Here is a 457,546-nt window from a genome sequence, read left to right on the forward strand (position 1 = left end):
CGTATAGCGTTGGCGCTCAAGTAACTGATCCGGCGGGTAATACTGGTTCGGCCACCGACAGCGGTGCCATCGATACCACCGCACCGGTGATTGCCGTCGATGCTCCTTCCATTACCAACGACACGACGCCGACCATCACCGGCACTACCGATGCGCCGGTGGGCAGCACGATTACCCTAACTATTACTCAAGGCACCAACACCTTCACGGTCAGCACGCCGGTATTGGCTGGCGGCACCTACAGCGTCGAGCTACCTCAGCCGCTGGCTGAAGGTCCCTACTCGGTTGATGCCACCGTCACAGACGCCGCCGGCAATACTGGCTCGGCCACAGACAGCGGCGCTATCGACACCACCGCTCCGGCAATCACCGTCGATGCGCCGGCTATCACCAATGACACGACGCCGACCATCACCGGGACTACTGATGCACCGGTGGGCAGCACGATCACGCTGACTATTACTCAGGGCGCTACTGTGCTGACCACCACAGCTACGGTCGTGGCGGGCGGCACCTATTCAACTAACGTACCCGCTGGCCTGGTTGAGGGTTCTTACTCGGTCAGTGCCACTGTTTCCGACGCCGCTGGCAACACCGGTTCGGCCACTGACAGCGGTGCTATCGATACCACTGCTCCGGTGATTACCGTCGATGCGCCGGCCGTTACCAACGACACCACGCCAACTATTACGGGCACCACCGATGCCCCAGTAGGAAGCGTTATTACCCTGACCATCACTCAGGGGGCCACCGTACTGACCACCACGGCTATCGTAGTTGCCGGTGGAACCTATTCTGCCAACGTACCGGCTGGCTTGGTCGAAGGGCCCTACTCCGTTGATGCCTCGGTCACTGATGACGCTGGCAACACCGGCTCGGCCACTGACAGCGGTGCCATCGACACCACCGCACCGGCGATTACCGTCGATGCGCCGGCCGTTACCAACGACACCACACCGACTATCACGGGTACCACCGATGCGCCGTTGGGCAGCACGGTTACCCTGACCATCACTCAGGGCAGTACTGTCATTACTGTGACCACGCCAGTTTTGGCCGGCGGCACCTATACCGTCGATGTGCCGCAGGCATTGGCTGAGGGCCCATACACTGTCGGTGCTCAAGTTAACGATCCAGCTGGCAACACTGGTTCGGCCACCGACAGCGGCGCTATCGACACGACTGCTCCAGCAATCACTGTCGATGCTCCCGCCATTACCAACGACACGACGCCGACCATTACCGGCACTACTGATGCAACGGTGGGCAGCACGATCACGCTGACCATTACTCAGGGCACTACCGTACTGACCACCACAGCTACGGTCGTGGCGGGCGGCACCTATTCAACTAACGTACCCGCTGGCCTGGTTGAGGGTTCTTACTCGGTCAGTGCCACTGTTACCGACGCCGCTGGCAACACCGGTTCGGCTACCGACTCTGGCGCCATCGATACCATAGCTCCGGCAATCACTGTCGATGCTCCAGCCATCACTAACGACACCACGCCGACCATCACGGGCAGCACTGATGCTCCGGTGGGCAGCACCGTCACCCTGACAGTTACTCAAGGCGCCAATACCTTTACAGTCAGCACGTCGGTATTGGCTGGCGGCACCTACAGCGTCGAGCTGCCTCAGCCGCTGGCTGAAGGCCCCTACTCCATTGATGCGTCGGTCACTGATGCCGCCGGCAACACTGGTTCGGCTACCGACACGGGAGTTGTCGATACCACCGCTCCGGCAATCACCGTCGATGCGCCGGCCATTACCAATGACACCACGCCAACCATCACCGGCACCACCGATGCGCCAGTGGGCAGCACCGTCACGCTGACCATCACTCAGGGCAGTACCGTCATTACCGTGACTACCCCGGTTTTGACTGGTGGCACCTACACCGCCGATCTGCCCCAGGCTCTCGCCGAAGGCCCGTACACTGTCGGCGCTCAGGTGACTGACCCGGCTGGCAATACTGGCTCGGCAACCGACAGCGGTGCCATCGATACCACCGCGCCGGTGATTACCGTCGATGCTCCCGCCATTACGAACGACACCACTCCGACCATCACCGGCACCACCGATGCACCGGTGGGCAGCACTGTCACACTGACCATTACCCAGGGCAGCACCGTCATTACCGTAACTACACCGGTTTTGGCGGGTGGCACCTATACCGTCGATGTGCCTCAGGCATTGGCTGAGGGCTCGTACACCGTCGGTGCTCAGGTGACTGATCCGGCGGGTAATACTGGCTCGGCTACGGATAGCGGCGCTATCGATACCACCGTACCGGTGATTACCGTCGATGCACCGGCTATCACCAATGACACCACGCCGACCATTACTGGTACCACCGATGCCCCGGTTGGCAGCACTGTCACCCTGACAATTACTCAGGGGACCACCGTACTGACCACCACCGCTACGGTCGTGGCGGGCGGCACTTATTCAACTAACGTACCCACTGGCCTGGTTGAGGGTTCTTACTCGGTCAGTGCCAATGTTACCGACGCCGCTGGCAACACCGGTTCGGCTACCGACTCTGGTGCGATCGACACCACCGCACCGGTGATTACTGTCGATGCGCCGGCTATCACCAACGACACCACGCCGACCATTACCGGCACTACTGATGCACCGGTGGGCAGCGTTATTACACTAACCATCACCCAGGGCACCACCGTACTGACCACCACGGCTACCGTGGTTGCTGGTGGAACCTATTCTGCAAACGTACCGGCTGGCTTGGTCGAAGGGCCTTACGCGGTTGATGCCTCGGTTACCGATGCCGCTGGCAACACCGGCTCGGCTACTGACAATGGCGCTATCGACACGACTGCTCCAGCAATCACTGTCGATGCTCCCGCCATTACCAACGACACGACGCCGACCATCACCGGTACTACCGATGCGCCAGTAGGCAGTGTTATTACGCTGACCATTACCCAGGGCATTACTGTGCTGACCACCACGGCTACCGTAGTTGCCGGTGGAACGTATTCTGCCAACGTACCGGCTGGCTTGGTCGAAGGGCCCTACTCCGTCGATGCCTCGGTCACTGATGCTGCTGGCAACACTGGCTCGGCAACCGACAGCGGCGCCATCGATACCACCGCACCGGTGATTACCGTCGATGCCCCGGCTATCACCAACGACATGACGCCGACCATTACCGGCACTACCGATGCCCCAGTAGGAAGCGTTATTACGCTGACAATCACTCAGGGGACCACTGTACTGACCACCACGGCTACCGTAGTTGCTGGTGGAACGTATTCTGCCAACGTTCCGGCTGGCCTGGCTGAAGGTCCGTACTCGGTTGATGCCACCGTCACCGACGCCGCCGGCAACACCGGCTCGGCCACAGGCAGCGGCGCTATCGATACCACCGCACCGGTGATTACCATCGATGCTCCGGCTATCACCAACGACACGACGCCGACCATTACCGGCACCACCGATGCACCGGTGGGCAGCACGGTTACTCTGACCATTACCCAGGGCAGCAGCGTCATTACCGTGACTACCCCGGTTCTGGCTGGCGGTACCTATAGCGTCGAGCTGCCACAAGCACTGGCCGAAGGCCCCTACTCGGTTGATGCCACCATCACCGACGCCGCCAGCAACATCGGCTCGGCTACGGACAATGGCGCTATCGACACGACTGCTCCAGCAATCACTGTCGATGCTCCCGCCATTACCAACGACACCACACCGACCATTACCGGGACTACTGATGCACCGGTGGGCAGCACGATCACGCTGACTATTACTCAGGGCGCTACTGTGCTGACCACCACAGCTACGGTCGTGGCGGGCGGCACCTATTCAACTAACGTACCCGCTGGCCTGGTTGAGGGTTCTTACTCGGTCAGTGCCACTGTTTCCGACGCCGCTGGCAACACCGGTTCGGCCACTGACAGCGGTGCTATCGATACCACCGCACCGGTGATTACCGTCGATGCACCGGACATTACCAATGACACGACGCCAACCATCACCGGGACTACTGATGCACCGGTGGGCAGCGTTATTACGCTGACCATCACTCAGGGCACCACTGTACTGACCACCACGGCTACCGTAGTTGCCGGTGGAACCTATTCTGCCGACGTGCCGGCTGGCTTGGTCGAAGGGCCCTACTCCGTTGATGCCTCGGTCACTGATGCTGCCGGCAACACTGGTTCGGCTACGGGCAGCGGTGCCATCGACACCACCGCGCCGGTAATTACCGTCGATGCGCCGTCCATTACCAACGACACCACACCGACTATCACGGGTACCACCGATGCGCCGTTGGGCAGCACGGTTACCCTGACCATCACTCAGGGCAGTACTGTCATTACTGTGACCACGCCAGTTTTGGCCGGCGGCACCTATACCGTCGATGTGCCGCAGGCATTGGCTGAGGGCCCATACACTGTCGGTGCTCAAGTTAACGATCCAGCTGGCAACACTGGTTCGGCCACCGACAGCGGCGCTATCGACACCACCGCTCCGGCGATTACCGTCGATGCGCCGGCTATCACCAATGACACGACGCCAACCATCACCGGGACTACTGATGCACCGGTGGGCAGCGTTATTACGCTGACCATCACTCAGGGCACCACTGTACTGACCACCACGGCTACCGTAGTTGCCGGTGGAACGTATTCTGCCGACGTGCCGGCTGGCTTGGTCGAAGGGCCCTACTCCATTGATGCGTCGGTCACTGATGCCGCCGGCAATACTGGTTCGGCAACCGACAGCGGTGCCATCGACACCACCGCACCGGTGATTACCGTCGATGCTCCCGCCATTACGAACGACACCACCCCGCCCATCACCGGTACCACCGATGCTCCGGTGGGCAGCACTGTCACCCTGACCATTACCCAGGGCACCACCGTACTGACCACCACCGCTACGGTCGTGGCGGGCGGCACCTATGCCGTCGATGTACCGCAGGAACTGGCCGAAGGCCCGTATACCGTTGGCGCTCAGGTAACTGACCCGGCGGGCAATACTGGCACCGCTACCGATAGCGGTGCCATCGACACCACTGCTCCGGTAGTCACCGTGGATGTCCCTGCCATCACCAATGACGCCACCCCGACTATCACCGGCACCACCGATGCGCTGGTGGGTAGCACCGTTACCCTTACAATTACCCAGGGCACTAACGTCACTACGCTGACTACGCCGGTTCTGGCCGGCGGCACCTATACCGTCGATACGCCGCAGGCATTGGCCGATGGTCCATACACCGTCGTTGCTCAGGTCTCGGATCCAGCTGGCAACGTCGGTTCGGCTACCGACAGCGGCGCTATCGACATTACAGCTCCAGTACCGACCATCACCCTCGATGCCAATATCACCGCTGATGACGTGATCAACGGCACCGAGGCCGGTCAGCAGATTCCCGTCACCGGCACCGTTGGTGGCGATGCCAAGGTTGGCGACACCGTCACCCTGACCGTCAATGGCAATACCTTCACCGGCCTGGTGACCAACACCAACGGCACCCTGGGCTTCAGTATCAACGTCCCGGGCGCCGACCTGGTCGCCGATGCAGGCAAGACCATCACTGCCAGCATCAGCACCACCGATGTCGCCGGTAACGTCGGCACCGCCTCCGATACCGAAGGCTATAGCGTCGATACCACCGCACCGACCATCAGCGTCGATGTTCCGACGACTAGCAACGACACCACCCCAACCATTACCGGTACGACCGACGCTCCAGTTGGTAGCATCGTCACTCTGACCGTCACCCAGAACGGTACGAGCTTTACCTTCACCACGCCGGTTCTGGCTGGCGGTGGCTACACCGTCGATGTTCCGCAGGCACTGGCTGAAGGCCCGTATTCCGTTGATGCTCAGGTTACTGATCCGGCTGGCAATACTGGCAGCGCTACCGACAGCGGCGCTATCGACACGCTTGCCGGCGACACCGGCGCGGCCCCAGTAGTAACGATCAGCGAAGACGCCAACAACGACGGCATCATCAGCAAAGCCGAACTGAATGGCCCGGTAGACGTGCGCGTAGGTCTGCCGGCCGGCGCCGTAGCGGGCGATACGCTGGTCATCACCAACGGCACCACCCCGCAGACCATTACGCTCACGGCGGCTCAGATCACCGCAGGCTTCGTCACCACCACCTTCCCGAGCCCAGGGGAAGGCAACACCCTGACCGTCGAAGCCACCCTGCGTGACCAGTTCGGCAACACCTCCGAGAAAGGCACCGATACCGCCAAGGTCGATACCCTGGCCGGCACCACGGGTGCTGCTCCGGTCGTTACCATTACCGAAGATGCCAACAACGACGGCATCATCAGCAAAGCCGAACTGAATGGCCCGGTAGACGTGCGCGTAGGCCTGCCGGCCGGCGCCGTAGCGGGCGATACGCTGGTCATCACCAACGGCACCACCCCGCAGACCGTCACGCTGACCGCTGCGCAAATCACCGCAGGCTTCGTCACCACCACCTTCCCGAGCCCAGGCGAAGGCAACACCCTGACCGTCGAAGCCACCCTGCGCGACCAGTTCGGCAACACCTCCGAGAAAGGCACCGATACCGCCAAGGTCGATACCCTGGCCGGCACCACGGGTGCTGCTCCGATCGTTACCATTACCGAAGATGCCAACAACGACGGCATCATCAGCAAAGCCGAACTGAATGGCCCGGTAGACGTGCGCGTAGGCCTGCCGGCCGGCGCCGTAGCGGGCGATACGCTGGTCATCACCAACGGCACCACCCCGCAGACCATTACGCTCACGGCGGCTCAGATCACCGCAGGCTTCGTCACCACCACCTTCCCGAGCCCAGGCGAAGGAAACACCCTGACCGTTGAAGCCACCCTGCGCGACCAGTTCGGCAACACCTCCGAGAAAGGCACCGATACCGCCAAGGTCGATACCTTGGCCGGCACCACGGGTGCTGCTCCGGTCGTTACCATTACCGAAGATCCCAACAACGACGGCATCATCAGCAAAGCCGAACTGAATGGCCCGGTAGACGTGCGCGTAGGCCTGCCGGCCGGCGCCGTAGCGGGCGATACGCTGGTCATCACCAACGGCACCACCCCGCAGACCATTACGCTTACGGCGGCTCAGATCACTGCAGGCTTCGTCACCACCACCTTCCCGAGCCCAGGCGAAGGCAACAGCCTCACCGTCGAAGCCACCCTGCGCGACCAGTTCGGCAACACGTCGGAAAAAGGAACCGACACGGCACGCGTAGATACGCTGGCAGGTGCCACGGGCGCAGCTCCAACCGTGGAAATTCGCGAAGACATCAACAACGATGGGGTGATCGGTCAGAACGAGCTCAGCGGTGCGATCGACGTTCGAGTCGGCTTGCCAGCCGGCTCCATGGCCGGCGACACCATCAGCGTCACCGATGGCACGACCATCAAAACCTTCACACTGACTGCAGCGCAAATCACCACGGGGCACCTCGACACCACCTTCGCCAACCCCGGCGAAGGCAAGACCATCGTCGTTGAAGCGACACTGCAGGATCAGTTCGGCAACACGTCCGGCAAAGGCAGCGACCAAGCGCTGGTGAACAGTAACCCGGTAGCGGTGGATGATCCTGTCGGCAGTCCTTACACCGTGATGATCGGCGACCTGGGTGGTGGCTCGGGCACCAACAACTGGGCGCAGAACGACAGTAACAATCAGAAGACGGTAATCCAGGCACGGGACGGCAACGGCGACAACGCCAACCTGCTGCAGCTGACCGTCGACGGCAACCAGAACGCCCTGGGTGTCGCAGGTTCGCCACGCGCCGTGGTCAATCAGGTTCCAGACCAGCTGGAATTCGACCCGACCACAGGCAAATCCGAATCCATCACCCTGAACTTCAGCGGCAACCTCAACCAGGCCAGCTTCAGCGTAAGTCGCCTGATCGCCGGCGAAGAAGGTGGCGAGGTCGGACGCTGGGTGGCCATGTACGAAGGCGTTGAAGTGGCCAGCGGCACCTTCAAACTCGGTACGGGCGGTGCGGGCACCTTCTCACTCGATACCGGCACGCAGGTATTCGACAGCATCCGTTTCGAAGCCTTGCCGACGGCCAATGGCACAGGGGATGGCTCCGACTACTTCCTGACCGGCTTCTCCGGTTCCGGTCCTGCGTCGGCAAACAGCCCCTACGTGGTCAATGAAAGCCAGACGCTGGTCATCGAGCAGGCCAAGGGCCTACTCAACAACGACAGCGATGCCCAGGCCAACCAGACACTCAACGTCGTCAAGATCAACGGCGCCGACGTCCCCGCCAACGGCAAGGTCGTGCTGACCACGGGCGTACTGACCGTCAATGCCGATGGCAGCTTCAACTTTGCCGCCAATGACAACAACCTGAAATCGGGTGAGCTCAAGACGCAGAACTTCACCTACACCGTCAGTGACGGTTATGGCGGTACTGCAACCGCTACCGCCACCATCACCATCATCGGCACCGAAGTGGCCCCTGGCATCGGCGCAGTCAGCGCAGCCGTGGACAGCACCGGCGGCCAGGTGGATGAAGGCGACAATGCCGTCTTCACCGTCAGCCTGACCAACGCCAGCAGCACGGCCTCGACCTTCAACCTGACGCTGAACCCGGGTACGGCGACCGCCGGTAGCGACTACAACGCGACGCTTACCAATCAGAACTTCAGCAACGGCGTGACCTACAACGCCACCACCGGCCAGATCACCGTGCCGGCAGGTGTCACCAGCTTCACCGTTACCGTACCGACTCTCAATGACACCGTCAGCGAGCCGAGCGAGAACTTCAGCCTGACCGTTGGTGGGAAAACCGGCACTGCGACCATTATCGATAACGATGCCGTGCCGACCGTCGGCTCCGTCAGTGCTGCGATCGATAGCAGCGGTGGCCAGGTCGACGAAGGCGACAATGCCGTCTTCACCGTCAACCTGACCAATGCCAGCAGCACGCCGACCACTTTCAGCCTCTCGTTGAATGCGGGTACTGCGACAGCGGGCAGCGACTACAACGGCACCCTGACCAGCCAAAGCTTCAGCAACGGCGTCACCTACAATGCGGCAACAGGCCAGGTCACCGTGCCGGCTGGCGTTACCAGCTTCACGGTCAGCGTGCCGACCATCAACGACACTGTTCATGAGCAGACCGAGACGTTCAGCCTGACCGTGGGCAGTCAGACTGGCACCGCGACCATCATCGATAACGATGCCTCGCCAACCGTGAGCACCGTCAGCGCTGCCGTGGACAGCACCGGCGGCCAGGTCGACGAGGGCGACAACGCCGTATTCACCGTCAATCTGAGCAACGCCGGCAGCACGCCAACCACCTTCAGCCTCGCACTGAATCCAGGCAGCGCGACTGCGGGCAGTGACTACAACGCGGCACTGAACAATCAAAGCTTCAGCAATGGCGTGGTGTACAACGCCATTACCGGTCAGGTTACCGTACCGGCTGGTGTCACCAGTTTTACCGTCACCGTGCCGACCATCAACGACACCGTCAGCGAACCGACCGAAACCTTCACGCTCACTGTGGGTGGCAAGACCGGCACCGCCACCATCATCGACAACGATGCCGTTCCAACCGTCAGTACCGTCAGCGCTGCCGTGGACAGCACCGGTGGCCAGGTGGACGAAGGCGACAACGCCGTATTCACCGTCAACCTGAGCAACGCCAGCAGTACCGCCACGACCTTCAGCCTCGCGCTGAGCGCCGGCACCGCGACGGCGGGCAGCGATTACAACGGTACGCTGACCAACCAGAGCTTCAGCAATGGCGTGACCTATAACGCTGCCACCGGTCAGGTCACCGTGCCCGCGGGCGTGACCAGCTTTACGGTCACCGTGCCAACGATCAATGACACCGTCAGCGAACCGACCGAGAGCTTCAGCCTGACGGTTGGCGGACAGACCGGCACTGCGACCATCATCGATAACGATGCCGCGCCGACCGTCGGCTCCGTCAGTGCTGCGGTCGACAGCGCAGGCGGCCAGGTGGACGAAGGCGACAACGCTGTGTTCACGGTCAACCTGACCAATGCCAGCAGCACACCGACCACCTTCAGCCTCGCGCTGAATGCCGGCACCGCGACTGCCGGGAGCGATTACAACGCAGCCCTGACCAACCAGAGCTTCAGCAACGGCGTGACCTATAATGCCGCGACTGGCCAGGTTACCGTACCGGCTGGCGTGACCAGCTTTAGCGTCACCGTGCCAACGATTAACGACACCGTTGCCGAGCCGACCGAAACCTTCAGCCTGACGGTTGGTGGACAGACCGGCACTGCGACCATCATCGATAACGATGCCGCGCCGTCCATCGGCTCCGTCAGCGCTGCGGTGGACAGCACCGGCGGCCAGGTCGACGAGGGCGACAACGCCGTCTTCACGGTCAACCTCAGCAACGCCAGCAGTACCGCCACGACCTTCAGCCTTGCCCTGAATGCCGGCACTGCGACTGCCGGGAACGATTACAACGGCACGTTGACCAACCAGAGCTTCAGCAACGGCGTGACCTATAACGCCGCGACTGGCCAGGTCACCGTGCCGGCGGGCGTGACCAGCTTCACGGTCACCGTGCCGACCCTCAATGACACCGTCAGCGAGCCGACCGAAACCTTCAGCCTGACCGTTGGCGGGAAAACCGGTACCGCCACCATCATAGACAATGATGCGGCGCCGACCGTCAGCACCGTCAGTGCTGCGGTGGACAGCGCCGGCGGCCAGGTCGACGAAGGCGACAACGCTGTGCTCACGGTCAACCTGACCAACGCCAGCAGTACTGCCACGACCTTCAGCCTTGCGCTGAATGCCGGCACCGCGACGGCGGGAAGCGATTACAACGGTACCCTGGCCAACCAGAGCTTCAGCAATGGCGTGACCTATAACGCCGCCACTGGCCAGATCACCGTACCGGCTGGCGTGACCAGCTTTACCGTCACCGTGCCGACGATCAATGACACCGTCAGCGAACCGACCGAGAGCTTCAGCCTGACGGTTGGCGGACAGACCGGCACTGCGACCATCTTCGATAACGATGCCGCGCCGACCATCGGCTCCGTCAGTGCCGCGGTGGACAGCACCGGCGGCCAGGTCGACGAAGGTGACAACGCCGTCTTCACCGTCAACCTCAGCAATGCCAGCAGCACAGCGACCACCTTCAGTCTCGCGCTGAATGCCGGTACCGCGACGGCAGGTAGCGACTACAACGGTACCCTGGCCAATCAGAGCTTCAGCAATGGCGTGACCTACAACGCGGCCACCGGTCAGGTCACCGTGCCGGCGGGCGTGACCAGCTTCACGGTCACCGTACCGACCCTCAATGACACCGTCAGCGAGCCGACCGAAACCTTCACGCTCACCGTAGGTGGCAAGACCGGTACCGCCACCATCATCGACAACGATCCGGTACCGACGGTGAAAACCATCGACGTGGGTCAGGCTGGCACGGCCGATGACAATGTGGTCGAAGGCAACAACCTGGTCTTCAACGTCACCCTGAGCAATGCCAGCTCGACGCCGACCGTACTGGCCTTCAACGCGACCGGCACGGCAACCGCCAACGTCGACTACAAGCTGACCGCCCAGAGCTTCAGCAATGGGGTGACCTACGATGCCAATACCGGAAAGATCACCGTACCCGCGGGTGTCACCAGCTTCTCGGTAACCGTACCGACGCTTGCCGACAACGTAGTGGGCGAGCCGCTGGAAACGGTGAAGCTGGACATCGGCGGCCAGAGCGCCACCGGCGGCATCATCGATGGAACCCCGGATGCCAAGGACGACAGCTACACCAGGATCACCGGTCTCAAAGCCGAATACTACGGCTACAACGACGCGAGCACCGGCGCCGGCAACGATGGCGCCAACCTGACCAACCTGAGCCAGGTTCGCCAGTTCATCGACAGTCACAATCCGGCGGCGACCTTCAATGCCACCAAGCTGGACTACGGCACGTTGAGCAATGCGTCCGGTCTGGGCAACGGCACCAACCTGCAGAATTTCCTGGGTGTGGATGTCGCGTCAGGCAACGGCACCAAGGCCAACTCGCTGTCCACAGACCCGGGCAACACTTCCGACGCCATCATCAAGATGGGTGGCTATATCAACCTGGCTGCCGGTACTTACCAGTTCAAGGTCACGGCCGACGACGGCTATAGCATCCGCATCAACGGCCAGGTGGTTGCCGAGTTCAACAACATCCAGTCGACCTCCACGGCCACCGGCAAAACGTTCACCATCAGCGAAGCGCAAGCGGGCGCTCAACAGATCGAGATCATCTACTGGGATCAGGGGGGCGATGCGCGCCTGAAGGTCGAGTTGGGCCAGGGCGGCACCTTCAAGGTCGTCGACTCGGACATGCTCTACCACGTACCAAGCACTTCGAGCCTGGTCGTGGAGTCCGGCGACAGCCTGACGATCGCCGCCAGCACCCTGCTCGGCAACGACACCGACCCGAATGGCGACGCGCTGTCCATCACCAGCGTGCAGAACGCCAGCAACGGCACGGTCACCCTCAATAACGGTAATGTGGTCTTCACGCCGAAGGCAGGTTTCTACGGCGACGCCAGCTTCCAGTACACCGTCAGCGATGGCAAGGGCGGCTCCGATATCGCCACCGTCACCCTCAAGGTGAACCAGCCGATGGATACCATCCGCGTGGCAGGCAGTGGGGCCAATGACAATGGTGACAATACCATCAGCGGCGGCGCCGGCAACGACGTGCTGCTCGGTGACGCAGGCGGTACGCTGACCACCGTTCAACCGGCGACCAACTACAACATCGCCCTGCTCGTCGACACTTCCGGCAGCATGCAGGGTGATCGCATGAGCCTGACCAAGAGTGCACTGTCGAGCTTCGTGAAAACCTTGGCAGGCCATGACGGCGTGATCAACCTCACCCTGGTCGGCTTCGCTGGCAACGTGACGTTGAGCACCAAGGTGGCTGATTTGCAGAGTGGCAGCAAACTCGACACGCTGCTGGCGGACATCCAGAAACTCACTGCCAATGGCGGTACCAACTACGAAGCAGCCTTCAAGGAAGCCTCCGCCTGGTTCGACGCACAGAGCGCTGCCGGCAGCTCCAAGGCGGCCGGCTACGAGAACCTGACGTTCTTCCTGTCCGACGGTGACCCGACTTACTACTACAACGGCAACACCACCACCCTCAGTGGCAACGGCTCGACTACCAACAACGACGTATTGCTGGGCTCGCTCGACACCTTCAATGTGCTGGCTGGCAAGAGCGCCGTGCACGCGATCGGTATCGGCTCGGGAATCAGCGAGAAGAACCTCGGCCTGTTCGACAACACCACCGACTCGCCCGCATCCACCTACCTGGCCAATGGCTCGGCAGCCACGCTGGCCAACTTCAACAACAACACCACCGGCTGGAACAACCTGTCCGCTTGGGAAACCTCAGGCACCGGCAGCGGCAATGGCTCGGTAACCCGCAGCTCGGACACACTGGTCATTCGCGATACCTGGGGTGGCACACCCGTTACGGCCGCCACACCAACGATGACGGTTGCCGATGGCGCCTTCAGCAGCTTGAGGTTTGCCTACGGCACGACCGATACCGGTAGCGGCGACACCCTCACCTGGAAACTGCAGCAGTTAGTAAGTGGCGCCTGGGTAGATGTCCAAACAGGCGGCGGCACTACCGCAGGCAACTGGACGAGCGTTGAAACCTCGGTGGTCGGTGCGGGGACCTATCGCCTGGCGTTCAGTGTCGACGACAAGTCGTTCAATTTCGGCAATGCCTCGATGTCGATCGACAACATCACCCGCGTGGAATACACCAAGGTGCCGGTGGGCAAGGTCGAGATCGTCAACTCGGCCGATGAACTGTCGGTGGCCCTGCATGGCGGCTCGAACGCGAATGTGCCGGTAACGGTCGGCAATGACACCATCTCCGGCGGCGATGGCAACGACATCATCTTTGGTGACGTGATCAATACCGATGGCCTGAAATGGGGCGTGGATGGCAACCCGGCCAGGCCCGCCGACCTGCATGACGGTGCCGGTGTGAAGGCCCTGGAAACCTTCCTGGAACTGAAGAGCGGCATCGCACCGAGCAACGCCGACCTGTATGACTACATCCGCGCCAACCACGAGACCTTCAACGTGGCGGGTGATACCCGCGGCGGTGCGGATAAGCTGTATGGCGGTGGCGGTAACGACATCCTCTACGGCCAGGGCGGCAACGACTTGCTGGTGGGCGGAGCGGGCGACGACATCCTGTTCGGCGGCGCTGGTGCCGACACCTTCGCCTGGCAGAAAGGCGACTTCGGCAAGGATGTGATCAAGGACTTCAACGTGGCCGAGGGCGACACCCTCGACCTCAGCTCGCTGCTGCAGGATCACAGCAACAACCTGGACAGCTACCTGAAACTGGTGACGGACAACGGCAGTTCCACCCTGCTGATAAGCACCAAGGGCGAGTTCAACAACGCCGATACCAGCAACCAACAGGTCGCCGCCAAGGCCGACGTGCAGATTGATCTGGGCCAGGCCAGCCTGCCGAGCTATGACATCAACACGCTGATCGCCAACCACACGATCAAAGTCGACCCATGACAGGCCAATGCCCCGCCACACTTTCGTGGCGGGGCATCAGGGTCTGTTGACGTTTCCGTGCGAGCCGCGTTTCCGCGAAACGTCAACAGACCCTATGCTGTAGCAGACAGGTTTATCGGAGAAGGCCGTGTTCTACATAAAACGTAATGCCGAAGGCGAGCTGCTGCGCGTGCAGCCCGAACCCTTCGATGGAATGAACGGCGAGCTGCCGGCCGATAGCGAAGAAGCCCGGGCCTGGTTTTCCAACCAGAACGTGGAAAGCAGCCTGCTGCAACTCAAGCAGAGCGACCTGGACATGATCCGCGTACTCGAGGACTTGATCGACGTGCTGATCAAGAAGGGCGTGGTGCGTATCACCGACCTCCCGGAAGCCGCCCAGAGCAAACTGATGGGCCGCAGCCGAGCGCGCGATGCGCTCGGCGGCATGAACCGTTTGATCAACGACGAAGAGCGCGGCCTGATCTGATCAGGCCCAGGCGGCCGGCTCGCTGAACAGACGTCCCTGCACACCGCTCACCCCCATCGTGCGCAGCACTTCCCACTCCCCACGGGTTTCCACCCGCTCGGCGATCAATGGCAAGTCGATGCTGTTGGCCGCGCGCTGCATGGCCTCGATGAACAGGCGCTTGTCGCTCTCCTGATCGATGCCGCGGATAAAGCTGCCGTCCACCTTCAGGTAGGCCAGGCCCAGCTTGGCCAGGTTGCCGATCATGCTGAAGCGCCCACCGAAGTGCTGCAGACCAAGCTCGACGCCGAGACTGCGCAGCTTGCGGGCGATCGCCTCGAGCTCCGTGGAACCCGGCAACTGGCCTTCGTCCAGCTCCAGAATCAGACGGCCGCTGGCCGCCGGATTCAGGCGCAGGCGCTCGTAGACCTGCTGCAGGGCCAGCGGATCACGCACGGTGATGCCCGACAAACTCAGTGCCACCGGCCCTTCGTGATTGGCGAGCTGCGCCAGCAAGGCGTCGAGCATCACCAGATCCAGGCGAGCGGTCCAGCCGAAGCGCTCCAGCCACGGCAGGAACTGGCCGGCCGGAATGGTCTCGCCATGCTCGTCGAGCAAACGCGCCAGCACCTTGTTATGCAGCACCTGAGCAGGGTCGGCAGCGTTGACCACCGGCTGCACGTATTGCAGGAAACGCCCTTGCTCCAGGGCGCTGTCCAGCAGGCGGTGCCAATCGTTGCGCTCGTTGTTGGCCGCTGCCTGCTGACGGTGCTCGACGAACGCCCAGTGGCTGCGGCCGTTGCTGACGGCCTCGGCCAGTGCGGCATCCAGCGCGTTGTAGAGCTCGCTGCTGCTCGCCCCCGGCGCGAAGGTGGTGATGCCGATATGGGCTACCGGCGAGCAATCACTGGCACCGGTCTGCTGCAGCGACAGCAGTGCGCTGCACAGCTGCTCAGCCAATTGCTCGGCTTCATGACGATCGATGCCACCGGCCAGCACGGCGAATTCGCCGCCGCGGTTACGCGCCAGCAGAAAGCGCCCCTGACTGACCTGCTGCAGCTGCTCGGCCACCGCCTTGAGCAATTGGTCGGTACGCTGCCCGCCGATACGCTGGTTCAGCCCGATCAGGTCGTTGACCCGCAACAGCATCAGCACACCGCTGCTGGCCCGCTCCTCTCCGGTCAGGCGGGCCTGCAGGTCGAGGTCGAAATAGCGACGGTTGGCCAGGCCGGTCAGGCTGTCCTGGTAGGCTTCGGCGTGCAGCTTCTCGCTGCGCGAGGCTTCCTCGTCGAACAGCGTCTTGAGCTTCTCCACCATCTGATTCATGGCATTGACCACCCGGCGAAACTCGGGCGTGCGCGGCAGGTTCGGCGCGCTGAGAAACTCGCGGCGGGCGATGGCGTTGGACTGCTCGACCATGTATTCCAGCGGGCGCAGCTGGCGCTTGAGCAGCAGCACGCCAAGGGTGATGCACAGCAGGCTGATCAGCGCCAGCCACAGGAAGGTGGCGTAGGCGGTCTGCCACAATTTGGCGATGGCGAAATACGGGTGGCTGACCACCTCGACACGCGCCGCCTGATTCCAGCCGTCACTGACGATGGCGTCGCCCTGGGCCGGCGCCAGGTCCACCAGATCGGCGAACCACTGCGGTGCACCACGGCCCAGGCTCGGCCCGGAGCGCTCGACCAGCACCTTTTCATCCGGGCCGATCACCCGGATGCTCTCGAAATAGCCACTGTCGAAAATCGAGCTGACCATCAGTTCCAGCATCGCCGGGTCGTCCAGGTGCGAGCCGAGCGACAGGCCCAGTGCCGTCGCCGCGTCCTGCGCGTGGGAGCGCAGCTGGTTGACCTGCTGCTCGCGCGAGCTCTCCACGTTGACCACGACGCTGCCGGCGAAACTCACCAGCATCAGCACGCAGATGGCGACACACAACTGCTTGAACAGTGACATGCACAACTCCTCGCTACGCCTTAAGGAAACCCTTCGGCGCGCATCTTCTTCAACAAATCCTGCCAGCGCGAAAGGCGCTTGCTGTCGCCCACCTGCTTGCCGCCGGCCGGCCCGGGCACCCACAGCCCCTCGGCATTGAAGGCATACACGGGCACCAGGTCACGCCGCTCGGTAGCGGGCTCGATGGCATCGATCAGGTTATCCAGGACCAGCGGTACCGAGGTGGGGGTCGGGTAATAGGTCAGCACCATATGTGCCTGGTTCAGGCGCACCGCCTTGACGTAGGTGATGCGCAGCTTGTCGCTCGGCACGCCGAGCTCACGCAGGCTGAAGTACTTGGCGATGGCGTAATCTTCGCAATCGGCGGCGCCGCGCATCAGCGCTTCTACAGGCGTCGCCCAGTAGTCGGCAACGCCCCAGATTTGCTGGTCGTCACGAAAGCGCAGCTGCAGATTGAAGAACCGGTTCACGGCCTTGAGCTGGTCGGCTTCGGGGGCGTTGCGCTGCTCGTCGAGCAGCCGTTGCCAGGCATCGATGCGCGGTTTGCCGGCGCCCAACGGCCCATACAGTTGCTCGGCACGGGTGGCGATACGCTGGAAATCCCACTGCGCCTGCAGGCCGCCGGCCACCAGCGCCAGGGCGAGCAGCCACGCCACCAGCAACGGCCAGCGATAACGAAGGGAGATAACGCCAGAACCGCCGATTGGCACGACAATGCTTCCAGACACGCAACGCCGTCATGGTGCGGCGCGGGCACGCAAAAAACAATTGCCAGATGCCATTACAGGCGACGAACGTGCCGATGCGCACTGCGGTGCGCATCGGCACGGCTGTCAGCGCACGCGCTCGGGCATGCCCTGAATGCGCCGCGGTGCCTCGCGCTGCTGCCAGTGCGGCGGCGAATAGCGCTGGCGCTGCTGTTGCTGGTAGTGATGGCGCTGCCCTTCCCAACCTGGCCGCGGCGCCGGGCGGTAGTCACGGCGATTGCGATCATGGCGGCCGTAATAGCGTTGGTCATAGCCCGGCGGGTGGTAATAGCGCGGTGGCGGTGGCGGTGCGTAATAGCCGCGAGGCGGCGGAGAGTAATGGCCGGATGGTGGATAGCGGCGGTCGTAGCGGCGATCCTCGTAAACGTAGACGCGCGGCGCACCGTATACCTCGGTGCGCTCCACATAGGTGCCTGGGTGGTACTGGCGTTCGTAGTAGCGGTTGCCATAACGACTGTCGCCGTACACGGCGCAACCGGTCAGCGAGAAACCCAACAACGCGACGAGCATGGATTTACGAATCATGGGCGGCCTCCTTCGACCGCGGATCACGCACCGGCGGCTGCCGGTACCGGGGTGTCCCCAGCGCATCAGACAATCTCGGCGACGGCGAATCCGCTCCACTCGTCGACCAGTCGCTACAAATCATTTCGGCGTATCGCCTTGATCATCCATAGCGCGCCGAAAGCGAGCGCGGCGCACCACCCGCGCACCAGCACGGCGCAACTATTTGCCATGCGATGCCAGGTCGTGCGCTACAACAATGCTTCACGGCCGCTGGCACGATCCTCGCTTAGCCAGATTCGTGCAGGAATTTCCTTGGCCCTGGCCAGGACTGTGGCATCACAACTTGCAATAGCCGACTAGGGTTCCGGTTCGCCAGCGACAGGTGAATGACTGGTCCGAGAGTTGGCGACCTCCGAGGAGGTTACACGGCGGGACAAAAGCCCGGGAGAACGCGCCCCAGCCATGGGACATGCCGCGCCCCCCTGCCCGCCCTTTCTCGAACTGGAGGTCCTATGCCCACGCCCCGTCTCTTCTCCGTTCTCGCCGCGGGTCCCGTGGCAGCCCCCGCATTCGGCAGACGGTCAGCTTTGCCACGCCTGGTTCAGATCGCCACCTCGCCACTGCAACACTCATAACGAGATCGCCATGCGCCTGATCAACCGACATCCCGACCGGGCCGGCCGCCTGCTGTTGGTGTTACTGCCCTTCGCCCTGCTGCTGTTCGCCTATTTCACCGGCTCGGCGCAGCGCCTGGCGGACAACCCCAACGACAAGCTGCTGCCCAGCGCCAGCCAGATGATCGCTGCCGTCGACCGTCTGGCCTTCACCGAAGACAAACGCACCGGCGAATACGCCCTCTGGCAGGACACCACGTCGAGCCTGACGCGCCTTGGCATGGGGATCGGCATCGCGGCCGTGCTGGGTCTGTGCCTGGGTATCGCGGCCGGCATTGTGCCGCTGCTACGGGCGCCGCTGTCACCGCTGCTCACCGTGTTGTCGATGGTGCCGCCGCTGGCGATCTTGCCGATCCTGTTCATCGTCTTCGGTCTCGGCGAATTGTCCAAGGTGATGCTGATCGTCATCGGCATCACCCCGATCCTCGCCCGCGACCTGGAGCAGCGCGCCCGGGAAATCCCCCAGGAACTGCTGATCAAGGCCCAGACCCTCGGCGCCAGCACCTGGACACTGATCCTGCGGGTGGTGCTGCCGCAACTGCTACCGCGCCTGCTGATCGCCCTGCGCCTGGTGCTGGGATCGGCCTGGCTGTTCCTGATCGCCGCCGAGGCCATCGCCAGTACCGACGGCCTGGGCTATCGAATTTTCCTGGTGCGCCGCTACATGGCCATGGACGTGATCCTGCCGTACGTGGTGTGGATCACCCTGCTCGCCTGGCTGATGGACCTGGGCCTGCGCCAACTCACCCGGCTGTGCTTTCCCTGGTACGAGGGGGCCAAGGCATGAGCAATAAAAAACACAGCGCAGTAGGCGCATTCATCGAAGTCAACAATGTGTGGCAGGAATATGGCGACCAAACCGTTCTGGAACGCCTGGACCTGTCCATCGCCGAAGGCGAGTTCTGCACCCTGGTCGGCGCTTCCGGTTGCGGCAAGTCGACCTTCCTGCGCCTGCTGCTCGGCCAGGAGCGTCCCAGCAAGGGCGAGATCCTGCTCGACGGCAAACCGCTGGCCGGCGAGCCGGATGCCAGCCGTGGCGTGGTGTTCCAGCGCTACTCGGTATTCCCGCACCTGAGCGTGCTGGATAACGTCGCCATCGGCCTGGAACTGCCACGTTCCTCCCTGCTTGGCCGGCTGTTCGGCAGCGCCAAACGCGCCGCCCGCGAGCAGGCCGCCGAACTGCTGAACAAGGTCGGTCTCGGCCATGCCCTGGACAAATACCCGAGCCAGCTCTCGGGCGGCATGCAGCAGCGCCTGGCGATTGCCCAGGCACTGATCATGAAACCGCGCGTGCTGCTGCTCGACGAACCCTTCGGCGCCCTCGACCCCGGCATCCGCAAGGACATGCATGCCCTGCTGCTGGAGCTGTGGCGCGAAACCGGGCTGACCGTGTTCATGGTCACCCACGACCTGTCCGAAGGCTTCAGCCTCGGCACCCGTCTGATGGTGTTCGACAAGACCCGCATCGACCCGCACGCGCCAAATGCCTTTGGCGCGCGCGTTACCTACGACATTCCGCTCAACGAGACCCGCAAGGCAGAGGCGCCGCTACCCGGTGAGCTGGCCGAGCGCATTGCAGCGCGCTGAAGGTTAGCGGCAGTGCGGATGTAAGGCGGCCGTGGGAACGGGCCATGCCCGTGAGTTCGCGCGTATGGCGCGCTCCCACTACACGCAGCCGGCCAGGGCCATGGATGCAACCCAACATAAGCAAGTTGGCCGCTACACCGCCCCCTAGGTGTCAGCCGATCGTAGTGAGGGTGAAACCCACCTCGAACAAGAGCTGGCGGGTTACACCCCTATCCGGTCCTTATGCAGCGCCTGGGCTAACTCAACACGTGCAGATACCGCGACAAGGTTTCACCCTCGGCGGCGAACCAGCGTTGCGCCTCGGCGGTGCATGGCGTAGCGGGGTCAGCGCGCCAGTCCGGCTCCAGGGTATCGATCACGAAGTTGCGAACCACCGCACGCCCGTCCGCCCGCAACAGGTGCTGGCAGACGCGACCCGTCATCGGGATCGCGAAGCCCTCCAGCACCACGCCCTGCCCCACTCGCGCCGGCAGGGTGGACAGCGCCACCTGGTAACGGCCCTGTTCATCGGCGTAGGCCAGCGAGGTTTCGCAGCCGAACAACAACGCCAACGCCTCAGCGTCACCTTGCGCCTGCTCGGCCCGCTCGCGCAGCTGCAGCGCCGACTCTTCCGGCTCCACTGCTCGCCCCTGCACCCAGCCAAGCTGCTCACCACAGAGAATCAGGCCACCACCGCGTTGCAGCACCTCGCCGGTTTCGGCGTCGCATTCCTCCAGCAAACGCAGGCCGATCAGCGGCCCACTGCTGGCTTGCAGGCGCCAGTCCTCGACATAGGCGCCGCTGGTGCCGAACTCGATCATGCAGTTGCCGATGCGCTGCAATTGCGCCGGCTCCGGCCAGCGGTCGTGCAGTTGCAGGCTCACGCCACCGCGCCAGCTCAGGTAGCCATTCTGCCAGACACTGTCGGCCATCCAGCCTTCGTGGTTGGCAAGCTGGCGCAGCTCGGCGGCGTCATGGTCCTGCCAGTCACGTACGGGGAGCGCGGGTGCGTCCGGCAGGCGCAGGTCGATGGTAAAGGTGCGGCTCTGCAGCCAGTGCACCTGGGTGCGCTCGTCACTGCGGCCATCGGCGAAACTGATGGTGCGCCGCCGGAAGTGCCCGAGCATCCAGTCCGGTACGCCGCCTTCGGCGCGCTGTGGGTAACGGGCGGCCAGTTCGAGCAGGTTCATGCCGTCACCTCCCGGCGCCCCTGACCGAAGCTGGATAGCCCCAGCGTACCGTCGGGCAGTTGCAGCGAGCCATCCTCCAGGCGCTGGCGCAGATAGCGAAAGGTCTGGGCCGTCTGCGCGAACAGGTGATCACCGCAGATCACAGGCGGGTACTCACGTTCACCACGCGCCGGCAAGCCGGCGATCGGGGCAATGCGTGTCGGGTAATCGCAGGCGCAGAACAACGGAAAGGCGAAACGCTCCTCGCTGACCTTGCGCACGCGGTGCGAGGTGGCGACGAAGTGGCCATTGCTGAGCACCTCGAGCATGTCGCCGATATTGATCACAAAGGCGTTCTCCACCAGCGGCACGTCGATCCACCGGCCGTTGCCATTGAGCACCTGCAAACCCTCGGCGGTGGGTAGCAGGATGGTGAAGCACTCGTAGTCGGTATGCGAGCCGATACCAGGACGATCGGCCACCGGGTCGGGGTCGAGCGGGTAGTGGATCATGCGCAACTGGCTGGTGGGCTGCCGGGTGATGCCGGCGAAGGTGTCTTCGGCCAGCCCCAATGCCAGGGCGAAGCCACGGAACAGGGTATCGCCCAGCGCCAGCGCCGCACGGTAGTAGGCGCTGACCTCGCGCTGGAAGTCCGCCGAGTCCGGCCACTGAGTCGGCCCCAGCAGCGGGTAGACCTGGGGCGCCTCGGTGTAGTCGTAATTGACGTCGTAGGCTTCCTTGAGATCCTGGCTGCCACCGGCGAACTGCTCCTCGCCCTCCGGCACGTAACCGCTGTGGTTGCTCGACCGGCCAATATAGAAGCGCATCTTCTCCTCCAGCGGACGGGCGAAGAAACTACGCGCCTGGCGGATCAGATCGTCGCGCAGATCACGGGAAATGCCGTGCCCGGTGATCTGCAGGAAGCCGACGTCGCGTGCGGCACGCCCCAGCTCGTCGGCTACGCGCCGGCGTTCGGCAAGGCGATCGGCATGCAGCCCGGAAATGTCGATCAGTGGAATGGACGTGAAATGGGTAGGCGCCATGGCAAGCTCCCTCGAACAAGTGAGTTACCTGGTCGTCCAGACGAGCAGCGGGTCGGGTCGTCCCGAAGCAGCAGCGAGGCCGTCTCTGCAAGCGGTCAGGTAGCGATTTCCATGCCATCGCCATGGCGGTATCAGGGGCGATATATGAACCGGACCGCCCTTTAACGGTGCAACGCCCCCTTCCACAGCCCCATCAGGTAGCACCTCAACCACAAGCAGCATCCCCTGAGCGCACAGCCGCAGGCTTTTCCGCGCTGGCACGTTATTCGCTTTCGCTTCGAACGTGCAGGTTCCAACCGGGGTTTTCCCGGCGTTGCGGCACCACAATTTGCGAAATGGATGACTAGGGTTCCGGTTCACGCAAGTGGACGTCTGGTCCGAGAGTCATCGACCTCCAGTGAGGTTACACGGCGGGATAAAAGCCCGGGAGAACGCGCCTTTCGAAGCGATTCGAAACGTGCTGCGACTCCTGCCCGCACCCAACCACGACTGGAGGTTCCAATGCGCAAGAACCGTCTGCTTACCCTCGCGACCGCAGGCCTCGCCGCCCTGCTTAGCTTCTCCGCCCACGCCGAGAAAAAGGACAGCTTCAGCGTCTGCTGGACGCTATACGCCGGCTGGATGCCCTGGGGCTACGCCAGCACCTCCGGCATCATCGACAAATGGGCCAAGAAGTACGGCATCAGTATCGATGTCGTGCAGCTCAACGACTACGTCGAGTCGATCAACCAGTACAGCGCCGGCCAGTTCGACGGCTGCACCATGACCAACATGGATGCCCTGACCATCCCCGCCGCCGGTGGCGTGGACTCAACCGCGCTGATCGTCGGCGACTACTCCAATGGCAACGACGGTCTGCTGATCAAGGGTGAAGGCAAGACCCTGGCGGACATCAAGGGCATGCCGGTCAACCTGGTCGAGCTGTCGGTGTCCCACTACTTCCTCGCCCGCGCCCTGGAAACCGTCGGCCTGAGCGAGCGCGACGTGACCGTGGTGAACACCTCGGACGCCGACATGATCAGCGCCTATTCGACGTCCAGCGTGCAGGCCGCGGCCACCTGGAACCCGATGCTCGCCGAGATCAAGGCTCAGCCGGGCAGCACCGAAGTCTTCGATTCCTCGAAGATCCCCGGCGAGATCCTCGACATGATGGTCCTCAACACCCAGACCCTGAAAGACAACCCGGCCCTCGGCAAGGCGCTGGTCGGCGCCTGGTTCGAGATCCTCGAACTGATGCAATCCGGCACGCCGGCAGCCACCGACGCCCTGACCGAAATGGCCAAGGCCTCCGGCACCGATCTGGCCGGTTACCAGTCGCAGCTGGCGACCACCAAGCTGTTCTACACGCCGAAAGAGACCCTGGACTTCATCACCAGCCCGGCCCTGCCGGAGACCATGGGCAAGGTCGCCAGCTTCAGTTTCGACCACGGCATTCTCGGTGAAGGCGCCAGCAGCGCCGACGCCATCGGCATGACCTTCGCCCATGACCTGACCACCGGCGACAAGGCCAACATCAAGCTGCGCTTCGACCCGAGCTACGTGCAGATGGCCGTCGACGGCAAGCTCTGAGCCCAAGAGAAATCACCCTCGGGCTCCACGCAGAGCCCGACGCACACCTGTTTATCCGAGGTACCCATGACAACTGCCCTCACCCTGCGCCCCACCCTCTACGAGGAAACCGTCCCCGGCGGCGGCCACACCTCCTTCGTGCTCAAGCGCGGCCAACTGCTGCGTATCACCGATATCGAGGGCGGCGCCAACGTCAGCCTGCTGCTGTTCAACGCCGTTGAGAAAAGCGAGCGCCTGAACCTGCCCGACACCCTCAAGGGCCAGCACACCGCCAAGCTCACTGCCGGCCACTGCCTGTACTCGGACATGGGCAAGGTGCTGGCCGCCATCACCGCCGATACCTGCGGCTGGCACGACAGCTTTGGCGGCGTGCTGAATGCCGAGGAAGTCGCCGAGAAATACGGCCAGGGCCGCTATCAGGAACTGCGCAATGGCTTCTTCCGCAACGGCACGGACAACCTGCTGGTGGAAATGGGCAAGTGGAACCTCGCCCTTCCGGATCTGCTGATGAACCTCAACCTGTTCAGCCGCCTGGCCGTCGATGCCAACGGCGCCTTCGGGTTCCAGCCCGGCAACAGCAAAGCTGGTGACTACGTCGAGCTGTATGCGCCGATGGACACCCTGGTGGTGCTCACCGCCCTGCAACACCCGATGGACCCCAGCCCGCAGTACGCGCCCAAACCGGTCCAGCTCGCCTGGAGCAAGGTCGAGAGCGACGGCATCAGCGTGCTGTGCCGCACCTCGCGCGCGGAGAACGGCCGCGCCTTCCACAACACCGAACGCCAGTACATCTGAGGGTGCCGACATGAGCCTGACCGCAAGCAACCTGCATCCCGAAACCGCCGCCTTCCGCCATACCATTCCGGCGGGCGAGCCCTACCTGTTCGAGGTCAAGGCCGGCCAGACCCTGCGCCTGCACGACCTGGAAGGCAACCAGGCGATCGACACCCTGTTCTTCGCCGCCGCCAACCCGCGCGAGCGCTTCGACCCCCAGCGCACCCTGCGCAAGCAGAACAACGTCTACCTGACCACCGGCACGGTGCTCTACTCCAACCTCGGCAAGCCGCTGCTGACCATCGTCGCCGACACCTGTGGGCGCCACGACACCCTCGGCGGCGCCTGCGCCCAGGAAAGCAACACCGTGCGCTATGCCCTGGACAAGCGCTATATGCACAGCTGCCGCGACAACTTCCTGCGCGCCAGCCTGCACGACGGTCGCCTGGAGAAGCGCGACATCGGCGCCAATATCAACTTCTTCATGAACGTGCCGGTCACCCCGGAGGGCGGCCTGACTTTCGAGGACGGCATCTCCGCGCCGGGCAAGTACGTCGAGCTGCGCGCCGAGACGGACGTGATCGTGCTGATCTCCAACTGCCCGCAACTCAACAACCCCTGCAACGGCTGGAACCCGACGCCTGCCGAGGTGCTGGTATGGAACTGAGCCAACGCCTGCGCCGCCTGTTACTGCTGCTCTGCCAGAGCCGCTCGGCCCAATGCCTGAACACCGCTCCCCGGCAAAACCGCGATGCGTAGGGTGGATCGGGGCGCGTAGCCGTCGTTCCTTACGTCCACCAGGACCGCGATATGAGTCGGCCTGCCTAAACAGCAGGCGATCACACAGATTTCAACCACGGACGGCCGTGGTGCAGACCCAATACCGGCGGGACGGCCCGCCTCCTTCGACGAGGCCGCGTGATGGAGCGCAGCAGCTTCAGACGGCCTCGGGAGTCGATATGTTTGGAAAACTATTGATCGCCAATCGCGGCGCCATCGCTTGCCGCATCCTGCGCACCCTGCGTGAGCTCGACATCAAGGGCGTCGCCGTCTACGCCGAGGCCGACGTGGCCAGCCTGCATATCCAGCAGGCCGACGAGGCGTTCTCCCTCGGCGAAGGCCCGGCCGCACAGACTTATCTTGTCGTGGAGAAGATTCTCGACGTCGCCAAACGCACCGGCGCCCGAGCCATCCACCCCGGCTACGGCTTTCTCTCCGAAAACGCCGCCTTCGCCGAAGCCTGCGAAGCGGCCGGCATCGCCTTCGTCGGCCCCACGCCCGAACAACTGCGCGTGTTCGGTCTCAAGCACACCGCCCGTGCCCTGGCCAAGCGACATGGCGTGCCGATGCTCGAGGGCACCGAGCTACTGGAAAATCTCGACGCCGCGTTGGCCGCCGGCGAACAGGTCGGCTACCCGGTGATGCTGAAAAGCACCGCTGGCGGTGGTGGCATCGGCATGCGCGTTTGCCGTTCGGCAGCCGAACTCTGCGACGCCTTCGAGGCGGTCAAGCGCCTGGGCCAGAACAACTTCAGCGACAGCGGCGTATTCATCGAGAAATACATCCAGCGCGCCCGCCACCTGGAAGTGCAGGTGTTCGGCGACGGCCAGGGCGAGGTGATCGCCCTCGGCGTGCGCGACTGCTCGGTGCAGCGCCGCAACCAGAAGGTGCTGGAAGAAACCCCGGCGCCCAACCTGCCTGCCGGCATGAATGAGGCGCTGTGCGCCGCGGCGATCAAGCTGGCGGAAGCGGTTAGCTACCGCAGCGCCGGCACCGTCGAATTCGTCTACGACAGCGAGGCCGAGCGCTTCTACTTCCTGGAAGTGAACACCCGCCTGCAGGTCGAACACGGCGTCACCGAACAGGTGTGGGGCGTCGACCTGGTGCGCTGGATGATCGAGCTGGCCGCCGGTGATCTGCCGCCGCTCAGTGACCTGGCCAAAGCGCTCAAGCCATCCGGCCATGCCATCCAGGCACGCCTGTACGCCGAAGATCCGGGCCGCGACTTCCAGCCCAGCCCCGGCCTGCTCACCGCCGTGCAATTTCCCAAAGCCGACGGCAAGGCCCTGCGTATCGACACCTGGGTCGAAGCCGGCTGCGAGATTCCGCCCTACTTCGACCCGATGATCGCCAAGCTGATCACCTGGGCACCAACCCGTGAGCAAGCCAGCGCCGCCCTCGATAAAGCCCTGGCCGACTCGGTGCTATACGGCGTGGAATGCAACCGCAACTACCTGCGCCAGATTCTCAGCGACGCGCCCTTCGCCAGCGGCTCGCCATGGACGCGCTGCCTGGAAAATCTGGCCTACCAGGCCACTACCTTCGAGGTGCTGAGCGCCGGCACCCAGACCAGCGTGCAGGATTTCCCCGGCCGCATTGGCTACTGGGCCGTGGGCGTGCCGCCGTCCGGGCCGATGGACAGCCGCGCGCTGCGCCTGGGCAATCGTCTGCTCGGCAATGACGAAGGCGCCGCTGCGCTGGAAATCACCATGAGCGGCCCGCTGCTGCGCTTCAATACCGACGCGGTGATCGCCATCACCGGTGCCGAGATTCCCCTGAGCATCGATGGCGTGGAACAGCCGATGAACACCGCGCTGCTGATCGCGGCCGGCAGCACCCTGACGCTCGGCACCATTGCCGGTGCCGGCGCGCGTAGCTATCTCAGCATTCGTGGCGGCATCCAGGTGCCGGATTACCTGGGCAGCAAGAGCACCTTTACCCTCGGCCAGTTCGGCGGCCATGGCGGCCGCGCCCTGCGTGCCGGGGACGTGCTGCATATCCCGGCATTGGCGGATCGTCAGGCCGGCAACCAGCTGCCTGCCGAGCTGTATCCGGCTCTGCCAGCCGTGCGTGAAATCCGCGTGATTTACGGCCCCCATGGCGCGCCGGAGTACTTCACGCCCACCTATATAGAGACCTTCTTCGCCACCGCCTGGGAAGTGCACTTCAACTCCAGCCGCACCGGCGTGCGCCTGATCGGGCCCAAACCCGAGTGGGTACGCGAGAGCGGCGGCGAGGCCGGCCTGCATCCCTCGAATATCCACGACAACCCCTACGCCATCGGCGCGGTGGATTTCACCGGCGACATGCCGGTGATCCTCGGCCCGGACGGCCCCAGCCTGGGCGGCTTCGTGTGCCCGGTGACCATCATCGAGGCGGATCTATGGCAGCTCGGCCAGCTCAAGGCCGGCGACAAGGTACGCTTCGTGGCGGTGGATATCGTCACGGCGCGAGAGCTGGCCAAAACCAGTGCCAGCGAATGCACCACTCTCCGTGGGAGCGGATTTATCCGCGATATCGGTGTCGCCTCTATCGCGGCTGAAGCGGAGCGCCGCCCGGCCGCTCCCACAAACGCGACCATGACCCCGATTGCATCCGAACTGCAAAGCCCCATCGTGCTGGATATCGGCCAGGACGACACCCGCCTGGTCGCGCGCCTCTCCGGCGACACCCACCTGCTGCTGGAAATCGGCCAGCCGGAACTGGACCTGGTGTTGCGCTTCCGCGGCCATGCGCTGATGCAGGCACTGCAAGCCAAGGGGCTCGACGGCGTGATCGACCTGACGCCCGGCATCCGCTCGCTGCAGGTGCACTACCAGCCGGAAACCCTGGCCTTGCAGACGCTGCTGGAGATCGTCGCCGGCGAATGGGACGTCGTCTGCGCCGCCCGCGACCTCAAGGTGCCGTCGCGCATCGTCCACCTGCCGCTGTCCTGGGATGACCCGGCCTGCCAGCTGGCGATCAACAAGTACATGACCACCGTGCGCAAGGACGCACCCTGGTGCCCGAGCAACCTGGAGTTCATCCGCCGCATCAACGACCTGGAAAACCTCGAAGAGGTCTACCGCACCGTTTTCGACGCCAGCTACCTGGTAATGGGCCTGGGCGACGTGTACCTCGGCGCACCGGTGGCCACGCCGCTGGACCCACGCCACCGTCTGGTGACCACCAAGTACAACCCGGCGCGCACCTGGACCGCCGAGAACTCGGTGGGCATCGGCGGCGCCTACATGTGCGTGTACGGCATGGAAGGTCCCGGCGGTTACCAGTTCGTCGGTCGCACCCTGCAGATGTGGAACCGCTATCGCGAAGTGGCGGCCTTCGGTGGCAAACCCTGGCTGCTGCGCTTCTTCGACCAGATCCGCTTCTATCCGGTCAGCGCGGACGAGCTGCTGCGCATCCGCCGCGACTTCCCCCTGGGCCGCTTCGAGCTGCGCATCGAGGAAAGCGAACTGGCCCTGGCCGACTACCAGCAGTTCCTCACTGACGAAGCCGACGGCATCGCCGCCTTCCGCGATCACCAACGCACCGCCTTCGCCGCCGAACGCCAGCGCTGGATCGACTCCGGCCAGGCGCATTTCGAGAGCGACGAAGGCGTGGCCGAAGTCACCGAGGACACGCCGCTCGAGGCTGGCCAACACAGCGTCGACAGCCATATCGCCGGCAACCTCTGGCAGGTGCAGGTCGAGGCAGGCACCGCCGTCGAGGCCGGTGATGTGCTGGTGATTCTGGAATCCATGAAAATGGAGATTCCGCTCACCACGCCAGTGGCCGGCATCGTCCGCGAGGTTCGCGTGCAACCGGGCGCCGCGGTACGCGCCGGCCAACGGGTGGCCGTTATCGAACAGGCGTAAGCACCCCGGCCAATGGCAGGCAACACGGGCCGCACGAATGCAATGCTTCGCGCGGCTCGGCTTGCGCCCCGCCCATTGCCCACCTAGGATTGCCGCATCGTCACAGAAGCCAGCATGATGCCAGCGCCATCAACCAAAACCGCCAGCCCTCGCTCGCTGGTGTTCATCCTGCTGGTGTTGCTCGCCTGCGGCTTTCTCACCACCTCGCTGCTCAGCTACTACGCCTCGCGCGACAGCATTCGCCAGCACATCGTCGACACCGAGCTGCCGCTGGCCTCGGACACCATCTACTCGGAAATCCAGAAGGACCTGGTGCGCCCCACGCAGATCGCCTCGATGATGTCGCGCGACACCTTTCTGCGCGACTGGGTGCTGGCCGGCGAACAGGAGCCGGAGCGCGTGATCCGCTACCTGCGCGAGATTCAGGAGCACTTCGGTATCTTCACCGCCTTCTTCGTTTCCGAACGCAGCCACCTCTACTACCAGGCCAAGGGCGTGCTAAAGCACGTACGCGAAGACGAGCCGCGCGACGCCTGGTACCTGCGTGTGCGTGACATGAGCGAGCCCTATGAGATCAGCCTCGATCCGGACATGGCCAACGAAGATCGGCCGACCTTCTTCATCAACTTCAAGGTATTCGACTATCAGCAGCGCTTTATCGGCGTGGCCGGCGTCGGCCTCACCGTGGACGCCGTGGTCAAACTGGTGGACGACTACCAGCGGCGCTATGAGCGCAACATCTTCTTCACCGATCGCGCCGGTCGCCTGGTGCTGACCGGCGTCGAGGGCAGCCCCCATGGCGCCCGCCGCGGGCAGCACCTGAGCGAAGTGCCGGGCCTGGAGAAACTGCTGGCCGTGATGCCGCAGCCGCAAAGCGGCGACTTCCGCTACGACGAGCATCAGCGCGGCCACTTCACCAACGTGCGCTATATCCCCGAGCTCGACTGGTTCCTGTTCGTCGACAAGCACGAAGAAAATGCCCTGGCCGGCGTGCGCCACAGCCTGTACATCAACCTGCTGATCTGCCTGGTGATCACCGCCATCGTGCTGACCCTGGTCGGCCTGGTGATCCGTCGCTACCAAAGCCGCATCGCCGCCCTGGCCATCACCGACAGCCTCACCGCCCTGCCCAACCGGCGTGGCTTCGAGCTGCACGTCGAGCAGGCGCTGCACGAGGCGCAGCGCGACAGCAGCCCGCTGTGCGCGGTCATGCTGGATCTGGACGACTTCAAGCAGATCAACGACCGGCACGGCCACCTGGCCGGCGACGAGGTGCTGCGCGGCTTCGCCAGACAGCTGCGCGCGGCGCTGCGCCAGTCCGACATCCTGTGCCGCTGGGGTGGCGAGGAATTCATCCTGCTGCTCAAGAACACCGAGCGTGACGCCGCCCTCGAGCTGGCCGAAAAACTGCGCCGGCGCTGCGCCGAGCAGCGCTACCCGGTCGGCGGCGAGCAGCTGCAGGTCACCGTCAGCCTGGGCCTGAGCCAATGGCAGCCAGGCGAGACGCTGCACGACCTGCTCGGCCGCACTGACCGCGCCCTGTACCGCGCCAAGCAGGCCGGGCGCAACCGCGTCTGCGAGGAGCAGCGATGACCGTCGAACGCTGCCCGCTATGCGGCAAGGCCAACCGGTGCGTGATCGCCGCAGGCCGCAGCGACGCGCCCTGCTGGTGCTTCGAGGCGCAGATCGACCCCGCCGCCCTGGAGCGTCTGACGCCCGAACAGCGTGACCAGGCCTGCCTGTGCCCGGCCTGCGCGGGCGCCGTACACACCATTGAGCCCCGCGAGCCCGACTGAACCATGCGCCTGGATCGCTTCCTGAGTAACTTCCCCCGCTTCAGCCGCCAGGACAGCCGCCTGCTGATCAGCGCCGGTCGCCTGCGCGTGGACGGCGAGATCATCGTCGATCCGCGCTTCGATATCCGCGACTTCCAACGCGTGGAGCTGGACGACGAACTGCTGCAGGCCGGGCGCAGCGCGCGTTACTGGATGCTGCACAAACCGGTCGGCGTGGTCAGTGCCACCGAGCACGACGAACACCGCACCGTGCTCGATCTGCTCGACGAGCCCGACAAGCACGAACTGCACCTGGCCGGGCGCCTGGACCTCAACACCAGCGGCCTGCTGCTGATCACCAACGACGGGCTCTGGTCGCGGCGCATCACCCAGCCGCAAGCGCGCAAGCCCAAGGTCTACCACGTCACCACCGAGCAGCCGATCACCAAGGACTACGCCGAGGTCTTCGCCCGTGGCCTGTACTTCGCCTTCGAGGACCTCACCACCCTGCCCGCCGAGCTCGAGTTGCTGGACAGTCACCACGCCCGGCTGACCCTGTTCGAAGGCCGCTACCATCAGGTCAAGCGCATGTTCGGCCACTTCCGCAACCGCGTCGTCGCCCTGCACCGCGAACGCATGGGCGAGATCGTCCTCGACCCGCAATTGGCGCCCGGCCAGTACCGCGCCCTGACCGCCGCGGAAATCGCCAGCATCTGAGCCGACAGGCGGTCGTGCACAACCCTTTCAGCTCTCTTGCCAGCCCTTTTGGCCACTGCTTAACTCGAAAAGGATGTCGCCATGCCGCTCCATAGCGGCAGGCGAATCGAGGCCGCCGCCAAGTGGCCTGCATGACCCGCGAAAGGGCTCCTGCCTGGTAAGAGAACGCGCGCCCAGCCGTTCCCTTACAGCCCTGAAACCTGCGTTAACCATCCAATCACAAGATCCTCCAGCCTGACATCGCCTTGTCATGTCCAGGCGTTTTCCTAGCTATCCGACTTGCCCGGTTTTTGGTTCGCCGTCAGCCGCGTTCATCTTTTGCGCCAGGAGGAAATACATATGAAGCCAGCAGTCGCTGTCATCGATGTGCACAGGACGTACAGGGTACACACGGAGTTTCACGCCACCCCCTCGGCCCAGAAGACCATCATCCTGGTCAACGGCTCGCTGGCGACCACCGCCTCCTTCGCGCAGACGGTCAAATACCTCGGCACCCGCTTCAACGTAGTGCTCTTCGACCAGCCCTACGCCGGCCAGTCCCGGCAGCACAACCGCAACGACCACTGCATCAGCAAGGAAGACGAAGCGGCGATCCTGCTCGACCTGATCGATCACTATCAGGCCCGGTACGTGATGTCGTTCTCCTGGGGCGGGGTGGCTACCATGCTCGCCCTGGCCAAGCGCCCACCTACCCTGGAAAAGGCCATCTTTGCCTCGTTCTCGCCGATTCTCAACGAGCCGATGCTCGACTACCTGGGCCGCGCCCTGGTGTGCCTCAACCAGGAAGACGGCGACAAGGTCGGCCGCCTGATCAACGACACCATCGGCAAGCACCTGCCCTCGCTGTTCAAACGCTACAACCACAAACACACCAGCCGCCTGAGCGGCCACGAATACCGGCAGATGAACGCCCACGTGCAGCAGGTGCTGCGCATGGAAGCCCACTGCCATCTGGACTGCCTGAGCGATATCGACATCCCGCTGCTGTTCATCAACGGCGAATTCGACGAATACACCTCCGCCGCCGACGCCCGCCTGATGGCCCAACACATCAACGACTGCCACTTCGCCACGGTCAGCAACGCCGGCCACTTCATCGACATGGAACACAAAGGCGCCTGGCTGCAGACCCAGAATGCCCTGCTGGGCTTCTTGCAACACAACACCACGGGCAAACGCTTCACCGTGCACCCCGGCCTGCACGCCATGGCCGTATGACGCGCCTCAGAACAACCCGCATTGCCCCGGCCAATCACCACCAGGCAACGCGGGCTTCATTTCGCCGGCGGATTCGGGTATAAAGGCGCCCTCAAGCGGGCTTCGTATAATGGCATTACCTGAGCTTCCCAAGCTCATGACGAGGGTTCGATTCCCTTAGCCCGCTCCAAATTCGAAGCACTAAAGCCCTGTTTTTACAGGGCTTTTTTGTGCGCGACGTTTGGGGGTGTCGATGAAGTGTCGAAAAGAAGGCAGTTCAACCCAAGGATAAAGCCGATCGGTAAACGGCAAACGAAACGGTCAAACCGACAAAAACTGGAAGTACAAACTCAATGAACGCTCGCAAGACTGATACAGGCCGAGTCATTCGGAAAATCGACCTGTTCTTGCGGTAAATATCCTCTTTAAATTTCTCAATATCCGCCTCGTATGCATTGCTCGGTTGCTGACGAAGCTCATCAAAGAGTTCTTCTCGATCTTTGATGTCATACCGGAGTATCGCCTTGCGCCATGCTATGAAGTCAGACATAGCGTAAGCAATAAATACAGTGGTCAGATATAAAACCGAGGCCGCGAGGACGTACAAAAAAAATCTCTGGTCTGACGACTGAAACTCGATTCCCAGCGTAGATATCTTCGATGGTATAGCACCGGTCTTCGCCATGAAGAACGCCAATACCGACACAGCTAAGAGCAGCCTTCGCTCCTTGCGAGTAACTTCAGATAAAGGATCTGATACCCGCCAATCCTTGACGTCCACTCAATCTTTCCCCTCAATATTGAAAAGCGCCTTCCCCAGCCAAGGGGCTTAGCCTAATTGCATCATGCAGATGCTCAGGCGCCAAGTGCGAATAGCGCATGGTCATGGCCAACGAGGCATGGCCCAGGATCTCTTTCAGCGTGACGATATGCCCGCCACCCATGATGAAGTGAGCCGCGAAGGTGTGGCGCAGAATGTGGCTGGCCTGCCCTTTCGGTGGGTTGATCGAGGTCAGGTGCAGCACCTTGCGGAACACGCCCATGCAGTTGGTGAACGGCCCGTGCTTAGCCCAATGTTCCTGGATGGCTTGCACCAGCGACGGTGACACCGGCACAGCCCTGACCCGCTTCGACTTGGTATTGGCGAAGGTGATTACACCCGCCCCGATCCTGTGAGGGGTCAACGCCTGAGCCTCACCCCATCGAGCGCCGGTAGACAGGCAGATCAGCGCCACCATGTAGGTATGCGGGCCGGTCGTGCGATCGCGCAGGGCGTTGAGAAGCTCGGTTATCTGCGGCTTGGTCAGGTAGGCCAGGGGGCGTTCCTGCAGGCGGATCGGCTTGATACGGGTGAACGGGCACGGGTAGTCGATCACGTCGAGCTTATGCAGCTCGTTGTAGACGGACTTGAGGTAGCCCAGGCGATTGTTCGCCGTCTTGCCGGTAACGCCCTTGGCGATCCAGCGGGCACGGGCAGAAGCGATCAACGCACCATCGACCTTATGGGCCACCGGGTCACCCATGAACGTGGCCGCAGCCTTGAGGATGGTGAAGCGGCGCAGGCCATCGGACAGGGCCACACCATGCAGCTCATACCAGAGTTGCACCAGCTCCGAGAGGCGGCGTTTGTCCTTGGGCTTGGGCGACCAATCGCGGTTATCGACGACCTTGGTTCGGCACGTAGCTTCAAAGCGCTGGGCTTCGGTCTTGGTCTTGAAGGTCTTGCGGAAGCGCTTGCCCTTGATGGGTTCAACGTCGACCTTCCAACGGCCATCCGGCAATTGGAATATGGCCATCAGACGGCCCTGCCCCACCGCACATGCCGCTCCGTGAGCAGATCCCGGATGTGTTTGTAGAGATCATCCTGGGTCATGTCCTTGGCGGCGTAGTGATCGCGGATGACCGGCCAGCAGTCCCATTGCTGGAGGGTCTTAAACGCCTTTTTTGCGCCCACCTGCTCCCTTGCCAGTAGGCTTACGAAGTTTCCCAGGAACAGCTCCACGTTCTTGCCGGAGAAGCCACGCGAGGTCTTGTAGTAGCGCTTGTACTCGGTGTCATCGAGCAGCGAATCCACCGGCAGATCGACGCGCACGTCTTCACGGATCAGCGTCCAGATCGGCTCGAAATACCCAGGACGGGCCAGCAGCTTGAATTGCCTCAAGCCATAGCGCCACAGGCCGTCCAGATGACCGGCGAAGGCCGCAAACGAGCTGGTATCGATTACCTCATTGGTTTTCAGGTCGACCGAGCCGCTGGCGAACTGCTGGATGACCGAGTGGTGATAGCGCAGTTCGACACGCCACACATCGGCGTCAGGGTCGTAGTTGTCCGGGTCCTGGGCGTCGAAGCTGTCGCGGCGCTTCCAGACGCTTTCCCAGTAGTCGAGTTTGTCTGTAGCGCGGGCCTGTTCGGTCTTGTTGTAGATCGCCAGCTGTACACCACTGGCAGAGCCGAACATGAAGGTTTCGCCGCGGCCGTAGGTGCTGGATTTGGTCGTCCAGTTGATTTCGTTGATGCCCGAGATATCGCGCTGGTTGCGTGCCCGGCAGTGCATGCGGGCAACCAGATCGACCGGAGGTTTCCAGCCCTGCAGGTCTAGCGCGAGGTGGACGGCGCACTGGTTGATTTCCAAGTGGCTCAGCACTTCGCCGGCGTACAGATCCAAGCGCTGCTGCAGGCGCTCAGGCGACAGGGCATCGATGGCATGGGGCGACACTTCGACTTTCAGGTGTGGGCCGATGCTGTCGATCTTCGCGTTGAAGTTCTTCACCAACAGGATGATCCCCAGGTCGGCATTCTGCAGCTTGTACTGGTAACCAGAGTCCTTGCTGACGCGGCCAGAGTGCCAGGTGCTACCCGCGAACTGCACCATGGTGCCGGGCTTCTCGAACAGCGCCATGATTTCAGGGCGGATCATGCCCCGATAGAGCTGGCGAACCGTGTCCACCCCGCAACGCAATAAACGAACGCGGGACAGGTCGACCATGGCAGTCGTGCCCGGGTCGATGAACAGACGCCCACTGGCATCCTCGCGAGCGAGCATGTCCAGACGCATGAAGTCTTTTGCCTTTGCCATTTCTATCTACCTAATGCTGATTAATGCGGAATGTTCACTGTGTTTATCTGACGTGTTACAGGGACGTCAGCGCCTGCGCGGCGGCGCACCCGCGCGCTCGTGCCTCGCACGCAACCACACCGCCGCGCTCGGCTTGACGTACGCCGCTCCAACCTCAGAAGCCCTCATAACTACCTACGCCCATCAGCCAGTTACCCTGGGGCCGCTGGCAAGGCTCATTGGCGGCGAGGCGAACGAGCGCACCGCCCTCCCGCTTCATCGGGCAGCGTTGCTCCTGGGAATACAGAGAGGATGTGGCGCGCCACTGGGGCGGCAGGTGGCTTACCCAGACCACCAGCAAGATCAGCGGCAGGAGAAGCGCGGCGGGGCCTTCAGGAAGGGAGAAGACGTGGGAGCTGGTGCGGGCCGGAGGGATGATTGACACCAAGGGCGCTGCCCTTGTCATCCCGCTCTTGCCGCCGAGGGCTCGGGAGCGCGGGGTGGTGAAGCTACCCCACACTCCCGTTGATAGGCTGGTCATGGGTGCAGGGCCTCAAGGGTGCGCTGCGCCCGTGCTTCCGTTCGACGGAACGGTGGAGCTGTTCCGACGAGCCGGGAGCGCGGCCCTTGACCCTTCCGAATGGGTCAGGGTCATGCGGCCCAGTACGTTGCCGGAACCATGCCGGTCGCGGTACCGCATCGCCCTGATAGTGCAAATGTCGTCGAAGTAGAACTCGTTCGGGTTGCGAGTGCTGGAGCTGACTTCGACAGCAAGAAAGCATGGGGCGCCCTTCATATCTGGCGTGGGTAGCAGCACGCCGACGATGTGGACGCATTGCCAGAAGGATTCGGGCTCAGCATCCCAGGCGGTTTCGAGTAGCACGGTCTGGCCGACGTAGCCCAGGGCCGTTGCAGAGTCGAGTTGGATACGTGGCCTATGCATGGCGTCGTTCCTCTTCCGTGGCGCGGCTCAGGCCCTGGAGCTGTTGCTGCAGCGGCAGGCGGTCGAGCGTCTTGACGCTGGCATGGCCATCGCGGGTGATGCAGATCGTGTTGATGTAATCGAAGTAGATTTCGATGGGCAGTTCTTCACTGCCATCAGGCGGCATCGCCAGGAAGTAGCCATGATCAAGCAGGCCCGGCACAGGGAGTGCCACGCCAACGAGGTGGTACGTGCGGCGGAGCGTTTCGTCGTCGCCTTCCCAGCGCAGTTCGACGAACACGGTCTGGCCGATATAGCCGATAGCGGTGATAGGGTCGAAGGTCAGAGCCGGACTAGACATGGGCATAGTCCCCTTCCTTGAACTCGGTTTTGCCCTTCTCCAGATCAGCGCGAAGTCGGGCAAGGTTGACCATGCGGAAGTCGGCCAGCTTCATGCTCGGGATTATGTGGCTATCAACCCAGTTGATGGCCTCCTCAACCGACACACCGCTCATTTCAGCGAAGGTCTTGATGCTGCAGAGGTCGAGGCTGTCGTCTTTCTTCTTCATAGCGTCCATTCCTGTTCAAGAAGCTGCTGATGCAGCAGGGCCACGTTGACCATGGTGCGTTTGCCGACCTTCTGCGAAGGCAGGTAGCCGCGTTCGAGCCAGCTGCGCACCACCAGGGGTTCATCCGCCATGCCGATCCATTCGGCGAACTTCGGCCATGGCATCAAAGGCGGCGCGCCATGGAGCTTTTGGGAGTCGAGACCTTCCTTATCCATCTGCTTTGTTCCACTATGTTCAGCATTGATAACCAACCAGCGAAATGGGTAATTACTACCCATGGAGTGATTGTTACCCATCTTTTATGGTGGGGCAATAGCTACTCAGGAAAAAATATTCGATATGCCAAGCGCATCCGATAGAGCACGCGCACTGATCAAGCTGGTGGGGCCCAAGCGGGCTAGCGAGCAAGGTGGGGATTACGAGCGCTGGAGAAACGTCAGCAAGGGCGCTGTACGAGTCAGCGCGGACGAGATAGACGTATTGGTGAAGATCTACCCCCAATACGCCCTTTGGCTGGCGAGCGGCCAGATCGCACCAGAGGCTGGCCAAACCAGTCCAGACTATGACGAAGCAAACCGAAACTTGAGCCAACCCAACGCGGGATAGCGATTACACGGGAAGTAACTAGGCGCTGGATCGCCCGAACACATGGAGCCAAGTTTTACTAAAGCTATGCGGATGATAACGCAGCTATAACATGTGACCAAAGCTACGTTGGTTCTAGAAATGGCCTACGGCCATTTTGTCGTAGCCTTGATCATCAGATTAATAGCCTTGTTAAGCTACCAAGCTACTCAAAACTAAGCCTTCTAAACTTATAAAACAATTTCTGCCAAAGATATATATAAGGAAAAACCGTTACAATCAAAAGGAAATAGGGCAGCACAGGATGCCACACTAACTCTATATCGACAGCTAGAGCCAGCAATACAATAGGCGCTAAGACGCCAAATATAAAAACATAACCGATTACTTTAAAAGCAATAAGTGTATTCGTTTTAAAATTAAATCTATCCACAAATAGTCTGTGAATCTTCAAACTATTTGAAAGTTCAGGAAGCACTCTATCTCGATATACAAGGACCTTATTAAAAAAATCGCTAATTATTCGTGCATAATCGGCTTGACCGTTCAACCTAAGTTGAAAAGATGTATTCCACATCCTTTCCTTCTCTGCCTCAGAGATATCGATACCGTTGCGGATATGCGTCAACAGAGTCTCTTCATACACTTTGCGATATTCTAACTCATCTTCTTTACGCTCTATTTCACTACTACGTTGTCCCAAAACAATTAGAGACCTACTGCTAGTCTCCCAGCACCAACTCAAGAAAAAAACTCTACGCTGAATTTCTTGAAGCTGTTCCACAGTAAATGGCTCACTTTTTTTTAACTCAACTCGTTCGGACACCCCACTTACATGCACTGACGATTTTCCGTTAAATGGATATGAAACGAACAACTGGCTAAGTAAAACACATAGCGATCGGTTTACTGAGCAGATTTCAGAATCACTGGGCTCTGAAAAATGAGGACTCCCCGGAATTCCATGCTTATCCTCTTGGGCTGATAGTAGCGACTTAGCACTATGCAGTATTCTTTTTCCTTCATGCCAATTCAAGCTACCATCTTCTTGGATTAAGTTGTCATTGTCACCACCGCCAATATAAGCAGATGATTTACTGAAATCACCTACCTCAGCCAAAACAGCATTTAGGCTGTCTTCGCTGTCTTGAATTTTCTGATATGCAAGCATTGCAAAACCAGAAAAAAAGGCCGTTCCAATACCAATCAAAATTCCATGTATTGTTGGCAGTGATTCCAGAATACTTAAGTCCATTGATAATTATCTCGATCTAGATGGTTAAATTTTTGTTAGGGGCAGTTCTTTAAGCACCCCAACGAGCAGCGCCAACCTCAAATCAAATAACTCGCCATCTTTCAATCAATTTAAAAGCTGAGCATTTATCAAGACATATACGCTTGCCACATTTCACACTTTCATTTGCTATTGGCCATATATACACAAAGGCGCAGGGAGGGCGCAAGGCAAGCGAGAAGCCGTGTCGAAAAAGAGTCGAAAGTACTGCGGTGCAAAGTGGAGTAAAGCGTGTAGAATCCGGGCGCAGTCAAGCAATGCAGGGGCTTTGCGGAGCATTGCGGGAGCTGAAAAAGGGTTCGATTCCCTTAGCCCGCTCCAGATCAAAATACAAAAGCCCCGTCATCACTGACGGGGCTTTCTCGTTTCTGAGGGTTTGTCGCGGTTACAGGGCGGCCGTTATTCACCTAACGGCGCTACAGAAGCCCTACCCCACTCACCTCTTCGCCGCAGCTACTTGAGCTTCGCCAGCAGCGCCTCGGCAGCGGCTTCCGAGCTGGCGGGGTTCTGGCCGGTGACCAGCTTGCCGTCTTCGATCACGAAGGACGCCCAGTCCTCGCCCTTTTCGTACTGGCCGCCGAGTTTCTGAAACTCATCCTCGATCAGGAACGGCACCACGTCGGTCAGTTGCACGCCGGCTTCTTCGCTGTTGCTGAAACCGGTGACCCGACGGCCCCTGATCAACGGGCTGCCATCGGCCGCCTTGACGTGGCGTAGCGCGCCGGGTCCATGGCAGACGAAACCGATGGGCTTGCCGGCGCGTTCGAAGGCTTCGATCAGGGCGATCGACTCGCGGGATTCGGCAAGGTCCCACAGCGGGCCGTGGCCACCCGGGTAGAACACGGTGTCGAAATCCTGCTGGTCAACCGAATCCAGCTTCACGGTGCTGGCCAGCTGACGCTGCGCCTCGGCATCGGCCTTGAAGCGGCGCGTAGCGTCGGTCTGCGCGTCGGGCGCATCGCTTTTCGGGTCCAGCGGCGGCTGGCCACCAGCCGGCGAGGCGAGCACGACGTTGGCACCGGCATCCTTGAACACGTAGTAAGGCGCGGCGAACTCTTCGAGCCAGAAGCCGGTTTTCGCGCCGGTGTTGCCGAGCTGATCGTGGGAGGTCAGCACCATCAGAACATTCATCATGACTCCTTGCTTGTGGCGATGGGGTTCTGGGTTAGTGGCTTGAAACGGCGCAGAGTGCCGCGGCTTTTTCGTTCACGACCTATATCGGCAACGGAACGATGCCCATGGCAATTGGTGAGAGCCACCAGAACGAAAAAGGGGTAGCTACTGCTGTAACTACCCCTCCTTTGTTTAACACCTGCTGAGTACCAGGAAGTGTCAGCGCTTGTCCTTGCGCTTCTTCTCGGCCTTCTTGTGGTGACTCATCAGGCGACGCTTCTTGTTCACCTGGCGGTCGGTCAGGGTGTTCTTGTTGCCCTCGTAAGGGTTCTCGCCCCCTTTGTACTCGATACGGATCGGCGTACCGACCAGCTTGAGCACGCGGCGGTAGGTGTTTTCCAGGTAACGGGAGTAGGCGCGCGGAACGGCGTCGACCTGGTTGCCGTGGATCACGATCAGCGGCGGGTTGGCGCCACCCAGATGGGCGTAACGCAGTTTGATACGGCGACCGTTGACCAAGGGCGGCTGGTGCTCCTGCACCGCATCTTCGAGGATCTGCGTCAGGCGGCTGGTCGGCCAGCGGGTGATCGCCGACTTGAACGAGGCCTGCACCGACTTGTACAGATGGCCAACGCCAGTGCCGTGCAAGGCGGAGATGAAGTGGATATCGGCGAAGTCGACGAAGAACAGCCGGCGCTGCAGCTCGGTCTTCACGTAATCGCGCTCGCTGGGCTCCATGCCATCCCACTTGTTGAGCGCGATGACCAGGGCACGGCCACTCTCGAGCACGAAGCCGAGCAGGTTGAGGTCGTGGTCGACCACCCCTTCGCGGGCATCCATGACGAACACCACCACGTTGGAGTCCTGGATGGCCTGCAGCGTCTTGACCACCGAGAACTTTTCCACCGCCTCGAAGATCTTGCCGCGGCGACGCACGCCGGCGGTGTCGATCAGTGTGTACTTCTCGTCATCACGCTCGAAGGGGATGTAGATGCTGTCGCGGGTGGTGCCGGCCTGATCGTAGACGATGACCCGGTCTTCACCGAGCATGCGGTTGACCAGGGTCGACTTGCCGACGTTGGGGCGGCCGATGATGGCCAGCTTGATGCCATCCTTCTCGCTCGGGCCGGGAATGCGCTTGGCTTCCTCACCCTCGGCGACCTCTTCGGCCTCCTCGCCCTCTTCCGGCTCGCCGGCATCCTTGGGGAAGCTGCCCAGGGCAGCTTCGAGCATCTGGGTGATACCGCGGCCATGGGCACCGGCGATCGGCAGGGCTTCGCCCATGCCCAGCGGCGAGAACTCGGCGCGGGCCAGGTCGGGGTCGAGGTTGTCGACCTTGTTGACCACCAGGAAGCTGCGCTTGTTGCGCTTGCGCAGGTGCTCGCCAATCATCTGGTCGGAGGCGGACAACCCGGCGCGGGCGTCGACCAGGAACAGCACGGCGTCGGCTTCTTCGATGGCCTGCAGGGACTGCTCGGCCATCTTGGCGTCGATGCCTTCCTCGTCACCGGAGATACCACCGGTGTCGATCACGATATAGGTGCGCCCCTGCCACTTGGCCTCGCCGTACTGGCGGTCGCGGGTCAGACCCGAAAGGTCCCCGACGATCGCGTCGCGGGTGCGGGTCAGGCGGTTGAACAAGGTGGATTTGCCGACGTTCGGCCGGCCCACCAGGGCAATTACGGGAACCATTCGGCTCTCCACTTCGTTATTTCAAAAAATACAAAAGCCGCTGCACAGGCAGCGGCCGCAAATCTCGCACTATCTGCCCCGCTCGCCCGGTACTACCGGACGAGCGAAGCCGGGGCTCACTTGATGGTCAGCGCCACCAGTTTGCCGCCGTTGCCGAAGGCATACAGCCAGTCGCCGACCACCAGCGGACGCGCACGCAGGCCGTCACTGTCGATGCGGGTACGGCCGACGAAACGGCCATCGACCTGGCTGATCAGGTGCAGATAGCCTTCCAGATCGCCGAACGCGACGTAGCTGGAGAACACCGCAGGCGACGACAGCTGGCGGCGCGCCAGGGCGTCGTTGGTCCACAGCGCCGACGCGGAACGCTCGTCGATGCTCTCCACAGTGCCGCTGGCCAGGGTCACGTACACGTTGCCGAAGCCCTGGGCCACCCCCATGGAACTGGACGCCTCGCGCTGCCAGATCACCCGGCCGCTCTGCAGGTCCAGTGCCGCCACGCGGCCCTGGTAGGTGACCACGTACAGCTGGCCACCGGAGAGCAGCAGGCCACCGTCGATGTCGACGATACGGTCGAGCTCGGAACGGCCCTGGGGAATGGCCACGCGCTGTTCCCAGACCGGGATGCCGCGCTGCGCGTCCAGCGCGATGACCTTGCCGCTGGACAGGCCGGCGATGGCCAGCTGGTTGGTCAGCAGCGGGCTGCCGGTACCGCGCAGGGTCAGCACCGCCGGGGTGTTCTCGAAGATCCAGCGCTGCTGGCCGCTGTAGGCATCCAGCGCGACGAGGGTGTCGTCCTGGGTCTGCACCAGCACGGTGTCGCTGCTGATCGCCGGTGCGGAGAGCACTTCGCTCGGCACACGGGCGCGCCATTTCTCTTCACCGCTGGACGAATCCAGGGCGATCACCTCACCCTTGAGGGTGCCGACCACGATCATCCCGTAGCCCGCCGCCACGGCGCCGGACACCGGAACGTCCAGCTCCTGCTTCCAGGCGACCTTGCCGGTCATGCGGTCCATGGCCACGACCAGGCCTTCGACGTCGGCGGCGAAGATCTGCTCGCCATCGACCACCGGCTCGAGCATGTTGTAGATGTCGCCCTGACCGTTACCGATCGAGCGGCTCCACTCTTTCTGCAGCTTCACTTCCTCGGTGAACTTGGGAAGCTCGGCAGGCGGTAGTTCTTTCTTGCTGTTGCTGCTGCAACCCACGGCCAGAACGGCCAGGGCCAGCAATGCGGCATTCTTCCAACGCATCACGTCATGCATCCCCTTTGGCCAGGTCGTCGATCTTCAGCTGCAGACCACCGACGGCAGCTTCTTCAGCCAGCGCGCCCTTGGCTTTCACATAGGCGGCGTGTGCATCGTCGGTACGACCCAGCTTCACCAGCAGGTCACCCCGAAGCTCTTCCCGACTGGCCAGGAAGGCCTGGTCGGCATCGCCGTCGAGCAGCTTGAGCGCTTCGTCGGCCTTGCCCTGGGCAGCCAGTACACGGGCCAGACGCTGACGAGCGAGCTCGCCCAGGGTCTCGTTGGCCGGCTTGTCGACCACGCTGCGCAACTCGGTCGCCGCGTCGTCCAGCTTGCCGGACTCGACCGCGACCTTGGCCACGAACAGGCTGCCGTACTGGGCGTACTGGGTGCCGCCGAAGTCTTTCTTCAGCTGCCCGGCGAGCGTGGCCACCTTGGCGGCGTCCGGCTGACCGCTCGGGGTCATGGCCGACTCCAGCAGTTGCTGATAGATAATCGACGCGCCCTGCGCCTGGTTGGTCTGGTACTTCTGCCAACCCTGCCAGCCGAATACCGCGATCAGCGCCAGGGCGCCACCCGCCAGCAGTGGCTTGCCGTTACGATCCCACCAGTCTTTAAGGCCGGCCAGTTCATCATCATCGCTGTTCAACGCCACCCCAATACTCCTTAATCGCTAAATCGCTCAAGCCTGCTGGGTGCAGGATGCCAGATGGTCGGCAAGATCCGACCAGGCAATGCTTTGTTGTTCGCTGTCGTCGCGCAAAGGTTTGCAACCTACCACGCGCTTGGCCAGTTCGTCCTCACCGAGAATCAGAGCATACAGGGCTCCGCTCTTGTCGGCCTTCTTGAACTGGCTCTTGAAGCTGCCACCGCCGGCATTGACCAGCAGGCGCAGCCCCGGAACCTGGCTACGTACGTCTTCAGCCAAGGCCAGTGCAGCCAACTCAGCCGCTTCGCCGAAGGCGCAGATGAAGGCGTCGGCCGGGCGGTTCAATTCAGCGGGTACGCACTGCAGGGTTTCGAGCAGCAGCACCAGGCGCTCGACGCCCATGGCAAAACCCACGCCTGGAGTCGGCTTGCCGCCGAACTGGGTGATCAGCCCGTCGTAACGACCGCCGGCGCATACGGTGCCTTGAGATCCGAGTTTGTCGGTCACCCACTCGAATACGGTGCGGCCGTAGTAATCCAGGCCGCGCACCAGCTTCGGGTTGATCTCGTACTTGATGCCGACGGCATCCAGACGCGCCTTGAGGCCGTCGAAGTGCACGCGGGACTCGTCATCCAGATAGTCGTGCAGCGTCGGGGCATCGGCGAGCAGCGCCTGGGTCTGGGCGTTCTTGCTGTCGAGGATGCGCAGCGGGTTGGTGGTCAGGCGACGCTGGCTGTCTTCGTCGAGCTGATCGAAGCGCTCGCGCAGGTAGGCCACCAGGGCGTCACGGTACACGCCGCGGGCTTCGCTGGACCCCAGGCTGTTGAGTTGCAGGGTCACCGCGTCGGCCAGGCCGAGCTGCTTCCACAGGCGCCAGGTCAGGGTGATCAGCTCGGCGTCGATGTCCGGCCCTGGCAGGTTGAACACTTCCACACCGATCTGGTGGAACTGGCGATAACGGCCCTTCTGCGGCTTCTCGTAGCGGAACATCGGGCCCGCGTACCACAGCTTCTGCACCTGACCGCCACCGGTCAGGCCATGCTCGAGCACGGCGCGCACGCAGCCGGCGGTGCCTTCGGGGCGCAGGGTCAGGGATTCGTTGTTGCGGTCGAGAAAGGTATACATCTCCTTGTCGACCACGTCCGTGCCCTCACCGATGCCCCGGGCGAACAGGTCGGTGAACTCGAGGATCGGCAGGCGGATTTCCTGATAGCCGTAGCTGTCCAGCAAGGTCGCCAGGGTGGTTTCCAGGTAACGCCAGGCCGGGGTCTGCTGCGGCAGGATATCGTTCATGCCACGAATGGCTTGCAGGGACTTGCTCACTTGTTTTCCTTAAGCACGGGTCAGCCGCGCACGATCACGGCCGCATCGGCTGCGGCCTTTTCGGCCGCCTTTTCGCGAATCAGCTTTTCCAGCTCATCCACCAGGTTGGTATTGGTCAGTTTGGAGGCCGGCTTGCCGTCGATGTACACTAGGTTGTTCGGCGTGCCACCGGTCAGGCCGATATGCGCTTCCTTGGCTTCGCCAGGGCCGTTGACCACGCAGCCGATCACCGCCACGTCCAGCGGCACCAGCAGGTCCTCGACGCGGGTTTCCAACTCGTTCATGGTCTTGACCACGTCGAAGTTCTGGCGCGAGCAGCTCGGGCAGGCGATGAAATTGATGCCCCGCGAACGCAGGCGCAGCGACTTGAGGATATCGAAACCAACCTTGATCTCCTCCACCGGATCGGCAGCCAAGGAAATGCGGATGGTGTCGCCGATACCTTCTGCCAGCAGCATGCCCAGGCCCACCGAGGACTTCACGGTACCGGAGCGCAGGCCGCCGGCTTCGGTGATGCCCAGGTGCAGGGGCTGTTCGATCTGCTTGGCCAGCAGGCGATAGGCTTCGACGGCCATGAACACGTCGGAGGCCTTCACGCTGACCTTGAAGTCGGGGAAATTCAGATGGTCGAGATGCTCGACATGGCGCAACGCGGACTCGACCAGCGCCTCGGGCGTCGGCTCGCCATATTTCTTCTGCAGGTCCTTTTCCAGGGAGCCGGCGTTGACGCCGATGCGGATCGGGATGCCCTTGTCGCGCGCCGCCTCGACCACCGCCTTGACGCGGTCCTCGCGGCCGATGTTGCCCGGGTTGATGCGCAGGCAATCGACGCCCAGCTCGGCCACCCGCAGGGCGATCTGATAGTCGAAATGGATGTCGGCCACCAGCGGCAGGTTGACCTGCTGCTTGATGCGTCCGAAGGCCTCGGCGGCGTCCATGTCCGGCACCGAGACGCGCACGATGTCGGCACCGGCCGCTTCGAGGCGACGGATCTGCTCGACGGTGGCAGCGACATCGTTGGTGTCGGTGTTGGTCATGCTCTGTACGGCAATCGGGGCATCGCCGCCGACCGCTACCGAGCCGACCCAGATCTTGCGAGAGAGACGACGTTTGATCGGTGATTCACCGTGCATATTACTGCCCACCCAACTTCAAGCGTGCGGTTTCACCGGAGATATGCGGCGTCACATCGACAGCAGCACCGTTGTAGGTCACCTGGGCGCCGCGGGCAAAGCCCAGGCGCAGTTCCATGGGCGCCTGGCCACGTACATCCAGGCTGTCACCGCCGCGTTTCAGGCCGCTGGCGACGACCTTGCCATTGGCATCGGTCACCTGGATCCAGCAATCGGCGGTGAATTTCATGCTGACCAAGCCTTCGCCGGCCGCGACCGGGGCCTGGGGCTGAGCGGCTGCGGCGGCAGGCGCCTGGGCAGCCGGTGCGGCTGGCGCCACAGGGGCAGTCGATTCACCAGGCGCAGCAGGAGCCTGCTCGGCGGGCGCGGCCTGGCCAGCTGGCGGGTTCTGCTCCAGCAGCTCGGTGGCGGTAGCCGGCGGCGTTTCGCTCGGGGCTTCCTCCGCCTGCTCGGCCGGCACGCCTGGCAACGGCAGGTCGGTGCCCTGGCTCTGCGCTTCGGCAACGGCCTGGTCTTCCGGCTCGTCGAGCGGATGAATCTGGGTGCTGCCATCGGCACCGTCGACTTCGACATGGCCCAGGCCGACGTTCTTCAGGTCGTCGAGCTGCCAGCCCTGGTCCTGCCACCAGTAGAAACAGGCGCCACCGACGCCGAGCAGCAGCAAAAAGCTGACCAGGCGCAGAATGCTCTGCGAGTAGCGTGTCGGCTCCTCGATCCGGCCCAGCGCGTGCACGCTGCTGCCGGTGGCGTTGCTGCCGGTGAACTGATCGAAGTCAGCCACCAGGGGCGCCTGCTCCAAGCCGAGCAATTTCGCATAGGCGCGGATGTATCCACGGGAGAAGGTGTTGCCCGGCAGTTTCTCGAACTCGCCAGCCTCCAGCTGGCTCAGGCGCATCGGCGTGAGGTTGAGCTGGGTGGCGACTTCGGCCACCGACCAGCCTCGGCTCTCGCGCGCTGCACGCAGGGCTTCTCCAGGATTGACGCGATGAGCTGCTGCAACTTCGGGTTGGGCCGCTTTCATCTTTGCTCCGACAGATATTGCTGATATTCCGGCGTACCGGGATAAAGACGTTTCAACTGCAGGCCGAGGCTGGCAGCACGGTCACGATCCTCGAAGATCGTGGCCAGGCGTGCGCCCAGCAACAAGCTGCGGGCATTCTGCTCGGAAATGGCGCTGAAGCTCTCGTAATAGCTGCGCGCCGGCACGTACTCGCGATCTTCGAAGGAGAGATTGGCCATCTCCAGCAAGGCCCGTGGCTGGCGGCTGTTGAGGCGCAACGAACGCTCGAAATAAGTTTTGGCCTCCTGACGCTGGTTGAGCATCATGGCGGTCATGCCCATGTTCTCGAACACCCTGGCGCGCTCGGGATAGAGGCTGTCTTCGGCAGCCAGCCGATAGCGCTCCATGGCTTCCCCGTAGCGTTTCTGCTCGAACAGGAAACCGCCGTAGTTGTTCAGCAGGCGGGCATCCCTGGGGTTCTTGGACAGCGACTTGCGGAAATGTTCATCGGCCAGCTTGGGCTCCATCTCGCGCTGGAACACCAGGGCGAGCACGGCGTGGGCATCGGCACCCGAAGGGTCGATGTCCAGCGCGTTCTTCAGCGGCACCTTGGCCGGCCCGGTCTCGCCCTGCTGCAGATAACCGATGCCCAGCTGCACGAAAGAATCGTAGGCCTTCTTGCGCCCTTCAGGCGTTTTCATCGGGTCGACGTCACCGGTGGATACGCACGCGGTGAGCAGACCGGCACCGAACAAGAACAGCAGGGAACGCAGCACGGTCATGGAGATCCTCTCAGTTACGGCTGGCGGTGGGACGCGCCACCTCGGCATCGGCGTTCAGCTGGCGCACGGCGATATAGCGCTCGCTGCGCCGGGTGCGGTCCATGACCTGGCCGACCAATTGCCCGCAGGCGGCATCGATGTCCTCGCCACGGGTGGTACGCACCGTGACGTTGTGTCCGGCCTTCTGCAGAAGCTCCTGGAAACGGCGAATCGCATTGTTGCTCGGACGCTCGTAACCCGAATGGGGGAACGGGTTGAAGGGAATCAGGTTGATCTTGCAGGGCACGTCGGCCAGCAGCGCGACCATCTGCTCGGCGTGCTCGAGTTTATCGTTCACGTCCTTGAGCAGGGTGTACTCGACTGTTAGCACACGTTTCTCGCCAAGGCGGGAAACGTAGCGCTTGCAGGCGGCCAGCAGCATGTCCAGCGGGTACTTCTTGTTGATCGGTACCAGCTGGCTGCGCAGCTCGTCATTGGGCGCGTGCAGCGACAAGGCCAGGGACACGTCGATGACCTCGGCGAGCTTGTCGATCATCGGCACCACGCCGGAGGTCGACAAGGTGACCTTGCGCTTGGAAATGCCGTAGCCCAGGTCGTCCATCATGATCTTCATGGCGGAAACGACATTGTCGAAGTTCAGCAGCGGCTCGCCCATGCCCATCATCACCACGTTGGTGATGGCACGGTCGATCTTCGCCGGCACGCTGCCGAACGACTTGTTGGCGATCCATACCTGGCCGATGATCTCGGCGCTGGTCAGGTCGCTGTTGAAACCTTGCTTGCCCGTGGAGCAGAAGCTGCAATCCAGGGCACAGCCCGCTTGCGAGGAAACGCACAGTGTGCCACGCCCGCCCTGGGGAATGTACACGGTCTCCACGCAGCTGCCCGACGCCACCCGCACTACCCACTTGCGCGTGCCATCGGAGGAAATGTCTTCGCTGACCACTTCGGGCCCGCGAATGTAGGCAGCGGCCTCGAGCTTCTCGCGCAAGGCCTTGCCGACGTTGGTCATGGCGGCGAAATCATCGACGCCGAAGTGGTGAATCCACTTCATGACCTGACCGGCACGAAAGCGCTTCTCTCCGAGGCTGTCGAAGAACTGCTCCATTTCCGGCTGGGTCAGGCCCAGCAGGTTGATTTTGCCATTCGTGTCGGTCATGACGTCACCTTCGCACGCTTCGCCTTAGCGAATGCGGGCGTTGATCTCGGTAGCGGAGAAGAAGTAAGCGATTTCGCGAGCAGCGGAAGCTTCCGAGTCGGAACCGTGAACGGCGTTCTCGTCGATGGAAACGGCGAAGTCGGCACGGATGGTGCCGGCAGCAGCTTCCTTCGGGTTGGTAGCGCCCATCAGTTCACGGTTCTTGGCAATGGCGTTCTCGCCTTCCAGGACCTGAACGATGACCGGACCGGAGGTCATGAAAGCGACCAGATCCTTGAAGAAACCACGCTCGCTGTGCTCGGCGTAGAAGCCGGCCGCTTCGCGCTCGGACAGTTGCAGCTGCTTGGAAGCAACGATGCGCAGACCGGCTTCTTCGAAGCGGGTGGTGATCTTGCCGATCACGTTCTTAGCAACGGCGTCCGGCTTGATGATGGAGAAGGTACGTTGAACAGCCATGTGAAACTCCAGAAACGGTGGATTAAAGCCAAAAATTAAACCCGCGAATTATACGCGGGTTCCAGTCAAAAGCATAAGAGCGATGCCCCAAGGTGGCACCTGCTCGGCATAAAAGGCCGGCTATCGTCCGGCCCACGCTTACTGCGCTTCTTCGATCCAGGCTGCCTGAATGGCTTCGAGGACCTTCTCGCCGCCGCGCTGCGGGTCGTCGGAAAACTCCGGCAGCTCGACCACCCAGCGGTGCAACTGGACGAAATTGACATAACGGGGATCGACGTCCGGCTTGCTGTCGGCGAGCTGGATGGCGATTTCGAGCACATCAACCCATTTCAGGCTCATGGCGTGGCTTCCTGATCAGTGCGGCGCTTCGGCGGCGTGGTTGAGCGAGTACTTGGGAATCTCGACGGTGATGTCCTGCTCTCCGACGATCGCCTGGCAGGCCAGGCGCGACTGGGCTTCCAGCCCCCAGGCCTTGTCCAGATAATCCTCTTCGAGTTCGTCGGCTTCGTTCAGCGAGTCGAACCCCTTGCGCACGATGCAGTGGCAGGTGGTGCAGGCACACACACCGCCACAGGCGCTTTCCATCTCGATATGGTGCTCGTGGGCCAGCTCCAGAATCGACGTACCGGACGGCGCCTCGACCACCAGCCCTTCAGGGCAGAATTTCTCGTGGGGCAGAAAAGTTACCACGGGCATCGCTTATTCCTCGATCTCATTCAGGCTGCGCCCGGCCAGCGCGGCTTTAACCGTCGAATCCATGCGCCGGGCGGCAAAGGCATCGGTCACCTGCGACAGACGCTTGGTCTGCTGCTCGATGGCCAGGCCATCGGTGCCCGTCAACAAATCACGTAATTCCTGCATCTGCAGTTCGATCACCATTCGCTCTTCGGCATCCAGCAAACGCTCGCCATCGGCCTGCAGCGCACCCTCGACCGCTTCGAGCAGACGCTGGGCGTCGACCTGCTGCTCACGCAGCACGCGCGCCGCCTTGTCACCGCCGGCGTGCTGGAAGGAGTCCTGCAGCATGCGCGCGACTTCACCGTCGGTGAGGCCGTAGGACGGCTTGACCTGAATGCTGGCTTCGACGCCCGAGGCGAGTTCACGGGCGCTGACGCTGAGCAGGCCGTCGGCATCGACCTGGAAGGTCACCCGGATCTTCGCCGCCCCCGCCACCATCGGCGGAATGCCGCGCAATTCGAAACGTGCCAGGGAGCGGCAGTCGCTGATCAGCTCGCGCTCGCCCTGCAGCACGTGGATCATCATGGCGCTCTGGCCATCTTTGTAGGTGGTGAACTCCTGGGCACGGGCGACCGGAATGGTGGTGTTGCGCGGAATCACCTTTTCCATCAGCCCGCCCATGGTCTCCAGCCCCAGGGACAACGGAATGACATCGAGCAACAGCAACTCTTCGCCGTCGGCCCGGCGGTTGCCGGCCAGGGCATCGGCCTGGATCGCCGCACCGATGGCGACCACCTGATCCGGGTCGATATCGGTCAGCGGCTGACGACCGAACAGCTCGCCGACCGCCTCGCGCACCCGCGGCACCCGGGTCGAGCCGCCGACCATGACCACCGCACCGACGTCCTCGACCTCGATACCGGCATCACGCACCGCACGGCGACAGGCCTTCAGGCTGCGCGCCACCATCGGCTCGATCAGCGCCTGGAAATGAGTGCGGAACAACACAGCGCGCCATTGGCCGTAACTTACCTCGACGCTGTCGGCACTGGTCAGCGCTTCCTTGGCGGCGCAGGCCGCCTGCAACAGGCTGCGCTGGGCGCCAGGCTCGATATCGGCCGACAGACCGGCCTGCTCGACGATCCAGCCGGCGATGGCATGATCGAAGTCATCGCCCCCCAGGGCGCTGTCGCCCCCGGTGGCCAGCACTTCGAACACGCCGCCGGTCAGGCGCAGGATGGAAATATCGAAGGTGCCGCCGCCCAGGTCGTAGATCGCCACCACGCCTTCGGCCTTCTGGTCGAGACCGTAGGCCACCGCAGCGGCAGTCGGCTCGTTGAGCAGGCGCAGCACGTTCAGGCCGGCAAGCCGCGCGGCGTCCTTGGTGGCCTGGCGCTGGGAGTCGTCGAAATAGGCCGGCACGGTAATGACCGCGCCAACCAGCTCGCCACCCAGGGTCGCCTCGGCACGTTGACGCAGCACCCTGAGAATATCGGCGGACACTTCGACAGGGCTTTTCAGGCCTTGCACGGTGTCGATGAACGGCATGTGCGACTCGCCCGCCACGAAGCGGTAAGGCAACTGCTCACCCAATTGCTTCACGTCGGCCAGGCCGCGCCCCATCAGGCGCTTGACCGACAGGATGCTGTTGAACGGGTCGCTGGACGCCTGGGCGCGGGCGGCCTCGCCGACTTCGACGTGATCGGCATGGTAACGCACGGCCGAAGGCAGGATCAGGCGCCCCTCGGCATCCGGCAGCGGCTCGCTGACGCCGCTACGCACGGCCGCGACGAGGGAATTGGTGGTGCCCAGATCGATCCCTACCGCCAGGCGACGCTGGTGGGGTTGTGGGCTCTGTCCGGGCTCAGCAATCTGCAATAAAGCCATAGGTAGTCGGTGCTTATCTGGGTATCAGGCACGGCCACGGCAGCCGCGCGAGCATTAATCGTCGAGGCGCTCTTCGAGATGGCGCACCTCGTGGGAAAGCTTGTCGAGGAACTGCATGCGGCGCATCAGGCGTTCAGCCTCTTCTCGGCGCGCATCGTCTTCCCAAGCCTCGGCGAAGCGTTCGTTCAACGCCTGCTGAGCCACCTTCAGTCGCCCCTTGAAGGCGGCTACGCCAGCCAGGTCGGCTTCGTCCTGCAGGTCTTCGAGCTCTTCACGCCACTGCATCTGCTGCATGAGGAAGTCGGGATCCTGCACGGTGACTTCCAGCGGCAACTCGGGCCCGCGCATCGCCAGCAGGTAACGCGCCCGCTGCGAATCGCTCTTCAGCGTGCGATAGGCCTCGTTGAGGCTCGCCGAACGCTCCAGCGCCACGCGTTGCTCGCGCTCGGAGGCATCGGCGAAACGATCGGGATGCACGCTGCGAGCCAGCTCGCGATAACGGATGGCCAACTGGTCGAGATCCAGACGAAAGCTCGGCTGCAGCTCGAACAGGGCGAAATGACAAGGACCGGAACTGTTCATCAGATGTTGAAGCTTTCGCCACAGCCGCATTCGCCACGGACGTTCGGGTTGTTGAACTTGAAGCCTTCGTTCAACCCTTCCTTGACGAAATCCAGCTCGGTGCCGTCGAGGTAGACCAGGCTCTTGGGATCGATGATCACCTTGACGCCATGGCTCTCGAACACCTGGTCTTCGCTTGCGGTTTCGTCGACGAACTCCAACACGTAAGCCAGACCGGAGCAGCCGGTAGTGCGGACGCCCAGGCGGATACCCTCACCTTTTCCACGCCCATCGAGGGAACGCTGGATGTGCTGGGCGGCAGCCTGAGTCATGCTGATAGCCATCGACAAACCTCCTTAGAGCAAACCTTTCTTCTGTTTGTAATCGCGTACGGCCGCCTTGATGGCGTCCTCGGCAAGAACGGAACAGTGGATTTTCACGGGCGGCAACGCCAGTTCTTCGGCGAGCTGGGTGTTGCTGATGGTGACAGCCTCGTCCAGGGTCTTGCCTTTCATCCACTCGGTCGCCAGGGAGCTGGAGGCGATGGCGGAACCGCAACCGTAGGTCTTGAACTTGGCGTCTTCGATAACGCCCGCGTCACTGACCTTGATCTGCAGGCGCATCACGTCGCCGCAAGCCGGCGCGCCGACCATGCCGGTGCCGACGTCTGGGTCTTCCGCGTTCATCTTGCCGACGTTACGCGGGTTCTCGTAGTGGTCGATGACCTTTTCGCTGTAAGCCATTTTTCAATCCTCTCTCATCAGGCGCCGCTCACCGGCAGCTTTTAGTGTGCTGCCCATTCCACCTTGGAAATGTCGACACCTTCTTTGAACATATCCCAGAGCGGCGACAAGTCGCGCAGCTTGGTAACGGCCTCGCAGACCTTCTCTGCGGCGTAATCGACTTCTTCTTCGGTGGTGAAGCGGCCGAAGGTGAAGCGAATCGAGCTGTGCGCCAGTTCGTCGTTGCGACCCAGGGCACGCAGCACGTAGGAAGGCTCCAGGGACGCCGAGGTACAGGCCGAACCGGACGAAACCGCCAGGTCCTTGAGAGCCATGATCAGCGACTCGCCTTCGACGTAGTTGAAGCTCAGGTTCAGGTTGTGCGGCACGCGGGCAGTCATGCTGCCGTTGATGTACAGCTCTTCCAGGCCTTCGACCTGCTTGAAGAAGCGGTCGCGCAGGGCCAGCACCTTGGCGCTCTCGGCGGCCATCTCTTCTTTGGCGATACGAAAGGCTTCACCCATGCCGACGCACTGATGGGTCGCCAGGGTGCCGGAGCGCATGCCACGCTCGTGGCCGCCACCGTGGGTCTGGGCTTCCAGACGAATACGCGGCTTGCGGCGTACGTACAGCGCGCCGACGCCTTTCGGGCCGTAGGTCTTGTGCGCCGAGAAGGACATCAGGTCGACCTTCAGCGCTTGCAGATCGATGTCGACCTTGCCGGTCGACTGCGCGGCATCGACATGGAAGAACACGCCACGAGCACGCAGCAGTTCGCCGATCGCGGCGATGTCGTTGACGGTACCGATCTCGTTGTTGACGTGCATGATCGACACCAGCGTGGTGTCCTCGCGCAGCGCCGCCTCGACCATGGCCGGGGTGATCAGGCCATCTTCGCCGGGCTCGATGTAGGTGACCTCGAAACCTTCACGCTCGAGCTGACGCATGGTGTCGAGCACCGCTTTGTGCTCGATCTTCGAGGTGATCAGGTGCTTGCCCTTGCTGGCGTAGAAAGTAGCGACGCCCTTGATGGCAAGGTTGTCGGACTCGGTGGCACCGGAGGTCCAGACGATTTCGCGCGGGTCGGCGTTGACCAGCTCGGCCACCTGGCGACGGGCGTTCTCGACCGCTTCCTCGGCTTTCCAGCCGAACACGTGGGAACGCGAAGCCGGGTTGCCGAAGTTGCCTTCGTTGGTCAGGCATTCGATCATTTTCTGCGCAACGCGCGGGTCGACCGGCGTTGTCGCGGAGTAATCCAGGTAGATTGGCAATTTCATTTTTCGGTATCTCCTAATCAGGTCTCAGGCCGGCGCCTTGCGTGCTCAATCGACGGTGGACGCTTCAATCTTATCCAGATGGTGCGCCCTGCCGTTGTTGGCGCAGCGACGTTGGTCCTGACGCTGGGCGACTTCCTGCACTTCGCGGCGCGTGACCAGATCGGCCAGGCTGATGCCGCTGAGAAACTCGTGAATCTGCTGGCTCAGGTCGCACCACAGGTGATGGGTCAGGCAGATGTCGCCGGAGTGGCAACCACCCTGCCCCTGACACCGCGTGGCATCGACGGATTCGTTAACCGCGTCGATCACCTCAGCAACCTGGATGCCCTGCATGTTGCGCGACAGCTGATAGCCACCACCCGGCCCGCGTACGCTGGAAACCAGGCTTCCACGACGCAGCTTGGCGAACAGCTGCTCGAGATAGGAAAGGGAAATGCCCTGACGCTCGGAGATATCGGCGAGGGATACCGGCCCGTTCTGGGCATGCAGCGCCAGGTCGAGCATGGCAGTCACGGCGTAGCGGCCTTTGGTAGTCAGTCGCATGAAGGGTTACCAAGGATTCACAATGTGAAGCGATTATCTCCTTTTCCGAGTATTTGAGTCAACTATAAGACCAACCAAAACACTCGGGTTTAGGAACCCCTTGCCACGCAAAGTGGCGGCGGATCATAGCAAAGCCAGACCCGCCCCGCATCACGCAGCCGGCTTGCCACCCTGCTCCTTGCAGACCCCGGCGAAATCCTCGTCACGCAATTGCGGCATGTCCTTGGCGCAGTAGTCACTGCCCAGCTTGCCCAGCGCGCCGCAAATGCCTTCGAGGCGATTGTCGACCGCATGCAGGTGGTCGAGCAGCTGACCGATCGCACGCGCCACCGGGTCAGGCATGTCCTGGCTGACCCCGTAGGCGTCGAAGCCCAGCTTGTCGGCCATGGCCTGGCGTTGCGCCTCGAGCCCGTCATCACCCTTGACGATGATCTTGGCCGGGATGCCGACCGCGGTCGCCCCCGCCGGCACCGCCTTGGTGACCACCGCGTTGGAGCCGATCTTGGCACCTGCGCCCACGGTGAACGGGCCGAGCACCTTGGCGCCGGCACCCACCACCACACCATCCTCGAGCGTCGGGTGGCGCTTGCCCTTGTTCCAGCTGGTGCCGCCCAGGGTCACGCCCTGATAGAGCGTCACGTCGTCGCCGATCTCGGCGGTCTCGCCGATGACGATCCCCATGCCGTGATCGATGAAGAACCGCCGGCCGATCACCGCCCCGGGGTGAATCTCGATCCCGGTCAACCAGCGACTGAAATTCGACACGCCACGGGCCAGCCACTTCCAGCCGGAGGTCCACAGCGCATGGGCGGCACGATGCAGCCACACCGCATGCAGCCCGGGGTAGCAGGTGACCACTTCGAAGGCGTTGCGCGCCGCCGGATCACGATGGAATACACCCTGGATATCTTCCCGCATGCGCTCAAACATCAGTCTTTCCCCGTTTATGGTGCTCACCGCGCGCGGCCTTGAGGGTCTCGGTCAGGATGCCGCGCAAGATATTCATTTCCAGCCGGGTCACTTCGGCGCGCCCATACAGGCGGCGCAGGCGACTCATCAGGTGCCGCGGGCTGGCGGGATCGAGAAAGCCGATTTCCACCAGCGATTTCTCCAGATGCCCGTAGAAGGACTCCAGCTCATCCGCCGTCACCGGCTGATCACCCTCCTCGACAGGCGCCTCCTGCCGCGGCATGACCGGGGCACTCTCACGAGCCAGGGCCGCCATGCGCACCTCGTAGGTCAGCACCTGCACGGCAGCCGCCAGGTTCAGCGAGCTGAACGCCGGATCGGAAGGGATGTGCACGTGAAAGTGACAACGCTGCAGCTCTTCGTTGGTCAGGCCGGCGTGCTCACGCCCGAACACCAGCGCCACCTCGCCCCCCTCGACGGCCTTCTGCACCGCCGCCACGCCGCATTCACGCGGATCGATCAGCGGCCAGGGAATGCGCCGCTCCCGGGCACTGGTGCCAAAGGCCAGACTGCAGCCGACCAGCGCCTCTTCGAGACAGGACACCACCTGCGCGGAATCGAGAATATCGGTAGCGCCGGAGGCCCGGGCGACCGCTTCCTCACTGGGAAACTGGCGCGGCTCGACCAGCACCAGGCGCGACAGCCCCATGTTTTTCATGGCCCTGGCCACCCCGCCGATATTGCCGGGATGACTGGTGTTGACCAGTACCACTCGAATGTTCTGCAGCAAGGTAGACGCCCGCGTCGGATAAATGAGGTGACAAATCTTACAGAAGCACCCTCCTTTGTGTCATGCAGGACACGGACGGCACTTCATGCGACGGGCTTTTCTGCTAGAATGGCCGGCTTTATTACGACCCCAGGTGAACTTCCATGCAGCCCATGCTGAACATCGCGCTGCGCGCAGCCCGTAGCGCCGGTGAAATGATCTTCCGCTCAATCGAACGCCTGGACGTCATCGCCGTAGATGAAAAGGACGCCAAGGACTACGTGACCGAGATCGACCGCTCGGCCGAGCTGATGATCGTCCAGGCCCTGCGCAAGGCGTACCCGACCCACAGCTTCCTCGGCGAGGAAGGCGGCCTGCTCGAGGGCAGCGGCGAAGGCGCTGACTACCAGTGGATCATCGACCCGCTCGACGGCACCACCAACTTCGTGCGCGGTGTTCCGCACTTCGCCGTCAGCCTGGCCTGCAAATACCGTGGCCGCCTGGAGCACGCCGTGATCATCGATCCGGTTCGCCAGGAAGAATTCACCGCCAGCCGCGGCCGCGGCGCCGCCCTGAACGGTCGCCGCCTGCGCGTCAGCAACCGCAAGAGCCTGGACGGCGCCCTGCTCGGTACCGGCTTCCCGTTCCGCAACGACCAGCTCGACAACCTCGAGAACTACCTGGGCATGTTCCGCAGCCTGGTCGGCCAGACCGCTGGCGTACGCCGCGCCGGCGCCGCCAGTCTCGACCTGGCCTACGTCGCCGCCGGCCGCTTCGATGCGTTCTGGGAATTCGGCCTGTCCGAGTGGGACATGGCAGCCGGCGCCCTGCTGATCCAGGAAGCAGGCGGCCTGGTCAGCGACTTCAGCGGCGGCCACGAATTCCTCGAGAAGGGCCAGATCGTTGCCGGCAACACCAAGTGCTTCAAGGCCGTGCTGACCGCGATTCAGCCGCACCTGTCGGCCTCGCTCAAGCGCTAATCACGGCGTCAAAAAAACCGGCCTTGTGCCGGTTTTTTATCGCCCATGAAAAAGGCGCTCTCGAGAGCGCCTTTTTCAACCTGCCGAGCGGATTACTGGTCCGACTCGGAATCAGCCAGTACCAGCTTGCCGTCGCGAACCGGGATCTTGCTACCCGGTTCTTCGTCCATGCGTACGCGGCCTACCTTGCCATCCAGATCGTACTTGACGTCGTAGCCGACGATCTTCTCACTGGTGTCGTGGACCGTCTTGCAGCGGGTTTCCGTGGTGGTATAGGTGTCACGCGACTGCATGCCTTCCTGCACCTTGTTACCGGCGTAACCGCCGCCCACCGCGCCTGCCACGGTGGCGATCTTCTTGCCATTACCACCGCCCACCTGGTTACCCAGCAGGCCACCGACCACGGCGCCAATCGCCGTACCGGCGATCTGGTGCTGGTCCTGTACCGGGCGCTGACGGGTGACGGCCACGTCACGGCATTCTTCACGCGGCGTCTTGATGGTCTCGGTTACCGGCTTGACCGCCAGAACCTCGGCGTACTTGGGTCCGCTCACCATGCTATAGGTCGCGACCGCGCCACCTGCAGTGACACCGACGGCACCCAGCACAGCACCAACCAACAATGACTTGTTCATGCGATTCTCCTGATCACAACTGCAGCGCCTATGCGCTCTACTCCCAGCCTTGGAAATGCAAAACGGGCGACAAGTTCCCTTGCCGCCCGTCTTTATGCAGTGCGAATGGTGAATGCATCACACCTCAGGGGCGCTCGTCCGCACCCTCTGCAGTGGCCGGCGGTGGGATCAGATCCTCGGAGGTCAGCTTCAGCCAGATCAGCACGGGGGCGCTGATGTAGACCGACGAGTAGGTGCCCACCACGACACCGATCAGCAGGGTCAGCGCAAAGCCGGCCAGGCTGTCGCCACCGAACACCAGCAGGGCGACCAGCGCCATGGCAGTCGAGGTGGAGGTGGCGATGGTACGCAGCAGTGTCTGCGTCACCGACACGTCGATGTTCTCGATGATGTCGGCCTTGCGCATCATCCGGAAGTTCTCGCGAATGCGGTCGTAGATGATGATGGTGTCGTTCAGCGAGTAACCCAGCATCGCCAGCACGGCCGCCATCACCGTCAGATCGAAGGGCACCTGGAAGAAAGCCAGGATACCAAGCGTGACGATCACGTCATGAGCCAGGGACGCCACGGCACCGACACCGAACTTCCACTGGAAGCGGAACGCCAGGTACAGCAGGATGCCGCCCAGAGCCAGCAGCATGGCCAGGCCACCCTGGTCACGCAGCTCCTCGCCCACCTGCGGGCCGACGAACTCGACGCGCTTGACCTCGAAGGAGCTCTCCGTGTCGATCTGGCGCAGCGCACCCGCGACCTGATTGCCCAGATCGGGCGAATCACCGGCCAGGCGCACCAGCACGTCGGTGGTGGAACCGAAACTCTGCACCACGGCGTCGGCGTACCCGGCCTGCCCCAGCTCACGCTTGATCAGCTCCAGATCGGCCGGTTTCTCGTAGGTCAGCTCGATCAGCGTACCGCCGGTGAAATCCAGACCAAAGTTGAGGCCATGTTTGAACAGGCTACCCAGACCGATAAGGCTGATAACCACGGTGACGGCGAACGCGATGTTGCGTATCGCCATGAACGGAATGCGGGATGGAAGTCTCATAGCCTCACCTCAAATCCACAGTTTCTTGAAGTTACGGCCACCGAAGATCAGGTTGACCATCCCTCGGGTGAACATGATCGCGGTGAACATCGAGGTGATGATCCCGATCGACAGCGTGACGGCGAAACCCTTGATCGGCCCGGTCCCCAGCCCGAACAGGATCGCACCGACCAGCAACGTGGTCAGGTTACTGTCGAGAATCGCGGTGTAGGCGCGGTCGAAACCCTCATGGATGGCGCGCTGCACCGACAGACCGTTATTCAGCTCTTCGCGGATACGTGAATAGATCAGTACGTTGGCGTCGACCGCCATACCCAGAGTCAGCACGATACCGGCGATACCCGGCAGGGTGAGGGTCGCACCGATCACCGACATCAGGCCGACCAGCAGGGTCAGGTTGAACGCCAGGGCGATGGTGGCCAGGAAGCCGAAGAAGCGGTAGATGCAGATCATGAACAGCGACACGAAGATCATCGCCCACTCGGTGGACTCGATGCCCTTGACGATGTTCTCGGCACCCAGGCTCGGGCCGATGGTGCGCTCTTCAGCGAAGTACATCGGCGCGGCCAGACCACCGGCACGCAGCAGCAGCGCCAGCTCGGACGACTCGCCCTGGCCGTTCAGGCCGGTGATGCGGAACTGACTGCCCAGCGGCGACTGGATGGTCGCCAGGCTGATGATCTGTTTCTCTTCCTTGAAGGAGTCGACCTGCACTTCCTTCTCGACGCCGTCGACCATCTGTTTCACGTAGCGGGTCAACGGGCGCTGTTCGATGAAGATCACCGCCATGCTGCGCCCGACATTGCTACGGGTGGCGCGGTTCATCAGATCCCCGCCGTGGCCGTCCAGACGGATGTTGACCTGCGGGCGGCCATTCTCGTCGAAGCTGGCCTGGGCGTCGGTCACCTGGTCACCGGTGATGATCAGCTCACGCTCGAGCTGCACCGGCGGGCGGCCTTCCTCGCGGAAGCCGAACTGCTCGGTGGTGCCACGCGGCGCATTCGGGTCGGCCGCCAGACGGAACTCCAGGTTGGCGGTCTTGCCGAGGATACGCTTGGCTTCGGCGGTGTCCTGCACGCCCGGCAGTTCGACCACGATGCGGTTGGCACCCTGGCGCTGCACCAGCGGCTCGGCGACGCCCAGCTCGTTGACCCGGTTACGCACCGTGGTCAGGTTCTGGCGAATCGAGTACTCACGAATCTCGGCGATCTTGGCCGGCGTCATGGTCACGCGCAGCACCTGCTGGCCACCACGTTCCTGGGCGTTGAGCTCGAAATCGTTGTAATCCTTGCGAATCAGCTGCTCGGCCTTGGCCAGCGTCTCGGCGTCAGCGAAGCCCAGCTGAATGGCGCCACCTTGCTGCGGCATGCTGCGATAACGCACACGCTCCTTGCGCAGCAGGCTCTTGAGTTCGCCCTCGTAGACCTGGCGACGCACGTCCAGCGCCTTGTCCATGTCGACTTCGAGCAGGAAGTGCACACCGCCGGAGAGGTCGAGACCGAGCTTCATCGGGCTTGCACCCAGCTTGCGCAGCCACTCGGGCGTGGTCTGCGCCAGGTTCAGGGCGACCACGAAATTGTCGCCCAGCGCCTTGCGTACGATGTCCTTGGCCGGCAGCTGGTCGCCCTGGCTGACCAGGCGAATCAGGCCGCTGCGGCCCTGTTCGCCCACGTTCGACGCCTTGACTTCGATGCCGGCCTCGGTCAGCGCCCTGCTGACACGGTCGAGATCGGCCTGCGCGATGGTCTGCGCCGAACTGGCCCCACTGATCTGGATCGCCGGATCATCGGGATAAAGGTTGGGTGCGGAATAAATCAGACTGACGATCAGCACAACTGCGATCAGCAGGTACTTCCACAAAGGGTATTTGTTGAGCATGAATGACGCCGCCCGCTTATGACGCGGGGCGCAATATGCGCCCCGCGGGATGGATAAAACTGCAACAGAGACTTAACAGAGCGCTGAAAAACCTGGACGAGGCGGCCAGTGCCAGGCCGATGGCGGCCCCAGGGAGACAGGCGAGGAAGCGATCGGCGCCGCGAACGACTTTACCGGTGTAGATGAGCATTCCGAGCCTGTATCCAACGCAACGATGGCAACGCAGGTAGTTTTTCAACCGCGATCAGATGGCTTTCAGCGTGCCTTTGGGCAGGGTTGCCGCAACGGCTGCTTTCTGGATCTTCAGTTCGACGGTGTCGGACACTTCGATGACCACGAAGTCGTCGCTGACCTTGGAAACCTTGCCGGCGATGCCGCCGCTGGTTACCACTTCGTCGCCCTTCTGCAGGTTGCCGAGCAGGTTCTTGTGCTCCTTGGCGCGCTTGGCCTGGGGGCGCCAGATCATCAGGTAGAAGATGACCAGGAAGCCGATCAGGAAGATCCACTCGAAACCGGTACCAGCCGGGCCGGCAGCAGGGCCAGCGGCGTCAGCGTAGGCAGCGGGAATAAAAAAGCTCATTTGACACTCCTGTTGAAAGATCTTTTGGCCATCGAAAATCAGTCCAGCGGCGGCGTTGGCAGGCCGCGCCGAGCGTAGAAGGCATCGACAAAGGCGGCCAATGTACCCTGTTGAATTGCCTCGCGCAAACCAGCCATGAGGCGCTGGTAATGGCGCAAGTTGTGGATTGTATTCAACATGCTGCCGAGCATTTCGCCGCACTTATCCAAATGATGCAGATAGGCGCGCGAGAAGTGTTTGCAGGTGTAACAGTCGCAGGTCGGATCCAGCGGCGAGTCATCGTGACGGTGGAAGGCATTACGGATTTTCAGCACCCCGGTATCGATGAACAGGTGACCGTTGCGCGCGTTGCGGGTCGGCATCACGCAGTCGAACATGTCTACTCCACGGCGTACGCCCTCGACCAGGTCTTCGGGCTTGCCGACGCCCATCAGGTAGCGCGGCTTGTCGCTCGGCATCTGCCCAGGCAGGTAGTCGAGTACCTTGATCATCTCTTCCTTCGGTTCGCCCACCGACAGGCCGCCGATGGCCAGACCGTCGAACTCCAGCTCGCTCAAACCCTCCAGCGAGCGCATGCGCAGCGACTCGTGCATGCCGCCCTGGACGATGCCGAACAGCGCCGCCGTGCTCTCACCATGGGCCACCTTGGAACGCTTGGCCCAGCGCAGCGACAGCTCCATGGAGGTCTTGGCCACGTCGAATTCGGCCGGGTACGGCGTGCATTCGTCGAAGATCATCACGATGTCCGAGCCCAGGTCGCGCTGCACCTGCATGGATTCTTCCGGCCCCATGAACACCTTGGAACCATCGACCGGCGAAGCAAAGGTCACGCCCTCCTCCTTGATCTTGCGCATCGCCCCCAGGCTGAACACCTGGAAACCGCCGGAGTCGGTGAGGATCGGGCCCTGCCACTGCATGAAATCATGCAGGTCGCCATGGCGCTTGATGACCTCGGTGCCTGGGCGCAACCACAGGTGGAAGGTGTTGCCGAGAATGATCTGTGCGCCGATCGCCTCGATGTCGCGAGGCAGCATGCCCTTGACCGTGCCGTAGGTACCCACCGGCATGAACGCCGGGGTTTCCACCACGCCACGCGGGAACGTCAGCCGGCCACGACGGGCCTTGCCGTCGGTAGCGAGCAGTTCGAAGGACATGCGGCAGCTGCGCGTCATACTGAAACCTCGGGCCCGCGCGGTGCGGGATTGCGGGTGATGAACATGGCATCACCGTAACTGAAGAAGCGATAGCCCTCGGCCACGGCCTGGGCATAGGCCGCCATGGTTTCGGGGTAGCCGGCGAATGCCGACACCAGCATCAGCAGGGTCGATTCCGGCAGATGGAAGTTGGTGACCAGGGCGTCGACCACGTGAAACGGCCGGCCCGGGTAGATGAAGATGTCGGTGTCGCCACTGAACGGTTTCAGCTCGCCGTCGCGGGCGGCGCTTTCCAGGGAGCGGACGCTGGTGGTACCCACCGCCACCACGCGGCCGCCACGGTCGCGGCAAGCCTGTACCGCATCGACCACGTCCTGGCCGACTTCGAGCCACTCACTGTGCATGTGGTGATCTTCGATGCGCTCGACACGCACCGGCTGGAAGGTCCCGGCGCCGACATGCAGGGTGACGAAGGCGCTTTCGACGCCCTTTTCACGCAGGGCGGCCAGCAGCTCGTCATCGAAATGCAGGCCCGCCGTGGGTGCAGCGACGGCGCCGGCCTTCTGTGCATAGACGGTCTGGTAACGCTCGCGGTCGGCGTCCTCATCGGGTCTATCTATATAAGGAGGCAACGGCATGTGCCCGACGCGCTCGAGCAGCGGCAGCACCGCCTCCTCGAAACGCAGCTCGAACAATGCATCGTGACGCGCCAGCATCTGCGCCTGGGCGCCACCATCGATATCGATCAGCGAACCCGGCTTGGGTGACTTGCTCGAACGCACGTGCGCCAGCACGCGGTGCTCGTCCAGCACCCGCTCGACCAGAATCTCCAGCTTGCCGCCGGTGGCCTTCTGCCCGAACAGCCGCGCCGGGATCACCCGGGTGTTGTTGAACACCATCAGGTCGCCAGGACGCAGGTACTCGAGCAGGTCGGCGAACTGCCGATGGGCGAGTGCCCCGCTGGCGCCATCGAGGATCAGCAGTCGGCTGGCACGGCGCTCGGCAAGGGGGTGACGGGCGATCTGCCCGTCGGGCAGGTCGAAATGAAAGTCGGCAACGCGCATGATCGAAAAAGGTGTCGTACTGCAGGGCGGAGCAGCTTACCGGAATTCGCCTACGCTGACCACGCAAGCGCATTGACCAACGGCATCTTGCTCCCTATACTGCGCCGCCATTGTGCCCCGGTGGCGGAACCGGTAGACGCGGCGGATTCAAAATCCGTTTTCGAAAGAAGTGGGAGTTCGAGTCTCCCCCGGGGCACCATATATCCTTCTACTGTTGCCAACTTGTGACAGTTCGCACTGAAACAGTGCCGTGCATCGCCTCGTTGCACAGGCTTCAGCCATTATAAAAACCCATCTGCAATTCGGACAAAGCCTCGCGATCATTACGTGGGTTTATGCGTGTCCGAAGGGTTGGCATTTGCGTAAAAGTTAGCGTAGAGTTCAGCCACTGTGTTTGCATGGGTCGCCGAGAATCGTGACCTGATGCAGTAGATCGCCCTAGATCCGCTACATCCCGTTCGACTTCCATCACTCCTTGCAACCAGTCTTCAGTCCTCTACACATGGAGGCTGTCATCAACTCTAGTTCCAAGGATAAGAGACATGTCGAATCGTCAGAACGGTACCGTCAAGTGGTTTAACGACGAGAAAGGTTTTGGTTTTATCACTCCAGAAAGCGGTCCGGATCTGTTCGTACATTTCCGCGCTATCGAAGGTAACGGCTTCAAGAGCCTGAAAGAAGGCCAGAAAGTTAGCTTCGTTGCTGTACAAGGTCAAAAAGGCATGCAGGCTGACCAGGTTCAAATCCAGGAATAAGCCACTGCTTGAAAGAACCCCTGACTCACGTCAGGGGTTTTTTTATGCCTGCAACTTAGTATCCGTGCTTTAACCGCCCTTACGCATGCGAACCCGATATGCCGAAATCCACACTACGCCCGCAAGGCGACTTTCCGCCGGCCGGCCTGGGCCGACGCCTGGCTGCCATCTTGTACGATGGTTTCCTGTGCATCGCATTGCTGATCGTCGTGGGCTTCATCTACAAGCTGATCCAGATGGCCATTTACGGCGAGGCGCAGCTGCGGCAGTGGGCGGACGCTGGCGCCCTGGACCATGACCCACTGCTTTCCAGCCTGCTGCTGCTGAGCCTGTTCGGGTTCTTCGCCAAGTTCTGGACCCACGGGGGGCAGACCCTGGGCATGCAGGTGTGGGGCATTCGCGTACAGAACGCGGACGGCACGGCGATCAGCCTGTGGCAGGCGCTGCTGCGTTTTCTGATCGCCATCCTGTCATGGCTGACGCTGGGGCTGGGTTTTCTGTGGACGCTGCTCGACAAACGCAAGCGCAGCTGGCACGACCTGTATTCCAACAGCGTGATCGTGCGCCTGCCCAAGCACGCGCATCGCAAATGAAGAGTACTGGAAGCCTGAAGAAGAAATGAAGCGGCGTGCCCTCCCCTCATTAAAGGAAAGAGCACGCGTCGATCAGCCAGCCCGGCGCAGCAGCCAGAGGCCGGCAATGGCGCAGATGCTGGCCGGAAGCAGCACCGCCACCAGCGGCGAGAAGCCGAATACCAGGCTCGACGGGCCGAGCAGATCCTGGGCGATGCGGAACACGAAGCCCACCAGCACACCGGTGAATACGCGCTGGCCGAGGGTAACCGAACGCAGCGGGCCGAAGATGAAGGAAATCGCCATCAACACCAGCGCGGCGGTGACCAGCGGCTGCAGCACCTTGGTCCAGAACGCCAGCCAATAGTTGCCGTTGTTCAGGCCCTGCTCCTTCAGGTAGTGGATGTAGCTCCACAAGCCGGTGATCGACAGCGCCTCGGGCTCCAGCACCACGGTGCCGAGCAACTGCGGGCTGAGCTCGATATCCCAGCGTTCGGTCGGCGCCTTGACGACTTCGGTGCGGCGATCATGGAACAGCGTGGTCGCCACATCCTCCAGTTCCCAATAGCTGCCTTCGTAGGTGGCGCGGCGGGCGAAGCTGGACGATTCCAGGCGGCGCTCGTCATCGAAGCGATAGCGGGTCACCCCGAACAGCACGCCGCCGGGCTGCACGGCATTGATGTGCACGAACTCCTGCCCCTGACGGTGCCACATGCCGCGCTTGGCAGTCTGCGCCTCGCCACCGCCTTGGGCCATGGCCCGGCTGGCCTGGGCCTGGTTTTCGGTCCAGGGCGCCACGTACTCGCCGATCAGGATGCCCACCAGCATCAGCGCCAGCATGGGCTTCATCACGCCCCAGACGATACGCCCGATGGACACGCCCGCCGCACGCATGATGGTCAGCTCGCTGTTGCTGGCCAGCGTACCCAGGCCGATCAGGCAACCCACCAGTGCCGCCATCGGCAGCATGTCGTAGATGCGCCGCGGCGCGGTCAGCAATACGTACCAAAGCGCATCGCCGATGCCGTAGTTGCCTTCGATGTCGCCCAGCTCATCGATCAGCGCAAACAGCAGGGCCAGGCCGACGATGATGCCGAGCACAGCCAGAATGGCGAACAGCACCTGAACGCCGATGTAACGATCCAGCTTAACCACGCGCATTCTCCCGACGGCTTACCAACTTCAGACGCAGCGGCTCCCAGTAGAGCAACGCCAGGCCAACCAGCAGGAACAACAGGTGCACGCCCCACAGCCCGATGTAGGGTGGAATACGCCCTTTATCCAGCGCACTGCGGGCCGCCACCAGCAGGCCGAGGTAGGTCATGTACAGCAGAATCGCCGGCAGCAGCTTGAGGAAGCGACCCTGACGTGGGTTGACCCGTGACAGCGGTACGGCCATCAGGGTGACGATGAACACCAGCAACGGGATGGAGATACGCCACTGCAATTCGGATTGCAGGCGCGGCTCGTCGCTGCCGATCAACTGCGAGGTCGGAATCGCCTCGCGTTCGCTGATGTCCGCCGCTACCGACGGCTTGGGCAGCAGCACGCCGTAGGTGTCGTACTGGATCACCCGGTAATCGGCCTGCCCCGGATTGCCGTCATAACGGTAGCCGTTTTCCAGGATCAGGTAGCGGCTGCCGTCGGGCTGCACTTCCTGGCGACCACGCTCGGCGACCAGCACGCTGATGCCGCGATCCTTGTCGCCTTCGCGGGACACACGCTTGTCAGAGATGAAGATGCCGCCCAACTCGGTGCGGTCGTCCGACAGCTCCCGGGTGTAGGTGACCCGGGTGCCGTCGCGCATCGACTGAAAGCGCCCCGGCACCAGGGTATCGAACTCGGTCAGGGCATCCTGCTGATTGAAGATCCTGGCGACCTGGGTCACGCCCTGCGGCGCCAGGCCCATGCTCAGCCAGGCCACCAGCAGCGCTACCACGGTGGCGGGCGCCAGGCTGTAGAGGAACAACCGCTGCTGGCTCATGCCGGTGGCCGACAGCACGGTCATCTCGCTGTCCAGATACAGACGCCCGTAGGCCAGCAAAAAGCCCAGGAACAGACCCAGGGGCAGAATCAGCTGCAGGAAGCCGGGCAGGCGAAAGCCCATGATCAGGAACAGCACGCTCGGGTCGAGTATCCCCTGGGCCGCCTGGGCCAGGTACTTGATGAAGCGGCCACTCATGATGATTACCAGCAGTACGGCGCTTACCGCACTCAAGGTAACCAGAACCTCTCGGGACAGATATCGGAAGACGATCAAACAGACACTCCAGGGTTGTCAGGCTCAGGCGGCTGTGCTCAAACTAGCCGAACTGCATGCTGGCCCGCACTTTCAAGCGAACCGGCCGAAAAAATTGTCGTCCATTATCCTGCATTCGCGACTCGTTGTCTTGGGGACACCACGCATGGAATTTATCGTCAAAAACGCTCGCCCGGAAACACTGAAAACCGCCACCCTGGTCATCCCGGTTGCCGAGGGTGGCAAACTCGCTGCCACGGCCAAGGCAGTGGACGCAGCCAGCGGCGGCGCCATCGCCGCCCTGCTCAAGCGTGGCGACCTGGCGGGCAAGCCTGGCCAGACCCTGCTGGTCCACGGTGTGGCGAACCTCAAGGCCGAGCGCGTACTGCTGGTCGGCACCGGCAAGGACGCCGAACTGTCTGACCGCCAACTGCGCAAATTGATCGCTGCCGTTTATGGCGTACTGAAAAATCTCGGTGGCAGCGATGCCCTGCTGGCCCTGCAGGATGTCCAGGTGAAGGGCCGCGATGCCTACGGCAAGGCCCGCCTGCTGGTGGAAAGCCTGGCCGACGCCGGCTACCAGTTCGATCGCTTCAAGAGCCAGAAGGCCACGCCCGGCGCCCTGAAGAAGATCACCCTGATCACCGACAAGGCCGACACCGCCGCCGTCGAGCGCGCTACCCGCGAGGCACGCGCCATCGCCATCGGCATGGCACTGACCAAGGACCTGGGCAACCTGCCGCCGAACATCTGCCACCCCAGCTACCTGGCCGAACAGGCCAAGGAGCTGGCCAAGGCGCACAACAATCTCAAGGTCGATATTCTCGACGAGAAGAAGCTGCAGGCCCTGGGTGCCGGCGCCTTCCTCGCCGTGGCTCAAGGCAGCGACCAGCCGCCGCGAATGATCGTCATGCAGTACAACGGCGGCAAGAAAGGCGACAAGCCCCACGCCCTGGTCGGCAAGGGCATCACCTTCGATACCGGCGGCATCAGCATCAAGCCGGCTGCCGGCATGGATGAAATGAAGTACGACATGGGCGGCGCCGCCAGTGTGTTCGGCACCCTGCGCGCGGTGCTCGAACTGCAGTTGCCGATCAACCTGGTGTGCCTGCTGGCCTGTGCCGAGAACATGCCCAGCGGCGGCGCGACGCGCCCGGGCGACATCGTCACCACCATGAGCGGGCAGACCGTGGAAATCCTCAACACCGACGCCGAAGGCCGCCTGGTGCTGTGCGACACCCTGACCTACGCCGAGCGCTTCAAACCGCAATCGGTGATCGACATCGCCACCCTGACCGGCGCCTGCATCGTCGCCCTGGGCAGCAACGTGTCGGGCCTGATGGGCAACGACGACGAGCTGGTCAACCAGATCCTCGCCGCCGGCCGCCAGGCCGACGACCGCGCCTGGCAACTGCCGCTGTACGACGAATACCAGGAGCAGCTGGACAGCCCGTTCGCCGACATCGCCAACATCGGTGGGCCGAAAGCCGGCACCATCACCGCTGGCTGCTTCCTGTCGCGCTTCACCAAGGCCTACAAGTGGGCGCACCTGGACATCGCCGGCACCGCCTGGGTCAGCGGCGGCAAGGACAAGGGCGCCACCGGCCGCCCGGTGCCGCTGCTCACCCAGTACCTGCTCGACCGCGTGACGGCCTGACCACCAGCGCTGCTGAGGGTGGCCACTCCCGGCCACCCTCGCCCGTCACTCCTGCCCTGCCCGAAACTGTCCACTGCGCTTTTCGCTTGAAGCTTGCCGCTTGAAGCCCGACACTTTGCACATGCCCCGAATCGAATTCTACGTACTGTCGTCGGCCACTGCAGCCGAACGCCTGCGCGCTGCCTGCCAGCTCGCAGGTAAAGCCTGGCGAGCCGGTCTGCCGGTGTTTCTGCGCGGTCGCGACAGCGCGCAATGCCACGAACTCGACGAGCTGCTCTGGCGAGTCCGCCAGGAGAGCTTCATCCCCCATGGCCTGCATCAGGACGATCCCCACGCGCCCGTGGTGATCGGTGTGAACGAGGAGCCGGCGGCGCAGCAGGCGGTGCTGATCAACCTCAGCAGCGCCCTCAGCCCGCACATTGACCGGTTCAGCCGGGTGATCGAGATCGTCAACCAGGAACCCGACCTGCTGGCCGCCTGCCGGGAGAATTTCCGCAGCTACCGGCAGCGCGGCTATGATCCCAAACGTGTCGAACTGTAGACCCCTGCCATGGACAACCTGAACCCGCCCCACAAACCCGGCGCCCTGCTGAGCGACCTCGAATCGATTCGCGAACTGCTCGACGACGACCTCGATCCGCCGCTGCTCACCGACAAGTTCGACCCGGATGACATTCCCGTACTCTCCGAGGTGGTTCGCGCCCCTGAGCCGGTAATCGCCGCGCAACCCGCCGCGCCCGGCAGCGCAACCGGGATCGCCTCGGAAGACGAGTTGCGCCAGACCGTGCAGCGCGCCATCGGCCGCGACAACGAGATCAACCGCCTGGACACCGAGCTGCGCGCCGCGGCGCAACTGCTGCTGCAGGATGTGATCGACGACTTCGTGCCGCAGATCGAAGCCGAGCTCAAGCGCCGCCTGCAGGCGCGCCTCAATCGCCTGCTGCCGCCGCGCCGCTGATCTCTCCCCACCCTGACGGCCTTTTTCCGCGCGACCGATAGCCGCGAGAGCGGAGGAAAACTGCACGGCGGTTGGTTATACTGCTCGGCTTTTCCGATCAGACGCCAGAAGGGTCCCGCCGCGCATGGACAAGACCTACCAGCCCCACGCCATCGAAACCGCCCTGTACGAAAACTGGGAGGCGAAGGGCTACTTCGCTCCGCAGGGTTCCGGTGAGCCCTACACCATCATGATCCCGCCGCCGAACGTGACCGGCAGCCTGCACATGGGCCACGGTTTCAACAACGCGATCATGGATGCGCTGATCCGCTTCCGCCGCATGCAGGGCCGCAACACCCTGTGGCAGCCGGGCACCGATCACGCCGGTATCGCCACGCAGATGGTGGTGGAACGCCAACTGGGCGCCCAGGGTATCGATCGCCATGATCTGGGCCGCGAGAAGTTCCTCGACAAGGTCTGGGAATGGAAAGCCGAGTCCGGCGGCACCATCACCCGGCAGATCCGCCGCCTGGGCTCGTCGGTGGACTGGTCGCGCGAGCGCTTCACCATGGATGACGGCCTCTCCGAGGCGGTCAAGGAAGCCTTTGTGCGCCTGCACGAGGACGGCCTGATCTACCGCGGCAAGCGTCTGGTCAACTGGGACACCAAGTTCCACACCGCCATTTCCGACCTGGAAGTGGAAAGCCACGACGAGAAGGGCCACCTGTGGAACCTGCGCTATCCGCTGGCCGACGGCCGGAAGACCGCCGAGGGCAATGACTACCTGATCGTTGCCACCACCCGCCCGGAAACCATGCTCGGTGACGCCGCCGTCGCCGTGAACCCGCAAGACGAGCGCTACCAGGCGCTGATCGGCCAGTACGTCGAGCTGCCGCTGGTGGGCCGCCGCATCCCGATCATCGCCGACGAGTATTGCGACCCGGAATTCGGCACCGGCTGCGTGAAGATCACCCCGGCCCACGACTTCAACGACTATGAGGTCGGCAAGCGCCACAACCTGCCGCTGATCAACATCTTCGACCAGGACGCCAAGGTGCTGCCCGGCGCGCAGATCTTCAACATCGACGGCAGCGTCAACGCCCTGCTCGATGCCAGCCTGCCCGCCGAATACGCCGGCCTGGATCGCTTCGAGGCGCGCAAGCGGATCGTCGCGGCCTTCGATGCCCTCGGCCTGCTGCAAAGCATCGACGACCACGCCCTGAAAGTACCGAAGGGCGACCGCTCCGGCACCATCATCGAGCCGTGGCTGACCGATCAGTGGTACGTGTCCACCAAGCCGCTGGCCGAGAAGGCCATCGAAGTGGTCGAGAACGGCGAGATCCAGTTCGTGCCCAAGCAGTACGAGAACATGTACTTCAGCTGGATGCGCGACATCCAGGACTGGTGCATCAGCCGCCAGCTGTGGTGGGGCCATCGCATTCCGGCCTGGTACGACCAGGCGGGCAACGTCTATGTCGGCCGCGACGAAGCCGAAGTGCGCGCCAAGCACGACCTGGGCGACATTGCCCTGCGCCAGGACGACGACGTGCTCGACACCTGGTTCAGCTCCGGCCTGTGGACCTTCTCCACCCTCGGCTGGCCCGAGCAGACAGACTTCCTGAAGACCCATCACCCGACCGACGTGTTGGTCACCGGTTTCGACATCATCTTCTTCTGGGTTGCCCGGATGATCATGCTCTCGACCCACCTGACCAAACAGATTCCGTTCAAGACCGTGTACGTGCACGGCCTGGTGCGCGACGGCCAGGGCCAGAAGATGTCCAAGTCCAAGGGTAACGTCCTCGATCCGCTGGACATCGTCGACGGCATCGATCTGGAAACCCTGCTGGCCAAACGCACCAGCGGCATGATGCAGCCCAAGCTCGCCGAGAAGATCACCAAGCAGACCAAGGCCGAATTCCCGGAAGGCATCGCCAGCTACGGCACCGACGCCCTGCGTTTCACCTTCTGCTCGCTGGCCACCACCGGCCGCGACGTGAAGTTCGACATGGGCCGCGTCGAGGGCTACCGCAACTTCTGCAACAAGCTGTGGAACGCCGCCAACTTCGTCATCGAGAACACCGATGGCCAGGACACCGGCATCAACGGCGAAGAAGTCGATCTGTCGCCGGTCGATCGCTGGATCATCTCCGCCCTGCAGCGTTGCGAGCAGGACGTGACCCGCCACCTCGACGCCTTCCGCTTCGACCTGGCGACCCAAGCGCTGTACGAGTTCGTCTGGGACGAGTACTGCGCCTGGTACCTGGAGCTGGTCAAGCCCGTGCTGTGGGACGAGAACGCACCGCTCGAGCGCCAGCGCGGCACCCGCCGCACCCTGGTGCGCGTGCTGGAAGTGATCCTGCGCCTGGCGCACCCGTTCATGCCGTTCATCAGCGAAGAAATCTGGCAGCGCATCAAGGGGCAGGCCGGCGTCAGCGGCGACACCCTGATGCTGCAGCCGTGGCCGGTGGCCAACGAAGCCCGCATCGACGCCGCCGCCGAAGGCGATATCGAATGGGTCAAGCAACTGATGCTCGGCGTACGGCAGATCCGTGGCGAGATGAAGATCTCCATGGCCAAGCGCATCGACGTGATCCTCGCCAACGCCTCGGCCTCCGACCTGCGCCGCCTCAACGACAATGCCCCGCTGCTCAACAAGCTGGCCAAGTTCGAGTCGGTGACGGTGCTGGCTGCCGGCGAAGAAGCGCCAATGTCGGCTACCGCCCTGGTCGGCGACATGCAGGTACTGGTGCCGATGGCCGGGCTGATCGACAAGGAAGCCGAACTGGCGCGCCTGGACAAGGAAATCCAGCGCCTGGAAGGCGAAGCCAAGCGGGTCGGCGGCAAGCTGGCCAACGAAGGCTTCGTCGCCAAGGCACCGGCCGAAGTGCTGGAGAAGGAACGCGCCAAGCTGGCAGAAGCCGAGCAGGCGCTGGCCAATCTGGTGGAGCAGCGCGGCAAGATCGCCAGCCTGTAAACCAGCGCGTAACGGAGAACGGCCTGCAATGGTGAAAGCCCGGCAGGCCGTTTTCGTTTATGGGCATGCCGGCGCGCATCAGGCAGTATGCTCGCGATCTCTCACCTGATCGGACGATGCAAATGGAAGTGAGCAAGACCAAGACCAGTTTCTACCGCCGCCTCTACGTCGCCTGGCTGATCGACAGTGGCACTGCCGATAGCGTCCCGGCCCTGATGGCCGCCACCGGCATGCCCAGGCGCACCGCCCAGGACACGTTGAGCGCACTGGAGGAGCTGGATATCGACTGCCAGTTCCAGCAGCAGGACGGCGAGCGCAACAACGCCGGCCACTACGTGATCCGCGACTGGGGCGCCATCGACAAACGCTGGATCGCCGCCAACCTGCAGCAGATCAAGGCGGTGCTCGGCTATCCCTGAGAACCTGCTCAAAGGCTGCTGCGCGTCGACACTGCCGCGTTAAAAGCAGGCGCTGAAATTTCCTTGGCATGGAGCCAGAATGACTCTAGATCTACTCATGGTGCTCGGCCTGCTGCTCACGGCCGTGGTGCTGTTCGTGCTCAACAAGCCGCGCATGGACGTGGTTGCGCTGATGATCCTCGTCGCGCTGCCACTGACCGGCGTGCTGAGCGTCCAGGAAACCCTGGCCGGCTTCGCCGACCCCAGCGTGATTCTGATCGCTGCGCTGTTCGTGATCGGCGAGGGGCTGGTGCGTACCGGCATCGCCTACCGCCTTGGCGACTGGCTGGTGGCCAAGGCGGGCAGCAGCGAAACCCGCCTGCTGGTATTGCTGATGGTGGCCGTGGCCGGACTCGGCTCGGTGATGAGCTCGACCGGCGTGGTGGCGATCTTCATCCCCGTGGTACTCGGCGTGGCGGCGCGCCTGAAGATCGCACCGGGCCGGCTGATGATGCCCCTGGCCTTCGCCGGCTTGATCAGCGGCATGCTCACCCTGGTGGCCACGCCGCCTAACATGGTGGTGCACAGCGAGCTGCTGCGTGCCGGCCTGCCGGGTTTCAGTTTCTTCAGCTTCACGCCGATTGGCCTGGCCGTGCTGGTGCTCGGCGTACTCTATATGCTCGCGACCCGGCGCTGGCTGCAGCGTGACGCCGATGGCGAACCCTCGGCGCCGCCACGCCTGACCCTCGCCGACCTGGCTGACAGCTACCGCCTCGGGGAACGCGAACGGCGCCTGCAGGTACGCGCCGACTCGCCCCTGGCCAACCAGGCGCTGGACGAGCTGCAGCTGCGCTCGCACTACGGCATCAACGTGATTGCCGTGGAGCGCCAGCGGCAGTTTCGCACCCTGCTGTTGATGGCCACCGGCAACACCCAGCTGCTGCCTGGCGACGTGCTGCTGGTCGACCTGGCCAGCCCGGCCATCGCGCTGCTCGGCGCCTATCAGGAGCTGGGCCTGGAACCGCTACCGCTGCGCAATTCGTACTACAGCGTGCATTCCCACGAACTCGGCTTGGCCGAGGTGGCGTTGCCACCGGAGTCGCGCCTGCCGGGCAAGAGCATTCAGGAGCTGGGCCTGCGCAGCCGCTACAAGCTCAACGTGGTCGGCCTGCGTCGCCATGGCCAGGCGCTGGAAGGCCTGCTGGTGGACGAGAAGCTGACCCACGCCGACACCCTGCTGGTGGCCGGCAGCTGGAAGCAGATCCATCACCTGCAAAGCCTCAACCGCGATTTTCTGGTGCTCAGCCTGCCCGCCGAGGTCGATGAGGTGGCGCCCGCCGCGCGCAAGGCGCCCTACGCGTTGCTGAGCCTGGCGGTGATGGTCGGGCTGATGATCAGCGGCCTGGTGCCCAACGTGATGGCCGCGCTGATCGGCTGCCTGCTGATGGGCGCCTTTCGCTGCATCGACATGCCCAGCGCGTACCGGTCGATCCACTGGCCGAGCCTGATTCTGATCGTCGGCATGCTGCCGTTCGCCCTGGCCCTGCAGAAAACCGGCGGCATCGATCTGGCGGTCAATGGCCTGGTCGGTGCCCTGGGCAATGCCGGGCCGCGGGTGATTCTTGCCAGCCTGTTCGCGGTCACCGCGCTGATCGGCCTGTTCATCTCCAACACCGCAACGGCGGTGCTGATGGCGCCGGTAGCCATCGCCACCGCCCAGGCATTGGGGGTATCGCCACTGCCGTTCGCCATGACCGTCGCCCTCGCCGCCTCGGCGGCCTTCATGACGCCGATTTCCTCCCCGGTAAACACCCTGGTGCTGGGGCCAGGCCAGTATCGCTTCGCAGATTTCGTACGCATCGGCGTGCCATTCACCGTTCTGGTGATGATCGTCAGCGTGGTGATGGTGCCGTGGATATTTCCGCTATAGCTCACGACAGCGGCGGGATAAAAAAGGGACGCGGCCGCTCGCCATTTCGTGGGAGGGGCCTTAGCCGCGAGTGCTTTACGCATAGCCAGGCAAAATCGAGGCTAAAGCGGATCGCCGCCCGGCCTCTTCCACAAAAGCTCTTCTCACCGTCCGCTTATCGTTTGAAACCGCACGCTACGCGGCGCGAAAAAAACGCCGCTTGGCGCGGTTCAGCCAGCCGTCCTCGGCCTTGTCGGCCGCCAGGCGCCGCAGGTTTTCGGTCACCGCCGCCACGTAGTTCTGGTCGTCGTTGCGGATATGCCCGAACAGCCAGCGGCCGAGCAGGCTGCGCAGTTCATCGCAGACGTCCTCGCCCTGGCGAAACCGCAGGCGGTAATCCTCGACCCGGCGGATGAACAACTCGTGCACCCGCTTGTGCGCCTTGGTGAACACGTAGCCCGCCTCCTCGAGCATCGCCTCCTCGAAGGCGAAGTGCGAGCTGGTGTAATCAACCAGCTCCTCGATCACCAACGCCACAGCCTGGCGCTCAGCGTCTTGCTGCGCAACGTAAAGCGCGTTGATCATGTCGACGATGCGGCGGTGCTGACCGTCGATCACCGCGATTCCGGTGTTCAGGTCATCACTCCAACTGAGATAAGCCACGGTGGTTGCCCCTGTCATTCCCCTGGATGGGGCCAGTCTAGAGCCGGCCAGACGGCCGCTGGTTGACCTGGATCAGTGCACGTCCGGCTGCAGGCGCAGGGTTTCCTACTCAAGACCCCGAGCACGGCGCCAGCGGCTGTGGGAAAATGCCCGGCCCGTCACCTGCACAATGATCAGCATGCCCACCAAACGCCCGCCCAAACCGCCCGCCTCGCCTGAAAAAGGCCAGCTGCACCCCCGCAACCGCCATCAGGGCCGTTATGACTTTCCGGCGCTGATCAAGGCCAGCCCGGAGCTGGCGGCGTTCGTGATCATCAACCCCTATGGCAACCAGAGCATCGATTTCGCCAACCCGGCGGCGGTCAAGGTGTTCAATCGCGCCCTGCTCAAGCAGTTCTATGGCATCACGCACTGGGACATTCCGGCCGATTACCTGTGCCCGCCGATTCCCGGGCGCGCCGATTACCTGCACTACCTGGCCGATCTGCTGGCAGGCGACAACGGCGGTGAAACGCCTCGCGGCGCGGCAGTACGGGCGCTGGACATCGGCGTGGGCGCCAACTGCATCTACCCGCTCCTGGGTAACCGCGAATACGGCTGGCGCTTCCTCGGTGCGGACATCGCGCCCCAGGCCATCGCCTCGGCAGCGGCCATCGTGGGAGCCAACACCGATTTGCGCGAGCAGATCGAACTGCGCCTGCAGGCGGATACCGCGCATGTTTTCACCCATCTCTTGCAGGCCGACGAGCGCTTCGAGGTGACCCTGTGCAACCCGCCCTTCCATGCCTCGGCGGCTGAAGCCAGCAGCGGCAGCAAACGCAAATGGCGTAACCTCGGCAAGCTCGATCCCAAGCGCAAACTGCCGGTGCTGAACTTTGGCGGTCAGGCGGCGGAGCTGTGGTGCCCGGGCGGCGAAGCGGCGTTCGTGGCCCGGCTGATTGGCGAAAGCGCCGACCACCGCGATCAGGTGCTGTGGTTCAGTACGTTGATTTCCAAGGCCGGCAACCTGCCGGGCGTATACGCCATGCTGAAGAAAGTCGGCGCTGTGGACACCCGCACGGTGGAAATGAGCCAGGGCCAGAAGCAGAGCCGCTTCGTGGCCTGGACCTTTCACACTGCCGAACAGCGCCAGCGCTGGATGAACGCGCGCCGCGAGCCTTAATCGTCAGCACGCGGCTGGCGCACGATCAGGGTGTCGCACGGCACCCACTGCAGCAGCTCGCTGGCCGCACTGCCCAGCAACACATTCATCAGCCCGCTGCGCCCGTGGGTGCCCATCACCACCAGATCGACACCATGCTCGCGCACGTAATGGCTCAGGGAGGCAGCCAGCGAGCCCCGCTCGATCACGATGCGCGTGCGTTTCCTCGCCTCGTCCGGCAAATCACTGGCACTCAGAAACGCGGCGTAATCGCCCTCCTCGATATGCCGGCGCGTCTCGCCGTCGATCACCCGTTCCAGGCGGTCGGACAGCGGCGCTTCGGTGGCGTGATACAGCACCAGTTCGCGATCGGGAAAATAACGGGCAGCCGCATGCAGCGCATGGCGCGAGGCGTCGGAAAAGTCGGTGGCCACCAGAATTCGCTGGTAGCCCCCGCGTGGCCGCTGGCGCACCACCAGCAAGGGTTGCGGCAGCTGGCGAGCCAGCGACTCCACCGTGGAGCCGAGCAGCAAGCGGCCCCACAACGCGTCGCTCGCCACACCGGTGACCACCAGCGCACTGCCGGTTTCCCGCGCCGCCCTGGCGATGGCCTGCACGGGCTCACCACGCTCGATACGCAGGCGCACCTGCACGTCGAGGCCGGACAGATCCTGCTGCAGCTGCTGCTCGGCAAAGCGTGCCAGGCTGGCGTCATCCCGCGCGCCCACCCAGCCCAGTACCAGATCCGGCGCCTGCGCGACTTCCAGCACGTTTATGCCAACCAGCAGCGCCTGCCACTCGCTCGCCAGCTGCGCCGCGCGATCCAGCGCACGGTCGCAGCGCACGCTCAGGTCGGTGGCCAGCAATACACTTGCCGGTGTGCCTTCGGTCCAGGGGTGTCTGCTCATCACGCACCTCGATATCCCTGCGGGAGATGGGTCTTGGACCCAAGCAACTCCACGGGGCGAGAGACATCGCCAAATCGTAAGCAAACACGAGTCAGACAGTTGGGCGGCGCAGCAGCATCAGCGCCAGCCCGGCGATCCACAGCAACGATGCACCGTAGTTGATGCGCTGATAGAGGCCGAAACCGTGGCCGCTTTCCAGCGCACTGGCCATCAGCGGCAAGGCGCCAACGGCCGCCAGCGTGCAGAACAGCGAAAACCAGGAAAAACCTGGCGAGGCGAACAGGCGTCGACCCAGCCACACCCAGAGCCCGCTCGCCAGCAACAGGCTGAAGGCCATGACCAGGCCCGCCAGGTTGTGCAGATTCTGGCTGGCAGACGGGTGCTCCGGTGCACAGCCGGCGTCACAGGCGAAGTAGCCGGTGCCGAAGCTGCCTAGGCCGTGAAGGATGATCAGCAGGCCGCTCAGGCGCGCCCAGCGGTTGCGAAAGCTCAGCAACAGCGCTGTACCGAACAGCAGAAACAGCACGCCCAGCGGGAAATTGTTGATCAGCGGCGAGATCACTCGAGTCGGTGCGTCCACGGCGCCGAGCAGGCTCATGGCCTGATCGACATGGCTGTAGCCGGGGTACAGCGCCCCGGCGATGGTCACGCCCAGGGTCAGCCACAAGGGCGTGATCAGGCCTGCGAAATACCCCGGTTTGAGCGTCCTGTTCGAGTGCATGCGCGTTTCCTTTCGGTGTCGTGAGCGTCCGTTCAGTGACGCGGCGTTGACGCTGCGCGGCACATCCGGTGCACAGCGGCCTGTCGACTGCCATGCGTCAACTGCAGCCTGCCGGGCATTTTTCGTCCATAATCGCCGCCCTCGAAAAGCTGCCGGGTTGCCTCCGGCCCTGAAAGGACGATCTCATGCTGCGCATCACCGAACTGAAACTGCCCCTCGATCACGCCGACGACGCCCTGCGACCAGCCCTGGTCGAGCGCCTGGGCATCGACGACAACGAACTGCTCGAATTCAGCGTGTTCAAGCGCAGCTACGACGCCCGCAAGAAGTCCGGCGACATGCCGTTCATCTACACCCTGGATTTCCGCGTGCGCGACGAGGCTGCCCTGCTGGCGCGCCTGGCCGACGACCGCAACCTCGGCATCGCCCCGGACGTGAGCTACAAGCCACTGAGCGTCAGTGCCGAACAACACCCTGCCCAGCGCCCGCTGGTGATCGGCTTCGGCCCCTGCGGCATCTTCGCGGCGCTGATCCTCGCGCAGATGGGGCTTCGGCCCATCGTGCTGGAGCGCGGCAAGGAAGTGCGCCAGCGCACCAAGGACACCTGGGGGCTGTGGCGCAAGAAGGTGCTGGATCCCGAGTCCAACGTGCAGTTCGGCGAGGGCGGCGCGGGCACCTTCTCCGATGGCAAGCTGTACAGCCAGATCAAGGACCCCAACCATTACGGGCGCAAGGTGCTCGAAGAGTTCGTCAAGGCCGGCGCGCCGGAGGAAATCCTCTACGTCAGCAAGCCGCATATCGGCACCTTCCGCCTGACCGGCGTGGTCGCCACCATGCGCGAGGAGATCAAGGCCCTTGGCGGCGAAGTGCGCTTCCAGCAGCGCGTCAGCGATGTGCTGATCGAAGACGGCCAGCTGGTCGGCGTGGAGCTGGAAAACGGCGAGCAGATACACAGCCGCCACGTCATCCTGGCCCTCGGTCACAGCTCCCGCGACACTTTCCGCGCGCTGCACAAGCGCGGCGTGTTCATGGAAGCCAAACCGTTCTCGGTGGGTTTCCGGATCGAACACCCGCAGTCGTTGATCGACCGCGCGCGCCTGGGCAAGTACGCCGGCCACCCGAAGCTGGGCGCAGCCGACTACAAACTGGTGCATCACGCCAAGAACGGTCGCTCGGTGTACAGCTTCTGCATGTGCCCGGGCGGCACCGTGGTGGCGGCCACCAGCGAGCCGCACCGGGTGGTCACCAACGGCATGAGCCAGTACTCGCGTAACGAGCGCAATGCCAACTCGGGCATCGTGGTCGGCATCACCCCGGAGCAGGATTATCCCGGCGGTCCGCTGGCTGGCGTCGAACTGCAGGAGCGCCTGGAATCCCACGCCTACGTACTTGGCGGCAGCAACTATGAGGCGCCGGGCCAACTGGTCGGCGACTTCATCGCCGGCAAGCCGAGCACTGCGCTGGGCAGCGTCGAGCCGTCCTACAAGCCGGGCATCAGGCTCGGTGACCTGGCCCCCGCGCTGCCCGACTTCGCCATCGAGGCGATCCGTGAAGCGCTGCCGGCCTTCGCCAAGCAGATCAGGGGGTTCGATCTGCACGATGCGGTGCTCACCGGTATCGAAACACGCACCTCATCGCCCCTGCGCATCACCCGTGGCGAGGATCTGCAGAGCCTCAACGTGCGCGGCCTGTTCCCGGCCGGTGAAGGCGCGGGCTATGCCGGTGGCATTCTGTCTGCGGGTGTCGACGGCATCCGTGTCGCCGAGGGGCTGGCACGTGCGCTGATGGGTGAACAGGCCCGCTAGCGGACCAGGGTGGTGCGCCGTTGGTACGGCGCCGGATTGAGGGCCCTGCCGATCTCGACCTGCACACCAGCGCGATCGAGATCGGCGCCCAGAGCGCCAGCCCCGTTCAGGATTCCCAGGGCCGCCCGCGGGTACGCCGCACCAGCTTGACCTTCTCCTGCATCGCCGACTTGGCCAGCATATGAGCGCTGACCGGCGCGGTGATGAACAGGAACATGACGATCAGCAGCTCGTGCACACTCAAGCCTTCGGCGTGGTTGCCAAAAAAGATCATCGAGGCGACCACCATGCTACCCACCCCCAGTGTGGTGGCCTTAGTCGGGCCATGCAGGCGGGTGAAGAAATCCGGCAGGCGATACAGGCCGATGGCACCGATCAGCGCGAACGAGCAGCCGACCAGCAGAAAGAACGCTACCAGTGCTTCGATCCAGAATGGCATGGCAATTACCTCCTCAGTCGATGATTTCGCCGTGCAGCAGGTGCTTGCCCACCGCCACGGTGCCGACGAAGCCCATGACCGCGATCAGCAAGGCCGCCTCGAAGAACAGATCCGACTTCAGCCAGATGCCGAATACCACGATCAGCGCCAGGGCGTTGATATACAGCGTGTCCAGGGCCAGCACCCGGTCGGGCATGTCCGGGCCGCGCACCAGGCGGATCACGTTGAGGGTCACGGCAACGCCCATCAGGGTCATGCAGAAGGGAATCACGTACGCGAGCATTCGAAAATCTCCATCAGCGGGGCTTCATAGCGCGACTTGACCTCGGCGATCAGCGCCTGGTCATCGGCCACGTCCAGGCCATGCAGCAGCAGGGTCTTGTGGTCGCTGCTGAGGCCCGAGGACACGGTGCCCGGCGTCAGCGACACGATGCAGGCGAGCACCGAGAGCATGAAGTCGTTCTCGATGTCCATCGGCACCTCGACGAATGCCGGGCGCAGCTTGCGCGTGGAGCCGAGCACCAGGCGCGCCACGTGCAGGTTGGCGATGACGATGTCCCACAGCACCATCAACAGGTAGCGGCACAGCAGCAGCGGGCGGCGCAGGCGCGGCACGTCGAGCATGAAGCCACTGCACAGCAGGGCGATGCCCCAACCGAGAAACGCGCCCAGCACCAGGTGGCCCACGCTCGGCGCATTGACCATCAGCAACCAGATGACCGTGAGCAGCACGCTGAGCATGGGGTGGGGGAACAGACGGGACAGGCTCATCGCTCACCTCCGCGGACGATCTGCAGATAGGCGTTCACGTCCAGCAACTGCTGGGCGGCCGCCTGGGTGTACTCATGAATCGGCTGCGCCGCCGCGACCAGCAGCGGCCCGCCAGCCAGCAGGCAAATGGTCGCCAGCGCGCGGATACGATCGAACTCGGCAGTTGCCGCCGGCTCGCCGGTGCAGCGCCAGAACAGCGTGCTGCCGGCGCGCACCAGGGCGATGATCATGCCCAGGCCACCGAGCAGCACCACCGGCCAGAGCACCACTGCCTGCCAGCCGGTTTCCACCGAACGCAGCAGCATCAGCTTGCCCAGGAAACCGGAGAACGGCGGCAGGCCGGCCACGGAGATCGCGCCGATGAAGAACAACCCGCCCAGCAGCTTGGGCTGCAGCAACTGCGGGCCCTTGCGCAGACGCAAGCCTATCTCGCCGCGTTGACGGGCCAGCATGTCGGCCAGCAGGAACAGGCCGCCGCATATCCAGGTGCTGTGAATCAGGTAGTACAGCGCCGCACTCAGGCTTTGCACACTGCCCAGCGCGACGCCTGCGAGCAGCGTACCGACCGAGACGATCACCAGGTAGCCGATCAGCCGGCCCAGGCTACGCGCCGCCAGCGCGCCGGCCATACCGAGCAGCAGGGTCAGCGCCGCCAGCGGCCATAGCAGGTAATCGACCAGATGAGCCAGCTGCCCCGCCTCGCTGCCGAACACCAGGGTGAACACCCGGATGATCGCGTACAGCCCGACCTTGGTCATCACCGCGAACAGGGCGGCCACCGGTGCCGTGGCCGCCGCATAGGCATTGGGCAGCCAGAAGTACAGCGGCAGGATGGCGCCCTTGAGGCCGAAGACGATCAGCAGCAGATAGCCGGCGGCGGCCAGCAGGTGCTGGCGGTCGGCATCGGCTTCGGCCACCTTCAGCGCCAGGTCGGCGATGTTCAAGGTGCCGAGCAGGCCATAGAGCATGCCCACGCCGATCAGGAAGAACGACGAGGCCACCAGGTTGAGCACCACGTAGTGCATGCCCGCCTTGATGCGCTTTGGCCCGCCACCATAGACCAGCAGCGAGTAGGAGGCGATCAGCAGGATCTCGAAGAACACGAATAGGTTGAACAGGTCGCCGGTCAGGAAGGCACCGTTGATGCCGAGCAACTGAAACTGCATCAGCGCATGGAAGTTCGGGCCCCGCTGGTCATCGCCGCGTACCGCATAGAGCATGGCGAAGCTGGCCAGCGCCGCGGTCACCAGCAGCATCAGCGCCGCCAGGCGGTCGAGCAGCAGGACGATGCCGAACGGCGCCTGCCAGTTGCCCAGGGCATAGACCTGCAGCGCGCCGGCGTCCGCCTGCAGCACCAGCCAGGCGCTCAGCGGCAGCAGCGACCAGGTGGCCAGTAGGGATACCCAGCGCTTGGCGGTGATCGACAGCTGCGAGCGAACCAGCAGCAGGCTGCCGGTGAACAGCGGAATCAGGATCGGCAGGATCAACGCATGGTTCATCAGCGCGACTCCTCGCCATCGACATGGTCGGTGCGCAGCTCACCCAGGGCGCGCAACGACAGCACCACCACGAAGGCCGTCATGGCAAAGCCGATGACGATGGCGGTGAGCACCAGTGCCTGGGGAATCGGGTCACCGTACTCGGCGCTCTTGCCGATGACCGCGGGCACCCCGGTACCCAGGCGGCCCATGGCGAACAGGAACAGGTTGACCGCGTAGGAGATCAGGGTCAGGCCCATGACCACCGGGTAGATGCGTGCACGCATCAGCAGGTAAACACCGCTGGCGGCCAGCACGCCGAGGGTAATGGCGAATAGCGCTTCCATCAGAGTACCTCCTTGCTGGTTTCATCCTGACTGACGTGGCCGATGTTGGAGAGGATCAGCAATGTGGAACCGACCACCGCGAGGTAGACGCCCAGGTCGAAGAGCAGCGCGGTGGCCAACTCGAATTTACCGATCAGCGGCAGGTGGAAATAATCGAACGCCGAGGTCAGGAACGGCGCACCGAAAGCCAGGCTGCCCAGGCCGGTCAGTGCGGCGATCAGCACCCCGAGGCCGGCGATGCTGTGGTAGCTCCAGGGCATGCGCCGCTGGGTCCATTCCACGCCATGGGCCACGTACTGGAGGATCAGCGCGATGGCGGTGATCAGCCCGGCGATGAAGCCGCCCCCTGGCAGGTTGTGCCCACGCAGGAAGATGAAGGCCGAGACCAGCAGCGCCATCGGCAGGAGGATGCGCGCGATGCTGTCGAGAATCATCGGGTGGCTGTCCCGCGACCAGAGTTTGCCGTTCGGATCGGTAAGCGGGTGTGGCAGGTGCAGGCCAGCCAGCAGGCCGTAGATGCCGATCGCCGCGATTGCCAGGACGCTGATCTCGCCCAAGGTATCGAAGCCGCGGAAGTCGACCAGAATCACGTTGACCACGTTGGTGCCGCCGCCACCGCTGACGCTGTTCTCGAGGAAGAACGAGGCGATGCTGTCGTACGGTCGGGTCATCACCGCATAGGCCAGCAGCGCCACGACGATCCCGGTGCCGCCGGCCAGCAGCACGTCACGCAGGCCACGCAGGCTGCTCGACTCCACCGGCGTGCGATCGGGCATGAAGAACAGCGCCAGCACCAGCAGGATGATGGTCACCACCTCCACCGACAACTGGGTCAGGGCCAGATCCGGCGCCGAATAACGGGCGAACGCCAGGGCCACCATCAAGCCCGCGCAACTCAGGGTCATCAGCGCCTTGAGGCGATTGCGGTGGAATACCACGGTCAGCACCGCCATCACGCACAGCACGGCCATGCCGAGCACGGTGATGCCATCGGGCGGCGTCAGCGGCACATCGCCGCTGAGCGATTCCATCGGCGACAGGGCGGTGATGATCAGGATCAGCGCGCTGAGCAACAGGAAGGCCACGTAACGCTGCTGGGAGCCGCTTTCCAGCAGCTTGGTCAGCCAGCGGGCGCTCTTCACCAGGCGTGCGTTGAGCAGCTCGAACAGCTCCTTGGCATCCATCTCCGGCATGCCGTTGTACCAGCGGAACAGCGGCTCGCGGCAGGCATAGACGATGATGCCGCCGATCAGCGCGACCACGCTCATGCCCAGCGGCACGTTGAAACCGTGCCAGATCGCCAGGCTGTAGTACGGCACCTCGCCGCCCAGGGTGGCGCTGGCCGCCGATGCCAGCAACGGCGCCACCGTGTAGGCCGGCAGCATGCCGACCAGCAGGCACAGGAACACCAGGATCTCCACCGGAATCTTCATGTAGCGCGGCGGCTCGTGGGGCGGATACTTGGGCAGGTCCTTGGGCTCGCCGTTGAAGAACACGTCGTGGATGAAGCGCAGCGAATAGGCCACCGAGAACACCCCGGCCAGGGTCGCGACGGTGGGGATCATCCAGTTGAAGATGCCCAGCAGATCCTGATTGAGCGTTTCGGTAAAGAACATTTCCTTGCTCAGGAAGCCGTTGAGCAGCGGCACCCCGGCCATTGCCGAAGCCGCCACCATGGCCAGCACGGCGGTATGCGGCATGTATTTCCAGAGCCCGGCGATACGGCGCATGTCGCGACTGCCGGTTTCGTGATCGATGATGCCGGCGGCCATGAACAGCGAGGCCTTGAAGGTCGCGTGGTTAATGATGTGGAACACCGCGGCGACCGAGGACAGGTCGGTGTTGAAGCCGAACAGCAGGGTGATCAGGCCCAGATGGCTGATGGTCGAATAGGCGAGCAGCCCTTTGAGGTCATGCTGGAACAGCGCCATGATCGCCCCGAACAGCAGGGTTGCCATGCCGGTCATGCTGACCAGGTAGAACCACCACTCGGTGCCTGCCAGGGCCGGGTATAAACGGGCCAGCAGGAAAACCCCCGCCTTGACCATCGTTGCCGAGTGCAGGTACGCGGAGACCGGGGTTGGCGCCGCCATGGCCTGGGGCAGCCAGAAATGGAACGGGAACTGCGCCGACTTGGTGAACACGCCGAGCAGGATCAGGATCAGGGTGATCGGATACAGGCCGTGGCTGCGAATGGTGTCGCCCGCCGCCAGCACTTCGCTCAGCTCGAAACTGCCGGCGATGTTGCCCAGCAGCAGAATGCCGGCCAGCAGCGCCAGGCCGCCGCCGCCGGTGACGGTCAGCGCCATGCGCGAGCCGCGGCGGGCATCCGAGCTGCCGTTCCAGAAACCGACCAACAGGAACGAGGACAGGCTGGTCAGCTCCCAGAACACCAGCATCAGCAGCATGTTCTCGGAAAGCACCACGCCCAGCATGGCCCCCATGAACAGCAGCAGATAGGCGAAGAAACGCCCCATGGGCTCCTGCTTGCTCAGGTAGTAACGGGCGTAGAGGATCACCAGCAGGCCGATGCCGAGAATCATCAGGGCGAAAAGAAACCCCAGGCCGTCCAGGCGCAGGCTCAGATTGAGCCCCAACTCCGGCAACCACGCATAGCTCACCACCTGTACGTTGCCAGCGGACACCGCCGGTTGCTGGAGCCACAGCAGCAGCAAGGCGGCGGCCGGGCCGAGCGCCGCGGCCAGCGCGCAGAGCGAGCGGCCCATGCGGTCAGCCAGCAGCGGTAGAAAGATGCCTATAAATGGTAAGGCGATGATCAGCGCAAGCGCCATACACTAAACCCCTTGTACGAGCCCGTCATGCAGCCAAACGGCCAGTTAGTGTGTGCCAGAATGCCGGTCGCCTGGCGCCCGGCCGATCCCTGCGATGGTGTGCGTGATGCCAACCCGGCAAGTGGAGAAACCACCTGCGCCAGCCCGCCCCGGAGCCTGTCGAGCCAGTTACGAACCTGTGTGCGCCTAGCGTGCGGCACGCTATAACTGACTGATGAAACACTCCGAGCGTTCGACTTGTTTTTCCAGCAGAAGGCTGCAAAAACCCGCCAGGAAACGCGTTCGATTATGCTGAGCTATCGACTTGACGTCATGGATAGAATTATTACTAAAACTATCTCCGGGCTGATTCTCGAGCGTTCCGCCCGCAGTGCCTTCAGCCCCTCTAGCTCGATGCTTTCAGCGGATCCTGAAAATGCAAGAGGCCGAATCAGCGAGCTGATCCGGCCTCTTGCCCCGCAGGGTGAATGGACCCGTCAGTGGGTGACGCGGCTGGTACCGTTGACGGTCATGATGCGTACGCGCTCACCGACGCGGAAGATCTGGTTCTCTTCGACCGCCTGCACGTAGGCGCGCATGCTGCCGTCGTCTTCGCGAACGGTGATCTCCACACCCTGGGTACGGGTGATGCCTTCCTCGGCGGCCGCGCCCAGCAGGCCACCGGCTACCGCACCGATCACCGCTGCGACCGCAGACCCGCGGCCACCACCGACGCCGCTACCGGCCACGCCGCCGATCACCGCACCCGCACCACCCCCGATGGGGGTCTTGGTGCCTTCGATCTTCACCGGTCGCAGGGACTCGATGGTGCCCATGCGCACGGTCTGCACGGCGCGCGCTTCGTCGCGCGAGTAGCTGTCGCCGGTCAGGCTGGATGCGCAGCCGCCGAGGGTGAGCGTCGCTGCAGCAAACAGGACGGCGAGAAGACCAGGTTTAAGCATGACGATTCTCCAGACTGGACTGATAACCCTATGACAGCTTGGCCGCCAGGACGGTCACTGTGATTGCCGACAAATTGCTTCACGCGTTCAGCTGCGGTACAGGTCAGAACCCGAGCACATTCGCCATGGCAGTATAGACAGCTGCCATCGGCAATTATCACCATGGCATAGGGTGAATCAGCTGCGTGCCGCCTGGGCCAGCCGCCAGAACCTGGCGAGATCGGCCGCCCGTGCTTCGAGCTCCTGCCCAGCGTTGGCGCAGGCATGTTCCAGGGTAATCGGCCCCGGTGCCAGGCTGAAGCAGGCTTCGATGCCGGCTTCGCGCACCTGCTGGTAGCCGTCGCCCAGGCTGCCGGCCAGGGCGATCACGGGTACACCCTGCGCTTGCGCCACCCGCGCCACGCCAACCGGCGTCTTGCCATGCAGACTCTGGGCATCCAGGCGCCCTTCCCCGGTGATCACCAGGTCGGCGCCGCGCACTGCCTCGGCTAGGCCGGACAGCTCGGCCACCAGTTCGATGCCGGGGCGAAAGCGCGCACCGAGAAAGGCCTTGGCGGCAAAACCCAGGCCACCGGCCGCCCCGACGCCGGGAAAGGTGCTGAAGTCTTCGCCCAGGGCCTCACCAACCACTTCGGCCAGGCGCGCCAACGCCGCGTCCAGCTCCTTGACCTGTTCGGGATTCGCGCCCTTCTGCGGACCGAATACCGCCGACGCACCTTTCGGGCCGCACAGCGGATTGTCGACATCCGCCGCCACATCCACCTCCACGTGCTGCAGCCGCTCGTCGAGCCCGCTGAGGTCGACCCGTTGCAGCGCTGCCAGTGCCGCACCGCCCTGGCGCAACTGGTTACCGCCGGCATCGAGAAACCTCACGCCCAGCGCGCGCAGCAACCCGCTGCCACCATCATTGGTGGCGCTGCCGCCGAGACCCAGGATGATCCGCGTGGCGCCGGCATCCAGCGCTGCGCTGATCAACTCCCCGGTGCCATAGCTGCTGGTCACCCGGGCATCACGTTGTTCGCTGGGCACCCAATGCAGGCCACTGGCGGCGGCCATTTCGATCACCGCCGTGCCGTCGCCCAGCCAACCCCAATGGGCGCTCACCGGCGTTGCCAGCGGACCCTTCACGGTCAATTCGCGGCGCTCACCGCCGCTGGCCGCCAATACGGCGTCCACGGTACCTTCCCCGCCATCGGCCATGGGGCACAGGGCGATTTCGGCGTCCGGGTATACGGCCAGCCAGCCGCGGGCGATGGCCCGGGCCACCTCGGGCGCGCTCAGGCTCTCCTTGAAGGAATCAGGCGCGATGACGATTTTCATGGGCAGACCTCGATGACAGCGGGACGCCGCAGGCGACGTCCCGTAGAGAAGCGACTTAGAGCAGCACCAGGCTAAGCAGCCACACGGTAAGGATGCCGACCACACCCTGGATCAGGGTGGCCATGGTCTGCGCGCGATAGGCGACGGCCACCGGCATGCGGCTGAACTGGGTCACCACCCAGAAGAAACTGTCGTTGGCATGGGACACCGTCATGCCGCCGGCACCGATGGCCATTACGGTCAGTACCCGGCCCATCTCGCTATCCAGGCCCAGCTGGCCAAGCAACGGTGCAACCATCGCCGAGGTGGTCACCAGCGCCACGGTGGTCGAGCCCTGGGCGGTTTTCAGGGCCGCGGCGACCAGGAAGGGCATGAACAGCCCTACGCCCAAGGCGGACAGGGTGGTTCCCAGGTAATTGCCCAGCGGCGTGGCGCTGAGCACGGCGCCAAAGGCGCCCCCTGCCCCGGTGATCAGAATGATCGGCGCAGCGGACACGATCCCCTCCGAGACACGGTCATGCAGGTTCTGGCGCTTGCCATTGCCCTTGAGCAGGGTGCACGCCAAGGCCAGACCGACCAGCAGCGCCATTACCGGATGGCCCAGGAAGCTCAGTACGCTCAACAGCGTGCCATCGCCCAGCGGCCGGCTCGGAAATGCCGCGATCGAGCCCAGACAGATCAGCAGGATCGGTACGAAGATCGGCGCGAAGGCCTGGGTTGCACTGGGCAGGGTGCCGTATTGAGCGCGCAGGGCGGCGAAGTCCTCGCTGCCCGGCATGGGCGTACCGTCGTCCACCAGCTCGATGTCCTTGCCGATGAAACGGTTGGCCCAGAGCATGCCGGCCAGCGCGGTGACCATCGCCACCACCAGACCGACGACGATCACCAGGCCCAGGCTGGAACCGAGGCCAAGGTTACCGGCGGCGGCAATCGGCCCGGGCGTCGGCGGCACGAAGGTGTGGGTGGCGTAGAGGCCGGTCGCCAGCGCCACGCTCATGGCCACTACCGAGACCTTCATGCGCGCCGCCAGGGCGTTCTTCAACGAATTGAGGATCACGTAACCGGAATCGCAGAACACCGGAATCGACACTAGGTAACCGATGATCGACATGGTCAGGGTGGGAAAGCGCTCGCCGAGCAGCTTGATGACCGTCTCGGCCATGGTGATCGCGGCGCCGCTGCGCTCGAGGATCACGCCGATGATGGTGCCCAGCACGATGACGATACCGATGTTGCCCAGGATGCCACCGAAGCCCGTGGCGACGGTCTTGAGAATGTCCTGATGGGGCAACTGGTAAGCGAAGCCGGCGATCAGGGCCGCCGCCAGCAGAGCCAGGAAGGGATGCAGCTTGAGACGGGTGGTCGACACCACGATGAACGCGATCAGTGCGACCAGGATCAGAACCAGAGCCATGCCGGTGTCCTCGTTGTTGTTATGTGATTTGCTAGGTACCGGACATTGTCACCCAGCACTACCGGGCGACACCCTGTTCATTCGCACAACAGAAGAAACAAAGCGGAGGCCTTTTACTGTGCAGTGGCATCACCCCGGAAGGCGGCAATCAGTCCGGCTCGATCAATCCCAGCCCCAGCGACAACTGCAGACGGCGATCCAGACGCGTCAGCTCCACGCCGCTGAGCTCGGCGATGCGCTCGAGGCGATAGCGCAGGGTGTTGCGATGGATCCCCAGTGCCGCCGCGCAGCTCTGCACCTGGCCATCGTGCTCACACCAGGCTTCGAGGGTTTCGCGCAGCACGCCATTGCCGTCCTGGGCGAGCACCTGCTTCAACGGTGCCAGCCAGCCCTGCAGCAGCCAGCTGTTGCGCTGGGCATGCAGCAGGGTTGGCAAACGATGCTCTTCCAGTGCCACCAGACGCGAGGCCGGGTGACGCGCTCGGGCAAACGCCTGCAGATCACGCAGCGCCAGACACGCCTGACGCAATTGAGCATGCGACCGCACCGCATCGCTGACCAACAGGCGAGTCACGCCCCAGCTACGTTCATCGGCGCCCTCCAGCCAATGATGATCGTCCTGGCCGGCAGCTACCGGTCGGCACCAGAGCAGTTCACGCATGCCCAAAGGCGCCCACAGGTGTTCCTTCTTGCCAGCCATGGCGCCCAGCAGCCGAGCCTGCTGCGCCAGGGGCTCGCCCTGCTCGTGCAATTCCAGCAGGCATACCTGACGCGGCCAGTTGAACGTCAGGCCCTGACGCTCGGCTTCGGCGCTCAGGGTGGCGATGGCAACCGACGGGTCGAACAGCTGACGCAACCAGGCGTCCAGCTGATGGCGCTGCCAATGCCGTTCGGCTTGCAACTGACGCTGCTCGACCAGCATCTCCGCGGCCATGCGCACCAGTTCGGCGTAGGGCCGCACCACCTCGGGGTCGCCGGTGATGCCCAGTACGCCGATCAGCTCATCGGCATGCAGCAAGGGCAGATTCACCCCAGGGCGTACACCACGCAGGCAGGTCGCGGCCTGCTCGTCGATCTCCACCACCCGCCGGTTGGCCAGCACCAGTTGCGCCCCTTCATGGCGGGTGTGCAGGCGCAGCGGGTCGCCGCTGCCGATGATCATGCCCTGGGCATCCATCACGTTGATGTTGTAGGGCAGGATGGCCATGGCGCGATCGACGATGTGCTGGGCCAGGGTGGAGTCGAGTTCAAGCATGCTGGGGTCTGCGCGATGGAAGCCGACGACGTCGGCCGGGTGCCAGTGTGGACGACCGCAGGTGGTCAGGGCGCCAGGCGCTGGCGCAGCCAGGCTTCGCCCTCGCGGCGATAGTCGAGACGGTCGTGCAGACGGCTGGCACGCCCCTGCCAGAACTCGATGCGTTCGGGCAGCAGGCGATAACCGCCCCAGTGTGGCGGGCACTCGGGCGCCTGGTCGGCGAAGCGTCGTTCGGTTTGCGCCAGCAGGCCTTCCAGCTCGCCGCGGTCGTGGATCACCTTGCTTTGCGGCGAGGCCCAGGCACCGAGGCGGCTGCCCAGCGGGCGCACCTGGAAGTAGGCGTCGGACTCGGCAGGCGTCACCCGCTCGACTCGCCCTTCGATACGCACCTGGCGCTCCAGGGTCGGCCAGAAGAAGGTCAGCGCGGCAAAAGGGTTGGCCTCCAGCTGCTCGCCCTTGGCGCTCTGGTAGTTGCTGAAGAAGGTGAAGCCCCGCTCGTCCAGACCCTTGAGCAGCAGCACACGGCAATGCGGGCGACCATCGGCATCGACGGTCGCCAGGGTCATGGCATTGGGTTCCACGGGGAGCTGCTCGGTTTTCACCGCGTCGGCGAACCAGCTTCTGAACAGCGCGAGGGGCTCGAGCGGCGCCTGATCCTCGCTCAACCCGTCACGGGTGTAATCACGGCGCATGTCGGCCAGGGTCTGAGTCATGAGCGTATTCTCGGAAGCGACAAAGACCCTAGCTTAACGGGACACGCCTTATTTGGCTTGATCTGCGGCAACCACTTTCTTGGCATCGGCCAGCTTGGTGGTGCTCTTGGCGGCGGGCTTGTCGGCAGTTTTGGCGACCGCCTTGGCAGCTGGCTTGGCGGCTGGTTTTGCAGCGGCCTTGGGCTTGGACTTGGTAGAAGCCTTGGCCACGGTTTTGCCCGCAGGTTTGGCGTCAGCCTTGGCAGCGGCTTTCTCGGCGGGTTTGTCGGCCGCGGCAACGGCCGTGGCGGCAGCCGGTGCCGGTTCCGGCGTGCTGTATTTGGCGATCAGGGCCTGCAGGGTGTCCTGGCGGGTCAGCAGAATCTCCACGCGGCGATTGAGCTCACGGCCGTTAGCGCTGTCATTGGCGGCGCGCGGCATGTCCGGGCCCATGCCCTTGACCATCAGGCGATCCTGCTTGAGGCCGCTGAGGCGGAAGATGGCGGTGAACGCGCGGGCACGCTCGAGGCTCAGCGCGCGGTTGGTCTCCAGGGCACCGCTGCTGTCGGCATGGCCGAGTACCAGCACGCCGACCTTGCTGTCTTTTTCCATTACCTTGGCCACGCGGGTGATCGGGCCCAGGGTGACCGGCAGCAGCATGCCCGGGCGATCCGGGTTGAACGAGCCCTTGACCGGCGCGGTGACCACCAGCAGGTTCTCACGACGCTCCATCTCGAAGTTGCTGTCCTTGATCGCGTCACGCACCAGCGGCTCGTATTCGTCCAGCCAGGCCTGGGTGACTTCGGGCGGCGGCATGGGAACCGGCTTGGGATCTTCCTTCTTCTCGAACAGGGAGCAACCTGTCAGCAGTACGCAAAGCGCCAGCGCGCAAGTCTTATAGGAAAGCATCGGTTCATCCAGTATCTAAGCGGTCGAAGTCACCCGGGTAATCCGGAGTCAGCTAAAAGCGTTACTGCGCAACAGTTTAAGCGCGGTTCTTAAAAACACTCACATAAGATAACCGCAAGTTTCTGTGCACGCGGATCCATTAAGACGAACGGCCCCAGGTTATTCGTAACGAAACCCACCGCCACATCGCGCTCCGGGTCGGCGAAACCGGTGGTACCGCCGGCACCGGGGTGGCCGAAGGCGCCTGGCCCCATGCCGTAGGTAGCATTCGCCACGGTGGGCTGGTCGAGCATGCAGCCGAGGCCGAAACGGGTCGACGTCAGCAATGTTCTGTCCTCACCGACACTGTGTTCACGGGTGAGTTCAGCGAGCAACTGGCTGTCGAGCAGGCTGCCATCGAGCAGGCCGCTGTAGAATCCGGCCAGGCTGCGGGCGTTGCCATGGCCATTGGCGGCGGGCTGCTGCATGCGTCGCCACTCGGGTTTGTTGGTGCTGGTCATGATCGACGGCGGGTTGGTGAACGCCCGGGTGGTCATCGCCTGGGCGTCGGTCATCATGGTCTTGAGCATGCGCTGCGCTGCCCCATCCCCCAGGTTGCCCTTGCCGCGACTGATGGTGGCGACGCGGTGGAACTCCTCGTCCGCCAGGCCGACGTGAAAATCCAGGCCCAGCGGCCTGGCGGTACGTGCCACGATCGACTCGCCCGGGCCACGCCCCTCGACCCGCCGCAGCAACTCGCCGACCAGCCAGCCGAAGGTGATCGGCGCATAACCGTGACCCTCGCCCAGCGCCCACCAGGGCGCCTCGGCGGCCATGGCGGCGGTCATGGTCTGCCAGTCGTAAAGTGCTTCGGCAGGCAGGCTGGCGCGGATCGCCGGCAGCCCGGCCTGGTGGCTGAGCAAATGGCGCAGGGTGATGCGCTCCTTGCCCGCAGCGGCGAACTCCGGCCAGTAACGCGCGACTGGCGCATCCAGCTCGAGTTTGCCCTCGCCCACCAGCTGCAAGGCGGTTACCGCAGTAAACGGTTTGGTGCAGGAGAACAGGTTGAGAATGGTATCGCTGTGCCAGGCCTGCTGGCCGTCCTTGTCGGCGACCCCGGCCCAGATGTCCACCACGGTTTCGCCCCCCACCTGCACGCACAGCGCGGCGCCACGCTCCTGCAGGTCGTCGAACAAGGCCGCGAACGCGTCTTTTACCGCTTCGAACTTGAGGTCGAAGTAACCCTGAATCTGCACTGACTGCTCCTGCATGGAAAAGGCGCCAGCCGAGCCGGCGCGCGGTGATTACGGCTTGGCCTCGGCGGCTGGCGCGTCGCCATCGACGGCCGGCGCGGGGGCCGGTACGGCCTCCCCGGCAGGCGCGGCGGCAGGTGTTGGCTCGGGCTCCTGGGCAGCCTGCTCGAGCACCAGCGGCGGTACGCTCAGGTTGGCCTTGCGTACGGCGCTGACGAAGCCATCCCACGGCCGGTCGGTGATCGCCACCAGGCCCAGGTGACCGTTCTCGCCGTCGAGCAGGCGCCCGGTGACCGGCTGATCGAGGTACTGGAACCAGTGCACGCCGACGATCTGCGGCTCTTCCAGGGCCTTTTTCAGGAAGTTGGCATAGGCCGGGCCCCGCTCCTCTTCCTTGTACACCTCGGCAACGCCGCCCCAGAACGGGCCACGGTCGCGGGAGCCGAAATGGAACTCGGTGACCAGCAACGGCTTGTCCAGCTTGCGCAGGGCCTCGAAGTCATAGCCATGCTGCGGCTCGCGGGTGTAGAAGTTGAAGCTCAGCACGTCGCAGTACTCGGCGCAGGCTTGCACCGCCTCGGGAATGCTCGCGGAAAAGCGGCCGCCCAGCAGCAGGTGGTTGGGCGTGTGCCAGTCGAGGGAGTCGGCGATGGTCTTGAAGTAGGTATCGGCGAACAGGCGCAAGAAGCGCTTCATGTCGTTTTCGATGGCCGGGTAGGCCGGGTTGACCGGTGGCGCCTCGAAGCCCGGGTCCTCCATCAGTTCCCAGGCCTTGAGGTCGATGCCCCAGGCCTTGGACAGCCCTTCCTGGTTGCGGTACTTGTCGCGCAGTTGCTTGAGGAAGGCCCGCTTGGCCGGCACGTCGGTAGTCAGGCGCAGCGTGGCGTAGGCCAGCGCATAGCGCGACAGCGGATCCTCTGCCGGCCCGGCCCAGGCCAGTTCGTTGTCGGCGTAGTAGCCCATCACCCAGGGATCGTCACGGTGGTCACGGGTGGCGATGGCGATGGCGCGTTCGGCGGCCATGGCGAACCGCGGGTCGAACGGGTCGGGCATGCCGCCCCACCAGTCGATGCCGGTGCTGATGGTGGCGTAGTCGCCATGGATGGACAACGGAATGCTGTAGGGCATGCGCTTGTCGAGGGCGAAGTCGTTGTCGCTCCAGTTGCCCAGGGTGTTGAAGCCCCAGGCCTGCAGGCGGTTCTGCGCACGCTCGCGCCACAGCTGGGGCTTCTGCTCACCATAGGTGCGCTGCAGGTTGGCGGCGTAAAAGTCGTACCAGCGACCCTTGTCGAAATCGCGGCCGCGGTTGGCGCCAGTATCGGATTCGTTGCTGCCACTGCCATAGAACGCGGCCAGTGGCTCACTCTCGGCCGGCAGGGCACTGAACATCTTCTCGCGCCCTTCTACATAGGTCTGGCTCTGGGTGCCGGTCACGGTGTTCACGCCCAGCGAATAGAAGGGATTGCCTTCCGGGGTGACCAGGAACCAGCGCCCACCGCGTTTCTCGGTGCGGAAAAACCCGGTGGCCTCGAACGACGGGCCGCCGATCCAGCCACCATAGATGTCCTGCTTGGGATGCTCGGCCTGCCAGGCCTGCAACTGCTTGTCTTCCTGGACCACGCCCTGGCGCAGCTGCTCGTCGTTCTTGATCTTGCCCGGCCAGTCGCGGCGGGTGAACTGACCGTAGCCATCGACGATCCCCTTGTAGGCCTGCTCCAGATCGCCGCTGCCACGCACGCCGAAGCGGCCCAGCAGTATGTGCTGCGCGGCCTGGGGGTTGGGGATCGACAGGGTCACGGCGGAGACGTTCCTGAGGTCGATTTCACCCTTCACGGTTTCTGCCAGCAGCAACAGGCGGCCGTCGTAACGCCAGGGCATCGGTGCCCCGGCGCGCATGCCCTGGGCTCGCGGCGAGGTGGCGCCCAGCGGCATCAGCAGCGTCTGCGCCGGGCCGGCAGGCAGGGCGATCTGGCTGGTCAGGCGCTTGCCATCGGCACTTTCGATGGTGACGTCCAGAGTCAGCGCCCAGTCCATAGCGTTCTGCACGCGCAGGCTCATGGCGCTCGCCTCGGACCAGTCCCAGGTGCCGGTTTGCGGCGTCAGGCGCAGGGTCGGACGCTCGCTCGGGTTGAAGGACACGCGGCGCAGGATCTCGCCCTGGGCGGCGCTTTCGGCCGTGACGCTGGGCAGGTAGGCGTTGTCGCCGGACACCTGCACGGCGTCCATCGGCCGTACGAAGTTGAACAGCTCCTGGCGATCGGCCGCATGGCCCAGGGCCGGCAGGCCGAGCAGCGTGACCAGCGCCAGGCGCTTGATCGCCAATGGATGTCGAGGACGGGCTGCAGCTATGCACAGTGACAGAACTTTGGTAACCAGACCCGCGGGTGCGTGCGTAGTGCAGCGCCCCGAATGATCGGCCGACAGCAGCCAGGTGTTGACCTTCAAGACCCCTTCTCCCCGCAACTCGACGACGAATATGAGTGCCCGAGACTATCCCGTCACGAGCCTTTTGCCGCGCCTCACGCGCGCAGGCGCAATAGTGCGACAGATGGGGGCTCCACCGCAAAGCCCGCATGTCAGATGACTGACCTTGCGGGGTGTTTTTTTCGTCGAGCGGCGCCGCAGGCCTAGCTGATTTCCCGTCGGAACGGCGGCAGCGCGTTGAGGATCGCCTTGCCATAGCGCTGGGTGACCACCCGCCGATCCAGCAGGGTGATGGTGCCGCGGTCCTCTTCGGTGCGCAGCAGGCGCCCGCACGCCTGCACCAGGCGCAACGAGGCGTCGGGTACGGCGATTTCCATGAACGGGTTGCCGCCGCGCGCTTCGATCCATTCGGCCAGGGCCGCCTCGACCGGATCGTCCGGCACGGCGAAGGGAATCTTGGCGATCACCACGTGCTCGCAGTAGGCGCCCGGAAGGTCGACGCCCTCGGCGAAGCTGGCCAGGCCGAACAGCACGCTCTCCTCGCCGCTGTCGACTCGCGCCTTGTGCTTGTTGAGGGTTTCCTGCTTGGACAGGTTGCCCTGGATGAACACGCGCTTGCGCCAGTCACGCTCCAGGCCGTCGAACACGTCCTGCATCTGCCGACGCGAGGAAAACAGCACCAGCGTGCCGCGCGAACCCTGCACCAGCGCCGGCAGTTCGCGGATGATCGCCGCGGTGTGCTCGGCGGCGTTGCGCGGATCGGCCTTGAGGTCCGGCACGCGCAGCACGCCGGCGTCGGCATGGTGGAAGGGGCTGGGCACCACCGCCGTCGCCGCGACCTTGGGCAGGCCGGCGCGCATGCGGTAACGGTCGAAGGTGCCCAACGCGGTAAGGGTCGCCGAGGTGACCAGCGCGCCGTAGGCGACGCTCCACAGGTTGCGCCTGAGGGTTTCGGCCGCCAGGATCGGGCTGGCGTTGACCTCGATATCGAACAGCGCGCCGCTCTCGGCCAGGGTCAGCCAGCGCGCCATGGGCGGGCTGTTCTCGGGATCTTCGGCGGTGAACGCCAACCACAGCTCCCAGGTGCCCTGGGCGCGCGCCAGCAGGCTGCCGAACAGCGGGTACCACTCCTCGGCCTGATGGCTGGCGATGCCGATGCTGGTCTCACCGTCCATGGCTTCCTTGAGCTTTTCGGTCACGCCGGTGAACAGGTCGTTGAGCTTGGAAAAACCCTTCTTCAGTTCCAGGCCCAGTTCGATCAGGTGCTCGGGCACCACGCCGCCGACGAAACGGTGGCGCGGCCGTTCTCGCCCTTCCATGTCCTCGCCGGGCTTGAAGTCCGCCACCTGCTCGCAGGCGCTGAACATGAACTGCTGGTGGCTCTTCAGCTCGCGGGCCAGCTCCGGCACCTGCTCGATCAGCCGGCCGAGATCGCCCGGCAGCGGGTGCTGGGCCAAGAGCTTGCTGAGGTTCTTGGCGATCTGCTCGAGCCAGTCGGCCGTGGAGCGCAGGCGGGTGAAATGGGCGAAGTGGCCGATGGCCTTGTCGGGCAGGTGATGGCCTTCGTCGAACACGTACAGGGTGTCGCGCGGGTCGGGCAACACGGCGCCGCCGCCCAGGGCGAGGTCGGCCAGCACCATGTCGTGGTTGGTGACGATCACGTCGACCTTGCCCATGCCTTCGCGGGCCTTGTAGAAGGTGCACTGCCCGAAGTTCGGGCAATGGCGGCCGGTGCACTGGCTGTGGTCGGTGGTCAGCTGCGCCCAGCGGCTGTCTTCCAGCTCCTGGGGCCAGCTGTCACGGTCACCGTCCCATTTGTTGCCGGCGAGCTTCTCGATCATGGAGGTGAACAGCTTCTGGCCTTCCTCGTCCACATCGATGCGAAAGCCCTCCTCCTCGAACAGCTGCGCCGTGGAACTCTGCGCCTGGCCTTCCTGCAGCAGCACGTCGAGCTTGGACAGGCACAGGTAACGACCGCGGCCCTTGGCCAGGGCGAAGCTGAAATTCAGGCCGCTGTTGCGCATCAGATCGGGCAGGTCCTTGTGCACGATCTGCTCCTGCAGCGCCACGGTGGCGGTCGCCAGCACCAGGCGCTTGCCCGCCGCCTTGGCGGTGGGAATGGCGGCCATGCAATAGGCCACGGTCTTGCCGGTGCCGGTGCCGGCCTCGACGGCCACCACGGCGGGATCACCGAGCCGGCGCCCTTCGTCGTCGGCCTTGATGGTGCCCAGTACCTTGGCGACCTCGGCGATCATCAGGCGTTGCCCGTAGCGAGGCTTGAGGCCCTTGGATTCGAGAAAACGGGAGTAGGCGCCCTGAATCTGGGTCTTGAGTTCGGTGCTGAGCATTAAGGATCTTGGCTGAGAAAAGGCTGGATATATTTTCAGTATTCGCTAACGGCCGCTATCATAACGCGCCTATCGCCCCTGTGCTGATTCGCTTGCCGACTCCCGATGAAGAGTACGGCCACAAGCGCCAGCGGGCCCGACTTTGAAACCGATCACGGCAGGTCGCAGCGACCTGCTCGACACGCGCCAGCCGAGCAGAAGGCTGTGCAACGGCGCGGTGGTGATCCGCTGGCTACCGGAGTGCTGAATGCCCCCCTATTCCCTCGTCTACACCTTGCACCTGCTCGCGGCGCTGATCTGGGTCGGCGGCATGTTCTTCGCGTGGATGGTGTTGCGTCCGGCCGCCGGCACCCTGCAGGCGCCGGAGCGCCTAACGTTGTGGCTCGAGGTTTTCCGCCGCTTCTTCGTGTGGGTGTGGATGGCCGTCGTGGTGTTGCCGGTCAGCGGCATCGGCCTGCTGCACATGGGCTTCAGCGGTTTCGATGGTGCGCCGCGCTACGTGCAGGTGATGATGGGCCTGTACTTGGCCATGCTGGCACTGTTCCTGCGCATCCAGGCGCTGCAACTGCCCGGCATGCGCCGCGCCGTCGAGGCGCAGGACTGGCCGGCAGCAGGCGCCGTGCTGGTGCGTATCCGCCGCCTGGTCGCTGTCAACCTGCTGCTGGGTCTGGCCGTGGTGGCCCTTGCCGCGGCGCGACCCAGCCTTTAATGAAAAAGGGCCTAGGCCCTTTTCAGTTAGAAACGCACCACATCCAAGCGCCCGGCATGGCCCGGGGTACCGGGTTGCCCAGGTACGCCAGGGCGACCATCGAGGCCGGCGCGGGTACTGTAGATCCAGCAACCCTTGCTCGCCCCGCCGCGACCGGCATTGCCCGCCGCACCCGCCGGGCCGCCCGCGCCGCCATCGAGACGCGCCTGCACGTGCTCGACAGGAAAGTCGCTGGGCACCTCCAGGCGAACCTGCCCACCCGGCGCGCCAGGGTGACCGTCGCTACCATCCTGGCCGTCGTGACCGGCACTGGCCTTGCCCCACGCACAACCGCCTGCCTTGCCGTTGGCACCATCCAGGCCGGCATAACCCGCCGCACCACGGCCGCCACGGGCATCGAGCAACCAGGGCTCGGTGCTCACCGACTGCATGCGAATCACCAGGGTGCGCCCAGGCATGGCCGCCTGTTGCGGCGTACCTGGCGCCCCCGGCGCACTGATCTGCGCACCCGCGGCAATCCGGCCGGTGCCGATATCCAGCAGCAGACGCTCGTTCGAGGGCGCGATGGCGATCTGCGCATCGTGGCCCAGGTACAACTCACCGATACGCACTTCGCTGACCCCGACGGGAATCAGCAACGTACCGCTGTCCGCCACGGCGACCCGGTCCAGCTGCAGAACACTGCCCTGCACGGGCAAACGCGTGAAATGGTGGGAATCGACTTCGATGACCGCCGCAGCGAGCGCCGCCAACGGGCAGCACAACGCCGCCAGGAGAATCAGCTTGCGCATGGGGCGACCTCCTCGGCGTTCAGTGCTACCGCCGCGGGCAGGGGCTCGGCAGCAGGCAGCGAGGCGATATGAAAGATGCCGAACGCCAGCACCTTGGCTCGCTCGATGGCCACCCGCGGGCGCGCGCGAAGCACGCCATTGAACAGCACCAGTTCGGCCAGATGCAGGCCCAGCACGGCGAGACCGGCAAGGGTCAGCAGCTGCGCGAAGGGTTGTGCATAAGGGGAGATCAGATTGGCCAGCACGACGCACCAGAACAGCGTCACCAGCAGCTTGCCCAGTCCTGAGATGATCTTCATTGCCCGCTCCACCCTAGCTGTGAATGTGCGGCACATTACTGGGTTTATGGGCTGGGAAACAGAGGGGCGAAACGAAAACGATGTCCATTGCGTGACATCGTGTTCCTGGCCGGCACGGGGCCGGCCAGGCTGCTCACGAAGATCGAGCTGGGCTTATGGCCGGGCTTCGACTTCGGCTTCCACGCGACGGTTGATCGCACGGCCTTCTTCGGTGGCGTTGTCGGCAACCGGGCGGCTTTCGCCATAGCCGACTGCGTTGACGCGGGTACCACCCACACCGTACTGGTTGACCAGCACCTCACGCACGGCATTGGCACGGCGCTCGGACAGTTTCTGGTTGTAGGCGTCGGTACCAACGGAGTCGGTATGGCCTTCAACCACGGTAGTGGTTTGCGGATATTGCTTCATGAAATCAGCCAGGCTCTGGATGTCGCCCATGCTTTCCGGCTTGACCTGCGACTTGTCGAAGTCGAACTTCACGTCCAGCTCGACACGTACCGCTTCGGCAACCGGCTCTGGCGCAACGGTTTCCTCGACCACGACCGTTTCTTCAACGACAGCTACTTGCTGATCGTCTGCGCCATGAACCCAGCAATAGGCAGCGGCGAAGCCGGCGCCAATTACCGCACCACCACCTGCCCAGGCCGAGCTTTCGATGGCACCCAGAGCGGCACCGCTGACACCGCCAACGGCAGCGCAGGTCGGCCAGTCGGATTTCTGGACGCCAGCGCAGCCCGTCAGAAAGGTGGACGCAATGATCAGGGGTACCGCTTTCCTTGTAATACTCATATGCAAGTCTCCTAATGGGAATCGGCGCAAAAACCGACACTCTGGATTAAAGACGCCCGCTTTTAAATCTGCCAGACAGCACTACGACATCACTGCAGGCCGAACAGTTCTAGTTGAATCTGTTGCGCCGCGGTAGTCTTTTGTGATCGTTTCGAGGTTATCGATGAGCCAGATCACATCTGCCCGTACCCCCCAGCAATCACTGGCCGCTCTACTGCAACGTTATGCGCCCGCTCGGCTGCTGCTGGTCAGTGCCAGCGAACAGCCGGCGGTACGTGCCTTCGAGCAGGCTCATCCGCACAGCCTGATCGCCCACGCCGCGCCTGGCAGTCTTTGCGGCGACCTCGCCGGGCAACGCTTCGACCTCGCCGTGGTGGTCGATTGCCTGGAGCACCTGCAGCGAAAGGAAGGCCTGCAGTTGCTCGGCGGCATTCGCAACCTCAATGCCAGCCGCATGGCGGTGCTGGTCGACCTGCCCGCCTGTGGCTGGAAGGACACCGACTTCTTTGCCCTGGCACTGCAGGTCAGCGAGCGTTTCGCGCGCGACGAGCAGGTGCTCAGCCTGTTCACCTACGATTTGCTCGAATACAAACAGGCGCCCGACTGGCTGAACGCCAAGTTCTGGGCCAACCCGGAAAATTTTGGCAAGTACTGGTGGTAAGCATGAAGCCTGACGCGACCCCAAGCGGCTGCCCGTGCGGCAGCGGCGACCCGCTGGCCGCCTGCTGCGGGCGCTATCACGACGGCGCCGCCGCGCCCTGCGCCCTGAGCCTGATGCGCTCGCGCTACAGCGCCTACGTATTGGGCAATGTGGATTACCTGGTGGCGACCTCGCTGCCGGCGCAGCAGGCGAACCTGGAGGTGGAAGGCATTCGTGCCTGGAGCCTGCAGAGCACCTGGCTGGGCCTGGAGGTGGAGCACTCCGAGCTGCTTGGCGGTCAGCCCGAGCATGCCCGGGTGACCTTCGTGGCCCGCTGGCACGACGCCGATGGTGAGCACAGCCACCGCGAGCGCTCGGCCTTCGTGCAGAATGGAGGCCGCTGGTATTTCATCGACCCGACCGTGGGTTTGCAGGCGGGCCGCAACGACCCCTGCCCGTGCGCTAGCGGCCAGAAGTTCAAGAAGTGCTGCGCGACCTACCTGTAGAGGCGCATCTCACAGCAGCTTGAGGTGCGAAGTGTCCGGCGCCGGCGCAGCTGGCGGCGCCTTGGCCTGGCCCATGTCGCTGCCCACCGGCGCCAGGCTCAGCGAGGACAGATCCAGATCGGGCGCGGCCACCGGCGCCTTGCCGTCCTGCAGATCCGCGCCCAATGCGGCCACGCCGAAATCCGGCGCATCCACGTCCGAGAACGCCGCCATGTACTCGTCCCGTGGCGCGACCACCAGCCGGCCGACAGGCTGTGCCGGTGCCTGACCGACAGGGGCGGCAGGTGGCGGTGGCGCCAGCTCGATTTCCTCGACGACCTGCGCCTCGGTGTCGACCACCTCGACCCGAGCCCCGGCGCGCTCCAGGGTGCTGCGATACTTCTCGGCGCCAGCCTCGTCCAGGTTGTTCTTGATCACCACGCGGCGTCCGGAAAACAACTGGGCGATGCGCTGGGCATCGGCCTGGAACAGCTTGGCCAGGTTGGCCTGCACCACCTCCAGCTGAGCACCAGGCACCAGCTCACCGGAAAATGCGATCTCGTATCGCGCCATCATTCCCTTCCTTTCTGTCGGCTCGCCGCGCCATTTCGGCCACGGCAATAAAACCTCAATGCGTGCAGGCCAGTATGACGCAGCTTTTTGCGCGTACACGAGAGTCGGTCGGCATTTTCCGCAACCGCCTGCCGTGCGCAATGATGACAACAGACCCTAGGGCAGTAACGCCGTCTCTTGTTACACTGGGGCCTCGAACGGAGTATGAAATGTTTTATCAGGCGCAAATGATAAGAATTCTTAGCCTAATGGTATTCCTGGGTATGGGCACGGCGCTGAGCGGCTGCTCGACCTGGTTCTCGGACAGTTTCGAAGACCCGGACGTGCGTCTCGTGGACGTCAACGTGGTCAAGGCCAAACTGCTCGAACAGCGCTTCATCCTGCGCTTTCGCATCGACAACCCCAACGACGTCAGCCTGCCGGTACGTGGCCTGAACTACGTGGTGCACCTGAACGACGTGCTGCTCGCTGATGGCGAATCGGAAGTCTGGTTCACCGTGCCGGCCAAGGGGCACCTGGAATTCGACGTCCCGGTACGCACCAACCTGTGGCGCCACGTACGCCAGGTGGTCAAGCTGCTGGAAGAGCCCGACCAGCCCATCAGTTATCGCTTGCGGGGTGAGGTGAAAACCGGATTATTCTTCGGCCGCCGCGTGCACATGGCGCGCAATGGCGAGATAATTCCCGGCGATTATCTTCCGGAGTGACCCGCATGACCCAGCAACCCCATGTCCACGGCCCTGACTGCAACCACGATCACGACCATGATCATGGCCACCACGGCCACGTGCACGGCCCGCACTGCAACCATGGCCCCCAGGAGCCGGTGCGCAACGCCCTGAAGGACGTTGGCCGCAATGATCCTTGCCCATGCGGCAGCGAGAAGAAATTCAAGAAGTGCCATGGGGCCTGATCGCCTCCTGATCCTGCTTGCGGTACTGATCGTCGGCGCACTTGCCTTCTACGCTGCTTACCTCTGGCGCCGGGTCTGGGCCAGGCAGCGCCGGCAGGCCGAGGTGCGCCTCGCGCAACGTCAGCGCCTGCACGACGATCTTCGTGTGCTGGCCTCCTCCTTGCTCGACGGCCAATTGCCGCTGGTCGAAGGTGCCATCCGCATCAAGGTATTGCTCGACAACTACGACAGCACGCTCACCCTCGCGCCCCAGGCCCAGGTGTTCCAGCAGCTATATGACGCCACGTCCCATGTGCCGACCCATGCCGGCTGGCAGGCCCTGAGCCGCGCCGAACGCCGCCAGCACGAGGCGCGTTTTGCCGAGCTGGCCGAAGCCCACCAGCAGCAGGCTCACGAGGCGGCGCGCTGGCTGCTCGACACAGGACTGGCTGCGCGCCCCTGACCCCACGTCGCGTCACCCCTCGCGCCACTTGCCAGGCGCCATGGGGCTCTCTACCTTTAGCGCCTTCGCGCCCGGGGCGCCCGCCCACCACCCTCTCTATCCTTCAGGAGTCCGCCGCATGTTGCCGCGCGCTTTCCGCCCTCTCGCCACCCTGAGCCTGGCCGGCCTCGTCACCAGCATGGTCGCGCTGAGCGGTTGCCAATCCCTGCTCGACAGCCGTTACCGCAGCAGTGTGGCGCCGGATCAGGGCTCCTTTCGCGTGCAGGGCCTGGCGCAGACCGCTTCGGTGCGCCGCAACCCGCTCGGCATGCCGCTGATCGAGACTCACACCTTCCACGACGCCCTGTTCACCCTGGGCTACGTGCACGCCAGCGATCGCCTCAGCCAGATGGTCAGCCTGCGCCTGATGGCAGAAGGTCGCCTGGCGGAGATGGCCGGCCCCGGCGCGCTGGAAATGGACCGGTTCATGCGCGCGGTGAACCTCAAGAAGAGCGCCGAGGTGCTCTACAAGAATGCCTCGCCACGCATGAAGGCGTTCTTCGAGGTTTACGCCCGGGGCGTCAATGCCTACCTGTTCCGCTACCGCGACAAGCTGCCGATGGACCTGGCCGAGGCTGGCTATCGCCCGCCGTACTGGAAGCCGGAAGACTCGGTGCTGGTGTTCTGCCTGCTCAACTTCGGCCTGTCGGTGAACCTGCAGGAAGAAATCGCCGCCCTGAGCCTGACCCAGAAGGTCGGCGCCGACAAACTCGCCTGGCTGCTGCCCACCTATCCGGACGAGCCGCTGCCGTTCGAGGAAGCCGACAAGCTCAAGGGCCTCGCCCTGGGCGGCAGCATCCCCGGCCTGCAGGCGGTGAAGAGCGCCGCAGCGCAGGTGTCCGAGCAGCACATGCTCGGCGTCGCCGCCTCGAACAACTGGGCCATCGGCCCGTCGCGCAGCCGCAGCGGCAAGAGCCTCTTGGCCAACGACATGCACCTGCCGATCGAGCTGCCCTCGGTGTGGAGCTTCGTGCAGATCCGTGCGCCGAAATTCCAGGCCTCCGGGGTCACGGTCGCGGGCATCCCCGCGGTGGTCGCCGGCTTCAACGGCAAGCTGGCCTGGGGCATGACCATGGTCATGGGCGACAACCAGGACCTGTTCCTCGAGCAGGTCAAGCGCGAAGGCAATCGCCTGCTGTACCTCGCCGATGGCAAATGGCAGCCGGCCCTGCAGCGTCAGGAAACCTTCTTCGTCAAGGGCCAGAAACCGATCCGCGAAACGATCCACGAAACCCGCCACGGCCCGCTGCTCAACAGCGTGCTGGGCGAGCGCAAACATCCGCTGCAGCCGCTGCAATTGCAGAGCGGCTATGGCCTGGCGCTGAAGACTGCACAATTCGAGGAAGATGCCAGCCTCGACGCCTTCTTCGATCTGTCCCGCGCCCAGTCCGTGGAGCAGGCCTTCGAGGCGACCCGGGAAATCCGCGCCATGCCGCTGAACCTGGTGTTCGCCGATGCCGAGCATATCGGCTGGCAGGTCACCGGGCGCTTCCCCAACCGCCGCGAAGGCCAGGGCCTGGTGCCCTCCCCAGGCTGGGACAGCCGCTACGAGTGGGACGGCTTCGCCGACCCGATGCTCCACCCCTATGACCAGGACCCGCAGCAGGGCTGGCTGGGCAGTGCCAACCAGCGCAGCGCACCGCGCGGCTACGGCATGCAGCTGTCCAACTCCTGGTATGGGCCGGAGCGCTACGAGCGCATCGCCCAGCTGGCTGGCAGCGGCCGCCACGACACGCAGAGCATGATCGCCATGCAGTACGACCAGACCTCGCCCTTCGTCGCCAAGCTGCAGGGCATGCTCGAGGCGCAGAACATGGCCGAACCGCTGCGCCAGGCCATCGACCGCCTGCCCGAGCCGCAGCGCGGCAAGGCCCGCGAAGCCCTGAGCCGACTGATGGCCTTCGACGGCAAGCTGTCGGCCAACTCGGCCGACGCCGCCGTGTATGGCGCTTTCCTGCAGCAGAGCGCGCGGGAGATCTTTCTCGACGAACTGGGCCCGGACACCTCGCCGGCCTGGCAGGCGCTGGTGAACACCGCCAACCTGTCCTACTCGGCACAAGCCGATCACCTGCTCGGCCGCGACGACAGCCCGTTCTGGGACGACGTGCGCACCACCCAGAAGGAAGACAAGCCGGCGATCCTGGCCCGTAGCCTGGCGGCCAGCATCGAGCTGCTCGAACAGCGCCTGGGCAATCAGCGCACGGCGTGGCAGTGGGGCAAGCTGCACACCTACGAGTGGCTGAGCGGCAGCACGCAGATGGCGCCGTACCTGGGTGCCGGCCAGCGCGCCAGCATCGCCTCGCTCAAGGGCTACCTGGATCGCGGCCCCTACCCAGCCGGTGGCGACCATAGCACCCTGAACGTTTCGGCCTACAACTGGGGCCAGGATTTCGACACCTGGCTGATCCCGAGCATGCGCATGATCGTCGACTTCGGCCGCGAAGAACCGATGATCGGCCTCAACAGCTCCGGGCAGTCCGGCAACCCGGCCAGCCCCCATTATGCCGACGGCATCGACGCCTGGCGCCGCGCCCAGTACCTGAGCTTCCCGGTGCTGCAACAGAACCTGGAGAAGACCTACGGGCGCAAACGCCTGCTGCTGACGCCTTGACGCACAACAGCGGTGCGCAGCGCACCAATACCAGTCAGCAACCGCGCTGTCGTTAACGCAGCGCCTTACCCGGCGCCCGCTCCGGTGGGCTCCATCAAGTTGGCACAGTCCCTGCTGTTCACTTTCCAGACATAACGCGGGCCGGCAAACGGCACGCTCCCCGAATGATCGGGACCGGACAAAGGCGTCCTTGCACTGGCGGTGCAGGACGCTTTTTTTTGGCCTCGCGGTCGCCTGGGTTGGCTCCATGGAGGTGAAGGATGAAGCGATTGAAACTGGTGATGATCGGCAACGGCATGGCCGGCGTGCGCACGCTCGAAGAGCTGCTGAAGATCGCTCCGGACCTTTACCACATCACCGTATTCGGCGCCGAGCCGCACCCCAACTACAACCGCATCCTGCTCTCGCCGGTATTGGCCGGCGAGCAGACCTTCGATGACATCGTGCTCAACGACCTCGCCTGGTACGCCAGCCATGGCATCGAACTGCGCCTGGGCCGCAAGGTAGTGGCGATCGATCGCATCCGCCGCCGGGTGATCGCCGATGACGGCAGCAGTGCCGACTATGACCGCCTGCTGATCGCCACCGGCTCGCGGCCGTTCATGCTGCCGGTACCCGGCAACAGGCTGGACGGCGTGATCGGCTACCGCGACATCGCCGACACCCGCCTTATGCTCGACAGCGCCAACCGGCACCGCCGCGCCGTGGTCATCGGCGGTGGCCTGCTGGGCCTGGAAGCCGCCCACGGCCTCAAGCTGCGCGGCATGGACGTCAGCGTGGTGCACAACGGCGCCACCCTGCTCGAGCGCCAACTCGACGAGCGTGCCGGGCGGCTGCTGCAGGCGGCCCTGGAGCGCCGCGGCCTGCACTTCGCCCTCGGCAAGCAGACCAGCGAACTGATCGGCAACGCCGCCGGCCGGGTCAGCGCGGTGCGTTTCAGCGATGGCGAGAGCCTGCCCGCCGATCTGGTGGTGATGGCCGCCGGCATCCGCCCCAATATCGAACTGGCCCAGGACGCCGGCCTGCCCTGCGCCCGCGGCATCCTGGTCGACGACACGCTGCAGAGCTTCGACCCGCGCGTGTACGCGGTGGGCGAATGCGTCAGCCACCGCGGCGTCGCCTATGGCCTGGTGGCGCCGCTGTTCGAGCAGGCGCGGGTATGCGCCAGCCACCTGGCCATGCAGGGCTATCGCCGCTACCTCGGGTCGCTGACCTCGACCAAACTGAAAGTCACCGGCATCGAGCTGTTTTCCGCCGGTGATTTCGCAGGCCACCCCGGCACCCAGAGCATCACCCTGGACGACCCAACCACCGGCAGCTACCGCAAGCTGGTGCTCAAGAACGACGTGCTGGTCGGCGCCTGCCTGTACGGCGACACCGCTGACAGCGCCTGGTACCTGCAGCTGATCCGCGAGGGCGGCAACCTGGCCGCGATCCGCGACCTGCTGATGTTCGGCGAAGCGGCCGTGGCCAGCCTGACACCGGCCGTGCCAGCCGAACCGCTGCTCCTGCAGGGGGCGGCCTGATGAGCAGCCGCGCCAGGCAAACCACCGCCTCGACCTGCTGCTACTGCGGCGTCGGCTGCGGCGTGCTGATCGACCACGATGGCGAGCGCATCCTCGGCATCAGCGGCGATCCGGCGCACCCGGCCAATTTCGGCAAGCTGTGCAGCAAGGGCGCCTCGCTGCACCTGACCGGCGACCTCGCCGCCCGCGCGCTGTATCCCGAACTGCGCCTCGGCAAAGGGCTGGGCCGCACCCGCACCGATTGGGACAGCGCCCTGGATCACGCCGCTGAGGTATTCGCCGAGACCATTCGCAAACACGGCCCGGACAGCGTGGCGTTCTATATCTCCGGGCAGCTGCTGACCGAGGATTACTACGCTTTCAACAAGCTGGCCCGTGCCCTGGTCGGCACCAACAATATCGACAGCAATTCACGCCTGTGCATGTCCTCGGCCGTGGTCGGCTACAAGCGCAGCCTGGGCGCCGACGCCCCGCCCTGCTCCTACGAGGACATCGAGCAGGCCGACACGTTGCTGATCATCGGCAGCAACATGGCCTACGCCCACCCGATCCTGTTTCGTCGCCTGGAAGCGGCCAAGGCTGGCAACCCGCAGATGAAGGTGATCGTCGTCGACCCACGGCGCACCGACACCTGCGAGCTGGCCGATCTGCACCTGGCCATCGCCCCTGGCAGCGACGTGGCGCTGCTGCACGGCGTGCTGCACCTGCTGCTGGAACAGGGGCGGATCGACCACGCCTTTATCGAAGCTCACACGGAAGGTTTCGACGCCCTGCCAAGCCTGGCTGCCGACTACACGCCGGCACGGGTTGCCGGGCTGTGCGCGATCAGCGAGGCGGATCTGCGCCGCTGCGCGGAGTGGATCGGCCGCTCGCCACGCTTTCTGTCGCTGTGGTGCATGGGCGTCAACCAGTCCACCGCCGGCACCGCCAAGAACGCCGCGATCATCAACCTGCACCTGGCCACCGGGCAGATCGGCCAGCCAGGCAGCGGGCCGTTTTCCCTTACCGGCCAGCCCAATGCCATGGGCGGCCGGGAAACCGGCAGCCTGTCCAACCTGCTGCCTGGCCACCGCGAAGTCGCCAACCCCGAACACCGCGCCGAAATCGCTGCTTACTGGGGCGTCGACAGGCTGCCGGAAACGCCAGGGCTCAGCGCCATCGAGCTGTTCGAGGCCGTCGGCAGCGGCAGGATCAAGGCACTGTGGATCGCCTGCACCAACCCGGCCCAGTCGATGCCCGATCAGCAGCGAATTCATCAGGCCCTGCGCGACTGCCCGTTCGTGGTGGTGCAGGAAGCATTTTCCACCACCGAGACCTGCCGCTTCGCCGACCTGCTGCTGCCCGCTGCCAGCTGGGGCGAGAAGGAAGGCACGGTGACCAACTCCGAGCGCCGCGTCAGCCGGGTGCGCCGTGCGGTGCCGGCACCAGGCGAGGCGCGGGCGGACTGGTCGATCACCTGCGACTTCGCCCGCCGCCTGGAAGCCAGGCTGCCGGGCACGCCGGCCGGCCTTTTCGCCTTCAGCAACCCCGAGCAACTGTTCGAGGAATACAAGGTACTGACCCGTCGGCGTGACCTGGACCTGAGCGGGCTCGGCTACGGCCTGCTGGAAGCCCGTGGCCCCCAGCAGTGGCCATTTCCCGAAGGCGCAGAACGAGGTACGCCGCGCCTCTACGGCGATGGCCAGTTTCCGAGCGTCAACGGTCGCGCACGCTTTATCGCCGAGGCCTATCAGTCACCCAAGGAGCAGCGCGACGAGCGCTATCCACTGACGCTGAACACCGGCCGCCTGCGTGATCAGTGGCACGGCATGAGCCGCACCGGCACCGCGGCGCGGCTGTTCGCCCATGTCGAGGAACCGCTGCTCGGCCTGCATCCCCAGGACCTGGCGCAGCGGCAGCTGGAGGACGGCAGGCTGGTCGAGGTGCGCAGCCGCCGCGGCGCGCTGGTGCTGCGTGTGCAGGCCGACGCCAGCCTGCAACCGGGCCAGGCGTTCCTGCCCATGCACTGGGGCGACCGCTTTCTCAAGGGTCTGGGCGTCAACGCCCTGACCTTACCGGCATTCGATCCGCTGTCGAAGCAGCCTGAGCTCAAGCACGCCGGCATCGAGGTGCAGGCCATCGACCTGCCCTGGACCTTCCAGGCGCTGGTCGAAGGCGACGTGCAGCAGCGCCTGCAGGCCTTGCGCCCGCTGTGCGACGGCTTCGCCCATGCCAGCTTCGCCCTGGTCGGCCGTGAAACCTCGGCACTGGTGATGCGTGCCGCCCATCATCACGCCCCGGCTGCCGCCTTGCTCGACCAGCTGCACCAGCACCTGGGCCTGAACGATGGCCCGGTGATGCGCTACGACGACCCGCGCGATGAACTGGGCTGCATGCCCATCCACAAACGCGTGCGTATCGAGGACAGCCGCCTGACCGGTTTTGCCCTGAGTGGCGAAAGCAGAGCACATAACTGGCTGCGTGAACTCTGGCAGAACCAGACCTCGCTGGACGACGACACCGGCCGCGCCCTGCGGCGTTGGCTTCTGGCCCCGCTGGAAACCCCGCCTGGGCGGACGACGATACGTACTGGCAAAACCTTGTGCACCTGTATGAACGTCAGTGAAACCGCCGTGCGCGAGGGCATCGAACGCGGCTGTGACCTCGCCGCACTGAAACGGAATCTCGGCTGCGGCACCGGGTGCGGCTCCTGCGTCCCGGAAATCAAGCGCCTGCTGGCGCTACAGACGATCGAAGCCTAGCGAAGACTGGGTTGAACCTAGACAGAGGAATCCCGTGATGAACCCAAGCGTATGGCTGATCGGCGCCGGCCCCGGCGACCCGGAATTGCTCACTCTCAAGGCAGTGCGCGCCCTCGGCCTGGCCGACGTGGTGCTGATCGACGATCTGGTCAACCCCCAGGTGCTGGAGCACTGCCCCGGCGCCCGGGTGATTCGCGTCGGCAAGCGCGGCGGCTGTCGCTCCACGCCCCAGGCGTTCATCCACCGCCTGATGTTGCGCTACGCCCGCCAGGGCAAGGTGGTGGCGCGCCTCAAGGGCGGCGACCCGTGCATCTTCGGCCGTGGCGGCGAAGAAGCCGACTGGCTGGCGGGGCGCGGCGTGCGTTGCGAGATCGTCAACGGCATCACCGCCGGCCTGGCTGCAGCGACACGCTGCGGTATCTCCCTGACCCTGCGCGGCGTGGCGCGCGGGGTGACGCTGGTCACCGCGCACACCCAGGACGGCACCTCGCCGAACTGGCAGGCCCTGGCCCACGCCGGCACCACGCTGGTGGTGTACATGGGCATCGCCACCCTGGCCGACACCCGCCAGCATCTGCTGGACGCCGGCATGCCCGCCGACACCGCGGTGGCGATGATCGAGAACGCCTCGCTGCCCGAGCAGCGTGAATGCCGCAGCACGTTGCAGGCGATGGCCGACGACGCCCAGGCCATTCAGTTGAAAAGCCCGGCCATCCTGGTGATCGGCGAGGTGGTTGGCGCCGCCATGCTGGCCGCCGAGCAATTGCACCTGCACAGCGCCTGAAGCAGGTGGCCCAGCAGAACTGGACTGCTATTTGCACCGTTCTGGTTCAACACTGCGACCGACAAGACCCTGCCATGCCCGATCACAAGATGCCCGCCACCCTGCGTTTCATGCTCGCCGCCCGCCGTTGCGAGCTGCAGGGCCTGGAAAGCCTGTCCGTCACCTGCGAGCTGGTTACCCGGATCAGCCAGCTGGTACACCAGCTGCAGAAGGAACGGGGCTACTCGAACGTCTATCTGGGCAACCAGACGGACCACTATCTGCACCAACTTGATGCCCACAGCGCAGACTGCGCCGTCGTAGAGCGCGAGGTGCATGGTTTTTTTCTGTCCATGGACACCGCCCAGGCCAACGCCGCCGACCGGGCGCGCCTGTTCAACCGCATCGCCTACGTGCTGCATGGCTTCGACGAACTGCCTGGGCTGCGCCGGCGCATCCGTGAACGGCAATTGTCGCCACGCCAGGCGACCCAGGCCTTTACCCGCCTCATCGGCGGGCTTCTGGCGGTGGTCTTCGAAGCGGCCGATACCGCCGCCGACCCCGGCCTCACCCGGCTGCTGGTAGCGCTGTTCAACTTCATGCAGGGCAAGGAGCTCGCCGGCCAGGAACGTGCAGTCGGCGTGGAAGGTTTTTCCCGTGGGCACTTCGATGACGAACTGCAGGCCCGCCTGCTGCATCTGCAGGAAGGCCAGGAGCGCTGCTTCGACATCTTCGGCGAGTTCGCCGATGCCGAGGCCAGTGCCCTGTGGCAGGGTATTCTCGGCACCGACACCGTGGCCCAGGTGATCAGCCTGCGCGGGGTCGCCAGGCGCACCTCCGCCGCGGCCCAGGTGGACCCGGGCTTGTGCGAGCTATGGTTCGAGCTCAACACCAGGCGCATCGACGCCATGAAACAGGTGGAAAGCCACCTGACCCAGTGCCTGCTCGAACGCTGCCGGCGCAGCATCGCCGAAGCCCATGCCGACCTGGACAACCACCGCGCCCTGCTCGGCCGTGTGGCGCAGATGGATGCTGCCAGCGACCAGGCGCTGTTGTTCAGCGTGCACAGCAGCACCCTCGACACCCCACCCCAGGGTGCCGTGGGCAGCCACCTGGCCCGCTCGGTGCTGGATCTTCTCCACGAGCAGAACCAGCGCCTGCAAAAGGTCAGCGACGAACTGCAGGAAACCCGCGAAACCCTCAACGAGCGCAAGCTGATCGAGCGGGCCAAGAAGCTGCTGATGAACGACTACGGCCTGAGCGAAGAGGACGCCTACGCGCGTCTGCGCCAATCGGCCATGGAGCGCAGCATGCGCCTGGTCGACGTGGCCCAGAGCCTGCTCACCTTTGCCGCGCGCAAGGCGCAGCCAACTCCGCGAGGCGACAAGGGCAAGCGCGGCTGAGCGAGCTGCGGCTCTATGACTGAGCGTCGCCTCCCCCCCCACCCCAAGAATGCCATTCGCAATGGCTTAAACGTGGCGGGAGCGGCCGGTCGTTCCCGTAGGGTGGACAACGCTCTTTTTGTCCACCATTGCGATTGCAGAGCGGTGGATGGGTGAAGCGTCATCCACCCTACGCCTGATCCCTTGTGGGAGCGGGCCATGCCCGCGAAAAATCACGGGTATCACCGCCCGTTCTCACGGATAGGGTAACGGCCGCTTTTGCCTTATTTCCCTAGATCCATCTGACTACCAGCGCCCATTCCCGAACCTCCATGCACCTGCGCCGCGCACCAAAGACGTATCGCGCCCCGCTGCTGTGCGATAGCGACGGTGGCCCGCGCACTGCGCGGATCGCCGTGACGTATCGAGCGCGGTCCGAAAAGCCTTCCCGCTCAACCAGTTAACGCCTCGATAAGGGGGCTCCACCATCGACGGCCCCGCAGTCGAATCAGGCGCCGAAATGGCTGGCATGCAACCTGCTACGTCTCCTGGCAAGGAGGCAGGCCCTGCCCCTCCACAATCCGAACTCTGGACAACGGCGTCCACACTCGATGCAGCCCAGCGCTGCCTGAGCGTGACGCCGTTTTTTTTGCGTGCCTTTGGGGAGAACGAGATGGACGACACGCCACGCGAACAGCAGAACGCCGAAGAAAGAACCGGCCTGCCACGCCGCACCTTCCTCAAGCAGTCCATGGGGCTGCTCGGCGGCGGTGCCTTGATGAGCCTGCTGCCGGCAGGTCTGAGCAGTGCGGTCTGGGCTGCCGGCACGGATGGCCTGGAAACCACCAAGGCCAAACTCGGCTTTATCGCCCTCACCGATGCTGCGCCACTGTTCGTCGCCGAAGAGCTGGGGTTGTTCGCCAAGCACGGCATGACCGGGGTGGAAGTGCTCAAGCAATCCTCCTGGGGCACCACCCGCGACAACCTGGTGCTCGGCGCTGGCAGTGGCGGCATCGACGGTGCCCATATCCTCACGCCGATGCCCTACCTGATGGCCGCCGGCAAGATCACCACCAACAACACGCCGCTGCCGATGGTCCTGCTGGCGCGCCTGAACCTCAACGGCCAGGGCATCTCCATCAGCAAGGAATACGCGGACCTCAAGCTCGGCACCGACGCCAGCGCCTTCAAGCAGGCGGTCGCGACCAAGCAGGCCAAGGGCCAGAAGATCGCCGCGGCCATGACCTTCCCCGGCGGCACCCATGACCTGTGGCTGCGCTACTGGATGGCCGCCGGCGGCATCGAGCCCAACACGGATCTGCCGACGGTGGTCATCCCGCCGCCGCAGATGGTCGCCAACATGAAGGTCGGCAGCATGGATGCCTTCTGCGTCGGCGAGCCATGGAACGCCCAGCTGATCAACCAGGACATCGGCTACAGTGCGGTGACCACCGGCGAGCTGTGGGCCAACCACCCGGAAAAGGCGCTGTCGCTGCGCGCCGACTACGTGAACGCCAACCCCAACGCGACCCGCGCCCTGCTCAAGGCGGTGATGGAAGCGCAGATGTTCTGCGAGGCCGCGGCGAACAAGGAAAAGGTCGCGGAGATCTGCGCCAAGCGCCGCTGGATCGGCGCCCCGGCCAAGGACCTGCTGGCGCGCCTGCAGGGCAACATCGACTACGGCAACGGCCGTGTGGTGGAAAACAGCCCGCACCTGATGCGCTTCTGGAGCGAGTTCGCCTCCTATCCGTTTCAGAGCCACGACCTGTGGTTCCTCACCGAAAACAAGCGCTGGGGCTACCTGCCCAAGGATTTCGACAGCCAGGCACTGATCGACCAGGTCAACCGCGAGGACATCTGGCGCCAGGCGGCGGCCGAACTCGGCGTGCCCGCCGAACAGATTCCCCAGGGTAAATCCCGCGGCGTCGAAACCTTTTTCGACGGCAAGACCTTCGACCCGCAAAACCCGCAAGCCTATCTCGATAGCCTGACTCTCAAGGTCTAACCGGAGAAACGCCATGAATGCGCCCGTCAAATCGCTGGCCCTGCCGGCTGGCGTCATCGCCCCCAGCTGGCTGAAACGCCTGTCGACCACCCTGATGCAGTCGGTGCTGCCGCCGCTGGTGATCACCGCCGCGCTGATGCTCGTCTGGCAACTGCTGTGCAGCGGCGCCAATGCCGCGCTGCCGCCGCCCAGCCAGGTCATCGAGGACACCTGGGAACTGATCGTCAATCCGTTCTACGACAACGGCGGCACCGACGTCGGCATGGCCTGGCAGCTGCTCGCCAGCCTCGAGCGCGTGGCCTATGGCTATGCCCTGGCGGTGGTGGTCGGCGTCGCCCTCGGCGTGCTGGTCGGCCAGTCGACCTGGGCGATGCGCGGCCTCGACCCGCTGTTCCAGATCCTGCGTACCGTGCCGCCGCTGGCCTGGCTGCCGCTGTCGCTGGCCGGTTTCAAGGACAGCCACCCCTCGGCACTGTTCGTGATCTTCATCACCGCCATCTGGCCGATCATCATCAATACCTCGGTGGGCATCCGCAACATTCCCGAGGACTACCGCAACGTCGCCAAGGTGCTGCGCCTCAATGGCGTGGAATACTTCCAGAAGATCATGCTGCCGGCCGCCGCACCGTACATCTTCTCCGGGCTGCGTATCGGCGTGGGCCTGTCGTGGCTGGCGATCATCGCCGCCGAGATGCTGATCGGCGGCGTGGGCATCGGCTTCTTCATCTGGGATGCGTGGAACGCCTCGCGCATCAGCGACATCATTCTCGCCCTGATCTACGTCGGCGTGGTCGGCTTCGTGCTCGACCGTCTGGTGCTGTTCGTCGGCAATCGCATCACCCGCGGCACATCGGCCTGAGGAGACAGACATGAGCAAGCACTACCTGAGCATCGAGCATGTGGAAAAGTACTTCGAGCGTGACGGTGTCACGTCCCACGTCCTGAACCAGATCAACCTCAACGTCGAGCGCGGCGAGTACATCTCCATCATCGGCCATTCCGGCTGCGGCAAGTCGACGGTGCTCAACATCGTCGCCGGCCTCACCGACTCGACCAGCGGTGCGGTGATTCTCGACGGACGCGAGGTACGTGGTCCCGGCCCGGATCGCAGCCTGGTGTTCCAGAACCACTCGCTGCTGCCCTGGCTGACCGTGCAGGAAAACGTCGCCCTGGCGGTGGACAAGGTATTCAAGCACAAGAAGAGCAAGGCCGAGCGCCGCGACTGGACGCTGCATCATCTGGAACTGGTAAGCATGGGCCACGCCCTGCACAAGCGCCCCAACGAGATTTCCGGCGGCATGAAGCAGCGCGTCGGCATCGCCCGCGCCCTGGCGATGGAACCCAAGGTGCTGCTGCTCGACGAGCCGTTCGGCGCACTCGATGCCCTGACCCGCGCCCACCTGCAGGATGAGGTCATGCGCATCCAGAGCGAGCTGCACAACACGGTGATGATGATCACCCACGATGTCGACGAAGCCGTATTGCTCTCCGACCGCATCGTGATGATGACCAACGGCCCATCGGCGACCATCGGCGAGATCCTCAGCATCGACCTGCCGCGCCCGCGCGACCGCATCGCCCTGGCGGACGATCCGCGCTACAACGCCTATCGCCACGCGGTGCTGAGCTTCCTGCATGAAAAACAGCGCAAGGTCGAGCCCCTGCAACGACGTAGCACCAGTGCGCCTGCCGACCAGCAGCGCGCCCGGGCGTAGGGAGGCCGGTCAGTCCTTGGCGATGCCGGTGATGGTGATGCCGTAGCGCTCCTCGAGGCGCACCGCTGGCGTCTGCTCCTCGTGGGGCTGCTCCTTGGGCTCGAGGGGTTCGAGATTCTCCTGCGCCCATTCGAGCACCCAGGTGACCGCCTGCTCCAGGCTGGGCTTGTCTTTCGATTTCACCTTGAGGACTTCGGCAGCCTCATCTCGGCTATAGGTGATGATCCATCGGCTCATGGCGAGTCTCCCGCAGGCAACAACGTGGCGACACGCCAAGCCGGCGTGCCCTGATACTCATGTAGACCTGCCGCCTTCGAACAGTTCGCCCTATAAATCTCGGGGAACTTCACTGGCCCGAGTCACTCACAAATGGTGCATCGATTGATTTCTCCGGGCGCATGAAGCGCCCATTTTTTTGCCCGCGATTCGCTGCTTCGTCCGGTATCGGCACGAGCGCCGGGCGCAGTCGGGCATAAAAAAACCGGGCCATGCCCGGTTTTTTCACGCTGCAGCGGCCGTCAGGCCTTTGGCAGGGTGACGCCGGTCTGGCCCTGGTACTTGCCGCCACGATCCTTGTAGGACACCTCACAGGCCTCGTCGGACTGCAGGAACAGCATCTGCGCCACGCCTTCGTTGGCGTAGATCTTCGCCGGCAGGTTGGTGGTGTTGGAGAACTCCAGGGTCACGTGACCTTCCCACTCCGGCTCCAGCGGCGTGACGTTGACGATGATGCCGCAACGCGCATAGGTGCTCTTGCCCAGGCAGATGGTCAGCACGTCACGGGGAATGCGGAAGAACTCCACGGTGCGCGCCAGGGCGAAGGAGTTCGGCGGGATGATGCACACGTCGCTTTTGATGTCGACGAAGCTCTTGGCATCGAAGTTCTTCGGGTCCACCACCGCCGAGTGGATGTTGGTGAACACCTTGAATTCATCGGCGCAGCGCACGTCGTAGCCGTAGCTGGACACCCCGTAGGAGATCACCCGGCTGTCGTCCGCGCCGCGCACCTGACGCTCGACGTAGGGCTCGATCATGCCGTGTTCCTGGGCCATGCGGCGAATCCACTTGTCCGATTTGATGCTCATGGCGGGGCCGTCCTGAAGGTCTGTGCGGTGAAAAGTGCAGGCATCTTACCGGGCTGCAAGGCTGGGTTCAAAGCCTCTCGACAGGCCGCAGCGAGGCGCCCGCGCAGGCGCCGATGCAAGTAAATCGCAGAAAGACTGACAGACCATTCGCACTTCGCGAAAAAAGCGGGTATGGTGATCCCACTGTGCTGCATGTGTCACCGCGAATCGCTACATGATGCCTAGATTTCGATCCAAACATCGTCCGACTCCTAGTACTCGTTGCACTCAGTCCCGGCCTGGTTCTATCCAGGGCTGTTAATTATTTAGTTCTTAGGAGACATCACATGTCCAATCGTCAGACTGGCACCGTTAAGTGGTTCAACGATGAAAAAGGCTACGGCTTCATCACCCCGCAATCCGGTGACGACCTGTTCGTACACTTCAAAGCTATCCAGAGCGATGGCTTCAAGAGCCTGAAAGAAGGCCAGCAGGTTTCCTTCGTGGCCACCCGTGGTCAGAAAGGCATGCAAGCTGAGGAAGTTCAGGTTATCTAACCTGCTCCTTCCGCAAAAGAACCCCGCCTAGGCGGGGTTTTTTTATATCTGCGCTTCGTGCAGCAGGCACGCCGTGGCGCACCCGCGCTGGCGATCAGTCGTCGGCGATGACGATGTTCGGCATGCCCTGAGCGTTGCCGGCGCTGGTTGCAATGCGCGCGCCGACCAGGCGGGCGATCTGCTGGTAGAGCATGGCGATCTGGCTTTCCGGGTCGGCAATGGCGGTGGGTTTGCCACCATCGGCCTGCAGGCGGATGGCCATCGACAACGGCATCGAGGCCAGCAGATCGACACCGAATTGCGCCGCCAGCTTCTCGCCGCCGCCCTCGCCGAACAGGTGCTCGGCATGGCCGCAGTTCGAGCAGATGTGCACAGCCATGTTCTCCACCACGCCAAGCACCGGGATGTTCACCTTGCGGAACATCTCCACGCCCTTCTTGGCATCGAGCAGCGCCAGATCCTGGGGGGTGGTGACGATCACCGCACCGGCCACCGGCACCTTTTGGGCCAGGGTCAGGTGGATGTCGCCGGTACCCGGCGGCATGTCGATGATCAGGTAGTCGAGGTCGTTCCACGCCGTTTGGGTGACCAGCTGGATCAGCGCCCCGGAGACCATCGGGCCGCGCCAGACCACCGGCGTGTTGTCGTCGGTCAGGAAAGCCATCGACATCACCTGTACGCCATGGGCCTCCAGGGGCACGAACCACTTCTGCTCGCGCACCTGCGGCCGCGTGCCTTCGGCGATACCGAACATGATGCCCTGGCTGGGGCCGTAGATATCGGCATCGAGAATGCCCACCCGCGCGCCCTCACGGGCCAGTGCCAGAGCCAGGTTGGCAGCGGTGGTGGACTTGCCCACGCCACCCTTGCCGGAGGCCACGGCGATCACGTTCTTGACGTTGGCCAGTGCCGGCACCTGGGCCTGCGCCTTGTGGGCGGCGATCACGCAGTTCACCTCGACAGTGGCACTGCGCACGCCTTCGAGGTTCTCGATGGCCAACTGCAGCATCTGCGCCCAGCCCTGCTTGAATTGCCCTGCGGCGTAGCCCAGTTCCAGTTGTACGCCGACCTGCCCGTCCTGCACGTCGAGGGCACGCACGCAGCCGGCGCTGAGCGGATCCTGGTCGAGATGGGGGTCGGTGTACTGGCGCAATACGGCTTCGACCGCAGCGCGGATATCAGCGCTCATGCTTGGCTCCGGAGATGGCAGAAAAGACGCCTATCCTACCCGAGCCGCACGGCCGATGCAGGCTGGCGACCGGCAGGCCGCCAGCCGGCGGGACTCACTGCACGGGTTGGCCCGGCAGCGGCTTGAGGTTGACTTCGACGCGGCGGTTCTGCGCACGGCCCTCGGCGGTGGCGTTGTCGGCGATCGGCTGGTCCGGGCCGGCACCGCGGCTGGACAGGCGCGAGCCGTCGATGCCCTGGGCAGTGAGATAACTGGTCACGCTCTGTGCACGGCGCTGCGACAGCGCCATGTTGTGCTGACGCGAACCGGTGCTGTCGGTGTAGCCGACGATTTCGATGCTGTTGTTCTGGAATTGCTTGAACGAGGTGGCCAGGTTGTTCAGCGGCGCATAGAAACTTGGCGCAATCTCGGCCGAGTCGGTGGCGAAGGTGATGTTGCCCGGCATGATCAGCTTGATGTCATCGCCCTGGCGCTGCACTTCCACCCCGGTGCCTTCCATGCTGCGACGCAGCTCGGCCTCCTGGCGATCGGCGTAATAGCCGTAGCCGGCCCCCGCCGCGCCGGCCAGCACCGCACCGATGGCCGCACCCTTGCCACGGTCGTCATGGTTGATCGCCGCGCCGGCCGCGGCACCGGCCAGAGCGGCCAGGCCGCCATAGGTCGCGGTGCGATGGCCGCCGCCGGCGCCACCACCACCGACATTGTCGTACGGGTTGTTCGAGGCACAACCCACCAGGAGCGCCAGCGCGGTAGCGCAGGCGAGCGGACGTAAAACTGCAGGCATGGTTCATCTCCTTGCTGGGAGCGGAAGGTATTGGTTGGAACCCGCTGCCCTCACGAAATTCAAGCCGATATCCGCCAAATTTGCCCGCTGGCCGGAACGCGCCCGCTTACTTTATAGTGATCGACCACCCGCCAACCGATGACCGCCTGACAATGTCCCAAGCCCGCCAGATTCTCGTTACCAGCGCCCTTCCCTATGCCAACGGTTCGATCCACATTGGCCATATGCTGGAGTACATCCAGACCGACATGTGGGTGCGTTTCCAGAAGCTGCGCGGCAACCAGGCCGTCTATGTATGCGGCGACGACGCGCACGGCTCGGCGATCATGCTGCGTGCGGAGAAGGAAGGCATCACACCCGAACAACTGATCGACGGCCTTAAGGCGGAGCACAGCGCCGATTTTGCTGGGTTTCTTGTCGACTTCGACAATTACCATTCGACCCACTCCGAGGAGAACCGCGAGCTGTCCGCCGCGATCTACCTCAAGCTGCGCGATGCTGGCCATATCACCACGCGTTCGGTGACCCAGTATTTCGACCCGGAAAAGGGCATGTTTCTGGCCGACCGCTTCATCAAAGGCACCTGCCCGAAATGCGCGACGCCGGACCAGTACGGCGACAACTGCGAGAAATGCGGCGCCACCTACGAGCCCACCGAATTGAAAGATCCGCGCTCGACAATTTCTGGCGCGGTGCCAGTACTGAAGGACTCCAAGCACTTCTTCTTCAAGCTGCCGCAGTTTCAGGAAATGCTCCAGCAGTGGACGCGCAGCGGCACCCTGCAGGAGTCGGTGGCCAACAAGCTCGCCGAATGGCTCGATAGCGGCCTGCACGAGTGGGACATCAGCCGCGATGCGCCCTACTTCGGTTTCGAAATTCCCGACGAGCCGGGCAAGTACTTCTACGTCTGGCTGGATGCGCCGATCGGCTACATGGCCAGCCTCAAGAACCTCTGTGCGCGTCGGCCGGAGCTGGATTTCGACGCGTTCTGGAACAAGGACTCCAGCGCCGAGGTGTACCACTTCATCGGCAAGGACATCGTCAACTTCCACGCCCTGTTCTGGCCGGCCATGCTCGAGGGCGCCGGCTACCGCAAGCCGACCGCCATCAACGTGCACGGCTACCTGACAGTCAATGGCCAGAAGATGTCCAAGTCGCGCGGCACCTTCATCAAGGCGCGCACCTACCTGGATCACCTGAATCCCGAATACCTGCGTTACTACTACGCGGCCAAGCTGGGCCGCGGCGTCGATGACCTGGACCTGAACCTCGAGGACTTCATCCAGAAGGTCAACTCCGACCTGGTCGGCAAGGTGGTCAACATCGCCAGCCGCTGCGCCGGCTTCATCCACAAGGGCAACGCCGGCGTGCTGGTTGCCGCCAACCCGGAGCCGGAGCTGTGGAATGCCTTCCAGAGCGCCGCGCCGAGCATCGCCGACGCCTACGAGAGTCGCGACTTCGCCCGCGCCATGCGTGAGATCATGGCCCTGGCCGACCGCGCCAACGCCTGGATCGCCGACAAGGCGCCCTGGTCGCTGGCCAAGCAGGACGGCAAGGCCGACGAGGTGCAGGCGATCTGCGCCCTGGGCGTCAACCTGTTCCGCCAGCTGGTGATCTTCCTCAAGCCGGTGCTGCCGAACCTGGCACGCGACGCCGAAGCCTTCCTCAACGTCGCACCGCTGACCTGGGCTGACCTGGCCACGCCGCTGGCCGATCATCCGCTCAATCCGTTCAGCCCGCTGCTGGCGCGCATCGAGCCGGCCAAGGTGGAAGCCATGGTCGAAGCCTCCAAGGAAGACCTGGCGGCCGCCGAAGCGCCCACAGGCAATGGCGAACTGAAGAAGGATCCGTTGGCCGCGGAAATCGCCTTCGACGCCTTCGCCGCCGTCGACCTGCGCATCGCGCTGATCGAGAAATGCGAATTCGTCGAGGGCGCCGACAAGCTGCTGCGCCTGACCCTCGATATCGGTGACGAGAAGCGCAACGTTTTCAGCGGCATCAAGAGCGCCTACCCGGACCCGAGCAAGCTCGAGGGCCGCCTGACCCTGTACGTGGCCAACCTGGCCGCGCGCAAGATGAAGTTCGGCGTGTCCGAAGGCATGGTCCTGGCCGCCGGCCCCGGCGGCGAGGAAATCTACCTGCTCAGCCCGGACAGCGGCGCCAAGCCGGGCCAGCGGGTCAAGTAAAATGATTATCGGACCCGGTTCTCCTCACCCAGAGCCGGGAGTTGGTAATTAACGTAATAGGCGGCCGTTTGGCGGTTCATTGTGGGAACGGGCGGGGACGCCTAGTTCACGCCCGCGACTTCGCGCGCATGGCGCGCTCCCACGAAAGCAGGCCGATGTCCGGTATCGTTTTTTTCTGGCGTAGATACGCGCTGGCAAGCCATGCGCGACAGATCGCGAACTGTATCCGAGGTACAGGGATGCTTTTCTCTAAATCCCGTTTTCTCACCACCGCGCTCGCCCTGCTGACGCTGGTCGGCTGCTCACCTTCCGGTGACGGTCGGCCACCGGCCGGCGCTGCATTGCTTGGCGAAACGGCCCAGCAAGGCGCCTTTCTCGCCTATGAACACAGCGTCGGTATCCGCCTGCCGGTCGAGCAGGTCGAGCCGCGCCTGGCTGCCGTGCGCGAGGCGTGCAGCAGCCAGCGCTTCGGCCAGTGCGACCTGCTGGCCATCGAGCAGAGCCAGGGCGCTTACCAGGCGGCCAGCATTACCGTGCGCATCGCACCGGCGGGCGTCGAGCCTCTGGTCGGCTTTGCCGGTGAAGGCGGCGAGCTGCAAAGTCGGCATACGCGCGCCGAGGACCTCGCCCAGGCGGTCAGCGATACCGAACAGCAACGCCAGCGCCTGGAACGCCAGCGCAAGACGCTGCTGCAGTACCAGGCGCGCAGTGACCTGAGCGTCAGCGACATGCTCGCCCTGGCCCGCGAGCTGGCCGACGTGGAAGTGCAACTGGCCGGTAACGCCCAGCAATCGGCGCAGCAGCAACGGCGATTGACCACCAACCTGTTGACCCTGAGCTTCAGCACCGACGGCGAGCCGGTCGGGCGCCTGGCGCGTATCGGCGCCGCGGCCGGCGGCATGCTCGACAACGCCACCGAGGGCGCCACCGAAGCCATCCGCCTACTTGGCTACGGTATTCCCTTCGTCATCATCCTGTTTCCGCTCGCCTTGCTGGTCCGCTGGCTGTGGCGCAAGGCCAGCCGGGTGCGCAACGGCGCCTGAACGAACCCCCGGGTGGTCTTGCCCTGTACCGGGGGCGGCGCATGCCGGATAATGCCCGGCTCACGCTTCAGCCAGACCCGCAACACCGATGATCGACTCTCGCCACCTCACCTGCCCGTACCGTCATGGGTCACGCCCGTGCCGGCATGCCTGGGTGCGCCCATGAGCAGCGCGCAGCGCATCGCCGCCATCGACGCCCTGCTGCCGCAGACGCAATGCGGAAAGTGCGGCCACCCCGGCTGCCTGCCTTACGCCGAAGGCATCGCCGCGGGCGAGGCGATCAACAAGTGTCCACCCGGTGGCACCGCGACCCTTCGCGCCCTGGCCGATCTGCTGCAGGTGCCCGAACTGCCGCTGGCCTTGCCCGCCACGCCGGCCCAGGTGGCGGTGATTCGCGAGGCCGAGTGCATCGGCTGCACCAAATGCATCCAGGCCTGCCCGGTGGATGCCATCGTCGGCGCCGCCAAGCTGATGCACACGGTGATCACCGATGAATGCACGGGCTGCGAGCTGTGCATCGCCCCCTGCCCGGTGGACTGCATCGACCTGATCAGCTTGCCGCCGGCCGAAGCCGCCGTGCAACGCGCCCGGGCCGACCAGTTCCGCACCCGCCATCAGCATCGCCAGGCCCGCCTGGCGCGCCACGATGCCCGCCGCCGCGCGGCTCGCCCGGTACGCCCTGCACCGCTGGAAACGCCCGCCGCCGCGCCCCGGCAGCCCGCCGTGGCGCCCTCGCTGAAGCAGGCGAAGATCGATGCCGCCATGAGCCGTGCTCAGCTGCAAAAGGCCCTGAAGGCCTTTGGTGATAATCCGGATGACGGCCAGCGCCAGCAACTTGCCTCCCTGCAGCAGGCCGCCGAACGCGACCAGCAGCGTCTCACCGCGCTGCAGACAATGCCCGCACAGGAAGCGCCAAGCCTGGGCGAACAGGCCCTCAAGCAGGCCAAGATCGACCTGGCCAGCCACCGCATGGCCCTCAAGGCCGGTGAACGCCGCGGCCTCGACGAACAGGCCCTGGCGCCATTGCGCAGTGCCTATGCCGCCGCCCAGGAGGCTCTGCACCTGGCTGAAGAACGCTGCGGCAAGCCCGCGCCTGCCCGTGTGCTAGTCGACAAGGCTGGGCTCAGCGCACCGCTGCGCCAGTTGAAGACCGATCTGGCCTATGCCCGCGCCGAACTCAGCAAATTGCAGCGCAGCGAACCGGCTGACAGCACCAAGATACGCGATGCCCAAACGCGCCTGGCAGAGGCAGAACGCCGCCTGCAGGCGCACACCAGCGCCAGTTAGAGCGCCACGACAGACCTGATGCCCGAACATGAACGCCGCCAAGCGCCTTGAAATCTTCCGCCGTCTGCACGAAGACAACCCCGAGCCCAAGACCGAGCTGGCCTACAGCACGCCGTTCGAGCTGCTGATCGCGGTGATCCTCTCCGCCCAGGCCACCGACGTGGGCGTCAACAAGGCCACCGCCAAGCTCTACCCGGTGGCCAACACGCCGGAGGCGATCCTCGCCCTGGGCGTCGACGGCCTGAGCGAGTACATCAAGACCATCGGCCTGTATAACAGCAAGGCCCGAAATGTCATCGAGACCTGCCGGATTCTCGTCGAGCAGCACGGCAGCCAGGTGCCGGAAACCCGCGAGGCCCTGGAGGCGCTGCCCGGCGTAGGCCGCAAGACCGCCAACGTGGTGCTCAATACCGCCTTTCGCCAGCTGACCATGGCCGTGGACACGCACATTTTCCGGGTCAGCAACCGCACCGGCATCGCCCCCGGCAAGAACGTGGTGGAGGTCGAGAAGAAGCTGCTCAAGTTCGTGCCCAGGGATTATCTGCTCGACGCGCACCACTGGCTGATCCTCCATGGTCGCTACGTGTGCCAGGCCCGCAAGCCGCGCTGCGGCAGCTGCCGTATCGAGGACCTGTGCGAATACAAGGCGAAGACATCCGACGATTGAAGCTTCATAGCTTTCTGATATGAGTTGATTGAAAAAATCTTTTTTACTCCCTTCACGTTTGCCCTTATAAGGTCGGCAAATGGCCCCTGTAGCCGGGAGTGAAGCGCATGAGCAACGGCAAAGAAGACCTGGAACTGGACGACGACTTCGTCAGCGACGAAACGGACAGCAGCGAAGCCCCGGTGGAAGTGGCGAAAACCAACCTCACCAAGCGACGCATCATCGACAATTTCCTCGAGGAGCGACGCCTGCACAAGCAGCTGGCCGAGTACGACTTCGATCTGTAAGCTGCCGCCACGATCGTGATCCAATGAAAAATGCCCGTGTCGGTGGACACGGGCATTTTTTGTGGCCTACCGTCCCTGGCGGCCACCCTGCGGGCCGTCGCAAGCGACGTCAAAAACTTCTCCCGGAAGTTTTTTGTTTCAGGCGCAGCGAGCCGGTCAGAGCCCGTCGAGAAAGCGCTCCACATCCAGCGCCGCCATGCAGCCGGCACCGGCCGAGGTGATCGCCTGGCGGTAGACGCTATCGGCCACATCGCCCGCGGCGAATACGCCGGGGATGTTGGTGGCGGTGGCATTGCCGTCGCGCCCGCCGTTGACCTGCAGGTAGCCGTCCCTGAGCGCCAGCTGGCCCTCGAAGAGCGCCGTATTGGGCGTATGCCCGATGGCCACGAACAGGCCGTCCACTGCCAGCTCGCGGGTATCGCCGTCACGTTCACGGATGCGCACGCCGGTAACGCCCGAGGCATCGCCAAGTACTGCGTCCACCTCGGCATTCAGGGCCAGCACGATGCGCCCTTCGGCGACCCGCGCCTGCAGCTTGTTCTGCAGGATCTTCTCGGCACGAAAGGCGCCACGGCGATGGATCAGGGTCACGCGGCTGGCGATGTTGGCCAGGTACAGCGCCTCCTCCACGGCGGTATTGCCGCCGCCAACCACCGCCACTTCGCGGTTGCGGTAGAAGAAGCCGTCACAGGTGGCGCAGGCCGAGACGCCCTTGCCCATGAACGCGGTTTCACTGGGCAGCCCCAGGTAACGGGCACTGGCGCCGGTGGCGATGATCAGCGCATCGCAGGTGTAGGAAAGGCTGTCGCCCACCAGGGTGAAGGGCCGCGCCGCGAGATCCACGGCCTGGATGTGGTCGAAGACGATCTCGGTTTCGAAGCGCTCGGCGTGAGCCTGCATGCGCTGCATCAGCTCGGGGCCGGTCAGGCCGTGGGCGTCGCCCGGCCAATTGTCCACTTCGGTGGTGGTGGTCAGCTGCCCGCCGGCCTGCAGGCCGGTGATCAGCAGGGGCTTGAGATTGGCACGGGCGGCGTAGACCGCCGCACTGTAACCCGCAGGGCCGGAACCGAGAATGATCACGCGGGCGTGTCGGCTACTCGACATCAGAGACTCCTCACAGCGCATTGCTGCAAAAAAAAGCCGCCACCTACCAAAAGCGGTCGGACATCGGCGGCTGAACAAGGGACGCGAGCAGACTAGCCGCGGCGGCCCGCTCCAGGGAAATGCGCTTTGCCAATCTCCGGCATAGTCGCGTGCTATCGCCCTGCCCGGCTTTCACCGCGGCGGCAAAATGGGTAAGGTCGCGCCACGTTCACTTGTTGGAGACACCTCGATGCGCGCTCCCGTGCTGTCCGGCCCGCAGTACCTCGGCGAAGGCCTGAAACTGGTCATGAGCCCCGGCCTGCGGCTGTTCGTACTGCTGCCGCTGGCCATCAACCTGATCCTGTTCAGCCTGATGATCGGCTTCGCCGTACAGCAGTTCGGCGGCTGGGTGGACACCTTCATGCCGTCGCTGCCGAGCTGGCTGAGCTTTTTGCAATACATCCTCTGGCCGCTGTTCGTGGTGCTGGTGATACTCATGGTGTTCTTCACCTTCACCATGCTGGCCAATATCGTCGCCGCCCCCTTCAATGGCTTTCTCGCCGAGAAGGTCGAAGTGGTGGTGCGCGGCCAGGACAACTTCCCGCCGTTCAGCTGGGGCGAACTGGTCGCCATGGTGCCGCGCACCCTGGGTCGCGAAGGCCGCAAGCTGGCCTACTTCCTGCCGCGGGCCCTGGGCCTGCTGATCCTGTCGTTCATCCCGGTGGTCAATCTGGTGGCAGCGCCGCTGTGGCTGCTGTTCGGCGTGTGGATGATGGCCATCCAGTACATCGACTATCCCGCCGACAACAACAAGGTCAGCTGGCAGGACATGCTCGCCTGGCTGCGCGAAAAACGTTGGCAGTCCTTGGGTTTCGGCGGCATCACCTACGCAGCCCTGCTGGTCCCTTTCGTGAACATCGTGATGATGCCTGCCGCCGTGGCGGGCGCGACGCTGTTCTGGGTACGTGAAGGGGGTGTGAGCGCAGGCACCGGGGTTGTCACGCAAACGCCACGTTGATGTCACAGACGCTACATGACGGCAGCCCAGACTGCTGTCATGAGCACTCCCCCGCTATTCATCGCCCTGGTCAGCGAGACCTACAGTCCGGAAATCAACGGCGTGGCCAATACCCTTGGCCACCTGGTCAACGGGCTGCGCGCACGCGGCCATCGCCTGCAGTTGATCCGCCCCCGGCAGCACCACGACGCCCCCGCCGCCAATGACGACGACCTGCTGCTCACCCGCGGCTGGCCACTGCCCGGCTACCGCGGCCTGCAGTGGGGCCAGTCGGCTCGTCACAAGTTGCTGCGCCTGTGGCGGCGTCAGCGCCCGGATGTGCTGTATATCGCCACCGAAGGTCCGCTGGGCCTGTCCGCCCTGCGCGCCGCGCGGCGCCTGCGGATACCGGTGATCAGCGGCTTTCACACCAACTTCCAGCAGTACACCGGGCATTACGGCATCACCCTGGTGACCCGCTTGCTGACCAACTACCTGCGCTGGTTCCACAACGCCTCGCGCATGACCCTGGTGCCCAGCCTCAGCCAGCGCTGCGAACTGCAGCGCCGCGGTTTCGAGCGCCTGGAACTGCTCGCCCGCGGTGTGGATGCCGGGCTGTTCAACCCGGCCCGGCGTAGCGATGAACTACGCCGCAGCTGGGGCCTGGCCGAGCAGGACATCGCCGTGCTGCATGTGGGTCGGCTGGCCGCGGAAAAGAACCTGGACCTGCTGGTCAGCACCTTTCAGGCGCTGCAGCGCCAGTCCGCCGGGCTGAACCTGAGGCTGGTGGTGGTCGGTGATGGCCCGCTGCGCGAGCGCCTCCACAAGCAACTGCCGGATGCCCTGTTCTGCGGCATCCAGCGCGGTGAAACCCTGGCGCAGCATTACGCCAGCGGCGATATCTTCCTGTTTCCGAGTCTTTCGGAAACCTTCGGCAACGTGCTGCTCGAGGCCATGGCCTCGGGGCTCGGCGTGGTCGCCTTCGATCAGGCCGCCGCCGCCCAGCATGTGGAGGATGGCCACAATGGCATGCTGGCCAGCGCCGACGATCAGCGCACCTTCATCGAGGCCGCGGGCTGGCTGATGGAGAACAGCGAGAACCTGCGCCGGGTTCGTCTCAATGCCCGTCAGCACGCCGCCAGGCAGAGCTGGTCGAGCATCGTCGAGCAGTTCGAGCAACACCTGCATGCCGCGCGGCTGGACGGCCCGGTACCGAGCGGCGGACGCACGCCAGCCCTGGTGATCGAGACCAAGCGCGCGAATTGAACGAGCGGAAAGATGACGGGCCGCCGGCAGCGGCCCGAGGGTCAGGCCAGGGCCTTCTCGATGGCCTGGATCAGGGCAGGATCATCCGGCGCGGTACGCGGCGAGAAACGCGCGAGCACGCGGCCATCCTGGCCGACCAGAAACTTCTCGAAGTTCCAGGTGATGTCGCCGGGAAACTCCGCGCCTTCACCGGCCAGCAGGCGATACAGCGGATGGCGACCACTGCCGTTGACCTCCAGCTTGCTGCTCAGCGCAAAGGTCACCCCGTAGTTCAGGCTGCAGAACTGGGCGATGGCCGCCTCGTCGTCCGGCTCCTGCCCGGCGAACTGGTTGCAGGGCACACCCAGCACGCTGAAGCCCTGATCCGCATAGGTCTGCTGCAGGCGCTCCAGGCCCGCATACTGCGGCGTGAGCCCGCATTTGGAGGCGACGTTGACCACCAGCACCACCTTGCCTTTGAGCGGAGCCAGCGGCAGCTCCTGGCCGTCCAATGCGTGCAATGTCAGGTCGTGAAAGGCGCTCATGATGGGTGCTCCGGGTAACGCGAAAGGCAGTGAGAAAAAGACAAAAAAGGCGCCTGAAAAGGCGCCTTTCCATGACTGCAGCTTAGCAGCCACTCATGATCATCTGCCAGCAGCGACCGATCCGCTGCCGACATACGGATCAGTGGTGATGACCACCCTCGCCATGGATGTGACCATGGGCAATCTCTTCCTGGCTGGCGTCACGCACGTTGACGACTTTGACCGCGAAATTGAGGCGCTGGCCAGCCAGCGGGTGGTTGCCGTCGACGATCACATCGTCGCCTTCCAGTTCGCGGATGGTGACGATCTGCATGCCGCCGTCCGGGCCGGAGGCGTGGAACTGCATGCCGACTTCCAGCTCGTCGACGCCTTCGAACATCGAACGGTTCAGGGTGGCGACCAGCTCGGCGCTGTACTCGCCATAGGCTTCTTCCGGCTCGACGGCAACCTTGACCTCGTCACCGGCCTGCTTGCCGACCAGGGCCTTCTCGAGACCGACGATGATGTTGCCGGCACCGTGCAGGTAAACCAGCGGCGCGCCGCCAGCGGAACTATCGATCACCTCGCCGGCATCGTTGGTCAGGGTATAGTCGATGGAAACGGCCTTGTTGGCGGCGATCTGCATGGGGGCGAACCTTTTGCTCGAGGAAAATGAACGTGAGAGTGTAACCAACGGCGGGGGTGAAAGCGACCCAAGCCCAGACGGGCGGGCCGCGTCGACGGTTACCCTGGTCGGTTTTGAGCAAGATCATGACGGCCACTGGGTCGCTGCCTTATCTTGTGGTCATACTCAACACCTGCGCCATCAGCCGCCCTGGCAAAATCGCCCCTGGGTGCTCGACGCGGCGCAGCGGCACGCGCATATCGGCACGAACTTCACCTGCGGCTGGTGTGTCGCAACACTGGCTCCAACGCCTCCCGATGCTAAGGACTCTTGAATGCCCGCACGCAATATTCTGGTGATCAATTGCGGTAGTTCCTCCATCAAGTTCGCCCTGGTCGACCCCGACCAGCAGGCGTTCGCCATCAGCGGTCTGGCCGAGCGTCTCGGCAGCGCCGACGCGGTATTGCACTGGCAACGCGATGGCATCAAGCACAGCCAGGCGATTGCAAACGATGATCACCGTGCAGCGCTCGCTCATCTGCTTCAGCGCGTGCAGGAAGCCAGCGGCGGCCAACTGAATGGCATCGGCCACCGGGTGGTACATGGCGGCGAGCACTTCACCAGCGCCAAGCGCCTGGACGACGACGTGATCGCCGCGATTCGCGCCGTCGCGCCCCTGGCGCCGCTGCACAACCCGGCCGGCCTGCTGGGCATCGAGGCGGCCCTGGCGCTGTACCCCGAGCTGCCCCAGGTGGCGGTGTTCGACACGGCCTTCCACCAGAGCCTCCCCGAGCACGCCTTCCGCTACGCGGTGCCGGAACAGCTGTACCGCGACCACGGCGTGCGCCGTTACGGCTTCCACGGCACCAGCCACCGCTTCGTCAGTGCCCGTGCCGCCGAGCTGACCGGCCTGGCGGCGGGCGACAGTGCCTGGCTGGTCGCCCACCTGGGCAATGGCTGCTCGACCTGCGCGGTGCTCGACGGCGAGAGCCGCGACACCAGCATGGGCCTGACGCCCCTCGAAGGCCTGGTAATGGGCACCCGCAGTGGCGACGTGGACCCCAACCTGCACAGCCACCTCGCGCGCACCCTGGGCTGGAGCCTGGAGCAGATCGACCGCATGCTCAACCATGACAGCGGCCTGCTTGGCCTGTCGGGCCTGTCCAACGACATGCGCAGCCTCGAGCAGGCCCGCGAAGAGGGTCATGCCGGCGCCACCCTGGCCATCGAGGTGTTCTGCTACCGCCTGGCCAAATCCCTGGCGGCCATGAGCTGCGCCCTGCCGCGCCTGGACGGGCTGATCTTCACCGGCGGCATCGGCGAGAACTCACCGCTGATCCGCAGCAGGACGGTGGCCCACCTCGGCCTGCTCGGCCTCAAGCTCGACGAGGCGGCCAACGCGCGTTGCCTGCGAGGCGTCAGCGGGCCGATCCACGCGCCAGACCATACCCGGGTGCTGGTGGTGCCGACCAACGAAGAGCGGCAGATCGCCCTCGACACCCTGGCGCTGCTCGACTGATTACGGAGAACCCCATGCACACCTTTTTCATCTCGCCGACCGGTTTCGGCGTCGGCCTCACCTCCATCAGCCTGGGCCTGGTCGGTGCGCTGGAGCGCGCCGGGCTCAAGGTGGGCTTCTTCAAGCCCATCGCCCAGCCGCATCAGGGTGACGCCGGCCCCGAGCGTTCCAGCGAACTGGTGGCCCGCACCCACGGCCTGCATTCGCCCAAGCCCCTGGCCCTCGCCCACGTCGAGCGGCGCCTCGGTGACGGCGACCTGGACGAGCTGCTCGAGGAGATCATCAGCCTCTACCAGGAAGCCGCCAAGGACAAGGACGTGGTGATCGTCGAAGGCATGGTGCCGACCCGTCAGGCCAGCTACGCCGCGCGGGTCAACTTTCACCTGGCCAAGAGCCTGGATGCCGACGTGATCCTGGTCTCGGCCCAGGAGCAGGAAACCCTCGGCGAGCTGTGCGACCGCGTGGAAATCCAGGCCCAGCAGTTCGGCGGCCCGAAGGACCCCAAGGTACTCGGCGTGATCCTCAACAAGATCCGCAGCGACGATGGCCTGGAGGCCTTCACCGCACGCCTGCGCGAACAGTCCTCGCTGCTGCGCCACCCGGAATTTCGCCTGCTCGGTTGCATCCCGTGGCTCGACGAACTGAACGCGCCGCGTACCCGCGACATCGCCGAACTGCTCGGCGCGCGCATTCTCAATGCCGGCGACTACGAACAGCGGCGCATGCTCAAGATCGTGCTCTGCGCCCGTGCCGTGGCCAACACCGTGCAGTTGCTCAAACCCGGCACCCTGGTGGTCACCCCAGGTGACCGCGACGACATCATCCTCGCCGCCAGCCTGGCGGCCATGAACGGTATGCCGCTGGCCGGCCTGCTGCTGTGCAGCGACTTCGCCCCCGACCCGCGCATCATGGAACTGTGCCGCGGCGCCCTGCAGAGCGGCCTGCCGGTGATGACGGTGAGTACCGGCTCCTACGACACGGCCACCAACCTGAACCGCTTGAACAAGGAAATCCCGGTCGACGACAAGGAACGCGCCGAGAAGGTCGCCGACTTCGTCGCCAGCCACCTGGACCACGACTGGCTGGCCGCCCGCTGCGGCAGTCCGCGTGAGTTGCGCCTGTCGCCGCCGGCGTTCCGTTACCAGCTGGTGCAGCAGGCCAAGGCGGCCAACAAGCGCATTGTCCTGCCCGAGGGCGCCGAGCCACGCACCGTGCAGGCCGCTGCCATCTGCCAGGCCCGTGGCATCGCCCGTTGCGTGCTGCTGGCCAAGCCGGAAGAAGTCCACAGCGTGGCGCAGGCCCAGGGCATCGAGCTGCCGCCAGGGCTGGAGATCCTCGACCCGGACCTGATCCGCGAGCGCTATGTCGAGCCGATGGTCGAGCTGCGCAAGGGCAAGGGCCTCAACGCGCCGATGGCCAGCGCCCAGCTCGAAGACACCGTGGTGCTGGGCACCATGATGCTCGCCCTGGACGAGGTCGACGGCCTGGTTTCCGGTGCCGTGCACACCACTGCCAACACCATCCGCCCGGCACTGCAGCTGATCAAGACCGCGCCCGGTTACAACCTGGTGTCGTCGGTATTCTTCATGCTGCTGCCGGACCAGGTGCTGGTGTATGGCGACTGTGCGGTCAACCCGGACCCCAACGCCGAGCAACTGGCGGAAATCGCCCTGCAGAGCGCCAGCTCCGCCCAGGCCTTCGGCATCCCGCCGCGGGTAGCGATGCTCAGCTATTCCACCGGTGATTCGGGCAGCGGCGAGGAAGTGGAAAAGGTTCGCGAGGCCACGCGCCTGGCGCGCCAAGCCAATCCGCAGTTGCTGGTCGACGGCCCGCTGCAGTACGACGCCGCGGCCATCGAAAGCGTCGGCCGGCAAAAGGCTCCCAACAGCCCGGTGGCCGGTCGCGCCACGGTGTTCATCTTCCCCGACCTGAACACCGGCAACACCACCTACAAGGCGGTGCAGCGCAGCGCCGACTGCATCAGCGTCGGGCCCATGCTGCAGGGCTTGCGCAAGCCGGTGAACGACCTGTCGCGCGGCGCATTGGTCGACGACATCGTCTTCACCATCGCCCTGACCGCCATCCAGGCCGCCAATATGCGCCAGTGAAACGGGCCGATCCGAACGCCGGTGACACACCCGGCATTCGGATCGACTTGCAGTTCCATCACCAATGGTTACCCTGTGCGCCATTCACGCCCGGCACGCTTGCCGGGCGCCAACCTGCCTGAGGTTCGCACGTCCATGCTGCACTTCCTGCCTGCCCCACTGCTCGGCCTTTTGGGCAGCGTTTCGCTGGCGTTGAACACGCTGTTCTGGTGCTGGCCGCTGTTCGCCGTCACCCTGCTGCGCATCGTCCTGCCCCTGCCGCTGGTGCAACGTGGCTGCGACCGCCTGATGATTGTCATCCAGGAGGGCTGGATAAGTTGTAACAAGGCATGGATGAACCTGCTGGGTAAAACCCGCTGGCATATCGAGGGTGACCAGCGCTTCGATTACGAGCACTCCTACCTGGTTACCAGTAACCACCAGAGCTGGGTGGACATCCTGGTGCTGCAGTCCCTGCTCAACCGGCGCATCCGCCCGCTGAAATTCTTCCTCAAGCAGGAGCTGATCTGGGTGCCGGTGATCGGCCTGTGCTGGTGGGCGCTGGGCTTTCCCTTCATGAAACGCTACTCGAAGGAATACCTGGCCAGACACCCGGAAAAGAAGGGCAAGGACCTGCAGACCACCCGCCGCACCTGCGCCAAGTTTCGCCACAACCCGGTGGGCATCTTCAATTTCGTCGAAGGCACCCGCTTCACCCCGGCCAAGCACCAGGAGCAACGGTCGCCCTACCGCTACCTGCTCAAGCCGAAGGCCGGCGGCCTGGCCTTCGTGCTCGATGCCATGGGCGAGCAGTTGCACGGCATGATCAACGTGACCCTGCATTACCCCCAGGGCAGCCCGGGTTTCTGGACCCTGCTCAGCGGGCAGCTCGACGAAGTGGTGGTGGTGGTCGAGCAGCTACCGATCCCGGATCGTTTCATCGGCCGCGCCTATGACCAGGACGAGGCCTATCGCAAGGATTTCCAGCAGTGGATCAATACGCTCTGGGAATCCAAGGACGGCTTGCTGGAGCGCTTGCACCAGCAGCATCCTTAGGACCTGTTCAGGATCTTTTCAGGCGACATGAAAGAGGCTGCTACAAGGCAAAAGCGGTCGTTCGCGTAACTCGTAGGAGGGGCTTTAGCCCCGAACTCTTTACGTTCCAGACTAGATGCGAGAGCTGGGCTTGCCAGCGTTATCGCGTTGTTCATACGTTCGGTTCCGCTCTGTCGAGCGGGTTTCTTTTGGCATCGCCCTGTACGGACCGGAGACATAGCTGACAGGTGTACGGGGACATGGTTGACACTTTCGGTGAGTAGACCTTGCCGGGAGTCCCACCATGCCCTGGAATACGAGAGATGCTATGAGCCTGAAGGAAGAGTTCGTTGCCTTGGCGTTAGATGCCGCCAGCAACCGACGAGAGTTATGTCGGCGTTTCGGTATCAGTCCGCAAACAGCATACAAATGGCTACGCCGCTATGCAGAGCATGGCTCCGAAGGATTGCAGGAGCACTCAAGGCGGCCGCACAGCAGCCCCTCTCAGACGCTACCGGATCTTGAGGCAAAGGTTGTCGCCTTGCGTCGCGAGCACCCTGCCTGGGGCGGGCGCAAGATTAGCCATGTGCTGAACTGTTCCATTGCGCCCAGCACGGTCACCAATGTTTTGCATCGACACGGCTTGGTCGAGCCAGCAGGCGAGGAGATCAAGAAGCCTTGGCTGCGCTTTGAGCATGATGCGCCCAATGACCTCTGGCAGATGGACTTCAAAGGCTATTTTCAGACCGCTGAGGGTCATTGCCACCCACTTACCGTGGTGGACGATCACTCGCGCTTCAGCCTTGCGATCCAGGCTTGTGGCAATCAACAGCGTCTGACGGTTCAGGAGAAGCTCATTGAGATCTTTCGCTGTTACGGTTTACCGGCGCGCATCAATGTGGATAACGGCCCGCCCTGGGGGTCACCACGTAACCCGGGAGAACTCTCTGAGCTCGGTGTTTGGCTGGTCAGGCTAGGCGTCAGGTTAAGTTTCAGCCGTCCTTACCATCCTCAAACCAATGGTAAGTGCGAGCGATTTCATCGAGCACTCAAGCTCGAAGCCCTCAAGGGCAAACACTTTCATAGTTTGGATGAGGCGCAAGCCGCCTTGGATCGCTGGCGCAACATCTACAACCATCAACGGCCTCACGAAGCCCTGGGCTATCAGGTGCCGATGTCACGTTACCGCATGAGCCCCTGGCGATTTCCTGAGACGCTGCCTGAGTTCGAATATGGCGTGGATGACGTGCTGACCAAGGTCTATCACAACCGCTTGCGCTTCAGGAAACGCTACTTCCGTGTCGCCAAAGGGCTAGCTGGGCAACTGGTTGCTGTCCGTCCTCGTGCAGACAGTGACTTATTATTTGACCTGTATTTTTGTCATCACCATCTTCGAACCATCGACCTGAACATGCCGGATTATTAGCGTCCATAATGTGTCAACCATGTCCCCGCACATGCGTCCACTATGTCTCCGGTCCGTACAGCATTGCCCCAAAAGTAACCAAAAGGTCTAGCCCCGACATCCGGCCCCAGCTGCGCTGGGGTTCCCTCGTTGCATCGTCGTTCCGGGGGCCGGCCTGGAAGGGCCATCCCTGGCCCATCAGGCCTCTCGCCGCATCCATGCGGCTCGTCCCCCTATACAACGATTCCACTCGGCCTCCTGAAGGGGCAATTGGTGTCGTCTACTAATTTTGTGGCATGAGGAGCGCCAAAAAGGCAAAGCGGCTGAACGGTCGCTTACGCCACTTAGCTGCCAAAATCGACGAACCTCGGCTTGAAGACTTTGAACAGGTTCTTAGGTTCTTGCCGCCTCGTAGAAGCGGTACTGCCGGCGCCCACCGCGCTTGGCCGCGTACATCGCCGTGTCGGCCGCCCGCAGCAGGTCTTCGACCGTGCTGCCGTCGGTGGGCAAGCAGGCGATGCCGATGCTGACCCCCAATCCCGCCAGGTCGCCCTCGCCGGCTTGGTCGGCTAGCTGCTGGACCAGCTTCTGCGCCACCGAGGCCGCCTCGGCCGGGCTACCCAGGCTGTCGAGGATCACCGTGAATTCATCACCGCCGATGCGGGCCAGGCGGTCATAGGGCCGCAGGCAGCCCTTGAGCTGGGCGCTGACCTGGCGCAGCACCTGATCGCCGCGCTCGTGGCCCAAGGTGTCGTTGATGCGCTTGAAGCCATCCAGATCCAGGTACAGCAAGGCAGCCTTCTGGCCGGTGCGCTGGTGACGGGCGATCGAGGCCTGCAACTCCTGCAGAAAGCCACGGCGGTTGAGCAACCCGGTCAGGGCATCGGTGATGACCAGTGATTCGAGCTGCTGGTGCAGGTCGCGCACCACCGACATGTCCAGCGCCAGCAGGACCATGCCATGTCCGTCGTCCGGCAGCGGCGAGCAGGAGAGCGCCACCGGCACGGCAGCGCCCTCCCGGGTACGCAGGTTGGCATCATGCAGGCGCAGATGCTCGCGGCGCTGCCAATGCTGGTAGAAGCTCGAATCCGGCCACTGCACGGGGCCGGCAACATCGACCCAGTCCAGCAGTTGGCTGCCCGTCAACTCGCCCTCCTGGCAGCCGAGCATGCGGGTGATCGCCGGGTTGGCGAAGCGGATACGCCCCTCCTCGCCGACCACCAGAATGCCTTCGGCGGTGTTGTCGAGAATCGAGGCATTGAAGGCCCGCTCGCGCTCCAGTTGCCGGGTCAGGCGCAGCAGATCACGGCGATGGCGCTCGTGTTCGAGCAGCGCGCGCACCTTGTGCAACAGCATCGCCGGCTGCACCGGCTTGGCGATGAAGTCCATCGCGCCGGCGCCATAGCCCTTGCCGAGGATCTCGTCGGTCTGCGTCATACCGGAGATGAAGATGATCGGTGTCAGGCGGGTGTGCGGGTCATGGCGCATGCGCCGCGCCACCTCGAAACCGTCCATGCGGGGCATCTGCACATCGAGCAGCACCAGCGCCACCTCGCCCTGGGCCAGGTACTCGAGGGCCTTGGCGCCCGAGTCCACGCAGTGAACCGGCTGCTCGATGGCTTCGAGCAGTTCCTGCATGTCGTCCAGATTGTCCTGGCGATCATCGACGACGAGAATTTCCAGCGGCTCATCCCGATCCGGCACCACGTTTACCTCCCTGCCTGCGTCGCTTCATGGCTCGACCCTTGATCAGCAGAGTCTAGCTCTCGCCTGCGGCGTAGCCACATCCATCGAATCGACAGACAATAAAAACCCCGCCGAAGCGGGGTTTCCAATACGGGCTGACAGGATCACAGCGGGCGCAGGTTGATTTCCACGCGGCGATTCTGTGCGCGACCTGCTTCGTTGGCATTGCTGGCAATCGGCTGATTCGGGCCTGCGCCGTAGGCCGAGATGCGCGAGGAAGCCACGCCGTTGGCAGCCAGGTACGAGGCTACGCTCTGGGCACGGCGGGTGGACAGGCTCTGGTTCAGCTCGGCCGAACCGGTGCTGTCGGTATGGCCGACGATGTTCACGCCGTTCTTGTTGAATTCCTTGAAGGTCAGCACCAGCGAGTTGAGCGTTGGGTAGAAGCTGCTGGAGATGTCCGCCGAATTGCTGGCGAAGGTGATGTTGCCCGGCATGATCAGGGTCAGGTCATTGCCATTGCGCTGCACCTGCACGCCCGTGCCCTGCAGCTGCTGACGCAGCTTGGCTTCCTGGGTGTCGACGTAATAGCCGTAGCCGCCACCGGCTGCACCACCAACGGCAGCGCCGATCAGCGCGCCCTTCTTGCGGTCTTTCTTGCTCGAGGTGGCAGCACCGACCGCGGCACCGGCCAGCGCGCCCACGCCGCCGTAGATACCGGCCTTGCCCGCCTGGCTTTCACCGGTATAGGGGTTGACCGTACAGCCGGACAGAACAGCGAAAACGGCCGTTGCGGCAATCAGGGAGCGGAGTTTGATCATGGGTCATCCTTAGTCGTTTTGCGGAGAGAGGCAGACTTTTATCCGCGGCTTCGAGCCAGCGATCGCAGCCAAGTTCCCGACCAAGGCTAACAATGACCGCGCAAAAAATCTGTAAACGCCTGTTTTTTCAAGCACGCACGAAGGGGTTTTCGCGCATCTCGTCACCCAGTCGGGTGTCCGGCCCATGGCCCGTCACCACGGTGGCGTCTTCATCCAGCCGGTACAGACGCTGCTTGATGGAGCGTTCGATGCTCGCGTGGTCGCCACCCCACAGGTCGGTGCGCCCGATGCCGCGGCGAAACAGGGTGTCGCCAGCGATCAGCAGCTTGGCCTCGGGAAACCAGAAACTCATGGAGCCTGGGGTATGCCCCGGCGTGTGCAATGCCACACCACAGCCGCAGGCCAGCGCCTCGTCATCGGCCAGCCACTGATCAGGAGCCGGCACGGGGGTGTAGGGAACACCGAACATCTGGCACTGCATCTCCAGGTTGTCCCAGAGGAATTGATCGTCCTTGTGCAGGTGCAGGGTCGCGCCAGTCTTCTCCTTCATCTGCCCCGACGCCAGGAAATGATCCAGGTGCGCGTGGGTGTGGATGATGCTCACCACCTTGAGGCCATGGGCCTCCAGCCGCGCCATGATCAGATCGGGATTGCCACCCGGGTCGACCACGAGTGCCTTGCCACTGACGGGATCGCCGATGATGGTGCAGTTGCACTGCAAAGGGCCGACGGCAAAGGTTTCGCGGATCAAGGCTGGGGATGTCGATTGCATGGGCGTTCCTGTAAAGCAGATGGCAGGCAGGGAGGCCATTCTAACCGGCACCAGGTACTGCACGCTGGGCCAGTCGCCAGATCGCCAAGCAGGGCTGCCTGCCCTTGGCGCCGAATAGCAACCGAGCGGGCAACAAAAAGCCGGCGTTGAGCCGGCTTTTCGATTTCACGCAGCGATCAACGCACGCCGGACTGGCGCAGCGCGGCCGGCGTGTAGTCGCTTTCCTTGGCGGGGTAGTCGAACTCGTAGGAGCGCTTCTCCTCGTTCTTCAGGCCCAGGGCCAGGTAGCGACCGGAGAGCAGATCGTGGATGACCTCGACGGCGTACCACGGCACCTGCTTGTCGTAGTAGTACTGGGCATGGGCTTCCGCCACGCGCCACAGGGTACCGCGACCGTCGTAGTGGTCGATGGCAGCGGCCTGCCAGGTATCCTCGTCGATGTAGAAGTCACGCTTGGCATAGATGTGGCGCTCGCCCTGCTTCAGCGTCGCGGTCACGTGCCAGACGCGGTGCAGCTCGTAGCGGGTCAGGTCGGGGTTCAGGTGACCTGCCTTGACGATATCGGCGTACTTCAGCTTCGGCGAATCGAGACGGTAGCTGTTGTAGGGAATGTAGATTTCCTTCTTGCCCAGCAACTGCCAGTCGTAGCGATCGGGGGAGCCGTTGTACATGTCGAGGTTGTCCGAGGTGCGCAGGCCATCGGCTGCGGTACCCGGGCCGTCATAGGACACCTGCGGCGCACGGCGTACACGACGCTGACCGGCGTTGTACAGCCACGCCATGCGCGGCTCCTTCACCTGGTCGATGGTCTCGTGCACCAGCAACACGTTACCGGCCAGACGCGACGGCGCGGTTACCCGCTGCTTGAAGTAGAACAGGATGTTGCTCGGCTGACTGGTATCGACGCCTTTCATCATGCTGCGGAAGGCGAACTCCTCCTCCAGGCTGACCGGGCTGAACGAGCCATTGGCCTGTGGCGTCACCTGCACGACGTGGCGCCGTACGCTGGCACCGCGATAGCGGGTGATATGGTTCCAGATCGCTTCCAAGCCGTCTTTGGGAATCGGGAACGGGTTGGCCAGCTGGAAGTTCTCCAGCCCTTCACCGCCCTGAATCAGCTTGGTATTGGTGGCATTCTGCTTGGTCGCCGCGATGATGTTGTCCGGCACGGTCGCCGTGCGGTGGGTGGTGTAGACCGGCATCCGGTAGGTTTCCGGATAGCGTTTGAACATCGCGTACTGACCAGGCGTGAGCTTGTCCTTGTACTGCTCGACGTTCTGCGCGGTGATGGTGAACAGCGGCTTCTCGTTGGGGAACGGATCGGCCAGGAAGCCGCCTCCATCCACCGCTCCGGCATTGACCGGCAGACCACCGGTCCAGGCCGGGATGCTGCCATCGGCATTGCCGGCTTTTTCCGCGCCGATCGGCGTCAGGGTATTACCCAGCTTGCCCGCCTCGTCCGCCGATACCGCAGCCATCACACCGGTGGCCAGCAGCGACAACGTCAGAGCGCCGGTTTGCAACAGCCTTTTTGTTGTTTTCATAAATGCGTTTTCCTATGAATACGGGCGCTTAGAAGTTCATACCGAAGCTGAGAGCCAGGAAGTCACGATCAACCAGGGTGTTGTAACGACCATCGAAGAAGTTGGTGTAAGCAACGGTCGCGGTGTAGGTGTTCTGATATTCGGCATCGACGCCCAGGCTGGCGGCCTTGGCACCTTCGTTGAACAACCCGTTGGGACCGTAACCGTCAACGTCGTGGGAGAAGGCGACGTTGGGCCGCAGGTTCACACCGGCGAACACATCGCTGTAGTCGAGGATGCCGCGCATGCGATAACCCCAGGAGTTGGCGGTGGTGAAACCATGGTCGCCATAACGGGCGATGGACGTTTCGTTAGGGTCCACCGCACTGCCGGTGATGCCGTAGATGGGGTCACGGCCATAGCGGTTCTTGTTCTTGCCCTCAAGACCGCCGACGTGCGCGAAGCCGACCTCGCCCACCAGGGTCAGGCGGTCAGCGCCCAGAACCTGATCGAAGAAGTGCGTGAAGGTGGTCTGGATCTGGGTAATTTCCTTGCGGTCGTAGCCCTTCTGCACCGCTCCCGGCGCGGACGTGCCGGCCGCCGCGCCAGCCAGGGCGAGGGTCAGTTGCTGGGTGTTGATCTGCACCGGTGCATTCGGGCGATAGCTGACTTCACCCTGCCAGGCCGTGCCGGTAGGCAGCGTGGTGGAGAAGCTCAGACCATAAAGGCGAATGTCCTCGGGGTAGTCCATGAAGTAACTGCCGTTACCCACGGCCACAGCAGCACCGGCCAGCGTGCGCGCCTGGGCGCCCAGGGGACCTGCGAAAGCGGCAGGTGGCGCGGCACCGAGCCATGCGTTGCCGGATCCCACCCAGGCTGCGGGGCTACCCGCGGCACCCACACCCAGGGTGTTGTAGATACTGCGAGCTGCCGCGCCAATCCTCGCCAGGGCAGCGGCATCGGCATTCTGCACACTGAGGAACGGCGTGCGGCTGTGGTAATTCATGAAGTACGCGCCGTACTCGGTGTTATCGCCCTGCCAGCGCAGTGCCAGGCCCCACTGCCCGTCATCGCGTGCCGTGTTGTCCTTGCCGCGACGCACCACCATGCCTTCCTGGGTGTAGTTCACACCGGCGGCCGACGCACCGATCGGCGCCAGCGCCGGCGCCCCGGCTGCCAAGGCATCGACGCCACGCAACAGGCCGACCAGACTGCTGTTGAGGATGTTGTAGTTGTTGTTACAGCCATTGGCCGCCACATCGGCGGTCGAGAAGAAGGTCCCGCAGTTATCGACGACGGTCTGTTTCCAGCTCAACTGGTAGAAGCTCTCCATCGACAGGCGATCGGTGATGCTCTGGGAGACATAGAACATGTTGACCGGGATCAGACCTTCCTTGACCTCGCTGCCGGGGCGTCGGAAAGCGGAAACGTCAACCGGGTTGATCGAGTTGATGCTGTTCTGGATGAAGGTACTTTCACCCCAGCTCACCACCTGCTTGCCCAGGCGCACGGAACCGGGCTGATCGCCAATGCTGTAGTTGTGGTACACGAAGGTATCGAGCCATTCCGCCCCGGCGGACTTGGCACCCGGCTTGCGGCCGTCGTCGTCGATATCCTTGAAGGGACGCGACTCATCCTTGAGCTCGAAGTCGTACCAGTATTTGCCCCGCACGAACACACCGGTATCGCCGTACTTCAGCTCCAGGTCATGGATACCCTTGAAGATCTTGGAGAAGGTTTCGCCACGCTTGAAGTTGAGACGCCCGTCGTCACCTGTCTGGGTATAGCCGGTGCCGCCGTTGGCTTCGCCGATGAAACGATCGTCACGCTTGGCTGTCGACCAACTGGCCCCTACCGACAGCGACGAGTCGAATTGACCTTCGATTTCCCCGATATTGAAATTCACCGCGAATGCCGGGCTGGCAAGAGTTGATGCGAGGCTGACGGCCAGCGGCAGTTTTGCCAGACGCCAGAACGGCCTTGTTGTGTTGGTCATCGACGCTACTCCATTTGTTTTTGTTATGGCTGATTGACTAAAGCCAGCGAGCCTTGCCAGGTGGTGCTTGCAGTGCCCGAGACACTCTGGCTCGCCGGTTTAGAGGGATCAGTCCCATCCGTGACAAGCCAAGGATGGCCGGAAACCAGCAATTAGCAAGCCAAACGTTTGTTTGACTGATCAGTCACATTTTTGGCGTTGAAATTCGTGCCTTACAGGGACGATAAAATCGCACTCCCGGTGTCCTGCCACTGCGCGAGATCAACGCGAATACGCTTTTTGTCCAGCTTGCCCACACTGGTCTTGGGAATTTCGGTAACAAGGGCGATCTGCGAGGGAATTGCCCACTTGTTGATGGCCCCCTGCTCGACGAAAGGCGTGAGGTGTTCCCTGACAATACGCGCGTCCAGCGCCTGGCCCTCCTTTGCCACCACCAGGGCAAATGGGCGCTCGCCCCACTGCTGATCGGCCACGCCGACCACGGCCACCTCGCGAACCGCCGGATGGCGACTGATCAGGTCTTCGAGTTCCAGTGAGGAGAGCCACTCGCCCCCGGTCTTGATCACGTCCTTGAGGCGGTCGCGAATGTCGATGAAGCCCCTGTCGTCCAGCGTTGCCACGTCGCCGGTGTGCAACCAGCCATGGGCCCACAACTCCTGGCCCTTTTCCGCCTCGCAAAAGTAACCCTGGGTCAGCCAGGGGGCACGCAACACCAGTTCGCCCTGGGTCTCGCCGTCGGCGGGCAAGTGCCGGCCCTCGCTGTCCATGATCGCCGCCTCCACCAGCGGCACCGGAACCCCGGCCTTGATGCGGTAGGCGGTGCGCTGCTCTTCGCTGCCGTCGAGCAGCTCGTCGTCGAGGTAGGCGCAGGAAATCAGCGGGCAGGTTTCCGACATGCCATAGGCCGCCGTCAGCTGAATGCCCCTGGCCTTGGCCGCCTCATACAAGGCGCGATTGAGCGCGCTGCCGCCGATGATCACCTTCATGCCCTGGAAGTCATGGCCCTGGGCGCCGGGTGCGGCCAGCAGCATCTGCAGGATGGTCGGTACGCAATGGGAGAAGGTCACCTGCTCGTTCTTGATCAGCGCGCTGAGCATCTCCGGCTCGTAGCGCCCCGGATAGACCTGCTTCACCCCCAGCAGCGTGGCGACGTAGGGCACGCCCCAGGCATGCACGTGGAACATCGGGGTGATGGGCATATACACGTCGTCATTGCCCATCAGGCGGATGCTGTCCAGGCTGCCCAGAGTGGTGGCCATGGACAGGGTATGCAGCACCAGTTGCCGGTGGGTGAAATACACGCCCTTCGGGTTGCCGGTGGTGCCCGTGGTGTAGAAAGTGGTGGCGACGGAGTTTTCGTCGAAGTCGGCGAACGCATAACGTGGCTCGGCAGCAGCCAGCAGGCTTTCGTACTCACCGACGCAGCCGGGCAGTTCGCCAGCGGCCGTGGCGTTGTCGGTCAGCAGCAAGGTGCCGGTGACCGTGGTGAGGTGCCCGGCGATGCCCTGATACAGCGCGGCGAAATCGCTGTTGACCAGCACGAAGCGGTCCTCGGCGTGATTCATGGTGTAGAGAATCTGCTCGGGCGACAGGCGGATGTTGATGGTGTGCAGCACCGCCCCCAGCATCGGTACCGCGAACATGCACTCCAGGTAACGGTGGCTGTCCCAGTCCATCACCGCCACCGTGTCGCCGGCCTTTACCCCGGCCTTGGTAAGCACGTTGGCCAGCCGCGCCACCCGCTCATTGAAGGTCGCGTAGGTGTAACGCAGGGTGTCGCGGTAGACGATTTCGCGGTTGCGCTCATAACGGCTGCCCGACAACAGCAGGCTCTTGATCAGCAGCGGGTATGGGTGGGCATTCGCGGCGGGGGGAATGATGCGGGTCTGCAACATGGGCTCACCTGTTCTGGACTATTGTTGACAGCGACGAAGATGAAGCGAAACCGGAGCGCGGATGGCACCTTGCCCAACGGTAGCCCGTGCCAGCGCTCGCTCAATCAGCCGAAAGGATGATTGTGTTGCCCGGTGTGACCAGCCAGGCGGTTTCGCCCCTTACTGCAGATCGAGGTGGATACATGTCGGATATCGTTATCGTCAACGGCGCGCGCACGCCGATGGGTGGTTTTCAGGGTAGCCTGTCCGCGCTGAGCGCAACGGATCTTGGAGCCGCGGCGATTCGCGCCGCCATCGCCCGCGCGGGTATCGACCCCGGCGACGTGCAGGAAGTGATCATGGGCTGCGTGTTGCCCGCTGGGCTCAAGCAGGGGCCTGCTCGCCAGGCTGCGCTCGCCGCCGGCCTGCCGAGCGCCACGGGCTGCACCACCATCAACAAGCTCTGCGGCTCGGGCATGAAGGCGGTGATGCTCGCCCATGACCTGATCAGGGCCGGCAGTGCCGAGGTGATGGTCGCCGGCGGCATGGAGAGCATGTCCAATGCCCCCTACCTGCTGCCCAAGGCACGTGGCGGCCTGCGCATGGGCCACGGCGAGGTCAAGGATCATATGTTCTTCGATGGGCTGGAGGACGCCCGCACCGGTCGCCTGATGGGTTCCTTCGCCCAGGAAACCGCGGACCGCTACGGCATCACCCGCGAAGCGATGGACGCCTACGCCATCGAATCGCTACGCCGTGCGCAGCAGGCCATGACCTCAGGTGCGCTGGCCGCCGAGATCGTCCCTGTCACCGTGACGACCCGCCAGGGTGACACTCAGGTCAGCGAAGACGAACAGCCGCTGAACGCCAGGATAGACAAGATCACCAGCCTGAAACCGGCCTTCAGCAAGGACGGCAGCATCACCGCGGCCAATGCCAGCTCGATTTCCGATGGCGCCAGTGCGCTGCTGCTGATGAGCGCCGAGCAGGCCCGCGCCCGCGGCCTGCAACCGCTGGCCCGTATCGTCGCGCATGCCACCCAGAGCCAGGATCCCAGCGAATTCACCATCGCCCCCATCGGCGCCATCAGCAAAGTGCTGCACAAGGCCGGCTGGCAAAAGAACGAGGTCGACCTGTTCGAGATCAACGAGGCCTTCGCCATGGTCACCATGCTGGCGATGGGCGAACACGACCTCGATCACGCCAAGGTGAATATCTACGGCGGCGCCTGCGCCCAAGGGCATCCGGTGGGCTCGACCGGCTCGCGCATCCTCGTCACGCTGATCAACGCGCTGCGCCAGACCGGCGGCAAGCGCGGTATCGCCTCGCTGTGCATCGGCGGCGGCGAGGCGACGGCGGTCGCGGTCGAAGTACTGTAAGAAGCCTTCCAGGGGCGCAATCGCGCCCTTTATTTCAGCTCGGTGAACGCCAGCTTGATCCCCAGGCCGACCAACACCGCGCCCATCAGCCGATCGAACCAGTGGCCCAGGCGCGCGAAACCGTCGCGCACGCGCTGCTGGCTGAACAGCATTGCCACCAGGCAGAACCACACCGCCGTGGCCACGGCCAGGTAGACACCGTAACCGCCCTGCACGAGCAACGGGGTGTGCGGGTTGATCACCACGGTGAACAGCGACAGGAAGAACAGCGTCGCCTTGGGGTTCAGGCCATTGGTCACGAAGCCGGTGACGAACGCCCCGCGGGGTGTTCTCGCCGGGGCCGCGGCCTGTTCCTGGAGCGACCCGGGCGCGGCGGGTCGAGCGCGCAGCGCCTTGAAGCCGATGTACAGCAGATAGGCGGCGGCCAGCCACTTCAGCGCATTGAACAGCACGATCGACTGGGACACGATCAGGCCGATGCCCAGTAGCGAATAGGCCACGTGAACGAAGATCCCGGTGCCGACGCCCAGTGCGCAGAACACCCCGGTGCGGCGACCATGGGCCACGCTTTCACGCACCACGATGGCGAAATCCGGCCCGGGGCTGGCGACGGCCAGCAGGTGAATGAGGGCAACGGTGAAGAACTCCATCCAGTACACGGCAACTCCAGGAATCGGCTGATTGATCGATGGGCAGAGGCCAGGGTCCGTTGACGGTTCACCCACGACCGCGCCACCCGGCTAGGGGCGGGCGGCGGCGCGCTTCTGATAGGCTGCACTTTACTTCCCGACAGGACAGCCCGAAAGGTACAGCTGATGAGTAAAACAGGCCGCGCGGTGTTTCTCGATTATCGCTCCCTCGACCTTGGCGATCTGGACATGACCCCGCTACGGGAACCGTTCGCCGAGCTGGTGCTGCACGACCAGAGCAGCCCGTCGCAGATCATCGAGCGTCTGCAGGGAGCCCGCGTGGCGATCAGCAACAAGGCGGTGATCGACGGGGCCGTGCTGGCCGCCTGTCCCGATCTCGAGCTGATACTGGTCGCGGCCACCGGCACCAACAACGTCGACCTCGCCGCGGCACGGGCCCACGGCGTGAGCGTGTGCAATTGCCAGGGTTACGGTACGCCCTCGGTGGCCCAGCACACCCTGGCGCTGCTGCTCGCCCTGGCCACCAGCCTGCCGGACTATCAGCGCGATATCCGTGCTGGCCGCTGGCAGCAATCGCCGATGTTCTGTTTGCTCGACCACCCGATCGTCGAGCTCGAAGGCAAGACCCTGGGCCTGCTCGGCCACGGCGAGCTGGGTGGCGCCGTCGCCAGGCTGGCCGAAGCCTTCGGCATGCGCGTGCGCTACGGTCAACTGCCAGGACGGCCGCCGCGCGCCGATCGCCTGCCACTGGATGAGCTGCTTAGCCAGGTCGATGCCCTCACCCTGCACTGCCCGCTGACCGAACAGACCCGCAACCTGATCGGCGCCCGGGAGCTGGCCCTGCTCAAGCCTGGCGCTTTCGTGATCAATACCGCCCGAGGCGGCCTGATCGACGAACAGGCGCTGGCCGATGCCCTGCGCGCGGGCCAGCTCGGTGGCGCGGCGACCGACGTGCTGACCCAGGAGCCGCCCAAAGACGGCAACCCGCTGCTGGCTGCCGACATCCCGCGCCTGATCATCACGCCCCACAGCGCCTGGGGTGCCCGCGAGGCGCGCCAGCGGATCGTTGGCCAACTGGCGGAAAACGCGGCGGGCTTCTTCGCCGGGCAGGCCAAACGCCAGGTCAACTGATCGCCTGGCGCGTCGGGCTTGCAGCTTGCGGCGCAGGCCCCTACCCTTCGCGCTTTTGCCGGGGTAGATCTGATGGATCCGCGAAGTGAAGTGCTGCTGCGCCAGGCCGAGCTGTTCGCTGGCCCCGCCCTGCTCGCGGGCCTGCCGGCCGATGATCTGCTGGCACACCTGCCCCAGGCCTCGGGCTGGGGCTGGCATGCCGGTGACCAGGCGAGGCTCGAGGCGCGCTTCGCCGGGCGCAGTACGTTCGACGTGGCACCACCAGCGCCTGGTTTCGAGACAGCGGTGTTGTTCCTGCCCAAATCCCGCGAGTTGACGGCCTACCTGCTCGATGCCCTGGCCGCCCGCCTGCCCGGCAAGCTGCTCTACCTGGTTGGCGAAAAGCGCGCCGGCGTCGAGCGCGCGGCCAAGCAGATGGCGGCCTACGGCACGCCGCGCAAACTCGACAGCGCGCGCCACTGCCAGCTGTGGCAGGTGCGCGTGGCTCAGGCGCCCATGCAACCCGCTCTCGCCTCGCTGGTCCAGCGCTACAGCCTGCCGCTCGATGACGGCCCGCTCGAGGTGGTCACCCTGCCTGGGGTGTTCAGCCACGGCCGGCTGGATACCGGCAGCGCGCTGCTGCTCAAGCATCTGGATCGACTGCCAGGCGGTCATCTGCTGGACTTTGGTTGTGGTGCCGGCGTGCTCGGTGCGGTACTCAAACGCCGCTATCCGCACAGCCAGGTCACCCTGCTGGACGTCGATGCCTTCGCCGTCGCCAGCAGCCGCCTGACGCTGGCTGCCAATGGCCTGCAGGCGGAGGTCATCAGTGGCGATGGTATCGCCGCGGCGCCCGTCGAGCTGAGCGCCATCCTCAGCAACCCACCTTTCCACCAGGGTGTGCATACCCACTACCAGGCCAGCGAAGACCTGTTGCGCCAGGCCTCCCGGCACCTGCGCAAGGGCGGCGAGATCCGCCTGGTGGCCAACCGCTTTCTCAAGTACCCGCCGCTGATCGAACAACATATCGGCGCCTGCCACACCCTGGCCGACGCCGATGGTTTCCGTATCTACCAGGCGCTCAACCCGTAAAGGCCCGCGCCTGCGGCACAGCGGCGCAGGCCTTGCCCAACGAACGGCGTTTGGGCAGAATGCGCGCGTCCTAGGGGAGTAGTCTCCCGCGAGCGCCCGCTCGCCCGGCATGCATCAACATACTTGGTCGGCTGACCATGGTGCGTGCGACCCAAGATCCGCCCAGACGGATCGGCGCCGTTCGGCTCGAACGCCGCGCAGGGTTTGACAAGACCTATGACACGAACACCTTACCCGGGGCGGGAAGGCTGTACGTGTCATAGCCGTGTCTACCCGCCCCTTTAGGAACCTCGATGCTGGAATCTCTTTTCGTTCCCACCCTGATCGTTGCCCTGGCGGAAATCGGCGACAAGACGCAGCTGCTCGCGCTGTTGCTGGCCGCGCGCTTTCGCAGGCCCTGGCCGATCATCTGGGGCATGGTGGTCGCCACCCTCGCCAACCACCTGGCCGCGGGGGCGGTGGGCAATTGGGTAGCCGGCCTGCTGTCGCCGGCACTGCTGAGCTGGATCCTGGCAGCCTCGTTCATCGCCGTGGCGCTGTGGACGCTGATCCCGGACAAGCTCGATGACGACGAAAGCTCCAACCTCAAGCGCTACGGGCCGTTCCTGACCACGCTGATCGCCTTCTTCCTGGCGGAGATGGGTGACAAGACCCAGGTGGCGACGGTCATGCTCGCCGCCCAGTACCCGCACTTCATCATGGTGGTGCTCGGCACCACGCTGGGCATGCTGATCGCCAACGTGCCGGTGGTGCTGGCCGGCAACTTCGCCGCCGACCGCCTGCCGCTCACCCTGATTCGCCGACTCGCCGCCATCGCCTTCGCGGCACTGGCGATCTATGCCGCCTACCAGGCGATGCTGCTGAGCGGGATCCTGAACGGCTGATCAAGGGTTCGAGGCCGCCGCCGATCCAGACAGCGGCCTCGAACTAAGTCCGAGTGGCCAGAGCACGACCAGCTGCCTGGTTGGCTAACCGGCCCGTTTGCCGGATGCCAATGTCGCGAGGATCAGCTTTTCTTGGCCTGCTGATACAGGGGCATGACCTTGGGAATGGCGGCCTGCAGCGAGGCGATACGGCTCGACGAGGACGGGTGGGTGCTCATGAACTCCGGCGGCGCCCCTTCGCTGGCCTTGGCCATCTTCTCCCACAGGGTGACCGCCGCGTTGGGGTTGAAGCCCGCACGGGCAGCCAGCTCCAGGCCGATCAGGTCGGCTTCGTTCTCGTTGCTGCGGCTGTTGGGCAGCGTCATGCCGTAGTTCACCGCGGCATCGGCCAGTGCCATCTGATCCGAGCTCACGCCCAGCAGCGCGGCAGCGCCCTGCTTGGCCATGTTCAGCCCATAGGCCTTGGACATCGCCTCGCGGCCATGCTCACGCAGGGCGTGGGCGATCTCGTGGCCCATGACCGCAGCGATTTCGTCATCGGTGAGCTTCAGCTTCTCGATGATGCCGCTGTAGAAGATGATCTTGCCGCCGGGGCCGCAGTTGGCATTGAGCTCAGGGCTCTTGATCAGGTTGACCTCCCACTGCCACTGCGCCGAATCCGGGCGGAACAACGGCGCCTGCTTGATCAGCCGATCGGCGATACGCTGCAGGCGTTTGGCATCGGCACTGGTCTTGTCCAGCACGCCTTGGCTGGAGGCCTTCTGCAGGGTTTCCTGGTAGGACTGGGCGTACATCTGGTTGACCTCATCGGTCGACAGCGCGCTGAACATGTACTGCTTGCGCTCGACACCTACCGCCCCACCGCTGGTGGTGTTGACGGCTTGGCATCCTGCCAGCAGCAGTGCCGCGGTCAGCGTGGTAATGGACAACGACGATTTCATGCTGGAGCTCCCTGGGAAATTGAGCGAGTTATGCTAGCAGGCTGTTGAAAAACTACCTACGTTGCCGCCGCGTCGTTAAAAACAGCTCGCGTCAGTTGCCTCGCCTAGGCTGTTCAGCGGCCTGCTGAGGCTGCCATATTCAAGCACAGGCCAAAGCCTCAGGCAGGCGTCAGACACTCCGGCCCGTCGAGCTTCGGGTCATTGACCAGATTGCTCAATACCCGTTCCCGCAGGGGCTGCGGTCTGCCGACGAGCAGCGCCTGCAGCTCCTCGAGTGGCGTATCGGCGGCCAGCCAGCGCTGCCTGTCGTGTGCACTGAGAATCAACGGGCGGCGCAGCGTCGCGGCCGCCTGGGTGATCATCGCCGTGCTCAGGTAAACCTGCCCCTCGACGGGATAGGCCTCCCAGACTGCGGCGAAATACAGCAGCGACTCCTCGCTGCTCAGCCAGTACGGCCTCTTGCGCGCGGCACCGCGCCATTCGTAGAAGCCGTTGGCCGGAATCAGGCCGCGGCGCAGGCGAAACGCGTCGCGAAACATCGGCTGCTCGGCCAGGGTTTCGGCGCGGGCGTGGGCCGGCGTTTTCGACAGGTCCTTCAACCAGGGGGGGGTCAACCCCCAGCGCGCGCGAACCAGCGCAGGCTGTTCATGGTCGCTGCGCAATAACAGCACCTGGGAGCCAGGCGCGAAGTTCCAGTGGGGCTGCTGGTCAGCGGGAAAGCCTGGCTGCGCCGCAAAGGCGGGCGTCCAGCGAAACAGCGCGAAGCGTCCACTCATGAAAGGCTCATCGGGATGGGGTGGCACACGCCGCTCAACACAGCAGCACGCCCTGAACGGAATCCGGCTCGTCACCGGGTAGCGGTTGCGCACCATTGTACTCGCCGATCAGCCAGCGGGCGCGCTCGGCGTCGGCGTCCTCGACCAGCAGGCCGAGCAGGCCGCACGCCGGCAGCTCGCCCACCGCGCCAGCCAGATGAGCACCGACCAGATGCGCCTGGATGCCCTCGCTGGCCAGCATGGCCTTGAGCAATTCGCCTTCCATCAGGTCCTGGGGCTCGTAGACGCGCTTCATCAGTCGTTCTCTCCCCGCACATCCAGCTGCCAGCTCTGGCCATCGGTTTCGAGCAGGAAAACGATGGGCCGGCAGCACACCGGGCAGTCCTCGATGTACTGCTGGTCACCCGCCGACAGGTCCAGCAGCGCCTCGACCGCCTCGCCGCAGTAGGGGCACTCATAATCCTGGGTTTCCAACATGGGGCGCCTCCGTGTGACTTGCAGGTTATAATGGGCGGTCTATTGCTGCGCCTCGAGTTGCCGTCACGCGTGATTACGGCACAGGGTCCAGCGCTTTCCACTCTTCAATCGCAGCGATAATCACAAGAGATCATGATGGGCGAATTCGACAGCATCCGACCCTATGCCGACGCGGAAATTCCAGCGGTTCTGGCGCGCCTGTTGGCCGACGATGCGTTTCTCGACATCCTTACCCAGTTTCGCTTTCCGCGCCTGGCCGGCCCGTTCGGCTGGCTGCTCAAACCTCTTATAGCCCATCGGCTGCGTTCGCAGTTCCGCCATATCGGCTCGGTTCGAGCCCTGCAGGAGTCCATCGAACCGTATATCGACCGCACCGTCGAGCACGCCACCGATGGCGTGAGCTATTCGGGCGTGGAAACCCTGAAGGCCGGCAACCCCTACCTGTTCCTGGCCAACCATCGCGACATCGTCATGGACCCGGCCTTCGTCAACTACGCCGTGTACCACGCCGGCCTGCAGACGCCGCGTATCGCCATTGGCGACAACCTGCTGCAGAAGCCCTTCGTCAGCGACCTGATGCGCCTGAACAAGAGTTTCATCGTGCACCGCTCGATCACCGGGCGGCGCGAAAAGCTCGCCGCCTACCAGCTGCTGTCGGCCTATATCAGCCATTCGATCGGCCAGGACGGCGAATCGATCTGGATCGCCCAGGCCGAAGGCCGTGCCAAGGACGGTGACGACCGCACCGACTCGGCGATCCTCAAGATGTTTCATATGAGCCGCAAGGACGAACCCTTCGCGCAGGTCATCGCCAGCCTCAAGCTCACCCCGGTATCGATCAGCTACGAGTACGACCCCTGCGACCAGGCCAAGGCCCGCGAGCTCTACACCCGTGCCACCACGGGCAGCTACACCAAGCAGCCGGGCGAGGATGACAAGAGCATCGGCCTGGGCATCACCGGTTACAAGGGGCGCGTGCACGTGCATTTCGGCGACCCGATCACCAGCGGTTTCGAGGATGCCAAGCAACTGGCCGCCCTGGTCGATGCGCAGATCCTCACCGGCTACCGCCTGTTCCCGGTGCATTACCTGGCCTATGCCATGTGGAGCGATCGCGATCCGCAGCTGGAGGTGCCGGCAGCCGAGTCACTGTTCGGCGCCGCCGAACTGGCTGCAGCCAGGGAGCAATGGCAGCAGCGCCTGAGCCGCTGCCCGGGCGAGCAACAGCCCTACCTAATCCTTCAGTACGCGATGCCGGTACGCAACCAGTACCGCATCAAGGCTGGCCTGCCGCTCTGATTGCGGCAGCCATGAAAAAGCCCCGACAGGTCGGGGCTTTTTCATGGCTGCCGTCAGGCTCACTGACCGCTGAGGATCTGCCCCAGGGTCGGGTCCTTGAAGGCGCGGGTCAGTGCATCGCTCAACACGTCGCTGACCAGCTTGGTATTGGTTTCCTGGTTCGGCGCCATGCCGAAACGCTGGTTCAGCGAGGCACCGTAGCGGCCGCTGTAACGGCGATTGCTGTTCTGCACGTCAGCGCGGAAGCTGGCGGTCATGTTGGCTTCGGTGACGTACAGACCCTCTTTGGGCGACTGGTACTTGAGCTCGGCCAGGGTCAGGGTCAGCTGTGGTGCGTTGTAGGCATTGGCCGACGGGGTGAAGCCCAGCAGGCGCACGGCCGCCTCGGCCTGGGCTTGCAGCTTGGGCAGTACGTCCTGGCCCGATACGCTGATGGCGCTGGTCTCCGGGTACAGGCCGCCACGGGTGCCCAGCACCGGAGAGGGACGCCCATCGACGACCCGCACCACGACCGGCTGGCCCTGCCCCACGGGCGTCAGGGACCCGATCAGCCTGGGCTGCGGGCTGAGCTGTTGGGGGCTGTGGGCACAACCGACAAGAGCCAGACTGATAACGGCAACCAGACCAAACAACAGGCGATTCATATTCGGTTCTCCATGGGGGGCGCTTAAGGCTCGCGAAGTATAACGAATCGACCTGTAAACGGTGAGCACGGTTCCGCGTCACCTCTTGGTCACATGCCGACGGTATAAGACTTTGGTCGCTTTGCATGAACGGAGCTTGTTTGATGCGTGCCCTCCTGCAGAAAATCGCCAGCGCCCGAAACCCGCGCATTTTTGCCCGCCTCGATGAACAGGGCATCTGCCGCGCATTCCGCCAGAGCGCCCAGCCGCCGGGCCCTGCAGGCTGGCACGAGGTCAACGAACAGCGCCTGACCTGGCTCGGCGCGCCGTTGCCGAAAAGCGCATTCACCCGCCACTGAGCGCCCGCCAGGGCGTTTTCGCCCCCCAGTGCCTGTGCAATAAAAGTCACACGCACCTGATCACTTCCCGCGCTTTCGCCTTATAATCGCGCCCCGATTATAAGGACGCCTCCTGATCGGCATCGCCGTACCGCTGATGCAGTCATGCCATCGGCAACGCCACAGAGAGTCGCCCACTTCGTGCTGCTCGATATCAGAGCCCCCGCCTTGCAGTGCCGCGTTTTCGCGGAACATCTGCCGGCTGGAACGGCCCAACAGGCACATGAACTTTTGAGGTTCGCGTTCCAAAAGAACGTGAAAAAACGGTTTCAATAACTTCACAAGAGTGTGGCGAACATATGAATCATCTTGCGGCAGGACACGGCGACCTCCTCCCGTCATTCCAATCCTCAATACAGCTCTGCAACCGCTGACAGGCGCTTTTGACGCCCAGGCCGACGGCCTATGACTGGACGCTGATTTTTTGGAGATGTGGTAATGGCGCAGAACGATTACGAAGCTGTAGATGTAGTGCTGGTCGGTGCCGGCATCATGAGCGCAACGCTGGCCGTGCTGCTCAAGGAGCTCGATCCGGGCATCAAGCTGGAAGTCGTCGAGGCGATGGACTTCGGTGCGGCGGAAAGCTCCAACCCGTGGAACAACGCGGGTACCGGCCACGCCGGCCTGTGCGAACTCAACTACACCCCCGAGTCCGCCGACGGTTCCATCGACATCAAGAAGGCGGTGAGCATCAACGCCCAGTTCGAGGAGTCCAAGCAGTTCTGGGCCTACCTGGTCAAGAAAGGCACCTTTGGCGCGCCCAAGTCCTTTATCAATCCCGTTCCGCACCTGAGCTTCGTCCGTGGCCAGAAAGGCATCGACTACCTCAGGAAGCGCTTCGAGGCGCTGCACGTGCACCACGCGTTCGAAGACATGGTGTACAGCGAAGATCGCGCCACCATGAACGAATGGATGCCGCTGATGATGCCCGGCCGTGATCCGAATGAGCCGATCGCGGCGACCCGCGTGGCCAACGGCACCGACGTCAACTTCGGTGCGCTCACCAAGAGCCTGCTCGACCACCTGGTTCAGCAGAGCGAGGCGCGCGTGACCTTCAATCAGCGGGTGACCGACCTCACCCGCAACGAGCATGGCTGGCGGGTGAGCACCAAGGATCAGAAGAGCGGCAATCACCGCCAGATCCAGGCTCGCTTCGTGTTTCTCGGTGCCGGTGGCGGCGCCCTGCCCCTGCTGCAGCTGTCCGGTATCGCCGAAGGCAAGGGTTTTGGCGGCTTCCCGGTCAGCGGCCAGTGGCTACGCTGCGACAACCCGGAGGTGGTCAACCAGCACCAGGCCAAGGTGTACAGCCAGGCCGAAGTCGGCTCGCCACCCATGTCGGTACCGCACCTGGACACCCGCGTGGTGGATGGCAAGAAGTCGCTGCTGTTCGGGCCTTATGCCGGCTTCACCACCAAGTTCCTGAAGAAGGGTTCGTTTCTCGACCTGCCGATGTCGGTGCGCCTGAACAACATCGGCCCGATGCTGGCGGTGGCCCGCGACAACTTCGACCTGACCCGTTACCTGGTCAAGGAAGTCATGCAGTCCCAGGAACAACGCCTCAAGACGCTGCGCGGCTTCTATCCGGAGGCCAAGGCCAGCGACTGGCGCCTGGAGATTGCCGGCCAGCGCGTGCAGATCATCAAGAAGGACGCCAACAAAGGCGGCATCCTGCAGTTCGGCACCGAACTGGTGGCCGCCCAGGATGGCTCCATCGCCGCCCTGCTGGGCGCCTCGCCAGGCGCTTCGGTGACCGTATCGATCATGCTCGACCTGATTCGCCGCTGCTTCCCCGAGCGGGCCGCGTCGGCCGAGTGGAGTGCCAAGCTGAACGAGATGTTCCCGGCACCCGCCTCGGTGCTGGTGAAGGATGCCGAGCAGTACCGCGCCGTTCAGGCCCAGTCGGATGCGCTGCTGCAATTGCGCGATGCGGTGCCGGCGTAATACCGGCCCACTGAAAACGGCGCCCCCGAGGCGCCGTTTTCATTTCTGGTTCTGCCACAGGCAATAAAAAAGCCAGTCAGCAGGCTGACTGGCCCAGGGCCTGGCAGGCCGGGTGTTACTGGAACAGCGAGTCGGCGGACAGGCCGTTCTTCTCGAGTATCTCGCGCAAGCGCTTGAGCGCCTCGACCTGGATCTGCCGCACGCGCTCACGGGTAAGGCCGATTTCCTGGCCGACCTCCTCGAGGGTGCAGCTCTCGTGCCCGCGCAAGCCGAAGCGCCGAACCACCACCTCACGCTGCTTCTCGGTCAGGTCCGAAAGCCACTGGTCGATGCTTTGCGATAGGTCATCGTCCTGCAACAGCTCGCAGGGATCCGTAGGGCGATCGTCGGTAAGGGTGTCGAGCAGCGTCTTGTCGGAGTCCGGCCCCAGCGACACGTCCACCGAGGACACCCGCTCGTTGAGCCCCAGCATACGCTTGACCTCGCCCACCGGCTTTTCCAGCAGGTTGGCGATTTCTTCGGGGGACGGCTCGTGATCGAGCTTCTGGGTCAGCTCCCGCGCGGCGCGCAGGTAGACGTTGAGTTCCTTGACCACGTGAATGGGCAGGCGGATGGTGCGGGTCTGGTTCATGATCGCCCGCTCGATGGTCTGCCGGATCCACCAGGTCGCGTAGGTGGAGAAACGGAAGCCGCGCTCCGGGTCGAATTTCTCCACGGCGCGGATCAGGCCGAGGTTGCCTTCTTCGATCAGGTCCAGCAGCGACAACCCGCGGTTCACGTAGCGCCGGGCGATCTTCACCACCAGCCGCAGGTTGCTTTCGATCATGCGCTTGCGCCCTGCGGGGTCGCCCTTCTGCGCCAGACGCGCGAAGAACACCTCTTCTTCAGGGGTGAGCAGCGGGGAGAAACCGATTTCGTTGAGGTACAGCTGAGTGGCGTCGAGCGCCCGGGTGTAGTCGATGTACTTGTGCTGCTTGCTGCCACTGGGCTGCTTGGTCTTGCTCCGCGTAGCGACCTTGGCAGTAGGCGCCTTGTCGTTAGCCTCGTGAAGATCGATATCCGGCTCCATCAGGAGCACGTCCTCATCGATGTCAAACTCCGGCGCCACCTTGGTATCGAGTGCCATTTTATTGTTCCGTCCCTTGCTGAGTTCGACCAGCAAGCCCTGATGTGCGCGTCTCCTTGGCAACATCAGAGCCCGTCCAACCCACGTGAGCGGGTGAACGAGCGACAGATCAACGACGTGGCAGGTATTGCATTGGATCTACTGGCTTACCCTGGCGGCGAATTTCGAAGTGAAGCTTCACCCGGTCAGTTCCCGTGGAACCCATCTCGGCAATCTGTTGCCCGACCTTGACCTGCTGCCCCTCACGTACCAATAGCCTGCGGTTGTGGCCGTAGGCACTCACGTAGGTATCGCTGTGCTTGATGATCACCAATTCGCCGTAGCCCCGTAACCCACTCCCGGCGTAGACAACGGATCCACCAGACGCAGCAAGGACAGGCTGTCCCAATTCACCTGCTATATCAATGCCTTTATTCAAACTACCGTTTGAGGAAAAACGGCCGATAATCGCACCACTTGCCGGCCATGCCCAGCCTGTCGCGGAACGCTGAACAGGGGCTACGGGCGTGGTGGCAGGCGTCACCACGACCGGTGTCGACGGACGGGTGGTGGTTTGTGCCGGAGGTGCCTGTACCGGCGTCGAGGGCCGGCTGGGCGTGGTCACTATCGGCGTCGAAACGCTGGGTGCGGAGGCCGTCACCGGCCTGCTCGTGCTACCCGAGCCGAAACGAATCACCTGGCCGACGCGGATCAGGTAGGGCGGCGCGATGGCGTTGTGGGCAGCCAGCGCTTTCCAGTCCCAGCCGTAACGAAAGGCGATCGAGTAAAGTGTGTCCCCACGTTGCACGCGGTACTGGCCGGAGGTCACCGGTTGACGCTGTGACGCCGCGTTGTTGCGATCGACCACCTGCACACCGCCTGATGGCGAGCTGGCGCAGCCGGTCAGCAATGCGCCCATGGCCATCAACACCAGCAGGTTGCGCAGCATGCCCGAGGAACGGTGTCCTTGCTTGGCTGTGGAACTCACCCCAATCTCCCTTGCAAACGGCCCCGAGCGACCGGTAACGAACGCCGAAACGTCACACCTCTTCAACCTGGCGGCGGCGCGCCAGCCATTCAACACCCAGCACCAGCGCGATGGCACACAGGCTCAGCACGATGGCCAGCAACAGTTGCGCATCCTCGCCGCTGACGTCGGCAAACTGCCATGGCAATAGATTGACCTGCTCGAGTGGAAACGATTCACCATGCCGATTGGTTTGCCAGGTCAGGGTCTGCTTCCAGGGCCAGACCTTGACCAGGGAACCGAGCATCAGCCCGGCCAGAAAAGCCATGGTCAGGTCACGCATGTTGGCGAGCAGCCAGCTCAGCGCCTTCGAGAAGGTCAGCAGCCCCAGCACGCAGCCCGCACAGAACACCGCGAGCACGGCCACATCGAAATTCTTCACGGCCCCCAGTACCACGGGATACAGGCCCAGCAATACGAGGATGAAGCTGCCCGAGATGCCCGGCAGGATCATCGCACTGATGGCGATGGCGCCAGCGAAGAACAGCATCAGCGGGTCGGCCGACAATTGCATGGGCACCGCCAGGGTGATCCACAAGGCGAATGCCAGGCCGACCGCGAAGCCGACCAGGCGGTTGCTGCGCCAGGCCTGCACCTCGCGCCCCACCAGGTAGACGGACACCAGCACCAGCCCGAAGAAGAATGCCCACAACGGCACCGGGTGCTCGTTCATCAGGTAGCTGATGGCCCGGGCCAGGGTGAAGATGCTGCTGAGGATGCCCAGCAGGACCACCAGCAGAAAGCTGGCATTGCACGCCTGCCACGCCGCGCCGATGCGCCCGCGCGCCACCAGCATCAAGGCCTGGGGCATGGCGGCGAAGGAAGCGAGAAGCTTGTCGTATATACCGGTGATCAGGGCAACGGTGCCGCCGGAGAAACCAGGCACCACGTCGACCGCGCCCATGGCCATTCCTTTGGTATAGAGCAACAAGGTTTTCTTCATGCATCCTTCCGTTCGATTCGAATCAGGCCAGTGGGCCGTTAAGCAGGGGCACGAACCGTACCGCGTCGAGTACGTGCCGGGAGAAACCCTGTTCCTCGCGAATGATCAATAACAATTGCTGAACGTCGCCTGAACCAACGGGAATCACCAGGCGACCGCCGGGAGCCAGCTGGTCGAGCAGCGCCTGGGGCACTTCCGAGGCCGCGGCGGTCACGATGATGCCGTTGTAAGGCGCCAGTGCCGGCCAGCCTTCCCAGCCATCGCCCCAGCGAAAGACCACGTTGCGCAGGCTGAGTTTGACCAATCGTTCCTTCGCCCGTTCCTGCAGCCCCTGAATGCGCTCGACGGTGAACACCCGCTCGACCAGTTGCGCCAGGATCGCCGTCTGGTAGCCGGAGCCGGTACCGATCTCCAGCACCTTGTCCAGCGGGCCGGCGGCGAGCAGCAACTCGCTCATGCGAGCCACCATGTAGGGCTGCGAAATGGTCTGGTTGTGGCCGATCGGCAGCGCCGTGTCTTCATAGGCGCGGTGGGCCAGGGCCTCGTCGACGAACAGATGACGCGGCGTACGCCTGATCACCTCGAGCACGCCCGCGTTGGACAGCCCTTCATCGTAAAGTCGCTGGATCAGGCGCTCGCGGGTGCGTTGCGAGGTCATGCCAATCCCGTGGCGGTCATGCTCCCGATTCATGTCATCAACCCCTCCAGCCAGGGTCTGAGGCGATTGAGTCCATCCTGATAGGTGCGGTCGAGCTGCAGCGGGGTGACCGACACGTAACCCTGCATCACGGCGTGGAAGTCGGTGCCCTCGGCACCATCCTCGACATCCCCGGCGGCGGCGATCCAGTAGCCGGCCTTGCCCCGCGGGTTGACGTCCCTGACCGGCGCGGCGGCGCGAGCCCGATGGCCCAGACGGGTCAGCTGCACGCCCCGGATACGATCGAGCGGCAGGTTCGGTACGTTGACGTTGAGCACCGTGCGCGGCGGCAGGTCGAGCTGCTCGTGGGCCGCGACCAGCCGGCGGGCGAAATGGGCTGCCGTGGGCAGGTTCTCGGCCGAACGGGAGGCCAGCGAAAAGGCGAACGCCGGCCGGGCCAGAAAGCGGCCTTCCAGGGCGGCGCCGACGGTACCGGAATACAGCACGTCGTCCCCCAGATTGGGGCCCATGTTGATGCCGGACACGACTAGGTCCGGCATGTCGGGCAGCAGGCCGTTGATGCCCAGGTGCACGCAGTCGGTGGGCGTGCCATTGAGGCTGATGTAACCATTGGCCTGCGTGCAGGGATGCAGTGGGCGATCCAGGGTCAGCGCGCTGCTGGCGCCGCTGCGGTCGCCATCGGGAGCGATCACCGTGCAGTCGGCGTAATCGGCCAGCGCAGCGTGCAACGCGGCGAGGCCCGGTGCGGCCACGCCGTCATCGTTAGAAATCAGAATACGCATGGGTTGTCCGTCTGCCCTGCCGGCAAAAGCTCGACGATTTCGCGCACCAGAGCGGTGGCGAAACATCCAGCCGGCAGGACGAATTCCAGTTGCAGAATGTCAGGCTCGGGATAATGCCACGTCAAACCGCTAATGGGGAGGCGCAGGATACGCCGTTCGTGCGCCATGTCCGCTTGTGCGAGCCAGCCTGTCAGCTGCGCCTCGGAGCTGGCGACGCGCCGCTCGAGATCGCCGGTGGCGCCCTGGGCAGGCGAAGTACCCTCGCCCCACAGCGGCCCGGTGGGATGCAGGTCCAGTTCAGCCAGGCGAGGATCCAGGCATTCGGCCGCGCCGGCCGCGAAAAAGCTGCGGCTGTCGGTGAATGCCAGCAGGTCGCCCGGCAGCGCCTGGTTCCAGGTGCCAGCTGCCACGCGCTCGGCCAGTACCCGGTTGAACACCAGGCTGCGCGCCGCCGACAGCACCCGCGAACGCACGTTGCGCTTGTCCGGCAATTCGCTGCGCTCGGCGAAGTGCCGGGCGTGGGCCACGTTGCCGCCCTCGTACCCGAAGCGCTGGGCACCGTAGTAATTGGGAATGCCCTGCTCGCGAATAACCTGCAGGCGCTGATCGAGCGCGGCCCGGTCGGCCTGCAGCCCGGTCAGGCGCAGGGTGAAACCGTTGGCGGCATGGGCACCACGCTGCAGTTTGCGGGTATGGCGCACCTGCCTGAGGATGGCCAGGGTGTCGTCCTGCGCCGCCGTCAGGTCGGGATCCAGCTTGCCGGGCAGATGGAGGCTGAACCACTGTCGGGTCAGCGCCTGCTTGTCCTTCAGGCCGGCGTAACTGATCATCCGCACGGGCACACCTGCGGCGCGCGCCAGGCGACGTGCAGCATCCTCGGTGTTCAGCCCGCGTTTTTCGACCCACAGCCACAGGTGCTCACCGGCCCCGGACAGCTCGATGTCCAGCACTTCGTCGACTTGAAAATCTTCGGCCGTCGCCTTGAGCACGGCCTGCCCGCAGGGTTCGCCATGGGCCCGTGGGCCGAGCAGTTCCGGTTCGGTCATGCGCTGACCAGCAAGGCCACGGCGTGCACGGCAATGCCTTCCTCGCGCCCCACAAACCCCAGCTTTTCGGTGGTGGTGGCCTTGACGTTGACCTGATCGAGCGCGACCTGCAGGTCTTCGGCGATCAGCGCGCGCATGGTCTCGATATGGGGGGCCATCTTCGGCGCCTGGGCCTCGATAGTGGCGTCGACGTTGCCGACCTTCCAGCCCTTGGCGTGCACCAGGCCGAGCACATGGCGCAGCAGCACACGGCTGTCGGCACCCTTGAAGTTGGGATCGGTATCGGGGAAATGCTTGCCGATGTCGCCGAGCGCCACGGCGCCGAGCAAGGCGTCGCTCAGTGCGTGCAGCACCACGTCGCCATCGGAATGGGCAACCAGGCCGAACCTGTGGGGGATGCGTACGCCGCCCAGGGTGATGAAATCCCCGTCGCCGAAGCGGTGCACGTCGTAACCATGGCCAATCCGCATGAGCCGTTGCCCTCGCAAAAAGACCGATTCTACCCGAAAGCGCAGGGCGAGGCGGGACTTGCCGGCGATCGAAGCAGCCCGCGAACCTCGCGCATCGCCCACCCTCGCGATCGATCGGCGAAAGTGGCTGCAACCTGCGATTAGCCGCTGCGGAGCGGATCGAGAGAGACGCCAAGACGAAAAACGTGGGAATGTTTTTGCGCTTGCAGGAGTCGACAAGAGGTAGCAACGATTTCCAGCCACCATGGAGAACATCATGGCCGTAGTAAAGAAACCGGTAGTCGCTAAACCCAAGGCAAAGGCTGCACCGAAAACCGCGCCGTCGAAACTCAAGGGCGATGGCCTGAGCATCAACACCAGCGTCGACGGCAGTGCTCGCGAAAAAGTCGCCGAAGCGCTGACCAAGGCGGTGGCCGATAGCTACACCCTGTACGTGAAGACGCTGGGCGTGCACTGGAACGTGCAGGGCGCCAACTTCTATGGCCTGCACAAGCTGACCGACGAGCAGTACAACGAACTGCACCAGGCCGCTGACGAGATCGCCGAACGCATCCGCGCCCTGGGCAAGCTGGTGCCGACCGGTGGGGAAACCTTCCGCTCGCTGACCGTGATCGACAACGAGGCGCCCCACGGCACCACGCCGCAGATGATCAAGCAACTGGTGCTGGACAACGAAACCGCTGCCCGTCGCATGAGCGAGTTCGCGGAGTTGGCCGAAGAAGCTGGCGACCTGTTCAGCCACGACATGCTGGTAGCGCGTATCGGCGTGCACGAGCAGAACGCCTGGATGCTGCGTTCCAGCCTGGGCGAGTAATCGTTGGGCGACAAGAAAGGGCGCTGCGGATCTGATCCGCAGCGCCCTTTTTAATTCATCAAGCCCTATATCGCGTCGCGGGCATGGCCCGCTCCCGCAGAAGCCGCTCAATAACTATCTGTGGGAACGGGCGGGGTGCCGGTCAACGATGGCGAAATGCCTTTGCCACCGACCAGAAGCCTCAGCCTACCAACGCCTCGGCATGATGACGCAGGTGATCTTCGATAAAGCTGGCGATGAAGTAATAGCTGTGGTCGTACCCAGGCTGCAGGCGCAGGGTCAGCGGATGCCCTGCCGCCTTGGCCGCCGCCTCCAGCGCCTTGGGCTTGAGCTGGCCATCGAGGAAGTCGTCACGGTCACCTTGATCGACCAGGATCGGCAGTCTTTCCGCGGCCTCGGCGATCAGCAGGCTGGCATCCCATTCGCGCCAGCGCGAACGGTCTTCGCCCAGGTAGTTGCTCAAAGCCTTTTCGCCCCATGGGCAATTGACCGGATTGGCGATCGGTGAAAACGCCGAAACCGACTGATAGCGCCCCGGATTCTTCAGCGCGCAGATCAGTGCGCCATGGCCGCCCATGGAATGACCGGCGATACCGCGCTTGCCGGAGACCGGGAAGTTGGCCTCGATCAGCGCCGGCAGTTCCTGCACCACATAGTCGTACATGCGGTAATGACGCGCCCAGGGCTCCTGGGTGGCGTTGACGTAGAAGCCGGCGCCAAGGCCGAAGTCATAGGCGCCGTTGGCGTCATCCGGCACGCCCTCGCCCCGCGGGCTGGTGTCCGGCGCGACGATGATCAACCCCAGCTCGGCGGCCATGCGCTGGGCGCCGGCCTTTTGCATGAAGTTCTCGTCGGTGCAGGTCAAACCGCTCAGCCAGTACAGCACCGGCAATTTGGCGCCCTGCTCGGCCTGGGGCGGCAGGTAGACGGCGAACACCATGTCGCAGTTGAGACTGGAGGAACGGTGCCTGTAGCGCTTGTGCCAGCCGCCGAAGCTCTTGTTGCTGGATACGATTTCCAAAGTCATGGCGAATCCTCACGGGCGGTGGACAGGCTGCCTTGCGACAGCGTTGTCCACCCTACTGATCAGTAGTGGATGACGGTGCGGATGCTCTTGCCTTCGTGCATCAGGTCGAAGGCGTCGTTGATCTTGTCCAGGCCCATGGTATGGGTGATGAAGGTGTCCAGCGGAATCTCGCCGCTCTGGGATTTCTCCACATAGCTCGGCAGCTCGGTGCGGCCCTTGACGCCACCGAAGGCGCTGCCGCGCCAGACGCGGCCGGTCACCAGCTGGAACGGACGGGTGCTGATCTCCTGGCCAGCGCCGGCCACGCCGATGATCACGCTCTCGCCCCAGCCCTTGTGGGCGCATTCCAACGCGGCGCGCATCAGTTGCACGTTGCCGACGCACTCGAAGCTATAGTCCACGCCGCCATCGGTGAGCTCGACGATGACGTCCTGGATCGGCTTGTCGTAATCCTTCGGGTTGACGAAGTCGGTTGCGCCCAGCTCACGGGCCACGTCGAACTTGGCCGGGTTGATGTCGACGGCGATGATCCGCGAGGCCTTGGCCATCTTGGCGCCGATGATCGCCGCCAGGCCAATGCCACCCAGGCCGAAGATCGCCACGGTGGCGCCCTCCTCCACCTTGGCGGTGTTGAGCACGGCACCGATACCGGTGGTCACGCCGCAGCCGAGCAGGCAGACCTTTTCCAACGGTGCTTCCTTGGGAATCACGGCCAGGGACACTTCCGGCAGCACGGTGTATTCGGAGAAGGTCGAGCAGCCCATGTAGTGGTAGATCGGCTCACCGTTGTAGCTGAAACGGGTGGTGCCATCGGGCATCAGGCCCTTGCCCTGGGTGGCGCGCACCGAGCTGCACAGGTTGGTCTTGCCGGACAGGCAGAACTTGCACTTGCGACACTCGGCGGTGTACAGCGGGATCACATGATCACCGACGGCCACCGAGGTCACGCCCTCACCGATGGCTTCGACGATACCGCCACCTTCATGGCCGAGGATCGACGGGAACACGCCCTCGGAATCGGCACCGGACAGGGTGTAGGCATCGGTGTGGCAAACGCCGGTGGCGACGATGCGCACCAGCACCTCGCCGGCCTTTGGCGGCTCCACATCCACTTCGACGATTTTCAGCGGCTCGTTCGGGGCGAAGGCTACGGCGGCGCGCGACTTGATCATGATGGAGCTCTCCAGATGAATTGCGATGGCGACGAGTGTAGTGGAGCCATCGATTGAGATAATCAGGCAGAATGCAAAACATTATTGCTCTACAGGGATAATCGACGATGTCGCGAGTGATGCCATGAACCGCTGGGAAGGGCTGGACGAATTCGTCGCCGTGGCCGAATGCGGCCAGTTCACGGCAGCGGCAGAACGCCTGGGACTGTCTTCGTCACAGGTGAGCCGGCAGATCGCCCGCCTCGAAGAACGCCTGCACACCCGCCTGTTCTACCGCACCACGCGCAAGGTGGCGCTGACCGAGGCCGGCCAGACCTTCCTGCAACATTGCCAGCGTCTGCAGGACGCCCGTGAAGAAGCACTGAACGCCATTGGCGATCTGGGTAGCGAGCCCAAGGGCCTGCTGCGCATGACCTGTGCAGTGGCCTACGGCGAGCGCTTCATCGTGCCGCTGGTCACCGCGTTCATGGCGCACCACCCCAGGCTGTCGGTCGAGATCGAGCTGAGCAATCGCACCCTCGACCTGGTGCAGGACGGCTTCGATATCGCCATTCGCCTCGGCCGCCTGCAGGACTCGCGCATGCTGGCGACCCGCCTGGCCCCACGACGCATGTACCTGTGCGCATCGGCCGACTACCTGCAGCGTTACGGACGCCCGCACAGCCTGTCGGAACTGGCTCGGCACAATTGCCTGATCGGCAGCAGCGACGTCTGGACCTTTCAGCTCGAAGGCCGTGAGGCTTCGCAGCGGGTCAATGGCAACTGGCGCTGCAACAGCGGTCAGGCCGTGCTGGACGCGGCCCTGGCCGGGCTAGGTCTGTGTCAGCTGCCGGATTACTACGTGCTCGAGCACCTGCGCAGCGGCGCCCTGGTGTCGCTGCTCGACAATCATCAACCGCCCAATACCGCGGTATGGGCGCTGTACCCCCAGCAGCGGCACCTGTCGCCCAAGGTCAGGCAATTGATCGACGCATTACGTTACGGTCTCGCTCAGCGCGCCGAATACGCCTGACTGCAGGGGCTCGGTGCCTGGCGCTCATAGAATGTCACAAGCGTCGGCGAACCCTGCCTTCGAGGTTCCGTCGTAACCCATGAGGCCCCCGTTCGGGTCGATGCCAACCCCCAGCACGAGGACATGGTTATGCAGGTCATGGTCAATAGCGGAAAGCACGTCGACACTTCCATGGCATTCAAGACTGACATCCGCGGTCGAGTGCGCGACAAACTGCAGCGCTACGAGGAGCACCTCACCCGGGTGGAAATTCACCTATCGGACGAGAATGCCCTGAAGAGCGGCCCCCAGGACAAACGCTGCAAGGTCGAAGCTCGGATGAAAGGTCGCGATCCGATGTCGGTGTCCTTTGATGCCTGCGAACTGCAGCAGGCCATCGACGGCGCCATGAACAAGCTCACTGCAGTGCTGGAGCGCAACATCGGCAAGAACGCCAAGAAATGGATTCACTGAGCCCCTGACGGTGACTCAGTGCCGGCCTCGCCAGAGGCGCTCCAGATAGTGCAGGTCTTCCGGGCGGGTGACCTTGAGGTTGTCCGCCCGGCCTTCGATCAGCCGCGGCGCCTGCCCGGCCCATTCCATGGCCGAGGCCTCGTCGGTGACCGCGACATCCGATACCAGGGCTTCGGCCAGTGCCTGGTGCAAGGCGCCGAGGCGGAACATCTGCGGCGTGTAGGCCTGCCAGATCACCGAACGATCGATGGTTTCGCGCACCCGGCCATCACTGCCCACGCGCTTGAGGGTATCGCGGGCCGGCACCGCGAGCAGCCCGCCCACGGCATCGTCGGCCAATTCGGCCAGCAGAAGATCGAGATCGGACTGCGCCAGGTTGGGCCGTGCGGCATCGTGCACCAGCACCCAGTCCTGCTCAGCGGCGCCCAGCTCGCTCAGGCGAAGCAAGGCATTGAGCACCGAGTCGGCGCGTTCGGCGCCACCGGCGGCGGTATGGATTCGCCCGTCGCGGGCGCAATCGAGGCAGGGCCAGAACGGATCGTCCTCGGCCAGGCTGACCACCACACCGCGCAGGCCAGGGTGTTTGAGGAAACAGTTGAGGGTGTGTTCGAGAATGCTCTTGCCGGCCAGCTGCAGGTATTGCTTGGGCTTGTCGGCACGCATGCGGCTGCCGATGCCGGCGGCCGGAATCACCGCCCAGAACGACGGCAGATCAGGTATGTTCATTCAGCCAACTGATAGAGGGTTTCGCCGTCCTTGACCATACCCAGCTCATGACGGGCACGCTCCTCGACGGTTTCCATGCCCTTCTTCAGCTCCATCACCTCGGCTTCGAGGATGCGGTTGCGTTCGAGCAGGCGTTCGTTTTCGCCCTGCTGATCGGCGATCTCCTGCTGCAGCTCGGTCACCTGGGCCAGGCTGCCCTCGCCCACCCACAGGCGATACTGCAGGCCTGCAAGCACGAGGATCAGAACGAGAAATAGCCAGTAGGGACTACGCATGGCAGGTGAGGCACTCGGGTAGGAAAGGGTCGCGGCGGCGGACATCCGTGGATTCTCCCTGCGTCATCGGTATCCGGCAAGGCCGCCAGTGAACCTGGCGGTGCTCCAGGAGAGCCGCGCGGCAGGCGATGTTCACCTGCGCCGCGCGAACCCGTCTCAGCCGCGGAACTCGCCGCGACCGCGGTACGGCGCCTTGGCGCCCAGTTGCTCTTCGATACGCAGCAGCTGGTTGTACTTGGACACGCGGTCGGAACGGCACAGCGAACCGGTCTTGATCTGACCAGCGGCGGTGCCGACGGCCAGGTCGGCGATGGTGCTGTCTTCGGTTTCGCCCGAGCGATGCGAGATCACCGCGGTGAAGCCGGCCGCCTTGGCCATCTGGATGGCTTCCAGGGTTTCGGTCAGCGAGCCGATCTGGTTGAACTTGATCAGGATCGAGTTACCGATGCCCTTGTCGATGCCTTCCTTGAGGATCTTGGTGTTGGTCACGAACAGGTCGTCGCCGACCAGCTGCACCTTGGCGCCGATCTTGTCGGTGAGGATCTTCCAGCCCGCCCAGTCGGATTCGTCCAGGCCGTCTTCGATGGAGATGATCGGGAAGCGCTCGGTCAGGCCCTTGAGGTACTCGGCGAAACCTTCGGCGTCGAACGACTTGCCTTCACCGGACAGGTTGTACTTGCCGTCCTCGTAGAACTCGGAAGCCGCGCAGTCCAGGGCCAGGGTCACGTCGCTGCCCAGCTTGTAGCCGGCATTGGCCACGGCTTCGGCAATTGCCGACAGGGCGTCTTCGTTGGAGGCCAGGTTTGGCGCGAAACCACCTTCGTCACCCACCGCGGTGTTCAGGCCACGGGCCTTGAGCACGGCCTTGAGGTGGTGAAAGATTTCGGTGCCCATGCGCAGGCCGTCGGAGAAGGTCTTGGCGCCAACCGGCTGGACCATGAACTCCTGGATATCGACGTTGTTGTCGGCATGCTCGCCACCGTTGATGATGTTCATCATCGGCACCGGCATGGCGTACTGACCCGGCGTGCCATTGAGGTTGGCGATGTGCGCGTACAGCGGCAGGTCCTGATCCTGGGCAGCCGCCTTGGCGGCGGCCAGGGACACGGCGAGGATGGCGTTGGCGCCCAGCTTGGCCTTGTTCTCGGTACCGTCGAGCTCGATCATGGTCTTGTCGAGGGCTTTCTGGTCAACCGGATCCTTGCCCAGCAGCGCGTCGCGGATCGGGCCATTGATGTTGGCCACGGCCTTCAGCACGCCCTTGCCCAGGTAACGGCTCTTGTCGCCATCACGCAGTTCCAGCGCTTCGCGCGAACCGGTGGAGGCACCGGACGGCGCACAGGCGCTGCCAACGATGCCGTTGTCGAGGATTACGTCCGCTTCCACGGTGGGGTTGCCACGGGAGTCGAGAACCTCACGACCCTTGATGTCGACGATCTTTGCCATTCTTGTAAGCTCTCCAGAAGTTGTCGAAAACGCACTGCAGCATTCGGCGCCCGCTGCCGACCATACGCGCTGGCGGCCAGGCGGACATACAAACCCGGCCAACGGGCCGGGCGGTGAAACGGACGGGACCAGAAAACGCCATCAGGCGGTTTCGATCGGATCCTGACTCTTGATCAGATCATCCAGCTGCTTGAGCTGGGCGAGGAACGGCTCCAGCTTGTCCAGACGCAGCGCACAGGGGCCGTCACACTTGGCGTTTTCCGGATCCGGATGCGCCTCGAGGAACAGACCTGCCAGGCCCTGGCTCATGCCGGCCTTGGCCAGCTCGGTGACCTGGGAGCGACGACCGCCCGCGGAATCCGAGCGACCACCCGGCATCTGCAGGGCATGGGTGACATCGAAGAACACCGGGTACTCGAAGGCCTTCATGATGCCGAAGCCGAGCATGTCCACCACCAGGTTGTTGTACCCGAAGGAGGAACCGCGCTCGCAGAGGATCAACTGATCGTTCCCGGCTTCGACACACTTGGCGAGAATATGTTTCATCTCCTGGGGAGCGAGAAACTGCGCCTTCTTGATATTGATCACCGCGCCGGTCTTGGCCATGGCGACCACCAGGTCGGTCTGCCGGGACAGGAAGGCCGGTAGCTGGATGATGTCGCAGACATCGGCCACCGGTTGCGCCTGGTAGGGCTCGTGCACATCGGTGATCACCGGCACGCCGAAGGTCTTCTTCACCTCTTCGAAGATCTTCATGCCCTCTTCCAGGCCGGGGCCGCGGAAAGAGGTCACCGAGGAGCGGTTGGCCTTGTCGAAGCTGGCCTTGAACACGTAGGGAATACCGAGCTTGTCGGTGACCCGTACGTATTCCTCGCAGGCACGCATGGCCAGATCCCGGGACTCCAGCACGTTGATGCCGCCGAACAGCACGAAAGGCTTGTCGTTGGCGATGTCGATCTTGCCGACGCGTACGGTCTTCTGCGCCATGGGTCAGGCCTTCTTAGCTTGGTGCGCGAGCGCGGCGTTGACGAAACCGCTGAACAGCGGATGACCGTCACGGGGCGTGGAGGTGAATTCCGGGTGGAACTGGCAGGCCACGAACCACGGATGGTCGGCGCTTTCCACCACTTCGACCAGAGCACCGTCACCGGAGCGACCGGTGACCTTGAGGCCGGCGTCGATCAGTTGCGGCAGCAGGTTGTTGTTCACTTCGTAACGATGACGATGACGCTCGACGATCACGTCCTTGCCGTAGCAGGCGTGCACCTGGGAGTTCGGCAGCAGCTGGCAGTCCTGAGCACCCAGGCGCATGGTGCCGCCCAGATCGGAGGCCTCGGTACGCGACTCGGTGACGCCCGTGGCGTCCTGCCATTCGGTGATCAGGCCGACCACCGGGTGGCCGCTGGCGATATCGAATTCGGTGGAGTTGGCATCGCTCCAGCCCAGCACGTTGCGGGCGAACTCGATGACCGCCACCTGCATGCCGAGGCAGATACCCAGGTAGGGAATCTTGTTCTCGCGGGCATATTTGACCGTGGTGATCTTGCCTTCCACGCCGCGCAGGCCGAAACCGCCCGGCACCAGAATCGCATCGACGCCCTGCAGCAGGTCGGTGCCCTGGTTCTCGATGTCTTCGGAATCGATGTAGCGCAGGTTGACCTTGGTACGGTTCTGGATGCCGGCGTGGCTCATCGCTTCGATCAGCGACTTGTAGGCGTCCAGCAGCTCCATGTACTTGCCGACCATGGCGATGGTGACTTCTTTTTCCGGGTTGAGCTTGGCATCGACCACGCGGTCCCACTCGGAGAGGTCGGCGCCGCGGCAATCGAGGCCGAAACGCTCGACGACGAAGTCGTCCAGGCCCTGGGCATGCAGCACGCCGGGGATCTTGTAGATGGTGTCGACGTCTTCCAGGCTGATCACCGCGCGCTCTTCGACGTTGGTGAACAGGGCGATCTTGCGACGCGACGACACGTCGATCGGGTGGTCGGAGCGGCACACCAGCACGTCGGGCTGCAGGCCGATGGAACGCAGTTCCTTGACCGAATGCTGGGTCGGCTTGGTCTTGGTCTCGCCGGCGGTGGCGATGTACGGCACCAGGGTCAGGTGCATCAGCATGGCGCGCTTGGCGCCCACTTCCACGCGCAGCTGGCGGATGGCCTCGAGGAACGGCTGGGACTCGATGTCACCGACCGTACCGCCGATCTCGACCATCGCCACGTCGGCGTCGCCGGCACCCTTGATGATGCGGCGCTTGATCTCGTCGGTGATGTGCGGGATGACCTGAATGGTCGCCCCCAGGTAGTCACCCCGGCGCTCCTTGCGCAGCACGTCTTCGTACACGCGGCCAGTGGTGAAGTTGTTGCTCTTGGTCATGGTGGTGCGGATGAAACGCTCGTAGTGACCCAGGTCCAGGTCGGTCTCGGCGCCATCGTGGGTGACGAACACCTCACCATGCTGGAACGGGCTCATGGTGCCCGGATCGACGTTGATGTACGGATCCAGTTTGAGCATCGTGACCTTCAGGCCCCGCGCCTCCAGGATTGCCGCCAAGGATGCCGAGGCGATGCCTTTCCCCAATGAAGAAACAACACCACCCGTGACGAAAATGAAGCGCGTCATGAAAAACCCTAAGAAGTCAGCAGTGGCGGTCGAGCCGCCGGGGAGCAGAGAAGGCCTTGGTTCACCTTAGCAAACATGGCGAACCATGCCGGCAAATAGCAAACATCCACCGCTTCCGGAAGAAGCAGCGAATACCTGAATAGAGACGGGAGCGTAGTCTACCGGAAAGGTCCTGAAGGGGGAAGAACGGCAAGCCCGTACGGGGCGAAAACGGCTGCTGGCAGAATTCTGGCATTGCGATAAATACCTTGCCAATCAGCCGCTTATATCCGGCGCAAGGTCTGCCTCGGTCAATCTGGCACGACTGGCCGCAACCACGGTGAGAATTGCCAATGCAGCTCACCCATGGCCGGCTCGAGCGGCAGGTTGGCGACCGCGACGACCTGGCCGTCGCAGCGTAACAGCGGCAGCCGCGGGCGGATGAACTCCGGCACGCCAGCCTCCTGCAGGAGGCGCTTGAGATCACGCCGCCCACGCCCTGGTACGTTGAGCACTTCCCCACCCTGCCGGTAACCGATGCTCAGCCGTCCATCGGGAAGCTGCCCGGCAACCCTCACCAGGCCGTTGCCAGGCAACCCGAGGGGCTGCCGAGCATCGGGCCAGGGCAGCTCCTGATTCGACCAGGGCACGCCCCACGCAGCATCCAGCCACAGCAGCTGATCGCCGTGGCGACGCAGCTCGCCGCTTTCCAGCCGCCATACCGGCGTTGCATCCACGGCAGCATCGCGCAGATCAGCCCAGCCCTGCCAATGCCGACTGTCCGGCAGGCGCGTCCGGTCACCCAGCCAGTGCCTGAGCAGGTTGCGCTGACGGGCCTCGGAAAGCTGGCGCAGCATCGGCAAATCCAGACAGGGAATGCTCAGCCAGGCCACGCCCAAGCGCCCTCGCGAGCGCTGCAGGTCGATCTCGGCAAGCTCCTGCAACAAGCCTTGGGCCTCGGCCTGGTGCGCCGCCGCACGCGCCAATACCGCCGACGCGCTAGGCCAGTGCTCGGCCAGACGCGGCAGGATCTCCCGACGCAGAAAGTTGCGGGCAAAGCCACTGTCGCTGTTCGAGGGATCTTCCACCCAACCCAGCCCGTGGTCGACCGCGTAGGCCTCGAGCGCCTTGCGCGGCACATCGAGCAGCGGCCGGAGGGCATGCCCCGGCCCAAGGCCGCGACTGCGCGCCATCGCCGCCAGGCCCCCCACACCGGCGCCGCGCAGCAACCGATAGAGCAGGGTTTCCGCCTGGTCATCCTGGTGCTGGGCCAGCAGCAGCGCTTCACCTGGCACCATCAAGGCGCCGAAAGCCGCATAACGCGCCTCGCGCGCGGCGCGCTCCAGGCTGGCACCCGGCGCGACCTGCACGTACCGCACGTCCAGGGCAACGCCCAGTTCGTCACAAAAGAGCTGACAGTGGGCCGGCCAGGCGTCGGCAACGGCCTGCAAGCCATGGTGGACGTGGACGGCGCGGATCGGCGGCAATCGATGATGCCGGGCCGCCCTGGCCAGCAGGTGCAGCAGCACGCAAGAGTCGAGGCCACCGGAATACGCGACTCGCCAGAGGGGCGCATCACGCCACGCCGCAAGGCGTGCCAGCACGGCGGATTCGAGAGACATGGGGGATCAGTGAAGCGACCCCGCAAGCATGACGGCCATCGGGGCGATTGGCCTGCTTGCGGGGTGGAACGGCATCAGGCGATGCCGTAGCTCATCAGGCGCTCGTAACGACGGGCGAGCAGCGCGTCGGTGTCGAGCTTGCGCAGGTCCTCGAGCTGAGCGACCAGGGTCTGCCGGATCGATTCGGCGGCAGCGCCCGGATCGCGGTGTGCGCCACCCAGTGGCTCGGCGATCACCTTGTCGACGATGCCCAGACCTTTCAGGCGCTCGGCCGTGATGCCCATGGCCTCGGCGGCTTCCGGCGCCTTCTCGGCGGTCTTCCACAGGATCGAGGCGCAACCTTCCGGCGAGATCACCGCATAGGTCGAGTACTCGAGCATGTTGAGGTTGTCGCACACGCCAATGGCCAGGGCGCCGCCGGAACCACCCTCGCCGATCACGGTGGAGATGATCGGCGTCTTCAGGCGCGCCATGACCCGCAGGTTCCAGGCGATCGCCTCGCTCTGCCCGCGCTCTTCGGCGTCGATACCCGGGTAGGCACCCGGCGTGTCGATGAAGGTCAGGATCGGCATCTTGAAGCGTTCGGCCATTTCCATCAGGCGGCAGGCCTTGCGGTAACCTTCCGGGCGCGGCATGCCGAAGTTGCGGCGCACCTTCTCACGCACTTCACGGCCCTTCTGATGGCCGATGACCATCGCCGGCTGGCCGTTGAGCCGCGCGACGCCGCCCACGATGGCCGCGTCGTCGGAGAAATGACGGTCGCCATGCAGCTCGTCGAACTCGGTGAAGATGTGCTGCAGGTAATCCAGGGTGTACGGGCGCTGCGGATGACGCGCGAGGCGAGCGATCTGCCAACTGGTCAGGTTGCTGAAGATGCTCTCGGTGAGCGTGCTGCTCTTGTCCTGCAGGCGGGCGATTTCGTCGCCGATGTTCAGGGAGTTGTCGTTACCAACCAGACGAAGCTCTTCGATCTTGGCTTGCAGGTCGGCAATCGGCTGTTCGAAATCGAGATAATTCGGGTTCATAGGCATCCGTCATGCGTCGACGGCCAAAAGGGCCGGGGAGCGTGTATCCAATTGGCGCCTACCTTATAGGAACAGGCGCCTTCAGGTCGACACCTGCTGTGCACTTCCGGCGAAAATGCCGGCAAATGCGCCAGGCATTCACACGGCGGCAAATCATAGGATCTGCGCACGCCAGGGGCAAACATGCAGTGTCAGGGCTGAAAAGATGCGGCCTGAGCCCCACCTTTTCAGCGCCGCTATATCAGCGGTATTGCAGGAAGACGTTTTCTCGCCCGAACTGGTCACGCAAAGCTTGAATCAAGCTGTCGGCCGGGTCGATTCGCCATTGCTCGCCAAACTGCAGCAGGGCCTTGGCATCGGCGCCAGTGTAGTCCAGGGTGATCGGGCAGGCACCACGGTGGCGCTGGCACAACTCGCCCAGCCAGCGTAGCCGGTCGCCCTTGAGCGCCGCCGCCTGCACCTTGACCCGCAGGCTTTCGGCCAGGCCGGTACGCGCTTCCTCCAGGCTCATCACCCGCTTGGCGCGCAAGCGCATGCCACCGGAGAAATCGTCGTTGCTGACCTCGCCCTCCACCACCACCAGGGCATCGCTCTGCAGCAACGCCTGGTTGCTGGCGAAGGCATCGGCGAACAGCGAGGCTTCGATACGCCCGGAGCGGTCGTCCAGGGTGATGAAGCCCATCTTGTCGCCCTTCTTGTTCTTCATCACCCGCAGGTTGACGATCAGGCCGGCGATGGTCTGGGTGTCGCGGGCCGGCTTGAGGTCGACGATGCGCTGGCGGGCGAACCGTCGCACCTCGCTCTCGTACTCGTCGATCGGGTGACCGGTCAGGTACAGGCCCAGGGTGTCCTTTTCGCCCTTGAGGCGCTCCTTGAGGGACAGCTCGCGGGCCTTGCGGTGGTTGGCGTAGACATCCGCCTCGGGGCTGGCGAACACGCCGCCGAACAGGTCCATATGGCCGCTGTCGTGGCTGCGCGCGGTCTGCTCGGCGGCCTGCACCGCCTCTTCCATCGCCGCCAGCAGCACGGCGCGGTTGCGGTCGATGTTGGCCTGGTAGGCCTTGATCTCGTCATGGAAGTGCGGGCCCAGGCGGTCCAGTGCACCGCTGCGAATCAGCGCTTCCATGGTGCGCTTGTTGATGCGCTTGAGGTCGACGCGCGAGCAGAAGTCGAACAGATCCTTGAACGGGCCGTCCTGGCGCGCCTCGACGATGGCCTCTACCGGGCCCTCGCCCACGCCCTTGACCGCGCCGAGGCCATAGAGGATTCGCTCGGTCTGTTTCGCATCCTGGCTGACGGTGAACTTGAACTCCGAGGCGTTCACGTCCGGCGGATCGATGCGCAGCTTCATGCTGCGGCATTCCTCGATGAGAATGACCACCTTGTCGGTGTTGTGCATATCCGCCGACAGCACCGCGGCCATGAACGGGGCCGGGTAATGGGCCTTCAGCCAGGCGGTCTGGTAGGACACCAGCCCGTAGGCAGCGGAGTGGGACTTGTTGAAGCCGTAGCCTGCGAACTTTTCCACCAGGTCGAAGATGTTGCCCGCCAGATCGGCATCGATGCCGTTGTTGGCGCAACCTTCGATGAAGCCGCCACGCTGCTTGGCCATTTCCTCGGGCTTTTTCTTGCCCATGGCGCGGCGCAGCATGTCCGCCTGGCCAAGGGTGTAGCCGCCCATGACCTGGGCGATCTGCATCACCTGTTCCTGATAGAGAATGATCCCGTAAGTCGGCTTGAGCACCGGCTCCAGGCCCGCGTACTGGTAATCCGGGTGCGGGTAGGACAGTTCGGCACGGCCGTGCTTGCGGTTGATGAAGTCGTCCACCATGCCGGACTGCAGCGGGCCGGGGCGGAACAGCGCCACCAGGGCGATCATGTCTTCCAGGCAGTCGGGCTTGAGCTTCTTGATCAGCTCCTTCATGCCGCGCGATTCGAGCTGGAAGACCGCCGTGGTTTCGGCCCTCTGCAGCATGTCGTAGGTTTTCTTGTCGTCCAGTGGGATGAAGTCGACGTTGACCAGATCCTCTTCGGCCACGCCGGCCGCGCGCTGGTCGCGGTGAATGGTTTCCAGCGCCCACTTGATGATGGTCAGGGTGCGCAAGCCGAGGAAGTCGAACTTCACCAGGCCGGCCTGCTCCACATCGTCCTTGTCGAACTGGGTCACCAGGCCGGCGCCCTCCTCGTCACAGGCGATCGGCGCGAAGTCGGTCAGCTTGGTCGGGGCGATCACCACGCCCCCGGCGTGCTTGCCGGTGCCGCGCACGATGCCCTCGAGCTTGAGGGACATGTCCCAGATCTCGGCCGCCTCTTCGTCAACCTTGAGGAAGTCGCGCAGCGGCTCCTCCATCTCGTAGGCCTTTTCCAGGGTCATGCCGACCTCGAAGGGGATCATCTTCGACAGGCGATCCGCCAACCCGTAGGACTTGCCCTGCACCCGCGCCACGTCGCGCACCACCGCCTTGGCCGCCATGGAGCCGAAGGTGATGATCTGGCTCACCGCATTACGCCCGTACTTCTCGGCGACGTAGTCGATGACCCGGTCGCGGCCGTCCATGCAGAAGTCGACGTCGAAGTCGGGCATCGATACCCGCTCGGGGTTGAGGAAGCGCTCGAACAGCAGGTCGTAGGCCAGCGGATCGAGGTCGGTGATCTTCTGCACGTAGGCCACCAGGGAACCGGCACCTGAACCACGGCCTGGGCCCACCGGCACACCGTTGCTCTTGGCCCACTGGATGAAGTCCATGACGATCAGGAAGTAACCGGGGAAGCCCATCTGGATGATGATATCCAGCTCGAAATTCAGCCGGTCGATGTACACCTGCTTCTTCGCGTCGTAATCCGGGGTGTCCTTGGGCAGCAGGACTTCCAGGCGCTCCTCGAGGCCGTCGAACGAGACCTTGCGGAAGTACTCGTCGATGGTCATGCCTTCCGGCACCGGGAAGTCCGGCAGGAAGTACTTGCCCAGCTGCACCTCGATGTTGCAGCGCTTGGCGATCTCGACGGTGTTCTGCAGGGCGTCGGGCAGGTCGCTGAACAGCTCGGCCATTTCCTCTGGCGATTTCAGGTACTGCTGATCGGAGTAGATACGCGGACGGCGCGGGTCGTCGAGGATGCGGCCTTCACCGATGCACACGCGGGTTTCATGGGCTTCGAAATCGCTCTGCTTGAGAAAGCGCACGTCGTTGGTGGCCACCAGCGGCGCGCCGGTCCTGTCGGCCAGGGCGACGGCGGCGTGCAGGTGCTCCTCGTCGTTGACCCGGCTGGTGCGCTGCACTTCCAGATAGAAACGCTCGGGAAACACCGCCTGCCATTCCTGCAACAACGCTTCGGCCTTGGCCGGCTCGCCATCGAGCAGCGCGTGGCCGATCTCGCCTTCCTTGGCGCCGGACAGGGCGATCAGCCCTTCACTGGCCTCCTTCACCCAGTCGCGCTGGATGATCACCAGGTCGTTGCTCTGCCCTTCGCTCCAACCGCGCGACACCAGCTCGGTGAGGTTGCGGTAGCCCCTGGGGCTCATCGCCAGCAGGGTCATGCGGGTCAGCGGGCCGTCTTCATAGGCGCTGGCCAGCCAGATATCGGCCCCGCAGATCGGTTTGATCCCGGCCCCCATGGCGGCTTTGTAGAACTTCACCAACGAGCACATGTTGCTCATGTCGGTGACCGCGACGGCGGGCATGCCGGCCCCGGCCACGGCCTTGACCAGCGGCTTGACGCGAACCAGGCCGTCGACCAGCGAATATTCGGTGTGCAGGCGAAGATGAACGAAGGAAACAGCCATGAAGAAGCCCTGCAGGAAAAGCGACAAAACGCGGATTGTACCGTAACTGGAAGGATGGACAGCGGCCTGAGTACGCTCAGTTGTCGCTGGTGGCTTCCAGCAGGCGGCGTACCGGCGCAAAGGAACGCCGATGGATGGCCGTCGGGCCCAGACGGGTCAGGGCCTCGAGGTGAACGGGCGTCGGATAGCCCTTGTGCAGGGCGAGACCGTAGCCCGGGTAGAGCGCGTCCAGCTCGCGCATTTCGCGATCACGGCTGACCTTGGCGAGGATCGAGGCGGCAGCGATGGCCGGTACCTGGGCATCGCCGCCGATCACCGGGGCGCTGGGCACCGCGAGTTTCGGGCAGCGGTTGCCGTCGATCAGCGCCAGTTTCGGCTGCACGCCGAGGCCCTCGACCGCGCGCTGCATGGCCAGCATGGTGGCGTGCAGGATATTGAGGCGGTCGATCTCTTCCACTTCCGCCCGGGCGATGCACCAGGCCAGCGCCTTTTCGCGGATTTCGTCGAACAGCTTCTCGCGGCGCGCCTCGGTCAGCTTCTTGGAGTCGTTGAGCCCGATAATCGGCCGCGCCGGGTCGAGAATCACCGCCGCGGTCACCACCGCGCCACAGAGCGGCCCGCGGCCTACTTCATCGACGCCGGCAACCAGTTCCTCGACGGTGGCGAAATCCAGACCCAGCTGCATCAGTTGCGCCCCAGCAGGTCGAGCACCGCGGCGGCGGCGCGCTCGGAGGCACCGCGGCGCAGGGTGCGATGAATGGCGTCGAAGCCTTCGGTCTGCACCTCGCCGTCTACCAGCAGCGGCGCTACCGTCTGCGCCAGCGCGTCGGCGGTGGCCGCGTCCTGGATCAGTTCGGGCACCAACAGCCGCTGGGCGAGCAGGTTGGGCAGCGAGATGTAGGGACTTTTCACCAGCCGCTTGAGAATGCTGAAGGTCATCGGCGCGACGCGGTAGGCCACCACCATGGGCCGCTTGTACAACAGCGCCTCGAGGGTCGCGGTACCGGAGGCGATCAGCACGGCATCGCAGGCGGCCAGGGCGTCGTGGGAGCGCCCATCGAGCAGTTGCAGCGGCAGGTCGCGGCCGCCGAGCATCTGTTCGAGTTGCTGGCGGCGTTCCGGGCTGGCACAGGGCAGCACGAAACGCACGCCAGGGCGCAGCGAACGCAGGCGCTCGGCAGCGTCGAGAAACAGGCTGCCAAGGCGCGCCACTTCACCACCACGACTGCCCGGCAGCAAGGCGACGACCGGCGCATCGCCTGGCAGGCCAAGCAACTCGCGCGCCGCCGCACGATCGGCCTGCAGCGGGATGGCATCGGCCAGCGGATGGCCGACGAAGCACACCGGCACCTGGTGCGCCTCGTAGAACTGCGCCTCGAAGGGAAACAGGGTAAGCATCAGGTCGCAGGCATCGCGAATCTTCAGCACGCGCTTCTGCCGCCAGGCCCAGACCGAGGGGCTGACGTAGTGCACGGTGCGAATGCCGGCCTGGCGCAACTTGAGTTCGACGCCCAGGGTGAAATCCGGCGCATCGATGCCGATGAACACGTCGGGCTTGCGCTCGATCAGGCTGGCGATCAGCCGGCGGCGGCGCGACAGCAATTCGGGCAGCCGGCCCAGCACTTCGACCAGGCCCATGACCGCCAGGCGCTCCATGGGAAAATCGCTGACCAGCCCTTCGGCCTGCATGCGCGGGCCGCCGACACCGATGAATTCGACGTTCGGGTGCTGCACCTTGAGCGCCTGCATCAGGCCCGCACCGAGAATGTCGCCGGATGCCTCGCCGGCAACCAGCGCGACACGCAATACCTCAGCCATGGTTCAGCGGGTGATGCCGCGGCTGGAGGTCAGGATCGAATCGCGGAACACCGCCACTTCGGCAAACTGGGCCGCCACTTCTTCCAGCTCGACCAGTGCTTCCTCGATGGTGAAGCCCTGCCGGTAGACGATCTTGTAGGCGCGGCGCAACGCCTGCATCGACTCGGCACTGAAACCCCGACGGCGCAGGCCTTCGAAGTTCATGCTGCGCGCTTCGGCCGGGTTGCCGGATACCGTGACGTAGGCAGGAACGTCCTTGCCGATCGCCGCGCCCATGCCGGCAAAGGCATGCGCGCCGATGTGGCAGAACTGATGCACCAGGGTGTAACCGGACAGGATCGCCCAGTCGCCGATGTGCACGTGCCCGGCCAGGGCCACGTTGTTGACCAGGATGCAGTGGTTGCCGACCACGCTGTCGTGACCGATGTGGGCATAGGCCATGATCAGATTGTGATCACCGATGGTGGTTTCGTCACGATCCTGAATGGTGCCGCGGTGCATGGTCACGCCTTCGCGGATGATGTTGTGATCACCGATGACCAGGCGCGTAGGCTCGCCCTTGTATTTGCGATCCGGGGTGTCTTCACCCAGGGAGGCGAACTGGTAGATCTTGTTGTGCTTGCCGATTCGGGTAGGGCCCTTGATGATCACGTTGGGACCCAGCACGCAGCCCTCGCCAATTTCTACGTCGGGCCCAATGATCGACCAAGGGCCGACGACGACGTCGTCTGCCAGCTTGGCGCTGGGATCGATGATGGCGCGAGGGTCAATCAAACTCATAACTTGCGTTCCGCACAGATGATTTCGGCCGAGCACACTTCCTTGCCATCGACCGTGGCCTTGCATTCGAACTTCCAGATGCTGCGCTTGCTGCTGAGGAACCTGGCCTCGAGGATTAGTTGGTCACCGGGCACGACAGGCTGACGGAAGCGTAGCTTATCGGAGCCGACGAAGTAGTAGAGGGTGCCATCGGCAGGCTTCACGTCCATCATCTTGAAGCCGAGGATACCTGCGGCCTGGGCCATGGCCTCGATGATCAGGACGCCGGGCATGATCGGGTGCTCGGGGAAATGGCCGTTGAAGAATGGCTCGTTGACGCTGACATTCTTATAGGCACGAACGCACTTGCCCTCAAGATCCAGATCCGTGACCCGATCCACCAGCAGGAACGGATAACGGTGCGGCAAGTACTCGCGAATTTCGTTGATTTCCATCATTTCCAGAGAAGCCCGTAATAAAAAGAAGAGAGCCAGCCATTGGCTCAGGCATCAGATGAGGCATTCCCGCTCGAGGTCACGGCAGCGAGCTGTTTTTCCAGCTGCTTCACACGCCGGGCCATGTCGTCCAGCTGGCGGATGCGCGCCACGCTTTTCTTCCACTCGGCTGCAGGTTGCATGGCGGTACCCGACGAATAGGCACCGGGCTCGGTGATCGAGCGGGTGACCATGGTCATGCCGGTCACGAATACGCCGTCACACACATCGATATGGCCGACCATGCCAACGCCGCCGGCGATCATACAGTTCTTACCGATCGAGGTGCTGCCGGAAATCCCGACGCAGGCGGCCATCGCCGTGTTGTCGCCGACCTGCACGTTGTGCGCGATCATGATCTGGTTATCCAGCTTCACGCCGTTGCCGATACGCGTATCGGACAGGGCACCGCGATCGAGGGTGGTATTGGCGCCGATTTCGACATCGTCACCGATGCTCACGCCACCGATCTGGGCGATCTTCTGCCAGACGCCCTTCTCGTTGGCGAAGCCGAAGCCTTCGCCACCGATCACCGCACCGGACTGGATCACCACCCGCTTACCGATACGCACGTCGTGGTACAGGGTAACCCGGGGCGCCAGCCAGCCGCCCTCGCCGATTTCGCAACGCGCGCCGATCACGCAATGGGCACCGACGGTGACCCCCGCCGCGATCTTCGCCCCCGCCTCAATGACCGCGTAAGGGCCAATCGCGGCGCTCGGGTCGACATGGGCATCCTCGGCCACCAGGGCGGTGGGATGAACGCCCGGCGTAGCCTTGGGCTTGCGATCGAACAGATGGGACAGCGACGCATAGGCCAGGTACGGATTGGCGACGATCAGCGCATTGCCGGCGAAGCCTTCCGCATCCGCGGCGGTCAGCAGCACGGCCGCCGCCTGGCAACTGCCCAGATGCTTGCGGTACTGCGCATTGGACAGGAACGTCAGCTGAGACGGGCCGGCATCCTGCAAGGTTGCCAGCCCGTCGACTGTCTGATCAGCCGCGCCACGCAAGGTGGCGCCCAGCTGTTCGGCCAACTGGCCGAGGGTGAATACCGGTGTGGACATCATCAACGCATCTGGTTCATGCGCTCGATGACCTGGCGGGTGATGTCGAACTGCGGTTTGACATCGATGACCGCGCCGCGCTCGAGCACCAGGTCGAAGTTGCCATTCTTGATGACCTCTTCAACCGCCTTGTCCAGGTTGGGCTTGAGCTTCTTGAGCATGTCGCGATCGGCAACCGCCTTGGCTTCGTTCAGCTCCTTGGACTGGAACTGGAAGTCACGGGCCTTTTGCTTGAAGTCCAGTTCCAGACGCTCACGTTCGGCGGTCTGCATCTTCTCGCCGTCTTTGACGATGCGGTCCTGAATGCGCTTGGCGTCGCTTTCCAGGGTCTTGAGCTTGTTCAGCTGCGGGCCGAATTTCTTCTCGGCGTCGACCGCGTAGCGCTTGGCCGCATCGGACTCGAGCAGCGCCATCTGGTAGTTGAGCACGGCGATCTTCATTTCCGCGAAGGCCGGAGTGGCCAGCAGGGTGACGCTTAACAGAACCAATTGAGTCAACTTACGCACGGTGCAACTCCTGCAGAAAAACTGTCTTGGTGATTCGTGAGCAGACGCTTAGAACGTCTGGCCGAGGGAGAACTGGAATACCTGGGTATCGGCGTCGTCCGGCTTCTTGACCGGCATCGCCAGGCTGAAGCTCAGCGGGCCGAGCGCGGTGATCCAGGTAACGCCGACACCCACCGAGCTGGCCAGGTTGCCGAAATCGATGTCGCAGCTGTCGCCACGGTTCTTCTGGCCAGTGCTGCAATCGGTGTCGAAGACGTTACCCACATCCCAGAACAGCGCGGTACGCAACGAACGCTGATCCTTGACGAATGGCAGCGGGAACAGCAATTCGGCACCCCCCTGGATCAGCACGTTACCACCGAACGGCAGCGGATCCTGATCCGGGTCACGCAGCGTGCCCGGGTTGCTGCCGGTGCTCGGCGTACTGCGCGGGCCCAGGCTGCTGTCTTCGAAACCACGTACCGAGTTGAAACCGCCAGCGTAGTAGTTCTCGTAGAACGGCAGCTTCTCGGTCGAGCCGAAGGCGCCGCCGTAACCCAGCTGCGTATGGAAACGCATGGTGTAGGTATCGGTCAGCGGCTTGAACACCTGGCCACGGTAATCGAGCTTGTAGAACGACAGGTCACTGCCCGGCACGGTGGTTTCGAACACCAGGCTCTGGGAATGACCGCGGTTGGCCAGCACGCCACGGTTGAGGGTGGATTCGGACCAGCCCACGGAGGCCTTGAAGTTGACGTACTTCTCGCCTTCCTGACGGGTGAAGTCGAAGATCTCGTCGACGGTGTAGCGCCCGGTGTTGATTTCGTCCTGCTGTACGGTCAGGCCGTAGGTCAGTCGCGCGGTCTCGCTGATCGGGTAACCGATGTTGATGCCGGCGCCAAGGCTGTCGACCGAGTAGCTGGAGACATCGACATCGAGTTCGTCGTAGTCGGTGGTGCGGTAGAAGGCGTTGTAGCCCAGGCTCACGCCGTCTTCGGTCCAGTACGGATCGGTGAAGGAAAAGTTGTAGCGGCTCTGGTATTCGCTGCGGGTCAGGCCGAGGCTGACGCGGTTGCCGCTACCCAGGAAGTTGTTCTGGGTGATCGAACCACCCAGGATCAGACCGGCGTTCTGGGCGAAACCCACGCTCGCGGTGATCGAACCCGAGGCCTGCTCCTCGACGCTGTAGTTGACGTCGACCTGGTCATCGGTGCCCGGTACTTGCGGGGTCTCGACGTTGACTTCCTTGAAGAAGCCCAGACGCTCCAGGCGCGTCTTCGACTGATCGATCAGGTAGGTCGAGGCCCAGCCGCCTTCCATCTGGCGCATCTCGCGACGCAGCACTTCGTCTTCGGTCTTGGTGTTGCCGCGGAAGTTGATGCGGTTGACGTAGGCACGCTTGCCCGGATCGACGACGAAGGTGATGGATACGGTGTTGTCATCGTTGTGCGGCTCGGGCACGCCGTTGACGTTGGCGAAGGTATAGCCCTCGTTGCCCAGGCGGCGGGTGATCAGCTCGCTGGTGCTGGTCATCACCTTGCGGGAGAACACCTGGCCCTCTTTGACCAGCAGCAGCGCGCGGACTTCTTCTTCCGGCACCTTGAGGTCGCCGGACAGTTTCACGTCACGAACGGTGAATTTCTCGCCTTCGTCGATATTGACGGTGATGTAGACGTGCTTCTTGTCCGGGGTGATGGATACCTGGGTGGAGGTGATATCCATGTTGATGTAGCCGCGGTCCAGGTAATAGGAGCGCAGACGCTCCAGGTCACCGGAAAGTTTTTCACGGGCGTACTTGTCGTCGTTGCGGAAGAACGACAACCAGTTGGTGGTCTTCAGCTCGAACAGGTCCTGCAGGTCTTCATCGGCGAAAACCTTGTTGCCGACCACGTTGATGTGCTGAATGGCCGCCACGCTGCCTTCGTTGATGTTGATCTTCAGCGCCACGCGGTTGCGCGGCTGGGGAATCACTTCGGCGTCGATCTCGGCTGAATAACGCCCCTGGGCCACGTACTGGCGCTGCAGTTCGTTACGCACGCCTTCCAGGGTCGCACGCTGGAAGATCTCGCCTTCGGCCAGGCCGGACTGGTTCAGACCCTTGAGCAGATCGTCGCTGCTGATGGCCTTGTTGCCTTCGATCTCGATGCTGGAGATCGACGGGCGCTCGACCACGGTGATGACCAGCACGTTGCCGTCGCGGCCCAGCTGGATATCCTGGAAGAAACCGGTCTTGAACAGTTCGCGCGTCGCTTCGGTGAGCGTACGATCGTCGGCCGACTCGCCGACGTTCAGGGGCAGTGCGCCAAACAGGCTGCCCGCGGAGACGCGCTGCAGGCCATTAACGCGAATATCGGAGATGGTGAAGGACTCGGCGTGAACTTCGGCGATCATCAATGCGGAAAGAACCGCAGGTAGCAGCAGACGTTTCATGAAGTCCTTTCTTATTCCAACTAACGATAAGAAATCAGTCGTGCGAGACGAAAGATATATAATTCAGCTGAGCTCACAGGCGACCAAGGTCGTTGACCAGAGCCAGCAGCATCACCCCGATCACCAGGCTGATACCAATCTGCATCCCCCAACCCTGCACCCGTTCGGACAGTGGGCGGCCTCGCACCCACTCGACCAGGTAATAAAGCAGATGTCCGCCATCCAGAACCGGAATGGGCAGCAGATTGAGAACGCCCAGGCTGATACTCAGGTAGGCGAGGAAATTCAAAAAGTCCCCAAGGCCGGACTCGGCCGAAGCGCCCGCCACTTTAGCAATGGTTATCGGCCCGCTCAAGTTTTTTACCGAGAGCTCACCGAAGAGCATTTTCTTCAGTGAATCGAGGGTCAGAAGGCTCATCGTCCAGGTTCGCGCGCCCGCTTCGCTGACCGCCTCCAGCGGCCCGTAGCTGATTTCGCGGAGCATCTGCGCCGGCCATTGCGCTGGCGCCACGCCCGCGCCGAGGTAGCCGGTGGCCGCCTCACCCTCGCCCTTCGAGGCCAGGGTAACGGGCACTTCCAGACGCTGACCATCGCGCTCCAGGGCAATGGCGACCGACTTGCCCGGCAGCCCGCGCACGCGGTCGACCAGCTCCTGCCAATCGCTCAGGGCTTGCCCATCCAGCGCCAGCAGGCGGTCGCCGATGCGCAGGCCGGCGGCCTGGGCCGGACCTTCCGGATCGAATTCGGCGAGCACCGGCGCCAGGCTCGGCCGCCACGGCCGAATGCCCAGCGAGGCGATCGGATCGGGCTCGTTGGCGCCACGCAGCCAGTTGTCCAGTTCGACGCGATGCGCCGTATCCGCACCGCCATCGGGGTGGCGCGTGGTGATCAGCAGCTCGCCGCTTTCACCGAGGCGGCGCACCAGTTGCAGATTGACCGCCGACCAACCCGTGGTGGCCTTGCCGTTGACCGCAACGATTTCCTCTCCCGCCTGCAGGCCGGCAACCTGGGCCAGGCTGCCCGCCTCCACGGCACCGATGACCGGCCGCACCTGCTGGCTGCCGAGCATGGCCACCAGCCAGAAGAACAGCAGGGCCAGGGCGAAGTTGGCAGCCGGCCCAGCGGCGACGATGGCGAAACGCTGCTTGACGGTCTTGCGATTGAACGACTGCTCGACCAGCTCCGGCGGCACGTCGCCTTCGCGCTCGTCGAGCATCTTCACGTAGCCACCCAGCGGGATGGCGGCGATCACGAACTCGGTACCCTGGCGGTCATGCCAGCGCACCAGCGGCGTGCCGAAGCCTACGGAGAAGCGCAGCACCTTGACGCCACAGCGACGCGCGACCCAGAAATGACCGTATTCATGAAAGGTCACCAGCACCCCGAGGGCGATCAGGGTGCCGACGATCATATAGAGTGCGCTCATGCCACCTCTCCACGCTTCAACCACTGCCCGGCCAGCTCCCGCGCGCGGCGGTCGGCTTCGAGCACGGCATCGAGACAGTCCACCGCGACGACCGGCTCTGCCTCGAGAACGCCGCCAATGATACGCGCGATATCGGTAAAGCGAATCCGCCGCTCGAGAAATGCCGCCACCGCCACTTCGTTCGCGGCGTTGAGCATCGCCGGCGCACTGCCGCCGGCCTGCGCCGCCTCACGCGCCAGGCGCAGGCAGGGAAAGCGAACGTCATCTGGGGCCTGGAAGTCCAGGCGCGCCACGGCAAGCAAATCCAGCGGCGCGACACCCGAGTCGATGCGCTGCGGCCAGGCCAGGGCGTGGGCGATGGGCGTGCGCATGTCGGGGTTGCCCAGCTGGGCGAGCACCGAGCCGTCAACGTAATCGACCAGGGAATGGATGACGCTCTGCGGGTGGATCAGCACCTCCACCTGTTCCGGGCGCGCATCGAACAGCCAGCAGGCCTCGATCAGTTCCAGGCCCTTGTTCATCATGCTGGCCGAGTCCACGGAGATCTTGCGGCCCATCGACCAGTTGGGGTGGGCGCAGGCCTGCTCGGGCGTTACCGCATGCAGCGACTCGGGCGTGGCCTGACGAAACGGCCCGCCGGAGGCGGTGAGCAGGATGCGCCGCACGCCGACCGGCTGCAGGCCACGGGCGTAATCCTGGGGCAGGCACTGGAAGATCGCGTTGTGCTCGCTGTCGATGGGCAGCAGCACCGCGCCGCTCTGGCGCACCGCGCGCATGAACAGCGCGCCGGACATCACCAGGGCTTCCTTGTTGGCCAGCAGCACCTTCTTGCCGGCTTCGACCGCGGCCAGGGTCGGCTTGAGCCCTGCCGCGCCGACGATGGCCGCCATCACCGCATCCACCTCGGCATGGGCGGCGACCTCGCACAACCCGGTCTCGCCGGACAGCACCCGGGTATCGAGCCCGGCCTGCTGCAGGCGCACCTGCAGATCGGCCGCTGCCGCGGCATCGGCAACCACGGCGAAACGCGGACGATGGATGACGCAGAGCGCCTCCAGCTCGGCCAGACGACTGAAAGCGGTCAGGGCGAATGCCTGGTAGCGCGACGGGTGACGGGCGATGACGTCAAGGGTGCTCAGGCCGATCGAGCCGGTAGCGCCCAGCACGGTGATCTGCTGAACCTGGCTCACAATGCGCCCCAGCCCGCCAGCCACAGCAACATGGCGAACACCGGAACCGCCGCCGTCAGGCTGTCGATGCGGTCGAGCACGCCGCCATGCCCCGGCAGCAGGTTGCTGCTGTCCTTGATGCCGGACTGGCGCTTGAACATGCTTTCGGTGAGGTCGCCGACCACCGAAATCAGCACCACCAGCGCAGCGGCCGGCAGCGCCAGCAGAAACTGGGTGAACGACCAATCGCGATACAAGCCCACCACCACCGTCAGCAGCAGGCTGAGCAGCAGCCCGCCGACCAGGCCTTCCCAGCTCTTGCCGGGACTGACCCGCGGTGCCAGCTTGCGCTTGCCGAAGCGCTTGCCGGAAAAGTAGGCGCCGATATCCGCCACCCAGACCAGCGCCATCACCGCCAGGATCAGCCAGTTGGCCAGCTGCCACTGCTTGATCACCACCAGCCCTTGCCAGGCCGGCAGCAGAATCAGCAGGCCGATCGCCAGGCGCCCCGGCAGGCCGCCCCAGTAGCGGCTGCTAGCCGGGTAGTTGAGCACCAGAAAGGTCGCGAACGCCCACCACAGCACGCCCACGGCCAGCAGCCAGGGCGCCAGGGCAGGGGCGACGTAAAGCAGATAAAGCAGCACCGCCACCAGCGCCCCGTAGGCGATACGTAGCGGCTGCACGGAAAGACCCGCCAGGCGTGCCCATTCCCAGGCACCGAGCACGACCACGACGGCGATGAACAGCGCGAACGCGCCGCCTTCGAGCAGGAAGAAGCCTGCCAGGGCGATAGGCAGCAGGATCAGCGCCGTAATGATTCGTTGCTTGAGCATCAGGCGCGGGCCTCGGCTTCGACTTGTTCACTGGTTTTGCCAAAACGCCGCTGGCGCTTGGCGAAATCCGCCAGCGCTGCGCGCATGGCGTCGTGCTTGAAGTCCGGCCACAGCAGGTCGGAGAAGTACAGTTCACTGTAGGCCATCTGCCAGAGCAGGAAATTGCTGACCCGATGCTCGCCGCCGGTGCGAATGCACAGATCGGGCAGCGGCAGCTCACCGGTGGCCAGGCAGCCCTGCAGCAGGCGCGGGGTGATGTCCTCGGGCTGCAGATGGCCGCCCTGCACTTCCCGCGCCAGGCGCTGGGCGGCCTGGGCGATATCCCACTGACCGCCGTAGTTGGCGGCGATCTGCAGGATGAAGCGCTTTTCGCCAGCCGCGCCGGCGGTGGCCGCTTCGGCTTCGCGCATGGCGGCCTGCAATTCGGGATGGAACCGCGAGCGGTCGCCGATGATGCGCAGGCTGATGCCGTTCTCGTCGAGCTTGCGTGCCTCGCGGCGCAAGGCGCTGAGGAACAGCTCCATCAGCGCGCCGACCTCGTCGGCCGGGCGCTGCCAGTTCTCGCTGGAGAAGGCGAACAGGGTCAGCACTTCCACGCCGGAATCGGCGCAGACCTCAATCACCGCGCGCACCGCATCGACGCCCGCCTTGTGCCCGGCGACACCGGGCAACAGGCGCTTGCGCGCCCAGCGGTTGTTACCATCCATAATGATCGCCACGTGCCGTGGAACGGCCATCACGGCACCGACTTTGCAATTGTCCATGGCGACTTCCTGGCCGTCAGACGGCCATCAGGTCCGCTTCTTTCTGCTTCACGGCGACGTCGATCTCGGCCACGAACTTGTCGGTCAGCTTCTGTACGTCGTCAGCAGCGCGACGCTCTTCGTCTTCGCTGATTTCCTTTTCCTTGACCAGATCCTTGAGCTGGCTCATGGCGTCGCGACGGATGTTGCGCACGGCAACACGGGCGTCTTCGGCAGCATCACGGGCCTGCTTGGTGAAACCGCGACGGGTTTCTTCGGTCAGCGCCGGCATGGTGACCAGCAGCAGCTCGCCCAGGTTGGTGGGGTTGAAACCCAGGCCGGAGCTCTGGATGGCCTTGTCGACCGCGCTCAGCATGCTGCGCTCGAACGCCACCACCTGCAGGGTGCGCGAATCCTTGACGGTCACGCTGGCGACCTGATTCAGCGGGGTGTCCGCGCCGTAGTACGGCACCATCACGCCGCCGAGGATGCTGGGATGAGCCTGACCGGTACGAATGCGGCTGAATGCGTGAGCCAGCGATTCCAGGCTCTTCTGCATGCGGGCCTGGGCGTCCTTCTTGATTTCGTTGATCATTCTTTACCTTCCTCGACCAAAGTACCTTCGGCGCCGCCCACCACGACATTGAGCAGGGCACCCGGCTTGTTCATATTGAAAACACGCAGCGGCATGTTGTGATCCCGGCACAGGCAGATGGCCGTCAGATCCATCACGCCCAGCTTGCGATCGAGCACCTCGTCATAGGTGAGGCGATCGAATTTTTCCGCATGCGGATCCTTGAACGGATCGGCAGTGTACACACCATCCACCTTGGTTGCCTTCAGCACCACATCGGCGTCGATCTCGATACCGCGCAAGCAGGCGGCCGAGTCGGTGGTGAAGAACGGGTTGCCAGTGCCAGCAGCGAAGATCACCACCTCACCGGTTTTCAGGTGGCGCATGGCCTTGCGGCGATCGTAGTGGTCGGTGACGCCGACCATGGAGATGGCCGACATGACCAGCGCCGGGATGTTCGAGCGCTCCAGGGCGTCGCGCATGGCCAAGGCGTTCATCACCGTGGCCAGCATGCCCATATGGTCACCGGTGACCCGATCCATGCCGGCGGCGCTGAGCGCGGCACCCCGGAACAGGTTGCCACCGCCAATCACCACCCCCACCTGCACGCCGATACCGACCAGCTGGCCGACTTCCAGCGCCATGCGATCGAGCACCTTGGGATCGATGCCGAAATCTTCCGAGCCCATCAGGGCCTCGCCGCTGAGTTTGAGCAGAATGCGCTTGTAGCGCGGTTGACGACCACTCACCTGCTGAGCCATTACCATTCTCTCCTGCGGCGTAATAAAAACCTGCGAACCGAGTGGCTCGCATATCGAGCGCTTCGACAGCGCTCACGACCGTGAGTGCCACCGGCACCGACCGTCGTTTCGAAAAAAATCCCCTTTGAAAAAGAGGCCGCGCGCGTGAGCGGGCAGCCTCTTCTGGGGCGCTAGCTAAGCAGTTATCACTGCTTGCTGGCAGCAACCTGAGCAGCAACTTCGGCAGCGAAGTCGGTCTCGGCCTTCTCGATGCCCTCGCCCACTTCGTAACGAACGAAGGAAACGACTTCGGCACCGGCTTTCTTCACCAGGTCACCGACCTTGACTTCCGGATCCATGATGAAGGCTTGCTCGACCAGGCTGGCTTCGGCCAGGAACTTGGCGATACGGCCCTTGACCATGTTCTCGACGATGTTTTCCGGCTTGCCGGCGATCTTCTCGGCGTTGAGCTGCAGGAAGATTTCCTTTTCCTTGGCAACCAGTTCCTCGGAAACCTGGTCCGGGGAAACAACGGCCGGGTTGGACGCCGCCACGTGCATGGCGACGTGCTTGGCCAGCTCGTCGTTACCGCCCTTGAGGACCACCAGAACACCGATGCGGTGGCCGTGCAGGTAAGCACCAACGGTGTCACCGGAAACGGCGGTCAGACGACGGATGTTGACGTTCTCGCCGCACTTGGCAACCAGCGCTTCACGAGCGGATTCGCGCGAGGCGATCAGCGGAGCGGCTTCGCTCAGGTTCTTCTCGAAGGCTTCGTCCAGGCTTTCCTTGACGAAGGCCTTGAAGTCGTCCTGCAGAGCCAGGAAGTCGGTCTGCGAGTTGACTTCGATGATCAGGCCACGGTTGCCTTCGACGCGAACGGCGATGGAACCTTCGGCAGCGATGTTGCCAGCCTTCTTGGCGGCCTTGATGGCGCCCGAAGCGCGCATGTCATCGATCGCTTTCTCGATGTCGCCACCAGCGGCAACCAGGGCCTTCTTGCACTCCATCATGCCTTGGCCGGTACGCTCGCGCAGTTCCTTGACCAGTGCTGCAGTAATCTCTGCCATCTTGAAAATCCTCTTGGTAGGTCTTCAACCATCACCCGCAGGGCGGGCGATCAAATCTGTGAGTGACAAAAAGGGGGCCTAGCCCCCTTTTTGCGCAGCGCATAACACGAGATGCTCTGCGTTACCGCTTAGCCTTCGGCAGCTTCTGCGGCCGGTGCTTCTTCGACGAACTCTTCGGTAGCGCCGCCGGTGTTGCTGCGACCACGGATCACAGCGTCGGCCATGGCACCCATGTACAGCTGGATGGCGCGGATGGCGTCGTCGTTACCCGGGATGATGTAGTCAACGCCTTCCGGGCTGCTGTTGGTATCGACAACGCCGATGACCGGGATGCCCAGCTTGTTGGCTTCGGTGATCGCGATGCGCTCGTGATCGACGTCGATGACGAACAGTGCGTCCGGCAGGCCGCCCATGTCCTTGATACCGCCCAGGCTGCGATCCAGTTTTTCCAGATCACGGGTGCGCATCAGGGCTTCTTTCTTGGTCAGCTTGCTGAAGGTACCGTCCTGGGACTGTACTTCCAGATCGCGCAGACGCTTGATCGAGGCACGGATGGTCTTGTAGTTGGTGAGCATGCCGCCCAACCAGCGATGATCGACGAACGGCGAGCCGCAACGAGCTGCTTCTTCGCGAACGATCTTGCCAGCGGAACGCTTGGTGCCGACGAACAGGATCTTGTTCTTGCCAGCAGCCAGCTTTTCAACGAACGACAGGGCGTCGTTGAACATCGGCAGGGTCTTTTCCAGGTTGATGATGTGAATCTTGTTGCGCGCGCCGAAAATGTACTTGCCCATTTTCGGGTTCCAGTAACGGGTCTGGTGGCCGAAGTGCACACCGGCCTTCAGCATATCGCGCATATTGACTTGGGACATGATAGTTCCTTGATAAGTCGGGTTAGGCCTCCACGCATCCCAATTCCCAACCCTTGCGGGCACCCAGGAAATCGTGTCGATACGTGTGTGGGGTTAGGCTTTCGGGGTCTACCCCGTAAAGCGGCGCGTTTTATACCACAGGAAGCAGCCGTAAGCTACAAGCAGCAAGCCATAAGCCGAGTGGCTGACTCCCTGAACCACTCGAGCCTAGCTCAAGATCGGCGCCCTGCTCGTACTTGTAGCTTGCAGCTTGTGGCCTGCAGCTTAGAATGGCGTCCTTTACAGAGCTACCGAGATCACCATGACCGTCACCCTGAAGACGCCCGACGAAATCGAGAAAATGCGCATCGCCGGTCGCCTGGCCGCCGACGTGCTGGAGATGATCGCCGAGCACGTCAAACCCGGCGTCACCACGGACGAACTCAATACCATCTGCCACAACTATATCGTCGACGTGCAGAAGGCCATCCCCGCCCCGCTCAACTACGGTGCGGCGCCGGGCCGCCCGGGTTTTCCGAAATCCATCTGCACCTCGCTCAACCATGTGGTGTGCCACGGCATCCCCAACGACAAGCCGCTCAAGGAAGGTGATGTGATGAACATCGACATCACCGTGATCAAGGACGGCTACTACGGCGACACCAGCCGCATGTTTCACGTCGGCAAGGTGCCGGAGTGGGCCGAGCGCCTGTCGCGTGTCACCCAGGAATGCCTTTATAAAGGTATCGAAGTGGTTCGCCCCGGCGCGCGCCTCGGCGATATCGGCGAAGTGATCCAGAAGCACGCCGAGAAGAACGGCTTCTCGGTGGTACGCGAGTTCTGCGGCCACGGCATCGGCTCGGTGTTTCACGAGGATCCGCAGGTGCTGCACTACGGCCGCGCCGGCACCGGCATGGAGCTCCAGCAAGGCATGACCTTCACCATCGAGCCGATGATCAACCAGGGCCGCCCGGAAACCCGCGTGCTGGGCGACGGCTGGACCGCGATCACCAAGGATCGCAAGTTGTCCGCCCAATGGGAGCACACCTTGCTGGTCACCGCAGACGGCTACGAGATCTTTACCCTGCGCAGCGACGACACCATCGCCCGCACCTCGGCCTGATACGAGCACCCACCTATAGATGAAGGAAGGCCGCCGCATGTCGCTGCTAGACGCCGAGTTGTTCGATCGCGGCCAGTTCCAGGCGGAACTGGCACTCAAGTCCAGCCCCATCGGCGCCTTCAAGAAAGCCATCCGCCGCGCCCACGAGGTGCTCGATGCGCGCTTTCGCGACAACCGCGACGTGCGCCGCCTGGTCGAGGACCGCGCACGCTTCACCGACCAGATCCTGCTCGAAGCCTGGAACCGCTTCACCTGGAGCCGCGAGGCGGAAATCGCCCTGCTGGCGGTGGGCGGCTATGGCCGCGGCGAACTGCACCCCTATTCCGACATCGACCTGCTGATCCTGCTGGGCGGCGACGACCAAGAAACCTTCCGCGAGCCCATCGAGGGCTTTCTCACCCTGCTCTGGGACATCGGCCTGGAGGTCGGCCAGAGCGTGCGCTCGGTGGCCGAGTGCGGCGAACAGGCGCGCGCCGACCTGACCGTCATCACCAACCTGATGGAAAGCCGCACCATCGCCGGCCCCGAGCACCTGCGCGAGCGCATGCAGGAAGTGACCGCCACCGCCCACATGTGGCCGAGCAAGGCGTTCTACCTGGCCAAGCGTGACGAACAGAAGGCCCGCCACGCCAAGTACAACGACACCGAGTACAACCTGGAGCCCAACGTCAAGGGCTCGCCCGGTGGGCTGCGCGACATCCAGACCATCCTGTGGGTGGCGCGCCGGCATTTCGGCACCCTGAACCTGCACGCCATGGTCGGCCAGGGCTTTCTGCTGGAAAGCGAATACGCCCTGCTCGCCTCGTCCCAGGAGTTTCTCTGGAAGGTGCGCTACGCCCTGCACATGCTCGCCGGGCGCGCCGAGGACCGGCTGCTGTTCGACCACCAGAGCAAGGTCGCCGAGCTGCTCGGTTACCACGAGAGCGATACCAAGCGCACCATCGAGCGCTTCATGCAGAAGTACTACCGCGTGGTGATGGCCATCGCCGAGCTGAGCGACCTGATCAACCAGCACTTCGAGGAAGAAATCCTCCGCGCCGGCGACAGCACGCCGGCCAAGCCACTGAACAGCCGTTTCCAGGTACGTGACGGCTACATCGAGGTGACCCACACCAACGTCTTCAAGCGCACGCCGTTCGCCATCCTCGAGATCTTCGTGCTGATGGCCCAGCACCCCGAGCTCAATGGCGTGTGCGCCGACACCATCCGCCTGCTGCGTGACCACCGTTACCTGATCGACGACGAGTTCCGCCGCGACATTCGCAACACCAGCCTGTTCATCGAGCTGTTCAAGTGCGAACAGGGCATCCATCGCAACCTGCGGCGCATGAACCGTTACGGCATCCTCGGCCGCTACCTGCCGGAGTTCGGCCATATCGTCGGGCAGATGCAGCACGACCTGTTCCACATCTACACGGTCGACGCCCACACCCTCAATCTGATCAAGCACCTGCGCAAGTTCAAGTGGCCGGAACTGGCGGAAAAGTTTCCGCTGGCCAGCAAGCTCATCGACAAACTGCCCAAGCCCGAGCTGATCTACCTGGCCGGGCTGTACCACGACATCGGCAAGGGCCGCGGCGGCGACCACTCGGAACTCGGCGCCCTGGACGCCGAAGCCTTCGGCCATCGCCACCACCTGCCCGCCTGGGACACCGGGCTGATCGTCTGGCTGGTGCAGAACCACCTGGCGATGTCGACCACCGCCCAGCGCAAGGACCTGTCCGACCCGCAGGTGATCAACGACTTCGCCGCCTTCGTCGGCGACCAGACGCACCTGGATTACCTCTACGTGCTGACCGTGGCCGACATCAACGCCACCAACCCGACGCTGTGGAATTCCTGGCGTGCCAGCCTGATGCGCCAACTCTACACCGAGACCAAGCGGGCGCTGCAGCGCGGCCTGGAAAACCCGGTGGAGCGCGAGGAACAGATTCGCCTGACCCAGGGCGCCGCGCTCGATACCCTGGTCAACGGCGGCACCGACCCGGATGACGTCGAGCAGCTGTGGTCGCAGCTGGGCGACGACTACTTCCTGCGCCACAGCGCCGAGGACGTCGCCTGGCACACCAATGCGATCCTCCAGCACCCGGATGACGGCGGCCCGCTGGTGCTGATCAAGGAAACCACCCAGCGCGAATTCGAGGGCGGCACGCAGATCTTCATCTACGCGCCGGACCAGCACGACTTCTTCGCGGTGACGGTGGCGGCCATGGCGCAGCTGAACCTGAACATCCACGATGCGCGGATTCTCACCTCAACCAGCCAGTTCACCCTCGACACCTATATCGTGCTGGAAGCCGAAGGCGGCTCGATCGGTGACAACCCGGCGCGCATCCGGCAGATCCGCCAGAGCCTGGTCGACACCCTGATGCACCCGGACGAGTACCCCAGCATCATCCAGCGCCGCGTGCCGCGCCAGCTCAAGCACTTCGCCTTCGCGCCCCAGGTGACCATCCACAACGATGCCCAGCGGCCGGTGACCGTGGTCGAGCTCACGGCGCCGGATCGACCGGGCCTGCTGGCCAAGATCGGGCGTATCTTCCTGGATTTCGACCTGTCGGTGCAGAACGCCAAGATCGCCACCCTGGGCGAGCGGGTGGAGGACGTGTTCTTCGTCACCGATGCCAACAACCAGCCGCTGTCCGACCCCGAGCTGTGCGCGCGCCTGCAGCAGACCATCATCACCAAGCTGTCGGCCAGCAGCCCCAGCCCGACACAGATCAGCATCTGAATGCAGCGCGGGCCCCATTCGGGGCCCGCGCTGCAGGGGTCAGATCCGGAAGCTGTCCACCAGTTGCTTGAGCCGCCCGACCTGCTGATCCAGCTCGGTACAGGCGCTCAGGCTGGCCTGCAGGTTGCGCACACCGTCCTGGTTCAGGGTGTTGATCTCGGTGATGTCCATGTTCAGGCTCTCGATCACCGAGGTCTGCTCCTCGGTGGCGGTGGCCACGGACTGGTTCATGCCGTCGATCTCGCCGATGCGGCGGGTCACGCCACGCAGGTTCTCGCCGGCCTGACCACCGATGCGCACGCTGTCGTCGCTGAAGCGGCGACTCTCGCTCATGGTCGTCACGGCATCGCGTGCCCCCGACTGCAGCTGTTCGATCATCTGCTGGATTTCCTGGGCCGAGCTCTGGGTGCGCTGGGCCAGGTTGCGCACTTCGTCGGCCACCACCGCGAAACCGCGACCCGCCTCGCCGGCACGCGCCGCCTCGATGGCGGCGTTGAGGGCGAGCAGGTTGGTCTGCTCGGAGATGCCCTTGATGACGTCGAGGATCTGGCCGATATCGTTGCTCTTCTCGCTCAGCAATTCGATGTGGTTGCCCGAGGCCTGGATCTTGTCCGACAGGTCACCCATCGAGCCCAGGGTGCGCTCGACCATGCCCTGACCTTCCTCGGCATCGCGGCGCGCCTCGCTGGCCTGAATCGATGCATCGGCGGCGTTGCGGGCGATCTCCTGGGCAGCGGCGCCCAGCTCGTTGATCGCCGCGGCGACGCTGTCGGTGCGCGCCGCCTGCTCGCTGGAGTTGCCCATGGAGGCATTGGAGGCCTGCACCACGGTGCTGACCCGGGCATGCACTTCGCGGGTGGTCGAAGCCACTTCGCGAATCGACTCGTGGATACGCTCGACGAAGCGGTTGAAGGCCCCGGCCAGTTCGCCGAATTCGTCGCCGGAGTCGATCTTCAGACGCTGGGTCAGGTCGCCCTCGCCTTCGGCGATGCCACTCATGGCATCGCTCATCACGTGCAATGGGCGCAGCAGGATGCGAATCAGCGCACCGAGCAGCAGCAGGATGGCGATCACCCCGATGACCGTGGAGGTCAGCGCCGAAATACGGAATTCGCGCAACGCCGCGAACGCCTTGCCCTCGTCGACCGACAGGCCGACGTACCAACGCACGCCGGCCAGGCCCTGCACCGGCAGGAAGGTGACGATGCGCGCACTGCCATCGATGCCGATGGTGTTCTGCAGACCGGATTCCAGGCGCGGCGTGGCCTCGGGGTAGAGCTCCGGCAGCTTCTTGAGCACCAGGCTCTTGTCCGGGTGCACCAGCATCGTGCCCTTGTCGTCGACCAGGAAGGCATAGCCCATGCCACCCAGGTCGAAGGAATTGAGGATGTCGTCGATGGTCTGCAGCTTGAGGTCGCCGCCGACCACGCCCTGCAGGGTGCCGCCGACGCTGACCGGCCGGGTGATGGTGATCAGCAGGCCGTCACGCGGGTCGGCCGCCAGGTAGGGCTCGGTCAGGCCCGGGCCGCTGCTGCCCGCGGCACTCTTGTACCAGGGACGCTGCCGCGGATCGTAGCCGGCCGGCAGCTCGCTCGGCGGAAACTGGGTATAGGTACCGTCGTTCTGGCCGTAGTAGGCGTACAGGAAGGCAGAGGCGATGCTGCGGTGCTGCAGGTTTCTGGCCAGCGGTGCCGGTGCGCTGTCGTCCTGCACCGCTTCGGCCAGGTTGTCGAGCAGTTGCATGCGCCCGGAAAGCCAGTGCTGGATGTTGCCCGTGGAAACCTGGCCGACATCATTGAGGTAGTTGGCCAGGTTGTCGCGAATCGACGTGCGCTGCAGGTAGTCGTTGTACAGCGCGAAGGACGCGAAGGCCGCAATGACCACCAGGGAAGCAGCCAGCATGATCTTGTGGCTGAATTTGAGGGTGCGCATGAAGGAGCTCTCGCTTAAAGGGATGCCGGGAGGATTACCTTCAGGCTATCGACCCAAAGCGATGCGGCTTTAGGGGCGCTTTCGAAAAATCTGACCAACACGTCAGCCAGATAAATGACGACGGAAAAAGCGCTTTTCCAGAGGGCGCTACGGCCTCCTGTCGCAGGCATTCGCGACGCTTTTGGTAGCCAGGCGATGCCCCCCAGCGCGGGGCAATATTGGTCAGCGCCGATAAGCAATTTTCCTGAGACGGCCCACGTGCTAGTGTCGACAACTTTGTCGTCGCCCCACAAAGGACCCGTCGGATCATCATGAACCACGCCCTCGCCCAGCTGCAGCCCTACCCTTTCGAAAAACTGCGTGCCCTGCTCGCCGGCGTCACCCCGGCGGCGGATCGCTCGCCCATCGCCCTGTCGATCGGCGAACCCAAGCACCGCTCGCCGGCCTTCGTGGCCCAGGCACTGACCGACAACCTCGACCAGATGGCCGTCTACCCCACCACCCAGGGCATCCCGGCGTTGCGCGAGGCCATCGCCACCTGGTGCGCACGGCGCTTCAGGGTGCCGGCCGGCTGGCTGGACGCTGCGCGCCATGTGCTGCCGGTCAACGGCACCCGAGAGGCATTGTTCGCCTTCACCCAGACCGTGGCACAGCGCGACGTCGATGGCCTGGTGGTCAGCCCCAATCCGTTCTATCAGATCTATGAAGGCGCAGCCCTGCTCGCCGGCACCCAGCCCCACTACCTGCCGTGCCTGGCCGAACACGGCTTCAATCCGGATTTCGACGCGGTAGCAGCCGAGGTATGGCAGCGCTGCCAGATCCTCTTCCTGTGTTCGCCCGGCAACCCGACCGGCGCCCTGATCCCGCTGGACACCCTCAAGAAGCTGATCACCCTGGCCGACCAGTACGACTTCGTGATCGCCGCCGACGAGTGCTACAGCGAGCTGTACTTCGACGAGGAAAACCCGCCGCCCGGCCTGCTGACCGCCTGCGCCGAGCTGGGCCGCAGCGACTTCAAGCGCTGCGTGGTGTTCCACAGCCTGTCCAAGCGTTCCAACCTGCCCGGGCTGCGCTCGGGGTTCGTGGCCGGTGATGCGGAGATTCTCAAGGCCTTCCTGCTGTACCGCACCTACCACGGCTGCGCCATGCCGGTTCAGACCCAGCTGGCCAGCATCGCCGCCTGGCAGGACGAAGAGCACGTACGCGCCAACCGCGACCTGTACCGCGAGAAGTTCGACGCCGTGCTGGCGATTCTCCAGGACGTGATGGACGTGCAACGCCCGGACGGCGGCTTCTACCTGTGGGCCAGGACGCCAGGCGATGATGCCGAGTTCACCCGGGCATTGTTCGCCAGGGAACATGTCACCGTGGTGCCGGGCTCCTACCTGTCCCGCGATGTGGAGGGTTTCAACCCGGGCGCCGGGCGGGTACGCATGGCACTGGTCGCACCGTTGGCGGAGTGCGTGGAAGCGGCGCAGCGCATTCGCCGCTTTATCGAAACCGCCTGAAGACCGAGCGCTGAGGGCACCCCCTCAGCCTCATGGCGTCACCCTGCCGTGCGGGTAACGGTCAGCACCACCGCGGCGATGCGTTCGACCTGCTCATAGCCGGGCTTGAGCAATTCCTCGCCGAACACGTCCGGGTCCATCTCCTCGTACCGCCAGGCCAGTGCCGGATCGCCCAGGGTGCGTTCGACGTAGGCCAGAAACGGATCCCCGGCCGCGGTCATCGCCACGCCCGTATACAGCAGCAGGCTGCCACCGGGGGCCAGGCGGCCGAGCGCCGCCTCGACGATGGCTTCGGAGAGCCCGGCCCCCAGCTCACCGCCACCATCGCGGTAGGCCCGGCTGTCGGCATCGAGCATGTAGGGTGGGTTGGCGACGATCAGATCGAACTCGCCGTCGACGTTTTTCAGCAGGTCGCTGTAACGCGCCTCAACGTTGCTCGCCCCGGCCAGCGCCGCGTTGATACGGGTGAATTCCAGTGCCCGGGGATTGATATCCACCGCCAGCACCTGGGCAGCCGGTCGCGCCTGGGCGATGCACAGGGCACCCGGCCCGGCGCCACAGCAGATATCCACTGCCCGCGACACCACTGCAGTCGACGGCATACCGAGAAAGGCATCGATGGCGCGCACGAATCGGTAGGTGTCGGGCCCGAAGAACACGGCGTCGGCCTGCACGGTCGGGTAGCGGGAGTGCACAAACAGCTTGCCTCCCAGGCTGGACCAGCGCACCGCGCTGGACAGCTGCGCGCCCTGTTGCTGCAGCACGCCACCGGCACGCATCAACTCGAGCAGCTCGTCCCCCACCACCTGTGCCTGGAACGGTCGGCTCCAGCCGAATACGCCGGCCAGGTCATGGGCCTGCCGGTTTTCCGGGCGGCCGTTGACCCGTTCGTGGGTCAACGGCGTACCGGTGATAAATCGATAGCCCTTCTGCTCGAGAGTCTGGCCAAGGCTCAATAGCGCCTGCTGTTGTAGGGTGTTTTGCTCGCTGTGCATCGATGCCCCGGATCTGATTATTGGAGATAGGCGTTGAACAGGCGCGTGGCCAGCAGCCCTGCCGGCGTGAAATGGCTGGCGGGCGACATCAGCTCGATCAGCTTGCTGGCCTGCTGTTGAGCCGGCATGCCGCGCAGTGCCGCATGCAGCGCCTGGGCTTCGTCGTCCAGGCCCATGGCCTGTTCGCCGCCCGCCGCTGCCGGACGGCGACGTGGACGACCACGGGTGCGCGCTGGCGCCCAGCTACCGGCGATCCAGTCATGCAGCAACTGCAGCTCATAGCTGCTGAACACACCGAACATGGCGGCTCGATCGCCCTGTACCAGCTGCCAGAAGCGACTGTTCTGCGGGTCCTCGTCGCGGCGGATCCAACCACGCTTCTGCAGGGCTTCGAGAAAGGCACGCACCTGACCGGGCTCGCTGAGCCATTCATTGACGGTGCGCCCTTCGATTCGGCAGTAATCGGAGTGCACCTGGGTGGCCACCTCGCGCTTGCGCTCGAGCATGGCGCACACCTCGTCTTCGAGATCGAAGGCGGCGATCACCGCGGTAGAGCCGATGCCCAGGTCGTTGAGCTGGTAGCCACGTATCACGCGGCGGTAGAACGCATCCCGATCGCCAACCACCGGCAGGTTTTCCAGCACCGCCTGCACGGCTTTCTGGGCATGGCCGGTACTGGCATTGTCGATGGTCACGTGCAACTGGAAGTAATAGGGATCGACATCCAGCTCGGTGAGCTCGTAGCTGGTGATCAGCAGGTGCAACGGCAGCTGTTCGTAGCCCAGGTTGTAGCCGATCACCTCGGGCAGGTAATCATCGGCCAGATGCCCCAGCGCCAGTTGCTGGGCACCCTGCAGAAAGTGCTCGTCTTCCAGTTCGGCCAGTTCGTCACAGCCATGCTGAGCCAGCAGTTGCTTGTAGAGCACCACGTGGTTCATGGCCGGAACGCCGTCGCCCAGTTCTTCGAGGTAGGTACGCAGCAGAGGACGCAGGCGCAGCTCCTGCCAATGCCGGAGCAACCCGTACAGCCAGGCCCCATCCACCAGCTTGGTGGGCGCGACGTGACGCAGGAAATACAGGGCATGGGCGCGATCGTGGAAGTACCGCCGTGGCGCACCCTGGCGCCGCTCCTGCAGGTACTGCCCATAGGCCTCGGTGGTGCGCAGCGCGGCACTACGCATCCAGTCCAGCAGCGCTTCGGGCTGCTCAGGCACGTCGCAAGGCAACGCCTGGGCCTTGGCCAGCTGGCCGTCCAGGAAGCTGCGCGCCTCGTTCAGCGCGCCCTCGTCCAGCTCGGGTTGCAAAAGACGCTCGTACAGCGTGCGAGCGGGACCGGCCTGAAGGAAATTGCAGCTTTGGCTGGACGTGGTGAAGATCGGCATCAAAGTCGTCATGGTCGGAGCCTTGCGTGGGCAGTTCAGGAGCACCGGTGAAACGAGGCGGCGCTCGATCGATTCTTGGAATGGCCGCGCGAGCGACGCGTCATGGCCTTATGAAATTGGGAGAAGGCCGGACGAGAAAAGATTCAACCTGAAGGATCAGCGGTCACCGCCATGCAGCCGGCGCCTCGCGCAGGATCAGGCACAAAAAAGCCAGGCCGAGCATCGCTCGCCTGGCTGTGGCCCTGCCCTCCGGCAGTGAGGCCGGCCCTTACTCGGGTTTGCGCGCTGCGCCCGAGCCGAGGTCAGCACCGGTGATCGAATCCAGCGTCGGATCCGAAGCGGTGCGCTTGGCCATCTGCAGCAGGGTTTCAGCCTGCTTGGCCGGCAGCATGACCTGGGCGGTGCCATCGCCACCATCGACCGCCGGTTGCGGATCGGCGACGAACTCCCACTGATCACCCTCGTTCCACGGCCCACGGCGATCCTCGTCACCCTGGGACATGTTGAAGTACACACTGGTGAACTCCGGCACGCCCGGCAGCTTGCCTTGCGGGAAGTTCGGCTGGATGGCATGCAGCGCCTTCTCGAAGGACTTCTGGTGCGCCAGCTCACGGGTCATCAGGAACGCCAGCGCATCCTTGATGCCCGGGTCATCGGTCACGTTGATCAGCCGCTCGTAGACGATCTTGGCCCGGGCTTCGGCGGCGATATTGGAACGGAAATCCGCCGTCGGCTCGCCGATGGTGTCGATGTAGGCCGCTGTCCAGGGCACCCCGGCGGAATTGGTCAGCGCCGGGCCACCGCCGTACAGCAGCGAGGTGATGTGCGAGTCGTTGCCGCCCTCGGTCAGCGAGCGGTACAGCGCCGCCTCCTCTTCCACGGCCTCGGCCAGATCACCCTTGGCACCCTTGTTGAGCATGCCGACGATCGAACCGATGATTTCCAGGTGGCTGAGTTCTTCGGTGGCGATGTCCAGCAGCAGATCCTTGCGGCCTGCATCGTCTTCGGCCAGGCCTTGGGTGAAATAACGCATGGCTGCAGCCAGTTCGCCCTGAGGGCCGCCGAATTGTTCGAGCAGCAAATTTGCCAGGCCCGGATTGGGGCCGGCAACTCTTACCGTGTATTGCAATCGCTTGTTATGTACGAACATGGACTGTTCTCCTCACCGGTAATCATTCCCTTCATGGTTCAGCTCCTCGCCCTCATCGGGCATGTAATACCGAATGCGAAAGTGCGCATCGAGTTCAAGCAAAAACAAACTTTACAATTAAGCGAAACGGCAATTCCTATTAAGCGAAACGGCAACTTCCAGCCTGCCTGCGCCTTGCCGTTTCGCTTGATAGCGTTTCGTTCAATACCGCTGGCGAAAAGTAATGAACCTGCACAACGGGTGCCGCCTCGGAACAGTACTTGTCTATAACCGCGAGATCCGATCATGACCACGAAACGCGAAAACCTGGTGAGCTGGCTACGCGATGCCCATGCCATGGAACAACAAGCGGAGCAGATGCTGACAGCACAAAAAGAGCGCCTGCATAATTATCCGAAGTTGCGCACGCGCATCGAAAAACATATCGAAGAAACGGTGGGCCAGCGCGAGGCCCTGGAACGGGCATTGACTCGCCTCGGTAGCGAGCCCTCCACCTTGAAGGATTTCAGCGGCAAGCTGATGGCGTTCGGCCAGGCCATGGGTGGCATGGTCATGAGCGACGAGGTCGTCAAAGGGGCCATGTCGGGTTATGTCTTCGAGACCCTGGAAATCGCCTCTTACACGGTATTGATCACGGCCGCCAAGGCCGTGGGTGATACCCAGACCCAGCAGGACTGCGAAACCATCCTGCAGCAGGAAATCGCCATGGCCGAATGGCTGCGCGAACACCTGCCGGAATTGAGCCAGGCCTTTCTGGATCGCTCCGACACGCCTGGCCTGGAGGCCAAGCGCTAGGCATTCGATAGGGTCCGCGAGATCTTGCAGGAAGCCGGCGCATGCGCCGGCTTCCTGCATTGCGGCTCAAGCTCGGTGCTCAAGGCTGCTGGTGGTGACCGGGCGTGGTGCCTGGCTCGTGGGTACGGGTGATCTTGCTGACCTGCACGTCGGTGATGCGCCCCTTGGCGCCCTCGTTCTGCACGTGCTGTTGCGCCTGCTCCACCGTCATGGTCTCGGCGTCGGATGATACTTCCAGATGCATCGGCTGGTTATCGCATATGTAATTGATCAGAAATATCTGCTCTTTCATGGTGATGCCTCGCTATCAAGTCGGCCTTGCGTAAAGTCCGCACAAGGCTGCGACGAATTTAATGCCATGGAAATAACAACATGCCAAGCACAACAATGCTGACTCTCTAGAGGCGCTCGCGTTCGACACATAAAAGTTTTAACGACGAGTCAAGCAGCGGCACAATGACAGCAAGCGGAGCAGCGCACTTCATATACAATCCTTATACAGCTCACTATCACAACACCATCACTTTTACCATTCATCGCCATCAGCACTTTTTTATTCGAACATTCCGCATCACCGCTCTCTCGAACTTTTACCTGCCGCTGATGGCAGGCCATACCGAGAGGATAGAGAAATGGCTAATACCGGAAATAACAATTCAGGCAACTTCGCTAACGATCGTGAAAAAGCCAGCGAAGCCGGCAAGAAAGGCGGCCAGAGCTCTGGCGGCAACTTTGCCAATGATCGTGAAAAGGCATCCGAAGCCGGTCGTAAAGGTGGCTCCAACAGCCATGGCGGACGATAAGCGTGGAGAACGGGAGGGATCCAACCCTCCCTTCTTCGACTAATTAACGAAGCGGTCTGCCGATGAATAAAAGACCGCTTCGTTAATCCCATTTCCTTTATCAATTCATGCCAATCGACAGCGGGCCACTGCCATTGCCGCAAAGTGCGGCGACAGCCGCGGTCACGACTTATCAAGGAGTCATCATGAAACGCACAGGTGTATTGATCAGCGCAACCGCCGCCCTGCTCTTGGGCTTCGCCGGCCTTGCCCAGGCGGCCGACAAGGTCAGCGCCAACGACTTCGCCGAAGAAGCGTCGGCCAAAGGCATCGCCGAAATCGAGACCAGCAAGCTGGCACTCGAGAAAGGCAGCCATGCCGAAGTCAAGAAATTCGCCCAAACCATGATCGATGATCACACTCGTGCCAACGATGAGCTCAAGGCACTGGCCGAGAAGAAGAACCTTCAGGTCTCCGATGACGCCGAGCTGATGAACAAGGCCAAGGCCATGATTCTGCAGGTACGCGACGGCGAGAATTTCGACAAGGCCTACGCGAACAACCAGGTAGTCGCCCACGAACAGGCCATCGAGCTGTACCAGAAGGCGGCAGCCTCGGATGATGCCGAAGTCAGCGCCTGGGCCAAGAAAACCCTGCCCAAGCTGGAGCATCACCTGGAGATGGCCAAAGAGCTGCAAAGCCAGACTCGCCAGTAATTTCAGCCCTGAGCCTGGCGAATGCCGGGCTCAGGCATGTTTGGAGATCACCATGATCGCGCGAATGGGCCTGGCGCTGCTGCCCTTTTTGGCCATTGTGCCGCTGAGCGGCTGCATCGCCACCAAGAGTCATTCCAACGTCGGCGTCGAAGGCGCCCCGGCCAGAGCCGATACCCGTTTGCTGGAAGCGGGCGCCGCGGCGCTGCAATCCCATCCCCCCGTCGCCGCGCTGAACGCCTACCTCGACGGCTTCCACTTCTACAACGGCAGGCAGGACGCGCAGATGGAAGCCCACCATTACTGCTCCGTGCTCAGCGAAGAACTGATTCAGTGCGTGATCTACGACGGCAACGTCAAGGACGCCAAGCTGATGGGCGTCGAGTACATCATCAGCGAACAGCTGTTCAAGACCCTGCCCGAAGAGGAAAAGACGCTCTGGCACAGCCACGTGCATGAGGTGAAGTCGGGCCAGCTGGTGGCCCCCGGCATTCCCGAGACCGCCGAGCATGCGCTGATGCGCAAGCTGGTACGCACCTACGGCAAGACCTGGCACACCTGGCATACCGATCAGAAGAAGAGCCTGCCACTCGGCGTGCCGCAGCTGATGATGGGCTTCACCGCCGATGGCCAGGCGGATCCACGCATGGTCGAGGAGCGCGACCGGCGCTTTGGCATCGACAGTGCGAAAAAACGCCAGAACCGCGCCGACATCGAACGACCCGCGGTGCTCCCCGGTGCCGATGCCTGGCAGAAGGGCAAGGTGTTCCAGATCGAAGACCCCACCGGTGCCCATGTCCATCATTGACCAGCCGCCTGGCCGTGCCGCCTTGCTATGGACGGCGGCGCGCTCGGCACAATGGGCATGGCCATGATCAGGATCCATCATCTCGATTGCGGCTGCATGTGCCCCTTTGGCGGCGCGCTGTTCGACGGTTTCAGCAAAGGGCCCAGGGCTCACCTGTGCTGTCACTGCCTGTTGCTGGAGACCGAGCGCGACGGCCTGGTGCTGGTCGATACCGGTTTTGGCGAAGGTGACGTGGGCGATCCGTCGCGGCTGAGCCGGATGTTCCGGTTGCTCAACAATATCCAGTTCGATCCGGCACGCACGGCGGTTGCGCAACTGCGCAAGCTGGGCTTTCAGGCAGCGGACGTGCGCCACATCCTGCTCACCCACCTGGACTTCGATCACGCCGGTGGCCTGGCCGACTTTCCCAATGCCACCGTTCACCTGATGCACGACGAACACGCCGCGGTGCAACAGCTCCGAGGCTTTCTGCCGCGCCGCCGCTTCGTCCCGGTGCAATGGCGTGGCATCAGTCGCTGGCAGCTGTACCGGGAAGAAGGTGATCAGTGGTACGGATTCGAGTCGGTGCGCAGCGTGATCGACGATGTGCTGCTGATTCCGCTGCGCGGCCGGTCATGCGGGCATCGCCGTGCGGGGCGAAGATGGCTGGGTGCTGCATGCGGGCGATGCCTACTTCTTTCGCCACGAGATCGGCCAGGCCTCGCGCCGGTGCCCGCCCGGGCTGCGCCTGTATCAGCGGTTGATGGACACCGACCACGACCGGCGGGTGCTCAACCAGCACCGCTTGCGAGCCCTGTCGCTGGAGCAGCCGCAGCTGGACATCTTCTGCAGCCACGATGCCCGCGAGCTGGCGCGCTATCCATAGGCCCGCGCAGCGCCCGGTGACCAGGCAAGCGGGCCGTCAGGCCGTGCGGCACAACACCCAGTCGTGCAGCAGCACGCGCAGCTCGTCGAACTTCACCGGCTTGGCCAGGTAATCACTCATCCCCGCTGCCAGGCAACGTTCGCGGTCACCCGATTGGCTGTGGGCGGTGATCGCCAGCACCGGCAGCTCGGCGCAGGCGGGCAACTGGCGCAGGGCGCGGCAGGTGGCGAAGCCGTCCATCACCGGCATCTGGCAATCGAGCAGCACCGCGTCGATGGTCTCACGCTGCAGGTACTCCAGCGCTTCGTTGCCATTGTCCGCGGTGCGCACGCGGTAGCCGAGCTTGAGCAGCATGCCGCGGATCACCAACTGGTTGATGGCGTTGTCCTCGACCACCAGCACCGTGCACTGCTCCGGCGCGCGTACCGCAGTGCCGGCGCTGCGCCGTACCGTCGGCTGCTCGGCGGGCTTTTGCACGGGCAGCGCCAGGGTCAGGTCGAGACGAAAGATACTGCCGCCCGCACCGGCACGATTGGGCTCGTAGGCGAGGCTGCCACCGAGCAGGTCGACCAGCTGGCGACAGATGCTCAAGCCAATGCCCAAGCCGCCGTATTCGCGGGTCATCGAGGTGTCGAGCTGATGGAAACGACGGTACAGGTCGGTTTCCCGGACATTCTCCAGGCCGATGCCGGCATCGATCACCTCGATGCTCAGCGGCAGGCTGTCCGCTGCAGCCTGAGCCGCGCCGCGTACCCGCAGGCGCACCGTGCCCACCGAGGTGAACTTGATGGCATTGTCGAGCAGGTAGCCCAGCGCCTGGGCCAGCTTCTGGCCGTCGCCTTCGACCGTATCGGGCAGGCGCTCGTCGAGGTCCAGCTTGAAATCCAGGCCCTTGCCCCGGGCGCGGCCTTCGAAACTCGCGCACAGGCCGTCGAACAGCCCGCGCAGGCTGAAGGTTTCCCGCCGCGGATAGAGCCGGCCGGCCTGCAGCTCGGTGAGGGCGAGGATGTCGTTGACCATCTGCATCATGTCCCGCGCCGAGCGGGTCGCGGTCTTCTGGTACTGCTCCGCCTCGGGATCCAGACGCAGGGTCTGCATCAGCTCCAGCGAGCCGATCACGCCGTTCATCGGCGTGCGCAGCTCATGGGTCACGGTGGCCAGGAAGTCATCCTTGAGGCGGTTGCTGTCGGCCAGCTCGTGATTGAGCGCCTCCAGCTTGGCACTGGCACTCTGCAGGATGCGCGCACGCTCCTCCTTCATGGCATTGATGCGGTCGGCCAGGGCCAGTGACAGCAACGCCACCTCGATGGCGCTGCCGATCTGGCTGGCGTACATGGTCAGGAACACGTTGGGCAGGTAGCCGAGCACCATCAGCGTGTTGACCACGCCGCCGAGCAGGAACGCCGCCCAGGCGATCAGGAAGTAGCGCGCCACCCGCATGCCGCGCCACCAGGCCAGTGCGCCGGCGATGGGCACCACCAGGGTGAACACCAGGGCCAGCACGGTGGCCAGGCGCAGCGACAAGGCATAGGTGGCGCACAGTGCCAACACCATCACCAGCACGCCCCAGAGCATCAGCAACAACAGGCTGCGGTCCACCCAGGGGCTGTGCTCGCGGGTGTGCAGGAAGCTGCGCGCGAACTGGCAGCCGAACAACGCCGTCGCACCAATCAGGAACGGCGTAGCCGCGTTGGCCCACCAGGGGCTGTCGGGCCACAGGAACTCGATGCCGGCGCCATTGACCGACACCTGATACAGGCCGAACGAGGCGATGTAGAAGATGTAATACAGGTAGCTGGTGTCGCGCACGCTGATGAAGATGAACAGGTTGTAGATCAGCATCACCAGCAACACGCCGTAGATGATGCCCAGCACGTAGATGCGCGCCGGCTGCTCCTCCAGGTAGGCGGCCGGCGACCACAGGCTCAGCGGCGCCTGGATCGAACCCTGGCTTTCCAGGCGCAGGTAGACGCGACGCACCTGCTCGGGCTGGAAGTCGAGGGTGAACAGGTAATTGTTCTGGCGGATTTCGCGACTGGAGAAGGGCAAGGCATCGCCGGTGCGATGGCTGAGGTGAAAGCGGCCATCGGCGCCCTCTTCGTAGAGCTCCAGGTGGTCCAGCGGCGGATAGGCCAGTTCCAGCAGCCAGCTTTGCGGATTGCCGCTGGCCGTGGCGCGGGGCCGATACTGCAGATCGATGCGCAGCCAGAACGCCGAGCGCGAATACCCGGCGTTCAGCACCGCCTTGTCGTGCTGCCGGAAGCTGCCCTGCAGGGCGCTGGACGTGATGTCATCGATGGTCTTGTCGCCGCGCACGTCCTCGAACACCGCCATGTGCTCGCCGAGCGGCAAGACGCGGGTGCGCTCGTCGAAGACCGCCGGGCTGGCGGCACTGGCCAGCAGCGGACACAGCGCCAGGAGAAGGATCAGGAAGAAACGCATGCAGCCCCGCAGATGGCCCTGTTGTGCCGCATCGCGAGGCCCCACGCCGTCGATAGGATGCAGCCGTTCACGGCTCGACATATGTATGAATGCCGGCAACTCTATGGCTGCCGAACGCGCATCGCAAGCGCCATGACGACCGGACGTCAGCTCAGGGCGCCGGCAGGCTCAGCAGGGCCTTGGCGATGGCCTCGGCCAGGTACTGGATGGAAAACACGCCGCCGTGGGCCCAGGTGTCGGGCATCGCCGCGAAGCGGTCGGCGCGCACGAAGGGCATGGCCCGCCATTCGCGCGTGGCGAACAGCTGCGCCTGCCCGGCGAACGGCTCGATATACAGCACCACGCCCTCCTCGATGCTCGCCAGGGCCTGCACCGGCACCACCGCCTCGCGCGGTTGCGGGTAGGCGGACTGCAGGTGCAGCTGCTGCAGGGCGTGGTCGATCATCGAGTCGCCGCCATCGACACGCACCGTATCCGGCGAGGTGAAGCGGATCACCACGACCTTGGGCAGGTGCCCGCGAAAATGTTCGACCAGTTGGCGATGCAGTTCATCGACCTGCACCTGCATGGCCGCCAATTCGCGCAGCGCATGATCCTCACGGCCGAAGCGCTGGGCCAGGGCCAGATAGTCGTCACGGGCGACCAGGTAACTGTCGTGTTCCTGGGACAGGCTGCCATAGGCGGTGACCGGGGCAAAGCGCGCCAGCTGCGCGCGCATGCCTTCCAGCGGCTCGCCGATGACGATCAGATCCGGCTTGAAAGCGGCCAGTTGTTCGAGATCCGGCGCGCGCAGCGATCCCGCGCTGGGCACCCGGGCCGGTAACGGCGGGCGCGCCACCTGGGCGCGGTAGCGATCGGCATCGGCCACGGCGACCGGCGTGATATCGAGCTTGAGCAGGTGTTCGGTGGCCTCCCAGCTCAGCGCCACCACCCGCGGCTCGGCCCGGGCCAGGCCCGGCAGCAGGCACAGCAGCAACGCGACACCACGCAACAGATTGTTCATGCCAGGCGCCTTCTGCCCTGCTTATCAAGGAATGTGCACGCCCCGCCATCGCGAGGCACGGCCATCCTACAAACACCCCTCCCGGGGCTCAAGGGCTTAGGGCCTGTTAACGCTTCCGCACGACCGCGCCGGAGCCCGTTTTGCCGCGAGGCAAGGCACGAGCCGCGAAGTTTAGCGGGCTAAATGAGCCGGCGAGAAACGCCGCATCGCGGCAAAACGGGCCCGGCCCTTAGGGTTGCGCGCAAAATCTCGCCAGGCGTTGTTGGAGGACTTGGCAAGGGAACAACCATTCCCTGCGTCCTCCGCCTAACCTGGCGAGATTTTTCGCGGCAACGCGGCTGGCGCGGTAGCGTTAACAGGCCCTAGCGTAGTCGACCACGGCAGACCGCCGAACCGGCCCCGCCTCATCGCCGCCCATAAAATGTTAAGCTCGCGCCCCATCCAAATGCCGCCTGCCATGTGCCGGTGCGAGCCCGATCAACCCGGTACCGCGGCCACCGCCGTACCTGTAAACCGGAACCCGCGACACAGATGATCGACTTTGGCCTCCCCGATTACCCCCGCAGCACCGCCCGCCTCGCCCCGTCGCGTCCGGTGGTGCTGTGCCTGTCCGGCCATGACCCGAGCGGCGGCGCCGGCCTACAGGCCGACATCGAAGCGCTGCTCGCCCAGGGCTGCCACGCGGCCCCGGCGGTCACCGCACTGACCGTGCAGGACACCGTCGACGTCAGCGACTTCAGGGTGCTCGACCGTGACTGGGTACTGGCCCAGGCCCATGCGGTGATCGCCGACATGCCGGTGGCGGCGGTCAAGCTGGGCATGCTCGGTTCGGTGGAGATGGTCGACACCGTGCTGATGATCATGGACCAGCTGCCCGGTGTGCCGCTGGTCTGCGACCCGGTACTGCGCGCCGGTGGCGGCGGCGCCCTGGGCAAGGAGGACGTCGGCTTCGCCATGCGCGAGCGGCTGTTCGCCGTTTCCACCATCGCCACACCGAACCTGCCCGAAGCGCGCATCCTCGCCGAACTGCCCGATGGCAGCGCTGATCAGTGCGCCGAGAAGCTGCTGCCCTATATCGAGCACTTGCTGATCACCGGCGGCCACGGCGACGAAAGCGAAGTACACAACCGCCTGTACCTGCGCGATGGCAGCCGCCACGATTTCACCTGCGCGCGCCTGCCCGGCAGCTATCACGGCTCGGGCTGCACTCTGGCCAGCACCCTGGCCGGCCGCCTAGCGCTCGGCCAGGACCTGATCGGCGCGGTGAAAACCGCCCTGGATTACACCTGGCGCACCCTGCGCGACGCCGAACAACCCGGCCGCGGCCAGTTCGTGCCGCGCCGTCTGCCGCTGGATTTCAGCTGATGGCAGCGCCCGGCAAGCTGCGCGGCCTGTACGCCATCACCGACAGCGAACTGCTGGCCGGCGGCAAGCTGCTGCCTTACGTGGAAGCGGCCCTGGCCGGCGGCGCGCGCCTGTTGCAGTACCGCGACAAATCCACCGACGAAGCCCGCCGCCTGCGCGAGGCCGAGGCCCTGCGCACGCTGTGCGAGAACTACGGTGCCACGCTGATCATTAATGATGACGCCGAACTGGCGGCGCGCCTGGGTGTCGGCCTGCACCTCGGTCAGGAAGACGGCTCGCTGGCCGCCGCCCGCGCCCTGCTCGGCCGCCAGGCGATCATCGGCGGCACCTGTCACGCCCAGCTGACCCTGGCCGAGCAGGCCGCCCGCGAAGGCGCCAGCTATGTGGCCTTCGGCCGCTTCTTCAATTCACTGACCAAACCCGGCGCCCCCGCCGCCACCCTGGATCTGCTCGAGACTGCCAAAGCCCGCGTGGCGCTGCCGATTGTCGCCATCGGTGGCGTCGACCTGCATAACGCTGCCCCGCTGATCGAGCGCGGCGCCAGCATGATCGCCGTGATCCACGCCCTGTTCGCTGCCGATTCGGCTGCCGAAGTGGAGCGCCGCGCGCGCGCCTTCAGCGCGCTGTTCGAATCGAACTGACCTACCTTTTTCAGGAGAACCTTATGTCCCGCTCCGAAACGCTGTTCGCCAACGCCCAGAAACACATTCCCGGTGGTGTCAATTCCCCGGTCCGCGCGTTCAGGAGCGTGGGCGGCACGCCGCTGTTCTTCAAGCACGCCGAAGGCGCCTACGTCACCGATGAAGACGACAAGCGCTATGTCGACTACGTCGGTTCCTGGGGCCCGATGATTCTCGGCCACAGCCACCCTGAAGTACTCGACGCGGTGCGCAAGCAGCTCGACCACGGCCTGTCTTACGGTGCGCCGACCGCCATGGAAACCGAGATGGCCGACCTGGTCTGCTCCATCGTGCCGTCCATGGAGATGGTGCGCATGGTCAGCTCGGGCACCGAGGCGACCATGAGCGCCATCCGCCTGGCCCGTGGCTACACCGGCCGCGACGCGATCATCAAGTTCGAAGGCTGCTACCACGGCCACTCCGACAGCCTGCTGGTCAAGGCCGGTTCCGGCCTGCTGACCCAGGGCGTCCCCAGCTCGGCGGGGGTGCCGGCGGATTTCGCCAAACACACCCTGACCCTGCCGTTCAACGACATCGCCGCGGTCGAGAAGACCCTCAGCGAAGTGGGCAACAGCGTGGCCTGCATCATCGTCGAGCCGGTGGCCGGCAACATGAACTGCGTACCGCCGGCGCCGGGCTTTCTCGAGGGCCTGCGCGAGCAGTGCGACCAGCACGGCGTGGTGCTGATCTTCGACGAGGTGATGACCGGTTTCCGCGTCGCCCTCGGCGGCGCCCAGGCGCACTACGGCGTCACCCCGGACCTGTCGACCTTCGGCAAGATCGTCGGCGGCGGCATGCCGGTGGGCTGCTTTGGCGGCAAGCGCGCGATCATGGAGCGCATCGCCCCCCTCGGCCCGGTCTACCAGGCCGGCACCCTGTCGGGTAACCCGCTGGCCATGGCCGCCGGCCTGACCACCCTGAAGCTGATCAGCCGCCCGGGCTTCCACGCCGAACTGACCGACTACACCAGCCGCCTCCTGCAGGGCCTGCAGGATCGCGCCGATGCCGCCGGCATCCCGTTCGTCACCACCCAGGCAGGTGGCATGTTCGGCCTGTACTTCAGCGGCGCCGACGATATCGTTACTTTCGATGACGTGATGGCCAGCGATGCCGAGCGCTTCAAGCGCTTCTTCCACCTGATGCTCGACGGCGGCGTATACCTGGCACCAAGCGCCTTCGAGGCCGGCTTCACCTCCATCGCCCATGGCAAGGCCGAGCTGAAACTGACCCTGGACGCCGCCGAGCGCGCCTTCGCCGCCCTCAAACAGGCGTGACCGACCGGCGCCGTTCGGCGCCTGGGGTGAACGGCAGGTGGCCCGAGCGGTTCTTTGCTAGGCCACCACCGCACATCGACGCGTTATAGCAGGCACCGGTGCGCCCCCTTGCGCCAGCTTGGGGCAGAAAAGCCGGCAAACACTTTGTAAGAACGGTGCTGCTTATTTCATAATGTGATGCCGAGCCCATTTGGCCTCGTCATCCATCCACCTGTCAGCCTGTCGAGGTATCCGGATCTTCATGAAGCGCACCGGCCGCACCCTGTCCCTGGGCTGCCTGTTGCTCCTGCTGCCAACGCTCGGCGTGGCGGATGGAAACTCATTGCTGATCCCGGCGACCGGGAGCTGCTCGCTCAACGTCGCCGCCGAAGACCTGCCCGCCGCGCTGCAAGCCTGCCAACAGAGCGCCGAAGGGGGCGATGCCCAGGCCCAGTACGAGCTGGGCGAGTTCTACTACGAGGGCCGCGCCGGCGAGCGCGACCTGCCCCAGGCGCTGAACTGGTTCGAACATGCGTCCCTGCAGGGCCATGCCCAGGCGCAATACCGTCTGGGCATGATGTTCTTTCGCGGCGAAGGCGTGGCGGCCAACAAGGTGCAGGCCTACATCGTGCTGAAGATGGCCGCGGTCAACGGCTCGGACGAAGCGATGGACGGCGCCGACGAAGTGGCCATGCAGATGCCCCGTGCCGAGCAGGAAGTCGCCACCCAGGTGCTGGGGCAGATCTTCCGCAACTACCTGCAGGAACTGCAGGCCGCCGACAGCCTGTCGCCGTTCGCTCCGCTCAAATAACCAGCTAGCCAGCAGCGCCTGCGGCCGCTCACTTCTCCGGCAGGGGCGGCATCGGAAATGGCATGACGTTGCCGCCGCCCTTGGCTTCACTGATCTTCGGCGTGCCGAGACGCTCCACCTCGTCGATACGCACGACCGAATGCATCGGCACGAAGCTGCGTACCACGCCGTCGAACTGCGCCTTGAGCTTCTCCTCGCTGGGATCGACCACCAGTTGCGAGCGCTCGCCGAACACGAATTCCTCGATTTCCAGAAAGCCCCACAGATCGCTCTGGAAGATCTGCTTGGCGTACATCTCGTACACCTGGCCCTGATTGAGAAAGATCACCTTGTAGATGGGGTCGCGCTTGGTCATGGATAACGAACGGCTGGCTGTGCAATGAAAGGGCGCGAATCTTAGCACGCCACCACATGGCCTCGTCGCCCCTCCCGTCCTGCGCCTGTGGCCTCGAACGGCCAACCCTCCTATAATCCGCGGTCATTTTTTCACCGCCGACGAATCGCCATGACCAAGAAGCTCTATATCGAAACCCACGGTTGCCAGATGAACGAGTACGACAGCTCGCGCATGGTCGACCTGCTGGGCGAGCATCAGGCCCTGGAAGTCACCGATCGGCCGGAGGATGCCGACGTCATCCTGCTCAACACCTGCTCGATCCGCGAGAAGGCCCAGGACAAGGTATTCTCCCAGCTCGGCCGCTGGCGCGAGCTGAAACTGGAGAACCCCGACCTGGTGATCGGCGTCGGCGGCTGCGTGGCCAGCCAGGAAGGCGCGGCGATCCGCGACCGTGCGCCCTACGTCGACGTGGTGTTCGGCCCGCAGACCCTGCACCGCCTGCCGGAAATGATCGATGCCGCGCGGGTGACCAAGACCGCCCAGGTGGACATTTCCTTCCCCGAAATCGAGAAGTTCGACCGCCTGCCGGAACCCCGCGTGGACGGCCCCAGCGCCTTCGTCTCGGTGATGGAAGGCTGCAGCAAGTACTGCACCTTCTGCGTGGTGCCCTACACCCGTGGCGAGGAGGTCAGCCGTCCGCTGGACGACGTGCTCGGCGAGATCATCCACCTGGCCGAAAATGGCGTGCGCGAAGTGACCCTGCTCGGCCAGAACGTCAACGGCTACCGCGGCGAAACCCGTGACGGCGGCATCGCCGACTTCGCCGAGCTGCTGTACCTGGTGGCCGCCATCGACGGCATCGACCGCATCCGCTACACCACCAGCCATCCGCTGGAATTCTCCGACGCGCTGATCCGCGCCCACGCCGAGATCCCGGAACTGGTGAAATTCCTGCACCTGCCGGTGCAGTCGGGCTCGGACCGCATCCTGGCGGCCATGAAGCGCAACCACACCGCGCTGGAATACAAGTCGCGCATCCGCAAGCTCAAGGCCGCGGTGCCGGACATCGTCATCAGCTCGGACTTCATCATCGGTTTTCCCGGCGAGACCGAGAAGGATTTCGAGCAGACCATGAAACTGGTGCAGGACGTCGGCTTCGACTTCTCCTACTCCTTCGTCTACAGCGCCCGCCCCGGCACGCCAGCGGCCGACCTGGTCGACGACACCCCGGAAGCCGTCAAGAAGCAGCGCCTGCAGATCCTGCAGAACCGCCTCAACCAGCAGGGCTTCGAGAACAGCCGGCGCATGGTCGGCAGCGTGCAGCGCATCCTGGTCAGCGACTTCTCCAAGAAGGACCCGGGCAAGCTGCAGGGCAAGACCGAGAACAACCGCTTCGTCAACTTCCCGTGCGACAACCCGCGCCTGATCGGCCAGTTCGTCGACGTGCATATCGACGAGGCGCTGCCGCATTCGCTGCGCGGCACCCTGATCGAGCGCCATTGAACAATCAGCCGGCTGCCCGCATATCAGCGATGACGCGCCAGGCGTAGCGCGGCTGTCGGCCGTGCTTTCACTCGTCCCTGGCTAGCGCTATTCTCTCCCTTCCATTCAGCGACGGCGGCCATAAAACGACCTTGAATACCACCTCGACACCTCATCGCTTCACCCTCGAACCCTTCGAAGCCAAGCGCTTCGCCAATCTCAGCGGGCAATTCGACGAGCACCTGCGCCTGATCGAATCGCGCCTGGGCATCGAGATCCGCAACCGCGGCAACCAGTTCGAGCTGCTGGGCGAGCCCGGGCAGACCACCTCTGCCGAGAACCTGCTGCGCCGCCTGTACCGTGAGGCCGACAGCACCGAGCTGTCGCCGGACATGGTGCACCTGTTCCTGCAGGAATCCGGCATCGAGGAACTCAACAGCCCCAGCAGTCACGGCGACGTCGCCCTGCGCACGCGCAAGGGCATGATCCGGCCGCGCGGCGCCAACCAGCAGCGCTACGTCAAGGCGATCCTCGACCACGACATCAACTTCGGCATCGGCCCGGCCGGTACCGGCAAGACCTATCTGGCGGTCGCTGCTGCGGTGGACGCCCTGGAGCGCGAGCAGATTCGTCGCATCCTGCTGGTGCGCCCGGCGGTCGAGGCCGGCGAAAAACTCGGCTTCCTGCCCGGCGACCTGTCGCAGAAGATCGACCCGTACCTGCGCCCGCTCTACGACGCCCTCTACGAGATGCTCGGCTTCGAGCAGGTGGCCAAGCTGATCGAGAAGCAGGTGATCGAGGTCGCGCCGCTGGCCTACATGCGCGGCCGCACGCTGAACAACAGCTTCATCATTCTCGACGAGAGCCAGAACACCACCATGGAACAGATGAAGATGTTCCTGACCCGTATCGGTTTCGGCTCCACCGCGGTGATCACCGGCGACGTGACCCAGGTCGACCTGCCCCGCGGCACCAAGAGCGGCCTCAAGCACGTCATCGAAGTGCTCAGGGACGTACCGGGCATCAGCTTCACCCACTTCCTGCCCAAGGACGTGGTGCGCCATCCCCTGGTGCAGCGCATCGTCGAGGCCTACGAGCGCTTCGATGCCGAGCACCAGCCGTTCGACCGCCGCCCGGCGGACAACGACCCGGGAGCGCGTTCCGAGCCATGATCGAACTGGACCTGCAGGTCGCCAGCGTCGCTGGCCGCCTGCCCGCGCAGGCCGATTTCCAGGCCTGGTGCGCGATCGCCCTGCGCCAGCGCAGCGCCGACTCGGAACTGACCATCCGCCTGGTGGACGAAGCCGAGGGCCGCGAGCTCAACCACACCTGGCGCGGCAAGGACTACGCCACCAACGTGCTGTCCTTTCCGGCCGACGTACCTGATGAGTTACTGGATATCCCGCTGCTCGGCGACCTGGTGATCTGCGTGCCGGTGGTCGAGCGCGAGGCCGTCGAGCAAGGCAAGACCCTGGATGCGCACTGGGCGCATCTGGTGATACACGGCTGTTTGCATCTCTTGGGCTACGACCACATTGAGGATGAGGAAGCCGAGGAAATGGAAGCGCTGGAACGATTATTGCTCGCCGAGCTGGGTCATCCCGACCCGTATGCCGGCGATGAATGACTATAGGGATCCCGAGTAAAACGCCATGAGCGAAGACCGATCGAGCAACGAGCAGAAGTCCTGGTTGAACAAACTGACCCAGGCTTTTGCTCATGAGCCGAAAAACCGCCAGGAACTGCTGGAAGTCCTGCGCGATGCCCACCAGAACAAACTGCTCGACAGCGAGGCCCTGGCCATCGTCGAGGGCGCCATCCAGGTCGCCGACCTGCAGGTTCGCGACATCATGGTGCCGCGCTCCCAGGTGGTGACCATCAAGGCCAGCCAGTCTCCCAAGGAATTCCTGCCGGTGATCATCGAGGCGGCGCACTCGCGCTACCCGGTGATCGGCGAAACCCTCGACGACGTGCTCGGCATCCTGCTGGCCAAGGATCTGCTGCCGCTGCTGCTGGCCGATCAGCCCGACTTCAACATCCGCGACATGCTGCGCCCGGCCACCTTCGTGCCCGAATCCAAGCGCCTCAACGTGCTGCTGCGCGAGTTTCGCGCCAACCACAACCACATGGCGGTGGTGATCGACGAATACGGTGGCGTCGCCGGCCTGGTGACCATCGAGGACGTGCTGGAGCAGATCGTCGGCGATATCGAGGACGAGCACGACGTCGAGGAAGACAGCTACGTCAAGCCGCTGCCCAGTGGCGACTTCCTGGTCAAGGCGCTGACGCCCATCGATCACTTCAACGAAACCTTCACCACCGCCTTCTCCGACGACGAGTTCGACACCGTCGGCGGCCTGGTGATGAGTGCCTTCGGCCACCTGCCCAAGCGCAACGAAGTGACGGTGATCGGCGAATTCCGCTTTCGCGTGCTCAACGCCGACAGCCGCCGCGTGCACCTGCTGCGCCTGACACCGCTGGCCCGCTGACCCGACACCCCGCCCGCTGGCGGGGTGTTTGCTTTCTTCCTCGATGAGCATCCCGATGAACCGACTGTTCCAACCCGGCTGGCCCGGCAACCTGATCGCCCTGCTGGCCGGCGCGCTGACCACCCTGGCGCTGGCCCCCTACGGCATCTGGCCGCTGGCGCTGCTGTCCATCGCCCTGCTGTACCGCGGCCTGCGCGCACTGACGCCACGCCAGGCCGCCTGGCGCGGCTGGTGGTACGGCTTCGGGCTGTTCGCCTCGGGCACCAGCTGGGTGTACGTGAGCATTCACGATTACGGCGCCGCTTCGCCGCCGCTGGCCGCCTTCCTGACCCTGGGCTTCGTCGCCGGCCTCGGTCTGTTCTTCGCCCTCGCCACCTGGCTGTGGGCCCTGTGCCTGCGCCGCGACAGCGCGCCACTGGGCGATGCCCTGGCGTTCGCCGCCCTGTGGGTGGCCCAGGAAGCGTTTCGCGGCTGGTTCCTTACCGGCTTTCCCTGGCTCTATGCCGGCTACAGCCAGCTCGACGGCCCCATGGCCGGCCTGGCGCCGGTCGGCGGCGTGTGGCTGCTGTCGTTCGCCCTGGCACTGAGCGCGGCGCTGCTGGTCAACCTGCCGCGCCTCCTTGCCAACAAGCCGCAGCTGGCCGAGGCCCTGGTGCTGCTGATCGCCCCCTGGCTGCTCGGCGTGGCGTTCAAGGATCACGCCTGGACCGCCCCGGCCGGCGAGCCGCTGAGCGTCGCGGCGATCCAGGGCAACGTGGAACAGAACCTCAAGTGGGACCCGGCCCAGCTCAATGCCCAGCTGGCGCTGTACCGCGACATGAGCTTCGCCAGCAAGCCGGTGGACATCCTGGTGTGGCCGGAGACCGCGGTACCGGTGCTCAAGGATCAGGCCATCGGCTACCTGAGCATGATGGATCGCTTCGCCAGTGACCGGCAGAGCGCGCTGATCACCGGCGTACCGCTCCGCCAGCCCAATGCCGAGGGCGAGATGCGCTATTACAACGGCGTCAGCGTGATCGGCCAGGGCAGTGGCGACTACCTCAAGCAGCGCCTGGTGCCGTTCGGCGAGTACGTGCCGCTGCAGGACCTGCTGCGCGGGCTGATCGCCTTCTTCGACCTGCCGATGTCCGACTTCGCCCGCGGCGACCATGACCAGCCGCTGCTCGAAGCCAAGGGCCATCGCCTGGCGACCTTCATCTGCTACGAAGTGGTGTATCCCGAATTCGCCGCCGCGCTGGCGGCGCAGAGCGACCTGCTGCTGACGGTCAGCAACGACACCTGGTTCGGCACCTCCATCGGCCCGCTGCAGCATCTGCAGATGGCGCAGATGCGCGCCCTGGAGGCCGGCCGCTGGATGATCCGCGCCACCAACAACGGCGTGACCGTGCTGATCGATCCGTTCGGGCGCATCACCGAACGCCTGCCGCAGTTCGAGCAGGCCACGCTGTACGGCGAGGTGCAACCGATGCAGCACCTGACGCCCTACCTGCGGTGGCGCTCCTGGCCGCTGATCGTGCTCTGCAGCCTGCTGGCCGGCTGGGCGCTGGTACGGCGGCGCCGGGATACGAACTAACTGATCTGGGCCGGCTGCGGGCCAAAGCCTGCGCCGGTATTTCGACTGCAGTGACTAAAGCTGGCACTCATCCCATGATTTAACTGCCGCTAGATCGGCGTCATACATGTGGGAGTGCGCGGGGACGCCCAGTCCATGCGCGCGAATCACGGGCATGGACTAGGTGTCCCCGCCCGTTCCCACATGAGGTGCACACGTTCAAGTCCCGCTTTACCTTTGCGTGACGCTCAAAAGCTAAGGCGCGACCCGTTGCGCAGGGTGGGCTTTAGCCCACCACATTAACGCTAACGCCCGTAGGCCAGCGGATAGGCCAGCGCGCCGATCACCTCATTGAGCAGCAAGGTGCTCTGCCAGAAAGCCTTGCCTTCCGGCAGCCAGCCGCCCATGGGCCGGCCATTGGGCACGCCGAGAAAACCCACCGGCGCGGTCACCACCTCGAAGCCCGCCTGCTCGAAGCACCAGCGAGAACGCGGCATGTGCCAGGCCTGGGTGACCAGCAGTACCCGGCGAATGCCCTCGGGCTCCAGCAATGCAGCGGTCTCGGTGGCATTCTCCCAGGTGGTGCGACTGCGCTCTTCCTGCCAGCGCACGTCGACGCCCAGGTCCTCGTGCATCACCTCGGCCATCAGCGCCGCCTCGCTGGGTGGACGACCGAAATGCAGGCCGCCGCTGGTCAGCACCGGCAGGCCCGAGGCCTTGGCCAGGCGCGCCGCATAGCGAGTCCGCTCCAGTGCCATGGCGCTGGGCTGCTCGCCGCCCCAGGCCGGGTCGCGCGAGTCGCGGCCACCGCCGAGCACGACGATGACGTCCGCCTGCCGGGCCAGCGTGGCCCACTGCTGCTGGGTGATGGCGGGTTCGCGCTCGATCGCCCTGGCCATCCATTCCACCGTCACCGGCAGGCTCATCAGCCACAGGCCGCCGAGCCCGAGGGCGAAACAGCAGACGGCCAGCCGCGGGAACCGCCGACGCAGAAACCAGCCCAGGGCGATAAGCAGCAACAGGATGCCGGGCGGCATGAAGAACTGCTTGAGCAGATAGCGCAGCGGCATCGGGCACCTCCGAAAAGGCTCGAAGCCTAGGGCCTGTTAGCACTGCCGCGCAAGCCGCGTTGCCGCGTAAAATCTCGCCAGGCTAGGCGGAGGACGCAGGGAATGGTTATTCCCTTGCCAAGTCCTCCAACAACGCATGGCGAGATTTCTCGCGCAACCCGAAGGGCCGGGCCCGTTTTGCCGCGATGCGGCGTTTCTCGCCGGCTCATTTAGCCCGCTAAACTTCGCGGCTCGTGCCTTGCCTCGCGGCAAAACGGGCTCCGGCGCGGTCGTGCGGCAGTGCTAACAGGCCCTCGGGCCTATTAGCACTGCCGCGCAAGCAGGCGACGTGGTGCCGATGGTCAGGACTCGTGACGCTCGCTGGGCCGCGGGTGATCATGGTCGCGCCCGGCAAAGGCCGGCTGGCGCTCGAAGGGCGGTTGCGCAGCCGCCGACTGGTAGTGACGCGTGGCCGTGGCATGCCAGCCGTTGAGCCCGGCGCGATCCTTGGCGAGGTAGGCGCTGATCAGTGCCAGCTCGTCAGGGGACAGGCCGCGCACCTCCATATCCGCAGCGGGCTGATCGGACAGCAGGGCCAGGTTGTCGGCCTCCCCCAGGGCCAGCGTCAGGCGTTGCAGCAACCGCCCATAGGGGTCGCTATGGTTCTGGGTATCTACAGGGACTTGCATCGCACACCTCCAGGCAGCACGCCGTCCACTGAGCGTAGCCGCCAGCCCACGGCAGGCCTGCCGCGACGACAAATGGCGGTGCCGAGGGTGCGCCGCGCAATCAGCGTTTCCCTCTGCCGAGGGGGGTCATGTATGCTACGGCGTTTCCCGAAAGCCCCTTCTCCTAGCGCAAGTAGCCATGCACGAACAGTATCAGCCACGTGAAATCGAAGCCGCCGCGCAATCCCACTGGGACGCGCAGAATTCCTTTGTCGTCAGCGAACAGCCCGGCAAGGACACCTTCTACTGCCTGTCGATGTTCCCCTACCCGAGCGGCAAGCTGCACATGGGGCACGTGCGCAACTACACCATCGGTGACGTGATCGCCCGCTACCAGCGCATGCTCGGCAAGAACGTGCTGCAGCCCATGGGTTGGGACGCTTTCGGCATGCCGGCGGAAAACGCCGCGATGAAGAACAACGTGGCGCCGGCCAAGTGGACCTACGAAAACATCGCCTACATGAAGAGCCAGCTGAAAAGCCTGGGTCTGGCGGTGGACTGGACGCGCGAGGTCACCACCTGCAAGCCCGATTACTACCGCTGGGAACAATGGCTGTTCACCCGCCTGTTCGAAAAGGGCGTGATCTACCGCAAGAACGGCACCGTCAACTGGGACCCGGTCGACCAGACCGTACTGGCCAACGAGCAGGTCATCGATGGCCGCGGCTGGCGTTCCGGCGCGCTGATCGAGAAGCGCGAGATCCCCATGTACTACTTCAAGATCACCGCTTACGCGGATGAACTCTTGAGCAGCCTGGACGAACTCGATGGCTGGCCGGAACAGGTCAAGACCATGCAGCGCAACTGGATCGGCAAGTCGCGCGGCATGGAAGTGCAGTTCCCCTACGACGTCGCCTCCATCGGCGAAGCCGGTGCGCTGAAAGTGTTCACCACCCGCCCGGATACCCTGATGGGCGCGACCTACGTCGCCGTGGCCGCCGAGCACCCGCTGGCCACCCTGGCCGCCAAGGAGAACCCCGAGCTGCAGGCGTTCATCGCCGAATGCAAGGCTGGCAGTGTCGCCGAAGCCGACATGGCCACCCAGGAAAAGAAAGGCCTGCCGACCTCGCTGTTCGTCGAGCACCCGCTGACCGGCGAGAAACTGCCGGTGTGGGTCGCCAACTACGTGCTGATGCACTACGGCGACGGCGCGGTGATGGCGGTTCCGGCCCACGACGAGCGCGACTTCGCCTTTGCCCGCAAGTACCACCTGCCGGTCAAGGCCGTGGTACGCACCAGCGCGGGCGATGAAGTCGGCAGCGAGTGGCAGGACGCCTACGGCGAGCACGGCCAGCTGATCAACTCCGGCGAGTTCGACGGCCTGGACTTCGAAGGCGCGTTCGATGCCATCGAAGCGGCGCTGCTGCGCAAGCAACTCGGCAAATCGCGCACCCAGTTCCGCCTGCGCGACTGGGGCATCAGCCGCCAGCGCTACTGGGGCTGCCCGATCCCGATCATCCACTGCGACAGCTGTGGCGACGTACCGGTGCCGGAAGAGCAACTGCCGGTGGTGCTGCCCGAAGACGTGGTGCCGGACGGCGCCGGCTCGCCCCTGGCGCGCATGCCCGAATTCTACGCCTGCAGCTGCCCGAAATGCGGCGCACCGGCCAAGCGCGAAACCGACACCATGGACACCTTCGTGGAATCCTCCTGGTACTTCGCCCGCTACGCCTCGCCGCACTACACCGGCGGCATGGTCGACCCGGCCGCGGCCAACCACTGGCTGCCGGTGGACCAGTACATCGGCGGTATCGAGCACGCCATCCTGCACCTGCTCTACGCGCGCTTCTTCCACAAGCTGATGCGCGACGAAGGCCTGGTCACCTCCAACGAGCCGTTCAAGAATCTGCTGACCCAGGGCATGGTCGTCGCCGAAACCTACTACCGCACCCTTGATAACGGCGGCAAGGACTGGTTCAACCCGGCCGACGTCAGCGTCGAGCGCGATGCCAAGGGCAAGGTGATCGCCGCCAAGCTGACCAGCGACGGCCTGCCGGTGGAAATCGGCGGCACCGAGAAGATGTCCAAGTCGAAGAACAACGGTGTCGACCCGCAGGACATGATCGACCAGTACGGCGCCGACACCTGCCGCCTGTTCATGATGTTCGCCTCGCCGCCCGACATGAGCTGCGAATGGTCGGATGCCGGCGTCGAGGGTGCCAACCGCTTCCTGCGCCGCGTCTGGCGCCTGGCCCAGGGCCATGTCAGCCAGGGCCTGCCGGGCGTACTGGATATCGCCACGCTGGACGACGCCGGCAAGGACGTGCGCCGCGCCATCCACCTGGCCATCAAGCAGGCCTCCCAGGACGTGGGCCAGCACCACAAGTTCAACACCGCCATCGCCCAGGTGATGACCCTGATGAACGTGCTGGAAAAGGCCCCGCAGGACACCGATCAACAGCGCGCCCTGCTTCAGGAGGGCCTGGAAACCGTCGCCCTGCTGCTCGCCCCGATCACCCCGCACATCAGCCACGAGCTGTGGCAGGAGCTGGGCCACGAGGAAGCCATCATCGACGCCAGCTGGCCGTCCGTGGACGAAGCAGCCCTGGTGCAGGACAGCCTGACCCTGGTGATCCAGGTCAACGGCAAGCTGCGCGGGCAGATCGAGGTGCCGGCCGATGCCAGCCGCGAGGCGGTCGAGGCGGCGGCGCGCAGCAACGAGAACGTGCAACGCTTCACCGAAGGGCTGACGATCCGCAAGGTCATCGTGGTGCCCGGCAAGCTGGTCAATATCGTCGCCAGTTGAGGCGACAGGGAACCGCCGGTCGCCTCTGGCGACCGGCATCCGGTCTAGAGTTTCGGCCATGCCGGCCAGCGGAGCCGGCAGGACAAGGGGATACGAGATGATCAAGCGCAATCTGTTGGTAATCGGCCTGGCAGGCCTGCTCGGCGCGTGCGGCTTCCAGCTGCGTGGCACCGGCGACGTGCAATTCGCCCTCAAGGAGCTCGACGTCAGCGCACGCGACACCTACGGCGACACCGTGCGTGACGTCAAGGACGTGCTGGAGAACAACGGCGTTCGCGTGTTCCCAGGCGCGGCCTACAAGCTGTATCTGGCGGGCGAGCGCGAGAGCCAGCGCTCGGCCAGCTACACCAGTTCGGCGCGCAGCGTCGAGTACGAGCGCACCATGAGCCTGGACTACGAGATCCGTGGCGCCAAGAACCTGCTGCTGCTGAGCAACAAGCTCGAAGTGCAGAGCTACTACGTGCAGGACTCCAACAACCTGATCGGCAACGACCAGCAGGCAGCCCAGCTGCGTACCGAGATGCGCCGCGATCTGGTGCAACAACTGGCCCAGCGCCTGCAGCAGATCACCCCGGCGCAACTGGACGAGCTGCAGCAGACCGCCGAAGCCAAGGCGAAAGCCGAAGCCGATGCTCTGGAGGCGGCCCGTCAGCGCGAAGCGGCGCAGCCGCAGCAATCGCCCATCGAACTGCCGGTGCAGTAAGGTTTGTAGGCGCCAACTGTGGGAGCGGGCCATGGCGTCCCCGCCCGCTCTCACAATGGAACGCCGAACGCTGGCTGTTGCTTCACGCCACCTGATCGCGAATCAGGTTCCAAGCTGACAGAACCTTTTGTTCAGCCCATCGGGTTCAGGAACTCATGAAACTCGCTCCCGCCCAACTCGGCAAACACCTGCAAGGCGCGCTCGCCCCGGTTTACGTGGTGTGCGGCGACGAAGCCCTGCTCTGCCAGGAAGCCACCGACGCGATCCGCAGCGCCAGCCGCGCCCAGGGCTTTACCGAGCGCGAGGTGTTTCACGCCGAAGCCAATTTCGACTGGGGCATGCTCTACGAAGCCGGCGCCAGCCTGTCGCTGTTCGCCGAGAAGCGCGTCATCGAATTGCGCATCCCCAACGGCAAGCCGGGGGACAAGGGCGCAGCCGCGATTCTCGAATACCTCGGCCGACCACCGGAAGACACCCTGCTGCTGATCACCCTGCCCAAGCTCGACGGCAGCACGCAGAAGACCAAATGGGCCAAGGCGCTGATCGACGGGCCCAACTGCCAGTTCGTGCAGATCTGGCCGGTGGATGCCAACGGGCTGCCGCAGTGGATCCGCCAGCGCCTGGCCCAGGCGGGCATGAATGCCAGCGCCGAGGCCATCGACCTGATCGCCGCCCGGGTCGAAGGCAACCTGCTGGCCGCCGCCCAGGAAATCGAAAAGCTCAAGCTGCTCGCCGACGGCCAGCAGATCGATGCCGGCACCGTCCAGGCGGCGGTCGCCGACAGCGCCCGTTACGACGTGTTCGGCCTGATCGACGCCATCCTCAATGGCGAGGCCGCCCACGCCCTGCGCATGCTCGACGGACTGCGTGGCGAAGGCCAGGAATCGCTGTTCATCGTGGTGATGCTGGCCCGCGAGCTACGCCAGCTGGCCAACATCGCCTACCAGCATGACCAGGGCGTCCCGCTGGACAAGGCCTTCGCCTCGGCGCGCCCGCCGGTGTGGGACAAGCGCCGCCCGCTGGTCAGCAAGGCCCTGCAGCGCCACACGCCGGCGCGCTGGAATGCCCTGCTGATGGACGCCCAGCAGATCGACGCCCAGGTCAAGGGCCAGGCGCCGGGCGATCCCTGGGCCAGCCTGTCGCGCCTGGTACTGATGATGGCCGGGCAGCGCCTGAAACTCGGCGCTTAACGCCCACTTTACGTATGGACATCGCCTGCCCTGGGGCGCATGATTTGCGCCGCTCGCTATCCGTGCGGGCACCGATCGAGGATCTGCCATGAGCAAGAAGAAGCGCCCCAACAAGGCCAAATCCATCATCGCCCAGCCGCTGTTCCGCTTACGCCAGGAACGCCCCGGCAAAGGAAAAGGCAGCTACAACCGCCAAGCCTCCCAGCAAAACTGGGAGGCTTGTTCGTTTAAGGCGGCTTGAAAGCTCGTCCAGCCCGCATTTGCGCTCATCCGTGCTAAGGTGGTGGCCTGCAAAACGTGTTGAGATGACCATGCCCAACCTGTTCATTCGCGGCCTGCCTGCCACCGCTGCGGCCAGCTTCCTGCTTTTGCTCACGGCTTGCGCCGATGCCCCGGCCCAGCCTCTGGCGTCCACCAGTACGCTACCGAGCCCCTCCTCCACCGCTGCGGCCACCGGCCAACCTGTCGAAGAGCAGCTGAGCTTCGAACAATGGCGCGACCTGCTGCGCAGCGACGCCATCGCCGCCGGCATCAGCCCGACCCTGTTCGACCGTGCCTTCGCCGGCGTGGTGCCGAACCCCGACGTGGTCAAGGCCGACAGCAGCCAGCCCGAATTCAGTCGCCCGGTATGGGAATACCTCAAGGGTGCGGTATCGCCGAGCCGGGTCGCCCGCGGGCGCATCCTGCTGACCCAGAACCGCGCCATGCTCAACCAGATCGAACAGCGCTACGGCGTCGACGCCGAAACCCTGGTCGCCATCTGGGGCCTGGAGAGCAACTTCGGCAGCAATATCGGCAGCCACAATGTGGTGCGCTCCCTGGCCACCCTGGCCTATGAAGGCCGTCGCCAGGCCTTCTGGCGCAGCCAGCTGCTCGCCGTGCTGCAGATTCTCCAGCATGGCGACATCGCCCCGGAAAGCCTGGTCGGCTCCTGGGCCGGAGCCATGGGCCAGACCCAGTTCATGCCCACCACCTACAACGAGCACGCCGTGGATTTCGACGGCGACGGCAAGCGTGACGTGTGGACCTCCACCGCCGACGCCCTGGCCTCGGCCGCCCACTACCTGCAGAGCGCCAACTGGCAATTGCGCCAGCCCTGGGGTTACGAGGTGCAACTGCCGCAAGGTTTCGACTACGCCCTGGCCGACCCGGAAGTACGGCGCAGCGTGGCGCAGTGGCGTGAGCTGGGTATCCACCCCGTGGGTCAGCCGCTGAGCACCCCGCGCGATGACGCCAGCGCCACCCTGTTGCTGCCCGCCGGGCACCGCGGTCCGGCCTTCCTGCTGTTCAGCAATTTCCGCAGCATCCTGCGCTACAACAACTCGACCTCCTACGCCCTGGCTATCGGCCTGCTGTCCGACAGCCTGCGCGGTGGCAATACGGTGCAGGGCAGCTGGCCCGAGGGCGACCGCCAGCTGGGTCGCAGCGAGCGCGTGGAACTGCAGGAACGCCTGAATGCCCGTGGCTTCGATTCCGGCCATGCCGACGGCATCATCGGCGCCAATACCCGCAAGGCCATCCGCGCCTTCCAGCTGCACCTGGGCTGGCCGGCCGACGGCTACCCGGATGCCAAGCTGCTCGAGCAGTTGCGCCAGCCGCACTGACCCTGCCCCGTGGTGACGCCCGTCACCACGCCTTTGCCTATTTGCGATTCGCCCGATCCTGGGCGACTCTGTAGCAGGCATCCCCTGTGATCCAGGGCGTGCCTGGCTACCCGCCTGCCGTGATCCGGCGCGGGTCAATGAGAACAGAGAGGTCGCTATGCACGACATCGAGCTGAACGAAGAACAACGCATGATCCGCGAGTGCACCCGGCAGTTCGCCCGGCGCGCCATCGCCCCCCACGCCCAGGACTGGGAAAAGGCGGGCTGGATTGACGATGCCGCAGTGGCCCAGATGGGCGAAATGGGCCTCTTGGGCATGATCGTGCCGGACACCTGGGGCGGCAGCTACCTCGACTACGTGGCCTATGCCCTGGCGGTGGAAGAAGTCTCCGCCGCCGATGCCGCCACCGGTACGCTGATGAGCGTGCACAACTCGGTGGGCTGCGGCCCACTGCTCAACTACGGCAGCGACGAGCAGAAAAGCCAATGGCTGGCGCGCCTGGCCAGTGGCGAAGTGATCGGCTGCTTCTGCCTGACCGAACCCCAGGCCGGCTCCGAAGCCCACAACCTGCGCACCCGCGCCGAGCTGCGTGACGGCCGCTGGGTACTCAATGGCGCCAAGCAATTCGTCAGCAACGGCCGCCGTGCCGGCCTGGCCATCGTCTTCGCGGTGACCGATGCCACCCTGGGCAAACAAGGTATCTCAGCCTTCCTGGTGCCCACCAACACACCCGGCTTCCGTATCGACCGCAGCGAGCACAAGATGGGTATCCGCGCCTCGGACACCTGCGCCATCACCCTCGACGACTGCAGCATCCCCGCCGCCAACCTGCTGGGCGAGCGCGGCAAGGGCCTGAGCATCGCCCTGTCCAATCTCGAAGGCGGGCGCATCGGCATCGCCGCCCAGGCGGTCGGCATCGCCCGCGCCGCCTTCGAGGCGGCCCTGCTCTACTCCCGCGAACGGGTACAGTTCGACAAGCCCATTGGCGAGCACCAGAGCATCGCCAACCTGCTCGCCGACATGCACACCCAGATCAATGCCGCCCGCCTGCTCACCCTGCATGCCGCGCGCCTGCGCAGCGCCGGCGAGCCATGCCTGTCCGAGGCTTCACAAGCCAAGCTGTTCGCTTCGGAAATGGCCGAGCGGGTGTGCTCCAAGGCGCTGCAGATCCACGGCGGCTACGGCTATCTGGAGGACTTCCCGGTACAGCGCTACTACCGTGACGCGCGCATCACCCAGATCTACGAAGGCGCCAGCGAGATCCAGCGCCTGCTGATCGCCCGTGAGCTCAAGCACTACGCGCTCTAGGAGCCTCTCAGGATCTTTATGTGCATGAAGCAGCTACAAAGCAGGAGCGGCCGTTCGCCGCTTTTGCTTTTTAATACTTCTCCTACACGGCAATAACAGCCTGCGTAGGGTGGACAACGCTCTTTTTGTCCACCATTGCGATCGCAGAACGGTGGACGGGTCGGGCCGCGTAGGTGAAGCGTCGTCCACCCTACGAAAGGCTTTTCCCGCCACTTAGCTGCCGAAATCGACGGACCTGGGCGGCAAGGTCATGCACGGTTTCTAAGCACGTCCCCTAGCCCTTGAGCAGCCGCGCCTCCGCGTTATCCAGATCGCGGAGGATCTCGGCCAGCATGTCGTCGTCCAGTTGATGCTCCTTGCGCATCCGGTACAGCTCCAGACGCTGGGTGCGCAAGGCCTGCAGGCGCATGCGGTACTCCAGCTGATCGGCCTGGCGCTGGTACTCGCGCGACGCTTCGGCGCGGCGCGTGCGGGTGCGCTCGAGCAGGTCGCGGTACTCGCTCATCAGCTTGGCACGGATCTCCGCCGTGGCGATGGCGCTGTCGGTGTCGGCGGCCTTTTCGTCATCGGCCTCCAGGCAGCGGATCGCCGCCTGCAGCACCTGGGCACGGTGTCGATTGAGTTCGGCCTCCTGGCGCGCCACGTTGTCCTGGGGCAGCAGCGGCAGCAGCCGGGGCAGCACCACGCTGGCGACCAGCAGCGACACCAGGATCACCCCGGCGGCGATCAGGATCAGCAGATCCCGTTCGGGAAACGCCTCGCCGTTGTTGAGCAGCAAGGGCAGCGACATCACGCCGGCCAGGGTCACCGCGCCGCGCACGCCGCCGACCGTCAGCACGGCGGTCAGGGCGATGCGCGACTGGCCGGCAAAACGCGTCGACTTGCCGCGCCAGCGCCGCACCATCCCCGAGGTGCGCCAGTAGCAGTACACCCACACGAAGCGCAGCACCATCAACACCGCATACACCGCCAGCACGTAGCCTAGCGCCGGCAGCAACAGGTGCCAGGCGTCGGCATGGTCACCGATCACCGCCTTGATGATGTCCGGCAGCTGCAGCCCCAGCAGCAGGAAGATCAGGCCGTTGAAGGTGAACTCGAGCATCGCCCATACGCCGCGGTTGAGCAGCCGCGTGGTGGTCTGCCGCGGCAGCAGGTCGAGGCGACTCTGCATCATGCCGGCCGCCACCGCGGAAAGAATGCCGGACAGCCCCAGGTGCTCGGCCGCTACATAGGCGGCGAACGGCAGCAGCAGCATCAGCAGCACATGGGGCGCCGGCTCCTCCCAGCCGCGGGCGATCATCCACGCCCGCAACCGGCCCAGCAGGTAGCTCAGGGCCATGCCGATCAACAGGCCGCCGGCGGCCACCAGCACGAACTGCAGGCTGGCATCGGCGAACGAGAACACCCCGGTCAGGGTTGCCGCCACGGCGAACTTGAATGCCACCAGGCCGGAGGCATCGTTCATCAGCGCCTCACCCTGCAGCAGGTTGTTGAGGGTATTGGGCAGGCGCCCGTGGGCGATCGCCGACACCGCCACCGCATCGGTCGGCGACAGCACCGCCGCCAGGGCGAAGCAGGCGGCCAGGGGCACCTGGGGCAGCAACCAGTGAATGAAATATCCGGCGCCGAGAATGGTGACGAACACCAGCACGAAGGCCAGGAACAGGATCGGCGTGCGCAGTTTGCGAAACTGCCCCTTGGGCATGCGCCAGCCATCGACGAACAGCAGCGGCGGGATGAACAGCAGCAGGAACAGCTCGGGGTCCAGACGCACGTGCAGGCCCAGCGCCGGTACCGCCAGCAAGGCGCCGATGAGAATCTGCAGGATGGGCAACGGCAAGGGAATGAACTGGGCGCTGATACGGGTGCCGCTGACCACCAGCAACATGGTCAGGATGGTGTAGAGAAGTTGCATGGGGGCGAGAATCCTTTGCGATGACGGCCCGAAGGCCCGCCCATTCTAACGCCAGGCAGGTGCAGGCTGACGCACCCTAAGGCGAATCGACGTGGCATAATCTCCGACCTCGGTATTCACAAGTAGCAACGGGGATTCGACGAGTGGAGTCCTCAGAGGTAGACCTATGAGTTACGTGCTTTATGGCATCAAGGCCTGCGACACCATGAAGAAGGCCCGCACCTGGCTCGACGAGCGCGGTGCCACTTACCGGTTCCACGACTACAAGACCGCCGGCATCGACCGCGGCAACCTGCAAAAATGGTGCGACGAACACGGCTGGGAAACCCTCCTCAATCGTGCCGGCACCACCTTCCGCAAGCTCGACGACGCGCAGAAAAGCGATCTCGACCAGGCCAAGGCCATCGACCTGATGCTGGCCCAACCGTCGATGATCAAGCGCCCGGTGCTGGACCTCGGCACCCGCACCCTGGTCGGTTTCAAACCCGAGCGTTACGCCGCCGAACTGGCCTGATATCGCCACCCCAATCGAATTCGCTGCAAGGAAAAGCCCATGTCCAATACTCTGTTCAGCCTGGCCTTCGGGGTCGGCACGCAAAACCGTCAAAGCGCCTGGCTGGAAGTGTTCTACGCCCAGCCGCTGCTCAACCCGAGCGCCGAACTGGTCGCCAAGGTCAGCGAGAAACTCGGCTACAGCGGTGGCAACCAGGCCATCGCCCTGACCAACCAGCAGGCCGGTGAACTGGCCAGCGCCCTGAAGCACGTCGACCCGGTACAAGCCGCCCTGCTGACCCGCCTGGCCGAAAGTGCCAAGCCGCTGGTCGCCACCCTGCTGGCCGAAGACGCCGCCCTGACCAGCACGCCCGAGGCCTACCTCAAGCTGCACCTGCTGTCCCACCGCCTGGTCAAGCCCCACGGCCTGAACCTGACCGGCATCTTCCCGCTGCTGCCCAACGTCGCCTGGACCAGCCAGGGTGCGGTCGACCTGGCCGAGCTGCCCGAGCGTCAGCTGGAAGCCCGCCTCAAAGGCGACCTGCTGGAAGTCTTCTCGGTGGACAAGTTCCCGAAAATGACCGATTACGTGGTGCCGAGCGGCGTGCGTATCGCGGACAGCGCACGGGTTCGTCTGGGCGCCTACATCGGCGAAGGCACCACCGTGATGCACGAAGGCTTCGTCAACTTCAACGCCGGTACCGCCGGCCCGGGCATGATCGAAGGCCGCGTGTCCGCCGGCGTGTTCGTCGGCAAAGGGTCGGACCTGGGTGGCGGCTGCTCGACCATGGGCACCCTGTCCGGTGGCGGCAACATCGTCATCTCCGTGGGCGAAGGCTGCCTGATCGGCGCCAACGCCGGCATCGGCATCCCGCTGGGCGACCGCAACATCGTCGAAGCCGGCCTGTACGTCACCGCCGGCACCAAGATCGCCCTGCTCGACGACCAGAACAACCTGGTCAAGGTGGTCAAGGGCCGTGACCTGGCTGGCCAGCCGGACCTTTTGTTCCGTCGCAACTCCCAGAGCGGCGCCGTGGAATGCAAGACCAACAAGTCGGCCATCGAGCTGAACGAAGCCCTGCACGCCCATAACTGAGCCCAGGCTTCGCCCGAACGGGCTGTGCACGCGATAGACTGACGTCTTCGTGGGCACAGCCCGTTTCACATCCAGCGTGACGAGATCCGGATGACCCTGATTTCCCCCTGGCGCGTCGACTTTCCCGGCTTGCGGGCCCTGGACGCCGACGGCCAGACCTACCTCGACAGCGCCGCGACCGCGCAAAAACCCCAGGCGGTACTCGATGCCTTGCTGGCCTACTACGCGGGCGGTGCTGCCAACGTGCACCGTGCCCAGCACCTGCCGGGCGAACGTGCCACCCGCGCCTTCGAGGCGACCCGCGACAAGGCAGCCCGCTGGCTGAATGCGGCCAGCCGTGACGAGATCGTCTTCACCCGCGGCGCTACCGAATCGCTCAACCTGCTCGCCTATGGGCTGGAATCGATGTTCATGGCCGGCGACGAGATCGTCGTCAGCGCCGCCGAGCACCACGCCAACCTGCTGCCCTGGCAGCAACTGGCCGCGCGAAAGTCCCTGAAACTGGTGGTACTGCCGCTCACCCCCGCTGGCGATATCGACCCGTTGGAGGCCGCCACGCTGATCGGCCCACGTACCCGCCTGCTCGCTCTCAGTCAGCTGTCCAACGTGCTGGGGCGCTGGCAAGACGTACAACCGCTGATTCGCCAGGCGCAGGAATACGGCGCCCTGACCGTGGTGGACGGCGCCCAGGCCGTGGTGCATGGCCGCCAGGACGTGCAGGCGCTGGGCTGCGATTTCTACGTGTGCTCCAGCCACAAGCTGTACGGCCCCGATGGCGTCGGCCTGCTCTACGGCCGCCGCGACGCGCTGCAGCACCTGAACCACTGGCAGTTCGGCGGTGAAATGGTCCAGCAGGCGGATTATCACGCCGCGACCTTTCGCCCCGCGCCGCTCGGCCTGGAAGCCGGTACGCCGGCGGTATCCGGGGTGATCGCCCTGGGTGCAGCGCTGGACTACTTCGAGCACCTCGACGCCGAGGCGGTCAGCCGCCACGAAGCGGCGTTGCACCGGATGTTGTTGGAAGGCCTGCGACGCCACGAAGGTTTGCACCTGCTTGGCGAGCCGCACACGGCGCTGGCCTGCTTCACCGTCGACGGCGTTCATAGCGGCGACCTCGCCCACCTGCTCACCGAGCAAGGCATCGCCGTGCGGGTCGGTCATCACTGCGCCATGCCGCTGTTGCAGCGCCTGGGCGTGAGCGGTGCGATCCGCGTATCCCTTGGCCTGTACAACGACGAGGCCGACCTGCAGCGTTTCTTCGCCGCCCTGGACAAAGCCCTGGAGTTGTTGCGATGACCCTGCCGACCGCCGCGCAAGAAGCCCTCGATGCCTTCACCGCCTGCCCCGGCTGGGAACAGCGCGCGCGCCTGCTAATGCACTGGGGCGAACGCCTGGAGCCGCTCGCCGAACGGCGTGAAGCGGATCGCGTACACGGCTGTGAAAGCCAGGTCTGGCTGAGCGGTGAAAAACGGGACGGCCTCTGGCACTTTCGCGCCAGTAGCGATGCGCGCCTGATACGCGGCCTCTTGGCCGTGCTGCTGGCCCGGGTCAACGGATTGCCTGCAGGCGAGCTGGCCGGGCTGGACATCGCCGACTGGTTCGCCAGGCTCGGCCTGTCCCGTCAGCTATCGCCCTCACGGGCCAGCGGCATGAACGCCGTGGTGCAGCAGATGCGCCGGCTGATCGACGCGGCCTAAACCTTCGCGACCACGCGCTCGCTCGGGCGACGCGCACCGGCCACCAGCTTGTCGACGATACGCGCGGCGGCGACCATGCCGAAGGTCGCCGTCACCATCATCACCGCGCCGAAGCCGCCGGCGCAGTCGAGCTTCACGCCCTCACCGACGAAGGCCTTGCTCTGGCACACGCTGCCGTCCGCACCGGGATAGCGCAGCTGCTCGGTGGAGAATACGCAGGGCACGCTGTAGGTGCGCCCCGGCGTACGGGAAAAGCCGTAGTCGCGGCGCAGGGTCGAGCGCACCTTGGCAGCCAGGGGATCGTTGAAGGTCTTGTTGAGGTCGGCCACCTGCACCTGGGCCGGGTCGATCTGCCCGCCGGCGCCACCGGTGGTCACCAGGGCGATCTTGCGGCGCTTGCACCAGGAGATCAGCGCCGCCTTGGCCGCCACGCTGTCGATGCAGTCGACCACCCCGTCGAGTTCGACCGTGATGTACCCGGCCATGGTCTCGCGGGTCACGAAGTCGGCCACCTCGTGCACCACGCAGGCGGGGTTGATGGCGCGCAGGCGCTCGCCCATTACCTCGACCTTGGCGCGCCCGACCTGGCCCTGCAGGGCGTGGGCCTGGCGATTGGTGTTGCTGACGCAGACGTCGTCCAGGTCGAACAGGGAAATCTCGCCCACCCCGGAGCGCACCAGCGCCTCGGCCGCCCAGGAACCGACACCGCCGATACCGACCACGGCCACGTGGGCGGCGGCCAGCCGTTCTGCGCCTTGGCGGCCATACAACCGGGCAATGCCGGCGAAACGCTGTTCATCGAACGACATGGGGGCTCCTCTTTCCGGGCGCGCATTATAAGAAGGCCGGCAGCGCTTCCCAAGCACCATCGGGCCGGCGCGTACAGAGCGTCAGTGCAACGCGGCTGAACATCGCCGGGCAGCTCCCCGGAGCTGTGCTATACAGTCATTCATCGACGGAGTAGCATGCGCGCCAGCCGGCGTTCGCCGGTCTTCTCCCCGTTCCACCCTTCGGAACCTTACACAGCATGCTTTCGCGCAAGTTCGGTCTCAATCTCGTTGTTTTCCTGGCTATTGCCGCCCTGTTCACCGGTATCTGGGCGCTCTACAACCGCCCGGTCACCGCCCCGGACTGGCCGGAACAGATCTCCGGCTATTCGTTCTCGCCGTTCCGGCAGGGGCAGAGCCCGCAAACCGGCGTCTACCCGAGCGATCAGGAGATGCGCGAGGATCTCGAACTGCTGTCCAAGCAGACCGACAGCATCCGCACCTACTCGGTGGACGGCGACCTCGACAAGATCCCCGCGCTCGCCGAGGAGTTCGGCCTGCGCGTGACCCTGGGCGTGTGGATCAGCCCCGACGAGGAGCGCAACGAACGGGAGATCACCAAGGCCATCGAAATCGCCAACAACTCGCGCAGTGTGGTGCGCGTGGTGGTGGGCAACGAGGCGTTGTTCCGCCGCGAGGTCACCGTCAAGCAGCTGACCGCCTACATGGACCGCGTGCGCTCGGCGGTCAAGGTGCCGGTCACCACGTCCGAGCAATGGCACATCTGGGACGAATTCCCGGAGCTGGCCGACCACGCCGACCTGATCGCCGCCCACGTGCTGCCCTACTGGGAATTCATTCCCATGAAGGACTCCACCCAGTTCACCCTGGACCGCGCCCGCGACCTGAAGAAGCTGTTCCCGAAAAAGCCCCTGCTGCTGTCCGAGGTGGGCTGGCCGAGCAACGGCCGGGTACGCGGCGGCGCCGAGGCGAGCCAGGCCGACCAGGCCATCTACCTGCGCACCCTGGTCACCACGCTCAACGCCCAGGGCTACAACTACTTCGTCATCGAGGCCTTCGACCAGCCCTGGAAGGCTGGCGACGAAGGCTCGGTGGGCGCCTACTGGGGCGTCTACAACCTCGACCGCCAGCCGAAATTCAACTTCGAAGGCCCGGTGGTGGCGATTCCGAAATGGCGCATGCTGGCGGTCGCCTCGGTGGTCATGGCGCTGCTGTCGCTGGCCCTGATGCTGATCGACGGCAGCGCCCTGCGCCAGCGCGGCCGCACCTTCCTGACCTTCGTGGCGTTCGCCGGCGGCTCGGCCCTGGTGTGGATCGGCTACGACTACAGCCAGCAATACAGCACCTGGTTCAGCACCCTGGTCGGCGTGCTCCTGGGCATCGGCGCCATCGGCGTGTTCATCGTCTTGCTCACCGAGGCCCACGAGCTGGCCGAAACGGTGTGGACGCAGCGCCGCCGGCCCTTCACCCCGGTGATCGGCGACAGCCATTACCGGCCCAAGGTGTCGATCCACGTGCCCTGCTACAACGAGCCGCCGGAGATGGTCAAACAGACCCTCGACGCCCTGGCCAACCTCGATTACCCGGACTTCGAAGTCCTGATCATCGACAACAACACCAAGGACCCGGCGGTCTGGGAACCGGTGCGCGACTACTGCGAAGCGCTCGGCCCGCGCTTCCGCTTCTTCCACGTCGCGCCGCTGCACGGCTTCAAGGGCGGTGCGCTGAACTACATCCTGCCGCACACCGCGCCGGACGTCGAAGTGGTGGCGGTGATCGACTCCGACTACTGCGTCGACCGCAACTGGCTCAAGCACATGGTGCCGCACTTCGCCGACCCGGCGATCGCCGTGGTGCAGTCGCCCCAGGACTACCGCGACGGTGAGGAAAGCACCTTCAAGAAGCTCTGCTACGCCGAGTACAAGGGCTTCTTCCACATCGGCATGGTGACCCGCAACGACCGCAACGCGATCATCCAGCACGGCACCATGACCATGATCCGCCGTACCGTGATGGACGAGCTGAAGTGGGCCGACTGGACCATCTGCGAGGATGCCGAGCTGGGCCTGCGGGTGTTCGAGAAAGGCTATTCGGCCGCCTACGCCCACGACAGCTTCGGCAAGGGCCTGATGCCCGATACCTTCATCGACTACAAGAAGCAGCGCTTCCGCTGGGCCTACGGCGCCATCCAGATCATGAAGGGCCACGCCCGTCAGCTGCTGGCCGGCAAGGACAGCGAGCTCAAGCGCGGCCAGCGTTATCACTTCATCGCCGGCTGGCTGCCGTGGGTCGCCGATGGCCTGAACATCTTCTTCACCGCCGGTGCGCTGCTGTGGTCGGCGGCGATGATCATCGTGCCGCAACGGGTCGACCCGCCACTGCTGATCTTCGCGATTCCGCCCCTGGCGCTGTTCCTGTTCAAGGTCGGCAAGATCATCTTCCTCTACCAGCGGGCGGTGGGCGTCAACCTCAAGGATGCCTTCTGCGCGGCGGTGGCCGGCCTGGCGCTGTCGCACACCATCGCCAAGGCGGTGCTGTACGGCATGTTCACCAAGACCATTCCGTTCTTCCGCACCCCGAAGATGCGCTCCAGCCACGGCCTGATGGTGGCCCTGGCGGAAGCCCGCGAAGAAGTGTTCATCATGCTGCTGCTGTGGGGCGCCGCCCTGGGCATCGCCATCGTCCAGGGCCTGCCCAGCTACGACGTGAAGTTCTGGGTGATCATGCTGCTGGTGCAGTCGCTGCCCTACCTGGCCGCCCTGATCATGGCGCTGCTCTCCTCGCAGCCCAAGCCACTGGAGATTCCCGTGGTGCAAGGCGACAGCGAGAACGAGGCGGAGAAAGCCTGATCCGCGGCAACGCGACCTGAAAACGGCGGCCAGTGGCCGCCGTTTTTCCAGGGGTCGAGGCGCCCTGCAACGGGGTCGCCACTGGCTGCACCGCATCCCAACCGTCCTTACGCCTACGAGCCCCGGGCGTTTTGCTTTAAGCTATGCGCCCTTCTCGCCCTGCATTGTGTTACCGGAGCTCCCATGACGGCCCTGTCCCCGACCCTCGAACTCGCCTGCGACCTGATCCGCCGCCCCTCGGTCACCCCGCTGGACGAGGGCTGCCAGGAACTGATGATGCGCCGCCTGGGGGCACTGGGCTTCGCCGTCGAGGCGATGCGCATCGAGGACGTGGACAACTTCTGGGCCAGCCATGGCCGTGACGACGGCCCGGTACTGTGCTTCGCCGGCCATACCGACGTGGTGCCCACCGGCCCGCTGCAGGCCTGGCAGCATGGCCCGTTCGACGCCCTGATCGACGAGCAGGGCATGCTCTGCGGTCGCGGCGCGGCCGACATGAAAGGCAGCCTGGCGTCGATGATCATCGCCGTCGAGCGCTTCGTCGCCGAATACCCGAACCACAAGGGGCGCATCGCCTTCCTGATCACCAGCGACGAGGAAGGCCCGGCCCACCATGGCACCAAGGCGGTGGTCGAGCGCCTGGCCGCGCGCAACGAGCGCCTGGACTGGTGCATCGTCGGCGAGCCGTCGAGCACCACCCTGGTCGGTGACGTGGTGAAGAACGGCCGCCGCGGCTCCCTGGGCGCGACCCTGACGGTGCGCGGCATCCAGGGCCACGTGGCCTACCCGCACCTGGCCAGGAACCCGATCCACCTGGCGGCGCCGGCGCTGGCCGAACTGGCGGCCGAGCATTGGGACGACGGCAACGCCTTCTTCCCGCCGACCAGTTTCCAGGTCTCCAACCTGAATGCCGGCACCGGTGCCACCAACGTGATTCCCGGCGAGCTGACGGCGGTGTTCAACTTCCGCTTCTCCACCGAGTCGACCGTCGAGGACCTGCAGCAGCGGGTCAACGCGATCTTCGACAAGCACGGCCTGGACTATCACATCGACTGGGCGCTGTCGGGCCTGCCGTTCCTCACCGAGCCGGGCGCGCTGCTCGATGCGGTCAGCACCAGCATCCGCCAGGTGACCGGTCGCGAGACCACACCCAGCACCAGCGGCGGCACCTCCGACGGGCGCTTCATCGCCACCCTGGGCACCCAGGTGGTCGAGCTCGGCCCGGTCAATGCGACCATCCACCAGGTCAACGAGCGGGTGCTGGCCAGCGATCTCGAGGTGCTTACCGAGATCTACTACCAGACCCTGGTCAAGCTGCTCGCCTGATGCTCGCCTGCCCGATCTGCCAGGCGCCACTGACCGCCGTCGACAATGGCGTGGCCTGCCCGGCCAACCACCGCTTCGACCGCGCGCGCCAGGGCTACCTGAACCTGCTGCCGGTGCAGCACAAGAACAGCCGCGACCCGGGTGACAACGCCGCCATGGTCGAGGCGCGCCGACGCTTTCTCGATGGCGGCCACTACGCGCCGCTGGCCGCCCGACTGGCCGAACTGGCGGCGAGCTACAAGCCGCAGCGCTGGCTGGATATCGGTTGCGGCGAGGGCTACTACACCGCGCAGATCGCCGAGGCGCTGGTGGATGCCGACGGCTATGCCCTGGATATTTCCCGCGAGGCGGTCAAGCGCGCCTGCAAGCGTGCGCCCCAGCTGAACTGGCTGGTTGCCAGCATGGCCCGGGTGCCCCTGGCCGATGCCAGCTGCGGGTTGCTGGCCAGCGTGTTCAGCCCGCTGGACTGGCAGGAAGCCAAGCGCCTGCTGGCGCCCGGCGGCGGCCTGCTGCGCATGGGCCCGACCCGCGAACACCTGATGGAGCTGCGCGAGAAGCTCTACGACGAAGTGCGCGACTACGATGACAGCAAGCACCTCGAACTGATCCCGCCGGGCATGCACCTGGCGCATAGCGAAACCCTGAGTTTTCGGCTGCTGCTAGACAGCGAGCAAGCCCGCGCCGACCTGCTGGCGATGACGCCCCACGGCTGGCGCGCCAGTGCCGAACGCCGCGCCGCGGTCATTGCCGAAAGCTTCGAAGTCACCGTCGCCATCCGCTACGATTGGATCGAGCGTGACGCGTCCTGAACGCCCCGACCAGATGAGAACCCTCATGCGCCAACCGGATATCGAGATCTACCTGAAGGACGCCGATCACCAGGCCATCGCCGCCTGGCTGACCCAGGCCCTTGGCCCGTGCTCCGACTGGCAGCAGAAAGGCCAGACCTTCCAGTGCCGCGCCGGCGACATTCCGGTGACCTGGCTGCCCAAGGCCGTAGGCAAATGGCACAGCCTGTACCTGGAAAGTGACGCCACCCCCTGGGACGACGACCTGGCCTGCGCCCAGGCGGCCTACACGGCACTGGACGTGGAAGTTCGTTGCGCACCCGGTAGCTGGGAAGAGGACGAAAGCGACGAGCAGGCCGATCAGTGGCTGCGCATCAGCGCCGACGGCGTGCAGGAAATCACCTGGCGTACGAGCTGACCGTCCTGCCCTCAGCTATTCATCCCGCCCGAAGTCAACCGCTCGGCTTTGGGTACTTTGGCAGCGTTTCCTCACACGCTGCTTTGCTCCGCCTCTGAACCCTCCTCACTTGCCGCCTCGTTGCATGAACCTGTTTACGATCTTTCAGCTCGATTTCAGGCGAAGTGGCGGAAGCGGCCGTTGGTGCATTACCTGTGGGCGCGGGCGCAGAGCGTCCTCGTCGGCATTCCCACGCAGAGCATGAGGAACGATCAAATAACAGCTCGAGGCTAAAGCCTCTCCCACGAGTGAACGACCGCTGTTGCCTTGTAGCCGCCTGGTTATGTCGCCTAAAAAACGTGAACAGGTTCCACGGCCGACTTACTGCCAGAAGAATCAGGCTGACCTCCGGCAACCAGTAGCGACTATTAAAAACGACTACAAAAATCTCAAAAACGCCGCTTTCTACGCTTGTAAATGATTTTGAACGGCGCGACATCGCGCCGCACCCAAGAAGATTTAATAGCGTTCTCTTTCTGGACATTTATTCATGATTGCCGCATTAACCCCTCTTTTACCGGCAAGAAGCCAAGATCTTATCGGGATAATTCAGCATGAAAAATAACAATATCTCCGATAACTTGTAGTCATGAAAAATAATTACTCCATGAATATTGCTTACCGGCCTGCTCTGTTTGCAGAATGCCGCCGTACGACTTTGGTCGACACCGCCCCTCTGCCGCCCTCTGGGTGAATCTGCAACGATCGCAGGAGATGCAAGCGTGCACATTGGTGTTCCACTCGAAACCCAGGCAGGCGAAACGCGGGTGGCCGCGACGCCGGAAACCATCAAGAAGCTGATCGGCCAGGGCCATCGGGTTACCGTCCAGAGCGGTTCCGGCATTGCCGCCAGCATTACCGACGCGGCCTATGTAGCCGCCGGCGCCAGCATTGGCGATGCAGCGGCAGTATTCGGCGCCGAGCTGGTACTCAAGGTGGTGGCGCCGACCGATGCCGAACTGGCGCTGATGAACAGCGGCGCCGTGCTGGTGGGCATGCTCAACCCGTTCAGCAACGAAACCATCGCGCGCCTCAACGCAGCGGGCGTCACCGCCTTCGCCCTGGAAGCGGCGCCGCGCACCTCCCGCGCCCAGAGCCTGGACGTGCTGAGCTCCCAGGCCAATATCGCCGGCTACAAGGCGGTGATGCTGGCGGCCAATCACTACCCGCGTTTCATGCCCATGCTGATGACCGCCGCCGGCACGGTGAAAGCCGCCCGCGTGCTGATCCTCGGCGCCGGCGTTGCCGGCCTGCAGGCCATTGCCACGGCCAAACGCCTGGGCGCGGTGATCGAGGCCTCCGACGTGCGCCCGGCCGTGAAGGAACAGATCGAATCCCTCGGCGCCAAGTTCGTTGACGTGCCATTCGAGACCGACGAGGAGCGCGAGTGCGCCGAAGGCGTCGGCGGTTACGCCCGGCCGATGCCGGCCTCGTGGATGGAGCGCCAGGCCAGGGCCGTGCACGAACGTGCCAAGCAGGCCGACATCATCATCACCACCGCGCTGATTCCCGGCCGCAAGGCGCCCACGCTGCTGCACGAAGCCACGGTCGCCGAGATGAAGCCCGGCTCGGTGGTCGTCGACCTGGCCGCCATCCAGGGCGGCAACTGCCCGCTCACCGAGCTGGACAGGGTGGTGGTCAAGCACGGCGTGACCCTGGTCGGCCACGGCAACCTGCCGGCCCTGGTCGCTGCCGATGCATCGGCCCTGTATGCGCGCAACCTGCTCGACTTCCTCAAGCTGGTGATCAAGGACGGCGCCTTCCACCTCGACCTGGAAGACGACATCGTCGCCGCCTGCCTGATGTGCCAAGGCGGCGAGATCAAACGCGTCAACCCATGATGGCCACCCTCTCCTCAGGGAGAGGGCCAATCACTACAAAAAGGATCACTGCGATGGATCTGATTTCCGACGGCATCTACAACCTGATCATCTTCGTGCTGGCCATCTACGTCGGCTACCACGTGGTCTGGAACGTCACCCCCGCCCTGCACACGCCGTTGATGGCGGTGACCAACGCCATCTCCGCCATCGTCATCGTCGGCGCCATGCTTGCTGCCGCCCTGACCGTCACCCCACTGGGCAAGACCATGGGCACCCTGGCCGTGGCCCTGGCGGCGGTCAACGTGTTCGGTGGCTTCCTGGTCACCCGGCGCATGCTGGAAATGTTCAAGAAGAAAACCCCGAAAGCCGCGGCGGAGAAGCAGTGAAATGAGCATGAACCTGATCACCCTGCTCTACCTGGTCGCCTCGGTGTGTTTCATCCAGGCGCTCAAGGGCCTGTCGCACCCGACCACCTCGCGGCGCGGCAACGCCTTCGGCATGGTCGGCATGACCATCGCCGTGCTCACCACCCTGGGCCTCATCCATAAGCTGGGCAGCGAGCTGGCGGTGCAAGGCATCGGCTACGTGATCGTCGGCCTGCTGGTCGGCGGCACGGCCGGCTCGATCATGGCCAAGCGCGTCGAAATGACCAAGATGCCCGAGCTGGTCGCCTTCATGCACAGCATGATCGGCCTGGCCGCGGTATTCATCGCCATTGCCGCGGTGGTCGAGCCCCAGTCCCTGGGTATCGTCGCCAGCATCGCCGACCCGATTCCCGCCGGTAACCGCCTGGAGCTGTTTCTTGGCGCGGCCATCGGCGCCATCACCTTCTCAGGCTCGGTGATCGCCTTCGGCAAGCTGTCCGGCAAGTACAAATTCCGCCTGTTCCAGGGCGCGCCGGTACAGTTCGCCGGCCAGCACCTGATCAACCTGCTGATCGGCATGGCCATCGCCGGCCTGGGCCTGTATTTCACCTTCACCGGCAACCTCACCGCCTTCGCCGTGCTGGTGGCCCTGGCCTTCGTGATCGGCGTGCTGATCATCATTCCCATCGGCGGCGCGGACATGCCGGTGGTGGTGTCGATGCTCAACAGCTACTCGGGCTGGGCGGCCGCCGGTATCGGCTTCTCGCTGAACAACTCGATGCTGATCATCGCCGGCTCCCTGGTCGGTTCCAGCGGCGCGATCCTCTCGTACATCATGTGCAAGGCGATGAACCGCTCGTTCTTCAACGTCATCCTCGGCGGCTTCGGCGGTGCGACCGACGCGGGCCCGGCGGCGGGCAGCGGCGAGCAACGCCCGGTGAAATCCGGCTCTGCCGACGATGCAGCGTTCCTGCTCGGCAACGCCGACAGCGTGATCATCGTGCCCGGCTATGGCCTGGCCGTGGCTCGCGCCCAGCACGCCCTGAAGGAGCTGACCGAGAAGCTGGTCCACAAGGGCGTGACCGTGAAGTACGCGATCCACCCGGTGGCGGGCCGCATGCCCGGCCATATGAACGTGCTGCTGGCCGAGGCCGAGGTGCCCTACGACCAGGTGTTCGAGATGGAGGACATCAACGCCGAATTCGGCCAGGCCGATGTGGTGCTGGTGCTCGGCGCCAACGACGTGGTCAACCCGGCGGCGAAGAACGATCCCAAGTCGCCGATCGCCGGCATGCCGATCCTCGAAGCCTTCAAGGCCAAGACCATCATCGTCAACAAGCGCTCGATGGCCAGCGGCTACGCAGGCCTGGACAACGAACTGTTCTACCTGGACAAGACCATGATGGTGTTCGGCGACGCCAAGAAGGTCATCGAGGATATGCTCAAAGCCGTAGAATGACCCGCAAAGGGGCGCGCTAGAGCGGCCGCGCCCCTTTCGAGTGCAATTCGGCGTCAAGGGAAAAATACAGCAGCGCTGATTGGTAACGAGAATCGGTGTTCAGAAAAATAAATAGCTAAGCAACTATGCCGAACAATCGTAACTGTACCGCAATGAAAAATCTGAAAATTTACATATTTTCAGAGCAAAGAACTGCCAAACACGCCAAGTCACGGCAAATTCACAAACACCGGTACAGTTACAATCTAAATCACAGGCACAGTTACAAAGCATCCTATCTAGTGCTCGGCTAATTTACTCCAGCTGTGGCTACTGCAAATCCCGCGCGAGGACGAAAATGGACGCCAGAACCTAACCAATCCCGCCAAAAGCGGAAGGATGCACGCCATGGAACGTACCCTCAGTTCCGATCTGCTTGTCGACAACTCGTCCAAACCTGCCACCAGCCTGCCGCTGAACATCCTGGCCACCCTGCTCCTGTGGCAGCGCCGGATCGTCAGCCGCCGCCAACTGGCGCGTCTGGACCCTCGCCTGCTGGCCGATGCCGGTATCAGCGAAAGTCAGCGTTACGCCGAACTGAGCAAACCGTTCTGGCGCTAATCGCGACACCTGAGCTTCTCCCGCAAAACCCCGCCGGCATGCAGCGCCGGCGGGGTTTTGTCGTTATGGGGCGCGATTGATCGAAGCCTGAGCGCCTCGTAAACAAAGCTACACAAACTGTGCAGGTGTTTTTCTACAGCGGCCTGCGGAGCGGTTAGAATGGGGCTTTCCGTGAGCCGTAGAGACCAAGCCCATGCCCATCGTCCGCACCCTCGCCTTTTGCAGCCTGTTCGGCCTCGCCGCCTCTGCCAGCGCCAGCAGCTTCGTGGTGACCACCGACACCCTGGTCGATGCACTCGCCGCCACCATCGACACCACCTCCAATGCGACCTCCTCGGTGGTCGACAACAAGGTCGTGCTGGCTGCCAGGGATGACGCTGCCAGCTTCGTCGCCAGCCAAGGCGCCGTGCGCGGCGCGCACCTGGAAACCGCCCTGCGCCACATCCGCGAGCGCATGCCCAGCCTGCAGGCCGATGATGCGCAACTGGCGCAGGCCATCCTCGCCAATTAAGCGCATGTCGTTACCGGAACTGCGGCACAGGTTCCTCGTCCAAGCAGCCAATCAAATCCCATTCGGAGACCGTTCATGAAGCGTCCGTTGTTAGCCGCCACCGCCTCGCTGGCCCTGTTCGCCGGCGCCGTGCAGGCCCAGACCCTGGTGGCCACCAGCAACATCATCGTCCGCGCGCTGGATCGCACCATCGACTTCACCTCGGATACCACCACCTCGATCCGCGACATGAAAGTGGTGATCGAAGCCCGTGACGACGCCGCCAGCTTCGTCGCCAGCCAGGGCGATATCCGTGGTGCCCAGCTGGAAGCCGCCTTTGGCGCGCTGCGCAGCCAGGTTCCCGAGGCCCAGAACGCCTCCGATCAGGTACTCGCAGAAGCCATTCTCGCCCTGTGATGGCCGCCCGCGGCTGGCTTCTGTTGCTGACCCTGCTGGTCAGCACGGCCAGCCACGCCCAGTTGCAGTTCGCCCTCGACGACGCCGGGCTCGCCGCCGACCAACGCCTCGCCAGCCAGACCCTGCTCGACGAAGCCTACAACGCCTTGCCGCCACGCCTGCGTGATGCGGTGGATCGCGATGTGGTGGTGCGCTGGATTCCGCTGCCGGAAACCATCTACGGTCGTGCCGGGCGTCTTAGCGGCATCGAACTCAACGCCGCACTGCTGCCGGGCCTTACCGATGGCAGTGCGGCGACCACCCGCAACGGCCGCCCCCACGGCACGGTGCGCCAGGAACTGCTGGCCACCGTGCTCCATGAAATGACCCACCTTTACGACCGTGGCGCCTACTGGAGCGCCGAACAGCGCACCCTGCTGCGCCGCTGCCAGCGCCAGAACACCGACCTGGGGCCGGTCGGCCTGCGTGCCGAATGCCGTGGCCAGACCGAGCGGCGCTTCACCCTCAGCGACGAGCCACGCCTGCTCGACCTGGCCGGCTGGCCGCAACGCGTCGGCAAACGCGGTGAACGCGACACGCACAACGGTCAGGTCGCCCGCAGCCCGGACAGTTACGAGCTGAGCAACCCGCGCGAGTTCGTCGCGGTGAACATGGAATACTTTCTCCTCGACCCCGAATACGCCTGCCGCCGCCCCTCCCTGGCGCGCTTTTTCAGCGCCCATTTCGGCTGGTCGCCAGACAGACAGACGCCCTGCGGCAGCGGCTATGCCTACCTGAACGCCGGCCGTGATTTCGACAAGCAGGCGCTGGCCAACCTCGACCCCGAGCGCGTTTACCAAGTGGATTACCTGCTCGCCGAAGCCAACCAGAACATGGCCAGCCGCTGGGGCCACAGCATGCTGCGCCTGGTGATCTGCGCACCGGGCCGGCCGCGCGGGCCGGATTGCCGGCTGGACCTGGACCAGCACCTGGTGCTGTCCTACCGGGCCTTCGTCAACGACGTGCAGCTGTCGAGCTGGGACGGCCTGACCGGCGCCTACCCGTCGCGGCTGTTCGTGCTGCCCCTGGCCCAGGTGATCGAGGAATACACCAAGGTCGAGCTGCGCAGCCTGGCCTCGGTGCCCCTGAAACTGCCGCGCGAACGCCTGGAGCAGCTGGTCGCCCGCGCCGTCGAGCAGCATTGGAGCTACGACGGCGATTACTTCTTCATCTCCAACAACTGTGCGGTGGAAACCCTCAAGCTGCTGCGCAGCGGCACCGCCCATCCGCGCCTGCAGAGCCTGGACAGCATCACCCCCATCGGCCTGCTGGAAGTACTCGAAGCCCGCGACCTGGCCGATGGCAGCGTGCTGGACGATTCCCGCGAGGCGCTGCGCCTGGGCTACCGCTTCGACTCGTTCCGCGACCGCTACCAGGCCATGTTCAAGGTGCTGCAGCAGCGCCTGCCGATCCGCCAGCAACGCGTCGAGGACTGGCTCGAACAGCCATCGGCACAACGCCGCCAGTGGTTCGAGCAGGCGGACCTGCGCGCCAGTGCCGCCATGCTGCTGCTCGAACAGGCCGCCATGCGTCGCCAGTTGCTGCTCTCCCAGGACGAACTCAAGCAGCGCTACCTGACCGGCCGCGCCGCCAAGGATCCGAGCCTCAACAAGGCCGGCGACGCCCTGGAGCAGATCCTCGCCAACACCGGTTTCCTGAGCCGCCCGGCCGAACTGCTCGAAGGCGGCTACGGCCTGCCGCAGCAGGAAGAATGGCAACGCCTGGAAAGCGAAACCCGCACCCGCCAGCAGCAGCTGAGCCTGCTCAGCGCCGACCTCGACGGTGAAGTTCGCCGCCTGCTCGAACCCCAGCGCCTGGCCGAGCTGGAAGCCAACGAGGCCAACCTGAAGCTGCTTGGCGAGCACCTGCGCAAGCTGCACAAGGCCAGCGGCGGGCTGCAGCTGTAGGGACGCGCCGCCGCTTCCCTGGCGATGTGCGCCACGTCAAGATCCTGCCAGCAATCCTGTACACGGGATTTTTTATGTAGAACTTTTCAAAACCGCTTCCAGTCGGACTTTCGCCCCCTGACTGGAAGAGCCGATGCCCGAACTTACCCTGCGCATCGCTGAAGTAGCCACAGGCCACGACGCGCGGTTTCCTGCCGCCCATCGTTTCAGCGAACTCACGTCCCTGCTGCAGCAACCGGCCTTCGATGCCGTGGTGCTGAGCGCCACCGAAGCCGAGAACCTGGCGCTGCTGCAGGCCCTGCGGCGCCAGCCGGCCTATCGCCTCAGCCTGATCTATTGCGCCAGCCAGACGCCGCTGGCCAGGGCCCTGGGCGACGGCCCGGCGCCTGCCCAGCCGGACAGGCTGCAGCAGGCCTGGCAGCAATGGCGCGAGCGCCTCAACCTGTTCAACAACGGCCGTGCCCCCGAGGGCCTGGAAGCCCAGCTGCTCGCCTACCTGTGGCTGCGTGCGCCTGGCACCCTCAAAGCGGTACGCGCGCCCTCGTCGACCAGGCACTACGTCTACCCGCTGGTCGAGGCGCTGGGCGACGACCAGGTCAACGGCCTGGCGCTGGTACAGAACCTGGCCCAGCGCAACCTGCTCGACAGTACCGCGCTGGTCGATCGCATCCGCCTGTGCCGCAGCTGCGGCAGCGGGCAGCTGAACTACGTCGACGTGTGCGTGGAGTGCAACTCCCTGGACATCGCCCGCCAGCCGTCGCTGCACTGCTTCACCTGCGGGCATATCGGCGCGCAGACCGAGTACCTCAAGGACGGCGCGCTGGTCTGCCCCAACTGCCTGACCCGTCTGCGCCATATCGGCACCGACTACGACCGGCCGCTGGAGAACTACAACTGCAACAGCTGCGATGCCTTCTTCGTCGATGCCGACGTGCAGGCGCGCTGCCTGGACTGCGGCGAGCACCACGCCCCGGACGAGCTGCAGGTGCGCGAGATCCGCGACTACCAGCTCTCCGAAGGCGGCCTGCTGACCTCGCGCCAGGGCCTGGAGCGCAACACCGCCAATTACTTCAACGGCCTGTCGGTGGTCGGCGTCAGCACTTTCAAGACCCTGCTGGACTGGCAGCTGGAACTGATCGAACGGCACAAGGCGCCGACCTTCGCGCTGCTCGGCATGCGCTTTCGCAACCTCGGCCGGGTACTCGAACGCCTGGGCCCGCAGCGCGGCCACGCGCTGCTCGACACGCTGATCGAACGCATCCAGGTGGCCATCCGCGACACCGACCGCTGCACCCGCACCAGCGAAGAACAGCTCTGGCTGCTGCTGATGTACACCGACTCTGCCGGCCTGCGCCGGGTGGTCGAGCGTATCAATGAAATCAGCGAGCTGTTCGTCGGCGAGGACCTGCAGGACATCCGTCTGACCACCAGTGGCTGCGTGGCGCCCAGCGGCCTGATCGACAAGGAAGATGCCGAACTGCTGATGGCCCGCCTTGCCGGAGAACTCTGATGAACGCGCTGGTCGAGCACCTGCACGCCTGGCTGGGCGAGGTCTACGGCGCCAATGGTCATTGGCGGCTGTTTCTCATGGTCTTCCCGTACTTCCTGCTGCTGGAGGTGCCGCTCAACCTGATGGTGCTGCTCGGCACCCTGCGCTGGTTCGTGCGCAAGCGCAGTGCGCTGCCGCTGCACAACACCTGGCATCCGCGGGTGTCGTGCATCATCACCTGCTACAGCGAGGGCCGCGATGTCGAGCTGACCCTGCGCAGCCTGGCCGAGCAGACCTACCCCGGGATGATCGAGATCATTCCGATCGTCGATGGCGCGGCCGCGAACAAGGCGACCACCGAGGTGGTGCGGCGCTTCAAGGCCGAGCAGCGCCTGCCACGCAACCGGGTGATCCGCCCCATCGCCAAGTGGCAGCGCGGCGGCCGGGTGTCGTCGCTCAATACCGGGCTGGCGTACAGCACCGGCGAGATTCTCATCAACGTCGATGGCGACACCTCGTTCGACAACGACATGGTGGTGCGCATGGTCAGTCACTTCCGTGATCCCAAGGTGCCCGCCGTGGCCGGCAGCCTGCGGGTGCGCAATGCACGACAATCCTGGGTGGCGCGCATCCAGGCGCTGGAATACCTGCTGTCGATCCACATGTGCAAGATCGGCCTGGCCGAGTGGAACCTGGTCAACAACGTGTCCGGGGCGTTCGGCGCCTTTCGCCGCAGCTTCCTGCAGCAGATCGGCGGCTGGGACACCCACACCGCCGAGGACCTGGACCTGACCCTGCGCATCAAGGCGTATTTTCGCCGCTACCGCCTGCGCATTCCGTTCGAGCCCCAGGCCATCGGCCACACCGATGCACCGGCGACCCTGCGCGGCTTTCTCGACCAGCGCCTGCGCTGGGACGGCGACCTGTTCTTCGTCTACGTGCGCAAGCACCGCCATGTGTTCACGCCGCGCCTGCTGGGCTGGCCGAACTTCCTGATGCTGATGGTCAGCGGCCTGTTCTTCCAGCTGGTGCTGCCGTTCATCATCCTCGGCTACAGCCTGGTGGCGGTGATCATCCTGCCGTTCACCGCGCTGCTGTTCTATTCCCTGCTGATCTACGCGCTGTACCTGGCGATGAGCACGCTGCTGTACCTGGGCCTGATGCTGATGGTCAGCGAGCGGCCGCGGCAGGACCTGCGGTTGATCTGGGTGCTGCCCTTCTATCCCCTGGCGATGTACGCCCTGCGCTGCTGGAGCGTGGTCGCCATTCTCAATGAAACCCTGCGGCGCGGGCACGAGGAATCGAGCATGGCGCCCTGGTGGGTGCTCAAACGGGCCAATCGATTCTAAGGCGTTACTACTCAATGACTGCACCACGACCTTCACGTCTGCTGCTGCCGCTGCTGTGCTGCGCGCCGCTGCTGGCAGGCGCCGCCCCCCTGACGCTCGAGCAGGCCCTGCAACAGGCCGACGACGGCAGCCCGGCGGCCAATGCCGAATTGCAAGCGCGCTACGCGGCCCGCGACCAACGCCAGAGCGAATCCGGCTGGGAGATGTTCGGCAACGCCAACGTCGGCCGTTACCGCGAACTGGTGACCGACGACGTGCGCGACGATTACTACGGGCGTAGCTTCGCGGTCGGCGTGCGCTACCCGCTGCTCGGCAGCCTGCGCCGGCGCATGGACGCCGTGCGCGACAGCGAGCGCGACATTCGCCTCGGCGAAATCGAGCAGGGCTATCGCCGCGCCCAGCAGCGCCTGGCCATCCGCAGCAGCTACGCCGACTGGTGGCGCGCCACCGAGGAGCAGCGCCTGTGCAGGGATGTCGAGCACGCCGCCCGTGAGGCCGAGCAGCAGGTGCAGGCACGCCTGGACGGCAAGTGGATCCTGCCGTCCGACGCCCAGCTGATGCGCAGCGAATGGACGGCAGTCACCCAGCGTTGCGCCATGCAGCAAGGGCTGCTGGAAGACATCCGCGCCAGCCTGCAAAGCCTTGGCGTGCAGGTCGACGGCAACGACACGCCGCTTGCCTCGGCCCTGGCCAGCGAGCCGCAACCCTTGCAGGCCTGGCAGCAGCAACTGGAAAGCAACCCACGGGTGGCCGGGCGCAACGCCGAGCTGGCCAACGCCGAGCTGGGCCGCAAGCAGCCCTGGTACAGCGCCATCGAGTCCTACGTCAACGTCGCCCAGACCCTGGAGCAGCGCAGCGGCGCCCCTGATGATGGCAGTGGCCTGAGTGCCGGCGTCACCTTCTCCGCGCCCTTCGACCTGCTCGACTACGGCTCGGCCCGCGGCCGCGAAGGCGAGGCGCGCTACCAGGCGGCCGTGCAGGCGCTGGAGCGCGAGCGTGGCGCTGTGCTGCGCGAACTGGGCAAGGTGCTGGAACAGCAACGCCGCGAGCTCAACGAATACCGGTGGCGCAGCGAACGCCGCGCCGCGCTGGACACCCTCATCGCCGAGCGCCGCCAGCGCGGCAGCCTGGATGCCGGCGAAGCCAGCCTGCGGCTGCTGCAGGCCGAGGTCGATCGCTACAACGCCGGTTTCGCGCAGATCTCCGCCTGGCACGGCGCCTGGCTGCAGGATTCGGCGCTGCGCCTGTTCGGTGATGACAGCCCGGGCTTCGAGCGCCTGCTCGGCAACCGCGTGCTGCACTGGCAAGGCGACAACAGCGTGATGCCGACCCAGGTGGCCACGCAGGCGCAATGGAGCCAGGGCGTGTACATCTGGGACAGCATCGCCCTGCTAGACCCAGGCCAGCGCCCTGGCCAACTGGACGCCCTGCAGCAGGCCGGCATCAGCCAGCTGCATGTCGGCCTGACCAGCCTGCAGGTCGCCGACATCCGGCGCACCCACCAGGCGCTGCGCGAACTGATCCAGGCCGCCCACGCCCGGGGCATGCAGGTCAGCCTGCTGCTCGGCGATCCGGACTGGATGAAGCCCCGCCAGCGCCAGGGGCTGATCGAGCTGATCGGCCAGCTCCGCGACCTGCCGTTCGCGGCCCTGCACCTGGACCTGGAAGTCGAACAGCTGGGCTGGCCGGTGCCCGACGGGCGCCTGCGCGACTGGCTCGCCACCGTGCGCGAGGCCAAGGCCGCCGCGCCCTGGCCGATCAACCTGTCCAGCCACCCGCGCTGGTTCGACGAGCAGGCCAACCGCCAGCCCTGCGTGCCCTGCGAACTGCAGCGCATCGGGGTCGGCGAGATCAGCCTGATGATCTACACCCGCAACCCGCAAAGCAGCGCCAACCGGGCCCTGGCCATCGCCAAGCAATGGCCGGCCCTGAAGCTGCGCCTGGCGCAGAGCGTGGAGGCCGATCAACCCGCTGACCTGAGCTGGGCCGACGCCTCCCACACACAATTGCAACAACAGGTAGTGAACTGGCAGAACGCTCTGCGCCCGGCTGGAGTGGGCGGTATCGACTGGCAATCCTGGACCGATTACCCGAGAAGCCGATGAAGATACGTTTCAATAGCCCGAAAGAACGACACCCGACCCAGGACCACGGCATGCAGGTGCTCTACGCCCCCGGCAAGCGCCTGGCCTTCCGCCTGCGCTGGTACCTGATCCTGTTTCTGATCCTGCTGCCCGCCCTGTGGCTGGCCGGGCGCTACGGCCTCGAACTGATACGCGTCGAGGCGCCGGCGCTGGTGCGCCTGCCGAGCATGGAAGTGCGCGCCATGCAGCCCGGCCAGGTGAAAAGCATCCCGGTGCAGGCCGGCGATCACGTCGATGTCGGCACGCCGCTGGTGGAGCTCGACAACCCCGAGTGGCGCCTGCGCCTGAACCTCCTGCAAGGCGGCGCAGCACCGGCTGCCGCGCCAGCTGGCGACCTTGGCACGCGCAACCGCGCCGTGCTGCAGAGCCTGGTCAGCCGTGCGGCGCAGCGGGTCGCCGACACCCGGCGCCTGGTCCAGCAAGGCGCAGCCACCCGTGGCGAGTTGGTCGAGGCACAGAACGCCCTGGACAGCCGCCAGGCCGAATTGCTGGCCTTCGAGCGTAGCCTGAGCGGCGGCGGCAGCAGTGAAGGTGAACGCTACGAGCGCCAGCAGCAGCTGGAGCGCCAGTGGCTGACCGGGCAGCTGGAGCAGATGAAGGTCAGCGGCAGCGAACCTGGCCGGGTCGCCGAAGTGGTTACCGCGCCCGGCGAGAACGTCGGTCCGGGCACCCTGCTGATGCGCCTGGAACGCAGCGGCCCGGCGCAGCTATGGGTGTACCTGGATCCCAAGGACGTCGAGCACGCCACTCCTGGCTCCCCCCTCGACGTACGCCTGCCCGACGGCAGCTGGATCAGGGCCGAAGTGATCAACCCGGCGGAAAGCGCCAACCCACTGCCCAGCGATCTGCGCCAGCCGTTTCGCAGCCCCACCCGTGGGCTGATGGTGCCGGCGCGCTTCACCGAGCCGCTGGCCAACGAATGGCGCGTCGACTCGCTGCCGGTGCAGGTACGCTTCCCGAACGAGCATTTCACCCTGTTCGGTATGGGCTTCTAGGCTCAGTACGAAAAGTACCTGCGCTCGGTGATGCTTCGTTAAAAATCGGTTCGGACTGCTCATTTACAACTCGTAAACTCCGCGTCCTCACCGATTTTTGCCTCGCCTGACCTTCGCTCGGAGACTTTTCGTACAGACCCTGCACACAGGGTATGCGGCGTCCGCCTGTGCAAAGCAGGCGGATGCGCTCTCAGCGCCACCCAATCAGGCTACCGCGTCGGGAAAGCGGACCACCGCACTGAAGCCCCGGGGGCAGGCATTGCTGAAGCCGATGGAGCCGCCCAGCTGGCGGGCGATCATGCCGACGATGGCCAACCCCAAGCCGGCGCCCTGGGGATTGCCGGCGCTGTGGAAGCGCTCGCCAAGGCGCGGCAGGCGGGCTTCTTCGACGCCAGGGCCCTGATCGATGACCTGCAAATGCACGCCCTCGCCTTCCCGGCACACACGCACGCTCACCTCGCTGCCGGGTGACGAGAAGGTCAGCGCGTTGCTGACCAGGTTCTGCAGCAGGATGACGATCAGGCCGCGATCGCCCCGAATCACCGCGGTCTCTTCGGCATCGAGGGCCAGGTCGATCCGCCGGTTGATCGCCAGCGGGGCCAGGTCGGCTAGTTCCTCACGCACCACGGCGGTCAGGTCCAGCGGCTGCAGGTTCTGCGCCGGCGCCTCCAGGCGCGCCATGGTCAGCAACTGGCTGGCGATACGGGTGGCGCGGTGCACGCCGTGCTTGAGGAACGCCAGGGCTTCTTCGCGCTCCTGGGCGCTCTCGGCTTGCTCCGCGTTACGCACATGGATTTCCAGAATCGCCAGCGGGGTGCGCAGCTCATGGGCGGCATCGGCGATAAAGCGCCGCTCACGTTCGAGCAGCGCGCGCAGCTGGCTCAGCACGTCATCCAGGGCCAGGCGCATGGGTTCCAGCTCCGGTGGCAGCGGCCCGGCCGGCAAAGGCTCGAGGCTGTGCTCCGGGCGCTCGCGCAGTTGCCGGGCCAGGCGCTGCAGCGGGCGCAAGCCCCAGCCGAGCAACAGCCAGATGAACGCGGCCAGCAGCGGCAGGCAGATCAGCGTCGGCATCAGGGTGTGCTGGAGAATCTGGTGGATCAGATCCTGGCGCAGGTCTTCACGCTCGCCGACCCAGATGCGCAAACCGCCCGCGCTGTCGTCGAGCAGCACGCCGCACCACTCCTGGTCGTCGACGAAGAAGTCGTGAATGCCCGGCGACGGCAGCTTTTCCAGGTGCGGCGCCTGCTCGGAACGCACCAGCAGGTTGCCGTCCTGATCCCACACCTGGAAGGCCAGGTTGATTTCGTAGGGGTGGGAGAACACGCCCTCGGCCGAGCGATCCAGGGCGCCATCCAGGGCCTGGCGGACGAACTGCCAGTCCACCGGGCGGCCATCGGGCTGCTGCAGCATGCCCTGCAGCACCCGCGCGGCCTGCACCAGTTGGGCGTCATAGACCGCCTCGGTCTGCCGGTGGCTGTCGCGCAGGGCGAGCAGCACCAGGGCCAGGCTGCCGGCCAGCACCAGGGCGATGGTCGGTGCCAGGATGCGCGTGCGGATGGAAATCATGGTTTCTGCTCCACCAGGTAACCGACCCCGCGCACGGTGCGGATCAGCTCGCTGCACAGCTTGCGGCGCAGGTTGTGGATCAGCACTTCCAGGGTGTTGCCCGGGCCGCTTTCCTGCCAGCCATACAGCGCATTGGCGAGGCGCTCGCGGGTCACCACCACGCCGGGGCGAACCAGCAACTGGTGCAGCAGCTGGTACTCCATGGGTGTCATCGGCACGCTGCGGCCCTGGTAGCGAACTTCCTGGGTGGAGGGATCGAGGGTCACGCCGGCGAATTCCAGCACCGGCTGGGCGCGGCCCTGGCTACGGCGCAGCAAGGCGCGGATGCGCGCCTTCAGTTCCTCGGGGTCGAAGGGTTTGACCAGGTAGTCGTCGGCGCCGGCGTCCAGCCCCCCGATTCGATCGTCCATGGCGTCGCGGGCGGTGAGCACCAGCACCGGCACGGCGTTCTCGCTGCGGGCACGCAGTTGACGCAGCAGGGTCATGCCATCCAGGCGCGGCAGGCCGAGGTCGAGCAGCACCAGGTCGAACCGTTCGCTGCGCAGCGCGTGGGCGGCTTCGACGCCGTCCTCCAGCCAGTCCAGGGTATAGCCTTCGCCGCGCAGGGCGACGCGGATCCCGCGCGCCAGGGCACGATCATCTTCAACCAGCAGGACACGCACGGCACGCACCTCGTCATCGATAAAACGGCGCCATGATGCGCTTCGCACGGCGCATTGGGCAGGGGTAGATGTTACCGAGCTTTGCCCATTAAGGCTTTCCTAAGCTTCGCGTCGCAAGGTGCTACTCACCCCCCCATCATGAGGAGTCTCACCATGCGTTACGCCGCACTGTTCGCCCTGCTGCTGGGCAGCCCACTGGCCATGGCCAGCACCGAATGCACCACTGCCGATCGCTCGACCTGGCAGAACCCGGAGCAGTTTCAGGAGAAGCTCAAGGAACAGGGTTACCAGATCAGCAAGTTCAAGATCACCGAGGGCAACTGCTACGAGATCTACGGCTTCGACAAGGACAAGCGCAAGGTCGAGATCTATCACGATCCGGTCAGCGGCAAAGCCATCAAGACCGAGATCGAAGACTGATGCACGCGGCGACGATACGACTCTGGGATCCGCTGATCCGGCTGTTCCATCTGTCGGTGGCCGGGGTCTTCGTCGCCAACTATTTGTTTACCGAGGAAGGTGACGACTGGCACACCTGGCTCGGTTATTACGCCTGCGCCTGGCTGGCGGTGCGCCTGGTGTGGGGCTTCGTCGGCCCGCGCAGCGCGCGCTGGACGGATTTCTGGCCGACCCGCGCGCGCCTGGCCAGTCACCTCGCTCAATTGCTGGAGGGCGAACCCCATCGCCGCCTCGGCCACTCGCCGCTTGGCGCCCTGGTGATGCTGCTGATGATGACCGCCATCGCCACCCTGGGCATCAGCGGCTTTCTGATGCAGGAGGTCGATGCCCTGTGGGGCGCCGACTGGCCGCTCACCCTGCACACCTGGGCGGCCAACGGCCTGGCGACGCTGGTGGTCATCCACATGGCCGCGGCCGTGATCGAAAGCCTGCACCTGGGCGAGAACCTGCCGTTGTCGATGATCACCGGTAAACGCCGCGCCCCTTCCGACCATCGCTGAGACTCGACCCATGCTGACCCTGCTTGCGCCTCGCCGTGCCAGCGCCCCGCGTGCCTGGCTGTCGCTGCTTGCCCTGGCCACCCTGAGCTGCGGGCTGTTACTGGCCGATGATTTTCTGCAGCAACTGTTCACACCGAACAACCATGCCGAGCTGGAAGTGGGTTACGTGGTCGTGCTGTGGCTGTTCAGCCTGGGGCTGTGGCTGTGCAACCTGCGCCCGCTGAGCATGGGCATCCTGGCGCTGTTCGCGGTGATGCAACTGATGCAGCTGGCCAATATCAGCTTCTTTGGCGAACCGCTGACCGCCATCGACATCCAGTCGCTGCTCAACGACCCCGGCGAGGTGCGCGAGACCGCTGCGCACAGCTTCGCCGAGCACTGGCCGGTGCTGCTCTGCGTGGGCATCCCCTACGGCCTGCTGCTGGCCCTGCACGGGTGCCTGCCCGGCCGGGTCAACCTGCCGCAGAGCCGCTGGGCACTGGTGCTGATCGCCGTGGTGCTGCTCTCCAAACCCTACCGCGCCAGCTACCGCAACCTCGACTCGTTCGCCGCCAGCCCCAGCCGCAGCGCCCTGCACAACAACCTCAACGTGTTCTCCGCCTGGGCGGTGCACCTGGCCTTCAAGCCGGAAGTCGAGCTGCCGCCCACCCCCTTCGCGCCCTATGCGCTGAGCCCGAGCATGAGCCAGGCCAAGCATGTCTGGCTGGTGGTCGCCGACTCGCTGCGCAGCGATCGCCTTGGCGTGTTCGGCTACGGTCGTGATACCACGCCGAAACTGGCCGCCTACCTGCGCGACCATCCCAGCGCCTTTGTGCGCCCCGGCATCGCCGCCGGGGTGGCCACCGACGTCAGCCTGCCCTACCTGATCAACCCGATTCGCGAGCCCGGCAAGGATGCGCTGCTGCGCACCGGCGAAATCAACCTGTTCCGCTTCGCCAGGCAGGCGGGCTTTCGCACCCACTGGATCTCCTCCCAGGAATCCAAGCTGCTGGCCAACCTCGGCAGCCGTTACCTGGACGTGTCGATCACCCGCGAAGACCACCCGGTGCGTTTCCTCAAACAGCAGGATCGCGCCCTGCTCGACGTACTCGACGGGCAGCGCTGGGCCGAACGCAACTTCGTGGTGCTCAACCTGCGCACCGCGCACCTGCCCTATGCGCAGAACTACCGCCACGAAAAAAACCCGGCACCCTGGGTGGACCAGGGCCCGGAGGGCCAGAGCAACGCCTACGACAACTCGGTGCATTACCTGGACGGCCTGCTGGCCGAGGTGATCGCCGACTTCGACCGCCTGGAGGGCGAGCGCTACCTGATCATCACCGGCGACCACGGCCAGCGCCTCGGTGAGGGCGGCCACTGGGGCCACAACGACCTGGTGCCGGAAGTCAGCGACGTGCCGGTGATCGTCATCGGCCGCGAGGCCAAGGGCGAGACCATGGCGACGCTTTCAGCCGAGCGCTGGATCAGCCATTACGAAGCCGGCAAATGGCTGGCCGCGCGCCTCGGCACGCGCATTCACAATCCCAACCTGCGCGCCAACGAACACTTCGTACACGGCAAGCTGCTGTTCACCGACAACTTTATCCAGCGCGTCTGCGAAACACCCAATGGTCTGGTTCACCAGCCGCCACAGCTGCTGAGCATGCTGCTCAAGGAGCCCGAGGCGCGCTGCGAGGGTTGAACCTGGGCGCGGGCGGCAAGGCGCCTCAGCCCACCCGGTGGGACACCACCGGTTTGCCCGGGACGCGCTCGCGGAAGGTCAGCAGAAAGGCCAGCAACACGCCGGCCGAGAACACCGCGGGGAACAGCCAGATGCTGCGCCAGTCGTGCAGCCCCTCGACGGCATAGTGATCGGACACCGCGCCGGCGACCCAGAAGCCGATCAGCATGCCGACGCCATAGGTGGCCAGGGTAATCAGGCCCTGGGCCGAACTCTTGACGCTCTCGCCGGCCTTGCCATCGGTATAGATCTGCCCGGAAACGAAGAAGAAGTCGTAGCACACGCCGTGCAGCACGATGCCCATCACCAGGAATGCCACCAGCTCGCCGCTGTTGCCATAGGCGAACAGCAGGTAGCGCAGCGCCCAGGCCGCCATGCCAACCAGCAGGGTCGCCTTGATCCCGAAGCGCTTGATGAACAGGGGCAGCAGCAGCATGAACAGCACTTCGGAAACCTGGCCGAGGGTCATCATGCCGGTGGGGTTGGCGACGCCGACTTCGGTCAGGAACAGGTTGGCGTTCTGGTAGTAGAAGGCCAGCGGGATGCAGATCAGGATCGAGGCCAGAAAGAAGGTGGCGAAGCCGCGGTCCTTGAGCAGCTGCAGGGCATCCAGGCCGAGCAGGCGCTTGAGGCCGGTGTGCTGGCCGGGCACCGGCGGGGTGGCCGGCAGGCTGAAGCTGTACAGCCCGAGCAGCAGCGAAGCCCCGGCGCAGAGTAGGAAGGTGTTGCGCAGCGCGCCCTCGGCGATGGCCTGCTGGGCGTCCCAGGCGAACACGAAACTGATCACCAGGCCGGCGACGATCCAGCCCAGGGTGCCCCACACCCGCACCCGGGAAAACTGCGCCGCCGGGTCGCTCAACTGGCGGAACGCCACGGCGTTGACCAGCCCGAGGGTCGGCATGTACACCACCATGTAGCCGAGCACCAGCGGGTAGAAGGTGGCGAAGTCCTCGGCGCGGTAGAGCTGGTACAACAGCACCGCGCCACCCAGGTGGAGGATCGCCAGCAGGCGTTCGGCGTTGACGAAACGGTCGGCGATCAGGCCGACCACGAAGGGCGCCAGGATCGCCCCCCACGACTGGGTCGCGTAGGCCATGCCGATCTGCCCGCCGCTGGCCTCCAGGGTACGGCCGAGAAAGGTGCCGAGCGTGACGAACCAGCCGCCCCAGATGAAGAACTGGAGAAACATCATCACGCCCAGCCTGACAGTCAAAGTGCTCATGTGCTTATCCTTGTTGTTGTTCACGAGAGAGCATCAAGCGATCTACTGCAAACCGAGCAGCCCCCGGTTGCGCGAGGAACTGCTGGCGACCCCGGCGAAATCGTCGAAGGCGCGCTCGGCGCGGGTGATCAGCTGGCGTTCGATGAACGCCGCGCCCTCCCTTGCGCCCTGGGCGGAATCCTTGAGGCAGCATTCCCATTCCAGCACCGCCCAGCCGGCGTAGCCGTACTGGGTGAGCTTGCTGAAGATCGCCTTGAAGTCGATCTGCCCATCGCCCAGCGACCGGAAGCGCCCCGGGCGGTCGACCCAGGCCTGATAACCGCCATACACCCCGGCGCGGGCATCGGGTCGGAACTCGGCGTCCTTGACGTGGAACATGCGAATGCGCGAGTGGTAGCGGTCGATGAAACCCAGGTAGTCCATCTGCTGCAGCAGCATGTGGCTGGGATCGTAGAGAATGTTGGCGCGCGGGTGATCGCCCACCGCCGCCAGGAAGCGTTCGAAGGTGACACCGTCGTGCAGGTCTTCGCCGGGGTGCAGCTCGTAGCAGAGGTCGACACCCGCCTCGTCGAAGGCCTCGAGGATCGGCAGCCAGCGCCGCGCCAGCTCGGCGAAGCCCTCCTCCACCAGGCCCGCCGGGCGCTGTGGCCAGGGGTAGAGATAGGGCCAGAGCAATGCACCGGAGAAGGTCGCGTGGGCAGTCAGGCCCAGGCGCCGGCTGGCCCGGGCGGCAAGCTTCAACTGGTCGACGGCCCACTCGGTGCGTGCCTGGGGGTGGCCCCGCAGCTGCGCCGGGGCGAAGTCGTCGAACAGCTTGTCGAAGGCCGGGTGCACGGCCACCAATTGGCCTTGCAGGTGAGTGGACAGTTCGCTGATCTCCACCCCGGCGTCGGCGCAGATGCCCCTGAGCTCGTCGCAGTAGGTCTGGCTCTCGGCGGCGCGCTGCAGGTCGATGCACTGCGGCCCCAGGGTCGGCAGCTGGATGCCTCGGTAGCCGAGCGAGGCCGCCCAGCGAGCCTGGTTGGCCAGGGTGTCGAACGGCGCCTCGGCCGCCAGGAACTGGGCGAGAAAAATACCCGGGCCGCGGATGCCCGCTGTCTTGGCTGTCATGCGTACACTCCCATGGGCGGCGCCAGCGGCGTCCATTTCGCCTCGCTGGCGTGGCTGGCCAGCACCGTTTCGATAAAGGCCATGCCCCGTGCGCCGGTCTCGATACCGGGCAAGGCGGCAGCGGCGCTGCGCGAGCCGCCAATCGCCTGGGCGAAGTCGGCATACAGATTGGCCATGGCTTCCAGATAGCCCTCGGGGTGCCCCGCCGGCAGGCGCATGCGCTGCAGCGCTTCGTCACACAACCAGCCATGGTTGGCCCCGGCGCGCAGCACGCGCATGGGTTGATCGAGGGGGCGATGGATCAGGCTGTTGGGTTCTTCCTGGCGCCACTCCAGGCCGCCCTTGTCGCCGTAAAGACGAATCTTCAGGGCGTTCTCCTCGCCGGCGCACACCTGGCTGGCGAGCAGCACGCCGCTGGCGCCCTGCTCGGTGGTGAACAACAGGGCGCAGTCGTCATCCAGCGCGCGGCCGGGCAAATGGGTGGCGAGGTGCGCACAGAGACGGGCGATGCGCTGGCCACTGACGAACTCGGCCAGGCTGAAGGCGTGGGTGCCGATATCGCCGATGCAACCGCCCTGCCCGGCCAACTGCGGGTCGCCGCGCCAGGTCGCCTGCTTGTTGCCCTGAGCGGCGAGGTCGTCGCTGAGCCAACCCTGGGGATATTCGACATGGAGCTTGCGCAGTCGACCGATTTCGCCGGCCTGCACCATGTGCCGCGCCTGCCAGATCATCGGGTAGCCCTGGTAGGTATGGGCCAGGCCATACAGGGCCTCGCCCTGTACCAGCAGGTGGGCCAGGTCGGCGGTTTCGGCACTGCTCAGCGCGGCCGGCTTTTCGCAGAACACATGGATACCGGCGCGAATGGCTGCGCTGGTGATGGGGGCATGCAGATGATTGGGGGTGACGATGGCCAGCAGGTTGATCCGCTCGCCAGGATCGAGCCGTGCTTCACCATCGAGCAGCGCCTGCCAGCTGGCGTATACACGCCCGGTGGGCAGGCCGCATTCACGCCCCGTTGCGGCATTGGCGGCGGGGTCGCGACTGAACGCCCCCGCCACCAGGTCGATCCCGCCTGCCAGCGCGGCCGCCTGGCGATGCACCTTGCCGATAAAGGCGCCAGCGCCGCCGCCGACCATGCCCAGCCTGACCCGTGAAGCCGTCATCCCGTCACTCCGATTCAGCTGTTCTTGTTTGATGTAACCGGTTACATAGCAAGATATATAGCCATCGCGACAGCGCAGGTCAAGCGCCCCATGACCGCCGGCTTGGGGTAACCTAGCCGCCTGAAAAGGGCGCAGAGCCGGCCAGTACGCAGAGGGTGCATGACGAACATTCGCAAGGTAGCCGCACTGGCTGGCGTATCGGTCGCCACGGTTTCGCGCACGCTCAAGCGCCCGCAGCAGGTGTCGCCCGATACCCGCCAGAAGGTGCTCGAAGCCGTCGACCAGGCGGGCTACACGCCCAACCTGATGGCCATCCAGTTTCGCTCCCAGCGCACCCATAACCTGGTGGTGCTGGTGCCCGATATCGCCAATACCTTCTTCGCCCGGGTCATTCGCGGCATCCAGGAGGCGGCCAGTGCGGTCGACTACCGGGTGCTGCTGTGCAACACCCTGGGCAACCCCGAGACCGAGCGGCAGTTTGCCGGGCTGGTGGATGCCCGCCAGGCCGATGGCGTCATCCAGCTGCGCGCCTACGACCCCTTCGCCCGCCAGGATCACCCGCCGCTGGTGAACATCTGCGAGATCGTCGACGACGCGCCGTGGCCGACCGTCAGCCTCGACAACCGCGGCGCGGCGCAGGCCATGACCGAGCACCTGCTGGCCCTGGGGCATCGGCGGATCGGGCTGATCAAGGGCCCGGCGGACAGCCCGCTGACCCGCGAGCGCTTCGCCGGCTACCGGCAGGCCCTCGAAGCCGCGGGCATCGCAGTCGACCCCGCCCTGCTGCAATACGGCAATTACGACTGCCCGTCAGGCCATGCCGCAGCGGCTCGCTTGCTGCAAACCGAACCACGGCCGACGGCGATCTTCTGCGAGAACGATGAAATGGCCATGGGCGCCATCCAGTGCATCCGCCAGGCCGGATTGCGGATTCCCGAGGACATCGCGGTGGCCGGTTTCGACGATATCTCCTTCGCCGCCTTCTGCAACCCGCCGCTGACCACCATCGCCCAGCCGGCCGAAGCCTTCGGCCAGCACGCGGTGGCCATGCTGCTGGCGCAGCTGGACGGCAAGGCGATCGGCGAGCGCCACCAGGTGCTGCCGTTCCAGCTGGTGGTGCGCGCGAGTACCGCCGCCTCGGCCTGACCCCAGCCCTAGCCCTTGGCCGAGCGCAGGGTGATGCGGGTGATCTCCGAGGGCTTGCCCAGGCGCAGGGGGAAACCGTTCCACAGGCCGGTGCCGTTGCTCACGTACAGGCGCATGTCGCCCACCGCGTACTCGCCGGACACGTAGCCCTCGTTGAAGGCCTGGGTGACCCAGTGCATGCCCAGCACCTGGCCACCATGGGTATGCCCGGACAGCTGCAGGTCGACGCCGGCCAGGGCGTTGCCCGCGGCGGCCAGGGGCCGGTGGCTGAGCAGGATCACCGCGGCATCTTCCGGCACGCCAGCCAGGGCCGCCTCGATATCCGGCAGCGGCTGGCCGAAGCGCGCAGCGGCAGGATCGGTGATGCCGGCCAGCACCAGGCGGGCGCCGGCATCCTCGATGGTCACATGCCTGTTGAGCAGCATCGGCAGGCCCAGCTGGGCAAAGTGATCCAGCCACTGCTGGTACTCGGCGTAGTACTCGTGGTTGCCGGCAATCGCGTACACGCCCAGGCGAGCACGCAGATCGCGCAGGGGCTCCACGTCGGCAGTGCGCGCGGCCACCGTGCCGTCGACCAGATCACCGGTGATGACCAGCAGGTCCGGCTGCAGGGCGTTGCTCCTGGCCACCACCGCTTGCAGCCACGGGCGCTGCAGCAGGCGGCTGGCGTGCAGGTCGGTGAGCTGCACCAGTTGCAGGCCATCCAGCTCGGCAGGCAGCTGGGCCAGGGTGATTTCCACCTCGCGCACATCGGGCACCCGTACCGCCTGCCAGATACCCAGCGCCGACAGCAGGATCGCCCCGACACCGACACCAGCCCGCAACCGCGGCGCACGAAGAGCCGCCCGCAAGCGCGGCAGCAGCGCGGCGATATCCAGCACCAGCAGCAGCATGGCGCTGATGATCAACGCCCCGAAGGCGCAGCCCAGCGCCATCAGCAGCGTGCCCGGAATCTCCGGCGAGGCCATGCTGCCAAAGAACTGCCGGGTCACCAGATGATGCTCGGCGACCGCCAGGATCAACACCCCGAGCAGCGCCTTGATCGCCCGCGGCCAGCGCTGCAGCCACACCATTCGCCAGAACACATACAGGGCCAGAACGCCCGTGATCAGATGAAACACCGTATCTCGCCCCTTCAGGTTGGATCGCAAGCCGCCCACTGTGACACCGCGGCCATCCACGGGTGCACTTCACATGCGTGACATTTTCGCCGGGCAAAAAAAACCGCCCCAGCTAGAGGCGGTAACCAAAGGATGATGAACCGGAGAGACCACCGGCGTTCTCTCGAACGCCCATGGTGTTGTGTTCATCGAGGTACAGGGTATCGGTAAAGCCCGCAAGCACCGCATCATTTGCGTCGATAGTGATAATCGAGGGCTGCCGTTTTTCGCTGCAGCCCGCTGTGCGCCCTACCTGGCTGCCAGCAGGGCATGGGCCCGCTGCAGGCCGGCGAGCGTATCGACATCGGTGAGGATGCCCGGATCATCCAGCGGCAACAGCATGGCGCGGCCTTCGCGGCGGTAACGCTCCACCACCGCAGCGCCTCCGGCCTCGCCGCTCAGGGCGGCCAGCGCCGCGTAACACTCGCCGGCGAAGCCCACCGGGTGGCCCCTGCCCCCCTCGAAGGTCGGCACTACCACCGGCTGCAGCAACAACGCCTGGGCCACGCGGCTCAGGCTCGCGGCGCTGATCAGCGGCAGATCGCCCGGCAGGATCAGCCAGCCCGAGGCGGTTGCCGTGGCCCGTACCCCTGCGGCGATCGAGTCGGCCATGCCGTCGCCAGCGGCGCGGTGCACCACATGGTGAGCCAGGCCGCTACGCTCGACCGCCGCCAGCACGTGGTCGAGCACGGGCTTGCCGTGCAGGTCGGCCTGCAGCTTGCTGCCGGCGCCGCCGGAGGCAAGAAAACGCCTGCCGCGCCCGGCAGCAAGGACGATGACCACGGGGCCGTTGGTCTTCATGGGCTACAGCGCGCCGCGGTCGATGCCGTTGGCAACGCGCAGCACGTCGGCCAGGGTCGCCAGGGCGATTTCCGCCGGGGACTTGCTGCCCAGTTGCAGGCCAATGGGCGCGTGGATGCGCGCCATGTCCTCGGGCTTCAGGCCTGCGAGGCGCGCCAGCCGCTCCAAGCGTTTGTTGCTGGTGCGTTGCGAGCCCATGGCGCCGATATAGAAGGCTTCGGTACGCACCGCCTCGATCAGGGTCGGGTCGTCCAGGCGCGGATCGTGGGTCAGCGCCAGGATCGCCGTGGCCCCATGGGCGCCCTGCTCGGCGATAAAGCGCGCCGGCAGTATCTCGATGGCCTGCACGCCCGCCACCTTCACCTCGGCGATCACCTCGACACGCGGTTCGCAGACGATCACCTCATAGCCCAGCGCCACGGCAAAGCCGGCGCAGAACTCGGCCACCGGCGACCAGCCGGCCAGCACCACGCGCAGCACGGCGCCGACGCGAATCGACACCTGCTCGGCGCTACGCTGGATCTTCGCATCACCCATGCTGGCCGGCCGGCAGTGGCTGGCGCCCTCACCCAGCGGCACCTCGCGCACCAGCAGCTCGCCACCGCCGAGCGCCTGCTCGACCTGGCCGAGCATCCGCAGCGCAGCCTCGCTGGGCTGCAGGTATTCGACCAGCACGTCCAGCACGCCGCCGCAGGGCAGCGCACGGGTGGGCGTCAGGCCGCCCTCGCCGTAGCGCACGATCTGGTTGCGGGGCGCGAAACCGGCGTTCTGCACCCGTTCGAGAAAATCTTCCTCGACGCAGCCACCGGACAGCGAGCCGCAGGAGGCGCCGCAAGGCAGCGCCACCAGCATGGCCCCAGGCGCCCGCGGCGCCGAGCCGAAGGTGGACAGCACGGTACACAGCCACACGGCATGGCCCTGCTGCAGCCAGTCGCGAGCCTGCTGAACCACCTGCAGGTCAAGTTGCTTCATCGATACCACCTCAACCGTCGCGCTACGCCGTCGCGTCGAAATCGACGCGCTGGCAGGCATGCAAGTTGGTAGCCGGATGGGCGCTTCGGTTCAGTGTTTTTGGGTAGCCGAGGCGCAGCTGCCGAGCAGCAGCCGCCTGCCGTGACAGGGACTATACGAAGCTCTGGCGCGCCGCACCACGGGGCAGGCGATTGCGCCCCGGCAGTTGCTCGAGTTTCTGCCGCCAGGCGGCCTTGACACTCAGGGCCGGCAGCTCGGCAGGCTTGGCCGGGGTTGGCGCCGGGGCCTTGGCGGCACGGGCGGCGGCGCGCAGTTCGGCCAGGGTCGGGGTGCGGTTGGTCGCGACCGGTGCAGCCGCCTTGTCCAGCGACCGCAGGCACAGCTTGCAGGAAACCTGCGCCTGATCCTCGGTGGTGCTCAGGCTCGCGCCGCTGCGTCCACAGGCGATGGTGTTCGAGGAGGGCGAGAAGTGAATGGCCAAGGTGACATCTCCAGCAGTCAAACGGGGCGGCGATTTTACATATCCGCTGCGTTCTCTGCGCACTCGGCTGTCATTTTGCACGCCAGGCGGCGGCGACGGCTGGTCAGCCGCGAGGGATACCGGGCTGCTGCGCCTTGCCGGGGGTCATCGCCGCGCACATGGCGAGCAGCTGGCTGACGCTCCAGGGCTTGGGGATCACGGCCACGTTGAGGCCATCGAAATCGGTGGTGCCTTCCAGGAAGCCCGAGGAGATGATGATAGGCAGGTCCGGGAAACGGTCACGTATCAGGTGGGCGAGGAAGATCCCGTCGATGTCGCCGGGCATGCTGAAATCGGTGAGCACCATGTCCACCTGACCGTCGCTGCTGGAGAGGTAATCCCAGGCGTCGTCAGCACAGGGGAAGGCTTTGACCTCATGGCCTTCATCTTCGAAGATTTCCACGAGCAGCTCTCTGATCGAGCGTTCGTCTTCGGCTATGACTATCAATGGCATTGCAGGGATCCAGCAGTAAGGGTCAGGCTCTGACCGGCGCCGCCGGGCAAGATTTCATTAATTTTTCGTGGCGTCGACTGGCGGCCTTCGCCAGCCTGGGGGTCGTTGCCCGCCCGATCGGCGGGCAACGGGGCGCCAGGGCCTGATCAGGCCAGGCGGAAGCGGCTCACCAGCTTCTGCTGGTGATCGGCCAGGCGCGCCAGCTCCTGGCTGGTCACGGCGGTCTGCTCGGCACCGGAGCTGACCTGGATGGCCACGTCGTTGATCTCCACCACGTTGCGGTTGATGTCCTCGGCCACCGCGCTCTGCTCTTCCGCGGCCGCGGCGATCTGCATGTTGCGGTCGCTGATGCTGGACACCCCGGAGGCGATCTCGGCCAGCAGGTCGCCGGCGCGCTCGATGTTGCTGGCGCCGGCACGGGCCTTGCCGAGGGTTTCCTGCATGGACTGGGTGGCCAGGTCGGAGCCGCGCTGCAGGTTGGCGATCATCTCCTGGATGTTGCCGGTGGACTCCTGGGTTTTCTGCGCCAGGGTACGCACCTCGGAGGCCACTACCGCGAAGCCGCGACCGTGATCGCCAGCGCGTGCTGCCTCGATGGCCGCGTTGAGGGCCAACAGGTTTGTCTGGTCGGCGATGCCGCGAATCACGTCGAGCACCGAGGAGATCGAATCGCTCTCGTGCTTGAGGTCGCCGATGATGCGCGCGGTGTCGTCGGCCTGGGTCGACAGTTCACGGATCACCTCGACGGTGCGTTCGATCTCCTGGCGGCCCTGGGTGGTGTTGACGTTGACCTGGCGGGACATCTCCGCGGCGTCGTTGGTGCTCTGCGCCACCTCGCGCACCGTGGCGCTCATCTCGTTGATGGCGGTGACCACCAGCTCGGTGCCCTGGCGCTGGCGCTCCAGGCTGTTGCTGGTCTGCAGGGTCACGGCTGAGCACTCTTCGGCGGCGGTAGCCACCTGGGCGGTGGCCGAGCCGATTTCCTGGACGATCTGCGTCAGCTCCTCGGCCATGATGTTGAGGTTGCGGGTGATCTCGCCGAACTCGTCCTTGCCGACGTAGGCCGAACGGGCGGTCAGGTCGCGCTGGGACAGCGACAGCAGGGCACGATTGGCCTCGCCCACCGCCAGCTTGATGTTGCTGATGATCAGGTAGGACAGCACGGCCACCACGGCCATGGCGACCAGCACGCTGATGGCCGTCATCCACAGCATCGCCGAGGCCTTGGCCCGCGCCTGGGCGGCCAGCTCGCCGACGCTCTGCCCCAGCTCGCTTTCCACCTCGCCCATCAGGTCGATGCGGTTGGTGGAGGTCTGGAACCAGTCGGTGGCCTTGACGCCCAGCGGCTGGCCGAGTGGCGTTTCGAAGGCCAGTTTCTGCAGGCGTGCCACTTCCAGGCCACTGGGCTGCTGCATCTTCTCGTCGAGCTTGCCCACGAAGGCGGCCGAGGCATTGCGGCGAAAGCCCTCCGAATAGGCGGTGAACTCGCCCAGGTTGCGGCTGAAGGTGGAGAGCAGGTCGGCGTCGAAACGATCCTGGTTGAACACCACGCCGAGCATGGCGCGCTCACGGCCGGCGCGCTCCTTCATTTCGATGAACTGGTTGAGCGACGACAGGGCGCGCGACAGCGTCGGGTCGGTGACCGAACGCTCGACGGCATGGGTATAGCCGATCAGCTTGCGGATGATATCGGTGAAGCGAGCACCGGATTCGCGGTTGTTGATCGCCAGCTTGTCGATCTGCCCGCGCATGGCATCCAGCCCGCTCAAGGTGGCCAGGGCTTCATCCAGCCCGGCATCGGCGCTGCCGGCCAGGGTGCGCGCATCGGCCAGGGCGGTGTCGGTCTGGCCGCGCATGCGCAGCAGCACGTCCTGCATGTTCTTGCCCTGGCTGCCCAGGAATACGCCACTGGCACCACGTTCGCGCTGCAACACGGTGATCAACTGGCTGACCTTCTGCGCGATGACGCTGGCCTCCTGCGTCTGCTCCATCTCCTGCAAGGTCTGGTAGCTGCTGTTGACCTGCAGCGCGGCCAGCCAGAGAAAGCCCAGCAACGGGCAGGCGAGAATCAGCAAGAGCTTGAGGCTCAACGGGATGTTTCTGAGCACGGTGTGTCACCTATTCAAGATACTTCGGCAGTTCGATAACGAAGCGAAAGGATTGCCTGTTGTCACACCGTCTGCGCGGCGCGTTGAACAGGGGGGCGCATTTGGCATGCGGCACGGTAGGCACTAGACGAGGTACAAAGGGGTAATCGGCGCGCGACAGTCATTCTTTAATCAAGTTCAGCAGCGCCTTCTGAAGAAGGCGACGCAAGGCCGCCATCGCGCGCCTAGTCGATATGTTCCTGCTGTTCCTGCGGTAGCTGGCGATCGACCGCCAGCCAGGGCAGGCGACTCTCGGTCCAGATATGCCGGTCGGCGGCGGCCTGTTCGGGGTGATCGAGCGTGGCGACGGTCACGTCCAGGCTGTGCGGGCTCAAGCTGGTGAACAGCGCCAGGTGAGCGCCGCAGGTCGGGCAGAAATGGCGCTCGCAACTCGGCGAGGAGGCGAAGCGCGCCGGCTCGCCGCGCAGCCAGGTAAAGGCGGCCAGCGGCACGGTGATCCAGGTCACCAGGATACCGCCGGTGCTGCGCCGGCAGATCGAACAGTGACAGTGGGCGATATCGCGCAACGGCGCACGGAACTGGTAACGCAAGGCCCCGCACTGGCAGCCGCCCTGATGCAAATCGCTCATTTCACTCTCCTTGAAACGCCGTGGTGTGCCGGCTTGCCTGATCGATCGGTACTGGCGAAGATGCACCCTCACCACCACCGGGGGCTCCCGTGACCGACCTGCTCTTGGCCCTCTGGCCACTCTTCGCGCTGATCGTCGGCGGCTACGTGCTCAGCCGTCGCGGCTTCCCCAACGAAGCCTTCTGGCCGGGCGCCGAGCGCCTCAACTACTTCATCCTGTTCCCCGCGCTGCTGTTCAACAGCCTGGCCACCGCGCCGCTGGACAACCCTCAGCTGCCGCGCATGGCGCTGGCCGTGCTGCTCGGCCTGGGCATCGCCTGGCTGGCCCTGCTGCTCGTACGCCGCGTACGCGGCTGGCCGGCGGCGCGTTTCGGCGCCTTCAGCCAGGGCATCCTGCGCTTCAACACCTACCTGGGCCTGGCCGCCGTGGGCAGCCTGTTCGGCCAGCCGGGCCTGACCCTGGCCGCCTTGATGCTGGCGCTGATGGTGCCGGCCGTCAACGTGCTGTCGGTCTGGTCGCTGACCGCCGAGCGCGGGGTCAGCGCAGGCGGCCTGCTGCTGCCGATCCTCCGCAACCCGCTGATCCTGGCGTGCCTGGCCGGTGCGCTGGTCAACCTCAGCGGCCTGGGCTTGCCCGGCGGCAGCGGCCGGCTGCTCAGCCTGCTGGCTGCCGCCAGCCTGCCGCTGGGCCTGCTGTGCGTGGGCGCCGCGCTGAAGCCTGAACAGCTGGGCGGCGAGGTGCCGGCCCTGGCCTGGAACGGCCTGCTGCGCCTGCTGCTGATGCCGCTGCTGGCCCTGGCGGTGGCCTACGGGCTGCAACTGCCGACCATGGAAAGCACCGTGCTGGTGCTGTTCTTCGCCCTGCCTACCGCACCGACGGCCTATGTGCTGACCCGCCAGCTGGGCGGCGATGCCAACCTGATGGCCGGCATCATCACCTTGCAGCACCTGCTGGCCGCCGCTTCGCTGGTGGCGGTGCTGTCGCTCCTCGAACACCTGCTCTAGCCCGCCCGCGACGCGGGCCACGGGTCACGCGTGGGCGGCGCGAATCACCGTTGGCCGCCCTTCGCCGACCGCGAATCGGCGAAAGCTGGCTGAAAGCTTCGTGTTCTAGCATCCGCGCACTGACCGACACAGATCGGTCGATGAGCTGCCGCCAGTGAGGCCCGCAGCTGCCGTCAACAAGAACAAAACAGGTGATTAACCATGTTCCGCCTCCGTTCCTCACGCCTGCTCGATCCCCTCCGCTCGCCTCGACGCTAGCCACTCGCGCCTTACCCGCCCCTAGCCGAATCACGTCCGGAGAATCTCCATGCTTACCTTCCTTGGCTTCGCCATGGTCTCGACCTTCATGTACCTGATCATGAGCAAGCGCCTGTCGGCGCTGATCGCCCTGATCATCATCCCGATCATCTTCGCCCTGATCGGCGGCTTCGCCGCGCAGATCGGCCCGATGATGCTCGAAGGCATCAGCAAGCTCGCGCCCACCGGCGTGATGCTGATGTTCGCCATCCTCTACTTCGCCATCATGATCGACTCGGGCCTGTTCGACCCGCCCGTGCGCCTGATCCTCAGGATGGTCAAGGGCGATCCGCTGAAGGTCGCCGTCGGTACCGTGGCCCTGGCGCTGATCGTGTCCCTCGATGGCGACGGCTCGACCACCTACATGATCTGCGTCGGTGCCATGCTGCCGCTGTACAGCCGCCTGAAGATGAGCCCGACCATCATGGCCGGCCTGATCATCATGGCCGGCGGCATCATGAACATGACCCCCTGGGGCGGCCCCACCGCGCGTGCCGCCAGCGCCCTGCACGTGGACCCGTCGGACGTCTTCGTGCCGATGATTCCGGGCATGATCGTCGGCGCCATCGTGCTGTTCGGCGTGGCGTACCTCTATGGCCTGCGCGAGCGCAAGCGCCTGGGCGTGCTGCAACTGCCGGAAGGCAAGATCACCCAGGACGAGATCAGCGTGTCCCAGTTCCCCGAGGCCCGTCGCCCGAAGCTGATCCTGATCAACGCCCTGCTGACCATCGTGCTGATGACCACCCTGATCGCCGGCCTGCTGCCGATGCCGGTGCTGTTCATGATCGCCTTCAGTATCGCCATGATCATCAACTACCCCTGCCTGCAGCAGCAGAAGGACCGTATCTCCGCCCATGCCGGTAACGTGCTGGCGGTGGTCGGCCTGATCTTCGCGGCCGGTATCTTCACCGGCATCCTGACCGGTACCGGCATGGTCGACGCCATGTCCAAGAGCCTGCTGGCAGTGATCCCGGACGCCCTCGGCCCGCACCTGGCGGTGATCACCGCGCTGGTGAGCCTGCCGTTCACCTTCTTCATGTCCAACGATGCGTTCTACTACGGCATCCTGCCGGTGCTGAACCAGGCCGCTTCCGGCTACGGCATCAGCGCCGTGGAAATGGCCCGTGCCTCGATCGTCGGCCAGCCGGTGCACCTGCTCAGCCCACTGGTGCCTTCGACCTACCTGCTGATCGGCCTGGCCAAGATCGAATTCGGCGACCTGCAGCGTTTCACCCTCAAGTGGGCGGTGCTGATCTGCATGGCGATCCTGGCTGCCGCCCTGGTACTTGGCGTGTTTCCGCTGTTCGGTAGCTGACCCGCAAACATTTTGACGAAATTTTCACATCACTGGCGCTAGACTTCGGCATCCCGGCCGATGCCTCGCGCCAGTGTTCTATTCATCCACAAGGAACCTCTAATGGAATGGCTCACCAACCCGGAGATCTGGGTTGCTTTCCTGACTTTGACTGCCCTGGAAATCGTTCTGGGCATCGACAACATCATCATGATCGCCATTCTGGTGTCGCGCATGCCGCCGCACCTGCAGGCGCGCACCCGCTTCTTCGGCCTGGCCCTGGCCATGGTCACGCGCATCCTGCTGCTGCTCTCCATCACCTGGATCATGCGCCTGACCACCGACCTGTTCCACGTGTTCGGCCAGGGCATTTCCGGCCGTGACCTGATCCTGTTCTTCGGTGGCCTGTTCCTGCTGTGGAAGAGCAGCACCGAGATCTACCACGGCATGGAAGGCGAGGAAGAAAGCCCCGAGCAGCCCTCGGGCGCCGGCAAGCAGTTCCTCGGCACCATCATCCAGATCGCCATCATCGACATCGTCTTCTCGCTGGATTCGGTGATCACCGCAGTGGGCATGGTCTCCCACGTGCCGGTCATGGTCGCGGCCATCATCGTTGCCGTCATCGTCATGATGATCTGCGCCGGCACCATCAGCGACTTCATCGAGAAGCACCCGAGCCTGAAGATCCTGGCGCTGTCGTTCCTCATCGTGGTCGGTACCGTACTGATCGCCGAGAGCTTCGAAGTCCACGTGCCGAAGGGCTACGTCTACTTCGCCATGGCCTTCTCCCTGGCCGTGGAAGCGCTGAACATCCGCATGCGCACCGCCCGCCGCCGCGCCGAAGGCAAGGCCGACCCGGAGCCGGTCAAACTGCGCAAGGACGTTCCGGGCCAGTGATCGGATCGACTTGATGCGTGAAAACAAACGGGGCCCTGAGGGCCCCGTTTCTTTATGCGCCTACGTTCGATCGGCAATGGGCTCGAAGCGCTCACCACGAAATACCCGCCGCGGGTTGCCCCGCTCCACCTGCAGGTGCGCATCGCGACGTTGCGCCCGCGCCGCATCGGCCTGCGCCTGGGCATGCACGGCGAGGCGCCGGGCGATCAGCAGCAGCGCCAGGCGCCTGTTGGCGTGCTGGCTGCGCAGACGACCCCGCTAACGCTCGCTGAGTGCAGATCAATTTCATGAACGCACCAGCAACCTCCACAACAACATCGCCATACTGGCTGCGAAAAGTACGAGTACGAAAATAGGTCCCCAGGGGCCGATCCATTGCTGCAATGCCTCCAGCATCAACTCGAACAGACGAGAGCGCCGACCTTCGCCAGATGCCACGTAGTAGCCTCGCTGCCAGGTTTCGTAAGCTGAATGCAGCGGCATTAGCGTGAGCGGTAAAAGCAGCAAGCCTAACCAGAAGCCCATTCGACTCGCGCCCATTGCATGCCGGGGTCGATAGCCTTCCTGTATCAGGCGCAAGGTGCAGAGCGCGATAAAGCCGCAAATCAGGAGCATTACGTAGGAGTCTACGGATGCAGGTTCTCTATAGATGGCGAATACAGCGAAAGGCAGGGTGATGCCGGTAAAGAAAAACCAGAGCAGCAGAAAAACGTACTTCATCCTTGATCTCACTCGTTGAACAGCGCCAAGCGCCGGGCACTCATCCAAAAATGCACGAGTCGGCGCTCGAACATCGAAACGTGGATAAACGGATTTTCGCAACCCCCGTGCGCTCCACCACGTCGCTAATATACCGGTGTTAATGGAGCCGGGCGTTTGGCAAACCCTCAATCCGCAGCTACAGCTAAAAATGAGGCACTCGCTAGCTCACTGTGACCGGTGATTACCGCACTTCGTCCACCGGCAGTATCCCCAGTATCGGGATCGAATCTGCGTATCAGGGAGATGCGTGATGTTGACGTTGCTCAATCTGCTGTCCGCCATTGCCCTGCTGATCTGGGGCACCCATATCGTGCGCACCGGCATCCTGCGGGTCTACGGTTCGCAACTGCGCCGGGTGCTCAGCCATAACGTCGGCAAGCGGCCGATGGCCTTCGTGGCCGGTATCGCCGTCACCGCCCTGGTGCAGAGCAGCAACGCCACGGCGCTGCTGGTCACCTCGTTCGTCGGCCAGGGCCTGATGGCGCTGACCCCGGCGCTGGCGATCATGCTCGGTGCCGATGTGGGCACTGCGCTGATGGCCAGGGTGTTGACCTTCGACCTCAGCTGGCTGTCGCCGCTGCTGATCTTCCTTGGCGTGGTGTTCTTCCTCTCGCGCAAGCAGACCCGCGCCGGCCAGCTTGGCCGCGTGGCCATCGGCCTGGGGCTGATGATCCTCGCCCTGCAGCTGATCGTCGCCGCCGCCACACCGATCACCGAGGCCAAGGGCATCCACGTGCTGTTCGCCTCGCTGACCGGCGACCTGCTGCTCGATGCGGTGGTCGGCGCACTGTTCGCCTTGGTGTCCTATTCGAGCCTGGCTGCCGTGCTGCTCACCGCCACGCTGACCGGCTCCGGGGTGATCGGCCTGCCGGTGGCCATCGGCCTGGTGATCGGCGCCAACATCGGCAGCGGCGTGCTGGCCTTCCTGAACGCCAGCATGCAGAGCCAGGCCGGCCGCCGCGTGGCCCTGGGCAGCCTGCTCTACAAGCTGATCGGCCTGCTGCTGGTGATCCCGGTGCTCGACCCGCTGGTGCACTGGCTGGACAGCCTGAAGTGGCAACCGGCCGAGCTGGTGATCGGCTTCCACGTGCTCTACAACACCCTGCGCTGCCTGCTGATGCTGCCGACCCTGGGCCTGATGGCGCGCTTCTGCAACTGGCTGCTGCCTGATCGCCCGGACCTGAACGCCGTCGCCAAGGCCCGTCACCTCGACCCCACGGCGCTGTCCACGCCGAGCCTCGCGCTGTCCAATGCGGTGCGCGAAACCCTGCGCATCGGTGATCTGGTCGACAGCATGCTCGGCCATCTGCAGGATGCCCTGCGCGGCAGCCAGCCGATTCTCGCCAAGGACCTGCGCCGTATCGACGACGACATCGACGCCCTGTACACCGCCGTGAAGCTCTATCTGGCCCAGGTCCCCCAGGAAGACCTGAGCGAAACCGACAGACGCCGCTGGGCCGAGATCATCGAGTTCTCCTCCAACCTGGAACGGGCCGGCGACCTGATCGAACGCATGCTCGGCAAGATCCAGGACGAGAAGACCGCCCAGCGCCATGCCTTCTCCGAAAGCGGCCTGGAAGAACTCACCGCGCTGCACGAACGCCTGCTCGGCAACCTGCGCCTGGGCCTGTCGGTGTTCTTCTCCGCCGACGCCGATGCCGCCCGCCAACTGCTGCGCGAGAAGCGCCGCTTCCGCATCCAGGAGCGCCGGCTCACGCATTTACATGTCGAACGTCTGCATAGGCAGGTGGTCAAGAGTCTGGAAACCAGCTCTCTGCACCTGGAACTGATCGACGACATGAAACGCCTCAACTCGCTATTCTGCGCAAGCGCCTACGCCGTACTCGGCAGCCACGAAACCGGTGCCCTGCTCGCCGAAGAAGGTGGCGAGTAGTGCCGGCCTTGGCCCGCTCACTGGCGCTGCTGCTGGGTCTGTTGCTGTGCAGCCAACTGTGGGCAGCCGATCGCCTGAAGGTCGAAGGCTACCCGCTGGATAACGGTCTGCAGCTGATCCTCAAACCCACCACCGAGCGCGGCCACGTGTCGATCCGCCTGGTGGTCGGGGTCGGCTTCGATCAGTTCGATTGCACCCACAAGGAGCTGCCGCACCTGCTCGAACACCTGCTGTTCAGCGGCATCGACGACAGCGGTGAAGCCGGCCTGGAAGAACGCATGCAGGCCCTGGGCGGCGACTGGAATGCCTTTACCCGCGACAGCGACACCACCTTCGTCATCGAAGTGCCGGCCGCCAACCAGCGCGCGGCGCTCGATCTGCTGCTCGCCGCCCTGTTCAACACCGAATTTACCGCCGAACGCATCGACGCAGCCAAGCGGGTGATTGTCCACGAGAACGGCGAACACCCCGCTGCCTGGCAGCGCCTGCTGGGCGCTTCGAGCAAACGTAACGACGCCACCGAACAGGTGGCCGCCGAGCTGGGCCAGGCCTGCGCCGAGCAGGATTCCCTCGCCCGGCTGGACGTCGCGGCCTTGGAGCGCCTGCACGAACAGTGGTACGTGGCCAACAACATGACCCTGATCATGGTCGGCGACCTGGATCGCCGCCTGCCCGCCTACCTGGAACGGCGCTTCGGCGAACTGCCGCCCGGCCCGATGCCCGAACTGCGCGAACTGCCGGAAAGCACCGGCCACGCCGAGCCCGAGCGCACACTGACCACCGGCCTGGTCGGCGATACCGCCCAGGTCAACCTGATCTTCACCGAGCCCTGGGTAGGCGAACTCGACCAGGGCACCTGGCAGATGCTGCGCGACTACCTGCAATGGGCGGTGTACCGCGATCTGCGCCTGGAACACGGCCTGGCCTACAGCCCCACCGTACTGCGCAGTGCCTACGGCAGCAGCAGCTTCTTCAGCATCAGCGCCGAAGTGGCGCGCGAGGATGTGGCGCAGACCGGGCAGCGCCTGCACGACCTGCTCCAGCGCCTGGGCAGGGACGGCCTGGACGACGCCACCGTCGAGCGCCTGCGCAGCGTCGCCCTCGCCCGCCAGAACTGGACCGCCCAAGGCAACAGCGCCCTGGCCGACACCTACTGGAGCTCCCTGGGCAGCTACGAAGAGGGCCGCTTCGCCGACCCGGCACCGGAACTGCGCAAGATCCACACCGCCCAGCTCGATGCGGCGCTGAACCTGCTGCTCAAGCAGCCGAGCTACCTGCGCGTCGAGCAACCACTGCTGAGTACTACTGGTCTGTATGTCGTGGGCGCGGTGGCGGTGGTGATTCTCTTGCTGGCGCTGGTGGGCCTGGTCAGCTTGCTACGCCGCCGCTAACGAAAAGCCCCGGATAACCGGGGCTCTGGGATGCAGCAAGCGCAGTCGCACCTTACTCGAAGATATTGAACTCGCTCAGGTACTCCTCGGAGATTTCCAGGCCCAGGCCAGGCTTGTGGTCGTCCAGTTGGATATAGCCATTGACCGGCGCCGGCTCGCCCTTGAACACGTAGTAGAACAGCTCGTTGCCGACCTCGACGTCGAACACCGGGAAAAACTCGGCCATTGGCGAGGCGGTGGTCGACATGGTCAGGTGGTAGTTGTGCATCTGCCCGGCATGGGGGATCACCGGCACCGACCAGGCTTCGGCCATGGCGTTGATCTTGCGCGCCGCGGTGATGCCGCCCACGCGGTTGGTGTCGTACTGGATCACGTCCACGGCGCGGCGCTCGAGCATCTCCTTGAAGCCATAGGAGGTGAATTCGTGTTCGCCGCCGGATATGGGCATGATGCCCATCTTCTTCAGCTCGATGTAGCCCTCCAGGTCGTCGGCGATCACCGGCTCCTCCAGCCAGCGCGGCTCGAACTCGGCGAGCTTGGGCAGCATGCGGCGGGCGTACTCCAGGGTCCAGCCCATGTAGCACTCGAGCATGATGTCCACGTCCGGGCCGGCCAGTTCACGCAGCGCACGCACCTGCTCGATGTTGCGGCGCATGCCCGCCGGACCATCCTTCGGGCCATAACCGAAGCGCATCTTCAGGGCGTTGAAGCCCTGATTCAGATAGCCCTGGGCCTCTTCGAGAAACAGGTCGAGGTTATCGTTGGCGTAGAGCTTGGAGGCGTAGGTCCAGATCTTTTCCTTGGTACGCCCGCCGAGCAGCTTGAACACCGGTTTGTTCACCGCCTTGCCCATGATGTCCCAGATGGCGATGTCGATCGCCGAAATCGCTGCCATGCCGATGCCCTTGCGGCCCCAGGCGTGGCTCTGGCGGTACATCTTCTGCCAGATGTACTCGTTGTCGAATGGGTCCTCGCCAATGGCGATGGGCGCCAGATAGGTGTCGATGATTTCCTTGGCCACACGCGGCGCCAGGGCGCAGTTGCCGATCCCGACGAGGCCGTTATCGGTCTCCACTTCCACCACCAGCCAGCCGTGGAAACGGAACGAGCCCATGGCATCGCCCTTCTCGAACAGGATGTCGCTGGCGTTGGTGCAGAAGTGCGCCTGGGGCGGCACGACCTTGCCCTTCCACTCGAAAACGCGGGTACGGATGGATTTTATTTTCATGGTACGGCTCCTTTCACGATCAGTTGGCACGCGCCGTTTTCAACGGCACCGTGGGGTTACTTGATTGACGGTTGAGGCGATGGATCATCAGAGCACCAACCACAGCGACCACGGCCAGGGCAAACATCCCGGCACGTGGATCACCGAACTGGCTCTCCATGAAGGTTTTCAGGTTGGGGGCGACGAAGCCGCCGAGGTTGCCCAGAGAGTTGATGAGGGCGATGCCGCTGGCAGCGGCGGCACCACTGAGGTAACTGGTCGGAATCGTCCAGAACAGCGGCTGTACGGCCACGAAACCGGCAGCAGCGAAGCAGAAGGCGATCACCACCAACACCAGGCTGCCGCCCAAAGCCGATGCGGCGATCCCGCAAGCCGCCATACCCAGCATGCAGACGGCAAGCTGTCGATGCAGCCCGGTACGGTCCGCGTATAGCGTCACCAGACGGGTCACGACCAGGGCACACAGCCAGGGGATGGCGGTGATCAAACCGACGTTGAAGCCGACGGCGCCGTCCAGAAAGCTGGCGATACGCGTCGGCAAATAGAACACCACGCCGTACACGCTCATCTGGATGGTGAAGTACACCAGGCAGAAGCGCAGCACCCGACCGCTACGCAGTGCACTGAGGAAGCCATGCGGGCTATGTTCCTGTTTCTGCGCATCTTCAGCGGCCAACTTGGCCTCCAGCGCAGACTTTTCCGCGTCGCTCAGCCAGCGGACATCACGAGGGCGGTTGACCAGATAGAAGTAGGCGACGACACCGACCACGGATGCCAGCAGCCCCTCGACCACGAACAGCCATTGCCAGTTGGTCAGGCCGAATACCCCGTGGTATTCCAGCAGCCAGCCGGACAGCGGCCCGCCGAGCACCAATGCCAGGGGCAGACCGAAATAGAACATGCCCAGCGCCTGGCCACGGCTCTGGGCCGGGAACCAGTAGGTGAGGTAAAGAATGATGCCGGGGAAGAAACCAGCCTCGGCTACGCCCAGCAAAAAACGCAAGACGTAGAACGTCATGGCGGTGTCGGCAAACATCATGGCAGCTGACACCAAACCCCAGGTAACCATGATCCTGCACAGCCAGACCTTGGCGCCCAGGCGGTGCAACATCAGGTTGCTGGGTACTTCGAAGAAGGCGTAACCGATGAAGAAAATGCTGGCACCAAAGGCGAAAGCCGCATCGCTAAGTCCCGTATCGGCCTGCAGGTAACTGCGTGCATAGCCGACGTTGGCCCGATCGATGAAAGCGAGTACATACATGAGGATGAGGAAAGGCAGGAGCCGCGCGCGGCTTTTGCTGATGGCTGAGGTCAATGCCTCGACCGATGTTCTTGTTGTCATGGTCAGATCCTTCTTTGCCGGTGATCGCCTTGCAAGGACTCAAGGCGGGCTTCTTGTTGGTTTGCCGAGCCAGGCATCGTTGCCTGTTGCCGCCGACTCTAGCCACAGCCTGTGGCGGCGGATAATCACTTATGCGCATTCGGTGATAACCACAGGAAATGTCTGGGACGGTAAAAGCTGCGCGCGCGTTATCGCGACATCGCTCAAAAAACCTAAGAGCCGAGCACGAGAGAAGGTCAGTAGCGAATGCAGAAATGCTGCAAGAAGCGCTGTAAGGCCAGCACTTGCGCAGTTAGTGACGCGTGTGGAAGATCGAGCACCTTGAGGCACGGTGCCCCAGAGTGGACTGATACACCCTGGGGTAGCGAATAAGGCAGAATCAGTCGCTTACCTCGATCCGATAGAAATCCCTGGCATTGCGCCAGAAGAACCCATTGCGCTGCGCCTCGTCGTAACCGGCGAGGATCATCTGCAGCGCCGTGACCAGCTCACCATAATCGATACGCAAACCTGCCACTGGGTAGTTGCTGGCGAACAGGCAACGTTCGATGCCGAACAGGGTGAGGGTTTCTTCGATCACCCCACGGTTGCCTTCCAGCGTCCAGGGTTGATCTCGCAGGCCCAGTTCGGAGACTTTCACGCAGACGTTGGGCTGCGCCGCCAGCGCGGCCATGCCGGCGCGCCAACCATCGAGGCCGGCCGGGCTCCGATCCCAGGGGAAGCCCATGTGATTGAGCACGATGGGCACCTCGGGAAATGCGGCCGCCACCTCGGCGGCTTCCTGCAGGTGCCAGTACGGCACACGTAAATCCCAAGACAACCCGTGCCTGGCCAGCAACGCGAAACCGCGCAGCCAGGCCTCATCTTGCATGCTGCCGCTCCGGCCGCGCACGCTGGCCACCAGCTCGGCGCGCGACGCCGTCAACGGTTTGCTGCGAATGCCGCGCAGCAACGGAAATTCCAGATGCCGACCGAGCACCTCCTCGCATTCCGGGCGGTGAAACCAGACATGCGCGACCACCGCATTGGGAAAGCCATAGCGTGCATGCTGCTCGTGCACCCAGCGGGTTTCCGCCACCTGATCGGCGCGGTCGTGCTCGGCCTCGCAGTGCACCGTGGCCAGCACCTGCTGACCGGCGCTGTCGGCCAGGTAGTCCTCGGGCAGGTAGTTACGCCGCAACGACGCGTAGTCGCCGAGAAAGAAGCCCGGGTCGACCTCGTCCTGCAACCAGGGGTAGCGGTGGCTGTCGAGGTTCCACAGGTGATGATGGGCATCGATCAGCCGCTGCCCGCCTGCCGCGTACGGCAGACCGAGGCGCTGGTGCAGGCACTCGGTCATTTCAGTTGGCTCCACGCAGGCGCTGCAGTTCGGTCTGCCATGCGCTGACGAACTCGGCGTCGATGCTGCCGCTCACCTGTTCGGTGACCACCTTGGCCTGGTCGACGAAGCGCTGGCGCTGCTCGTCGCTCAGCGCATTGACCTGCATGCCGCTGCCCTTGAGTTCGGCGAGCTTCTCGCTGTTGGCCTTGCGCGCCAGCTCACGCTGCTCGCCACGCGCCTGCTCGGCGGCTCTGCGTACCTGGGCGCGCTGGGCGTCGTCGAGCGAGTCCCAGGTCTTCTTGCTCATCAACAGCACGTAGGCGGTGTAGATGTGCTCACTGAGGGTCAGGTATTTCTGCACTTCGTTGTAGCGTTGGGTGGCGATCAGCGAAATGGGGTTCTCCTGGCCGTCGATGGCGTGCATCTCAAGGGCGCTGAACACTTCGTTGATCGGCATCGGCTGGGCATTGGCGCCCAGGTGCTCGAAGAAGGTACGGAACACCGGGCTCTGCACGGTACGGATCTTCAGGCCCTTGAGGTCTTCCCACTTCTCGATGGGCCGTTTGCTGTTGGTCAGGTTGCGAAAACCGATCTCCCAGAAACCCAGGCCGACCAGCCCCTTGGCTTCCATCTTGGCCAACAGTTGCTGGCCCATCGGCCCGTCGAGCATGGTGTCCACCTCGGCGGTGGAATTGAACTGGTACGGCAGGTCCAGCACGCCGAACTCCTTGACCAGCCCGACCAGCGTCGGCGCGCCCACCAGGGCGAACTCGATGGTGCCGGCCGGCAGCGCGCCGAGCATCTGCACATCGTTGCCGAGCATCGCCGAGGGGAACACCTTGACGTTCAGCGCGCCGCCGCTGCCCTCCTTCAGGTGTTCGGCGAACAGCTTGGCGCCTTGCGGCCCGGGGGCGTCGATGGGGTCGCCGGCGCTGAGCTTGAAGCTGCGTTCCTCGGCGTGGGCGGCAAGGCCCGGCAGCAACAGGGCCAGGCCGAGGGCGGCCAGGGTACGAGTGAATGCGTTGTTCATGTTGTTCTCCGAAAGCACGGGACTTCAGCGCACGACGACCTGGGAAACATCAGGCTCGAGCAGAGTGTGGAAGTAACGCTGGAAGGTGAAGGAGTCGAGATCGAGCATGCCGACGCGCTGATCCTTGAGGGTGACGAAGGCCAGGTCGCGGGTCGGGTGCAGGCTCATGGCGATGGCGTGGGTGTCGAGTTCGATGCGGTGGATTTCCTCGAGATCGGCGTTAAACACCGAGACCGAGTGTTCGGCATAGTTGGTCACGAACAGGCGATTCTGACGGTCGCGGTAGATACGCGTCGGGTCTGCGCCGGTACGGCCACGGCGGGTCACCTGCAGGGTCTCGACATCCACGGCGACGATGCTGTTGTCGCCGCGGGTGGCGACGTACAGGGTGCGTTCGTCGGCGCTGAAGCAGTTGCCCTCGGGCATGCTGCCCGGCTGCACCGGCAGCGGCGCGATGGTCGGATCCTGCGGCTTGAGGCGGGTGATGGTGTTGCTCAGCAGGTTGAGGGCGAAGGCGGTCTCGCCGCTGCGGGTCATTGCCACCAGGTGGCTTTTGTAGCCGCCGGAGGGAATGGCCCGATCCGGGGTGTCCTTGAGGTGCGGCTGGTCGAAGATCAGCAGGGTCGAATTGCCTTCGCTGAGCACGTAGAGGCGATCCTGGTCGTCCATCGCCAGGCCATGGGGACGGCGGAACGGCCAGATGCTCAGGGTGCGCACGTGCTCGGCCTTTTCCAGATCGATGACGAATACCGAGCAGCCACCCTCGCCCTCATGGCTGGAGGTTTCGATGCCGTAGTGGCCGACGTAGGCGAAGCGATTCTGCGAGTCCACCACGAACTCGTGGGGGAACTCCGGCAGGCGGATGTGCTTGATGGCGTCGCCGCTTTGCACGTTATAGAAGCTGAAGGTATGGGCGCATTTCTGCACCAGCAGCAGAATTTCCTGACTCATGATCTCGATTCCTTGAAGCGGCGCTCGGCGCGGCGCCGGGTTGATGGGCTCAGCGCAGGGCGTCGATGGCGTCGAGCAGTTCGCTGCCGTGCTGTTTCACGAAGGCCTCGCGCACCGGCGCGGACACCACTTTGCGGAAAGCCTCGCGATCGACGTTCGGCTCGATCTGCATGCCCTTCTCGGCCAGCTCGACGAGGAACTTGCTGTCGTTCTCGGTATTCATGCGGCGCTGCGTGGCGCCTGCGGCACGGGCGGCGTCCACCAGCAGCGTCTGCTGCTCGGCCGGCAGCGCATCGAACTTCTTCTTGTTCATTACAACCACCAGGGCGGTGTAGGCGTGATGGGTCTGCGACAGGTATTTCTGCACTTCGTAGAAGCCCGACGACCAGGTGATGCTCAATGGGTGCTCCTGGGCGTCCACCGCCCTCATCTCCAGCGCGTTGTACAGCTCGGCCAACGGCAGCGGCTGCGGGTTGGCGCCGAGCAGGCGGAAGGCTTGGATCTGCGCCGGGTTGCTGGAGGTGCGGATCTTCAGGCCCTTGACGTCATCGGGCACAAGCACCGGTTTGCGCGAGTTGGTGATGTCGCGAAACCCCACCTCCCAATAGGCCAGGCCCTTGAGGTTGTATGCCGACAGATCGTCGAGCAGTTGCTGGCCGATCTCGCCGTCCAGCACGCGGTAGGCATGGGCGCTGTCGGCGAACACGAAGGGCAGGTCGAGCACCGACATGCGCGGTGTCAGGCCGCTGAAGTTGGGTGTGCCGGACATCTCCATCTCGATGGTGCCGCCGCGCACGCCAGCGATCATCGCCTGGTCGTTGCCCAGCATGCTGTTGCCGTAGGGGCGCACCAGCAGCTCACCCTTGGAGCCATCCTTGACCCGCTGCGCGAACTCCTTGGCCGCCAGGCTCTGGGTGTCGCTGTCCGAGCCAGCGAAACCGAAGCGCAGGGTGGTGGCCGCCTCGGCCTGCAGCAGCGAACAACTCAGCAGAAACAGGCAGCCCAGGGTACGCAATGTATTCTTGTTGTTTTTCATCGTTACATCCTTGCGGTGAGGGAAAACGGATTCAGGGCAGGAACCAGCGCATCGGCGTCATCACCAGTTCTGGGAAAATGATCAGCAGTGCCAGCACACCCAGGTGCGCGAACAGGAAGGGCGTCACGCCGCGCATCACGCCGTCGAGCGGCACCTTACCGACCCCGCTCATGACGCTGAGCACGTTGCCGATCGGCGGGGTGATCAGACCGATGGAGGTGTTGAGGATGAACAGGATCCCGAAGTACACCGGGTCGATACCGGCCATCTTGATCACCGGCATGAACACCGGGGTGAGGATCAGCACGATGGGCATCAGGTCCATGGTGGTGCCGACCAGCAGCACGATGACCATGATCACCACCAGCAGCAGTTGCGGCCGGTCGATCAACGGCTCGAGCAACCCGCTGACCAGCATCGGCAGTTCGGCGATGGTCATCAGCCAGGACGAAACCAGCGCTGCGGCGACCAGGAACATCACCACCGCACTGGTGCGCCCGGCGTCGAGGAACACCTTGAACAGGTCGCGCACCTTCAGCTCGCGGTATACGAACAGCGAGATGAACAGCGCATACACCGCCGCCACGGCGGCTGCCTCGGTGGGCGTGAAGATACCCATCTTCAGGCCACCGATGATCAGCACCGGCAACAGCAAGGCCCAGATGCCGTCGAGAAAGGCTTTCCAGACTTCGCTCAGTGGAGCGCGCTCGCCACAGGGCAGGTCGCTGTTGCGCGCCAGCCACCACCAGGTTGCCCACAGCGCCAGCCCCATCATCAGCCCCGGCACGATGCCGGCCATGAACAGCTTGGTGATCGACACGCCACCGGCAACACCGAACACCACCAGGGGAATCGACGGCGGGATCACCGGCGCGATGATGCCGCCGGCAGCGATCAGCCCAGCCGAACGATTGGGGTCGTAACCGGCCTTGCGCATCATCGGCATCAGCATTGCCGCTACCGCTGCGGTATCCGCCACGGCAGAACCGGAGAGCGATGCCATCACCATGGCCGCGATGATCGCCACGAAGCCCAGGCCGCCGCGCTTGTGGCCGACCAGCGCCATGGGCAGAGCGACGATACGCCGCGACAGGCCACCGGCGTTCATCAGCTCGCCCGCCAGCATGAAGAACGGGATGGCCAGCAGCGGGAAGCTGTCGGCACCGCTGATCAGGTTCTGGGCGAGAATCTGCGCGTCGAAGGTATCGAGCTGGATCATCAGCGCAACACCGGCCACCAGCAGCGCGAAGGCCACCGGAATGCGCATCGCCATGGCGCCCAGAAGGGAGCCGAGGAATACCACGATGGTCATTTCGACACCTCGGAAATCAGTGCGTCTTCGGGGCTCAGCGGCATGACCTTGTCCGGGTCGACATGGCGGAACAGCAGCAGGTACAGGCGCTTGATGATGATTGCCGCCATGCCCAGGCTGCACACCACACCGGCGGCGTACATCAGCCCCAGCGGCAGCTCGGCCACCGGCGACAGGTTGTCCATGTTGATGACGGTCTGCTTGTAGCTGCCGACCAGGAACAGGCCGCAGCAGAACAGCATCATCAGCTCGGCGAGCACTGCGCAGATGCGCTGGCCGAGGGCCGGCAGGCGGCGGTACAGCAGATCGATGCCCAGGTGGGCGTTGTCACGCAGGGCCACCACGGCGCCGATGAAGGTCAGCCATACGAACAGGTAGCGCGCGCCTTCATCCGACAGGGCGATGCCGGAGTTGAAGCCGTAGCGCAGCACCACGTTGAAGAACACCAGGATCACCATGGTGCCCATGCAGAACACCACGATGCTTTCGAACAGCCGCGACAGCAGCAGGGTCAGCAGGCGCATGGCAGCGCCCTCCCCTGCAATCCCTTGACGCCGCCCACGCGGCGGCCCTTCGACGGCCGCGAGGGCCGCCCATCGTTGAACCTGTCCATGACTGACTCCTTGTTATTGTTGTTCTCGGAAAAGCGCGGGATCAGCCCCGTTGCCGACTCCCCATCCGACAGGCGATCTCGAAGGCCTGGCGGGTGGCGCCGACGTTGGCCTTGCCTTGCCCGGCTATGTCGAAGGCGGTGCCGTGGGCCGGCGTGGTGATGGGGATCGGCAGGCCGCCCTGCACCGTCACGCCGCGGGAGAAACCCATCAGCTTGATCGCGATCTGGCCCTGGTCGTGGTACATGGTCACCACCGCGTCGAAGGCCTGGCTGTCGCCCTGCACCTTGAGGAAGATGGTGTCACCCGGGTACGGGCCGATGGCCTCGATGCCCTGCTCACGAGCGCGCTCCACCGCAGGGCCGATGATGTCCAGTTCCTCGCGGCCGAAACTGCCGTTGTCACCATTGTGGGGGTTGAGGCCGCAGACACCGATGCGCGGTTTCTCCAGGCCATTGCGCTTGAGCGCGGTGTCGATCAGGCGGATCGCCTCGATCACCCGATCCTGGCTGAGCATGCCCGGCACGTCGGCCAATGCGACGTGGGAGGTAACCCGCGAGGTCCAGAGGTTGTCGAGCACGTTGAATTCGCAGAACGGACCATCGAAACCCAGGTACTCGGCGAACCAGTGCAGCTCGTCGCTGTGGCCCATGCCGGCCATGTGCAGGGAGGTCTTGTTCAGCGGGCCGAACAGAATGGCGTCGGTCGTGCCGTCAGCGGTCAGGCGCAGGGCCTGCTCGAGGGTGTCGAGGCTGTACTGGCCACCGATCACGCTGGCTTCGCTGCGTGGGAAAGCGCCTTCGGCGCGGCCGCGAAACGGCAGCAGCAGCGGCGTGTCGTCGGTGAAGGTCAGGTTGTCGGTCGAGTCGATGAGGCGGTACGGGAACGGCTGACCGGCGATGTCCATGCCACGGCGCACTTCGCCTTCATCGGCGATCAGCAGCACCTGAGCCTTGCGACGCACTTCTGGCTCGGCGAGCAGGCGGGCGATCAGCTCGGGGCCGATGCCGGCGGGGTCACCCAGCACCATGGCCAGGCGGGGAAGAGTCGAGTTGCTCATGGGGTTGTCCTCAGGTCAGGAGATGCGTCCGGGATGCGAATGACATCGGGCACGGTGCGATACAGGCGCCGCGCGTTGTCGTGGAAAAGCAGTTGCTGCTGATGGCGCGGCAGATCGGCGACGATGCGTTTGAAGCCGCCGTAGATGTCGTCGAACGAGCCGCACAGGCTGTCGACCGGGAAGTTGCTGGCGAACATCACCCGCTCGGCGCCGAACATGGCGATGGTTTCGCCCACGATCCAGGCGTTGTCTTCGACGCACCAGCGCCGGCCCGGTAGGCCGATGCCGGACACCTTCACCGCCACGTTCGCGCATTCGGCCAGCTTCGCCATCGCCGCGTGCCAGCCGGCCAGACCCTGCTCGCTGCGATCCGACGGCAGGCCGGCGTGGTTGAGAATCAGCTGGGTGCCGGGAAAGTCGCGGGCCAGCGCGATGGCTTCGGGCAGGTTCCACCAGGGCGTCTGCAGGTCGAAGTGCAGGCCGTGGCGCGCCAGCTCGGCGTAACCGCAGCGCCATGCGTCATCGCTCATCAGGGTGCGCGAGCGGCCGACTTCATCCGGCGAGGCCGGGCCGCCGGGCTTGTGGCGCACGCTGCGTACCCGCTCGAAGCGTGCCTGGGCCGCCAGCAGCGCGGCGGCATCCGGGGCATCCAGCCAGGCCTGGGCGACCACGGCATTGGGCGCGCCATAGCGGGCAGCGACCTCGTGGATGAAGCGGGTCTCGCCAATCGGGTCACGCGGGTCCCACTCGGTTTCCACGTAAACCGTGGCCACCACCCGGTGCTCGCCGGCATCGGCCAGATAGTCGTCCGGGTAGTAGGGCCGTTTGATGGCGCTGTAGTCGCCATAACGAAACGGGATGTTCTCCTCACCCGACAGCCAGGGGTGATGGTTGCGCAGCGGGTCCCAGAAATGGTGATGGGCGTCGATGATCGGCCCGTCGTACAGATCAGCCATGGGTCACCTCGGCCTTGTCGAGGGAGATCAGCAGCGTGCCGGCGATGAACAGCCCCGAGCACAGCGCGAAGAAGCCCAGCACCGCGGCGTAGCCGCCGGCATGCTGCAGCAACAGGCCGACCAGAATCGGTACGGCGATGCCGCCGAGGCTGCCGGCCATGTTCATCACCCCGCCGATCAGCCCGACCCGCGCCGGCGAAGCCAGCAGCGCCGGGAAGCTCCAGTACAGGCTGCCCCACATCAGGAAAAACGCGGTCAGCGACAACAGGCCGACGGCCAGGTACGGATCGTTCAGGCTCGGCAGCAGCAGGAAGGCGACCAGCGCCACCAGCCCGGAGAGGCTCAGCAAGCCCTTGGCCGCCAGGCCACGGCGCACGCCCTTGGCGATCAGCCGGTCGCACAGGAAGCCGCCCGTCAGCGAGCCGGCCGCGCCGCACAGGAAGATCACGAAGGTGGCGGCGCCGATGCCCTTGATATCGAAGCCGCGGGCCTGGGCCAGGTAGCTCGGCCCCCAGGTCAGCAGGCCGAAGAACACCATGGCCCAGCTGGCGCGGCCGAGCAGGATGCCGGTCAGCGAGCGGCGGGCGATGCCCAGGCCGCGCACGGTCTGTTTGGCTGCTTCGGCCATGGTCACCGTGCGGCCTTCGTTGATGGCTGCCAGCTCGGCGTCGTTGACGTCCGGGTGATCGGCGGGGTTATCACGCAGGTAGTGCCAGGCCAGCCAGGCCATGGCGAGCGTGGCGATACCGGCGATGAAGAACGCGGTACGCCAGGAGCCCAGCACGGCGATCAGGTAGGCGATGATCAGCCCGCCGAGGGCCACGCCCAGCGGCCCGCCACAATCCATCAACACTGCGCCACGGCTGCGCTCGCCGCTGCCCAGCCACAACGAATTGAGCTTGCCGCCGGCGGGAAACAGCGGCGCTTCGGCAGCGCCCAGGGCTACGCGGGCGAACATCAGCGACAGGCCACCGGTGGCGAATGCGGCAAGGGTCTGGAATGTCCCCCACAGACCGGTCGACCAGCCGATCACGCGGCGCGGGCCGTAGCGGTCGATCAGCCAGCCGCCGGGGATCTGCAACAGGGCGTAGGCCCAGAAGAAGCTGCTGAGGATCAGCCCCTGCATGCTTGGGCTCAGGCTGAATTCATTGGCGATGACCGGCATGGCGATGGACAGGGAAACCCGGTCGACCAGGTTGATCACCGTGAGCGCGAAGATGATGGCGAAGATGCGCCAGCGCACCCGGGAAGGTTTGCCAGCCTGAACACCGGCCGAGGGGGTGCGCACCTGCAGGGCGACAGGTTGAGCCTGAGCCATGGGGAGTACCTCTGTGTTGTTGTTTTTGTAGTAGCGGGCGACGAGCGGTCGGCCCGGTTGAGCGAACTATCTGCCCGGCCAACGATAACCGTCTAATCAAAGCTTCTCATACGGACATAGCCTGGAGTTATCGCTGCGCAAGTACGCCAGGCATAACCTGAGGCTATCGGAGTATCAGTTCTTTTGAGTAGACGCTTATCGACACCCTTCGCACACTCCAGGCAACCCACAAGAACGACAACAATGAGGTAGCCCCATGTACAGCCCCCGTACGCGTCATGTTCCGGCCCTGCTCGCCGCCTTGCTCTGCACCGCTCCCCTGGCTGCGGTAGCGGACTGGAAACCCGAAAAGAACGTGGAGATCGTGGTGGCCGGCGGCCCCGGCGGCGGCACCGACCAGCTCGGCCGGGTGATCCAGTCGGCGATCACCCAGCACAAGCTGCTCGACGTCAACACCGTGGTGCTCAACAAGGGCGGCGGCAACGGCGCCGAAGCCTTTCTGGAGATGAAGCTCGCCGAGGGCGATGCCAGCAAGCTGGTGATCGGTACCAACAACATCTATCTGCTGCCACTGGTGGCCAAGCTGGGTTACCAGTGGACGGACCTGACGCCGGTCGCGGCGGTGGCAGAGGATGACTTCATTCTCTGGACCTACCAGGGTTCGCCCTGGAAGGATGCCGCCGCGTTCAAGGCCGACCTGACCAAGAATGCCGCCAAGATGCGCATCGGTGGCAGCCAGTCCAAGGACGTCGACCAGACCCTGTCGCTGCTGCTCGGCCAGCAGGCGGGCGCCAAGATCACCTACATCCCCTTCAAGAGCGGCAGCGAGGCGTCCACACAGCTGGCCGGCAAACACATCGCCGCCAACTTCAACAACCCGGCCGAAAGCGTCAGCCAGTGGCGCGGTGGCCAGGTGGTGCCGCTTTGCGTATTCAGCGGGGAACGCATGGGCTACACCCAGAAAGTCACCGAGACCCAGTCCTGGGCCGACGTGCCGACCTGCAAGGAGCAGGGCCTGGGCATCGACCAGTACCGTTTCCCGCGCACCGTGTTCCTGCCTGGCGGCGTCACCGACGAGCAGCGCGCGTTCTACGTCGAGCTGATGCGCAAGGTCAGCCAGACGCCGGAGTTCAAGGCCTACGTGGAGCGCTCGGCCCTGGCGCCGACCTTCCTTTCCGGTGATGAGCTGGTGAGCTACATCGAAAAGGATCGTGAGCGCGTGACCCCTGTGTTCAAGCAGGCCGGCTGGCTGCGCGAATAACCCTCGCGCTTCGTGTCCGGCGTGCCATGCGGCCGCCGGACGGCCCTGCACACAGGAGAAAATACCCATGTCCAACACCACGGATACGCCGCTGGTCGCCACCCGCTGGGTGGAGATCGGCCTGGCGCTGTTCACCGCTGCCCTGGGCGGCATCGTCATGTTCGGCGCCATCGAGATCGGCATCGGCTGGGGCGACGCCGGCCCCGAGGCCGGTTACTTTCCCTTCTACATCGGCCTGCTGATGAGCGCTGCCAGCGTCGGCAACCTGATCCTGGCGCTGTTGCGCACGCCGGCGATGAGCGCCGCATTCGTCAGCCGCAAGGCGTTCGGCCAAGTACTGGCGGTGTTCGTACCGATCGTCCTGTACGTGATCGCCATGCCCTTCACCGGCATCTACCTGGCCTCGGCGGTGTTCATCGCCTGGTTCATGTGGCGTGATCGCCAGCGCAGCAAACCCTACGGCATTCCCACCGTCGCGGCGATTTCCTGCGGCACGGCGCTGGCCAGTTACCTGATCTTCGCGCTGTGGTTCAAGGTGCCGCTGGATAGCGGCGTGCTCGGCGACCTGGTGGCCGTTGCCGGAGGGGCATTGCGATGAGCGAAATCGACTCCCTGATGCAGGGCATGGCGCTGATCCTGACCCCGCACCACATCGGCCTGATGGTCATCGGCGTGCTGCTCGGCATTCTCGTCGGCGTGCTGCCTGGCCTCGGCGCCCCCAACGGCGTGGCGCTGCTGCTGCCGCTGACCTTCACCATGGAACCGGTGTCGGCGATCATCCTGCTCTCTTGCATGTACTGGGGCGCGCTGTTCGGTGGCTCGATCACCTCGATCCTGTTCAACATTCCCGGCGAACCCTCGTCGGTGGCGACCACCTTCGACGGTTACCCCATGGCCCGCAACGGCCAGGCCGGCGAAGCGCTGACCGCGGCCTTCACCTCGGCGCTGCTCGGTGCGCTGGTCGGCGTGCTGCTGCTGACCTTCCTGTCGACGCGCATCGCCGAGTTCGCCATGGAATTCAGCTCGCCGGAGTTCTTCGCCGTCTACCTGCTGGCGTTCTGCACCTTCATCGGCATGAGCAAGAACCCGCCGCTGAAGACCGTGGTAGCAATGATGATCGGCTTCGCCATGGCCGCCGTCGGCATGGACACCGTGTCCGGCGAACTGCGCCTGACCTACGACCAGCCCTGGCTGCTCTCGGGCCTGAGCTTCGAGGTGGCGGTGATCGGGTTGTTCGGTATCGGCGAGATTCTCTGCACCGTCGAGGAAGGCCTGGTGTTTCGTGGCGAACGCGCACGCATCACACCGATGACCATCCTGCGTACCTGGGCCAAGCTGCCGCGCTACTGGCTGACCTGGCTGCGCAGCGCCCTGGTCGGCTGCTGGATGGGTGTGACGCCCGGCGGGCCGACTGCCGCCTCGTTCATGAGCTACAGCCTGGCGCGGCGCTTTTCGAAGAACCGCGACAACTTTGGCAAGGGCGAAGTGGAAGGCGTGATTGCCCCGGAAACCGCCGACCACAGCGCCGGCACCAGCGCCCTGCTGCCAATGCTGACCCTCGGTATTCCCGGCTCGGCGACCGCCGCGGTGATGCTCGGCGGCCTGATGATCTGGGGCCTGCACCCGGGGCCGACGCTGTTCGTCGAGCAGCACGACTTCGTCTGGGGCCTGATCGCCAGCATGTACCTGGGCAACGTGGTGAGCCTGATCGTGGTGCTGGCCACGGTGCCGCTGTTCGCCTCGATCCTGCGCATTCCGTTCTCGATCATCGCGCCGATCATCATCATGGTCTGCTCGATCGGCGCCTACTCGGTGCACAACTCGATGTTCGACGTTGGCCTGATGCTGATCTTCGGTGCCCTGGGTTACCTGTTCAAGAAGCTCGGCTACCCCATCGCCCCGCTGATCCTCGCTGCGGTGCTGGGCGACAAGGCCGAGGACGCGTTCCGCCAGTCGATGCTGTTCTCCGACGGGCAACTGTCGATCTTCTGGTCCAACCCGCTGGTCGGCAGCCTGACCACCGCGGCGCTGTTGATGCTGTTCTGGCCGCTGCTGGCCCGCGGCCTCAAGGCACTGTTCGGCGCACGCCAGGGGCAGGCGCGTCATGTCTCGTAATCGCCAGCAGGCCGGGCTGTTCCTCGCCACGGCCACGGGGCGCTCGCTGATGACTGGCGAGCGTCGCGATTTCTTGTCACCCTTGGCCGATTCCCCTGCCACGAGCCGCGCCATGTCCCGCATTCCTGACGCCAGCATCATCCACAGCCGCCTGCGTTTGCGGCAGTTGCGCCTGATGCTGGCCCTGCAGGAATTCGGCTCGCTGCGCCGGGCCGCCGAGGAGATCGGCATGACTCAACCGGCGGCGACCAAGATGCTTCACGAGGCGGAGAGCCTGCTTGGCGTCGAGCTGTTCGAGCGCCTGCCGCGCGGCATGCGCGCCACGGCGTTCGGTGAAACGGCGATCTACTACGCGAAGATGATCTTCGCCGAGCTGTCGGGCATGCGCGAGGAATTCGCCGCGCTGGAGTCGGGCAACCTCGGTCGGGTCACCATCGGCGCCATTCCGGCCCTGGCCTCGGGGCTGCTGACGCGCACCATCGCCACCCTCAAGCAGAGCCACCCAAGGCTGTCGATGAGCATCCAGGTCGACACCAGCGACGTGCTGGTGCAGGCCCTGCAGCAGGACCAGCTGGACGTGGTGCTTGGACGGATTCCCGATGGCGCGCGGGCCGACGACCTGTTGTTCGACAGCCTTGGCGAGGAAACCCTGTGCGTGGTGGCCGGCGCCCAGCACCCCATGGCCGGCGCCAGCGAGCTGACCTGGCATGAGTTGCAGGACCTGACCTGGGTGCTGCAGCAACACCCCAGCCCGATGCGCACCATCATCAACCAGGCGTTTCACAATGCGCGGGTCGACATTCCCAGCAGCATCGTCGAAACCACCTCGATCATGACCCTGCTGTCGCTATTGCAGCAGACCGACATGATCGGCGTGACTCCGGTATCGGTGATCAGCGACTACCCCGGCAAGCACCTGCTCAAGGTACTGCCGATCACTTTCGAGCCGCGCCTGCCGCCCTACGGCCTGATCACCCGCCGCCACCGTATCCAGTCGTCGGCCATGCAGGCGTTCATCGATGCGGTAAAGGATGAGCACGCCACCGCGTGACCGCCGGCAACCGCACTTTTCGCAACGAAACGGCAACTTTTACAAGATTTTGCCGACAGGGCGGCGATCCGGCACACTAGCGGCCCCGAGCTCCGGCTCGTCGCCGCAGCCAGATTTCGTATGACCCGCTCCCCGCTTCGCCGCCTCGCCTTCGGTACCCTGCGCCGCCTGCTGTACCTGTGGGTGCGCTCGGAAACCATCAACCAGTCGGCCTTCACCCTCAAGCTCGACCGCAGCAAGCCGGTGTTCTACGTGCTGCAGCAGCCTTCGGTAAGCGACCTGGCGGTGCTCGACCACGAATGCACTAAGGCCAACCTGCCGCGCCCGGTGCTGCCCGTGGCGGTGGGCGACCTGATCGAGCCGGCGGCGTTCTTCTACCTGACGCCGGAGCCCGACTGGCTCGGCCGCCAGGACAAGCGCGGCATTTCGCCGACCCTGCAGCGCATGGTCGCCGCCCTCAGCGAACAGGCCGCCGAGCAGGCGCAGATCATTCCGGTCAGCGTGTTCTGGGGGCAGTCGCCGAATCGGGAAACCAGTCCCTGGAAGCTGCTGTTCGCCGACAGCTGGGCGGTCACCGGCCGCCTGCGCCGGCTGGTGAGCATCCTGATCCTGGGCCGCACCACCCGCGTGCAGTTCTCCACGCCGATCCAGCTGCGCGAGCTGATCGAGCAGAACAAGGGCCAGGAGCGCACCCTGCGCATGGTGCATCGCATCCTGCGGGTGCACTTTCGCAACCAGAAGGCGGCGGTCATCGGCCCGGACGTGTCGCACCGTCGCAACCTGGTCAAGGGCCTGGTGCACGGCCCCCAGGTGCGCCAGGCGATCGCCGAGGAAGCCGCGCGTGACAACATCGCCGTCGAGAAGGCCGAGGCCCTGGCCCTGCGCTACGGCAACGAGATCGCCTCGGACTACACCTACACGGCGATCCGCTTTCTCGAGCTGATCCTGTCGTGGTTCTGGAACAAGATCTACGACGGCATCAAGGTCAACCATATCGAAGGCGTGCAGGACATCGCCCAGGGCCACGAGGTGATCTACGTGCCCTGCCACCGCAGCCACATCGACTACCTGCTGCTCTCCTACCTGCTGTTCCGCAATGGCCTGACGCCGCCGCACATCGCCGCCGGCATCAACCTCAACATGCCGATCATCGGCGGCCTGCTGCGCCGCGGCGGCGCCTTCTTCATGCGCCGCAGCTTCAAGGGCAACCCGCTGTACACCGCGGTGTTCAATGAATACCTGCACACCCTGATCCGCAAGGGCTACCCGGTGGAGTACTTCGTCGAAGGCGGCCGCTCGCGCACCGGACGCATGCTCAGGCCGAAGACCGGCATGCTCGCCATCACCCTGCGCAGCTACCTGCAGAGCCACCGCCTGCCGGTGGTGTTCGTGCCGGTGTACATCGGCTACGAGCGCGTGCTGGAGGGCCGTACCTACCTGGGCGAGCTGCGCGGGGCGAGCAAGAAGAAGGAGTCGATCTTCGACATCTTCAAGGTCATCGGCGCGCTCAAGCAGCGCTTCGGCCATGTGTGGGTCAACTTCGGCGAGCCGATCAAGCTGGATGCCTTTCTCGATGCCCAGCAGCCCGACTGGCGCGCCCAGAACCTGGGCCCGGATTACCGCCCGGCGTGGCTCAACGACACCACCAACCGGCTCGGCGAGCGGGTGGCCCAGCGCCTCAACGAGGCGGCGGCGATCAACCCGGTCAACCTGGTGGCCCTGGCACTGCTGTCCACCAGCAAGCTGGCGCTGGACGAGCGCGGCCTGGTGCGCATCCTCGACCTCTACCAGAGCCTGCTGCGCCGGGTGCCCTACTCGCCGCACACCACGATGCCGGAGGGCGATGGCCTGGCGCTGATCGAGCACGTGCGCAGCATGGAACTGCTGTCCGAGCAGAAGGACGCGCTGGGGCGCATCCTCTACCTGGACGAACAGAACGCGGTGCTGATGACCTACTACCGCAACAACGTGCTGCACATCTTCGCCCTGCCGGGCCTGATCGCCAGCTTCTTCCAGAGCAGCGGGCGGATGAGCCGCGAGCAGATCCTGCGTTTCGTCCACGCGCTGTATCCGTACCTGCAGGCCGAGCTGTACATCCGCTGGGCCGACGAGGACCTCGACGAGGTGGTCGAGCAGTGGCTCGACGCCTTCGTCGAGCAGGGCCTGCTCAGGCAGGAGAACGACCTCTACGTGCGCCCGGCGCCCAGCTCGCGCAACTTCGTGCTGCTGACCCTGCTTTCACGGGCCATCGCCCAGACCCTGCAGCGCTTCTACATGGCCAGCGCGCTGCTGCTCAACGCCGGGCAGAACGCGATCAGCGCCGAAGAGCTGGAAGAGCTGTGCACGGTCATGGCCCAGCGCCTGTCGATCCTACACGGGCTCAACGCGCCGGAGTTCTTCGACAAGAGCCTGTTCCGCCATTTCATCCAGACGTTGCTCGACCAGGGCGTGCTGCGCCAGGACGAAGCCGGCAAGCTCAGCCATCCGCCAGCCTTCGCCGAACTGGCCGAGGGCGCCGCCAAGCGCGTACTGCCGGCCGAGATTCGCCTGTCGATCCGCCAGGTGACCATGGCACGCAGCGAGGAGCTGCTCGACGGGCTCTGACACGCCGGCCATCTCCAGGAAGGACAGAGTGCGGCGGGCGTTATTGAGCTTTGCCGCCACAGCCCCTAAGATGCGTCGTTGGGGCCACTTAGGGCAGGGATTTTCGTGCGTTATCACACCATTCTAGGATCACTGGCGATCGTGGTTTCCGGTTGCGCCATGCAACCGTCCGCATCGACCTCTCAAGAAGAAAAGCCGGCGCAACCGGCTCCCGTCGCAGAACAGACCGCCGCCGCACCCGCCAGCGCGCAATCCGCGCCGCAGCCGGCTGCTGCCGCGACGCCGAGCGAGGCGCCAGCTGCCGCGCCGGCCGCCCGCGAGCCCCAGGAATACGAAATCCAGCCGGGTCAGTGCTGGGTGCATGCCCAGGTTCGCCCACGCCCGGTGCAGAGCACCCAGGAAGTGGTGGTCAAGGACTCGGTCAACAAGATCACCGTCACCCCCGCCGAGCTCGAAAAGGGCTTCAAGCAGGTGGTCACCCGTGAAGGTACCAAGACCTACCGCATCGAGCCGCCGACCTACCGGGTGGTCTCCGAACAGGTGAAGATTCGCCCGGAAGTGAAACGCTACATCGTGGTGCCGGCCGTCTACGAGGACGTCAAGGAAACCGTGACCCTCGAAGAAGCCAAGACCGTACTCGACCAGTGCCGCGCCGCCGGCACCCGTTATTCGAGCGGCACCGGCGCCATGTCCTTCTGCGCCCGCCAGGTGCCGGCCAAGCAGGAAGTGGTCAAGGTCAAGAAGCTGGTTTCGCCGGAAACCGTGCGGGTGGAAACCGACCCTGCGCAATACAAGAGCGTGACCCGCTGGATCGTCGACAAGCCGGCCCAGGCCGTGGAAGTCACCCTCGATCCGGAATACACCAAGGTCGCCTCCACCGAGGTGGTGCGCCCGGTGGAAGCCAACCAGATCATCCTGCCGGAAGAGAAGCGCCAGCTGCAGGTCACCCGCTTCGAAGGCACGGCACGCATCGTCTCACGGCAGACTATTTGCGACCCGGACATCAATGACGATCTGGTCACCCGCTTGCAGCAGAGCCTGGTCAAGCGTGGCTTCAACCCCGGCCAGGTGGACGGCAAGCTCGGCAAGCGCACCCTTGATGCGCTGACCGAATTCCAGACCGCCAACGGCCTGGCCGTCGGGGCCCTGACCCTGGAAAGCCTGACCGCCCTGGAAGTCCAGTAACGCTATATCGGCACGCCCGCCATGGGCGTGCCGCTCTCCCCGCCCCCCGCTTTACCTCAACCTTCGCCGCACCGTACGTCAGCCTGCTAAGCTCGCTGCCTATCTCCACCGCTCGAAGGTTACCGCCATGCTCCGCATCCCCGTTCTCGTTGCCGGCCTGCTGCTGTCCGCCAACGTGTTCGCCCTGTCGCTCTCCGACCTCAGCCAGCAGGACGCCAGCGGCGGCCTCAAGGACGCCCTCACCCAGGGCGCCAAGGTAGCCGTGCAGCAGCTCGGCAAGCCCGGCGGCTTCAGCAACAACCCCGAGGTGCGCATCGAACTGCCCGGCAAGCTCGGCAAGGCCGCCAAGACCATGAAGATGATGGGCATGGGCGCCCAGGTCGAGCAACTGGAAACCAGCATGAACAAGGCCGCCGAAGCCGCCGTGCCCCAGGCCCAGGCGCTGCTGGTCGACGCGGTGAAGAAGATGAGCGTGCAAGACGCCAAGAGCATCCTTGCAGGCCCCGAGGACTCGGCCACCCAGTACCTGAACAAGAGCAGCCGCGAGCAGATCCGCGCCAGGTTCCTGCCCATCGTCAAGCAGGCCACCGACCAGGTCGGCCTGGCCAAGCAGTACAACAGCTTTGCCGGCCAGGCCGCCACGTTCGGCGTGCTCGACGCCAAGAGCGCCAATATCGAGAGCTACGTGACCGAACAGGCCCTCGACGGTCTATTCGACATGATCGCCAAGCAGGAAGCCAGCATCCGCGAAAACCCGGCGGCGGCGGCTACCAGCCTGGCGAAGAAGGTATTTGGCGCGCTGTAATCGGCACGTTGCAAAAAGGGGCTGGTGCGTTATGCGCCAGCCCCTTTTTTCTGCGTTGCGGGACGGATAGAGCGTCGTCCAACTACGACGGTAATGGCTGAAAAAAGGCGGGAGCGGCCATTTGTAGGGTGGACGACGCTTCACCTACGCGGCCCTACCCGTCCACCGCTTCGTGATCGCAACGGTGGATGAAAAGAGCGTCATCCACCCTACGTGGCGAACGGCTGCTTCTGCCTTATTGATACGTTTCCAGCCCCCGAAAATCATGAACCGGCCCTTAGTGGTCACCCGCAGCCTGCGCCCTGTCGCTAGGCTTCACCCTGAACCACGCCGCATACAGCGCCGGTAGAAACAGCAGGGTCAGCGCGGTGGCCACCACCAGCCCGCCCATGATCGCCACCGCCATCGGCCCGAAGAACACGCTGCGCGACAGCGGAATCATCGCCAGTACCGCCGCCAGCGCGGTCAGCACGATGGGCCGGAAGCGCCGCACGGTGGCTTCGACTATGGCGTTCCAGCTGTCCAGCCCGGCCTCGCGGTCCTGCTCGATCTGGTCGACCAGAATCACCGAGTTGCGCATGATCATCCCTGACAGCGCGATGGTGCCGAGCATCGCCACGAAACCGAACGGCTGACCGAACAGCAGCAGGAACAGGGTCACGCCGATCAGCCCCAGCGGCGCAGTGAGAAACACCATGGTCATGCGCGAGAAGCTCTTGAGCTGCAGCATCAGCAGGGTCAGCACCACCACCACGAACAACGGCACGCCGGCCGCCACCGAGGCCTGACCCTTGGAGGAATCCTCCACCGAGCCGCCCACTTCCAGCAGGTAGCCATCCGGCAGGCTGGCGCGGATCTCGGCCAGGGTCGGCAGGATCTGCTGGGTCAGGGTGGCGGGCTGCTGGGCTCCATAGATGTCGGCGCGCACGGTGACCGTCGGCAGGCGGTTGCGGTGCCAGATCACGCCCTCCTCGAAGCCGTATTCCAGGCTGGCGATCTGCGCCAGGGCCACGCTCTTGCCGCTGTCGGTGGGCACCGCCAGGCTCGGCAGCAACTGCAGCGCCTGGCGCTCGGCCGAGGTGCCGCGCAGGAGGATTTCGATCAGCTCGTTGTCCTCGCGGTAATCGCTGACCGACGAACCATTGAGTGAACTGCGCAGGAACTTGGCCACCTCGGCGGTGCTTACGCCAAGGGCGCGGGCACGCTCCTGGTCGATGTTCAGGTACACCACCTTGCTCGGCTCCTGCCAGTCCAGGTGCACGTTGACCACGTCGGGGTTGGCGCGCACCTTGTCGGCGACCTGGCGGGCCAGGGCGCGCACTTCGTCGATATGTTCGCCGGAGACCCGGAACTGCACCGGGTAGCCCACCGGTGGACCATTCTCCAGGCGCGAGATCCGTGTGCGCAGGCCTGGGAATTCGTCGTGCAGCACGTCGATCAACCAGGCGCGTACGGCTTCGCGCTCCTCGATGGATGTGGCCAGCACCACGATCTGCGCGAAGCTGGTGGCCGGCAGTTGCTGGTCCAGCGGCAGGTAGAAGCGCGGCGACCCGGTGCCGACATAAGCCACGTAGTTGTCCACACCCGGGTGACCCGCGAGGCGCGCTTCCAGGCGGCGCACCTCGGCCTCGGTGGCGATCAGCGATGCGCCTTCGGCCAGCTTGAAATCGACCATCAGCTCCAGGCGCCCCGAAGCGGGAAAGAATTGCTGCGGCACGAAACGGAACAGAAAGATCGAGCCGACGAACAGCGCCAGGGTCAGCACGATGACCGTCTTGCGCCAGCGCACGCACCAATCCACCAGACGCCGGACACGTGCATAGAAAGGCGTCGAATAAGGGTCATGCCCGCCCGTGCTGCCATGCTTGAGGGCGGCGCGCTTGGCCAGATCCGGCAGCAGGCGCGCGCCCAGGTACGGCACGAACATCACCGCCGCCACCCAGGACATCAGCAGCGCGATGGTCACCACCTGGAATATCGAGCGGGTGTATTCGCCGGTGCCCGACTGCGCCGTGGCGATCGGCAGAAAGCCCGCCGCGGTGATCAGCGTGCCGGTGAGCATCGGGAACGCCGTGCTGGTCCAGGCGAAACTCGCTGCCTTGAGGCGGTCGTAGCCCTGTTCCATCTTGATCGCCATGATCTCCACGGCAATGATCGCGTCGTCCACCAGCAGGCCCAGGGCCAGCACCAGGGCGCCGAGGGAGATCTTGTGCAGGCCGATGTTCAGGTAGTACATGGCGGCGAAGGTCATCGCCAGCACCAGGGGAATCGACAGCGCCACCACCAGCCCGGTACGCAGCCCGAGGGAGAAGAAGCTGACCAGCAGGACGATGATCAGCGCCTCGGTGAGCACCTTGACGAACTCGCCGACACCGGTCTTCACCGCCGCCGGCTGATCGGACACCTTGCGCAGTTGCATGCCCGCCGGCAGGTTGTTCTGCAGGCGGGTGAACTCGCCCTCCAATGCCTTGCCGAGCACCAGGATGTCGCCGCCGGGCTTCATGGAAACCGCGAGACCAATGGCATCCTCGCCCATGAAGCGCATGCGCGGCGCCGGCGGGTCGTTGAAGCCGCGGCTGACCTCGGCTACATCGCCAATGCGAAAGGTGCGCTCGGCCACCCGGATGGGGAAATCGCGGATCTGCTCGACCGTCTCGAAATTGCCGCTGACGCGCAGTTGCACCCGGTCGCTGTCGGTCTCGAAAAAGCCGGCCACGGGCATGGCGTTCTGCTGTTCGAGGGCTTGCTGCACGGCGGAAAGCGGCAGGCCGAGGGTGGCGAGCTTGGTGTTGGACAGCTCAATCCAGATCTTCTCGTCCTGCAGGCCGACCAGCTCGACCTTGCCGACATCCTTCACGCGCTGCAGCTGCAGTTGCACGCGGTCGGCGTAATCCTTGAGTACCGCATAGTCGAAACCGTTGCCGGTCAGGGCGTAGATATTGCCGAAGGTGGTGCCGAATTCGTCGTTGAAGAACGGCCCCTGGATGCCGGCGGGCAGGGTATGGCGGATGTCGCCGATCTTCTTGCGCAGCTGGTACCAGAGTTCGGGAATCTCGTCGGAGTGCATCGAGTCCCGGGCCATGAAGGTGACCTGGGACTCGCCGGGCCGGGAGAACGACACGATGCGTTCGTACTCGCCGGTTTCCATCAGTTTCTTCTCGATGCGCTCGGTAACCTGGCGCGCCACCTGCTCGGCGGTGGCCCCCGGCCAGTTGGTCTTCACCACCATGGCCTTGAAGGTGAACGGCGGGTCTTCGCTCTGCCCCAGCTTGGTGTAGGACAGCGCGCCGACGACGCCGAGCAGCAGCATGAGGTAGAGCACGATCTGGCGGTGCTGCAACGCCCAGGCGGAGAGGTTGAACGACATCGGCGCTTACTCCTTGGCGGCCAGGTCGACGGCGCGGTTCTGCCGATCCACCGGGCGCACCTGCTGCCCGTCGAGCAGCACCTGCACGCCGGCCACCACCACCCAGTCGCTGGCCTGCAGGCCGTCGAGCACCGGTACGCTCTTTTCGCCATAGGCACCGACCCGCACGGCGGTGCGCTTGAGCGTGGAGGTCTGCGGGTCGACCACCCAGACGTAGGGCTGGCCCCTTTCCGCACTCAGGGCCGACAGCGGCACCGCCAGCGGCACCTCGCCAGTGCGGGCGATGAATACCCGGGCGCTCTGACCCAGCTCGACTCGCGCATCCGCTCGTTGCAGGGCGATGCGCGCCGCATAGGTGCGCGAACGCGGATCGGCCGCCGGCGACAGTTCACGCACCCGCCCGGCCAGCTGCTGGCCGGGCTGCGACCACAGCTCCACGGCCACCTCCTGGCCGATGGCGAGGTTTCTGATCGCCTGCTCGGGCAGGTCGATCGCCACCTCGCGCTCGCCATCGGCGGCCAGCACGAACACCGTCTGCCCGGCCGCCACCACCTGCCCGACCTCGGCACGGCGCTGCACGATCACCCCGCTCTGCGGCGCCTTCAGCACGGCATAGCCGGCCTGGTTGTCGGCGACGTTGAGCTCGGCGCGCACCTGGCGCAGGCGCGCTTCGGCGGCGCGAAAGGTATTTTCGGCGTTGTCGGCCTGGGATTTGCTGATCATCCCGCGCTGCTGCAGGGTGCGGTAGCGGTCGCGCTCGGCACGCGCCAGTTGCAGGTTGGATTCGGCCGACTGCAGCTGGGCGCGAGAGGCGTCGAGCTGCAGGCGCACGTCCTGCGGGTCCAGTTCGGCCAGCGGCGCATCCTTGTCGACCCGTTGGCCCACTTCGACCAGGCGCCGGGTGACCTTGCCGCCGATGCGAAACGCCAGTTCCGGCTCCAGCCGCGCCCTTATCTCACCTGGGTAACTGTCCACCTGTTCAGCCGCCAGCTGCGGTTGCGCCACCATGGCCGGTCGAATGCCCGGCTGCGGCGCCTGGGTATCGCTGCAGGCAGCAAGGGAAAGGGCCAGGCACAGGGGCGCGAGGCGAGACAGAGCATGGCGAGACATGATGAGCGTCCTTCGGCGGGAACTTTTTAATAGTTGTACTGCCGAGTATATTAAAAATAGCGTACTCGGCAGTCCAGTATTAAAATCGCCCGATGTCAGACACTTCATTGCAGTCCAGCGGCCCCGGCCGCCCCAAGGATCCCGCCAAGCGCCAAGCCATTCTCGAAGCGGCCAAATGCCTGTTCGTGCGCCACGGTTACGCCGGCAGCAGCATGGACGCCATCGCCGCCCACGCAGGGGTTTCCAAGCTCACGGTGTACAGCCACTTCACCGACAAGGAGACGCTGTTCTGCGCCGCGGTGAAGGCCCGCTGCGAGGAGCAATTGCCCGAGCTGTTCTTCGAGTTTCCCGCCGGCGCCACTGCCCACAACGTACTGCTGAACATCGCCCGCGGCTTCAGCCAGTTGCTCAACAGCAGCGAATCGGTCGACCTGCACCGACTGATGACCAGCCTTGGCGCCCAGGACCCGCAACTGGCGAAAATCTTCTATGAGGCCGGCCCGCAGCGCCTGCTGGCCGAGATGGAGCGCCTGTTGGGCAAGATGGACCACAGCGGCCAGCTGCGCATCGAGTCGCCGAAGCTCGCCGCCGATCAGTTCTTCTCCCTGCTCAAGGGCGGCGCCAATTTCCGCCTGCTGATCGGCTGCGGCGAGCCGGAAACCGAGGCGCAGCAGGAGCAGCACGCCCGCGCCACCGTGGAGATGTTCCTGCGCGCCTATCGCCCCTGAGCCATTGAGCGCTCACCTGCTGCTATGGTTTCTGCCATGAACCTGCAGGAGGTGCGGCATGGATCGATTCAGCGGCGGCTGCCTGTGCAGCCAGGTACGTTTCGAGGCCACGGGGCAGCCTAAGCGAGTCGGCATCTGCCATTGCCTCGACTGCCGCAAGCACCATGGCGCGCTGTTCTACGCCGCGGCGATCTTCCTCCACAACGCCGTGACGGTCAGCGGCGAAACCCATAGCTACGCCGGGCGCCACTTCTGTCCGCGTTGCGGCGCCTCGCTGTTCGCCCGCAGCGCCGATGAAATCGAAATCCACCTGGGCGCCCTCGACGCGCCCGATCAGCTGCAGCCTACCTACGAATGCTGGACGAGCCGGCGCGAAGCCTGGCTACCGGCCTTTCCCCTCGCCAAGCGCTATCCCCAGGATCGCTCCTGAGCCGTCGGCCAGCCAGACGCGGCCGGACCCGCCGCAAAATGTATATACATGGATATCGTTCGGCGCCTCTATATTGCGGAACGCCATTGCATGGCACTTGACCATGTAAAGCATTTCGCTTAATTGTATATACATTACAAGAAAGGGCGATCTGCAATGGCTTCCTCTCAGTCCACCCGTTTGCTCTGGCGCAACGTCACGCTGTTCGACGGCCTCGAGCAACTCCCCGAGCCGATGGCCGTGCTGGTCGAACACGGACGTATTGCCGGTCTATGGCCGCAAAGCGGCTTCGATCCAAGCCTGGCCGGTGGCGCCGAGGAAGCGGCCAACGGCGGCGTGATGACCCCCGGCCTGGTCGACTGCCACACCCATCTGGTGTACGCCGGTGACCGCGCCGGCGAATTCGAGCAGCGCCTGGAAGGCGTCAGCTACGAAACCATCGCCCGCAACGGCGGTGGCATTCTCAGCACGGTGCGGGCTACCCGCGCCGCGGGCGAAGACGAATTGATCGAAGCCAGCCTGCCGCGCCTGGATGCCCTGCTGGCCGACGGCGTCACCACCCTGGAGATCAAATCCGGCTACGGCCTGACCCTGGACGACGAACTGAAGATGCTGCGCGTGGCCCGCCGCCTCGCCACCCTGCGCCCGGTGCGTATCAGCACCACGCTGCTGGGTGCCCACGCCCTGCCGCCCGAATACGCCGGCAATGCCGACGGCTATATCGAGCTGGTCTGCGAGCGGATGATTCCGGCCGCCGCCGATCAGCGCCTGGCCGATGCGGTGGACGTGTTCTGCGAAGGCATCGCCTTCTCCCCGGCCCAGTGCGAGCGGGTATTCCAGGCTGCACAGCGCCATGGCCTGGCCATCAAGGCCCATGCCGAGCAACTGTCCAACCTGGGTGGCAGCGCCCTGGCTGCCCGTTATGGCGCCCTGTCCGCCGACCATATCGAATACCTGGACGAAGCCGGCGTACGCGCCATGGCCGAGGCCGGCACCACAGCGGTCCTGCTGCCCGGTGCCTTCCACGTACTGCGTGAAACCCGGCTGCCGCCCATCGAGTTGCTGCGCCAGTACGGCGTGCCCATGGCCGTGGCCAGCGACGCCAACCCTGGCACCTCACCGATCTGCATGCCGACGCTGATGGCCAACCTGGCCTGCACCCTGTTTCGCTTCACCCCGCGCGAAGCCCTGGCCGGCATGACCGCCCACGGCGCCCGAGCCCTCGGCCTGCCAGACCTCGGCCGCATTGCCGTCGGCGCCCCAGCGGATCTGTGCCTGTGGGATATCCAGCAACCGGCCGAACTGGCCTACGCGGTGCAGGCCGGGCGTCTGCGCCAGCGTGTGTTCAATGGAGCCATTACCTATGCTCGCTGATCGTCACTCGATGGCCGCCTGGAGCGGTCGCACCGACCCGGAAGCCGACAGCGCCCGCTGGCACCAGCGCATCCAGCCGCTGGCCGAAGACAGCCAGCCGGGCCTGGCTCTGCTCGGCTTTGCCTGCGACGAAGGCGTGCGCCGCAACCATGGCCGTGTCGGCGCTGCCGCTGCACCGCAAAGCGTGCGCAAGGCCCTGGCCAACCTCGCCTGGCATCGTCAGGCGCCGGCCTTTGACGCCGGTGACGTGACCTGTGAGGACGGCAACCTGGAGGCGGCCCAGGGGCGCCTCGGCCAAAACATCTGCGCGCTGCTGGACGCCGGCCATCTGCCGCTGGTGATCGGAGGTGGGCATGAAGTGGCCTTCGGTAGCTGGTCGGGCCTGGCCGAGCACCTTAGCGGCCAAGCCGCCCCACGGATGGCCGCCCCACGGATGGCCGCCCCACGTATCGGCATCATCAATTTCGATGCCCATTTCGACCTGCGCGACCCGGCCCATGTGCATTCCTCCGGCACCCCCTTCGCGCAGATCGCCGAGCAGTGCGCCGTACACGGCTGGCCATTCCGCTACGCCTGCCTCGGCGTCAGCCGAGCCAGCAACACCCGCGCGCTGTTCGCCCGCGCCGCCGAGCTGAACGTGCTGGTGCGCGAGGATCAGCAGATTCGCGAGTCGACCCTGGATGCCATCGGCGCCGAACTGGACGCCTTCACCGCCGAGTGCGACGCGCTCTACCTGACCATCGATATCGACGTGCTGCCGGCGTGCGAAGCGCCGGGCGTCAGCGCGCCGGCCGCCCGTGGCGTGCGCCTGGAGCTGCTGGAACCGCTGCTCGAACGGCTCAAGGCCAGTGGCAAGCTGCGCCTGGCCGACCTGGCCGAAATCAACCCCGAATACGACATCGACAACCGCACCGCCAAGGTAGCGGCGCGGCTGATTCATCTGCTCAGCCTCTGAGCCGAACGCCCCACATTTCCCCGCACAACAACAACTACGAGGAAACCCAGATGTTCACCACCGCCCGCCGCGACCAGGAGTCGCGTCATGTCTGAGTCCCTGCCCTTGAGCGGCGGCGTGTCGCGCCCCCGCGCCCTGGCGCGCCTGCTGGGTTACAGCCTGATTGGCCTGCTGCTGTTCTTCGTGCCGTTCGAGATCGCCGGGCGCTCTACCATCCTGCTCGACCACGCGGCCAGCGCCCTGCAATTGCATGCGCGGCCACTGGTGATCGGCGTGGCGCTGCTGTTCATGCTCTACGGCGCGCTGGCGCCCTGGCTCGACGGCAGTTGGCGGCGCAGCCTGACCCACAGCGTATTCAGTGTGCTCAAGGTGTGCGGCCTGCTGATCGGCGCCGCTTACCTGCTGCAGCTCGGCCCGCAGGCGTTGTACCAGCCGGACATGCTGCCGTTCCTGTTCGAGAAGCTGGTGCTCAGCCTGGCGCTGATCGTGCCGCTGGGTTCGCTGGCCCTGGTATTTCTGATCGGCTTCGGCCTGCTGGAACTGATCGGCGTGCTGATGCAGCCGGTGATGCGGCCGATCTGGCGCACCCCGGGCAAGTCGGCCATCGACGCCGTGGCATCCTTCGTCGGCAGCTACTCGGTGGGCCTGTTGATCACCGACCGCATGTACCAGCAGGGCCATTACAGCGTGCGCGAGGCGGCGATCATCGCCACCGGCTTCTCCACCGTGTCGGCGCCGTTCATGGTGATCATCGCCAAGACCCTGGGCCTGATGGGCCAGTGGAACCTGTATTTCTGGGGCGCCATGGCGGTGACCTTCACCGTTACCGCGATCAGCGCGCGCATCTACCCGCTGTCGCGTCTGCCGTCCGAGTCCACCCCCGAGGCACAGTTGCAGCCCGGCGAAAGCCGCCTGGGCAGCGCCTGGCGCGCCGGCATGCAACAGGCCAGCATCGCACCGTCGCTGGGCGCGGCGCTGCGCGAAACCTTCGTCGATGGCCTGCGCATGACCGCCGCCATCCTGCCGAGCATCCTCGCCGTCGGCCTGCTCGGGCTGCTGGCTGCCAAGTACACGCCGCTGTTCGACGCCCTCGGCGTGCTGCTCTACCCGCTGACCTGGCTGTTCGGCCTGGAGGAACCCATGCAGGTGGCCCGCGCCCTGTCCGCCGGCCTGGCCGAGATGTTCCTGCCGGCGATGCTGCTCAAGGACGCCCACGTGCTGGTGAAGTTCGTCACCGCCATCGTCTCGGTCAGCAGCGTGCTGTTTCTCTCCGCCTCGATTCCCTGCGTGCTGGCCACGCGGATTCCCCTGAGCCTGGGCCACCTGCTGCTGATCTGGCTGCAGCGCACCCTGCTCAGCCTGCTGTTGGCCATTCCGCTGGCCTACCTCGCCCAATTTCTGGGTTGGCTCTGACCACCCACCACTGACCCGTTCCTACAGGAGCCCGCACCATGACCAAGTTCCGCGACACCGAAATCCGCGCCCCGCGCGGCACCACGCTCACCGCCAAGAGCTGGCTGACCGAAGCGCCGCTGCGCATGCTGATGAACAACCTCGACCCGGACGTGGCCGAGAATCCCAAGGAGCTGGTGGTGTATGGCGGTATCGGCCGCGCCGCGCGCAACTGGGAGTGCTACGACAAGATCGTCGAGAGCCTGACCAACCTGAATGACGACGAGACCCTGCTGGTGCAGTCCGGCAAGCCGGTCGGCGTGTTCAAGACCCATAGCAACGCGCCACGCGTGCTGATCGCCAACTCCAACCTGGTGCCGCACTGGGCGAGCTGGGAGCACTTCAACGAGCTGGATGCCAGGGGCCTGGCCATGTACGGCCAGATGACCGCCGGTAGCTGGATCTATATCGGCAGCCAGGGCATCGTCCAGGGAACTTACGAGACCTTCGTCGAAGCCGGTCGCCAGCACTACGGCGGCAACCTCAAGGGCCGCTGGGTGCTGACCGCAGGCCTGGGTGGCATGGGCGGCGCCCAGCCGTTGGCCGCCACCCTGGCTGGCGCCTGCTCGCTGAACATCGAATGCCAGCAGAGCAGCATCGATTTCCGCCTGCGCAGCCGTTACGTCGATGAGCAGGCCACCGATCTGGACGACGCCCTGGCGCGCATCGCCCGCTACACCGAAGAAGCCAAGACCAGCGAAGGCAAGGCCATCTCCGTCGCCCTGCTGGGCAATGCCGCCGAGATCCTGCCGGAACTGGTACGCCGCGGCGTGCGCCCGGATATGGTCACCGACCAGACCAGCGCCCACGACCCGCTCAACGGCTACTTGCCGATTGGCTGGAGCTGGGCCGAGTACAAGGATCGTGCAGCCACCGACCCGGCTGGCGTGGTCAAGGTCGCCAAGCAGTCCATGGCCGTGCATGTGCAGGCCATGCTCGACTTCCAGAAGATGGGCGTGCCGACCTTCGACTACGGCAACAACATCCGCCAGATGGCCAAGGAAGAAGGCGTGAGCAATGCCTTCGACTTCCCCGGCTTCGTCCCGGCCTACATTCGCCCGCTGTTCTGCCGCGGCATCGGCCCGTTCCGCTGGGCGGCGCTGTCCGGCAACCCCGAGGACATCTACAAGACCGACGCCAAGGTCAAGGAACTGATCCCGGACGACGCCCATCTGCACCGCTGGCTGGACATGGCCTGCGAGCGCATCGCCTTCCAGGGCCTGCCGGCGCGTATCTGCTGGGTCGGCCTGGGCCAGCGCGCCAAGCTGGGCCTGGCCTTCAACGAAATGGTGCGCTCGGGTGAGCTGAGCGCGCCGGTGGTGATCGGTCGCGACCACCTGGACAGCGGCTCGGTGGCCAGCCCCAACCGCGAGACCGAGGCCATGCAGGACGGCTCCGATGCCGTGTCCGACTGGCCGCTGCTCAACGCCCTGCTCAACACCGCCAGCGGCGCCACCTGGGTATCGCTGCACCACGGCGGTGGCGTGGGCATGGGTTTCTCCCAGCATTCGGGTATGGTCATCGTTTGCGATGGCACCGACGAAGCTGCCGCGCGCATCGCCCGCGTGCTGACCAACGACCCGGGCACCGGGGTGATGCGTCACGCCGATGCCGGTTACCAGATCGCCATCGATTGCGCCCGTGAGCAGGGGCTGAACCTGCCGATGATCGGCTGAGGCTCGACGCCGGCCCAGTGGGCCGGCGCATCAATCACCGCACGCATCGCGGCTTCAGCCATCATTCGGCTCTGCTTCGCCAGGCGCGAACTCACCCCGTGGAAGAACAGAACATGACCACCCTGAACCTGAAACCCGGCCAACTGACCCTGGCCGACCTGCGCGCCGCCTACCAGGCCCCCGTACACCTGAGCCTGGACGCCAGCGCCCACGAGGCCATCGACGCCAGCGTCGCCTGTGTCAACCAGATCATCGCCGAGGGTCGCACCGCCTACGGCATCAACACCGGCTTCGGCCTGCTGGCCTCGACCCGCATCGCCAATGCCGACCTGGAAAAGCTGCAGCGCTCGCTGGTGCTGTCCCATGCCGCCGGCATCGGCGAGCCGCTGAGCGACGCCATGGTGCGGCTGATCATGCTGCTGAAGATCAACAGCCTGGCGCGCGGTTTCTCCGGTATCCGCCGCCAGGTGATCGAGGCGCTGATCGCCCTGGTCAACGCCGAGGTCTACCCGCATATCCCGCTGAAAGGCTCGGTCGGCGCCTCCGGCGACCTGGCACCGCTGGCCCATATGTCGCTGGTGCTGCTCGGTGAAAGCCAGGCGCGCCACGGGGGCCAATGGCTGCCGGCCGCCGAGGCGCTGGCCATCGCCGGTCTGGAGCCGATGACCCTGGCTGCCAAGGAAGGCCTGGCGCTGCTCAACGGCACCCAGGTGTCCACCGCCTACGCGCTGCGCGGGCTGTTCGAGGCGGAAGACCTGTACGCCGCCGCCTGCGTCTGCGGCGCGCTGAGCGTCGAGGCGCTGCTCGGTTCGCGCTCGCCCTTCGATGCGCGCATCCATGCCGCACGCGGTCAGCGCGGGCAGATCGACGCAGCCGCCGCCTTCCGTCACCTGCTCGGCGACAGCAGCGAGATCGGCCGTTCCCACGCCGCCTGCGACAAGGTGCAGGACCCCTACTCGCTGCGCTGCCAGCCCCAGGTCATGGGCGCCTGCCTGACCCAGCTGCGCCAGGCTGCCGAGGTGCTCGGCGTCGAGGCCAACGCGGTATCCGACAACCCGCTGGTGTTCGCCGCCGAAGGCGAGGTGATTTCCGGTGGCAACTTCCACGCAGAACCCGTGGCCATGGCCGCCGACAATATCGCCCTGGCCATCGCCGAGATCGGCGCGCTGTCCGAGCGACGCATCTCGCTGATGATGGACAAGCATATGTCGCAGTTACCACCGTTTCTGGTGGCCAATGGCGGGGTGAATTCCGGCTTCATGATCGCCCAGGTGACGGCGGCAGCCCTGGCCAGCGAGAACAAGGCCCTGGCCCATCCGCACAGTGTCGACAGCCTGCCGACTTCGGCCAACCAGGAAGACCATGTTTCCATGGCCCCGGCTGCCGGTAAGCGCCTGTGGGACATGGCGGCCAATACCCGCGGCGTGCTGGCCGTGGAATGGCTGGGCGCCTGCCAGGGCCTGGACTTCCGCGAAGGCCTGAAGAGCACGCCGGCACTGGAGCAGGCGCGCCAGACCCTGCGCGCCAAGGTGCCGTACTACGTCGAGGATCGCTTCTTCGCCCCGGACATCGCCGCCGCCGACGAGCTGCTGGCCGAGCGCGTGCTGACGCCGCTGCTGCCGGCCGGCATGTTGCCCTCGGTAGGCTGAGCCGCGCTACGTCTTTGTAGGAGCCGCGCCTCGCGGCGAATGGTAGTTATCCCGCAGGTCTTGCTGAGTGACTACGACCGCTTTCGCCCCGAGGCGGGGCTCCTACAAGATCAGTTGTATGGCTGATGTATCATCCGCGCACCGGGCATTACCAAGGAGTTGCCGTGACCAGTTCCACCCCGCGCTACAAGGCCATCGAGGATTTTCTGCTCGAGCGCATCGGCAACGGTGACTACCCGCTGCATCACCAGATCCCCCCCGAAGAGCAGCTGGCCCGGGACTTTTCGGTCAGCCGCATGACCGCCAACAAGGCCATCAACAACCTGGTGCAGCAGGGTTACCTGATTCGCCAGGCGGGCCTGGGCACCTTCGTCACCGACCGCAAGTCCGAGTCCTCGCTGCACGAGGTGATGAACATCGCCGCCGAGGTGCGCGCCCGCGGCCATGCCTACTCCAATCGCATCCTACGCAGCGAAGCGCTGGCCGCCGATGACGAGGTGGCGCTGCGCCTGGGCCTGCGCATCGGCGCCGAGGTGTTTCACAGCATTCTCGTGCACCTCGAAGACGGGGTGCCGATCCAGCTCGAGGATCGCTTCGTCAATCCGCGCTGGGTGCCCCACTACCTGAGCAGCGACTTCTCCAAACAGACACCCAACGAAGTGCTGGTCGCCAGCTGCCCGATCAGCGAAGTGGAGCATGTGGTCGAGGCCGTGCATGCCGATGCCCGCACCGCCGAATGGCTGGCCATCGAGCCGGGCGCCGCCTGCCTGTCGATGATCCGCCGCACCTGGTCGGACGAGCACCTGATCAGCTACGTGCGCCTGATCCACCCGGGCGAGCGCTACAAGCTGCGCTCGAGCACCAAGCACCGCTGATCACAACCGGAAGTGCTGATGAATGGCCTGGGCCAACAGCTCCAGCGCTTCGTCGTGCTGCGCCTGGGCCGAGCGCAGGAACATCACTTCGTGCTCGGCGGCCTGGGGCAGGCTCTCGATGATGCGCATGGCGCTGCTCATCTTCGCGCGGTCCATCAGGGTGATCGCCAGGCCCGATTCGACACAGGCCCTGATGGCCTGGCTGGACGGGCTTTCCAGCACCACCCGCCAGGTGTACCCCGCGGTTTTCAGGGACTCCAGCATCAGGCTGCGGTAGGGGCAGTCGGCCGCATGGATGGCCAGCGGCAGCGTCTCCTTCCAGGCCTGGGGATAGGACGCCGCCGCCACCCACACCGGCGTGGTGGCAACCAGCACCTGGGCGCGGGGCTCACGCTGCCCCAGCGGCAGCGTGAGCACCGCGCCGTGCAGCTTGCCGGCCTGCACCTGCTCGCGCAGCGTGTAGCTGGGGGCGGTCTTCACCTCCAGCACCACGTTGGGCCAGGCCGCCGCGAAGATCGGCAGGATGTCGCGAATCACGTGGGCGGCGTATTCGTCGGGAATCCCTAGGCGGATGCGCCCGGCCAATCGCGGGCCGTGCAACTCGGCGAGCACGCGGTCGTGGGTGCTGAGCAGTTCGCCTGTCGAACGCAGCAACCGCTTGCCCAGCGAGGTCAGCGCCACCGACTGGTTGTCGCGGTCGAACAGCCGGCCACCGGCGACCGACTCCAGGCGCTGGATATGCACGCTGATCGCCGCCGGGCTCTTGTGCAACTGCTCGGCAGCCGCCTTGAAGCGCCCGCTGCGTGCCACGGCGTGAAAGGTGCGGATCAGTTCGATATCGAGCACGGCACTCATGATTCAAAAAATCCGAACGACTGATTCAATACATTTTGATTTATTAGATTACGCCACCTTCGTAGGCTGGACCTACACCCTCCATCCGGTTTACCGCCATGTCCGCTCAACAGACTGTCCGCCTGTGGCCCGTCGCCATTCCGCTGCTGGTGCTCGAAGCGGCACTGGTGGTGATCTGGAGCTCGGGCTTTATCGGCGCCCGCTTCTCCATCGACCATGCGCCAGCGATGCTGGTGGTGTTCTGGCGCAGCCTGCTGTTCGTGTTGCTGCTGGCGCACTGGGCGTTGCCGCGCCTGCGCCACGCCTCGCCGGCCACGCTGCTGCGCCATGCTGGCATCGGCTTGCTGGCGATGGGCGGCTACCTGGCCGGCGTGGTTCAGGGCATCGCACTGGGCGTACCGGCTGGGCTCGCCGCCCTGCTGGCCGACCTGCTGCCCATCGGCGTCGCCCTGCTCAGCCTGCTGGTGCTTCGGCAGCAGCTGGGCTGGCGCACCTGGCTGGGTTTGCTGATCGGCCTGACCGGCGTGGTGCTGGTCACCTCGGACGCGCTGGCCTGGGGCGATGCGCCATTGTGGGTCTACGGCTTGCCGCTCCTGGGCATGCTCTCGCTGGCGGTCGCCACCCTGTGGCAGAAACGCACCAAGGCCACGGCGTCCCTCGACCTGCTCGGCAACCTGTGGCTGCAATGCTGCATCTGCTGCGTGCCGTTCGCGCTGCTGGCCATGATGGACGGCAGCCTGATGCCGGTGGCCTCGGGCGGCTTCGCGTTGAGCGTATTGTGGACGAGCATCTCCACCATCGGTGGCTACGGCCTGTACTGGCTGTGCCTGAAGCGCTCGACGCCGACCCGGGTGGCCAGCGTGTTGTACCTGAGCCCGGCGCTGACCCTGGTGTGGGCCTGGGCGATGTTCGGTGAGCCGCTGTCCTGGCTGATGGGCCTGGGCACGGCTGTCTCGGGGCTGGGTCTGTGGCTGGTGATACGTAACGAGCGCAAACATAACGATGACGGGCCCGCGCTCGCGAACCCGTCATCGGCCCCCGTCAAAGCAGCTTGTCGAGGGTGATCGGCAATTGGCGGATGCGCTTGCCGGTGGCGTGATAGACCGCATTGGCGACCGCCGCGGCAACGCCGACGATGCCGATCTCGCCGACACCCTTGGAGCCCAGCGGGTTGATGATGCTGTCGTTTTCCTCGACGAAGATCACCTCGATATCGCCGATATCGGCGTGCACCGGCAGGTGGTAATCGGCCAGGTTATGGTTCATGCAGCGCCCCAGGTCATGGTCGATCATCGCCTCCTCGTGCAGGGCCATGCCGATGCCCCACACCACGCCACCGAGAATCTGGCTGCGCGCGGTTTTCGGGTTGATCACCCGGCCCGCGGCAATGGCGCTGACCACCCGGGTGACCCGCACCGTGCCAAGGGCTTCGTCCACCTGCACCTCGACGAACACTGCCGAATGGCTGGCACTGGCGTAGCGCTCGCGCTGCTTAGCCGGCTGCGCCTGCACCTCGACCTCCAGGCTGCCATGGCGGGCCAGTAGCGCGCTCAGCTCGACCGCACGGCTGGTGTCCTCGCCCTGCTGCACACGGCCGGCGCTGAAGCGCAGCGCAGCGCCATCGGTGAACGGTGCCTCCGGCCACTGCCGCGCCGCCTCGCAGAGCTTGTCGGCCAGGGCCAGGCAGGCCTCGCGAACCGCGCTGCCCACCGAGGATACGGTGAACGAGCCGCCCTGCAGCGGTGCCTGGGGCAGGCTGGAATCGCCAAGGCGGAATTCCACCTGGGACGGCTTCAGGCCCAGCACATCGGCGGCGATCTGGGTCATCACCGTGGCGGTGCCCGGGCCGATGTCACAGGTGGCGCTGGCGACGATCAGCCGGCCGTCGGCGGTAAAGCTGGCGCGGGCGCTGGCCGGCATCTGCATGGCTTCCCATACGCCGGTGGCCATGCCGTAGCCGATCAACTGGTCGCCCTCGCGCATACTGCGCGGCTGCGGGCTGCGCTGGCTCCAGCCAAAGGCCTCGGCACCCTGCTGGTAGCAGGCGCGCAGCTCCTTGCTGGAATAGGGCTTGCCTTCGTTCTGGTTGGTTTCGGCGTAGTTGGTCAGGCGCAATTGCACCGGGTCGACGCCCGCGGCCCAGGCCAGTTCGTCCATCGCCGACTCCAGGGCATAGACCCCCGTGGCGGCCCCCGGCGCACGCATGTCCAGCGGCGTGTACACGTCCAGCGGCGCCAGCCGGTAGGCCAGGCGCACGTGGTCGCAGTGATAGAGCATCCCCGACCATTCGGCGACGTGCTCGGTGAAGTCCTCGAAGCGCGAGGTCTGGGCGATCACCTCGTGCACCAGCCCCTGCAGCTTGCCACTTTCGTCGGCACCGAGCTGCAGGTGCTGCACCGCCCGCGGGCGATAGCCGAAGGTGAACATCTGCTGGCGGGTCAGGGTCACCCGCACCGACCGCTGCAGCTTCAGCGCCGCCATGGCGGCCAGGGACAGCTGGTACTGCGGGCGCAGGCCGGAGCCGAAGGCGCCGCCGACGAAGGATGACTTGATGCGCACGCGATTCGGTTCGAGCTTGAGCACGTCGGCCAGGTAACGCTGGCTGTTCTGCGGGCCCTGGGTCTTGTCGTGCACCAGCAGGCTGCCATCGGCCTGGTAGATCACCGTCGAGGCATGGGGCTCCATGGGGTGGTGATACTCGCAGGGCAGCTCGTACTCCAGCTCCAGACGCAGCGGCGCGCCGGCGATCACCGCGTCGGCGTCGCCCCGTGGCTCTGGCAGCTCGGCAGGTGCGGCGTGGGCTTCGCTCAGGGCACCGCGCAGATCGGTGGCGTGGGCGTGCTGCTCATAGTCGATACGCACCAGTGAGCCGGCGTGACGGGCCAGCTCCAGGGTGTCGGCGACCACCAGCGCCACCGGTTGGCCGCTGTAACGGATGCGCTCGTTGAACAGCGGGCGAAACGGCGAGCCATCGGCGGCATCGTCATCTTCGTAACTCTCGTCGTCCTGGGCCATGGGCGGACGATTGAGGTGGCTGAGCACCAGCTTGACGCCGGGCAGCGCCAGGGCCGCCGAGTCGTCGATGGCGGTGATGCGGCCGCGGGGGATCACACTGCAGATCACGCTGCCATGCAGCAGGCCGTCAGCTGGGTGCTCGGCGGCATAACGCGCCTGACCGCTGACTTTCAGCGGACCGTCTACGCGGTCCAGGGGCTGGCCAAGGGTTCGCGCGTTCATGGGCGGGCTCCTTCTGCGGCGGTGGACAGGGCACGAACCACGGCGCGGCGCGCCAGCTCGACCTTGAAGGCGTTGTGGGCCAGGGGCTGGGCATCCTTGAGCAGCAGCTCGGCAGCGGCCGCGAAGTGCTCGGGCGTGGCGGCCTGGCCGACCAGGCTGGCCTCCACCTCCGCTCGCCGCCACGGCTTGTGGGCCACGCCACCCAGGGCGATACGCGCCTGGCGGATCTGCCCGCCGGCGTCCAGTTCCAGTGCCGCAGCCACCGATACCAGGGCGAAGGCGAACGAAGCACGGTCACGCAACTTGAGGTAGGCGTGATGCCCGGCGAAGCCATCGGCCGGCAGCTCGATGGCAAGGATCAGCTCGCCCGGTTCCAACACCGTGTCGCGCTGCGGGGTATCGCCCGGCAGGCGATGGAAGTCGCTCATGGCTACGCGGCGCTCACCTTGCGGGCCGGTGATGATCACCTGGGCATCCAGGGCAGCCAGGGCCACGCAGAAGTCCGACGGGTGCACGGCCACGCAGTGCTCGCTGGCGCCGAACAACGCATGGTTACGGTTCAGCCCCTCGCGGGCCGGGCAGCCGCTGCCGGGCTCGCGCTTGTTGCACGGCACCTGGGCATCGTAGAAGTAGTGGCAGCGGGTGCGCTGCAGCAGGTTGCCACCGGCGCTGGCCATATTGCGCACCTGGGGCGAGGCACCGGACAACAGCGCCTGGGCGAGCAGCGGATAACGCCGCTCGATCTCCGGGTGCCAGGCCAGCTCGGCGTTGCCGACCAGGGCGCCGATGCGCAGGCCGCCCTCGGCGGTGGTAGTCACGTCACGCAGCGGCAAGGCGTTGATGTCGATAAGGCGCTTGGGGCGCACCAGGTTTTCCTTCATCAGGTCGACCAGGTTGGTGCCGCCGGCGATGAACAGGCTGTCGGGCCCGGCCAGGCGCACCGCTTCGTCGATGGCCTCGGGCTTGCTGTAGGCGAAGGGCGTCATGGGCGCACCGCCTGTTCGCTCTCGGGCAGTGCCTCTTCGATGGCCGCCAGGATGTTGCTGTAGGCGCCGCAGCGGCACAGGTTGCCGCTCATGCGTTCGCGGATATCGGCGGCGTCGCCGATTCGCCCTTCGTTGGCCAGGCCGACCGCCGAGCAGATCTGCCCGGGGGTGCAATAGCCGCACTGGAAGGCATCGTGTTTGACGAAGGCGCGCTGCATGGGGTGCAGCTCATCGCCCTTGGCCAGACCTTCGATGGTGGTCAGCTGGCGACCATCGAGCATCACCGCCAGGGTCAGGCAGGCGTTGACCCGCTGGCCGTCCACCAGCACCGTGCAGGCGCCGCACTGGCCGTGGTCGCAGCCTTTCTTGGTGCCGACCAGGTCGAGCTGTTCACGCAGCAGGTCGAGGGCCGTGATCCACGGGTACACCTCGACTTGTGTAGGGCTGCCGTTCAATGACAGGGAAATCGTCCGGCGCTCGGCGCCGGCTGTGATGGTCTCGCTCATGGGGCTACCTCGGTTCGCGTGGATGTCTCGTGCATCCGTTCAAAATCTGAGGTGAGGCCCAGCAAAAACGTTCAGGTTGGATGGCGACCGTAGAGCGGTTCGTTGAGGAAGCTGTTCACGGTCTTTTTGGTCAACATTGATAGGGCAGCCACAAGGCAGAAGCGGAAATTGATGCAGTACCTGTGGGAGCGGGCCATGCCCGTGATTTTTTAGCGGGCATGGCCCGCTCCCACAGTCCGTAGGGTGGATGACGCTCTTTTCATCCACCATCGCGGATGCAGATCGGTGGACGGATGAAGCGTCGTCCACCCTACGAAAGGCTGCTCGCGCCACTTTGCGTTCAAGCCCCGAAGCCGACCCGCAGGATCGTTTACAGGCCCTAAGGCGTGAGCTTCTTCAGCGGATAGATGTCGTAGCGGCTGGATTTGCCCTCCAGCGCATAGCCCGGCTTGGCACCCTCGATGACCGGCGCCTTGCGCGGGCGCTTGACCACCACGCGGTGGCTGGCCAGTTCGAGGGCGGCGGCGAGCAACGCCGGTGCGTCCAGGTCATCGCCGACGAAGGGGCGGAACAGGCGCATCTCCTTCTTCACCAGGGCGCTCTTGTCGCGATGGGGAAACATCGGGTCGAGGTAGATCACCTGGGGGGCCTCATCCTGCCAATCGCCCATCAGTTCGATGGCGTTGCCCTGCAGCAGGCCCATGCGCGCGACGATGCTCGCGACCTCTGCGTCGCTGGCCGCGCGCCGCAGGCCGTCCTCGAGCAGCGCGCCGATCAGTGGCTGACGTTCGATCAGGTCCACACGGCAACCCAGGCTGGCCAGCACGAAGGCATCGCGGCCCAGGCCGGCGGTGGCATCCAGCACACGCGGGCGCACGCCCTGGGCGATGCCGACCGCCTTGGCGATCATCTGCCCCGCGCCGCCGCCGAACTGGCGACGATGGGCTACCGCACCCTCGACGAAATCCACCCGCACCGGGCCTGGCGCCTGAGGGCCCAGTTCGACCAGTTGCAAACCGGCCTCTCCCAACTGCAGCGCATAGCCGGCTTCGCCTTCCAGCGGCAGGCCAAGGCGCTGCGCCCACTGCTGTGCGCCGGCTTGCAGATGCGGCGCCAGGGCCTCCATGCGAATGCGCACGTCGGGCTGTATTTCAGTCATTGCGGGTCGTCCATCGATTGGGGCGGCAGGATTTGCTCGGCCGTTGGCTCAACTCGGGCCGGCAACGGCCGATACCCCGGAAAGCGATAGTTTGCCAGAGCCAGCCGCCTGATGTTCGAGGTCATCTCCCATATTCCCGGTGACACCCGGGTAGCCGCCCAGAAAGCCGGTACGCCATCGAGCGCCAGCGTGGCGCTGTACGACCAGATTCTGCGCAGCGTATTGCGCGAGATGGAAAGCGCCCTGGCAGCACCTGCGGCACCGGCCCCGACCACGCCTGCAGACGAAGCGCCCATGCACGGCATGCGCACCCTGGAAGACGTGATGATGCAGCGCCAGTTCGTCTGCTCGCTGAACGCTGTGGAGGCCGCCCTGCCCCTCGAAGAGCTGGCACTGCAGCAGCAATTGCTGGCGCCTGCCGAGAATGCCGCCAGCAACCCATTGCTGCAGGCGTCGCTGGCCCCCTGGGAACTGCTGATGGGCCGCCTGACCCTGCAACGCCGCCTGTCGCGCTGAGTTGAGGGCGTCTCAAAAAACGTAGGCGAGGCAGCTAGCGCAAGGCAAAAACAGGCGAAAAGCGGAGTTTACGGCTGTAAATGAGCATTTGAGCCTGTTTTTAACGCTGCGATGGCAACGTAGGTAGTTTTTAGAGGTGTCCTTCAGCGGCACATGCGGAAGCCGCCCATATCCAGATGGAAGTGATCACGGTGCGCGGCGTTGTAGTCCGGCCCCAGGGTGGTATTGAAGCTGGAACAGGCCGCCTGCTGCACCTGGCGCAGAAACAGCGATTTGTCATCTTCGCCCGGCCAGTCACGCAGCACACTGATGCGCCGGCCATCGGCCAGGCGGAAACCGACGATATCCAGGGCATTGGCCGAGGCATGCTGGCTGCGCCGCTGACTGCCGGCGATGGTGCGGCAGGCGAAGCTGCCGACATGGTCGACCTGCACCACCCGCTGGCCGAAACGCTGTTCGGCCGCCGGTTGCAAGCCATGGCGTTCGAACAGGGCGAAGGCCGCGGCCACCGGGCAGGTGGCGATAAAGCTGCTGCTCAGGCGCACGTCGCTGCCCTGCACCCGCACCGTGTTGGTCAGCGGGCAATCGGCGGCCGGCGTGCTGTCGGGCAGCGCGACGTAGCGCAGCGCCGACGTATCGAGCACCGTACGGCATAACTCGGGGTCGCCCTGCAGACGCCGCAGCTTGTAGGCGGTCAGCCAGTTGGGCGTGTCACGCAGGTCGAGCGGGGCCCAGGGGTTCCAGCGCGGTGGCACGTCGATCCACTGGCGATACAGCGCCAGCGGACCGCCAACCGCCACGAAGATCAACAGCGCGCTCAGAAACTGCCGCACGCTAGCCCTTGAACAGGTCGTTGATGGCGTCGAACGGCAGCGCCTGCCGGGCGCTGCTCAGGTCGCCGCGTTCGGCCAGCCCGGTGGCCGCCTGCAGAAAGGCGCCATAGGCGACGCGGGCCAGGTTGGAGCCCAGGCTCACGCGCTTGACGCCCAGCTGCGCCAGCTCGTCCAGCGACAGCGTCAGGCTCGGCGAGCCGACCAGCACGTTGACCGGCCTGGGCGCCACGGCCTCGACCACCGCCCGGATCTGCTCACGGGTGGTCAGCCCTGGCGCGTAGAGCACGTCCGCGCCGGCTTCGGCGTAGGCCACCAGGCGGCGAATGGTGTCGTCCAGGTCGGCGCGGCCATGCAGGAAGTTTTCCGCACGGGCAGTCAGGGTGAAGGGAATGTCCAGCGCCTGGGCTGCCGCGACCGAAGCGCGAATGCGCTCTACCGCTACGTCGAAGGCATAGATCGGTTGATCGGCATGGCCGGTGGCATCTTCGATGGAGCCGCCGACCAGGCCGACCTGCGCCGCCAACCGCACGGTCGCGGCGCAGTGCTCGGGCGCATCGCCGTAGCCATTTTCCAGGTCGGCGACCACCGGCAGCGCCGTCGCTTCGACGATTGCCCTGGCGTTGGCCAGTGCCTCGTCACGACTTACCGCGCCTTCGGCATCGCGCCGCCCCAGGGAAAAGGCCAGCCCGGCGCTGGTGGTGGCCAGGGCATGGAAACCGAGCGCCGCGAGCATCTTCGCCGACCCCGCATCCCAGGGGTTGGGCAGAACCAGCAACTCACCCTGCTGGTGCAAGGATCGAAGGCGTTCGCCACGCTCACGGTAAATGGACATCTGCTGCTCCCCCTGGGTCGAATGTTCGCTCAGGGTATCGGAGTTCGCAGCGGAGGGAGAAATTCACTGTTGCGAGCAGGCCGACCGGCGGGCCATGCTCAGCGCAGGCCCTGGGACAGCCCCATCACCAGCAACAGCAGGTTCTGGTTGGCCTGGGCCGACACCGGCGTCACCCGCTTGAGTTCGGGGCTCAGGCAATAGCTGCGGCCATTGCTGCTGATGACCCCGGGCTGCGGCTCATACCAGGAGGCTGCCGCGAGGGCCGAGACGCTTAGCGCCGCGACGAGAAACAAACCTCTGACTACTCCTAAGCTCATGATCGCAACCTCTTGATAGTGCTACCAACGCGTCCGCTAACACTAGATCACGATTACTTGAAACAGATTACAACAAGACGAACGGTCAAAACCCTTGGCGACGGCAGCTGTCAGCGCTGCCTGCATGGGTCGGCCAAAGCCCGCCGAGCAGAGCCCCGGCGCTCATTCAGGGCTGCATGACAGACAATAAAAAACCCCGCGCCAGGGCGCGGGGTTCTCGGTGCAGCTCAGGGTGCCGGTCGGCTTACATCATGCCGCCCATGCCACCCATGCCGCCCATGTCCGGCATGGCCGGAGCAGCCTTGTCTTCCGGCAGTTCTGCAACGATCGCCTCGGTGGTGATCAGCAGGCCAGCGATGGAAGCAGCGGCTTGCAGCGCGCTACGGGTAACCTTGGCCGGGTCGATGATGCCGAACTCGATCAGGTCGCCGTACTCGCCGTTGGCAGCGTTGTAACCGTAGTTACCGGAACCCTGCTTGACCTTGTCCAGCACCACGGACGCTTCGTCGCCGGCGTTGGTGACGATCTGGCGCAGCGGCGCTTCGATGGCGCGGCGCAGAATGCTGATACCAGCGTCCTGCTCCAGGTTGATGCCTTTGAGACCGTCCAGAGCGGCCTGGGCACGCACCAGGGCAACACCACCGCCAGGTACCACGCCTTCTTCGACGGCGGCACGGGTCGCGTGCAGGGCGTCTTCAACGCGGGCTTTCTTCTCTTTCATCTCGACTTCGGTGGCAGCGCCGACCTTGATCACCGCAACGCCGCCAGCCAGCTTGGCCAGACGCTCTTGCAGCTTCTCTTTGTCGTAGTCCGAAGTGGTGTCTTCGACCTGCTTGCGGATCTGGGCAACGCGGGACTCGATGTCCACTTGCTGGCCAGCACCGTCGATGATGGTGGTGTTTTCCTTGTTCAGGACCACACGCTTGGCTTGACCCAGGTGCTCCAGGGTGGTGCTTTCCAGGCTCAGGCCGATCTCTTCGGAGATCACGGTACCGCCGGTCAGAACGGCGATGTCCTGCAGCATGGCCTTGCGACGATCACCGAAGCCCGGCGCCTTGACGGCAGCGACCTTGACGATGCCGCGCATGTTGTTGACCACCAGAGTCGCCAGGGCTTCGCCTTCGACGTCTTCGGCAACGATCAGCAGCGGACGGCCAGCCTTGGCAACGGCTTCCAGAACCGGCAGCAGTTCGCGGATGTTGGAGATCTTCTTGTCGACCAGCAGCAGCAGCGGGCTGTCCAGTTCGGCAACCATGGTGTCCGGCTTGTTGATGAAGTACGGCGACAGGTAGCCGCGGTCGAACTGCATGCCTTCTACGACGGACAGTTCGTTTTCCAGGCCCGAGCCTTCTTCAACGGTGATCACGCCTTCCTTGCCGACTTTTTCCATGGCTTCGGCAATGATGTTGCCGATGGAGTCGTCGGAGTTGGCGGAGATGGTGCCAACCTGAGCGATGGCCTTGCTGTCGGTGCACGGCTTGGACAGGTTCTTCAGCTCGGCGACGATGGCCGCGGTGGCCTTGTCGATGCCGCGCTTGAGGTCCATCGGGTTGAGACCGGCGGCAACCGACTTCAGGCCTTCGGTCACGATGGCTTGAGCCAGAACGGTGGCGGTGGTGGTGCCGTCACCGGCAGCATCGTTGGCCTTGGACGCAACGTCCTTGACCAGCTGGGCGCCGATGTTTTCGATCTTGTCCTTGAGCTCGATTTCCTTGGCGACGGAAACGCCGTCCTTGGTGATCAGCGGCGCGCCGAAGCTGCGCTCCAGAACGACGTTACGGCCTTTCGGGCCGAGGGTGGCCTTGACGGCGTCGGCCAGAACGTTGACACCGGTCAGCAGTTTCTTGCGAGCGGCGTCGCCGAATTTTACGTCTTTAGCTGCCATGTTATTTGATCCTCAATTCTTGACGATTAAACGGAAATTCGCGGGCGATCAGGCGTCGACGACGGCGAGGATTTCGTTCTCGCTCATCACCAGCAGGTCTTCGCCGTCGACCTTGACGGTGTTGCTGCCGGAGTAAGGGCCGAACACCACCTTGTCACCGACCTTGACGGCCAGGGCACGGACTTCACCGCTGTCCAGAACACGGCCAGTACCCACGGCAACGATTTCGCCCTGATTCGGCTTCTCGGCAGCCGAGCCCGGCAGCACGATACCGCCAGCGGTTTTGGTTTCTTCTTCGCTGCGACGGATCACGACGCGGTCATGCAAAGGACGAAGCTTCATTGTCGATCTCTCCCAATAGTTGTTGACATCAACCGGTGCTCTCACCGGCAGGATCGTGGCGCTGCGCATTACACGTGACGCCGAAATATGTTTCAGCGCGGCAAGCGCCGAAAAACCTTGCGGTGACCGCTACATAAGGTCGACGAATAGCAATTCAAGGGCGAGGCGGTAAATTTTTTACGCGTGCGGTTCAGCCGATCGGCCCGCCTGAAAACGCACAGCCCCGGCCAGATCGCTCCGGCCGGGGCTGTGGACGACGGCTAAGAGCCTGTTCACTATCTCGCGAGCTAGAGCGATCCACGGGCTAGGCGCCCCCGCAAAAACAAGCGAGGAAGCGAAGTTTACGAGTGGTAATGAGCATTCCGACTGGGCTGGCAATCCAGCTTGTTTTAACGCAGGAGCGCCGACGCGCAGCAGATCGCGAACAGGTTCTAGGCGATTACTCGCGGCGCTCGTACTCGCCTTCCAGCACGTTCGGCTTGTGGGCACCGGGCTGGCCATTACGGGCTGCCAGGTCATCGGCGAAGGCCCGCTGCCGCGCGGCCTGCTCGGCGGCGCGCTGGCGCACGCGCTCGACCAGCCAGCGGCGGGTGAACGGCAGCAGGCAGAGAATGCCGATGACGTCGCTGATGAAACCCGGCAGCAGCAGCAGGCCGCCGCCGACCGCCATCATCAGCCCCTGCAGCACTTCCTGATCCGGCATTTCGCCGCGGGCCAGGCGCTCGCGGGCACGCCAGGCGGTGGTGATCCCGGCAATGCGCAGCATCAGGCCACCGAAGATCGAGGTGAGGATCACCAGGGCAATGGTCGGCAGCACGCCGATGGCGCTGCCCACCGAGATCAGCACGGCCAACTCGAGGATCGGGAACAGCAGGAACAACAACATGAAAATGCGCATCGCGGTTTCCTTGACGGAAGAACACCTTCCAGTAGGAGAGAAATATGGGGTGTTGCGCTTAATTCAAGCTGAAGCTTGGACTTCACCCGCTGGCGGCGCGTTCAACGCCAGGCGACGCGAGGCCCCGCGCAGGCCGGCCAGGCTGTTACAGGATGTTGAGGCTCGTCTCCATGGCGCTGGTGCCAGCCCCGTGTCGCGCTCTATGCTGCCCCCGTACGTCATGGCAGTCGACCGGCCCGGGCGCGCGGCCACACCGGCGGCGGCGCCCTTACCGGTATGACCCGTTCGACTCTTTCATTCAAGGGTATTGGCATGCAACTCGAAGACAAAGTCATCATCATCACCGGCGGCGGCCAGGGCCTCGGCCGCGCCATGGCCGAGTACCTCGCCGGGCGTCGCGTGCGCCTGGCACTGGTCGACCTCAACCAGGAAAAACTCGATGAAACCGCGGCGGCCTGCCGGGCGCTGGGCGTGCAGGCGCGCACCTACCTGTGCAACGTGGCCAGCGAAGAGCAGGTCACCCAGACCATCGCCCAGATCGCCGAGGATTTCGGCTCGATCCATGGCCTGGTCAACAATGCCGGCATCCTGCGCGACGGCCTAACCATCAAGGTCAAGGATGGCGAGATGAGCAAGATGAGCCTGGCCCAGTGGCAGTCGGTGATCGACGTCAACCTGACCGGCGTGTTCCTGTGCACCCGGGAGGTGGCGGCGAAGATGATCGAGCTGCAGAACGAGGGGGCGATCATCAATATTTCCTCGGTATCGCGGGCCGGCAACATCGGCCAGGCCAACTACTCGGCCGCCAAGGCCGCGGTGGCCGCCGATACCGTGGTCTGGGCTCGCGAGCTGGCGCGCTACGGTATCCGCGTGGCCGGCGTGGCACCGGGCTTCATCGCAACCGACATGGTCGCCGGCATGAAGCCCGAGGCCCTGCAGCGCATGACCGAGGTGATTCCGCTCAAGCGCCTCGGCAAACCGGAAGAGATCGCCCACGCCATCGCCTTTCTGCTGGAGAACGAGTATTTCACCGGGCGCATTCTCGAGCTCGACGGCGGTGTGCGCCTGTAGCATGCCGGCCATAAAAAGATTCTTCGCATTTTCGCGGGGAGGATAGGCTTGACACCGGACTGGCAATAAAGCGTTCGTTGTCGATGGCTTGGCACTCTCCATTACCCCGTCGCCTGGTCTGATGGGTTTCGCCCCTTACGGGCGAGTCACTTTCTCTTGCTTGCCCAAGAGAAAGTAACCAAAGAGAAGGGCACCCCACCATCCGGCCCCGGCTGCGCCGGGGTTCCCTCCTTCCATCACCGCTCCAGGGGCACGCCGCGAAGGGCCATCCCTGCCTAGGCGGCCCCGGCCATCGCGGCTCTCGCGACATCCATGTCGCTCAACCCCTTCCACGGTGATTCCACTCGGCCTCCTGAAGGGGATTTAGGCGTCGTCTGTGAAATCGCGCTTCAAGAGCAAAAGCCAAACGCTACCGACTTTGATCTTGCGCAGATGTCGCAAGCTCGCGACATGGTCCCCTTCAGGAGGCCGAGTGGAGGTGTTGCGTAGGGGAGCGAGCCGCATGGATGCGGCGAGAGGCTTAATGGGCCAGGGATGGCCCATGTAAGCCGCCCCCCGGAGCGGCGCCGGAGCGAGGGAAGTTTCGCGCAGCGAAACCCGGATGTCGGGGTGCCCTTCTTTGGCACACCTTTCTTGGGCAAGCAAAGAGACGTAGCGAAGCGCAGTAACAGCCACAGGCTGGCCCGCAGGGTGAGCGCAGCGAATCAAGGTGTGGCGCCCGTAAGGGGCGCAACACAAAGGGTCAGTGGACGCGTTAATGGATAGTGCCAAGCCAGTAAGTGATACGCACACAAACTTGCCAGTCCGGTGTCCCCCCACTCTTCCCAAACTATGCGGCCATAAGAAAGCCCCGCACGCAGGCGGGGCTCTTTTCAGCGTTGCGGCAAACCAGGTTACCAACCCACCCCGAAGCCGATGGTGTAGCGGGTTTCATCCTTGTCGCCTTCCGAACCACTGACCTGGTCCTTGGATGCCTTCATGTTCAACGAGGCCCAGTCGGTGACCTTGTAGCGCAGGCCCACTTCGGCATCCAGCGCGTAGTCGGCGGCACTGGCCAGCGGCTTGCCCACCTCGCCGGTGCTGAACAGCTCGAAGGTCTTGCCGATCAGGTAACGGTTGTAGTCCCAACGCATACTGATGGCGTAGAAGTTGTCCTTCTCGCCGTTGGCGTACTCATAGTCGGAACGGTTGAGCAGACCGGCAACCGAAAACGCACCCAGCTCGTTGTCCCAGAACTGGTAACCCGGACCGGTACCCACCGTACGCTGCCGCTCGAGATCCTCGATCTGGTCGCGCTTGTATTCGAAGCGCCCCTGCCAGAACCACTGTTCGTCGAGGAAACGGTCCAGGGCGTACTCGGTGCCCCAGTTGTCGGTGCTGACCACGTCGTTGCGCAGTTCGCGGTTGTAGTCGACCGTCGCATTGTGACGCCACTTGCCATGGCGGGCCTGGGTCTTGAGGTCGACGTCGTAGTCGTCGGTGTCGCTCTCGGCGCGCTTGTAGTCCATGGCCACGTCGACGTTGCCTTTCCACATGAAGTCTTCGACCAAGGGCTTGGGCTTCATGATCTGCTTGATGCTGGCCAGCTCGACGGTCTTCGGTGCATCGCCATTGGCGAGCGTCACCTTGCCGGAATCGGCGGCCTGCAGCGACTTGGCACGCTCACCGGTGATTTCGTTCTCCTTGACCAGCAGCTCCTGAGCGCTGTCGAGGGTGGCGATCTTTTTCCAGTCCAGCGGAATGGAACCACCGTAGTCGGTTTCCAGCAGCAGCTTGCCACCGTCGAGAACCTTGATGGTTCCGGTCAGGCGGTCGCCGTTTTTCATCCATACGGTATCGGCCAGCAGCGGTGTGGTGGCGACGCTGAGGCCCAGGCACAACAAGGTACGAGTAAACATAAGCGGATGCTGTCGCTCCGGTTCGCGGTAAATCGGGCATTATCCGCATACCCGATATTTGAGCAAGAAATGACCGACGGAAATGCTTCGAGTTCATCGAGGCCCCTGACTCCGCGGCGACAGGAGCCTGCCATGCCGACACGACAGACCGATTACAGCGCGCCGCTGGCCGACGCCGATCAACAGGCCCGCCGTGATGCGCTGTACCTGGCGCTGGCCCAGGTACCGCCCGGCAAGGTGGTCACCTATGGCGAGCTGGCCGCACTGGCGGGCCTGGGGCGCGCGGCGCGCTGGGTCGGCCGGACCCTCGGCCAACTGCCCGACGGCACCGCCCTGCCCTGGCATCGTGTGGTTGCCGCCGGCGGCCGGTTGAGCCTGGCGGCCGACTCGCCAAGCGGGGTTGAACAACGTGCCCGATTGCGCGTCGAAGGGGTGCTATCCCACAATGGTCGGGTGGATATCCGACGTCACGGCTGGCGCCCCCTGGAGCACGAGGCATGAGACTCGACGCGCCGGGCGCAACCGGCTTGCACTGACCCGACCCTAGCCCCTAGAGTGCGCCACTTGTTCATGCTTTCTCCCTCCAGGCCGACTCCCTTCAATGCATCGTAAAAGCTGGCGCGACGCGATCGCCGCCTACTCCAGCCCCTCGACACTGGTTCTTCTGGTGCTTGGGTTCGCCGCCGGCCTGCCTTACATGTTGGTGTTCTCGACCCTGTCGGTGTGGCTGCGTGAAGCGGGCGTGGCGCGGGAGACCATCGGCTTCGCCAGCCTGATCGGCCTGGCCTACGCCTTCAAGTGGGTGTGGTCGCCCCTGCTCGACCAGTGGCGCCTGCCGCTGCTCGGCAAGCTCGGCAGGCGGCGCTCCTGGCTGGTGCTGTCGCAGATTCTGATCGCCATCGGCCTGGCCGGCATGGCGCTGTGCGATCCGCATACCCACCTGACCTGGCTGATCGCCCTGGCCGTGCTGGTGGCCTTCGCCTCGGCGACCCAGGACATCGCCGTCGATGCCTACCGCCTGGAGATCGTCGACGACACCCGCCAGGCTGCCCTGGCCGCCAGCTACATGGCCGGCTACCGGGTCGCCGCGCTGCTGGCCACCGCCGGCGCGCTGTACGTCGCCGAGGGCCTGGGCTCGACCACCCTGCTCTACCAGCACGCCGCCTGGGCGGGCACCTACCTGCTGTTCGCGCTGCTGATGCTGCCGGGCCTGCTGACCAGCCTGTGGATGAAGGAGCCGCCGGTCTCCCTGCGTACCCAGCTGGCCGCCGCCAAGTACGGTTTCAGCCACCAGATCGCCTCGGTGCTGGTGCTGATCGTGCTACTGGTGTCGGTACCGGCGATGTTCACCCAGCTGTACAACACCGACTTCCCCAGCCTGGTAACCGGCGAAGCCACCCTGCTGGACCTGCTGCTCGAGGACCGCGCCTTCCTGCGCGCCATCCTCTATACCATCCTCACCACCCTGTGCCTGTCGTCGATGGGCCGCCGCGGCCTGGCACCGGTGCTCACCCCGGTCAACGACTTCATCCTGCGCTACCGTTGGCAGGCGCTGCTGCTGCTCGGGCTGATAGCCACCTACCGCATGTCCGACACGGTGATGGGCGTGATGGCCAACGTCTTCTACATCGACCAGGGCTTCACCAAGGACCAGATCGCCAGCGTCAGCAAGCTGTTCGGGCTGATCATGACCCTGGTCGGCGCCGGTGCCGGCGGTTTGCTGATCGTGCGCTTCGGGATCATGCCGATCCTGTTCATCGGTGGCGCGGCGTCGGCGGCCACCAACCTGCTGTTCATGCTGTTGGCCGGCATGGGCGCCAACCTGCAGATGCTGATCTTCACCATCTCGGCGGACAACTTCAGCTCCGGCCTGGCCACGGCGGCGTTCGTCGCCTACCTGTCGAGCCTGACCAACCTGAAATTCTCGGCCACCCAGTACGCGCTGCTGAGTTCCATCATGCTGCTGCTGCCGCGTCTGATCGGCGGCTATTCCGGCGTACTGGTGGAGAAGTTCGGCTACTCCGACTTCTTCCTGATCACCGCACTGATGGGCGTGCCCACCCTGCTGCTGATCCTGCTGCAGTGGCATCGCCAGGGTAATCGGGCCACCGCGCTGCCTGCCGACGAGCCCACAAAACCGGAATAAAGCCCATGAAAAAGCCGACTCTCGTCGGCTTTTTCATTTTTTGGCTGGCAGCCTTTTCAGTCTGCGTTGCCCTGCTGCACCACCTGCACCATGCGTGGTGGCTGCGCCAGCTCGACGCCTTCGGCACGCAGGCGATCACGCACGCTCTCGTTGAGCATGAAGATCACCGGCCAGTAGTCGCCAGCGGCCGTCCACATGCGCAGCGACAGGTTGATCGAGGTTTCGCCCAGGTTGGACACCACCACCACCGGCGCCGGCTCCTGGTGCACGCGGGCGTCCTTGGAAAGCTCCAGCAGCACCTCGCGGGCCTTGGCCAGGTCGGCGTTGTAATCGAGCTTCACGTCATACAGCACCTGGCGGGTGTTCTGCCGCGAGTGGTTGGTGATGATGCCGTTGGACAGCGTGCCGTTGGGCACGATCACCACCTTGTTGTCGCCGGTACGCAGCACGGTGTGGAAGATCTGGATGTAGTCCACCGAACCGGAAATCCCCTGGGCCTCGATGAAATCGCCGGCCTTGAACGGGCGGAACAGCATGATCAGCACACCGCCGGCGAAGTTCGCCAGGCTGCCCTGCAGCGCCAGGCCGATGGCCAGGCCCGCCGCACCGATCACCGCGATGAACGAGGTGGTTTCCACGCCGATCATCGACGCCACGCTGATGATCAGCAGGATCTTGAGCACGATGCTCGCCAGGCTGCCGATAAAGCTGCTCAGCGCACGATCGACCTTGCGACCATCCATCAGGGCGCTGACCTTGCCGGTCAGCTTGCTGATCAGCCACCAGCCGATCAGCAGGGTAACGATAGCCAGGGCCAGCTTGCCGCTGTACTGCAGCAATACCGGAATCCAGGCCTGTGACATGACGACCAGCTGGTCGATGCTCATATCCATCGGGCATTCCTTCTAGCAATTCAAACGAAAACGCCATGGCAAGCCATGGCGTTTGCATGGGCGCTCACGAAATTGCGACGCCCGCAGTTCGCCGGGGTTCAATAAACCCCGGTATCAGTCGCGGAAGTTGTTGTACTGCAACGGCATGCCGAAATCCTTGCCGCGCAGCGAGGCGATGCATTCCTGCAGGTCATCGCGCTTCTTGCCGGTGACGCGCACCTGCTCGCCCTGAATGGCGGCCTGCACCTTGAGCTTGGCGTCCTTGATGTGGGCGACGATCTTCTTGGCCAGCTCCTTGTCGATGCCTTCGCGGAACTCGACCTCCTGCTTGACCACCTTGCCGGACGCGTACGGATCCTTGGTTTCCATGCACTGGCTGTCGATCTTGCGCTTGATCAGGCAGCCACGAATGATGTCGAGCATCTGCTCGAGCATGAAATCGGCCTCGGCGGTCAGCGTGACGGCCTTGTCCTTGACCTCGAAACTGCACTTGCCGCGCAGGTCGAAGCGCCGCTCCAGCTCCTTGGTGGCATTGTCCAGGGCATTGGTGAGTTCGTGTTTGTCCAGCTCCGACACCACGTCGAACGAGGGCATGCAATTCCTCCAGATATAAAGCGCGAGCGGGCAGCACTGCGTCGCGAGTCGCTTGCCGGCAGCCACCTGTGCAGCGATGCGAGCCGCATCGTGCTGGGCGCCAGTTCGCGAGATCGTGAATAAGTTCTGCGCAAATCGCGCGGATGGCTTGACGATAAAATTGGCGCGATCATTATATCCGCTCTGATACAGACCGCTCGGCGTTGTATTGGTTACTCCCCTTCCCTCGACCCGTTTTCCTGCCAGCGAGTGCCATAAAAAACATGCCCAACCCCCATCTCAGTATTCTGGTGGTGGACGACGCCAAGTTCTCGAGCGCCATGATCGGACGCGCATTGAGCCAGGCTGGATATCAGGATATTCGCTTCGCCAGCAGCGCTGCCGAAGCCATCAGCAACCTCGAACAACGCCCCGCCAGCGTGCTGCTGGCCGACTGGCTGATGCCCGAAATGGACGGCCTGGAGCTGACCGGCCGGGTACGCCAGCTCGACGAAGCGGCCGAGCATTACACCTACGTCATCCTGCTGACCGGCAAGGAAGGCGAGAACGTGCTCAACGAAGCCTTCGACCGCGGCGTCGATGACTTCATCAGCAAGTCGGCCATGAACGAACAGCTGCTGCCGCGGGTGTTCGCCGCCGAACGCCTGTGCAGCACCCTGCAGCGCCTGCTCCAGGAAAACGCCCTGTTGGTGCAGAACATCGCCAGCCTGGAGGAGCGCAACCTGGTCGACCCGCTGACCGGCCTGGGCAATACCCGCTACTTGAAGCAGAAGATGGCGGACAGCCTGCGCCAGGTGGAGTCGCGCGGTGGCGCATTGTGCTACCTGCTGATCGGCCTGCAGGGCGCCGACGAACTGGGCACGCGCCACGGCAAGGCCTTCTACAACGAACTGCTGCGCAGCGTCGCCCGACGCCTGCAACAACTGGTGCGCCCGCTGGACGTGCTGGTCAGCCTGGACGATCGTCACTTCGCGCTGATCACCCTGCTCGAAGACCTTCAGGAGTGCTCGCCAAGCAGCTTCAAACGCCTGCACGAAGGGCTCAACCTCAAGGCCTTCAAGACCAGCGAAGGCTTCATCAGCCTCAAGGCCGGTATCGCCGTGGTCGGGCTGGACAGCAAGGCCATGCCGATGGAGCAGCAGCAGCTGGTCGATCTGGCCACCCGCCTGCTACCCGAGGCCCACGCCAGCGGCCGCGTGACCGCCGTACGCCTGCCACGCACATGAGCTGGCACGTACTCGGCGCCGGCAGCCTGGGCAGCCTCTGGGCCACCCGCCTGCTGCGCGCCGGGGTGCCGGTACAGCTGATTCTCCGTGACCCGCAACGCCTGGCCGCGTACCGCCAGGCGGGCGGCCTGACGCTGGTCGAAGCGGGCCAGGCCAGCCTGCACGCCATCGCCGCCAGTGACCTGAGCGACCCGGCGCCCATCGCCCGTCTGCTGCTGGCCTGCAAGGCCTACGACGCCGCCGAAGCCATCGCCGCAGTCGCTCACCGGCTGGCGCCGGGGGCGGAGGTGATCCTGCTGCAGAACGGCCTGGGCAGCCAGGACGACGTCGCGCAGCAGCTACCCGGCCGCCGCTGCCTGCCGGCCTCCAGCACCGAGGGTGCATTTCGCGATGGCGACTGGCGCGTGGTGTTCGCCGGCCAGGGCCATACCTGGCTTGGCGATCCACTCGATGCCACGCCACCAGCCTGGCTGGACGATCTCCAGCGCGGCCATATTCCCCATACCTGGAGCCCGGACATCCTGGCGCGGCTGTGGCGCAAGCTGGCGCTCAACTGCGCCATCAACCCGCTGACCGTGCTGCATGGCTGTCGCAATGGCGAGCTGGTGCGCCACCGCCACGAGGTCGAGGCGCTATGTGCCGAGCTCGTCCAGCTGCTGCTCGGCAGCGGCCAGGCCGAAGCGGCCCGGGACCTGCACCACGAGGTATGGCGGGTAATCGAGGCGACGGCCGCCAACTACTCATCCATGTACCAGGACGTCGCCAGTGGTCGCCGCACCGAGATCAGCTACCTGCTCGGCTACGCCTGTGCCGCCGCCGAGCAGGCAGCGCTGCGGTTGCCGCACCTGCAAGCCGTGCATCAGCGGCTGCTCGCGCATCTGGACCGCCACGGATTGCCGCGCCATTGAGTCACGCGCTAACCTGCGCCCTCACCTGCCATCACGAAACACGCCCATGCGCCTGCGCCACCGCCTGAAGAATCTCCCCGTTGGCCGAAAACTGCTCGCGGCGCTGCTGGTCCTGCTGACGGCGGTGCTGGTGGTGGCCAACACGACCTTCATCAGCGCGGCCTACTGGATCTCCCAGGAAAGCGTCGCGCCCCAGGCGCTGCAGACCCTCGGCCGGCTGATCGCCACCCCGGCCCTGAGCCGCGAGGCCCTCAGCTCGCCCGAAGCGGCCCATGAACTGCTCAAGCGCCTGGATGGCTACGCACCGCTGCGCGCGGCGGTGATCTACGATGCAGGCGGCAACAGCATGGCGCAGCTGCAGCGCGGCGAGAAACTCGAGTTGCCCGCCCAGGTCGACGCGCTGGACAACTGGCGGATCGGCGAATTTCGCGCCAACCAGCTGGTCGAGCTGCCCCAGGGCGAGGCGCCGCCCGGCCACCTGCTGCTGGTCGCGTCCAGCGAACTGCCGGGCGCCTTCTACACCGGTACCGTCACCGCCAGCCTGGTGATCCTGCTGTTCAGCCTGGTGCTCTGGCTGCTGGTGGCGCGGCAGATCCGCCGCCTGGTCACCAGCCCGATCAAGCGCCTCGAAGAACTCACCCGCCAGGTCACCCGCGAGGAAAACTACTCGCTGCGCGCCCGGCGCGGCAACCGCGACGAAATCGGCAGCCTGGCCGAGGCCTTCAACACCATGCTCGAACGCATCGAGGCCCGCGAGCAGCAGCTCAAGCGCGCCCGCGACGACTCCGAGGAAGCCTACAACCAGGCCCGCGGCCTGGCCGAGGAAACCCGCCTGTCGAACCGCAAGCTGGAACTCGAAGTGCAGGTGCGCAGCAAGATCGAGAAGAAGCTCACCGGTTTCCAGAACTACCTCAACAGCATCATCGACTCCATGCCCTCGGCGCTGATCGCCCTGGACGAGCAGCTCTACGTGGCGCAGTGGAATCAGGAGGCCAGTGCGCTGTCCGGCACCTCCATCGACGAGGCGGTGAACCAGCCGGTGTTTCTCGCCTTCCCGCTGCTCAAGCCGTACCTGTCCAAGCTCAAGCGCACCGCCGAGCAACACCGGGTCGAGAAGATCGAGCGCGTCACCTGGATCCGCGACGACGAGCCCCACCACTACGCCCTGACCTTCTACCCGCTGATCGGCAGTATCGGCCGCGGCGTGGTGATCCGCATCGACGACATCACCCAGCGCCTGAACCTCGAAGAAGTCATGGTGCAGTCCGAAAAGATGCTTTCCGTCGGCGGCCTGGCGGCCGGCATGGCCCACGAGATCAACAACCCCCTGGGCGCCATCCTGCACAACGTGCAGAACATCCGCCGGCGCCTGTCGCCGGAGCTGCCACGCAACCAGGAGCAGGCCGAGCTGGCCGGGGTCAGCCTGCCGGCCATCGACCGCTACCTGGCCGCCCGGGAAATTCCCATGCTGCTCGACGGCATCCAGCAGGCCGGCGCACGGGCCTCGAAGATCGTCACCCACATGCTCAGTTTTAGCCGCCTGAGCAACCGCCAGCTGGCGCCCTGCCAGTTGCCGGCGCTGATCGACCAGGCAGTGGAGATCGCCAGCAACGACTTCGACCTGACCGAAAGCTTCGACTTCAAGAGCCTGCTGATCCAGCGCGAATTCGACCCGCAGCTCGGGCCGATCCCCGGCATCGCCAACGAACTGGAGCAGGTGCTGCTCAACCTGTTGAAGAACGCGGCCCAGGCCATTCACTTGCGCGAGGACGAAAGCCAGCCCGGCAAGCTGATCCTGCGCACCCGCCTGGCGCCGCCCTGGGCCGAAGTGCAGGTCGAGGACAACGGCGTGGGCATCCCCGAAGCCGTGCGCAAGCGCATCTTCGAGCCGTTCTTCACCACCAAGGAAGTCGGCCAGGGCACCGGCCTGGGGCTTTCGGTGTCGTACTTCATCGTCACCAACAACCACAAGGGCCAGATGGAGGTGCACTCGCGCACCGGCCAGGGCACCTGCTTCACCCTGCGCCTGCCACTGGGCGTGGGCAGCTGATCAGCGGAGACCCCATGGGTTATCGACTCTCGAAAATCTACACGCGCACCGGCGATGCCGGGCAAACCGGGCTGGCCGACGGCCGCCGGGTCGCCAAGGATCACCCGCGTATCGAAGCCATCGGCGAAGTGGACACGCTGAACAGCCAACTCGGCCTGCTGCTCGCCGACCTGCTCGAGCAGCAGGCGAACCACCCGGGGCTTGGCGAACTGGTCGAGGTGCTCGCGCCCTGTCAGCACCGCCTCTTCGACCTCGGCGGCGAGCTGGCTATGCCCGAGTACCACGCGCTGCAGGGCGCCGAAATCGAGCGCCTGGAAGCGGCCATCGACCGCTGGAACGAGGAAGTCGGCCCGCTGACCAACTTCATCCTGCCGGGCGGATCAAGGCTGATCGCCCAGGCCCACCTGTGCCGCAGCAGCGCCCGAACCGCCGAACGGCGCTGCGGCCAGCTGCATGCCATCGAGCCGCTGCGCGGCGAGCTACTGGCCTATATCAACCGGCTATCCGACCTGCTGTTCGTGGCCGCCCGGCTGATCGCCAGGCGCCAGGGCATCGACGAAGTGCTCTGGCAGGCAGCCGTCAAAGACTGAGGCGGCTCTCGAAACGGCGCCGCTCGCCGGTCAGCGGGTCATCGAAGGCCAACCCGCGAGCCAGCAGCTTGAGCGGCCGCGTGTAGTCGTCGGGCTCACCCTCGGCGCAGCTCACCTCGGGATAGAAGGGATCGTTTAGGATCGGCGCACCCAGAGCTGCCATATGCACGCGCAACTGGTGCTTCTTGCCGGTCACCGGCTCCAGGCCATACAGCCAGTGCTCGGCCCGTTTCTCGATCACCTCGATACGCGTGCGGGTGTTGGCCACGCCTGGCACCTCGCGCATGCGAAAGAACGGCTCGCCCGCTTCGAAGCGTGTTTCGCGCAACAACGGAAACTGCAGATCCGGCAACGGCACCGCCAGCGCCTCGTAGCGCTTGTCGATGGCGCGCTCGCGAAACATCGCCTGGTAACGCCCGCGGGTCCGCGGGTTGCTGGAAAACAGCACCAGCCCGGCGGTGTGCCGGTCGATGCGGTGCAAGGGCACCAGGTCGGCATTGCCGGTGCGCCTGACCAGCCGCGCCAGCAGGGTCTGCTCGACATAGGCGCCGGCCGGCATCACCGACAGGAAATGCGGCTTGTCGGCGACCAGCAGGTGTTCGTCGAGGTGCAGAATGGCTTCCTCGAAGGGAATCGTCGGCTCGGCGGGCACCTCACGGAAATAATGCACGCGCAGGCCGACCCGATAGGGGTGATCGACACCCATCGGCGCGCCCTCGGCATCCAACACCCGACCACGGGCCATACGCTCGAGCCAGACGTCCCGTGGAATCGCCGGGAAGTGCGCACACAGGCAGTCGAGCACCGTCGCCCAGTCGCCGGCCGGCAGGTGCAGGGTGCTGGGGCGCAGGGTCGGCTGAGCGGATGGCGGCATACGAAGAATCCAAGTGCGGCGCTCAGGGCGCGATCAGATAAAGGCAGAGCGACAGCGTCAGCAGCGAGCCCAGCGTCGACAACAGAATGGTGCTCGACACCTCGGCGCCATCGCGGCGATAGAATTCGGCGAGCATGAAGGGCCCGGTGCCGGTCGGCAATGCGCTGAGCAGCAGCGCGGCGTGTGCCCACATCGGCGGCAAGCGAAACACGTAGACGGCTAATACCCAGGTAATCAGCGGATGAGCGACCAGCTTGATCAATACCAGGCCGGTACCGCGCTGCTTCGGCCCTGCGTGCTCTGCAGCCAGGAACAAGCCAAGGGCGATGAGCGCGCAGGGCCCGGTAGCGGCGGCGAGCAGCTTGAGAAACTGGTGCAGGGGCGCCGGCAGCGGCTGCGCGGTCGCCGCCCACAGGCCACCGAGCAGCGGCGCCATGACGATGGGGTTGTTGAGCAGGGCGAGACTGACCTTGCGCACCGCCGCCAGCACGCTCTTCTCGTTCTGCAGGCCCACCTCGATACACACCACCGCCAGGGCGAACAGCACGCAGATGACGATCAGGCAGGCGATCAGCGCCGGCTCCATGCCGGCATCGCCGAACACCAGCAGGCACAGCGGGATGCCCATATAGCCGGTGTTGGCGTAGGACGCACTGAGCCCCCGTACGCTGGCGTCGGCGAGGCTGCCGGTACGACGCAGGGTCACCAGCAGCACCAGCACGAAGAGCCCCAGGGTGGCGATGCCATAGGCGAGGATGAAACCGGGTTGCCAGATCTCGTCCCACACCACCGTCGCCATCGCCTCGAACAGCAGCGCCGGCAGGCACAGCCAGACCACCATGCGGTTGATCTCCGAGGCCGCGGTAGCGCCCAGCAGGCCCAGGCGCCGGCAGGCAAAACCCGCAAGGATCAGCGCGAAGACCGGCAGGATGACATTGAGAACGGAGGCCATGGGCCGTGGATCACTCGCAAATGGGACGCCGCAGGGTAGGCGCTACGGCGTGCTCGTACAAGCGCAGGCTCAGCGGGGCCAGAAGGCGCGAATCCCGGCGACGCCCTGGGCACCTGCCTGCCAGGCCTGCTCGCAGTGCTGCGGGGCCACGCCACCGAGCAGGTAGCAGGGCTGATTGAAGCCCTGCAGCAACTCGCTCGCCTGCTCCCAGCCCAGTGGCTGGGCATCGGGATGGCTCTCGGTGGCCTGCAACGGCGACAGGGTGACGAAATCGGCGCCGATCCGGGTGGCCAGTTCGAGCTCTTCAGCGCTGTGGCAGGAAGCAGCCAGCCAGCGGTCTGCCGGCAACGGGCGACCTTTGCTCGCGTACTTGCGCAGTTGCTCGGCGGTCAGGTGCCAACCAGCGGCGGGAAAGTCACCCAGCCACTCCAACGGGCCCTTGAGCATCAACTGCGCCTTGCCGGCGCAGAGTCCCTGCACGTCCACGGCGATGTCCCGATACTGGGCGTCGAACATCGCCGGCGCGCGCAGTTGGATCAGGCGAATGCCGTTGGCAATCGCTGCACGCACACCCGCAAGCAGCTCGGGACCGTCCAACCCTTCCGGGGTGATCAGGTAATGCTCGGGCAGGCGCGCAGCCGCGACGATCGGCCGGTTGGCGGCAGGGAATTGGTAGTCGCCCAATTGCCGTGGGCTGACCCACGCCAGCGGCTGGCCTTCGGCGCCGTGGGGTTCGCCAGCGAAGCGGCTGACCTCCCAGACATCCAGCAGCACCTGCTTGTCGCTGTAGTCGTGGCGTACCTGGATCAGCGGCCGCGCCGCCTCCACGGTAATGGCCAGTTCCTCGTGCAGCTCGCGTGACAACGCGACTTGTACGGCCTCGCCCTCCTCGACCTTGCCGCCGGGAAACTCCCAGAGCCCGCCCTGGTGTTTGTCATCGGGGCGTTTGGCGATCAGGATCCGGCCGTCTTCACCACGAATCACCGCTGCCGCTACATGCACGCGTTTCACGTTTTCTCCTCGAGGGCTGCCTGCAACCAGCGCTGGAACGCCGGCCACTGAAAAATGGTGTCCACGTAGGCCGCTGCATCCGCCGGAAGTTGCACGCCGTAGCTGCGCAGCCGGCTGGCGACCGGAGCGAAATAGGCGTCGGCGATACTGACCTGGCCGAACAGGTATGGACCACCCTGGCCGAAGCGTTCGCGGCAGCCCGCCCATAGCGCGACGATACGCTGGATATCGTGCTTGACGTCATCCGCCACGCTGGCCAGCGGTGCATGGCGCTGCATGTCCATCGGCATGTGGCTGCGCAGCGCACCGAAACCGCTGTGCATCTCCGCGCAGACCGAACGGGCCATGGCGCGGGCAGCCACGTCACGCGGCCACAGGGCCACGTCGGGAAAGCGCTCGGCCAGGTATTCGGCGATCGCCAGGGAATCCCAGATCACCCCGGCATCCTCGGTCTTGAGCACCGGCACCTTGGCGGTCGGCGAATGCTCCAGCAGCCGTGCGTGGGTGTCGGCGCGAAACAGCGGCACCAGGGTTTCCCGGTAAGCCGCGCCGCTGAGTTCGACCAGCAGCCAGCCGCGCAGCGACCAGGACGAGTAATTCTTGTTGCCTATCACCAATTCGAGCGACATCTATTTCTCCGCGATCAGAAGGAACAGAACGACAGCTTCACCGTTGGCTGCCGGCAAGGCAAATTCCGCTCGCTCATGGGGCCATGCGCGGGCGGAATGAACGCGCCAGCCACCCTGTCGGCGACCGGCACGGGGATCAGGTGCGGTATTCGGCGTTGATCTTCACGTACTCGTGGGACAGGTCGGTGGTCCAGATGGTCTCGCTGCAGGTGCCACGGCCCAGCTCGATGCGGATGGTGATTTCCTCTTCGGCCATCACCGCGGCGCCCTGCTCCTCGGTGTAGGTGGCGGCGCGGCAACCCTTGCTGGCGATGCACACATCACCCAGGAACACGTCGATCTTGCTGACATCCAGCTGCGCCACGCCGGCACGGCCCACGGCAGCGAGGATGCGGCCCCAGTTGGGGTCGGAGGCGAACAGCGCGGTCTTGATCAGCGGCGAATGGGCCACCGCGTAGCCGACGTCCAGGCACTCCTGGTGCGTTGCCCCGCCGTTGACCTGCACGGTGACGAACTTGGTGGCGCCTTCACCGTCACGCACGATGGCCTGGGCCACCTCCATGCAGACCTCGAACACCGCCTGCTTCAGGGCGGCGAACAGCGCACCGCTGGCCTGGGTGATTTCCGGCAGGGCTGCCTGGCCGGTGGCGATCAGCATGCAGCAATCGTTGGTGGAGGTGTCGCCATCGATGGTGATGCGGTTGAACGACTTGTTCGCGGCGTCGCGCAGCAGATCCTGCAGCACACCCTGGGCGACCTTGGCGTCGGTGGCGATGTAGCCGAGCATGGTGGCCATGTTCGGCTTGATCATGCCCGCGCCCTTGCTGATGCCGGTCACGGTGACGGTCACGCCCTCGTGGGTGAACTGGCGGCTGGCGCCCTTGGGCAGCGTGTCGGTGGTCATGATGCCGGTGGCGGCATCGGCCCAGTTGTTCTCGGAGAGGTTGTCCAACGCGGCCTGCAGGGCGCCTTCGATCTTCTCGACGGGCAACGGCTCACCGATCACGCCGGTGGAGAACGGCAGCACTTCGCTTTCGTCCACACCCGCCAGGTCGGCCAGGCTGGCGCAGGTACGCATGGCGTTCTGCAGGCCCGGCTCGCCGGTGCCGGCATTGGCGTTACCGGTGTTGGTCAGCAGGTAGCGAACGCTGCCGGAGGCGCGCTTCTTGGCCAGGATCACCGGCGCGGCACAGAACGCGTTGAGGGTGAACACGCCGGCCACGCTGCTGCCCTCGGCACAGCGCATCACCACCACATCCTTGCGCCCCGGGCGCTTGATGCCGGCAGAGGCGATGCCCAGCTCGAAACCTGGAACCGGATGCAGGGTAGACAGCGGGCCAAGACCAACAGCCATGGGAGAGCTCCTTGAATTAGGTTGTTCGATGCGAAAACGCCGCGAAGGGCTGAACCCTCGCGGCGTTAGGATTTACAGCCAGCTCAGCAAGAACCTGGGCACGACCTTGCAAGCTAGGGCCCTGCTTTCGACGCCGCAGGGCCGACGCACAGCTAGTCGTGTCCAGGTTCTCAGTTGACCTGACCGTGGCAGTGCTTGTACTTCTTGCCGGAACCGCACGGGCACAGCTCGTTGCGGCCGATCTTCTGTTCGGCGCGTACCGGGGCGGCCGCCACGGCGACATCGCCTTCCTGGCCTTCGGCTTCCGGCTCGTCGAGCGCGGACACTTCGGCGTGCTGGAACTGCATGCGCTGGGCCATGGCTTCGGCCTCGCGGCGCAGCCGCGCCTCTTCCTCGGCCGGATCCTCGCGGCGTACCTGCACGTGGGACAGCACGCGAATGGCGTCGCGCTTGATCGAATCCAGCAGTTCCTGGAACAGGGTGAAGGACTCGCGCTTGTACTCCTGCTTCGGGTTCTTCTGCGCGTAGCCACGCAGGTGGATACCGTGACGCAGGTGATCCATGGTCGACAGGTGGTCTTTCCACAGGTCGTCGAGCACGCGCAGCAGAATCTGCTTCTCGAAGGTACGCAGGGCTTCGGCGCTGGCCTGGGTCTCCTTCTCGTTGTAGGCGTCCACCAGTTCCTTGAGGATGCGCTCGCGCAGGGTGTCTTCGTACAGTTTGTCGTCTTCGTCGAGCCACTGCTGGATCGGCAGGCGCAGGTTGAAGCCCGCGTAGATCGCCTCCTCCAGGCCGGCGATGTCCCACTGCTCGGGCAGCGACTGCGGCGGCATGTGGGCATCGATGGTGCTGTCCAGCACTTCCTTGCGGAAGTCCTCGATGGTCTCGCCCACGTTGTCGGCGGCCAGCAGGGTGTTGCGCATGTGGTAGATGACCTTGCGCTGCTCGTTGGCCACGTCATCGTATTCGAGCAGTTGCTTGCGCATGTCGAAGTTGCGGCCTTCGACCTTGCGCTGCGCCTTCTCGATGGCGTTGGTCACCATGCGGTGCTCGATGGCTTCGCCGGGCTGCATGCCCAGGGCCTTCATGAAGTTCTTCACGCGGTCGGAGGCGAAGATGCGCATCAGGCTGTCTTCCAGCGACAGGTAGAAGCGGCTGGAACCGGCATCGCCCTGGCGACCGGCACGGCCACGCAGCTGGTTGTCGATACGCCGCGACTCGTGACGCTCGGAGGCGATCACGTGCAGACCGCCGGCCTCCAGTACCTGCTGGTGACGTTTCTGCCAGTCGGCCTTGATCTGCGCGACCTGCTCGTCGGTGGGGTTCTCCAGGGCCGCGACTTCCACTTCCCAGTTGCCGCCGAGCAGGATGTCGGTACCCCGACCGGCCATGTTGGTGGCGATGGTCAGCGCACCGGGGCGACCGGCCTGGGCGATGATCTCGGCTTCCTTCTCGTGGAACTTGGCGTTGAGCACCTTGTGCTCGATGCCTTCCTGCTCGAGCAGGCGCGACATGTACTCGGAGGTCTCGATGGTCGCGGTGCCGACCAGAATCGGGCGGCCCTGGGCCTGGCATTCCTTGATGTCGTTGATGATCGCGGCGTATTTCTCTTCCTGGGTCAGGTAGACCAGGTCGTTGAAGTCCTTACGGGCGATCGGCTTGTTGGTCGGAATGACCATCACGTCCAGACCGTAGATCTGGTGGAATTCGAAGGCTTCGGTGTCCGCGGTACCGGTCATGCCGGCCAGCTTGGTGTAGAGACGGAAGTAGTTCTGGAAGGTGGTCGAGGCCAGGGTCTGGCTTTCGGCCTGGATCTGCACGCCTTCCTTCGCTTCGATGGCCTGGTGCAGGCCTTCGGACAGGCGACGGCCCTGCATGGTACGCCCGGTGTGCTCGTCGATCAGGATGACCTGGCCGTTCTGCACGATGTACTCGACGTTGCGGTGGAACAGGGTGTGGGCGCGCAGGCCGGCATAGACGTGGGTCAGCAGGCCCAGGTTGTGTGCCGAATAGAGGCTCTCGCCCTCGGCCAGCAGACCGGCCTGGGTGAGCATGTCCTCGATGACCTGATGGCCGTCTTCGTTGAGCTCGACCTGGCGGCTCTTCTCGTCGACCTTGTAATGGCCTTGCTGGGTGACCACGCCCTCTTCTTCCTCGATATGCTGCTTGAGGCGAGGAATCAGGCGGTTGATCTCGGTGTACATCTTCGAGCTGTCTTCAGCCTGACCGGAGATGATCAGCGGGGTACGGGCTTCGTCGATAAGGATCGAGTCGACTTCGTCGATCACCGCGAAATTCAGCTCGCGCTGGAATTTCTCGTCCAGGCTGAAGGCCATGTTGTCGCGCAGGTAATCGAAGCCGAATTCGTTGTTGGTGCCGTAGGTGATGTCGGCGGCATAGGCGGCGCGCTTCTCTTCCGGCGGCATGAACGGCGTGACGATACCTACCGACAGGCCGAGGAATTCGTACAGTGGGCGCATCCAGTTGGCGTCGCGGCGGGCCAGGTAGTCGTTGACCGTGACCACGTGCACGCCCTTGCCTTCCAGGGCGTTGAGGTAGACGGCCAGGGTGCCGACCAGGGTCTTGCCCTCACCGGTACGCATCTCGGCGATCTTGCCTTCGTGCAGGGTCATGCCGCCGATCAGCTGGACGTCGAAGTGGCGCATGCCCATGACGCGCTTGCCCGCCTCGCGGGCGACGGCAAAGGCTTCGGGCAGCAGTTGATCCAGGGTTTCGCCTTTGGCCAGGCGGGCCTTGAATTCTTCGGTCTTGGCACGCAGTTGCTCATCGGAGAGCGCGAGCATCTGCTCCTCGAATGCATTGACGGCCTGAACCGCCTTGAGCATGCGTTTGACTTCACGCTCGTTCTTGCTTCCAAAGAGTTTTTTCAACAAAGGCGCAAACATATCGACAGGATCTTCCACGCTATGAATGGAGGGCGGCCCCGTGAGTCGCCCATGCAGCCCGTATGGCTGCGTGCGAAGGGGGCATTCTACCCGGAAACGGAATTGAAGAAAGCAGCGCGATTGGCACAGGGCCATCGGCAGGGCGCGAGCCGGCCTCGGCCGGCCCGGTCAGGGCTCGTCGCTGACGCGGGCGATGTAGCTGTGCGGATTGACCAGCTCGCCGTTGCGGCTGACTTCGAAGTGCACGTGGTTGCCGGTCGAGCGCCCGGTGCTGCCGACCGTGGCGATGGCCTGGCCGCGCTGGACCAGATCACCGACCTGCACGGTGTTGCTGCGGTTGTGGGCGTAGAGGGTCACGTAGCCATCGGCGTGGCTGATTTCCACCGTGTTGCCATAGCCGTTGCGGCGTCCGGCGAAGGTCACCACACCGGCGCCGACCGCCACCACGTCGCTGCCCGCCTTGGCGGCGAAGTCCACGCCCTTGTGGACGCTGATGCGCCCGGTCAGCGGGTCGACGCGCCGGCCGAACGGTGAGGATACGTAGCCCTGCAGTACCGGGTGGCCGGACAGCATGGCCGCCTCGTCGAGGCGGCGGTCGGCCAGCAGTTGTTCGAGCACCTCGAGCTGCTGCTCGCGGCTGTCCATGCGCAGGGCCAGCTCGTCGAGCGTGCTCATGAACGGTGGCGGCGCATAGGCCGCCCCGCCCAGGGGTTCTTCGGGCCCGCCCTGCCCCACGCCCAGGGAGAAATCGAATTCGCTGGCGTCCAGTTCGGCCAGTTCGGTAAGCCGCTCGCCCAAGGCGTCGAGGCGGGTCAGGCGCGCCTGCAGCTCGGCGACATGGGCGGCAAAGGCATCGAGTTGGCGCTGGGCGTCGACCCGCACCGCGCCGACTTCGTCGCGCTGGGCATCGAGTGCCTGGCTGACCACGGCGCTGTCCAGTACCGGCACCGATTGCGGTGCCATCCAGGCGCCCAGCGCCGCACCGCCGCCCACCGCCAGCGCGGTCAAGAGCAGCAGGCCGGCCAGCAGCCAGCGCAGGTCGAGGCTGAGCGAGCGCGCGGCGCCATGGCGCCGGCTGAGCAAAATGATGTGCATGACATCCCCATCTGAAAAAAGTGGAACCCGAGCGGGCAGCAGAGGTTCTGCTACCATGACGGCCCCAAAAGTCGCAGGCTTCCTGCCATGAGTTTTCGTCCCTTGCCGGCCAAGGCGCCCGCCGCGCTCCTGCGCGAGGCGAAGCCGCTGAAAGCCCTGTTCAATCAGGCTCAACGCCTCGACCACCTGCAACAGGTGGTGGAAAGCCAGCTGCAGCCTGCCGCCCGTGAACACTGTCGCGTGGCATCGTGGCGAGAAGGCTGTCTGCTGCTGATCGTCACCGACGGCCACTGGGCCACCCGGCTGCGTTATCAGCAAAAACGCCTGCAAAGGCAGTTGCAGGCGCTGGAAACGTTCGCGACCTTAACGAAAATCCTCTTCAAGGTGCAACCTCGCAGCGGCGAGAAACCCGAGGCGCCACGCCCCTTCGAGCTCTCCGACAGCGCCGCCGACAGCATCCAGGAAACCGCCGAAGGGGTCAGTGACCCGCGTCTTAAGGCCGCCCTGGAACGCCTCGCCAATCATCGCCGCCGCAGCGATTCGTAAAGCGGTCAGCCCGTTAGGTTCTCCAACGACTGTCGCCAGAAAAATGACGCCTTTACATGCATCGCCCTTGCCCGGCGCGGCGTTGCTAGCTGCCGCCCGTCTGTCGGGAGCCTGGGGAGGAAATAAAAAAAGGCCACCCGAAGGTGGCCTTGAAAGGGATAAAACTAGGAGAGAGTGCCTTACACCGCCGCAGCCGGGCGCATGTAAGAGATCGGAGCAGTGTCGGCGTCTTCGAACGTCACCACTTCCCAAGCATCCGGCTGTGCGATCAAGGCACGCAGCAGACGGTTGTTCAGGCCATGGCCGGATTTGTAGCCGCGGAACTCACCGATCAGGCTGTTGCCGAGCAGATAGAGGTCACCGATCGCATCGAGAATCTTGTGCCTGACGAATTCGTCCTCGTAACGCAGGCCGTCTTCGTTGAGCACGCCGTCTTCGTCCACCACGATGGCATTGTCCACACTGCCGCCGCGCGCCAGGTTGTGCGAGCGCAGGAATTCGATATCACGCATGAAACCGAAGGTGCGGGCACGGCTGACTTCCTTGACGAACGAGGTGCTGGAGAAATCAACACTCGCGGTCTTGGTGCGGTCGTGGAATACCGGGTGATCGAAATCGATCTCGAAACTTACCTTGAAGCCCTCGAACGGCACGAAGGTGGCGCGCTTGTCGCCGTCCGTCACGGTCACTTCACGGGTGATGCGGATGAACTTCTTGGGGGCGTCCTGCTCTTGCAGACCAGCCGACTGAATCAGGAAAACAAAGGGACCCGCACTGCCATCCATGATCGGCACTTCACAGGCGGAGAGCTCGACGTAGGCGTTATCGATGCCCAGGCCAGCCATGGCCGAAAGCAGATGCTCTACCGTATCCACCTTGACATCACCATTGACCAGGGTGGTCGACATGGTGGTCTCACCGACGTTCAGGGCGTGCCCCCTCACCTCCACCACAGGGTCGAGGTCGGTACGACGGAACACGATGCCGGTATCCACCGGAGCCGGCTTCAGGGTCAGGTAAACCTTCTCCCCGGAGTGCAGGCCGATACCCGTGGCGCGGATGATGTTCTTCAGGGTGCGTTGTCTGATCATGGGTCTGGCCGCTATTACGCTAGGTGCGAATTGTTTTCAACAAAGGCTGGCGATAATAGCAGAACCGACCTTTGCTGAACACCAATCACCTTCATGCTCCTGATAGATTTCATTAATCCGCCTGACGACGCAGGAAGGCCGGAATGTCCAGGTAATCCAAATCGTCCTGCGGATTCATTTTCGCCGCGGTGGCTGCGCCACCATGGCTCTGGCGCTGGACGGTCGGGCGCTCGTAGTCCTTGTAGTTGACGTTCTGCTCGGCGCGAGCCGGAGCCGCTACCGGCGCGACGGGCTGGGCAGCGGCGACCTGAACGGTGTTGTCGACCACCTTGACCGGTTTCTCCATGCGCGCGCCGAGACCGGTGGCGACCACGGTCACGTGCAGCTCGTCGCGCATGTCCGGATCGATCACGGTGCCGACCTTGACGGTGGCGTGCTCGGAAGCGAATTGTTCGATGATGTTACCCACGTCGGAGTACTCACCCAGGGACAGGTCAGGACCGGCGGTGATGTTGACCAGGATGCCGCGGGCGCCCTGCAGGTTGACGTCTTCGAGCAGCGGGTTGCGAATGGCCGCTTCGGTGGCTTCACGCGCACGGTTCGGACCGCTGGCGCAGCCGGTACCCATCATCGCCATGCCCATTTCGCTCATCACGGTCTTCACGTCGGCGAAGTCGACGTTGATCATGCCCGGACGCTTGATGATGTCAGAGATACCGCGCACGGCACCGCTCAGCACGTCGTCGGCCTTGGAGAAGGCGGACAGCAGGCTGGCGTCCTTGCCGAGGATGGTCAGCAGCTTCTCGTTGGGGATGGTGATCAGCGAGTCGACGCTTTCCTGCAGCGCGCGGATGCCTTCGTCGGCGATCTGCATGCGCTTGCGGCCTTCGAACGGGAACGGACGGGTCACCACCGCAACGGTGAGGATGCCCAGCTCCTTGGCCACTTCGGCGATCACGGGCGCCGCACCGGTACCGGTACCGCCGCCCATGCCGGTGGTGATGAACACCATGTCGCAGCCCTGCAGCACTTCGGCGATGCGCTCACGGTCCTCGATGGCCGCCTGACGGCCGACTTCCGGGTTGGCGCCGGCGCCGAGCCCCTTGGTGACGCCGGTACCGAGCTGCAGCACGGTACGCGCGCCGATGTTCTTCAGTGCCTGAGCATCGGTGTTGGCGCAGATGAATTCGACGCCTTCGATGTTGCTCTTGGCCATATGGTTGACTGCGTTGCCGCCGCCACCACCGACACCGATAACCTTGATGACCGCGCTCTGCGGAAGGTTGTCTACGAGTTCAAACATGGTCTCTCTCCTGTATTTTCTAGTTTTTTAACGCCTACTGCCGGTGACGCCGCACACGCCCGTGCCGCGTCGCCCACATTAGAAATTGCCCTGGATCCAGCGCTTGAGCCGCTCCAGAACCGGTGCCTTGGTTTCATCACCGTACCCACCATTGCCAGGCATCGGGATGTCGTCGGACTGCTTGCGCAGGCCATACATCAACAGGCCGACGCCCGTCGAGTAAATCGGGTTGCGGACCACGTCGCTGAGCCCCTTGACGCTGTGGGGCACACCGAGGCGCACCGGCATGTGGAAGATTTCCTCGGCCAGCTCGACCGCACCTTCCATCTTCGCCGTACCACCGGTGAGCACGATGCCCGCCGGGATCAGGTCCTCGTAGCCGCTGCGCCGCAGTTCGGCCTGGATCAGGGTGAACAGCTCGTCGTAACGCGGCTCGACCACTTCGGCCAGGGACTGGCGCGACAGGTCGCGCGGCGGACGATCACCGACGCTCGGCACCTTGATGGTTTCGCCGGCGCCGGCCAGCTTGGCCAGGGCGCAGGCGTAACGGATCTTGATCTCCTCGGCGTACTGGGTCGGAGTACGCAGCGCCATGGCGATGTCGTTGGTGACCTGGTCGCCGGCGATCGGGATCACCGCGGTGTGGCGAATCGCGCCTTCGGTGAAGATGCAGATGTCGGTGGTGCCGCCGCCGATGTCGACCAGGCACACGCCCAGCTCCTTCTCGTCGTCGGTCAGTACCGCGTAGGCGGAAGCCAGTTGCTCGAGAATGATGTCGTCGACTTCCAGGCCGCAACGGCGCACGCACTTCTCGATGTTCTGCGCCGCGTTCACCGCGCAGGTCACCACGTGCACCTTGGCTTCCAGGCGTACGCCGGACATGCCCAAGGGCTCGCGTACGCCTTCCTGGTTATCGATCACGTAGTCCTGCGGCAGGGTATGCAGCACGCGCTGGTCGGCCGGAATGGCGACGGCCTGGGCAGCATCCAGTACCCGCTCCAGGTCAGCGCTGCTGACTTCGCGGTCGCGGATGGCGACGATGCCGTGGCTGTTCAGGCTGCGGATGTGGTTGCCGGCCACGCCGACGAATGCCGAGTGAATGCGGCAGCCCGCCATCAGCTGGGCCTCTTCCACTGCGCGCTGGATCGACGCCACGGTGGACTCGATATTGACCACCACACCCTTCTTCAGGCCGCGCGATGGGTGGGTGCCGATGCCGACGATTTCCAGTTGGCCATCGGCCGTCACTTCGCCCACCAGCGCCACCACCTTGGAGGTACCGATGTCGAGACCGACGATCATCTTGCCGCTCTGCACGTTTGCCATGACTCTTGCCTTCTCTCCTGATTCACTGCGCCGCAGCGGTGTCGACCGCTACCGGTGCCGGCGGCTCGCGCCACGCGACGGCCAGGCCGTTGGCGTAGCGCAGATCGACCCGCGCGATATTGTCTTTCTGATCCTTCAGCGCCTTGCTGTAGATGGCACCGAAACGACGTATTTTTTCCACCAGATGGTCGCGCCCCAGCAGCACTTCGATCCCCTGCCCCGTGGACAGGAACCAGCTACCACGCTCACGCAGCTCCAGGCGTGCCACGGTGAATCCCATTGGGCGCAGCATCTGGCTCAGCACCTGATACTGCTGCATCACTTGTTGCTGGGCCCGCTTCGGGCCGTCCAGTTGCGGCAAGTTCTCGTAATGCGCCAGTTCCTTGGGCGCGAACGCCTGGCCCTGGTTGTTGAGCAGCGCCTCGTTGCCCCAGCGGGCGATCGGCAATTGCTCTTCCAGGCGCACCATCACCTGATCGGGCCACACCCGGCGAACTTCGGCGTGGGCGATCCATGGCATCTGCTCCAGCTCGTGGCGCATACCGACAAGGTCGACACTGAAGAAGCTCGCACTGACAAAAGGTTCAATGCGTTGCTGTACCGATTGCTGGCTGATGTAGCTCAGGTCGCCTTCCACGCTGATCTTGGCGATCGGCCGGTCGGCGTAGGGCAGCAGCCGCAGCGACAGTTCATAGGCGGCGAAGCCCAGCACCAGCAGCATCACCGGCCAGCTCAGGCGCTTGAGCAGGCTGAAATTCGGCCGCGGCAAACGCACGCTGATCGGCTCCTTGGCCACCAGGCGGCTGGCGCCACGCGGCACGGCCTTGCCGCGTACCGGCGCGCCTGAACCTGGCTGATGACGAAGGACGGCGCCCATGCTTACCCCCGAGCCTCAACGCTGTCAGCGAGAATCGCCAACACCAGCTGCTGGAAATCCAGACCGGCCGCCTGCGCCGCCATCGGCACCAGGCTGTGGTCGGTCATGCCCGGGACGGTGTTCACCTCCAGCAGCCAGAAACGCCCGTCGGCATCCTGCATCACGTCGGCGCGTGCCCAGCCCTGGGTGCCCACGGCTTCGCAGGCACGGGCGGTGAGGGCCTTCAGCTCGGCCTCCTTGTCGGCGGACAGGCCACAGGGCACCCGGTACTGGGTGTCATCGGCCAGGTACTTGGCGTCGTAGTCGTAGAAGCTGTGGGAGGTGCCCAGGGCGATCGGTGGCAGCACCTGGCCACGCAGCATGGCGATGGTGAATTCCGGACCATGGATCCATTGCTCGACCAGCACCTGGCTGTCGTAGCAGGCGGCGTCCTGCCAGGCGGCGATCAGCGCATCGACGTCGCCGACCTTGGCCATGCCGATGCTCGAGCCTTCATGGGCCGGCTTGACGATCAGCGGGAAGCCCAGCTCGTCCGCGGCGCGGCGGCAATCGTCGACGCTGGCCAGCACGGCATGGCGCGGCGTCGACAGGCCCAGGCTCTGCCATACCTGCTTGGTGCGCAGCTTGTCCATGGCCAGGGCCGAGGCGAGGATGCCACTGCCGGTGTAGGGGATGCCGGCGCATTCGAGCAGGCCCTGCATGCTGCCGTCTTCACCGCCACGGCCGTGCAGCACGATAAAGGCGCGGTCGATCTTCTCGCCCGTAAGGCGGGCAAGGAAGTCATCGCCCACGTCGATGCCGAAGGCGTCCACGCCGGCGCTCTGCAGCGCGCTCAGCACGGCATTGCCGGACTTGAGCGATACCTCGCGCTCGGCGCTCTTGCCACCGAACAGCACGGCGACGCGGCCGAATGCCGAGACCGGCAGTTGGGATTTCAGGGTGTCGGCACTCATTGGCGTTGACCTTGCGCGCTGAACAGCGGGCTCTGCAGCAGTTGTGGGGCTACGCCGCCGATGTCACCGGCGCCCTGGCACAGCAGGATGTCGCCAGCACGCAGCAGCGGCTTGATCAGCGGCGCCAGGTCGGCGCCGCGCTCGATATAGATGGGGTCCAGCTGGCCGCGCTGGCGAATGCTGTGGCACAGCTGGCGGCTGTCGGCACCGGGGATCGGCTCTTCGCCGGCCGGGTAGACCTCCATCAGCAGCAGCACGTTGGCGTCGGTCAGCACCTGCACGAAATCGTCATAAAGGTCGCGGGTACGGCTGTAGCGGTGCGGTTGGTACACCATCACCAGGCGCCGCTCCGGCCAGCCGCCACGCACGGCCTTGATCACCGCCGCGACTTCGCGCGGGTGATGGCCGTAATCGTCGACCAGCATCACCTCGCCGCCGTCGACCGGCAGTTGGCCATAAACCTGGAAGCGCCGACCGACACCCTGGAACTGCGACAGCCCCTGGACGATGGCGTCGTCGCTGATGCCTTCGTCGGTGGCGATGCAGATGGTCGCCAGGGCGTTGAGCACGTTGTGGTTGCCCGGCATGTTCACCGACACGTCGAGCGGCTCGCAGTCCGGGCGCAACACGGTGAAGAAGGTCTGCATGCCCTGCTGGCGCACGTTGATGGCGCGCACGTCGGCGTCTTCGCTGAAGCCGTAGGTCACCGTCGGACGGCCGACCTGGGAGAGGATCTCGCGAACCACCGGATCGTCCACGCAGAGCACGGCCAGGCCATAGAACGGCAGGTTGTGGAGGAACTCGATGAAGGTCTTCTTCAGTTTGTTGAAGTCGCCCTCATAGGTGCTCATGTGGTCCATGTCGATGTTGGTCACCACCGACACCATGGGCTGCAGGTGCAGGAAGCTCGCGTCGCTCTCGTCGGCTTCGGCGATCAGGTAGCGGCTCGAACCGAGCTGGGCGTTGGTGCCTGCTGCATTCAAACGTCCACCGATCACGAAGGTCGGATCCAGGCCGCCGGCGGCGAACACCGAGGCCAGCAGGCTGGTGGTGGTGGTCTTGCCATGGGTGCCGGCCACGGCGATGCCGTGGCGGTAGCGCATCAGCTCGGCGAGCATCTCGGCGCGCGGTACCACGGGAATACGGCGCTCGAGGGCGGTCGCCACTTCCGGGTTGGAGGTGTTGATGGCGCTGGAGACCACCAGCACGTCGGCGCTCTCGGCGTTCTCGGCGCGGTGGCCGATGAAGATCTGCGCACCGAAGTTTTCCAGACGCTCGGTCACCGCCGAGGTTTTCAGGTCCGAGCCGGAGACTTCGTAGCCCAGGTTGAGCAGGACTTCGGCGATGCCGCACATGCCGGCGCCGCCGATACCGACGAAGTGAATGCGGCGGATACGGCGCATGCGCCGCACTTCCGCCTTGACCGCTGCGGGGGACTTAGCCACGGGCCACCTCCAGGCAGACATCGACGACGGTACGGGTAGCATCGGGCTTGGCCAGGCGACGTGCGGTGCTGGCCATTTGTTTGAGTCGTTCGGGGTGCATCAAGACCTCGGTCAGCTGCGCTGCCAGATCGGCAGCGTCAGTGGAGCGTTGTGGCAGAAGGACGGCGGCGCCGTCTTTCGCGAGATAGCTGGCATTGCGTGTCTGGTGGTCGTCGATCGCGTGGGGCAACGGCACCAGGAAAGCCGGCAGGCCGGCGGCAGCCAGTTCGCTGACGGTGAGCGCGCCGGAGCGGCAGACCACCAGGTCGGCCCAGGCGTAGGCGCGGGCCATGTCGCTGATAAAGGGCGCGACCTGCGCTTCGACGCCCGCCGCCCTGTATCGTTCGCCGGTCACCTCGGCGTGCTGCTTGCCGGCCTGGTGGAAGACGTCCGGGCGCAACTCGGCAGACACCTGCGCCAGCGCTTCCGGCAGCAGTTTGTTCAGCGGTTCGGCGCCCAGGCTGCCACCGAGAATCAGCAGGCGTGGCCGACGACCGGTCAGCGCATCGCGCGGGGTTTCCAGGAACAGCTCCTCGCGCACCGGGTTACCGGTGGTGCGACGCTTGTCGGACGCGGCGAAGGTGTCAGGGAAAGCCTCGCAGACCCGGCTGGCGAATGCCACCAGGCTGCGATTGGCGGTACCGGCCACGGCATTCTGCTCGTGAATGATCAGCGGTACGCCGGCCAGCTTCGCCGCCAGGCCGCCAGGGCCGGTCACATAGCCGCCCATGCCGAGCACGCACACCGGCTGCAGCTCGCGCACCACCTTGCGGGCCTGGAACAGCGCCTTGATCAGTTGCAGAGGCGCCTTGAGCAACGACAGCTTGCCCTTGCCGCGCAGGCCACTGACCTGGATCAGGTGCAGCGGCAGGCCGGCAGCCGGAACCAGTTCGTTCTCGATGCCGCGCGGTGTGCCCAGCCAGTGCACGCGGTAGCCGCGCGCCTGGAACTCGCGGGCACAGGCCAGCGCCGGGAACACGTGGCCGCCGGTGCCGCCCGCCATGATCAACACGTTACCGGACATGCTGCACCTCCCGCTCGGGCTCGGGGAAGTCGCTCTCGTCGAACTCGACGTCTTCGCTGCCCAGGCCGTTGCGCGCCTCCCACTCGATGCGCAGCAGCAGCGCCAGGCTGACGCAGCAGATGACCAGGGAACTGCCGCCATAACTCAGGAACGGCAGGGTCAGGCCCTTGGTCGGCAGCAGGCCGATGTTCACGCCGATGTTGATCAAAAACTGGCCGATCCATAGAAAGCCCAGGCCGAAGGCCACATAGGCGGAAAAGTACTGCTTGGCCTTCTCCGCCCACAGGCCGATGTACAGGGCGCGTACGCTGACGAACACGAACAGGCCGACGGTGGCCAGCGCGCCGACCAGGCCCAGCTCCTCGGCCAGTACCGAGAACACGAAGTCGGTGTGGGCTTCGGGCAGGTAGAACTGCTTCTGGATGCTGTTGCCCAGGCCCACGCCCAGCCATTCGCCACGGCCGAAGGCGATCAGCGCCTGGGTCAGCTGGTAGCCGGAGCCATATTGATCGGCCCAGGGGTCGGTGAAGGTGATCAGACGCTGCAGGCGGTACTCCTGGCTCTGCACCAGTACGAACACCGCGCCGACCGCCAGAGCGACCATCAGCAGGAAACGGAACAGGCCGACGCCGCCGAGGAACAGCATGGCCATGGCCGCACCCATCATCACCACGGTCGCCCCGAAGTCGGGTTCGAGCAGCAGCAGGAAGGCCATGGGCAACAACACCACGAACGGCTTGAAGAAGCCTGCCCAGCTTTCGCGCACTTCTTCCTGGCGCCGTACCAGGTAGCCGGCGAGATAGAGCACCACGAAGACCTTGGCGATCTCCGAGGGCTGGATGTTGAACGCGCCGAAACCGATCCAGCGCTTGGCACCGTTGACCTCGCGGCCGATGCCGGGCAGCAGCACCAATACCAGCAGGACCACGGCCACCAGCAGCAGCAACCAGCTATGGCGCTGCCAGGTGGCCAGCGGAACCATCAGCACCACGCCTGCAGCGCCCAGGCCGATGGCCAGGTAGATCAGGTGACGGATCATGTAATACAGCGGGCTGCCGGTGTTCACCGCCGCCACCTCGGTGGACGCCGAGGAAATCATCACCAGGCCGAGGCCGAGCAGCGCCAGACAGCCGGCGAGCATCGGGAAGTCCATGTCCAGGCCACGACGGCTGAACAGCGGAGACGGATAAGGGCGCAGGAAGGACAGCATCAGACGAGCGCCTCCACGGCCTGGGCGAACAGACGCCCGCGCTCTTCGAAATTCTTGAACATGTCCAGGCTCGCGCAGGCGGGCGACAACAGCACCGCATCGCCACGCTGGGCGAGCACGGCAGCCTGTTCGACGGCAGCCTGCAGGCTGTCGACGCGCAGGATGTCCACGGCACCGTCCAGTACCGCGGCCAGCTTGTCGGCGTCGCGGCCGAGCAGCACCACGGCGCGGCAATGGGCCGCCACCGGCTTGCGCAGGCTGGAGAAGTCGGCGCCCTTGCCGTCGCCGCCGGCGATCAGCACCAGCTTGCCGGCGATATCGGCGCCCAGGCCCTCGATGGCCGCCAGGGCAGCCCCGACGTTGGTGGCCTTGGAGTCGTCGTAGTAGCTCACGCCCGCGCGCTCACCCACCCATTGGCAGCGGTGCGCCAGGCCGGTGAAGGCCTTGAGGGTGTCGAGCATGGCGGCCATCGGCAGGCCCACGGCGTGGCCCAGCGCCAGCGCCGCCAGGGCATTGGACTGGTTATGGGCGCCGCGCACCTTCAGCTCGCGTACGGGCAGCAGCGCGTCGAACTGATAGGCCAGGAATTTCTCGCCGTTCTCCTCGAGCAGGCCGAAACGCTTGAAGTCCGGTTTGCCGAGGCCAAAGCTCCAGCACGGCACCTGGTCGGCGATCATCGGCCGCGACAGCGGATCGTCACGGTTGACTACCACCTGGCGGGCACCACGGAAGATGCGGTGCTTGGCCAGGTGGTAGGCCGGCAGGTCGGCGTAGCGATCCATGTGGTCTTCACTGACGTTCAGGCAGGTGGCCACTTCGGCATTGAGCAGTTCGGTGGTTTCCAGCTGGAAGCTGGACAGCTCGATCACGTACAGCTCGACGTCATCGGCCAGCAGATCCAGCGCCGGCGTGCCCAGGTTGCCGCCTACGGCGACCTTGCGCCCCGCCGCGGCGGCCATTTCGCCGACCAGGGTGGTCACGGTGCTCTTGGCGTTGGAGCCGGTGATGGCGACGATCGGCGCCTGCGCCGCGCGGGCGAACAGGTCGATGTCGCCGGACAGCTTGGCGCCGCGCCTGGCCGCTTCCTGCAGGGCCGGCGTGGCCACGGCCAGGCCGGGGCTGATCAGCAACTCGCTGGCGCGGGCGAGGAACTCCACGTCCAGCTCGCCACAACGCACTTCGACCTGCGGGAACTGTTCACGCAAGGTGCTCAGCTCCGGCGGATTGGCACGGGTGTCGACCACGGCGAAGCGCACGCCCTGGCGCGCGAGGTAGCGCACCAGGGACATGCCGCTCTTGCCGAGGCCGACAACGATGCGGAATTGGTCGGAAGCGATCAGGCTCATGCTGTCCTCAACGCAGTTTCAAAGTAGCAAGGCCGATCAGCACCAGAATGACGGTGATGATCCAGAAACGAACGATGACCCGTGGTTCGGGCCAACCCTTCAACTCGAAATGGTGGTGAATCGGTGCCATGCGGAACACCCGCTTGCCGGTCAGCTTGAAGCTGGCGACCTGGATGATCACCGACAGGGTTTCCATGACGAACACGCCGCCCATGATGAACAGCACGATCTCCTGGCGCACGATCACGGCGATGGTGCCCAGTGCGGCGCCCAGCGCCAGCGCACCGACGTCGCCCATGAACACTTGCGCCGGGTAGGTGTTGAACCACAGGAAGCCCAGGCCGGCGCCGATCAGCGCGCCGCAGAACACGATCAACTCACCCGCCCCCGGTACATAGGGAATCAGCAGGTACTCGGAGAAATTCACGTTGCCCGACAGGTAGCAGAAGATGCCCAGGGCACCGCCGACCATCACCGTGGGCAGGATCGCCAGGCCGTCGAGGCCGTCGGTGAGGTTCACTGCGTTGCTGGAGCCGACGATGACGAAATAGGTCAGCACCACGAACCCGATGCCCAGCGGAATGCTGACGTCCTTGAGCAGCGGCACGATCAGGGTGGTCTCGATCGGCGTCTGCGCAGTCATATAAAGGAAGGTGGCCGCGCCGATGCCGAACACCGACTGCCAGAAGTATTTCCAGCGGCTCGGCAGGCCACGCGAGTTCTTCTCGATCACCTTGCGGTAGTCGTCGACCCAGCCGATGGCGCCGAACAGCAGGGTGACGATCAGCACCACCCACACGTAGCGGTTGCTCAGGTCGGCCCACAGCAGGGTACTGACGGCGATGGCCGAGAGGATCAGCGCGCCACCCATGGTCGGCGTGCCCTTCTTGGACAGGTGCGATTGCGGGCCGTCGTTGCGCACCGCCTGGCCGATCTGGCGGATCTGCAGGGTACGAATCATCCAGGGGCCGAGGAACAGCGCCAGCGCGAGGGCCGTCAGCACGCCGAGAATCCCGCGCAGGGTCAGGTACTGAAAGACCGCGAAGCCCTTGTGGAACTGTTGCAGATACTCTGCCAGCAGCAGCAGCATTTAGTGACTCTCCCCACTGTCGCCACACAGTGCGGCGACGACGTTTTCCATCGCGGCGCTGCGTGAGCCTTTAATTAGAATGGTGCTGTCGCCGGGCTCGGCGCGTACCGCGTCGATCAGCGCGGCCTGGTCGGCGAAATGCCGGCCTCCGGTGCCAAAGGCCTGCACGGCGTGTTTCATTTGCGGGCCGACCGCATAGAGCACGTCGGCCCTGCCGACTGCATAGGCGCCGACGTCGCGGTGACCCTGCTCGGACCAGGCGCCCAACTCGCCGATATCGCCCAGCACCAGCACCTTGCGCCCGGAGAACCCGGCGAGAATGTCGATGGCCGCGCAGATCGAAGCGGGGTTGGCGTTATAGGTGTCGTCGATGACCCGGGCGCCGTTCTGCGCCAGTTGGGCCACCGCCCGGCCCTTGACCGGCAGCAGGCTTTCCAGGCCGTTCTTGATGGCCACCAGCGGCACCGCCAGGGCATGGGCAGCCGCAGCGGCAGCCAGTGCATTGGTCACGTTGTGCTCACCGAGCAGATTCAACTGCACGCGGGCCTGGCCTTCGTGGCAGAACAGGGTGAATGCCGGGCAGCCACGGGGATCGCGGCTCAGCTCGAGGGCATGGAAATCGGCGCGGCTGTCGCGCAGGGCAAAGCTCAGGACGCGGCGCCCGGCAGCACGCTCGACCCAACGTTCGAAGGCCAGGTCGTCACGGTTGAGCACGGCAACGCCGGCCTCGCCCAGGCCTTCGAGGATTTCGCCCTTGGCCAGCACGATGTTCTCCGGGCCACCAAACTCGCCGACGTGGGCGTTGCCGGCATTGGTGATGATGGCCACCTGTGGCTTGGTCAGGCCGACGGTGTAGGCGATTTCGCCGATACCCGAGGCGCCCAGTTCGATGACCGCGCCAGTGTGCTCGGGCGCCAGCTCCAGCAGGGTCAGCGGAACGCCCAGTTGATTGTTCAGGTTGCCACGGGTCGCCAATACGGCGCCGCCGTCCTGGGCGCAAGCGGCGCGCAGAATGGCAGCGAGCATTTCCTTGACAGTGGTCTTGCCGCTGGAGCCGGTCACGGCAGCCAGCAGGCCACCGTAGGCCTGGCGGTTGAGCGCACCCAGCTGCCCGAGGGCCAGGGTGGTATCGGCCACCACCAACTGTGGCAGGTCGACGTCCGCGACCTCGCGCGTCACCAGCGCGGCGACGGCGCCCTTGGCGGCGACCTGGGCCAGGTAGTCGTGCCCATCGAAGCGTGGGCCGCTGAGGGCCACGAACAGCTGGCCCGGCACGATGCTGCGGCTGTCGGTACTGACGGCCGCGAAGGCGCAGTCGTCGCCGACCAGGCGGCCGTTCAGGGCGCCGGCCACCTCGCTCAACCGCAATGCCTTAAGCATGTGCCGCCTCCCATGCGGCCAGTGCGCGACCGGCCTCCTGCAGATCGGAAAACGGCTGACGCACGCCGTCGATTTCCTGGTAATCCTCATGGCCCTTGCCGGCCAGCACGACCACGTCGCCGACCTGGGCTGCGCCGATCAGCTGGGCGATTGCATTGCCACGGCCGTGTACGAAGCGCACCCGATCGGCGCTGCGGAAGCCTTCGCGAATGTCGTCGAAGATCTGTGCGGGCGACTCGCTGCGTGGGTTGTCGTCGGTGACCAGGGCGGCGTCGGCCAGGCGCTCGACCACTTCGGCCATCAGCGGACGCTTGCCGCGATCACGGTCGCCACCGCAGCCGAACAGGCACAGCAGGCGGCCGGTCACGTGGGGGCGCAGGGCACCCAGCACCTGCTCCAGCGCGTCCGGGGTGTGGGCGTAATCAACTACAACCAATGGCGCCTGCTGGCCACCCAGGCGCTGCATACGGCCGATCGGCCCCTGCAGGCGCGGCAGCGCTTTCAGAATTTCGTCGAGCGGGTAATCCATGGCCACCAGCGCCCCCACCACGGCCAGCAGGTTGCTGAGGTTGAAACGCCCCAGCAGCGCGCTGCGCAGGCTGCCTTCGCCACGCGGGGTGACCAGCGTGGCGCGCACGCCCTGGTCATCGAAATGGATATCGCGGCAGAACAGATAGGCGCTCGGATCCTGCAGGCTGTAGCTGATCAGGCGCGAGTCGCGCTCCTGGGCGGCCAGTTCACGGCCCATGGCGTCGTCCAGGTTAAGCACCCGGCCACGCAGGCTCGGCCAGGCGAACAGCGCGGCCTTGGCGGCCTGATAGGCCTCCATCGAACCGTGGTAGTCGAGATGATCGCGGGACAGGTTGGTGAACACCGCCACGTCGAAATCCAGCGCGGCAACCCGACCCTGGTGCAGGCCATGGGAGGACACTTCCATGGCGATCGCCCGTGCGCCGTTCTTCTTCAGCCCGGCCAGGGTCGCCTGCACGCCGATCGGATCCGGCGTGGTGTGCAGACCCTGGGCCAGCGCACCATAGAAGCCGTTGCCGAGGGTGCCGACGATGCCGCACGGCTCGCCGAGCAGGTCCAGGGCCTGGGCCAGCAGCTGGCTGACGCTGGTCTTGCCGTTGGTGCCGGTGATGCCGACCATATGCAGGCCACGGCTCGGCTCGCCGTAGAAGCGCCCGGCGATGGCCGAGAGCTGCCCGGCCAGGCCTTTGATGGCGACCAGCTCGGCGCTTTCGGCGGTCATCGGCAGCGCGCCGTCGACTTCATAGGCAACCGCGGCAGCGCCACGGGAAATCGCATCGGCGATATGCACGCGGCCATCCTGGCGAGTGCCGGGCACGGCCAGGAACAGGTCACCGGGCCGCACCTGGCGGCTGTCGAGGGTCAGCTCACGGATCAGCACGCCGCTGCTCGCCTGGGGCAACAACTGGTTCAATGGCATGGGCATCAGCCGCGCCCTCCATTGCTGGCTGCCGCCGGCACTTCGGCTTGCACCGCGGTGGTCTCGGGCAGGTTGTCCGGGGTGATGTTCATCAGGCGCAGGCCGCCGGCCATCACACGGCTGAATACCGGGGCCGATACCAGACCGCCGTAGTAGCCGCTCTTGCTCGGCTCGTCGATGACCACGGCCACCGCGATACGCGGGTTGCTGGCCGGCGCGAAACCGGCGAACAACGAGCGGTAGGCATTGGCTTGGTAGCCCTTGGTGCCGGAAGCGGTCTTGCGCGCCGTACCGCTCTTGCCGGCCACGTGGTAACCCGGCACCTGGGCGCGGAACACCCCGCCCGGCGCCTCGGTCACCTGTTGCAGCATGCCCTGCAGGGTATGGGCGACGTCTTCGGGAATCACCTGCACGCTGTCGCGCACACGGTCGGTACGGGTCAGCGACATCGGCACGCTGCGCCCGTTGTTGCCGAGCACGGCGTAGGCATGGGCCAATTGCACGGCGGTGACCGACAGGCCATAGCCGTAGGAAAGGGTAGCGGTTTCCGCCTTGCGCCATTCACGGTGGTTGGGCAGGTTGCCGACGCGCTCACCCGGGAAACTCAGGCCGGTGTCCTGACCCAGGCCGACCTGCTGCATCACGTCATAGATCGCCGCGCCGCCGATATCGAAGGCGACCTTGCTCATGCCCACGTTACTGGACTTGATCAGGATGCCGGTCAGGTCGAGCACGCCTTCCGGCGCGCGAGACACGTCCTTGATGGTGTAACGGCCGATCTGCAACGTGCCGCCCTGCACGTCGACCTTGTCGGTGGGTTTCCAGCGCCCGGTTTCCAGGGCGGCACTCATGGAAAACGGCTTCATGGTCGAACCCGGCTCGAACACGTCGATCATGGCGCGGTTGCGCATGGCCGCCGGCTGCAGGTTGCGGCGGTTGTTGGGGTTGTAGGTCGGCTGATTGACCATGGCGAGGATCTCGCCGGTCTTCACGTCGAGCATCACCAGGCTGCCGGCCTTGGCACCGAACTCGACCAGGGCGTTGCGCAGCTCACGGTGCGCCAGGTACTGCAGGCGCAGGTCGATGGACAGCGCCAGCGCCTTGCCGGCCTTGGCGTTCTGGGTCACCTGCACGTCACGGATCAGACGACCGCGACGATCCTTGAGCACCTGACGCTTGCCAGGCACGCCGGCCAGCCAGTCCTCGAACGCCAGCTCGACGCCCTCACGACCACGGTCGTCGATGTCGGTGAAGCCGACCATATGGGCGGTCACTTCGCCAGCCGGATAGAAACGCCGAAACTCCTCGATGGAGTAGACGCCCGGCACCTTGAGATCGAGCACCCGCTGGCCCTGCTCGGGGGTCAGGCCACGCACCAGATACATGAACTCGCGTTCGGCGTTGGCCTGCAGGCGCTGGGCGAAGGCATTGGGCTCCTGGCCGAGGGCAGCCGCCAGCACCGGCCATTGCGCCTTGCCGGCCTGCAGCTCCTTGCCGTTGGCCCACAGGGTGGTGACCGGGGTACTGACGGCCAGCGGCTCGCCGTTACGATCGGTGATCAACCCGCGGTGCGCCGGGATCGGGATATGCCGCACGCTGCGCGCGTCGCCATGGGCCTTGAGGAAGTCATGGTCGAACACATGCAGCTCGAAGATACGCGCTGCGATGGCCGCCACCATCAGGGCCAGCAGCAGCATGACCAGGCGGAAGCGCCACGGGTACAGAGCCCCTTCGAGCTTCATCATGGCGCCACCATGCGCACTTCGGCGGCGTCAGGGATGCGCATCTTCAGCTGTTCGCTGGCCAGGGTCTCGATACGGTTGTGGGCCGTCCAGGTACTCTGTTCGAGAATCAACCGTCCCCATTCGGCCTGCGCCTTGTCACGCACGCTGAGTTCGCCGTACAGGCTGTTGAGCAGTTGGCGATTCCAGTGCGCGCTGTAGGACACCGCCAGCGCGGAACCGAGCACGGCGATGAAGAGCACCAGCATCAGCAGGCTGCCCTTGGGGAAACGCTTGATGCTCAAGCCGCTCATCGCAGTTTCTCCGCGACACGCATGACCGCGCTGCGCGAGCGTGGGTTGGCCTTGAGCTCGGCCTCGGAGGCGAACTGCGGCTTGCCGAGCAGCTTCAGGCGCGGCTCGAAGGCCTTTGGAATGATCGGCAGGTCACGGGGCAGTTTGTCCATCTCGCCCTTGGCGTGCTTGCGCATGAACTGCTTGACGATGCGGTCTTCCAGGGAATGGAAGCTGATCACCACCAGACGACCGCCCACTTCCAGATTTTCCAGCGCGGCGTCGAGGCCACGCTCAAGGTCGCCCAGCTCATTGTTGACGTGGATGCGCAGGCCCTGGAAGGCACGGGTCGCCGGGTTCTTGCCTTTCTCCCAGGCGGGATTGGCCACGGTCAGCACCTGCGCCAGGTCGGCGGTGCGTTCGAACGGCTGCTCCTGGCGACGGGCGACCACGGCGCGCGCCATGCGCCTGGCGAAACGCTCCTCACCGTATTCCTTGAATACCCGGGCGATCTCGTCTTCATCGGCGCTGGCGATGAACTGCGCAGCGCTGACGCCCCGCGAGGGATCCATGCGCATGTCCAGCGGGCCGTCGTTGAGAAAGCTGAAGCCGCGCTCGGCGTCGTCGAGTTGCGGCGAGGACACGCCCAGATCCAGCAGCACACCGCTCACGCTGCCGGCCAGGCCGCGGACAACGAGTTCATCGTCAAGTTCCGCAAAGCTGCGCTGCACAACGACAAAGCGGCCGTCTTCGGCCGCCAGCGTATTTCCTGTCGCGATTGCGAGAGGGTCCTTGTCGAACCCCAGCAAGCGACCGCCTGGCCCGATCCTCTCCAGGATCAGCCGGCTATGTCCTCCCCGCCCGAACGTGCCGTCCACATAGCAGCCATCGGCGCGCAGCGAGAGCGCCGCAACGGCTTCCTCGAGCAACACGGTGATATGGCGAAAGGTAGCGGTCATGTTCACAGAATCAGGTCACGAAGGTCATCGGAAAGAGCACCCGGTTGCTTGATGGCGGCCAGATCGGCATCGGCCACGGCATTCCAGGAATCCTCGTCCCACAGTTGAAATTTATTGAGCTGCCCCACCAACATCGCGCGCTTGTCCAGCTTGGCGTACTCGCGCAGACGCGGTGGAACCAAGAAACGACCACTGCCATCCAGCTCGAGATCGACGGCATTACCAATCAGCAGACGTTGCAGGCGGCGGTTCTCTTCGCGGAAGGAAGCCAGCTCGCGCAGCTTGTTCTCGATGATTTCCCACTCCGGCAAGGGGTAGACACAAAGGCAGGGATCGATGGCATCGATGGTGACGATGAGCTGGCCAGCCGAACGCGAAACGAGCTCGTCCCGATACCGACTTGGCATCGCGAGCCGCCCCTTGGCGTCAAGACTTATGGCGTTAGCTCCGCGAAACACGATCGCGTTTCCCCTTTATTCAGCCATCCGCATCCAAAAAAACCCACTTCATGCCACTTTTTACCACCGGAGCACACTATAGGAACGCGCATACCCCACCGTCAAGGCGCGCCAGAACGGAAAATTCCTTATAGAACGGAGATTTAGCGAATAAATGAGAAGTGGGACGAGCGCCCAAAGCGGGAAAGATGGCTAAAAAACAACCACATACATGAACCTACCCAACGAACTTAAAGTAGTTTGTTAAGAGTAAGATTTTTTCGGTATTAGAAATGCGGGGATGAAGCGAAAGCGGAAGGAGGTGGAGAGTCGATCTGTAAGCCGGGTTCTGTCGAGGACAGTCATTCCTCTACGACGTACATCACTGCACGTCTTTAGCAACCTACCCGGTTCCAGCGCGGGCCACGCCAATGGAACCCTATTTGGTCTTGCTCCGAGTGGGGTTTGCCTAGCCACGGACTGTTACCAGCCGTGCGGTGCGCTCTTACCGCACCTTTTCACCCTTACCGGCACCGAAGCGCTTAGGCGGTTATTTTCTGTGGCACTTTCCGTAGGCTCGCGCCTCCCAGGCGTTACCTGGCACTCCGCCCTATGGAGCCCGGACTTTCCTCCCCCTTCCAAGTGGAAGGCAGCGACTGTCCGATCGACTCTCCGCCGCCTAGGGTAACCGCTGGCGCCCGGCAAGAACAAGGTCAAACGTCCTGCTGGCGCTCCAGCGCAACCTCATAGAGCAGGTTCTTGCGTACCCCGGTGATCTGCGCCGCCAGCGCTGCCGCACGCTTGAGGGGCATTTCGGCGAGCAGCAGATCGAGCACCCGCAGGGCCTCGACACTCACCGCCGCCTCATCTTCCGGCGCCTGCCAACCCGCCACCAGCACCACGCATTCGCCGCGCTGCTGATTGGCATCGCCCGCCACCCACTCGCACAACTGCTCGAGCGGCATACCCTGCAGGGTCTCGAAGGTCTTGGTCAGTTCCCGGGCCAGCAGCGCCTGGCGCTCGCCGCCGAACACCTCGCGCATGTCCTGCAGGCACTCGAGAATGCGATGCGGCGCTTCATAGAAGATCAGCGTGCGCGGCTCCTCGCGAACCCGCTCGAGACGCGCGCGCCGGCCCACGGACTTGGCCGGCAGAAAGCCTTCGAAGACGAAGCGATCGGACGGCAGGCCGGCAGCCGACAGGGCCGCAATCAACGCACAGGCACCGGGCACCGGCACCACGCGAACCCCGGCGGCCCGCGCCTGGCGCACCAGGTGATAGCCGGGATCGGAGATCAGCGGCGTGCCCGCATCGGAAATCAGCGCTACATCGTCACCCGCCAGCAAGCGCTCGATGAAGCGATTGCCCTCGTCGCGCTCGTTGTGCTCATGGCAAGCCGCCAGCGGCGTGCCGATGCCGAAGTGCTGCATCAGCCGCGCCGAGTGCCGGGTGTCTTCGGCAGCGATCAGCGCCACATCACCAAGCACCTTCAATGCCCGGGCACTGAGGTCGTCGAGATTGCCAATGGGCGTCGCCACCACGAACAGGGTGCCCGTGGCGGATCGGGGTGCGTCATTAGCGATCACGGCAATGCCTCTTCTAATAGCTGGAAAGCCGCCATTGTAACCCGTGCGAACCGCCAGGGCGGAAACCGTCGCCAGCACGGGAGCAGCTGCGACCTCTGCGTACCGGTTAACACCTTCATCGTCGCGCCAAGGCGGTGCCTTGGGTACAATCCCGTGCTCATTTGCTCAAGAACCGGAATCGCTTACATGATTGCCTGCCTGCGTCCGCTCTCTGCACTCTGCCTAGCCGGCCTGCTCGTTGCCTGCAGCAGCTCGCCTTCCTCGAACCTCGGCGAACTGCCCCGCACGCCCCAGGCCAGCGTGGAGCAGATGCTCCAGCAAGCCGGCACCAGCCAGAGCGAAGACGCCCAGCTGCTGCGCCTGTCGGCCGCCGACCTGGCCGCCAAGCAGGGCAACGCGCAACGCGCCGAGAGCATTCTCGGGCAGGTCGATCTGCAATTGCTCAAGCCGGCGCAGCAGATCTACGCCAGCACCCTCAAGGCCGAACTGGCCCTGGCGCGCAACGATGCCAAGGCCGCCCTCGCCGCCCTGGCCCACCCCAGCCTCGAGCGCCTCGGCGAACTGCCGGTCGAGCAGCAGACGCGCACCCAGCTGGCCCGCGCCAACGCGCTGGAGAAGGACGGCCAGGTGCTCGCCGCCGCCCGCGAGCGGGTGTTCATCGCCCCCCTGCTGAGCGGCGACGAGGCGCAGCGCAATCAGGACCACATCTGGAGCCTGGTCAGCAACCTGCCGGCCGAGCCGGCTCCGACCGCCGATGACGCCGACCTGGCCGGCTGGCTGGCGCTGGCCCAGGTGGCGAAAACCGTCGGCACGCTCAAGCAGCAGCAGGACGCCATCGACAGCTGGCTGGCCCAGCATCCGAACCATCCGGCGGCCAAGCAATTGCCCAAGGCCCTCGCCGACCTGCGCGCGCTGTCCAGCAAGCCGCTGGAGAAGATCGCCTTGCTGCTGCCCCAGGAGGGCCAGCTGGCCTCGGTATCGCGCGCCCTGCGCGATGGCTTTCTGGCGGCCCATTACCAGGCCCAGCAGGCCGGCGAGAAACCACCACAGATCCAGCTGTACGACAGCGCCCGCCTGACCTCCCTGGACGACTTCTATCGCCAGGCCCAGGCCGATGGCGTGGAGCTGGTGATCGGCCCGCTGGAAAAGAACCTGGTCACCCAGCTGGGTAACCGCGACCAGTTGCCGATCACCACCCTGGCCCTGAACTATGCCGAGCCGGGCGCCAAGAACCCGGCCCAGCTGTTCCAGTTCGGCCTGGCCGCCGAGGACGAGGCCCGCGAAGTCGCTCGCCGCGCCTGGGCCGATGGCATGCGCAACGCCGTCGCCCTGGTTCCCAAGGGCGATTGGGGCAATCGCGTGCTGGACGCTTTCCGGCAGAGCTGGCAAGCCGCCGGCGGCACCTTCCTCGGCGCCGAGCAGATCGACCAGCCGGTGGACATGGCCAGCCAGGTCGCCCGCCTGCTGCAGGTCAGCGGCACCTCGCGTCGCCAGGACGTGGACTTCATCTTCCTCGCCGCCACGCCGCAACAGGCTCAGCAGATCAAGCCGACCCTGGCCTACCAGTACGCCGGCGACGTACCGGTGTACGCCACCTCGCACCTGTTCAGCGGCAGCATGAGCGCGGCCCAGTACCGCGACCTGGACGGTATCCGCTTCTGCGAAACGCCGTGGTTGCTGGATGCCAACGACCCACTGCGCCAACAGGTCAACAGCCAGTGGCCGCAAGCCGGCGGCAGCCTGGGTCGCCTGTACGCCATGGGCGTCGATGCCTTCCGCCTGGCGCCGCGCCTCGATCAGCTCAAGACCCTGCCCGACAGCCGCGTCGAAGGCCTGTCCGGCAACCTGAGCCTGAACGCCGCGCAGCGCGTCGAGCGCCGGCTGCCCTGGGCGCAGTTCAGCAATGGCCAGGTCCAGCGCCTGCCCGAAAGCAACATTGAGTGACGATCCGCGCCATGTCAGCGGGCGAGCGGCCGAAGCCCTCGCCTGCGAGCATCTGCAAAGCCATGGCCTGCGCCTGATCTGCCAGAACTGGCGCGGTCAGCGTGGCGAACTCGATCTGGTCATGCTCGATGGCGATACAGTAGTATTCGCCGAAGTGCGCTACCGCAAGCACAGCGCCTGGGGCGGTGCGGTCGAAAGCGTCGACAGGCGCAAGCGTGACAAGCTGATCGCCACGGCCATGCAATTTCTGCAACAGGAGAAACGCTGGGCCAAACATCCCTGCCGTTTCGATGTCATAGCCGTAGGCCATGGCAGACCCGCATCACTGGAATGGATCAGAAACGCTTTCGACAGTTGAGCCCAGGCTCGCTGCGATACGCTGGTCCACCGCCGTTTCCAACGACAGCGCCGCGCGCCCACGGGCCGAGGCCTCGTTATAGTCAAGGTCAAAGCTCTACATGGATATGCAAGCCCGTATTCGCCAGCTGTTTCAAGGCAGCATCGAAACCAAGCACCACGCCATGGAGGTCCTGCCTCCATTCATCGAGCACGCCAGCCAGGTGATGGTCCAGGCCCTGCTCAGTGAAGGCAAGATCCTCTCCTGCGGCAACGGTGGCTCGGCAGGTGACGCGCAGCACTTCTCCTCGGAGCTGCTCAACCGCTTCGAGCGCGAGCGCCCCAGCCTGCCGGCGATCGCCCTGACCACCGACAGCTCGACGATCACCTCGATCGCCAACGACTACAGCTACAACGAAGTCTTCTCCAAGCAGATTCGCGCCCTGGGCCAACCGGGCGACGTGCTGCTGGCCATTTCCACCAGCGGCAACTCCGCCAACGTGATCCAGGCCATCCAGGCCGCCCACGACCGGGAAATGACCGTGGTCGCCCTGACCGGTCGCGACGGTGGCGGCATGGCCTCGCTGCTGTTGCCCGAAGACGTCGAGATTCGCGTGCCGTCGAAGGTCACGGCGCGCATTCAGGAAGTCCATCTACTGGCCATCCACTGCTTGTGCGACCTTATCGACAGTCAACTGTTTGGGAGTGAAGAATGACCCGTTCGCCACTGATCCTCGCCGCCCTGGCATTGAGCCTGATCCTGGGCGGCTGCGGCAGCCGCAGCATCGGCAACAAGATCGACGACCAGTTCGTCGGCCCCAATGTCGCCAACGCCATCACCCGTGCCCACGCCGACCTCGCCAGCCCCACCTCGCGCATCGTGGTGAGCAGCTACAACGGCGTGATCCTGATCGCCGGGCAAACGCCCCGCGCCGACCTGAAAGCCACGGCCGAACAGGCCGCACGCACCGTACAAGGCGTGCGCAAGGTGCATAACGAACTGCAGGTGCAGCAGCCCACCTCGCTACTGGCACGCAGCAACGACTCGCTGCTGACCACCAAGATCAAGACCCAAATGCTCGCCGACAGCGGCGTGCCGGGTAGCCGCATCAAGGTGATCACCGAGAACGGTATCGTCTACCTGCTCGGCGTGGTCAGCCGCCAGGAAGCCAATGCCGCGAGCAATGTGGTGCAGAGCACCTCGGGCGTGCAGAAGATCGTCAAGCTGTTCCAGTACACCGACTGATCACGGCCTGGCTCGACGAAGAAACGCCAGCCAGGCAGCGCCTGACTGGCGTTTTTTTTGATACGCAGCGAACGACCGCCTGCCCTATCCCAACACGACCTCTCGCCCGCACCAATCCCGTGGCTGCCCGGCAACGATCAGCAGACGGTTTCCCGCACCGCCCACCTGAGCCACGCAGTGGCCCTGCTCATCCCAGAAGGCACTACGCCCTGCTGCCGCCCAGCCTCCCGTGGGGCCGCCGTGATTGGCCATCAGCACCGCCATGCCATGGCGCTGCGCATGGCCCAGCAGCAAGGCGCTGTCATGCTCATAGCCACCTTCGCCGATCAGCACACTGGTAGCGTACACCCGGGCGCCACCCGCCGCAGCCCGCGCCGGGTGATCGGCGTGGCTGAAATCGGCGCACACCGACAGGGCCACCAGTTGGTCACCGACAGGCAGCAACTCGCCGCCCTGGCCCGGGGAAAAGAACCGCGCCTCACCGCCGTGCAGGTACTGTTTGGTATAGAAAGCCAGCGCTCCATCGGCCTGCAGGATGCAGGCGGCGATTTGCGGCTTGTCGCGGCCCGGCACACGTGGCGGCACACCGACCACCGTGGTCATCCCCGCCTCCCTGGCGAGACGCCGCAAGGGGTCGAATAGGGCACTCTCAGGCGTCTGCGCCAGATCGAGGGCCAGGGTGGGCTCGTAGCCGGTCAGCGACAGCTCGGGAAAGACCAGCAGCCTGGCACCCGACTCGGCGGCGTGCTGCATGAAAACCTTGTGCGTGGCCAGATTGGCCTCGAGGTCACCGGCGCGAACCGCACACTGGGCGGCGACCAGAACGGATGCCATGGGTTTCTCCGGCAAAAACGCCACCTTAACCCGCCCTCCGGGTGAGGCACCAGAACGCCGGGCGCGGTTGGCCATGCCGAATGGCAGCCAATAAAAAAGCCAGTCAGGTCACCCTGACTGGCTTTCTCGACGCGGCGGCTTCAGCCCGGATCAGACACCCGAGGCCTTGGCAGCGGCGACGTCCTTGATGGACAGCTTGATACGGCCGCGGTTGTCCACGTCCAGCACCAGCACTTCCACTTCCTGGCCTTCCTTGAGGATGTCGGTGACCTTCTCCACGCGTGCATCGCTGAGCATGGAGATGTGCACCAGACCGTCCTTGCCCGGCAGGATGTTGACGAAGGCGCCGAAGTCGACGATACGCTCGACCTTGCCGACGTAGATCTTGCCGATCTCGGCCTCGGCGGTGATCGCCAGTACGCGCTGCTTGGCGGCGTCGGCGGCTTCCTTGGTTTCGCCGAAGATCTTGATCGAGCCGTCGTCTTCGATGTCGATCGACGCCTTGGTTTCTTCGCAGATGGCGCGGATGGTGGCGCCGCCCTTGCCGATGACGTCACGGATCTTGTCCTGGTCGATCTTCATCGCCAGCATGGTCGGAGCGTTGGCCGACAGCTCGCTGCGCGACTGGGCGATCACCTGGTTCATCTGGCCGAGGATGTTCAGGCGCGCTTCCAGGGCCTGGTTCAGGGCGATCTCCATGATCTCTTCGGTGATGCCCTGGATCTTGATGTCCATCTGCAGCGCGGTGACGCCATTGGCGGTACCGGCTACCTTGAAGTCCATGTCGCCCAGGTGGTCTTCGTCACCGAGGATATCGGTCAGCACGGCGAATTTCTCGCCTTCCTTGACCAGACCCATGGCGATACCGGCAACCGGCGCCTTCATCGGTACACCGGCGTCCATCAGGGCCAGGGAAGCACCGCAAACGGAAGCCATGGAGGACGAACCGTTGGACTCGGTGATCTCCGAGACGATACGGATGGTGTACGGGAACTCGTCGGCGCTCGGCAGCATGGCGGCAACGCCACGACGGGCCAGGCGGCCGTGGCCGATTTCACGACGACCGGTGGCGCCCATGCGACCACACTCACCCACCGAGTACGGCGGGAAGTTGTAGTGCAGCATGAAGGGGTCTTTCTTCTCGCCTTCGAGGGTGTCGAGCAACTGCGCATCGCGGGCGGTACCGAGGGTGGCCACGACCAGCGCCTGGGTTTCGCCACGGGTGAACAGGGCCGAGCCGTGGGTCTTGTCCAGCACCCCGACTTCGATGTTCAGGCCACGTACGGTACGGGTGTCACGGCCATCGATACGCGGCTTGCCGTTGACGATGTTCTCGCGCACGGTGCGGTATTCGATTTCGCCGAAGGCGTCTTTGACTTCGCCGGCGCTCGGCTGGCCTTCCTCACCGGAGAACTTGGCAACCACCTGGTCGCGCAGCTCGCCCAGGCGCGCATAGCGATCCTGCTTGATGATGATGGTGTAGGCGTCGGAAATCGCGGCACCGAACTCGGCGCGGATGGCGTCCAGCAGGCTGGTGTTGGCGGCAGCGGCCTGCCAGTCCCAACGCGGCTTGCCGGCTTCGGCGGCCAGTTCGGTAACGGCCTGGATGACGGCCTGGAATTCGTCATGGGCGAACAGCACGGCGCCCAGCATCTGGTCTTCGGTCAGTTCCTTGGCTTCGGATTCGACCATCAGTACCGCGTCTTTGGTACCGGCCACGACCATGTCCAGGCTCGACGCCTTGAGCTGCTCGTAGTTCGGGTTCAGCAGGTAGCCGGTCTCGGGATGGTAGGCAACACGGGCGGCACCGATGGGGCCGTCGAACGGGATGCCGGAGATGGCCAGGGCAGCCGAGGTACCGATCATCGCGGCGATGTCCGGATCGGTCTTCTTGCTGGTGGAGACCACGGTGCAGATGACCTGCACTTCGTTCTGGAAGCCTTCCGGGAACAGCGGGCGGATCGGCCGATCGATCAGGCGCGAGGTCAGGGTTTCCTTCTCGCTCGGGCGCGCTTCACGCTTGAAGAAGCCGCCAGGGATCTTGCCGGCTGCGTAGGTCTTTTCCTGGTAGTGCACGGACAGCGGGAAGAAGCCCTTGCTCGGGTCGGCGGACTTGGCGCCTACCACGGTGACCAGCACGGTGACGTCGTTGTCGACGGTGACCAGCACGGCGCCGGAAGCCTGACGGGCGATACGGCCAGTCTCGAGGGTGACGGTCGACTGACCGAATTGAAATTTCTTGATTACCGGGTTCACGGTGTTTTCCTTCTCTCTGTTGCCTTTGGGGGAAACGGTTCTTGCGAATTCGTGGGCAATCGCTGCGGGAGTCGGCCCGGCACTGTCCAGAGGTGAAGCGGCAAAGGGCTTCGGTGCTGCTAAAAACGGGTAGAGCATAAACGCAAAAGCTGGAAGCGGGGCGAGCCCACTTCCAGCTTTTGCGGTCAACGACGACTAAGCATTGCTTAGCGACGCAGACCCAGGCGACCGATCAGGGCGCTGTAACGGCTGGTGTCCTTACCCTTCAGGTAGTCCAGCAGCTTGCGGCGCTGGTTGACCATGCGGATCAGGCCACGACGCGAGTGGTGGTCTTTGCCGTTGGCCTTGAAGTGGCCTTGCAGCTTGTTGATGTTGGCGGACAGCAGAGCAACCTGGACTTCCGGGCTACCGGTATCGCCTTCGGCTTGCTTGTAGTCGTTAACGATCTGGGCTTTTTCTTCAACGCTGAGTGCCATGTGGGCATCCTCTCATCTGGAGACAGTCGCAAGGACAGTCTCAATAGGCCGGGAATCGCTTCCCGTGTTTTAAAAGGAGGTATGACCGTGCCTATTGACAGCCACCCTCGTTACGAGCCGCCGAAACGGCTCGCCACGGTCACGCGGACCGAATCAGACGACGCGGCGCAATGCGCCCGTCTTCGCTCACTTCACCGATACCGATGAAGCGAGCATTGTGATCTTGCACCCGGACCATGCCGAACTTCGGCGCATCCGCGGCGCGAACCGGCTGCCCTTGCAGCCAGTAGAACGCACTGTGCTCCGAGAAGCTCAGCAGCGGCCAATGCTCCAGCCCGCTGTCCACCGGCAGCAGGAAGCGATCGACGGCTTCGTTGCCACCCTCTTCGTGGGCCTGCAGCAATTCATCCAGGCTGACACTCTGCGCCAGGTCGAACGGGCCGGCCTTGGTACGACGCAGCTCGGCGACATGGGCGCCGCAGCCCAGCAGGTGACCGATATCCTCGACCAGCGTGCGGATATAGGTGCCTTTGCTGCAATCCACCGCCAGGCTCGCCCGGTCGGCAGCGCAGGACAGCAACTCCAGGCGCGCAATAGTAACAGAACGCGCCTCGCGCTCCACTACTTCTCCGGCACGGGCAAGCTTGTACAGCGGCTGGCCGTCGCGCTTGAGCGCCGAATACATCGGCGGCACCTGGCTGATGTCACCACGAAAACGCGGCAGCAGCGCCTCGATGTCCGCGCCGTCGACATTCACCTCGCGACGTTCGATCACCTCACCCTCGGCATCGGCCGTGGTGGTGGTGACGCCCAGCTGCATGACCGTCTCGTAGCCCTTGTCGGCATCGAGCAGGTACTGGGAGAACTTGGTCGCCTCGCCGAAGCACAGCGGCAGCACGCCGGTGGCCAGCGGATCGAGGCTGCCGGTGTGCCCGGCCTTCTCGGCATTGAGCAACCAGCGCACCTTCTGCAGCGCCGCGTTGGAGCTGAAGCCCTTGGGCTTGTCGAGCAGGATGATGCCGTCGACCTTGCGACGAATACGCTTAACCTGGGCCACGCGCTTACTCCTTGGCCTCGGTATCGCTGTCGACGTGCTTGCTGTCCTCGGTCACCGCACGCTCGATCAGCGCCGACAACTGGGCACCGCGCACGATGCTTTCGTCGTAATGGAAACGCAGGTGCGGCACGCTGCGCAGCTTCATCGCCTTGCCCAGCTGCATGCGCAGGAAACCACTGGCGTCGTTGAGCACCTTGAGGCTCTGCGCGATGGGGTCGGAACCCTCCTGCGGCTCGGCGCCCATGACGGTGATGAACACCTTGGCATGGCTGGCGTCACGGCTGACATCGACCGCGGTAACGGTGACCAGGCCACCCAGGCGCGGGTCTTTGACTTCGGTACGAATCAGCTGCGCCAACTCGCGTTGAATCTGGTCGCCGATACGCTGGGCACGGCTGTAGTCTTTTGCCATCGTTGCTACCTTCCACTCGTCTCGCTGCCTGCAAAGGCAGCGGACTCAAAAGCGGCAAACGCCCGGCCGCGCAGATGCGGGGCCGGGCGTTGCGTGTTGCGACTCGCGATTACAGGCTGCGAGCCACCTGGACTTTCTCGAACACTTCGATCTTGTCGCCGACCTTGACGTCGTTGTAGCTCTTCACGGCGATACCGCACTCCATGCCGTTACGCACTTCGGCCATGTCGTCCTTGAAGCGACGCAAGGACTCCAGCTCGCCTTCGAAGATCACCACGTCGTCACGCAGTACGCGGATCGGGCGGTTACGGTAGACCGTACCCTCGACCACCATACAACCGGCGACCGCACCGAACTTCGGCGAACGGAACACGTCGCGCACTTCGGCGATGCCGAGGATGTTCTCGCGAACGTCGCTGCCGAGCATACCGGTGAGCGCCTTCTTGACGTCCTCGATGATGTCGTAGATGACGTTGTAGTAGCGCATGTCCAGGCCTTCGGCCTCGACGATCTTGCGCGCACCGGCGTCAGCACGGACGTTGAAGCCGAACAGCACGGCGTTCGACGCCAGGGCCAGGTTGGCATCGGACTCGGTGATACCACCGACGCCGCCACCGACCACGCGCACCTGCACTTCGTCGTTGCCCAGGGTGCTGAGCGAGCCCTGCAGTGCCTCGAGAGAACCCCGCACATCGGACTTGAGCACGATGTTGAGGGTCTTCTTCTCTTCCTGGCCCATGCTTTCGAAGATGTTTTCCAGCTTGCCAGCGTGGGCACGTGCCAGTTTCACTTCGCGGAACTTGCCCTGACGGAACAGCGCAACCTCGCGGGCCTTCTTCTCGTCGGCCACGACGGTCATGTCGTCACCGGCTTCCGGTGTGCCGTCCAGGCCGAGAATCTCGACCGGGATGGACGGGCCGGCTTCCTTAACAGGCTTGCCGTTCTCGTCCAGCATGGCGCGGATGCGGCCGTAGTTGGAGCCGACCAGCACCATGTCGCCCTGGCGCAGCGTACCGTCCTGAACCAGCACGGTGGCCACCGGGCCGCGGCCCTTGTCCAGACGCGATTCGACGACCACACCACGACCAGGTGCCGACGGCATGGCCTTGAGTTCGAGGACTTCGGCCTGCAGCAGAACCGCTTCGAGCAGCTCGTCCACGCCGGTACCCATCTTGGCCGACACATGCACGTACGGTGCGTCGCCGCCCCACTCTTCCGGAATCACGTCGAGCGCGGCCAGGCCGTTCTTGATGTTGTCCGGGTTGGCATCGGGCTTGTCGATCTTGTTCACCGCGACCACGATCGGTACGCCAGCCGCTTTCGCGTGCTGCACCGCTTCCTGGGTCTGCGGCATCACGCCGTCGTCGGCCGCCACCACGAGGATGACGATGTCGGTGGCCTTGGCACCACGGGCACGCATAGCGGTGAACGCCGCGTGACCCGGGGTGTCGAGGAAGGTCACCATGCCGCGCTCGGTTTCCACGTGGTAGGCACCGATGTGCTGGGTGATGCCCCCGGCTTCGCCGGATGCCACCTTGGCACGACGGATGTAGTCGAGCAGCGAGGTCTTGCCATGGTCGACGTGACCCATGACGGTCACTACCGGCGCACGGGAGATCGCCTCGCCTTCGAACTTCAGGGACTCGGCCAGCTGCTCTTCGAGCGCGTTGTCGCTGACCAGCTTGACCTTGTGGCCCAGCTCTTCGGCGACCAGCTGAGCGGTCTCCTGATCCAGCACCTGGTTGATGGTGGCAGGCGAGCCCATCTTGAACATGAACTTGATGACTTCAGCAGCCTTCACCGACATCTGCTGGGCCAGTTCGCCCACGGTGATGGTCTCGCCGATCGACACTTCACGCACCACCGGGCCGGCCGGAGCCTGGAAGCCATGCTGGTTGCGCTTCTTGAGCTTGGACTTGCCACGACCGCCGCGACGGAAGCCATCGCTCTCTTCGTCGATGGTACGCGGCGCGACACGCGGAGCAGGCGCCTTTTCCTTGACGGTCGGGCGGTGCTGGGTGGTCTTGCGCTCGCCACCACGGCGATCGGCTTCGTCGCTACGGCTCTTGTCCGGACGGCGCGGCTCTTCCTTCTTGCGCTCGTCAACGGCCGGGGCAACCGGTGCGTCGACGACGGCCGGGGCCGCAGCCGCTTGCGCAGTACGCTCGGCCGGCGCCGCAGCCGCCTGACGCTTGGCCTCTTCTTCGGCCTGGCGCTTGGCTTCTTCCTCGGCCTTCAGGCGAGCAGCTTCGGCCGCAGCACGCTGCTCTTCGAGCTCGCGCTGTTTCTCGGCTTCGATCTCTTCGTTGCTGCGCTTGACGAAGGTCTTCTTCTTGCGCACTTCAACGCTGATGGTCTTGCTACCCGCAACCTTGAGGGTGCTGGTGGTCTTGCGCTGCAAGGTAATCTTGCGCGGTTCCTCGGCTTTCTTGTCGCCGTGGCTGCTCTTCAGGTGAGCAAGCAGGGCCTGCTTTTCGTTATCGGTGACAACTTGCTCGGCACTGCTGTGCGGCAAACCCGCCTCTCGCATCTGCTGCAGCAGGCGCTCTACCGGTGTGTCGACCACTTGGGCCAGTTCTTTCACCGTGACTTGCGTCATGCACTTCTCTCCTCAGGCCGTAAAACTTACTCGAACCAATGGGCTCGGGCGGCCATGATCAGCTTGCCGGCACGCTCTTCGTCGATGCCGTCGATGTCGAGCAGGTCGTCGATCGACTGCTCGGCCAGGTCTTCACGGGTAACCACCCCGCGTACTGCCAGTTCCTGCGCCAGGCCTTTGTCCATACCCTCGACTTCGAGGAGGTCTTCGGCTGGCTGGGCGTCTGCCAGTTTTTCTTCCGTGGCGATGGCCTTGGTCAGCAAACGATCCTTCGCCCGAGAGCGCAGTTCGTTGACGATTTCCTCGTCGAAACCGTCGATGCTGAGCATCTCTTCCATCGGCACGTAGGCGATTTCTTCCAGGCTGGTGAAGCCCTCTTCGACCAGCACCTGGGCCAGTTCTTCGTCGACTTCCAGCTCGTCGATGAAGCCCTGCAGGATATCGCCGGTCTCGGCCTGCTGCTTGGCCTGGATGTCCGCCTCGGTCATCACGTTCAACGTCCAGCCGGTCAACTGACTGGCCAGGCGCACGTTCTGACCACCACGGCCGATGGCCTGGGCCAGGTTGTCCTCGCCAACGGCGATGTCCATGGCGTGGGCATCCTCATCGACGATGATCGCCGCGACTTCAGCCGGCGACATGGCGTTGATGACGAACTGCGCCGGGTTGTCGTCCCACAGCACGATATCCACACGCTCACCGACCAGTTCGCCGGAAACCGCCTGAACGCGCGAGCCGCGCATGCCGATGCAGGCGCCTTGCGGGTCGATGCGCTTGTCCTTGGAACGTACCGCGATCTTGGCGCGCGAACCCGGGTCACGGGAGGCGGCCTTGACTTCGATGAGGCCTTCGGCGATCTCCGGCACCTCGATGCGGAACAGCTCGATCAGCATTTCCGGCGCGGTACGCGACAGGATCAGCTGAGGGCCGCGGTTCTCGGTGCGGATTTCCTTGAGCAGCGCACGCAGGCGCACGCCGACACGGAAGGTCTCACGCGGGATGATGTCTTCGCGAGCCAGCAGAGCCTCGGCGTTGGCGCCCAGGTCGACGATGACGTTGTCGCGGGTAACCTTCTTGACAGTACCGGCGATGATCTCACCCAGGCGCTCGCGATAGGCTTCGACGACCTGGGCGCGCTCGGCTTCACGCACCTTCTGCACGATGACCTGCTTGGCGGTCTGCGCAGCGATACGCCCGAATTCGATGGACTCGATCTTCTCCTCGAGTACATCGCCGACCTTGGCGTTGGCCTCGACCGCACGCGGCATGTCAGTCGTTACCTGGTGCGCCGGATCCTCGAAGTTTTCCTCGTCGACCACGGTCCAGCAGCGGAAGGTCTCGTAGCTACCACTCTGGCGGTTGATCGCCACCCGCAGTTCGACTTCATCTTCAAAACGTTTCTTGGTCGCCGTGGCCAGCGCCAACTCCAGCGCCTCGAAAATCACAGCGGCCGGTACGCCCTTTTCATTGGATACCGACTCAACAACCAGCAGTACTTCTTTGCTCATCGTACGCCTCGCCTTTCGCAATCCATTGGGATCGACACATTCCGATCCCGCAGGATCCGTGTCTCAATCAAATCGGGGGATAATGTTGGCCTTGTCGATCATATCGATCGGCAAAAGAAACTCGTGGTCATCCACCTGCACCACCACGTCCTCTTCCTCCACACCGCGGAGCAGACCCTGAAAGTTGCGGCGCCCTTCGAACGGTGAGCGCAACTTGATTTTCACCTGCTCGCCGACGTGACTGGCGAACTGGGCCAACGTGAACAGTGGCCGATCCATACCGGGCGACGACACCTCGAGGGTGTACTCCGCACTGATGGGATCCTCGACGTCGAGAACGCCGCTGATCTGCCGGCTGACCTTCTCGCAGTCGTCGATGAGAATGCCGTCGGCATGATCGATGTAGATACGCAGCAGCGAATGCCGCCCCTGAGACAGGAACTCGATACCCCAGCATTCGTAGCCAAGCGCTTCGACTACCGGGGCCACCAAGGCCTGCAACTGTTCTAGCTTGCTCGACACCTGAACCCCTCGCGCATGCTGTGCAAATAAAAAATGGGCGAAACGCCCATCTACAAGACCGCCCAGACGGCGGGAAATCTGTCTGCCAGCTAACAAAAAGCCCCTTGAAAGGGGCTCAGTGACAACTGGCTGCGGGGGATGGACTTGAGCCAACGACCTTCGGGTTATGAGCCCGACGAGCTACCGGACTGTTCACCCCGCGCTAAAACTGGGAGCGGATTATAAGGCTGAACCGCCATACAGGTCAACCAACCCCCAGATACAGAAAAGCCCGCATGCAGCGGGCTGTTCCGTTCAATTGGTACCGAGAAGGGGACTCGAACCCCTACAGCCTATGGCCACTACCACCTCAAGGTAGCGTGTCTACCAATTCCACCACCTCGGCAAATTTGACACTTACTGCGCTTCGGGAGCCTGAGGTACGTCTTGCTCACCCGAAGTTGGCGCCTGCTGTTGCTGCTCAAGCACCGGTACATCTTCTGCAGGCTTGTTGCCCTGCGGCACTTCCATCACTGCCGGATCTGGCAAACCAGCCTGACCCAGTGTATCAGACTTTTGATTAGCAAAATACGCTAACCCCAAGCTGGTAATGAAAAAACTGGCGGCGAGTATAGCAGTAACTCGGCTCAGAAAGGTAGTGCTTCCTTGACTACCGAAAACGGTATTGGACGCACCCGCACCAAACGAAGCACCTGCATCGGCACCTTTACCCTGCTGCAGCAGAACCAGCACAACCACACCGATCGCTGCCAGCAGATGAAGAACTACAACGCCTGTTTCCAGCATATTCTTAGTTTCCTGCAGCGCGACAGATCGCACCGAACTCATCCGAATTCAGAGAGGCTCCACCCACAAGCCCCCCATCGATATCAGGCATGCCGAAAAGCTCGGCTGCATTGGCGGCCTTGACGCTGCCGCCATAAAGAATTCTCAAACCACTTGCCACCTGCGGGTCTTTCGCAGCGACCTGCGCGCGAATTGCCGCATGTACATCCTGCGCCTGCTGAGGCGTTGCCGTCAGCCCGGTGCCAATGGCCCAGACCGGCTCGTACGCCACCACCGCACTCGACAGCACCGCAACACCCAGCGCCTCGATCACACTGTCGAGCTGACCGGCAACCACCTTGAGGGTTTCGCCCGCCTCGCGCTGCTCCAGGGTCTCCCCGACGCACAGCACCGGCACCAGCCCGTTGAACTGAGCCGCCGCGAACTTGCGCACGACCTGCTCATCGCTGTCACCCAGAATCAGGCGACGCTCGGAATGACCGACCAAGACCAGCCTGCAACCCGCATCGCGCAGCTGCTCGCTCGACACTTCTCCAGTCAATGCGCCCTGCCCGGCTTCGACCGCACAGTCCTGGGCGCCTACCGACACCGCACGACCAGCGAGCCCCTCGACAACCTGACCGAGGTGCACGCTGACAGGAAACACTGCAACCTCGACGTCGGCAGGCAGCGCCTGCCGACCCAGACCATCGATCAGCTCTGCGACACTGGCGCGGGTACCGTGCATTTTCCAGTTACCAGCAACCATTGAGCGACGCATGCTTTACCTCGTTGGTCAAAGAGGGCGCAGATGTTACCCAACCGCTTGGGGACTGGCAAGCCGAATCAAGCACAGACGCGCGAGACAATTTCAGCCAATTCATCGGCATAGGCGCGAACCTGGGTTTCCTCCTCGCCTTCGACCATCACCCGCACCAGCGGCTCGGTGCCGGACTTGCGCAGCAGCACGCGGCCGCGGCCGGCCATGCGCTGGGTCACGCTGTCGCTGGCAGCCTGTACATCGGGATGCTTGAGCGGATCGATACCTCCGCCGAAACGCACATTGACCAACACTTGCGGGCACTTGCGCAGCCCCTGGCGCGCTTCGGCCAGGCTCTGATCGCGGCGACGAATGGCCAGCAGCACCTGCAGCGCGGCGACGATGGCATCACCGGTCGTCACGTGCTGGAAGCACACCAGGTGCCCGGAATTTTCTCCGCCCACCTGCCAGCCACGTTCGAGCAGCTCGGCGATCACGTAACGGTCGCCGACATTGGCGCGCACGAAGGGGATGTCCAGTTCCTTGAGCGCGAGCTCCAGACCCAGGTTGCTCATCAGCGTGCCGACCACGCCGCCCTGCAGCTTGCCGCGGGCCTGCAGATCGCGGGCGATGATGAACAGCAGCTCGTCACCATCCACCACCGCACCGGTATGGTCGACCATCAACACCCGATCGGCATCGCCGTCGAAGGCGATACCCAGGTCGGCATGGCGCGCCGTGACTTCGGCCTGCAGGTTCTCGATATGGGTGGAGCCGCAATCGGCGTTGATATTCAGCCCGTTGGGCTGGGCCGACAGCACCGACACCTCGGCACCCAGCTCCTGGAATACCGCCGGCGCCACCTTGTAGGCCGCGCCGTGGGCGCAGTCGAGCACGATTTTCAGGCCGGAGAAGTCGGTACTGGTCGGCACGCTGCTCTTGCAGAACTCGATATAGCGACCCGCGGCGTCGTTGATACGCGACACCTTGCCGAGCTGCTCGGACTCGACCACGGTCATCGGCGCGTCGAGCAGTTCCTCGATCATCAGCTCGACTTCATCGGGCAGCTTGGTGCCCTGCCCCGAGAAGAACTTGATGCCGTTGTCGTGGTGCGGGTTGTGCGAGGCGCTGATGACGATACCCGCCTCGGCATGGAAGGTGCGCGTCAGGTAGGCGATCGCCGGCGTCGGCATAGGCCCCAGCAGCATGACGTCAGCACCGGCCGCAGAGAGCCCAGCCTCCAGTGCCGACTCGAACATGTAGCCGGAGATACGCGTGTCCTTGCCAATCAGGATGCGGCACTTGCCCTGCTTGCGAAACGCCATGCCGGCGGCCCAGCCCAGCTTGAGCATGAAATCCGGGGTAATGGGGTACTGACCGACGCGCCCACGGATACCGTCGGTGCCAAAATACTTGCGACTCAAAACGACAACTCCCTTTTTCTGTTTACTGCGCCGCTTCGACCGCAGCGACCATGCGCACCACGTCGACGGTTTCCGCCACATCGTGCACCCGCAGGATATGCGCCCCCTTGGCGACCGCCAACGCCGCCAGGGCCAGGCTGCCGTACAGCCGACCGTCGACTTCGCGGCCCAGCACGGCGCCAATCATACTCTTGCGCGAGACGCCGACCAGCAGCGGCAGACCAAAAGCCTGCAGCGCCGGCATGCGCCTGAACAGGCTGAGATTATGCTCCAGCGTCTTGGCGAAGCCGAAACCCGGATCGAGCACGATACGCTGCGCCGCGATGCCGGCCGCCTCGCAGACCGCCAGGCGCTCGCGCAGAAAGTCGGCCACCGCTTCCAGCACGTCATCGTACCGGGGGCTTTGCTGCATGGTCGTGGGTTCGCCACGCATGTGCATCAGGCAAACCGGCAGACCACTCTCGGCAGCCGCCTGCAGGGCGCCCTCGCGCTGCAGCGAGCGCACGTCGTTGATCATACCGGCACCGAGCCGAGCCGACTCGCGCATCACCTCGGGGGTGGAGGTATCCACGGAAATGATCACGTCCAGCTCGGCAGCGACCGCTTCCACCATCGGCGCGACACGCTCCAGCTCTTCGGCCACCGACACCGGGGCCGCACCGGGGCGCGTTGACTCGCCGCCGATATCGATCAGTGTCGCGCCGGCGCGCACCATGCCTTCGGCATGCCGCAACGCCGCATCGCGCAAGGCGAAGCGACCACCATCGGAAAAGGAGTCGGGGGTGACGTTGAGGATGCCCATCACTTGCGGATGGCCCAAATCAAGAAACCGGCTGCCACAGGGCAGCCGGTTGTTTTTTTGCACTAGAGACATGTGACGGTTTTATACCTCGGCAGCAGGACCGCCGATGGGCTTCTCGGGACGATCCGCTTCGTCAGGCTTGGCAGATGGCTTGCCGGCATCGTTGCCGCCGCCGGTCCAGTCCTTCGGCTCGCGCACGGTACGGCCGCTCATGATGTCGTCGATCTGATCGATATCGATGGTCTCGAATTTCATCAGCGCTTCGGCCATGGCGTCGAGCTTGTCGCGGTTGTCGGTCAGGATCTGCTTGGCGGTGTTGTAGCAGTTGTCGATGATCGCCCGCACTTCGGAGTCGATCAGCTTGGCCGTTTCGCCCGATACGCTGGCACCGGAGGAGCCACCACCGCCCCGCAGGAACGGCTGATCGTCATCTTCGGCGTACAGCAGCGGACCCAACTTCTCGGACAAACCCCACTTGGTGACCATGTTGCGCGCGATCTGGCTGGCACGCATGATGTCGTTGGACGCCCCCGTGGTGACGCCATCGAAGCCCAGGGTCATCTCTTCGGCGATACGGCCGCCGTACAGCGAGCAGATCTGACTGGTCAGTGCACGCTTGCTGAGGCTGTAGCGATCTTCCTCGGGCAGGAACATGGTCACGCCCAGGGCGCGGCCGCGGGGAATGATGGTGACCTTGTAGACCGGATCGTGCTCGGGCACCAGACGACCGACGATGGCGTGGCCGGCCTCGTGATAGGCGGTGTTGAGCTTCTCCTTGTCGGACATGACCATGGTCTTGCGCTCGGCGCCCATCATGATCTTGTCCTTGGCCAGCTCGAATTCCTTCATTTCCACCAGGCGCTTGCCGGCCCGGGCGGCGAACAGCGAGGCCTCGTTGACCAGGTTGGCCAGGTCGGCACCGGAGAAGCCCGGCGTACCACGGGCGATGACCGCCGCCTTGACGTCTTCACCCATGGGGATCTTGCGCATGTGCACGTTGAGAATCTGCTCGCGGCCACGGATGTCCGGCAGGCCGACGACCACCTGACGGTCGAAACGGCCCGGACGCAGCAGCGCCTGGTCGAGCACGTCGGGACGGTTGGTAGCGGCAATGACGATGATGCCATCGTTCATTTCGAAGCCATCCATCTCCACCAGCAACTGGTTGAGGGTCTGTTCGCGCTCGTCATGACCGCCGCCCATGCCGGCGCCACGGTGGCGACCGACGGCGTCGATCTCGTCGATGAAGATGATGCACGGCGCGTGCTTCTTGGCCTGCTCGAACATGTCGCGCACGCGGGAGGCGCCGACACCGACGAACATCTCGACGAAGTCGGAGCCGGAAATGGTGAAGAACGGTACCTTGGCTTCGCCGGCAACCGCCTTGGCCAGCAGGGTCTTACCGGTACCCGGCGAGCCGACCATCAGCACGCCACGGGGGATGCGGCCACCCAGGCGCTGGAATTTGCCCGGATCGCGCAGGAACTCGACCAGCTCGCTGACTTCTTCCTTGGCCTCGTCGCAACCGGCGACGTCGGCGAAGGTGGTCTTGACCTGATCTTCGGAGAGCAGGCGCGCCTTGGACTTGCCGAAGCTCATCGGCCCGCCCTTGCCGCCGGCGCCGCCCTGCATCTGGCGCATGAAGAACATGAACACGGCGATGATCACCAGAATCGGGAAGCTGGCGACCAGCAGCTGGGTCCAAATGCTCTGCTGCTCGGGCTGCTTGCCGACGATCTCGACGTTGTTGTCCATCAGGTCCTTGATCAGGCCATTGTCCTGGATCGCCGGGCGCACGGTCTCGAACGAGGAGCCGTCGGAACGCATGCCGCTGATGATGTAGCCATCGACGGTGACGCGCTTGACCCCGCCGCTCTGCACCTGCTCGATGAATTGCGAGTAGTTGAGCTTGTTGGTCTCGCTGGGGCTCGAGAAGTTGTTCATCACCGTGACGAGGACGGCGGCGATGATCAGCCACAGGATCAGATTCTTTGCCATGTCGTTCAATTAGCTACCCTCTGAAGCAGGCCCCTTGCCGAAGCGTGCTTCGCATGACGACCAGTTATAAACCGATCTAACTTACTACAAACGCCCGCTCATGGCTGACACCGTCTGTAACCCTTTATGAGACATCTGCCCATTACGATGCGCGTCTTTGCTTGGACTGACAACCACGCCATTGGTTTTACTCGACACTTTGGCCCTTGAAGCCTCGGGCCAGCAAATACTGCTCGCGGGAGCGATCACGGGACGACAGGGGTTTGCGCATCTGCACCTTGTCGAACTGACGGCGCACCTCCTTGTGGTACTCGTCGAAACCCTCGCCCTGGAAGATCTTGATCAGGAAGTCGCCGCCGGGCTTGAGCACCCGGCCGGCCAGATCCAGCGCCAGCTCGCACAGGTACATGGCACGCGGCTGATCGGCGGCCCTCACCCCACTCATATTGGGGGCCATATCGGAAATCACAAGGTCGACGGGATTATTGTCGATGGCCTCGAGAATCCGGGCGAACACCGCGTCGTCGGTGAAGTCGCCCTGAATGAAGGTGACGTCCGGGATGCTGTCCATCTCCAGGATGTCGGAGGCGATCAGTCGCCCCTTGTCGCCGATCACTCGGCTCGTGACCTGGGACCAGCCACCCGGCGCGGCGCCGAGGTCGACCACGGTCATGCCGGGGCGCAGGATGCGATCCTTCTCCTGCACTTCCAACAGCTTGTAGCTGGCACGTGAACGGTAGCCGTCCTTTTGCGCCATTTTGACGTACGGATCGTCGAAATGCTCTTTCAGCCAACGCTGGCTGGTCTTGGAACGGGCCACACAACACCTCGAGAGAACAGAATGAATAACTGGGCGGGCCTCGGGCGGCTCGGTTAAAATAGCCCGCTTTCCCAGATTAATACGCAGGGTTCAGATTATGCCGCTCACTCAAGAGCAGAAGAAACAGTTCAAATCTATCGGCCACCACCTGAAACCGGTATTGATCGTCGCCGACAACGGTGTTACCGAAGGCGTACTGGCCGAGCTCGAGCGCGCGCTGAACGACCATGAGCTGATCAAGATCCAGGTGCGTGTCACCGAGCGCGACGACCGCCTGGCGGTGATCGATGAACTGTGCAAGGCCAGCAGGGCCGAACTGGCGCAGATCATCGGCAAGATGGCGCTGCTGTACCGCAAGAACCCCAAGGCCAATCGCAACCTGTCCAACATCAGCCGCTACCAGGGCTGATTCAGGTATTCAGCCGACCTGCGGGTCGGCTGCCATGGCCTTGCCAGGCACGGGCTGCAACACCAGCAATACCCCGAAGAACGCCAGCAGCAGGTAGCAGAACAGCTGCCAGCGCAGCGCCTGCGGCCAGTACACCAGCGAAACCATAAAGGCCAGCGAGACGACCAGCACCGCGAGCAGCAACTGCCCGCTACGCGCTCGCCACAGCGCCGGCACGCCACACCGTCGCACCAGCAGCACAGCCTGCAGCAGCACTGCGCCCAGCGTGATGCCGACCATCTGCGGCACCAGGGTGCGCGCCACTTCCTCGATCAGCAAGGACGCCAGGCCGACACTCGCCAGCCCCGGCAGCACCAGAAAGTGCAACGTCCAGATGCCGCCGACCCAGAAGGTCTGCAGCAGCACCCAGGCGCTGGCTGTGCTGTCACGCGCAGCCGACCGATCAGACGTGGCGAACTTCGACAATCTCGTACTCGACCAGGCCGCTGGGCGTGTTGACGCCGACCACGTCACCTTCGCTCTTGCCCACCAGGGCGCGGGCGATGGGCGAACCCACGGAAAGCTTGCCCTGCTTGATGTCGGCTTCGTCTTCGCCAACGATCTGGTAGGTGACGCTCTCGTCGGTCTCGACGTTGGCGATTTCCACGGTGGTGCCGAAGATCACCTTGCCGGTATGGGCGATGGTGGTGACGTCGATGATCACCGCATTCTGCAGGCGACCCTCGATATCACGTACGCGCGCCTCGACCATGCCCTGCTCCTCGCGGGCGGCATGGTATTCGGCGTTTTCCTTGAGGTCACCCAGCTCACGGGCTTCGGCGATCGCCTGGCTGAGCGCCGGGCGACGCACCTTGGTCAGGTGCGCCAGCTCTTCTTCCAGGGCGCGGGCGCCCTGGACGGTCATGGGGTACTTGTTCATGCGTTGATTCCTGCATGCAGATCCTGCAGACGGCGCACGGTCTTCTCGGGACCGAACTTGAGCGCCTCGCAGACCGCCTGCCCCGCCGCGATGGTGGTGGTGCAGTAGATCTTGTGCTGCAGAGCGTTACGACGGATGGAGTAGGAGTCCGCGATGGACTGACGGCCTTCGGTGGTATTGATGATCAGGGTGACTTCGTCGTTCTTGATCATGTCGACCACGTGCGGGCGACCCTCGGTCACCTTGTTCACCCGACGGACCGGCAGGCCGGCGGCCTCGATCACCTTGGCGGTGCCGGCGGTGGCGACCACCTCGAAGCCCAGGGCGACCAGATCGCGAGCGACCTGAATGGCTTCCGGCTTGTCGTCTTCACGGACGCTGATGAAGGCCACGCCGGCATTCGGCAGGATCTCGCTGGCCCCCATCTGCGCCTTGGCGAAGGCTTCGCCGAAGCTGTCACCGACGCCCATCACCTCACCGGTGGACTTCATTTCCGGGCCGAGGATCGGGTCGACGCCCGGGAACTTGTTGAACGGGAACACCGCTTCCTTGACGCTGAAGAACGGCGGGATGATTTCCTGGGTGAAGCCCAGCTCGCTCAGGGTCTTGCCGGCCATCACGCGGGCCGCGACCTTGGCCAGCGACTCGCCTATGCACTTGGACACGAACGGCACGGTACGCGAGGCCCGCGGGTTGACCTCGATCACGTAGATGTCCTCGCCCTGCACGGCCATCTGCACGTTCATCAGGCCGATGACGCCCAGTTCCAGGGCCATCTTCTTGACCTGGTCGCGGATCTCGTCCTGGATGTGCGCCGGCAGCGAGTACGGCGGCAGCGAGCACGCCGAGTCACCGGAGTGCACGCCGGCCTGCTCGATGTGCTGCATGATGGCGCCGATCACCACGGTTTCGCCGTCGCTGACCGCATCCACGTCCACCTCGATGGCGCAGTTGAGGAAACGGTCGAGCAGTACCGGGCTGTCGTTGGACACCTTCACCGCTTCGCGCATGTAGCGCTTGAGTTCTTCTTCCTGGTAGACGATTTCCATCGCCCGGCCGCCCAGTACGTAGGACGGACGCACCACCATCGGATAACCGATGTTCTTGGACAGGGTCAGCGCTTCCTCTTCGCTGCGCGCGGTGGCGTTGGCCGGCTGACGCAGGCCGAGGCGCTGCACCATCTGCTGGAAACGCTCACGGTCTTCGGCACGGTCGATGGCGTCCGGGCTGGTGCCGATGATCGGCACGCCGGCTTCTTCCAGGGCACGGCACAGCTTCAGCGGGGTCTGGCCGCCGTACTGGACGATCACGCCCTTGGGCTGCTCGACGCGGACGATTTCCAGCACGTCTTCCAGGGTCACCGGCTCGAAGTACAGGCGATCGGAGGTGTCGTAGTCGGTGGAGACGGTTTCCGGGTTGCAGTTGACCATGATGGTCTCGTAGCCGTCTTCCCGCATGGCCAGCGCGGCGTGTACGCAGCAGTAGTCGAACTCGATGCCCTGGCCGATGCGGTTCGGGCCACCGCCGAGGATCATGATCTTGTCGCGGCCGCTGGCGTTGGCCTCGCACTCTTCCTCGTAGGTCGAGTACATGTAGGCGGTATCGGTGGCGAACTCGGCGGCGCAGGTGTCGACGCGCTTGTAGACCGGCAGCACCTTGAGCTTGTGGCGGTGGCTGCGCAGGTTCTTCTCGGTGACGCCGAGCAGCGCGGCCAGGCGCGCATCGGAGAAGCCCTTGCGCTTGAGGCTGAACATCAGGTCGCGGTCGATGCTCGACAGGCCCAGGGTCTGGATACGCTGCTCGTCCTTGACCAGGTCTTCGATCTGCACCAGGAACCATTCGTCGATGCGGGTCAGCTCGAACACTTCCTCGACGCTCTTGCCGGCACGGAAGGCGTCGGCCACGTACCAGATGCGGTCGGCGCCCGGCACGATCAGCTCGCGCTTGAGGGTACTTTCGGCTTCCGGGTCAGCCGGATCGAGCTTCGGATCGAAGCCGGCGACGCCGACTTCCAGCCCGCGCAGCGCCTTGTGCAGGGATTCCTGGAAGGTGCGACCAATGGCCATGACCTCACCGACGGATTTCATCTGCGTGGTCAGGCGGGCGTCGGCGTTGGGGAATTTCTCGAAGGCGAAACGCGGGATCTTGGTCACCACGTAATCGATGGCCGGCTCGAACGAGGCCGGGGTACGACCGCCGGTGATGTCGTTCTGCAGCTCGTCGAGGGTGTAACCCACGGCCAGCTTGGCGGCGATCTTGGCGATCGGGAAACCGGTGGCCTTGGAGGCCAGGGCCGACGAGCGCGATACCCGCGGGTTCATCTCGATGACCACCATGCGCCCGGTGTTCGGGCAGATGCCGAACTGCACGTTGGAGCCGCCGGTTTCCACGCCGATCTCGCGCAGCACCGCCAGGGAGGCGTTGCGCAGGATCTGGTATTCCTTGTCGGTCAGGGTCTGGGCCGGGGCCACGGTGATCGAGTCACCGGTGTGCACGCCCATCGGGTCGAAGTTCTCGATGGAGCAGACGATGATGCAGTTGTCCTTCTTGTCGCGGACCACCTCCATCTCGTATTCCTTCCAGCCGATCAGCGACTCGTCGATCAGCAGCTCGTTGGTCGGCGACAGGTCCAGACCCCGGGTGCAGATCTCCTCGAACTCTTCACGGTTATAGGCGATGCCGCCGCCGGTGCCGCCCATGGTGAAGCTCGGACGGATGATGCACGGGAAGCCGACCTTCTCCAGCACGCCGTAGGCTTCTTCCATGCTGTGGGCGATACCCGAGACCGGGCAGGCCAGGCCGATGTCCTTCATGGCCTTGTCGAAGCGCGAGCGGTCTTCGGCCTTGTCGATGGTGTCGGCATTGGCACCGATCATCTCGACGCCGAACTTCTCCAGCACGCCGTGACGCTCCAGATCCAGCGCACAGTTCAGCGCGGTCTGGCCGCCCATGGTCGGCAGCAGGGCGTCGGGGCGCTCCTTCTCGATGATCTTGGCCACGGTGGCCCACTTGATCGGCTCGATGTAGGTGGCGTCGGCCATGGCCGGGTCGGTCATGATGGTGGCCGGGTTGGAGTTCACCAGGATGACGCGGAAACCTTCCTCGCGCAGGGCCTTGCAGGCCTGGGCGCCGGAATAGTCGAACTCGCACGCCTGGCCGATGACGATGGGGCCGGCGCCGAGGATCAGGATACTTTTGATGTCTGTACGTTTTGGCATGTTCTCTCTCGAATTCTTTGCTCAGCGGGCTTAGCGGCGCTTGGCCATGGCTTCGATGAAGCGGTCGAACAGCGGGGCGACATCATTGGGGCCCGGGCTGGCTTCGGGGTGGCCCTGGAAGCTGAAGGCGTCCTTGTCGGTACGCTCGATGCCCTGCAGGGTGCCGTCGAACAGCGACTTGTGGATCGGCCGCAGGTTGCCCGGCAGGCTGTTCTCGTCCACGGCGAAACCGTGGTTCTGGCTGGTGATCATCACCACGCCGGTGTCGAGATCCTGTACCGGGTGGTTGGCACCGTGGTGGCCGTGGCCCATTTTCAGGGTCTTGGCGCCGGAGGCCAGGGCCAGCAGCTGGTGGCCGAGGCAGATGCCGAATACCGGGATGTCGGTTTCCAGAACGTCCTTGATCGCCTGGATGGCGTAGTCGCACGGCTCGGGGTCGCCAGGACCGTTGGACAGGAACACACCATCGGGATTGAGCGCCAGCACTTCGCTGGCCGGGGTCTGCGCCGGCACCACGGTGAGGCGGCAGCCGCGCTCGACCAGCATGCGCAGGATGTTGAGCTTGACGCCGTAGTCGTAGGCGACCACGTGATAAGGCAGCTCGCTGGCCGCGATCTCGGGGTGGCTGTCGTCTTTCAGGTTCCACACGCTGGAGCGCCATTCGTAGCGCTCGGTGCAGCAGACTTCCTTGGCCAGGTCCATGCCTTTCAGGCCCGGGAAGCCGCGCGCCAGTTCGAGAGCCTTTTCCTCGGTGGCATCTGCGCCGACCAGGATGCAGCCGTTCTGCGAGCCTTTCTCGCGCAGGATGCGGGTCAGGCGACGGGTGTCGATACCGGCGATGGCGACGGTGCCGTTTGCCTTGAGGTAATCGGGCAGCGATTGCTTGTTACGCCAGTTGCTGGCGATCAGCGGCAGGTCGCGAATGATCAGGCCGGCAGCCCAGACGCGATCCGACTCGGCATCTTCCGGCGTGGTGCCGGTGTTGCCGATGTGTGGATAGGTCAGGGTAACGATCTGCTGGGCATAAGACGGATCGGTAAGAATTTCCTGATAGCCGGTCATGGCGGTGTTGAACACCACCTCCCCGACAGTTTGGCCGTCGGCCCCGATGGCCTCGCCGCGAAAAATGCTGCCGTCAGCAAGGGCGAGTATGGCTGGCTTACTCAAGAAGACCTCCCGTAGATCGTGGAGCAAACGCAGATTGTAAAAAAGCGGGATGACGTGTGAAGGTCATCCCGCTTTTTTGTTTGATTCATTCTGCGCAACTTTTAGTGGACACACTAAAGCGAAAAGCTTACAGGAAAAGCGCTTTTTTCGAAAGGCGTTCAGCGGCAAAAACCTGAAATCCGATCCACGGCCACCCGTCATGATGACCGAGGGCGCCATTGGCGCCCTCGGATCAAGTCATTTCAGGCCCAGTACGTTCTGCATGTCGTAGAGCTGTGGCGAGCGCCCCTGCAGCCAGGACGCGGCACGCACTGCGCCCTTGGCGAAGGTCATGCGGCTGGACGCCTTGTGGGTGATTTCCACGCGCTCGCCATCGGCGGCGAACAGCACGGTGTGATCACCGACCACGTCGCCGGCACGCACCGTGGCAAAACCGATGGTTTCACGCTGCCGGGCACCGGTCTGCCCTTCGCGCCCATAGACCGCGACCTTTTCAAGGTCGCGCCCCAGGGCATTGGCCACCACCTCGCCCATGCGCAGGGCGGTTCCCGAAGGCGCATCGACCTTGTGGCGGTGATGGGCCTCGAGCACTTCGATATCCACATCGTCGCCCAGCACCCGGGCGGCGGTGTCGAGCAGCTTCAGGCAGAGGTTCACGCCCACGCTGAAGTTGGCGGCGAAGACGATGGGAATCTCCCTGCCGGCCTCGACCAGCAGCTGCTTTTCCACGGCGCTGAAGCCGGTGGTGCCGATCACCATGGCCTTGCCGGCGCGGCGGCAGGTTTCCAGATTCTCGAGGGTCACCGAGGGATGGGTGAAGTCGATCAGCACGTCGAACCCGTCGAGCACGCTCTCCAGGCTGCCGGACAACGCCACCCCCAGCTTGCCGACACCGGCCAGCTCACCGGCATCGGCCCCGAGCAGCGTGCTGGTCGGGCGCGCCACGGCGGCGCCGAGCACCACGCCATCGGCCTGGTGAACGGCTTCGATCAGGTTCTTGCCCATGCGCCCGGCGGCGCCCGTGACTGCAATACGCATATGCATAACTCCAAAGTACAAACGGCGAGCAGCCGGCCATTGCCCGCTGCTCGCCGTGCATTACCGCATTAAAGGTCGCCGAAGAAGCGCTTCACGCCTTCGAACCAGCCATTGGCCTTGGGCGAGTTGGAGCTGTTGCCCGCCAGGGACTGACGGAATTCTTCGAGCAGCTCGCGCTGGCGACGATCCAGGTTGACCGGGGTTTCCACCGCCACCTTGCACATCAGATCGCCCGCACCACCGCCGCGCACCGGGGCGACGCCCTTGCCACGCAGACGGAACAGCTTGCCGGTCTGGGTGCCTTCCGGAATCTTCAGCTTGACCCGACCATCGAGGGTCGGCACTTCCAGCTCGCCGCCCAGGGCCGCATCGGCAAAGCTGATCGGCACTTCGCAGTACAGGTGCTTGCCGTCACGCTGGAAGATCGCGTGCTCGCGCACGTTGACCACCACGTACAGGTCGCCTGCCGGGCCGCCCAGGGTGCCCGCCTCGCCCTCACCGGACAGGCGGATGCGGTCGCCGGTATCGACACCGGCCGGCACCTTGACCGACAGGGTCTTGTGCTCTTCGACCCGGCCATGGCCATGGCAGGAGCCGCAGGGGTCGGTGATCATCTTGCCGCTGCCGTGGCACCGCGGGCAGGTCTGCTGCACCGAGAAGAAGCCCTGCTGCATGCGCACCTGACCGATGCCGCCACAGGTGGTACAGGTCACCGGGCTGGTGCCCTTCTTGGCGCCCGAGCCGTCGCAGGTCTTGCAGTTGACCAGGGTCGGCACGCGAATGGTCACCGTGGTGCCACGTACCGCCTCTTCGAGATCCAGCTCCAGGGTGTAACGCAGGTCGCTGCCGCGCTGCGCACCGCCGCGCTGACCGCCACGCTGGCCGCCGAAGAAATCGCTGAACACGTCGCCGAAGATATCGGAGAAATTCGCGCCGCCACCCCCAAAGCCGCCACCGCCGCCCATCTGTGGGTCGACGCCTGCATGACCGTACTGATCGTAGGCGCTGCGCTTGCCGGCGTCGGACAGCACTTCGTAAGCCTCGTTGGCTTCCTTGAAGGCTTCTTCGGCCGCCTTGTCGCCGGGGTTGCGATCGGGGTGATGCTTCATCGCCAGGCGACGGTAAGCCTTTTTCAGCTCCGCCTCGCTGGCACCGCGCTCGACCCCGAGCACTTCGTAGTAGTCACGTTTAGACATGGGTTTCTAGCACTCTCAAAATTCTTACCGTCCAGACACGCCAACGCGGGAGCAAGCCCCCGCGCGGCGGATCGCCCTGTCACACCGCAGTGCGGCAGGGCGCAACACAGGCAAGCCGGGGCTTACTTGTTGTCCTTGACTTCCTCGAACTCGGCGTCGACCACATCGTCGGCAGAGCCCTTGGTTTCGCCAGCATCCGCCGCACCGGCGCCGGCAGCGCCTGGCTGCGGCTGCTCGGCGTACATCTTCTGCGCCAGCGGCGTGGTGGCTTCGGACAGCGCGTTCATCTTCGCCTCGATGGCCGCCTTGTCGTCGCCCTTCACGGCAACTTCCAGCTCGCCCAGAGCGGTTTCGATGGCAGCCTTCTCTTCGGCAGTGGCCTTGTCGCCGGCTTCGGTGAGCATCTTGCGGGTCGCATGTACCAGTTGGTCACCCTGGTTGCGCGCGCCAGCCAGCTCTTCGAACTTGCGGTCTTCCTCGGCATTGGCCTCGGCGTCACGCACCATGCGCTCGATCTCGTCATCGGACAGACCGGAGTTGGCCTTGATCACGATCGACTGCTGCTTGCCGGTGGCCTTGTCCTTGGCGGACACGTGCAGGATACCGTTGGCGTCGATGTCGAAGGTCACCTCGATCTGCGGTACGCCACGCGGAGCCGGCGGAATCTCGGCCAGGTCGAACTTGCCCAGGGACTTGTTCTGCCCCGCCTGCTTGCGCTCGCCCTGCAGCACGTGGATGGTCACCGCGCTCTGGTTGTCGTCGGCCGTGGAGAACACCTGCGACTTCTTGGTCGGGATGGTGGTGTTCTTCTCGATCAGCGGCGTCATCACGCCACCCATGGTTTCGATACCCAGGGTCAGCGGGGACACGTCGAGCAGCAGCACGTCCTTGACGTCACCAGCCAGTACCGCACCCTGAATAGCAGCACCCATGGCCACGGCTTCGTCCGGGTTGACGTCCTTGCGGGCATCCTTGCCGAAGAAGTCGGCAACGGTCTTCTGCACCAGCGGCATACGGGTCTGGCCACCGACCAGGATCACGTCGTTGATGGCGCCGACGTCGATACCAGCGTCCTTCAGCGCGATGCGGCAAGGCTCGATGGTGCGCTGCACCAGGTCCTCGACCAGCGACTCCAGCTTGGAACGGGAGATCTTCACGTTCAGGTGCTTGGGACCGGTCGCATCCGCCGTGATGTACGGCAGGTTGACGTCGGTCTGCTGGCTGGAGGACAGCTCGATCTTGGCCTTCTCGGCAGCTTCCTTGAGGCGCTGCATGGCCAGCGGGTCGCCCTTGAGGTTCATGCCGGTTTCTTTCTTGAATTCGTCGACGAGGTAGTCGATCAGACGAATGTCGAAGTCCTCGCCGCCGAGGAAGGTGTCACCGTTGGTGGCCAGCACTTCGAACTGGTGCTCGCCGTCGACTTCGGCGATCTCGATCACCGACACGTCGAAGGTACCGCCGCCCAGGTCATAGACGATCACCGTGTGGTCGCCCTTGGCCTTGTCCATGCCGTAGGCCAGCGCCGCCGCGGTCGGCTCGTTGATGATGCGCTTGACGTCCAGACCGGCGATGCGACCGGCGTCCTTGGTAGCCTGACGCTGGCTGTCGTTGAAGTAGGCCGGAACGGTGATCACCGCCTCGGTCACGGACTCGCCGAGGTAATCTTCGGCGGTCTTCTTCATCTTCTTGAGGATTTCAGCCGAGATCTGCGGCGGCGCCATCTTCTGGCCGTTCACTTCCACCCAGGCGTCGCCATTGTCGGCCTTGGAGATCTTGTACGGCACCATCTGGATGTCTTTCTGCACGACGTCTTCGTCGAAACGACGGCCGATCAGACGCTTCACCGCGTACAGGGTGTTGTGCGGGTTGGTCACCGCCTGACGCTTGGCGGACTGGCCGACCAGGATCTCGCCATCGTTGGCGTACGCGATGATCGACGGCGTGGTACGTGCGCCTTCGGCGTTCTCGATGACCTTGACGTTACCGTTTTCAAGAATGGAGACGCAGGAGTTGGTGGTCCCCAGGTCGATACCGATGATTTTGCCCATTTCACTCTCCCGAAACTTTGATATATCCGCAGCGTTGTCGTGACCGCTGCGGTAGCACTAATACGCTTGACTTACTAAATGGGGCTGAGCCCGCCGATTTCAAGCCTGCTCATCGATTGATGGCGGCGTTTCGGCCGGTGCCTTGCTGACCACGACCATGGCCGGGCGCAGCAGGCGACCGTTGAGCAGGTAGCCCTTCTGGAACACCTTGAGCACGCTGTTGGGCTCGACGTTGGTGCTCTCCTGCATGGCCATCGCCTGGTGGTGCTCCGGGTTGAACGGCGCACCATGGGGGTCGATGGCTTCCAGCTGGTGACGCTTGAGGGTGTCGAGCAGCAGCTTGAGCGTCAGCTCCATGCCCTCACGCACCGCCTTGATCGAATCGTCATCGGCACTCGACAGCTCGAGACCACGCTCCAGGCTGTCGACCACCGGCAACAGGTCATTGGCAAATTTCTCGAGGGCGAACTTGTGCGCCTTCTCGACATCCTGCTCAGCGCGACGGCGCACGTTCTGCAGATCGGCAGCCATGCGCAGCGACTGATCCTGCGCAGCCGCCAGTTGCTCTTCCAGCGCTTGCACGCGAGCAGCCAGGTCTTCGCTCGGCGCCGCGTCGTTCGCTTGCGCTTCGGAAGTCTGCGGATCCAGGTTCTGTTCGTCAGCCATGCATTTCTCCTCTAAATGATTCGACGAGCCTCAACTCGCGCGTCTGCCGGCTATATAAGGACGATCTGTAGGGTTTCAAGGGCTACCAGCACTTTCCGGCAGCCAGTCGTCAGCGTCTTGCCACCCCATCGCAAACCACTGTATAAATAACCAGACAAACCCTGAGAGGCCTCGCCATGCTGGTGCACCTGTCCGTTCATAATTACGCCATCGTCGAACACCTGGATCTGGAACTGGATCGAGGCATGAGCGTCATCAGCGGCGAAACGGGCGCCGGCAAGTCGATCATGCTCGACGCCCTCGGCCTGACCCTGGGCGATCGCGCCGACAGCGGCGTGGTACGCCCCGGTGCCGACAAGGCCGACATCCTCGCCAGCTTCGACCTGGGCGACATTCCCGAAGCCCACGCCTGGCTCGCCGAGCGCGACCTGAACAATGACGGCCCGTGCATCCTGCGCCGGGTGATCACCGCCGAAGGTCGCTCGCGCGGTTACATCAACGGCACGCCCTGCCCGCTGGGCGACCTCAAGGCACTGGGTGAACTGCTGATCGACATTCACAGCCAGCACGAACACCAGTCGCTGCTCAAGACCGACACCCATCGCCGCCTGCTCGACGAATACGCCGGCGCTCAGGAGCTGGCCCGCCAGGTGCAACTGGCCGCGCAACGCTGGAAGCAGACCCGCAGCGAGCTCGAGCGCGTGACCTCCCAGGGCGACGAGCAGCGCGCCCGCCACCAGTTGCTCAGCTACCAGCTCGAAGAACTGGAAAACCTCGGCCTGGGCGACAACGAGCTGGAGCAGCTGGAACAGGATCACAAGGCCCTGACCAACGCCGAAAGCCTGCTCAGCGCCTGCCGCCAGGTCATCGATCAGTGCAGCGAGAGCGATGCCGGCAACGTGCTGTCGGTGCTCACCGCCAGCCTCAACCGCCTCGGCAGCCTGCAGGGCCAGCCGGGCGCCCTGAACGAAGCCACCAACCTGCTGGCCAGCGCCCAGATCCAGATCGAGGAGGCGATGGGCGAACTCAACCGTTTTCTCGACCACTTCGACGCCGACCCCGAGCGCCAGCAGCAACTCGAAGAACGCCTGGACACCATCTACACCCTGGCCCGCAAGCACCGCATCCAGCCCAGCGAACTGCCTGCGATGCAGCAGCAGCTGTTCGACGAACTGGAAGGCCTGAATGCCGATGACCAGGCCGCCGAGCGCCTGGGCGAGGAGCTTGCTGCCTACGGCCGTCACTATCAGGAAAAGGCCGCCGAACTCAGCAGCAAGCGGCAGAAGGCCGCCGGTAAGCTGGGCAAGGCCGTGGAAAAGGAAATGCAGACCCTGGGCATGCCGGGTGGGCGCTTCAGCATTCAGCTGCAGCCCATCGATGGCAGCGAGCCGAACGCCAACGGTCTGGAGCAGGTCGAGTTCCTGGTCAGCGCCAACCCGGGGCAACCGATCAAGGCACTGGCCAAGGTCGCCTCGGGCGGTGAACTGTCGCGCATCAGCCTGGCCATTCAGGTGATTACCGCACAGACCTCGCGGGTGCCGACCCTGGTGTTCGACGAAGTGGATGTGGGTATCGGCGGCCCCACCGCCGAAGTGGTAGGGCAACTGCTGCGCCGCCTGGGCGAACGCGGCCAGGTGCTGACCGTGACCCACCTGCCCCAGGTCGCCGCACAAGGCCACCAGCACCTGTTCGTGCACAAGGTACGGGGCAGCAACGCCACCCGCACGGCGGTCAGCAAGCTGGGCGAGGCCCAGCGCATCGAGGAGGTCGCGCGCATGCTGGGCGGCATCGACCTCACCGATGAATCCCTGGCCCACGCCCGCAAACTGGTCAGCAACGCGCATAGCTGATCAGCAGAAACCTGCAGAAATCATTTTCCGTCGGGCATGAAAAAAGGCGACCTGAGTCGCCTTTTCCAGTCAACCGATACGCTTACTTGGCGGTACGGCGGACGTAGAGCACCAGATTGTGATCCACCAGCTCGAAACCGTGCTCGCGGACGATTTCCTTCTGGCGCTTCTCGATCTCGGCATCGAAGAATTCGATCACGTCGCCGGTATCCACGCACACCATATGGTCGTGGTGGCCGCCGTCGGCCAGTTCGAACACGGCGTGGCCGCCATCGAAGTTGTGGCGCACCACCAGGCCAGCCGCCTCGAACTGGGTCAGAACGCGGTAAACGGTTGCCAGACCGACATCCTCGCCCGCATCCATCAGCGACTTGTAGACATCCTCTGCACTCATGTGACGCTGCTCGGCAGAGTCGAGCATCTGCAGGATTTTGACCCGTGGCAGGGTTACTTTCAGGCCAGCTTTGCGCAGTTCGCTATTTTCAACCATGGTCTGCTTTCTCGCGGAAGCGCTTCGCAGCTTCCCTTATTGCGGGTATGATCGGGGTTTACGTTGCCCAGCCAAGATAGTGGAAGACGCCCACCGATGCAAAAAACCAGACTCCTGCTGACCAGCCTCACCTTCATGGGGCTCATCGCACTCGCCGGCTGCTCATTCCCCGGGGTTTATAAAATCGACATCCAACAGGGCAATGTCGTCACGCAGGATATGATAGACCAGTTGCGTCCTGGAATGACCCGGCGCCAAGTACGGTTTATCATGGGCAACCCGCTGATAACGGACACTTTCCACGCCAATCGCTGGGACTACCTGTACAGCATGCAGGCCGGCGGCAGCCAGCGTCAGCAGGAGCGCGTGACGCTCAATTTCGATGGCAACGATCAACTGGTAGGTCTGTCCGGCGACTTCATGCCCGGCACCAGCCGCGATGAACAGATCCTCGGCCGCGACGGTTCCCCGCAGCAGGCGCCTACCCAGCAGCAGGAAGAGCCGGCCGCACCGGGCTCGCTGCTCGAGCAGATCCAGCGCGACGTCGACAACGTCGAAACCGTACCGGTACCGACCCCGGAGCCGCTGGAAACCTCGCCTCAGTAAGCTCCCAACGAAAAGCCCCGGCAATGCCGGGGCTTTTTCATTGCAGCCTGTAAAACCGCAAGCTAACGCCGGTTCGCGCTCCCCTGCTGCTTCGCCCGCTCAGCCGCCTGAGCCGCGCGACGCTTGCGCACCTCCTTGGGGTCGGCCAGCAACGGCCGGTAGATCTCCACCCGATCACCCTCTTCGAGCGGCTGCGTATCGGGCGATGCCACCACCTTGCCGAACAGGCCAAGTGGCGCCTCGGCCAGATTCAACTCCGGGAAATAGGCCTGCAGCCCGGACTGCAGGGCTGCCTGGCGTACCGTGGCGTTGGCAGGCAATTGCAGGGTGACCAGCACCTGCCGGTCAGGCGCGGCGAACACCACCTCCACCGACAGCCGATCACTGCCCATGGAGCTCCTTGGCCCGCTGGCAGAAGGCATCGACCATGGTATTGGCGGCCTGATTGAACAGCGGCCCCAGGGTGGCACGCATGATGGGGCCGGCGTAATCGAAGGTCAGATCGAGGCTGATCTTGCAGGCCTTGTCGCCCAGCGCCTTGAACGTCCACTGGCCGTGCAGGTGCTCGAACGGGCCGTCTTCCAGGTTCAGCTCGATCGACTGCCCCGGCACCAGCACATTGCGCGTGGTGAACCGCTGGCTCAGCCCGGCCTTGGCCACTTCGAGGCTGGCGAGCATATGCGTATCGCTGGCCTCGATGACCGCGCTCGACGCACACCAGGGCAGGAACTCGGGATAGCGCTCGACATCGTTGACCAGGTCATAGAGAGCCTGGGCCGGATACGGCAGCAAGGCCGAGCGCTGGATGTGAGTACTCATACAATTGAATTTCCACGGTTGGCGATATCGCAGCAGCGCGATATCGCGGGCTTATGCCTCTTACGACAGACATCAACCCGAAGCGAGTATCCCGATATTGTCGGGGATTCGCCCCGAGGGCTCAAGCGCACGGCTGCCGCAGGGCTTTTAGCAGGCATGCATGGCGCGCCGTCACCGGACTCCCTATAATGCGCCGCCTATGGCTAAACAAAAGAAACATCCGCAAGGCAGCATCGCCCAGAACAAGAAGGCGATGCACGACTATTTCGTGGAGTCCCGCTTCGAGGCCGGCCTGGCGCTGGCCGGCTGGGAAGTGAAGAGCCTGCGTGCCGGCAAGGCCCAGCTGGTCGACAGCTACGTCCTGCTCAAGGACGACGAAGCCTGGCTGATGGGCTGCCACATCACGCCGCTGAAGACCGCCAGCACCCACGTCATCGCCGACCCGACGCGCACGCGCAAGCTGCTGCTCAATCGCCGCGAGCTGGAAAAGCTGTTCGGCGCCGTACAGCAGAAGGGTCACACCTGCGTGGCGCTGTCGCTGTACTGGAAACAGCATCTGGTGAAGTGCGAGATCGCCCTGGCCAAGGGCAAGAAGGACTTCGACAAGCGCCACACCGAGAAAGAGCGCGACGCCGATCGCGAAGTGCAGCGCGCCATGCGCAGCAAGGGCAAGGACGAGTAACGCTGCGGTTCGATGACGAACCGCAGCACCTTCTACCCAGCTCCATCTCGCCGCTCCGGGCGCCCCAACCGACTGCCTACAGCCCCTGGCGCCTTTGCGCGCGCTGCTCGCGGGCTTCCTGCCGAACCACGTCAGCCAGGACTTCCTGCACGTAATCGATGTGCTGGTTGGACAGCGTTCGGGCATCTTCGGCACGCCCCTGCATGATCGCCTCGTACAAGGCGCGATGCTGGGCGTTGAGCATGCCGCGGGTCTCGCCGCGCAACGCATACATGCCGCCGATATTGGTGACCACGTTGCGCTTGAGCAGGTCGAACAAGCCGCGAATGGTGTGCAACAGCACGGCGTTGTGACTGGCCTCGGCGATGGCCAGGTGGAAACTGGCATCCGCCGCCCCCTCCTCCGCCCGCGTCACCTCGCCGGCACGACCGTAGCAATCCTGCAGACGCTCGAACGCCTCGCTCAGGCGCTGGCGATCCACATCGGTGGCACGCAGCGCCGCGTAATAGGCGCAGGACCCTTCCAGGGTATGCCGGAACTCGAGCAGATCGCGCTGCGCGTCGGCATTGCTTTCCAGCAGGTGCATCAGCGGGTCACTGAAGGTCGAGCCCAGGCTCTCGCACACATAGGTGCCGCCACCCTGGCGGCTGCTCAGCAGGCCTTTGGCCGCCAGTTTCTGGATGGCTTCACGCAGCGACGGACGCGACACGCCGAACTGCTCGGCGAGTACCCGTTCGGCCGGCAGGCGCTCGCCAGCCTTGAGCGTGCCTTCGAGGATCATGGCCTCGAGGCGCTCGACGATATCGTCTGACAGCCGCCTCTGTCGCAGCGGACCAAAGTTCATTGCTTCAACACTCCACAACCCCCGCAAACGGCGCCGGATCGCCCGGCTACCGAAAATCCGTGCAGCCTACCCAGTGGCATCTGGCGCCACAAGCGCAGCCCCCTTCAGCAGGCACTGCGACCAAAGTCGCAACGGTGCAAATTGACGCACCCGAGCAAAAGAAATTATTCTGGCGCTCGCCACTTGTAAATTGGTCTTACCAATAATAACAACCCGTTCGCAAAACTGCTCTGCATTCGGTGAATCACCAGCAGCTCGCGATCAGGCGATACCAACAACAATCAGCGAGCCTTCCCATGCAAACATGGCAACAGTTCTACACCCCGCTCGGCAGCCTTGGCCTGTCCGCGCTGGCGGCCGTGATCCCCATCGTCTTCTTCTTCCTCGCCCTCGCCGTATTCCGCCTCAAGGGCCATGTGGCGGGCAGCATCACCCTGGCGCTGTCGATCATCATCGCCATCGCCGCCTTCGGCATGCCGGTGGACATGGCCCTGGCCGCCGCCGGCTACGGCTTCGCCTACGGCCTCTGGCCAATCGCCTGGATCATCGTGGCGGCAGTGTTTCTGTACAAACTGACCGTCAAGAGCGGCCAGTTCGAGGTCATCCGCAGCTCGGTGCTGTCGATCACCGATGACCAGCGCCTGCAGGTGCTGCTGATCGGCTTCTCGTTCGGCGCCTTCCTGGAAGGCGCGGCAGGCTTCGGCGCGCCGGTGGCGATCACCGCCGCCCTGCTCGTCGGCCTGGGGTTCAACCCGCTGTACGCCGCCGGCCTGTGCCTGATCGCCAATACCGCCCCGGTGGCCTTCGGCGCCCTGGGCATCCCGATCATCGTCGCCGGTCAGGTCACCGGCATCGATGCTTTCAAGATCGGCGCCATGACCGGTCGGCAGTTGCCCATCCTGTCGGTCATCGTGCCGTTCTGGCTGGTGGCGATGATGGATGGCTGGAAAGGCATCCGGGAAACCTGGCCGGCGGCGCTGGTGGCCGGGGTGAGCTTCGCCATCACCCAGTACTACACCTCCAACTACATCGGCCCGGAACTGCCGGACATCACTTCGGCACTGGTCAGCCTGGTATGCCTGACCCTGTTTCTCAAGGTATGGCAGCCCAAGCGCGCCGCTGCCAGCCAGATCGCCGGCACCGCTGGTGGCGCGGCCGTGACCGGCGGTTTCGGTGGCGTGCGCAGCACCACGCCGTCGCCCTACAGCTTCGCGCAGATCCTCAAGGCCTGGTCGCCCTTCCTGATCCTCACCGCCATGGTCACCCTGTGGACGCTGAAACCCTTCAAGGCGCTGTTCGCCCCGGGCGGCGCCCTGGATCACCTGGTGTTCATGCTGCCGATCCCGCACCTGGATCAGCTGGTGGTCAAGGTCGCCCCCATCGTCGCAACCCGACGCCGATCGCTGCGGTATTCAAGCTCGACCCGATCTCGGCGACCGGCACCGCGATCTTCTTCTCTGCCGTCCTGTCGATGCTGGTGCTGAAGATCGACTTCAGAAATGGTCTGACCACTTTGAAGGAAACCTTCTACGAGCTGCGCTGGCCCATCCTGTCCATCGGCATGGTGCTGGCGTTCGCCTTCGTCACCAATTACTCGGGCATGTCGACCACCCTGGCCCTGGTACTGGCCGGCACCGGCGCCGCCTTCCCGTTCTTCTCGCCATTCCTGGGCTGGCTGGGCGTGTTCCTGACCGGCTCGGACACCTCCTCCAATGCCCTGTTCGGCTCGTTGCAAGCCACCACGGCACACCAGATCGGCGTCAACGACACCCTGCTGGTGGCGGCCAACACCAGCGGCGGCGTGACCGGCAAGATGATCTCGCCGCAATCGATCGCCGTGGCCTGCGCCGCGACCGGCATGGTCGGCAAGGAATCCGACCTGTTCCGCTTCACCCTCAAGCACAGCCTGATCTTCGCCACCTTCGTGGGCCTGATCACCTTGGCGCAGGCCTACTGGCTGACCGGCATGCTGGTGCATTGAGGTACGACCAGCTGCGCGTCGGCCCGGCGGCCACGCGAGCTGTCCAGCGTCGATGAATGCAAACGCAGCGCCCTGACCCAGGGCGTGCTACACACCCAAAGCCCGCGACACTGTCCGGGCTTTGTCGCTGCCGCCGTGAAGCGTCAGCCCAGAGAGGAAATAGAGCCCATGATCATTTCTGCCTCCACCGATTACCGCGCCGCCGCCCAGCGCCGCCTGCCGCCGTTTCTGTTCCACTACATCGATGGCGGTGCCTATGCCGAATACACCCTCAAGCGCAACGTCGAGGACCTGGCAGGCATCGCCCTGCGCCAGCGGGTGCTGAAGAACATGGCCGAGCTGAGCCTGGAAACCCGGCTGTTCGGCGAGACCCTGTCGATGCCGGTGGCCCTGGCACCGGTCGGGCTCACCGGCATGTACGCGCGCCGCGGTGAAGTGCAGGCAGCCAGGGCGGCGGCGGACAGGGGCATCCCCTTTACGCTGTCGACCGTGTCAGTGTGCCCCATCGAGGAGGTGGCGCCCGCCATCAGCCGGCCGATGTGGTTCCAGCTTTATGTGCTGAAAGACCGCGGCTTCATGAAGAACGCCCTGGAGCGCGCCAAGGCCGCAGGCGTGACCACCCTGGTATTCACCGTGGACATGCCGACCCCCGGCGCCCGCTACCGCGACGCCCACTCCGGCATGAGCGGGCCGAACGCCGCCATGCGCCGCATGCTGCAGGCCTTCACCCATCCGGCCTGGGCCTGGGACGTGGGCCTGATGGGCAAGCCCCATGACCTGGGCAACATCTCCACCTACCGCGGCAACCCGACCGGGCTGGCCGACTACATCGGCTGGCTCGGTGCCAACTTCGACCCGTCGATATCCTGGCAGGACCTGGAGTGGATCCGCGAATACTGGGACGGGCCGATGGTCATAAAGGGCATCCTCGACCCCGATGACGCACGCGATGCGGTCACCTTCGGCGCCGACGGCATCGTGGTCTCCAACCACGGCGGCCGGCAGCTCGACGGCGTGCTGTCCAGCGCCCGCGCCCTGCCGGCCATTGCCGATGCGGTGAAAGGCGACCTGAAGATCCTCGCCGACTCCGGCATCCGCAGCGGCCTCGACGTGGTGCGCATGATCGCCCTGGGCGCCGATACGGTGATGCTCGGCCGCGCCTTCGTCTATGCACTGGCCGCCGCGGGCGGTGCCGGGGTCAGCAACCTGCTGAGCCTGATCGACAAGGAAATGCGCGTGGCCATGGTGCTGACCGGCGCCAAGTCGATTGCCGAGATCAGCGCCGACTCACTGGTTCGGGAGCTCTGAAATGATCAGCCGCGACACCCTGCTCAAACAATTGCGCGACGCCGTCGGCGATGACCATGTGCTCACCGACGGGCAACGCACGCGGCGCTTTCGCAAGGGCCACCGCACCGGCGAAGGCAAGGTGCTGGCCGTGGTACGCCCGGGCACCCTGCTGGAGCAGTGGCGCGTGCTGGAAGCCGCCGTGGCCGCCGACCGCATCGTCATCATGCAGGCGGCCAACACCGGCCTGACCGGCGGCTCGACACCGGACGGCAACGACTACGACCGCGAGATCGTGCTGATCAACACCCTGCGCATCACCGGCGTACAGCTGATCAACGAGGGCGAACAGGTGGTGTGTCTGCCCGGCGCCACCCTCGATCGCCTGGAGCAGGCCCTGGCGCCCCTGGGCCGCGAGCCCCATTCGGTGATCGGCTCGTCGTGCATCGGCGCCTCGGTGCTCGGCGGCGTATGCAACAACTCCGGCGGCTCGCTGGTACGCCGTGGGCCGGCCTACACCGAACTGGCGCTCTATGCACAGGTTAAGGAAGACGGCTCTCTGGAGCTGGTCAACCACCTGGGTATCGACCTGGGCAACAGCCCGGAAGAAATCCTCACCCGCCTGCAGCGCGGCGATTACAGTCCGCAGCAGGTCAGCAACGAGGCGGCCGGCAGGGCCTCGGACCAGCGCTACGGCGTGCACGTACGCGACGTCGACGCCGACACCCCGGCACGTTTCAATGCCGACCCGTCACGGCTGTTCGAAGCTTCCGGTTCGGCGGGCAAGCTGTGCCTGTTCGCGGTGCGCCTGGACACCTTCCCCAAGGAGCCGAGCACGGTCTTCTATGTCGGCACCAATGCCGCGGACGACCTGACCGAGGTACGCCGCCACCTGCTCAACCGGTTGCCGAGCCTGCCGATTGCCGGTGAATACATCCATCGCACCGCCTTCGACATCGGCGAGCAGTACGGCAAGGACACCTTTCTGCTGATCGACCGCTTCGGCACCGCCAGGGTGCCGGCCGCCTTCGCCCTGAAAAGCCGGGTCGACGGCTTCTTCGAGCGCTTCGGCCTGCGCGGCGTCAGCGACCGTCTCATTCAGCTGGCCATGAATCTATTGCCCAGTCACCTGCCGGCGCGCATGCGCGATTACCGCGAGCGTTTCGAGCATCACCTGATGATCCGCGTGGCCAACGACAGCCTGGAAGAAACCCGGCGTTTTCTGGCCGAGTATTTCGGCACCGCCAGCACCGGGGCCTTTTTCGAGTGCGACGCCGACGAGGGCCGCAAGGCCTTCCTGCACCGTTTCGCCATTGCCGGCGCGGCGATTCGCTACCGCGAGGCGCACCCCGCCAGCGTCGAGGACATCCTCGCACTGGATATCGCCCTGCGCCGCAACGACCGCGACTGGGTGGAAACGCTGCCGGCGCAAATGGAAGAGCAGATCATCCACAAGCTCTACTACGGGCACTTCTTCTGCCACGTGTTCCACCAGGACTACATCCTCAAGAAGGGCGTCGATCCAATCGCCATGGAGCACGCCATGTGGAAGCTGCTCGACGAGCGCCGCGCCGAGTACCCGGCCGAGCACAACGTGGGCCATCTGTATGTCGCCAAACCGGCGCTGGCGGGTTTCTACCGCAAGCTGGACCCGACCAACAGCTTCAACCCGGGCATCGGCCAGACGTCGAAGAACAAGCATTGGCAAGAATGCTGCGGCGGGCACTGAGCTATCGGCCGCCTTATCGAGACCGCCGCGCGTTTTTTCCGCGCAAAGAAGAAAGGGGAGACCTCTCGGCCTCCCCTCTCGTAGATGTCCTGTGCTGGCGATTCTGTCGCCGCTTTCCTCGCCCGCCTGGTTGGGCAGTGCGGACCCGGGTGCCGTGACGACCCGGTAGGGTCGGCGGCGCCAGCTCTCCTGATTGGGCGAGCCGGGTGGACGTATCGTCCGGGCCGTGAAACTGAGGTAAAGATTACGCCCACGGCCGCGACAAAAGATTGCTAAAATTGCTAATCAGACAGTCAATTGCGCAATAATCCATCGATATCCATTGATCAATAGCAATCCGATAACGAAACCGCCCATTCATGAACAAACTTGATCGCTACGACCTCAACATCCTCGCCGAACTGCAGCGCGACGCGACGCTGTCCAACCAGGAACTGGCCGAGCGTATCGGCCTGTCGCCCTCGCCCTGTTCGCGTCGCGTCAAGCAGCTGGAGGACGACGGCTACATCACCGGCCAGGTCGCGCTGCTCGATCGCCGCCAGCTGGGGCTGACCCTGACCGCCTACGTGCTGATCGGCATGGACCGGCACACGCCGGAGCGCTTCGAACATTTCCAGGCGGAGATCCGCAAATGCCCGGAAGTGCTGGAATGCTGCCTGGTCACCGGGATGGACGCCGACTACCAGCTCAAGGTGGTGGTGCCGGACATGGATCATTACCAGAAGCTGCTGCTCGGTACCCTGACCCGTATCGATGGCGTGTCCAGCGTGCGCTCGAGCTTCGTGCTGCAACAGATCCTCTCCAGCACCCAGCTGCCCCTGCAGCACCTGCGCGGCTAGGAACCGGCTCATGATCTTTCAGCCCAGGTTCGTCGGTTTTGGCAGCTGAGTGGCGGGAGCGGCCATCGGCGCAGTACCTGTGGGATCGGCGAACGGCTGCTCCTGCCTTGCAGTTGCTGCTTCAGGCGCATAAAGATCGTGAACAGGCTCTAAGACCATCGGGCAGCTACGCCTACTGGCCAGCAACGCTGTAATATCCACACCTTTGTTGTGCCTTGCCGCCTGCACCCAGGCGGCACCTTATGGATCGCCGCCGAGACCAGGATGGAACCCGAGTTTTTCGAAGCGCCGATGACCCTGCTGGTCGGCGGCCTGGTGCTGTTCATGGCCTTTATCGGGCGAAAAATTCCCGCGCCGGCCGATTCGGCACCTTCATCCTGTTCTTCGCCCTGGGCCTCGGGGTGCTCGGCTTTCTTATCAAGAGCCTGGTCATCGCCGGCCTGGAAAGCGCCTGAAGCCCACAAAAAAGAATCGCGGCGCCCGCCGCATTGCCTCTTCTGCTGCCCATGGAGAAACACATGAACGCCACTGACCGCGTCATGCAGAGTTACGGACGCTGCTGTGCCAGCCCGGCCTTTTTCGATGACTTCTACCGGCATTTCCTCACCAGTTCACCGGCCGTGCGCGAGAAGTTCGTCAACACCGACATGGCCGCGCAGAAGCTGCTGCTGCGCCAGGGCATTCTCAACCTGGTGATGCACGCCCGCGGCATGCCGGACACCAAGCTGCGTGCCCTGGGCTGCACCCACGCGCGCACCGCCATGGACATCCGCCCCGAGCTCTACGATCTGTGGCTGGAAGCGCTGCTCAAGACCATCGTGGAACACGACCGGCAAGCCGATGCGGCCACCCTGCAAGGCTGGCGCGAGGTGCTGATCAAGGGCATCAGCGTGATCAAGGCGGGTTACGACGGCTAAGCCGCCCGATTCAATCGAGGCGCGGCGACAGGTCGCGCCACTCCCCCGGCAGTAAACCATCCAGGGACCAGGGACCGATGCGCACGCGCACCAGGCGCAGGGTCGGCAAGCCGACTGCAGCCGTCATGCGCCGCACCTGGCGGTTACGGCCCTCGCGAATCACCAACTCCAGCCAGCTGGTGGGCACGCTCTTGCGAAAGCGCACCGGCGGGTTGCGTGGCCACAGCCCGGGCTCGTCCAAGTGCCGCGCCTCGGCGGGCAGCGTCGGCCCATCGTTGAGCTGCACGCCGTCGCGCAGGTGCTGCAGCTGCTCGGCGCTGGGCTCGCCTTCCACCTGCACCCAGTAGGTCTTGGCCAGCTTGTGCCTGGGATCGGCGATCTTCGCCTGCAGACCGCCATCATTAGTCAGCAGCAGCAAGCCCTCGCTGTCACGGTCGAGCCGCCCGGCCGGATACACGCCGGGCACCGCGACGAAATCCTTGAGCGTGGCGCGGCCCTGGTCGTCGTTGAACTGGGTCAGCACGTCGAACGGCTTGTTCAGCACGATCAGCCGTGGCTCGGCAGGCGGGGCCTTGGCCACACGGAAGGGGCGCGGGGCGTGGCGTTTGGGTCGGGACATGCGGCGCAGCTTCTGGCGGAACGGGTGCGCAGTTTAGCGCAAAGCCGCCCCATCAGAGGCCGCTACGGTCGATCACCGGCGCATGCACCGCCATCAACTCGACGATCCACTCGATGAATACCCGCAGCTTGGTGCTGACGTGGCGGTTGGGCGGATAGGCGATGTACATGGGCATCGGCTCGAACTGCCAATCCGTGAACACCGCGACCAGCTCGCCGCGCTGCACATGCTCATCGGCCATGTAGGTGGGCAGCCAGAGCACGCCCAGCCCGGCCAGCCCGGCAGCCTGGTAGGCATTGCCGTCGTCCACTGCCAGCACGTAGCGACCTTCGACCTCCAGGCGTTCGGCGCCGCGCTGCATGCGGTAGGCAAACAGCTTGCCGGCCCGCGCCCGCTTGAAGCCGACGATGCGGTGGTGGCTGTCGACCAGCTCCTGCGGGTGCAGCGGCGTACCACAACGCTGCAGGTAATCTGGCGCGGCATAGACCCCGGAACGCAGGTCGCCGACCCGGCGGGCCATCAGTGACTGATCGGTGATCTCCCCGCCGCGGATCACGCAATCGACGTTCTCGCCGAGCAGGTCGACGAGGCGGTCACTGGCCCCCAGGTCGAGCTGGATGTCCGGATAGCGGGCATGAAAGGCCGGCAGCGACGGCACCAATATCATCCGCGCGAACGGGCTGGGCACGTCGACACGCAGGCGCCCGCGTGGCTGGCTGCTGGCATCGGACAGGCTGGTCTCGGCGTCATCCATATCAGCCAGCAAACGCACCACACGCTCGTAATACGCCGCGCCGTCGGCGGTCACCGCCACCCTACGCGTCGTGCGGTTCAGCAAGCGCACCCGCAGGCGCGCCTCGAGCTGCTGCACCAGTTGGGTCACGCTGGTCTTGCTCATGTGCAGCGTATCGGCAGCCTTGGTGAAGCTACCCGTCTCCACCACCCGGACGAAGGCGCGCATCGCATCGAATCGGTCCATCTGCTCAACCGTTGATTGTTTGGGATTTGCAAACAGTGTTGAACGAACTGGCCGGTTTATCCAGCACACCAGCGTTTCTAGAGTAGACCCGTCACTTGAACGGGCCCAATGGCCCAGAGGAAACGACATGACAACTCGCGACGTGGTTTTTCCCGCAGGGCGCCAGGCCCTTTATGAACGCAACCGCTACTCGCCGGCGGTACGCGCCAATGGCTTGCTGTTCGTGTCCGGGCAGGTCGGCAGCCGGCCGGACGGCTCCCCCGAGCCGGAACTCAAGGCCCAGGTTCGCCTGGCCTTCGAGAACCTCAACGCGGTGCTCGCGGCCGCCGACTGCAGCTTCGACGACGTGGTCGACGTGACCGTGTTCATCGTCAACCCCGAAGAGCGCTTCGAGACCATCTGGGAGGTGGTGCCCGAGTATTGGGGCGAGGCGCCTTTTCCGAACATCACCTGCGTGGGCGTGACCTGGCTGTATGGCTTCCAGTTCGAGATCAAGGTGATCGCCAGCCTGCCCACCGCCTGAGTGCCGGTGCAACGGTCCGGCCAGGGGCGCACGGTCGGGCGCTTGCCGCGGTGCGGTGTGATACACTGCGCGGCGGCCAAAAGCTGCCCCTCCGCCACCGCAGCCCCTACCGGAGCCGAGATTTTCGATGTCCGATACTGCCCCCCAAAAGCCCGTTGCCAGCGGTGAGAAGTTCCGTACCGCGCAGGGTATTACCGCCATCAAGGACGGCCAGAAGCGCCGTGCCTCGACCGAAGCCAAGGTGTACGAGCCCAAGCCAAGCTGGTTGCGGGTCAAGGCGCCGGGCGGCAGCCGTTTCGAGGCGGTCAAGCGTAACGTCGGTGAGCACCGCCTGAGCACCGTTTGCCAGGAATCCCATTGCCCGAACATGGGCGAATGCTGGTCCAACGGCACCGCGACGATCATGCTGATGGGCTCGGTATGCACCCGTGCCTGCCGCTTCTGCGCAGTGGACACCGGCAACCCGAACGGCTGGTTGGACAAGGATGAGCCGCAGAACACCGCAAAGTCGGTGGAGCTGATGGCCCTGCGTTACATCGTGTTGACCTCGGTGGACCGCGATGACCTGCCCGACGGTGGCGCCGCGCACTACGCCGCCTGCGTCCAGGCGATCAAGGCCAACACCCCGCAGGTGGTGGTCGAAGCGCTGACCCCGGACTTCGACGGCGATCTCGAGGCCATCGAGCGCGTGGTGGATTCCGGCCTCGAGGTGTTCGCCCAGAACGTCGAGACGGTCGACCGCCTGACCCGCGAAGTGCGTGACCCGCGCGCCGGCTACCGCAAGACCCTCGACGTGCTGGCCCATGCCAAGCGCCATCGCCCCGACGTGCTCACCAAGACCAGCCTGATGCTCGGCCTGGGCGAGACCGACGACGAAGTGTTCGAAGCCATGCAGGACATGCGCGCAGTGGGCGTGGACATCCTTACCCTAGGCCAGTACCTGCAGCCGACCCGCAACCACCTGCCGGTCAAGCGCTGGGTGAGCCCGGACGAATTCAATCGTTTCCGCGACATCGGCCTGCAGATGGGCTTCATGGAAGTGGCGGCCGGCCCGCTGGTGCGCTCCAGCTATCGCGCCGACAAGGTGTTCGAGAAGAACAACCTGGGCCTCGCCGCACCGGTGCCGGTGCCGGGCCAGCAGCTCGACAGCAGCCTGATCCCCGCGCTCAACGTCAACTGAGTACGCTCTGGTTGAGCCTTCGGCCAACCGGACAAACGAAAAGGGACGCCTCGGCGTCCCTTTTCGTTGCTTGCAGCCCTAGGCGTAGCCCAATCGGTGGCGTAGCGCCTGCTCCAGACGCCTGGCGACCTCGTCGAAGGCAGGCGGCAAAGCCACCAGATCCCTCAACTGGGTCATCTGCAAACCGGCATAGCCGCACGGGTTGATACGCTGGAAAGGCGTCATGTCCATGTCGACGTTGAGCGCCAGGCCGTGGAACGAGCAGCCGCGGCGCACCCGCAGGCCCAGCGAGGCGATCTTGTCGCCGTTGACGTAGACGCCCGGCGCATCGGCCTTGGGCGCTGCCTCCACGCCGTAGCCCGCCAATACCTCGACCAGCGCCTGCTCCATCACCGTGACCAGCTCGCGCACGCCCAGGTCCAGGCGGCGCAGATCGAGCATCAGGTAGCCGACCAGTTGGCCGGGGCCGTGGAAGGTCACCTGGCCACCGCGCTCGACCTGCACCACCGGAATGTCGCCCGGCGCCAGCAGATGCTCGGGCTTGCCCGCCTGGCCCTGGGTGAACACCTGCGGGTGCTGCAGCAGCCAGATCTCATCCAGCGTGGCCTCGTCGCGCTCGGCGGTCAGCCTGCGCATCGCCTCGAGGGTCGGCAGATAGTCGACCAGCCCAAGGTGGCGCACGATCAGGTCGGCTGCAGCCACTACAGCACCATGTGCACGCGGCCGGTGGCACGCAGGTCGACATGAATGGCCTGCAGTTGCTCGACGCCGGTGGCGGTGATCAGCACCTGCACGGAGAGAAAGCGCCCCTTGCTGCTGTCGCGGGTCACCAGAGTGCCGGCATCGAAGTCGGGCGCGTGGCGCTGCATCACCTCGATCACCATGTCGGTGAAACCCTCGCCGGCCTCGCCGATCACCTTGATCGGATAGTTCTTGCAGGGAAATTCGATTTTCGGAGCTTGTACGTCGGTATCGGTCATGGTGATCACTGATCCAAAATGAAACGCCCTCAGGTCGAGGGCGTTCATCGCAACATGGGGGCGAGCTGTCAGTTAAACAACCCGTAGAAGAACAACCGAATGCTATCCCACAGCTGGCGGAAGAAACCACCCTCCTCGACGGCTTCCAGGGCTACCAGATCGGCGCTGTGCACCACCTGGTCACCCATCTTCACTTCCACCTTGCCGATCACGTCACCCTGGGCGATCGGTGCGGTGATCTGCTGGTTGAGGGTCATGCTCGCCTGCAGCTTCTCCAGCTGGCCCTTGGGCAGCGTGAGGGTCAGGTCCTGAGCCAGACCGGCCTTGACTTGGGAAGCCTGGCCTTTCCAGACCGGCGCCTGCGCCAGTTCGGCGCCCTTCTGATAGAAGGTGCGGGTTTCGAAGAAACGGAAACCGTAGGTCAGCAGCTTCTGGGTTTCGGCGGCACGGGCGCTTTCGCTGTCGGTGCCGAATACCGAGGTGATCATCCGCGCGCCGTCACGCACCGCCGAAGCGACCAGGCAGAAGCCGGCTTCGTTGGTGTGACCGGTCTTCAGGCCGTCGACGGTACGGTCGCGCCACAGCAGCAGGTTGCGGTTGGGCTGCTTGATGTTGTTCCACAGGAACTCTTTCTGCGAATAGATGGCGTAGTGCTCGGCATCCTCGTTGATGATCGCACGGGCCAGGATCGCCATGTCGTGGGCGCTGGAGTAGTGATCCGGGTGCGGCAGGCCGGTGGCATTCATGAAGTGGCTGTTCTTCATGCCCAGGCGCTCGGCGGTGGCGTTCATCATGTCGGCAAAGGCATCTTCACTGCCGGCGATATGCTCGGCGATGGCGATGCTGGCGTCGTTGCCGGACTGGATGATCACTCCGTGCAGCAGCTCATCGACGGTCGCCTGGCTATTGACCGGCAGGAACATGGTCGAGCCACCCGAGGCCGCGCCACCGGTACGCCAGGCGTGTTCGCTGATGGTGACCTTGTCCTGCTCACCGATCTTGCCGTTGCGGATTTCCAGCGTGGCGATGTAGGCGGTCATCAGCTTGGTCAGGCTCGCCGGCGGCAGACGCTGGTCCGCATTGTTCTCGACCAGAACATTGCCACTGGCGCCATCCATCAGCACATAGGATTTGGCCGCCAGTTGCGGGGGAGCCGGCAGCGGCGCCTGGTTGGCCCAGGCACTGGAGGTGCCGAGCAGCATAAGTGACAGGAAGATGCGTTGCGCGAAACTGGTGATTTTCATCCGTCTCTCTAGATCGCTGGAGGGTGGAACAGGCCCTTGCGGGCACATGTAAACGTGGCGCCGCACCGCGGCGATCCACTGCTTAGTCAGGCGGCGAGCCATTTAGTTGCTCGCCAGAACCGGCCTCAGAGCCTGCTCACGATCTCGCAAGCAGATCGTGAGCAGGTTCTTAGTCCGCCTTGACCAGAGTTGCTTGCCCGAGGTTAGCGACACGAATGCTGTCACGCACCCGGTCAGCCTCGCCCTGGCTGTTGATCGGTCCCAGCCGTACGCGGTGCAGTATCTGCTGGTTGCGCACCACTGAGTTGATGAACACCGGCGCACTCACCGATTCGCTCAACTTGGACTTGAGAAGCTCCGCAGCGTCGGGATTGGCGAAGGCTCCCACTTGGAGATACAGGCCAGACGCTGCGGCTGAACCGTTTTTTTTTGAGTCGATCTGCACCGGCACGGTGGCGGCAGCGTGCTGCTGCGGTGGCGGGGAATAGCTCTCCACCGGCGCGTTGGCCAGCTTCAGCTGTTCCATCTGCGCGGGCTGCACCTTGGCCATCTGCGGCTGCTTGATCATCATCGGCACCGGACGCCCCTGCTGGGCCCACCACTCGGTGGGATCGATGCCTTCGACACGCACCTGGGCAGTGCCCTTTTCGGCGTAGCCAAGCTTCTTGGCGGCGGCGAAGGACAAATCGATGATGCGGTCGGAATAGAACGGGCCACGGTCGTTGACGCGCAGGATCGCGCTCTTGCCGTTCTCCAGGTTGGTCACCCGCACATAGCTGGGCAGCGGCAGGGTCTTGTGCGCTGCGGTCATGCCGTACAGGTCATAGGCCTCACCGTTGGCGGTGGCCTGGCCATGGAACTTGGTGCCGTACCAGGACGCCGGGCCGGTGGCCACGTAGCGGCGGGCATCGGCGATCGGGTAGTACTGCTTGCCGAAGACCACGTAAGGGCTGGCCTTGACCGGGCCATAGTGCGGCATGGGAATGGCGTCCTGGATCTTCGAGACATCGACGTCCCACCAGGGCGCGCCGTCCTTGTGCGGACGGTTGAAATCACTGGGGCCGGACATCGAGCTGCCCGCCTGGCTTGGCGCCGAACTGGTCGGCGCGCGGCTGGAAGAACAACTGGCCAGCAGCAGAACAGCGACGCCGCAGGCGGCCAGCTTGAACGGCAAGCGTGTCATTGATTGGCACCTCGGGCCTGAACCAGCAACTCGGACAACTGATTGACCGCCATGGCGTACATCACGCTGCGGTTGTAGCGGGTGATCACGAAGAAATTCGGCTGGCCCATCCAGTACTCGGGGCCTTCGGCACCTTCCAGACGAAAGGCGGTGACCGGCAGGTCGTCGGCCAGCACGTCGTTGCTCGACCAGCCCAGGGCACGCAGCTCGCCTACGGTCTTCTCGGGATCCAGGCCGGAACTCAGGCCCTGATCGGCCTGCTCGCCCTTGACTGTGGCCAGGCTGGCCACCGGCTGCCCGGGCTGCCAGTTGTGGCGCTTGAAGTAGCTGGCCACGCTGCCGATGGCGTCGGTCGGGTTGCTCCAGATATTGATGTGACCGTCGCCGTCGAAGTCCACGGCATAGGCGCGGAAGCTGCTCGGCATGAACTGCGGCAGGCCCATGGCGCCGGCGTAGGAGCCCTTCAGGCTGGCCGGGTCGACCTGTTCTTCGCGGGTCAGCATGAGGAACTCGCGCAGCTCCTTGCGAAAGAACGGCGCGCGCGGCGGGTAATCGAAGGCCAGGGTCGACAGCGCGTCGATCACCCGGTAGTTGCCGGTGTTGCCACCGTAGGAGGTTTCCACGCCGATGATGGCGACGATGATCTCGGCCGGTACGCCGTACTCCTTTTCGGCACGCGCCAGGGCTTCGGCGTGCTCGTTCCAGAACGCCACGCCCTTGTTGATGCGCGCGTCGGTGATGAAGATCGGACGGTATTCCTTCCAGGGCTTGACCCGTTCGGCCGGCCGCGAGATGGCGTCGAGGATGGCCTGTTTACGCTCCACGTCGGCGAACAGCGTGCTCAGCTGCTCGCTGGCAAAGCCGTAGTCGCGGGTCATTTCGGTGATGAACTCGCCGACCAGTGGCGAGTTCGCGTATTCGTTGGCAGCCATCGCCTGAGGCGCCCCGAGCAGGCCGGCGACCGCCAGCCAATGTGCATGTCGTGCGGCCCAGCCACGCAGAATCTGCATTGAATTCATAACCCCAATCAAGCCTGAGCGATCCACTTGCGGTGCGTGTGGATGGACATCAGGATTCCGAAACTCGACAACAACGTAATCAATGACGTGCCGCCATAACTGATGAACGGCAGCGGCACTCCCACTACCGGCAACAACCCACTGACCATGCCGATATTGATGAACACATAAACGAAGAAGGTCATGGTCAGACCGCCGGCAAGCAGCTTACCGAACAGCGTCTGCGCTTGCACGGTAATCACCAGACCGCGTGCAATCAACAGAATGTACAAGAGCAGCAACAGACAGACACCAATCAGGCCGAATTCTTCGGCCAGAACGGCAATGATAAAGTCCGTGTGGCTTTCCGGCAAAAAGTCCAGGTGCGACTGGGTGCCGAGCAGCCAGCCCTTGCCGAACACCCCGCCGGAGCCGATCGCCGCCTTGGACTGGATGATGTTCCAGCCGGCGCCCAGGGGGTCGCTCTCCGGATTGATGAAGGTCAGCACCCGGCGTTTCTGGTAGTCGTGCATGACGAAGAACCACATCGCCACGGCGATCGGCGCGACCGCCGCCACGGCGCCGGCGATCCAGCGCCACTGCAGGCCGGCCATGAACAGCACGAAAGCACCGGAAGCGAGAATCAGCAGCGAGGTACCCAGGTCCGGCTGCAGCAGGATCAGCACGAACGGCGTGACGATCAGCCCCAGGCTCACCGACACGTGCTTGAGGCTCGGCGGCAGCGTGCGCTTGGACAGGTACCAGGCCATGGTGGCCGGCATCAGGATCTTCATGAATTCCGAAGGCTGGAAACGGATCACCCCGGGAATGTTGATCCACCGCGTGGCGCCCATGGCGTTGTGGCCCATGACGTCCACCACCACCAGCAGGCCGACCCCGCACAGATAGCCCAGCGGCACCCAACGGGCCATGAAGCGTGGCTCGAACTGGGCGATGACCACCATCGCCACCAGGCCAATGCCGAAGGAGCTGGCCTGCTTCATCAGCAGGTCGACGTTCTTGCCGCTGGCCGAATAGAGAACGAACAGGCTGCCGGTCGCGAGCAACAGCAACAGCAACAGCAGAATGCCGTCGATATGCAGGCGCTGCAGCAGGCTGGAGCGGCGGCGCAGGACATCGTCGCTGGACAGCGTGCGGTCGAAGCTGCCGGTCAGGCTCATGGTTGCTTCACCTCTGCATTGAGTGGCGCCGCAGCACCGGGCTTGGCGTATTCGGCCTTGAGCTGGCCGTTCTCGTCGAGCAACCAGGCATCCATCACCTGCTTGACCACCGGCGCACCGACCCCGGAGCCGGACTCACCGTTCTCGACCATCACCGCGACCACGATCTGCGGGTTGTCCGCCGGCGCGAAACCTACGAACAGGGCGTGGTCACGGTGGCGCTCCTGGACCTTGCTGCGGTCGTACTTCTCGCCCTGCTTGATCGCCACCACCTGGGCCGTGCCGCTCTTGCCGGCAATCCGATAGGCGGCAGCATCGCCGACCTTGCGCGCGGTACCGCGGGCGCCGTGCATCACCGACTCCATGCCCTGGCGGGCATAATCCCAGTACTTGGGGTCGCGCAGCACGATATCCGGCATAGGATTGGGATCATGGGGCAGGCTGCCGTCGATGGTGCGCGCCAGGTGCGGGCGAATCCACTTGCCCTTGGTGGCCACCAGTGCGGTGGCCTGGGCCAGTTGCAGTGGCGTGGCCTGCATGTAGCCCTGGCCGATGCCGAGGATCAGCGTCTCGCCCGGGTACCAGGGCTGGCGATAGCGGGCGCGCTTCCAGTCCCGCGACGGCATCAGGCCGGCGGTTTCCTCGAACATGTCCAGGGATACGCGCTGGCCGATGCCGAAACGGGTCATGTAGTCGTGCAGGCGGTCGATGCCCATCTTGTGGGCCAGGTCGTAGAAGTAGGTATCGTTGGAACGCATGATCGCGGTGTTCAGGTCCACCCAGCCATCACCACTGCGGTTCCAGTTGCGGTATTTGTGGCTGTTGTTGGGCAACTGATAGAAGCCGGGGTCGAACACCCGCGAGGTTGGCGTCACCACCCCGGCATCGAGACCGGCGACCGCGACCATCGGCTTGATGGTCGAGCCCGGCGGATACAGGCCGCGCAGCACGCGGTTGTAGAGCGGCCGGTCGATGGAATCGCGCAGCTCGGCGTAGGCCTTGAAGCTGATGCCGGTGACGAAGGGGTTGGGGTCGAAGCTCGGCTGGCTGACCATCGCCAGCACCTCGCCGGTCTGCGGCTGGATCGCCACCACCGCGCCGCGGCGACCGCCCAGGGCATTCTCGGCGACTTCCTGCAGGTGCACGTCGAGGGTCAGCACCACGTCCCGGCCGGGCAACGGGTCGGTGCGGTTGAGCACGCGCAGTACGCGGCCGCGGGCATTGGTCTCGACCTCTTCGTAGCCGACCTTGCCGTGCAGCTCATCCTCGTAGAAGCGCTCGATACCGGTCTTGCCGATATGGTGGGTACCGCTGTACTCCACCGGGTCGAGCTCCTTGAGCTCGCGCTCGTTGATGCGCCCCACGTAGCCGACCGAGTGGGCGAAGTGCTCGCGCTGCGGGTAGTGCCGCACCAGTTGCGCCACCACCTCGACGCCGGGCAGGCGGAACTGGTTCACCGCCAGCCGGGCGATCTGTTCCTCGCTGAGCTCGAACAGCACCGGTACCGGTTCGAACGGCCGCCGCCCCTGCTTCACCCGGCGCTCGAACAGCTCGCGATCGTCGGGCGTGAGCTCCAGCACCTCGACGATCACGTCCAGCACCTGCTTCCAGTCGCCGGCGCGCTCGCGGGTCAGGGTCAGGCTGAAGCTGGGCCGGTTGTCGGCGATGATCACCCCGTTGCGGTCGTAGATCAGCCCGCGGTTGGGCGGGATCGGCTGCACGTGGATGCGGTTGTTTTCCGCCAGGGTGGAGTGGTACTCGTACTGGATCACCTGCAGGTAGTACATGCGGGCGATCAGCACCAGGGTCAGCACCAGGAATACCGAGCCACCGACCAGCGCGCGCTTGCGAATCAGGCGCGCGTCCTTCTCGTGATCTTTTAGACGGATCGGCTGGGGCATCGGGACCGCTGACTACTTGTGATAAGGGTGCCCGGACAACACCGTCCAGGCACGATAGATCTGTTCGCCGACCAGTATCCGTACCAGCGGGTGGGGCAAGGTCAGTGGCGACAGCGACCAGCGCTGCTCGCTACGCGCCATCACGTCCGGCGCCAGCCCTTCGGGGCCGCCGACCATCAGGTTGACCGTGCGCGCGTCCAGCCGCCACTTGTCCAGTTCGACCGCCAGTTGCTCGGTGCTCCAGGGTCGCCCTTCGACTTCCAGGGTGACGATGCGTTCCCCGGGCTGCACCTTGGCCAGCATGGCCTCGCCTTCCTGACGGATCATCCGCGCCACGTCGGCATTCTTGCCGCGCGTGGTCAGGGGAATCTCCACCAGTTCCAGGGACAGTTCCGAAGGCATGCGCTTGGCATATTCCTGCCAGCCGTCCTCGACCCAGCGCGGCATGCGCGAGCCGACCGCGATCAGTTTGATGCGCACGGAAAACCCTTACTCGCGCTCGCCGCCCTGCTGGGCACGGCTCTGCTCGGCGCCCTGCCACAGACGCTCGAGGTCGTAGAACTGGCGGGTGGTCGGCAGCATCACGTGAACCACGATGTCGCCCAGGTCGAGCAGAGCCCACTCGCCGCTGTCCAGGCCTTCGCTGCCGATCGGGCGCACGCCCTGCTCCTTGGTCTTTTCCAGCACGTTGTCGACCAGCGACTTGACGTGACGGCTGGAGGTACCGCTGGCGATCACCATGTAGTCGGTGATGCTGGTCTTCTCACGCACGTCGATGGTGGTGATGTCCTGGGCCTTGATTTCTTCCAGTGCTGCGATGGCCACTTTGACCAGGTCTTCACTGTGCATGGTTTTGTCTGTCATAACGTGCTCGTTTGCCTCGCGTTCGATTCACCCACGGTACAGTCCATGGGCGTTGATATAAGCCAGAACCGCATCGGGCACCAAGAAGCGCACCGAGCGCCCGCTCGCCAGCAGCGAACGGATCTGGGTGGCAGACACCGCCAGGGGCGTCTGCCAGATGAAAGAAATCTGTCCTGCCGGGCCCTTCAGCGCCAGCGGGTCTGCCACGTTGCGTGCGGCCACCAGGTCACGCAGCGGCTCGCTCGCCTCGCTGTCGGCATCCGGGCGCTGCAATACCAGGATGTGGCAGTGCTGCAGCAACTCGGTCCAACGGTGCCAGGCCGGCAAGCCGCAAAAGGCATCCCAGCCCAGAATCAGAAACAGCTGGTCATCCGCGGCCAGCTCACCACGCAGCGACTCCAGGGTGTCGATGCTGTACGACGGCTTGTCGCGCCTGAGCTCGCGGTCGTCCACCCGCAGCGGCGAGAGCCCCGCCACCGCCTGCTCGACCATCGCCAGGCGATCCTGCGCCCCGACCTGCGGGGTTTCACGGTGTGGCGGCCGCGCGCTGGGGATCAGTCGCAACTCGTCCAGCGCCATGAACTCGGCCACCTCCAGCGCACCGCGCAGATGGCCGATATGCACCGGGTCGAAGGTTCCGCCGAGCAGCCCGATGCGCCTGGGATCCGCCATCAGGTGCGCACGTGCCCATCGCCGAATACCACGTACTTCTCGCTGGTCAGCCCCTCGAGGCCGACCGGGCCGCGGGCGTGCAGCTTGTCGGTGGAAATGCCGATCTCCGCGCCCAGGCCGTACTCGAAGCCGTCGGCAAAACGGGTCGAGGCATTGACCATCACCGAAGCGGAATCCACTTCGGTGAGGAAGCGCCGCGCATCGCTGAAGTTCTCGGTGATGATCGCGTCGGTGTGCTGCGAACCGTAGGTGTTGATGTGCTCGATGGCCGTCTCCAGCGAGTCGACCACGCGGATCGCCAGGATCGGCGCGTTGTACTCGGCGTACCAATCGTCTTCTCTGGCTTCGAGCACCTCGCTGCCCAGCAACGCACGGGTCTGCGCATCGCCACGCAGTTCGACGCCCTTGTCGCGGTAGATGGCGGCCAGCGGCGGCAGCACCCGGGCGGCGATATCGCCATGCACCAGCAGGGTCTCCATGGCGTTGCACGGCGAGTAGCGCTGGGTCTTCGCGTTGTCGCAGACGCGGATGGCCTTGTCGAGATCGGCGGCGATGTCCACGTAAACGTGGCACACGCCATCCAGGTGCTTGATCACCGGCACCTTGGCATCCCGGCTGATGCGCTCGATCAGGCCCTTGCCGCCGCGCGGCACGATGACGTCGACGAACTCGGGCATGCTGATCAGCGCACCGACGGCAGCGCGGTCGGTGGTTTCCACCACCTGCACGGCACTGGCGGGCAGGCCGGCCTCGGCCAGGCCTGCCTGGATGCAGCGGGCGATGGCCTGGTTGGAGTGAATGGCTTCGGAGCCGCCACGCAGGATGGTGGCGTTGCCGGATTTCAGGCACAGGCTGGCGGCGTCGATGGTCACGTTGGGGCGCGACTCGTAGATGATGCCGATCACCCCCAGCGGCACGCGCATCTTGCCGACCTGGATGCCGGACGGCAGGTAGCGCATGCCCTGGATCTCGCCGATCGGGTCCGGCAGCGTGGCAACCTGACGCAGGCCTTCGATCATGCTGTCGATGACCTTCGGCGTCAGCGCCAGGCGGTCGACCATGGCCGGCTCCAGGCCATTGGCGCGGGCGGCAGCCAGGTCCCGTTCGTTGGCGGCAGTCAGCTCGGCGCGGGCGGCATCCAGCGCCGCGGCGGCGGCCTGCAGGGCCTGGTTCTTCTGCGCGGTGCTGGCCCGCGCGAGCACGCGCGAAGCCTGGCGGGCCGCGCGGCCCAGGCGGGTCATGTAATCAAGCACGGACTCGGTCATGGCAACTCAGGTCGGCAGTTGGAAAAAGTTGCTGATTATAGCGGTCATGCCGCCCCGCGCACAGCGGCGCCTGGCAGATGGTCGTCAACGGCTTGTAACCGGGCGTTTGAACGCCCTTTCAATCGCCCGGCGCGTTGCTATGATCGGCCGCTGTCGCCGCCTGACAGGGCACGACCGGCAAAGGAACCGCCTTTCAGGTGGGCAGGTCGAAGGCTCGATTTCCTCTCTATAAGGTGTCCATCCATGGGCCAATGGCTCGATAGTCTGACTACCTGGCTGGCAGCCAACCCGCAATGGCTGGGCCTGGCGATCTTCCTGATCGCCTGCATCGAGTGCCTGGCCATTGCCGGCATCATCGTTCCCGGTACCGTGCTGCTGTTCGCCGTCGGCGTGATGGCCGGCAACGGCGCCCTGAGCCTGTGGGAAACCCTGCTGCTGGCCTACTTCGGCGGCTTGCTGGGCGATGCCATCTCCTACGCCCTGGGCCGCTATTTCCATCAGGACATCCGCCGCCTGCCGGGCCTGCGCAGCCATCCGCAGTGGCTGAGCGGCGCGGAAACCTACTTCGAACGCTATGGCGTGGCCAGCCTGCTGCTGGGCCGCTACATCGGCCCGTTGCGCCCGATGCTGCCAATGGTGGCGGGCATGCTGAGCATGCCGCTTGGCCGCTTCATCGCCGTCAGCATGCTGGCCGCCGCTGGCTGGGCGGTCGCCTACCTGCTGCCCGGCTGGGCTGCCGGCGCCGCCCTGCGCCTGCCGCTGCCCGATGGTTTCTGGCCACAGGCCGCGGTGGTGGCCGGCGGCCTGGCCTTGTTGCTGGTGCTGACCGTTCAGAGCAGCCTGCGCGAGCAGCATCAGGCCAGCCTGATCGCCGCCGGTCTGGGCACCATCCTGCTGGTCGCCCTGTTCATCGGCTGGCCGCACCTGATCCAGCTGGACCAGGGCCTGATGACCCTGATCCAGGAAGAACGCAACCCGCGCTTCGACCACATCGCCGTGATCATCACCCACTTCGGCGACTTCGACGTGCAGCTGGCGGTCGCCGCACTGCTGTGCATCCTGCTGCTGCTCGCCCGCAAATGGCAGGCGCTGCTGTTCGCCGGCGGCGCCATGCTTAGCACTGCGGTGGCCAACGGCATGCTCAAGAACCTGTTCGAGCGGGCGCGCCCCGATGTGCTGCTCGAGCCGCTGCATACCTACAGCTTCCCCAGCGGGCACAGTTCGGCCGCCTTCGCCTTCTTTCTCACCGTCGCCATCCTGGCCGGCCGTGGCCAACCGGCCCGCCTGCGCCTGACCTGGATATTGCTGGCCTGCCTGCCGGCCCTGCTCATCGCCCTGTCACGCGTCTACCTGGGCGTGCACTGGCCGAGCGACATCATCGCCGGTGCCCTGCTAGCCAGCAGCCTGTGTGCGCTGAGCCTGGCGCTGATGCAGCGCTTCGCCTCGCTGCCGCCACTGCCGGCCAGGGTCTGGTGGCTGATCGTACCGAGTTGCGCCCTGCTGCTGACGGGCATGGCGCTGCTGCGGATGTCAGAGGGTGTGGAGATCTACCGCTACTAAGCGGCGCCGTCGCCCTGCAGCGCCTCCACCCAGGCCTGGAGCATGTCCAGGCGGCGGGTGGCATCCGGCTCGGCCAGCAAGGCGATCTTCTGCTCGGCGCTGAACGGCAACAGGTAGCCGAGCTTGTCGGCCAGCTCGGCCTGGCTGTCGGCACCGCCTTCCATGTCCAGGCTGGCGACCATCGGGTGTTCGGCCAGGGCGCCGAGCAGCGCCAGCAGATCGGCATGTTCCTCGCCCAGGGGCAGCTCGGGCTGCGCCTCCAGCCACTCGACCTGGGCCAGGGTCAGCTTGTCCGGCAGCACCTGGGCCTGCTTGACCCGAAAGCGCCGCCCGCCCTCGACACGAATGCCCAGCAGCCCATTGGGACGCTGCTGGAAATCGGTGATCCGTGCTTCACAGCCGATCTGCGCGACGCGCTCGGCGGCCTCACCGACCTCGTCGCCCTCGACGATGCATACCACGCCAAAGCCTTCGCCCTGCTTCATGCAGCGGCTGATCATGTCCAGGTAGCGCGCTTCGAAGATCTGCAGGTCCAGCTGGCAGCCGGGAAACAGCACGGTGTGCAGCGGAAATAGCGGTAGGGTCATAGGACTCTCAACTCAGCAAGACGATGGCCAGGGGCAACAGGATCGCCGTGAACACGCCCATCAGGCTCATGGCCAGGGCCGCGAAGGCGCCGCACTCCTCGCTCTCCTGCATGGCCCGGGAGGTACCGACCGCGTGGGCGGTCATGCCCAGCGCCATGCCCATGGCAGCATGATTGCGCACTCCGCACAGGCGCAGCAACGACGGCCCGATGATCGCCCCCAGCACCCCGGTGATCATCACGAACACCGCGGCCAGTGCCGCCAGGCCACCGATCTGGCTGGCCACCAGCATGGCGATCGGCGAGGTGACGGACTTGGGCGCCATGCTCATCAGCATGTTGTGCTCGGCGCCGAGCAGCCAGGCCAGGGCGACCCCCAGCACGGTGGCCACCACGCCGGCGACCAGCAGGGTCAGCAGCGTGGGCCAGAACACCTGGCGGATACGCCGCAGGTTCAGGTACAGCGGCACCGCCAACGCCACGGTGGCCGGGCCGAGGAAAATGGTCAGTGCCTCGGCGCTGGTCTTGTACTCGGTGAAGGTCAGCCCGCACAGCAGCAGGATGGCGATCACCAGCATGGTCGACACCAGCACCGGTTGCAGGAACACCAGGCGGGTTCTCTCATAGAGGGCAATCGCCAACTGGTAGGCGCCCAGGGTGACGCCCGCGCCGAACAGCGGATGATGGGTGACCGCCATCCAGGCGCCGTGCCAGTCGAGCATCATGGCTGCTCCCGGCGGCGCGCCTGGCGCTCGATCAGCTTCTGCATCATCCAGCCGGCGAACACCAGCGACAGCACCAGCGACAACACCAGGGCGCCGATCACCGCCCAGAAGTCGGCGGCGATGGCCTCGGCGTAGGCCATCACCCCGACTGCCGGCGGCACCAGCAGCAGCGGCAGGTACTTGAGCAGGCCGCTGGCGGCCTGCTGGATCGGCTCATCGACCTGGCCGCGGCAGAGCAGAAACACCACCAGCAGCAACATGCCGAGAATCGGTCCCGGCAGCATCGGCAGCAACAGCGCATTGATCGCCGTGCCGAGCAGTTGGCACAGCACCAGCCAGAACAGGCCACGAAGCAGCATGATTGTCCCCCGCAAACTCGACAGGCCGACCGGCTTGCCCACCATCAAAGGCGGCCATTATAGGCCGCTAACCCTGGCGGCTTAACAGGGCCAGATCGCTTGCAGTCGAGCGGTTCAGCACGGCAGCGCGCCGCCAGGTGCTTTGCGGCATACTGCCAGCCTCCCTTCCCTGACCAGGACGTCCCCCATGCTTCGCCTCGCGCCTTTGGCCCTGACCATCGCCCTCACCGCCTGTGGCCAGAGCGCTTCACTGCTGCCCGCCGACGCGATCCTGCCGGACGGTTCGCGCTATCACGGTGAGGTGGTCGCAGGCCGGCTGCAGGGCGAAGGCCGCCTCGATTATCCCGATGGCAGCCGCTACGTCGGCCATTTCCTCGACGGCCAGCGCCACGGCACCGGCGAGTGGCAAGGCGTCGATGGCGAGCATTATGTCGGTGAGTTCGCCGCCGGCCGCTACGACGGCCAAGGCACCTTGCAGAAAGCCGACGGCAGCCATTACAGCGGTGGTTTCCACCAGGGCCGCTTCAGCGGCGAAGGCGTGCTGGAGGAAGCCGGGCAGACCTACCGCGGGCAGTTTCGCGCGGGCCGCTTTCATGGCTTCGGTGTTCTCGAGCAGGCCGACGGCAGCCGCTTCCAGGGCGTGTTCGCCAAGGGCCTGCCAGATGGCCAGGGCATGCGCGAAGACGAACTGGGCAACCAGCTCTCCGGGCACTTCGCAGGCGGCCAGCTCAAGGGCGCCGGCAGCTACCGGGGCAGCGAGGGCGACAGCTACGACGGCGAACTCAAGGACAGCCTGTTCCATGGCAAGGGCCGTTACCAGAGCGCCAGCGGCGAGTCCTGGAGCGGCACCTTCGTCGCGGGCGCCCTTACCGGTACAGGTGAATACCGCGGCACCGATGGCAGCCGCTATGACGGCCAGTTCGCCAATGGCCGGTTCAACGGCCAGGGCATCCTGGTCGGCGCCGACGGCACCAGGCAGCAAGGCACCTGGCACCGGGGCCTGCGGGTGCGCGACGAAAACGGCCAGGCGCTGCCCGACCCCCTGGAAATCGGCCTGCTGAAGCAGGGCGAACTGCTCGAGGGCGCCATCGCCGCGCTGCCGGCCTCCACTCCACGTAGCGAGCTCTATGCCCTGACCCTGGCCGGGGACGGCAAGCAGAGCGTGTTCCTGCGCGAAGCCGACTACGTCGCCGATCTGCTCAGCGAACGGTTCGCCGCCCATGGCCGCATCACCCTGGCCAACCACCGCGATCACCTGGCCGATCGCCCCCTGGCGACCCGCGAGAACCTGCGCCGCGCGGTGCAGGCCATCGCCGAACGCAGCGGGCCGGAAGACCTGGTGTTCATCTACCTGACCAGCCACGGCTCGCGCACCCATGAGCTGAACCTGGACCAACCGCGCCTGCAGCTCGCCGACCTGCCCGCCAGTGAGCTGGCCGATCTGCTCGAGCCCCTGGCCGACCGCCACAAGGTGGTGGTGATTTCCGCCTGCTATTCCGGCGGCTTCATTCCCGCCCTGAAGGACGACAAGACCCTGCTGATGACCGCCGCCCGCGCCGACCGGGTGTCATTCGGCTGCTCCGAGGAGGCCGACTTCACCTACTTCGGCCGCGCCCTGTTCGCCGAAGCGCTGCAGCAGACCGGCGATCTGCAGGAGGCCTTCAGACTGGCCCGCGCAGCGGTGGCCGAGCGCGAGCAGGCCGATGGCTTCGAGCCGTCGGAACCGCAGATCTGGGCGCCTGCCGCGGTACTCCAGCGCTGGAATGCGCTACGCCAGGCAGGCAGCGAAGCGCCTTGAACGATAAATCGGCGATTGCCCTCTAAACTTCACAGTGAATAGCAGTCGAGGATCGACCATGTATTTGACTCCCCAGCACATTCTTCTGGCAGGCGCTTCGGGCATGACCGGCGAACACCTGCTCGATCGCCTGCTCAACGAACCCACCGTCGAGCGCGTGCTGGCCCCGAGTCGCAAGCCGCTGGCCGAACACCCCCACCTGGAAAACCCGGTCGGCGAACTGCTCGACCTGCTGCCCGCCCTCGGTGGCCCGGTGCACACGGCGTTCTGCTGCCTGGGCAGCACCATCAAGCAGGCCGGTTCCCAGGATGCCTTTCGCGCCGTCGATCACGACCTGGTGCTGGCCTTTGCCGCCCGTGCCCGGGAGCTGGGCGCGCGGCACCTGCTGGTGGTCAGCGCCATCGGCGCCGACGCGAACTCTTCGGTCTTCTACAACCGCACCAAGGGGCAGACCGAGCAAGCGCTCGAGGCCCAGGGCTGGCCGCAACTGACCATTGCCCGCCCGTCCCTGCTGCTCGGCCCGCGCAACGAGTTTCGCCTTGGTGAACGGCTGGCCGCGCCCTTCCTGCGCTGGCTGCCGGGCAAGCACCGCGCCATCGATGTAACGGCCCTGGCCCGCGCCCTGTGGCGCCTGGCACTGGAGGAAGGCGAAGGGCTGCGCATCGTCGAGTCCGACGAGCTACGGCGCCTGGGGCGCTAACAAAAAAGGCGCCGTCACGGCGCCTTTCTCGTTCAGAACAGGCCGAGCAGGCCTGCTACGCCGAGCAACAGCAGCGAGAACAGCCACATCCACCAGAACGAGTAGCGGATGTGCTTGCCCATCTCCAGGCGCGCCAGACCCAGCGCCAGCCACAGCGCCGGCGAGAAGGGGCTGATAAAGGTGCCGATGATGTTGCCGATCATCAGCGCGTAGACCACGCTGGCCGCCTCCACACCGTGGCTTTCGACCACTTCCAGCACCACCGGCAACAGACCGAAGTAGTAGGCATCGGTGCTCAGCAGGAACTCCATCGGCAGGCCGAAGAAGCCAAGGATCAGGTGCAGCTGGCCGACCATGGGTTCGGGCAGCACCTTGACCAGATCCTGGGCGATGGAGGTGAGCATGCCGGTACCGGCGAGAATGCCGAGCATCGAGCCGGCGGCGAGGATGATCATGCCCATGCTCAAGGCTGCGGGCGAATGGGCGGCCAGCAGTTTCATCTGCAGTTTGCCGTCCGGGTAGTTGATCAACAGGGCCAGGCTCAGGCCGATCATGAACACGTAGCCCGCCGGCAGGATGCCGGTGAACAGCGAGACCAGCACCGCGAAAAACAGGCCGGCGTTGACCCACATGCGGCCGGGACGCTCGAGCGCACGCTCCTCGTCGCTGAGCGCACCCGGGTCGCCGATATGATCGCTCTCGCCATCCTCGATCAGCGTGCCGCCGGTTTGCGCGATACGGCGCTGCTCGCGCCAGCCCAGCAAGGCCGCCATCGCCACCAGCAGCACCACGCCGACACCCTGCACGGCGAGCAGCGGCCGCCACAGTTCGGTGACCTCGATGCCCGTTACCGCCGCCGAGCGGCCCAGCGGGCCGGCCCAGGGCACCATATTGAGAATGCCGGCGCCGATGGCCAGCAGCATCAGCATCAGGTAGGGGCTCATGCGCAGCTGTTTGTAGAGCGGCAGCAGGGCCGGAATGGTCAGCAGGAAGGTGGTCGCACCGGCGCCGTCCAGGTGGGCGAGCATGCCGATGATCGCCGTGGCCACCGCCACCGCGATCACGTTGCCGCGGGTCAGCCTGACCATGAAACCGATGATCGGCCGGAACAGGCCGGTGTCCTGCATCACCCCGAAGAAGGTGATGGCGAAGATGAACATGGTGGCGATGCTGATCACCCGGCCGACGCCATCGGTAAAGAACACCGAGATTTCCGCCGGGCCGAAACCGGCGCAGAAGGCGCCCAACAGCGGCACCATGATCAGGGGCAGGACGGGCGACATGCGCCCACTGAGTAACAGGGCCACCAGGCAAACGATGGTCAACAGGCCAATCAGGGTCAACAAACCGAGCTCTCCTTCTTCTTGTTCAATCGGTGCGGGCATGCACACGAGCCGCGGACTCTAGAAAGCCAACCTTTCGCGAACCTTTATGACCGGGCTCGCTAAGCCCATGATTTGTCAGTGAATATGTAGTAATGCGAGGTAACAGTTACGCAGCCTTGCTAAGCTGTTGGCCTTGCCCATTAGCGGAGTTTCGTCATGCCCTCGAACAGAACGGCCCTGATCATCGGTGCGTCACGTGGTATCGGCCTGGGCCTGGTGCGCCAGCTGCACGGCGATGGCTGGCAGGTGACCGCCACGGTGCGCACCCCGGCCCGCGCCAGCGAGCTGCAGGCCTTGAACGGCGTGCAGATCGAATCACTGGATATCGACGACAGCGTCGCGCTGGATGCACTGGCACAGCGCCTGCAGGGCCAGACCTTCGACCTGCTGTTCGTCAACGCCGGCATCATCGGCCCCAGCCATCAGTCGGCTGCGCAGGCCACCGCCGAGGAGCTCGGTCAGCTGTTCATGACCAACGTCATCGCGCCGATCCGCCTGGCCGAACGGCTGGTCGGTCAGTTGCGCCCACGGACCGGCGTGCTGGCGTTCATGAGTTCGGGGCTGGGCAGCGTGGCCAACCCGGAAGGCAACAACCTGGCGTTGTACAAGGCCAGCAAGGCGGCGCTCAACTCGCTGACCAACAGCTTCGTCTGCGAGCTGCCAGAGCCGCGCCCGACCGTATTGTCACTGCATCCAGGCTGGGTGAAGACCGATATGGGCGGCGAAAACGCCATGGTCGAAGTAGCCGACAGCTGCCGCGGTTTGATCGCCCAGGTCGAACGCTTCGCTGGCCAAGGCGGCCACCACTTCGTCGACTATCAGGGCCAGAAGATCGATTGGTAAGCGGGATTCAGGCTGTAGCTTGGTGGGCTGGCGCCCATCCTACAGTTCTGTAATTTCAGTTGGTGGTAGGTGAAGCGACCTGAGCAGCCATCCCGTGGGAGCGCGCCATGCGCGCGATCGCTTCGCGGGCATGGCCCGCTCCCGCAGGATATGAGGCTGGCCTCAAACCGTAGGATGGGACAGGCCGCTTAGGCCGTAGGATGGGCGACAGTCCATTCCCCCACCGATCCAAGTCACAGACCTCGCAACCGTTCAGCTCCCTTAAAGCCCCAGCATCGCCAGCATGATGAAGGTGGCGAACAGCACGAAGTGGGTCATCCCCTCGATGGCGTTGGTCTCACCATCGTTGAGGTTGATGGCGCAGACGATCAGGGTGATGAACACCATCACCGTCTGCACCGGGGTCATGGCCATCTGGAACGGCTGGCCGCTGTACAGTGCCATGGCCTCCATCACCGGCACGGTCAGGATCACCGTCGACAGTGACGCGCCCAGGGCGATATTGACCACCGACTGCATGCGGTTGGCCAGCGCCGCCCTGAGCGCGGTAAGGATCTCCGGCGCCGCGGAAATGCCGGCCACCACGATGGCGGTCAGCACCGGCGGTGCACCGCTGCCCTCCAGGCCGACGTCCAGGGCCAGGGACATCACCTCGGCCAGCACGCCGATGACGATCACCCCGAACACCAGCACGCCGATCGACCAGGCCACGTTGACCTGGGACGCCTCCTCGCCATGCCCCTCGCCGCCGCGGTGCTTCTTCTCCGGGTAGCTGTAGCTGAAGAAGTAGCTGTGCGGACCGACCTGCATACGCAGGAACACCGCGTAGAGCACCAGCATGGCGCCGATGGTGAACATCGAATACGCCTTCCAGTCCGCCTCGGGAATGAACTCGGGCACCACCATGGAAATGCCCATGGCAGTGAGGATCATCACGCTGTAGCTGCGCGCCGAGTCGTCGTTGTAGGGCTGCTCGCCGTGCTTGAGGCCGCCCATCAGCGCGGCCAGGCCGAGGATGCCGTTGATGTCGAGCATCACCGCCGAATAGATGGTGTCGCGTACCAGGGTCGGCGATGCCTGGTTGCTCATCATGATCGCCAGGATCACCACCTCGACCAGCACCGCCGACAGGGTGAGGATCATGGTGCCGTAGGGATCGCCGACCCGCTCGGCCAGCTGTTCGGCATGGTGGGCGACGCGCAGCGAGGCGCAGACGATGGCGGCGATCAGCGTCAGGGCACCGGCCAGGGCGATGCCCTGGCCATGGCCGAGCAAGGCATGCTCCATCGGCAGGGCGATCAGGGCGGCAAGCACGGCCAGCAGCAGCCAGTATTCCTGCTTGATGGCGTTGAACATGGACGATTCCTTTCAAGGCAGTTGGATCGATCCTGCTCCGACTGCAACATCCTGTAAATGATTCAACTCCAGTACCGCTCGGCAAGGCGATGCCGCACGCCTCGCGCCATGCAGGTAAACTCCGCGGCCACGCTTTGACTGAACGAGATTTACCCATGTACGACTGGCTCAACGCCCTGCCCAAGGCCGAACTGCACCTGCACCTCGAAGGCTCCCTGGAGCCCGAACTGCTGTTCGCCCTGGCCGAGCGCAACCGCATCGCCCTGCCCTGGAACGATGTCGAAGCGCTACGCGCGGCCTATGCCTTCAACAACCTGCAGGAATTCCTCGACCTGTATTACCGCGGCGCCGACGTGCTGCGCACCGAGCAGGACTTCTACGACCTGACCTGGGCCTACCTGCTCAAGTGCCAGGCGCAGAACGTGGTGCACGTCGAGCCGTTTTTCGACCCGCAGACCCACACCGACCGCGGCATTCCCTTCGAAGTGGTGATGCGCGGCATCAAGGGGGCACTGGTCGAGGGCGAGAAGCAGCTGGGCATCAGCCATGGCCTGATCCTCGCCTTCCTGCGCCACCTGCCCGAAGAGCAAGCCTTCCAGACGCTGGAGCAGGCCATGCCGTTTCGCGATGCCTTTATCGGCGTCGGCCTGGACAGTTCCGAGAAGGGCTTTCCGCCGCGCCTGTTCCAGCGGGTGTTCGCCAAGGCCCGCAGCGAAGGCCTGCATGCGGTGGCCCATGCCGGCGAGGAAGGCCCGCCCGAGTACATCTGGGAAGCCCTGGATCTGCTGAAGATCGTGCGCATCGACCACGGCGTGCGCGCCAGCGAAGACCAGCGCCTGATGCAGCGCATCATCGACGAGCAGATTCCGCTGACCGTCTGCCCACTGTCGAACACCAAGCTCTGCGTGTTCGAGCACATGGGCCAGCACAACATCCTCGACATGCTCGAGCGCGGCGTGAAGGTCACGGTCAACTCCGACGACCCGGCCTACTTCGGCGGCTATGTCACCGAGAACTTCATGGCCCTGCACGAAGGCCTGGGCATGAGCGAAGACCAGGCCAAGCGCCTGGCGCAGAACAGCCTCGATGCCAGGCTGGTGTGAACCGCCGGTAGCCCGCCGTTGAGCGCAGCGATACCCGGGGCGGCAGATTTCTGGGTATCGCTGCGCCAACCCAGGCTACGGGGTGCCGTTCAACCCTGTGCTTTCTGGTGCTTTTTTGCACGGAACGCTAAGGCAACGCCAATTGCCCCTTCAGGAAGCCGAGTGGAATCGTTGCGTAGAGGGTTGAGCGGCATGGATGCCGCGAGAGCCGCGATGGGCCATGGATGGCCCTCCGCGGCGAGCCCTCGGAGTGACGATGGAACGAGGGAACCCCGGCGAAGCCTGGGCTGGATGTCGGGGCTACACCTTTCGGTTCCTTTTGGGGCAATGCTGTACGGACCGGAGACATCAACGACACGATAATTCTGGTCAGCTGCGGTGGACGGATGAGGCGCCGTCCACCCTACGAGCGCGGTTGAGCGTCAATGCCCCTTATGCTCGTGCCCACCTTCGGCAGCCGGCTCATCCTTCTGTACCGCCACCTCGACCGTCACCGCCCCGGCCTTTTCGAAGGTCAGGGTCATGGGAAAGCGGTCGCCGGCCTGGGCCTGCTGCTGCAGGTTGAACAGCATCACGTGGTAGCCCATGGGGGCGAACTTCACTTCGCCGCCGGCGGGAATCACCACATTGTGCACCTGCTGCATCTTCATCATGCCGCCCACGTGGGCGTGCTCGTGGATCTCCGCCTTGCCGGCCACCGGCGTTTCGACGCTGAGCAGGCGGTCGTCGTCATCGCCTTTGTTATGCACCACGAAGTAGGCGGCGGCCGTCGGCGCCACCGGCGGCATTTCCCGCGACCAGGGGTGGTCGATATGCAGTTGGCCGACGTCGTATTCATGGGCAGTGGCCAGCAGGGTGGTAGCCAGCAGTGCGGCGGTCAGCGCCAGTTTCTTCAGGGTCATGGTGCATCTCCTTCAATCGGATTCGGTTGTCTCGGCCGCCACCAGGGGGCCGACAAGGTTCAGGCCAGGCGGCGGGCGCCGAGGCGTGACAGGAGCAGGAAATCCAGCGCCCAGATCGCCAACAGCGAGGCGCCGACCAGGGGGAACAGCACGCCCAGGGCGATCATGATCGTCACGCCGACCTTCCAGCGTGGCAGGTCGTGGCGCAGCGGCGGCACGCCCAGGCCGCCACTGGGCCGGCGTTTCCACCACATGACCAGGCCGCTGACCGAGCTGAGCAGAATCATCAGGCACACGAACAGGATGAACAGTTGATGGGGCAAGCCGAAGAGCTTGCCCTGGTGCAGCATCACCCCGCTCTCCACGGCGCGCGCCGCCAGGCCGTAGTCGGCCCAGCGCACGTCCGCCAGCACCGCGCCGCTGTACTGGTCGACATGCAGGGTGGCGTCGTTGCGCGGATCGTCGGCGAACACCGAGATGGTGTAGACCCCGGTCGGCGTGGTTGGGAAGCTGATGCTGTAGCCCGGGTGCACGCCACGCTCGCTGGCGATATCCACTACCTGCTGCAGGCCCACGGTGGGGTTGGCGGTGGACATCGGCGCAGCCCCGCCGTTGTGCGCCGCATGGGGGTCGGACTCGGGCAGCGGGGTGTTTTCCAATGCCCAGGGCACGGTCTGCTTGTGGCTCTGGTTGAGCTCACCGGCCTGGCGGTCGGAGGTCGGCACCTGATCCCACATGGCCGCCGGAAACTGGTTCCAGGCGCCGGCGAATTGCTTGCCCCAGAAACCCGTCCAGGTCATGCCGGTGAGCAGCATGAACAGCAGCAGCAAGGCGCCCCAGAAACCGGTGACCGCATGCAGGTCGCGCCACAGCAACCGGCCACGGGCCGACAGCCGCGGCCACAGCACGCCAGCCCCAGCGCCGCGGCCGCGCGGCCACCACAGGTACAGCCCGGACACCACCAACACCACGCCCCAGCCGGCGGCCAGTTCGATCAGCCGGTCCCCTGGCGTGCCGATCAACAGATCGGCGTGCACCGCACGCGCCAGGGCCTGCAGGTTGTCATGGGCGTCCTGGGTACCGAGGATGGCGCCCCCGTAGGGGTCGACGAAGACATTGCGGGTGCGCTCGCCGACCTTCACCACGAACTGGGCGCTGCTGTTGGCGTCCACCGGCGGCAGGTACTTGCCGATGCTGCCCTGGGGATAAACCGCCCGAACCCGGCCGAGCATCTCGTCGGCGGTCAGTTGCTGGGGGCTCGCCTCGACCTGCAGCAGGTCGGCATACATCAGTTGGTCGAGCTGCGGCTTGAACAGGTAGATGATGCCGGTCAGCGACAGCATGATCATGAAGGGAATGACGAACAGCCCGGCATAGAAGTGCCAGCGCCAGGCGAGGTTGTAGAACGAGGGTGTCGCGTTTTTCATGGGAAGCCCGATCCTGTGCATAAGCGAATTGCCCACAACGCCAGGCGCGCTGCAGACAACGACAAGGAAGCGAATCAGGCAATCAGGGGTGAGGCACGCGGGTTGGCCGAGGGCCAGAGGTAACGCACCGCCCCGCCGGGTTCCGGGCAGGGGCGTGGGGGGGCCAGGCGTTGCCGGGGCAGCAGGCCGAGCAGGCCGAAGAACGCCGCCAGGGCCAGCGCCAGGAAGGTGGAGCACAGCGAACAACCGCTGCCCATGAGCGGCATCGGCATGTTTGCGTCCGCACCGTCCATGTCCATGGCAGCGCCACCGCCTGCGCTGGTATCCAGGCCGCAATAACCACCGTCCATGCCGCTGAGCTGCAGACCGGTCATCTGCCCATGGCTGACCGCACAGGCGAGCGCGCTGAACAGGACGCTGAAATACAGCACCCAGGCGAGCAACGAGCGATCAGAGCGGGACAGGTTCATGGCTGGCGATTTTAGGGGCAGTGGCAGTAATCGGGCTGTGGTGGATTGCCGCAGCAGCTTAACGGTGCCACGGCGCCTGCGCCAGCAACTCGGCACAGCGCGCCTGCACGAACTCGCGCAGCAGGTGCACCGGCTTGCTCAACTGCTCGCGGTGGGTGCAAATCAGGTTGAGTGGCGTCGGCTCGCCAAGCACCTCCGGCAGCAGCACCTGCAGGCGCCCGGCGCGCACGTCGCCGGCCACGTCCAGCCAGGACTTGTAGACCACGCCCGCGCCCGCCACCGCCCAGCGGCGCACCACATCGGCATCGTCACTGAGCCGATCACCGGCGACCTGCAGGCCATGGGTGCGGTCGTCCTCGTGAAAGCGCCAGCGCTCGTAGGCGCGGCCGCCCAGCATGTAGATCAGGCAGTTGTGCTCGCGCAGGTCGCTGATCTGCCGCGGCTCGCCATGGCGTTGCAGATAGGCCGGTGCGGCGCACAGCACCCGCCGGTTGCCCGCCGCCACCGGCAGCGCTACCAGGCTCGAGTCCTCCGGCTCGCCATAGCGCAGGGCGATGTCGACGGGCTCGCGAAACAGGTCGGTGACCCGGTCGCCGAGCAGCAGGCGCAGCTGCACCTGCGGGTGCGTTTGCATAAAGGTATCGAGCCAGGGCAGCAAGGTATTGCGGCCAAAATCCGACGGTACCGCGAGCTGCAGCGGCCCGCTGATCGCCGATTTGCTGCCCGCCAGTTGCTGACGCCCCGCGTCGAGACTCTGCAGCGCCTGCCGGGCATGCAGCAGAAAGGCCTCGCCCTCGGCAGTCAGGCGCAGGCTGCGGGTCGAACGGGCGAACAGGCGCACCTGCAGCGCGAGCTCCAGGCGTTTCAGCGCCGCACTGGCCACCGCAGGCGAGATATCGAGTTGGCGAGCGGCCGCCGACAGGCTGCCAACTTCGGCAGTACGCACGAACATCTGCAGATCATCCAGGCGCAACACGATGGCTCACTTTCAAAAAAATATTGAAAGAGACTCTACTTGCACGCTGTTTTTCTTGCCAAGCAAATAAACGAGCATGGTCCCACCTTTTCGCGGAGCCCCACCATGACCCTGACACTGGTTGCCACCATCACCGCCCGAAGCGGCCAGGCCGACCTCATCGAAGCCGGCCTGCGTCAGCTGGTCGGCGCCAGCCGCGCCGAAGCCGGCTGCCTGCAGTACGACCTGCACCGTCATCAGGACGATGCCCATGTATTCGTGATGATCGAACAGTGGCAGGACAGCGCCGCCCTCGCCTTTCACCAGGCCACCGACCATTACCGCCACTTCAAGACCACCTGCGGCGACGCGCTGCAAGGTGTCGTCCTGCAACCCCTGAACCCTATCGCCTGATTGCGAGGAAACCCCATGAAAGCCATCGCCTACCACCAGTCATTGCCCATCGATAATCCGCAAGCGCTGCAGGATCTGCAGCTCGACGCGCCCACACCCGGCCCGCGGGACCTGCTGGTGGAGGTGAAGGCCATCTCGGTGAACCCGGTGGACACCAAGATCCGCCGCAACGTGGCGCCGGAAGGCGGCCAGCCCAAGGTCCTGGGTTGGGATGCCACCGGCGTGGTCAAGGCGGTCGGCAGTGAGGTGACGCTGTTCAAGGTCGGTGACGAAGTCGCCTACGCCGGTGCCATCAACCGCGCCGGCGCCAATAGCGAGCTGCATGTGGTCGATGAGCGCATTGTCGGTCGCAAACCCACCAGCCTGCCGTTCGCCGAAGCCGCCGCCCTGCCACTGACCGCCATCACCGCCTGGGAGCTGCTGTTCGACCGCCTGCAGGTCGCCGACGGCACCGCCGACCAGGGCCAGAGCCTGCTGATCATCGGCGCGGCCGGTGGCGTGGGTTCGATCCTGGTGCAACTGGCCCGCCAGCTCACCGGGCTGACCGTGATCGGCACGGCCTCACGCCCGCAAACCGAGGCCTGGGTCCGCGAGCTCGGCGCCCACCACGTGATCGACCACAGCAAGCCGCTGAACGCGGAACTGGTGCGTATCGGCATCCCCCAGGTCACCCACGTGGCCAGCCTGACCCAGACCGACCAGCACTACGATGCCATCGTCGAAGCCCTGGCCCCGCAAGGCCGCCTGGCCCTGATCGATGACCCGCTGCAGCCGCTGGACGTGATGAAGCTCAAGCGCAAGAGCATCTCCTTGCACTGGGAACTGATGTTCACCCGCTCGCTGTTCGAAACCGCCGACATGATCGAGCAGCACCGCCTGCTCAACCGCGTGGCCGATCTGGTCGACGCCGGCACCCTGAAGACCACCCTGGGCGAGCACTTCGGCACCATCAACGCCGACAACCTGCGCCGCGCCCATGCCCTATTGGAAAGTGGCAAGGCCAAGGGCAAGATCGTGCTGGAAGGGTTTTAAACAGCCTTCGTCGATAAAAACGATCCGGTGGGAGCGAGCCATGCGCGCGACTGCTCATCGCGGGCCTGGACTACGCGCCCCCCGCTCCCACGAGGAACCCAGGCTGCTCTCGCTTAAGGTTCGGACGCCGCCCTAGCGAAACTGCGCGCAATGATCCTCAGGTGGCAGCGCGGCGGTGTACCACACATAGTCCGCCTGCTCGGCCGTCACCGCTTTGCCGACCTCGGAGAGAATCAGCACCTGGGCGCCAGCCGGCTCACCCAGGTCGCTCAGGTGCAGCGGCACACCCAGATCGCGGCGCACGTGAAAGGCGCCAGCGAACAACATCGCCGGCTGCGGCGCTCTCGACAGTTGCTCGGCCATGCGCCGATCCCGATGCTGCTGCACCGCCAGCATTGCCGGTAGCTGGCTGATCGGCAGCTTGTCGCAGTGGGACTCGCGAATCTGCGCCAACAGCGGCTCCTGCACGGCCGCCGCGGTCGAGGCCTTGCCCTGCAGCATCGGCTGCTGACGGTAGATGGCCATGATCTCGGCGCGGTCCAGGTTCGCTGCACGCAGGGAGTAATCCTGAGCCAGAGCGTGGTGCACAAGGGGGCCATAGAGCGCCCATGGCCATCCGTTACTCCATTCCAGCGCCTTGGGCAGATCGGCGATCTGCAGGCCTTCGCGCAACTGCTGCTTCACGTCGTCGACCTGGGGCTGCTGGCTGGCTGCGAGCATTTCCAGCAACAGGCTGCCTTGAGGCCGCCGCGCCTCCAGGGCACGCAGCAGCCAGAGCTGCAGGGCGTGGTGATCGGGGTTGTCATGCTGCTCGCCAACCAGCACCCGCGGCGCCCCGGCCAGCCGTGCGACAAGCTGCTCGGGTGTCAGGTGCGCGCCGCTGCGCAGGTCGAGGATCTGCCCCAGGTCGGCATGCCCACGCCCCTGCGGGCTTTGCCACGCGGGCACGGGCGCCAGGACAGCCCGGCTCTGGCAGGCGGTGAGCAACAACAGCAGGGACAACAGCAGCGTACGCATGGGGTTTCCTTCAGCGGGCGACGATCAGCGGATGCCCACGCTCGGGGTGCTGCTGTACCAGCACCTCAAGACCGAACACCGCCTGCAGCGGTTCGGCACGCAGCACCTCGGCAGGCAGGCCGACGGCGTGGGCGCGGCCCTCGTCGAGCAACAGCAGGCGGTCGCAGTAGCGCGCCGCCAGATTCAGGTCATGGAGAATGACCATCACCGCGGCGCCCTGTTCGGCGAAGCGGCGCACGGCCTGCAGGGTGGTGTGCTGGTGCAGCGGGTCGAGCATGGAAGTGGGCTCGTCGAGCAACAGCGTCCGTTCGGCTCCGCCCGACCACAACTGCGCCAGCACCCGCGCCAGGTGCGCGCGCTGGCGCTCGCCACCGGACAGCTCCAGGTAGCTGCGCTCGGCCAGGTGTTCGGCATCGGCGGCCTGCAGCGCCTCGCGGACGATCTGCGCATCACGCTCGCGGCCGGTGTCGTGGGGCATGCGGCCCATCATCACCACATCGCCGACGGCAAAGCCGAAGCTCAGCGATGAACTCTGCGGCAACACCGCCAGCCGCCGCGCACGCGCCGTGCCCGGCAAGCCCGACAACGGGCGACCGTCCAGGGTGACCTCGCCCGTAGCCGGGCTCAGTTCGCCGCACAGGGCGCCAAGCAGGGTGCTCTTGCCGGCGCCATTGGGACCGAGCACGCCGAGCACTTCGCCAGGCTGCAGGTCGAGATCGATATCGACCAGCACCCTTTTGTCGCCACGCAGGATCGACAGCTTGCGCGCAGATAGCATCAGGTGCGCCCCCGCAGCAGCAGGTAGAGAAAGAACGGTGCGCCGATCAAGGCGGTGACGATGCCGATGGGCAGCTCGGCCGGTGACAGAATCAGCCGGGCGAACAGGTCGGCCAACAGCAACAGGCTGGCGCCGGCCAGCGCCGACGCCGGCAGCAACACGCGGTGGTCGGGTCCGACCAGCAGACGCACCAGATGGGGCACGACCAGGCCGATAAAGCCGATCATCCCGGCGGCTGCAACGGCGGCGCCGACGCCCAGTGCAGTGCAGAACACCAGCTCGCGCTTGAGGCGCTCGACAGCCACGCCCAGGTGGCGTGCCTCGGATTCACCGAGCAGCAATGCATTCAACGCCTGGGCGCGGCGCGGCAGCCACAGCGCCACGCCGAGCGTCACCAGCAGCAACGGCCATAGCCGTGCATAGCTGGCGCCATTGAGGCTGCCGAGGTTCCAGAAGGTCAGGGTGCGCAGGGTGGCATCGTCGGCCAGGTAGGTGAACAGGCCGATGCAGGCGAACGCCAACGCGTTGAGGGCGATGCCGGCGAGCAGCATGGTGGTCACGCTGGTCTGCCCGTTGCGACGCCCCAGGCGATAGACCAGCGCGGTGACCACCAGGCCGCCGAGAAAGGCGCACAGCGACAGCAGATAAGGCGCGAACAGCTCCGGCAGCCCGCCCAGGGCCGCCCCGCCGACGATGGCGACCGCCGCGCCAAGCGCCGCGCCACTGGACACGCCGATCAGCCCGGGGTCGGCCAGCGGGTTGCGAAACAGCCCCTGCATCGCCACGCCGCACAGGGCCAGCACCGCGCCGACGGCAAGGCCCAGCAGGGTGCGCGGCATACGAATCTGCCCGAGGATCAGCTCCGCCTGCTGCAGCCCATCGGCCGGCAACGGCACACCCGCCAGGCGCAGGGCGGCTCGCAAGGTGTCGCCCAGCGGCAGGCTGACGGGGCCGAGCGCCAGCGACAGCCACAAGGCGAGCGCCAGCAGCAGGCCCAGTGCGATAAACAGTGAGCGCGGGCTGATGACGGCCTTCATGGTGTAGCGGGTTCGAGCGGCGTGCGGCCCGGGTAGAAGGCGGCGGAAAGCTCGGCAAGCCCAGCCGGAATACGCGGGCCGAGGCCGCCGACCAGCAAGGTCGGATCGATGGCCACCAGGCGCCCTTCCTTACCGGCCCTGGTCGAGGCCAGAGCCGGGTTCTGCTTGAGCAACGCCTGCCTGGCCTCATCACCGCCGAGGCGGCGGTCGGCGAAGATCACCACCTCGGGATCCAGCGCCAGCAGCGCCTCGGTGGACAACGCCTTGTAGCCCTCGTGAGTGGTCAGGTTCCGGCCACCCGCCCGCTCGATCAGCCAGGCGGCGGCAGTGTCCTTGCCGCCCGCCATGGGACTGCTGCCGGCATGGCCGAGCAACAGCAGAACGGTCGGCGCCCGGGTTTCGGCCTGGGCCCGCGCCACCCAGTCGGCCTGCTCCTTCAGGCGGGCCTGATAGGCCGCGAACACGCGCTCGGCACGCGCCTCGTCGCCGAGCAATGCACCGATGCGCTTGAGGTTGCCGTGCAGCACCTGCAAATCGGCATCGGCCGGCAGCGCCTCGACCTTCACCCCAGCCGCCGCGAGTTGGGCCAGCACCGGCGGCGGGCCCATCTCCTCGGTGCCGAGCAGCACCTCGGGGCGCAGGGCCAGAATGCCTTCGGCGGCCAACTGGCGCTGGTAACCGATGCTGGGCAGTTTCTGCAGCGAGGCCGGATGCTGGCTGGTGGTGTCGACGCCGACCAGCTTGCCTTCACCGCCGAGTTCGACCACCCATTCGCTCAACGAGCCCCCGGCGCTGACCCAGCGTTGCGGCAGGTTGTCGGCGCTCGCCGCCAGCGGCGACAGCAGGCTGGCGAACAGGGCGAATGCAGCGAGGGGGCGGGTCATGGAGCAACTCCAAAAGCAAGGTTCATATCAGGCTGCCCGAAATGCGCGAGCGGCCAGGGCGGGCAGTGTAGCGTCAGGCTGGCAGGGCCGGGGTCTGCTCGGCCAGGCGCCGCCAGTCATCACGCTCGGGCACGCCGGGCTTGCGCGCACCGAACAGCTGCAGGATCAGCTCACCCTTGGCGTCGAACGCTTCCCAGCTGGTGATCACCCCATCGGTGCTCGGCTTGCGCACCCGCCACAGGGTGTGAACGTCATTGGCCTTGAGGTGCAGGTTGAACTGCGGGTCCAGCACGTTGAACCAGGTGTCCATCCACTTCAGGTTGCTGACCGGCCCGGTGTGGATCTGGATGCAGTGGCGGTTGCCAACGAACACCATGATTGGCACCTCGGCCGCCGCGGCGCGCTCGAACAATCCCGGCAAGGCGTCGGGCGCCAGCGGCTCGGCCCACTCGCGCCCGGCCAGGCGCAGTGCCTGGGTGCGGGTTGCGCCATGGTTTTTCAGCAGGGCGAAGAAATGATGGGTGTCCTTCAGCGCGGCCCAGCCGGCACGCAGCGACTCGCCGTCGATGGCGTCGTCCGGTTTGGCGGCTGCGGCCTCCGGCATGGGCTTGAGGGCCAGCTCGGCGCTTTGCTGCGCATCGCGAAAACGCGCGACCAGCGGCTCCCAGGCGGCCTGCTCGCTGTGGTCGGTGAGGTAGACCTTGTGCACCGCGGCGCCCTGGTGATCGAACACCTGGACGCTGCGCAGCACGCCACGCGGCGTCTGCTCGGCCACGGCGAACGCGCTGGCCCAGCCGCCGAGGAACAGCCGCAGGTCGATATCCGCCGACACCACCAGGCCCATCTGGCCATTACCGGCAATCGTCACCTCGCGGTAGACGCCCTTGCGCTCGTGCACGCAGGACTCGTTGCGGGTCAGCGCCATCACCGTGCCCAGCTCGCCGAGCGCCGGCAGCAGAGCCGCCCAGTCAGCGCGCAGGCGCACTGCATCCACAGCCAGGCGACTGGCCGTCAGCACGCCCTCGCTGACGCCCAACTGTGCCGCAGCATCCCGGGCCCGCAGGTGCGGCTGCTCGGCACGCAGGTTCTGCCAGGCGGCATACAGGCCTTTGCCAGCGACGGATAGATCACTCATCACACCAACTCCTTGTGGGCCCATCGACAAGCGGGGCGCCGTGAATTGAAAAGGGTAAACGCCTTGCACGGGGAGCGATACCGCTAACAGTCGGCGAATCCTAATCGACAAATAATCTCTTTTACAAATAAGAATCATTAATATCTAATCCGCAACCACGCCAATCCCGCTTCGGCATGACAAGGAGAATCGCATGTCGCCCCGCCCACCCTTCCCGCTTCGCTCCTGCCTGACCCTGTTGCTGCTTGGCCCGGCATTCGCCAGCGCACAAACGTTGCAGCTGGAAAGAACCACGATCAGCGCGACCCGCATCGAACAGCCTACCGACAGCGTGCCCGCTACCGTGACGGTACTGACCGAGCAGGATATCGACCGCAAGACCGTGAAGAACATCAGGGATCTGGTGCGCTACGAGCCTGGCGTGTCGGTCAGTGGCACGGGTAGCCGCTTCGGGCTGGCGGGTTTCACCATTCGCGGCATCGGCGGTAATCGCATTCTCACCCAGATGGACGGCGTGCCGATGCCGGACGCCTTCGCCTTCGGGCCTTTCCTCGACGCGCGGCGCAACTATGTCGACCCGGATACCCTCAAGCGCGTGGAGATCATCCGTGGCCCGGCCAGTTCGCTGTACGGCAGCGATGCGATTGGCGGCGCGGTCAGCTTCATGACCAAGGATGCCGCCGACTATCTGCAGGCCGGCGACGACAGCTACGCCCGCCTGAAGACCGGCTATGACGGTGCCGACGACAGCTGGTCGCGCAGCGCCACGCTTGCCGCGCGCCTGGGCCAGGTCGACGGCCTGCTGCATCTGGGGCGCCGTGATGGCCAGGCGCTGGATACCTTTGGCGGCCGCAGCGGCATCGGTGCACAGCGAGAAGAAGCCAACCATCAGAACTACAACGCCAACAACCTGCTCGCCAAGATCGGCTGGGATTACCTCGACGATGATCGGCTGCAACTGACCTACGAGCGCTACGAGGACGCCGCCGATACCCGCGTGCTCAGCGAATACAGCAGCACGGCAACCGTTCGTACCTCCGATGCGACCGACAACACCGACCGCCAGCGTCTCAGCCTGCAGCACCACTTCGCCCTGGATACGGCCATCAGTGACAGCGCCGAATGGCAATTGAGTTATCAGCAAAGCCAGATTCGCCAGCGTACTTTCCAGCAGCGGTTCAGCGGAGGCAGCCTGCGTGAGCGCAGCCGCGACTCGACGTACCAGGAGGACCTGTGGGCGTTCAACGCCAAGCTCGACAAGGCGTTCGAAACCGGCCCGGCCAGCCACCACTTGATCTATGGCGTCGACGTCAAGCGCCTGGAAAGCAGCGACCTGCGCAAAGGCCGCGAAGTGTTCGCCGGCAGCGGCCTGCCCGTACCGGTCATCCCGGGCGATGAAAGCTTTCCGCTCAGCGACTTCCCGGACCCGACCTCGACCGAATACGCGTTCTTCGTGCAGGACAGCATCGACATCGGCCGCTGGACGCTGCTGCCCGGCCTGCGCTACGACCACTACGAGATGAAGCCAGAGGTCACGCGGCACTATCTGAACAGCCAGCCGATCAACCGCAACCCGGTCGATTACCGCGACGAGGCGCTATCGCCGAAACTCGGCATCACCTACCGGATCGACGACGCCCATAGCCTGTATGGCCAATATGCCGCGGGCTTCCGGGCGCCGAACCCGGTGGATATCTTCGGCGAGTTCATCAACTTCGCGCGCAACTACCAGACCATCGCCAACCCCGGCCTCAAGCCCGAGACTAGCGACAGTTATGAAGTCGGCCTGCGCGGCGGGTACGAAACCGGCACCTTTGGTATCGCTCTGTTCTACAATCGCTATGACGACTTCATCGAGCAGGTGACCCTGGCGAACGACCCCACCGGTGCCGGGCGCATGACCTTCCAGTACCAGAACCTCGATCGGGTCACCATACGCGGCGCGGAAGCCCGCGGTGAACTGCTGCTGGACGGCTTTGGCCTGCCGGCCGGCAGCCATTTGCGCAGCGCCATCGCCTACGCCCGCGGCAAGGATGAAGCGAGCGGGCAACCGATCAACAGCATCGACCCGCTAAAGGCCGTACTGGGCCTTGGCTACGATGCGCCGAGCGGACAGTTTGGCGGCGAGCTGACCTGGACCCTGGCAGCCGCCAAGCGCCGCGTCGATCAAACGCAGATCGCCAACCAGTTCGAACCCTCGGGCTACGGCACGCTGGATCTCAGTGCGTACTGGAATATCGGCTCCGGCGTCTCGGTCAACGCCGGCCTGTTCAACCTGACGGACAAGCAGTACTGGCAGTGGGGCGACGTGCGCAGCCTCAGCGAGAACAGCCCGAGTCTTGGTCGCTACGCCCAGCCGGGTCGCCACGCGGCCTTCAATGTGGTCTGGGAAATCTGAACGGCCGCCCGCCCCTTCCATCACCAGGCCGATGGGGGATAATCCCCCGCTCAGGCCTGGAGACTCCGATGATCCGTCTATGCGCCCCCGATGAGCTGCCGGAAGCTCAGAGCCGGGGCTTCTGTATCGAAGACATGCAGCTGTTCGCCGTGCGCAAGGGCGGCGAAGTGTTCGTGTACCGCAACCGCTGTCCCCACCGCGGGGTGCCGCTGGCATGGCAGGCCGACCAGTTTCTCGACCCCAGCGCCAGCCTGATCCAGTGCGCCCGGCATGGCGCGCTGTTTCTGATCGAGTCCGGCGAATGCGTGGCGGGGCCCTGCGCAGGAGACACGCTGCGGGCACTCGACTGCCGCGAGGATGGCGAAGGGATCTGGGTCGATCTGTAGCGCCGATAACCTGAGTTATCGCTGCGATCTCAAGTCAGCAACACATCCAGGCGCCTTACTACCTCGATACCCAGGGGCGAGATATCAACGCCATAGGCCAGCACCTCGACGCCCGCGCTCACCGCTTCAATCAGAGCCGCCGCGTAGGCGGGGTCGATCTCCTTGGCAGGCCGCACCGCCTCGATACCCGACAGGTTCACGCAATACAGCTGCACGGCGCGAATGCCGCTACGCGCCAGGGCCGCCAGCTCGCGCAGGTGCTTGGCGCCGCGCTCGGTGCGGGCGTCGGGAAAGGCCGCCACGGCGCTGTCGGCAAAGCCCAGGGTCACGCTTTTAACCTCGACGAAGGCCACGCCACCGGCGTACTCGAGGCAGAAGTCCACCCGGCTGCGTTCCACCCCATAGGGCACTTCCCGGCGCAAGGCACTGAAGCCCGCCAGCTCGGCGATCCGCCCGGCCCGCAGGGCCTCTTCGACCAGCGCGTTGGCCCGCGCCGTATTGATGCAGGCCAGACGGCCGTGAGGCGTCTCGCCCACCTCCCAGGTGCCGGGCAGCTTGCGCTTGGGATCAGTGGAGCGGCTGAACCAGACCCGGCAACCCTCGCTCATGCAATTGAGCATCGAGCCGGTGTTCGGGCAGTGAATGGTCAGCAGCTCGCCATCCGGCGTTTCGATATCGGCGAGAAAGCGCTTGTAGCGACGCAGCAGGCGGGCTTCTTCGAGGGGCGGCTCAAACTGCATGGGGCTGCCAGCTCTTCAGGCCGCGGGCAATGCGGGCGACCGCTTCTTCGAGGCGCGGCAGGCTTTGGGTATAGGCGAAACGCACATGGTGGCCGGCCTGGTGACGGCCGAAGTCCAGCCCTGGGGTAAAGGCCACATGCTCGGTTTCCAGGAAGTGCTGGCAGAAGGCATAGGCGTCGCCGCCAAAGGCGCTCACGTCGGCATACAGATAGAAGGCACCTTCGGGCTCGACGGCGATGCCGAAGCCCAGCGCGCGCAACGCCGGCAGCAGGAAGTCGCGGCGCTCGGCAAAGGCGGCACGGCGCGCCTCGAAGATGGCCATCGACTCAGGCTGGAAGCAGGCCAGCGCCGCATGCTGGGCCATGCTCGGCGCGCTGATATAGAGGTTCTGCGCCAGTTTCTCCAGGTCCGCCACCGCCGCCTCGGGCGCTACCAGCCAGCCCAGGCGCCAGCCGGTCATGCCGAAATACTTGGAGAAGCTGTTGAGCACGAAGGCGTCGTCATCCACTTCCAGCACGCTGCTGGCGTCCACGCCGTAGGTCAGGCCATGGTAGATCTCGTCGACCACCATATGCCCGCCACGGGCTTTGAGCGCCTGGGACAGGGCAGCCAGCTCGGCAGCACTCAACAGCGTGCCGGTCGGATTGGCCGGCGAGGCGAGCAAGGCGCCGACGCTGTCGCCATTCCAGTACTCGGCCACGCTGTCGGGGGTGAGCTGGTAACGCTGCCCGGGGCCGACCGGCACCAGCTGCGCCGCGCCTTCCACCAGCCGCAGAAAGTGGCGATTGCAGGGGTAGCCCGGGTCGGCCAGCAGCCAGTGCTTGCCTGGGTCGACCAGCAGGCTGGCCGCCAGCAGCAGTGCACCGGAGCCGCCTGGGGTGATGAGAATGCGCTGGGGGTCTATGCTCAGCCGATAACGCTGCGCGTAGAAGCCGGCAATCGCCTCGCGCAGGGCCGGCAGGCCGCGTGCTGCGGTGTAACGGGTATGGCCGGCAGCCAGGGCGGCCTGGCCGGCGGCGACGATGGGCGCGGCCGTGGTGAAATCGGGCTCGCCGATCTCCAGGTGGATGACGTCATGGCCTTCGGCCTGCAACTGGTTGGCGCGGGCCAGCAGGGCCATCACGTGGAAGGGTTCGATCGCGCGGCTGCGGGCGCTGTAAGGCTGTGCCATGGGTCTGCCCTGGGAAACGATAAAGGTGGAATTGTATCAGCGGCGCCCTGTCATACCGTGCCAACGCACCACTGAAATACGTGTTTACATTGCGATTGCAGGCACCCGAGGCCAGGTACGGGGTGGCTCCTCGAGCCCACCAGGAAGCCCTGGCACGGCCGGCCCGAAACCAGACGCACAACCGCGACATCCGGGAGTGGCGCGGCCGGAGTCGATCTGGTAAGTTCGCCGGCTTGCAGTCGCAGGGCCGTTATTGTAAACGGCAACGGACACATTCCCTGCGCAGTGGATTAGAGAGAGTGAGAGGCGGTCATCCATGCCCACCAAAGCAAAAGCAACAAACGGCCAATTGATTCGTGGCTTCGAACCCTACAAGGAAACCAAGGGCGAGGAGTACATGAGCGAGGCGATGCGCGCCCACTTCACCAGTATCCTGAACAAATGGAAGCTGGAACTGATGCAGGAAGTCGACCGTACCGTGCACCACATGCAGGACGAAGCGGCCAACTTCCCCGATCCAGCCGACCGCGCCAGCCAGGAAGAGGAATTCAGCCTGGAACTGCGTGCCCGTGATCGCGAGCGCAAGCTGATCAAGAAGATCGACGAGACGCTGCAGCTGATCGAAGACGAGGAATACGGCTGGTGCGACTCCTGCGGTGTCGAGATCGGCATCCGTCGCCTGGAAGCGCGCCCCACCGCCACCCTGTGCATCGATTGCAAGACCCTGGCGGAAATCAAGGAAAAACAGGTCGGCTCCTGAGTCGATCCACAGACGGGGCGCTCAGGCGCCCCGTTTCGTTTCACCCCTAGCAACGCCCCGCCATGCCGAACTCCACCTATATCGGTCGCTTCGCCCCCACGCCCAGTGGCTACCTGCACTTCGGCTCGCTGGTGGCTGCCCTCGCCTCCTACCTCGATGCCCGTTCCGTTGGCGGTCGCTGGCTGCTGCGCATGGAAGATCTCGACCCGCCCCGGGAAGTCCCCGGGGCCCAGACCGCCATCCTGCAGACCCTGGAACGCTATGGCCTGCACTGGGACGGCGAGCTGGTGCGCCAGAGTGACCGTCATGCCGAGTACGCAGCGCTGGTGCAGCGCCTGTTCGATCAGGGCCTGGCCTACGCCTGCACCTGCTCGCGCAAGCAGCTCGAAGGCTGTGGCGGCGTTTACCCGGGCCACTGCCGCAACGCCGGGCACCCCCGTCACGACGCCGCCATCCGCCTGCGCGTGCCCGAGCTGACCTATCGTTTCACCGATCGGGTGCAGGGCCAATACAGCCAGCACCTGGGCCGTGAGGTTGGCGACTTCGTGATCCGGCGCCGCGATGGCCTGTATGCCTACCAGCTCGCCGTGGTGCTGGACGATGCCTGGCAGGGCATCAACAACGTGGTACGCGGCGCCGACCTGCTCGACTCCACACCCCGCCAGCTCTACCTGCAGGAACTGCTCGGCTTCTCGCAGCCGCGTTACCTGCACGTGCCGCTGATCATCCAACCCGACGGCCACAAACTGGGCAAATCCTATCGCTCGCCACCGCTGCCCGGCGACCAGGCCACGGCGTTGCTGATCCGCGCCCTGCGCGCCCTGGGTCAGCCCACGCCGAGCGAGCTGGCCGACGCCCGCGCCGAAGAGCTGTTGCGCTGGAGTGCCGCGCGCTGGGATGCAGACCTTATTCCGCGCGCCCGTAACCTGGCAGAAAGCCAGTTGCGCTGAACGCCGCCAACAGGCAGCCTTGCGCCCCCACCCTCACCATCAGGAAGCCGCCATGCGCGCCCAGCTCGAAGAACTCATCGGCAAAATCAGCTCGGGCTGCCTGCCGCAGGCCGAAATCGCCCGTATCGCCGACGAAGCGGCCCAGGCCTATGCCGACCCCGCCGCCTTCCTGGCCGCCAACCCGGACATCAATTACGACGACAGCTTCCCCATTCCCCTGGGCGAGTGGATGGTGGTCGGCAACCTGCCGGACACCGTGCTGTTCCAGGCCGACAGCTATGAAGAGCTGTTCACCCAGATCACCGAGTCGTTCGGCCCCGAGGTGAGCTTCGTGCTGACTGCCAAGCAACTGAAGAAGGTCGAGCCGCTCAAGGCCCTGAACCGCATCCAGGTGCAGCTCGGCAGCCTGTCCAGGGACACCCAGGGCTACACGCTGGTCGACTTCAGCGAACCGCTGGATGACGAGCTGCAGGCCGTGCTGGTGTACACCAGCGAGCTGCCACGGGTGCTGGAACTGGCGGTCGAGATCGGTATCTACGCGGCGCCGGCCTACGAAGCGCTCAAGGCGGCGCAGGTCGAGTAGCGCCTTCCCAGCCTGGGTATCGCTTCGCGCAGCCCGGGCCACGGACCTGCAGCGGGGTTACAAGCCGGCTTCGTGCAGGCGGCGCAGGTGCTCGATATACAGGCTGACCGGATCGACGCCCTCGCCGACCCGGCCAAAGTGCTGGTTGACGATATCCAGGTGGTCCAGCGGATAGTCGTCACGAATCACCGTGCCCAGGTGCGAACTGACCCGCCCGACCATGCCATCGCACTGGCCCGCCTCACGCACGAAGCTGCGGGCGAAGCGCCGACAGAACCAGTTCGATGGATCGCGACGGTTGCCGCCCTGGTCGGTAATGCCCGGCTGCAGGGTGCCGGACCAGGAGTAATAGCGCACGCCGTTGACCTCCTGCGGTCCGTCCTCGCCCCAGGTCGAGGGCAAGCCCTGCGGGTACTGATGGTTGAAGATGCCCACCCCCTCGGTGGTCAGCGAGCGGTGGGCGGCCATGGCATTGATCGGCATCGTCGCACCGCGCGCGCCGCTGTCCACCAGGGTGAACAGCCGCGCCAGCATATGGGTGCCCATGCGCAGCAGCAGGCTGCTCAGGCTGTTCGAGGCATACTTGCGCTCCAGGTGATCGGCCAGTTCCGAGCCCTGATTGGGGCCTGCCACGGAAGTGACCGAAGCGACCCATTCCGGTCGGTGCGCAGCGGCATAACGGCACACCAGCGCACCCTGGCTATGACCGATCAGGTGCACCTTTTCCGCCCCGCTGCGCCGACGCGCCTCGGCGATCTGCAAAATCAGCTGCTCGCCGCGCAGTTCGGTGGCGTGCACCGGCGACAGGCGCGCCGGGTATACGTCCACGCCCTGGTTGCGCAACGCGGTGGTGATGCCATACCAGTATTCGAAACCGAACAGGCTGACGAAACCCAGCATGCCAGGCACCAGCACCAGTGGATAACGGGGAACTGCACGATGACCCATTTCAGTCTCCATTGGGGCGTTACCTTCCAAGTCGGTGGTCACGCACAACACGCATCATGACGGTCGATGGCCACTATCGAGCCGTTCGACTTCTTCCCTGACTGCCTCGCCCCTAGCATGGTTCCGTGAAACACCGAATGCAGCGAGCCGAGGTACACCACCATGAAAGCCCTGACCATCACCCTGCTGCTGAGCCTGCTCAGTGCACAAGCACTGGCACTGCCCAGCCGCCATCCGGCGCCCATCCTCGGCGAAGCCGTCGACAGCAGCCAGCAGCAATCCGCCAGCGAGCGATGAGGCCCGGCCAGCAGGCCCAGCATGGACGACCTGCAAACGCTCATGTGATTTAAGCCGAACTTAATTCCCCGGCCCAGGCTCAGAAAAATGGTCTGGTTCATCACAAGGGAAATTAACCATGTTCAAGCAAAGCCTGGGCGCCGCCTGTGTACTGGCCGTTCTGACCGGTTGTGCCGGCAAGCCCGAGAATCCGGTCGACCACATCACCTTCCGTAACGAGCCGCTGGTCAAGCAGGTCGAGAAGGACATGAGCAAGTCCACCGTGCTGGAGCTGGGCGGCCCACCTTCGTCGGAAATCAACCGCACCATCGCCCCGGGTACCTGCAACAACTACATCCTCAACAAGGATGGCAAGGAGCAGCCCTACTACGTCGCCTTCAATTCGGCTGACCGCGTGGAAAGCAAAGGCTTCCTGACCTGCGAGCAGATGGAGATCAACGAGCGCGAACGCGCCCGTGGCCACGGCATCTGATCGCCAGCAGCCTGAATGAAAAATGCCCGCCTCCCAGGAGAGCGGGCATTTTTTATGGCTGGCCGTTGCCGGCCGCCAAGCAGCGCTTAAATGGCGCCGCGAGCACGCAGTAAGGAAAGCACCTGCTTGACGCCCTCCTCCACCGACACGCTCTGGGTGTCGATGACCAGGTCGGCATTGAGCGGCACATCGTACGGGAAGGACTCGCCCGGGATGTTGTCACCACCGGCCGCATACAACCCCTGAGGGTCACGCTCGGCACAGACCTGCGGCGATGCCTGCACGTAGACGGTGATCAGCCGCTCGGCACCGATCAGCGCCTTGGCCTGCTCGCGGCCTTCGCCATCCGGCGCCACGAACGCGGCCAGGGCGATCAGCCCGGCCTCGTTGAACTGACGCGCCACATGGGCGGCGCGGCGCCAGTTCTCGGCACGCCCGGCACGATCCTGCGGCAAGCCCTTGTTCAGGTCATGGCGCAGGTTCTGGCCGTCGAGCACGTACACCGCACGCCCCATGTCGAACAGCTTGCGCTCCAGGGCGTAGGCCAGGGTGCTCTTGCCGGCGCCGGACAGGCCGCTGAACAGTACGGTGGCCGGCTGCTGGCCGAGGCGCGCAGCACGCTCCTCGGTGGACACGTGGCCGCTGTCGGTATGGTGCGCGCCGCTGCTGGCATCGGCGATGATCATGCCGGCGCCCACGGTGCCATTGGTCAGGCGGTCGATGACGATGAAGGCACCGGTGGTGCGGTTGTGCGCGTAGCCGTCGAGTGCGATCGGCGCATCGAGGGCGACCTTGACCTTGCCGATCTCGTTGAGCTGCAGGCTGCTGGCCGCGCCCTGCTCCAGGGTGTTCACATCGACCCGGTGGGTGATGCTGGCAATCGAGCCCGGCACGTAGCTGGTGGCGCGCTTGATGTCGTACTTCTTGCCCGGCAGCATCGGCTCTTCGGCCATCCACACCAGCATGGCATCGAAGGTGTCGACCACCTGCGGGCGGTTGTCGGCATGCACCAGCATGTCGCCGCGCGACACGTCGATCTCGTCTTCCAGGGTCAGGGTGATGGCCTGGCCCGGGCCGGCCTGCTCCAGCTCACCTTCATAGGTGACGATGGATTTGACCCTGCTGCCCTTGCCCGACGGCAGCGCGATGACTTCGTCGCCCTTGCGCACGATACCGCTGGCCAGGGTGCCGGCGAAACCGCGGAAGTTGAGGTTCGGGCGGTTGACGTACTGCACCGGGAAACGCAGGTCGTCGAAGTTGCGATCGCCCGCCACTTCCACGCTCTCGAGAATTTCCATCAGCGACTGGCCGCTGTACCACGGCGAGCGCTCGGACTTGTTGACCACGTTGTCGCCCTTGAGGGCCGACATGGGCACGAACTCCAGGGTGGTCGGGCGCAGGTCGATCTTCTCGGCGAAAGCCAGGTAGTCGGCCTTGATCTGCTCGAAAACGCCCTGGTCGAAGTCCTTGAGGTCCATCTTGTTGACGGCCACGACGATGTGCTTGATGCCCAGCAGGGACGCGATGAAGCTGTGCCGCTTGGTCTGGGTCTGCACGCCGTAACGGGCGTCGATCAGGATGATCGCCAGGTCGCAGGTCGAGGCGCCGGTGGCCATGTTGCGCGTGTACTGCTCATGGCCGGGGGTGTCGGCGATGATGAACTTGCGCTTGGCGGTGGAGAAATAGCGGTAGGCGACATCGATGGTGATGCCCTGCTCGCGCTCGGCCTGCAGGCCGTCGACCAGCAGCGCCAGGTCGACCTCCTCACCGGTGGTGCCGCTCTTCTTCGAGTCGCGGGTGATGGCTTCCAGGTGATCTTCGTAGATCATCTTGGAGTCGTGCAGCAGCCGCCCGATCAGGGTGCTCTTGCCGTCATCGACGTTGCCGCAGGTGAGGAAGCGCAGCAGTTCCTTGCGCTCGTGCTGAGCCAGGTAGGCGTGGATGTCCTGGCTGATCAAATCGGATTGGTGACTCATGGTGCGTGATCCTCAGAAATAGCCCTGACGTTTCTTTTCTTCCATCGAGCCGGCGGCGTCGTGATCGATCACGCGGCCCTGGCGTTCGGAAGTCCGGGTCAGGAGCATTTCCTGGATGATGTCGGTCAGGCTTTGCGCCTCGGACTCCACCGCACCGGTCAGCGGGTAGCAGCCCAGGGTGCGGAAGCGCACCTTCTTCTTCTGGATGCGCGCCTTCTCCTCGTCGCTGAGGTGTTCGAGGATGCGCTCGTCATCGATCATGATCAGCGTGCCGTTTTTCTCGATCACTTCACGCTCGGCGGCGAAATACAGCGGCACGATCGGGATCTGCTCCAGATAGATGTACTGCCAGATGTCCAGCTCGGTCCAGTTGGAGAGCGGAAACACGCGGATCGACTCGCCCTTCTTGACGTTGCCGTTGTACACGTTCCACAGCTCGGGGCGCTGGTTCTTGGGGTCCCAGCGGTGCTTGCTGTCGCGGAACGAGTAGACGCGCTCCTTGGCGCGGGACTTCTCCTCGTCACGGCGCGCGCCACCGAAGGCGGCGTCGAAGCCGTACTTGTCCAGGGCCTGCTTGAGGCCCTCGGTCTTCATCACGTCGGTGTGCTTGGCACTGCCGTAGGTGAAGGGGTTCATGTCCTGCGCCACACCATCGGGGTTGATGTGGGTGATCAGGTCCAGGCCCATTTCGCTGACCATCTTGTCGCGAAAACGGTACATCTCCTGGAATTTCCAGCGCGTGTCGACGTGCATCACCGGAAACGGCAGCTTGCCGGGAAAGAATGCCTTGCGCGCGAGATGCAGCATCACGGCGGAATCCTTGCCGATGGAATAGAGCATCACCGGGTTATCGAATTCGGCGGCCACTTCACGAATGATGTGGATACTTTCCGCCTCGAGCTGTTTCAAGTGCGTCAGTTTGTCGAGCATGGCTACTCACGAGGGTCACGGTATTTATTCAGGCCAGAACGGGCCTTGGACGAGCGCGCACTCTAGCACAGCACCTGCTTCTAATCAGGGCAGCGCTTAGATCGAAACGATCTAGCTTTATTCCAGTGAAACAGGCGGCCATCGGCGTCCAGGGATGGGCACCTCAAGGCTGCACGCCAGAATGCTGACCGAGCCTTGGCAAAGCACGGCAGCGCCGCGACTTTGTGAAACGCGCGGCAGCTTCACCGGCCAAGCCTTGACTCGGGCGCCTCCACTGAGCACCCTTGCGCGCGTCGCCCACCTGCCTGTGGCGACACGCGCCCGGCTCGCGGCGCATCGGAACCCGCTACTGCGCTCAAGGAGAGCCCCATGCAACACAGCCCCCTGTCCCTTTCCCTTCTTACCCTCGCCATCGCAGCTGCCAGCTTCTCGGCCCGGGCAGAAACCTACCAGATCGAAAACGGCCCCAAGACCTGGGAGAACGTCATCATCGCGGATGGCCTGAGCATCGGCGGCGAGCTGACCACGCCAGCCAACGCGCTGATCCTGAAGCCGGGAACCCATGTGCAGGGTGACCTGATCATCGATGCCACGATCAATGCCACTGGATCCGAAAGCTCACAGGATCGTTACGGTCGTCCGTTGACGCTGGGGGAAGGGTTGAGCGCCTTCTCCGATGAAGTGCGCATTGATGGCGGCCTCATCAATAACGGTAACTTGATCGCCAACGGTCTCAGCGCCGTCGGTATTCAGGGGCGTAATCTCTCCATCGATGGCACGCTCAGCAACACTGGCCTGGTCAGTGTCCGGGACACCTACGTACTGGACGCCCAGAACCACCTGTTGGGCGACGCGATGCCTGCCGGCATAAGCCTGAGCGAAACCCGCCTGGGTAGCCTGAGCAACAGCGGACGCATCGAAGTGATCAGTGCGGATATCGGCAGAGGTATCGAGCTGATACGCACCCCATTGGCCGGCGCTCTCGAAAACACCCGCAGCGGCAGCGTCGAAGTGACCGGCGATGAAGTGCATGCGATCGGCGTCAACTTCAAAAGTGATCTGGCTGAACTGATCAACGCAGGAACAGTGCGTGCCACGGGAATCAAGTCGCGTGGTGACTCTCGTAACCTGAGTGAAGCCAACGGTATTACGGTCGGCGACAGCATCGTTCGCGGTCGGCTGCTCAACAGTGGCAGCATCACAGTCAGCGGCTACGAAGCCACCGGTATTGCGCTTATCGCCTATGGCAGTAACGGCGATGAGGCGCGTATCAATGGGGATCTTGTCAACAGCGGCAGCATTGATGTCACCGCCGTGGCCGAGAACGGCGCCACCGCCCGTGCCATCGATATCTCCAATGCAACCATCGGCGGTAAGCTGACCAACAGTGGATCCATTACTGCAAGCGGTGCAGACTCGGTAGGCATCTATGTCGAGAAGAGTCGTATTGCGGGTGACATTTTCAACAGCGGTACCATCAAAGGTGATC

At 64.6% G+C, this 457,546-nt stretch carries 413 protein-coding genes, 4 tRNA genes, 1 other RNA gene, 7 pseudogenes and 3 riboswitches (2 of these 428 cut by a window edge); of the genes and pseudogenes, 172 read left to right on the plus strand and 253 right to left on the minus strand.

All coding sequences use genetic code 11. The annotated features are described in order from the left end of the window. Together K8U54_RS03590 and K8U54_RS03595 are read left to right on the plus strand one after the other, a co-directional pair. Positions 1-14,552: the 3' portion of an Ig-like domain-containing protein gene (locus K8U54_RS03590; protein ID WP_249908912.1), read on the plus strand. Its footprint begins 1,036 nt before the window's first position; the window shows 14,552 of its 15,588 coding nt (coding positions 1,037-15,588); its start codon lies beyond the left edge, outside the window; the stop codon is at positions 14,550-14,552. Between the two features lie 127 nt (positions 14,553-14,679). Then, positions 14,680-15,018, plus strand: coding sequence for a tryptophan synthase subunit beta (locus tag K8U54_RS03595; protein ID WP_249908913.1), 339 nt, complete (start codon positions 14,680-14,682; stop codon positions 15,016-15,018). On the opposite strand, the gene lapD is transcribed toward K8U54_RS03595, so the two are convergent. The 3 genes from lapD to K8U54_RS03610 all read right to left on the minus strand — a co-directional run bounded on the left by lapD (position 15,019) and on the right by K8U54_RS03610 (position 18,242). Continuing rightward, on the minus strand, positions 15,019-16,950 hold the full coding sequence (gene lapD / locus K8U54_RS03600) for a cyclic di-GMP receptor LapD (protein WP_249908914.1): 1,932 nt from the start codon (positions 16,948-16,950) through the stop codon (positions 15,019-15,021). 20 nt (positions 16,951-16,970) lie between these two features. Beyond that, positions 16,971-17,636, minus strand: coding sequence for a cysteine protease LapG (gene lapG / locus K8U54_RS03605; protein WP_434060011.1), 666 nt, complete (start codon positions 17,634-17,636; stop codon positions 16,971-16,973). Positions 17,637-17,783: 147 nt separating this feature from the next. Next, positions 17,784-18,242, minus strand: a complete 459-nt coding sequence (locus tag K8U54_RS03610; protein WP_249908915.1) for a hypothetical protein — start codon at positions 18,240-18,242, stop codon at positions 17,784-17,786. Positions 18,243-18,569: 327 nt separating this feature from the next. Further along, a riboswitch (guanidine-I (ykkC/yxkD leader) is annotated at positions 18,570-18,674 on the plus strand. Positions 18,675-18,869: 195 nt separating this feature from the next. On the opposite strand from K8U54_RS03610, the gene K8U54_RS03615 reads away from it, so the two are divergent. After that, positions 18,870-19,685, plus strand: a complete 816-nt coding sequence (locus K8U54_RS03615; RefSeq protein WP_249908916.1) for an ABC transporter permease — start codon at positions 18,870-18,872, stop codon at positions 19,683-19,685. Next, positions 19,682-20,485, plus strand: coding sequence for an ABC transporter ATP-binding protein (locus K8U54_RS03620; protein ID WP_249908917.1), 804 nt, complete (start codon positions 19,682-19,684; stop codon positions 20,483-20,485). Before K8U54_RS03615 ends, K8U54_RS03620 begins: the two co-directional genes overlap by 4 nt. Positions 20,486-20,721: 236 nt before the next feature. Here the strand turns inward: K8U54_RS03620 and K8U54_RS03625 are convergent, their stop codons facing one another. Both K8U54_RS03625 and K8U54_RS03630 read right to left on the minus strand, forming a co-directional pair. Then, a complete protein-coding gene (locus K8U54_RS03625; RefSeq protein ID WP_249908918.1) occupies positions 20,722-21,654 on the minus strand; it encodes a hypothetical protein in 933 nt (310 codons plus the stop codon). Next, entirely contained in the window at positions 21,651-22,676 is a 1,026-nt protein-coding gene (locus K8U54_RS03630; RefSeq protein ID WP_249908919.1) for an isopenicillin N synthase family dioxygenase, read from the minus strand. Before K8U54_RS03630 ends, K8U54_RS03625 begins: the two co-directional genes overlap by 4 nt. A 332-nt stretch (positions 22,677-23,008) precedes the next feature. After that, positions 23,009-23,108: riboswitch (guanidine-I (ykkC/yxkD leader) on the plus strand. Positions 23,109-23,177: 69 nt separating this feature from the next. Here K8U54_RS03630 and K8U54_RS03635 point away from each other — a divergent pair. From K8U54_RS03635 to K8U54_RS03675, 9 genes are all read left to right on the plus strand, one after another. After that, positions 23,178-24,245 carry a putative urea ABC transporter substrate-binding protein gene (locus K8U54_RS03635; RefSeq protein ID WP_249908920.1) on the plus strand — a complete coding sequence of 356 codons (1,068 nt, stop codon included), beginning with the start codon at positions 23,178-23,180 and terminating at the stop codon, positions 24,243-24,245. 66 nt (positions 24,246-24,311) lie between these two features. Continuing rightward, entirely contained in the window at positions 24,312-25,040 is a 729-nt protein-coding gene (locus tag K8U54_RS03640; RefSeq protein ID WP_249908921.1) for an urea amidolyase associated protein UAAP1, read from the plus strand. Between the two features lie 10 nt (positions 25,041-25,050). After that, positions 25,051-25,686: an urea amidolyase associated protein UAAP2 gene (locus K8U54_RS03645; RefSeq protein ID WP_249908922.1), complete on the plus strand. Its 636-nt coding sequence runs from the start codon at positions 25,051-25,053 to the stop codon at positions 25,684-25,686. A gap of 292 nt (positions 25,687-25,978) precedes the next feature. After that, positions 25,979-29,653: an urea carboxylase gene (gene uca, locus K8U54_RS03650; RefSeq protein ID WP_249908923.1), complete on the plus strand. Its 3,675-nt coding sequence runs from the start codon at positions 25,979-25,981 to the stop codon at positions 29,651-29,653. Positions 29,654-29,767: 114 nt separating this feature from the next. After that, entirely contained in the window at positions 29,768-31,246 is a 1,479-nt protein-coding gene (locus K8U54_RS03655; protein WP_249908924.1) for a sensor domain-containing diguanylate cyclase, read from the plus strand. Beyond that, positions 31,243-31,449, plus strand: a complete 207-nt coding sequence (locus tag K8U54_RS03660) for a cysteine-rich CWC family protein (RefSeq protein WP_249908925.1) — start codon at positions 31,243-31,245, stop codon at positions 31,447-31,449. The genes K8U54_RS03655 and K8U54_RS03660 overlap by 4 nt, the downstream gene beginning before the upstream one ends. Before the next feature lie 3 nt (positions 31,450-31,452). Further along, the gene (locus K8U54_RS03665; RefSeq protein ID WP_249908926.1) at positions 31,453-32,145 is read left to right on the plus strand and encodes a pseudouridine synthase; all 693 of its coding nucleotides are present in this window, start codon (positions 31,453-31,455) and stop codon (positions 32,143-32,145) included. Positions 32,146-32,484: 339 nt separating this feature from the next. Then, a complete protein-coding gene (locus K8U54_RS03670) occupies positions 32,485-33,363 on the plus strand; it encodes an alpha/beta fold hydrolase (RefSeq protein ID WP_249908927.1) in 879 nt (292 codons plus the stop codon). Between the two features lie 95 nt (positions 33,364-33,458). Next, positions 33,459-33,532, plus strand: a tRNA-Gly gene (locus K8U54_RS03675). A gap of 87 nt (positions 33,533-33,619) precedes the next feature. Here K8U54_RS03675 and K8U54_RS03680 read toward each other — a convergent pair. The 7 genes from K8U54_RS03680 to K8U54_RS03710 all read right to left on the minus strand — a co-directional run bounded on the left by K8U54_RS03680 (position 33,620) and on the right by K8U54_RS03710 (position 38,166). Continuing rightward, positions 33,620-34,123 carry a hypothetical protein gene (locus K8U54_RS03680; RefSeq protein WP_249908928.1) on the minus strand — a complete coding sequence of 168 codons (504 nt, stop codon included), beginning with the start codon at positions 34,121-34,123 and terminating at the stop codon, positions 33,620-33,622. A 13-nt stretch (positions 34,124-34,136) separates the two neighbouring features. Next, positions 34,137-35,138, minus strand: coding sequence for a phage integrase (locus K8U54_RS03685; RefSeq protein ID WP_249910387.1), 1,002 nt, complete (start codon positions 35,136-35,138; stop codon positions 34,137-34,139). Beyond that, entirely contained in the window at positions 35,138-36,418 is a 1,281-nt protein-coding gene (locus K8U54_RS03690) for a hypothetical protein (protein ID WP_249908929.1), read from the minus strand. Before K8U54_RS03690 ends, K8U54_RS03685 begins: the two co-directional genes overlap by 1 nt. A 532-nt stretch (positions 36,419-36,950) precedes the next feature. Further along, positions 36,951-37,340 (minus strand): hypothetical protein, encoded by a 390-nt coding sequence (locus tag K8U54_RS25285; RefSeq protein WP_249908930.1) that lies wholly within the window; start codon positions 37,338-37,340, stop codon positions 36,951-36,953. Beyond that, positions 37,333-37,680, minus strand: a complete 348-nt coding sequence (locus K8U54_RS03700; RefSeq protein WP_249908931.1) for a hypothetical protein — start codon at positions 37,678-37,680, stop codon at positions 37,333-37,335. The genes K8U54_RS25285 and K8U54_RS03700 overlap by 8 nt, the downstream gene beginning before the upstream one ends. Next, positions 37,673-37,888, minus strand: coding sequence for a hypothetical protein (locus K8U54_RS03705; protein ID WP_249908932.1), 216 nt, complete (start codon positions 37,886-37,888; stop codon positions 37,673-37,675). The genes K8U54_RS03700 and K8U54_RS03705 overlap by 8 nt, the downstream gene beginning before the upstream one ends. Next, positions 37,885-38,166, minus strand: coding sequence for a DNA-binding protein (locus K8U54_RS03710; RefSeq protein WP_434059984.1), 282 nt, complete (start codon positions 38,164-38,166; stop codon positions 37,885-37,887). Before K8U54_RS03710 ends, K8U54_RS03705 begins: the two co-directional genes overlap by 4 nt. 61 nt (positions 38,167-38,227) lie before the next feature. On the opposite strand from K8U54_RS03710, the gene K8U54_RS03715 reads away from it, so the two are divergent. After that, positions 38,228-38,494, plus strand: a complete 267-nt coding sequence (locus tag K8U54_RS03715; RefSeq protein WP_249910388.1) for a DNA-binding protein — start codon at positions 38,228-38,230, stop codon at positions 38,492-38,494. A 184-nt stretch (positions 38,495-38,678) separates the two neighbouring features. Here the strand turns inward: K8U54_RS03715 and K8U54_RS03720 are convergent, their stop codons facing one another. The 21 genes from K8U54_RS03720 to trmJ all read right to left on the minus strand — a co-directional run bounded on the left by K8U54_RS03720 (position 38,679) and on the right by trmJ (position 57,691). After that, positions 38,679-39,728 carry a hypothetical protein gene (locus tag K8U54_RS03720; protein WP_249908933.1) on the minus strand — a complete coding sequence of 350 codons (1,050 nt, stop codon included), beginning with the start codon at positions 39,726-39,728 and terminating at the stop codon, positions 38,679-38,681. 492 nt (positions 39,729-40,220) lie between these two features. Next, positions 40,221-40,898 carry a type 1 glutamine amidotransferase domain-containing protein gene (locus K8U54_RS03725; RefSeq protein ID WP_249908934.1) on the minus strand — a complete coding sequence of 226 codons (678 nt, stop codon included), beginning with the start codon at positions 40,896-40,898 and terminating at the stop codon, positions 40,221-40,223. A gap of 201 nt (positions 40,899-41,099) precedes the next feature. Continuing rightward, positions 41,100-42,572, minus strand: a complete 1,473-nt coding sequence (der, locus tag K8U54_RS03730; RefSeq protein ID WP_075963735.1) for a ribosome biogenesis GTPase Der — start codon at positions 42,570-42,572, stop codon at positions 41,100-41,102. A 116-nt stretch (positions 42,573-42,688) separates the two neighbouring features. Continuing rightward, complete coding sequence (gene bamB, locus K8U54_RS03735) at positions 42,689-43,840, minus strand: outer membrane protein assembly factor BamB (RefSeq protein ID WP_249908935.1); 1,152 nt, start codon at positions 43,838-43,840, stop codon at positions 42,689-42,691. Further along, positions 43,833-44,471 (minus strand): tetratricopeptide repeat protein, encoded by a 639-nt coding sequence (locus tag K8U54_RS03740; RefSeq protein WP_249910389.1) that lies wholly within the window; start codon positions 44,469-44,471, stop codon positions 43,833-43,835. Before K8U54_RS03740 ends, bamB begins: the two co-directional genes overlap by 8 nt. Before the next feature lie 33 nt (positions 44,472-44,504). Beyond that, the gene (gene hisS / locus K8U54_RS03745; RefSeq protein WP_249908936.1) at positions 44,505-45,794 is read right to left on the minus strand and encodes a histidine--tRNA ligase; all 1,290 of its coding nucleotides are present in this window, start codon (positions 45,792-45,794) and stop codon (positions 44,505-44,507) included. Between the two features lie 20 nt (positions 45,795-45,814). After that, positions 45,815-46,927 (minus strand): flavodoxin-dependent (E)-4-hydroxy-3-methylbut-2-enyl-diphosphate synthase, encoded by a 1,113-nt coding sequence (ispG, locus tag K8U54_RS03750; protein ID WP_249908937.1) that lies wholly within the window; start codon positions 46,925-46,927, stop codon positions 45,815-45,817. A gap of 1 nt (position 46,928) precedes the next feature. After that, a complete protein-coding gene (locus K8U54_RS03755; RefSeq protein WP_249908938.1) occupies positions 46,929-47,948 on the minus strand; it encodes a RodZ domain-containing protein in 1,020 nt (339 codons plus the stop codon). Further along, entirely contained in the window at positions 47,945-48,709 is a 765-nt protein-coding gene (gene pilW / locus K8U54_RS03760; protein ID WP_249908939.1) for a type IV pilus biogenesis/stability protein PilW, read from the minus strand. The genes K8U54_RS03755 and pilW overlap by 4 nt, the downstream gene beginning before the upstream one ends. A gap of 10 nt (positions 48,710-48,719) precedes the next feature. Continuing rightward, on the minus strand, positions 48,720-49,868 hold the full coding sequence (rlmN, locus tag K8U54_RS03765) for a 23S rRNA (adenine(2503)-C(2))-methyltransferase RlmN (RefSeq protein ID WP_249908940.1): 1,149 nt from the start codon (positions 49,866-49,868) through the stop codon (positions 48,720-48,722). Between the two features lie 24 nt (positions 49,869-49,892). Next, a complete protein-coding gene (gene ndk, locus K8U54_RS03770; RefSeq protein ID WP_013792385.1) occupies positions 49,893-50,324 on the minus strand; it encodes a nucleoside-diphosphate kinase in 432 nt (143 codons plus the stop codon). A 138-nt stretch (positions 50,325-50,462) separates the two neighbouring features. Continuing rightward, positions 50,463-50,663 carry a Fe-S cluster assembly protein IscX gene (gene iscX / locus K8U54_RS03775; RefSeq protein ID WP_013792386.1) on the minus strand — a complete coding sequence of 67 codons (201 nt, stop codon included), beginning with the start codon at positions 50,661-50,663 and terminating at the stop codon, positions 50,463-50,465. Between the two features lie 15 nt (positions 50,664-50,678). After that, positions 50,679-51,020 (minus strand): ISC system 2Fe-2S type ferredoxin, encoded by a 342-nt coding sequence (fdx, locus tag K8U54_RS03780; RefSeq protein ID WP_070887881.1) that lies wholly within the window; start codon positions 51,018-51,020, stop codon positions 50,679-50,681. 3 nt (positions 51,021-51,023) lie between these two features. Next, positions 51,024-52,889 carry a Fe-S protein assembly chaperone HscA gene (hscA, locus tag K8U54_RS03785; protein ID WP_249908941.1) on the minus strand — a complete coding sequence of 622 codons (1,866 nt, stop codon included), beginning with the start codon at positions 52,887-52,889 and terminating at the stop codon, positions 51,024-51,026. Between the two features lie 54 nt (positions 52,890-52,943). Continuing rightward, positions 52,944-53,471 carry a co-chaperone HscB gene (gene hscB, locus K8U54_RS03790; protein ID WP_249908942.1) on the minus strand — a complete coding sequence of 176 codons (528 nt, stop codon included), beginning with the start codon at positions 53,469-53,471 and terminating at the stop codon, positions 52,944-52,946. Then, positions 53,471-53,794 carry an iron-sulfur cluster assembly protein IscA gene (gene iscA / locus K8U54_RS03795; protein WP_111460557.1) on the minus strand — a complete coding sequence of 108 codons (324 nt, stop codon included), beginning with the start codon at positions 53,792-53,794 and terminating at the stop codon, positions 53,471-53,473. The genes hscB and iscA overlap by 1 nt, the downstream gene beginning before the upstream one ends. A 12-nt stretch (positions 53,795-53,806) precedes the next feature. Then, on the minus strand, positions 53,807-54,193 hold the full coding sequence (iscU, locus tag K8U54_RS03800; protein WP_070883324.1) for a Fe-S cluster assembly scaffold IscU: 387 nt from the start codon (positions 54,191-54,193) through the stop codon (positions 53,807-53,809). 41 nt (positions 54,194-54,234) lie between these two features. After that, entirely contained in the window at positions 54,235-55,449 is a 1,215-nt protein-coding gene (locus K8U54_RS03805) for an IscS subfamily cysteine desulfurase (protein ID WP_249908943.1), read from the minus strand. Between the two features lie 45 nt (positions 55,450-55,494). Then, a complete protein-coding gene (iscR, locus tag K8U54_RS03810; protein ID WP_070887886.1) occupies positions 55,495-55,992 on the minus strand; it encodes a Fe-S cluster assembly transcriptional regulator IscR in 498 nt (165 codons plus the stop codon). 150 nt (positions 55,993-56,142) lie between these two features. After that, the gene (gene cysE, locus K8U54_RS03815) at positions 56,143-56,922 is read right to left on the minus strand and encodes a serine O-acetyltransferase (RefSeq protein ID WP_249908944.1); all 780 of its coding nucleotides are present in this window, start codon (positions 56,920-56,922) and stop codon (positions 56,143-56,145) included. Beyond that, positions 56,915-57,691, minus strand: a complete 777-nt coding sequence (trmJ, locus tag K8U54_RS03820; protein WP_249908945.1) for a tRNA (cytosine(32)/uridine(32)-2'-O)-methyltransferase TrmJ — start codon at positions 57,689-57,691, stop codon at positions 56,915-56,917. Before trmJ ends, cysE begins: the two co-directional genes overlap by 8 nt. 143 nt (positions 57,692-57,834) lie before the next feature. Here trmJ and suhB point away from each other — a divergent pair, with 143 nt between their 5' ends. After that, a complete protein-coding gene (gene suhB, locus K8U54_RS03825) occupies positions 57,835-58,650 on the plus strand; it encodes a type III secretion system regulator SuhB (RefSeq protein ID WP_070887889.1) in 816 nt (271 codons plus the stop codon). Positions 58,651-58,742: 92 nt separating this feature from the next. Here suhB and K8U54_RS03830 read toward each other — a convergent pair whose 3' ends face one another. The 6 genes from K8U54_RS03830 to queA all read right to left on the minus strand — a co-directional run bounded on the left by K8U54_RS03830 (position 58,743) and on the right by queA (position 65,006). Further along, positions 58,743-59,285 (minus strand): glycine zipper 2TM domain-containing protein, encoded by a 543-nt coding sequence (locus K8U54_RS03830; RefSeq protein WP_249908946.1) that lies wholly within the window; start codon positions 59,283-59,285, stop codon positions 58,743-58,745. Between the two features lie 124 nt (positions 59,286-59,409). Further along, positions 59,410-60,330, minus strand: coding sequence for a protein translocase subunit SecF (gene secF / locus K8U54_RS03835; RefSeq protein WP_249908947.1), 921 nt, complete (start codon positions 60,328-60,330; stop codon positions 59,410-59,412). Between the two features lie 9 nt (positions 60,331-60,339). Next, on the minus strand, positions 60,340-62,208 hold the full coding sequence (gene secD, locus K8U54_RS03840) for a protein translocase subunit SecD (RefSeq protein WP_249908948.1): 1,869 nt from the start codon (positions 62,206-62,208) through the stop codon (positions 60,340-60,342). 244 nt (positions 62,209-62,452) lie between these two features. Beyond that, positions 62,453-62,788, minus strand: a complete 336-nt coding sequence (yajC, locus tag K8U54_RS03845) for a preprotein translocase subunit YajC (protein WP_070887893.1) — start codon at positions 62,786-62,788, stop codon at positions 62,453-62,455. 38 nt (positions 62,789-62,826) lie between these two features. Then, positions 62,827-63,942: a tRNA guanosine(34) transglycosylase Tgt gene (gene tgt, locus K8U54_RS03850; protein ID WP_249910390.1), complete on the minus strand. Its 1,116-nt coding sequence runs from the start codon at positions 63,940-63,942 to the stop codon at positions 62,827-62,829. Between the two features lie 14 nt (positions 63,943-63,956). Next, entirely contained in the window at positions 63,957-65,006 is a 1,050-nt protein-coding gene (queA, locus tag K8U54_RS03855; RefSeq protein ID WP_249908949.1) for a tRNA preQ1(34) S-adenosylmethionine ribosyltransferase-isomerase QueA, read from the minus strand. A 114-nt stretch (positions 65,007-65,120) separates the two neighbouring features. On the opposite strand from queA, the gene K8U54_RS03860 reads away from it, so the two are divergent. The 3 genes from K8U54_RS03860 (at position 65,121) to K8U54_RS03870 (ending at position 66,354) form a co-directional block, all read left to right on the plus strand. Beyond that, positions 65,121-65,205, plus strand: a tRNA-Leu gene (locus tag K8U54_RS03860). 343 nt (positions 65,206-65,548) lie between these two features. After that, positions 65,549-65,761, plus strand: coding sequence for a cold-shock protein (locus K8U54_RS03865; protein WP_003284681.1), 213 nt, complete (start codon positions 65,549-65,551; stop codon positions 65,759-65,761). Between the two features lie 98 nt (positions 65,762-65,859). Beyond that, positions 65,860-66,354, plus strand: a complete 495-nt coding sequence (locus K8U54_RS03870) for an RDD family protein (protein ID WP_249908950.1) — start codon at positions 65,860-65,862, stop codon at positions 66,352-66,354. A 72-nt stretch (positions 66,355-66,426) separates the two neighbouring features. Here K8U54_RS03870 and lptG read toward each other — a convergent pair whose 3' ends face one another. Continuing rightward, the gene (gene lptG, locus K8U54_RS03875; protein WP_249908951.1) at positions 66,427-67,488 is read right to left on the minus strand and encodes an LPS export ABC transporter permease LptG; all 1,062 of its coding nucleotides are present in this window, start codon (positions 67,486-67,488) and stop codon (positions 66,427-66,429) included. Next, entirely contained in the window at positions 67,481-68,593 is a 1,113-nt protein-coding gene (gene lptF, locus K8U54_RS03880; protein ID WP_249908952.1) for an LPS export ABC transporter permease LptF, read from the minus strand. The genes lptG and lptF overlap by 8 nt, the downstream gene beginning before the upstream one ends. A 145-nt stretch (positions 68,594-68,738) precedes the next feature. Between lptF and K8U54_RS03885 the strand changes: the two genes are divergently transcribed. The 6 genes from K8U54_RS03885 to K8U54_RS03910 all read left to right on the plus strand — a co-directional run bounded on the left by K8U54_RS03885 (position 68,739) and on the right by K8U54_RS03910 (position 76,471). Next, positions 68,739-70,229: a leucyl aminopeptidase gene (locus K8U54_RS03885; protein ID WP_249908953.1), complete on the plus strand. Its 1,491-nt coding sequence runs from the start codon at positions 68,739-68,741 to the stop codon at positions 70,227-70,229. A 121-nt stretch (positions 70,230-70,350) separates the two neighbouring features. Next, complete coding sequence (locus K8U54_RS03890) at positions 70,351-70,770, plus strand: DNA polymerase III subunit chi (RefSeq protein ID WP_249908954.1); 420 nt, start codon at positions 70,351-70,353, stop codon at positions 70,768-70,770. A 9-nt stretch (positions 70,771-70,779) separates the two neighbouring features. Next, positions 70,780-71,187, plus strand: coding sequence for a DNA polymerase III subunit chi (locus tag K8U54_RS03895; protein ID WP_249908955.1), 408 nt, complete (start codon positions 70,780-70,782; stop codon positions 71,185-71,187). A gap of 124 nt (positions 71,188-71,311) precedes the next feature. Further along, positions 71,312-74,143: a valine--tRNA ligase gene (locus K8U54_RS03900; RefSeq protein ID WP_249908956.1), complete on the plus strand. Its 2,832-nt coding sequence runs from the start codon at positions 71,312-71,314 to the stop codon at positions 74,141-74,143. 122 nt (positions 74,144-74,265) lie between these two features. Continuing rightward, entirely contained in the window at positions 74,266-74,562 is a 297-nt protein-coding gene (locus K8U54_RS03905; RefSeq protein WP_249908957.1) for a winged helix-turn-helix domain-containing protein, read from the plus strand. Between the two features lie 79 nt (positions 74,563-74,641). Next, a complete protein-coding gene (locus K8U54_RS03910; protein ID WP_249908958.1) occupies positions 74,642-76,471 on the plus strand; it encodes an SLC13 family permease in 1,830 nt (609 codons plus the stop codon). Between the two features lie 174 nt (positions 76,472-76,645). On the opposite strand, the gene K8U54_RS03915 is transcribed toward K8U54_RS03910, so the two are convergent. Then, positions 76,646-77,113, minus strand: coding sequence for a bacteriohemerythrin (locus K8U54_RS03915; protein WP_249908959.1), 468 nt, complete (start codon positions 77,111-77,113; stop codon positions 76,646-76,648). A gap of 169 nt (positions 77,114-77,282) precedes the next feature. On the opposite strand from K8U54_RS03915, the gene rlmF reads away from it, so the two are divergent. Next, positions 77,283-78,275 carry a 23S rRNA (adenine(1618)-N(6))-methyltransferase RlmF gene (rlmF, locus tag K8U54_RS03920; protein ID WP_249908960.1) on the plus strand — a complete coding sequence of 331 codons (993 nt, stop codon included), beginning with the start codon at positions 77,283-77,285 and terminating at the stop codon, positions 78,273-78,275. On the opposite strand, the gene K8U54_RS03925 is transcribed toward rlmF, so the two are convergent. Beyond that, on the minus strand, positions 78,272-79,162 hold the full coding sequence (locus K8U54_RS03925) for a universal stress protein (protein ID WP_249908961.1): 891 nt from the start codon (positions 79,160-79,162) through the stop codon (positions 78,272-78,274). The genes rlmF and K8U54_RS03925 overlap by 4 nt on opposite strands. Positions 79,163-79,253: 91 nt before the next feature. Then, entirely contained in the window at positions 79,254-79,883 is a 630-nt protein-coding gene (locus K8U54_RS03930; protein WP_249908962.1) for a DUF998 domain-containing protein, read from the minus strand. 185 nt (positions 79,884-80,068) lie between these two features. Between K8U54_RS03930 and K8U54_RS03935 the strand changes: the two genes are divergently transcribed. Continuing rightward, on the plus strand, positions 80,069-81,688 hold the full coding sequence (locus K8U54_RS03935) for an NAD(P)/FAD-dependent oxidoreductase (protein WP_249908963.1): 1,620 nt from the start codon (positions 80,069-80,071) through the stop codon (positions 81,686-81,688). Positions 81,689-81,794: 106 nt separating this feature from the next. Here K8U54_RS03935 and K8U54_RS03940 read toward each other — a convergent pair whose 3' ends face one another. The 15 genes from K8U54_RS03940 to dinG all read right to left on the minus strand — a co-directional run bounded on the left by K8U54_RS03940 (position 81,795) and on the right by dinG (position 100,050). After that, on the minus strand, positions 81,795-82,127 hold the full coding sequence (locus K8U54_RS03940) for a Na+/H+ antiporter subunit G (protein WP_249908964.1): 333 nt from the start codon (positions 82,125-82,127) through the stop codon (positions 81,795-81,797). A 13-nt stretch (positions 82,128-82,140) separates the two neighbouring features. Continuing rightward, the gene (locus K8U54_RS03945; RefSeq protein WP_042555266.1) at positions 82,141-82,410 is read right to left on the minus strand and encodes a K+/H+ antiporter subunit F; all 270 of its coding nucleotides are present in this window, start codon (positions 82,408-82,410) and stop codon (positions 82,141-82,143) included. Continuing rightward, positions 82,395-82,898: a Na+/H+ antiporter subunit E gene (locus K8U54_RS03950; RefSeq protein WP_249908965.1), complete on the minus strand. Its 504-nt coding sequence runs from the start codon at positions 82,896-82,898 to the stop codon at positions 82,395-82,397. The genes K8U54_RS03945 and K8U54_RS03950 overlap by 16 nt, the downstream gene beginning before the upstream one ends. After that, on the minus strand, positions 82,895-84,397 hold the full coding sequence (locus tag K8U54_RS03955) for a monovalent cation/H+ antiporter subunit D (RefSeq protein ID WP_249908966.1): 1,503 nt from the start codon (positions 84,395-84,397) through the stop codon (positions 82,895-82,897). The genes K8U54_RS03950 and K8U54_RS03955 overlap by 4 nt, the downstream gene beginning before the upstream one ends. After that, positions 84,397-84,723, minus strand: a complete 327-nt coding sequence (locus K8U54_RS03960; protein ID WP_249908967.1) for a Na+/H+ antiporter subunit C — start codon at positions 84,721-84,723, stop codon at positions 84,397-84,399. The genes K8U54_RS03955 and K8U54_RS03960 overlap by 1 nt, the downstream gene beginning before the upstream one ends. Next, positions 84,723-87,515 (minus strand): monovalent cation/H+ antiporter subunit A, encoded by a 2,793-nt coding sequence (locus tag K8U54_RS03965; RefSeq protein WP_249908968.1) that lies wholly within the window; start codon positions 87,513-87,515, stop codon positions 84,723-84,725. The genes K8U54_RS03960 and K8U54_RS03965 overlap by 1 nt, the downstream gene beginning before the upstream one ends. A 476-nt stretch (positions 87,516-87,991) precedes the next feature. After that, positions 87,992-88,456: a hypothetical protein gene (locus K8U54_RS03970; RefSeq protein ID WP_249908969.1), complete on the minus strand. Its 465-nt coding sequence runs from the start codon at positions 88,454-88,456 to the stop codon at positions 87,992-87,994. A gap of 177 nt (positions 88,457-88,633) precedes the next feature. Then, complete coding sequence (locus K8U54_RS03975; protein ID WP_249908970.1) at positions 88,634-89,776, minus strand: glycerate kinase; 1,143 nt, start codon at positions 89,774-89,776, stop codon at positions 88,634-88,636. Between the two features lie 55 nt (positions 89,777-89,831). Continuing rightward, a complete protein-coding gene (locus K8U54_RS03980; RefSeq protein ID WP_249908971.1) occupies positions 89,832-91,190 on the minus strand; it encodes a GntP family permease in 1,359 nt (452 codons plus the stop codon). Between the two features lie 148 nt (positions 91,191-91,338). Next, a complete protein-coding gene (locus K8U54_RS03985) occupies positions 91,339-92,445 on the minus strand; it encodes a sugar diacid recognition domain-containing protein (protein ID WP_249908972.1) in 1,107 nt (368 codons plus the stop codon). 65 nt (positions 92,446-92,510) lie between these two features. Continuing rightward, positions 92,511-93,158 (minus strand): pyridoxamine 5'-phosphate oxidase, encoded by a 648-nt coding sequence (gene pdxH, locus K8U54_RS03990; protein ID WP_249908973.1) that lies wholly within the window; start codon positions 93,156-93,158, stop codon positions 92,511-92,513. Positions 93,159-93,206: 48 nt separating this feature from the next. Beyond that, positions 93,207-94,046, minus strand: a complete 840-nt coding sequence (locus K8U54_RS03995; RefSeq protein ID WP_249908974.1) for an OmpA family protein — start codon at positions 94,044-94,046, stop codon at positions 93,207-93,209. A gap of 89 nt (positions 94,047-94,135) precedes the next feature. Further along, positions 94,136-95,281, minus strand: coding sequence for a serine hydrolase domain-containing protein (locus K8U54_RS04000; RefSeq protein ID WP_249908975.1), 1,146 nt, complete (start codon positions 95,279-95,281; stop codon positions 94,136-94,138). A 48-nt stretch (positions 95,282-95,329) separates the two neighbouring features. Then, the gene (locus K8U54_RS04005; RefSeq protein ID WP_249910391.1) at positions 95,330-97,594 is read right to left on the minus strand and encodes a beta-agarase; all 2,265 of its coding nucleotides are present in this window, start codon (positions 97,592-97,594) and stop codon (positions 95,330-95,332) included. Positions 97,595-97,905: 311 nt separating this feature from the next. After that, positions 97,906-100,050 carry an ATP-dependent DNA helicase DinG gene (dinG, locus tag K8U54_RS04010; RefSeq protein ID WP_249908976.1) on the minus strand — a complete coding sequence of 715 codons (2,145 nt, stop codon included), beginning with the start codon at positions 100,048-100,050 and terminating at the stop codon, positions 97,906-97,908. Between the two features lie 247 nt (positions 100,051-100,297). Here dinG and K8U54_RS04015 point away from each other — a divergent pair, with 247 nt between their 5' ends. Beyond that, the gene (locus tag K8U54_RS04015) at positions 100,298-100,759 is read left to right on the plus strand and encodes a CopD family protein (protein ID WP_249908977.1); all 462 of its coding nucleotides are present in this window, start codon (positions 100,298-100,300) and stop codon (positions 100,757-100,759) included. Positions 100,760-100,785: 26 nt separating this feature from the next. On the opposite strand, the gene K8U54_RS04020 is transcribed toward K8U54_RS04015, so the two are convergent. The 3 genes and pseudogenes from K8U54_RS04020 to K8U54_RS04030 form a co-directional block, all read right to left on the minus strand. Then, positions 100,786-101,550, minus strand: a complete 765-nt coding sequence (locus tag K8U54_RS04020) for a collagen-like protein (protein ID WP_249908978.1) — start codon at positions 101,548-101,550, stop codon at positions 100,786-100,788. Next, the gene (locus K8U54_RS04025; RefSeq protein WP_249908979.1) at positions 101,538-101,849 is read right to left on the minus strand and encodes a DUF1145 domain-containing protein; all 312 of its coding nucleotides are present in this window, start codon (positions 101,847-101,849) and stop codon (positions 101,538-101,540) included. The genes K8U54_RS04020 and K8U54_RS04025 overlap by 13 nt, the downstream gene beginning before the upstream one ends. A gap of 153 nt (positions 101,850-102,002) precedes the next feature. Further along, a pseudogene (locus K8U54_RS04030) lies at positions 102,003-102,359 on the minus strand (OmpA family protein); the annotation flags it as partial. Between the two features lie 442 nt (positions 102,360-102,801). Here K8U54_RS04030 and K8U54_RS04035 point away from each other — a divergent pair. Both K8U54_RS04035 and K8U54_RS04040 read left to right on the plus strand, forming a co-directional pair. Beyond that, a complete protein-coding gene (locus K8U54_RS04035) occupies positions 102,802-103,299 on the plus strand; it encodes a DUF6231 family protein (protein WP_249908980.1) in 498 nt (165 codons plus the stop codon). Between the two features lie 2 nt (positions 103,300-103,301). Further along, complete coding sequence (locus tag K8U54_RS04040; RefSeq protein ID WP_249908981.1) at positions 103,302-103,784, plus strand: YchJ family protein; 483 nt, start codon at positions 103,302-103,304, stop codon at positions 103,782-103,784. Between the two features lie 9 nt (positions 103,785-103,793). Here the strand turns inward: K8U54_RS04040 and K8U54_RS04045 are convergent, their stop codons facing one another. Further along, positions 103,794-104,336, minus strand: a complete 543-nt coding sequence (locus K8U54_RS04045) for a hypothetical protein (RefSeq protein ID WP_249908982.1) — start codon at positions 104,334-104,336, stop codon at positions 103,794-103,796. Between the two features lie 209 nt (positions 104,337-104,545). On the opposite strand from K8U54_RS04045, the gene K8U54_RS04050 reads away from it, so the two are divergent. From K8U54_RS04050 to K8U54_RS04100, 11 genes are all read left to right on the plus strand, one after another. Continuing rightward, entirely contained in the window at positions 104,546-105,043 is a 498-nt protein-coding gene (locus tag K8U54_RS04050) for an LEA type 2 family protein (protein ID WP_249908983.1), read from the plus strand. 5 nt (positions 105,044-105,048) lie between these two features. Then, positions 105,049-105,249: an SEC-C metal-binding domain-containing protein gene (locus K8U54_RS04055; RefSeq protein WP_036986841.1), complete on the plus strand. Its 201-nt coding sequence runs from the start codon at positions 105,049-105,051 to the stop codon at positions 105,247-105,249. After that, entirely contained in the window at positions 105,239-105,691 is a 453-nt protein-coding gene (locus tag K8U54_RS04060; protein WP_249908984.1) for a DUF2489 domain-containing protein, read from the plus strand. The genes K8U54_RS04055 and K8U54_RS04060 overlap by 11 nt, the downstream gene beginning before the upstream one ends. Positions 105,692-105,869: 178 nt before the next feature. Beyond that, positions 105,870-108,341: a penicillin acylase family protein gene (locus K8U54_RS04065; RefSeq protein WP_434060012.1), complete on the plus strand. Its 2,472-nt coding sequence runs from the start codon at positions 105,870-105,872 to the stop codon at positions 108,339-108,341. A gap of 260 nt (positions 108,342-108,601) precedes the next feature. Beyond that, entirely contained in the window at positions 108,602-109,867 is a 1,266-nt protein-coding gene (locus K8U54_RS04070; protein ID WP_249908986.1) for an NAD(P)/FAD-dependent oxidoreductase, read from the plus strand. Then, positions 109,867-112,608 (plus strand): nitrate reductase, encoded by a 2,742-nt coding sequence (locus K8U54_RS04075; protein ID WP_249908987.1) that lies wholly within the window; start codon positions 109,867-109,869, stop codon positions 112,606-112,608. The genes K8U54_RS04070 and K8U54_RS04075 overlap by 1 nt, the downstream gene beginning before the upstream one ends. 37 nt (positions 112,609-112,645) lie before the next feature. After that, positions 112,646-113,392, plus strand: a complete 747-nt coding sequence (cobA, locus tag K8U54_RS04080) for a uroporphyrinogen-III C-methyltransferase (RefSeq protein ID WP_249908988.1) — start codon at positions 112,646-112,648, stop codon at positions 113,390-113,392. A 74-nt stretch (positions 113,393-113,466) separates the two neighbouring features. After that, positions 113,467-114,774 (plus strand): nitrate regulatory protein, encoded by a 1,308-nt coding sequence (locus K8U54_RS04085; protein WP_249908989.1) that lies wholly within the window; start codon positions 113,467-113,469, stop codon positions 114,772-114,774. A 652-nt stretch (positions 114,775-115,426) separates the two neighbouring features. Then, positions 115,427-116,758, plus strand: coding sequence for a CmpA/NrtA family ABC transporter substrate-binding protein (locus K8U54_RS04090; protein ID WP_249908990.1), 1,332 nt, complete (start codon positions 115,427-115,429; stop codon positions 116,756-116,758). A gap of 13 nt (positions 116,759-116,771) precedes the next feature. After that, entirely contained in the window at positions 116,772-117,617 is an 846-nt protein-coding gene (gene ntrB, locus K8U54_RS04095) for a nitrate ABC transporter permease (RefSeq protein ID WP_070887934.1), read from the plus strand. Positions 117,618-117,627: 10 nt separating this feature from the next. Then, the gene (locus K8U54_RS04100; RefSeq protein ID WP_249908991.1) at positions 117,628-118,473 is read left to right on the plus strand and encodes an ABC transporter ATP-binding protein; all 846 of its coding nucleotides are present in this window, start codon (positions 117,628-117,630) and stop codon (positions 118,471-118,473) included. A gap of 9 nt (positions 118,474-118,482) precedes the next feature. Here K8U54_RS04100 and K8U54_RS04105 read toward each other — a convergent pair whose 3' ends face one another. Then, positions 118,483-118,710, minus strand: coding sequence for a hypothetical protein (locus K8U54_RS04105; protein ID WP_249908992.1), 228 nt, complete (start codon positions 118,708-118,710; stop codon positions 118,483-118,485). A gap of 281 nt (positions 118,711-118,991) precedes the next feature. Further along, positions 118,992-119,558 (minus strand): dCTP deaminase, encoded by a 567-nt coding sequence (gene dcd, locus K8U54_RS04110; RefSeq protein WP_070887937.1) that lies wholly within the window; start codon positions 119,556-119,558, stop codon positions 118,992-118,994. 326 nt (positions 119,559-119,884) lie between these two features. On the opposite strand from dcd, the gene K8U54_RS04115 reads away from it, so the two are divergent. Then, entirely contained in the window at positions 119,885-120,094 is a 210-nt protein-coding gene (locus K8U54_RS04115) for a cold-shock protein (RefSeq protein WP_003245585.1), read from the plus strand. Positions 120,095-120,188: 94 nt separating this feature from the next. On the opposite strand, the gene apbC is transcribed toward K8U54_RS04115, so the two are convergent. Then, positions 120,189-121,283, minus strand: a complete 1,095-nt coding sequence (gene apbC, locus K8U54_RS04120; protein ID WP_249908993.1) for an iron-sulfur cluster carrier protein ApbC — start codon at positions 121,281-121,283, stop codon at positions 120,189-120,191. Between the two features lie 94 nt (positions 121,284-121,377). Then, on the minus strand, positions 121,378-122,067 hold the full coding sequence (locus K8U54_RS04125) for an OmpA family protein (protein ID WP_070887939.1): 690 nt from the start codon (positions 122,065-122,067) through the stop codon (positions 121,378-121,380). A gap of 152 nt (positions 122,068-122,219) precedes the next feature. Here K8U54_RS04125 and metG point away from each other — a divergent pair, with 152 nt between their 5' ends. From metG to K8U54_RS04150, 5 genes are all read left to right on the plus strand, one after another. Beyond that, on the plus strand, positions 122,220-124,253 hold the full coding sequence (metG, locus tag K8U54_RS04130) for a methionine--tRNA ligase (protein ID WP_249908994.1): 2,034 nt from the start codon (positions 122,220-122,222) through the stop codon (positions 124,251-124,253). 239 nt (positions 124,254-124,492) lie between these two features. Next, positions 124,493-125,296, plus strand: coding sequence for a DUF4349 domain-containing protein (locus K8U54_RS04135; protein ID WP_249908995.1), 804 nt, complete (start codon positions 124,493-124,495; stop codon positions 125,294-125,296). Positions 125,297-125,458: 162 nt separating this feature from the next. Continuing rightward, positions 125,459-126,583: an RnfABCDGE type electron transport complex subunit B gene (locus tag K8U54_RS04140; protein ID WP_249908996.1), complete on the plus strand. Its 1,125-nt coding sequence runs from the start codon at positions 125,459-125,461 to the stop codon at positions 126,581-126,583. Between the two features lie 28 nt (positions 126,584-126,611). Beyond that, on the plus strand, positions 126,612-127,250 hold the full coding sequence (gene nth / locus K8U54_RS04145) for an endonuclease III (protein WP_111460612.1): 639 nt from the start codon (positions 126,612-126,614) through the stop codon (positions 127,248-127,250). 107 nt (positions 127,251-127,357) lie between these two features. Beyond that, a complete protein-coding gene (locus K8U54_RS04150) occupies positions 127,358-127,537 on the plus strand; it encodes a PA3496 family putative envelope integrity protein (protein ID WP_013792455.1) in 180 nt (59 codons plus the stop codon). 156 nt (positions 127,538-127,693) lie between these two features. Here the strand turns inward: K8U54_RS04150 and trxB are convergent, their stop codons facing one another. Then, on the minus strand, positions 127,694-128,641 hold the full coding sequence (trxB, locus tag K8U54_RS04155) for a thioredoxin-disulfide reductase (protein WP_434059985.1): 948 nt from the start codon (positions 128,639-128,641) through the stop codon (positions 127,694-127,696). 229 nt (positions 128,642-128,870) lie between these two features. On the opposite strand from trxB, the gene cysZ reads away from it, so the two are divergent. Both cysZ and K8U54_RS04165 read left to right on the plus strand, forming a co-directional pair. Beyond that, positions 128,871-129,638, plus strand: coding sequence for a sulfate transporter CysZ (gene cysZ, locus K8U54_RS04160; RefSeq protein WP_249908997.1), 768 nt, complete (start codon positions 128,871-128,873; stop codon positions 129,636-129,638). Positions 129,639-129,677: 39 nt separating this feature from the next. Then, positions 129,678-130,883, plus strand: coding sequence for a glycosyltransferase family 4 protein (locus K8U54_RS04165; RefSeq protein ID WP_249908998.1), 1,206 nt, complete (start codon positions 129,678-129,680; stop codon positions 130,881-130,883). 41 nt (positions 130,884-130,924) lie between these two features. On the opposite strand, the gene K8U54_RS04170 is transcribed toward K8U54_RS04165, so the two are convergent. Further along, positions 130,925-131,407: a glutathione peroxidase gene (locus K8U54_RS04170; RefSeq protein WP_249908999.1), complete on the minus strand. Its 483-nt coding sequence runs from the start codon at positions 131,405-131,407 to the stop codon at positions 130,925-130,927. 139 nt (positions 131,408-131,546) lie between these two features. After that, positions 131,547-132,032: an FKBP-type peptidyl-prolyl cis-trans isomerase gene (locus K8U54_RS04175; protein ID WP_070887949.1), complete on the minus strand. Its 486-nt coding sequence runs from the start codon at positions 132,030-132,032 to the stop codon at positions 131,547-131,549. Here K8U54_RS04175 and K8U54_RS04180 point away from each other — a divergent pair. The 5 genes from K8U54_RS04180 to K8U54_RS04200 all read left to right on the plus strand — a co-directional run bounded on the left by K8U54_RS04180 (position 132,001) and on the right by K8U54_RS04200 (position 138,078). Further along, positions 132,001-132,345: a DUF3565 domain-containing protein gene (locus K8U54_RS04180; protein ID WP_249909000.1), complete on the plus strand. Its 345-nt coding sequence runs from the start codon at positions 132,001-132,003 to the stop codon at positions 132,343-132,345. The two genes, K8U54_RS04175 and K8U54_RS04180, sit on opposite strands and share 32 nt — an antisense overlap. After that, positions 132,346-133,530: an acetate kinase gene (locus tag K8U54_RS04185; RefSeq protein ID WP_249909001.1), complete on the plus strand. Its 1,185-nt coding sequence runs from the start codon at positions 132,346-132,348 to the stop codon at positions 133,528-133,530. 14 nt (positions 133,531-133,544) lie between these two features. Next, positions 133,545-135,638 carry a phosphate acetyltransferase gene (gene pta / locus K8U54_RS04190; RefSeq protein WP_070887951.1) on the plus strand — a complete coding sequence of 698 codons (2,094 nt, stop codon included), beginning with the start codon at positions 133,545-133,547 and terminating at the stop codon, positions 135,636-135,638. A 135-nt stretch (positions 135,639-135,773) separates the two neighbouring features. Beyond that, positions 135,774-136,673 (plus strand): acyltransferase, encoded by a 900-nt coding sequence (locus K8U54_RS04195; RefSeq protein ID WP_249909002.1) that lies wholly within the window; start codon positions 135,774-135,776, stop codon positions 136,671-136,673. A gap of 283 nt (positions 136,674-136,956) precedes the next feature. Beyond that, positions 136,957-138,078 carry an IS481 family transposase gene (locus tag K8U54_RS04200; protein ID WP_249906888.1) on the plus strand — a complete coding sequence of 374 codons (1,122 nt, stop codon included), beginning with the start codon at positions 136,957-136,959 and terminating at the stop codon, positions 138,076-138,078. Positions 138,079-138,450: 372 nt separating this feature from the next. Here the strand turns inward: K8U54_RS04200 and K8U54_RS04205 are convergent, their stop codons facing one another. From K8U54_RS04205 to K8U54_RS04230, 6 genes are all read right to left on the minus strand, one after another. Further along, entirely contained in the window at positions 138,451-139,764 is a 1,314-nt protein-coding gene (locus tag K8U54_RS04205) for a GGDEF domain-containing response regulator (RefSeq protein WP_249909003.1), read from the minus strand. 143 nt (positions 139,765-139,907) lie between these two features. Then, a complete protein-coding gene (locus K8U54_RS04210; protein WP_249909004.1) occupies positions 139,908-140,564 on the minus strand; it encodes an OmpA family protein in 657 nt (218 codons plus the stop codon). Between the two features lie 127 nt (positions 140,565-140,691). Beyond that, positions 140,692-141,336, minus strand: coding sequence for an MBL fold metallo-hydrolase (locus tag K8U54_RS04215; RefSeq protein WP_249909005.1), 645 nt, complete (start codon positions 141,334-141,336; stop codon positions 140,692-140,694). Positions 141,337-141,512: 176 nt separating this feature from the next. Next, positions 141,513-142,880, minus strand: a complete 1,368-nt coding sequence (locus tag K8U54_RS04220; protein WP_249909006.1) for a DUF1329 domain-containing protein — start codon at positions 142,878-142,880, stop codon at positions 141,513-141,515. 28 nt (positions 142,881-142,908) lie between these two features. Further along, complete coding sequence (locus K8U54_RS04225; protein WP_249909007.1) at positions 142,909-144,855, minus strand: DUF1302 domain-containing protein; 1,947 nt, start codon at positions 144,853-144,855, stop codon at positions 142,909-142,911. A 212-nt stretch (positions 144,856-145,067) separates the two neighbouring features. Continuing rightward, a complete protein-coding gene (locus K8U54_RS04230; RefSeq protein WP_249909008.1) occupies positions 145,068-146,750 on the minus strand; it encodes a fatty acid--CoA ligase in 1,683 nt (560 codons plus the stop codon). A 182-nt stretch (positions 146,751-146,932) separates the two neighbouring features. Here K8U54_RS04230 and K8U54_RS04235 point away from each other — a divergent pair, with 182 nt between their 5' ends. Continuing rightward, complete coding sequence (locus K8U54_RS04235) at positions 146,933-148,108, plus strand: acetyl-CoA C-acyltransferase (RefSeq protein WP_249909009.1); 1,176 nt, start codon at positions 146,933-146,935, stop codon at positions 148,106-148,108. Positions 148,109-148,137: 29 nt separating this feature from the next. Here K8U54_RS04235 and K8U54_RS04240 read toward each other — a convergent pair whose 3' ends face one another. Then, positions 148,138-148,767 (minus strand): LysE family transporter, encoded by a 630-nt coding sequence (locus K8U54_RS04240; protein WP_249909010.1) that lies wholly within the window; start codon positions 148,765-148,767, stop codon positions 148,138-148,140. A gap of 156 nt (positions 148,768-148,923) precedes the next feature. Between K8U54_RS04240 and K8U54_RS04245 the strand changes: the two genes are divergently transcribed. The 3 genes from K8U54_RS04245 (at position 148,924) to K8U54_RS04255 (ending at position 151,844) form a co-directional block, all read left to right on the plus strand. Next, positions 148,924-149,889, plus strand: coding sequence for a 2-hydroxyacid dehydrogenase (locus tag K8U54_RS04245; protein ID WP_249909011.1), 966 nt, complete (start codon positions 148,924-148,926; stop codon positions 149,887-149,889). 72 nt (positions 149,890-149,961) lie between these two features. Continuing rightward, complete coding sequence (locus K8U54_RS04250) at positions 149,962-150,960, plus strand: class I SAM-dependent methyltransferase (RefSeq protein WP_249909012.1); 999 nt, start codon at positions 149,962-149,964, stop codon at positions 150,958-150,960. Between the two features lie 61 nt (positions 150,961-151,021). Beyond that, a riboswitch (yybP-ykoY riboswitch) is annotated at positions 151,022-151,166 on the plus strand. 90 nt (positions 151,167-151,256) lie between these two features. Then, positions 151,257-151,844, plus strand: coding sequence for a TMEM165/GDT1 family protein (locus K8U54_RS04255; protein ID WP_249910393.1), 588 nt, complete (start codon positions 151,257-151,259; stop codon positions 151,842-151,844). Between the two features lie 122 nt (positions 151,845-151,966). On the opposite strand, the gene K8U54_RS04260 is transcribed toward K8U54_RS04255, so the two are convergent. The 4 genes from K8U54_RS04260 to K8U54_RS04275 form a co-directional block, all read right to left on the minus strand. After that, positions 151,967-152,785, minus strand: coding sequence for a M48 family metallopeptidase (locus K8U54_RS04260; RefSeq protein WP_249909013.1), 819 nt, complete (start codon positions 152,783-152,785; stop codon positions 151,967-151,969). Positions 152,786-152,943: 158 nt separating this feature from the next. Next, positions 152,944-153,561 carry an SOS response-associated peptidase gene (locus K8U54_RS04265; protein ID WP_249909014.1) on the minus strand — a complete coding sequence of 206 codons (618 nt, stop codon included), beginning with the start codon at positions 153,559-153,561 and terminating at the stop codon, positions 152,944-152,946. A 34-nt stretch (positions 153,562-153,595) separates the two neighbouring features. Beyond that, positions 153,596-153,856: a DUF2007 domain-containing protein gene (locus K8U54_RS04270; RefSeq protein ID WP_249909015.1), complete on the minus strand. Its 261-nt coding sequence runs from the start codon at positions 153,854-153,856 to the stop codon at positions 153,596-153,598. Continuing rightward, entirely contained in the window at positions 153,856-154,038 is a 183-nt protein-coding gene (locus K8U54_RS04275) for a CPXCG motif-containing cysteine-rich protein (protein WP_249909016.1), read from the minus strand. Before K8U54_RS04275 ends, K8U54_RS04270 begins: the two co-directional genes overlap by 1 nt. 135 nt (positions 154,039-154,173) lie before the next feature. Between K8U54_RS04275 and K8U54_RS04280 the strand changes: the two genes are divergently transcribed. Then, complete coding sequence (locus K8U54_RS04280) at positions 154,174-155,337, plus strand: 1-acyl-sn-glycerol-3-phosphate acyltransferase (RefSeq protein ID WP_249909017.1); 1,164 nt, start codon at positions 154,174-154,176, stop codon at positions 155,335-155,337. A 59-nt stretch (positions 155,338-155,396) separates the two neighbouring features. Here the strand turns inward: K8U54_RS04280 and K8U54_RS04285 are convergent, their stop codons facing one another. Continuing rightward, positions 155,397-155,981 carry a YajG family lipoprotein gene (locus tag K8U54_RS04285; RefSeq protein WP_111460634.1) on the minus strand — a complete coding sequence of 195 codons (585 nt, stop codon included), beginning with the start codon at positions 155,979-155,981 and terminating at the stop codon, positions 155,397-155,399. A gap of 143 nt (positions 155,982-156,124) precedes the next feature. Here K8U54_RS04285 and K8U54_RS04290 point away from each other — a divergent pair, with 143 nt between their 5' ends. Beyond that, entirely contained in the window at positions 156,125-156,319 is a 195-nt protein-coding gene (locus tag K8U54_RS04290) for a hypothetical protein (RefSeq protein WP_249909018.1), read from the plus strand. Positions 156,320-156,796: 477 nt separating this feature from the next. After that, positions 156,797-158,299, plus strand: a complete 1,503-nt coding sequence (gene mqo, locus K8U54_RS04295; protein ID WP_249909019.1) for a malate dehydrogenase (quinone) — start codon at positions 156,797-156,799, stop codon at positions 158,297-158,299. Positions 158,300-158,414: 115 nt separating this feature from the next. On the opposite strand, the gene rpoS is transcribed toward mqo, so the two are convergent. The 7 genes from rpoS to ispF all read right to left on the minus strand — a co-directional run bounded on the left by rpoS (position 158,415) and on the right by ispF (position 164,330). Beyond that, positions 158,415-159,425 (minus strand): RNA polymerase sigma factor RpoS, encoded by a 1,011-nt coding sequence (gene rpoS / locus K8U54_RS04300; RefSeq protein WP_249909020.1) that lies wholly within the window; start codon positions 159,423-159,425, stop codon positions 158,415-158,417. A gap of 109 nt (positions 159,426-159,534) precedes the next feature. Then, on the minus strand, positions 159,535-160,353 hold the full coding sequence (locus tag K8U54_RS04305) for a peptidoglycan DD-metalloendopeptidase family protein (RefSeq protein ID WP_249909021.1): 819 nt from the start codon (positions 160,351-160,353) through the stop codon (positions 159,535-159,537). A gap of 91 nt (positions 160,354-160,444) precedes the next feature. Continuing rightward, positions 160,445-161,374 (minus strand): DUF368 domain-containing protein, encoded by a 930-nt coding sequence (locus tag K8U54_RS04310; protein ID WP_249909022.1) that lies wholly within the window; start codon positions 161,372-161,374, stop codon positions 160,445-160,447. 22 nt (positions 161,375-161,396) lie between these two features. Further along, the gene (locus K8U54_RS04315) at positions 161,397-162,032 is read right to left on the minus strand and encodes a protein-L-isoaspartate(D-aspartate) O-methyltransferase (RefSeq protein WP_167364665.1); all 636 of its coding nucleotides are present in this window, start codon (positions 162,030-162,032) and stop codon (positions 161,397-161,399) included. Between the two features lie 29 nt (positions 162,033-162,061). After that, positions 162,062-162,814, minus strand: a complete 753-nt coding sequence (surE, locus tag K8U54_RS04320; protein WP_249909023.1) for a 5'/3'-nucleotidase SurE — start codon at positions 162,812-162,814, stop codon at positions 162,062-162,064. Beyond that, entirely contained in the window at positions 162,802-163,860 is a 1,059-nt protein-coding gene (gene truD, locus K8U54_RS04325; protein ID WP_249909024.1) for a tRNA pseudouridine(13) synthase TruD, read from the minus strand. The genes surE and truD overlap by 13 nt, the downstream gene beginning before the upstream one ends. After that, a complete protein-coding gene (ispF, locus tag K8U54_RS04330) occupies positions 163,857-164,330 on the minus strand; it encodes a 2-C-methyl-D-erythritol 2,4-cyclodiphosphate synthase (protein WP_249909025.1) in 474 nt (157 codons plus the stop codon). Before ispF ends, truD begins: the two co-directional genes overlap by 4 nt. 256 nt (positions 164,331-164,586) lie before the next feature. Here ispF and K8U54_RS04335 point away from each other — a divergent pair, with 256 nt between their 5' ends. After that, positions 164,587-165,144, plus strand: a complete 558-nt coding sequence (locus K8U54_RS04335) for a Dps family protein (RefSeq protein WP_249909026.1) — start codon at positions 164,587-164,589, stop codon at positions 165,142-165,144. Positions 165,145-165,325: 181 nt separating this feature from the next. On the opposite strand, the gene fghA is transcribed toward K8U54_RS04335, so the two are convergent. Together fghA and K8U54_RS04345 are read right to left on the minus strand one after the other, a co-directional pair. Further along, positions 165,326-166,171 carry an S-formylglutathione hydrolase gene (fghA, locus tag K8U54_RS04340; RefSeq protein ID WP_249909027.1) on the minus strand — a complete coding sequence of 282 codons (846 nt, stop codon included), beginning with the start codon at positions 166,169-166,171 and terminating at the stop codon, positions 165,326-165,328. A 59-nt stretch (positions 166,172-166,230) separates the two neighbouring features. Further along, positions 166,231-167,343 carry an S-(hydroxymethyl)glutathione dehydrogenase/class III alcohol dehydrogenase gene (locus K8U54_RS04345; protein WP_249909028.1) on the minus strand — a complete coding sequence of 371 codons (1,113 nt, stop codon included), beginning with the start codon at positions 167,341-167,343 and terminating at the stop codon, positions 166,231-166,233. Between the two features lie 124 nt (positions 167,344-167,467). Between K8U54_RS04345 and K8U54_RS04350 the strand changes: the two genes are divergently transcribed. Both K8U54_RS04350 and K8U54_RS04355 read left to right on the plus strand, forming a co-directional pair. Continuing rightward, positions 167,468-168,355 (plus strand): LysR substrate-binding domain-containing protein, encoded by an 888-nt coding sequence (locus K8U54_RS04350; RefSeq protein ID WP_249909029.1) that lies wholly within the window; start codon positions 167,468-167,470, stop codon positions 168,353-168,355. A 171-nt stretch (positions 168,356-168,526) separates the two neighbouring features. Further along, positions 168,527-168,808: an HPF/RaiA family ribosome-associated protein gene (locus tag K8U54_RS04355; RefSeq protein ID WP_249909030.1), complete on the plus strand. Its 282-nt coding sequence runs from the start codon at positions 168,527-168,529 to the stop codon at positions 168,806-168,808. A gap of 15 nt (positions 168,809-168,823) precedes the next feature. On the opposite strand, the gene ispD is transcribed toward K8U54_RS04355, so the two are convergent. The 5 genes from ispD to K8U54_RS04380 all read right to left on the minus strand — a co-directional run bounded on the left by ispD (position 168,824) and on the right by K8U54_RS04380 (position 173,835). Beyond that, positions 168,824-169,534 carry a 2-C-methyl-D-erythritol 4-phosphate cytidylyltransferase gene (ispD, locus tag K8U54_RS04360; RefSeq protein WP_249909031.1) on the minus strand — a complete coding sequence of 237 codons (711 nt, stop codon included), beginning with the start codon at positions 169,532-169,534 and terminating at the stop codon, positions 168,824-168,826. Then, entirely contained in the window at positions 169,531-169,809 is a 279-nt protein-coding gene (gene ftsB / locus K8U54_RS04365; protein WP_249910394.1) for a cell division protein FtsB, read from the minus strand. Before ftsB ends, ispD begins: the two co-directional genes overlap by 4 nt. Before the next feature lie 156 nt (positions 169,810-169,965). Further along, on the minus strand, positions 169,966-171,255 hold the full coding sequence (eno, locus tag K8U54_RS04370; RefSeq protein WP_249909032.1) for a phosphopyruvate hydratase: 1,290 nt from the start codon (positions 171,253-171,255) through the stop codon (positions 169,966-169,968). 141 nt (positions 171,256-171,396) lie between these two features. Beyond that, positions 171,397-172,242 carry a 3-deoxy-8-phosphooctulonate synthase gene (gene kdsA, locus K8U54_RS04375; protein WP_249909033.1) on the minus strand — a complete coding sequence of 282 codons (846 nt, stop codon included), beginning with the start codon at positions 172,240-172,242 and terminating at the stop codon, positions 171,397-171,399. A 3-nt stretch (positions 172,243-172,245) separates the two neighbouring features. Next, positions 172,246-173,835 (minus strand): CTP synthase, encoded by a 1,590-nt coding sequence (locus K8U54_RS04380; RefSeq protein ID WP_249910395.1) that lies wholly within the window; start codon positions 173,833-173,835, stop codon positions 172,246-172,248. On the opposite strand from K8U54_RS04380, the gene K8U54_RS04385 reads away from it, so the two are divergent. Beyond that, complete coding sequence (locus K8U54_RS04385; RefSeq protein ID WP_236101343.1) at positions 173,762-173,947, plus strand: hypothetical protein; 186 nt, start codon at positions 173,762-173,764, stop codon at positions 173,945-173,947. The two genes, K8U54_RS04380 and K8U54_RS04385, sit on opposite strands and share 74 nt — an antisense overlap. 220 nt (positions 173,948-174,167) lie before the next feature. Here K8U54_RS04385 and tilS read toward each other — a convergent pair whose 3' ends face one another. The 18 genes from tilS to rpsB form a co-directional block, all read right to left on the minus strand. Beyond that, positions 174,168-175,478 (minus strand): tRNA lysidine(34) synthetase TilS, encoded by a 1,311-nt coding sequence (tilS, locus tag K8U54_RS04390; RefSeq protein ID WP_249909034.1) that lies wholly within the window; start codon positions 175,476-175,478, stop codon positions 174,168-174,170. A 74-nt stretch (positions 175,479-175,552) separates the two neighbouring features. After that, positions 175,553-176,503: an acetyl-CoA carboxylase carboxyl transferase subunit alpha gene (accA, locus tag K8U54_RS04395; protein WP_070884104.1), complete on the minus strand. Its 951-nt coding sequence runs from the start codon at positions 176,501-176,503 to the stop codon at positions 175,553-175,555. A gap of 241 nt (positions 176,504-176,744) precedes the next feature. After that, positions 176,745-180,284, minus strand: a complete 3,540-nt coding sequence (gene dnaE / locus K8U54_RS04400; RefSeq protein ID WP_249909035.1) for a DNA polymerase III subunit alpha — start codon at positions 180,282-180,284, stop codon at positions 176,745-176,747. A 76-nt stretch (positions 180,285-180,360) separates the two neighbouring features. Next, positions 180,361-180,969 carry a ribonuclease HII gene (gene rnhB, locus K8U54_RS04405; protein ID WP_249909036.1) on the minus strand — a complete coding sequence of 203 codons (609 nt, stop codon included), beginning with the start codon at positions 180,967-180,969 and terminating at the stop codon, positions 180,361-180,363. Then, positions 180,969-182,102 (minus strand): lipid-A-disaccharide synthase, encoded by a 1,134-nt coding sequence (gene lpxB / locus K8U54_RS04410; protein WP_249909037.1) that lies wholly within the window; start codon positions 182,100-182,102, stop codon positions 180,969-180,971. The genes rnhB and lpxB overlap by 1 nt, the downstream gene beginning before the upstream one ends. A 3-nt stretch (positions 182,103-182,105) precedes the next feature. Further along, entirely contained in the window at positions 182,106-182,882 is a 777-nt protein-coding gene (lpxA, locus tag K8U54_RS04415; RefSeq protein ID WP_070884107.1) for an acyl-ACP--UDP-N-acetylglucosamine O-acyltransferase, read from the minus strand. Then, positions 182,879-183,319: a 3-hydroxyacyl-ACP dehydratase FabZ gene (gene fabZ, locus K8U54_RS04420; RefSeq protein ID WP_131177911.1), complete on the minus strand. Its 441-nt coding sequence runs from the start codon at positions 183,317-183,319 to the stop codon at positions 182,879-182,881. Before fabZ ends, lpxA begins: the two co-directional genes overlap by 4 nt. Before the next feature lie 44 nt (positions 183,320-183,363). Further along, a complete protein-coding gene (gene lpxD, locus K8U54_RS04425; RefSeq protein WP_249909038.1) occupies positions 183,364-184,425 on the minus strand; it encodes a UDP-3-O-(3-hydroxymyristoyl)glucosamine N-acyltransferase in 1,062 nt (353 codons plus the stop codon). After that, complete coding sequence (locus K8U54_RS04430) at positions 184,425-184,928, minus strand: OmpH family outer membrane protein (protein ID WP_070884108.1); 504 nt, start codon at positions 184,926-184,928, stop codon at positions 184,425-184,427. Before K8U54_RS04430 ends, lpxD begins: the two co-directional genes overlap by 1 nt. 48 nt (positions 184,929-184,976) lie before the next feature. Then, positions 184,977-187,337 carry an outer membrane protein assembly factor BamA gene (bamA, locus tag K8U54_RS04435; RefSeq protein ID WP_249909039.1) on the minus strand — a complete coding sequence of 787 codons (2,361 nt, stop codon included), beginning with the start codon at positions 187,335-187,337 and terminating at the stop codon, positions 184,977-184,979. 73 nt (positions 187,338-187,410) lie between these two features. Next, positions 187,411-188,763: a sigma E protease regulator RseP gene (gene rseP / locus K8U54_RS04440; RefSeq protein WP_249909040.1), complete on the minus strand. Its 1,353-nt coding sequence runs from the start codon at positions 188,761-188,763 to the stop codon at positions 187,411-187,413. Beyond that, entirely contained in the window at positions 188,760-189,953 is a 1,194-nt protein-coding gene (gene ispC, locus K8U54_RS04445) for a 1-deoxy-D-xylulose-5-phosphate reductoisomerase (RefSeq protein ID WP_249909041.1), read from the minus strand. The genes rseP and ispC overlap by 4 nt, the downstream gene beginning before the upstream one ends. Then, complete coding sequence (locus K8U54_RS04450) at positions 189,950-190,765, minus strand: phosphatidate cytidylyltransferase (protein ID WP_249909042.1); 816 nt, start codon at positions 190,763-190,765, stop codon at positions 189,950-189,952. Before K8U54_RS04450 ends, ispC begins: the two co-directional genes overlap by 4 nt. Beyond that, on the minus strand, positions 190,765-191,529 hold the full coding sequence (gene uppS / locus K8U54_RS04455) for a polyprenyl diphosphate synthase (RefSeq protein WP_070884112.1): 765 nt from the start codon (positions 191,527-191,529) through the stop codon (positions 190,765-190,767). The genes K8U54_RS04450 and uppS overlap by 1 nt, the downstream gene beginning before the upstream one ends. A gap of 16 nt (positions 191,530-191,545) precedes the next feature. After that, complete coding sequence (gene frr, locus K8U54_RS04460) at positions 191,546-192,103, minus strand: ribosome recycling factor (protein WP_070884113.1); 558 nt, start codon at positions 192,101-192,103, stop codon at positions 191,546-191,548. Then, entirely contained in the window at positions 192,100-192,843 is a 744-nt protein-coding gene (pyrH, locus tag K8U54_RS04465; RefSeq protein WP_013792516.1) for a UMP kinase, read from the minus strand. Before pyrH ends, frr begins: the two co-directional genes overlap by 4 nt. A gap of 185 nt (positions 192,844-193,028) precedes the next feature. Beyond that, positions 193,029-193,892: a translation elongation factor Ts gene (tsf, locus tag K8U54_RS04470; protein ID WP_249909043.1), complete on the minus strand. Its 864-nt coding sequence runs from the start codon at positions 193,890-193,892 to the stop codon at positions 193,029-193,031. A gap of 128 nt (positions 193,893-194,020) precedes the next feature. After that, the gene (rpsB, locus tag K8U54_RS04475; protein WP_013792518.1) at positions 194,021-194,764 is read right to left on the minus strand and encodes a 30S ribosomal protein S2; all 744 of its coding nucleotides are present in this window, start codon (positions 194,762-194,764) and stop codon (positions 194,021-194,023) included. A 301-nt stretch (positions 194,765-195,065) separates the two neighbouring features. Here rpsB and map point away from each other — a divergent pair, with 301 nt between their 5' ends. After that, the gene (gene map, locus K8U54_RS04480) at positions 195,066-195,866 is read left to right on the plus strand and encodes a type I methionyl aminopeptidase (RefSeq protein ID WP_249909044.1); all 801 of its coding nucleotides are present in this window, start codon (positions 195,066-195,068) and stop codon (positions 195,864-195,866) included. A gap of 37 nt (positions 195,867-195,903) precedes the next feature. Continuing rightward, positions 195,904-198,597, plus strand: a complete 2,694-nt coding sequence (locus K8U54_RS04485; protein ID WP_249909045.1) for a [protein-PII] uridylyltransferase — start codon at positions 195,904-195,906, stop codon at positions 198,595-198,597. Positions 198,598-198,636: 39 nt separating this feature from the next. On the opposite strand, the gene K8U54_RS25290 is transcribed toward K8U54_RS04485, so the two are convergent. Together K8U54_RS25290 and K8U54_RS25295 are read right to left on the minus strand one after the other, a co-directional pair. Further along, positions 198,637-199,401: a methyl-accepting chemotaxis protein gene (locus K8U54_RS25290; protein ID WP_434060013.1), complete on the minus strand. Its 765-nt coding sequence runs from the start codon at positions 199,399-199,401 to the stop codon at positions 198,637-198,639. Positions 199,402-199,539: 138 nt separating this feature from the next. Continuing rightward, positions 199,540-200,529: pseudogene (locus K8U54_RS25295) on the minus strand (cache domain-containing protein); the annotation flags it as partial. 311 nt (positions 200,530-200,840) lie between these two features. Here K8U54_RS25295 and dapC point away from each other — a divergent pair. Continuing rightward, positions 200,841-202,037, plus strand: a complete 1,197-nt coding sequence (dapC, locus tag K8U54_RS04495; protein ID WP_249909047.1) for a succinyldiaminopimelate transaminase — start codon at positions 200,841-200,843, stop codon at positions 202,035-202,037. A gap of 38 nt (positions 202,038-202,075) precedes the next feature. On the opposite strand, the gene K8U54_RS04500 is transcribed toward dapC, so the two are convergent. The 3 genes from K8U54_RS04500 to K8U54_RS04510 all read right to left on the minus strand — a co-directional run bounded on the left by K8U54_RS04500 (position 202,076) and on the right by K8U54_RS04510 (position 205,564). Continuing rightward, positions 202,076-203,032, minus strand: a complete 957-nt coding sequence (locus tag K8U54_RS04500) for a methyltransferase (protein WP_249909048.1) — start codon at positions 203,030-203,032, stop codon at positions 202,076-202,078. 17 nt (positions 203,033-203,049) lie between these two features. Beyond that, positions 203,050-204,426, minus strand: a complete 1,377-nt coding sequence (locus K8U54_RS04505) for an iron-containing redox enzyme family protein (protein WP_249909049.1) — start codon at positions 204,424-204,426, stop codon at positions 203,050-203,052. 256 nt (positions 204,427-204,682) lie between these two features. Then, entirely contained in the window at positions 204,683-205,564 is an 882-nt protein-coding gene (locus K8U54_RS04510) for a manganese catalase family protein (RefSeq protein WP_249909050.1), read from the minus strand. Positions 205,565-205,849: 285 nt separating this feature from the next. On the opposite strand from K8U54_RS04510, the gene K8U54_RS04515 reads away from it, so the two are divergent. Continuing rightward, positions 205,850-206,359: a ferritin-like domain-containing protein gene (locus K8U54_RS04515; RefSeq protein ID WP_249909051.1), complete on the plus strand. Its 510-nt coding sequence runs from the start codon at positions 205,850-205,852 to the stop codon at positions 206,357-206,359. A 79-nt stretch (positions 206,360-206,438) separates the two neighbouring features. Here the strand turns inward: K8U54_RS04515 and K8U54_RS04520 are convergent, their stop codons facing one another. Further along, on the minus strand, positions 206,439-206,651 hold the full coding sequence (locus K8U54_RS04520; RefSeq protein WP_249909052.1) for a hypothetical protein: 213 nt from the start codon (positions 206,649-206,651) through the stop codon (positions 206,439-206,441). A 361-nt stretch (positions 206,652-207,012) separates the two neighbouring features. On the opposite strand from K8U54_RS04520, the pseudogene K8U54_RS04525 reads away from it, so the two are divergent. The 4 genes and pseudogenes from K8U54_RS04525 to K8U54_RS04540 all read left to right on the plus strand — a co-directional run. Then, positions 207,013-207,162, plus strand: a pseudogene (locus K8U54_RS04525) (general stress protein); the annotation flags it as partial. A 185-nt stretch (positions 207,163-207,347) separates the two neighbouring features. After that, complete coding sequence (locus K8U54_RS04530) at positions 207,348-207,857, plus strand: DUF4142 domain-containing protein (RefSeq protein WP_249909053.1); 510 nt, start codon at positions 207,348-207,350, stop codon at positions 207,855-207,857. A 52-nt stretch (positions 207,858-207,909) separates the two neighbouring features. Next, positions 207,910-208,662: an OBAP family protein gene (locus tag K8U54_RS04535; protein WP_249909054.1), complete on the plus strand. Its 753-nt coding sequence runs from the start codon at positions 207,910-207,912 to the stop codon at positions 208,660-208,662. Between the two features lie 66 nt (positions 208,663-208,728). Next, positions 208,729-209,527, plus strand: a pseudogene (locus K8U54_RS04540) (MBL fold metallo-hydrolase). A 36-nt stretch (positions 209,528-209,563) separates the two neighbouring features. Here the strand turns inward: K8U54_RS04540 and K8U54_RS04545 are convergent. Together K8U54_RS04545 and K8U54_RS04550 are read right to left on the minus strand one after the other, a co-directional pair. Continuing rightward, entirely contained in the window at positions 209,564-211,969 is a 2,406-nt protein-coding gene (locus K8U54_RS04545; protein ID WP_249909055.1) for a hybrid sensor histidine kinase/response regulator, read from the minus strand. Positions 211,970-212,120: 151 nt separating this feature from the next. Next, positions 212,121-212,972, minus strand: coding sequence for an ABC transporter substrate-binding protein (locus K8U54_RS04550; protein WP_249909056.1), 852 nt, complete (start codon positions 212,970-212,972; stop codon positions 212,121-212,123). A gap of 531 nt (positions 212,973-213,503) precedes the next feature. Here K8U54_RS04550 and K8U54_RS04555 point away from each other — a divergent pair. The 4 genes from K8U54_RS04555 to K8U54_RS04570 all read left to right on the plus strand — a co-directional run bounded on the left by K8U54_RS04555 (position 213,504) and on the right by K8U54_RS04570 (position 217,081). Beyond that, positions 213,504-214,337 carry a bifunctional hydroxymethylpyrimidine kinase/phosphomethylpyrimidine kinase gene (locus tag K8U54_RS04555; RefSeq protein WP_249909057.1) on the plus strand — a complete coding sequence of 278 codons (834 nt, stop codon included), beginning with the start codon at positions 213,504-213,506 and terminating at the stop codon, positions 214,335-214,337. After that, positions 214,337-214,978, plus strand: coding sequence for a thiamine phosphate synthase (gene thiE / locus K8U54_RS04560; RefSeq protein WP_249909058.1), 642 nt, complete (start codon positions 214,337-214,339; stop codon positions 214,976-214,978). Before K8U54_RS04555 ends, thiE begins: the two co-directional genes overlap by 1 nt. A 23-nt stretch (positions 214,979-215,001) precedes the next feature. Continuing rightward, entirely contained in the window at positions 215,002-216,291 is a 1,290-nt protein-coding gene (gene hemL / locus K8U54_RS04565) for a glutamate-1-semialdehyde 2,1-aminomutase (protein WP_249909059.1), read from the plus strand. Positions 216,292-216,532: 241 nt separating this feature from the next. Beyond that, entirely contained in the window at positions 216,533-217,081 is a 549-nt protein-coding gene (locus tag K8U54_RS04570) for a tetratricopeptide repeat protein (RefSeq protein ID WP_249909060.1), read from the plus strand. Between the two features lie 28 nt (positions 217,082-217,109). On the opposite strand, the gene K8U54_RS04575 is transcribed toward K8U54_RS04570, so the two are convergent. Beyond that, positions 217,110-217,436 carry a DUF1820 family protein gene (locus tag K8U54_RS04575; RefSeq protein WP_249909061.1) on the minus strand — a complete coding sequence of 109 codons (327 nt, stop codon included), beginning with the start codon at positions 217,434-217,436 and terminating at the stop codon, positions 217,110-217,112. A 150-nt stretch (positions 217,437-217,586) separates the two neighbouring features. Between K8U54_RS04575 and miaB the strand changes: the two genes are divergently transcribed. From miaB to lnt, 5 genes are all read left to right on the plus strand, one after another. Then, a complete protein-coding gene (miaB, locus tag K8U54_RS04580; protein ID WP_249909062.1) occupies positions 217,587-218,921 on the plus strand; it encodes a tRNA (N6-isopentenyl adenosine(37)-C2)-methylthiotransferase MiaB in 1,335 nt (444 codons plus the stop codon). A gap of 131 nt (positions 218,922-219,052) precedes the next feature. Beyond that, positions 219,053-220,072: a PhoH family protein gene (locus tag K8U54_RS04585; RefSeq protein ID WP_249909063.1), complete on the plus strand. Its 1,020-nt coding sequence runs from the start codon at positions 219,053-219,055 to the stop codon at positions 220,070-220,072. After that, entirely contained in the window at positions 220,069-220,527 is a 459-nt protein-coding gene (ybeY, locus tag K8U54_RS04590) for an rRNA maturation RNase YbeY (protein WP_070884135.1), read from the plus strand. Before K8U54_RS04585 ends, ybeY begins: the two co-directional genes overlap by 4 nt. A gap of 25 nt (positions 220,528-220,552) precedes the next feature. Further along, the gene (locus K8U54_RS04595; RefSeq protein ID WP_070884136.1) at positions 220,553-221,389 is read left to right on the plus strand and encodes an HlyC/CorC family transporter; all 837 of its coding nucleotides are present in this window, start codon (positions 220,553-220,555) and stop codon (positions 221,387-221,389) included. 55 nt (positions 221,390-221,444) lie between these two features. Further along, complete coding sequence (gene lnt, locus K8U54_RS04600) at positions 221,445-222,962, plus strand: apolipoprotein N-acyltransferase (protein WP_249909064.1); 1,518 nt, start codon at positions 221,445-221,447, stop codon at positions 222,960-222,962. Positions 222,963-223,246: 284 nt separating this feature from the next. Here the strand turns inward: lnt and K8U54_RS04605 are convergent, their stop codons facing one another. Both K8U54_RS04605 and K8U54_RS04610 read right to left on the minus strand, forming a co-directional pair. Further along, entirely contained in the window at positions 223,247-224,011 is a 765-nt protein-coding gene (locus tag K8U54_RS04605; protein WP_249909065.1) for a YdcF family protein, read from the minus strand. Between the two features lie 341 nt (positions 224,012-224,352). Then, complete coding sequence (locus K8U54_RS04610; RefSeq protein ID WP_249909066.1) at positions 224,353-224,679, minus strand: hypothetical protein; 327 nt, start codon at positions 224,677-224,679, stop codon at positions 224,353-224,355. A 178-nt stretch (positions 224,680-224,857) separates the two neighbouring features. Between K8U54_RS04610 and leuS the strand changes: the two genes are divergently transcribed. From leuS to K8U54_RS04640, 6 genes are all read left to right on the plus strand, one after another. Next, a complete protein-coding gene (gene leuS / locus K8U54_RS04615) occupies positions 224,858-227,464 on the plus strand; it encodes a leucine--tRNA ligase (RefSeq protein ID WP_249909067.1) in 2,607 nt (868 codons plus the stop codon). 97 nt (positions 227,465-227,561) lie between these two features. After that, positions 227,562-228,167 (plus strand): LPS assembly lipoprotein LptE, encoded by a 606-nt coding sequence (gene lptE / locus K8U54_RS04620; RefSeq protein WP_249909068.1) that lies wholly within the window; start codon positions 227,562-227,564, stop codon positions 228,165-228,167. Positions 228,168-228,322: 155 nt separating this feature from the next. Beyond that, positions 228,323-229,357, plus strand: coding sequence for a DNA polymerase III subunit delta (gene holA / locus K8U54_RS04625; RefSeq protein ID WP_249909069.1), 1,035 nt, complete (start codon positions 228,323-228,325; stop codon positions 229,355-229,357). An 88-nt stretch (positions 229,358-229,445) separates the two neighbouring features. After that, positions 229,446-229,598: an alternative ribosome rescue factor ArfA gene (gene arfA / locus K8U54_RS04630; RefSeq protein WP_249909070.1), complete on the plus strand. Its 153-nt coding sequence runs from the start codon at positions 229,446-229,448 to the stop codon at positions 229,596-229,598. 70 nt (positions 229,599-229,668) lie between these two features. Continuing rightward, on the plus strand, positions 229,669-230,961 hold the full coding sequence (locus tag K8U54_RS04635) for a lytic murein transglycosylase (protein WP_249910396.1): 1,293 nt from the start codon (positions 229,669-229,671) through the stop codon (positions 230,959-230,961). Between the two features lie 157 nt (positions 230,962-231,118). Next, the gene (locus tag K8U54_RS04640) at positions 231,119-232,270 is read left to right on the plus strand and encodes an acyl-CoA dehydrogenase family protein (RefSeq protein ID WP_249909071.1); all 1,152 of its coding nucleotides are present in this window, start codon (positions 231,119-231,121) and stop codon (positions 232,268-232,270) included. A gap of 274 nt (positions 232,271-232,544) precedes the next feature. On the opposite strand, the gene K8U54_RS04645 is transcribed toward K8U54_RS04640, so the two are convergent. Next, positions 232,545-234,185 carry a Na+/H+ antiporter gene (locus K8U54_RS04645; protein WP_249909072.1) on the minus strand — a complete coding sequence of 547 codons (1,641 nt, stop codon included), beginning with the start codon at positions 234,183-234,185 and terminating at the stop codon, positions 232,545-232,547. A gap of 166 nt (positions 234,186-234,351) precedes the next feature. Here K8U54_RS04645 and K8U54_RS04650 point away from each other — a divergent pair, with 166 nt between their 5' ends. The 4 genes from K8U54_RS04650 (at position 234,352) to K8U54_RS04665 (ending at position 237,470) form a co-directional block, all read left to right on the plus strand. Further along, positions 234,352-234,699 carry an ArsC family reductase gene (locus K8U54_RS04650; protein WP_249909073.1) on the plus strand — a complete coding sequence of 116 codons (348 nt, stop codon included), beginning with the start codon at positions 234,352-234,354 and terminating at the stop codon, positions 234,697-234,699. 39 nt (positions 234,700-234,738) lie between these two features. Continuing rightward, positions 234,739-235,773, plus strand: coding sequence for a 2,3,4,5-tetrahydropyridine-2,6-dicarboxylate N-succinyltransferase (dapD, locus tag K8U54_RS04655; RefSeq protein WP_249909074.1), 1,035 nt, complete (start codon positions 234,739-234,741; stop codon positions 235,771-235,773). A 90-nt stretch (positions 235,774-235,863) separates the two neighbouring features. Continuing rightward, the gene (locus K8U54_RS04660) at positions 235,864-237,069 is read left to right on the plus strand and encodes an aminotransferase class V-fold PLP-dependent enzyme (protein ID WP_249909075.1); all 1,206 of its coding nucleotides are present in this window, start codon (positions 235,864-235,866) and stop codon (positions 237,067-237,069) included. After that, a complete protein-coding gene (locus K8U54_RS04665) occupies positions 237,066-237,470 on the plus strand; it encodes a SufE family protein (protein ID WP_249909076.1) in 405 nt (134 codons plus the stop codon). The genes K8U54_RS04660 and K8U54_RS04665 overlap by 4 nt, the downstream gene beginning before the upstream one ends. On the opposite strand, the gene tcdA is transcribed toward K8U54_RS04665, so the two are convergent. Beyond that, positions 237,467-238,279, minus strand: a complete 813-nt coding sequence (tcdA, locus tag K8U54_RS04670) for a tRNA cyclic N6-threonylcarbamoyladenosine(37) synthase TcdA (protein WP_249909077.1) — start codon at positions 238,277-238,279, stop codon at positions 237,467-237,469. The two genes, K8U54_RS04665 and tcdA, sit on opposite strands and share 4 nt — an antisense overlap. Positions 238,280-238,497: 218 nt before the next feature. On the opposite strand from tcdA, the gene K8U54_RS04675 reads away from it, so the two are divergent. From K8U54_RS04675 to K8U54_RS04745, 15 genes are all read left to right on the plus strand, one after another. Then, positions 238,498-241,107: a glycosyltransferase gene (locus K8U54_RS04675; protein ID WP_249909078.1), complete on the plus strand. Its 2,610-nt coding sequence runs from the start codon at positions 238,498-238,500 to the stop codon at positions 241,105-241,107. Positions 241,108-241,290: 183 nt separating this feature from the next. Then, positions 241,291-242,433: a succinyl-diaminopimelate desuccinylase gene (gene dapE / locus K8U54_RS04680; protein ID WP_249909079.1), complete on the plus strand. Its 1,143-nt coding sequence runs from the start codon at positions 241,291-241,293 to the stop codon at positions 242,431-242,433. Further along, the gene (locus K8U54_RS04685) at positions 242,433-243,242 is read left to right on the plus strand and encodes a putative RNA methyltransferase (protein WP_249909080.1); all 810 of its coding nucleotides are present in this window, start codon (positions 242,433-242,435) and stop codon (positions 243,240-243,242) included. The genes dapE and K8U54_RS04685 overlap by 1 nt, the downstream gene beginning before the upstream one ends. A 25-nt stretch (positions 243,243-243,267) precedes the next feature. After that, the gene (locus K8U54_RS04690) at positions 243,268-243,639 is read left to right on the plus strand and encodes a hypothetical protein (protein ID WP_249909081.1); all 372 of its coding nucleotides are present in this window, start codon (positions 243,268-243,270) and stop codon (positions 243,637-243,639) included. Between the two features lie 761 nt (positions 243,640-244,400). Then, entirely contained in the window at positions 244,401-245,519 is a 1,119-nt protein-coding gene (locus K8U54_RS04695; RefSeq protein WP_249909082.1) for a Re/Si-specific NAD(P)(+) transhydrogenase subunit alpha, read from the plus strand. A gap of 53 nt (positions 245,520-245,572) precedes the next feature. Next, the gene (locus tag K8U54_RS04700) at positions 245,573-245,887 is read left to right on the plus strand and encodes an NAD(P) transhydrogenase subunit alpha (protein WP_249909083.1); all 315 of its coding nucleotides are present in this window, start codon (positions 245,573-245,575) and stop codon (positions 245,885-245,887) included. Between the two features lies 1 nt (position 245,888). Continuing rightward, positions 245,889-247,325, plus strand: a complete 1,437-nt coding sequence (locus K8U54_RS04705) for an NAD(P)(+) transhydrogenase (Re/Si-specific) subunit beta (protein WP_249909084.1) — start codon at positions 245,889-245,891, stop codon at positions 247,323-247,325. Between the two features lie 387 nt (positions 247,326-247,712). Beyond that, positions 247,713-247,925 (plus strand): DUF1127 domain-containing protein, encoded by a 213-nt coding sequence (locus K8U54_RS04710; protein ID WP_070884157.1) that lies wholly within the window; start codon positions 247,713-247,715, stop codon positions 247,923-247,925. Positions 247,926-248,118: 193 nt separating this feature from the next. Next, entirely contained in the window at positions 248,119-248,436 is a 318-nt protein-coding gene (locus K8U54_RS04715; protein WP_249909085.1) for a DUF2388 domain-containing protein, read from the plus strand. Positions 248,437-248,511: 75 nt separating this feature from the next. Beyond that, on the plus strand, positions 248,512-248,832 hold the full coding sequence (locus K8U54_RS04720) for a DUF2388 domain-containing protein (RefSeq protein ID WP_070884159.1): 321 nt from the start codon (positions 248,512-248,514) through the stop codon (positions 248,830-248,832). Next, positions 248,832-250,778: a DUF4105 domain-containing protein gene (locus tag K8U54_RS04725; protein WP_249910397.1), complete on the plus strand. Its 1,947-nt coding sequence runs from the start codon at positions 248,832-248,834 to the stop codon at positions 250,776-250,778. The genes K8U54_RS04720 and K8U54_RS04725 overlap by 1 nt, the downstream gene beginning before the upstream one ends. A 133-nt stretch (positions 250,779-250,911) precedes the next feature. Continuing rightward, positions 250,912-252,288: a diguanylate cyclase domain-containing protein gene (locus K8U54_RS04730; RefSeq protein WP_249909086.1), complete on the plus strand. Its 1,377-nt coding sequence runs from the start codon at positions 250,912-250,914 to the stop codon at positions 252,286-252,288. Continuing rightward, positions 252,288-253,616, plus strand: a complete 1,329-nt coding sequence (locus tag K8U54_RS04735) for a glycosyltransferase family 2 protein (protein ID WP_249909087.1) — start codon at positions 252,288-252,290, stop codon at positions 253,614-253,616. The genes K8U54_RS04730 and K8U54_RS04735 overlap by 1 nt, the downstream gene beginning before the upstream one ends. A 14-nt stretch (positions 253,617-253,630) precedes the next feature. Further along, entirely contained in the window at positions 253,631-255,721 is a 2,091-nt protein-coding gene (locus tag K8U54_RS04740) for a hypothetical protein (protein WP_249909088.1), read from the plus strand. Then, the gene (locus tag K8U54_RS04745) at positions 255,718-256,755 is read left to right on the plus strand and encodes an HlyD family secretion protein (protein WP_249909089.1); all 1,038 of its coding nucleotides are present in this window, start codon (positions 255,718-255,720) and stop codon (positions 256,753-256,755) included. Before K8U54_RS04740 ends, K8U54_RS04745 begins: the two co-directional genes overlap by 4 nt. A 204-nt stretch (positions 256,756-256,959) precedes the next feature. Here K8U54_RS04745 and K8U54_RS04750 read toward each other — a convergent pair whose 3' ends face one another. Both K8U54_RS04750 and K8U54_RS04755 read right to left on the minus strand, forming a co-directional pair. Then, the gene (locus K8U54_RS04750; protein ID WP_249909090.1) at positions 256,960-258,321 is read right to left on the minus strand and encodes an ATP-binding protein; all 1,362 of its coding nucleotides are present in this window, start codon (positions 258,319-258,321) and stop codon (positions 256,960-256,962) included. Then, on the minus strand, positions 258,318-258,983 hold the full coding sequence (locus tag K8U54_RS04755) for a response regulator (RefSeq protein WP_249909091.1): 666 nt from the start codon (positions 258,981-258,983) through the stop codon (positions 258,318-258,320). Before K8U54_RS04755 ends, K8U54_RS04750 begins: the two co-directional genes overlap by 4 nt. Before the next feature lie 153 nt (positions 258,984-259,136). Between K8U54_RS04755 and K8U54_RS04760 the strand changes: the two genes are divergently transcribed. Genes K8U54_RS04760 through K8U54_RS04770 form a run of 3 tightly spaced genes read left to right on the plus strand, consistent with a single transcriptional unit; the run spans position 259,137 to position 261,623 of the window. After that, complete coding sequence (locus tag K8U54_RS04760; protein WP_249909092.1) at positions 259,137-259,403, plus strand: PepSY domain-containing protein; 267 nt, start codon at positions 259,137-259,139, stop codon at positions 259,401-259,403. Continuing rightward, positions 259,403-259,942: a cytochrome b/b6 domain-containing protein gene (locus K8U54_RS04765; RefSeq protein ID WP_249909093.1), complete on the plus strand. Its 540-nt coding sequence runs from the start codon at positions 259,403-259,405 to the stop codon at positions 259,940-259,942. The genes K8U54_RS04760 and K8U54_RS04765 overlap by 1 nt, the downstream gene beginning before the upstream one ends. Before the next feature lie 10 nt (positions 259,943-259,952). Continuing rightward, positions 259,953-261,623 (plus strand): phosphoethanolamine transferase, encoded by a 1,671-nt coding sequence (locus K8U54_RS04770; RefSeq protein WP_249909094.1) that lies wholly within the window; start codon positions 259,953-259,955, stop codon positions 261,621-261,623. Positions 261,624-261,648: 25 nt separating this feature from the next. On the opposite strand, the gene K8U54_RS04775 is transcribed toward K8U54_RS04770, so the two are convergent. From K8U54_RS04775 to K8U54_RS04785, 3 genes are read right to left on the minus strand one after another with little or no spacing between them, the layout of a single operon-like run. Next, positions 261,649-262,884 (minus strand): nucleoside permease, encoded by a 1,236-nt coding sequence (locus K8U54_RS04775; RefSeq protein ID WP_249909095.1) that lies wholly within the window; start codon positions 262,882-262,884, stop codon positions 261,649-261,651. Between the two features lie 42 nt (positions 262,885-262,926). Continuing rightward, positions 262,927-263,994, minus strand: a complete 1,068-nt coding sequence (locus K8U54_RS04780; RefSeq protein WP_249909096.1) for a sugar phosphate isomerase/epimerase family protein — start codon at positions 263,992-263,994, stop codon at positions 262,927-262,929. Beyond that, positions 263,991-265,157, minus strand: coding sequence for a Gfo/Idh/MocA family protein (locus K8U54_RS04785; protein WP_249909097.1), 1,167 nt, complete (start codon positions 265,155-265,157; stop codon positions 263,991-263,993). The genes K8U54_RS04780 and K8U54_RS04785 overlap by 4 nt, the downstream gene beginning before the upstream one ends. Before the next feature lie 159 nt (positions 265,158-265,316). On the opposite strand from K8U54_RS04785, the gene K8U54_RS04790 reads away from it, so the two are divergent. Continuing rightward, positions 265,317-266,303 carry a LacI family DNA-binding transcriptional regulator gene (locus K8U54_RS04790; RefSeq protein WP_249909098.1) on the plus strand — a complete coding sequence of 329 codons (987 nt, stop codon included), beginning with the start codon at positions 265,317-265,319 and terminating at the stop codon, positions 266,301-266,303. Positions 266,304-266,311: 8 nt separating this feature from the next. On the opposite strand, the gene K8U54_RS04795 is transcribed toward K8U54_RS04790, so the two are convergent. From K8U54_RS04795 to K8U54_RS04825, 8 genes and pseudogenes are all read right to left on the minus strand, one after another. Beyond that, positions 266,312-267,424, minus strand: a complete 1,113-nt coding sequence (locus K8U54_RS04795; RefSeq protein WP_249909099.1) for a metallophosphoesterase — start codon at positions 267,422-267,424, stop codon at positions 266,312-266,314. A gap of 288 nt (positions 267,425-267,712) precedes the next feature. Beyond that, positions 267,713-268,264 carry a nucleotidyltransferase family protein gene (locus K8U54_RS04800; RefSeq protein ID WP_249909100.1) on the minus strand — a complete coding sequence of 184 codons (552 nt, stop codon included), beginning with the start codon at positions 268,262-268,264 and terminating at the stop codon, positions 267,713-267,715. Positions 268,265-268,267: 3 nt separating this feature from the next. Next, complete coding sequence (locus K8U54_RS04805) at positions 268,268-269,236, minus strand: XdhC family protein (protein WP_249909101.1); 969 nt, start codon at positions 269,234-269,236, stop codon at positions 268,268-268,270. 151 nt (positions 269,237-269,387) lie between these two features. After that, the gene (locus tag K8U54_RS04810; protein ID WP_249909102.1) at positions 269,388-269,717 is read right to left on the minus strand and encodes a hypothetical protein; all 330 of its coding nucleotides are present in this window, start codon (positions 269,715-269,717) and stop codon (positions 269,388-269,390) included. A 103-nt stretch (positions 269,718-269,820) separates the two neighbouring features. Then, positions 269,821-270,210 (minus strand): response regulator, encoded by a 390-nt coding sequence (locus K8U54_RS04815; RefSeq protein WP_249909103.1) that lies wholly within the window; start codon positions 270,208-270,210, stop codon positions 269,821-269,823. Between the two features lie 146 nt (positions 270,211-270,356). Beyond that, positions 270,357-271,223, minus strand: coding sequence for a methyl-accepting chemotaxis protein (locus K8U54_RS25300; RefSeq protein ID WP_434060014.1), 867 nt, complete (start codon positions 271,221-271,223; stop codon positions 270,357-270,359). 42 nt (positions 271,224-271,265) lie between these two features. Beyond that, a pseudogene (locus K8U54_RS25305) lies at positions 271,266-272,201 on the minus strand (nitrate- and nitrite sensing domain-containing protein); the annotation flags it as partial. Between the two features lie 341 nt (positions 272,202-272,542). Then, positions 272,543-272,947, minus strand: coding sequence for a GFA family protein (locus tag K8U54_RS04825; protein ID WP_249909105.1), 405 nt, complete (start codon positions 272,945-272,947; stop codon positions 272,543-272,545). 44 nt (positions 272,948-272,991) lie between these two features. Here K8U54_RS04825 and K8U54_RS04830 point away from each other — a divergent pair, with 44 nt between their 5' ends. From K8U54_RS04830 to K8U54_RS04845, 4 genes are all read left to right on the plus strand, one after another. After that, positions 272,992-273,951, plus strand: a complete 960-nt coding sequence (locus K8U54_RS04830; RefSeq protein WP_249910398.1) for an AEC family transporter — start codon at positions 272,992-272,994, stop codon at positions 273,949-273,951. A 307-nt stretch (positions 273,952-274,258) separates the two neighbouring features. After that, positions 274,259-275,563, plus strand: a complete 1,305-nt coding sequence (locus K8U54_RS04835; protein WP_249909106.1) for a CitMHS family transporter — start codon at positions 274,259-274,261, stop codon at positions 275,561-275,563. Between the two features lie 102 nt (positions 275,564-275,665). Then, on the plus strand, positions 275,666-276,439 hold the full coding sequence (locus K8U54_RS04840; protein ID WP_249909107.1) for a TerC family protein: 774 nt from the start codon (positions 275,666-275,668) through the stop codon (positions 276,437-276,439). Positions 276,440-276,493: 54 nt separating this feature from the next. Next, the gene (locus tag K8U54_RS04845) at positions 276,494-276,730 is read left to right on the plus strand and encodes a hypothetical protein (protein ID WP_249909108.1); all 237 of its coding nucleotides are present in this window, start codon (positions 276,494-276,496) and stop codon (positions 276,728-276,730) included. Here K8U54_RS04845 and K8U54_RS04850 read toward each other — a convergent pair. Further along, positions 276,725-277,159, minus strand: coding sequence for a hypothetical protein (locus K8U54_RS04850; RefSeq protein WP_249909109.1), 435 nt, complete (start codon positions 277,157-277,159; stop codon positions 276,725-276,727). The genes K8U54_RS04845 and K8U54_RS04850 overlap by 6 nt on opposite strands. 292 nt (positions 277,160-277,451) lie before the next feature. Here K8U54_RS04850 and K8U54_RS04855 point away from each other — a divergent pair, with 292 nt between their 5' ends. Together K8U54_RS04855 and K8U54_RS04860 are read left to right on the plus strand one after the other, a co-directional pair. Continuing rightward, complete coding sequence (locus K8U54_RS04855) at positions 277,452-279,095, plus strand: Na/Pi cotransporter family protein (protein WP_249909110.1); 1,644 nt, start codon at positions 277,452-277,454, stop codon at positions 279,093-279,095. Beyond that, a complete protein-coding gene (locus tag K8U54_RS04860) occupies positions 279,095-280,486 on the plus strand; it encodes a M16 family metallopeptidase (protein ID WP_249909111.1) in 1,392 nt (463 codons plus the stop codon). Before K8U54_RS04855 ends, K8U54_RS04860 begins: the two co-directional genes overlap by 1 nt. A gap of 52 nt (positions 280,487-280,538) precedes the next feature. Here the strand turns inward: K8U54_RS04860 and K8U54_RS04865 are convergent, their stop codons facing one another. From K8U54_RS04865 to K8U54_RS04915, 11 genes are all read right to left on the minus strand, one after another. Continuing rightward, positions 280,539-281,714 (minus strand): L-rhamnonate dehydratase, encoded by a 1,176-nt coding sequence (locus K8U54_RS04865; protein ID WP_249909112.1) that lies wholly within the window; start codon positions 281,712-281,714, stop codon positions 280,539-280,541. A gap of 19 nt (positions 281,715-281,733) precedes the next feature. After that, positions 281,734-283,056 (minus strand): MFS transporter, encoded by a 1,323-nt coding sequence (locus K8U54_RS04870; protein ID WP_249909113.1) that lies wholly within the window; start codon positions 283,054-283,056, stop codon positions 281,734-281,736. A gap of 379 nt (positions 283,057-283,435) precedes the next feature. After that, a complete protein-coding gene (locus K8U54_RS04875; RefSeq protein WP_249909114.1) occupies positions 283,436-284,395 on the minus strand; it encodes an amidohydrolase family protein in 960 nt (319 codons plus the stop codon). 1 nt (position 284,396) lies between these two features. Further along, a complete protein-coding gene (locus tag K8U54_RS04880) occupies positions 284,397-285,407 on the minus strand; it encodes a TRAP transporter substrate-binding protein (protein WP_249909115.1) in 1,011 nt (336 codons plus the stop codon). 24 nt (positions 285,408-285,431) lie between these two features. Further along, on the minus strand, positions 285,432-286,358 hold the full coding sequence (locus tag K8U54_RS04885) for a YncE family protein (protein ID WP_249909116.1): 927 nt from the start codon (positions 286,356-286,358) through the stop codon (positions 285,432-285,434). Between the two features lie 49 nt (positions 286,359-286,407). Next, the gene (locus K8U54_RS04890; protein ID WP_249909117.1) at positions 286,408-287,394 is read right to left on the minus strand and encodes a TRAP transporter substrate-binding protein; all 987 of its coding nucleotides are present in this window, start codon (positions 287,392-287,394) and stop codon (positions 286,408-286,410) included. Between the two features lie 31 nt (positions 287,395-287,425). Beyond that, positions 287,426-288,706 carry a TRAP transporter large permease subunit gene (locus tag K8U54_RS04895; protein ID WP_249909118.1) on the minus strand — a complete coding sequence of 427 codons (1,281 nt, stop codon included), beginning with the start codon at positions 288,704-288,706 and terminating at the stop codon, positions 287,426-287,428. Continuing rightward, entirely contained in the window at positions 288,703-289,230 is a 528-nt protein-coding gene (locus K8U54_RS04900) for a TRAP transporter small permease (protein ID WP_249909119.1), read from the minus strand. Before K8U54_RS04900 ends, K8U54_RS04895 begins: the two co-directional genes overlap by 4 nt. Positions 289,231-289,360: 130 nt before the next feature. Further along, positions 289,361-290,377, minus strand: a complete 1,017-nt coding sequence (locus tag K8U54_RS04905) for a 4-hydroxythreonine-4-phosphate dehydrogenase PdxA (protein ID WP_249909120.1) — start codon at positions 290,375-290,377, stop codon at positions 289,361-289,363. Continuing rightward, the gene (locus tag K8U54_RS04910) at positions 290,374-291,333 is read right to left on the minus strand and encodes an amidohydrolase family protein (protein ID WP_249909121.1); all 960 of its coding nucleotides are present in this window, start codon (positions 291,331-291,333) and stop codon (positions 290,374-290,376) included. The genes K8U54_RS04905 and K8U54_RS04910 overlap by 4 nt, the downstream gene beginning before the upstream one ends. Then, on the minus strand, positions 291,326-292,651 hold the full coding sequence (locus K8U54_RS04915) for an MFS transporter (RefSeq protein WP_249909122.1): 1,326 nt from the start codon (positions 292,649-292,651) through the stop codon (positions 291,326-291,328). The genes K8U54_RS04910 and K8U54_RS04915 overlap by 8 nt, the downstream gene beginning before the upstream one ends. Before the next feature lie 256 nt (positions 292,652-292,907). Here K8U54_RS04915 and K8U54_RS04920 point away from each other — a divergent pair, with 256 nt between their 5' ends. From K8U54_RS04920 to K8U54_RS04950, 7 genes are all read left to right on the plus strand, one after another. Then, positions 292,908-293,912 carry a tripartite tricarboxylate transporter substrate binding protein gene (locus tag K8U54_RS04920; protein WP_283939401.1) on the plus strand — a complete coding sequence of 335 codons (1,005 nt, stop codon included), beginning with the start codon at positions 292,908-292,910 and terminating at the stop codon, positions 293,910-293,912. A 67-nt stretch (positions 293,913-293,979) separates the two neighbouring features. Further along, positions 293,980-294,510, plus strand: coding sequence for a tripartite tricarboxylate transporter TctB family protein (locus K8U54_RS04925; RefSeq protein WP_249909123.1), 531 nt, complete (start codon positions 293,980-293,982; stop codon positions 294,508-294,510). Then, the gene (locus K8U54_RS04930) at positions 294,507-296,027 is read left to right on the plus strand and encodes a tripartite tricarboxylate transporter permease (RefSeq protein ID WP_075931395.1); all 1,521 of its coding nucleotides are present in this window, start codon (positions 294,507-294,509) and stop codon (positions 296,025-296,027) included. The genes K8U54_RS04925 and K8U54_RS04930 overlap by 4 nt, the downstream gene beginning before the upstream one ends. 112 nt (positions 296,028-296,139) lie before the next feature. Continuing rightward, on the plus strand, positions 296,140-297,078 hold the full coding sequence (locus K8U54_RS04935; RefSeq protein ID WP_249909124.1) for a LysR family transcriptional regulator: 939 nt from the start codon (positions 296,140-296,142) through the stop codon (positions 297,076-297,078). A gap of 120 nt (positions 297,079-297,198) precedes the next feature. Continuing rightward, on the plus strand, positions 297,199-299,682 hold the full coding sequence (gene plsB, locus K8U54_RS04940; RefSeq protein WP_249909125.1) for a glycerol-3-phosphate 1-O-acyltransferase PlsB: 2,484 nt from the start codon (positions 297,199-297,201) through the stop codon (positions 299,680-299,682). A 159-nt stretch (positions 299,683-299,841) separates the two neighbouring features. Beyond that, positions 299,842-300,867 carry a peptidoglycan-binding domain-containing protein gene (locus K8U54_RS04945; protein WP_249909126.1) on the plus strand — a complete coding sequence of 342 codons (1,026 nt, stop codon included), beginning with the start codon at positions 299,842-299,844 and terminating at the stop codon, positions 300,865-300,867. Positions 300,868-300,994: 127 nt separating this feature from the next. Next, on the plus strand, positions 300,995-301,672 hold the full coding sequence (locus K8U54_RS04950) for a DUF4197 domain-containing protein (protein WP_249909127.1): 678 nt from the start codon (positions 300,995-300,997) through the stop codon (positions 301,670-301,672). A gap of 277 nt (positions 301,673-301,949) precedes the next feature. On the opposite strand, the gene K8U54_RS04955 is transcribed toward K8U54_RS04950, so the two are convergent. Beyond that, positions 301,950-305,039, minus strand: coding sequence for an efflux RND transporter permease subunit (locus tag K8U54_RS04955; RefSeq protein ID WP_249909128.1), 3,090 nt, complete (start codon positions 305,037-305,039; stop codon positions 301,950-301,952). Between the two features lie 6 nt (positions 305,040-305,045). Continuing rightward, the gene (locus tag K8U54_RS04960) at positions 305,046-306,149 is read right to left on the minus strand and encodes an efflux RND transporter periplasmic adaptor subunit (RefSeq protein WP_249909129.1); all 1,104 of its coding nucleotides are present in this window, start codon (positions 306,147-306,149) and stop codon (positions 305,046-305,048) included. 92 nt (positions 306,150-306,241) lie between these two features. Here K8U54_RS04960 and K8U54_RS04965 point away from each other — a divergent pair, with 92 nt between their 5' ends. From K8U54_RS04965 to hutC, 8 genes are all read left to right on the plus strand, one after another. Further along, entirely contained in the window at positions 306,242-306,877 is a 636-nt protein-coding gene (locus K8U54_RS04965) for a TetR/AcrR family transcriptional regulator (RefSeq protein WP_249909130.1), read from the plus strand. Between the two features lie 58 nt (positions 306,878-306,935). Then, entirely contained in the window at positions 306,936-307,307 is a 372-nt protein-coding gene (locus K8U54_RS04970) for a GFA family protein (RefSeq protein WP_249909131.1), read from the plus strand. Positions 307,308-307,463: 156 nt separating this feature from the next. After that, complete coding sequence (hutI, locus tag K8U54_RS04975; RefSeq protein ID WP_249909132.1) at positions 307,464-308,681, plus strand: imidazolonepropionase; 1,218 nt, start codon at positions 307,464-307,466, stop codon at positions 308,679-308,681. Next, the gene (gene hutG, locus K8U54_RS04980; protein WP_249909133.1) at positions 308,671-309,636 is read left to right on the plus strand and encodes a formimidoylglutamase; all 966 of its coding nucleotides are present in this window, start codon (positions 308,671-308,673) and stop codon (positions 309,634-309,636) included. The genes hutI and hutG overlap by 11 nt, the downstream gene beginning before the upstream one ends. Before the next feature lie 87 nt (positions 309,637-309,723). Next, a complete protein-coding gene (locus K8U54_RS04985; RefSeq protein WP_249909134.1) occupies positions 309,724-311,049 on the plus strand; it encodes a YjiH family protein in 1,326 nt (441 codons plus the stop codon). A 38-nt stretch (positions 311,050-311,087) separates the two neighbouring features. Beyond that, positions 311,088-312,764 (plus strand): urocanate hydratase, encoded by a 1,677-nt coding sequence (gene hutU, locus K8U54_RS04990; RefSeq protein ID WP_249909135.1) that lies wholly within the window; start codon positions 311,088-311,090, stop codon positions 312,762-312,764. 113 nt (positions 312,765-312,877) lie between these two features. Beyond that, positions 312,878-314,413: a histidine ammonia-lyase gene (gene hutH / locus K8U54_RS04995; RefSeq protein WP_249909136.1), complete on the plus strand. Its 1,536-nt coding sequence runs from the start codon at positions 312,878-312,880 to the stop codon at positions 314,411-314,413. Between the two features lie 164 nt (positions 314,414-314,577). Beyond that, positions 314,578-315,288: a histidine utilization repressor gene (gene hutC, locus K8U54_RS05000; protein ID WP_249909137.1), complete on the plus strand. Its 711-nt coding sequence runs from the start codon at positions 314,578-314,580 to the stop codon at positions 315,286-315,288. On the opposite strand, the gene K8U54_RS05005 is transcribed toward hutC, so the two are convergent. Continuing rightward, positions 315,289-316,143, minus strand: a complete 855-nt coding sequence (locus tag K8U54_RS05005) for a LysR family transcriptional regulator (protein WP_249909138.1) — start codon at positions 316,141-316,143, stop codon at positions 315,289-315,291. A 98-nt stretch (positions 316,144-316,241) separates the two neighbouring features. Here K8U54_RS05005 and K8U54_RS05010 point away from each other — a divergent pair, with 98 nt between their 5' ends. Further along, entirely contained in the window at positions 316,242-317,207 is a 966-nt protein-coding gene (locus K8U54_RS05010; protein ID WP_249909139.1) for a DMT family transporter, read from the plus strand. Here K8U54_RS05010 and K8U54_RS05015 read toward each other — a convergent pair. The 4 genes from K8U54_RS05015 to K8U54_RS05030 form a co-directional block, all read right to left on the minus strand. Beyond that, positions 317,185-319,380 carry a xanthine dehydrogenase family protein molybdopterin-binding subunit gene (locus tag K8U54_RS05015; RefSeq protein WP_249909140.1) on the minus strand — a complete coding sequence of 732 codons (2,196 nt, stop codon included), beginning with the start codon at positions 319,378-319,380 and terminating at the stop codon, positions 317,185-317,187. The two genes, K8U54_RS05010 and K8U54_RS05015, sit on opposite strands and share 23 nt — an antisense overlap. Continuing rightward, positions 319,377-320,366 (minus strand): FAD binding domain-containing protein, encoded by a 990-nt coding sequence (locus tag K8U54_RS05020; protein WP_249909141.1) that lies wholly within the window; start codon positions 320,364-320,366, stop codon positions 319,377-319,379. The genes K8U54_RS05015 and K8U54_RS05020 overlap by 4 nt, the downstream gene beginning before the upstream one ends. Further along, the gene (locus tag K8U54_RS05025) at positions 320,363-320,872 is read right to left on the minus strand and encodes a (2Fe-2S)-binding protein (RefSeq protein ID WP_249909142.1); all 510 of its coding nucleotides are present in this window, start codon (positions 320,870-320,872) and stop codon (positions 320,363-320,365) included. The genes K8U54_RS05020 and K8U54_RS05025 overlap by 4 nt, the downstream gene beginning before the upstream one ends. 379 nt (positions 320,873-321,251) lie before the next feature. Then, a complete protein-coding gene (locus tag K8U54_RS05030; protein ID WP_434060015.1) occupies positions 321,252-321,998 on the minus strand; it encodes a class I SAM-dependent methyltransferase in 747 nt (248 codons plus the stop codon). 144 nt (positions 321,999-322,142) lie between these two features. Here K8U54_RS05030 and K8U54_RS05035 point away from each other — a divergent pair, with 144 nt between their 5' ends. Beyond that, the gene (locus K8U54_RS05035) at positions 322,143-322,547 is read left to right on the plus strand and encodes a hypothetical protein (RefSeq protein WP_249909144.1); all 405 of its coding nucleotides are present in this window, start codon (positions 322,143-322,145) and stop codon (positions 322,545-322,547) included. Positions 322,548-322,690: 143 nt separating this feature from the next. Here the strand turns inward: K8U54_RS05035 and K8U54_RS05040 are convergent, their stop codons facing one another. From K8U54_RS05040 to K8U54_RS05065, 6 genes are all read right to left on the minus strand, one after another. Next, positions 322,691-323,380 carry an extensin-like domain-containing protein gene (locus K8U54_RS05040; protein WP_249909145.1) on the minus strand — a complete coding sequence of 230 codons (690 nt, stop codon included), beginning with the start codon at positions 323,378-323,380 and terminating at the stop codon, positions 322,691-322,693. Position 323,381: 1 nt separating this feature from the next. After that, positions 323,382-324,212: an isocitrate lyase/PEP mutase family protein gene (locus tag K8U54_RS05045; RefSeq protein ID WP_249909146.1), complete on the minus strand. Its 831-nt coding sequence runs from the start codon at positions 324,210-324,212 to the stop codon at positions 323,382-323,384. Between the two features lie 98 nt (positions 324,213-324,310). Beyond that, the gene (locus K8U54_RS05050) at positions 324,311-324,529 is read right to left on the minus strand and encodes a hypothetical protein (protein WP_249909147.1); all 219 of its coding nucleotides are present in this window, start codon (positions 324,527-324,529) and stop codon (positions 324,311-324,313) included. 244 nt (positions 324,530-324,773) lie between these two features. After that, positions 324,774-326,414 (minus strand): chaperonin GroEL, encoded by a 1,641-nt coding sequence (gene groL / locus K8U54_RS05055; protein ID WP_249909148.1) that lies wholly within the window; start codon positions 326,412-326,414, stop codon positions 324,774-324,776. A gap of 48 nt (positions 326,415-326,462) precedes the next feature. Continuing rightward, the gene (locus tag K8U54_RS05060) at positions 326,463-326,756 is read right to left on the minus strand and encodes a co-chaperone GroES (protein ID WP_249909149.1); all 294 of its coding nucleotides are present in this window, start codon (positions 326,754-326,756) and stop codon (positions 326,463-326,465) included. Between the two features lie 439 nt (positions 326,757-327,195). Further along, positions 327,196-327,654, minus strand: a complete 459-nt coding sequence (locus K8U54_RS05065) for an FxsA family protein (protein ID WP_070884211.1) — start codon at positions 327,652-327,654, stop codon at positions 327,196-327,198. A gap of 312 nt (positions 327,655-327,966) precedes the next feature. Here K8U54_RS05065 and K8U54_RS05070 point away from each other — a divergent pair, with 312 nt between their 5' ends. Next, positions 327,967-328,725: an SDR family oxidoreductase gene (locus tag K8U54_RS05070; RefSeq protein ID WP_249909150.1), complete on the plus strand. Its 759-nt coding sequence runs from the start codon at positions 327,967-327,969 to the stop codon at positions 328,723-328,725. Between the two features lie 893 nt (positions 328,726-329,618). On the opposite strand, the gene K8U54_RS05075 is transcribed toward K8U54_RS05070, so the two are convergent. Further along, positions 329,619-330,623 carry a DUF481 domain-containing protein gene (locus K8U54_RS05075; RefSeq protein WP_249909151.1) on the minus strand — a complete coding sequence of 335 codons (1,005 nt, stop codon included), beginning with the start codon at positions 330,621-330,623 and terminating at the stop codon, positions 329,619-329,621. Positions 330,624-330,755: 132 nt separating this feature from the next. Between K8U54_RS05075 and K8U54_RS05080 the strand changes: the two genes are divergently transcribed. Together K8U54_RS05080 and K8U54_RS05085 are read left to right on the plus strand one after the other, a co-directional pair. Continuing rightward, positions 330,756-331,124, plus strand: coding sequence for an MGMT family protein (locus K8U54_RS05080; RefSeq protein ID WP_249909152.1), 369 nt, complete (start codon positions 330,756-330,758; stop codon positions 331,122-331,124). A 100-nt stretch (positions 331,125-331,224) separates the two neighbouring features. After that, entirely contained in the window at positions 331,225-332,769 is a 1,545-nt protein-coding gene (locus tag K8U54_RS05085) for an AmpG family muropeptide MFS transporter (protein ID WP_249909153.1), read from the plus strand. Positions 332,770-332,825: 56 nt separating this feature from the next. On the opposite strand, the gene K8U54_RS05090 is transcribed toward K8U54_RS05085, so the two are convergent. Continuing rightward, positions 332,826-333,662, minus strand: a complete 837-nt coding sequence (locus tag K8U54_RS05090; RefSeq protein WP_249909154.1) for a mechanosensitive ion channel family protein — start codon at positions 333,660-333,662, stop codon at positions 332,826-332,828. A 114-nt stretch (positions 333,663-333,776) separates the two neighbouring features. Next, the gene (locus K8U54_RS05095) at positions 333,777-334,256 is read right to left on the minus strand and encodes a YajQ family cyclic di-GMP-binding protein (protein ID WP_249909155.1); all 480 of its coding nucleotides are present in this window, start codon (positions 334,254-334,256) and stop codon (positions 333,777-333,779) included. A gap of 263 nt (positions 334,257-334,519) precedes the next feature. On the opposite strand from K8U54_RS05095, the gene K8U54_RS05100 reads away from it, so the two are divergent. From K8U54_RS05100 to K8U54_RS05115, 4 genes are read left to right on the plus strand one after another with little or no spacing between them, the layout of a single operon-like run. After that, a complete protein-coding gene (locus K8U54_RS05100; RefSeq protein ID WP_249909156.1) occupies positions 334,520-335,482 on the plus strand; it encodes a GGDEF domain-containing response regulator in 963 nt (320 codons plus the stop codon). Beyond that, positions 335,479-336,390, plus strand: coding sequence for a putative 2-dehydropantoate 2-reductase (locus tag K8U54_RS05105; RefSeq protein WP_249909157.1), 912 nt, complete (start codon positions 335,479-335,481; stop codon positions 336,388-336,390). Before K8U54_RS05100 ends, K8U54_RS05105 begins: the two co-directional genes overlap by 4 nt. A 46-nt stretch (positions 336,391-336,436) precedes the next feature. Further along, entirely contained in the window at positions 336,437-338,440 is a 2,004-nt protein-coding gene (locus K8U54_RS05110) for a HAMP domain-containing sensor histidine kinase (RefSeq protein WP_249909158.1), read from the plus strand. Between the two features lie 14 nt (positions 338,441-338,454). Then, positions 338,455-339,030, plus strand: a complete 576-nt coding sequence (locus K8U54_RS05115; RefSeq protein WP_249909159.1) for a cob(I)yrinic acid a,c-diamide adenosyltransferase — start codon at positions 338,455-338,457, stop codon at positions 339,028-339,030. Here K8U54_RS05115 and K8U54_RS05120 read toward each other — a convergent pair. The 7 genes from K8U54_RS05120 to K8U54_RS05150 all read right to left on the minus strand — a co-directional run bounded on the left by K8U54_RS05120 (position 339,020) and on the right by K8U54_RS05150 (position 347,851). Then, the gene (locus tag K8U54_RS05120) at positions 339,020-339,904 is read right to left on the minus strand and encodes an RluA family pseudouridine synthase (RefSeq protein ID WP_249909160.1); all 885 of its coding nucleotides are present in this window, start codon (positions 339,902-339,904) and stop codon (positions 339,020-339,022) included. The genes K8U54_RS05115 and K8U54_RS05120 overlap by 11 nt on opposite strands. A 22-nt stretch (positions 339,905-339,926) precedes the next feature. Continuing rightward, complete coding sequence (locus tag K8U54_RS05125) at positions 339,927-340,856, minus strand: AEC family transporter (RefSeq protein WP_249909161.1); 930 nt, start codon at positions 340,854-340,856, stop codon at positions 339,927-339,929. A 69-nt stretch (positions 340,857-340,925) separates the two neighbouring features. Further along, entirely contained in the window at positions 340,926-341,867 is a 942-nt protein-coding gene (locus K8U54_RS05130) for a Nudix family hydrolase (protein ID WP_249909162.1), read from the minus strand. Continuing rightward, positions 341,864-342,496 (minus strand): glutathione S-transferase family protein, encoded by a 633-nt coding sequence (locus K8U54_RS05135; RefSeq protein WP_249909163.1) that lies wholly within the window; start codon positions 342,494-342,496, stop codon positions 341,864-341,866. Before K8U54_RS05135 ends, K8U54_RS05130 begins: the two co-directional genes overlap by 4 nt. Before the next feature lie 136 nt (positions 342,497-342,632). Beyond that, positions 342,633-343,850 (minus strand): bifunctional glutamate N-acetyltransferase/amino-acid acetyltransferase ArgJ, encoded by a 1,218-nt coding sequence (gene argJ / locus K8U54_RS05140; RefSeq protein ID WP_249909164.1) that lies wholly within the window; start codon positions 343,848-343,850, stop codon positions 342,633-342,635. A gap of 170 nt (positions 343,851-344,020) precedes the next feature. Then, the gene (gene secA / locus K8U54_RS05145) at positions 344,021-346,756 is read right to left on the minus strand and encodes a preprotein translocase subunit SecA (RefSeq protein ID WP_070884227.1); all 2,736 of its coding nucleotides are present in this window, start codon (positions 346,754-346,756) and stop codon (positions 344,021-344,023) included. A gap of 168 nt (positions 346,757-346,924) precedes the next feature. After that, complete coding sequence (locus tag K8U54_RS05150) at positions 346,925-347,851, minus strand: M23 family metallopeptidase (RefSeq protein WP_249909165.1); 927 nt, start codon at positions 347,849-347,851, stop codon at positions 346,925-346,927. Positions 347,852-347,938: 87 nt separating this feature from the next. Here K8U54_RS05150 and K8U54_RS05155 point away from each other — a divergent pair, with 87 nt between their 5' ends. Then, positions 347,939-348,397: a DUF721 domain-containing protein gene (locus tag K8U54_RS05155; RefSeq protein WP_249909166.1), complete on the plus strand. Its 459-nt coding sequence runs from the start codon at positions 347,939-347,941 to the stop codon at positions 348,395-348,397. 179 nt (positions 348,398-348,576) lie between these two features. Here the strand turns inward: K8U54_RS05155 and lpxC are convergent, their stop codons facing one another. The 18 genes from lpxC to rsmI all read right to left on the minus strand — a co-directional run bounded on the left by lpxC (position 348,577) and on the right by rsmI (position 367,924). Further along, the gene (gene lpxC, locus K8U54_RS05160) at positions 348,577-349,488 is read right to left on the minus strand and encodes a UDP-3-O-acyl-N-acetylglucosamine deacetylase (protein WP_249909167.1); all 912 of its coding nucleotides are present in this window, start codon (positions 349,486-349,488) and stop codon (positions 348,577-348,579) included. Between the two features lie 112 nt (positions 349,489-349,600). After that, positions 349,601-350,791 carry a cell division protein FtsZ gene (gene ftsZ, locus K8U54_RS05165; RefSeq protein ID WP_070884231.1) on the minus strand — a complete coding sequence of 397 codons (1,191 nt, stop codon included), beginning with the start codon at positions 350,789-350,791 and terminating at the stop codon, positions 349,601-349,603. A gap of 78 nt (positions 350,792-350,869) precedes the next feature. After that, entirely contained in the window at positions 350,870-352,117 is a 1,248-nt protein-coding gene (gene ftsA / locus K8U54_RS05170; RefSeq protein ID WP_013792647.1) for a cell division protein FtsA, read from the minus strand. Positions 352,118-352,139: 22 nt separating this feature from the next. Continuing rightward, positions 352,140-352,994, minus strand: coding sequence for a cell division protein FtsQ/DivIB (locus K8U54_RS05175; protein WP_249909168.1), 855 nt, complete (start codon positions 352,992-352,994; stop codon positions 352,140-352,142). 2 nt (positions 352,995-352,996) lie between these two features. Further along, the gene (locus K8U54_RS05180; protein ID WP_249909169.1) at positions 352,997-353,947 is read right to left on the minus strand and encodes a D-alanine--D-alanine ligase; all 951 of its coding nucleotides are present in this window, start codon (positions 353,945-353,947) and stop codon (positions 352,997-352,999) included. Further along, positions 353,944-355,350, minus strand: coding sequence for a UDP-N-acetylmuramate--L-alanine ligase (murC, locus tag K8U54_RS05185; protein WP_249910399.1), 1,407 nt, complete (start codon positions 355,348-355,350; stop codon positions 353,944-353,946). The genes K8U54_RS05180 and murC overlap by 4 nt, the downstream gene beginning before the upstream one ends. 34 nt (positions 355,351-355,384) lie before the next feature. Then, positions 355,385-356,455 (minus strand): undecaprenyldiphospho-muramoylpentapeptide beta-N-acetylglucosaminyltransferase, encoded by a 1,071-nt coding sequence (murG, locus tag K8U54_RS05190; RefSeq protein WP_249909170.1) that lies wholly within the window; start codon positions 356,453-356,455, stop codon positions 355,385-355,387. Further along, positions 356,445-357,665 carry a putative lipid II flippase FtsW gene (ftsW, locus tag K8U54_RS05195; protein WP_249909171.1) on the minus strand — a complete coding sequence of 407 codons (1,221 nt, stop codon included), beginning with the start codon at positions 357,663-357,665 and terminating at the stop codon, positions 356,445-356,447. Before ftsW ends, murG begins: the two co-directional genes overlap by 11 nt. After that, positions 357,665-359,011, minus strand: a complete 1,347-nt coding sequence (murD, locus tag K8U54_RS05200) for a UDP-N-acetylmuramoyl-L-alanine--D-glutamate ligase (protein WP_249909172.1) — start codon at positions 359,009-359,011, stop codon at positions 357,665-357,667. Before murD ends, ftsW begins: the two co-directional genes overlap by 1 nt. A gap of 7 nt (positions 359,012-359,018) precedes the next feature. Then, complete coding sequence (mraY, locus tag K8U54_RS05205; RefSeq protein ID WP_070884238.1) at positions 359,019-360,101, minus strand: phospho-N-acetylmuramoyl-pentapeptide-transferase; 1,083 nt, start codon at positions 360,099-360,101, stop codon at positions 359,019-359,021. Beyond that, on the minus strand, positions 360,102-361,481 hold the full coding sequence (locus tag K8U54_RS05210; RefSeq protein WP_249909173.1) for a UDP-N-acetylmuramoyl-tripeptide--D-alanyl-D-alanine ligase: 1,380 nt from the start codon (positions 361,479-361,481) through the stop codon (positions 360,102-360,104). Further along, on the minus strand, positions 361,474-362,937 hold the full coding sequence (locus K8U54_RS05215) for a UDP-N-acetylmuramoyl-L-alanyl-D-glutamate--2,6-diaminopimelate ligase (protein ID WP_249909174.1): 1,464 nt from the start codon (positions 362,935-362,937) through the stop codon (positions 361,474-361,476). The genes K8U54_RS05210 and K8U54_RS05215 overlap by 8 nt, the downstream gene beginning before the upstream one ends. Next, a complete protein-coding gene (locus tag K8U54_RS05220) occupies positions 362,937-364,673 on the minus strand; it encodes a peptidoglycan D,D-transpeptidase FtsI family protein (protein ID WP_249910400.1) in 1,737 nt (578 codons plus the stop codon). The genes K8U54_RS05215 and K8U54_RS05220 overlap by 1 nt, the downstream gene beginning before the upstream one ends. Next, complete coding sequence (gene ftsL / locus K8U54_RS05225) at positions 364,673-364,966, minus strand: cell division protein FtsL (RefSeq protein ID WP_249909175.1); 294 nt, start codon at positions 364,964-364,966, stop codon at positions 364,673-364,675. Before ftsL ends, K8U54_RS05220 begins: the two co-directional genes overlap by 1 nt. Next, positions 364,963-365,904 carry a 16S rRNA (cytosine(1402)-N(4))-methyltransferase RsmH gene (gene rsmH / locus K8U54_RS05230; protein ID WP_249909176.1) on the minus strand — a complete coding sequence of 314 codons (942 nt, stop codon included), beginning with the start codon at positions 365,902-365,904 and terminating at the stop codon, positions 364,963-364,965. The genes ftsL and rsmH overlap by 4 nt, the downstream gene beginning before the upstream one ends. Positions 365,905-365,906: 2 nt before the next feature. Next, entirely contained in the window at positions 365,907-366,362 is a 456-nt protein-coding gene (gene mraZ, locus K8U54_RS05235) for a division/cell wall cluster transcriptional repressor MraZ (protein ID WP_013792660.1), read from the minus strand. Positions 366,363-366,663: 301 nt separating this feature from the next. After that, an RNA gene (rnpB, locus tag K8U54_RS05240) (RNase P RNA component class A) lies at positions 366,664-367,013 on the minus strand. Between the two features lie 41 nt (positions 367,014-367,054). Further along, positions 367,055-367,924, minus strand: a complete 870-nt coding sequence (gene rsmI / locus K8U54_RS05245) for a 16S rRNA (cytidine(1402)-2'-O)-methyltransferase (protein WP_249910401.1) — start codon at positions 367,922-367,924, stop codon at positions 367,055-367,057. A gap of 189 nt (positions 367,925-368,113) precedes the next feature. Here rsmI and K8U54_RS05250 point away from each other — a divergent pair, with 189 nt between their 5' ends. The 4 genes from K8U54_RS05250 (at position 368,114) to K8U54_RS05265 (ending at position 371,453) form a co-directional block, all read left to right on the plus strand. After that, the gene (locus K8U54_RS05250; protein WP_249909177.1) at positions 368,114-369,871 is read left to right on the plus strand and encodes a penicillin-binding protein activator; all 1,758 of its coding nucleotides are present in this window, start codon (positions 368,114-368,116) and stop codon (positions 369,869-369,871) included. After that, on the plus strand, positions 369,831-370,229 hold the full coding sequence (locus K8U54_RS05255) for a YraN family protein (protein WP_070884666.1): 399 nt from the start codon (positions 369,831-369,833) through the stop codon (positions 370,227-370,229). Before K8U54_RS05250 ends, K8U54_RS05255 begins: the two co-directional genes overlap by 41 nt. 100 nt (positions 370,230-370,329) lie before the next feature. Further along, a complete protein-coding gene (locus K8U54_RS05260) occupies positions 370,330-370,923 on the plus strand; it encodes a phosphoheptose isomerase (protein WP_070884246.1) in 594 nt (197 codons plus the stop codon). Then, the gene (locus K8U54_RS05265) at positions 370,920-371,453 is read left to right on the plus strand and encodes a BON domain-containing protein (RefSeq protein WP_249909178.1); all 534 of its coding nucleotides are present in this window, start codon (positions 370,920-370,922) and stop codon (positions 371,451-371,453) included. Before K8U54_RS05260 ends, K8U54_RS05265 begins: the two co-directional genes overlap by 4 nt. A gap of 84 nt (positions 371,454-371,537) precedes the next feature. Here K8U54_RS05265 and K8U54_RS05270 read toward each other — a convergent pair whose 3' ends face one another. From K8U54_RS05270 to rlmE, 16 genes are all read right to left on the minus strand, one after another. Continuing rightward, complete coding sequence (locus K8U54_RS05270) at positions 371,538-372,287, minus strand: carbon-nitrogen hydrolase family protein (protein ID WP_249909179.1); 750 nt, start codon at positions 372,285-372,287, stop codon at positions 371,538-371,540. A 150-nt stretch (positions 372,288-372,437) separates the two neighbouring features. Further along, positions 372,438-374,543 carry a polyribonucleotide nucleotidyltransferase gene (pnp, locus tag K8U54_RS05275; protein ID WP_013792666.1) on the minus strand — a complete coding sequence of 702 codons (2,106 nt, stop codon included), beginning with the start codon at positions 374,541-374,543 and terminating at the stop codon, positions 372,438-372,440. 206 nt (positions 374,544-374,749) lie between these two features. Continuing rightward, a complete protein-coding gene (gene rpsO / locus K8U54_RS05280) occupies positions 374,750-375,019 on the minus strand; it encodes a 30S ribosomal protein S15 (RefSeq protein ID WP_042554902.1) in 270 nt (89 codons plus the stop codon). A 139-nt stretch (positions 375,020-375,158) separates the two neighbouring features. After that, positions 375,159-376,076, minus strand: coding sequence for a tRNA pseudouridine(55) synthase TruB (gene truB / locus K8U54_RS05285; protein WP_249909180.1), 918 nt, complete (start codon positions 376,074-376,076; stop codon positions 375,159-375,161). Positions 376,077-376,080: 4 nt separating this feature from the next. Then, a complete protein-coding gene (gene rbfA, locus K8U54_RS05290; protein ID WP_249909181.1) occupies positions 376,081-376,488 on the minus strand; it encodes a 30S ribosome-binding factor RbfA in 408 nt (135 codons plus the stop codon). 109 nt (positions 376,489-376,597) lie between these two features. Then, entirely contained in the window at positions 376,598-379,087 is a 2,490-nt protein-coding gene (gene infB, locus K8U54_RS05295; protein WP_249909182.1) for a translation initiation factor IF-2, read from the minus strand. A gap of 26 nt (positions 379,088-379,113) precedes the next feature. Next, positions 379,114-380,595: a transcription termination factor NusA gene (gene nusA / locus K8U54_RS05300; RefSeq protein ID WP_249909183.1), complete on the minus strand. Its 1,482-nt coding sequence runs from the start codon at positions 380,593-380,595 to the stop codon at positions 379,114-379,116. Positions 380,596-380,658: 63 nt separating this feature from the next. Further along, positions 380,659-381,117 carry a ribosome maturation factor RimP gene (gene rimP / locus K8U54_RS05305; protein ID WP_013792672.1) on the minus strand — a complete coding sequence of 153 codons (459 nt, stop codon included), beginning with the start codon at positions 381,115-381,117 and terminating at the stop codon, positions 380,659-380,661. Between the two features lie 126 nt (positions 381,118-381,243). Beyond that, positions 381,244-381,319 (minus strand) — tRNA-Met (locus K8U54_RS05310). A gap of 97 nt (positions 381,320-381,416) precedes the next feature. Then, positions 381,417-381,502: transfer RNA gene (locus K8U54_RS05315), tRNA-Leu, on the minus strand. Positions 381,503-381,513: 11 nt separating this feature from the next. Beyond that, positions 381,514-381,903: a preprotein translocase subunit SecG gene (gene secG / locus K8U54_RS05320; RefSeq protein ID WP_249909184.1), complete on the minus strand. Its 390-nt coding sequence runs from the start codon at positions 381,901-381,903 to the stop codon at positions 381,514-381,516. 4 nt (positions 381,904-381,907) lie between these two features. Continuing rightward, positions 381,908-382,663 carry a triose-phosphate isomerase gene (gene tpiA, locus K8U54_RS05325; RefSeq protein WP_249909185.1) on the minus strand — a complete coding sequence of 252 codons (756 nt, stop codon included), beginning with the start codon at positions 382,661-382,663 and terminating at the stop codon, positions 381,908-381,910. Positions 382,664-382,728: 65 nt separating this feature from the next. Beyond that, positions 382,729-384,066 (minus strand): phosphoglucosamine mutase, encoded by a 1,338-nt coding sequence (gene glmM / locus K8U54_RS05330; protein WP_249909186.1) that lies wholly within the window; start codon positions 384,064-384,066, stop codon positions 382,729-382,731. Between the two features lie 22 nt (positions 384,067-384,088). Beyond that, complete coding sequence (gene folP, locus K8U54_RS05335; protein WP_249909187.1) at positions 384,089-384,940, minus strand: dihydropteroate synthase; 852 nt, start codon at positions 384,938-384,940, stop codon at positions 384,089-384,091. 9 nt (positions 384,941-384,949) lie between these two features. After that, positions 384,950-386,866 (minus strand): ATP-dependent zinc metalloprotease FtsH, encoded by a 1,917-nt coding sequence (ftsH, locus tag K8U54_RS05340; RefSeq protein WP_249909188.1) that lies wholly within the window; start codon positions 386,864-386,866, stop codon positions 384,950-384,952. Between the two features lie 187 nt (positions 386,867-387,053). Further along, entirely contained in the window at positions 387,054-387,686 is a 633-nt protein-coding gene (rlmE, locus tag K8U54_RS05345; RefSeq protein WP_249909189.1) for a 23S rRNA (uridine(2552)-2'-O)-methyltransferase RlmE, read from the minus strand. Between the two features lie 97 nt (positions 387,687-387,783). On the opposite strand from rlmE, the gene yhbY reads away from it, so the two are divergent. Beyond that, entirely contained in the window at positions 387,784-388,095 is a 312-nt protein-coding gene (gene yhbY, locus K8U54_RS05350; protein WP_249909190.1) for a ribosome assembly RNA-binding protein YhbY, read from the plus strand. A gap of 9 nt (positions 388,096-388,104) precedes the next feature. Here the strand turns inward: yhbY and K8U54_RS05355 are convergent, their stop codons facing one another. From K8U54_RS05355 to grpE, 8 genes are all read right to left on the minus strand, one after another. Continuing rightward, complete coding sequence (locus K8U54_RS05355; protein WP_249909191.1) at positions 388,105-388,560, minus strand: DUF4149 domain-containing protein; 456 nt, start codon at positions 388,558-388,560, stop codon at positions 388,105-388,107. Next, the gene (gene greA / locus K8U54_RS05360; RefSeq protein WP_070884261.1) at positions 388,538-389,014 is read right to left on the minus strand and encodes a transcription elongation factor GreA; all 477 of its coding nucleotides are present in this window, start codon (positions 389,012-389,014) and stop codon (positions 388,538-388,540) included. The genes K8U54_RS05355 and greA overlap by 23 nt, the downstream gene beginning before the upstream one ends. Beyond that, positions 389,011-392,232, minus strand: a complete 3,222-nt coding sequence (gene carB, locus K8U54_RS05365) for a carbamoyl-phosphate synthase large subunit (protein WP_249909192.1) — start codon at positions 392,230-392,232, stop codon at positions 389,011-389,013. Before carB ends, greA begins: the two co-directional genes overlap by 4 nt. A 30-nt stretch (positions 392,233-392,262) precedes the next feature. Beyond that, positions 392,263-393,399 carry a glutamine-hydrolyzing carbamoyl-phosphate synthase small subunit gene (gene carA, locus K8U54_RS05370; protein WP_249909193.1) on the minus strand — a complete coding sequence of 379 codons (1,137 nt, stop codon included), beginning with the start codon at positions 393,397-393,399 and terminating at the stop codon, positions 392,263-392,265. Positions 393,400-393,636: 237 nt separating this feature from the next. Further along, on the minus strand, positions 393,637-394,443 hold the full coding sequence (gene dapB / locus K8U54_RS05375; RefSeq protein ID WP_434059986.1) for a 4-hydroxy-tetrahydrodipicolinate reductase: 807 nt from the start codon (positions 394,441-394,443) through the stop codon (positions 393,637-393,639). A 62-nt stretch (positions 394,444-394,505) separates the two neighbouring features. Beyond that, complete coding sequence (gene dnaJ / locus K8U54_RS05380; protein ID WP_249909195.1) at positions 394,506-395,633, minus strand: molecular chaperone DnaJ; 1,128 nt, start codon at positions 395,631-395,633, stop codon at positions 394,506-394,508. 122 nt (positions 395,634-395,755) lie between these two features. After that, the gene (gene dnaK / locus K8U54_RS05385; RefSeq protein ID WP_249909196.1) at positions 395,756-397,681 is read right to left on the minus strand and encodes a molecular chaperone DnaK; all 1,926 of its coding nucleotides are present in this window, start codon (positions 397,679-397,681) and stop codon (positions 395,756-395,758) included. Positions 397,682-397,780: 99 nt separating this feature from the next. Beyond that, positions 397,781-398,347: a nucleotide exchange factor GrpE gene (gene grpE / locus K8U54_RS05390; protein WP_070884267.1), complete on the minus strand. Its 567-nt coding sequence runs from the start codon at positions 398,345-398,347 to the stop codon at positions 397,781-397,783. Between the two features lie 176 nt (positions 398,348-398,523). Here grpE and recN point away from each other — a divergent pair, with 176 nt between their 5' ends. After that, positions 398,524-400,197, plus strand: coding sequence for a DNA repair protein RecN (gene recN / locus K8U54_RS05395; RefSeq protein WP_249909197.1), 1,674 nt, complete (start codon positions 398,524-398,526; stop codon positions 400,195-400,197). Between the two features lie 82 nt (positions 400,198-400,279). Here the strand turns inward: recN and fur are convergent, their stop codons facing one another. Then, a complete protein-coding gene (fur, locus tag K8U54_RS05400) occupies positions 400,280-400,687 on the minus strand; it encodes a ferric iron uptake transcriptional regulator (protein WP_013792689.1) in 408 nt (135 codons plus the stop codon). Positions 400,688-400,783: 96 nt separating this feature from the next. Here fur and K8U54_RS05405 point away from each other — a divergent pair, with 96 nt between their 5' ends. Beyond that, the gene (locus K8U54_RS05405) at positions 400,784-401,293 is read left to right on the plus strand and encodes an outer membrane protein assembly factor BamE (RefSeq protein WP_249909198.1); all 510 of its coding nucleotides are present in this window, start codon (positions 400,784-400,786) and stop codon (positions 401,291-401,293) included. 62 nt (positions 401,294-401,355) lie between these two features. Here the strand turns inward: K8U54_RS05405 and K8U54_RS05410 are convergent, their stop codons facing one another. Both K8U54_RS05410 and K8U54_RS05415 read right to left on the minus strand, forming a co-directional pair. Beyond that, a complete protein-coding gene (locus K8U54_RS05410) occupies positions 401,356-401,685 on the minus strand; it encodes an RnfH family protein (RefSeq protein ID WP_249909199.1) in 330 nt (109 codons plus the stop codon). Continuing rightward, the gene (locus K8U54_RS05415) at positions 401,675-402,112 is read right to left on the minus strand and encodes a type II toxin-antitoxin system RatA family toxin (RefSeq protein ID WP_249909200.1); all 438 of its coding nucleotides are present in this window, start codon (positions 402,110-402,112) and stop codon (positions 401,675-401,677) included. The genes K8U54_RS05410 and K8U54_RS05415 overlap by 11 nt, the downstream gene beginning before the upstream one ends. Before the next feature lie 199 nt (positions 402,113-402,311). On the opposite strand from K8U54_RS05415, the gene smpB reads away from it, so the two are divergent. Further along, a complete protein-coding gene (smpB, locus tag K8U54_RS05420) occupies positions 402,312-402,794 on the plus strand; it encodes an SsrA-binding protein SmpB (RefSeq protein WP_013792693.1) in 483 nt (160 codons plus the stop codon). Positions 402,795-402,870: 76 nt separating this feature from the next. Here the strand turns inward: smpB and K8U54_RS05425 are convergent, their stop codons facing one another. Next, positions 402,871-403,638, minus strand: coding sequence for a GntR family transcriptional regulator (locus tag K8U54_RS05425; RefSeq protein ID WP_249909201.1), 768 nt, complete (start codon positions 403,636-403,638; stop codon positions 402,871-402,873). Positions 403,639-403,934: 296 nt separating this feature from the next. On the opposite strand from K8U54_RS05425, the pseudogene K8U54_RS05430 reads away from it, so the two are divergent. The 6 genes and pseudogenes from K8U54_RS05430 (at position 403,935) to K8U54_RS05455 (ending at position 410,391) form a co-directional block, all read left to right on the plus strand. Then, positions 403,935-405,619: pseudogene (locus K8U54_RS05430) on the plus strand (lactate permease LctP family transporter). Positions 405,620-405,787: 168 nt separating this feature from the next. Then, positions 405,788-406,927, plus strand: a complete 1,140-nt coding sequence (gene lldD / locus K8U54_RS05435) for an FMN-dependent L-lactate dehydrogenase LldD (RefSeq protein ID WP_249909202.1) — start codon at positions 405,788-405,790, stop codon at positions 406,925-406,927. Position 406,928: 1 nt separating this feature from the next. Next, the gene (dld, locus tag K8U54_RS05440) at positions 406,929-408,635 is read left to right on the plus strand and encodes a D-lactate dehydrogenase (protein WP_249909203.1); all 1,707 of its coding nucleotides are present in this window, start codon (positions 406,929-406,931) and stop codon (positions 408,633-408,635) included. A 359-nt stretch (positions 408,636-408,994) separates the two neighbouring features. Further along, positions 408,995-409,474, plus strand: a complete 480-nt coding sequence (locus K8U54_RS05445; RefSeq protein WP_070884276.1) for an Lrp/AsnC family transcriptional regulator — start codon at positions 408,995-408,997, stop codon at positions 409,472-409,474. 264 nt (positions 409,475-409,738) lie between these two features. Continuing rightward, a pseudogene (locus tag K8U54_RS05450) lies at positions 409,739-409,929 on the plus strand (DUF2788 domain-containing protein). A 63-nt stretch (positions 409,930-409,992) separates the two neighbouring features. Further along, a complete protein-coding gene (locus K8U54_RS05455) occupies positions 409,993-410,391 on the plus strand; it encodes a globin (protein ID WP_249909204.1) in 399 nt (132 codons plus the stop codon). A 10-nt stretch (positions 410,392-410,401) separates the two neighbouring features. Here K8U54_RS05455 and K8U54_RS05460 read toward each other — a convergent pair whose 3' ends face one another. Then, positions 410,402-410,971, minus strand: coding sequence for a pseudouridine synthase (locus K8U54_RS05460; protein WP_249910402.1), 570 nt, complete (start codon positions 410,969-410,971; stop codon positions 410,402-410,404). A 91-nt stretch (positions 410,972-411,062) separates the two neighbouring features. After that, on the minus strand, positions 411,063-411,989 hold the full coding sequence (locus tag K8U54_RS05465) for a LysR family transcriptional regulator (protein WP_249909205.1): 927 nt from the start codon (positions 411,987-411,989) through the stop codon (positions 411,063-411,065). Positions 411,990-412,116: 127 nt separating this feature from the next. On the opposite strand from K8U54_RS05465, the gene K8U54_RS05470 reads away from it, so the two are divergent. Together K8U54_RS05470 and lipA are read left to right on the plus strand one after the other, a co-directional pair. Further along, on the plus strand, positions 412,117-412,512 hold the full coding sequence (locus K8U54_RS05470) for a RidA family protein (protein ID WP_249909206.1): 396 nt from the start codon (positions 412,117-412,119) through the stop codon (positions 412,510-412,512). A gap of 127 nt (positions 412,513-412,639) precedes the next feature. Then, on the plus strand, positions 412,640-413,692 hold the full coding sequence (gene lipA / locus K8U54_RS05475; protein ID WP_249909207.1) for a lipoyl synthase: 1,053 nt from the start codon (positions 412,640-412,642) through the stop codon (positions 413,690-413,692). Between the two features lie 78 nt (positions 413,693-413,770). Here the strand turns inward: lipA and lipB are convergent, their stop codons facing one another. The 11 genes from lipB to K8U54_RS05530 form a co-directional block, all read right to left on the minus strand. Further along, positions 413,771-414,328, minus strand: coding sequence for a lipoyl(octanoyl) transferase LipB (gene lipB, locus K8U54_RS05480; protein ID WP_249910403.1), 558 nt, complete (start codon positions 414,326-414,328; stop codon positions 413,771-413,773). Between the two features lie 65 nt (positions 414,329-414,393). Next, complete coding sequence (locus K8U54_RS05485; protein ID WP_074881346.1) at positions 414,394-414,672, minus strand: DUF493 domain-containing protein; 279 nt, start codon at positions 414,670-414,672, stop codon at positions 414,394-414,396. 68 nt (positions 414,673-414,740) lie between these two features. Beyond that, on the minus strand, positions 414,741-415,916 hold the full coding sequence (locus K8U54_RS05490; protein WP_074881347.1) for a D-alanyl-D-alanine carboxypeptidase family protein: 1,176 nt from the start codon (positions 415,914-415,916) through the stop codon (positions 414,741-414,743). Between the two features lie 169 nt (positions 415,917-416,085). Beyond that, on the minus strand, positions 416,086-417,099 hold the full coding sequence (locus K8U54_RS05495) for a septal ring lytic transglycosylase RlpA family protein (RefSeq protein ID WP_249909208.1): 1,014 nt from the start codon (positions 417,097-417,099) through the stop codon (positions 416,086-416,088). Then, complete coding sequence (mltB, locus tag K8U54_RS05500) at positions 417,096-418,109, minus strand: lytic murein transglycosylase B (RefSeq protein WP_249909209.1); 1,014 nt, start codon at positions 418,107-418,109, stop codon at positions 417,096-417,098. The genes K8U54_RS05495 and mltB overlap by 4 nt, the downstream gene beginning before the upstream one ends. Before the next feature lie 17 nt (positions 418,110-418,126). Next, positions 418,127-419,230, minus strand: a complete 1,104-nt coding sequence (rodA, locus tag K8U54_RS05505; RefSeq protein ID WP_177344899.1) for a rod shape-determining protein RodA — start codon at positions 419,228-419,230, stop codon at positions 418,127-418,129. A gap of 44 nt (positions 419,231-419,274) precedes the next feature. After that, complete coding sequence (gene mrdA / locus K8U54_RS05510) at positions 419,275-421,179, minus strand: penicillin-binding protein 2 (protein ID WP_249909210.1); 1,905 nt, start codon at positions 421,177-421,179, stop codon at positions 419,275-419,277. Between the two features lie 12 nt (positions 421,180-421,191). Continuing rightward, entirely contained in the window at positions 421,192-421,659 is a 468-nt protein-coding gene (gene rlmH / locus K8U54_RS05515) for a 23S rRNA (pseudouridine(1915)-N(3))-methyltransferase RlmH (RefSeq protein WP_249909211.1), read from the minus strand. Positions 421,660-421,668: 9 nt separating this feature from the next. Next, a complete protein-coding gene (gene rsfS / locus K8U54_RS05520) occupies positions 421,669-422,028 on the minus strand; it encodes a ribosome silencing factor (RefSeq protein ID WP_027903646.1) in 360 nt (119 codons plus the stop codon). Positions 422,029-422,070: 42 nt separating this feature from the next. Further along, on the minus strand, positions 422,071-422,715 hold the full coding sequence (gene nadD / locus K8U54_RS05525) for a nicotinate-nucleotide adenylyltransferase (protein WP_249909212.1): 645 nt from the start codon (positions 422,713-422,715) through the stop codon (positions 422,071-422,073). Beyond that, complete coding sequence (locus tag K8U54_RS05530) at positions 422,715-423,980, minus strand: glutamate-5-semialdehyde dehydrogenase (RefSeq protein ID WP_249909213.1); 1,266 nt, start codon at positions 423,978-423,980, stop codon at positions 422,715-422,717. The genes nadD and K8U54_RS05530 overlap by 1 nt, the downstream gene beginning before the upstream one ends. 243 nt (positions 423,981-424,223) lie before the next feature. On the opposite strand from K8U54_RS05530, the gene K8U54_RS05535 reads away from it, so the two are divergent. Continuing rightward, complete coding sequence (locus tag K8U54_RS05535; RefSeq protein WP_249909214.1) at positions 424,224-425,540, plus strand: bifunctional DedA family/phosphatase PAP2 family protein; 1,317 nt, start codon at positions 424,224-424,226, stop codon at positions 425,538-425,540. On the opposite strand, the gene K8U54_RS05540 is transcribed toward K8U54_RS05535, so the two are convergent. From K8U54_RS05540 to K8U54_RS05550, 3 genes are read right to left on the minus strand one after another with little or no spacing between them, the layout of a single operon-like run. Continuing rightward, positions 425,537-426,127 carry an LON peptidase substrate-binding domain-containing protein gene (locus tag K8U54_RS05540; protein WP_249909215.1) on the minus strand — a complete coding sequence of 197 codons (591 nt, stop codon included), beginning with the start codon at positions 426,125-426,127 and terminating at the stop codon, positions 425,537-425,539. The genes K8U54_RS05535 and K8U54_RS05540 overlap by 4 nt on opposite strands. A gap of 7 nt (positions 426,128-426,134) precedes the next feature. Beyond that, the gene (locus K8U54_RS05545; RefSeq protein ID WP_249909216.1) at positions 426,135-426,851 is read right to left on the minus strand and encodes an LrgB family protein; all 717 of its coding nucleotides are present in this window, start codon (positions 426,849-426,851) and stop codon (positions 426,135-426,137) included. Beyond that, a complete protein-coding gene (locus K8U54_RS05550; protein ID WP_249909217.1) occupies positions 426,848-427,210 on the minus strand; it encodes a CidA/LrgA family protein in 363 nt (120 codons plus the stop codon). The genes K8U54_RS05545 and K8U54_RS05550 overlap by 4 nt, the downstream gene beginning before the upstream one ends. A 187-nt stretch (positions 427,211-427,397) precedes the next feature. Here K8U54_RS05550 and K8U54_RS05555 point away from each other — a divergent pair, with 187 nt between their 5' ends. Both K8U54_RS05555 and K8U54_RS05560 read left to right on the plus strand, forming a co-directional pair. Next, positions 427,398-429,008: a C13 family peptidase gene (locus K8U54_RS05555; protein WP_249909218.1), complete on the plus strand. Its 1,611-nt coding sequence runs from the start codon at positions 427,398-427,400 to the stop codon at positions 429,006-429,008. 58 nt (positions 429,009-429,066) lie between these two features. Further along, the gene (locus K8U54_RS05560; protein ID WP_249909219.1) at positions 429,067-429,708 is read left to right on the plus strand and encodes an oxidoreductase; all 642 of its coding nucleotides are present in this window, start codon (positions 429,067-429,069) and stop codon (positions 429,706-429,708) included. Positions 429,709-429,740: 32 nt separating this feature from the next. On the opposite strand, the gene K8U54_RS05565 is transcribed toward K8U54_RS05560, so the two are convergent. Beyond that, entirely contained in the window at positions 429,741-431,054 is a 1,314-nt protein-coding gene (locus tag K8U54_RS05565; protein ID WP_249909220.1) for a CitMHS family transporter, read from the minus strand. Positions 431,055-431,249: 195 nt separating this feature from the next. Here K8U54_RS05565 and K8U54_RS05570 point away from each other — a divergent pair, with 195 nt between their 5' ends. Continuing rightward, positions 431,250-431,936 (plus strand): SDR family oxidoreductase, encoded by a 687-nt coding sequence (locus tag K8U54_RS05570; protein ID WP_249909221.1) that lies wholly within the window; start codon positions 431,250-431,252, stop codon positions 431,934-431,936. Positions 431,937-432,197: 261 nt separating this feature from the next. Here the strand turns inward: K8U54_RS05570 and K8U54_RS05575 are convergent, their stop codons facing one another. Beyond that, on the minus strand, positions 432,198-433,292 hold the full coding sequence (locus K8U54_RS05575; RefSeq protein ID WP_249909222.1) for a calcium:proton antiporter: 1,095 nt from the start codon (positions 433,290-433,292) through the stop codon (positions 432,198-432,200). A gap of 155 nt (positions 433,293-433,447) precedes the next feature. Here K8U54_RS05575 and K8U54_RS05580 point away from each other — a divergent pair, with 155 nt between their 5' ends. Continuing rightward, positions 433,448-434,395, plus strand: coding sequence for an adenosine deaminase (locus K8U54_RS05580; RefSeq protein WP_249909223.1), 948 nt, complete (start codon positions 433,448-433,450; stop codon positions 434,393-434,395). A gap of 422 nt (positions 434,396-434,817) precedes the next feature. Here K8U54_RS05580 and K8U54_RS05585 read toward each other — a convergent pair whose 3' ends face one another. The 4 genes from K8U54_RS05585 to K8U54_RS05600 form a co-directional block, all read right to left on the minus strand. Beyond that, entirely contained in the window at positions 434,818-435,297 is a 480-nt protein-coding gene (locus K8U54_RS05585) for a copper chaperone PCu(A)C (RefSeq protein WP_249909224.1), read from the minus strand. A 59-nt stretch (positions 435,298-435,356) separates the two neighbouring features. Then, positions 435,357-436,724, minus strand: a complete 1,368-nt coding sequence (locus K8U54_RS05590) for a PepSY-associated TM helix domain-containing protein (RefSeq protein ID WP_249909225.1) — start codon at positions 436,722-436,724, stop codon at positions 435,357-435,359. A 74-nt stretch (positions 436,725-436,798) separates the two neighbouring features. Further along, positions 436,799-437,194, minus strand: coding sequence for a DUF2946 domain-containing protein (locus tag K8U54_RS05595; protein ID WP_249909226.1), 396 nt, complete (start codon positions 437,192-437,194; stop codon positions 436,799-436,801). A 58-nt stretch (positions 437,195-437,252) separates the two neighbouring features. After that, a complete protein-coding gene (locus K8U54_RS05600) occupies positions 437,253-438,170 on the minus strand; it encodes a LysR family transcriptional regulator (protein WP_249909227.1) in 918 nt (305 codons plus the stop codon). A gap of 105 nt (positions 438,171-438,275) precedes the next feature. On the opposite strand from K8U54_RS05600, the gene K8U54_RS05605 reads away from it, so the two are divergent. Then, positions 438,276-438,563, plus strand: coding sequence for a putative quinol monooxygenase (locus K8U54_RS05605; RefSeq protein ID WP_249909228.1), 288 nt, complete (start codon positions 438,276-438,278; stop codon positions 438,561-438,563). 15 nt (positions 438,564-438,578) lie between these two features. Continuing rightward, positions 438,579-439,595, plus strand: a complete 1,017-nt coding sequence (locus tag K8U54_RS05610) for a zinc-binding alcohol dehydrogenase family protein (protein ID WP_249909229.1) — start codon at positions 438,579-438,581, stop codon at positions 439,593-439,595. A 132-nt stretch (positions 439,596-439,727) separates the two neighbouring features. Here K8U54_RS05610 and K8U54_RS05615 read toward each other — a convergent pair whose 3' ends face one another. The 5 genes from K8U54_RS05615 to K8U54_RS05635 all read right to left on the minus strand — a co-directional run bounded on the left by K8U54_RS05615 (position 439,728) and on the right by K8U54_RS05635 (position 444,446). Further along, positions 439,728-440,612 (minus strand): ChaN family lipoprotein, encoded by an 885-nt coding sequence (locus K8U54_RS05615; protein WP_249909230.1) that lies wholly within the window; start codon positions 440,610-440,612, stop codon positions 439,728-439,730. 10 nt (positions 440,613-440,622) lie between these two features. Beyond that, positions 440,623-441,390 carry a heme ABC transporter ATP-binding protein gene (locus K8U54_RS05620; protein WP_249909231.1) on the minus strand — a complete coding sequence of 256 codons (768 nt, stop codon included), beginning with the start codon at positions 441,388-441,390 and terminating at the stop codon, positions 440,623-440,625. Further along, entirely contained in the window at positions 441,390-442,427 is a 1,038-nt protein-coding gene (locus K8U54_RS05625; RefSeq protein ID WP_249909232.1) for a FecCD family ABC transporter permease, read from the minus strand. Before K8U54_RS05625 ends, K8U54_RS05620 begins: the two co-directional genes overlap by 1 nt. Beyond that, positions 442,424-443,311, minus strand: a complete 888-nt coding sequence (locus tag K8U54_RS05630; RefSeq protein WP_249909233.1) for a heme/hemin ABC transporter substrate-binding protein — start codon at positions 443,309-443,311, stop codon at positions 442,424-442,426. Before K8U54_RS05630 ends, K8U54_RS05625 begins: the two co-directional genes overlap by 4 nt. A 73-nt stretch (positions 443,312-443,384) precedes the next feature. Further along, positions 443,385-444,446, minus strand: coding sequence for a hemin-degrading factor (locus K8U54_RS05635; protein WP_249909234.1), 1,062 nt, complete (start codon positions 444,444-444,446; stop codon positions 443,385-443,387). A 193-nt stretch (positions 444,447-444,639) separates the two neighbouring features. Here K8U54_RS05635 and K8U54_RS05640 point away from each other — a divergent pair, with 193 nt between their 5' ends. Together K8U54_RS05640 and K8U54_RS05645 are read left to right on the plus strand one after the other, a co-directional pair. Continuing rightward, positions 444,640-446,844, plus strand: a complete 2,205-nt coding sequence (locus K8U54_RS05640) for a TonB-dependent hemoglobin/transferrin/lactoferrin family receptor (protein WP_249909235.1) — start codon at positions 444,640-444,642, stop codon at positions 446,842-446,844. Positions 446,845-446,912: 68 nt separating this feature from the next. Continuing rightward, positions 446,913-447,230: a Rieske (2Fe-2S) protein gene (locus K8U54_RS05645; protein ID WP_249909236.1), complete on the plus strand. Its 318-nt coding sequence runs from the start codon at positions 446,913-446,915 to the stop codon at positions 447,228-447,230. Between the two features lie 29 nt (positions 447,231-447,259). Here the strand turns inward: K8U54_RS05645 and sfsA are convergent, their stop codons facing one another. Continuing rightward, complete coding sequence (gene sfsA, locus K8U54_RS05650) at positions 447,260-447,970, minus strand: DNA/RNA nuclease SfsA (protein WP_249909237.1); 711 nt, start codon at positions 447,968-447,970, stop codon at positions 447,260-447,262. Further along, entirely contained in the window at positions 447,960-449,141 is a 1,182-nt protein-coding gene (locus tag K8U54_RS05655) for a pyridoxal phosphate-dependent aminotransferase (protein ID WP_249909238.1), read from the minus strand. The genes sfsA and K8U54_RS05655 overlap by 11 nt, the downstream gene beginning before the upstream one ends. Before the next feature lie 316 nt (positions 449,142-449,457). On the opposite strand from K8U54_RS05655, the gene dksA reads away from it, so the two are divergent. The 3 genes from dksA to K8U54_RS05670 all read left to right on the plus strand — a co-directional run bounded on the left by dksA (position 449,458) and on the right by K8U54_RS05670 (position 451,434). After that, positions 449,458-449,901, plus strand: coding sequence for an RNA polymerase-binding protein DksA (gene dksA, locus K8U54_RS05660; protein WP_070884315.1), 444 nt, complete (start codon positions 449,458-449,460; stop codon positions 449,899-449,901). Between the two features lie 62 nt (positions 449,902-449,963). Next, entirely contained in the window at positions 449,964-450,851 is an 888-nt protein-coding gene (gene gluQRS, locus K8U54_RS05665; protein WP_249909239.1) for a tRNA glutamyl-Q(34) synthetase GluQRS, read from the plus strand. 52 nt (positions 450,852-450,903) lie between these two features. Next, positions 450,904-451,434, plus strand: a complete 531-nt coding sequence (locus K8U54_RS05670) for a hypothetical protein (protein ID WP_249909240.1) — start codon at positions 450,904-450,906, stop codon at positions 451,432-451,434. Between the two features lie 57 nt (positions 451,435-451,491). Here the strand turns inward: K8U54_RS05670 and K8U54_RS05675 are convergent, their stop codons facing one another. Further along, a complete protein-coding gene (locus K8U54_RS05675; protein ID WP_249909241.1) occupies positions 451,492-452,382 on the minus strand; it encodes an esterase/lipase family protein in 891 nt (296 codons plus the stop codon). 162 nt (positions 452,383-452,544) lie between these two features. Between K8U54_RS05675 and K8U54_RS25175 the strand changes: the two genes are divergently transcribed. Continuing rightward, positions 452,545-452,679, plus strand: coding sequence for a hypothetical protein (locus K8U54_RS25175; RefSeq protein WP_283939402.1), 135 nt, complete (start codon positions 452,545-452,547; stop codon positions 452,677-452,679). Positions 452,680-452,797: 118 nt separating this feature from the next. After that, the gene (gene osmE, locus K8U54_RS05680; RefSeq protein ID WP_249909242.1) at positions 452,798-453,151 is read left to right on the plus strand and encodes an osmotically-inducible lipoprotein OsmE; all 354 of its coding nucleotides are present in this window, start codon (positions 452,798-452,800) and stop codon (positions 453,149-453,151) included. An 86-nt stretch (positions 453,152-453,237) separates the two neighbouring features. Here the strand turns inward: osmE and cysN are convergent, their stop codons facing one another. Together cysN and cysD are read right to left on the minus strand one after the other, a co-directional pair. After that, a complete protein-coding gene (cysN, locus tag K8U54_RS05685) occupies positions 453,238-455,127 on the minus strand; it encodes a sulfate adenylyltransferase subunit CysN (protein ID WP_249909243.1) in 1,890 nt (629 codons plus the stop codon). A 12-nt stretch (positions 455,128-455,139) separates the two neighbouring features. Continuing rightward, complete coding sequence (cysD, locus tag K8U54_RS05690) at positions 455,140-456,057, minus strand: sulfate adenylyltransferase subunit CysD (RefSeq protein WP_249909244.1); 918 nt, start codon at positions 456,055-456,057, stop codon at positions 455,140-455,142. 369 nt (positions 456,058-456,426) lie between these two features. On the opposite strand from cysD, the gene K8U54_RS05695 reads away from it, so the two are divergent. Then, positions 456,427-457,546 carry the 5' end (the start) of an autotransporter outer membrane beta-barrel domain-containing protein gene (locus tag K8U54_RS05695; RefSeq protein ID WP_249909245.1) on the plus strand. It continues 1,739 nt past the right edge of the window, so the window shows 1,120 of its 2,859 coding nt (coding positions 1-1,120); it begins with the start codon at positions 456,427-456,429; its stop codon lies beyond the right edge, outside the window.

The organism is Pseudomonas fulva (assembly GCF_023517795.1).
Lineage (GTDB): Bacteria > Pseudomonadota > Gammaproteobacteria > Pseudomonadales > Pseudomonadaceae > Aquipseudomonas > Aquipseudomonas fulva_D.

Coding starts and splice junctions, on each gene's coding strand:
- lapD (WP_249908914.1), bottom strand. CDS start 16,950: ATGTCACTGTTCAAGCAGTTGTGTGTCGCCATCTGCGTGCTGATGCTG.
- K8U54_RS03610 (WP_249908915.1), bottom strand. CDS start 18,242: ATGATTCGTAAATCCATGCTCGTCGCGTTGTTGGGTTTCTCGCTGACC.
- K8U54_RS03615 (WP_249908916.1), top strand. CDS start 18,870: ATGCGCCTGATCAACCGACATCCCGACCGGGCCGGCCGCCTGCTGTTG.
- K8U54_RS03620 (WP_249908917.1), top strand. CDS start 19,682: ATGAGCAATAAAAAACACAGCGCAGTAGGCGCATTCATCGAAGTCAAC.
- K8U54_RS03625 (WP_249908918.1), bottom strand. CDS start 21,654: ATGAACCTGCTCGAACTGGCCGCCCGTTACCCACAGCGCGCCGAAGGC.
- K8U54_RS03630 (WP_249908919.1), bottom strand. CDS start 22,676: ATGGCGCCTACCCATTTCACGTCCATTCCACTGATCGACATTTCCGGG.
- K8U54_RS03635 (WP_249908920.1), top strand. CDS start 23,178: ATGCGCAAGAACCGTCTGCTTACCCTCGCGACCGCAGGCCTCGCCGCC.
- K8U54_RS03640 (WP_249908921.1), top strand. CDS start 24,312: ATGACAACTGCCCTCACCCTGCGCCCCACCCTCTACGAGGAAACCGTC.
- K8U54_RS03645 (WP_249908922.1), top strand. CDS start 25,051: ATGAGCCTGACCGCAAGCAACCTGCATCCCGAAACCGCCGCCTTCCGC.
- uca (WP_249908923.1), top strand. CDS start 25,979: ATGTTTGGAAAACTATTGATCGCCAATCGCGGCGCCATCGCTTGCCGC.
- K8U54_RS03655 (WP_249908924.1), top strand. CDS start 29,768: ATGATGCCAGCGCCATCAACCAAAACCGCCAGCCCTCGCTCGCTGGTG.
- K8U54_RS03660 (WP_249908925.1), top strand. CDS start 31,243: ATGACCGTCGAACGCTGCCCGCTATGCGGCAAGGCCAACCGGTGCGTG.
- K8U54_RS03665 (WP_249908926.1), top strand. CDS start 31,453: ATGCGCCTGGATCGCTTCCTGAGTAACTTCCCCCGCTTCAGCCGCCAG.
- K8U54_RS03670 (WP_249908927.1), top strand. CDS start 32,485: ATGAAGCCAGCAGTCGCTGTCATCGATGTGCACAGGACGTACAGGGTA.
- K8U54_RS03685 (WP_249910387.1), bottom strand. CDS start 35,138: ATGGCCATATTCCAATTGCCGGATGGCCGTTGGAAGGTCGACGTTGAA.
- K8U54_RS03690 (WP_249908929.1), bottom strand. CDS start 36,418: ATGGCAAAGGCAAAAGACTTCATGCGTCTGGACATGCTCGCTCGCGAG.
- K8U54_RS25285 (WP_249908930.1), bottom strand. CDS start 37,340: ATGCATAGGCCACGTATCCAACTCGACTCTGCAACGGCCCTGGGCTAC.
- K8U54_RS03700 (WP_249908931.1), bottom strand. CDS start 37,680: ATGTCTAGTCCGGCTCTGACCTTCGACCCTATCACCGCTATCGGCTAT.
- K8U54_RS03705 (WP_249908932.1), bottom strand. CDS start 37,888: ATGAAGAAGAAAGACGACAGCCTCGACCTCTGCAGCATCAAGACCTTC.
- K8U54_RS03710 (WP_434059984.1), bottom strand. CDS start 38,166: ATGGGTAGTAATTACCCATTTCGCTGGTTGGTTATCAATGCTGAACAT.
- K8U54_RS03715 (WP_249910388.1), top strand. CDS start 38,228: ATGCCAAGCGCATCCGATAGAGCACGCGCACTGATCAAGCTGGTGGGG.
- K8U54_RS03720 (WP_249908933.1), bottom strand. CDS start 39,728: ATGGACTTAAGTATTCTGGAATCACTGCCAACAATACATGGAATTTTG.
- K8U54_RS03725 (WP_249908934.1), bottom strand. CDS start 40,898: ATGAATGTTCTGATGGTGCTGACCTCCCACGATCAGCTCGGCAACACC.
- der (WP_075963735.1), bottom strand. CDS start 42,572: ATGGTTCCCGTAATTGCCCTGGTGGGCCGGCCGAACGTCGGCAAATCC.
- bamB (WP_249908935.1), bottom strand. CDS start 43,840: ATGCATGACGTGATGCGTTGGAAGAATGCCGCATTGCTGGCCCTGGCC.
- ispG (WP_249908937.1), bottom strand. CDS start 46,927: ATGCACGGTGAATCACCGATCAAACGTCGTCTCTCTCGCAAGATCTGG.
- K8U54_RS03755 (WP_249908938.1), bottom strand. CDS start 47,948: ATGAAAGCGGCCCAACCCGAAGTTGCAGCAGCTCATCGCGTCAATCCT.
- pilW (WP_249908939.1), bottom strand. CDS start 48,709: ATGACCGTGCTGCGTTCCCTGCTGTTCTTGTTCGGTGCCGGTCTGCTC.
- rlmN (WP_249908940.1), bottom strand. CDS start 49,868: ATGACCGACACGAATGGCAAAATCAACCTGCTGGGCCTGACCCAGCCG.
- ndk (WP_013792385.1), bottom strand. CDS start 50,324: ATGGCTGTTCAACGTACCTTCTCCATCATCAAGCCGGACGCCGTTGCT.
- iscX (WP_013792386.1), bottom strand. CDS start 50,663: ATGAGCCTGAAATGGGTTGATGTGCTCGAAATCGCCATCCAGCTCGCC.
- fdx (WP_070887881.1), bottom strand. CDS start 51,020: ATGCCCGTGGTAACTTTTCTGCCCCACGAGAAATTCTGCCCTGAAGGG.
- hscA (WP_249908941.1), bottom strand. CDS start 52,889: ATGGCTTTATTGCAGATTGCTGAGCCCGGACAGAGCCCACAACCCCAC.
- hscB (WP_249908942.1), bottom strand. CDS start 53,471: ATGAACAGTTCCGGTCCTTGTCATTTCGCCCTGTTCGAGCTGCAGCCG.
- iscA (WP_111460557.1), bottom strand. CDS start 53,794: ATGGCTATCAGCATGACTCAGGCTGCCGCCCAGCACATCCAGCGTTCC.
- iscU (WP_070883324.1), bottom strand. CDS start 54,193: ATGGCTTACAGCGAAAAGGTCATCGACCACTACGAGAACCCGCGTAAC.
- K8U54_RS03805 (WP_249908943.1), bottom strand. CDS start 55,449: ATGAAATTGCCAATCTACCTGGATTACTCCGCGACAACGCCGGTCGAC.
- iscR (WP_070887886.1), bottom strand. CDS start 55,992: ATGCGACTGACTACCAAAGGCCGCTACGCCGTGACTGCCATGCTCGAC.
- cysE (WP_249908944.1), bottom strand. CDS start 56,922: ATGTTTGAGCGCATGCGGGAAGATATCCAGGGTGTATTCCATCGTGAT.
- suhB (WP_070887889.1), top strand. CDS start 57,835: ATGCAGCCCATGCTGAACATCGCGCTGCGCGCAGCCCGTAGCGCCGGT.
- K8U54_RS03830 (WP_249908946.1), bottom strand. CDS start 59,285: ATGAACAAGTCATTGTTGGTTGGTGCTGTGCTGGGTGCCGTCGGTGTC.
- secF (WP_249908947.1), bottom strand. CDS start 60,330: ATGAGACTTCCATCCCGCATTCCGTTCATGGCGATACGCAACATCGCG.
- secD (WP_249908948.1), bottom strand. CDS start 62,208: ATGCTCAACAAATACCCTTTGTGGAAGTACCTGCTGATCGCAGTTGTG.
- yajC (WP_070887893.1), bottom strand. CDS start 62,788: ATGAGCTTTTTTATTCCCGCTGCCTACGCTGACGCCGCTGGCCCTGCT.
- tgt (WP_249910390.1), bottom strand. CDS start 63,942: ATGTCCTTCGAACTGCTCGCTACCGACGGCAAGGCCCGTCGTGGCCGG.
- queA (WP_249908949.1), bottom strand. CDS start 65,006: ATGCGCGTTGCCGACTTTCATTTCGACCTGCCCGACGGGCAGATCGCC.
- K8U54_RS03865 (WP_003284681.1), top strand. CDS start 65,549: ATGTCGAATCGTCAGAACGGTACCGTCAAGTGGTTTAACGACGAGAAA.
- K8U54_RS03870 (WP_249908950.1), top strand. CDS start 65,860: ATGCCGAAATCCACACTACGCCCGCAAGGCGACTTTCCGCCGGCCGGC.
- K8U54_RS03885 (WP_249908953.1), top strand. CDS start 68,739: ATGGAATTTATCGTCAAAAACGCTCGCCCGGAAACACTGAAAACCGCC.
- K8U54_RS03890 (WP_249908954.1), top strand. CDS start 70,351: ATGCCCCGAATCGAATTCTACGTACTGTCGTCGGCCACTGCAGCCGAA.
- K8U54_RS03895 (WP_249908955.1), top strand. CDS start 70,780: ATGGACAACCTGAACCCGCCCCACAAACCCGGCGCCCTGCTGAGCGAC.
- K8U54_RS03900 (WP_249908956.1), top strand. CDS start 71,312: ATGGACAAGACCTACCAGCCCCACGCCATCGAAACCGCCCTGTACGAA.
- K8U54_RS03905 (WP_249908957.1), top strand. CDS start 74,266: ATGGAAGTGAGCAAGACCAAGACCAGTTTCTACCGCCGCCTCTACGTC.
- K8U54_RS03910 (WP_249908958.1), top strand. CDS start 74,642: ATGACTCTAGATCTACTCATGGTGCTCGGCCTGCTGCTCACGGCCGTG.
- rlmF (WP_249908960.1), top strand. CDS start 77,283: ATGATCAGCATGCCCACCAAACGCCCGCCCAAACCGCCCGCCTCGCCT.
- K8U54_RS03925 (WP_249908961.1), bottom strand. CDS start 79,162: ATGAGCAGACACCCCTGGACCGAAGGCACACCGGCAAGTGTATTGCTG.
- K8U54_RS03930 (WP_249908962.1), bottom strand. CDS start 79,883: ATGCACTCGAACAGGACGCTCAAACCGGGGTATTTCGCAGGCCTGATC.
- K8U54_RS03935 (WP_249908963.1), top strand. CDS start 80,069: ATGCTGCGCATCACCGAACTGAAACTGCCCCTCGATCACGCCGACGAC.
- K8U54_RS03940 (WP_249908964.1), bottom strand. CDS start 82,127: ATGCCATTCTGGATCGAAGCACTGGTAGCGTTCTTTCTGCTGGTCGGC.
- K8U54_RS03945 (WP_042555266.1), bottom strand. CDS start 82,410: ATGCTCGCGTACGTGATTCCCTTCTGCATGACCCTGATGGGCGTTGCC.
- K8U54_RS03950 (WP_249908965.1), bottom strand. CDS start 82,898: ATGAGCCTGTCCCGTCTGTTCCCCCACCCCATGCTCAGCGTGCTGCTC.
- K8U54_RS03955 (WP_249908966.1), bottom strand. CDS start 84,397: ATGAACCATGCGTTGATCCTGCCGATCCTGATTCCGCTGTTCACCGGC.
- K8U54_RS03960 (WP_249908967.1), bottom strand. CDS start 84,723: ATGGAAGCGCTATTCGCCATTACCCTCGGCGTGCTGGCCGCCAGCGGT.
- K8U54_RS03965 (WP_249908968.1), bottom strand. CDS start 87,515: ATGGCGCTTGCGCTGATCATCGCCTTACCATTTATAGGCATCTTTCTA.
- K8U54_RS03970 (WP_249908969.1), bottom strand. CDS start 88,456: ATGCTTAAACCTGGTCTTCTCGCCGTCCTGTTTGCTGCAGCGACGCTC.
- K8U54_RS03975 (WP_249908970.1), bottom strand. CDS start 89,776: ATGAAAATCGTCATCGCGCCTGATTCCTTCAAGGAGAGCCTGAGCGCG.
- K8U54_RS03980 (WP_249908971.1), bottom strand. CDS start 91,190: ATGGCTCTGGTTCTGATCCTGGTCGCACTGATCGCGTTCATCGTGGTG.
- K8U54_RS03985 (WP_249908972.1), bottom strand. CDS start 92,445: ATGCTTGAACTCGACTCCACCCTGGCCCAGCACATCGTCGATCGCGCC.
- pdxH (WP_249908973.1), bottom strand. CDS start 93,158: ATGACTCAGACCCTGGCCGACATGCGCCGTGATTACACCCGTGACGGG.
- K8U54_RS03995 (WP_249908974.1), bottom strand. CDS start 94,046: ATGCTTTCCTATAAGACTTGCGCGCTGGCGCTTTGCGTACTGCTGACA.
- dinG (WP_249908976.1), bottom strand. CDS start 100,050: ATGCTCAGCACCGAACTCAAGACCCAGATTCAGGGCGCCTACTCCCGT.
- K8U54_RS04015 (WP_249908977.1), top strand. CDS start 100,298: ATGCCCCCCTATTCCCTCGTCTACACCTTGCACCTGCTCGCGGCGCTG.
- K8U54_RS04020 (WP_249908978.1), bottom strand. CDS start 101,550: ATGCGCAAGCTGATTCTCCTGGCGGCGTTGTGCTGCCCGTTGGCGGCG.
- K8U54_RS04025 (WP_249908979.1), bottom strand. CDS start 101,849: ATGAAGATCATCTCAGGACTGGGCAAGCTGCTGGTGACGCTGTTCTGG.
- K8U54_RS04035 (WP_249908980.1), top strand. CDS start 102,802: ATGAGCCAGATCACATCTGCCCGTACCCCCCAGCAATCACTGGCCGCT.
- K8U54_RS04040 (WP_249908981.1), top strand. CDS start 103,302: ATGAAGCCTGACGCGACCCCAAGCGGCTGCCCGTGCGGCAGCGGCGAC.
- K8U54_RS04045 (WP_249908982.1), bottom strand. CDS start 104,336: ATGGCGCGATACGAGATCGCATTTTCCGGTGAGCTGGTGCCTGGTGCT.
- K8U54_RS04050 (WP_249908983.1), top strand. CDS start 104,546: ATGTTTTATCAGGCGCAAATGATAAGAATTCTTAGCCTAATGGTATTC.
- K8U54_RS04055 (WP_036986841.1), top strand. CDS start 105,049: ATGACCCAGCAACCCCATGTCCACGGCCCTGACTGCAACCACGATCAC.
- K8U54_RS04060 (WP_249908984.1), top strand. CDS start 105,239: ATGGGGCCTGATCGCCTCCTGATCCTGCTTGCGGTACTGATCGTCGGC.
- K8U54_RS04065 (WP_434060012.1), top strand. CDS start 105,870: ATGGTCGCGCTGAGCGGTTGCCAATCCCTGCTCGACAGCCGTTACCGC.
- K8U54_RS04070 (WP_249908986.1), top strand. CDS start 108,602: ATGAAGCGATTGAAACTGGTGATGATCGGCAACGGCATGGCCGGCGTG.
- K8U54_RS04075 (WP_249908987.1), top strand. CDS start 109,867: ATGAGCAGCCGCGCCAGGCAAACCACCGCCTCGACCTGCTGCTACTGC.
- cobA (WP_249908988.1), top strand. CDS start 112,646: ATGAACCCAAGCGTATGGCTGATCGGCGCCGGCCCCGGCGACCCGGAA.
- K8U54_RS04085 (WP_249908989.1), top strand. CDS start 113,467: ATGCCCGATCACAAGATGCCCGCCACCCTGCGTTTCATGCTCGCCGCC.
- K8U54_RS04090 (WP_249908990.1), top strand. CDS start 115,427: ATGGACGACACGCCACGCGAACAGCAGAACGCCGAAGAAAGAACCGGC.
- ntrB (WP_070887934.1), top strand. CDS start 116,772: ATGAATGCGCCCGTCAAATCGCTGGCCCTGCCGGCTGGCGTCATCGCC.
- K8U54_RS04100 (WP_249908991.1), top strand. CDS start 117,628: ATGAGCAAGCACTACCTGAGCATCGAGCATGTGGAAAAGTACTTCGAG.
- K8U54_RS04105 (WP_249908992.1), bottom strand. CDS start 118,710: ATGAGCCGATGGATCATCACCTATAGCCGAGATGAGGCTGCCGAAGTC.
- dcd (WP_070887937.1), bottom strand. CDS start 119,558: ATGAGCATCAAATCGGACAAGTGGATTCGCCGCATGGCCCAGGAACAC.
- K8U54_RS04115 (WP_003245585.1), top strand. CDS start 119,885: ATGTCCAATCGTCAGACTGGCACCGTTAAGTGGTTCAACGATGAAAAA.
- apbC (WP_249908993.1), bottom strand. CDS start 121,283: ATGAGCGCTGATATCCGCGCTGCGGTCGAAGCCGTATTGCGCCAGTAC.
- K8U54_RS04125 (WP_070887939.1), bottom strand. CDS start 122,067: ATGCCTGCAGTTTTACGTCCGCTCGCCTGCGCTACCGCGCTGGCGCTC.
- metG (WP_249908994.1), top strand. CDS start 122,220: ATGTCCCAAGCCCGCCAGATTCTCGTTACCAGCGCCCTTCCCTATGCC.
- K8U54_RS04135 (WP_249908995.1), top strand. CDS start 124,493: ATGCTTTTCTCTAAATCCCGTTTTCTCACCACCGCGCTCGCCCTGCTG.
- K8U54_RS04140 (WP_249908996.1), top strand. CDS start 125,459: ATGAGCAGCGCGCAGCGCATCGCCGCCATCGACGCCCTGCTGCCGCAG.
- nth (WP_111460612.1), top strand. CDS start 126,612: ATGAACGCCGCCAAGCGCCTTGAAATCTTCCGCCGTCTGCACGAAGAC.
- K8U54_RS04150 (WP_013792455.1), top strand. CDS start 127,358: ATGAGCAACGGCAAAGAAGACCTGGAACTGGACGACGACTTCGTCAGC.
- trxB (WP_434059985.1), bottom strand. CDS start 128,641: ATGTCGAGTAGCCGACACGCCCGCGTGATCATTCTCGGTTCCGGCCCT.
- cysZ (WP_249908997.1), top strand. CDS start 128,871: ATGCGCGCTCCCGTGCTGTCCGGCCCGCAGTACCTCGGCGAAGGCCTG.
- K8U54_RS04165 (WP_249908998.1), top strand. CDS start 129,678: ATGAGCACTCCCCCGCTATTCATCGCCCTGGTCAGCGAGACCTACAGT.
- K8U54_RS04170 (WP_249908999.1), bottom strand. CDS start 131,407: ATGAGCGCCTTTCACGACCTGACATTGCACGCATTGGACGGCCAGGAG.
- K8U54_RS04180 (WP_249909000.1), top strand. CDS start 132,001: ATGGAAACGGCCTTGTTGGCGGCGATCTGCATGGGGGCGAACCTTTTG.
- K8U54_RS04175 (WP_070887949.1), bottom strand. CDS start 132,032: ATGCAGATCGCCGCCAACAAGGCCGTTTCCATCGACTATACCCTGACC.
- K8U54_RS04185 (WP_249909001.1), top strand. CDS start 132,346: ATGCCCGCACGCAATATTCTGGTGATCAATTGCGGTAGTTCCTCCATC.
- pta (WP_070887951.1), top strand. CDS start 133,545: ATGCACACCTTTTTCATCTCGCCGACCGGTTTCGGCGTCGGCCTCACC.
- K8U54_RS04195 (WP_249909002.1), top strand. CDS start 135,774: ATGCTGCACTTCCTGCCTGCCCCACTGCTCGGCCTTTTGGGCAGCGTT.
- K8U54_RS04200 (WP_249906888.1), top strand. CDS start 136,957: ATGCCCTGGAATACGAGAGATGCTATGAGCCTGAAGGAAGAGTTCGTT.
- K8U54_RS04210 (WP_249909004.1), bottom strand. CDS start 140,564: ATGATCAAACTCCGCTCCCTGATTGCCGCAACGGCCGTTTTCGCTGTT.
- K8U54_RS04215 (WP_249909005.1), bottom strand. CDS start 141,336: ATGCAATCGACATCCCCAGCCTTGATCCGCGAAACCTTTGCCGTCGGC.
- K8U54_RS04220 (WP_249909006.1), bottom strand. CDS start 142,880: ATGAAAACAACAAAAAGGCTGTTGCAAACCGGCGCTCTGACGTTGTCG.
- K8U54_RS04225 (WP_249909007.1), bottom strand. CDS start 144,855: ATGACCAACACAACAAGGCCGTTCTGGCGTCTGGCAAAACTGCCGCTG.
- K8U54_RS04230 (WP_249909008.1), bottom strand. CDS start 146,750: ATGTTGCAGACCCGCATCATTCCCCCCGCCGCGAATGCCCACCCATAC.
- K8U54_RS04235 (WP_249909009.1), top strand. CDS start 146,933: ATGTCGGATATCGTTATCGTCAACGGCGCGCGCACGCCGATGGGTGGT.
- K8U54_RS04245 (WP_249909011.1), top strand. CDS start 148,924: ATGAGTAAAACAGGCCGCGCGGTGTTTCTCGATTATCGCTCCCTCGAC.
- K8U54_RS04250 (WP_249909012.1), top strand. CDS start 149,962: ATGGATCCGCGAAGTGAAGTGCTGCTGCGCCAGGCCGAGCTGTTCGCT.
- K8U54_RS04260 (WP_249909013.1), bottom strand. CDS start 152,785: ATGAAATCGTCGTTGTCCATTACCACGCTGACCGCGGCACTGCTGCTG.
- K8U54_RS04265 (WP_249909014.1), bottom strand. CDS start 153,561: ATGAGTGGACGCTTCGCGCTGTTTCGCTGGACGCCCGCCTTTGCGGCG.
- K8U54_RS04270 (WP_249909015.1), bottom strand. CDS start 153,856: ATGAAGCGCGTCTACGAGCCCCAGGACCTGATGGAAGGCGAATTGCTC.
- K8U54_RS04275 (WP_249909016.1), bottom strand. CDS start 154,038: ATGTTGGAAACCCAGGATTATGAGTGCCCCTACTGCGGCGAGGCGGTC.
- K8U54_RS04280 (WP_249909017.1), top strand. CDS start 154,174: ATGGGCGAATTCGACAGCATCCGACCCTATGCCGACGCGGAAATTCCA.
- K8U54_RS04285 (WP_111460634.1), bottom strand. CDS start 155,981: ATGAATCGCCTGTTGTTTGGTCTGGTTGCCGTTATCAGTCTGGCTCTT.
- K8U54_RS04290 (WP_249909018.1), top strand. CDS start 156,125: ATGCGTGCCCTCCTGCAGAAAATCGCCAGCGCCCGAAACCCGCGCATT.
- mqo (WP_249909019.1), top strand. CDS start 156,797: ATGGCGCAGAACGATTACGAAGCTGTAGATGTAGTGCTGGTCGGTGCC.
- rpoS (WP_249909020.1), bottom strand. CDS start 159,425: ATGGCACTCGATACCAAGGTGGCGCCGGAGTTTGACATCGATGAGGAC.
- K8U54_RS04305 (WP_249909021.1), bottom strand. CDS start 160,353: ATGCTGCGCAACCTGCTGGTGTTGATGGCCATGGGCGCATTGCTGACC.
- K8U54_RS04310 (WP_249909022.1), bottom strand. CDS start 161,374: ATGAAGAAAACCTTGTTGCTCTATACCAAAGGAATGGCCATGGGCGCG.
- K8U54_RS04315 (WP_167364665.1), bottom strand. CDS start 162,032: ATGACCTCGCAACGCACCCGCGAGCGCCTGATCCAGCGACTTTACGAT.
- surE (WP_249909023.1), bottom strand. CDS start 162,814: ATGCGTATTCTGATTTCTAACGATGACGGCGTGGCCGCACCGGGCCTC.
- truD (WP_249909024.1), bottom strand. CDS start 163,860: ATGACCGAACCGGAACTGCTCGGCCCACGGGCCCATGGCGAACCCTGC.
- ispF (WP_249909025.1), bottom strand. CDS start 164,330: ATGCGGATTGGCCATGGTTACGACGTGCACCGCTTCGGCGACGGGGAT.
- K8U54_RS04335 (WP_249909026.1), top strand. CDS start 164,587: ATGGCCGTAGTAAAGAAACCGGTAGTCGCTAAACCCAAGGCAAAGGCT.
- fghA (WP_249909027.1), bottom strand. CDS start 166,171: ATGACTTTGGAAATCGTATCCAGCAACAAGAGCTTCGGCGGCTGGCAC.
- K8U54_RS04345 (WP_249909028.1), bottom strand. CDS start 167,343: ATGATCAAGTCGCGCGCCGCCGTAGCCTTCGCCCCGAACGAGCCGCTG.
- K8U54_RS04350 (WP_249909029.1), top strand. CDS start 167,468: ATGAACCGCTGGGAAGGGCTGGACGAATTCGTCGCCGTGGCCGAATGC.
- K8U54_RS04355 (WP_249909030.1), top strand. CDS start 168,527: ATGGCATTCAAGACTGACATCCGCGGTCGAGTGCGCGACAAACTGCAG.
- ispD (WP_249909031.1), bottom strand. CDS start 169,534: ATGAACATACCTGATCTGCCGTCGTTCTGGGCGGTGATTCCGGCCGCC.
- ftsB (WP_249910394.1), bottom strand. CDS start 169,809: ATGCGTAGTCCCTACTGGCTATTTCTCGTTCTGATCCTCGTGCTTGCA.
- eno (WP_249909032.1), bottom strand. CDS start 171,255: ATGGCAAAGATCGTCGACATCAAGGGTCGTGAGGTTCTCGACTCCCGT.
- kdsA (WP_249909033.1), bottom strand. CDS start 172,242: ATGGCGCAGAAGACCGTACGCGTCGGCAAGATCGACATCGCCAACGAC.
- tilS (WP_249909034.1), bottom strand. CDS start 175,478: ATGTCTCTCGAATCCGCCGTGCTGGCACGCCTTGCGGCGTGGCGTGAT.
- accA (WP_070884104.1), bottom strand. CDS start 176,503: ATGAACCCGAATTATCTCGATTTCGAACAGCCGATTGCCGACCTGCAA.
- dnaE (WP_249909035.1), bottom strand. CDS start 180,284: ATGGCTGTTTCCTTCGTTCATCTTCGCCTGCACACCGAATATTCGCTG.
- rnhB (WP_249909036.1), bottom strand. CDS start 180,969: ATGCAGCTGGGTCTGGATTTCGCCACCGTCGAGGAACTGGTTGCCGGC.
- lpxB (WP_249909037.1), bottom strand. CDS start 182,102: ATGGCTGAGGTATTGCGTGTCGCGCTGGTTGCCGGCGAGGCATCCGGC.
- lpxA (WP_070884107.1), bottom strand. CDS start 182,882: ATGAGTTTGATTGACCCTCGCGCCATCATCGATCCCAGCGCCAAGCTG.
- fabZ (WP_131177911.1), bottom strand. CDS start 183,319: ATGATGGAAATCAACGAAATTCGCGAGTACTTGCCGCACCGTTATCCG.
- lpxD (WP_249909038.1), bottom strand. CDS start 184,425: ATGATGTCCACACCGGTATTCACCCTCGGCCAGTTGGCCGAACAGCTG.
- bamA (WP_249909039.1), bottom strand. CDS start 187,337: ATGAAACGTCTGCTGCTACCTGCGGTTCTTTCCGCATTGATGATCGCC.
- rseP (WP_249909040.1), bottom strand. CDS start 188,763: ATGAGCGCACTCTATATGATCGTCGGCACCCTGATCGCCCTCGGGGTG.
- K8U54_RS04450 (WP_249909042.1), bottom strand. CDS start 190,765: ATGCTCAAGCAACGAATCATTACGGCGCTGATCCTGCTGCCTATCGCC.
- uppS (WP_070884112.1), bottom strand. CDS start 191,529: ATGGACAATTGCAAAGTCGGTGCCGTGATGGCCGTTCCACGGCACGTG.
- frr (WP_070884113.1), bottom strand. CDS start 192,103: ATGATCAACGAAATCAAGAAGGACGCCCAGGCCCGCATGCAGAAGAGC.
- pyrH (WP_013792516.1), bottom strand. CDS start 192,843: ATGGCTCAGCAGGTGAGTGGTCGTCAACCGCGCTACAAGCGCATTCTG.
- tsf (WP_249909043.1), bottom strand. CDS start 193,892: ATGGCAGAGATTACTGCAGCACTGGTCAAGGAACTGCGCGAGCGTACC.
- rpsB (WP_013792518.1), bottom strand. CDS start 194,764: ATGTCCCAAGTCAATATGCGCGATATGCTGAAGGCCGGTGTGCACTTC.
- map (WP_249909044.1), top strand. CDS start 195,066: ATGACCGTCACCCTGAAGACGCCCGACGAAATCGAGAAAATGCGCATC.
- K8U54_RS04485 (WP_249909045.1), top strand. CDS start 195,904: ATGTCGCTGCTAGACGCCGAGTTGTTCGATCGCGGCCAGTTCCAGGCG.
- K8U54_RS25290 (WP_434060013.1), bottom strand. CDS start 199,401: ATGGGCAACTCCAGCGAGCAGGCGGCGCGCACCGACAGCGTCGCCGCG.
- dapC (WP_249909047.1), top strand. CDS start 200,841: ATGAACCACGCCCTCGCCCAGCTGCAGCCCTACCCTTTCGAAAAACTG.
- K8U54_RS04500 (WP_249909048.1), bottom strand. CDS start 203,032: ATGCACAGCGAGCAAAACACCCTACAACAGCAGGCGCTATTGAGCCTT.
- K8U54_RS04505 (WP_249909049.1), bottom strand. CDS start 204,426: ATGACGACTTTGATGCCGATCTTCACCACGTCCAGCCAAAGCTGCAAT.
- K8U54_RS04510 (WP_249909050.1), bottom strand. CDS start 205,564: ATGTTCGTACATAACAAGCGATTGCAATACACGGTAAGAGTTGCCGGC.
- K8U54_RS04515 (WP_249909051.1), top strand. CDS start 205,850: ATGACCACGAAACGCGAAAACCTGGTGAGCTGGCTACGCGATGCCCAT.
- K8U54_RS04520 (WP_249909052.1), bottom strand. CDS start 206,651: ATGAAAGAGCAGATATTTCTGATCAATTACATATGCGATAACCAGCCG.
- K8U54_RS04530 (WP_249909053.1), top strand. CDS start 207,348: ATGAAACGCACAGGTGTATTGATCAGCGCAACCGCCGCCCTGCTCTTG.
- K8U54_RS04535 (WP_249909054.1), top strand. CDS start 207,910: ATGATCGCGCGAATGGGCCTGGCGCTGCTGCCCTTTTTGGCCATTGTG.
- K8U54_RS04545 (WP_249909055.1), bottom strand. CDS start 211,969: ATGCGTTTCTTCCTGATCCTTCTCCTGGCGCTGTGTCCGCTGCTGGCC.
- K8U54_RS04550 (WP_249909056.1), bottom strand. CDS start 212,972: ATGAACAATCTGTTGCGTGGTGTCGCGTTGCTGCTGTGCCTGCTGCCG.
- K8U54_RS04555 (WP_249909057.1), top strand. CDS start 213,504: ATGATCGACTTTGGCCTCCCCGATTACCCCCGCAGCACCGCCCGCCTC.
- thiE (WP_249909058.1), top strand. CDS start 214,337: ATGGCAGCGCCCGGCAAGCTGCGCGGCCTGTACGCCATCACCGACAGC.
- hemL (WP_249909059.1), top strand. CDS start 215,002: ATGTCCCGCTCCGAAACGCTGTTCGCCAACGCCCAGAAACACATTCCC.
- K8U54_RS04570 (WP_249909060.1), top strand. CDS start 216,533: ATGAAGCGCACCGGCCGCACCCTGTCCCTGGGCTGCCTGTTGCTCCTG.
- K8U54_RS04575 (WP_249909061.1), bottom strand. CDS start 217,436: ATGACCAAGCGCGACCCCATCTACAAGGTGATCTTTCTCAATCAGGGC.
- miaB (WP_249909062.1), top strand. CDS start 217,587: ATGACCAAGAAGCTCTATATCGAAACCCACGGTTGCCAGATGAACGAG.
- ybeY (WP_070884135.1), top strand. CDS start 220,069: ATGATCGAACTGGACCTGCAGGTCGCCAGCGTCGCTGGCCGCCTGCCC.
- K8U54_RS04595 (WP_070884136.1), top strand. CDS start 220,553: ATGAGCGAAGACCGATCGAGCAACGAGCAGAAGTCCTGGTTGAACAAA.
- lnt (WP_249909064.1), top strand. CDS start 221,445: ATGAACCGACTGTTCCAACCCGGCTGGCCCGGCAACCTGATCGCCCTG.
- K8U54_RS04605 (WP_249909065.1), bottom strand. CDS start 224,011: ATGCCGCTGCGCTATCTGCTCAAGCAGTTCTTCATGCCGCCCGGCATC.
- K8U54_RS04610 (WP_249909066.1), bottom strand. CDS start 224,679: ATGCAAGTCCCTGTAGATACCCAGAACCATAGCGACCCCTATGGGCGG.
- leuS (WP_249909067.1), top strand. CDS start 224,858: ATGCACGAACAGTATCAGCCACGTGAAATCGAAGCCGCCGCGCAATCC.
- lptE (WP_249909068.1), top strand. CDS start 227,562: ATGATCAAGCGCAATCTGTTGGTAATCGGCCTGGCAGGCCTGCTCGGC.
- holA (WP_249909069.1), top strand. CDS start 228,323: ATGAAACTCGCTCCCGCCCAACTCGGCAAACACCTGCAAGGCGCGCTC.
- arfA (WP_249909070.1), top strand. CDS start 229,446: ATGAGCAAGAAGAAGCGCCCCAACAAGGCCAAATCCATCATCGCCCAG.
- K8U54_RS04635 (WP_249910396.1), top strand. CDS start 229,669: ATGCCCAACCTGTTCATTCGCGGCCTGCCTGCCACCGCTGCGGCCAGC.
- K8U54_RS04640 (WP_249909071.1), top strand. CDS start 231,119: ATGCACGACATCGAGCTGAACGAAGAACAACGCATGATCCGCGAGTGC.
- K8U54_RS04645 (WP_249909072.1), bottom strand. CDS start 234,185: ATGCAACTTCTCTACACCATCCTGACCATGTTGCTGGTGGTCAGCGGC.
- K8U54_RS04650 (WP_249909073.1), top strand. CDS start 234,352: ATGAGTTACGTGCTTTATGGCATCAAGGCCTGCGACACCATGAAGAAG.
- dapD (WP_249909074.1), top strand. CDS start 234,739: ATGTCCAATACTCTGTTCAGCCTGGCCTTCGGGGTCGGCACGCAAAAC.
- K8U54_RS04660 (WP_249909075.1), top strand. CDS start 235,864: ATGACCCTGATTTCCCCCTGGCGCGTCGACTTTCCCGGCTTGCGGGCC.
- K8U54_RS04665 (WP_249909076.1), top strand. CDS start 237,066: ATGACCCTGCCGACCGCCGCGCAAGAAGCCCTCGATGCCTTCACCGCC.
- tcdA (WP_249909077.1), bottom strand. CDS start 238,279: ATGTCGTTCGATGAACAGCGTTTCGCCGGCATTGCCCGGTTGTATGGC.
- K8U54_RS04675 (WP_249909078.1), top strand. CDS start 238,498: ATGCTTTCGCGCAAGTTCGGTCTCAATCTCGTTGTTTTCCTGGCTATT.
- dapE (WP_249909079.1), top strand. CDS start 241,291: ATGACGGCCCTGTCCCCGACCCTCGAACTCGCCTGCGACCTGATCCGC.
- K8U54_RS04685 (WP_249909080.1), top strand. CDS start 242,433: ATGCTCGCCTGCCCGATCTGCCAGGCGCCACTGACCGCCGTCGACAAT.
- K8U54_RS04690 (WP_249909081.1), top strand. CDS start 243,268: ATGCGCCAACCGGATATCGAGATCTACCTGAAGGACGCCGATCACCAG.
- K8U54_RS04700 (WP_249909083.1), top strand. CDS start 245,573: ATGGATCTGATTTCCGACGGCATCTACAACCTGATCATCTTCGTGCTG.
- K8U54_RS04705 (WP_249909084.1), top strand. CDS start 245,889: ATGAGCATGAACCTGATCACCCTGCTCTACCTGGTCGCCTCGGTGTGT.
- K8U54_RS04710 (WP_070884157.1), top strand. CDS start 247,713: ATGGAACGTACCCTCAGTTCCGATCTGCTTGTCGACAACTCGTCCAAA.
- K8U54_RS04715 (WP_249909085.1), top strand. CDS start 248,119: ATGCCCATCGTCCGCACCCTCGCCTTTTGCAGCCTGTTCGGCCTCGCC.
- K8U54_RS04720 (WP_070884159.1), top strand. CDS start 248,512: ATGAAGCGTCCGTTGTTAGCCGCCACCGCCTCGCTGGCCCTGTTCGCC.
- K8U54_RS04725 (WP_249910397.1), top strand. CDS start 248,832: ATGGCCGCCCGCGGCTGGCTTCTGTTGCTGACCCTGCTGGTCAGCACG.
- K8U54_RS04730 (WP_249909086.1), top strand. CDS start 250,912: ATGCCCGAACTTACCCTGCGCATCGCTGAAGTAGCCACAGGCCACGAC.
- K8U54_RS04735 (WP_249909087.1), top strand. CDS start 252,288: ATGAACGCGCTGGTCGAGCACCTGCACGCCTGGCTGGGCGAGGTCTAC.
- K8U54_RS04740 (WP_249909088.1), top strand. CDS start 253,631: ATGACTGCACCACGACCTTCACGTCTGCTGCTGCCGCTGCTGTGCTGC.
- K8U54_RS04745 (WP_249909089.1), top strand. CDS start 255,718: ATGAAGATACGTTTCAATAGCCCGAAAGAACGACACCCGACCCAGGAC.
- K8U54_RS04750 (WP_249909090.1), bottom strand. CDS start 258,321: ATGATTTCCATCCGCACGCGCATCCTGGCACCGACCATCGCCCTGGTG.
- K8U54_RS04760 (WP_249909092.1), top strand. CDS start 259,137: ATGCGTTACGCCGCACTGTTCGCCCTGCTGCTGGGCAGCCCACTGGCC.
- K8U54_RS04765 (WP_249909093.1), top strand. CDS start 259,403: ATGCACGCGGCGACGATACGACTCTGGGATCCGCTGATCCGGCTGTTC.
- K8U54_RS04770 (WP_249909094.1), top strand. CDS start 259,953: ATGCTGACCCTGCTTGCGCCTCGCCGTGCCAGCGCCCCGCGTGCCTGG.
- K8U54_RS04775 (WP_249909095.1), bottom strand. CDS start 262,884: ATGAGCACTTTGACTGTCAGGCTGGGCGTGATGATGTTTCTCCAGTTC.
- K8U54_RS04780 (WP_249909096.1), bottom strand. CDS start 263,994: ATGACAGCCAAGACAGCGGGCATCCGCGGCCCGGGTATTTTTCTCGCC.
- K8U54_RS04785 (WP_249909097.1), bottom strand. CDS start 265,157: ATGACGGCTTCACGGGTCAGGCTGGGCATGGTCGGCGGCGGCGCTGGC.
- K8U54_RS04790 (WP_249909098.1), top strand. CDS start 265,317: ATGACGAACATTCGCAAGGTAGCCGCACTGGCTGGCGTATCGGTCGCC.
- K8U54_RS04800 (WP_249909100.1), bottom strand. CDS start 268,264: ATGAAGACCAACGGCCCCGTGGTCATCGTCCTTGCTGCCGGGCGCGGC.
- K8U54_RS04805 (WP_249909101.1), bottom strand. CDS start 269,236: ATGAAGCAACTTGACCTGCAGGTGGTTCAGCAGGCTCGCGACTGGCTG.
- K8U54_RS04815 (WP_249909103.1), bottom strand. CDS start 270,210: ATGCCATTGATAGTCATAGCCGAAGACGAACGCTCGATCAGAGAGCTG.
- K8U54_RS25300 (WP_434060014.1), bottom strand. CDS start 271,223: ATGGCCGAGGAGCTGACGCAGATCGTCCAGGAAATCGGCTCGGCCACC.
- K8U54_RS04825 (WP_249909105.1), bottom strand. CDS start 272,947: ATGAGCGATTTGCATCAGGGCGGCTGCCAGTGCGGGGCCTTGCGTTAC.
- K8U54_RS04835 (WP_249909106.1), top strand. CDS start 274,259: ATGCTTACCTTCCTTGGCTTCGCCATGGTCTCGACCTTCATGTACCTG.
- K8U54_RS04840 (WP_249909107.1), top strand. CDS start 275,666: ATGGAATGGCTCACCAACCCGGAGATCTGGGTTGCTTTCCTGACTTTG.
- K8U54_RS04845 (WP_249909108.1), top strand. CDS start 276,494: ATGCGCCTACGTTCGATCGGCAATGGGCTCGAAGCGCTCACCACGAAA.
- K8U54_RS04850 (WP_249909109.1), bottom strand. CDS start 277,159: ATGAAGTACGTTTTTCTGCTGCTCTGGTTTTTCTTTACCGGCATCACC.
- K8U54_RS04855 (WP_249909110.1), top strand. CDS start 277,452: ATGTTGACGTTGCTCAATCTGCTGTCCGCCATTGCCCTGCTGATCTGG.
- K8U54_RS04865 (WP_249909112.1), bottom strand. CDS start 281,714: ATGAAAATAAAATCCATCCGTACCCGCGTTTTCGAGTGGAAGGGCAAG.
- K8U54_RS04870 (WP_249909113.1), bottom strand. CDS start 283,056: ATGACAACAAGAACATCGGTCGAGGCATTGACCTCAGCCATCAGCAAA.
- K8U54_RS04875 (WP_249909114.1), bottom strand. CDS start 284,395: ATGACCGAGTGCCTGCACCAGCGCCTCGGTCTGCCGTACGCGGCAGGC.
- K8U54_RS04880 (WP_249909115.1), bottom strand. CDS start 285,407: ATGAACAACGCATTCACTCGTACCCTGGCCGCCCTCGGCCTGGCCCTG.
- K8U54_RS04885 (WP_249909116.1), bottom strand. CDS start 286,358: ATGAGTCAGGAAATTCTGCTGCTGGTGCAGAAATGCGCCCATACCTTC.
- K8U54_RS04890 (WP_249909117.1), bottom strand. CDS start 287,394: ATGAAAAACAACAAGAATACATTGCGTACCCTGGGCTGCCTGTTTCTG.
- K8U54_RS04895 (WP_249909118.1), bottom strand. CDS start 288,706: ATGACCATCGTGGTATTCCTCGGCTCCCTTCTGGGCGCCATGGCGATG.
- K8U54_RS04900 (WP_249909119.1), bottom strand. CDS start 289,230: ATGCGCCTGCTGACCCTGCTGCTGTCGCGGCTGTTCGAAAGCATCGTG.
- K8U54_RS04905 (WP_249909120.1), bottom strand. CDS start 290,377: ATGAGCAACTCGACTCTTCCCCGCCTGGCCATGGTGCTGGGTGACCCC.
- K8U54_RS04910 (WP_249909121.1), bottom strand. CDS start 291,333: ATGGCTGATCTGTACGACGGGCCGATCATCGACGCCCATCACCATTTC.
- K8U54_RS04915 (WP_249909122.1), bottom strand. CDS start 292,651: ATGGCTCAGGCTCAACCTGTCGCCCTGCAGGTGCGCACCCCCTCGGCC.
- K8U54_RS04920 (WP_283939401.1), top strand. CDS start 292,908: ATGTACAGCCCCCGTACGCGTCATGTTCCGGCCCTGCTCGCCGCCTTG.
- K8U54_RS04925 (WP_249909123.1), top strand. CDS start 293,980: ATGTCCAACACCACGGATACGCCGCTGGTCGCCACCCGCTGGGTGGAG.
- K8U54_RS04930 (WP_075931395.1), top strand. CDS start 294,507: ATGAGCGAAATCGACTCCCTGATGCAGGGCATGGCGCTGATCCTGACC.
- K8U54_RS04935 (WP_249909124.1), top strand. CDS start 296,140: ATGTCCCGCATTCCTGACGCCAGCATCATCCACAGCCGCCTGCGTTTG.
- plsB (WP_249909125.1), top strand. CDS start 297,199: ATGACCCGCTCCCCGCTTCGCCGCCTCGCCTTCGGTACCCTGCGCCGC.
- K8U54_RS04945 (WP_249909126.1), top strand. CDS start 299,842: ATGCAACCGTCCGCATCGACCTCTCAAGAAGAAAAGCCGGCGCAACCG.
- K8U54_RS04950 (WP_249909127.1), top strand. CDS start 300,995: ATGCTCCGCATCCCCGTTCTCGTTGCCGGCCTGCTGCTGTCCGCCAAC.
- K8U54_RS04955 (WP_249909128.1), bottom strand. CDS start 305,039: ATGTCGTTCAACCTCTCCGCCTGGGCGTTGCAGCACCGCCAGATCGTG.
- K8U54_RS04960 (WP_249909129.1), bottom strand. CDS start 306,149: ATGTCTCGCCATGCTCTGTCTCGCCTCGCGCCCCTGTGCCTGGCCCTT.
- K8U54_RS04965 (WP_249909130.1), top strand. CDS start 306,242: ATGTCAGACACTTCATTGCAGTCCAGCGGCCCCGGCCGCCCCAAGGAT.
- K8U54_RS04970 (WP_249909131.1), top strand. CDS start 306,936: ATGGATCGATTCAGCGGCGGCTGCCTGTGCAGCCAGGTACGTTTCGAG.
- hutI (WP_249909132.1), top strand. CDS start 307,464: ATGGCTTCCTCTCAGTCCACCCGTTTGCTCTGGCGCAACGTCACGCTG.
- hutG (WP_249909133.1), top strand. CDS start 308,671: ATGCTCGCTGATCGTCACTCGATGGCCGCCTGGAGCGGTCGCACCGAC.
- K8U54_RS04985 (WP_249909134.1), top strand. CDS start 309,724: ATGTCTGAGTCCCTGCCCTTGAGCGGCGGCGTGTCGCGCCCCCGCGCC.
- hutU (WP_249909135.1), top strand. CDS start 311,088: ATGACCAAGTTCCGCGACACCGAAATCCGCGCCCCGCGCGGCACCACG.
- hutH (WP_249909136.1), top strand. CDS start 312,878: ATGACCACCCTGAACCTGAAACCCGGCCAACTGACCCTGGCCGACCTG.
- K8U54_RS05005 (WP_249909138.1), bottom strand. CDS start 316,143: ATGAGTGCCGTGCTCGATATCGAACTGATCCGCACCTTTCACGCCGTG.
- K8U54_RS05010 (WP_249909139.1), top strand. CDS start 316,242: ATGTCCGCTCAACAGACTGTCCGCCTGTGGCCCGTCGCCATTCCGCTG.
- K8U54_RS05015 (WP_249909140.1), bottom strand. CDS start 319,380: ATGAACGCGCGAACCCTTGGCCAGCCCCTGGACCGCGTAGACGGTCCG.
- K8U54_RS05020 (WP_249909141.1), bottom strand. CDS start 320,366: ATGACGCCCTTCGCCTACAGCAAGCCCGAGGCCATCGACGAAGCGGTG.
- K8U54_RS05025 (WP_249909142.1), bottom strand. CDS start 320,872: ATGAGCGAGACCATCACAGCCGGCGCCGAGCGCCGGACGATTTCCCTG.
- K8U54_RS05030 (WP_434060015.1), bottom strand. CDS start 321,998: ATGGAGGCCCTGGCGCCGCATCTGCAAGCCGGCGCACAGCAGTGGGCG.
- K8U54_RS05035 (WP_249909144.1), top strand. CDS start 322,143: ATGTTCGAGGTCATCTCCCATATTCCCGGTGACACCCGGGTAGCCGCC.
- K8U54_RS05045 (WP_249909146.1), bottom strand. CDS start 324,212: ATGTCCATTTACCGTGAGCGTGGCGAACGCCTTCGATCCTTGCACCAG.
- K8U54_RS05050 (WP_249909147.1), bottom strand. CDS start 324,529: ATGAGCTTAGGAGTAGTCAGAGGTTTGTTTCTCGTCGCGGCGCTAAGC.
- groL (WP_249909148.1), bottom strand. CDS start 326,414: ATGGCAGCTAAAGACGTAAAATTCGGCGACGCCGCTCGCAAGAAACTG.
- K8U54_RS05060 (WP_249909149.1), bottom strand. CDS start 326,756: ATGAAGCTTCGTCCTTTGCATGACCGCGTCGTGATCCGTCGCAGCGAA.
- K8U54_RS05065 (WP_070884211.1), bottom strand. CDS start 327,654: ATGCGCATTTTCATGTTGTTGTTCCTGCTGTTCCCGATCCTCGAGTTG.
- K8U54_RS05070 (WP_249909150.1), top strand. CDS start 327,967: ATGCAACTCGAAGACAAAGTCATCATCATCACCGGCGGCGGCCAGGGC.
- K8U54_RS05075 (WP_249909151.1), bottom strand. CDS start 330,623: ATGTTTACTCGTACCTTGTTGTGCCTGGGCCTCAGCGTCGCCACCACA.
- K8U54_RS05080 (WP_249909152.1), top strand. CDS start 330,756: ATGCCGACACGACAGACCGATTACAGCGCGCCGCTGGCCGACGCCGAT.
- K8U54_RS05085 (WP_249909153.1), top strand. CDS start 331,225: ATGCATCGTAAAAGCTGGCGCGACGCGATCGCCGCCTACTCCAGCCCC.
- K8U54_RS05090 (WP_249909154.1), bottom strand. CDS start 333,662: ATGGATATGAGCATCGACCAGCTGGTCGTCATGTCACAGGCCTGGATT.
- K8U54_RS05095 (WP_249909155.1), bottom strand. CDS start 334,256: ATGCCCTCGTTCGACGTGGTGTCGGAGCTGGACAAACACGAACTCACC.
- K8U54_RS05100 (WP_249909156.1), top strand. CDS start 334,520: ATGCCCAACCCCCATCTCAGTATTCTGGTGGTGGACGACGCCAAGTTC.
- K8U54_RS05105 (WP_249909157.1), top strand. CDS start 335,479: ATGAGCTGGCACGTACTCGGCGCCGGCAGCCTGGGCAGCCTCTGGGCC.
- K8U54_RS05110 (WP_249909158.1), top strand. CDS start 336,437: ATGCGCCTGCGCCACCGCCTGAAGAATCTCCCCGTTGGCCGAAAACTG.
- K8U54_RS05115 (WP_249909159.1), top strand. CDS start 338,455: ATGGGTTATCGACTCTCGAAAATCTACACGCGCACCGGCGATGCCGGG.
- K8U54_RS05120 (WP_249909160.1), bottom strand. CDS start 339,904: ATGCCGCCATCCGCTCAGCCGACCCTGCGCCCCAGCACCCTGCACCTG.
- K8U54_RS05125 (WP_249909161.1), bottom strand. CDS start 340,856: ATGGCCTCCGTTCTCAATGTCATCCTGCCGGTCTTCGCGCTGATCCTT.
- K8U54_RS05135 (WP_249909163.1), bottom strand. CDS start 342,496: ATGTCGCTCGAATTGGTGATAGGCAACAAGAATTACTCGTCCTGGTCG.
- argJ (WP_249909164.1), bottom strand. CDS start 343,850: ATGGCTGTTGGTCTTGGCCCGCTGTCTACCCTGCATCCGGTTCCAGGT.
- secA (WP_070884227.1), bottom strand. CDS start 346,756: ATGTTTGCGCCTTTGTTGAAAAAACTCTTTGGAAGCAAGAACGAGCGT.
- K8U54_RS05150 (WP_249909165.1), bottom strand. CDS start 347,851: ATGCACATCATTTTGCTCAGCCGGCGCCATGGCGCCGCGCGCTCGCTC.
- K8U54_RS05155 (WP_249909166.1), top strand. CDS start 347,939: ATGAGTTTTCGTCCCTTGCCGGCCAAGGCGCCCGCCGCGCTCCTGCGC.
- lpxC (WP_249909167.1), bottom strand. CDS start 349,488: ATGATCAGACAACGCACCCTGAAGAACATCATCCGCGCCACGGGTATC.
- ftsZ (WP_070884231.1), bottom strand. CDS start 350,791: ATGTTTGAACTCGTAGACAACCTTCCGCAGAGCGCGGTCATCAAGGTT.
- ftsA (WP_013792647.1), bottom strand. CDS start 352,117: ATGGCAAACGTGCAGAGCGGCAAGATGATCGTCGGTCTCGACATCGGT.
- K8U54_RS05175 (WP_249909168.1), bottom strand. CDS start 352,994: ATGGGCGCCGTCCTTCGTCATCAGCCAGGTTCAGGCGCGCCGGTACGC.
- K8U54_RS05180 (WP_249909169.1), bottom strand. CDS start 353,947: ATGAGTGCCGACACCCTGAAATCCCAACTGCCGGTCTCGGCATTCGGC.
- murC (WP_249910399.1), bottom strand. CDS start 355,350: ATGCGCCGTATCCGCCGCATTCACTTCGTCGGTATCGGCGGCGCCGGC.
- murG (WP_249909170.1), bottom strand. CDS start 356,455: ATGTCCGGTAACGTGTTGATCATGGCGGGCGGCACCGGCGGCCACGTG.
- ftsW (WP_249909171.1), bottom strand. CDS start 357,665: ATGCTGTCCTTCCTGCGCCCTTATCCGTCTCCGCTGTTCAGCCGTCGT.
- murD (WP_249909172.1), bottom strand. CDS start 359,011: ATGAGCCTGATCGCTTCCGACCAATTCCGCATCGTTGTCGGCCTCGGC.
- mraY (WP_070884238.1), bottom strand. CDS start 360,101: ATGCTGCTGCTGCTGGCAGAGTATCTGCAACAGTTCCACAAGGGCTTC.
- K8U54_RS05210 (WP_249909173.1), bottom strand. CDS start 361,481: ATGCTTAAGGCATTGCGGTTGAGCGAGGTGGCCGGCGCCCTGAACGGC.
- K8U54_RS05215 (WP_249909174.1), bottom strand. CDS start 362,937: ATGCCCATGCCATTGAACCAGTTGTTGCCCCAGGCGAGCAGCGGCGTG.
- K8U54_RS05220 (WP_249910400.1), bottom strand. CDS start 364,673: ATGAAGCTCGAAGGGGCTCTGTACCCGTGGCGCTTCCGCCTGGTCATG.
- ftsL (WP_249909175.1), bottom strand. CDS start 364,966: ATGAGCGGCTTGAGCATCAAGCGTTTCCCCAAGGGCAGCCTGCTGATG.
- rsmH (WP_249909176.1), bottom strand. CDS start 365,904: ATGACCGCTACCTTTCGCCATATCACCGTGTTGCTCGAGGAAGCCGTT.
- K8U54_RS05250 (WP_249909177.1), top strand. CDS start 368,114: ATGATTGCCTGCCTGCGTCCGCTCTCTGCACTCTGCCTAGCCGGCCTG.
- K8U54_RS05255 (WP_070884666.1), top strand. CDS start 369,831: ATGGCCAGGTCCAGCGCCTGCCCGAAAGCAACATTGAGTGACGATCCG.
- K8U54_RS05260 (WP_070884246.1), top strand. CDS start 370,330: ATGGATATGCAAGCCCGTATTCGCCAGCTGTTTCAAGGCAGCATCGAA.
- K8U54_RS05265 (WP_249909178.1), top strand. CDS start 370,920: ATGACCCGTTCGCCACTGATCCTCGCCGCCCTGGCATTGAGCCTGATC.
- K8U54_RS05270 (WP_249909179.1), bottom strand. CDS start 372,287: ATGGCATCCGTTCTGGTCGCCGCCCAGTGTGCGGTTCGCGCCGGTGAC.
- rpsO (WP_042554902.1), bottom strand. CDS start 375,019: ATGGCACTCAGCGTTGAAGAAAAAGCCCAGATCGTTAACGACTACAAG.
- rbfA (WP_249909181.1), bottom strand. CDS start 376,488: ATGGCAAAAGACTACAGCCGTGCCCAGCGTATCGGCGACCAGATTCAA.
- infB (WP_249909182.1), bottom strand. CDS start 379,087: ATGACGCAAGTCACGGTGAAAGAACTGGCCCAAGTGGTCGACACACCG.
- nusA (WP_249909183.1), bottom strand. CDS start 380,595: ATGAGCAAAGAAGTACTGCTGGTTGTTGAGTCGGTATCCAATGAAAAG.
- secG (WP_249909184.1), bottom strand. CDS start 381,903: ATGCTGGAAACAGGCGTTGTAGTTCTTCATCTGCTGGCAGCGATCGGT.
- tpiA (WP_249909185.1), bottom strand. CDS start 382,663: ATGCGTCGCTCAATGGTTGCTGGTAACTGGAAAATGCACGGTACCCGC.
- folP (WP_249909187.1), bottom strand. CDS start 384,940: ATGTCTCTAGTGCAAAAAAACAACCGGCTGCCCTGTGGCAGCCGGTTT.
- ftsH (WP_249909188.1), bottom strand. CDS start 386,866: ATGGCAAAGAATCTGATCCTGTGGCTGATCATCGCCGCCGTCCTCGTC.
- yhbY (WP_249909190.1), top strand. CDS start 387,784: ATGCCGCTCACTCAAGAGCAGAAGAAACAGTTCAAATCTATCGGCCAC.
- greA (WP_070884261.1), bottom strand. CDS start 389,014: ATGAACAAGTACCCCATGACCGTCCAGGGCGCCCGCGCCCTGGAAGAA.
- carB (WP_249909192.1), bottom strand. CDS start 392,232: ATGCCAAAACGTACAGACATCAAAAGTATCCTGATCCTCGGCGCCGGC.
- dapB (WP_434059986.1), bottom strand. CDS start 394,443: ATGCATATGCGTATTGCAGTCACGGGCGCCGCCGGGCGCATGGGCAAG.
- dnaJ (WP_249909195.1), bottom strand. CDS start 395,633: ATGTCTAAACGTGACTACTACGAAGTGCTCGGGGTCGAGCGCGGTGCC.
- dnaK (WP_249909196.1), bottom strand. CDS start 397,681: ATGGGCAAAATCATCGGTATCGACCTGGGGACCACCAACTCCTGCGTC.
- grpE (WP_070884267.1), bottom strand. CDS start 398,347: ATGGCTGACGAACAGAACCTGGATCCGCAGACTTCCGAAGCGCAAGCG.
- recN (WP_249909197.1), top strand. CDS start 398,524: ATGCTGGTGCACCTGTCCGTTCATAATTACGCCATCGTCGAACACCTG.
- fur (WP_013792689.1), bottom strand. CDS start 400,687: ATGGTTGAAAATAGCGAACTGCGCAAAGCTGGCCTGAAAGTAACCCTG.
- K8U54_RS05405 (WP_249909198.1), top strand. CDS start 400,784: ATGCAAAAAACCAGACTCCTGCTGACCAGCCTCACCTTCATGGGGCTC.
- K8U54_RS05410 (WP_249909199.1), bottom strand. CDS start 401,685: ATGGGCAGTGATCGGCTGTCGGTGGAGGTGGTGTTCGCCGCGCCTGAC.
- K8U54_RS05415 (WP_249909200.1), bottom strand. CDS start 402,112: ATGAGTACTCACATCCAGCGCTCGGCCTTGCTGCCGTATCCGGCCCAG.
- smpB (WP_013792693.1), top strand. CDS start 402,312: ATGGCTAAACAAAAGAAACATCCGCAAGGCAGCATCGCCCAGAACAAG.
- K8U54_RS05425 (WP_249909201.1), bottom strand. CDS start 403,638: ATGAACTTTGGTCCGCTGCGACAGAGGCGGCTGTCAGACGATATCGTC.
- lldD (WP_249909202.1), top strand. CDS start 405,788: ATGATCATTTCTGCCTCCACCGATTACCGCGCCGCCGCCCAGCGCCGC.
- dld (WP_249909203.1), top strand. CDS start 406,929: ATGATCAGCCGCGACACCCTGCTCAAACAATTGCGCGACGCCGTCGGC.
- K8U54_RS05445 (WP_070884276.1), top strand. CDS start 408,995: ATGAACAAACTTGATCGCTACGACCTCAACATCCTCGCCGAACTGCAG.
- K8U54_RS05455 (WP_249909204.1), top strand. CDS start 409,993: ATGAACGCCACTGACCGCGTCATGCAGAGTTACGGACGCTGCTGTGCC.
- K8U54_RS05465 (WP_249909205.1), bottom strand. CDS start 411,989: ATGGACCGATTCGATGCGATGCGCGCCTTCGTCCGGGTGGTGGAGACG.
- K8U54_RS05470 (WP_249909206.1), top strand. CDS start 412,117: ATGACAACTCGCGACGTGGTTTTTCCCGCAGGGCGCCAGGCCCTTTAT.
- lipA (WP_249909207.1), top strand. CDS start 412,640: ATGTCCGATACTGCCCCCCAAAAGCCCGTTGCCAGCGGTGAGAAGTTC.
- lipB (WP_249910403.1), bottom strand. CDS start 414,328: ATGCGCAGGCTGACCGCCGAGCGCGACGAGGCCACGCTGGATGAGATC.
- K8U54_RS05485 (WP_074881346.1), bottom strand. CDS start 414,672: ATGACCGATACCGACGTACAAGCTCCGAAAATCGAATTTCCCTGCAAG.
- K8U54_RS05490 (WP_074881347.1), bottom strand. CDS start 415,916: ATGAAAATCACCAGTTTCGCGCAACGCATCTTCCTGTCACTTATGCTG.
- K8U54_RS05495 (WP_249909208.1), bottom strand. CDS start 417,099: ATGACACGCTTGCCGTTCAAGCTGGCCGCCTGCGGCGTCGCTGTTCTG.
- mltB (WP_249909209.1), bottom strand. CDS start 418,109: ATGCAGATTCTGCGTGGCTGGGCCGCACGACATGCACATTGGCTGGCG.
- mrdA (WP_249909210.1), bottom strand. CDS start 421,179: ATGCCCCAGCCGATCCGTCTAAAAGATCACGAGAAGGACGCGCGCCTG.
- rsfS (WP_027903646.1), bottom strand. CDS start 422,028: ATGCACAGTGAAGACCTGGTCAAAGTGGCCATCGCAGCACTGGAAGAA.
- nadD (WP_249909212.1), bottom strand. CDS start 422,715: ATGGCGGATCCCAGGCGCATCGGGCTGCTCGGCGGAACCTTCGACCCG.
- K8U54_RS05530 (WP_249909213.1), bottom strand. CDS start 423,980: ATGACCGAGTCCGTGCTTGATTACATGACCCGCCTGGGCCGCGCGGCC.
- K8U54_RS05535 (WP_249909214.1), top strand. CDS start 424,224: ATGGGCCAATGGCTCGATAGTCTGACTACCTGGCTGGCAGCCAACCCG.
- K8U54_RS05540 (WP_249909215.1), bottom strand. CDS start 426,127: ATGACCCTACCGCTATTTCCGCTGCACACCGTGCTGTTTCCCGGCTGC.
- K8U54_RS05545 (WP_249909216.1), bottom strand. CDS start 426,851: ATGATGCTCGACTGGCACGGCGCCTGGATGGCGGTCACCCATCATCCG.
- K8U54_RS05550 (WP_249909217.1), bottom strand. CDS start 427,210: ATGCTGCTTCGTGGCCTGTTCTGGCTGGTGCTGTGCCAACTGCTCGGC.
- K8U54_RS05555 (WP_249909218.1), top strand. CDS start 427,398: ATGCTTCGCCTCGCGCCTTTGGCCCTGACCATCGCCCTCACCGCCTGT.
- K8U54_RS05560 (WP_249909219.1), top strand. CDS start 429,067: ATGTATTTGACTCCCCAGCACATTCTTCTGGCAGGCGCTTCGGGCATG.
- K8U54_RS05570 (WP_249909221.1), top strand. CDS start 431,250: ATGCCCTCGAACAGAACGGCCCTGATCATCGGTGCGTCACGTGGTATC.
- K8U54_RS05575 (WP_249909222.1), bottom strand. CDS start 433,292: ATGTTCAACGCCATCAAGCAGGAATACTGGCTGCTGCTGGCCGTGCTT.
- K8U54_RS05580 (WP_249909223.1), top strand. CDS start 433,448: ATGTACGACTGGCTCAACGCCCTGCCCAAGGCCGAACTGCACCTGCAC.
- K8U54_RS05585 (WP_249909224.1), bottom strand. CDS start 435,297: ATGACCCTGAAGAAACTGGCGCTGACCGCCGCACTGCTGGCTACCACC.
- K8U54_RS05590 (WP_249909225.1), bottom strand. CDS start 436,724: ATGAAAAACGCGACACCCTCGTTCTACAACCTCGCCTGGCGCTGGCAC.
- K8U54_RS05595 (WP_249909226.1), bottom strand. CDS start 437,194: ATGAACCTGTCCCGCTCTGATCGCTCGTTGCTCGCCTGGGTGCTGTAT.
- K8U54_RS05605 (WP_249909228.1), top strand. CDS start 438,276: ATGACCCTGACACTGGTTGCCACCATCACCGCCCGAAGCGGCCAGGCC.
- K8U54_RS05610 (WP_249909229.1), top strand. CDS start 438,579: ATGAAAGCCATCGCCTACCACCAGTCATTGCCCATCGATAATCCGCAA.
- K8U54_RS05615 (WP_249909230.1), bottom strand. CDS start 440,612: ATGCGTACGCTGCTGTTGTCCCTGCTGTTGTTGCTCACCGCCTGCCAG.
- K8U54_RS05620 (WP_249909231.1), bottom strand. CDS start 441,390: ATGCTATCTGCGCGCAAGCTGTCGATCCTGCGTGGCGACAAAAGGGTG.
- K8U54_RS05625 (WP_249909232.1), bottom strand. CDS start 442,427: ATGAAGGCCGTCATCAGCCCGCGCTCACTGTTTATCGCACTGGGCCTG.
- K8U54_RS05630 (WP_249909233.1), bottom strand. CDS start 443,311: ATGACCCGCCCCCTCGCTGCATTCGCCCTGTTCGCCAGCCTGCTGTCG.
- K8U54_RS05635 (WP_249909234.1), bottom strand. CDS start 444,446: ATGAGTGATCTATCCGTCGCTGGCAAAGGCCTGTATGCCGCCTGGCAG.
- K8U54_RS05640 (WP_249909235.1), top strand. CDS start 444,640: ATGTCGCCCCGCCCACCCTTCCCGCTTCGCTCCTGCCTGACCCTGTTG.
- K8U54_RS05645 (WP_249909236.1), top strand. CDS start 446,913: ATGATCCGTCTATGCGCCCCCGATGAGCTGCCGGAAGCTCAGAGCCGG.
- sfsA (WP_249909237.1), bottom strand. CDS start 447,970: ATGCAGTTTGAGCCGCCCCTCGAAGAAGCCCGCCTGCTGCGTCGCTAC.
- K8U54_RS05655 (WP_249909238.1), bottom strand. CDS start 449,141: ATGGCACAGCCTTACAGCGCCCGCAGCCGCGCGATCGAACCCTTCCAC.
- dksA (WP_070884315.1), top strand. CDS start 449,458: ATGCCCACCAAAGCAAAAGCAACAAACGGCCAATTGATTCGTGGCTTC.
- gluQRS (WP_249909239.1), top strand. CDS start 449,964: ATGCCGAACTCCACCTATATCGGTCGCTTCGCCCCCACGCCCAGTGGC.
- K8U54_RS05670 (WP_249909240.1), top strand. CDS start 450,904: ATGCGCGCCCAGCTCGAAGAACTCATCGGCAAAATCAGCTCGGGCTGC.
- K8U54_RS05675 (WP_249909241.1), bottom strand. CDS start 452,382: ATGGGTCATCGTGCAGTTCCCCGTTATCCACTGGTGCTGGTGCCTGGC.
- K8U54_RS25175 (WP_283939402.1), top strand. CDS start 452,545: ATGAAAGCCCTGACCATCACCCTGCTGCTGAGCCTGCTCAGTGCACAA.
- osmE (WP_249909242.1), top strand. CDS start 452,798: ATGTTCAAGCAAAGCCTGGGCGCCGCCTGTGTACTGGCCGTTCTGACC.
- cysN (WP_249909243.1), bottom strand. CDS start 455,127: ATGAGTCACCAATCCGATTTGATCAGCCAGGACATCCACGCCTACCTG.
- cysD (WP_249909244.1), bottom strand. CDS start 456,057: ATGCTCGACAAACTGACGCACTTGAAACAGCTCGAGGCGGAAAGTATC.